The sequence below is a fragment of the Brevibacillus sp. IT-7CA2 genome, from assembly GCF_949767855.1.
Taxonomy (GTDB): Bacteria; Bacillota; Bacilli; order Brevibacillales; family Brevibacillaceae; genus Brevibacillus.
This window is the reverse complement of sequence record NZ_CATKQT010000033.1, coordinates 1-461,373: the sequence shown is the minus strand read 5'-3', so window position 1 is coordinate 461,373 and position 461,373 is coordinate 1. Positions and strand designations below refer to the sequence as shown.

The window sequence follows — 461,373 nt, the reverse complement described above, 5'->3', positions numbered from 1 at the left end:
TATCTTTATTTGGGGAATCACCGTCATCTGTCATTTGAAATATCGCAAAACGAGACCAGATTTAGCAAAAGCGAATTCGTTTAAAATGCCGCTCTATCCTTTTGCCAACTACCTGATCCTGGCATTCCTTGCCTTCATTCTGGTCGTCCTTGCACTCGCGGAAGATACACGAGTCGCCTTGTTCATCACACCTGTTTGGTTTATTTTACTCGTCGTGATTTACAAACTGCGGAAAACGAAGACAAATGAAATAGAGGTAGCAGAACACTAAGCAGCGCCTCCTGTTTTCACTTTCAACATCGGTGAAAATGGGAGGTGTTTTATTTTGATCACAAGACCCTTTTTGCACTTTAGGTAGTACATAAACGGAAGATAGGAGACGAAGCCTCTTTTTTCAAATTTTTTATAAAAGAAAACTAGCTTCCTTCCGTTTCGATGTGTACTATATGTAAAAAACCAAATCCAGCATGAGGTGATAGTAAACATGACACAGCAGCATTCGTCCTTTGCAAGACCTCCACTCGCAGATTGCATTCCTGATCTCGTTGCCTTTTCCAGAGGGGAGAAAAAAGCGACCCTCTTCATCCATAACGGCACTCTCGTCAATGTTCTCTCCGGTGAAATCTTGCCGAATATGTCCGTGGCTGTCGTTGGCACCCGTATCGCCTATGTTGGTCCTTTTGTGGAAGGGCTGACGGATGAATCCACCAAGATCATCGATGCAAAAGGAAAGTATATGGCACCAGGACTGTTGGACGGGCACTGTCATATCGAAAGCAGCATGCTGTCCGTGACGCAGTTCGCCCATGCGGTACTGCCGCTCGGAACGACAGGCGGCTTTTTCGATGCGCATGAGATCTCGAATGTTCTCGGTCTACTCGGTTTGCGCATCATGCTGGATGAGGCAAGACAAACACCGATGGCTGCTTACATGCAGGTCGCTTCCTGCGTCCCTTCAACGGATGCTTCTTTTGAAACGGCTGGGGCAGAATTCGGTCCAGCGGAGGTCGCGGAAGCTTTGAGCTGGGGACCAGATATGATCGCACTCGGAGAAGTCATGAATTTCCCTGGTGTCGTGTACGGAGACCCGAAAATGATCGGAGAGATTCAAGCGACACTGCGGGCAGGAAAAGTAGTGGATGGTCACTATACATGGCCGTCAAGTGATCCACGTCTGGCTGCTTATGCCGCTGCGGGTGTAACCGGCTGCCATGAGTGTGTGACCAGCGAAGATGTCGCACAGCGCGTACGCCTCGGCATGTATGCAAAAATGCGCCGCGGCTCTGCGTGGCACGATGTTGCAGCAACGATCAAAGCACACACCGAACAGGGCATTGACTCCCGCCGGATGATGCTCGTGTCTGATGACCGCATCTGTGATTCGTTGAAAGAAGAAGGTCATATGAACTTCATCGTCAGACACGCGATCTCGCAAGGCGTGAAGCCCGTTACTGCCTTCCAGATGGCGACCATCAATACAGCAGAACGGTTCGGAGTCGCAAGAGATGTAGGCTCGATCGCACCGGGTATCATCGCCGATATGATTTTGCTCGACGGAAATCTGGCTGATGTGGATGTCGTGATGACGATCGCACGAGGTGAAGTAGTGGCGGAAAACGGTGAGATGACGCTCGAACTTCCTCCGTTCCCTTACCCTGCGTTTGCTGTCAACTCTGTGAAAATCAAGGCTGAGCTCACTCCATCTGACTTCATCATCAAGACCCCTGTTCCGTCTGGGACGATCAAGACGCGCGTGGCAGTTGTCCGCGAGAATCACGTAGAGACGGACGAAGTGTTTGTCGATGTAGCTGTCGCAAATGGTGAGCTGCAGATTACGCCAGAAAGCACGCTGTGCAAAATGGCTGTTTTCGAACGCCATGGGAAAACTGGCGGTTCAGGCATCGGGATTGTCGGCAATGTCGGATTTGACCAGCCAGCAGCGATTGCCATGACTGTCGCCCATGACTGCCATAACGTTCTTGTCATCGGAAACGACGATGAGCGGATGGCACAAGCAGCCAATGCTGTGATCAGCATGCAAGGCGGTATCGCTGTCGTGACTGGAGACGGCGAAATTGTGGAACTTCCGCTGCGTTTAGCTGGACTGATGTCGACCGAGCCTTATGAAACAGTTGTGCAGCAATCCATGGAGATTAGCCAAGCATTGGTGAAGGCAGGCTGCACGATGAACTACGCCTTTATGACACTGTCTTTGCTTGCTCTGGTCGTCATACCGACCTTGCATATATCGGATACGGGCTTGATTCGCATTTCAGATGCGGGATTTGAGCGAGTATCACTGTTTGTGGAATAACGACGACATCCCCTCTTTTGCGAATGTGCAGAAGAGGGTTTTCTCTTTTCGCTACCCTATTCCTCGACCAACTGAACCACTTTGCATAATTGATAGAAATAGAAAACCCCACGCAATTGTTCGAGATTCATCTGATCCAGATATCGCAGTGTTTCCAAAGCGATGTTTCGCGCCTCTCTCACATCCTCTTCATTCATGTTCGCGATAGCTTCCTTTAGCTCCACAACCGATAAGGAATAGACAGCAGGTCGCAGCGTACGAAGCAGCATGATTTTGCGGATTTGCGAGCGATTGAAGAGACGGTAGCTATTGTTCTCATCGCGGGAAGTCGTAATGAGTCCAACCTTTTCCCAGTGGCGAATGGTTGAGCTGGGCAGTGAAGTCATGGCTGCTACCTCTCCAATCGTCATCCATTCACTGTTTCCAGCTTCCTCCCCCTTACCTGTTCGGCCATCTTCAAGCATCGCCACGTTTCGTTCGGCTAATTGCTTGTCCCTATGTAGATTAGCCTGTACCTCATTCACACGCCACAGAGCAGCCTGCAACTGTCTATCCTGAATCAGTCGCATGACCTGAGCCGTCACTTCCATTCCAAAGCCAGGAGACATGGCTTGAATACATGTAAAATAAGCGACGTGCTCCTCCGTATACTTCCGGTAGCCGCTCGCTAACCGCTCCACAGGCGGAACTAGCCCATGCGCTTCATAATTGCGCAAGGCGCTCGTGCTCAGCTTTAGCTTACGTGCAATATCAATGGGACGCATGGCAACCAGCCCCCTAACCGATTTTCTTTCATAAAGATTAAAGCTTAGTTGTAAAGTTACTTCAATCTAAATCTGCTTTATTCCTTTTATTTTGGGTAAACCTTTTAATTCGCACCAATGTTGTAAGATGAAAGTGACAAGTGGAAGGAGGCGCATTAACCCATGCACAGAGCTGAATTCGAACGGCAACTGACAACGCTCATTCAAAAGGGCTATCCTGAAATGGCGGGAATGACAGCAGATGAGTTCAGGAAAAATCTGAACCCGCTGCAACCACTGGCAGAAGCTCTCCCCATACAAGAAGACGACCAGCAAGAGGGCCTCGTACCCTTTGTTCTCGTGGTGAAAGGCGATTGGTTCGACGGAGAAAAAGCGATGCAAGCAATCGAGCGGCAAAAGAAAGCTGGCTTTAGTATCATGGATGCAGAAGAAATCCGGCGGTTTACACCGATTGAGGGCATCGAGATTCCTACAGGAATGGCTTACCTGATGACCGGAATTGAAACAGGAAAAGAGACGTTGAACGTCACTCCGAATGACGCGATGCCCATCCTCTTGGAGCAACAGCGTTCTCCGCTCACGCTGGAGGAAGGGATTGCCCTGATCACTCACTTCCCGAATCGGGTAAAGAAAAACAACGGCTTTTCTCTGCTCGGCTCTCGTTGTGGCGACCGACGCGTAACGGCCATGTGGATCAGCGAAAATAAACCGAAGCTAGGCTGGTGCTGGGCCGGCAATCCACATACATGGCTCGGTTCAGCTTCCTGCCAAGCTCGTTTGGACGAAAAAAAACCTTGAAGCTCATTCAAGGTTTTTCATTCAACGTAACGCCATTTATTTTCAAATGAGCGCGAAACATTTCCAGCATCGAAGGCATTGCCTCTTTTTCCGGCCATGAATCCGTCTTCCACAAGCCTGCTTGTTTAAATGCGCGCGGGCAATGGAGGAAGCACTCCTCTACCTTCACAATCACGCCCATGCCGCTTGTTTTACCCTTCCATTCTTGCGCGGCGAGCAGCTCTGCATCTTTCGTAATGCGGGCTGATCCGTTAATTCTCAACACTTCTTCCAGACCAGGAATCAGGAAAATTATCCCCACCTGCGTATTGGCGATGATATTTAGCAAAGAGTCGACTCGTCTGTTTCCCATTCGCTCCGGAAAAATAATATGGTGATCATCCAGCACTTTAACGAAGCCCGGCTCGTCGCCTCGCGGGGAAACGTCACATCTGCCTGAAGTATCTGCTGTAGACAAGAAAAACAACGGCGACATGGACACGTAATGAATCACATGCGACTCAACCTGCGCGATGCTTTTTTTCACAACCGCCTCGTGCGGTTCTCCTACCAAGCTTTTCAGTTCTTCTGCACTGGTAATGAGATTTTTTACTTCCAACGGATTCCACATAGGTCCTACTCTCCTCTCTCCATGTATATCTTTTCTTAGTCTACCGGTGTTTTGGCTGCTCGGTTACTGATGTAATCTTTGTAAGCAACAATTTTACGTTCTAGCATACCATCCACATCGATTAAAATTTTTATTTGTTGCTCAATATAGTGTTTATGATCCTCTAAAAGACTCAATCGAGCTGAGGCAGTATGTTCTCCTTCTAAAAACAGTGAAGCGTACTTCTTGATTTTCGAGATAGGCATTTGCGTTTCTTTTAACTTGATAACAAATTGCAGCCATTGAATATGCGAATCGTTATATCGCCTGTCACCACTTTCATCGCGATCCGGAATAATTATTTTTTCCTTTTCATAATAACGCAGCGTATGTGTGCTTATCCCTAATAGCTGTGCCACTTCACCAATCGTGCGCATGAGAAACCTCCGAATGGATTTTATACCCTTGACTTAGAGTTTACTCTAATCAGTATACTCAATGAAACATTCATTCTCAATTGAAGCTATTGAATAAATTCAGGAGGGATATACATGAAATATACGGTCATTACGGGAGCAAGTTCAGGAATTGGCTTTGAAACCGCTCTGGCATTTGCTGCTCGTGGAAAAAACTTAATTTTAGCAGCTCGTCGAACGGAGGAATTAGAAAAGGTAAAATCAAAAGTGGCTGAAATCAACGCAAAATTGGATGTAGTCATTCGAACAGTTGACTTAAGTGTGAATGCAAATGTTCATGATTTTTACGACAGTCTAAAGGATTATGAGATTGAGACCTGGATTAACAATGCAGGGTTCGGAAACTTTGCTTCTGTTGGGGAACAAAACTTGAATAAAATTGAGTCCATGCTTCACTTGAATATTGAAGCACTAACGATTCTATCTTCTCGTTATGCTCGTGACTATGCACATGTTAAAGGAACGCAAATCATCAATATTTCTTCAGGCGGAGGTTACAGAATCATCGCTAACGCCGTGACCTATTGCGCAACGAAGTTCTATGTTAGTGCCTTTACGGAAGGTCTGGCACAAGAATTGAGGGAAAACGGAGCAGCCATGCAAGCAAAAGTGTTGGCACCTGCTGCAACAGAGACCGAATTTGCAAAGCGTTCCCTTGATATGGATCACTTTGAATATGCTGGTGCAGTTCCTAAGTTCCATACAGCTAAACAAATGGCCGGTTTCTTGCTCGATTTATATGACAGTGAGAAGGTCGTTGGAATCGTGAATGGAGCAACATATGAGTTCGAGCTAAGAGATCCAATCTTCACGTATGTACCGAGGCCAAGCAACTAGTTGTTTTATCACTCCGAGACGTTTTTCGCATAAAAAAGAGGATGAGCAAGTCTCATCCCCTTTTTTGTGATTACACCATTACTTTGCAAATATCGTTCGTAAACTCTACCGGGTCTTGAATCGGCAAGCCTTCGATCAAAAGAGCCTGATTGTACAGGAGGGCCGTATACAAATTGACCTTTTCCTTGTCTGTGTCAAAGGCACCCTTCAACGACTGGAACACCGCATGGTTCACATTGATCTCCAGTACCTTGTCTGCCTTCACATTTGAATTGTTCGGCATCGCATTCAAGATTTTTTCCATTTCAATCGTCACTTCACCCTCTGTCGACAAGCAGACCGGGTGTGACTTCAAGCGCTTGGAAGCTTTTACGGCTTTGACTTTTCCTTCGAGCATCGATGCCATATAGTCGAACAGCTCTTTGTTGTTCTCGTTTTCGGCTTCAGCTGCTTTTTCTTCTTCGCCCGGCTCGATTCCCAAATCCCCGCTCGATACGGATTTGAATTCCTTTTCCTTGTAGTTCATCATCATTTTGATCGCGAACTCATCGACGTCATCTGTGAAGTACAGGATTTCGTAACCTTTCTCGGATACGAGCTCTGTTTGCGGCAGCTTCTCGATTCGCTCGATCGACTCGCCAGATGCGTAGTAGATGTACTTTTGATCTTCTGGCATTCTCTCAACGTACTCTTCTAGCGTCACCAGCTTTTTCTCTTTGGAAGAGTAGAACATCAACAGGTCTTGCAATGTTTCTTTATGCGTCCCGTAGTCGCTGTACATGCCGTATTTCAGCTGTCTGCCAAATGAATTGTAGAACAGCTCGTATTTCTCACGCTCTGTTTTCAGCAAGCTTTGCAGCTGGCTTTTGATTTTGCTCGTGATGTTTTTCGCAATCAGCTTCAATTGACGGTCATGCTGCAACATCTCACGGGAAATGTTGAGCGACAGGCTCTCGGAGTCAACCATCCCTTTGACAAAGCTGAAGTAGTCTGGAAGCAGGTCCGCGCATTTGTTCATGATCAGTACACCGTTGGCATACAGCTCCAGACCTTTTTCGTACTCCTTCGAGTAGTAATCAAATGGCATGCTCTCCGGGATGTACAAAATCGCCTGATAAACAACGGCTCCATCTGCACTGATGTGGATATGCTTGAGCGGCTTGTCGAAGCCATAATGCTTGCTCGCATAAAACTGCTCGTAATCCTCAGTCGTCAGCTCGCTTTTATTTTTTCGCCAAATCGGAACCATGCTGTTCACGATTTGCTCTTCCGTCACTTGTTCGTACTCGTTTTCGCTGCCCTCTTTTGGCTTATGCTGCGTAACGTCCATTTTGATCGGGTAACGAATGAAGTCAGAGTACTTTTTGATAATCGCTTTTAAACGGTACTCTTCCAAAAACTCGTCGTAGCTCTCTTCTTCTGTATTCTCCTTGATTTCGAGAATGATTTCGGTCCCGACGGAATCTTTGTGATAAGGCTCGATTGTGTAGCCATCCGCACCGCTGGACTCCCATTTGTACCCAGTATCGCTGCCCAGTGCTTTACTGATGACCGTAACCTTGTCGGCAACCATGAAAGCCGAGTAGAAACCTACGCCGAATTGACCGATGATGTTGTAGCCATCCTTCGCGTCGTTTTCTTTTTTGAACGCCAAAGAGCCGCTCTTCGCAATGACACCCAGATTATTTTCCAGTTCATCCTGCGTCATGCCGATCCCGGTATCTGTCAGCGTCAAAGTTCTGGTGTCTTTGTTAACCGCTATTTTGATGAAATAGTTCTCTTTATCAAACACCAATTGATCATCGACGAGCGATTTGTAGTAAATTTTGTCAATCGCGTCACTCGAATTGGAAATCAACTCGCGCAAAAAGATTTCCTTTTGTGTGTAAATAGAATGGATCATCATTTCCAACAGACGTGTAGATTCTGCTTGAAACTGCTTTTTTTCCATGAAATACCCACCCTTTCGGACTTCTTATGTATTCCTTTTTCAATGTTAGCACTCTCACCTCGCGAGTGCTATTCACTATTTTTATATCAGTCTTAGATTTTTCTGTCAATATGAACCAGCTGTTCAAGGATAATAAAGTATTAGACTAACGTACCTTTTTCACTCATCCAGCACTGGAATTGCGTAACGCATCAGAAAAAATGGACTTAATTATTTTGATTTTTTGCTCCCCACTCACATAACTCTTCCAAAACGGGTAATAGTGTTTTCGCTTTATCCGTGAGACTGTACTCGACTTTAGGAGGAACTTGAGGATACTCTTTCCGTTTCACCAATCCATCCGCTTCCAATTCTTTTAGTTGTGAACTTAATGTTTTATAAGTAATAGCTCCTATTTGTCTTTTCAGATCATTAAAGCGAACCGGTTGGTTTTCTGCTAGAAGATAAATAATAACCATTTTCCATTTACCACCGATAACTGACAATGTATAACCAAAAGGTGTATCTTGAATATTTTTAACTTTACCTTTATATTCAGCCATGCTCATAGTAACACTATCCTTTCCGGTAGTAGCTATCAATAAAGTGCGTACTGCTTTTTTATTTTTGGTCCGTTTATACTAGCCTTACTTTGAAGCAAAGGAGAGACAAACGTGACTAAAAAAACAATACGCCTGTTAATGCCGCAATGGCAAGGGGGAAATAACCCTAACTACTCTCTTGGAGCCGAGTTGCTTGCGTGGCTAGCTCCGGACAATGATCAACCCCTTATTCATATACCAGTTCGAGCTTATGATGGAACTCCGCTTGAAAACGAGAACGGTACTTATGGGAGAAAACAACTACTTGAACAAGTAGAGGCTGCTCATCATATCATTGATGCTCATAAGCCAGATCGGATTGTGATGTTTGGCGGTGACTGCTTGGTAGAGCAAGCTCCATTTGCGTATTTAAACAAACGATACGGTGGTGAATTAGGTTTAATTTGGATCGATGCTCACAGTGATTTGGTTAGGATTGTTGGGTATGACTACGGACATACATTACCTCTTGGGAATCTTTTGGGAGAAGGAGATGAAGAGTTCGCAAAACATGTGGAAATCCCTCTAAAGCCTGAAAATATCTTTATGGCGGGATTAGAAGCTCCTACAGAGCAAGATTCAGAAATCATTCAAAGGCTAGGTATTAAAACAGCGGGAACGAAAGAGTTGATGAAAAGTACTGAATCTGTAAAAGAGTGGATAAATGAAAGTGGCATTAAGCACCTAGCTATTCACCTTGATTTAGATGTCCTTGACCCAAAGGCATTCCGCTCTTTATTATTCGCCAACCCTGAAGCACCTTATAATCTTTCTGCTGCGGGAACAATGCAAATCCCTCAACTACTTCATCTGATTAAAGAACTATCTGAAGAAACAGATGTAGTTGGATTAGGTATAACCGAGCATATGCCGTGGGATTCTATTAACTTGAAGAAACTACTTGGAGAAATACCTATTTTAATTAAGTAAAGTTTAAGAGCTTGAGAATGAAGATGGATAGAAACAGAAACCCTCGGGTCAATTGCCCAAGGGTCTCCTTTGCTTGCTACTTATTATTTCACCGGAATATAGCCCGTTTTTTCTACTAATTCTTGTCCCTGTGGAGACAAAATCCATTCGATCAGATTCTCTGCATTCGGATTGTCCGTCCCAGCTGTCACTGCGTAAAACTCGGCCGCAAACGGATACGCTCTGTTTTTTATCGTTTCCTTATTAGGCGTTACCCCATCAATTGCGAGTAGACGAATGTTTCCGTTTCGCACCATTTCCGTGGCATAAAACAAGAACGAGTAACCGATGGCATTCGAATAATTTTTGTAGTTGGCTGTTTGCTCGATGATTCCGCCCATCCCTGTTACCACGTCTTCTTGTGGCGCGGTCATGAGCTCTTTATCTCCCATGATCTTCTGCAGCATCGTCTGACTCCCGCTATTTTCTGGCCGCTGAAAGGCACGAATAAGCTCATAGCCGCCCCCAACTTCATCCCAGGAAATGATATCTCCCGCATAGATGTCCCGAATCTGCTGGGTAGTGAGCCCTTGAACAGGATTTTCTGCATGGACAAAAAAGACAAAGGCTTCCCTTCCGATTGGTGTCAGTTTCAACTCCACACCTTTTTCTTTTGCGGCTAGGAGCTGTTCTTCAGAAGGACCTGCTGCAAAGATGACATCGACTTTGCCATCCAGCAAGTTTTCGTATGCATTTGGCGTCTTGCTTACCATGACTTCGCTGGCGTAAAGGTCGTAATCTTTCTCGGGATAAACAGCCTGCACAAAGGAAGCGTAAAGAGGATACAAGGCGGTCGCCCCATCTATTTTGGGCAGATCAGACTGTAACGACAGTGTCGCTGGTTGATCAAGTTTTTGAATTTTGGAGTCTGCACCAAACGGTTTATACTGTTCCAGATCGACCTCTGCCTCACTGACCACAGGAATGCTGTTATGGTAATAGCTGCTGATCTCATATCCTGCAACTGGCAGCGTACAAAAGAGAAAATAGACAAAGAGGGCTCGGTTCCATAAGCGACTCTTTTGCGGGGCGAACATTTGTCCGATGATGTAGATGATAAAAACGACCGTCGTGACAGCGACAAGAAGGGAATACACTCTTCCCTGTGCGTTCAGGGCAGTCATCACAACCGCTACGACTCCGATCACAGTGATGATCGCACCCAAAACGATACAGCCGAAGATTTTCCCTACCATTTCTTTGTTCATTCCTTCTCCTCCCAGTTCTCCTACCGTTATTATAAATGATTGGAAGAGATTAGGAAGGAGAAGCATACCAAACGAGCCAATTCACTCAACACCTAACCATTCCTTGTAATCTTTTGCCCATTTTTGCAAGTCATTGATGAATAGGCTGGCGTGATATCCATCACAAACCGCATGATGGACCTGCAAAGAAACAGGCAATAACGTTCTTCCTTCTTGCTCGAAATACTTTCCGCTCGTAATGATCGGCAGCAAATATCGCCCATCTCCCGAAATATTCAGATTAAACCCACTGAAGCTAACCCAGGGAATACACGAGACAGGGAAAGTATAAGGCGGTTCCAGTTCTTTCGCCACAAGACCTTTGTTGTCCCCGTACAGTTTCATATCCGCTACGTAATTTTGATAAAACACATGGAACTCGTCAGCGAATTCCGTCCACATCGTAGAAAAAGTTTGATCGTCCTGGTGAAAAAAAGTATAGCTGGGTATCATACTCTCCCAATAGCCCAACTCGCCATCTGTATGAAAGGAAGTCCGAAATTCGCGATGCGCATTGACAACGTTCGTCACCATATACAGAAAAGCCGGGTACAGCTTCATCCCCTTTTGCCGTAGAGCGGGGAGCAATTCCGTTATATCAATGTTGGCAGTTATACTGAAGGTGCAATTTACTCGGTTCAGATAATGCTCGAAATAAGACTTTCTGCTCCAATTATCTAGATCGATTCGCTGAAATTTCATTGGGTATCCCTCCTAAAATCGAAAACATAAATGATTTTAGGAGGTGATTTTGCGTGTCCTTTTCATAACACCATCCCCTTCTCCAATCCTGCCTTACCCCTCCAGCATACCATTTGCATCTCTTACTGGCATCAGTCTGTGTATAGCTGCAATGTTTAAGCAGAAATAGGGAAGGGTTCAACTCCCGCACCTGTACAAGCCAGTCAGTTCAGCGATATCCCGGACGGACATTGGGCTCGGGAATCGGTTGATTTCATGGTGAAAAAAGGTGTATTAAGCGGTTATTCCAATGGAGCCTTCAGGCCGAATGAGACGATTGACAGAGCCGAGCTCACTGTTATGGTTCATAAGCTGTTTAATAAGCTTCGCCCGAATCTCAACAAAGAATCCTCCGAGCAGAAAATACAGAAGTTTGAAGATGTCCCCAGAAACCATTGGGCCTATCAGCCATTGATGGAAATGTACGACGCAAACTCATTTGGTGTTGTAGATTGGAAAGAGAATAAAGTATTCCTCTATCCCGAAAAACAGGTAACACGTTGGGACGCTATGTACATCTTTGAAACATTTTTTGGTCAAGAAATGTATCCCAATCCCGAAGAAATCATCCTGATAACACTCATGGATATTGAGGATATTTCTGTACAATTTTTTGATGTAAATCGGTATTTAATGTCAAGCTCTCCAGTTATCATTTCTTCTGATTACATTGCTAATGATGAATATTCTATTCACTACGGTTACCTGGACACTGGCGAAATTGTATTTGCCAATGGTAACATTGACGCTACAAAAGCTTCTGCACTCGCATGGCTAGTGGCCAACGGAATCATGAGTACGTGGGAAAACCAATTGGAAATACACGATCCACTCACACGAGCGGAGGCAGTGGTGATGCTACACCGTACTTACAACGTCTTATTAGCGGACGGTTCTCTCTCAACTTATACGAGTAAATAACCCTTGTCCAAATTCTCATTTTGAAAAAGGAGCCCTCCCATTTGGAAGGCTCCTTTTTCAACCATTTCATCTTTACTCCATCTACATTTTGCTCATATCCATATACAGCACATTCCACCGATGACCATCCAAATCAGCGAAGCCTGCCCCGTACATCCCCGGACCATGTTCCCGCGGCTCACTAAAAATCGTGCCCCCAGCCTCTTTCACCTGATTCACCAATTCATCCACTTCTTCCCTGCTCTCGGCATCGATTGAAAACAACACTTCCGTTCCGCGCTTCGTATCTGCCAGCTCATTTTGCGTAAACGATTGGAAGGTAGCCTCTGGAAACAGCATGATGAGCATGTTTTTTTCGCCGATTACCAAGCCCGCCATCTCTTTGCTATTCTCATGGCGAGGATGAAAAGAGAATCCGAGTGCGGCAAAAAATGATTTGGACTTTTCGAGGTCCTTGACGGGCAAATTGATCCAAAGCTCTTTTGTCATGGGAATTTCTCCTTCGCGTTTTGTTTGGATGATACTCATTCTTCTCCTTTTAAGCATAGCAGAATCATGCTCGAACGCTTCTTCTCGATTGCTATTTTTTGTTAAACCATTCATTCATATCATTTCCGATATTGACACTCGGAATTAGAACCGATAAAGTAATGGATAAACTCGGTTTTACAAGCGCGAAAATTCTAAAAATAGTAACGAGGTGGGCACATGGCAAACGATTTGATTCAAGCAATTACCCTGTTAAAACAAAAAGAATGGGTAGATCTCACGCACACATTCGGTCCGGAATCTCCGCACTTCCACGCCTTTGACGCCGCCGAATTCCAAACACTGTTCACACATGACGACGGCTTCTTTGCCCAGCGCTTCTCTTTTCCTGGGCAGTACGGTACGCACTTGGATGCACCAATTCACTTCGTGCGCAACAAGCGTTACTTGGACGAAATCGAACTAAAAGAACTCGTATTGCCGCTCGTCGTCATCGACAAATCAAAAGAAGCCGAAGCCAACAACGACTATTCGCTTTCCGTGGAAGACATTTTGCATTTTGAAAACGAGCATGGTCAAATCGAGAGCGGCTCCTTCGTCGCCTTGCGTACAGATTGGAGCAAGCGCTGGCCAGATGTGGAGGCCTTCAACAATAAGGATGCCGATGGAAACAATCACGCTCCTGGCTGGTCTTTGGAGGCTTTAAAATTTTTGTTCGAAGAAAGACAAATAAAAGCAGTCGGTCACGAAACCTTCGATACGGATGCGACTATCGATTACCGAAAAAACGGAGCGCTTTTGGGTGAATATTTCGTGCTCGATCAAGACACCTATCAAGTAGAGCTGCTCAAAAATCTCGATAAACTCCCGGCCAAAGGTGCTGTCATTGTAAACATTACACCGAAGCCTGAAAAAGCCTCCGGGTTTCCCGTTCGTTCGTTTGCGATTTTGCCTTAAACCCAAAGCCGAGTAAACGCCAGGTATCATCACCGATCGCCTGTCTTTCACTCGGCTTTTCATCTGAAAATGCTCTACGTATCCAACGAGGATTTACGGATAACCGCCACACTGGACTCCCTTACAATCAGCCGCGGCTCGAACTGCACGCGTTCATACGCGCCTGCCCCTTGCTCTCGAATCCGTTTCAGCAAAAGCTCAGTCGCCAGCCGCGCCACCTCTTCCCCCATGATAGAAACAGAACTGATCTGCGGAGTCGTAATCGTCGTCCACACATTGTTGTCAATTCCCACGACCGCGACATCTTCTGGCACCCGGACTCCGAGCTCCTTGAACCGATTCACGATCCCGATTGCCACCATGTCATTGACCGCATAGATAGCATCCGGCATGTTTTTCAGGCTATAAAAGTAATCAGCAGCACGAAGGCCCGTCTCAAACGAGAAGTCCTCACCAAAATACACCAGCGAAGGATCGACGTGCTGAAGCGACGCCTCATAGGCAAAATACCGCTCCTCGATCTTGTCCTTCGGCGCACCTGCGTAAGCGATTCGCGTGCGGCCAATTTTGATCAGATGCTCCATGACGAGTCGACCTTCTTGACGGGCCATGCTGACCACATCTGCTTTCACATTGTCTTCGAGCTTTTTTCCATAGTTAATAACCGAAACCGGAACACTCGTTTTGTTAATCATCTGGACCAACGTCTTTGGATAGGCGAGCGGCATGATAATCAACCCGTCTACATGCAGCTTTTTGACCTCACGCACAGTCTCAAGCTCCATTCGGGCATTTCCAGCTGTATTAATTTGTACGACGCGGTAGCCATGCTGCTTGGCCGCTTGCTCAACCGACCAAGCGATATCTGGAATAATGGCATTGCGAATGTCAGGAACAGCCAGTGCGATTTGATAGGTTTGGCGCACCTTAAGACTTTGCGCAGAAGTATTCGGAATAAACCCCAGCTCGTCGATCACCTGCAAAATCATCGCTTTCGTCTTCCGGCTGATCCCCCCACTGTCATTGATGGCCCTTGATACCGTTGCGATCCCTACGCCCGCCTTCTTCGCTACGTCTTCTATTGTCACTTTATTTTTTGTATCCAACGCCTTGCTTTCCTTTCCATTTCGGAATCGTTTTCTATGTTTCCGAGCTAAAATGTGTTTTCCTACCGCTATTATAGCATACACAAAACCAATGGTAACGAGGCGTGAGCAAAACATAGCAGGCAACTCCGCACCTGTTGCACAACACGTATACCTCTTCTCAACTTAGCTAGAATAAGCATCCTCTCCTCAACCAATTGCACACCACCCCCAACTCTTGCCTAGGAAATCAAATTGACAAGATGCCAAACTTATGACATATTATTTTTCGGAAACGTTTCCTATTTTACTTACTGAATTTCATATAGAATCCAAATCGAACGAGGAGATGGCAGATATGAAAGCATTACGTTGGCACGGTTTGAAAGACCTCCGTTTGGAAACCATTTCGGAACCGATTGCGACCAAAGGTAAAGTGAAAATCAGAGTCGAGTGGTGCGGTATTTGCGGAAGCGACTTGCATGAATACGTGGCTGGCCCGATCTTCATCCCACAGGGAGCTGAACATCCACTTACAGGCGAAAAAGCCCCGATCGTAATGGGGCATGAATTTTCCGGACAAGTGGTGGAAATCGGGGAAGGCGTGAACACCATCAAGGTTGGGGATCGCGTCGTTGTCGAGCCCGTTTTCGCTTGCGGAACATGCGCTGCGTGCAGACAAGGCAAATACAATCTTTGTGAAAAAATGGGCTTCCTCGGTTTGGCCGGCGGTGGCGGGGGCTTCTCGGAATACGTGGCTTGCGATGAGCACATGGTCCACAAAATCCCAGACAGTCTCTCTTATGAGCAAGGCGCTCTTGTCGAACCATCTGCCGTAGCCCTTTACGCAGTACGTTCGAGTCAGTTGAAAGCCGGTGACAAAGCTGTCGTATTCGGCGCCGGTCCTATCGGCTTGCTTGTCATCGAAGCACTGAAAGCAGCAGGTGCGGCTGAGATTTATGCAGTGGAGCTGTCCCCTGAACGTAAAAATAAGGCAGCTGAGCTGGGCGCCATCGTCATCGATCCGAAAGAATACGACGTAGTCCAGGAAATTCACAACCGGACAAACGGCGGCGCAGATATCGCCTTTGAAGTCACAGGCGTGCCTCCTGTCCTCACGCAAGCCATCGAATCTACCAAAATCGCTGGACAAATTATGATCGTCAGCATCTTCGAAAGAGAAGCGTCAATCAAACCGAACCACATCGTCATGAAAGAGCGCAACATGACAGGCATTATCGGCTACCGCGACGTATTCCCTGCTGTCATCAGCCTGATGGAAAAGGGCTTCTTCTCGGCGGACAAGCTGGTCACACAACGCATCAAGCTCGACGACATCGTGGAGCACGGCTTTGAAGCACTGCTAAAAGAGAAAAACCAGGTGAAAATTCTCGTTAGCCCGAGAGCATAAGCGAAAACGATTCCATAAATATCGTGCTGTTTCCTTCCACAGAAGGAAATACGCCATTCCGCTACTAAAAAACGGAGAGAAAGCAGGGTTACTTCCTGCTTTCCACTCCGTTTTTTCTCGTTACCCTATTCCGTTTTTAACCTTGCTCTCTGCGAAGAGGAGGAAGTGTAATTACGCTTCCTTTTCTTGCGTATGCTTCAAAATCGCTTCAATAACGACATCCCAATCCCCATGTGGAAGCTCATGCCCTGTCCCTTCCAACGTGAGCAAGTCTGCTCCCGGAATGGTATTCGCAAGATGTAAGGCATGCGCGAAAGGGATGAGCAAGTCTTCTGTACCGTGAATCACGAGAGCTGGTACAGCGATTTCCGCTGTCCGCAACAAATACGGTTCACTGGCCGTCACAAAGGCGTGGTTGTTTCTACTCGCATAACGGTTGCTTCTGGCGATATCGATTTGCGCCAATTCACGAACGCGCTGCTCGTCAAAAGGATGTTTGGAACCACTGAGAACTTTCCAACTCGCAACCGCTGCCTCTAACGCCTCCTGCTCATCCTCCCAGTTGATCTCCCCCATATTGCTGAAAAACTCCATCAGCTTCTCATCGATTGGTGGTAGGTCAGGAGCAAAATTCGACGTTGCGTGCAATGTGATTGTTCGAACTCTTTCAGGATGTCGCAATGCAATGAATTGCGTCAGCATTCCGCCCATCGACATACCAACGATGTGCGCTTGCTGTACGCCGAATGCATCTAGGACGTGAACAGCGTCATCCGCCATATCTTCAAACGCATAACCTGGATGGCCAACCTCGTAGGTCGTGGAGCGTCCGACATCCCTATTATCAAAACGAATAACAAAGCGTCCAGCATCGGCTATTCGCTGACAAAATTCTTCCTCCCACCAAAGCATGGACATCTGGGCTCCCATAATCAGCAAAATCGCCGGATCTGTGGGCTTACCAAAGCTTTCCGCACATATTTCCACACCGTTCACTTTTACTATCTGTTCTGCCATTATAAGTTTTCCTCCTCAACGAACTGAAATAAAAAAAACACAGGCTAGGCTGCCTGTGCTTACGTCATCGAAAAAGGAAGAAGAAACGAAAACCATAAACATCAGATACCAGTATCTGATTGTACAGGATTGGTTCCATTCTCTTCGCAGATCATGCAAATAGAGGAGGTCATCACGCTTGCCTTCCTCACTCCATTTGCCCATGATTCAATTGGGTTACCGTACCGGCAATCCATTTTCCGATTCGTATGCACACAACATAGCCTTTTCACGCTATTTCATCGATTGTGTTGTGCGAATAAAGTATCGAAAAATTAATTTGCCACACATAACCCTCCGTCCCTAATAAGTTGTGCCCATCCTACCACATGCTTTTTCATCTGTCAACGATTGGCAGTTTCAATGGTTGTCAGTATCCCTGCCTCCGCAAAAGTCGTCTCAACGTCTCGGGTAAGCCGCAGCTCAACCACTTGATCACATACCAGCTTGGAAAGAATCTGGTCATGCGTGATAATAACGACCGTTTTGCCTGCTTCGGACAGCTTTTTCACCCATGCGGCTACCTTCAGCACTCCATCGCCGTCAAGTCCGCTTGTCGGTTCATCCAGCACAATCAGTTCTGCCTCGGAGCAATAAGCGGCTGCCATCGTGACCCGCTGCTTCTCTCCACCGGATAATGACGCAGGATGCCGATCACGAAGCTCGCGCAAACCGAAAGCATCCATCGCCTCATACGCCTTTTCGCGGAGCTCTTCATTCAAGACTTTTCCCAACACGATTTCGTTTCCGACACTGTCTGCGTAGAGCTGGTAGTCCGCATCCTGCATCACCAAATAGCTTACAGCTCGTCTTTTGCTGACGGACAGTGAACGACCTTGGCGGACAATCGTTCCTTTTCGCTCACGAAGAAGACCGCATAAAATTTTGCATAGTGTCGTCTTGCCCGTACCGTTTTCTCCAGTCAACGCTGTTACGCTCCCCTGCGGAAGCGAGATATTGATATTGGTGATTCCGTCGTTTTTCTTTTTATAAAAATAGCTAAGCTCTCTTGCTTCCACCATGAATTCGGACATCTCTGGCTGCTCACGTTTCTTTGCTGTCTTGGGAAGCGTCATGTCAGGATGACGCAAACCGTACATACGCACGTCATCATGAGATAGCTGGCAGAATTCGTCCTTCGTCCACGTATGTGCGATTTTGCCATTTTCCATGCAGACAAACAAATCGACAACGGGTAGAAAAGGAACTAGTCGATGCTCGCTGATGAGCAAGGTGGTACCGTTTTGCTTGAGCTTGCTTAAGATTTCAATCAGGTTTTGCGTAGAGGAAGCGTCCAGATTCGCAGTAGGCTCATCCAGCAAGAGAAGTGGCGGTGTCAAAACGGATGCAGCCGCTATAGCCACCCGTTGCTTTTGCCCGCTGGACAGCTTATGTAAAGAGCTATCGAGCAAGTGGGAAATCCCGAGCTGGCTCGCCTGCCTATCCATCCGGCTTCGAATCTCGTCTGGTGCCATGCCGATGTTTTCTGCGGAAAACGCCAGCTCATCCCGGACGGTTTCCATAAAAAATTGGCTGCGGGGGTCTTGAAATACGACGCCCATTAGCCGGGTACGTTCCTCTGGCAGCATGCTCGCAGGACTTTTGCCGCCCACGCTTACTTCACCGGTGAGACGTCCAGTATAAAAATTCGGTGCGAGACCATTGACCAACCTCATAATCGTACTCTTGCCGCAGCCGGACCGCCCACATAGCACGACACACTGTCCGGCTTTTACAGATAAGCTGATTTTTTTCACGCCAGTCTCAGTGTCATGTCCCCCATCATCCTGTCCATAATGAAACGTGACATCGTTCAGCTCAATCACGAAATCATCCCTCCCGTCCAGTAAATTGCCGAGCCTATCAGTGCATACACCCCGACGACGATGCCATCCGTGATCTTGAAGCCAACCGGGTAAATAGATGTCCGCGCATTTGTGCACTCGATACCGCGGAGCTCAGCAGACGATGCCAGCTCTGAAGACAGCTTCAGGCAACGGACGACCAACGGCATAAAAAAGCATTCGTAGGCCATGGCCGGATGCTTTAGTACGCTGTACCAATGTGGAAAAATCCCTCTGGCGCGGATACCGTCACGAATCGCTTTCATCTCCAAAATGACTACGGGGAAAAAACGGATCAAAATGCAAATCATCACCAAAATCGTTTTGGGGACTGACATCTTCTCAAACGCACTCATGATACTGCCAGGTGGCGTATAGATCAGAACCGTGCCGATCATGATGACAGGCATCATCCTCACCATCGTGTAGACAATGAGCTTCATCGTTCCTAATGCCAACGCATTCGGCATGAAAAACACAAAAGCCATGCACACGCAATAGAACACGACCAGCTGAAACGCCTTTCTGGACAGGTGATTCCATACCAAGTACACTACACTTAGTGCCACCAGTAAGTGCACCTGTATATCATCACGAACGGACATGGCCAAGATACTCGCTATTACCAGCACCAACAGATGCGTTCTGGGTCCAAGACGTCTCGTACGCGCTGTTTCTTTTTCATAAGCTTCTTCCTTCATCCGACACACACCCCTACAACCGAGATCACACACAACCTTATAAAGGGAGACAGCCTCCCTTACAAATCGTAATGATAATGATGATCACAATCTCTAGCAATACGACCGGTAGACATACGTCTTTTCGTAGTATGTTTTCGTCCGATCACGGCATGGGTGGTGACTATAGTGAAAGATATTTTGACGGAATTACATACGCCGTGTTTAATGCAATGCGGCTTTTATCCTGACGACGACCACGGTCCATACAATCGCGAAGGTGCTTGCTTTTCTGTTTTACCAGAGAAAGGGCAGGGGCGCTACTGGACTTATACGCGTGACAACCTGTTTTCAATTTCGATCCAAGATTTCGTCTTTTACGAGGATTTGTTTCTGGAATTCCAGCAGCCCAAGTACCTGAGCTTCAATTATTACGATTCCGTCTCTGGAGAAGAATTCAACCCATATAAACGATTGTCATCCGGCTGCATCCGCGTCCATATCGGCTATCACAATTTGTATCGGGCCAGCTATCGCAAAAACATTCCCATTCGCTCGACCGCTATTGAAATCATGCCGGAGTATTACGAGGATTATTTGAAAAGCAAATATCCAGTAGAGTATAAGGACCTGCGCTCGTCCTTTATTACTGTAGATGGGATGACGAATTTTGCGGAGCTTGTTTTCTTGCTCCGACAGATACGAAGTTTTCGGGGAACGGGAATTGCCGCAAAGCTGTACTACGAGGGGAAAGTCGCAGAAGCAGTATCGCTGATTGTGGAGAAGGCCAAAGCACATAAAAAAACGCATCCATCCAAAAGCATATCCCGACAGGATATGGACGGCCTGACAGCTGTGACCGCCTACATTGACGATCACTTCTCCTCCGAAATACACTTGGAGCACCTCGCCCGTATCGCCTGCATGGGACTCACCAAGCTAAAATACACCTTTAAGCAAGCGAACCAATGCACCATTACCGAATATATCCAAAACAAGCGAATGAATCACGCCGAGCAACTGCTTACAAGTACCGATTTACACATTAATCAGATTGCGTATATCGTAGGCTACCACAACTCCAGTCGCTTCTCCCAGCTGTTTCGCAAAAGCACCGGGCTGTTGCCCAACGAATACCGGAGATTCACGGTTACAACCAAATAGGATCATGGAAAAAGCTGTAGCCAAAGATGTGGCTACAGCTTCTTTTGTGTTTATCATTTTTCTTCTTTGGCAGCGAAAAGTAATTTTCGTACACGATCATCTCGCAGCCACAACCCGCCCCACATCAAAATCGCGAGGTAGACAGCAAACAGCGTATGGGAAAAGAGTGGCGCATCTACACGGATCTGGGTAGCGATGACCCCACCGAAAAATCCAGTCAACAGAAGCGCACCCAAAACTGCTGTTCGGGGAATGGCATACAACACCGTCGATACAAGGGCGAGAATTCCAATCAAGCCAATGTGATGCTCCGCATAACCAAGTACGAGGGTTCCCTCTACGACAGGAGCAGGCTGGATGAGTTTGAATACACCGTCAATAAGCATAAAAAGAATGACAAGTCCGCTCATAATCCGTGCAATCCACAGACGTGTTTTGGAAATTTGACTCCGCATGGGGGTCCCACCTTTCATTTTTTTCCTAAGCAGATCGTAGCACAATCAAAGCGGCGACATTTCTTCTGTATTGCTCTTTTGGGGAACTGTCTTTTTCTAAAAACGAAAAAAACCTTCTCAAATGAGAAGGTTCTGAATTCGTATCTAAGATTAAACGGGAAGCGTAACTCTGTAACCTGGTTGGTTCTTTGGATGGTTTTGATTCACGAACACACCACGGTCATTTTTCAACACGATTACTTCAAAGAATGGACGGAAACGATCTTCCGAAATACCAAATGCAGTCAAGAACTTGCCAAACAGCTCTTGCTCTTCACGCTCAGGTTGTCCATCTGCCAGGGAGGAATCGATCAGGTTAACCAGGATGCACATTTTTTGAGCATCTGTGAGCAATGGAGTTACTTCGTTCAGGAATTTCTCGATGGAGTTATTGCGTGTATATTTCATTGCGTTATCGAGCAACTGTCTGTTATTAGCACCTACACCAATCACGCCGTTGCTTTCTTCACCGCCCAATACAGCGAGCAATTGACCGATTTCCTCGTGGTCCATTTCTCCATCCGATTTCATCATGTAGAGCAAGGAACATGCGAATCCAAAATGAGGGGTCATTTCTTCCCCTTTGTCTGTCTTAAACATATCAAACAAGCCCACGCAAAATACCTCCTATGTATGCCAAGATAGTATAATTTTACTATCAACTGGAGAATGTTAGCAACAGTTGTCCGGGTAAGCATTTTTTCGGTAAACAATGAAAGGAAGTGCCAGCCTGCGCCGACACTTCCTTTTCTCTCTCTTATTTCAATTGCTGCACGTCATAACCTTTTGCCCTCAAGTGATCGATAACCATGCCTTTCATCGAGAAGTGGGCAGCACCGACCACGACAAAAGAAGTAGTTTCCCCTTCTTTCTCCAACACTTCTGCGAGTTTAATAGCCATGTTTTTGTCTCGCTCACCGAGCAGACGCTGATTCACTTCGCCTTCACCGAAATCGCCATGCGTCGTCATGATCTGGGTAAAGCCATCCAGATCGCCTTCTACCCATTCTGTCTGCATGTCTTTTAGTAGTTTTGTACTTTCATCCAGTCCTTTTTCAGCCATAACGCTATCTAACATGATGTTCAATTCTGTCTCCTGCTGCTCTGCTGGTACACCGGACAGCAAGTCCGCTTGCAGCTTAATGCCTTCCAACTCGTTGATCGGCTTCTCATCCAGCATTGCCTTCGTCAAGAAGTACCTGTCGATGCCGGATAGCATCGCGAACTGAACATCCGTTTCGCCGTCCACGTAACCAAGCGTTGGCACAGACAAGGAAACAGCAAACGGCTTGTAGGCGTCAAAAGAATTGGCTGGCAGTTGCAGCTTTGCAAGCAATTTTTGCACCTTTTGATACGTCTCAGCGGATACATGATCCTTCAGTGTCGTGCCATCGGTGTATACCATTTGTTGTGTCATATAATCAGTGTCACCGTTGATAATATCGGCTTCGACCCACAGTTCGTCCGACTTTTCATACGCTTCCCGGATGTCTTTTTGCATTGGGTACATATCTGCGATCCCCATGTGAATCGAGCCAAGCAAGTACATGGTGTTTTTGCCGTTGGTCACTTTCCACATGAGACCTTCGGCACCTCCGCCCACCGTATCGTATGCGAACTCGACCAGTCGGCTCGCCATCACCGTCGCTTGTTCAACCGTACTTGGCTGTTTCAGCTCGAGACCTGCGCTTGTCCCTTTGACCAAGCCTTTTTTCTTCATGTAGTCAATCGGGTTATCCCCGGTCATTTCGAATGCTGCTGGCAGCTCGTAGTTCGCCAAAAGTTTGTACATAGAAGTAGTGACTGCTTCTCTCGTAATGACCTTATCAGTCGGAAAGGACAAGGAAGCGTTCTTTTTCTTCAGTCCCAGGAGATCCAGCTTTTTCGCTGTTCCTTCCATCAAGGTAATAAACTTGTCAGCAGGAATCGATTGCTGAAAAGAACTCTCTTGATACCACCCCAATGGAAAAATCCCGTATTTCTCCCCTTCGTTCAACGTTGTTACCGACCAAGGGCTGATTGGGAGAACTTCGGGTGTCTGCCCGTGGACAGGAAGCACATACCCTAGCAAAAGCGCCAAACTGAGTGCACCTGTACCCGCCCAGCGAGTCAGCTTGCTCCAGCGTTTGTTTAGTTTCATCAAACTTTCTCCTCTCGATTCTAAGCTGTTTCTTTCACAATGGTAGATTATACCACAACAATTTGGAAGAGATAACCGAATGATAGAAAAGAATAGAAAAAACGACCTTTTTCACTATACATAAAAAGCATCGACATTGATCGTCGACGCTTTCCCTATGAATCCGCAATTTATCGATTGGGTTTGACCAAATAAAGACGCATCGTCAACGGAGCAAATATGACAATCAACAGCACACATAATCCGATCCCGACCATCACATCAAACAGATTTGCTGTTCCCCCCATCAATCCTCGAACCGTCCCTACCGCGATACTGATCGGGTTTAGATTGACGATTGTCCCCATCCATTTGGGCATGGTGGAAGAATCTACGAAGATCGTGCTGGCAAAAAGCAACGGGTACACAAAAAACATACTTGAACCCGATACCGTCTCCGGTCGCTTTGCCAAAATACCGATCATAGAAAAAATCCAACTCACACTAAAGGCGAAGAAAATGATATACAAAACAGCGAGTGTCGCACCGACTATGCCGCCTTCTGGACGAAACCCAAGTAGCATTCCTGTGCCAAAGGCGACGAGTATCGCAATCGTATAACGTAGGCCATCTGTCAGTAATGGGCCTATGACAGACGCTGGCTGCCAAAAGGGCATGGTACGAAAACGGTTATACACGCCCTTCGCTATATCCTGGCAGATGGTCGTCCCGCTATAAACCGTCATTGGAATGATCGTCAACACAAGAACACCTGGCAGAAAAAACTGGAGATACGCTGCCGTAGAACCAGCGATGGCTCCACCAAACAAATAAGTAAAAATAAGCAACATCATCACAGGTGAGAGGATAGCGTCCATACAAAATGTGAAAAGGTTGTTCTGTGTGTTTTGCCATGTGCGCCACATAAAGATACGGATCGCCGTAAAGGTACTGGGCATATGACTTGCGTTCATGAAAAGGCTTCCTTCTTTTCGCCATGAGTCAGGACCAAAAACACCTCTTCCAGACTCGGGTCACTCAGGGAAAAATGCTCGATGGAAACATCATTAGCCAGAAGCAACCCGATTGCTTGGTTTGCCAGACTCGCTTCTTTTACCGGGATTCTTATAAAATGTGGGTCATCTTGATCTGGATAAATCGGCAACCGAAGATGTTCTTCCAAAAGACGGCTTATCCGTTCCTTGATCAGATGTTCGGTCAATCGAACCGTCAACGTCTTTCCTCCCACCGAGGCTTTTAACTGCTCAGGCGTCCCTTCTGCAATCATCGTTCCTTTATCGATCACCGCGATCCGGTCTGCTAATTGATCGGCTTCTTCGAGATATTGGGTCGTTAATAGCACAGTGGTGCCTGATTTCAAAAGCGTACGGACGACTTCCCATACTTGTTGCCGACTTTGCGGGTCGAGACCCGTGGTTGGCTCATCCAGAAAAATAAGCTCCGGCTGTGTGAGGACGCTAGCGGCGATATCTAATCGTCGCCGCATCCCGCCAGAATAGTTTTCTACCGTACGATCCATGGCATCTGCAAGCCCAAAGGTATGAAGCAGCTCGCTTGCTTTTGTACGGGCCTCTCTCGCAGAGTAGCCAAACAATCTGCCAATCAGGATCGAGTTTTGCAATCCGGTTAATCCTTCATCCAGGGCAGCAAACTGCCCCGTCAGACTTATTTTCTTGCGCACAGCCTGCGCGTTTTTCACGATATCGCAGCCGGCTACCAACGCTGTTCCTCCGTCTGGCGCAAGGAGCGTGGAAAGCATATGGATGGTTGTCGTTTTTCCAGCGCCATTCGGGCCGAGCAAAGCGAACAGCTCCCCTTTTTTTACATGCAGGTCAATTCCTTTGACCACCTCATGATCCCCAAACGATTTCCTGAGCTTCGTAACTTCAATGGCGTATGACATGGCGGCCACTCCTTATCCAAAATAGCTTTTATGTTCGGATGCCCATTCGGCAAACGTTCTTGCAGGCTTTCCCGTCACTTGCTCCACCGTGGACAAGACTGTGTAGCCCACTTCAGGTGGATTTTTGCCCATGGCTACGAAAAAGTCGATATCTCCCTCTTCGTACCCCTGATCTCTCCAATTCTGTCGCGCCTGCTCCTCCGTAAGCTCTTCAAACCGAATTTCTCTCTCTAATATTTTCGAAATTATCTGAACCGATTCAATGCGCGTAATCGCCTCTGGTCCCGTAAGATAATAACTTTGCCCATGGTGTCCCGGTTCAAGCAATGCAACCACAGAAATACTCGCGATATCTGCTTCGTGTACTTTCGCGCTCAAAGCATTACCAAAAGGCTCCCGCACGACTCCCTCCAAACGAATGGATTCCTGCCAATCGACAATCGCATTGGACATGAATTCCACAGGCTTTAGGAGAGTCCATTCCATCCCACTGTTTGCCAGTGCTTCTTCCACAGGTCCTTCCGTGTCGCTCACCAATACGGATACGCGCTTCACACCAGCTCTTTCCGCCATTTCGACTACCTTCGGATCGGTTTGAAAGGTGTAGCTAGAAGCAATTAAGTGCAGAGCCGTTACACCTTGCAGCGCCGCTTCCAAGCTCTCCGGTATAGCTAGGTCCCCTGCCACAACCTCTACTCCCGCTGGTTGGTCGGCTTTTTCCGGATTACGCGAAATGGCACGCACCTTGACTCCTTTTTTCAAAAGCTGATCCACCACATGTCTCCCTACCGTACCTGTTGCACCCGTTACTAAAATCGTCATGTTGTACATCCTCTTCAAATTATTGGTAGCGTTGCTGAATCTCTTTGATTTCTTTCCATACGTCTTCCTTTAAGTCGTCAGGGGAAATAATCTCCACCTTTGCTCCATAACTTAATACGACTGAAATCGCGTAGTCTCGTTTATAAAAAACTTTGTGCAAATCGATATGCGTACCGTTATGCGTGCATTCTCCCGGGAATTGCTCCAACACACGCAGCCCAACGGACGGATCAAAACGGAGATGCGCGAGCGTCCCTTCAAAGTCTTGCGTTTCTTCTTCGTCCTGGCTTGTCTGGTCTTTTCTTGGGTAAAAAATGACTTCTGTCACCTCAAGCGCGGTAATCCTGGAAAGGCGAAAGATTCGATTCTCCTGACGCGATAAGCAATACGCCTGAAGATACCACGCTCCACGCTCCCAAAATAGACGGAGCGGCTCTACTCGTCTCTCTGAGACCGTACCTGATGCACTCCTATAAGAGAAAGTCGTGACCCGATTTTGCTGGATCGCCTCTGAAAGCGGGTGAATGGCGGCCTTTTCATCTTCTACCGTACTCAGGTTAAAAATGATCGATTCGTTATTTCCCCCATTCAGTAGAGCAGGCTGCAGGCTGCCCAGCTTCTGAACAAGTGTCGTATATTTTCCTCCGATAGCTCCTTCCGTACTTTTTAAGAGATTGTATATGACCGAAAAGTCTTTCACAGAGAAGTGCTGCTTCGTTAGGAAGAAACCTTCCATCAGCTCGAATCCACCATCTGCTCCCGTAAATGAAACGACGGGAATACCAGCTTGATTCATTAACTCAACATCACGATAAATCGTTCGAACAGAGACCTCAAATCTGGCTGCAAGATCTGTTGCTGTCACCCGTTTTTTCGTCATCAACTCTATCGTGATGGCAAGTAATCGATCCAGCTTCATCTGTTTACACTCCTCATGTTCATCACCTATTCGGTAACTGTCATCATCTTAATGCACGAATCCTGACATCATGTGTGTCAGGATTAAAAAAACTCACCCTCTTATTTTACAGGAGGGTGAGTCCTTTTTCGAAATCGTTACTTATTGGATGCTTCTTCAATTTCTTTATATGCCCAATGACCAGGTACGACATCCGGCCATCTTTGCGGGCTAGCCTGGTTCTCTGGCACACGATTCAGCACGCGATTGAGAATCGTTACAGCTTCGGCACGAGTCAACGCTTTCTCTGGCTGGAAGGTGCCGTCGGGATAACCTGTCATGTAGCCTTTTGCAACAACCGCTGCAATGATTGGAGATGACCAGTGATCTCCCCTCACATCAAAAAAGGCAGTGCCCCCTCCCGCACCTTGCAAGGCCTTGTACTTGTAGATGACCGCGGCTATTTCCGCTCGGGTAATATTGGCCGATGGGCGGAATGTCCCATCTGGGTAACCGCTCATCATACCCACTGCGCTTGCTTGATGAATCGGATTTACTGCCCAGTAGTTGTCGGCTACATCGAAGAACCTTCCTTTATTCACAGAAGACTGGCCCACCATTTCAGCGTTCAGTAAAATGGCAGCCATCTCCGCACGTGTCACCGTGCGATCCGGTTGAAACGTTCCGTCAGGATAGCCATTGATATAGCCACGTTGGCTCTTACTTTTTAGATTGGTTGCAGGGAGAACCACTTTCTTATCTGTAGGGCTACCGCCAGTGAAAAAGATGGTTGTCGGCGTGTTATAGGAACCCTTTCTACTGTCTTTATCCCGCTCCCGATCCCGGTCTCTGTCTCGATCATCATCCTCTAGATTTCTCCATGCTTTTCTCAAATCGTACAGAGCGTCATCTACTTCAGACTGCGTAGCATGTGGATCGTCAATGACATCCCACGCTTGTTCAAGCGCATCTTCCAATTTGCGCCAGCTTGATCTGGTGTAGTCGTCTTCATCCAAGTCTTTGTCCTCGATCTCTTCCACTTTGGCTCTCAATTCTCTTTTATAAACCGCGTCATCTTGTCTCTTCAAATCTTGTCTCGCTTTGATCAGTTTCTCAAGGGCTACATCTACGACAATCTGGCTCGCATGCGGATCATCCAGCACAAAGTAAGCATTCCCTAGTCGATTCTGCAGCTCTTTCCAACTGGTCCTCGTGTAATCTTTTTCTTGCAGCTTTTCCACTGCAATTTCCTCTACTTTCGTTTGCAGTTTACTCTTGTCGACTGTACCTTCCTGCTTCTTCAGCCCTTCTCTTGCTATGACTAACACGGACAAGGCACCATCGATTTCTGCTTGGGTGACGTTTGGCTTCGTCAGTACGGCTTTTGCAGCATCCAACGCATACACAAGCTTGCTCCAACTGTCGGGCGTATATTTTTCTTGGATTAAATTCTCGGCGTTAATGTCATTGACTTTTCCTTGTAAGTGACGAAGATCTACAGTGGATTCTACCGCGGCAGGTGTTTCCTCTGCACTTGCTGCTTGGCTTACAGGCACGAATATGGATGCTTGGAAGATCAAGCAAAAGAGGCTAAAGAAAACAAGACTCATTACTGCTCTTGGAAAACGTCCCAATTCCCATCCTCCGTTCTTTACGATGATCCATCTGATCATCTTTTTCCAATCGTTAACATCATATGATGGAGACCGATAAGAGGATTCATATTTTTAGAGGCCAAGAAAAACAAAAAACCAAGTAGCCAACAGAGCAGCTGCTTGACTTTTATTTTCTGGTGCTAAGCAGAAATAGGTTTTTCTGGGCGTTGCTTTGTCTTGCCGGAGAGCGAAAAATTCGTCCACATACGCAATAGTCGTTCCACTGGGCCATAACGAAACCGTTTGAGATACAGCGGGCTTAAGAAAAGCTGTCCCACATAAATCACGATCGCTAATCCGCAACCAGCCAATACCCCGATCTTTCCGAACCATCCGAGTCCATAGCCATAGAAGATCGTCGTACAAATGACGGTTTGCAAAAGGTAATTCGTTAAGGAGAGTTTCCCCACGGCCTGAAACCTTGGCAGCCAAGTTGATTCCGTGCTTCTGGAAAAGAACCAAACAAAAGCGAAAATGTAACCGATGGCAAGGATGGTTTCCCCCGTTATATCACCGACACCACTCCACCAACTTCCCGGCAGATACACATGTAGCGCTTTTAACAAAAGTCCCGCTGGCAAGAAGATCAGCATGTTTCGGAGATATGAGGTTCGTTCTTCCTCTGGCTTCTCGAACCACCTGCGCTTCGCAGCATACATCCCAAAAAGAAACATGGGTGCGCTCATAAGTGGCGCAATTAACAATAAAACAAACATCACGTATTCTGGCAAACCAAGCGGATCTTCACTGCTTCTGTGTTGCACGATCTCGTCGTATGTTCCCGTGCCATACACGGTCATGGTTTTGACCACATAAGCTTCCATACGGGCTGGATCGGTAATACTCGCAGGATCATTCGGATCTTCTGGAGCAAGCCCCATTAAGCTGATGAGGCAGAGTAAGACAATCCCCCAAATGAGCAGTGTTTTCGGTTTGCGGTTTATGAACAGCAACAGAAAAAAGCCCATCATGCCATAAAACCCTAAGATATCCCCTTCCCACAGGAAGTACGAATGAAGGAAACCAAGTCCGATCAGCATCAAAAACCTGCGGGTAAGGTAGCGTTTTTGCTTCAAACCTTTGGCAGCCAAGCTTTGCTGCATCTTGATCATGCCAAAACCAAACATGAAGGTAAAAATCGGCATAAAGCTGCCTTCCACAAATATTTTCACAAGCTTATAAGCTGTCATTTCATAATTGGGGAGGGCGTATAAATCCATTTCTTGGCTTCCCCATATCCCATACTGGAAAATCAGCATATTCGCCATCAAAATCCCTACTAAACTAAATCCCCGCAAGCCATCGATGATGCGAACGCGGTTCTGCTTTAGCTCCATGACTATCACCTCAAGCCTGATTGTAACGAGCTAAGCTTAATGGCTTCTAAAGAACACCTTATCGTTTCCTTAATTTTACATTCATCATTGCTTGCGTATCGTGGACGATCAGACGCTCGCCAGGAAGGTCTCTTCTCGCTACCATCCGAATTAGAATCCCATCTAGGCACTCCCAACCAAATCGTGTTGAATTAGTTGCAACGGTTGGTGTTCGGGGGATTACTGGTATTGCACAAATCCTCTTCCGCGTATTTCGTGATGGTAGAGAGATTTTCAACACCCTCCAAGGTATAGAATCTACTGGTTCTGAACAAAATCGATCGAAATGTAAGAGCTGGTACCCATATTTACACAGTAACCGCAGAAAACCGAACGGCAAATACCAGAGCTAATGTTGTGGGTCCTGTTACGTTTAGTGGACTAGCAGTAAAAACGAGACCGAGAACCTGAATGCGTTAAAAAGCACCTGAATAAGGTGCTCAGAGTGTTGAGAAAGTCCCCTTTCGCAAAAAAGGGGACTTTCTGTGCCAGTTTAGGGGGTACAAATATGTCTCCCCACCTTCGTAAAACGCCTTAGAAGCGAATCTAGAAGGTCAAAATTTTTTATCTTAATCCGAGAAATCCAGACTGGGGGTTTCTCGACAGCCTGAGCACCTGAATAAGGTGCTTTTTTTAGCACATACGCTGATTCTTTTTCCGAAAACTAGCAACAATTTTGTCGATCAAACGTACAACTCTTATAAGATACATAATTTAACAATGTAATCGAGGTGTTAACAAGCATGGAAGCATCAATCTCAATGGTCACCTACCGCCCTGAGCTGGCCGCAGCGGTCGCAGATATGTGGAATGCCAGCCGAGATAGCTGGGGAGGCGGAAATTCGATTACGACAGCCGAACAAATCAGACAAGAAGAAGCAGCCTCTGACGCTATTACTGTCTATCTCGCAATGGAAGGTGAAACGGTCGTTGGTTATTGCAGCCTGGCCGAATATCGGGAAGATACCGGTGCCCTCTACATCCCGTTGCTCAATGTACGTCCCGACTATCACGGAAAAAAAGTCGGCCGGATGCTGCTTTCATGTGCACTGGAGAAAACGATTGAGCTCGGCTGGCCGCGACTTGATCTGTATACGTGGGCAGGAAATACGAAGGCTGTTCCGTTGTATAAGAAGTTCGGGTTTTTCTGGGAAGACCGGGACGACGCCACCCATCTGATGAACATGATTCCTTCTGTGCTCCGTACCGAAGCGATCGCCCACTATTTTGAGGAGCTTGACTGGTATCAGGACTCTACGCGGGAGATCGTCGTTGAGCCGGATGGACGCAAGGAAAACGGCTTTGATTACTTCACATACTCCTGGGCAAAAGGAGAAAAGAGCTTGCGCGTGGAGTTTGAGCGGCGGGGTCGAGGCATGCACCTCATCGAAACGGAAGATTATCTCGTGTCTGCCGAAGTGGAAAAGCTGGAGCTGGTCTTTGGACGGGAGTATCAGATTCACTACCGGATCGTCAACAAATCAGGCAAGCCGTTACAGATTTCGTTAAACGGGCAACCGAGCGACACAATCCGCTTTGATTATCAGCACGAGCTAGCTGTGACAGGTGAAACAACGCTGTCAGCAAACTTTTTTGTCGATCCAATCACAGAAGAGCAAAGCATCTGGCGCACGCATCCGCGTGTTTGTACCCACCTATCGATCAACGACAAGGCAGCTCTGTTTGAGGTAGGAATCCTTCCCAAGTTTCCTGCTAGCCTTTCCTTGCATGTACCTGGCCTCTCCTATCCGGGACAAACAAAGTTATTTTATTTGGACGTAGAAAACAACTTTGCGGAAGAAGCCGAATTTTCATTCGAGCTGCCCTCTTGCCCATTTTTCAGCTTACAAGAGCACCGTCACATACTGAAACTGTCTGGCAAAGAGCGCATTTCGCTTCCGCTTAACGCTGCCCTGTATGAACATAGCTTTTACGAAGCCAACGTACAGGTGGAGGCAAAGCTCGCAGATGGCAGATCGGTTTCTTTTGCCAAAAACATCGGAGCTGCCTTTACAGGGCTTGGTGCGATGGTGTCGGGAGAAACGGAACAGGCTTGGCAAGTTCACCATGGCCGCCATACGCTCTACTTAACCAAAGAAGATAATGAGATGACCGTTGTCGGCGGGACAGGTGGGGAGCCAACTAACTTCCTCTATCCCAAGCTCGGCAAACCGTTTTCCAGCGAGTTCTCGAAGAAGCGTGCCGAGAAAGTTGAGTTTATCGTGGAAAAGGGAGCAATCGGCATCCGTGCAACGTATCGCTCCGGGGCATACCCGCAAATTGCACTGGTTAGCAAAACGCTCCTGTTCGGAGATGGTACCGTTGAACACGGATTGGAGATAGAAAACCACTCTGCTGACAAGCTGGCTGCTGAGCTCTGGCTTAACCAAGGATTTAGTCACAGTTTTCATCGCCCTATTGTGCCGTATCAAGGCCGTTATGTTGAAACACCATCCTCCTATGGCAGCGATATGGATTATTGGGATGCAGAGTTAGTCAGTGAAAACTGGCTGTTTACACAGGATGAAACGGCCCCATGGGGAATGTGCTGGCCTCCTGAATACCGTTTTGACATTCAAGGCTGGTATGTCACACTGGAAACCAATCTCGGCATGCTTGCCCCACATGAAAAAAAATCGTTCGGTCCCTTCCACTTCTCGCATGGGGGTTATGCTGACTGGAAAGAGTTCCGTGCCTTTGCCCGTAAAGAACCTATGCCAGCAGACCTGATCTTGACCTCTCACCTGGAGTTGAGCACTAATGGGCAAAATCCGTTTGTCACAAGCAAAGAACTAGATATACAGGTGAAAGAATACAAGCAGCAGTATTTGGACGGAGAACTGATCGCATCCCTTTTGAGCGAGTCAGCTTCCGAACAAACGCAGAGCTTTACAGAAGATGAGGAAGAGACGGAATCTGGCTTCTCCTTTAAGACGTCGGAAAAACCATATGACCTCGTGCAAGTAGAGGGACGTTTTGCCACGCATGTGTCGCATTTGCAGAGCGCGATCTTCCCAATCGGTCAGGGCAAGGTCATACAGGAGCAAACAGTGGAAGAAGGACAGCAGGTCTATATCGCCGACAATGGACGATTGCGGATCAAAGCCGCTCCAGATTTTGCTCCGACGCTCTACTCGCTCACAAGCAATGGGCAGGAGTGGCTGGACAGCGCCTTCCCTGAGCGGAAGCCGAAATCTTGGTGGAATCCGTGGACTGGTGGAATCGGCAACTATATGGAGGAATTAAGCGCGTTTTCACTGGTTAAGGAAGAGCGTACAGCTTCCTTTGTCGAGCTAATCGACAGCAAGCAAAATGCGTGGCAGGGAATCAAGGTGAGCTACCATGTGAAAAAGCAGGAGAAGTATCGCGGGTTGACTTGCCATCAGTATTACTTGCTGCTTCCAGGAGTACCTGTCCTCTGTCATACAGTAGAGATCGAACAAAATACCGGAACGTACTTTGCTGGCAAGGAATTAGCCACTGACATCTTTTTACAGACAGGAACCGAGGACGAGGCGGTATGGCTGAAAACCGTTGGTACGAATGGCGAGGAGCTCAGCTACAAGCTGGCACAGGGTGAATTGGATGTCCTTGAAGTTTCCGATTATGTCCTCGGGCGAGCTTCCAGCAAGGATCAGATGCATATCGTTACTGACCTCGATACTGAGGACCTCCAAGTATACGCAAACAAAGAAGTGGCCGTAGCTTCTGTCATACGCGAACTGAATCTGCCAAACAACAGCACTACCTTTACTCCGCCTATCTTTTTCCTGTTTGCCGAGAACACGCTTCCTTCCAATGCCTTATCTGACTTACGGGCGATACGCTTTGCCAAATAAGGGAGGGCTTCACAATGAAAATCATTGATGCGCACATGCATTTATCCCATATCGAGGAATTCAAGCGGACAGCAGCAGAAAAGTCGTTTGTCGATTACTCCGTCGCTGGTCTCTTGCAAGAATATGCCGAGAATGGCGTGGTCCTTGGGATAGGCATGGGCTTGACAGAGACTCAGCCAGACGGCTTTCCCGATGTGGAAGCTGTCACTCCCATGGGACTAGACCTGACAGACGAGTTGCCGCCACCGTTCGTCTATTGCTTGGGAATCAACCCATTTAAGCTGGATGAAACGGCAGTGGCACGCTTGGAAGCTGACCTGCAAAAGCCCAACGTGGTCGGGTTGAAAATCTATCTGGGCTACTATCCCTTCTACGCCTACGATAGCGTCTACGATCCCATCTATGCGCTCGCAGCCAAATACCAGGTACCTGTCGTCTTTCACACCGGCGATACGTACTCGGAGCGCGGGCTCTTAAAATACTCCCACCCTCTTACACTGGACGAGGTGGCTGTGAAGCATCGAGACGTTAATTTCATGATGGCCCATTTTGGCGATCCATGGGTACTCGATGGGGCAGAAGTCGTTTATAAAAACCGCAACATGTTTGCAGATCTCTCCGGCTTAATGGTCGGTGACGTAGCCAATTGCAAGCGACTCGCGGACTCCCCTCTATTCTTCTCCCATCTGCGACACGCGATCACCTATTGTGATCATTACGACAAGTTTTTGTTCGGAACAGACTGGCCGTTGGCACCAGTGAAGCCGTATATCCAGTTTGTACAAGAGCTAATCCCAGCCGAGTATCACGAGGATGTGTTTTACAAGACAGCATTGAAGGTGTTTCCCAAGATCAAGCCGTTGGTTGAGTAAACGATACAAATCCCATGTCTCTTCCTCTCGAAGAAGCATGGGATTTTTCTTGTCTGTGCCCCCTTTACAGGAGTCCCCCTCGCATTTGTTCAATAAAACTTCTTCTATTTACGACAAAAAACGACAGTTTTCGTATTATGATAATATATGCGAGTTTGCTTATACAACATCAGTAACGGACAACCATGACCGAAAGCTTTCGCTAGTAAAGATAGAGCAAGGTTTCTACTACAATGGGGGAGGACATGTTTCCTTGAAGAAAAAAATTGCCTGGGTTACAGACAGTACCGCACTCATACCTGATCACATCATGGAAGAGCATGACATCTACGTCGTTCCACTGGAGATTATCTTTGAAGATGGCACTTATGAAGACGGTATTGATTTAGCGCCTGAAGAGCTTTATCAAAAAATTGTGCAGGCCAGTTATGCTCCCAAAACGTCGCAGCCTTCCTTAGGAAAATTTGTGATGCTCTACGAACGATTAAAGGAAGAGTATGAATGCGCGATTGCTGTCCACCTCTCCTCTGATCTGAGTGGGACCTACAATACTAGTGTAACGGCAGCCAAGATGGTAGACTTCCCTGTCGAGCCGGTAGATTCCAAGCTGATGTCGTACCCGATTACCTCGATAATCTTAAACGGAATCGAGCAAGCCAAAGAAGGAAAGGGCTATCAGGAGATTGCGGCTTCCTTGCGCGAGGAATACAAAAAGTTTGAGAACTATATCCTGGTTGGCAGTCTCGACCAGTTTTACAAGGGCGGCCGAATGACCGGTTTGCAATATTTCATCGGCAATCTGCTTCAGATCAAGCCGATTTTCCAAATTAAAGATGGATTGTTTGAAGTATATGAAAAGGTTCGTACCGAAGGGAAAGCGGTCAGACGCATGCTGGAACAGCTGGAGAACGCCAAGCAGAATTACTCCGTGAAGCACGTGCAGATTTTGCATGGCAACGTCTTGGAAAAAGCGCTGGAACTGAAAGAGAAAATTCAGAGCAAGTACTCCGATGTCGAGGTGTTGGTTGGACCCATCAGTTCTACGATTGGGGCACATGCTGGGATGGGGACGCTGGCGTTGGCTTGGCGGAATGAGTAGGAGTTAAATGGGGCAGTCTCACATGCCGATTTTTTCGGCAAAGAGCTGCCCCCTTTGTCTTTCATTTTGGCACAATTTCATCATGTTCCTACCTTGATCACTACATTCCCCTTCTTCCGCCCTGTCTCCACATACCTATGTGCCTCCGATACTTGTTCCAGCCAATAACGTCTATCAATAACCGCTTTTATCTGCCCTGCCTCCATCAGCTCTTTAAGAAAATCCAAATCCTCCGTTCGCACCTTTGCAATCCCTTGCCCATCCACTGTCAGGAATAACCCGTTGGGCGCCAGTGCTTTTACGCAGTGGGACTTCGTTACTTTCCCAACCGCATCAAATACAATATCATACCGCTCTTCTTTTTTCGTAAAATCCTCTTTCGTGTAATCGATGACGTAATCGGCTCCCAACGATTTCACCAAATCTAAATTGGCAGAGCTACATACCGCTGTTACCTCAGCGCCAAAATACTTGGCAAGCTGTACCGCGGAGGTCCCTACCGATCCAGAAGCGCCGTAGATCAGCACTTTTTGCCCCTTTTGAAGCTTTCCTTTTCGAAAAAAATGCAAGGCGGTCGTTCCCCCAAAAGGAATCGCGGCGGCTTCTTCATGTGTTACATTTGTCGGTTTTAACCCCACGATTGCGTTTTCATGCAGACAGATGTACTCTGCATGCGCACCGCATCGCATCCCACTTAATGCATAGACTTGGTCGCCTGTTTTAAATCGCTTTACATGTTTTCCAATCGCTTCGACTTCCCCAGATAGCTCTACACCGAGAATAGGATTTCTCGGTTTGGTGAGACCGAGCACGATGCACATGGGAATCCAGAGCAAGAACGGACTTTTGAAGGCTCGTATTCTGCAGTCTCCAGATGTAACTGTTGTTGCATGAATTTTTATCAGGATTTCATTATCCTTGAGAATAGGCTTCTCTACTTCTCTTAGCTCCAAAACATCTGGTGATCCGTATTTCGTGCATACCACGGCTCTCATTGACATCCTCCTATCCACTTTGCCATGAGTATAGCGGGAGCACGGTATTGGTATACAGATACTTAAGTATTGTTTTGGAATTTATAACAAGCCCAACTGGCGTGCCCGTGCGACTGCTTCCGTACGCCGCTGTACCTGCAGCTTGTCAAAGATATTCCGGTTATGCCCTTTCACCGTGCTGAGTGCGAGGAACAGCTGCTGGGCAATGTCACGATTCGATAATCCTTTTTCGATGAGCTGCAAAATTTCAAGTTCTCGCTCACTAAGTGGCTCGATCAGGGAATTAGCATGGTGGGACTGATTCGAGTTGCCCCCTTCCCTTTTCGGCTCTTCCTCTTTCCATTCCGCAAGCAGCTTTTCTATATAGCTTGGCATCGTTCCATGAACTACCGCATCACACAATAACCTTTTCATCGGGATACCTTCGTCGACAAAAGTACGGATGAAGCCACCGGGCTCCGCTATTACCAAAGCGTCTTTCACCATTTGCGCAGCTTTTGCTTGATCTCTATGCGCATGCAGAACAACGGCTAGCAAAAGCATGATCTTGAGTTGTTCATCCTCTAGCTGTTTTGCCTCTGCCTGCGCGAGTAATGGTTCGAGCACCGCAAGTGCTGCGGACGTCTCTCCCTGAGTCAGAAGTACACGGGCTTGGAGAATGGGAAGGTCGTGCTTTTGTGCTAACCGGGCTGCCGCTAGCAGGTTGTCCTGCTGAAGTAATATAAGGACTTGCGCTTCCACAATAGGGGGCATCTGCATGACAAAGCAATGCTCGCGAGCCACATACTCAGCATTTGCAATCATGGCAGCCGCTCCATTAACGTCTCCTTGTGCTAGCTTCAGTCTTGCCAGAAACACCTGCGTTGCCACGATTCTGTCCGTTTGTTCCAGTTGACGTGCTAATTGAATAGACTGTTGACCATGATGCTCCGCTGTATGCAAGTCGTTCCATTCATAAAAAATCCGGGCCAAGCCCAGATGAGCTTCGCAAGCAGCTGGTAAGGGAGGGGAACCAGCCAATTTTCGTACATGCTGATAAGTCTCAGCCGCCATATGGAGCTGATTATCTGCCTCCTGTAGCTTCGCTAGTCCAAGCGTAGCCATCATGGTGATCACGACATGGCCAATCTTCTCACTGATCGATAATGCCTCATGGTAAGCCTTGCTGGCTGCGAAACGATTCCCTTGAAGGTGATAGGCATACCCCAGCGACCATGTAGTGGCTGTGCGGACAGGCAAGTTGTCAGGGTTCAAGTAATCCAACGCTCGCTTAGCCTCGACCATGATGTCGTCTGATTGGTGCTTGCTCACAGCCAATGTAGCGCGTATGGCAGCGATATGCCCAAGAGTATCTCTGGAACTGGCATCTTGCTCCAAACCTTGCAGTGCTTTTTCGGCGGCTAGCAGTTTCGGTTCAACGCCAGTCATTTGACCAGTCATCAGCAAGGCAGAGGCGTACATCACCCAGAGCGCGGGCCTTGCATCCAACTCCTCATGTAGTAACGACTCCAGCCAGTCCAGTACAGGGATTACCCCTCCACGAAAGAGCAGCGGCATCCTCTCTCCTTCCACCAGTCGCGCTGCTCGTGATGTATCATTGGCGGCCACTGCATGGTGAAAAGCTTCCATCTCCAGACCATTGTCTTCATACCAAATGCTTGCACGGGTATGTAATTCCGCGACGATTCGCTCGCCCTCTCCTGTTGTCGATGAAAAATGCTGACGGAGCCTCTGCCGCAGTAAATCAGCAAAAAGATGGTGATAGCGGTACCAACGCCGCTCGCTGTCCAGCGGGACGATAAACAGATTGGCACGCTCGAGGAATTCTAACGTTTCCTGGCCTGAACCTGAACAGATATCACTTTGGCCCAAAACGGCGTCACAAAGAGGACCGGACAATCGGTCGAGGATGGATGTATGCAGCAAGAATGCTTGAATGCTTGCAGATTGCTGGGTAAGCACTTCTTCTACCAGATAATCGAGGATAAAATGGTGACTGCCGGAAAAAGATTGAAGGAAGGTTGCGACATCTATTTGTTCTTTCATGGAAAGAGCGGCTAACTGTAAACCGGCAATCCAGCCTTCTGTGCGGGTTTCGAGCAGGGCGATGTTTTCCGATGATAGTTCTATCCCCATCACCTTCCCCATAAATTCAGCTGCTTCCGAATAAGTAAAGCGCAAATCGGATGCGCGTACTTCATTCAATTGATTCTGCACACGTAACCGAGCGATAGGCAGACGTGGTTCCTCGCGGGTCGCAATTACCAAATGCATCTGTGGGGGCATCCGTTCAAGCAGGAGAGAGATGGCATCGTCGAGTGGCCCCGTTTTCAAAACGTGGTAATCATCGAAGACAAGAATAAGAGGGTTGGGTATTGTAATTATTTCATGAAGCAGAGTCGTGATCATTAATTCGATTGGTAAGGGTTGAGGAGAATGGAGCAAAGGAACTATGCCCGATCCAATATTCGGGTCAATATTTCGCAGAGCTGTGTAGAGGTATGTGAGAAAACGCGCAGGGTCATTATCCCCTTCATCCATGGAAATCCAGGCGAAGGGTCGATCACCGCTGGCGAGCCATTCACTGACAAGCGTCGTTTTACCGGAGCCTGCTGGTGCTGAAATGACCGTCAGTTTACGGTTTAGGCCCTCGTTTAACTGCTCGATCAGTCGAGGACGGCTAACGATCTTCAACCGTGGCGGAGGCATATACAATTTGGTGGTTACAATTGGAATCGTCATAAAGAAATTATATGGATCGCCGTCTCTGAGCGTCAACTCTGTCGACTTTTTGATTTACTCTCTGCTTTTTTCAAGTTGCTCGCTACTCGGAATTGGACGACTTTCCTAATCAGATCATAAGATAAGGGCTGATCGATCGGAAATTTGACTCCTCTATTCCACCAGGAGATGGATAAAAACCGATATCCCAAACGTACATAACACAAAAAAACACGCCGAGCTGGCGTGTTTTCGTTTTGGTGGCAAGGATGCTATTTCGTTATACGTATTCCAATAGCCTCCACGAGCTCCCTCGTTGTCTTGGGAAGATTGGATTTCAGAATGGAATTGATCATGGGGCCCTTTACACCATGGGCGGTGATATCCAGACACCCCGTCATTTTCGTCCGCGCCTCCCCCAATGCTTTTGCTTGGAAGTAGCCATGCCCAGTGAAATTCCCGCTGATCCCCGTCAAAGTAAACCTCACCTCGCTCGGAGGCGTCCATTCGGTGATATCCACTTGCAGGCTGATCGTTTTCTTCAAGATGCCGATATCGCCTGTAAACGTCCAAGCGACACGTCGTTCATTGATTACCTCGTGGCTGATGTAGCCAGGTACCAGTGGAACCCAATTCTCCACTATACTCACAAACTGCCATACCGCCCCGATGGGCAGGTTCAGCTCCACATCATGTATTCCTTGAGGCATGATTTGCTCATTCCTTCCCCCAGTGTTCTTTGGTATCTTGTTATATTTATTGTTGGAACATGGGAGATATTTCAGGAATATGGCGAGTTAATCCCACCAAAAATACCACACATCCTGTTTCATTAAATAATCGGCGTAATGCCCTAATGAAGGAAACTCATCCAAGACGTACTGACAAAAGATGAAATGCTCTTGTGCCAGCTTTAGGGCCTCCTGGTAGGTCTGAGGTCTTGAACCGGCTTTAAGAATCCAAGTATCCTCTGTCACAGCGAGAATCTTGATCCCATACGCATCCTGCCAGTGCTTTACGATAACGGACTGGTAAACGGGTAATGGACATTCATTATAGCCGCCCATTGGAATCCACAACGGTGCTTCATAACCAGATGCTAGCGGCAGTTCCATGACAATCAAGGAATCATCTTCTAATCGATCCTGCACCCATTTTTCACTTATGAGAAAGGACTCCATCTCTGTTTCACTGAGTTGTTCATTGATTAGCTCATGACCTTCCCATATAAGGGAATATGCCTTATAGATTTCTTCAAAGTTCTTCCCATCCAAATTTTTCACCTCGGATGAAATGTCTGTATACAAAAGTCGAGATTTTACAATTTTCCGAAAAGCATCCTCCACAGATAAACGATGAACTTCCTCTAGTTGGTTATGTACATAATCAGAGAGTGACCCCTCTTCGTCCACCGCTTCTTCTATCATCTCTAGTATATTATAGCTAGGCAGAACCAAGATGCTGTGCTTATCTACCCTTGTAGCAGGTACCGAGAAATCTTCCGCAGAAACCACTTCTATGTCACATTCCTTTAGGTAATTCGACAACTCTTCTACCATCGTCACACCTCTTTTTTCTGTTGTTTTGTTCAAATCATAGGATTACTCATCTATTTTACTTCAATTTCCATATACAGTGGAAATGAACAAAAAGCAAAAAGAAAAATGCTTGGCTTCCCAAGCATTTATGATTTGGCCAGAAACTGTTCTGTAAAGATTTTCAGCAAATATTCGAGTGTGATCGGATCACTGTATGTAGAAGCTTCCGTGTCAATCTCAATGATGCGATTTTGTTTGACAGCGGGAACGTTTTTCCATGTCGCGGATTGCAAGAAATCATTGGTACTACCATTTCTTCTGCTGAGGACGAGATAATCACCAGCATAGTCAGGAATCGCTTCCAACGATAGCTTATAGTACCCAGGACCGAGAACGTCCTTTTTTACTTTGTCCGGCATGTTTAAGCCCATCGCTTGATAGAGGATTTCCGTACCACGCGCCCAGTTATTCCCGAAAACATAAAAATCTTTCGTGTCATACTCGAAGACAGATACCGTTGCGTTTTCACCGATTTTCGCTTTAATTTGTTCACCGGCTGTTTTTGCACGGCTCTTGAAATCATCCATCCACATCTGGGCTTCCTTTTCCTTGTTCAACAGCTTGCCAATCTCCAACTGTTGAGACAAGTAATCCAGTTTGCCCCATGTAAACACGACAGTCGGCGCAATTTTGCTAAGCTGATCAAGATTTTTCATTTCTGATCCCGCCACAATCAGGTCAGGTTTCAGGGCAAGGATTTTCTCCAAATCTGCATCCGATACGACTTCCACATCTTTTAATTTTTCTGTAAAAAGCGGATTTTGCTTCGTCCATTGATCGACTCCGACAAGTGTACCTTCCATCGATACAATATTCGGGGCATTTGTAAGTCCGATGATTCGTTTCGGTTGTGCAGGAACCTCGACAGGTCCTTTTTCCGATTGGTAAATCACTGTTCCCTCTTTCGTTTCGTTGCCTGCCGCTGGTGTCTCTGGCTGTGCAGGTTGAGCTTGTTGAGACCCACAAGCGCTAAGCAAGAGCATGAACATGAGAATGACAGGGATGACTGCTTTTTTCATGGTGAGCGATCTCCTTAACTCCTGATCCTATTTTTATGATAGTGATTATCAATCGCAATTACTCACCTACTATATTCATTTCTCTTCTACTTGTCAATATTGGAAACGTCACGAGGTTTTGCCTTCGCTATTTTGCGCAGCAAGTAGATGCTTGATCTGAATTTCGTTTGTGTAATCTTTTCCTTTCCAGAAATGAAGATCTTTTCGAATCTCTGTCGGTAAATAGTTGGCAATGGGGTCGTCAAACGTAACGAGACCTTTTTCTGCTAGGATCGATACGATGACAGCCGTAAAAGCCTTGCCCACACTAGCTGTGTGATAGAGTTGATTCGGGTTGGCTGTCCCCCCAGCTGTATTGCCAGCCGCTATTGGCCAGTGGATATCCAGCTTATCGGAATGGATTAACAAATAGACATTGTGCAGTTGTCGATCAGAAGCAACTTTGGCCTTCAGGTTGCTCTCTATTTCACTCCTTATCATTTCATTGCTCATTTGTCTCCCCACACTTCATTCACCTGCAAGGGCTTATGCGCCAGCTACTGATAAGCTATGTGCATTCTCTTGCCAATTATGAACTTAAGAAGCTTTCCAGCTTTAATGAAAGGAATAGGTCTGTGGCAAAAGGGATAACTCCATGCTTTTTAAAAATCACATTCTGAACGAAATTGCTTTATCACGCAAAAAAACTGCACCCCATTGTGAAATACATCAACAGGAGGTGCAGTTTATAATCTTATTCCCTCTACATCGTGGAGACATTTTGCCTGATTTCATTCAGAACTTCTTCCCAATGAAGCTTCATTTGCTCCCTTGTGTTACTGTGATCCAAATTCTCTTGATGAAAACTAATTGTCGTTCGGTCAGGCTTGTCTGATATCAGTCGGATTTGCAATGTGGACGGCTTTTCCCAATCCTTCATCGACCACTTCAAACGAAACTGCTGGAACGGCTTTACAACACGAAATTGACCCGATATTCCTTCGCTGGAAGTAAAGGTCTCCCCCTCGCTAAAGGTAAGGCTCGATACATGTCCAAGCCATAATTTCACCCCTTCGGACGAGGTTAAAAACGCCCATGCCTGTTCTGGGGTAATGGGCATCGTCGTGCGTACACCTACTTGGAAGCCTGTCGCTGCCGTTTGACCAACGATTTTGCTAGATTCGGTATTTGGATTCTTCATCGGGACACCTCGCCAATCATGTTTGTTAGCACGTGTTTTTTTACTCCGTACTTGGAACCAAACTTTTATTTTCGAATGTCTTTGAGAGCACAATTAAAGGTGTTGAAAATCCGTAAACATGGCATGTATCCAAAAAGGCTGCCAGTGACTCGGTCGTTTCAGTCAGCACCTTCATCAAATAATTGTACTCCCCGCTGATCCTGTAGAGATCGACAATCTCAGGTGCTCGTTCGCAAAATGCAATGAAATCCTTACACACACTCGTTTTAAACAGTACAAATGCAGTGGTGTGCTTACCGAGCTTCTGGGGAGAAAGCTCCGTCCGATAAGCAGTTATGACGCCTTGCTCCTCCAGCTTTCGCACTCTTTCCGTTACAGCTGGCTGCGACATCGCGATCATGCGGCTCAACTCGGAAATGGGAATCCGGGCATCATCATGAAGCACCGACAAAATTTTTTGATCGATTTGGTCCATCCACACAGCACCTCATTTTTCGAAAGTGGAATACCTAAAACAAATGAAAATGCAAGGTATATGACATGAATTCCCTTCAAAAACTTATGTAAATTGTACGTGATCTCCCATAAAATGTCACTCATAAACAGAAGAGGAGAATGAGCACATGACATTTACCGTAAACGAACCAAATGGCCTTCATCTAAAGGGGAGACCATGCAGCAGCTGGCATTTTCCCATAAAAATCAACGATATAGACACAGGAATGACCCGAATTTGTTCACTTTCTTCATCAAAAAAAATGTTAGGATAGAGGCATCACTTCATAAAAAATGAGGAGAGTCACAAGTGCGGGTACATCCAATTTACTTTTTACGTCTGACAGGCCTATTCGATGGCCTTTCCTTATTAGTATTGATGGGCATCGCGATGCCCTTGAAATACGTGTGGGGCTTAGACAAAGCCGTAACCATCATAGGAAGTATTCACGGCGGGATATTTTGCTTGTATGCTCTGGCGATACTCTATGCGGCCATTCGCGTGAAATGGAGCCTGCTCTGGTCTCTTGCTGCGTTACTCGCCGCTTTTGTACCGTTTGGAAACTTCTTTCTGGATCGCAGACTGAAAACGGCACAGGATGTGTATCCTCTGAAGCCGTTTAATAATGCCCTGCTCGTATACGGCATCGTTTTTTTCTCGTTCTTTGATTTGTTCTCGCAACTGCCGGTCATGAGTACATTTGCTGCTTCCGTAGGTGCCAGCTCATTTGTTATAGGCTTTGTCATCGGTCTGTATTCATTAGCCAACACCTTTGGCAATATTATCTCTGGCATCCTGACAGATAAGGTTGGTCCATCCAAACCACTGTTGATCGGATTGGTTTTATCAAGCTGTGCCTTGCTGCTGTATCACATCGTCGATCAGCCGTTTCTGTTGATTATCGTGCGAATCATTCACGGATTTGTTGCCGGTTTGATCGTTCCTGCTGCTTTTACTTTCTCTGCGAATAACACTGCACATGAGCAGCAAGGACGCAAGGTTGCTTTCACTGGTACCTTTGTGGGACTCGCAGCGATTATCGGACCTGCATTCAGCGGCATTATGGCAAGCAAAACCTCCGTGCCTTTTGTCTTTACATGTGTAGCTGTTATGGGCTTTTTCCTAGCCATCCTGTCCGTCATTTTTCTAAAATCCACTCAGGCCTGCAAGAAAGAGAAGCTTAAGAAGGACGTTCCAACCTCAGCCTTGATCTTCAATTCTGGGATAATCAAGGCTTACGGCGGTGCCTTTTTGCTCATGTTTTCACAAGGTGTGATTGCTTACCTTTTGCCCTTGCATGTCCAATCGCTTGGATACGATTCGAAATTAAGCGGTACGTTATTGAGCACGTTTGGGCTGATTGCTGTTCTGATTTTCGTGCTTCCGACCAATCGGGTTTTCGATCGTGTGGCCCCTTCCAAAACGATGGCCATCGGAATTGGTTTCATGGGCGTAAGTCAGCTGCTTATTGGTCAATCCAACACGACATTGGCACTGTACTGCATGTTAGGTCTATATGGGATAGGCTTTGCTCTCTTGTTTCCCTCTGTCAATACAATGCTCATTCAATCGACGCCGCAAGAATTGCGGGGTAAAGCACATGGTTACTTATACGCCTTCTTCTCTCTCGGTGTGGTCGTCGGCTCAGGCCTTTTAGGGTGGCTGCCCTTCTCCATCGAGGAAGGGTTTCTGTTCACAGGAAGCCTTCTCCTCGTGTTTGCCGCTTTCATTGCCATGCATAAGCAGCGAGAACGCTTGCTGAATCAACAAAATAATCGATAGCAGCCGTCGTTTGTAACAACAAAACCTCCTCAACCACTATGCTAGTGGCGAAGGAGGTTTTGTGCTACTGCTTTCAACCGCGGAATCACTACGAATCAGGCATGCAGCCAACAGACCAATGCCAAGTACGATTGCAAGCAGTACAAAAGTAAGTTCATAGCTACCAACATTCATAAAACGGATGGACAATATCGGCCCAAGACTAGTTCCCGAAAACAGGATAAACGTATAAACCGAAACCGCAATTCCCCGCGATTTGCCCCCTAGCTGTCCAATAAGCGTGATCAGGGAAGGAACAGATAACGCAATTCCGGTAACGAAAAGCACACTCGTACCGATCAAAAGAGACAAATTAGATATCATACCGAGGGAAGCCATACTGACCACTGCCAGACCTAATCCGCAGCGTAGCACGGTACGTAAGCCAAACCGTTTTGCCAGCCCGCCCGCCAGTGGAGAAATGAGCATGCCCACTACACCAATCGTTCGAACAAGCAGAATATCCTTGCTGCTAAGCCCAAAATCAGATCCCGCCAAATAACTGCCCAAGACCGTATACATATTAACGAATGACATAAGCAATACAAGAGCGATTATGTAGCTCAAGACGATATTTTTTTGTTTGAACATGGAGGGAATTCGCTTAATCGGCTCCCAAATATTCACTGTAGCAAGTGGACTCTCTTCTTTTGGCAGCCACCTCATCACCACGAGCAGCGTCACGAAATAGATAGCAGCAAGCATATAGAATACGGCGTGCCAATTGTATTGTTGACTCATTACGGTACTGATCACTTGACCAATGATTCCTGCCGCCAAAAATCCAGTGCTGATAAATCCGATTGCCGTTACCCGTTTTGCCGCAGGGAACATTTCCACAGCATAGGCGAGTGCAACAGGAGAGAACGTAGCAGCGGCAGCACCTTGCAAGCTCCTGAGTACAATGATCCATGCGAAATCATTTGCGCTACCAAGCAACAAAGAAAATAGAGCCAGGGCAATCATCCCGATCACAATAACGTTCTTGCGGCCATACTTTTCGGACAACGGTCCATAAATCAGGCACCCTATGGCAAACCCAACCGAAAATGCGCTGCCTACTGCTGCAGCCTGTGTCAACGTAATACTGAAAAGATCGGCAAATATGGTCATAAGGGGAATCGTAACGTATAAGCTGGACATGACGACGATTCCAGACCAGCATAGGATTGCTGTCATGAGTGAGTAGTTTCGCTGTGACATCGCACACCTCTTTTTCAAATATTCACACACATTATAGTTAGATTATCTAATTATATTCACAAAAAAATATGATCTTATCTTCCCACCCCCAGTTTCTCTTCCATGCTGCTATTCAACTTCATCAAGATTTTTTCCAACAGCATCCGTTCTTCCTCTTCTAATTCGCTCATAATGGAGGAGCAGGCAGACCAGAAAACTGGCAGTACTCTGGTTACTAATTCTCTGCCTTCTTGAGTTATTTTGACATGAATCTTGCGACCATCCAGCGTGCTTTGCTCCCTGATTATCCAGTGCCTTTTTTCCAGCCAGTCCAGCAAAGCTGTAACAGAAGCACGCCGAATGCCCAGCCTGTCTGCAAGCGAAGAGGGGGTGATAAGTTCTCTGTCTTTATGTAACGTAAGCAACAGCAATACGTCCCATTTACACTCCGTTATGCCGAATTTCTCCAAATTCAAATCAATTACGTCTATGGCGTTATCCCCCAGCCATAGCATCAATAACCCCAAATGAGCCAATTTGCGATCCGTATTTTGCAGAGCAGTTGTTTCAATAAGATGCAAATATGGCTGAATACCTAGTTTTGGCAATTGATCGGATGTATGCTCACACTTGTTTTTTCTGCTCATGATCCACCTTGACTATAATTAGATTATCTAACTAAAATCAATGTAACGGATTTTTTTGGATTTTGCAACCCCCCTGGCAAGCCGAAAGCCGAGATCATCAATTCGAAACGTGGGGTGACTGCGTCTGCGGCACGTCGCCCCACAGCCTCTGGCCTCTTCCGCCCAGCTGCCACCGCGAAAAATTCGGTAGGTGCCGTAGACGTTCACATCGTAAAGGTCCCAACACCACTCCCAAACATTTCCCAGCATGTCATAGAGCCCCCACGCATTCGGCAGCTTATGTCCTACTGCATGTGCTGGACCCATAGAGTTCTCTTGGTACCATGCGATCTCATCCAGCTCGCCGTACCGATAACCACCCGTCCCTGCTTTGCACGCGTACTGCCATTCCGCCTCTGTCGGCAGACGATAGCCATCCGCTTCCTCGTTCCATACGACACGCTCACCATCTTCACTTATCGAGTAGCATTCTGTGAGACCCGCTTGCTGAGATAGCAGATTGCAAAACGAAATCGCATCGTTCCACGAGACATTCACAACGGGAGCCTCTGGGTGATCATTCGGCCCAGCTGCTTTTTGTACAACCGAGAAGTATAACGCATTCGTAACAGGAACCGGTGCGAGTAAAAAAGCGTTCACCTCGGTTGTCCATGTGGTCTTGATTCGATCGTCCCGTAATTCGATTTGCCCTGCTGGGATGTTCACCATGGTGTACGCCCGTTCCATCTCTATTTCACCTGGCTTAACTTCTCGATCGCCTGCTCTTCGGTCGGCAAGAAAAAGATGTCCTTTCCGTTGTTGGATTCATAGATGAAGTCTTTTAGACTTTTACTTGTGTACACCGAAAAATCTCCTACAATTGCCACTTTCACCCGATAATTGATGAACTTTTGCAGGATCTCGCCAGCAAGGCGTGTTTTCAAATCGAAAAAGCTTTCGTTAATCAATGATTTGTTTATAATGATACGATTACTGTCTGCCTCATAGTGTACGGTTGCAATCAGATCCAGGGCTGACTGCACATCAATAATCAATACCTCGCTACCACTCACGATCGCAATGTTTCCTACGGCTGCTTCTACCTTTGTAATATTCATGTGTATCCTCCTCACTTTCTATTGATAATCTGCCTCACATAATCCTCACAAATATATCGGTTGTCTTCGCCGTTTGCTGGCGCAATGCTCGCCACTCGAAAGAAGCTCAAGCCCACAACCATCGCCATGAGTCCGTAGGCAGCGCTTTGTGAATCATCTACAGACATAAGCCCGGTTTGCTTGCCGTAATCAAAAATCTTTGTGATGCCCTGCAAATCTCTCGTATAACTTTTCGCAACCACTTCTTGGAGATTGGGGTCCAATGCGGCTTTGGAGAAGAATTGTACAAAGAGTCTTGCTTGATCTTCATGCGGGATGTACATCTCAGCGATGCCATTCAGCTGCGAAACATTGATCCGTTTTTCCTTGTCGTTCACGTATGGCGGCAAGATATGCGTAAGCGTAACATCCATCATTTCCTGGGCTGTCATGGTGTTCTCAATGTCAGATTCGATTTTCAAGCCATAATAGGCCAAGAATGCCTGAAAGGCTTCACTCGTCAAATTATCCTTATTCTTAAAATAATACGTGACGACACCTTTTGAGCAGTCTGCATACTCCGCCACCTTATCCAGCGTCATGCCATCAATCCCGTGGTTGCTAATACACGTTAGGGTCGCATTGATGACATCAGCTCGGCGCTTTGGTTCCATTCCTAATTTGGGCATGATCTTACCTCGTTTATTTATACTGTACGGTCGGAATAAAAAAAGTGTACACAAGTATTTTCCAGTTTGTCAAACGAATAGGTTCGACAACACAAAAAAACACGCTTACTCAGCGTGTTCTGTCTTGACCTTACATGGCAAGTGCTTGGCGACTGACCCGATATTGCCCCGGTGTCTGCCCCGTCCATTTCTTGAAAGCATTTTGAAAGGCGCTTGGATCTGAAAAATGCAGCAGGTACGCAATCTCCCCAATGGAATGCTCCGCTTGCTGTAAATACCCCATCGCCATTTCTTTGCGGACATTCGTGGACAATTCATGATAGGAAGTGTCCTCTGCCTTTAGTTTCGCTTGCAGGGATCTCGTACTCATATGAAAAGCAGCGGCAGTCTGCTGTAAGGTCGGAAAAGCCGCAGGCATACATCCCATCATCCATTGAAACACGCGGTCCGAAAATTCCCGCCCTCTGATCAGCCTCTCTCTAATTTCTTCCGCGATTGGTTCAAAAGCTTTACGCAGCCGAACATCTGAATACAGGATCGGGTATTGCAAAACTTCTTTGCCTATCAAGAGCCCATTTTCTTCTCCACCAAAGTGAGGCTCCATTCCGAACAAATTCAAATAAGGTGCGCTATCCGCCGTAGCGTCGTGTGTGAATTGTATCGCCTGTAACGGAATAGACCGATGACTCATACGGACGATCAAGTGGTACAAGGAGCTAACCATATCCTCCATGCAATGTCGAGAAACGCTCCCTGCGCTTTGTCTATGAAACCGCAGGAAAACATCCTTCCCCCGCTCTTCCCAATCCAGCTCGTACCCGCTGCAAAGGATCACGTGATACCGCTGATATGCCTTCAATGCATCGACGATTTTTTCCGAATGCATCATGACATAGCCAAGAATGCCCAGATCGGCAATATCAGTTAGCTGCCCTTGATGCAGTCCGAAATGATCATCCTGCGTGTAAATGGCCGCTTCCTTCATCAAACGCTCGAGCTCTGCTTCATCAATGCGTGCCTCTACATCTTTTAGCAAGCTACTGTCGAAAGAAATATGATCACAAAAACGCTCAAAATCAAGCTTCTTGTGAGTAATTGTTTTCATAATCGGATACACCATCGAAATCGCAAACCCATGCGCATTTTCCAAGTACGGAACCTCCTTTGCGTGAATCCACAACATTTATGCGCTTTCGATCATTCATCTGTTCCATTTCACACGATATGCTGAATACAGTTCAGTTTACCACGATTCGTCGGTTATGGAATCAACTCTACAGGGGGTTATGAAAATGAACATTCTCGTTATCATCGGACATCCTGATCCCGAGAGCTATTGCTCTGCGTTGGCGCACGCCTATATGGAAGGAGCTAAAGGCAAAGCAGCACAAATTCGCACCATTGATTTGAGCCAAATCTCTTTCGACCCGAATTTGAAGTACGGATATCGGAAAAGAACGGAGCTAGAGGATGACTTAAAAGAAGCGCAGGACCTCATCCGTTGGGCGGATCATTTGGTCATTGTCTATCCAACTTGGTGGGGCACGATGCCCGCTATCTTGAAGGGATTTTTCGATCGTGTCCTTTTATCAGGATTCGCCTATAAATATCGGGAGGGTTCATCACTCTGGGATAAGCTGTTAACGGGCAAAACCGCACATTTGATTGTAACGATGGATTTCCCATCTTGGTACAATCGATTGATCTACTGGCAAGCCGGACATCTCGTGATGAAACGAAACATTTTGAAGTTTTGCGGGATCAAGCCTGTGAAGGTTACGGAGATCAGTGGAGTGAATGCCTCGTCGGATGAAAAGCGCAAGAAGTGGCTGGAGAAAGTGAAACAGCTTGGGGAGAGGCTAGCCTAAGCGTACGGTGAAAAAGCCGAACCAGAGCGATAAAACAAAAACTCAAGCCCTATTTCAGCTTGAGTTTTTCCTATTCACTTACTTATCGAGATGCGTTTGCATACTTTTCAAAAACTTGATGCGGCTATATACGGGACCGCCTTCCAGCAGCGGATCAGCTAGTTTATCCAAATCTGTCACTGTCCTTCACCTGCTTTCTAGCCTTTCTCCAGCGTATCTCTTCCATTGGGATTATTTACCGAGGCAAATAAATCGTGCAAAGTGTATTTATTATGTAGCTGATTGTGAGTATGATAATAGTAAAAATAATAAGAAAGAGGCTATCATATGGATTCTACTTTTTCACCACGAAAAGCAACAAAGACGAAAACGCTAGTTATTAACGCACTCTTTATCGCTTTTACTCTCGCAGCCACCATGTTTATCAATTTAAGACTCCCGATCATGGGGAACGGTGGCCTCATTCATCTCGGAAACGTGCCTCTTTTAATCGCCGCTTTTGTGTATGGCAGAAAAACAGGAGCCATCGCAGGAGCATTCGGGATGGGCCTCTTTGACCTTATCTCCGGTTGGACGGCATGGGCACCGTTTACCTTCGTAATCGTAGGTGCAATGGGCTATGTAGCTGGCCTCATCGCCGAAAAGGTGCCTGGCAATCGAGTATTTGTGTACGCACTCGCAGTTGTGGCAGCATTGGTGATTAAGATCGTGGGCTACTACTTTGTTGAAGTTATTCTTTACGGTAACTGGATTCAGCCGTTTGGCTCCATTCCGGGGAATATTTTGCAGGTGGTTGTAGCAGCGGTTATTGTCATTCCGCTGGTGGGACGCTTGAAGAAGATTGTTGGGCAAGGTTAAAAAAGGAAGGATGGGGCAGAGCTCCATCCTTCCTTTTTTACAAAAATAAAAAGATCGGGAAACGCGTGAGAGCAGTACAATCCAGCCATTCAATGATCCAATCCACTTCACCGCGCATCTCACCAATCAATTGGGACTGGCTTTCGGTACTTCTCTTTTGCTCGTTCCAAATGCTTAGCGAAGCTGATTGGTTCATTTCTTCTCTTTTGCCGCTCAGCCATAATTTCATAAATCCTTGCCATGGCTTGTCCTCCTCTCAGGCAAAATAAAAAGGACGCCAGAACACACCCATAGTAGGTGTGAATCTGACGCCCTCCCGTTTCTCGGTATCAGGCTTGTATTAATATAATTCGCTCTCGCGGTAATTAACTTTGGCAATCTTTCCCTGACTTGATTTTACCACGGTTTCACCATGTTCTACCAGTGGGACTATCTTTGCTTTACCTTGTTTTGGGTCTACCAGAATCATAGCTGGATTTTTTCCCACAGGTACTGTGATTGTCATGCTTTCAGTGTCTATCTGTACTTCTTTTGCTCGTGCGCTCATATTCCGTTCCCCCTGTCCAGTTGCTCATGGTATAATATGGTTACAAACGCATATTCAGGCTCCCAGATGGGGGCATTTCTTTTAGGAGGTCATTCAATGCCAGAAATCTCTCCAGGGATGCCAGCATGGTTAGAAACCTTTCTTTTCTTGGGAACAATCACTTTACTTTCCTTGAGCTTTTATGCAAAGAGCAGGTAACTTTCCTCAGCCGCACTTCTTACTAGGAAGTGTGGCTTTCGCTTTTCACTTGAAATAGTATGTTAAATAGACTTTTTACTTAAAAAGGAAACAATAACCATATTTTTACGTATACCATGTAAACGAAATATTGGAGTGATAATAGAATGTTCGCAAATGACTTTGGACCATCTTTCTCTAGTGGTTTTGGTCCGCCCTGGTGGTTTTTACTGATTGCTGGAATAATTGTACTTTTTATCTTCGGAGCGATCATAAATGGTATCAGGATTTGGATGTCAAATAATGCCTCCCCAATCTTAACTCAACCTGCAAAAATAATTAGTAAACGCACAAGAACTTCAGGCGGCGGTAATGATACCAGTGTATCAACATACTATTACCTTACTTTTGAACTAAACAATGGAGAAAGACTAGAATTCCATGTAAAAGGTAGTGAGTATGGCTTACTAGTCGAAGGAGATACAGGCATATTAACTTATCAAGGCACCAGATATAAGGAATTCAGCAGACGACCTTTGTAAAATAGGGTCGTCTTTATACATTCCTATCTTCTTTCTATACCCCCCTCTTTTGTTAAATCTGGAAACCTATTACTCCCTGTGACGTAAACTTGGGTATTACTAAAAAGGGGAGTCCATTTTGATTATTAGAAAAGTGGGAAATAAAACTACTGCTCTTATTATTGGTTGTTTTTTTATTGCAGCTCTTATTCATGACCTTTCCTGGCTACAAAAAATGCTCATCTGCCAGTACGTGGGTGATAACCCGCCTTACAATAGTTGACAACTTGTCGTTTCCCACCCGGTTTTCATTACTGTGATATAATGAAAATAAAAACAATGGGGTGTATTGTTGAAGAGACGGTTTTTGATGATTATAAGTGATGTAACAAAACCACAAATGGATAGAGTCACCGAAGTAGTAAAAGATTTTAACGAATTCATTGACTTGATTCCAATTGAGTCTAAATCTGATGGAGGCTATAGCCTATACATCGATATTCAAAAAGGCGATGTTGCTCTAACAGTCTCAGATACACGAACATTCCTGAGAAATTGGTTTAAGCCTTTAAAAATAGAATGTGATTCAAATCCACGAGACTTTTATTAAAAGTCTTTTTTAAATACACATTTTGTAGAACCATATCCCCTCTTGTTCCTAATACTGATGTACAGTAAGATTTAGGAAAAACCATTAGGGAGTGGAAAAATGGTCACTTGTTACTTGAAATATGTTATTGATCCATATCAGGTAAGTGTTTTTGAAGAATATGCAAAGATGTGGATACCTCTTGTCAACAAGTTTGGCGGACATCATCATGGCTATTTCCTTCCTCATGAAGGTGCTAATAATATTGCTTATGCCTTATTTAGTTTTCCTAGCTTGGCAGAATATGAGGATTATCGAAAGAGAATACTGGTCGATGAAGATTGCCAACTTGCCTTCTCACTCGCAGAGCAAACAAAGTGCATCATCAGTTACGAGCGAAGTTTCTTGCGTCCGGTGTTTGAATAATTCTCCTTCAACCTTGTCCATCCTTAGATAGGATGGGCTTTTTTATATAATGAGCATTTTGTATCCATCCGCTATATGCCGGGCAGCGAGAAGATTGTCTGCTGCCCCACTTGATCAGCTGCCACTGGATTGATCCAGATAACTTCTGTTCTGATGCGCCCCGTTGTATAAATCATTATCGTAACCACTTAGTATCACGGGTCCCGGATATTCGTCTAATGCGTCGAGCAATTCAATATGGTCCGCGGAACTCCTGGTTAGCATTCTCTGCTTGTTCAGCAGTCCGCACCCCTTGAACGAACATCTTCTCTAGGGTTCCTTTTGCGTTACCCCAAGCCAATAAATCCTTCTATAACCCGTCATCGAGATAGCTATGTAGTAACTGTATGATGGTTGAATTTGGGTCGAAGTTGAAATAATGCTTGTGGGACCTCGTTTTTTGAGTGAGTTTTTGCTCATTATAAAAATTGGAATTTTGAAATGCAATCTTTCCAGTTCGGTACATGCAAAAAAACGGCATCTCTGCCGTTTTTCGTAGCCCCTATATTCACCAATCTAGTCCTTTGCTGTATTCAGCTCAGCTTCGATCTTAGAGTTTTTCGAAGACTCGTCCATACGCCAGTAAACGAGGAGGCTTATGGCAATACAAGCTGCTACATAGTAATAGAAGAGAGACTCGTTCCCGATGCTTTTGAACCATAGTGCGATGAATTCCGCTGTTCCTCCAAAGATCGCAACAGTCACGCCATACGGAAAGCCTACACCAAGAGCGCGAATGGCGGTAGGAAACATCTCGGCTTTCACGATCGCGTTGATGGACGTATAGCCGGTAACAATGATAAGACCAGACAGCATCAGCAAGAAAGCGACATATGGACTAGTCGTTTGTTCCAGGAGCATAAACATCGGTACGGTCCACAATGTTCCAAGAATACCGAAACCAATTAACAACGGTCGCCGTCCAATTCGGTCGGACAGCATACCGGCAAGTGGCTGCAAGACGACGAATACGAGCAATGCGGTAAAGTTAATCCAGCTGACTACTTCTTTCGGCATTCCTACCGTAATCACCATGAATTTTTGCAAATAGGTCGTGTAGGTGTTAAAGGCGATCGTTCCCCCGAGCGTAAGGCCGACAACTGCCAGCACCGCCTTCGGATGCTTCATCAGCTCCCGAAGCGTACCCGCCTTTTCCTTGTTTTTCGACTCCATTTTGGTATACTGTTCCGATTCGTCCATACTGCGGCGCAGCCACAACACGGCTACTGCCCCAAATGCTCCGATGATGAAAGGAATTCGCCAGCCCCAGGCCATCATGGCTTCTTCCGGGAGTATTTGCTGCAGAATAATTTGCACACCCAATGCCAACAATTGTCCACTGATCAGCGTAACGTACTGGAAGCTAGAATAGAACCCTCGACGACCACTCGAAGCCATCTCGGACAAGTACGTTGCAGATGTTCCGTATTCCCCGCCAAGCGAAAGACCTTGGAGCAGGCGGGCAAGAACGAGAATGATAGGAGCAAACACGCCGATGGTTTCATAGTTTGGTGTTACGGCAATCACCAGAGAACCACCTGCCATGATGGTGACAGACAGCGTCAGAGCGGCACGGCGCCCATGACGGTCAGCGTATCGGCCTAGGAGCAAGCTCCCGATCGGTCTCATTAAAAATCCGATAGCAAAAACAGCGGCAGTATTCAGCAACTGGCTGGTAGCGTCTCCTTTTGGAAAAAACTGAGACGAGAAATACACCGCAAATGCTGCATAGACATACCAGTCGTACCATTCAATCAGGTTCCCCAGTGAACCTTTAAAGATGTTGCTTGTGATTCGCCGCGTATTTTCACGATCACTCGATGGCTTCATCGCTGCCCCCTCCTTATGTTTGACCCGAATCCATTCGCAATTGGGATAGTTTAACCGCTTTCAAATGAAACAATACTTCTCTCGAGAATGAACGGGCATTGTTTGCTTTGAAAGGGTTTACATATTTACCTGAATGGATTCTCGAAGAACTGTTTTTATTCTAAGTTGTTTGTTTTGCTAGAATCTATTGAATACTTCCAGATGTGCAAAAACGGCATCCGAGCTGCCGAAAAACCCAGTTGAGTTACATTGATTTTTCGACCGGATCGAGCTACCCTTTTCCATAGGGAGGCGGCTGTTATGACAATCACTATGCTTCTGGGACTGCTTGAAAACATCTCTGTAATTGCAGTCATCGCCCTTATCATCGGCCAACTGGATTACTTTCGGAACATCATGTACGGGAAAAACAACTGGATGCGGATCGTGATCCTCTCTACTCTGTTCGGGTTCCTGTCGGTAATCGGAACGGAGAATGGGCTACGGGTCAATGACGCACTCGCCAATACGCGCATTGTCGGTGCCGTCGCTGGCGGGTTGATCGGGGGGCCTGTCGTCGGCTTTTTTGCCGGCCTTATAGGAGGTATTCATCGCTACTCGATTGGTGGATTTACCGCATTCGCCTGTGCCATCTCGACCGTAATGAACGGCTACTTGGCCGGGATCGTAAGTACGAAAATGAATATGCTGCGTCTGAAATGGCAGCATATCGTACTGATTGGCCTTACAGCCGAGCTCATTCAAAAAGTTTTGGTGCTTCTCATGGCCAAGCCTTTTTCTGCGGCACTCGAACTGGAAGTAAAAATCGCGATCCCGACCACAATTATGACCATTGCAGGACTGTTGCTTTTCACGCGCGTTTTCCAAAATCTCAAAATGATGCAAGACCAGTCCGGCGCATTGGGGGCAAACCTGGCCTTGTCGATTGCAAGCCAGACGTTGCCTCATCTGCGGGCGGGGCTAAATGAGCACTCTGCGAAAAAAACCGCTGAAATCATCCGTGAAATAGCCAGGGTGGATGCAGTTGCCATTACCGACCGCGAAAAGCTGCTCAGCGCAAAAGGCCATGAACTGGAGAATCATGTGCAGAAAGAAACGCTGTGCGCACAAGTAGCGGAGGCTGTTTTGACCCGCCCTACAGGGGTATGGATCGACAAAGATTGTGCTCTTTCGCGTCCGCCTCGCCTAAAATCGATCAGCGCCGCATCGTTGTATCATCAAAACCAGAAAATCGGGACGTTGCAATTCTACTATAAAACCTCTTCCTCCAAGACGTCCCAGACCAACGAGAAGCTAGTGGACGGCCTCGCTAAGCTGCTGTCGGTCCAAATTGAGCTGGCGGAGATCGAGCATCAAGCGAAAATGCGGAAGCAGGCTGAAGTGAGCGCCCTACAAGCACAAATCAACCCGCATTTTCTGTTCAACACCTTGGGGACGATTATGTCCTATTGTCGTACAGACCCTGATCAGGCGAGAAACTTGATCGGTCATTTAAGTGACATCTTTAGGCGCAATTTGAAAAGCAAGGGAAATCATCATAGCTTGCAGGAAGAACTGGACGGAATCAAGTCGTATTTGGAAATCGAGAAGGTCCGATTTAGCAACCGATTAAAGGTAAACATGGAGATCAACCAATCTCTGCTGGAGCGCAAATTGCCTGTCCTGACTTTGCAGCCGATCGTGGAAAATGCCATTCACCATGGACTTTCCCCAAAAGTTAGCGACTGTCTGCTCACGATTCGAGTGGAACCGTACGACCAAGAAGTGAAAATCAGCATCGAAGACAATGGAGTTGGAATCAGTGAAGAGCGTTTGGCCGAAATCTGGAACAGCCAATCGAAAGGGATCGGCCTTGTCAATGTCCATTCACGGCTTCGATCCATTTATGGCAAAAAATATGGCCTCACGATTCAAAGCAAGCCTGGTTTGGGAACAGTAGTATCCTTTGTCGCTCCGTTATCCGCATTTGAAAAGGAAGTGCATCCAGATGCTCCTGAAAACGATCATCATTGATGACGAGCCAGCCATTTGTTCCGAATTGGAATATTTGCTGAAAAAATATATTGATATCCATGTGGACGCAATCTATACCAATCCCTTGGAAGCATTGCCTCGTATTATCAATTCCGAGCCTGATTTGCTCATGCTTGATATTCAGATGCCTGGAATGAATGGGCTTGAATTTGCCAAAACATTGAATCAGATGTCCAATCCCCCATTGATCGTTTTTTCGACTGCCTATCATGAACACGCTCTGGAGGCTTTTTCCACGCTGGCTGTGGGGTATTTGACTAAACCGATCATGGAATCGAAATTGGACGATGTGATCAAAAAAGTGAGGACACTGAAGAACAGATCGGTCAGGAATGATCGCACTGCGACGGCTCCCCCGATGGAAGAGCATGTCTGCATCAGGAAGACCAACAAGATCATCCCGATTCCTGTAGGGCAGATTTACTTTGCGTTTGTGCGGGAGAAAGATTTATATGTGGCGACAAAAGAGAGTATCGACAAGTGCGATTTGTCCTTAAATGAGCTGGAGGAGATTTTGAATCGGTCTCGCTCTTTCTTTCGAAGTCATCGGAACTATATTTTGAACGTGAAGTATATTAAAGAAATCATTCCGTGGTTTAATAATACGTATTTGATTAAGATGAATGATGACAGTCAGACGGATATTCCTGTTAGCAGAGGGAAAATGAAAGCCTTTCGGGGTTTGATGAATTTGTGAGATTGGGGAAAGAAGGATTAGGAACGGAGTGAGGAGCGAGGAGAGAGTAGCTTTTCGCTCCTTTTTCTGGATAGCGCTGTATTTTCAAGTTCGAAGGATGGTTACTCAAGCTATAAGGTTTCCGAAACCTCCGTCGAAATGGGGGATTTGTTATACAAAAGATACAAAATGAAAAAACGGCATCTCTGCCGTTTCCGTAATCATTATATGGTGGACCCTATCGGGATCGAACCGACGACCTCTTGACTGCCAGTCAAGCGCTCTCCCACAGTGCTTAGTTGTACTACCCGGGATTGCCAAACTTAAGGCTTGTATCTGATCACGGTATGGCACGTGTCAATGGACATCTCTTTATTTGAACCGCTGGACCTGCCTTGAAGGCATAATGGTCAGTTCCGGAATGTTGACATGCTCAGGCTGCTCCAGTGCATAGAGTGCCGCCTCTGCAACATCATCGGGATGTAACGGCAAGACCCTCGAAGCAAACGCGCGAATTTCATCCTCGGAATACCCGGCCACCTGAGAAAATTCTGTTGCCACCGCCCCGGGCTGAATCGTAGTAACGCGAATTCCCTGAGAGATTGTCTCCAAACGCAATGCAGACGCTATGGCGTTAACGCCGTATTTGGTGGCACTGTATGGGCCTCCTCCGGCAATCACTTCCTTGCCCGCAATGGAGGAGATTATGATGACATCTCCCTTACCCTGGCCCAGCATTGGCGGGAGTCCGTACCGCAACGTCAGCATAAGACCGTGTACATTCGTCCTGTACAGCTCCTCCCATCTTTCCAGATCTACTTCTACCAAAGGACTTCGATACCCTAATCCGGCATTGGCGACTACAATGTCAAGACGCCCCCAGCGGTTAATAATGACATTGACAACATACTGTACTTCTTCAGCTTTTTGAATATCGGCAGGTACCGCCATAACCTCGTACAATCCCTCTTTATACAAGTCGTGAACCAGCTCATTTAATCGATCTCGTCGGCGTGCCACTACGGCTACATATGCGCCACGCTTTGCCAGTTTCCTGGCAATCGATGCCCCAATGCCGCTGCTGGCGCCTGTCACCAAGACTACTTTTCCGGCCAGACTCTCCTTCGTATTCCAAGATAACGCCAAATCATCCAGTTTCATTACGCACTCTCCCATTCCAACATTATTTTGTTAAAGGCAGGCGATGAACACCCTGGCTGCCTCCTGGCGCAGTTCCTATATATAAATATCCGTTATGGCTTGCAGCCGTAGTTACGCCATACAGTGTGCCTTCCGGATCGTGCCAGCTGCCGATAAGCTCCCCCTGCGGGCTGAATTCCGCAGCAAGCCCATGCTTCGCCGGTGCGCTTGCGCCGCTAAGCAGCGCCTGCGGTACTTTGGCCATGATACTGGCCAACCAAGGGTTGCTATGCATCTGATCTACAAAAGCAATGCGAGTCGTGAAGATACCGACCCAGAAATGACCTTGCTCATCGCGCGTAATGTTGTCTGGAAAGCCTGCGAGATTGTCTGCGAAAATATCAGATGTACCCTTCTTTGGACCTTTCAGCCAGTATCTGGTCAACTGATAATGATACGATTCCGCCACAAGCACAAAATCTTCGTCCGCAGACAAGGCAATCCCGTTTGCAAAATAGAGACCTTCTAACAGGACGGTCGTCTGTTTGGTCATTGGATCGTACTTCAGCAAACGTCCATGCGGCTTGTTCTCGGCAATTTCTTTGAAGGTCACGCTGCCGTAGTTCGAGGTATCGGAAAAATAAATCGAGCCATCCTGGGCAATATCAAGTTCATTAGCTAAATAGATCGGCTGGCCGCCCACTTGATCGGCCAATACTACTATGCTCCCGGATGGGTTTATAGACAGCAGTCCCCTCTTGATATCAGTAACAATCAAATTTCCATTGGCGTCGAATTTAAGCCCATTTGGCGTGCCTTTGGTGTCTGCAAACACCTGAGCCTTTTGCGGATTGCCCTTTGCATCGAAAGCAACCTTGTAAATTTTCCCGCCCGAATCTCCAGTATACAGTACGCCTTCCTTATCAAATGTAATGAACTCCGGGAATCGGGGAGCATCCGTAACAAGCTGAGCCGAGCTCAGTTTGTTGTTCTGTTTCCACGGACCTTCCTGGTCAAACGAGGGGGGCGTTGGCGCAGACCATTTGGCCGGTTCAACAGGTGAAGGCGCCAGCAAGAGAACAGTCACTCCAATCAGCGGAACCGCAAGAAGCGCCAGCCCCCATCTTAGTACTCGTTTAAGCGAGGAGCGTTTCCGACGATTCGTGTCTTCAGCAGTTTTTTTGGAGAGAGCTGATGTATGAAGGGGCATTAGTTAGTCTCCTTTATCATGTAAGTAAGATTTTTAGATTTGGACTACTATTTTGCCGAAATATTGCTTTCCTTCAGCCAAGAGCGTGAATGCTTCTCCAATTCGATCCAGTGGGAACACACGGTCGATGACGGGATGTAAAGATTGATGAGCAATCGCTCGGTTCATCCGCTCAAAGTGATCGCGGTTACCGACTTGACTGCCGCGAATTGTTGCGGCTTTCTGCAAAATGCCAGTGACATCATATTCTGGAATGGTCAAGCCCGATAAGAACCCGACCAAGCTTAAGGTTCCTCCAATGCGAAGCGCATTTATGGATTTTTCCATCGTCTCAGCTCCTCCAACATCCAGAACATGATCGACGCCGAAGCCATTTGTCAGTTGTATAGCTTTCATCGAGTTATTCCCCCTGCAAGATCAGATTGATTTCCCGAATTCTTGTAATTACCGGATCCTTCGCGCGGACGAAGCATGCTTCCCACAAGCCGAAGGCCTTGCTTTCGTGTCATGAATCGCGATAGCTGCGCTCCGAAATAATTCTGTACACCCGGAACCACATACAGTTTTCCAGCCTTCAACGCGCGAAGTGCAACCTCTACGACTCTTTCCGGACTGTCTTTCTTACCGACGGAGGCTTCTTCCGCTCCTACGACATTAAAGAAACGGGTGTCCGTCGAACCGGGACAAAGCGCGAAGAACTTTATGCCGCGGTCGCGGTTTTCCCACCATAACGCTTGAGTAAACGACAATACGAAAGCTTTCGTCGCCCCATATACGGCCATATAGGGAAGTGGTTGAAATCCGGCGGTTGAAGAAACATTAATAACTGCACCTGAGCTCCTGCGCAACATGTCCGGCAAGAACAAGTGGGTCATATCTACAACAGCAGCGACATTGAGCATGACCTCTTCATGCTGACGCTCACCTGATACTTGCTCAAACAAACCATGCGTAGCAAAGCCTGCATTGTTGACCAGCAGTTCGATCTCCACTTTCAAAAGTTGGCATTGCTGATATAACTCGCTAGGTGCGCCCTCCTTCGCAAGATCCATGGAGATAACCACGGCTTTAATGTCATACATCTTTTTGAGCTCGGATGCCAGGCTCTCGAGCTTGCTCTCCGATCTGGCCACAAGCACCAAGTGGCTGCCTTGTTTGGCCAGTTGCCTCGCGAATTGCTCACCAATACCGGAAGAAGCTCCCGTGACGAGCGCCCATTTTCCTTTGATTGTCATAGTATTATTCTCCTTTTAGATACTATGTTTTAATTCAGAAACAGCGTTACTGTATGGTCAAAAATAAATCCCAACTTCCAAGAAAGTTAAGAATCATTGCACCTTAAAGGTAACGGTGTTTCCATTGGGACTCATTGTAATCTCCCTTTTCTAGAAAGTCAATATGATCTTTGAACATCCATCGTCACATTGACAACTGCCCAACAACTATATAAAATTCCTGATAAGAGCATCGGAAACTTTGTTTCCTAACGAAAACGCGATAACCAAAGGTGATGATTATGAGAGACCGAGATATCTCCTCCAATGCGAACACACGAATGTTGAAAACCTACCAGGAAGCTCGCTTGCAAAATATTGAAAATCTCCGCAAGCTCGTTGTTGATGCTGCGGCAACACTCTTGCAAGAAGAAGGTCCGGAAGCCGTTACCGTGCGTAAAGTAGCGAAGAAAATGGATTGCTCGACAAAAATCATATATAGCTTGTTTGTCAATAAAGAGGGCTTGGCTCAGCAGTTGTATCTGGATGGTTGTAAGCTTCTCACTAACCAATTAGAGGGGGCGCCGCAAGCTGCTGATCCATCACAGCAATTGTTGAATTTGGGGGAAGCATTTTGGCAATTCGGGCAGCGTTATACCAGCTATTATAAGTTGATGTTTGGAGGAGCCTTCGCAGATTTCAAACCAGACGAGAAAAGCATGCATGGCACTGTAACAGCCATGCAACAATTATTGACCGTGATCAACAATGCGAAAGAGCGAGGACTGATTCCCGACCAATATGACACGGAATCTGTTGTACGTATGTTCTGGGCCTCACTCCACGGCGTTATTCATCTTTACATTGGTGGACACTTGGGAGATGTACAATCCGCCTATGCGGTTTACAGTCAAACGTTGTCTTTGATTGTCAGCTCGTTGTTGCCAGATCATAGAACCTAAAGAGGTCTTCAGAAAATCTTGTGCAATAATATGGTATGATTGTGTGTCTTTATGGCATCCCATAGAGGGATGAGCGAATTTTGATCTAATGGCTGACAATTCATACTCGCTGGGGACTTTTAATGGTAGATTCAGATGCCGTGCTCCTCCGTAAACGTCAAATAACCCCCAACTTTTAAAAAGATGGGGGTTATTTGACGTTTGCCAGATTCTATTATGTATTTGAAGTTACAGACGAGATGCAAGAATTAAATCCAATTACCATCAAATTATTAATGAAATAATTGAAAGCAAATATTTTTTATATGATGGTTGTTAAGTATTGTAAATCCAGACGCCGTGCGCGGCAATCTTCTAGTCTCAGCTCATATTGTGAAAAACAAAAAAACGGTATCTCTGCCGTTTTGAAGGTCAAGTATGGTGGAGACAAGGGGGATCGACCCCCTGGCCTCTTGACTGCCAGTCAAGCACTCTCCCGAAGTGGTTAGTTTCACTACCTATTTGAATATTAAGGATCATCATCATTAAGGTAAATGTGTTAGGTTAAGCCCAAATCGGCATCCTTAACACAGCTTCATTCTTATGCTCGTTATTTACCGTCCAAATTAATTGTCGCTGTTTCCAGCATAGATTTCCAATCAGCAAAATCCGTCTCCCTTGCAACATGCCGATTAAAAAGTTCGTCAGGAATGTTAGTAATATCTTCTTGCGTCTTTATTTGAAAGTTGCCTTTCTGTACAAACTCTCCAAAGCTCTTAAAGCTGGAATGCTTACTCATAAATGCTTCATTAAACAACTTCTCTAATGAAATATGAGTCGGATCTTCTTGAATCGTTCTCTGGCCTTGTAAGTCCTTCAGCAGTTCATCAAACGACATTGGCTTTTGCTTTCTCAGAATACCACCCCTAGATCTATTTTATCGATTCCTTGCTACCTTGTCGACAACGAAGCTCACGTTTCAAGCCACTTCTCAAAGTCAGCGCCTTTTTTCCTTGGCGGTAGTTGAATATCTTCGCCAAATTCTTTGAGCTTACGGAATGCAGCCTCTTGAACTTTATACACGGCATCATTCTTCATTCTATTCGTGAGTACAGCGATGGTTTGTTTGTTTTTCCACTGACCTAACTCTTCTACAGCACCTAAACGTTCTCTCCAATTGGATGCTCGGCTCGCAGATATTTTTAATTGCTCATAATTTGAAGGTAACTCATTTTTAAATTCATTTTTATCCAAATGATCCTATCCTGTTTTATTTTTATTGCCTACATTTCAGGCTTTGCCGCCTTTTTGATTACCGGAAGTGGTTCCGCCATCCTGATTCGTGCCTTTGCTTTTATAGGGTTTTGGTGCGTTTTTTGCTCTGTTGTCACTAGCTTGCCAACGGTTCCAGCCCTTTTTGTCTGTTCCCCTGCCTGTTCCACCCTTGCCCTTAGCTTTACTCAATTAATCACCCCATTATGGCTTATGATTAACTTCTCACTACTAACATACGGCACTCCACATGCGTGATATACATGAAGGAAACCATAGCGACTTCATCGACTTAGAAGAGTATAACTTAAGTATTTAAAAAAAACGACATCTCTGCCGTTTCCGTAGTAGTTAAATATGGTGGACCCTATCGGGATCGAACCGACGACCTCTACACTGCCAGTGTAGCGCTCTCCCAGCTGAGCTAAGGGCCCATATGTATGGTACTTCCAGCGTTTACCGCCTCAATGGAATCAGTATAGCATACGCCAGCCGTACACTGCAAGCGAAAAAATCTGATAAATCCCCGTCCCTGCTGAAAAAAACCAAAGAAAAAGCCAACCGATCCCAACCGGTTGGCTCCTCTCTTTTCCCTATCACTCCACTATCTCACCGTCACCACAATCGGTGTCTTCTTCCCACCATACTGCACATAAATCGTCGCTTTACCTGACCCTGTTGCCTTGATAACGCCATCTTTCACATCGGCTACCAACAGGCGAGACGTGGTCCAGAGAGCTGGCTTGGTGACATTTTGCTCAGAGCCATCCATGTACGTCGCGATGGCGCTCACTTGCTTCACTTCGCCTTTGCTCATCACGAGCTGGACGACATCTGTCTTCAAGTATTTCAACGTATCGACATCGACTGGGATCGATACGCTTTTGTCGTTGTATCTAGCTGTAATCGTTGCTTTTCCGTAGGCACGTCCTGTAATGAGGCCTTTGGTTACGTCTGCTACTTTGTAGTTGCTCGTCTTCCAGTCAGCCATGGAGGTAACATCCATGGTGCGGCCATCGGAGAAGGTAGCTGTCAAGGTTACTTGTACGTTGCTGTTCGACTTTGTAGATACAAAGCGCTTGTTTGCTTCCAGCTTGGTCACGATACCGACTTCTACCGGGATGCTGATCGATTTGCCGCCGTATTTCGCGGTGATCGTCGCACGTCCGTTTGAGAGACCTGTTACGCGGCCGTTTACCACATCCGCTACTTTCAGCGAGGACGAGGACCATTCTGCATCGTTGGTCACATTGTCCGAATTGCCAGCGGAGTCTGTTGCGCTCAGCTTGATCTCTTTTGATTCACTAACGTTCAGGATCATCATGCGTGGATCAACAGAGAGATTGGTCGCTTGGTCTACTTCTACTGCAATCGAAACCGACTTGCCTTCGAAGGTACCTGTTACGGTCGTTTTCCCTGCTCCTGTCGCCGTGATCTTTCCGTTCATTACTTCTGCTACAGCTGCAGAAGCCGTGCTCCATGTCGCTGTATCTGTTACATCCTTGGTCGTTCCATCTGCGTAAGCTGCTGTCAGCTTAACGGTTTCGGACTTGCCATTGCCAAGCACGATTTTTTTCTTGTCTACCGTCAATGTCTGCATGACGCCGACCGATACAGAAATGTTCACTGTGCGTGTTCCGTATGTTGCTGTTACAGTCGCTGCACCTGTTGACACACCAGTGATCAAGCCTTGACGCACGCTTGCTACGTTAGGTGCACTCGAAGACCAAACGACTTTTTGTGTGACATCTTCAGCAGGAGTGCTTCCATCTGGATACGAAGCTGTTACCTTTACTTGTTTCGCGCCACCGACAGGGATTGCTACTGTCTTGGTATCTGCGGACAAGTTTTGCGGTACATCTACATCGACAACCAGTGTCGCTGTTTTTCCGCCGTATTTAGCAGTTACATTTGCCGTTCCAGCCTTGTAGGCCGATACGGTCTTGCCGCTTGCAAATACGACATCTGCATTATCCGAAGACCACTCTACTTTTGAAGTGATATCTTCACTTGTTCCGTTTGCATAGGACGCGTTTACAATTACGTCTTTCGTCGATCCGCTTTTCATCGTCAGGAAAGCTGGAACGATATACAAGGAACGAGGTACTTCTACATCTACGCGTACCTGAACGGATTTGTTTCCGTATTTCGCAGTAATAACCGCTTCACCGGACTTCACCGCATGGATTTTCCCGTTGCTGTAATACGCAACGTCCTCGCGATCGGAGGACCATTCGGCCTTATCATTCACCACTGTGGAACCGCCGCCATTGGCATAAGTTGCTTTCAGCTCGATGTCTTCTTCCTTGCCCACATTCATGAAAATGTTTTGCTTGTTGAGTTCCAGCTTTTGCGTTGTATCCACATCGACCTTGATCGTCGCTGTTTTTGTTCCATACTTCGCCGTAATGGTTGCTGTACCTGCGCCATATGCCTTGATCGTGCCTTTGAGCGCATCGGCTACAGCGGTATTGTCTGAAGACCATTCAGCCTTGTCGGAGACGTCCTCCGTTACACTTCCATCCGGGAAAATGGCCTTGAGCTTGATTGTTTCTTCGCCGTTCAGCAAGAGTGAAATCTGGTTTTTGTTTGGCTCCAATCTGTGGGCGATCTCGACGTTTACAGAGATCGTCGTCGTCTGGCTGCCAAACTTCGCTGTCACGGTACCAGTTCCTGAATTCAAACCTTTGATTGCACCATTGACTACAGTCGCAATCGCAGGATTATCGATGGACCAGTCTGCTTGGGTCGTTACATCTTCTGTTGTTCCATCGCTGTATACAGCTGTCAGCTTTACATTTTCCGTGCTGCCAATTCTCACGTTCAACGTTTGATCTTCTGTTGTCAGTGCCTTTACCTTTTTGGTTACATTCACACCCACTACGACAGGCTTACCCATGTAAGTAGCTGTAATGGTAGATTTCCCTACCGATTTGGCTGTAATCTGCCCCGCATATACAGAGGCTACATCCGCATTTTGCGTGGTCCATTCTGTCTTGACGGTGACGTCTTCCGTTTTTCCGCTCACATAAATAGCGGTAGCCGTCAGCTTTGTAGAATCTCCATTTTCCAATGTTACCTCGTTCTTGGACAGAACGAGTCGGCTGATTTCATCGGCAGCCAATCCTACCCCTGCGTTTCCAGTCCCCACTAATAGCAGGACGGCCAGAAACAAGAGCATCGTTTTTTTCCAGAACATTAACTAGCCTCCCTCGCAAGTATGAAATTTGCTGATCTTCGAAACCATTCCACCATTACTATATCGGCAAAGAGCAAGGAACAATTTACTAGTTTTTCGTGTCAGGCGTGTGTCAAGCTTTGTAACTAGACCTTATTTCAAACGTCTAAATAATAGAGAGAGACTACGAGGGAGATTTCGAAAAATGAAAAATCGAACGACAAACGTACAGCGTCCTTGCTGGCGTGGGATATTCATAGTGTTGGGGATTGTCATGCTGCTCGGTCTAATATGGTCGGGCTACAACTGGTACCGCATCGAACAGACGATTGAGGGAGCCAACGCCCGACAGGCAACCGTCGGCATTGTCCTCGGTGCAGCTGTCTGGGGTGAGGGACCTAGTCCTGGGCTGCGCGAACGTCTGGAGCAGGCGGCGACCCTGTATGAAGAAGGTTATGTATCGAAGCTGTTGGTCACAGGCGGCCTCGGTGAAGGAAAAACGATCACGGAAGCTGCTGTAAGCAGAAATTACTTGGTGGCCAAAGGAATTCCCGAAGAGGACATTTTGCTAGAAAGCAAGTCTACCAGCACATACGAAAACCTGCTGTACGGCCAGCAGGTCTTGGAGGAACATCATATTCAAGACGCCCTGATCATCAGCCACGACTATCATTTGGCCCGTGCAATGATCATGGCTGATTCACTGGGAATTGTCGCCTCGCCTGTAGGGACGACGTCACACGTCCTGTTTGGACCGTATCATAAGGCGAGAGAAGTACTCGCTCTCACGCATTGGGAGCTCTCTCGCCTCTGGACTCACGTACTAGGTACGGTGGTTCTCGCGTAAAATTTCATACACATCGACAAAATGGCGGATTCGCTCCATGATGCGAGCCGCTTTTGTTTGTTCAATCCGATTCCCATTGGAGATAGACAAATGCTCTTGCAGTTCATTCAGCGCGTAGTTTGAAGTAAACAGCGTAGGCAAATGGTTGTTTGCCCGCTGATTCAATATAACCCCCAAAATCTCGTCCCGAACCCATGGCGTCAAGTTCTCCGCGCCGATATCATCGAGGATCAGTACAGGCACTTCTTTCAGTAGCTCCAGCTTCCCTGCGTACGATTGATCCGAGATAGAATCCTTCATCTCCCGGATAAAGTCAGGCACATAGACCAGCAAGGAAGCAACGTTGCGCTCCGAAAGCTCACGACCGATCGCTCCCATGATGTAGCTTTTTCCAACACCAAACGGACCGTGCAGATAAAGCCCTTTTACCCGCTCGCCTGTTCCGACTTTTTCACAGAACTGAATCGCGGCATCTACGGTAGCCAAATTCCCGGAGTCAATGACCAAGCCCTCAAAGCTCGCGTTCAAAGTCTCTTCGGAAACGTAATAACTGCGCATCAATCGGCGGCGGCGAATCTCTTCCTCGTGCGACAGTTGCTTGGAACAGGGCGTCATCGAGCTGATAATATGTTGGTGAGCCAGCTCCAATTGAGTGCTATGCCCCTTGACCAGATTCGGGCACTCGCCAAGACCCGGACAACGCTCACACCAATACTGCTCCTTGACTGCCGTATAGATGTTGGAGAGCGAGCGAAGGTAATCGTCCCTGGTCAATGCGGGATGCTCTTGTTGAAATGCTTTTAAATATGCTGACGAACGGAACATTTTATCTAACTGCTGATCCGGTGTCAGCAACTGACGCGGCGTTCGTTTGGCGAGCTCTTGCATGAACTCACTGATAGATTCCACGTTCCCTCACACTCCTTATTTCCGTTTTCGCAAGGTTTCCAGTCTTTTCTGCAAGTCTGGAAAATCCTGAATGGACTGTTTCTTCTCAGCATCCGTTGCGGTTTTCTCCTGCGACAGCTGCCACTCAACAGATGCTGGCAGCTTGTCCTGCAAGATAGCTCTACCGTTGCGTCTGACAGGAGCAGATTCCTTCTTGCCCGTTTTTGCCTTCTCGGCTGTTTGTGCCCGTTGATCAGCACGCTCGAGGATCTGCTTGACTGCCTCGTCAACTGTCGCGATCCGCTTGGCTTTCCAGCTGTCACGAATCGTCTCCATGTACGCTTTTGGCAGCTCCATTTGCATGCTGGCTAGCGTATGGAGCAGCAGCGCATTGACGACTTCCGGCTGCATCCCATCCGCAAATACAAGCGTTTCAGCACGTTCCAAAAACACCTTGCTAATTCTGCCACCAACGACCTTTTCCAACAGAGTCACCGGAGATAGCTGGCGACAAGCACGGATAAAGGCTTCACTGCCAGGCTCAGGCAAGCGACCAGGTCCCCAGCCATCCTCTGTCATGTCAGTTGCAGGCGCCGTTCGGTATAGCTTGTCTTCCGTGTAGCGTTGTACCAAACGCTTGCGCAAAACTTCTCCGTCCAAGCTCCGATCCGATTTGTACAGCGTCCAATCACGCAGCTCCTGCCCCATTCCCCAGCTGTCCAGCTGATAGAAATGGCACAGCGAGAACAACAGCTCCATGCTCTTGCCTTCCAAAACTTTGACCGAGTCGGCATTATCCGGCAAGTACAGGCGCAAGGACGATACGCTCAGCGAATGGTTGACCTGTGCCTCGTAGCCAGATTTCATCGGCGCTTGCGGGAAGCTGGTGTCCATCTCGGTTAAAAACTGGTCTCGCTCCGACCCTTTTTTCACTTCCAGCTCCGATTGTTTCAACGACTGGAACACATCATGGAAGTCTTTCGTGACGTTTTCCACAATGGAGTATTCTTGATCCAACTGACTGCCAAGCGTATCTGCATAATGCTGGCGCAGTTGCGAATAGCGAACGTTTTCGATTTTGTTTAACAACATCAACGACAGTACATAGTCTGCAAAAAACTCAGCCGGACTAAGCGGCGGTTTGATCAAGTACTCGTAATAATAGTCACGCTGCTGATTTTCCCTGCGGCGCACCTCGACTAGCCCGATTGCCTCCAGACGTTCACGCGCATCCAATAGCCGATCCAAAGAAAGCGAAGTCGTCAGCATCAAACTGCGATGGGTCCCCTCCGAGGAGGCTCCGCTCACCTCCTGCACGCCATGGACGAGCAGTTGGTAGAGAGCGTACGATTCGACACCGATGATCGGCAAATATAGCTGCGTAACAAAGCCCATTTCGGCAAAGCCAATCGGTCTTGCCATCCGCACCAGATAACGATCCTTCGGCAACAACTCGTTCCAAACTAAACGACGCATCAGATCTTTCCTTCCTGACAAAATTCGATTCTATTATTATAGCACGTCTACCCATTCATTCGCGGAAAAATCAGCTGGAAAGCCAAAGAAGCCCTGGCGGATCGGCCGCAAGAGCATGAGGGAGAAGTTGCGAGTCTGGTAGAAAAAAGCTTATCTATTCTTTTGGAAACGAGCTATTTCGCGCTTGCGCCAAAAGCTCCTCCAGCTCTTTCATAAATACATTGATATCTTTGAATTGGCGGTATACAGAGGCGAAGCGCACATATGCGACCTCATCGACATGGTATAAACGCTCCATGACCTTCTCCCCAACGTCATTGCTTGGGATCTCTGCTTGCCCGCAGCTGCGCAATTCTTTTTCAATGTCGTTCACTACATTTTCAAGCACTTCCAACGGTACGGGACGCTTTTCGCAAGCGCGCACCACCCCGCGCAATATCTTGTCTCGACTGAATTCCTCGCGTGTTCCGTCCTTTTTCACAATTAACAAAGGTGTTTCTTCTACCATTTCAAAGGTAGTAAAACGGCGCTCGCAGGCTTCGCACTCACGGCGACGACGAATGGATTTATTATGATTGAAAGGACGTGAATCCAGGACTCTAGTCCCATTATATTCGCAAAATGGACAACGCATATCAGAATCAACTCCAATACTGACAATACTTGTCTACAGTGTCCCTCATATTCCTGTCAGAAGTCAAGTCAATCCTTGTACCTATTTAAAGCATAAGTCGAATGGAGTACAATTATGGTACTGTTGGAGGGATAGTCATGCGTTTAGTATCTTTAAAGCACCTACAGCCTGGAATGAAATTGGGACGTACGGTTTTCACAGATGATGGAAAGGTGCTGCTTGGAACCGGTATGCAATTAACGGAACGACTCATCACCGGATTAGAGCGAGCTGGTGTTGATTCGGTGTATATCGATGATCCCCGTACCAGTGACATCGTTGTGGAAGAAGTGATTCGCCCACAAACCAGACAAGTAGCTGTGGAAGCCATCGAGAAGACGATCAAACAAATTACAAACTCAAACAAGCTGGCCCGGAAAATTTCCTTAAAAGAAATGGGCCTTCATTTCCAGCGTGCCTTTAGTTCTATTTTGGACGACCTGATGCAAAACAAGCAAATGGTTGGACATTTGACGACGATCTCTTCTCATTCGCCATCCTTATACCATCACTCCGTGAATGTGGCCGTGCTGGCGACTGCTGTGGGCATGTCTCTGGGCTACAATCGCACACAGCTCATAAACCTAGGCGTAGGCGCCATGCTGCACGATATCGGCAAAATAAGCCTGCCTGAAGAGCTGTTGCAAAAAACAGAGCGTTGGACGGACGAAGAGAAGGAAATCGCCAAACAGCACACGATGCTTGGCTTTAATTTGTTGCGAAAGCAGCATGACATCTCGCTTATGTCAGCACACGTCTGCTTGCAGCACCATGAACGGCTAAATGGAAGTGGCTATCCACAGGGATTATCTGGCAAGCAAATTCACGAATTCGCACAAATCGTCGGTCTCTGTGATATTTATGACTCATTGACTTCCCCACGTCCATGGCGCAAGCGGTACATGCCACAGGATGCTGTCGAGTACCTGCTAGGCTCTGGCGGTACGCTATTCGAGCATCATCTAGTAAATGCCTTTATCAAGCACATTGCTATCTTCCCGATTGGAAGCAGCGTCGTTTTGAATACCGGTGAAGTCGGGGTAGTGAGTCGGGTCGATCCAGACTATTCGCATCGTCCCACTGTACGAGTGTTAAAGGACGGCCGAGGAAACGATGTTCCTAGCCCTTATGACCTCGATCTCAAGGCGAACATCCGACTGTTTATTGTCGGCTTTGAAGATGATGATCTGTTTAACGTGAACTCATTAGATGAATCTCCTACCTCATCGTAAATACAAAGCAACCAAAAACCCCTTTGCTCGAAATCGGCAAAGGGGTTTTGTTTATGCTGCTTATTTTACACCAACGGCAGCTGCTTCTTTTGTTGCAGCTTGATTGTGCTGCTCGGATACGTGGCGTACCAGGTCTACGACACGGCAGGAGTAGCCCCACTCGTTATCGTACCAAGCAATCACTTTCACCTGATTGTCTCCCATTACCATCGTAGACAGACCGTCGATGATCGAGGAGTGATCGTTGCCATTGAAATCGCTGGATACGAGCGGCTCATCGCAGAACTCGAGGTAGCCTTTCATGCTGCCTTCGCTCGCTTCACGCAGGACACGGTTTACTTCGTCCAATGTAACTGGCTTCTTCGTATTGACCACCAAGTCTACTACAGAAACGTTTGGAGTCGGTACGCGCAAGGAAAAACCGTTTAGCTTGCCATTCAATTCTGGCAAAACGATTCCTACTGCACGAGCAGCTCCTGTCGTCGTTGGAATGATGGACTCGCTAGCTGCACGTGCACGACGCAGGTCTTTATGCGGATTGTCGAGATTCACCTGATCGTTTGTAAACGAGTGAATGGTAGTCATGAGACCTTGTTCGATACCGAATGCATCGTTGAGCACTTTTGCCACAGGTGCGAGACAGTTGGTTGTGCAGGAAGCATTGGAGATAATGTGATGATTGGCATGGTCGTAGGTGCCTTCGTTTACACCCATCACAATCGTAACGTCTTCTTCTTTCGCTGGTGCTGTAATTACAACTTTTTTCGCACCGCTTTGTAGATGCTTGCCAGCGCCTTCGCGATTGTTGAACTTGCCTGTAGCTTCTACGACGATCTCTACTCCGAGGTCACCCCAAGGCAGCTTCAGCGGATCACGGTCAGACAGTACAACTGTTGCTTTTCCATCTACGATAATCTTGTTGTCTTGGACTTCCACTTTATTTTGCAGGCGTCCGTGGATCGTGTCATATTTCAACAAATGTGCAAGCGTCTCCGCTGGATAGCTAGCGTTGATTGCAACGATTTCAATGTTGGGGTCCTGAATAGCGCGGCGGAATACCATGCGGCCAATACGTCCGAAACCATTAATACCGATTTTAATTGTCATATATAGAAACCCCTTTCGAATTGAGTTACGCTTATCTGATACTTTTATTATAATAAGTATGACACAATTATCAATGTGTTTTACTGAAAAATAAATATTTGGACGATTTACCCTACCCAAAAAAAGAGGAAAAAGCCGCTCTCTTATCAGCAAGAGAAGCGGCTTTTCATGATTTTTAACGTAATTGAAAGTCGTATATATTTTTGTAACGATCATGATAATAGAGCACTCGCTGGACATATTGACGGGTCTCCCCATATGGAATGTCCTCAATCGTCTCTCGAGTTCCGTTCCATTGCTCACTCGCGAGCCATCCGTTTACTTTGCCCGGACCCGCGTTGTAGGCTGCAATGACTTTGACGATATCGCCATCATAGCGGGACAGCAAAAAATCGAGATACCATGTCCCAATCTCGATGTTCATGACGGGGTCGTACAAGTATTCGCTGTCCTTTGGACGGAAGCCTGCCTCCTTGACGATCCACTGCGCTGTATCCGGCATGATTTGCATGAGCCCGACCGCACCTTTTTTCGAAACGCGATCTGTCGCAAACCCACTCTCGGAACGAATGACGGCTAATACCAAATGAGGGTCCACCTCATATTTCAGTGCAGCCGTCACAATCTGTTGCTCATATTTGATCGGGTACATCCATTTCCACACCAATGGCGTGTTTAGCAGCAGAAATACACTCGCCAAAACGAGTAAAATCAATGCTGCACGTTTGCCAAAACTCATGATTGACGCTCCGATCGAATCGCGGCCAATACCGCCTCCACTTGACGCTCGGTTTCTTCACGCGAACCAGAATTATCGATCAAAAAGTCTGCGCCCTGCTTCTTCTGATCAATGGGAAACTGCGCCCGCAGTCTTTTTCGTGCTTGTTCTTCTTCCAATTCGTCGCGCTCCAGCATTCTCGCCAATTGCATCTCGTAGGGCGCATAGACGACCACGATTTTTTCTACCATATGCGTAAGCTTGCTCTCATACAGCAGAGGAATGTCCATAAAGACGATCTCGGCTCCATTCGCTTCTGCTGTTTCGGCCTCTTCCCGCATGACGCGGCGTACCTCGGGATGGACGATGGCGTTCAGCTTTTGACGCTCGGACTCGTCCGAAAACACGATCTCACCTAGTTTTTTCCGATCAATCTGACCATCTTCCAATAGGATTTCTCTTCCAAAATGGCGCACGATCGCTTCATAGGCCAGTTTACCTGGTTCTACGACCTCTCTGGCGATCTGGTCAGCGTCAATGACAGGAATTCCGCGCTCTCGAAGCATACCTGTCACTGTGCTTTTCCCAGTGGCAATTCCGCCTGTTAATCCTAGTATCATGCCCATCCTCCTCCCTTGGTCGAACTGATATAACTGCTTTGTGAAAAACTTCTCGAAGTTAGTTACTGGTTCTTTTGGCAATCGGGACAAATATGCGTCCCTCTGCCGCCGACTACAAACCGAATGATTTCGGCCCCGCACTTCGTGCACGCCTCGTCTTTTCGTCCATACACCAAAAGCGATTGCTGGAACATTCCCATCTCGCCCTGTCCGTTCACATACGACTTGATGGAGCTACCACCTTGTTCTACCGCTTCTTGCAAAGTAGAGACGATGCTTTCGTGCAGTCGGATAACTTCTTTATCTGACAGCTTTCCTGCTGGTTTCTCCGGATGAATGCCTGCTTTAAAGAGTGACTCGTCCACATAAATATTCCCCAGTCCTACAATACATTCCTGGTTTAGGAGAAGCGGCTTAATTTTTGTTGACCGTCCTTTTAACAATTTCCCCAAAACTTCAGGAGTAAAACTTTTATCTAGCGGTTCTACCCCCAGTTTTGCCAAAGGTCCGACGGTTGTTTCCTTCCCCTTAGGGAACAGATCCATCGTCCCAAACTGGCGAACATCCCGATAACGCAGCTCTGTTCCGTCCGTAAAATGGAATACGACATGGGTATGCTTCTCAACGGGATCATCCGCCTGATACACGCCATAGCGCCCTTCCATACGCAGATGGGACACGAGCACATCCTCGTTTAAGAAAAACTGAATGAATTTTGCCCGCCGTTGGATATCCTGGATGGTTTGTCCCACCAAGAGAGATTTGAAAGCTTCCACGTCATCTGGCTGACGCACAATACGCGCCAAATGAACACTTACTCTCTCGATCGTTTTTCCCATAACCAAGCCACGCAGAGTCCGTACGACGGTTTCTACCTCCGGCAATTCTGGCATATGCCCTCCTCCTCTCGCTGTCTATCCATCTTTATGTTCTAGGCATGCCTACTTCGCATCGTACCAGGTACGTCCGTCACTGACGTCCACCTTGAGTGGCACGTTGAGGGACAGCGCACTCTCCATCACTTCTGGCACCAGCTTGCGCATGACCTCCAGCTCATTTTCTGGCACTTCAAATACAAGCTCATCGTGCACCTGTAAAAGCATGCGGCTAGCGAGACCTTTCTCCTCGATTGCCTCCTGCATGCGAATCATCGCCAGCTTGATCACATCGGCAGCAGTACCCTGGATCGGCGTGTTCATCGCAGTACGCTCGGCAAACGAACGCAGGTTAAAGTTGCTGCTGCGAATATCAGGCAGGTAGCGACGGCGGTTCAACAAGGTCGTCACATAGCCATCCGCCTTCGCCTGTTGGACAATCTCGTCCATCCAGCGCTTTACACCGGAGAAGACATCAAAGTAACGCTCAATAAAGTCCCCGGCTTCTTTACGGGTAATATTGAGGTTTTGCGACAGACCGTAGTCGCTGATGCCGTATACAATCCCGAAGTTGACCGCTTTGGCCTGACGGCGCATCAGCGAGGTCACTTCTTCCTCACTAACACCAAATACGTCCATGGCGGTGCGGGTATGAATATCCATTCCTTTTTGGAAGGCGTCAATCAAATTTTCGTCTTGCGAAATGTGAGCCAAAATCCGCAATTCAATCTGGGAATAGTCGGCCGCCAGCATGTACCAGCCGTCCTCCGACGGGATAAACGCCTCGCGAATCTTGCGTCCTTCTTCCATGCGGATCGGGATATTTTGCAGATTCGGATCCGTACTGGACAGGCGCCCTGTCGCCGTAGTCGCTTGGTTGTAAAGCGTATGAACCTTGCTCGTCTTCGTATGGATTTCCTTGGTCAAGCCCTCAATATACGTAGAGCGGAGCTTGCCGAGCTGACGGAAGATCAGGATCGCATCGATGATCGGATGGTACGGAGCGAGCTTTTCCAATACATCCGCACTGGTAGAAGGCCCTGTTTTGGTCTTTTTCAATACAGGTAGAGACAAGCGGTCAAACAAAATCTCACCCAATTGCTTCGGCGAGTTGATGTTGAATGCCCCACCCGCCAGCTCGTAAATCTGATCTGTCAGACCCGCGAGCTTTTGGTCCAAGTCTTCCCCCATTTGCACAAGGCGTTCACTGTTTACCTTGATGCCTTGCTTTTCCATGAGAGCCAGTACCATACTCAGTGGGGCTTCCAATTCACCGAGCAGCTTTTCCATTTCGTTTTCCGCCAGCTGCTCACGCAATACAGGCACGCTCTGCCAGATTGCTGCCGCTTTATGCGCCACATGCTCGCTCAGCACGTCCATTTCAGGAACAAGACGCTTGGCACCCTTGCCGTACACCTCTTCATCTGACAATACCCGTGTCTGTGCGTATTGGGCCGCAATGCTATCCAAGGTTGGGTTGCTCTCAGCCGCATTCAGCAGGTAAGAAGCGAGGTACACATCAAAGCTGATGCCTTTTATCGCCAAATCATGCCAAGCGAGTCCAACCGTGTCTCGCTTGCCGTCAAATACCCACTTCTCTTTCGTCGGATCAGCCAGCCACTCACAGAGTGCCTTCCATTCCTTAGCTACGTCCCACGGAACGAACATCACCGTATCTTCCACAGCCAGTCCAATTCCGAGGAATGGCGCATGATGATAGTTTTCCCCGTCCATTTCGATGTAAAGAGCCATTGGCGAAGTCAGCTTGGACTCGTACGCCGCTTTGTTTTCCTCTGCAATCATCTCAAACGAAAACGGCTTGGCGTCTGCTTGTCCGCTTCCATCTACTGGCTGTGCCACTTTGATCTTGGACAGCAGCGATTTGAACTCCATCTTTTTAAAGAACTCGCTTAGAGGTACACCCTCATAGCCTTCATAGCCAGTCTCTTGCACATCCAGCTCCACAGGCGCTTCACGCAAAATGGTTGCCAAGGCTTTACTCATGTTCGCCTTGTCTACATTCTCACGCAGGTTCTCTTGCAGCTTTTTGCCTGACACTTTATCGATGTTTTCCAGTACCTGCTCAACAGAGCCGTATTCGTGCAGCAGCTTCAAAGCTGTTTTCTCCCCAACACCAGGGACACCTGGAATGTTGTCAGACGAATCGCCCATCAAGCCTTTCAGATCAATTATTTGCAGCGGCTTAAGGCCATACTTTTCGTGAATTTCTTTCGGAGTGTAGAACTCGATTTCGCTGACACCCTTGCGCGTCAAAGCGACGGATACATGCTCAGACACGAGCTGCAGCATATCTTTGTCTCCGGTAATGACAGTCGTTTTCCAAGCTTGCTCATCAGCCTGCTTCGTCAACGTACCGATAATGTCATCCGCCTCGTAGCCTTCCAGCTCGAAGCGTTTGATTGAGAAGGCATCCAGCAGCTCCCGAATCAGCGGAAACTGTTCAGACAGCTCCGGCGGAGTTTTACTGCGTCCCCCTTTGTACTCTGCATACTCGCTATGGCGAAACACGACTTTTCCCGCGTCAAAAGCAACCATAATATGCGTTGGCTTCATTTCCTCCAACACTTTTAACAGCATAGTCGTAAAGCCCAGCACTGCGTTTGTATGCAGTCCTGCCGATGTGGACAATAAAGGGAGCGCATAAAACGCCCGGTTCGCAACACTGTTTCCGTCAATCAACACAAAATGACTCAAGGAATTCGACCCCTCTCGTTACAAAACTACTATCTTTAATCGTAACATAGGGCAAACATCAAAGCCAAGCCGTAGATATGGCGGGTAAAGAACAAGGTGATTGAACAGACTATGAAAAAAATGGACAAGGAAGGTGAACCTATGAATGGGAGGAAAATGATTCCGCTCTTGCTCACGCTATTTCTTTCCTTCGGGTCAATACCAGCAACAGCGACCCCACATGCAGAGCCTGAGCCCGCAGGCAAAAAGCTGATGGCATTTGTCATTGATGACTTCGGGAACAACATGCAAGGGACGGAGGAAATATTATCGATGCCAGTCCCTCTAACCGTTGCCGTCATGCCGTTTCTGCCAAGCACGAAGCAGGATGCCGAGCTCGCCCATCAAAAAGGACATGATGTACTCGTTCACATGCCGATGGAGCCGATGAAAGGAAAACGCTCCTGGCTCGGTCCAGGAGCCATTACGGCTGATCTGTCCGACGATGAGATTCGCAGTCGCGTGGAGAAAGCGATTGATGATGTGCCACATGCGATTGGCATGAACAATCATATGGGCTCTAAAATAACGGCTGACGGGCGAATCATGCGCATCATCATGAAGGTCGTCAAGGAGCGTGGGCTCATTTACCTGGATAGCAAAACCACGGATAAAAGCGTGGCGGCGAAAATCGCGGCTGAAATGGGCGTACCCCATGCAGTGAATCAAATTTTTCTCGATGACGTGTACTCTGTCCCACATATTACGAAGCAAATGGAGCTCATCTGCAAACGAATCCACAACCATCCCATATGTATCGCGATCGGCCATGTTGGGCCTCCTGGCAAGAAAACAGCCTCCGTTCTGCGCCAGTACATCCCGCGAATTCAGAAGGAGGCCGAATTTGTAACCATTTCAAAGCTTATCCAGCAAACTGCTCATTAATTTTCGCCACCAGCTCTCCTCCACACGAGCCTCCGTTTTCAGATTTCCCGACAGCTTTACGTACTCGCTCACGGCTTCTGTAATAGCCTGAGCGATTTTTTCTTGTGCTTTGGGATTCGTTAACATTTCGCGGTCATGTGCATTGCTGATAAAACCCATCTCTACGATGACAGACGGACAGTAGTTATGACGCAGCATGTAGTACGTCTTCCCCCTGACTGGTTGGTTGCTCGTCCCTGTCAGCTTGTTCAGCGAGTTTTGCAGCAGTTCTGCCAGCATATAGCTTTGTTCGGTATCTTGGTACAAAAGAATGGCACCCCGTCGCCGCGAATTAGACGCCCAGTTTACATGCAGGCTGAGCAACATCTGGGGACCGATCTCTTTCGCCAAATTCTTTCTCTGCGCCAAATCCCGAATATGCCTTGATCGGTTGTCCAACCACCGATTCTCATCGCTCAGTGCGATATCTTTGTTCCGATTCAAGGCCACCGTATAGCCAGCTTCTGTCAACTGTTGGTATAGTTGCTTGGCAATTTGCAGATTGATGTCTTTTTCGTACAAATCCCCATAAGAAGTTCCCGAATCTACACCCCCATGACCTACATCAATCAAAATGTGAAATGGGGTGAGCGGCAATGCCTCGCTTCGCGTCGGGATACAGATGAGGATAAGTATGAAAGCAGCGATACGGAAAATAGCCTGTAAGTTTCTCATGCCTGTAGGATAACCGGATTGAAAAGAAACCTTTCAGGCGGTGAGGTACACATAACATTGTGAATTTTTTAATCCAACTGTACAATTACAATAATGAAACATGATCTTACCCGCATAAGAAGGTGTACTGATGAATCAATCTTTGGAAAAACCGTTATTCCCCCCGTATTTGGCTCTCTTAATCGGGGTGATCGCCATTTCCTCTTCTGCGATCTTTGTAAAGCTATCGGATGCGCCTGCTCCGATTATCGCTACGTATCGCCTGATTTTTTCTGTTCTCTTAACGCTTCCTTTTTTAATCTGGAATCGTGGTGCCATCGCAGAGATTGGAAAAATGCCCCAAAAAGTGTGGCTACTCTGTATTTTATCCGGAGCCTTTTTGGCAAGCCACTTTCTGTTGTGGTTTGAATCGCTGAACTACACGTCTGTAGCCAGTTCTACTGTGCTCGTTACCTTGCAGCCATTATTTGCATTCATCGGCGGTTATTTCTTTTTTGGTGAAAAAGTTCGATTTCTGGCTCTATCCGGCGGCTTGCTGGCGATTGCGGGAAGCTTCGTGATTGGCTGGGGAGATTTTCAAGTAGGCGGCATGGCTCTGTGGGGTGATTTCCTCGCATTGATGGGAGCTGTCACCGTGACGGGCTACTGGCTGGTCGGGCAGTACGTTCGCCAGCATATGTCCTCCTTTGCCTACACACTCGTCGTCTATTCAGCCACCAGCGTGATTCTGGTCGCCTATGATCTGGCTCTCGGGTATTCGCTCGTCGGTTACCCTGGGGCGGATTGGGGCTGGTTCTTCTGTCTCGCCCTGTTCCCGACCTTGCTTGGACATTCTATTTTTAACTGGATTATTAAATGGCTCAATACGACGACGATCTCCATGGGGATATTGGGAGAACCGATCGGGACTGCGATTCTCGCTTACTTCATCTTGGGTGAAGTAGTAACGCCTCCGCAATGGATCGGCGGCTTGATCATTATCGCCGGCATTTATGTGTTCATTCGCTTTAACCAACCTGCTAAAGGAGTGTCCTCCATTGAACAAGCAACCGGAGAACCGAAAAAGCTTGCGTGAATTCGTCAAGGGACTGAGTATTTGGGCGAAGATTGGCTGGACAATTCTTCTTGGCTACATCGTAGGACGGATTTTGTACTGGTTATTTAAAATGATGTCCTAATAGACAAAAGGGGCAATTCCTAAGAAGTCTTCGATAAGACTTGTGGAATTGCCCCTTGCTATTAGGCTGTTGCCTTCTCGGCTGCTGGCACCTGTTGTGGTTTTTTCGGCTTTTTATGCAGGAAGTACAGAAGTGGAATCGAGAGGACAATAGGGATAACGGAGGCGAGGAAAGTATCCCCGATGCCTTGGACCAACGATTCTTTTGCCATCATTCCGTACAAAATCGCGCTGGCTCCCCCTGTCGCACTCGCCGCATCTACCCCTACTTGTGCATACATGCCTGAAATGCCACTGATAAACTGCATCGCCATATCCGTATTCAAGTTTTCAGAGATTGAAGCCATGTGGAAATTTTGACGCGCCTGCATGATCACTGTCAAAATCGCAATGGCAAACGAGCTCATGACCTGACGCAATACGTTGGACAGCGGAGAAGCATCCCCCACACTTGTACGCGGAACGGCGTTCATCCCTACAGTAGACAGGGTCATCATGCACAATCCGATTCCAATCCCGCGAATGGTCAAGATCATATCGATCCACGAATGCATGCTGTCAGCAGATAGATTGTGCAGTTCATACGTCGTGATGCTCATGATGGTCAAGCCGATCAGCCCAATCGGTCCGATCCCGTATTTATCCATCAGCTTTCCGCTGATCGGCATCATGATCGCCATGGCAATCGACTGCGGCATCAGCAGGATTCCTGACTCCATAGCCGTCAATCCCTGAATGTTTTGGAGGAAAATCGGCATCAGGAAGATACCGCCCATCATCCCCATCATGACGAAACCCGAAGTCAAAATGCTGATGGTGAAGGTAGGAATCTTCAAAAGTCGCAAATCGAGCAACGGACTTTCTTTACCCAGCTCCACCCAAACAAACAGGATCAAGCTCATCACGGCAACGAAAAACAGACTGACGATGAAAAAGGAGGTCCAGCCCTCTGCTTGCCCTTTACTTAAAGCAAGCAGCAGCGTCCCGAAACCGACGATGGCAAGAAATGCTCCCAAAAAGTCGAACTTTAACTCTGGTTTTTTCGGCGTTTCCTTGAGCAGGACGATACTCATGATCACCGCAAAAATACCAAAGGGTACACCGACCAGAAAAAGAAATTGCCAGCTTAAAAATTCGATGAGATATCCACCCAATGTCGGGCCCAACGCAGGGGCAGTCATGGAAGCAATCCCGAATATCCCCAATGCCATTCCGATCTTTTCCCGCGGAACGATCATGTAAATCATCGACATCCCGATTGGCATGATCATCCCCCCGCTGACACCTTGCACGACGCGAAAGGCAATCAGCGAAGAGTCACTCCACGCCAAGGCACAAAGGATGGACGAAAAAGTAAACGCGGATAAGGAGAGTACAAATATTTTTTTCGCCCCGAATTTAGCGGACAACGAGCCGCTCATGGGAATCATGACGGCGTTTGCCAGCATATATCCGGTCAATACCCACTGCATGGTCTCAGTAGTTGAACCAAAAATATTGACCATGGCAGGTAGGGCAACGTTAATCAAGCTATTGTTCAGAATCGCAACGAAGGTTCCTGAGAGGATGGCGAGAAGAGACAGCCACATGCCGCCGTTCCCGCTTTTCTCCTCTCGGTGTGCCACCGCTTCCGCCATGTGTCAACACCTCCGTTAGTTTGCGATCACCTTGCTGCCCTCGGACAGTTTGTCTGTCGGGTTCAGCACAATTTGATCATTGTCTTTGACGCCATTCGTGACAGTTGTCCATTCGCCGCTTGCGTTCTCCACCGCTACTTCCACCTGGTGTACAACGTTGTCGTTTACGGTATAGACGTAATGCTTGCTGTCCTTTTCCAGCACGGCTGACGTCGGTAATTTTGTTCCTGGCGTTGCCTGGCCTTGGAGCATGACTTCTGCTACCATCCCTGCGCGCAGCAAGCCGTCCTGATTATTTACCTTCACTTTGACTGGGAACGAACTGCTGTTGGTATCCGAAATCGGAGAGACAAACTCAACGGTACCTTTCAGCACCTTCCCACCCAGACTACCTACCTTCACATCAACAGTAGAGCCAACCTTCACTTGGTTGATTTGGTTTTCCGGTACGCTTGCTTCTACTTTGACATCTGCCATATTCACTAGCACCATGAGAGGTGTCCCCGCTGCTGCCATTTCTCCCGGGTCAACCGAGCGCTTGGCAACGATACCTGTGATTGGCGCACGAATAATGGTATTATCATAATTGCTTTTCGCCAGCTCCAGATTGGAGCCCAAACGGCTTACTTCTGCTTGCAGAGCCGCTACCGTGTCGGCAGTTGGGCCTGCTTTTGCCAGATCATATTGGGCTTGCACCTGTTCAAGACCTGTGCGCGCCTTTTCCAATTCCAGCGAAGATTTCTCCAGCTCAGCCTGGGACAATGCGCCTGCATCAAACAGGGCTTTCATCCGGTTGTAGTTGCTCTCGACCACCTTCAGGCTGGCTTCTGCCTGGGTGACAATACTTCCAAGCTGCGTCAGCTGCTCATTGCGTGCACCTGCTTTCGTATCTCTCAGCTTTGCCTGAGCGCCTGCAATGGCTGCCTGTGCCTGATTGATCTGCTGCTGATAATCGGCTGCCTCCAGCGTGACCAGAACATCGCCTTGCTTGACGACTGCGCCTTCTTTTACCTTCACGCTCGCTGCTTTTCCAGATACTTTAGAAACGACTTGGATCTCCTCAGATGCTGCCACCTTACCATTGGCGATGACACCCGTAGAGGCAGATGTCACCTTCCACGTCTTCACGACTGGGACGTTCTCGCTCGTTTGCGATGCAGAAGATGTCTCGCTACAGCCCGCCGTAATAAGCGAAACGGCCGCCACGACTGCAGCGATTGTTTTCCATTGTGCTGTCTTTTTCATGCTTGATTACATCTCCTTCACGTGCACTTTGATCTCGGCGTTCAATCCGGCCACGAGGTCCAGACCTGCTGTGTCATCTATCGCGATTTTGATCGGGATACGCTGGGTTACTTTGGTAAAGTTCCCGCTCGTATTGGTCGCTGGCATCAAGGAAAATGTAGAATTTGTCGCTTTTCCGATCTCCATCAAATGACCGCCCAATTTCTTACCTGGGTAAGCGTCAATCGTAAAATCGACTTTTTGGCCGAGTTTCAACCGTTCGATCTCAGTCTCTTCCAAATTGGCGGAGATGTACAATTTGCTTTCGTCAATCACGAGAGCTACCGATTGCCCTGTCGAAACAATCTCTCCCTCTTTTGCTTGCGTTTTAATCACAGTACCTGTAATGGGAGAACGCAACACGCTGTTTTCCAGCATCGTCGTTGCTACGTTAGTTGTATCTTGCTGTCCTACGATTTGGTCCGCTATAACGGTGTCGCCTTCTTTGACAGCGAGTCCGGTCAGTTTGCCTGTCATTTTTGGCATGACGCGATAAATGTCTCCCGCAATCCGAGCATCTTGTGTGGACACATAATGTGCACCTTGATACCAATAGTAGTAACCGATTCCTCCACCACCTGCCACGATCAGGAGCAAAATGACATACAAAACCAGTTTTCGCTTCATGGTTTCTCCTCAACTTTCTCGTTCTTCTAGTTTCGCAATCAATGTTTCCATCGACTGAATAATGATGTCTAAATCCTCATCGGAAAATCCATGGAAAATACGCTTGTAAAAGTTCTCTGAGAAAAAATCAACCTTTGCGAACAACTCAGAAATCTTCGGTGTTTTACGAATCCAGACAACACGCCGGTCATTCTCATCACGTACACGCTCTACGAGTTGTTCTCGTTCCAAACGATCTATGATGCCAGAAACGGTGCTGTACGATAAGTCTACGGCTTTGCTTATCTGACCGATCGTTTTGGGATCAGGATGTATTTCTCGAATGACCATCAGCTGCGGGACAGTCACACCATATTGGGACAGTTCTTTCGTGGCCATTGTTCCAAATGTCTTGTTCAACCGTTTTAACAAGTCCCGAATATGCAGTGATTTATTCATAGCGCACTCCTTTCTTAAGTAATATTTCGTGTACGAAATTTATCACATGAAAACTATACGATGTTTTTCTATCTGTGGCAACTATTTCTTTAGGTTAAACTTTAACTAGGCAACCTTTTAAAAGCATGCGGTGGTCGGGCTGTTGTGGTGGGGAGGAAACAGGAGAAAACGCTCCAGCTTCTAGGGCCACCCGCTGCGGGATTGACTGCCCGGCTCCATGAAAAAAAGCGAAACCCGCGTCCAAAGTCGTCCATTCAGGAGGTGTCTCAGAGGTGGACGCTAAGAGCTTGTTTCTCTTTTTTTCATTGCGCCTCGGGCGGTGTCCCTAAGATCTTCGCTTTTTTCTCCTGTTTCCTCTACGAGCTTTCCGTTTGATCCGATTTTTTAATGCCTAAAAAGATGGAAGAATGTAATCAGTTACGACAGAGAAGAATATTTCCAGACGTAGCGACTTGTGGAGTCCTACCGAGCGGAGAAGGGATTTGCGGGCAAAAGAAACGCAACGTGCCCCTGCGACGAAGCGGCTACCACTTTTGCGTTTCCCCGCAAAACCCTTCGGAGCGGCCAGTCTATGCTTCCCCGAGGGACGGAGCCTGGAGCCTAGACTGGAAATATTCTTCTCCCCACCGCAGCCTCGTACCCAAGCCATAAAAAAACCGACACCCCTCCTCATCTCTAAGGGATTGTCGGTCCATTTCCATTCAAAATAGATGGAGCATCCGGTGCTTCCTCAGGGGTCGTGCGGCGTACACTTGGCACATTTCGTGGCTCATGCTCAATTTCTGGAAAAGAGTGAACTGTCACGTACATGCTGCCATTGCTCGCGATCGCCCGGATCAAGACGGGATAGGCGTATTTGTTTTGAAACACAAAATCAGGGCCGTACCAGCTCACGGTCGCATCCCGTCCTGGAGGTACGTACGCTACGTTTCGGCTGTGAGAATAGCGCTGCATAATATGCAAACCTGCCTGGTCTACCGCATTGAACAAAGTAGACGATACTTGGCAGATTCCTCCCCCGATGCCTTCCGACAGCTCTCCTCTGACAATAATAGGCGCCTGCAAATACCCTTTTTCTTTCGTACGCTGGCCCACTACCTTATTAAAAGAAAAAATTTCTCCTGGCAATACGACGTAATTGTTAATCGCCTGCGAGGCGAGCTTGATGTTGTGTACACGATTCCGGTTGCCTGCATTGAAATAGGTCGCATATTGTCCGATCCTTTTTTTCCGAACCTGACTCATGAGAGCCTTGTCTACCTTCGGGAATACCTCTTTGTAGCTGACATTCATGCTTGCGGCTCCCGTACCGTAAAAATAATCGTAAAAACGTTCGCGAAATACCGCGTCATCTAACCTTCTTCCCTTGGTTTCCGGAACGATGGCCCCAGCGTTATTAATCGTCGCATTGATGGGCTCGATGTGCGCTTTTTTCGCCAACTCTTCCACCATTCGTGCAAGCTTGCTTTCATCAACCAAAGGAACGCCATCAAAGGGAAGAGAATAATCAGCCCGATTGAGAATAGCTACCGTCTTGTCCTCCATCTCTATCTGCAAAAAATTCGTTGGGTCGAGGGGATTGATTAACAGTAACAGAGCCAACGTCATAGCAAAACCCATCCGGCCGCTCACCTCCATTCTCCAACAACGATCATCTTCCGTTATTGTAGTATGAGCAGTCGAACGGGTTTCATTCTACGATCTAAATGCCATTAGCTCATCTTTGTTAGTCTGCTTACGAGAGCTTGCGAAACAGCCTTTAAACGCTGTTGGTCAACGGCTTCCTGGTACGTGGTGTTTAACTGGTCACGCAGATCCTTGGCTGCCACTAGATTGGCTGTGGCCTCTTTGATTTTTTGGGTATATCTTACCTTAATATCCAATAATTCTTCTTCGTATTTTTCATCGGTTCCTGGGGTAATCGCACGTTCGTACATATCAATGACCTCATCCGTATCTTTGCTAGGAAAATACTCATGCGGAGCCGTGCTGTCAAAAATCGCGAGGCTCTTCTCAGGTACAATCACCATATCGAGGCTGTGCGGGTCCAAACCACAGTGGTACACTTCCACATCAAAGCCACGTGTCTGGGCTTCTTTCACCAGCTTTTTCAGCATGGTTGACTTGCCAGAGCCTGGTCTGCCCTTGATGAAGTAGCGCTTCTCCAATTGGTCTGTCAGCTTCATGATATGATCGACTGGTCCCTGTGGAGTGGCAGCCCCCAAGTACATACGACGCACTTTTGCTTTCTTTTCTAGCTGCTCATCCCTGAAGAATAGCCCGATGACTTCTTCCGTGACACGATTGGCTTCTTCTCTGTCCAGGTTTTCAATGTAAGGGGCTTCCCACTCATCATGGATGCGTAGTGCTTCGCCAAAAGCTTGATAAGCCTCTTCACTCTTATTAAAAATCTCTTCGTACCAGACGGCGATCCGGTCTTTGTCATCCACGAGCTGATCAACGTCTACCATCGCCTGCAAATTGATCTGAATTTCAGTTACGCCAGGGGAAGCCGGTCTCCACATACGCGGATAACTTCCGTCCATGATCGCTACTTTATAGCGAGGAAAAATGACACCATCAAACTGTCCGTTCACAAAAGGGGAATGAATCCACTCCACTTCATCTGTTTTTCGTGCCATTTGATTTCCAATCGACTCGATCAGTGGCGATGTAATTCCTTCCACTGTCCCTGTCAAAATATAAACGCGCTCCAAGCCTTCCAATACGGAGTCATAAAAAGTCTTGTATCCTCGCGCAGTATTCCCTGCGGCATATATATGGCGCACTTTTTTCGTCATTGCTTTTCCCTCCTGTGCATCTTCTCGCTGCGGTTGAAACGATGTATTGTATGCACAACAGGAGAAATAGGCGTCTGTCTACAACGATAAGAAAAACCGCTGCAAGCTATTATTCATAGCTCACAGCGGCTTTTTGTCATTCAGGTATTATTTATTCAAATCCGTCATTTTACCAGTAGACATATAGATAATCCATTCGCAGATGTTCGTAACATGATCGGCAATCCGTTCCAAATATTGCGCGACCAAGAGCAAATGCGTTCCTTGCGAAATGGCCTGACTGTTTTTCGTCATCAAATCAATCAGATCATGGAAAATCGTGGAGTACAGTTTATCAACAATGTCGTCGCGTGCCGCAATCTCTTCTGCCGCTTCTTTGTTGCGTGCAATATACGCATTTAAGCAATCGCGCACCATAGCCTTGACGTGATCAGCCATCATCGGAATATCGATGAGGGGTTTCACGTACGGGTCCGCCATCAAGCGTCGGGTCGTCTTGGCAATGGAAACGGCATGATCACCCATTCGCTCCAAATCCGTCACCAGCTTCAACATTGTTCCCAAGCGTCGCAAGTCACCTCCGACTGGCTGCTGCAATGCAATGAGACGGAAGCAATCGCTCTGTATTTCTTGCTCCAACTCATTGATCACAGGATCGCTTGCGATAACCTGTTCAGCCAGTTCAGCATCTCGCTCAACCAGACTCTTAATGGATTTATGAATAGCTTCTTCCACCAATGTGCCCATCGTCATGAGCTTGCGGTGCAGTACATCCTGCTGTTCTTCAAAAGCGTGCCGTGACATTTCCCTTTTCCCCCTTCTAGTGTCTGACATGTCAAATGGTACAAGGCGATTGTATTGTAGAAGTAAAGCTACTATTTTGTTTGTGTAAATGTTTTTGCAGTAGCTTTTTTAGGTAAGGGGAAGTGTAACTGTGAAGGTTGTCCCTCTTCCTTCCTTGCTCTCCACACTGATATGTCCGTGCAAATTTTCCACGAGATGCTTCACAATTGCGAGGCCCAAACCTGTTCCACCTGAATCACGGCTACGCGCCTTGTCTACACGATAAAACCGCTCAAAGATACGCGTGAGTTCCTTTTCTGGAATGCCGATCCCGGTATCCATCACTTGAATGGTGATGTTTTCGCTGTCTGCCTGTGTCTTGACGTTGATTTTTCCACCTTCTGGCGTATAGGCGATCGCATTCGTCAACAGATTCAAGATGATCTGCTGCAAGCAATCCTTATCCGTCATGAGCCAAATATCTGGCTTCGGTGAAGGAAGCGTGATCGTCAATTCCTTGCGCTGTGCCTGGTCATGCATGATGGCAACTGCCGAACTGATTAAATCCTGCAAGTGAACCTTACTCAGATGCAACGGGATTCGCTTCTGCTCGATTTTGGACAGGTCCAAAATATCGCGGATCATCCGGTAGAGTCGCTCGCTCTCATCCGAGATGATTTGCAGGAAGTTACGACATGTTTCCTCGTCCTGCATCGCCCCTTCAAGCAAGGTCTCTGTGAAGCCCTTGATCGAGGTAATCGGCGTGCGTAGCTCATGCGATACGTTTGCCACGAATTCACTGCGCATCTTCTCCAGGCGGCGAATGTCGGTGATGTCGTGCAGCACCACGACTACACCCCTCGACTCCCCCTTGAAGTTAATATAGGGAGCAAAATTCACGTCGAGGATGCGTTCCTGCGGGTAATAGATGTGTACCTCTTGGCGGAACTTCTCGCTTCTGTCGAGGCACCTGTCGATGTATTGGCTGAGCCCAAAGCTCTTGCCTGCCTCGATATGCAGCTTCCCTACAATCTCATGTCCAGCAGTCCCCAACAGCTTTTCAACGGCGGGATTGACCAGCATGATCCGACGTTGCTCTGAAATGAAGATCACGCCACTCGTCATATTGGTCAGCACACCTGCTAGGCGCTGCTGATTCTCCGAGATTTCGTACATCTGCTGCTCCAGGCTCGATGCCATGAAGTTGATCGCTCCTGCTAGCTGACCGATCTCATCCTTTGCTTTGATTCTCACACGGCTCTCGTATTGGCGCTGTGTAATGTTGCGGGCTACCCGGGTGATCTCCTCGATCGGACGAATAATGGAAAAGGAAATGCGGGAAACAACAATCGATCCGACTACCAAAGTAACCAATAAACCGGTGAGCAAGCTGTACCACATTTTGTGGATCGTATCGGTAATATCTTTCATTGACATCGCTGAACGAACAACACCGAATATTTCGTTGTTCAGTTCAACAGGTACTGCAACGTACATCATGTCATAGCCGAGCGTCTCACTGAAACGGCGGGAAATCCCTGTTTCTCCTTTCAACGCTGCCATCATCTCCGGTCGGTCATGATGGTTTTCCATCTCTTCCGAGTGGGAGGAGTTGTCGTACATCACCTGACCATCCTTGTCGATAATGGTAATCCGTACTTCATCCGTTGGCGCTACTTGTGTGACCCGATCCGCTAACGTCGCTTTATCGGTAAAGACGTTCGGGAAACGGACCGCCTGAGAGATGAGCTTCGACTCGCGGGACAATAGCTCATTCAGTGATTGGAGGTAGGAATTCTCCAGCACTTTGGCAAAATACATCCCCATCACCAATAGTACGAGGGAGATTAAACCCAAAATAGTCAAAGTGAGTTTGATTCGAAAGCGAGTCAAGGTAAATCCTCCGTTATCCTTCCAGTTTGTATCCTAATCCGCGAACTGTTTTAATGTATTTCGGGTTCTTCGTGTCATCCTCGAGCTTTTCACGCAAATGGCTGACATGCACGTCCACAATTCGAGAATCCCCGATAAAATCGTAGTTCCAAACAGCGTTCAACAATTGATCGCGCGTCAGTACACGTCCTTGGTGGCTCGCTAAATAGTTAAGCAGCTCGAATTCCTTTGGTGTCAGCTCGACCTTGACGTCTTTACAAAACACCTCGTACTTCTCCGGATAGATGCGAATATCCCCAAATTGGAGTAACACCTCTTGAGGCGCTGTAGTCGCTTCTGGCGTGTTCTGAAACCGCCGCAGAATGGCTTTTACGCGGGCAATTACTTCTCTCGGGCTAAATGGCTTTGTCAAATAATCATCGGCACCAAGCTCAAGCCCCAAAATCTTGTCGAGCTCATCATCTTTCGCTGTAAGCATCAAGATCGGCGTATTATTGCGTTCCTGGCGCAAGGTTTTGCATACATCCATTCCATCCATCTTGGGAAGCATCAAATCAAGAATGATAAAATCAGGCTGCTCGCTCTTAACCATTTCCAAGGCCTGTTTTCCGTCAAAAGCAGTTACGACCTGAAAACCTGATTTTTCAAGATTAAATTGCAATAGCTTTACAATGGAAGCTTCGTCATCCACTACCAATACTTTGATCATCTGTCTGTTTCCCCCTAGCGTTGCAATGCTTGCGCTCGATTTTCTATCCTACGTCCCCTGAAAAATATTTCTCTCTACAATACTCAGTCTGCCAATGCTCATTGCGGAAAACAAGTAATTTTTTTGTAAAGACATGCTGATGGGCATATAGAACTTTCTTGCTTGGCAATAGTATTCCTCTTTTAGGTAAAGGTATCTACTTTAAAAATCCTTGCTGTCTTCCAGCGGTAGTGGTCGGGAGAAGCCCTGCCACATGTTCTCCAGTCGCCTGTATCCTCTCTTCGTTCGGGCGGTCTCCTTCCAAACATGTGACAGTGCTTTCGTACAGCTGTGGATGATTTCCGGCTTTTAGGACGTCTTGCAAGGTGGCTCAAAGAAGTTTTTGCGAGATTGAATGTAGTGCTAACACACTTTTATCCTTGCGCACTTTTTTTAAACAGCTACGTGGAAGAAGCGAATTTCCAGTCCAAGCGCCTCTGGAGCCCATCCCAGCGTAGGAAAAAATGGCGGGGAATTTCAGCTTCACTTATGAATGACATCCTCGAAACGTCTACGTTTGAAGCGCTCCCGCCATTTTTTCCGAAGTGGACAGTCAATCTCCCCTTGCGGGGCGTAGGCCGAAGCGTAGACTGGAAATTCGCTTCTTCCCCCCACTAGAGCCACTTTATCAAGCAAAAAAGACGCCTTCCCAAAGAAAGGCGTCTTACATGTATTGATCTTATTTCAAAACAGCCATTACGCTGCGTACAGAGTCAGCAGATTTGTCGAGCGCTGCTTTCTCTTCGGCAGTCAGATCCAATTCGATCACTTTCTCGATCCCGTTTGCGCCGAGCAGAGTCGGTACACCCAGGTAGAGATCGTTGTAGCCGTACTCTCCTTGCAGAAGAGCGATGGATGGCAGAATGCGTTTTTTGTCCTTGATGATGGCCTCAGCCATTTGTACCAAGGAAGCCGCAGGTGCGTAGTAAGCGGAACCGTTCCCTAGAAGGTTTACGATCTCGCCGCCGCCCTTGCGAGTACGCTCTACGATCGCATCCAGACGGTCTTTCGGGATTAATTTTTCCAATGGGATACCACCAGCATAAGAGTAGCGAACCAAAGGAACCATGTCATCACCGTGACCACCCAAAACGAAGCCTGTTACGTCTTCTACAGATACATTCAACTCCATAGCCACGAAGGTACGAAAACGAGCCGAATCCAGAACGCCGGATTGACCGATTACGCGCTCTTTCGGGAAGCCGGACGTTTTGAAGAAGGTGTACGTCATCGCGTCAACTGGGTTGGACAGTACGAGCACGATAGAGTTAGGTGCATATGTTTTTACTTGCTCTGCAACAGATTTCATAATACCAGCATTAGTGTTCACCAAGTCATCGCGGGACATGCCAGGCTTGCGGGCAATACCTGCTGTGATGATGACGAGATCAGCATCTTTGATGTCTTCATAGTTCGAAGTACCTGTGATGCTTGCATCAAAGCCTAATACTGGAGAGGATTCCATCATGTCGAGCGCTTTACCTTTTGTTGGGTTTTCCAGTTGCGGAATGTCAACCAATACTACGTCGCCCAGCTCTTTTTGCCCCAAAATGAATGCAGTTGTTGCACCAGTGAAGCCACTACCGATAACAGCGATTTTTTTACGGTTGAATGCCATGAACTATTCCCCTCCAAAAATGTAAGTGTAAAAATTTGTACCCAAATCTATCTTACATGTTTTGAATCAGAGCGTCAGCAAACTCGGAGCATTTCAGTTCTTGTGCGCCTTCCATCAAACGAGCGAAATCGTATGTTACTGTTTTCGCGGAGATGGTTTTTTCCATGGAGTTGATGATCAAATCAGCTGCTTCGTTCCAGCCCAGGTGACGCAGCATCATTTCTCCGGACAGGATCACGGAGGATGGGTTTACTTTGTCCAGACCAGCATATTTTGGAGCTGTACCATGAGTTGCTTCGAAGATCGCATGACCAGTCAGGTAGTTGATGTTTGCACCTGGAGCGATACCGATACCGCCTACTTGTGCAGCCAGTGCGTCAGATACATAGTCACCGTTCAGGTTGAGTGTTGCTACTACATCGTACTCAGCTGGACGAGTGAGGATTTGTTGCAGGAACGCGTCAGCAATTACATCTTTCACGATGATTTTGCCAGCTGCTTCTGCTTCTTTTTGTGCTTTGTCAGCGTCGCCGCCTTCAGCTTTGATACGATCGTATTGTGCCCAAGTGAATACTTTGTCGCCGAATTCTGCTTCAGCTACTGCATATCCCCAAGTTTTGAAAGCACCTTCCGTGAACTTCATGATGTTACCTTTGTGTACGAGGGTAACGGATTTGCGGTTGTTCTCGATCGCGTAGTTGATCGCTGCACGAACCAGACGCTCAGTACCATCTTTGGAAACAGGCTTGATACCGATACCAGAAGTTTCTGGGAAGCGGATTTTCTTCACGCCCATTTCGTTTTGCAGGAAGTCGATTACTTTTTTCACTTCTGGAGTACCTTCCGCCCACTCTACACCAGCGTAGATGTCTTCAGTGTTCTCACGGAAGATTACCATGTCAGTCAATTCAGGATGTTTCACTGGGGATGGAACACCATCGAAGTATTGAACAGGACGTACGCATGCATACAGATCCAACTCTTGACGCAGTGCTACGTTGATAGAACGGATACCGCCGCCTACTGGTGTAGTCAAAGGACCTTTGATTGCGATCAGGTATTCACGAACAGCAGTCAGCGTATCTTCTGGCAACCACTCGCTGTATTGGTTGAAGGATTTTTCACCTGCGAATACTTCGAACCAAGCGATTTTCTTCTCGCCTTTGTATGCTTTTTCTACAGCTGCATCCAGAGCGCGAACGGAAGCTTTCCAGATATCAGGGCCAGTACCGTCACCTTCGATGAAAGGAATGATCGGATTGTTTGGAACTACCAATTTACCGTTATCCACAGTAATTTTTTCGCCTACAGTTGGTTGCGTCAGGTTTTTAAACACAAAAAATCCCTCCAGTGTTATATATATTTGGTGATTATGAATATTTCCAGACGTAGGAGAACTACCACTCACTTGTGGTAGTTCTCAAGCATGCGCTCAGGAGCGATCAGCTTGGGCTGACCACCTGCCCTCCACGCTCGAAAATAGCGAGTTCTTAGCGGCGGTCAATTGGGACGTAGTGTTGGTTGACCGGACCGGTGTAATCCGCGCGAGGACGGATCAGGCGATTATTTTCATATTGTTCCATGATGTGTGCCGTCCAACCGGACATACGGCTGATGGCAAAGATCGGTGTGAACAGGTCTGTTTCGAGACCGAGTGAGATGTAAACAGATGCGGAGTAGAAGTCAACGTTTGGCTTCAAGCCTTTTTCGCCGGAAATCATTTCATCGATCTTCACAGACATCTCATACAGCTCAGGGCGACCGATTTGCGCGGTCAATGCTTTGGACATTTCTTTCAGCCATTTCGCACGTGGGTCACCGTCTTTGTATACACGGTGTCCGAAGCCCATGATTTTTTCCTTGTTATCCAGCTTGGTGCGGATGTAGGATTCTACGTTAGCCATGCCGCCGATTTCGTTGAGCATTTTCGCTACTGCTTCATTAGCGCCGCCATGCAGAGGGCCTTTGAGCGTACCGATTGCGGACACGATACCGGAATAAATGTCAGTCAGAGTCGCAACAGATACGCGAGCAGAGAATGTTGATGCATTAAACTCATGGTCAGCATGCAGGATCAGAGCAACGTCAAATGCTTTTACTGCCGTTTCTGTTGGCTCTTGGCCTGTGAGCATGTAGAGGAAGTTTTGTGCAATCGTGAAATCTGCACGTGGAGCTACTGGCTCCAGACCTTTACGCATACGCTCGTAAGCAGCGATCAAGGTAGGAGTTTGTGCCATCAGACGGATAGATTTCCGATAGTTGGCTTCAGGAGACATATCTTGCGCTTCTGTGTCGTAGAGCGCTAGCGAAGAGACAGCTGTGCGCAACGCCGCCATTGGGTGTACGCCTTTTGGATAGTGGCGAATGCTTTCCAGCACTTCTTGGGCCACTGCTGCATTTTCACCCAATTGTTTTTTCAAAGCGTCTAGCTGATCACGCTTCGGTAACGCTCCATGCCAGAGCAAATATACAACCTCTTCAAAAGTTGCATGTTCTGCCAGCTCATCGATGTTGATCCCGCCATAGCAAAGAACCCCATCGACGATCGAACAGATGGATGATTGAGCGGCAACAACGCCTTCAAGTCCACGAGTAGTTGTCATAGAACTCCCTCTCCTTTTCCACTCAAGTAGTAGTGCTTATCTAGTCTTCGCTTGTCCGCCATGACTGATAAACGACCTGATCACGTTCAAAAAAGACGACTTTTTGAACATCCTATCTATGCATTTGTAAGCAGCGGTTTCTTTCATCCACCACTCTTGACAGGGAATGTATCCACGCAAATCCTCACAAGGTCGTACATGAAAATGACGCTCGTGTAAGGGGAGAGGCGAGAGAAAAGAATCCACTAAGACGACCCAATTATAAAAGATTATTGCGATTTTGTGAATAAGGTTGGCGAAAAAATGTTTCGAAGGGTGAAACGGAGTTTTGTTTTTTCGCGATTCTTGCTCCACCCATCAGGCATGCTGCATAATAGAAACATCAGTATTTTGTTCGCACCTTCGCGGCGGAAAGGAGAAATTGTTTGAATCAGGAAAACTGGGTAGAGCGCCTCTTTCAAATCATTCGCTTGTTATGGGTTTGCCTGCTTGTCTATGTAGGGATTTGGGTATTTCAACACGCAACACCCTTACTGTACCCATTTATAATCGCTTTAGTCATTGCGCTCATCATCAACAAACCAGTTACGTTCATGACCAGAAAGTTCCGGATTCCACGCTGGCTTTCGGTCATAATCGCCCTCTTGGTTTTGATGCTGCTCGCTGGTGGAGTGGTCACACTGATCATCACGGAAACGGTCGTGGAAATCGGAGAGCTGGCCAAACGTTTGCCAGTCGTTTCACAGGAGCTAGCCCATTATTTGCAAAATACGATTTCTCAAGACTTCTTGATGGGCATTTACAATCAGATTCAGTGGTTTTACGATCAGCTCGATCCAAGCTATAAGGATAAGCTTACTAGTACGGTAGGCAGTGCGATCTCGACCATCACGAATGTCGGGCAGGACTTGATCGTCAAATTCCTGGATGGATTGAAAAACCTGCTTGTCTCACTCCCAAATATGGCGACGGTTTCTGTCATTTCCATCATGGGTGCCTTCTTTATCTCCAAAGATTTTGCTGTTTGGGAAGCGCGAGCTCGCCGTCTTTTGCCAACAGGGGTAAACAGCCGTCTCGATCAAATTTTTATTGATTTGCGCAATGCCTTGTTCGGGTTCGTCAAAGCGCAGCTGACTCTCATCTCCTTAACTGCTGCCATCGTGATTATTGGTCTGTTGTTCATGCGTGTCGAATACGCAATTACGATTGGCTTGATCACGGGCTTGGTCGATCTCTTGCCTTATCTTGGGACAGGGACCGTCTTTGTTCCTTGGATCATCTACATGTTTTTCAAAGGCAATTACACGATGGTCATCGGCTTGTCTATTTTGTACGGGGTCGTCTTGATTTTCCGTCAAATTATTGAGCCAAAAGTCGTTGCGGAAAACGTCGGTCTCGACCCTCTCCTCACGCTGGTCGCGCTGTTTGTCGGCCTCCAGCTGTTTGGATTCTTGGGCTTGATCATCGGACCTGTTTCACTCGTCATGATCAATGCTTTGGTAAAAGCCAACGTCTTCGTCGATGTATGGGGCTACATCCGCGGGAAGAAAACCTGACCCAATGTAAAAAGAACCGCTTACGAGCAGCATGTCACACAGCTCGGAGCGGTTCTTTTTTATAGGGAATATCTGTATTAGCGGCGGAAAAACAATTGAACACGACCAGACGAGATGAGATTCCACAGCCAGCGCTTCAACAGATGACGAATAATCATCCGTGTGTACGGAATGAGGAAGACCAGTCCAATCACATCCGTGACGAATCCAGGCAACAAGAGCAAAATGCCACCGATCAAAATCAAAACACCATCGATGAGCGAATCCGTAGGCATTTGCCCACGCGACAACTGGTGTTGGACCATCCGGAATACTTGCATCCCCTGCTGCCTCGCGAGCCAAGCTCCCAAGATCCCCGTGAGAATGACCAGCACGACTGTATTCCAACCACCGATCCACGATCCAATGGTAATAAGCCCCCAAAGCTCTAATCCAAACGCGACGACAAACAGAATGGCAAAAAAGCGGAACATGCCTATTCCCCTCCTTTATGCTGGAAGTCCAACCAATCATAGATGTCAGGCTCCGCTCGCGACAAGCGAATCGGCCTCAAAGCTGTGTTGGTAAATACATGCATCGTCTCTCCTGACACCAACAGCTGTTGGTCAGGCAATCTAACAATCTCGTAAGCAAAAGTGAGACGGACAGGACTCATCTCTTTTACACGCGTCCGTATTTCTACCTCATCGTCATAGCGGGCGGGTTGTTTGTAAGAGATGTTCGCATCTGTGACAGGCAGAAGTACGCCTTTTTCCTCCAGCTCACGATAAGTGATCCCTGCATGGCGAATCAATTCTGTTCTTCCTACTTCAAACCAGTTCAAGTAATTCGTATGGTAGACCACACCCATCTGATCGGTCTCGCCATAGCGGACGCGCAATCGATGGGAATGAATAATGGGAGTCATTTTGGATCGCTCCTTTCTCTATAGGATGATTGTACCATAGTCCACCTGCGTGGCTGTAGTGGTGGGGAGGAAACAGGAGAAAACGCTCCAGCTTCTAGGGCCACCCACTGTGGGATTGACTGCACGACTCCATGCAAAAAGCGAAACCGCGTCCAAAGTGGTCCATTCAGGATGTGTTTCAGAGGTGGACGCTTAAGAGCGTGTTTCGCTTTTTGCATTCCGTCTCGGGCGGCGTCCCTAAGATCTTCGCTTATTTCTCCTGTTTCCTCTACGAGCTTTGCCTGCTAGACGGGTTTTACATGCCTTAAAAGATTGAAGAATTTCATCTGATACGCTAGAGAAGAATATTTCCAGACGTAGCGACTTGTGGAGTCCTACCGAGCGGAGAAGGGATTCGCGGGCAAAAGAAACGCAACCGTGCCCATACGACGTAGCGGCTACCACTTTTGCGTTTCCCCGCGAATCCCTTCGGAGCGGGCAGTCTTAGCCCTCAGCAGGACGGAGCCTAGAGCCTAGACTGGAAATATTCTTCTCTCACTACAGCCACATAAAAAAACAGGAGCAGACTGTTCTTCCAGTCTCCCCCTGCTACTATTATTCGGATCGCTTAGCGAATCGGGCAAGCGCCGCCTTCGCAAGATTCAGCCGTGGACAGATCAGCCTCTCCGCCGGTTTCATACTGCTGTAAAATCGCAGGATCAAATGGCTTCATGGACTGCTTCAATACCTCATACTCTTCTTTGGTGCACTCTTCATATGGAGCCAATTGGTAGTTTCCTCCATCCAATTGCAAGAAGGATACACCTACGAAATTATCCCAGTTGTTGTAAACGATATCTTCTACTTCTACCCACTCTTCCTTGCGAACCGTAATGGTGTTCGAAGAGTTGTGCTCGGTATATTCTTTCTGGAAACGGAAGTACGTATCGAATTGGCGTTTTGCACTTACTTCGTTCTTCGTTTCTTCTGCGCCTGATGCCACAGGGAAATCGATCACGAGTGTGCGTGCATTTGCCATGCGCTCTTCATACGTTTCACCTGGTGATCCTACCTCTGGGTTTACTGTCCAGCCAAGAGCTTGTACTGCCTTTGCCAATGGATCCTCAGCATTGATACGAATGCGGCGGATGTAGTACGGCGAATGGGACCAGTGCAGACCACTGGAGACACCACCAGCTACCTGAGACAGCGTACCTTCCGGCTTCACGGTCGTTACCAGGAGTGGAGAGTTCACACGCAGCTCATACGCATAACGGTTCGCCTCGTCACGAGCAGCATCGCCCAGCTTGCGCAGCAGTTCGAGCTCTTGCTCTTCTGTATATCCAAGGGATGCCAACGCATCCTTCACACCAGTAAGGGAAGTTCCGAGCAAACGGTCACGCTGTTGAACGGTATCCCAATGCGGCAGCTCCAACGTAACCAGCGTCATGCGCAGACCGGCACGAGCAGATTTGCGTTGTGCTTCCAGCAAGCCATCGAGATCCAGATACTTGGATCCATCCTCGCGATCCTTCACGAATTCAACCAGATTGACTGTCGTCAGGTTGCAGACGCCATAAGAATCGAGCAGAATTTCTGCACAAGGGTTCAAGCCTTCTGCATTTGGACGACGACGATTTGCTTCTTCCAAGTTAATGAAGCCTGGTTCGCCTTCCAATTGCATCAAGGTGAACACAAGGTTCAAGAATGGCTTGGTCGGTTGTTTGGTAAAGGCGATCGAGTTGTTGGACATGCGGCGGTGATCCAGACCGGAGCGTCCATCTCCTACATTTTGGATGCTGTCAAACCATACAGGCTTGTGCTCTCCCAACAGCTCGCCCACACGACGGTGGTGGTTCAACTGATCCTCTGTCCAGAAGCCATTGATGCCGTATTTCGCCAGCATGCACTCGTAATCATCGTGATCGAACAGGAAAATTTCCGCTGTACGGCGTACGCCACCTACTACGACGTTTGCTCCGATGAGGTTTCCAATGTCGAGAATATGTATCGGACGGATTTTACCGTAACCTTTTTCATCACTCTCGATTGGTGCCAAATGCTGATCAATTTGGTTTTTCAACACTTTATCGATTCCTTCAAACATTTCGCGAAGCGGCTCATGACCACTAGCAGTACCGCCAAAACGCTTCAGTCGCTCGCCTTTCGGACGCACGCTGTTGTAAGAGATTTTCACGGTGTGAATGTGTTCATAAGTGGAATCTGTCAAAATTTGCAGGTAGAGACGGAGGGATTCTACCCAGCCTTCTTTACTGTCTCCCACATAAATTTTGGCAAAGCCGTTATCCAGTACATTCAGCTCAGAACGCTCCAGGCGTTGATGCTTTGGCAGCGGTCTGTATTCAGAAGAAAGCAGCGAAACATTCGTGCGAATCGGGCCCAGTCCAGCAGCCATTTCCTTCGTGCATTTGAAGCCTACGCCAGTTCCTACCAAGAGAAGGTAGAACAAATCGCCCAAGTCATCCCAAGACTTGATGTTCAGGAAGGAGCAGTTGAAGTTTGCCAACGGATACAAATCCGCTACGCCGTTGTCTGCACCGCCAACCCACAAGGTACGGCCAGACAAAAACTGGCGAAGGTTAAACATGTTGTCAAACAAACCTTCTGCCTCTTTTTCCATTGCGCGAGAATCGGCGTACAATCCGATTTTGTTCAAATGCTGATAAGCCAGCTTAATATTGTAATCCACCGAGCGGCGGCAAGTTTCTTTCCACGTTTCTCGTCTTCCCTTTTCTGGTACAAAGCGAGAATAAGTACGGTAGTAAACAAATTGTCCCAGAGGACTCATATGGATCGGAAAATCAGGATATTGATCTAAGAATTCATCCCGCAAAAATTGAGTTCGGGATACGGTTTCGGTCGCCAGCATATCGTTCCTCCTTCGAATCTTTCCTCTCTAGTTTAACTATCTTTATCTGAAAAACTCAATAGTTTTACCTATATATTGTGCAAAATAATTTTCGACAATACTAGATGTTGTGTTTGCTCTAAAAAAAACACTTGACACAAAATCCCGAACATTGGACGTACAGAAGGACCCTTTTATGTTCAGCCTTTTCTTGGCAACGAGCGCTACAACACCCATTCTGTCATGATTTGGAAACCCCGAACGTATGGATTTAATCCGTCCTGACACAAAGCCACCGACCGATTTTAACAGATTCCCACTCGCTTTGCACCACCTAATAATCACCGTTATCTGGTAAAACTTATCAGGTAGTTCGTCGGCTAATCCTTTTTACCCCAAGCCAAAAAAGGGTGACGCTTGGTCACCCTTCAGAGGTATGCTGTATTAAAGATGAATAGTATTACCTACAGAATCCGGGCATGTCCTGAGTAAATATGCCCACGTTCAGAATCCACCGTTACGATTTGCCCGTCCTTCAATACATCCGTAGCAAATTGCACACCTACGATGACTGGAACGCCGAGATTCAAGCCTACGATGGCTGCGTGAGAGGTAAGTCCGCCCTCTTCGCAAATCACTGCTCCAGCCTTGCCAAACGCTTCAATCATATCGGAGTCGGTACCGATGGTTACGAGGATCGCCCCTTCTTCTACCTTTGCCAGCGCTTCTTCAGCGGATCTAGCAATAACTACCTTGTTTGTGACAACTTTTCGGCCGATTCCCTGTCCTTTTGCTACCACATCGCCAATGACGTGGATTTTCATCAGGTTCGTTGTCCCAACTTCACGGACAGGTACGCCTGCTGTGATCACAACGAGATCGCCATGACGAACGAAGCCTGCATCAAGCGCCTCCTGGACAGACATCTCCAGCATTTCATCGGTTGTATTCGCCATTTCGCCCTTCACCGGGTACACGCCATTTACGAGTGAAAGACGGCGAATAATCGCTTCATGAGGCGTTACAGCCACGATTGGTGCTTTTGGACGGAACTTTGATACCATGCGAGCTGTGTGTCCGCTTTCGGTCGCAGTAATGATTGCCGCTGCGTCCAGATCCAATGCTGAATTGGATACAGCTTGGCTGATGGCATCAGTAATCGTCACTTGTTTGAGCTGTGCTTGTGCGTACAAGATCTCACGATAATTCAGCTCTTGCTCTGCACGTACAGCGATGCGCACCATGGTTTCGACAGACTCAACCGGGTATTTACCCGCAGCCGTCTCACCGGAGAGCATGATTGCGTCTGTACCATCGAAAATGGCGTTCGCAACGTCACTCGCTTCTGCACGTGTCGGGCGTGGGTTGCGTTGCATGGAATCAAGCATTTGTGTCGCCGTAATGACTGGCTTCGCGAGTTCGTTACACTTCTTGATCAGCTTCTTCTGAACAAGTGGTACTTCTTCTGCCGGAATCTCTACGCCCAAATCACCGCGCGCAACCATGATTCCATCTGTTACTACCAGAATTTCGTCTACGTTATCGACGCCTTCTTGGTTTTCGATTTTCGCGATAATATCGATACGCACGTTATGGCGCTCCAGGATTTTGCGAATCTCCAAGATATCCGATGCTTTTCGGACGAAGGAAGCCGCAATGAAATCGACTCCTTGTTCAATACCGAATTCGATATCCTGTGCATCCTTTTCTGTGATACCTGGCAAGTTGATTTTGACACCCGGAACATTGACGCCTTTTTTGCTCTTCAGTGTTCCACCGTTTTTGATCAAGCAGACGATTTCGGTGTCACTCACTTCCTGTACAGTCAACCCGATCAAACCGTCGTCGATCAAGATCGTATCGCCGATTTTTACATCACGAGGCAATTCCGGATACGTAATGGAGACGCGCTCAACAGTACCTGGTACTTCCTCAGTGGTGAGGATCAGCGTATTTTCTTCTACGAGCTCGACTGCATCTACTGCAAGCGTACCTGTGCGAATTTCAGGACCTTTTGTATCCAACAGGATTGCAACGGGTTTCCCGGTTTCTTTTGATGCCTGACGAATGTTTACAATTCGCGCCGCATGCTCCTCATGGGAACCGTGCGAGAAATTCAAACGCGCTACGTTCATTCCTGCTTCGATCAATTTTTTCAGTGTTTCAACCGATTCACTCGCCGGTCCAATGGTACACACGATTTTTGCTTTCCTTAACATAGGATGTAAGCCTCCTCAACACTCGTAAAAAATGTCAGTTTTATATAGATAGCGTCCGCGCCAATTGATAAATGGATAAATCCAATTGATGCTTTTTCGCCAATGCTTCTTGAAAATCAACGTCAACGATCTCGTTGTTCTGAATCCCAACCATTCGGTCCTGCTTGCCTTCCAGCAACAAATCGACAGCTGCTGCACCCATTCGGCTCGCCAGCATTCGGTCCATCGCAGTAGGGGAACCACCGCGCTGAATATGACCTAGTACCGTTACGCGAGTCTCCCAGCCTGTCTCTTTCGTGATCGCTTCGGCATATGAAGCTGCACTTCCTACCCCTTCCGCCACAATGATGATGGAATGCTTTTTGCCACGGCGCTGTCCAGCATGCAGACGCTCAATAATATCGTCCATCTCCTGCGACGCTTCCGGAATAATAATGGACTCGGCACCAGCTGCAAGCCCTGCCCACAATGCCAGATCGCCAGCATCTCGCCCCATCACTTCAATAATGTACGTGCGTTCATGCGAGGTGGCCGTATCGCGGATTTTATCGATCGCTTCCACAACGGTATTCAATGCCGTATCAAACCCGATCGTGAAATCGGTGCACGGAATATCATTATCAATCGTACCCGGTACACCAATGGTCGGGAAGCCTCTTTCGGTCAGCTTCTGTGCACCGCGAAACGACCCGTCTCCCCCAATCACAATCAGACCCTCAATTCCATGAGCACGTAATTGCTCCACTGCTTTTTGCTGTCCGTCCTCCGTCTTGAACGCTTCACTGCGAGCGGAGTAGAGAATGGTTCCTCCCCGTTGGATAATATCCCCAACAGAGCCTAGAGACATCTCCTTGATATCTCCCCTCATCAGCCCTTCGTATCCGTGGTAAACCCCAAACATTTGTACTTCGTGAAAATGAGCACGACGTACTGCCGCCCGGACTGCGGCATTCATTCCAGGAGAATCTCCACCGCTAGTGAGAACTGCAAGTTTTCGCATGGAATCCACCTCTCCAATCATATCGTCTTTAGCATGTCATTTAACGGAAACAGTATGTACCATACTTTGTATGAAACATGCTGTATCACTCAATTCCTCATATCTGTTATACACTGGATAGATATGTGCCATACTTTTTGAAAGCTCTGATAACTCTTTCATTCGACTTCGATTGTAGCAGATTTTCCTCGGAGAAAAAAGAAAAAAACGCCCCCTGTTTCTTACAGGGTGGCGAATTCTCCGATCTGTTTAAACTTCTCGTAACGGTCCTGTATCAATTCTTCTGGAGTTAAACGGCCCAGCTGTTCTAGTTGTTCCGCGATGACCGCCTTGACCATCCCTGCCTGCGCGATCAAATCACGATGGGCTCCTCCGAATGGTTCATCAATAATTCCGTCAATGACTCCTAATTCCAACAAATCAGGAGCCGTAATTTTCATCGTCTCCGCTGCACGCATACCCAAGCTGGAGTCTCTCCAGAGAATCGCAGCGGCACTCTCCGGTGCAATCACGGAGTAATAGGAATTCTCCAACATATAGATGCGGTTGCCTACGCTGATCGCCAAGGCTCCACCGCTTCCGCCTTCCCCGATAACAATACAAATAATCGGCACGCCAAATGTCGCCATTTCCCGCAGATTGCGGGCAATCGCTTCGCTCTGACCGCGCTCTTCTGCCGCTTTTCCGGGATAAGCACCTGATGTATTGATAAAGCAAATAATCGGGCGACCGAACTTGTCCGCCTGCTGCATAATGCGCAATGCCTTCCGGTAGCCTTCTGGGTGAGCCATCCCGAAGTTGCGCTTGATGTTGTCTTTTGTGTCTTTTCCTTTTTGGTGACCGATGATCGTAACGGGGCGCCCATCCAGCTTGGCAATTCCACCCACAATAGAATGGTCGTCTCCGAACAAACGGTCTCCATGGACCTCGATAAAATCAGTAAAAAGTAGTTGTATATAGTCCAAAGTCGTTGGCCGTTCCGGATGACGAGCCAGCTGTACGCGTTGCCATGGAGTCAAATTACCGTAAATTTGCTCAGCAAGCTCTTTTGATTTTTGTTCGAGACGCTGTATTTCGTCAGAGAAATCAATTCCCTTTTCCTCAGTAAAACGGCGCAATTCCTTAATCTTATCTTGTAATTCTACTAATGGCTTTTCAAAGGAGAGCTCGCCCGCCATGTTTCTACTCCTTCCCGAGACGTGTGCATCTCTACCAGTTTGGACAGCGTATTTCGCATATCCTTACGGTGTACCACCATATCGAGTTGCCCATTTTTTAACAAGAATTCCGCTGTTTGGAAGTCTTTTGGCAACTCCTGACGGATCGTTTGCTCAATGACTCGACGCCCAGCAAAACCGATCATAGCTCCTGGTTCTGCGATATTGTAATCTCCCAACGAAGAAAAGCTGGCTGATACGCCACCATATGTAGGATTCGTCATGACCGAGACAAACAACAAGCGTTCGCGATCCAATCGGGACAACGCTGCGCTGGTTTTCGCCATTTGCATCAGGCTCAATACGCCTTCTTGCATACGTGCTCCACCAGATGCACTGAACAGAATGAAAGGCAAACGCCGTTCGATCGCTTGCTCAATTGCGCGCGTGATTTTTTCCCCGACGACTGATCCCATACTCGCCATACGGAAACGAGAATCCATGACCCCAATCACGATGCGGCTTCCACCCAGAACACCTTCGCCTGTAATGATCGCCTCGTTCAAATTGGTGTTGGCCATATCTTTCTCCAGTTTTTCTAAATAGCCAGGAAAACCGAGTGGATTGGCTGTAATCAAATTGGCATCAAATTCTTCTGTCAGAACCCCATCATCCAGAAGCGCTTGCAGTCGCTCTGGAGCGGACATGGAGTAGTGGAACTGGCAGCCTTTGCAGACGCGCAAGTTCTTCTCCAAATCCTTTGAGTAGTGAATCGTCCCACAATGTGGGCATTTATTCATCAATCCCTCAGGGACTTCCTTTTCTTTCGTACCCGCTTCCTTGCTAATTTCGGTGGAAGCAGGGACACGTGCTAGTGTCTCTGAAGGAACTGTAGCGAATTTGCGCTTTTTCCCAAAAAGATCTTTAAGCACAGGTACACCCACCTTTCTCTTCAGTGAAGGATCGTGCCGAGTACATCCCGGACTTCGTTTAGTTCGCTCTCCGGCACGAGAATCTCGTATTGCTTGGAGACCTTGCCTTCGCGAACCTTTACCAAAAACCCTTCATCTGTCAAACGTTGCTGTATCCGTTCTGCAATTCTAGCGCTAGGAGCGATGTAGATGACCGTCCACATGCTGGCTTCCTCCTCAATCGTCCAATACAGGACTGCATCATCATATCACAGCGCCAGCGCCCCTCGCAAATTGGGGGAAAACTAAAGCTTGCTGTTCTCCAAATGCTTCTTCATTCTCTCTAATGCGACGTTCACATCGCCTTCGCGAATAGCTTCCATAATCTGTCGATGCTCTACGAGTGCTGCACTCGCTCTGCCTTCGCGCGACAGTGATTCAATACGGATACTGTTGCTGTACTCAACCAAAGGCGTCCAGATGCGATGCAGGATCGAGTTGCGGCTGGAGCGACATATGACACGATGAAACTGATAGTCTTCCTCCGCAGGTACCTCGCCTCTTGCTACTCTTTCCTCCGCAATGGCCAGGATGCGTTCCATTTCATCAAAATGCTTGTCAGTCGCCCGTCTACAGGCTAAGCGGACAGCATCCAGCTCTAGCATTCGCCGCATCTCGATCAAGTCCTTCTTGGTTTTGGTATCCCGTAGGATAAAAAAGCCAAGAATATCGATCAGCCGATTGTGTCGGTAATGCTTGAGGAAGGTGCCTTCCCCGCGACGCGTCTCAATGAGTCCGAGCAGCTCCAGAGCCCGAAGAGCCTCGCGTACAGAGGAACGACCTGCTCCCAGTTGCTCGGACAACTCTCGCTCAGACGGCAGCTTGTCTCCGGGTCGCAAGTTTTGCTCCTGAATGATTTCATGAAGTTGCAGGAGAATTTCTTCGTAAACCTTTCGATCTTGAGAAGAGTCGAGCACGATTATCCTCCTTACTCGTACCTTTAACGAGGAGCACCCTCCACGTTTGTAAGAAGCCTACGTTTTTTCGCGGAAGGTGTCGTCGGTGCCTCGATAAAGAGTATTTTACGCTTCTTGATAAGAGATAGCTGTCAATTTCGTCGTTTTTTGTTTTACTTCTTCCGGATCAACTGTGATGCGAGCAACACCCGTTTCCATCGCTGCTTTTGCTACTGCCGCAGCTACGTTTGGCGCTACACGTGGATCGAATGCGGAAGGGATCACTTTATCCGCAGTAAGCTCTTCTGGCGTGATCAGGTCTGCGATTGCATATACAGCAGCCAGCTTCATTTCTTCGTTGATCTCCGTTGCACGTACATCCAAAGCGCCACGGAAGATTCCCGGGAATGCCAGAACGTTGTTTACTTGGTTCGGGAAGTCGGAACGGCCTGTACCGATTACTGCCGCACCTGCTTCTTTTGCTTCTTGCGGCATGATTTCTGGTACTGGGTTTGCCATAGCGAAAATGATCGGATCGCGGTTCATCGAACGAACCATGTCTTGTGTAACAGCGCCAGCTACGGATACACCGACAAATACGTCAGCGCCCTTCATTGCATCAGCCAGGTCACCTTGCAGCATGCTGCGGTTCGTGATTTTCGCCATTTGTTCCTTCACTGGGTTCATACCGAATGGACGGCCTTCGTACACGATTCCTTTTGTATCAACCATGATTACTTCTTTAACGCCCATGGAAATCAAAAGCTTCATGATCGCGATACCGGCTGCACCTGCACCGTTCGCTACTACGCGGATATCTTCCAGCTTTTTGTCAACCACGCGCAGAGCATTGATCAGACCTGCCGCTGTAACGATTGCTGTACCGTGTTGATCATCGTGGAAAATCGGGATGTTTGTTTCGCGCTTCAGACGCTCTTCGATTTCGAAGCATGCAGGAGCGGCGATATCTTCCAAGTTAACGCCACCAAAAGTAGGCTCAAGCAGCTTTACTGTCTCTACGATTTTATCTACATCTGTTGTATTCAAGCAGATCGGGAATGCATCTACGCCTGCGAAGGATTTGAACAATACTGCTTTCCCTTCCATAACCGGCATTGCTGCTTCTGGTCCGATGTTTCCGAGACCCAGTACAGCAGTACCGTCGCTGACTACTGCAACCAGATTACCTTTCATCGTGTAATCGTACACTTTGGACTTGTCATCAAAAATATCTTTGCATGGTTCAGCAACCCCAGGAGAATAGGCAAGACTCAGATCGTAAGCATTGCGAACGGGTACCTTGGTCACTGCCTCCAATTTTCCTTGATGTTTTTTGTGAAGCTCCAGTGCTTCTTCTCTCAGGTTGGACATGAGATCCCACTCCATTTCACGATAATAGTTTCTATGATGGCTTGTAGGCAGTAAAAAATGCCTGGGTTATTCCAAGTGGTCTGACCACTTTTTAAGTTATGCTCTCAATATAATAAAAAACTGTTCTCCTGTAAACCTGCCGAAAAAGGCGAAAAAGGGAGGACATTCCTCATCCTCCCCAATTTATAGGCATTTCTTTCCGAATTACGCTGTCAGGCCCCACAATTTCTCGCGCTTGCTCCAAAAATGACTCATCTACGTCTACCCAATTTGCTTCTGGCAGGCGAATTGTCTGTCTTTTTCCTTCGTAGAAGAGGATAACGGGAATCGTTCCTTTTTTTTCGACAAACAAGCGTGAAAGTCTTTGCAGCGTCGAATCGTGCTCTTGCTCTGCCGATATTTTGACAAATAATACGGTCTCGGACGTCGGCTGCGGCAGCGTTTGTGCATCCCAGAAACGGGAAGCCAAGAGCTTGACCATGTCGTCCTGATGATCGACTCGGGCTTCTGCCACGACGATTTGTTCGCGCTCGAACAATGGCGAATACTTCGCATACACCTGCGGGAAGACGACCAGCTCTACTGGCGCCGTTTTGTCCTCTAACGTAATAAACGCCATCGGGTCCCCTTTTTTCGTTTGGATGCGTTTGGCTTCCGTTATCATTCCGAATACTTTCACCGTCTTATCGCGCGGCACATCCCCCAACGAAGAGATAACTGCTACTTCCGGGCGACTCGCGACATGGGCAAACTGGTCAAGTGGATGACCCGAGATGTATACCCCGATCAAATCCCGCTCCTCTTTTAATTGCTGCGTATGTGAGAGCGGCGGTACCTCGGGATATTCTGCCGGCTCACGCAATGGTGCCGCATCTTCTTCTCCCGCAAATAGATTGAGCTGGTTGGCATCTCGCTCGATTCTCTTGCTGTTTGCCTTCCCTACCGCTTCATCCAGCAATAGCAAAAGCTGACTGCGATGTCCTGGCAACGAGTCCAGCGCGCCGCATAAAGTGAGCGACTCTACTACTCTGCGATTGACTAACCGCGCATCCACGCGCGCACAAAAATCAAAGACATCGCGATACGGTCTGCCTTTTCGCTCTTTCACGATTGATTCAATGGCACCGTAGCCGACGTTTTTCACTGCGGCCAAACCAAAGCGAATCGCATCATGCTCCACTGTAAAGTAGGCAAAGCTTTTATTCACGTCAGGCCCGAGCACGGTAAGCTGCAGTCGCCGCGCTTCTTCCGTGTACTCGGCAATTCTCGTTTGACTGCCAATGGACAAGGAGAGTAGCGCTGCCATGAACGCAAGCGGATAAGTTGCTTTCAAATAAGCCATCTGGTAAGCGATGACCGCATAAGCAACCGAGTGGGCTTTGTTGAAGCCGTAATCGGCAAAACGCACGATCAAATCGTAGACTTGATTGCCCAGCTCTTCTCCGTACCCTTGCCGGACACAACCAGCCACGAACTTCTCCCGCTGCTCCGTCAATAGCTCCCGTTTCTTTTTCCCGACTGCTCGGCGCAAAATATCTGCCTCACCAAGACTGAAGCCTGCGAGTGTCGAGGAAATCTGCATGATTTGCTCCTGATAAATCATAAAACCGTGTGTCTCCTGCAAAATCGGCTCGAGAACAGGATGGGCGTACTGTACTTTGCTAGTCCCGTGTTTGGCGGCGATGTACTGTGGGATGATCTCCATCGGCCCCGGACGATACAATGCCAGAACCGCAATGATGTCGTCGAGGTTGCCCGGCTTCAAATCTCGCAGCACATTGCGCATCCCCGAAGATTCCAGTTGGAAAATGCCGGTTGTCTCCCCACGGGAGAGCATACGAAACGTTTTCTCATCGTCTGTCGGCAGCTTATCCAGATCAAGCGATATTCCCTGCTCCTGCAAATGGCGCAACGTCTCCTGAATGATTGTCAAATTGCGCAAGCCGAGGAAGTCCATCTTCAACAGACCGACTTCTTCAAGAATCTCCATCGGATACTGCGTAAGCGCCAAGCCTTCATTACCCGTCTGTAATGGAACGTAATTCGTCAGCGGTTCACGCGAAATGACGACACCCGCCGCATGTGTGGAGGCGTGGCGCGGCAAGCCTTCTACGCCCCTTGCCGTTTCGATCAATTGTGCTGCCTGTTTGTTTTCCGCGCACAGCTTTCCGATATCCGGGTTGATCTGCATCGCCCTCTCAAACGTCATACCTGGCGATTGCGGAATCATTTTGGCCACGCGATCCACGATGCCCAAAGACAAGCCTAACGCCCGACCAACGTCACGCACTGCTGCACGAGCCGCCATCGTTCCAAAGGTAATGATCTGGGCGACACGATCATGACCGTACTTGCTCGCTACATAGTGAATGACTTCGTCACGGCGCTCTACGGAAAAATCGATATCAATATCGGGCATCGTCACCCGCTCCGGGTTGAGAAAGCGTTCAAAGAGCAACTGAAAGCGAAGTGGATCGACATTCGTGATTTTCAAAACATACGCGACCAGACTACCTGCCGCAGACCCGCGTCCAGGTCCAGTCGGTATCCCGTTTTCGTGAGCGTACCGCATGAAATCCCATACAATCAGGAAGTAATCGGTGAAGCCCGTCCCTGTAATAATCGCCAGCTCGTGATCCAGGCGCGCTTGCACCTCTGGCGTAATCTCACCGTATCGCTCCAGGCAGCCTTTTTCACACAGTTCACGCAAATACTGTGTGGAAGCTTGTCCCTCTGCCAAAGGAAATTCCGGCAAAATATGCGCGCCAAAGGTAAGCTCTAGCTTGCATCTGTCTGCAACGGCTATCGTATTCGCTAACGCCTGGGGAGCAAAGGCAAAGAGCGCCGCCATTTCCTCGGCACTTTTTAAATAGTATTGATCCGTCTCGTAGCGAAAACGGTTTTCTTCGCCAATCGTCTTGCCTTCTTTGATCGCCAACAAGATATCATGCTGCTGGTGATCCTCCCTGTGGATGTAGTGAACATTGTTCGTCGCAATCAGCGGAATCCCCGTCTCCTGGCTCAGTTTCACGAAACGAGTATTCAGCCTGCGCTCCACTTCCAGGCCATGATCACCCAGTTCCAAATAAAAATGCTGATCCCCAAACATTCGCTGATACTGGAGGGCTGCTTCTTTGGCAGCGTCCGCTTCTCCAGCCAGTAACAGCTTGGCTACTTCTCCCTGCTGGCAGCCGCTCAGTGCAACGAGGCCGTCTGTATGCTTTGCTAGCACCTCTTTATTGAGACGCGGAAGGATGTAGTTGCCGTCTGTATTCGCGATTGTCGCCAGCTTCAGGAGATTCCGGTAGCCCGTTTCGTTTTCAGCGAGAACGATCAGATGACTAGGCGGCGGTGCATTTCGCACGCGATCTTGAAGATTTCCTTCTATTACGTATATTTCCATTCCGATAATCGGTTGGATGCCTGCCTCCAGACAAGCTTTATAAAACGGGATCGCCCCGTACAGATTGGCATGGTCTGTCATAGCCAGTGCATGCATGCCCAGTTCGCTGGCTCGCTTCACTAGCTCATCGATACGTGCTGCTCCATCCAGCAGACTGTACTCCGTATGAACATGCAAATGGACAAAGGAGGTCATGATATTACCCCTCTCACTTTTCACGATTGAAACTTTCTCTCTTTCATTATACCGGAAGTATAGCGCATACGGACGTTAAGAACAAACGTTCTCACTTGTATTTGACCGTTCTCCCCTGATTTTGGTAGGATGATTAATACCAGAATGGCTAGAAAGGATGAATCCAAATATGTGGCCTGCCTTTTACATGACCGGTGTTCTCGCTTCCCTGGTAGCCAGCGTCTACTATAGTATCCATGCGCGCAGACGAGGCGTCCATCCACTTGAATCGCGTATGTTGCTGGGGAAAATGAATGTGTCTTTGGGGATACTCGTTTCTTTGTTCGGCATCAATCAGTTTACTTTTGATTCTCTCGATACGATCCGCATTGTCGTTGCGCTGATCATGCTGATTGTAGGGGCTATGAATTTATTTTTGGGAACTCGCAATTATTTCCGTTATCGTACAGCTTGGCAGGCAGAATTGAAAAAAGGGGTATAAGTGTTCAAAAACCTCGATAAGAAAAAGGCATGGGAACAGCTTTACGTTCCACATGCCTTTTCATTTTTGGGAAAACGTTGACTGGAAATACTTTTCCTCTATTCCCAACTGTTTATCATACAAACTTGATAGAGCTCTCGCTATAATGAATTTGTGTGACATTCTATTGCTTCGACAACCTGAGCGGCAGTGCCGAAGGTTGTCCTTTTTTCTGTTCAATTCAGAAGGAAACGATTTCCTGCTATTGCAGGTCTTCGGCTTTTGCCCACATTTCCTCCGGGTTCAGCTCATAGATACCCTCTTCTCGATACATATAATGATTCATGATGAATTCCCGGCGAATCGTAGCATAATCCTCGTGGAATTGGCGAATGTATTCGTTGATCTCTTGTTCCTTGTATTTGCGGTCTTTTTCTAACCCACGGACCATGTATTCAAAGACGATCAGCTTTTTCTTACGCTGGGACGGAATTTGTTTCAGCTTGCCATCTGGCGTAATGAAGCTGCGAATGACCTGCATTTTTTCCGCTGCCATCTGGTGCCTCCTCTGAGCATGCGAGTTGTCTTGCGCAAAAATGTCCTCTGCTGTCGAATCCTTTGCTTTTTCCATGACGTTCACGATTGCCTGCGACTGGCGCTTTACATTGGCTTCGTGCAGGTAAAAGTAAATGGTGTTTTTATCACGACGTTCGTAAACGACACCTGCTTCTCGAAGCTTTGTCATATGGTGGGTGATGGTGGGAGGTGTTACGCCGAGCTTGCCTGCCAACGCCTGTCCGTGCAGGGGACCATTTGCCAAAATCGCGAGAATGCGTACGCGCGTCGGGTCTCCGAGTGCTTTGTAAAAGGTGACGAGTTGGTTTAATTGCAACATGGGGCACTCCTTTCTTTGTCTATTCGTTTCGATTAGATGATATTCTAATTAGATGATAAGTTGCATTGCTTTTCCTGTCAATTCGTAGGAGATAAAACAAATTCTATATCGTTGCTGTTGGTGGCAGCGGAAAAAGGAGAAAACGCTCGAGCTTCTTGGGCCCCCTGCTTGGGGTCATTCCTGCACGGAGCCTCGGCTGGTGTCCCAAAGAGCCTCGCTTATTCCTCCTTTTTCCTTGAAGCGGCTATTGTCTTTGTTGGAACTTGTACTGTCAGTGAATCAAGGATGATTTTTACTTTCTGAAAAATACTTTCAAGACTCTTTTGCAAAAGCTTCTTCTCCCCACTACAGCCACTTTTCCAAACAAAAAAGAACAGTCATAAAGAGACTGTTCCTTTAACGTTCAATAATTTGCGCAGTAATCATGGCCTGCCCCACGAGCTGATCGCCGTGGAATACGGATACTTCGACTTTTCCGAAGCGGCGGCTGATGTCCAATAGGCGCGGCTTAACTTCGATATGACTTTCCATCTGGACAGGCTTTAGGAAATAGACGGTGATATTTTCCGGTACCATGTCGCCTCGACGATGATGACGCAGCAGGTTACAAGCAGCCTCGACCATGACCGTCGTCATGATTCCGCTGGCAATCGTACCGAGATGGTTGGTCATTTGTGGGCTCACATCACCCAGATAGACCATCTCATCTGCTTGTCGCTCCTCACGGAAATGGGACATGATCAGATTCGGGAACGTTTCACTCATCTGTGGTTGCTTAGCTGTAAATTGCAGTGCTTTTAACACGTCGTTGCGGCTCAAGACCCCTACGAGCTTGCGATGGTTGTCTACGACAGGCAATAGCTCGATTCCTTCCCACACCATGGTGTGCGCAGATGACGCTACGGATACCCGCGGCGAGGTCGTAATCGGGTTCTTGGTCATGACCTTATCGATCGTCGCAGTTTCCTCGTGACCGATGATGTCTTTAGAGGTAACAATCCCGATCAGGCGCATCTGCTCGTCAACGACGGGGAATCTCGTGTCCTGGTACAGTTCCGTATACTGATGCCACTTGGCAACAGAATCTGATGTCAATAAGACAGGCGTTTCTGCAAGCGGCTTCAAAATATCCTCTACCATTACGATTTCTTTTTTGATCAGGCGATCGTAAATGGCCCGGTTAATCATCGAGGCTACCGTAAAGGAGTCGTAGCTGGAGGAGATGATTGGCAGCGCTAAGCGATCAGCCAGCTGCTTGATTTCCTCACTTGTATCGAAGCCCCCGGTAATTAATACAGCAGCCCCTTGCTGCAAAGCGATTTTGTGCGCCTGATAGCGGTTACCGACAATCAAGAGACTTCCGGCATCGATATAGCGCATCATGGCTTCGAGCTGCATGGCCCCTATTACAAATTTATTCAAGGTCTTGTGTAAGCCTTCACGTCCAGCTTGCACATGACCATCGACGATGTTCACAACCTCCGCAAAGGTCAAACGTTCAATATTTTCCTTTTGCTTCTTCTCGATTCTCACCGTACCGACACGCTCAATCGTGCTGACGTATCCTTGCGTTTCCGCTTCCTTGATCGCGCGGTATGCAGTCCCTTCACTCACATCCAGGTCTTTCGCGATCTGCCGCACGGAAATCTTTGAACCGATCGGAAGGCGATCAATATGTTGCAAGATTTGTTCATGTTTCGTTGCCATATTGCTATTCCCCCTTCCTTTTCTCCCACCCGTTCCATGTACGTGCGCTCCTTCGACCAATATACCCGAAGGCGGGGCAAAAAAAAAGGGTAGCTTTTTCGAAAGCTACCGACCAGAAAGTATATCATTAAGGGGGTTTTCATCGTGCTTTTATCATACCCAAGGAATATTACAGGATTATTACAACACAGTTACAGTTTCTTTTCAGTTTTTCTTAGCCGATGAAGTTTGCCAATAATCCTTGGACAAGCCCAATAATCCCGCCAAGGATAAATCCGAGCACGGTAATCATGCGGAATTCCTTGCCTGAGATCCCGACTACCATCTCTTCAATTCTTTCAATCGGGAAACCCTCCACTTGCCGGGTAACAATATCCCGGATGGTCAGGCGCGAAAATATTCTCTCTATGTTTTGTTGCAGCGTGTTCACCATCCACTTTGCCAAACGAGGAACGAGTTCCTTTGTCACTGTCTCAGAAAAAGGCGCTGTCAAGCGAGACAGAGGCTCGTCCACGATCCGCAGGCTTTGCTCCTCCAACTTGGCAAAAAGCTTCCGCGCCCAGTCGTCCACTTGATCTCGCCCAATCCAGGCAACCACTTCGCCCACATTTTTGTCCAAGAGCTTGTCCGCTTCCTTATGCAAAAAGTAATGCACGCGCTCCGAAAGCTCTCTGCTTTGCAAAAGCTCATCGAGATACGGGAGAATCTTGCCCAAAATCTTGTCATCCCCAAGAAACATCCCGACCAAGCCACCAAACATGCCCCCGCCTCCACCGAGCAATCCGCGAACCATGTTTTGCAAGGTTTGCTGGCCTTCCGGGGAATGTAAATATTCGCGGAAACGTTTCAAGAGCAGTTCGCTCACACTGCCAAGTGCAGCATCCAGACGCTCGCGCCCGTTTTCCGTAACCAACTCTCGCAGTTTTTTCTCTTCATATTGTGCCAGAATCTGTTCGACAAAAGTACCCCATTTTGCCTCGATAGGCGCGCGGACACCCTCACTCCACGTTCCGTCTTCCTTAAATAACTGTGGCATCACCGTGAGCAATGCTTGACGTAGACTACGCTCATCTGTCATCCAGTCGCGAGCGATGGTGTTCATCCATCCTGTCAGTGTGCTCTCCAAACCACTCTGGTTCAGCGCACGCTTGACCCCCTCTGTCGTCAGCAAATGTTCTTCGACGAGTCTGCCCATTTGTATCGCGATATCGTCCCGTCTTCTCGGAATCAATCCCGGAGTAAAAGGCACTTTCCATCTGCCTACATACCACGGTTTTACTGGTTTAAATAGCATTCGGATGGCTAAATCATTCGTCACTCCACCGATGACAGAGCCTACTGCAATATTCACTAATAGTATCCAAGCGTTCATTAATCCTAACAACCTCTCTTCTCTACATGGCACCAAACGTTTTGGATGCTCATACCATAGACTAACTTTGCCTGATGGGAAGGGGATACTCATGTCCTACGTTCCAACAATCGTTGTCGAAAACGAGATAATATCGGAAGTAGACCTTAACCTGCCCCAGGCGCACTTGCGCAAATGGAATCTTTCAACACCGTCCACCATTACGGTTCAATTTGGGAGCAAAACCGTTTCCGCACGCGTAGGCAGTTGGGAACGGGGAGGCAAAACCTCGGGTAAAACCTTCATACGACCATCTTTAGCTCAATCACTTTATCTGCCCAGGGGCGTTCCACTCTTAGTCCGTTATGATGCGAGTCAGAAAACAATCGTTTTCGGACCGTATGTAGGTGTTCTTGTTTCGACCTACAATGCAGCGTTCTCGCAAGCACCGTTTGGACACCTAAACTCTTTCTTCCAGGAGATGTCTGATATCACCCGTAAACGCGGAGGTATCCTTTGCGTATTTCGGCTTCAGGATGTCAACTGGGATGCGGGAATCGTGCGCGGTATCGTTAGAAGAGGAGGCGTCTGGAGACAAACCTTACTTCCGCTTCCACAATGCATTTACAACCGGCTCGTATCCCGCCAACGCGAACGAAGTGAACAGATGGCCAACTGGGTTCAACGCTGCAAGGACGCTTCCATTCCCTTTTTTAACGAGCGTTTTTTGAATAAGTGGCATGTACACGCCGCTCTTGAGAATCAACCGACAGCCTCCGAACATCTTCCTAGTATGGTTCGTTATTTGAAACTGGAAGACCTGCGGCAAATGCTATCTACGTATCGCACCGTATATGCAAAACCAGCTAACGGCAGCATGGGGCGCGGGATCATTCGAGTTCGCAGTTCTCCCGAGGGATACCAGCTCGCGTTCCCCGGAGGATTGCGCAAATCATTTGCTAGCATTCAGGGCTTACATCAGTATTTGCAAAAAAGGGCAAAAGGCACATCCTATTTGCTGCAACAAGGGTTACCGTTAATCGGCATCCAAGGACGACCGACAGATTTTCGTGTATTGGTACAAAAAGACCGAAAAGGCGAATGGTCCATCACTTCCATGGTAGCTCGCCTGGGATTAAACCACATTGTTTCCAATATAGCCAGAGGCGGGCAAATGATGACTCCCCTTCAGGCGCTGCGAGTTTGTGGACCACGGGCGAGCGCGATTCGACCATCCCCTCAAACGTTACGCGCAGTAGCACTTAAGCTCGCGATCCTTTTAGAAGAATCACTGCCTGGGCAGTACGCAGAATTCGGAATTGATCTGGGAGTCGATGTCCATGGACGGGTGTGGCTATTGGAGGTCAACAGCAAGCCATCCAAGACAGCCAAAACAGTTCCGTTGCCTGAGGGTGCCGAAGAGCTGCCTCGGCGTGCTCGCCCTTCTGTCATTCGCATGCTGGATTATTCCGCCTTTCTAAGTGGTTTTCCCCGGACCATTCAACCACAAAAGACGATAAAAAGAAGACCGAAGCGCAACAAAAACAGGCGAAGGTGACCTACATGACAGCATCCGAGAGAAGTCTTGGCATCATGGCCCGGTGCCAAGGCTCCCACTTTGTAGACAAAGGGTACTACAAAAAGCTTACGCTCTATGGACGCAAGCACGGCATTCGCGTCTTCGTTTTTTCACCACGTCAGGTTAACTTTTCCACCCGAATGGTAAAAGGCTTCGAATATCGCAATGGGTCCTGGCACGCTAAAGACTTCCCAATCCCCGCCTTTATCTATGATCGTTGCTTTGTGGGCCCATCTTATCGCCACTATAAACCATTTGTGGAAAAGTTGCAAAACGATCGCAACATTACGTTTTTGGGGCATGGTCTGTCTGGAAAATGGCAGGTGCACCAGATGCTCGTTAAGTCCCCTCTCCTCGCCCCGCTGCTCCCGCCTACTGAAATATTCTCATATCCTGTGCTCCATGCAACCTTGCAAAAATACGGGGCAGCCATCATCAAGCCGATGGCGGGAACTCACGGTATTGGCGTCGTGAGAATCAAAGAAATGCGCAGTGGCTATGAAGCTTCTGGACGAAACCGAGACAATAAGCCTTTCACCAGGCGAATTCGTGACACTGCCGGATTAAAAAGTTTTGTGTCTGTCTTTACTGCCGGCCGTAAGTTTCTGGTACAGCCCTATTTGGAGTTGCATACCCCGAATGGTACCCCATTCGATGTCCGTGTTCTGGTTCAAAAAAACGGGCTGGGTAAATGGGGGACGACTGGCAAAGCTGTGCGACTGGGAGACAAACGCAGTATCACCTCCAATTTGCACGGAGGAGGGAAAGCAACACCTCTGGCCTCTTTCCTGCCTCTTCACTTCACATCCGCAAAAGCGGCACGCATCGAGCAAACAATCAACCGAGTGGCAGAAGAACTTCCCCGTTTTTTGGAAGAGTCACACGGCAGACTCGTTGAGCTGGGAATCGATATTGGCATCGACACCGCAGGTAATGTTTGGATCATCGAGGTAAACAGCAGGCCAGGGCGAACCGTTTTTCGCATGATTGACGACCCGACTGCACAACTGCATTCGATTACTCAGCCTGTTCGCTACGCCCACTATCTCATGAAAGAGCGTGTAGGAGGTTAAAGCATGGAAACGTTCAGAATGCGGCTTCGCTTCCTTTCCAACCCCCGTATCAGTGGGATTATCCTGCCAGCTACTCTCTTCCAAAAGCTACAGCTACGGCAACGCCAGAAAATTAAAGTCTTACTGGGTAAAAAGGAAGTAGTCGCAACTGTCTTACAAGATAAACGCAATCCGGATACGAACGTCATGAAAGTGACGACGCTCTTGCAAACGGAGCTGGGCATTCCTCACCCTGGTTTGATCCAGCTCAAACTAGAAGGATCCGCACTCCGGATCGGTCCTTCAATCGGGATCGTTACGACTGGCATAAGACGAGATCCCAAGCAGCCAATTGGCCCTCGCACCTCGTTTTTTTACAATCTGTTACAAGCTCAAGAAGGGAAAGGCGTTTTCTACTATATATTTTCCCCAACCGATGTGGACTGGGAATCCAATACGGTCAAAGCGTGGTTTTTGCGCAGAAGCAAGTCAGGCGGCTACTTTTGGAAAAAGCATGTTACCGCCATGCCCGATGTCGTCTATGATCGTATTCCCTCTCGTTCAGCAGAAAAACATGAAGCCGTCCAGGAATTCAAGTATCGACTGGCCAGTTACCCCAATTTACCGATGTTCAATCAGGGCTTTTTCAACAAATGGGGCGTGCACCAACTGCTGTATCCGAATCCAGAAGTGAATGAGCATATCCCGGAGACTTATACCTCTCCTTCCCTTACAACGGTTCGAGACTTGCTGCGTAAATACCCTATCGTTTATTTGAAGCCCAAAAATGGAAGTCTCGGGTACGGTATTGTCAAAGTGGTTCGCCAGGCAGGCGGTGGCTTTACTGCCTCCTATCATACAGGCAGCGGCAATGTAAAAAAACAATTTTCCAAGCTGTCCAGCCTTTATCAGCATGTCTTCCGCAGTCGTCGCGTCAGTGCGTATCTGGCACAACAGGGCATTTCGCTCATGACATTCCATGGACGACCGTTTGATTTCCGTGTTCACTTGCATAAAAATCAGCAAAACGAGTGGGTCGTCTCCTGCACGGCAGCCAAGGTTGCCGGTTCTGGCAGCGTAACTACCCACGTACGCACGGGTGGAACTGTCATCCCCGGCGATGACCTGTTGCAGCACTTGTTTGGCAGACAAAAACCCCTCATGACTCAGCGCATTTCTGACGCGTCGATCCGACTCGCTACCGCAATCGAACTGGCAAAAGGGATTGATTTAGGAGAATTGGGGCTGGACATGGGGATTGATACGCAAGGCCATGTCTGGATGTTCGAAGCGAATTCCAAGCCTGGCCGTTCTATATTCAAGCACGCCCGACTCAAGGAGGCTGATCACGAATCACGCAAGTTGCTCGTCGATTATAGCTGTTACTTGGCCAATTTCTAGTCGCACGCGATCTGTACCGTTTTTCAGGAAGGAGGAACACCATGCTTCAGCAGCGCTCCGGGTGGCTGACGATCCTCCCTAGCGGTAGATGGTTCGTACAGTTACCTCGGCTAGTCCTTAAACGCTCGCCAAAGCCACTGGTCGCCAGTCTCGGTCCCTTTTCTCATACGAAACGGATATACGCTGGTTTACCCCGCGTAAAAGCAAGCCGTATTCGTACACGCATTAACTGGAAAATGGCGAACGACTCCCTGAAGCTTGGCCCATTATTTGGCATATTGACCGTTGGTGAAGGGGCAACATTTTTAGGAAATCGCGAGAACTTCAAGGATATTACTCAATCGGGAAAGCAATGGGGTGCACTCGTATATGTGTTCACTCCACAAGGAATCAATTGGGAGAAGAAAAAGGTGCGCGGCTATTTGTACAACAATCGTCTAAACTCGTGGCAAGAGGTGATTCTACCTTTCCCCCATGTGGTTTACAACCGAATTCCGACGAGAAAAGCAGAACGGCGACCTGAAGTCCGAAGAGCATTGAACCGCATTCATGAGATGCCAAATGTCACATTGTTTAATCGTGCCTTTTTTGACAAGCAACAGCTGTTTACGATGCTTGAATCCCACCTGGAGGTGCAAGATTTTCTACCGGATACGAAAAAGCTGGACACCTTGGCTCGCTTTCGAAGCTTTTGCACTGAACATCGCTTTGTCTACTTGAAACCTGTGCGCGGTAGAGCTGGTCAGGGAATTATGCGCATTGATTTCAAAAACGATAAGTGGTTCCTGCAACGGTTAAAGGAGCAAAAGGCCATTACTCGCCGCTTTTCCAATTTGAATGACGTATGGAAGCATATTAGACTCCATGTCAAACAGCAGAAGTACATCATGCAGCAAGGTATCCATCGTGCCCGTTACAACGGCAAACCTTTTGATGTGCGCGTCCTCGTACAGAAAGATGGCGAGGGCGAGTGGAGCGTAACCGGAGTTGGCATCAGAAGGTCTGGCTCGCAAAGCATCACCACTCATGTGCCACGCGGCGGCTCGATCCACTCGTTATCAACCGTTACGCAAGCCTTGTTTACTAATAATCACGAGCAAATGGAAAGACACATTCACGATACGGCACTCGCCATCGCACGATCATTAAATGCAGAATGGACGGATTTGGCTGAGATGTCGATGGACCTTGGCTTGACAGAAGAAGGAAAGCTCTGGCTCTTTGAAGCGAATGCAAAGCCGGAGAAATTCGATGAACCATCGATTCGACGACTATCGTTAGCGAATTTGATCCACTACGCACAGCATGTCTCCCACTTGCAAAGCAAGCGAGGGAATGCCGCAGGATAAGGGAGTCGAACAGCACTAGCTGATTCACAGACGACCTTGGTGCGATTTGCCCGTCAGGAAGGGGAACGGCGCATCACCCAACAACGACTGGCTGACGCGATTGACCCCCAGGCTGTTGGCTCATAATGGGTCAATCCTTCCTGATTGTAGATAAACGCTACCGCAATAGGTGAATCGGCATGCTGGCTATACGTGCGGGTAGCACTGAACAATGAGGCAAGTCACACATTTTGATCTAAAGGAACATGCCGTTTAGACTCCGGCATGTTTTTTTCGTTATCGGATGCATGACCTGATCAACCTTGGAAAAAATACTCCATGGAGGTGGTCTTAACCATGACCCATATACTTAACAATATGATGCAATCCCAACAACAACCGCAATTTTTTGGAGCAATGAGCCCTGCAGGTGCTATGTTCCAACAAGGATTCGCCGGAACAAACGTACAAGAAGTACAGCATTGGAATCACGGCGGTCATGCCCAATCCATCGGAACTCCTTCATTGGGTATGTCCTCCGGTGGGGCACAATCGATTTTCTCCCCAGGTTTTGCAAATACCAATGTCCAGGAAGTAAGACAACTCAATCAGACTGGCTATCCTCAACAACAACAACAGCAATATGGCTATGGGCAAAATCAAGCGCTCCAGTCCATGCAAAATCAATTCGCAGGCTATGCACAAGGCCGGCAAGCTGGCTACATGCAGGCACAGCCTTCTTATCAGCAATCGGTTGGACAAGGCTCCATTTTCTCTCCGGGCTTTGCCGGCACAAATGTTCAAGAGGTTCAAGCCCGCAATCAAGTTGGCTATAGCGGCTACGGAGGACAAGCTGGCTATACGAATCAAGCAGCGTATCCACCAGCGATGACTGGCAGTATTTTTGCGCCTGGCTTTGCCAATACCAATGTCCAGGAAGTTCGCCAGTTGAATAACACTGGCTATGGCATGCAAGCACAACAAGGTCAGCAGCAGCAACCTCAGCTGCAACCTCAGCTGCAGCCACAGGCATATGCCAATCAGGCGTACAGCAATCAGGCTGGCGCAGGAGCACAATCGATCTTCTCTCCCGGCTTTGCGGGCACGAACACACAAGAGGTTCACCAATTGAACACCCCAGGCCAGATGGCTCCTCACACAGGCTCCATTTTCCCTGGCACTTTCTAAATGAGAAAAGCGTGACCATCCATCGCGACGGTCACGCTTTTTGTTATGAGTGATCGTTCAGCGGTCTGCATTTTCCCAAATCGCCTGATACACGGCATGCAAATCTTGCAGACTCTCTTCATCCACTGTAAAAATGATGCTACCAAACACGTAGACATCCTTCTGCACGCAGGACCATCCATCCCCGGTTGGTTGAAACTGCGCCTCCACACACGCCTCCGTCTGATCCAGCAGTTGCCGTACCGCTACATGCTTTTCCAACGATGGTCGATATCTTTCCATCACTTGCGCAAGGCGTTCATCCTGACGCGCCAGCCGATACAGGGCAAGCTCAATCTGGAGCCAGCAGGTCACATAAAAATGGAACTCCAAAAATAACGTGTGTACGGCTGCACGGATTTTGTCGTGGTCACCAGCTTCCAATGCTGCACGTGCTTCCTGCTTTTTCTCCTGAATCAGGTCAAAGTGACTGACTGCTCCACGGTAAAACTTGCGCACCACGTTGTACAACATCTCTGGCGCTCGCTGCGGAAGATTTCGATGTCGGTTTTGCACATCTCGCATGGCTTGTTCTCCTCTTTCCGACGCTCGTTTTCTTCTATTGTACAACAATCGTGCATGGTGCACGATGCAGGCAGCCTACTCTTTCCCGTTTTTCCAGTAGTCATAAGCATGAATGGCGAGCCCCCAATAAGAGGAGTATCGATCCAGCGCTTTTGTCACCAGATCCAGCTGCCGATCCATTTCGCCCATGCCTTCCTCGTAAAAGGTGATCCCGTGCCCTTCGTGGCTCTCTTTCGTCTCCACGGCGACGACCAGCTTTTTCTGGAGGCTCTCTGCGTACTTCATCTGATTTTCAACCAAGCCGATAATGCCAGGAGCCCGATCACGAAAAGCCATCAAGGTCGTATGATCAAGCTGTTTGATCATCCAATGCGAAAACGGCAGTTCGGGCTGACCTGGAGTCGGTGTCTTGTCTAGCCATGCAGCGAGGTCGACGCTCGCTTCCAAGGAAGTCCCGCCCTTGGTCTCCTCGACAAATGCTTCGATGTTGCCCATCCACTGGCGCAAGACTGCCTCTTTATCCTCACGCCAGACAGGAAGGACATATGGCTCGATATCTAAGTGAATGCCGTGAAACTGTTCTTCTGTCGAGACAGCCTCATTGTAGTCTTTCACCCAATTCACGAGCTTCATGATCTTGCTCCGACTCTCAGATATCGCCCAAATCGGATGACCACCCATCGCATGAACCTCGATCCCCGCTTCACGAGCCTCTCTCACGAAATCGCGATAATAGGAAGTCGGCTGCTCCAAATCAAGACGAACATAGAGGAGATTCACCCCGTTTTGTTCCGCAAAGGAGAGAATTTCCTCCTTTTCCGTGCCAATCAATTCTGCACGCCATATGTAGGTGCCTTTGTAGCGTTGCTTCGTTACTGGGGGCAGTGGCGTCGCCTCCTTCCAATAGCGATAATCGTGGATCGCGACACCAGAGAAGGACGGATGCTGTGCCAAATGTGCAGGCAATTGCTCTAATTGCTGTTTCATGAGAGCTGGGCCTTCCTCTGCAAAAGAAGCGTGGTCTTCATCAAGCGGCTTCATATTTACAGCAACCAAGACACGCGTCTCTAATTCATCCGCTTCCTTCATTTCCTGATCAATCAAGTTCAGGATGCCGTTTTGACCGGAAAGTGTGTCACGATACGCCATGATACATACCGTATCAAACTGGCTGATCATCCATTTGGACAAGGACATCTCTTCTTGTCCCGGAACGGGAATATCGTCCAGCCAAAATGGAATGGCTGCACTGGCAACCAAATCCTGGTCTTTTGACACCTCGGCTGTGAACGCCTGCACATTGGCTTGCCATTCACGGATAATCCGCTTTTGATCGTCCTCCCAAAACGGCAGGAGATACGGCTCGATGTCTAACTGAATCCCGCGAATTCGCGCATTCTTCTCCGCTTCACGGTTGTAGCTTTTTACCCAGTGGACGATATTCATCATCCGCTTTTCATTGCTTTTGAGCGCCCATGCCGGATGGCCAGCTACCGCGTGAACCTCGATCCCCATCTCTGTCGCTTCGCGGATAAAATCGCGGTAGTAATCATAGGGCTTGTTCATCTCGATTCGCAAGTAGACGAGATTAATATCGTTACTTTTGCAGAAATCGAGAATCTCTTGTTTCTCTCTCCCGATCATTTCGGATTGCCAAATCCACGTTGCTTTACTCTTCTTCTCCGCGGGGGAAAAGCCGAACAGAAAGCCGACCGTCAGGCAGAGAACACTCAAATAGATGCGCGCAGCTTTCATTCGTCAAAGTTGCTCCTCTCGTTGACTTGCGTGCTTCCAGCTCTCGTAATCATGGATTGCACTTCCCGCAAACGCCGGATTGTTTGACAGCTCCTCTTGTAAAATGGCCAACTGGTTGTTCATCTCTTCAGTGCCTTCTTCATAAAAGCTCACATGAGCGCCTTCCATCGTTTCCATGATGTTGACGCCTACGATTACCGACCCTTTTTTGTGTACATTGGCATCATCGACGATCTTTTCTACTATTTCGATGATCCCATTTTGCCCAAGGGCTTGATTGCGGTAGGCCATTAACGTAATACTGTCGAGTCGCTGCACCATCCAGTTGCTCACTTTCTCATCACTGCCAGGAACGTTTACGGAGTCGATCCAAAAAGGCAAGTCGGCACCGACAGCGAGATCCGTGTCCTTCTTCGTTTCTGCTGCCAGATAGCTGACATTTTTCAGCCATTGCCGGACGATTTCTGCCTGGTCTTCCTTCCATGCTGGTAACAAATACGGCTCGATATCAACGTGAATCCCCGAGAATCGTTCATCTGACTTGGCATTGCGATTGAACGCCTTCACCCAGGAGATGAGATCATCGATGCTCTGGCGATTCGCTGTTAACGCCCAATTTGGGTCACCGCCAAGCGCCTCTACCTTAATGCCTGCTTGGTTGGCTTTTTCAATGAAGGTACGATACGTCTGAGGCGCAACTGCTGCTGGTTCAACGTGAAGGTAGATCAGGTTGATGTCGTTTTTCTCGGCAAACTCGATCATTTCATCGGTTTGGGTCTCCATTTGCTTGGCATCCCATATCCAGGTTGCTTTTGTCAGGGCGGAGCGGGTGTTTGCCAACGACAGCATAATGATCGAAGCCACTGTCACAAGGAGCAGCGCTATCCAAAGCCAGCTATATCGACGAAATACCTGCATCAGTGCTGGTCGATACCGTACTGTTGTGTCGTCGCTCCCACTCCAGCAAAAGCCCGCTCACCAAACGTACTGCCATCAACCGCTGAAAACGGTTGAATTCTCGTGTAATCCTCGATGCTCTTATTTTTGATCAGCGCATGCGGCCCGATTTGGCAGCCTTCACCAATCTGTGTTTCGCCAAAAAGGCAGGTTCCCGGATAGAGCACCGTATCACGCCCGATCATTACGTCAGAATCGATGTATGTCGAGCTCGGGTCTATCATCGTAACTCCGTTTCGCATATGGAAATCGTTGATTCGCTTGCGCATTAGCTGTTCCAAATCAGCGAGCTGCACACGATCATTGACGCCATTGCCCTCTTCGGGATCATCCGTTGCAAACGCCGCTACCAAATGACCTTGTTCTTGCAAAAGCCCCAGAACGTCCGGCAAGTAAAACTCCCCTTGCGCGTTTTCATTTGAGACCATCGGCAGCATCGAAAACAGCTTTTGATTGTCGAAGCAAAAGATTCCGGTACTGATCTCATTCACCTTTTTTTGTCCCAAGGTCGCGTCTTTTTCCTCGATAATTTTTCGGACATCGCCGTTCTCGTCGCGAATGATCCTGCCATAGCCTGTAGGCTCGTCCACAATGGCGGTCAAAACCGTGGCTGCTGCCTGTTTTAGTTGGTGATACTCGAGCAAACTTCGCAGCGTCTGTTCTTGTACGAGCGGTGTATCACCATTCATGACAATCGTTACGCCATCCTGCGCCCCGAGAATTTCGTGGCTCATCCAAACAGCATGAGCGGTACCGAGCTGTTCCGGTTGATACGCATACTGAACGCGGTTTTTCAGCTGCTCTTTGACCACTTCGGCTCCGTGACCGACAACGACGACCAAGTGGCGAAGTGACAATGCTTCCAATGTCTCTACGACATGTTCAATCATCGGCTTCCCGCAGATTGGATGCATGACCTTGTAGAGCGAAGATTTCATTCTGGTTCCTTTTCCTGCTGCGAGTACTACTGCATGTATGTTCATCCTATCGCCTCCGTCTTGGTCAGCTCCCCTTTTGCAAGCTGACCTTGTTGGATTTGCTGATCGAAATATGGTTTCAATTCATAGGTCAGTGTGTCAATCATCATGGTCAAATCAATGTCTTTCCTCTGCACGCCCAGCTGATAGGCCTGAAGCATAATCTCCAGTAATTTCTCCTGATTCAACGTCCGCTTCGAGGTGTTCATTCATCCTTCCCCCTTCTTGCTATCAATGCCTGTTCAAAAAGTCGATTTTTTGAACTTCCTTACGACTGACGTTTGTGTTTACTCAACTGTTACACTTTTGGCCAAATTTCGTGGACGATCTACGTCATTGCCGAGCGCAACAGAAGTGTAATACGAAATGAGCTGGAGGGGGATAACGCCTAGAACAGGTGTAAGCAAGGCATCTGTCTGCGGAATCAGGCAAACATCATCAACCGAGCGATGCAGCTCTACATGTCCATCTAATGTAATACCAAGAACCTTTGCTCCACGGGCTTTCACTTCTGTAATATTGCTGATCATTTTCTCGTGCAGCTCATCCTGTGTAGCCAAGGCAATGACTCTCGTTCCCTCTTCGATCAGCGCCAGCGTGCCATGCTTTAGCTCCCCTGCCGCATACGCCTCCGAGTGAATATACGAGATTTCCTTCAGCTTGAGCGAGCCTTCCATAGATACTGCCTGATCCAGTCCTCGTCCGATGAAAAACAAATGCTGCTCGTCCTTGATCGATTCAGCGAAATGACGTATCTCATCCGCATGCGCGAGAATATGCTCGACTTGATCCGGGAGTGCGGTCAGTTGGTGAAGCAGTGAGGCACGGGTGTCAGTGTCCAATGTTCCCTTCGCTTGTGCCAAATAGATGCCGAGCAAGTAAAACGCAATCAACTGCGAGGTATATGCCTTCGTCGAAGCAACCGCGATTTCCGGACCTGCATTTGTCGTAATCACGTCATCGGCATCACGGGCAATCGAGCTACCGACTACATTCGTAATAGCGAGTACTGCTGAGCCGTTTCGTTTGGCTTCACGCATGGCTGCCAATGTATCTGCTGTTTCCCCTGATTGACTGACGGCAATCGTGAGCGTATTTGGTTGAAAGAGTGGGCGACGGTAACGAAACTCCGACGCTACATCTACTTCTACCGGAATCTGTGCCAGTCGTTCGATCACATGCTTGCCGATTAAGCCTGCATGATAAGCGGTACCGCATGCGACAATGTAGATTTTCTCCACACGCTTGGCACTCGCTTCTGATAACTGAAGATTAGGAAAAATAACCTTTTGCTGTGTAGCATCGATTCGACCTGTCATTGTATTGCGCAGGGCACGCGGCTGCTCGTAAATTTCCTTTTGCATATAGTGAGCAAAGCCGTCTTTTTCCGCTTGCTCCTTGTCCCACTCAATCCGCACCAGCTCTCGCTCGATTGGCTCCGTCGTATCCAGACGCATGACGTGAACTGAATCTTTGGTCAGAATCGCCAGGTCTCCGTCTTCGAGAACGTACACATCGCGCGTATGCTCCAGGATCGCCGGGATATCAGAACCGATGAAATTCTCATTCTTCCCTACCCCGATAATTAACGGGCTCGCCATACGAACTGCAATCAGTTTGTCAGGCTCATGCTCCGTCATCACACCGAGAGCAAATGCTCCGCGAATTTTACCAGCGACCTTCTGCACTGCCGCAACCAGGTTGTTGTCGTATTCCTGCGCCAAAAGGTGCACGATGACCTCCGTGTCTGTCTCCGAAGTAAACGTCACGCCTTTTTCGATCAACTCCTGCTTGAGATCCAGATAGTTTTCGATAATGCCGTTATGCACGATCGAGAACTTGCCGGATTGATCAAAATGAGGATGAGAGTTTTCGTCAGACGGTCGTCCGTGTGTCGCCCAGCGCGTATGACCAATGCCAATGGAGCCCTGCAAGCCTGACTTTTGGGTTTGGCTCTCCAGTACGTCAATTCTGCCTTTTGCCTTGCGAATGCCGATGGTTGCTCCATCACAAATCGCAATGCCAGCTGAATCGTAGCCTCTGTATTCCAGCTTTCGCAGCCCATTGATTAGAATCGGCTGCGCTTCCCTGTTCCCGATATATCCCATAATTCCGCACATGTCTTCGGTTCCTCCCTTGTTGCGTATAATGTTCGGACTCTGTATTATGCGAGCAAACTGACGACTTCCTTCTCCTGCCTGATAGCGACTGAGGTTCCGATGCGATACACATTCGGATTCGTGATGCCCTCAAACGCATTGCGAGTATCGATAATGGCCACTCCCAAATCCGCCAGCTCCTGATAGGCAAAGCTTTGGTGATTCGTAATAAGCACCATGCAATCGTAAGTCTTGAATGCCTCGTAGTCATTGGCGATGGAGTGGATGATCTCACCTTTTTTATTCACAAAGCTCTGCGCATACGGGTCGTAATAGTCGACAGTTGCGCCGCTATTGGTGAACAGCTCGTAAATCTCCAGCCCAGGTGATTCCCGCAGGTCATCAACTTCCGGTTTGTAGGCCATGCCAAGAATTAAGATGCGTGAGCTGTTGATCGCTTTGGCGTAAATGTTGAGCACCTGTGCTGTCTTATTGCGCACATAGTCCGGCATGTTGTCGTTAATCGATTGGGCGATCTCAATAAATTGGCTGTGAAAACGAAAGCCCTTGGCCTTCCACGACAAATACATCGGATCGAGCGGTATGCAATGCCCACCGATTCCGGGTCCCGGGTAAAACGGCATGAACCCGAAAGGCTTGGTCGATGCGGCCTTGATTACTTCCCAAACATTGATGCCCATTCTGTCGCACATCATTGCCATCTCATTCATGAAGGCAATATTGACGCTACGGAAGGTGTTTTCCAATAGCTTGGACATTTCCGCCACCTTTGGCGAAGAGACCGGCACGACAGTTTTGACCAGGCTGCCGTACAAGAGCGTGCCTAACTCCATGCAACGTTCTGTCGTCCCACCGATCACCTTTGGCGTATTGTACGTACTGTATTTGCGATTGCCCGGATCGACCCTCTCTGGCGAATAGCAGAGGAAAAAGTCAATGCCAGCCCGATAGCCCAGCTTTTCAAATTCGCGCTGGATTAGTTCTTCCGTCGTTCCCGGATAAGTTGTGCTCTCCAGCGTAATAAGCATTCCTCTTTTCATGAATCTCTTGATTTGCTCGACAACGTTTGTAATGTAAGAGGTGTCCGGATCCTGATTGGGACTGAGTGGCGTCGGAACGCAAATGCTGATCGCATCCAGCTCCTCGATGACGCTATAATCGGTCGTCGGAAAAAAACGATTGGTCGCGAGGCATTCCTGCAAGGTTTCATTGGAAATATCCTGGACGTAAGACTCTCCTCTTTTCAGGCTCTCGATTTTTCCGCCATGCAGATCGATTCCGATTACGGTAAAACCACTCTTGATCGTCTCTACCGCCAGCGGCAGCCCTACATACCCAAGCCCAATGACACCCACTCTCGCTGTCTTCCGTTGAATCTTTTGTTGTAGTTCCTCGTATCTCGCCATCCTCGTTTCTCTCCCTTTCTCTTTCTAGAATTATGAAATCAGCCTTTTCACCCTGGCTTCTAGCTCCACCGGGGAGAATGGCTTGGTAATGTAGTCAGATGCTCCCATCGCAAACGATTTTTGCACATCTTCTTCCAGGCGTTTGTCTGTGAGCACCATGATCTTGCTCATAGAAGCGCTGATATGTTTGATTTTTTCCATGAGCTGGTATCCATTGAGGATAGGGAGATTCAGGTCGGTAATCACAAGATCAGGGGCGACCTCCTGATATTTTTCCATGCCATCCATCCCGTCATTGGCTACCGTAACGAGATACCCTTTGCGCTGAAAGTAGATGCTCAAAAACTCGTTGACAGTCTCATCATGGTTAACCAACAAAATACTTGCCGGCTCCTCTTTTTGAGCGGGATTCTGCTCGTAAATCTTGATCTCCCCATGAACGCCTGGCTCTCTCATCTCTTGGATCATCCGCATCAGCATTTGACCGGACGAGCGCGAGCTTTCGGGAAAACTCGCAATCAAGAGGCTGCCTGCTAGCAGTTTGTGCTCTTGCAAATAGTCTTTTACACGCAAAGCATAGAAATGGGTGCTCGAAAGCTTCTGTCCTTCAAGCAGTATTCCGAAGAGCTGCTTGTTTTTGTCATACGCGTAGTGCAAAGCAATCTCGGAGCCGTCTCCTGAACGAGTGCCCAGGTCTTGCTTGATCAGCTCCATTGACTCTTTCGTGAGGGGTTTGCAAGCCGCTAGAATAACCCCACACGCCAATTGTTTCTCTTCCATCTTGCTCAGATGCTCGTAAAAAACAGGTACGAGATTACTCATGATCTAGCCTCCAAACTTGAAATGTTTTCGCTGCTCTTCGTCTGCCAGCTCGTCCGTGTCATCGTTCCCCAGGAGTTGTTGTTGCGCAAATATTCAATATGACCGAGGAATCTCCAGATGACGCCGATTTGCCGATAGCCGAAGAACATCAGTATCGTATAGAAAAGCATTTTGACGATGTCTCGAAAACGCGGATACCGTCGAAATGCGATTTCCTCCAGCAATAAGGAGCCAATGCCAAGCAGCATGCCATACAGCACATTGAGCAAGCCGTAGATTAAGAGGACGTAGCCGTTGGTCATATCCAGCAAGGTATAACCGATGAGGGCCAATAGACCCGTGATGCGAAAGTACGGATTCAAGGTTTCAAACAAGATATTGAACGGTAGCGTGAGCATCCCGAACAGCTTGTACTTGGGGCGAAACGCCATGTATCTGCCGTACTCAATCATGTTTTTCAGATTGCCGCGTCCCCATCTGCGCCGTTGACTGCCCAAGATTTTGAGCGTATCCGGCGCTTGTGTCCAGCAGACCGCATCGGGGCAAAATGCCACTCGGTACGGCAGCTTGTTTTCCAGCATGTATTTGTGCAGCTTGATGATAATGTTCATGTCTTCACCCGGATACCCCTCGCGATAACCGCCTACCTTGATGATGTAATCCTTGCGAAAAACACCGAACGCGCCTGAGACGATAATCAATCCGTTGATCGCGCTCCAGCCGATCCGTCCCCCGAGAAACGCCTTGAGGTATTCGACGGATTGCATCATCGGCAAAAACTTGTCTGGCAAACGAATGTCCTTCACGACACCGTCTTCGATCTTGCAGCCGTTGGCAATGCGGATATCTCCGCCGATGGCAACTGTTTCATCCGGGTTTTCCATATACACCTTCGCAATGCGAATCAGCGCGTCTTTTTCCAGCAAGGAATCTGCATCAATGGAAGCGATCAACGGATAGTGGGAGAGATTGATCCCCGCATTGAGCGAGTCAGCTTTTCCTCCGTTCTCTTTGTCGATCAAATACAGATTCGGAAAAGCCGGATTGTGGTAGATTCCCCTGATCTTCGACGTATGAAGAAGCGGCTGCACCGGCATGTGCTCGGAGTAAACTAGCGAAAACTCGTTAATCAATGTCTGCAAGGTAGCATCCTTCGATCCATCGTTGACCACGAGCACCTCGTAGCGTGGATAGTTCAAGGATAAGAGCGACCTTACATTTTCAATAATCGTCAGTTCCTCGTTGTATGCTGGCACGAGAATCGAAATCGGCGGAACGTGCTCAGAGCCTGAAAGTGTCTGGAATCTCGAATAGATGGAGCTTTTTAAGATTCCCATGATGCTATTGAACGAGAACAGCATGATGATGAAGTACAAAGAGTTGATCACGATGACGTAATAGACGGCAAATACTCCGTAGTAAAGTAGAAAATCTCTCATGGCAGCCTCCTTTCGCTCTATCTTTCCAGTGCTTGAACCGTAGAAATCGTTTTGCGATACGACTTGCGGTACAGATGCAGCTTTTCGTTGTATTGCACGAGCTTCTCGGTCGCTGTCGCACCCTGTAGAACTAGCTTCTCTTTTTCCAGCTCCTCCTGGATCACTTGATGAGCCATCTCGCTCTTATGACCGTTTCTCTCTTCCTGCAAAATTTCACACAGGGCAGCAAAGCCTTCGACCTCTAGCTGCGCCAGGCTGCGTGCACTGTGATGACGAACCCACCAGTTCGCATCGCCCACCGCCTTTTTCAGCGAGGAGATGTACGAATGCAATTTCAGTGAACCAATTGCCTTCGCTGCCATTGCCCGAATTTCCCAATCTTTGTGATTCATAAAAGCAGTGACTGTCTGCTCATTCATATAGCGGGTATCCCGACACATAAGCTTGACTGCCTTAATTCGGACTTCCTTGTCAGGCGATTGAATGAGCTGGAATAGCGCAGGCTCAATGCCGGGCTGGGCATGCACAGCGTAGCCAATCAGCCCGATTTGGACCAGTTCAGCATCGGATTCTTGTAAAAACTGTGCAAAAAGCGGTGCCGTATCTACCTGCGCATCACTGATGATGTCCACGATGAGCTGGTGGACATTTTTCTTCGCTCCGACAACATGGGTCACCATTTCCCGCAAATCTTCTGTGTTGCGTGCACATTTGGCGACGGAGCGAGCAATGATAAAAACACTAATGTCATTTGTGTTTTTTTGCAGGAGGGTTAAGAGAGCAGGTACAGCGAGCTTGGAGCGCATGATCCCCAAATTGTAAGCCGCATCCACTCTCGTCCATTTCCACCAGCCATTTAGTCTTTGCATGTCCAGCTCTACGAGTCCCATATCCTCGCAGAGCCAGATCAGCTTGTCCCGATGAATGCCAGTGACCCGCTCCATCAGCTCAAACAGCTTTTTCTGAATGATTTGCTTTTCTTTTTGCGTCACAGCGCCATAAGGCACTTGCAAACGCTCCTCTTCTTCCCCGTGTGCCTGCAGGTAAACGAAGTAGTCGCGATATTTTTCCAGACAACGCATGGTCTGTTTCTCCACCGAAATGTTGCGCAGCTTCAGTGCGAACAAGACAAGCAAGCCTAGTACTGTCAATCCACATAGCGCGTACAGAAAAACAATTGCCGTCGCCAATGGTGTTTGCACGTTTGCCACTCTCCTATCCAATCAAGGCTGAGTCCCGATCTTCACCGGAGCCTCAATCTCATGGAATGCTTTTTTTAGTATGGAATAGCTCTGTTTTTTGCGTTCGTGATAGCCTACCTGCTCCCAGCCTTGCCATGTATACATCGGGAGCTTCGTCACTGCATAAGCGTTTTGCCCGACGATTTGTTTCGTCTCTGTATCCACCAGGAGCGGCAGGATGCGTATGCCTTTCGTCTTCTTCGTCGTGAAGTTTTTTCCATCATCTTCATAGCTCATGACGGACAAGGAGCTCGGGTCTGTAAATCCAAGCAGCATCCACGGTACTCTCAGCTCTACCACTTTGCCCTTCGCTTGCCACGCAGTTCGTGAGTCGTACTGCGGGTCTTGGGCATCTGTCGTTCCCCGGATCAGCTTGCCGACCTCGACTTCCTCCAACGGATAGTACTTCTTGCTGTCTGGCGGCTCCATCTCCAGGCTAACGGCCAGCTTCCACGGCTTGAATATCCCGGAATTGTCTTTTTTCTCCTCTTCCTTGACCGCAAGCATGCCGTAGCGTTTTCCGTATAAGCGTGCATGAAAGTCGTAATTGGCAGCGATTTGAATCTGGCTCTCGTCTGCTTTTCCCAACGCGATCAACGTCTCTAGCCCCTCATCCAGCGTCAGGCCTGGAAGCTGAGCAGCATGCTTGTTCCCGCCAGGAAGCGTATCAACGCCCACATAAAGCTGTTGTTTAGCCGGATCAAACTCTTCCTTCAACTGAGCAAGGAAATAGACGTACCCTTCATCATGTGTCATCCAGATTTCGTCGACACCTGGGACTTGAACATCGAGGCGTTGCTTCTCTTCCAGCACGAGCTGATCCCAATCTGTGCGATTCCCATCGATGGTCAGTACGCCTTCTTTGTTCGGGTACATACCGAGGACTCCAAACAGAGACTCATTGGTCAACACGTTGATCCACAGGGAGCGCCGATCTTCCGGTAACTCAAAGCGCATCGTGTTCCACGTTTTTTTGAACCACTCGTCCTGCCAGACGAATACGATTGCTCCTGCATAACCTTCCTGATGGATTTCTTGCAAAAGCTCGACATCGATCTCTCCCTGCTGCTTTTCTGAATGACCTCCCTGATTGCGCCCCAAATTGCCCAGATGGGCGACTCCCACCGATGCCGGGACCCCGAATTCCGTCACCATAATCGGCATGTTTTTGTGATACTGCTTCAGTTGTCGCAAATACGCTTTGTACGTATCGATTTGCCCTGCATCGTTCTTCAGCTGTTGCAGGGTAGTGTCGTAACGGAAGAAATCTGGATAATACGGGTACACGTGATAGGAAGCGAAGTAGCCTGCCTCCCACTGCGTTGGCTCTATATGGGTAGGATCGACACTGACCAAATCCTCATGATGGATCGGCTCTCCCGGATGCGATAAGGGGTCTGTTGTCACCCAATTGGTGAAGGTCATCGGATGCTGCCAACCGTATTTGCTCTCCTCCATTGCGACGGTATCCACCATTTCAGCAATCCATGTCTCAAAAGCCGTTGCATTCGGTGTCGCGTGGAAGTATTTCCCTTGATAGGGAGCAACTTTTTGATGCAGGCGGTTGGTGTTTTTCACCATCACGGGGTCCCACTCGGTCCCTGTGTGCCAGCCAATCAAGTATTTGCCCGCATTGGCACGGTATGTACCACTTGCCTTTCCCGGTTTTTCCGGCAGGGTGATGTCCCCGTAAACAGCGCCGACTGCATCCTTGATTTCCTGTCGAAACTCCTCGCGAATCTCTGGCAAATAGGCGTCTTTCTTTTCAATCAACAGCTCTTCTGGACTCCAAATGCCCTGCATCAAATAGAGAGGGTCCCCTTCTTTTCGCTGATTGTAGTCGACCAGCGCTTCATAAAAGACAGGAGAATGGATGGTATACACACGAATGACGTTCGCTCCCATCTCGTCGATCATCGCGAACCAGCGCATATAATCCTCTCTTGTGATGGGAAGCTCACCCGGATAATGACCCGGTAACGATGCCCCCAGATTGACGCCTTTCGCAAAAAAGGGCTGCCATTTCTGATTCTGATAGACTTCGAACAGCTCGCCATTCGCGCGAAATTTTAATTGAGCACCTGTAGTCGTCTCCATGCTTTCGACACGAGCTGCTGCCCAAAACCACCAGAAGGCACTTGCCCCCACCACGATCAGCATGGTCAGGCTCATCCAGCGCCATCTTCTCTTTTTTGTTGGCTCCATTCCTCGTCAACCTCCGATATGTTGCCACGTCACAGTCATTGTAAACATAGGGAGCAAATCGTTCCCATAGACAAAATTCACTATTGTATCTTTTTCAGATTTGTCATGAAATTGTAATGTTGGGACGGATTCGCCTCTATCGTCCTACGTTTTTTGTAGAGAAGTCCTGCAACCGGGACGGTCTTCTGGCCCACACTTTTTCTAAATTAGGTACATTTACTCGTTCCTTTTTTTTCCTTTTCGCTTGTGAAAATGGTAGGTTGCTACTATTTGGAAAGTGCTGGAGTTTGTCGATATAAGGGATTATTTACAAAAAGAATATAAAGTGTATCGCGACTTGATTCTCAGGAAGGTTTGTTTATAATAGACATAAAGGGTCTTCAATAGACGTTTTAGTTGTGCTGGGTCTTGCTCTGAACCCCAGACTTCTTGCAGAAACTAAGGAGAATGAGCTTTTTGATTTCAGATTACAGATATAAAAAATCTATAAAGGCGGTATACAAACATGAATCAACTTATCGATGTAGGGATTATTGGCGGCGGACCAGCTGGTATGAGTGCCGCTCTTGCACTTGGCAGGGCAAGAAAAAGTGTGGTCGTTATCGATGAAGGCCGTCCACGCAATCGCGTTACACGTGAGTCGCATGGCTTTCTTACGAGAGACGGCATCACTCCGAGCGACTTTCGTCACGTTGCAAGGGAGCAAATCAGCGCCTACCCCTCCGTTCACTTTGTGGAGGATACAGCTGTTACGATCACGGGACACGATGGAATTTTTCTCATTACAACTGCACAGGGGACGACTTTTCAGAGCAAAAAGCTGTTGTTCGCAGTGGGAATGAAGGATCTCCCTTTGCCTGTTAACGGATTAGCAGAAGTGTATGGAAAAAGTGCTTTTGTCTGCCCATATTGCGATGGATGGGAATTACGCGACCAGTCACTCGTCTTGATCGCCAACGGAGAAAAGGCATTGCACTTGGCAAAAATGCTGTCTGGTTGGACCAATCAATACACCATTTGCACCAATGGACCAGATGAATTCACGGAAGAACAAAGGTTGGAGCTGTTGCAGCAGCGCGTTCCTGTCTTTGACTCCCCGATTGAGCGCATTGACTCTGTCGATGGGATGGTGCAGCGCGTTGAGCTTACAGATGGCAATAGCATTTCGTGCACCGGGATCTTTTTTGCTCCCAAGCTCGTGGCTGGATCTGACTTGCCGGAAGCATTAGGCTGCCAGGTAACGGAAGCAGGAACGGTCATCGTCGACAGCTTTGGGAAAACGAGCCTACCGGGTGTCTATAGTGCAGGCGATGCAGCAACTACACACTACCAGGTGATCACTGCCGCTGCTCTAGGCTCTGCGGCTGGAATGAGTATCAACAACGAACTGCTTTTAGAGGAATGGAATCGTCAACGTTAGCTCCATCTCCACGTGTTCCTTCCATAAAAAAGGACAATCCCTCCGTCTGCAATAGACGGGTGGGACTGTCCCTCTTCTATATTATAGAAGCAATGCTCTTTCTTTGATTACAACGTCTTCTGTCCTGGCTTCCAGTTCGCCGGGCACAGACCGCCAGCCTGCAGGGCTTGCAAAATACGAGTCGTCTCTGCCACACTGCGGCCTACGTTCATGTCAGTTACCACTTGGTAGCGCAGAATGCCGTCTGGATCGATGATGAACAAACCACGGTGAGCTGCACCGGTCTCTTCGTCCAAGACACCATAAGCTCGTGCCGTCTCTTTTTTGAAGTCGCTCGCGAGCGGGAAGTTTACTTCACCGATACCATTTTCATCGCGCGGTGTTTTTATCCATGCCCGGTGCGTATGTACGCTATCGGTGGATACGCCCAGCACTTCGCAATCCAAATCTTCGAACTCTTCCATGTTGTCACTAAACGAAGTTACCTCTGTCGGGCAAACGAATGTGAAGTCGAACGGCCAGAAGAACAAAATCAGCCATTTTCCTTTGTAATCAGCCAGCGACACACGTTCTTCCAGTGTCTCGAGGTTTTTCGTTGTGAGCATGTTAAAGTCAGGTGCTGGTTTTCCTACTTGTAGTTGAATCGTTTGCTGCGTTGTCATAATAAATCTCTCCTTTTATATGGTGTCTGATGAAAATTACTTCGCAGCCTCTTCCAATGCTGCCAGTGCTTTTTTGATACGTGTCGGGTTGAAGCCCAAAATTTGCTTCTCGCCAATGACGGTCAAGGGAACAGACATCATTCCTAAACGGCTCAACTCTTGGCCGTACTCTTCTTTTTCATCGATGTTGCGCTCTTCGAAAGAAATGTTTTGTTCTGTCAAATACGTCTTTAATTGCTTGCAGAAGTTGCAATTTGTGCTGGAGTATACGATTGCTTGTGCCATGTTTGTTTCTCTCCTTTTCTTCTATTTGTATTGGGGGACAACTTTGGAACGCTTGTTGATGTATTTGTCTACAGCCATAGCTGCAATAGCACCGTCTGCCGCAGCGACTACTGCTTGCTTCACAGGTGTTTTGCGCACCTCACCCGCTCCAAATACACCTGGAACAGAAGACTGCATGAACTCATCTAGAATCATAAATCCTTCCTCATCGAGAGGAACTTGTCCATCCAAGAAATCGGTACCCGGCTTGCTGCCAGACAGGAAGACGAAGACCCCGTCTACGGACAGCATTTCTACTGCTCCTTCTGCCGTGCGAATGCGCAACCCTTCGACCGCTTTCTCGCCAACAATTTCCAATGGGCGCGTTCGGAAACGCATTTCCGTGTTCGGCAGCCCAGGTAGTCCTTCTACCCCTTGAAGATCAGCGCGCGGCACCAAGAAAGTGATTTTGTCCGTAAATTTGGTCAGTGCATGCGCCTCTTCCAATGCTTCCTCCGTATCACCGATGACCGCAACGTGCTTGCCTTCATAAAAAGCTCCGTCGCATGTCGCGCAAGTGCTCACGCCTCGCCCAAGCAATTGCTCTTCTCCTGGAAGCATACGGTTACGTCCTTTGGAACCAGTCGCTATGATCACGGCCTTCGCTTCGAAAGTACCATGAGCCGTGAAGATGCTTTTTTCCTCATCCTCTACATCTACCGCAGAAATCGTTGTTTGGATGAATTCTGCACCGAAGCCCTCCGCTTGTCTGCGCATTTTATCCAATAGTTCCTTCCCAGTCATCTCGCCTTCTACCCCTGGGTAGTTGGCGATTTTATGTGTCAGGGCAAGCGCCCCAGTTCCGGGTGCCTTATCGATGACGAGCGTCTTTAGATTTCCACGAGCTGTATAAATGGCAGCGGAAGCACCAGCTGGTCCTCCGCCGATGATGATGACATCATACATGAACGCTCCCCCTTTCCTTATTATCAAATTATAATTATTATCAACTAGGAACAATTATCATTGTACTTGATATAATTTGAAAGTCAATATCTTTTTATAATTATTTTAAATAAGGTCTTATTATAAAAAGGCGCACGAAAAAGTCCGCCCCTCTGCCCTGAATTATTTTACGATTCCGAATTCACCCGATTTCGTTGACGAAACAAGTAATTCAGGATAAAGTACCACTAACACTTGAACGCACAAAAGCAAAGAAGCAAGAAAGCACAAAAGTACGAAAGTAAAAATGTACCTTCTCACTGCTTCAGCCTGATTTAACAAGGAGTTGCCATTATGAACAAGCCATTATCTTTTTCGCAAAGTATTTGGGTGCTTGTCACCGTATTCGGAATCTTGTTTCCCGCCCTATTCTGGGGCAAAGTTGAGCCGCATATGCCGCTCTTCCTCGCAACCATTGGAGCTTCCACTCTTCTCTTCCTGTTCGGCGTTCCGTGGACGCAAATGGAGGAAGGCTTGATCAAAGGAATTCAAACCGCGATCGCCCCCATGCTGATTCTTTCCTTAATCGGAATTTTGATCGGGGTTTGGATGATGAGTGGAACCGTTCCGATGATTCTGCACCTCGGTATTTCAATCATCTCACCGGAGTACTTCACACTCTCCGCCCTATTTCTGACGGTAATCGTTTCTTCCGTAACAGGAAGCTCTTTTACCACAATTAGTACGGTAGGGGTCGCTATGATGGGGGTCTCGACTGCACTCGGACTTGATCCCTTGATTACAGCCGGAGCCATTATTTGTGGAGCATGCTTCGGGGATAAAATGTCGCCTCTCTCCGACACGACCAACTTTGCAGCAGCCATTGCAGGCGTTTCCTTGTCGGAGCACGTCAAGTTCATGTCACGCACTGCCGTTCCTGCCCTTGTCATTACCGCGATTTTCTTCGGATTTCAAGGACAAAGTGCCAGTGTTAATCTAGACGCCATTCAAGAGATCCAGCTTGCTTTGGAACAAAACTTCTCGCTTGGCCTTTTATCGCTGCTGCCAGCATTCGTCGTCCTGTTATGCTCAGCGCTGCGAAAACCGATTTTGCCTACATTGGTATTCGGGATTTTGAGCGGGATTGTCACAGCTGCTCTTTCGGAAGGAGTTACCTCTCCAGTCGAATGGATGACTGTCATGCAAAAAGGCTTCGTCAGCAATATCGCCAATGAAGCCGTTGCATCAATTGTGGACCGCGGTGGACTGTTGTCGATGACCTGGTCCCTCGCCTTGATTTTGATTGCCTTGTCTTTAGGTGGCATCCTGCAATACAGCGGTGTGTTTCATTCTCTCTTTTCCGGATTCATCAATCGAATCAAACGAGACTCTCAGATGGTCGGTCTTGCCGGATCTTCTTCTATTCTCGTGAATCTGCTGACAGGAGAACAATACTTGTCCATCCTGCTCCCTGGACAGATGTTTCGTGAAGCATTCGAAGCTCGCGGAATGGCGGGCAGACGACTGTCTCGTACTCTAGAAGACTGCGGGACACTCGTCAACCCACTCATTCCATGGGGGGTAAGTGGTGCATTCTTTACCGCTACCTTGCATGTATCCACACTGGAATACTTGCCTTATGTCATCTACCTGTGGATCTCGCCAATTTTGACGTTTCTATTCGCCATGCGTCGGCAGAAAGCTTAGCCGGCTGCATACACGGTCGTACAGTTTTTTCCTTTGCGCTTGGAGCGGTACAGTGCCTCATCTGCTGCCCGCTTCAAGCCATCTGCCGTGTTTGCGTCTTGAGGGAAGCGCGCGATGCCAACACTGACCGCAATCAAGATGCAGCAATCGTCCTGTGTTAAGGGGCGCAAGCGCAAATACTCTCGAATGGCATGCGCTTTTTCCTCCGCCATCTCCATAGATGATCCTGGGCAGAGCAGCATGAACTCGTCTCCCGCATAACGATACGCAGTATCCTCTGGTCCCGACACTTCTTTCATCGCTTCGGCAATTTGCTTAATCAGTGCGTCCCCTGCATGATGACCATAATGGTCGTTCACCGCTTTTAAGCTGTCTGAATCCAGCATGATCAAAGAGACAGACGCATCCTCTTCACTCAGCAGCTTTTCCAAATCACGATGGAACGCACGATAGTTCGCAATCCCTGTCAGCTCATCCTGAAACGACATCTGGTACATTCGCTCATACAAACGCGCCGTTTCGATAGCACTTGCTACCTGAAAACCAATGATTTTCAGTAGTTCCTCATGCTCTTTTTTATAGGCGAATTCGCGATATGACTGGGCAGAAATAACGCCCTTGATCTGATTCCCCAGCATGAGTGGAACGAAAATGCATGTATTCGTATCAATTTCCGGACTTCCCCAGCGGATCATTTCTGGCTCGCTTGGCTCGTTCTTCATCGTCTTGATGTGGATTGTTTCCCTTGTATCGATCACTTTGGACACCATCGCTTGCCCATAGGGAATCGTGAGCGGACCGTAATTGACCCCATTATCGATGCTGATCGGAATTTTGATCTCACTGTCGCCTTCATCATAAAAGGCAATAAAGAAAGCATCTGCACGCATCACGCGCGAGACCAGCTCAAATGCTTTCCACAAAATTTTGCTTTCCTCAAACGTTTTCGCAAAAATGTGGCTGAGGTCATGTAAAATCTTCATGTGCTCGGAGATCCACATCATTTCGGTTACCTTATTTCGCAGCTCCACAATCTGCTTCAGCAGTTCTGCATGCAAGACACTGTCCTGCTCCGACAGCATGCTGTCTACCTCACGAGATAACGCTTCGACCTCGCCAAGCTCGACTTCTTCTATGTTTCCGAGCCATTGGCTATAACGCTCCAACAACTGTCTTGCATACGCTTCTCTAACGTCGTGCTTCTCATGCATATTCAACCCTCCGGCTATTGGGTAGCTTTACGCTTTTTTTTCATGATATCGCTCAATAGCTGCACGGATGGCTTGCAAGACAGCTCCCTGACCAGGTGCTAAAAAACGTTCTTGGATCGCCTTTGTGATCTCCTGCATGCCATCTGCAACTGTCTTGCCTACAAGCAAGCTAACCAAAAACTCGCTCGTCTTGTCCATGACAAAGGTAAAGCTGGCGTCGCAAATCACTTCGGCGTCTACATCAATAATGAGTACGCAGCCAACCATGGTAGAAACCTCGTACAAGGTAGTTCCCTTGGGGATTTGGGCGAAGCCTGCTGTCAGTACCGTATTTTTGTTCATCCAGTCGTCCTCCTAGCTGCTGATTGGCAAGCATACCTCGACTGCCGTTCCATTACCTGGGGTGCTTATCAATCGCAGAGTCCCTCGATGGTTCTCAATGATTTTGCGGCTCACCATCAATCCCAGGCCCGTCCCCGTTTCCTTCGTCGTGAAAAAAGCCTCTCCCAATCTCGCAATCTGATGAGCCGGGATACCCACTCCATTATCTTCAAACCGAATGACGACTCGATCATCTTCACACCGCAGTCGAATGACAATTTCTCCATTCCCTGAGGTAGCTTCGATTCCATTTTTCAAAAAGTTAATGAAGGCTTGCTTCAACTGATTCTCATCGCAATGGATCAAGGGGACTTCCGATTCGAAAACGACCTGAATCATGACCTTTTTCAAAATCGCCTCCGTCTCCAAGAGCGTCACCACATGCGTGATCAGGTTGGACAGATCGCGGGCTTCAAACACAGCCGTATGCGGCTTCGCCAAGACCAACAGCTCTGTGACAATCATCTCGATCCGCGCCAATTCCGAGCTCATGATCGAGAAGTATTCTGGCTTTCTCATGCCATCCTTTTGCATTAATTGCACAAAGCCTTTTAGCGAGGTAAGCGGATTGCGTATCTCATGTGCGATCCCTGCAGCCAATTGCCCGACTAGCGCGAGTTTTTCCGAGTTTTGCAAAAATTCTTGCGCCCGTTTGCGTTCCGTGATATCTCGGATCAGTATGTACATGGAGGGCTTGTCCTGCATCGGCACGCATGTTCCACACACTTCTACCTCCGTCCGAGTACCATCCAAGCGGATCAGCTCAACCTCAATCGGCGCGGCCGTTTCCCCTTCTTCCAAAATGCGGAGGAGTCCCTTGATCTTCGGTACATCACGGGGATGGAAAAACGACTGAAAAGGATACCATAACAGCTCGTCCAAGCCGGAAGCCCCAACTAGTTGCATCCCTGCTTGGTTGACGTATTGAAGCTCCCCAGCATGGTAGATGAACGCACCTTCACCGGAAATATCCAATACTCTGCACTGTTTGGAGCCATAGCTGTTCCCAAACGAGGCCGGAAGCTTCTGCACCATCGAATAATACCCAATAGACGTGCCTTCCTCCCAAAAGGTTCCATATGTAATATACACGGGAATACTTGTCCCATCCTTATGACGAAAAGCGGTGTAAAAAGGTCTCGGATCGCCATTCATCGCAAACTGTGTTTGAAGGCGTACCATTTCCTGTTCTTCCGAAACAGCCAGCTTCCAAAATGAAGACCCTTCCCATTCTTCTACGGAGTAGCCATTCAACACTTGGCAGGCAGGATTGCCTTTAAAAACTCTACCAAATTGATCGAGCAGAAAAGTGGCCTGAATCATTTGATCAAAGAAGGAACGATAGAGATGACCACTTCTCCATCCACTGTCCAATAAGTTTTTCATCGTGCCCCTCCCTCCTGGGACGAGAAAACGGCTACTCCAAATTACGGAAATAGCCTACAACGTTCTCAAATCCTATTCTCACCCAATTTTACCCTATTCGCTCTGTTGTTTCCATCCCCCGGAAAATTTAAATGTGCGATTTTTCCAGTACCGCTGCGCTGACACGCAGTTGCTCTGCCATTTTTTCGTCAACAGCCAAGCCCAGTCTCGTAACTGCCGCAACCAGTGCTCCGACAACAGGTGATACTGCGGGAAGGATCGTTTGAAACGAAGCTCTCGCAACCAGTTGTTCCTGAAGGATTGTACCGGCAGTTAACAATCCTCCCGCCAAAACGACCGGTATAGGCTCCTGGACCTTTTTTAAGCAAGCATCGGCCAATTCTAACAAGTTCTCCACTGCTTGCATGATCAAAGCATTTGCCACCGGATCGCCTAGTGTTGCGGCTTGTTCCACGAGTCGACTCGTTTTTGCCAGCTCCATTCGCGGATTGCTTCCCCCGTAGATCAGGTTGATCAGCTCATCAGGACGTACTACGCCATAGTGGTCCATAAACAGTCGCGTCAGTACTGTCGATTCACCGCGCCCATCGTATTCGCGCAATACCGCGATTGCCGCTTTTTTGCCCAAATCAAACCCGCTGCCCTCGTCTCCTACCAGATACCCCCATCCGCCTACACGGTGCCGCGCCCCCTCTTTTGAAAAGGCACAGGCAATCGAGCCGGTACCGGCAAGGAGAACGACGCCTGGCTGCCCCCATGTCCCCGCGTAAAGAGCTGCGACGACATCGTTATCAATCAACAGCCGTTCTCCCCACTCATCGGCAAAGGCATCCTGAATTCTTTCCTTGATTTGCGGACGATCTGCACCGCCAAGCCCGATAAACAGACCGGCTACTTCTTCTTCTTTGGCACCTGCCTTTATCCTCACAGTATCAATGAGTTGGCGCAGAGTAGATTCCACATCCCCCCAGCTCCTGGAGAGCGGATTTGATGATTCCCCCACTACAATTGCCTGTACCTGCCCCGCCTCATTGCAGATCGCTGCCCTTGTCCTACTTCCACCTCCATCGATCCCGATAAACCACTTTTCCCCATTACTTGACTGCACCTGCCGTCAACCCCTCCATAAACTGCCTCGATGCCATCAAAAACACGACGATCATCGGTAAGGCAGACAACGTGAGCCCAGCAAACAGCAGGCTCCAATCCGTTTCATATTCTCCAAACAGCACCATCATGCCTACCGGAATCGTCTTGAGCGCTTCCTCTTGAATAAAAATCAACGGGAAGAAAAAGTCGTTCCACGTATGGATGAAATTAATAATGATCACCGTAGCCAAGGCCGGACGAATCAGCGGCAGTAGCACGCGCCAAAACACCTGAAAATGGCTGCACCCATCGATCCGCGCCGCTTCCTCCAGCTCAACCGGCAACGTCCGAAAGAAGCCCGTCAAAATAAAAACAGAGATCGGAATGCCACTCGCCGTATAAATCAGAATCAGCGACCACAGTGAATTCAAGAGCCCGAGATTCTTCATCAGCAAAAATAAGGGAACGATCCCCAGCTTGATCGGAATCATCAGGCCAACAATGAAAAAGAAGTATAGCCCCCCTGTCCATTTAAAGGAAAAGCGCGACAAGTAAAAGGCTGCCATCGCTGAAAAAACCGTAATCAACAAGACAGACATGGCACTGACGAATACACTGTTCCATAAAAAATCAGCAAAAGGCACGGCTTCCCACAGCTTTTTATACGTATCCAGGCTAAACGTCTTCGGTAGAGAGAGCGGACTCGCAAATATCTCCATATTCGTTTTCAAGGAAGAAGAAATCATCAGTACGATCGGATATAGCGCGATTAACGCAAATAAATACGCCAGCACATAAGAAACAGCTCTCCCACCCACAGTCATCTTCACACCGCATCCTCCTTTCCACTCAGGAACACGCAACTAGTGTTGGACTTCTCGTTTCCTCATCAAATAGAGTGACAGCGCCGACACAGATCCGACGATGAAAAACAACACGACAGCCAATGCCGAGCCGAGTCCAAGTGTGACATCCCCAGCTCCGCTGCTAAACGCCATACGATAAAAGTAAACAGCCAGCGTATCCGTCGAATAAAACGGCTCACCCATCGAGCCTTGCATGGCGTAGACGAGCTCGAACGCTTCAAACGCCTGAATGAATGTAAATATCGTCATAATCGTGATTGCTGGCATACACAGTGGCAAAATCATTTTCCACAGCATCCGCCAGCCTGTTGCCCCATCCAACCTCGCCGCCTCGATCAAATCCTCCGGGATCGACTGAAGTCCCGCCAAAAAGATCAGCATGGCAAAGCCTATGCCAAACCAGCAGTTAATCAAAATAATCGCGAGAAGCGCTGTATCCGGGTCACCGAGCCATGGTCTGGCCCATTCTCCCAGACCAATATTTGCCAAAATGGTATTGAGTGCCCCGTAATTCGGATTTAGTATTAACTTCCATAAAAACCCAATAACAATAACAGACAACAGCCTTGGCATGAAATAAGCGATCTTGAGAAACCCGGAACCTCGTATTTTGCGATAAATGAGAAAAGCCAGTCCGAAAGCGATCCCATTTTGCACAATCATTTCGATTACAAAGTAGAAGACGTTATGCCGAAAAGCATTCCAGAACATTTCGTTGAAGGGCTCTACCGTAAACAGCGTTATGAAATTTTGCAGTCCGACAAAAACCCCGCGCTTGATGCCATTCCAGTCGTACAAGCTATATAAGAATGCCGAAAAGATCGGGTACACGACAAACAACGTATAAATAACAAGCGCGGGCAGCGGAAACAAGTGAATCAGCCAGCGCACTTGCCCCTTTGTTCGAATGCTTTTCCAGTTTACCGTCTGTCTCTCGATGATACCCACCCCTTTTTTACGAAAATCATCGCGGCCTGTTCGGAAGCCGGGAGTGAACCCACCTCGGGTCCACTCCCCTTTTTCCGTCTGCTATTTTCTACTTTTTAAAGGGAGGAAACCAGGTAGCCGCCGACTTTTGTACTTCTTCTACGACTTGCTCAGGGGTGAGCTTGCCTAAATACATGCCTTGGAGGGCGTTTTCCAATGTTTGCTTCGTGGTCGGTTTTCCTTCCGCGAAGTTGACGACCATCAAATAAGGTGTGGCGCTTGATTGGGACAGCTCTGCCATCTTGTTTACCAACGGATCGTCTGTCGATACACCTGGCACCGCGCTGATTCGTTTGAACTGATTCGCGAATAGCTCCCCGAACTTTTTCGTCGCCATGAATTCCATGAACTTCAATGCCTCTGCTTTGTGTTTGGACTTGGCATTGACGGCATAGGAACCATCGACCCAGGTTGTCAGGACTTGTTTTCCGTCATCGGTTGGCATCGGGAAGAAATCAAGTGGCAAATCGGGGTTGAGCTTTTTGATTCCTTCCAGTTCAAAGCTGCCATTGATGAACATCGCTGCTTTTTCCGTGGCGAACAACGTCCGCATATCATTCAATTCGAGACCTACATAATTTTCCGGGAAATAAGGGATAAGTTCTTGCATACGCTGCACGGATTGGAGGAACTCGGCGCTTTTCAGGTCACTTTCTCCTTTTAGCAGCTTGTCGAGATAGTCCGTTCCGCTGTAGCTAGCTGGAGCAATCACACCATGACTGAGAGAGAGAAGCCAGCCTTCCTTTGCTCCGAAAGAGATCGGGACGATTCCTTTCTCTTTCAATGTTTTGGCTGTCGCGATCAGCTCATCCCAGCTTTTCGGTGCCTGGAGTCCGTTTTGCTCGAAGATTTTCTTGTTGTAGTAAAATTGCGTGGAGTTCAGGGATAGTGGGACACCGTAGACTTTACCATCTTTACCTGTAGCCGCTGCGAGAACGTCTTTTGGTATGGTAGATAGGCCTGGCACATTGTCGAGAGGCTCCAGATGTCCAGCTTCAGCCAGGGTAATCCCCGGAGCATAGGGACGCAGCTGCAAAATATCTGGACCACTGTCGCTTTGGAGCGCCGTGTTTAGGATGGTATTGTACTCCGTTGCTTTGAATGGTTTGAAGTCGATCTTGATATTCGGATTGTCTGCCTCAAAAGCCTTGATGATGGCTTTGTAGCCCTCTGTGTCTTCTACACGCCAGCTATGCATCGAGAGTGTTACCTGCTGTCCTCCACCCTGCCCGCCGCCAGACGGTGTTTCGGTTCCTCCACTGCTACATCCTGTCACTACCATAACCGCAGCCAACACGATTGAAGCTACATAGCGAAAACGAAATTGCTTCATGCGAAACCCTCCCCTTTTTCTTCCCTTAGGTCTGCAAAAGCTGGGCCGTAACAGCATCGTGCAAAATCGGTCGTAATTGCCGAAGCTGATGATTGCGGCCTAGATGAACGGCGTTAGTGAGAAAGATGACAGCAAACTGTTGCTCCGGGTCGATCCACATACTGGTTCCAGTAAAGCCCGTATGCCCGAAGCTCTTACGATGCAAGCCGCTTCCACAGCTCAAGGTGGTGGACGCTTGATTGAGCTCCCAGCCATACCCTCTACTCCCCCCTGCTTGTTCTGTATGATTGCGAATCGCCAGTTCGTACCATTCGCTCGCAAGTATTCGCGAATCTTGGTACAACCAGCTCATCGCGTATCGGCACAAATCGTCAGCTGTTGAAAATAGTCCAGCATGTCCGGCAATCCCTCCCATCGCAAATGCTTTCTCATCATGAACCTCGCCTGTAATGTAGGCGTTGGTGAGGCTACAATATTCAGAAGACGCAATATTCCGATAAATTTGTCGATTCGGACAGTAGACGGTATGTACCATGCCCAATGGGGTGAAGATGCGGCGAGTAACAAACTGGTCCAAGCGCTCTCCGGTTACTTGCTCGATAACGAGGCCCAACCAGATCATGCCCAAATCACTGTAAACTACCTGGGCCCCTGGCTCGTGAATCAATTCTTGCGCATACAACAACTCTGGCAAATCGATTTCGCTATCGCGCCTTCTCTCTGCCAAATCTGCCGGCATTCCTGAGGTATGCGCAAGCAGCTGCGCGAGCGTGATCCGCTTTTTATCAGCGGGACAATCGGGAAAAAATCGACCAATCTGATCATCTAGCGCTACCACTCCCTCCTGCACGAGCAAGAGGATAGCAGGCAGCGTCGCTGTCACTTTGGTGAGCGACGCCAGGTCAAACATGGTATCCGGCGTCACCCGCTGGTCTTTGGTGATACTCGTCGTTCCGACATCACACGCATACCAGATACGACGATCACGTACGATTCGCAAGGCAGCTCCCGGCAGCAAACCGTTGTCCACCCATCCTTGCAATAGCAGCTCCAGATCGTCCATGTCTTCCCTCCCTTCTCCTACGTCGATGAGCGTTTCGTTCGACTGACAGCAAGCCTTGATTTTTCCAACAGGGGTATGACTTGCTCTTGCATCCTGCTGATCATGGTAATAAACAAAATATCGATGACGTTCAATTGAGCAATGCGTGAAGCCATGGCTCCACTGCGAATGCTTTTTTCGACCGAGCTGGTGAACAGCCGGATGTTGGCTAGTTCGGCTACTGGCGAGGGGCCGAATTTGGTCAGGGTAATGATGGTCGCTCCCTGCTGCTTGGCCTCCGTCAACGATTGAATAATGTCTTCGGTCTGTCCTGAATAAGATATACCGATGACCACGTCTTTTTCCGTTAAAGTGACTGCCGACGTCAATTGTGCGTGAAAATCCGAATAAGCCTCACACCACAAGTTAATCCGCGAAAATTTTTGCCGGATATCGTCAGCAATGACTGCCGATGCACCGACGCCGTAGACATCGATCTTCCTGGCTACCGACAGCACGTCGACTGCTTTCTTTACTTCTTCGTTGGACAAGACGGAGAGCGTATCCTGGATGGATTGAATATTGTTCCAGCTGACCGCTTGCATAATCGATTCAACTGAACCCTCCATCATAATCTCCTGATAGCTGCCTATCGCCGTCTGTTTCGTCAAATCTCCCGCGACGCGCAGCTTTAGCTCCTGATATCCCTTCATATTAAGAGAGCGAGCCAAACGGATAATCGTCGCCTCAGAAACCCCACTAAATTCTGCCAGTTTTTGGACAGATAGCTTCACGACATCTTCCGGGTGAGCCAGGATATAATCAGCGACTTTTCGCTCCGAAGGCTTCAATTGATCCAAGATTGCTTGTAGGCTGACAAGCCCTCCATTTAACATATGTGACATCGCTTTCTTCCCCCAAATCTTATCTACATTTTATGTAGCATTATTTCTCTCGTCAATTGTTATCTAATAAACAATATTTCAAAATCACGAAGCTCAGCACAACACTTCTGATTTTGTTCTCTCTTTTTCTAAAAATTCCCTCCTTGACTTTCTCGCGGCGTCAAGCCTTACGCTTGCATCGCTAACAGGAATAAAAAGGAGGAATTTCCCATGAAAACGTTACTGATTAAAGACTGCATGATATTGACGATGGTTGAGGGAGAGAAGCCATTTCTCGGGGATATTTGGATCGTGGATGGTCGAATCGCCAAAATCGGACCATCCCTTGAAGAGGAAGCAGACCGTGTCATACTGGCTAAAAATAAAGTAGCGATGCCCGGTCTCATCAACGCGCACAACCATGCCAGCATGTCCTTGCTGCGTGCTTTTTCCGATGACCTCAAGCTGATGGATTGGTTGGACAAAAAGATGCTCCCGGCTGAAGCTCGGATGACAAGAGAAGATGTCTACTGGGGAACGACACTGGGGATCGCAGAAATGATCGCTTCTGGCACGACCGCTTTTGCCGATATGTACGTGCATATGGATGCTGTTGCGCAAGCGGTACTTGATTCCGGGATACGCGCTTCCTTGACTCGCGGCATGGTCTTTTTCGAGGATGACGGTGGACGACGAATGACCGAAGCCTTAGACCTCATCGACAACTGGACGGGGGCTGGCGATGGCAGAATCACGACGATGCTCGGTCCGCACGCTCCTTATACGTGCCCGCCGAAGCCTCTGCAAGGAGTCATCGAGCTTGCCCGCGAGCGCCAGATCCCGCTCCACATCCATCTGGCTGAAACGATTGAGGAAGGAAAGAAAATCCGGACCAAGTACAATCAGACTCCCACGGAGTATTTGCATGAACTGGGTATGTTCCACGATACGCACGTCTTGCTCGCGCATGCTGTTCATTTGAATGAATCCGATGTCGCACTTCTTCGCGGGATGAGAGGCGGCGTCGCACATAATCCTGTCAGCAATTTGAAGCTCGGCTGCGGCATCTCCCCTGTCAGAGAGCTGATCGAGGCTGGGGTCACTGTCGGGATGGGAACAGATGGTGCTGGCAGTGCTACGACTCTCGATATGTTTGCCGAGATCAAAGCCGCAACTTGGATGCAAAAGCTCAAGCACGGCGATCCGACGGTACTGCCTGCCGAAGCAGCCTTGCGCATGGCTACCATCGAAAGTGCAAAACTGCTTGCGATCGATCACGAAGTCGGAACTCTGGAAGCTGGGAAAAGAGCTGACCTCATCCTGATCGATCTGGATAAACCGCACCTGCAGCCTGTCCATGACATCCCTGCCCTGCTTGCATACAGCGCGACGGGAGCCGATGTGGATACAACCATTGTGAACGGAGAAATTTTGATGCATCAGCGCCAATTCCAAACCCTCCATTGGGAGGAAATAAAGAGAGAAGCGACATCACGAGCCAGCCGACTCGTCGATGGTCTGTAATTGCTATTGTGCTCACAGGTTGAGCAGGCAGAATCCAATCGCGAGACACATCGCAAACACGCTCCACATGAAAGAGGGAATGAGCAGTGAGGATGCGATTTTGTGGTGGGGACGAATGGCGCGAATGAGTACCCATGTCGAATACATCACCAGAATGGTATCCAGCGCAGCCAATACGAGCAGTTGATAACCGATAAACAACACGAAAAAAAGTTGATGAAAAAACCAATTGATTCCATATAGAAGCAAATGCTCGCGGTCTATCTGCCTCGTTCGAATCAAGATCAGTAACGACCATGCTATGAGTGCATATAAAATGAGCCAGATGATACGAAACAAGTAGATTGGCGGTGTTCCATTGGGCTTGGCAAGGGAATCATACCAGGCCCCACCGTCTGGAAATGCAAGACCACCTAGTGAATAGAGGACCACTCCCGCCAGAAATAGAAGAATATTGTGCACCAATCTCATCCAGGCAGTCACTCCTTTCCTCTTCTTTCTCTTCTATATCTATGAGTGGTCCTTCTGTTTTCATGCTAGTTTCAGAGATTTCTTTTTGGTATGGGAAAAAAAACTGGTACGTTGCCGTAGTGCCTGGGAGGAAACAGGAGAAAACGCTCAGCTTCTTGTCCCACCCGCTGGGGGATTGACTGCCCGGCTCCATGAAAAAAAGCGAAACCCGCGTCCAAAGTCGTCCATTCAGGGGGCGTCTCAGAGGTGGACGCTAAGAGCTTGTTTCTCTTTTTTTCATTGCGCCTCGGTCGGTGTACCAAAGATCTTCGCTTATTTCTCCTGTTTCCTCTACGAGCTTTCCGTGTTAAACGGATCTTAGATGCCTTAAAAGATTGAAGAATGTGCTCAGTTACGTTAGATAAGAATATTTCCAGTCGTAGCGACTTGTGGAGTCCTACCAAGCGGAGAAGGGATTTGCGGGCAACAGAAACGCAACGTGCCCTCGCGACGAAGCGGCTACCACTTTTGCGTTTCCCCGCAAATCCCTTCGGAGCGGGCAGTCCAGCCTCCCCGCGGGACGGAGCCTGGAGCCTAGACTGGAAATATTCTTCTCCCCACCGCAGCCACATACATAGCAACTCCATAAAAAAACCGCTAATCTCATCCTCCTAGATTAGCGGTTCTATGTATCTATATCGAGTTATGGCAAACGCAATGTCTCTCCTGGCTTCAATGCCTTGCCTCTGATGTCTTTCTCAGCAAGCTCGGCTACGAATGCTTCCCCATCCTGTTTGATCGGCGGGAATGTATCGTAATGAATGGGCACAACAATATCGGCTTGTACCCACTCGGCAGCCACGAGTGCATCCTCAGGTCCCATTGTGAACACATCTCCAATCGGCAGGAACGCCAAATCGATGTTATGACGCTCTCCGATCAGCTTCATGTCACCGAACAGTCCTGTATCCCCTGCGTGATAGATCGTTTTTCCACCCAGTTCGATCACAAAACCCCCTGGCATTCCCATGTACACGATTTGTTTCTCATCATCCAGCACGACACCAGAGCTGTGGAACGCCTGTGTCATTTTCACTTTTCCAAATGGCAGTTTGACAGAGCCTCCCAGATTCATCGAGATGGTCTTGACTCCCTGCCAGCTCAAATAGGTAGCAAGCTCATGGGTTGCAACGATTGTCGCATCGTTTTTCTTGGCCAACTCTACCGCATCCAGAATATGATCTTGGTGTCCATGTGTCAGAAGGATGTATTGCACAGAGATGTCTTCCAGCTTGGTTGCTGCCACTGGGCTTCCTGAAATAAATGGATCAATCATGATCGAATGCCCTTCACTTGTTACCTGCACGGAAGAATGTCCGTGAAACCGAATATCCAACATAGTGGTACCCCCTCTATTAGCAGCGTTTTTTCAGTCCCTTTTATGTTACCATGCCACAGGGTGTAAAGAATAGGAAAGGCCGTCGATCACTCGACAGCCTGAGAAACAAATCCTAATTTTCTACAATCAGTACTTAGCAATCGTCGCCGTCATGCTCTGTAACAGCAACAATTTTCGAATCACGAATAATGGTGCGGCGATTACCATTGCGCTCTTCCAAAATAATGGTGGTCGATTTTACTTGTACCAGACGGCCGAAAAAAGTGCCGTCTACTGTGGCAACCCTAACATTTCTACCTTCGAATTTTTTTACTTGGTCTTTAAATCCCATGGTTAATCCCTCCTTCTCATGCATCCTATGAACATTTGGCATAGCCCTACTGAGCAAAAGCGGAGTCAAAGAGAAAATGTACTTGTACCCGTCCGTCATTTGTCCTCATTTTGCTCTACACTCTCTTACCAACTTTGTCGTCTGGTGACAAATTGACGTCAAAACAGCCCTCCGTTTACGAACACTGTGAGATTTTGTCGCACGATTCCACAAGGAAAACCATTTTCACATACAGAAACGGTATAGCAAGAGATGAGCGGACTTTTGAAGAGGAGGGATTTCCATGGGAGAGGTTATCGAATTATTGGCACGGGAGAGAACATACAGTGGCAAAGATGTTGCGGGTCTGTTAGGTATTGGGGCGAGCACCTTGCGCAAGTGGAGCATGCTCTTAGAACAGCACGGCTACTGGTTTTTACGGGATAGTCAGAATCGTCGGGAGTACAGGCAGGTAGATATTACGTGTCTTCAGCGGTTCTATAGCTTAACCAAGGATCAACTCATTCCGCAAGATGAAGCTGCCCGAATGGTTGCTACGCAAAGCTCACCTGAACCTGCCCGAAAGGAAACGGCCGTTGCGGTTGCATTCCCCCCTGTTTCCTCACATCCGGCTTTGAACCATACCACTGCCCTTGAAGAGCTGGATGAAAAGCTGCATGCCTTGGCTTCTCATGTCCAGCAACAAGACGCCGCGTACTTAGCGCTGTTAGCGCGTGTAGAAAAGCAGGAAACCTATATTACCAATAACCTGAAGGAACGTGATCGCCGCTTGACCAAGGCAATGAATGACATTATGGATGCCAAAATCGAGTTGGCAAAGATCAAGGACGCGAGTAGAAAAACTTCCTTTTGGCAAAAGCTGATTCGTCTGTACTAGTTGCGTTGTCACTAGCTAGAAAGAAAAAAGTTATCCCCTATTACACCATGGTGGAATAAGGAATAACTGGTCTTTTTACTTATTGTCTTGAAACAACCCTTCTGGAATTTTAGCATCCCAATTTACAGGCAATTCCAACCGAAGCGCATGGGCTACTACGGCGGCAGTGTCCATGTTTCCTACCCCTGATAGCTCTGTACCAGGCGTAATGGAGCCACCTTTTGCCGCCCAGAAAATAGTCTGTTCTCCCGGTGAAGAACCCCCATGCCCTGTTCCTTTCCCACCGTGGTCAGTCGTAATGATAATCAAGCTATCCTCCATCAATCCTTCCTCTTCAATTGCCTCGAGAATATTACCTACATACTCATCTGCTTTTTGGAGCTTCTTATAAAATGCCGGTGTGAAATAGCCATGATTGTGGCCAGCCCCGTCCACTTCATCTAAATGAACGAAAATGTTACGAGTATTTTCACCCTCTTTTTTGATATAATCGACCACTTTTTTCGCAGTCTCTTCATCCGACCCGCTGTTTTGCTTGTAAGAACCTGCTGAATCTTCAATGATACCGATATTAATCGGGCTCCATGTAGCGAAGGAAGCTTGCTGGAGCTTAGGACGCTCTTGTTTCAACAGCTTCAAATAGGAAGGATACGCGTTTTTCTCCGGATAAGGAGTAGCCGCTACGATATCGTTTGTCAATTGATGCTTGTCAGGAGTGACGCCGTGCAGGATAGATCCCCAGTTTTGCGCACTGATCGTGGGCAACTCTGCTTTGGCTTCAAATGTTCCTGCACCTTCTTCGATCAGTTTCAAGATATTCGTCGCTTTTGCTTCCGGATCTTTGACTGCATTCCCTGCACCATCGATGCCGATAACCACGACACGTCTGTAAAGGAAATCGTTCTCATAAGGAGCCAGCTTTTCTTTCATCATCTCCACATCGGCTTTGTCCACTTTATTGTCATTGTTGATATCCGCGTGTTGCGCTTTTTCCCAACGCCAGTCACCAGTGCGGCTTCGCTGGTTTTTCAAGATGACGTTCAAATCTTCCTCGGTTAGGAGTCCGTCTCCCGATACGTCAATCGAATTCGTAACGGTTACTTCAGCTTTCGCCGTTTTGCCTCCATCGACAGTTTTCACTGTGATTTTTGCTTTGCCCGGCTTGCCTGCTATAACAGTTGGGCGTCCATTGACCATTCCGACCTTCGCGACCTCTTTGTTGTTGGAACTCCATCTGACATCCTGAACGGACGCTTCTTTCGGGGAGATCACAACTGTAACAGGCATCGTTGCTCCAGCTTTCAATTCGAGCTCCTTCTGATCCAATGAAACGCTCTTCACTCGAATTTTCGGAGCACTTGCGTAACTATCAGCTACTTCTTTATCTGTAACGGTGCGACTCAGAATCTGCAACTGGTCCAACTGCACGTCATAGCGGCTTCCAAAATGGTTTCCAGCGCCATCTACTCCAATCTTGGTAGTGAAGCTAGTGTCGATTGTTCCCTTGGATTGGCTGATATCGATTGTTTTTGCTACTTTACCGTCGACGTAGATCGTTGCCAGTTCATCCCGATCATGAGAAACGACGACATAGTGCCATGCATTATCCGCAATGTTTGGAATCGTTGCATCGAGACGGGAGCTGTCGGATGTGCGCCAATTCCACTTTAATGTAGAACCTTGTAGTCCGATGAACCACCCCACGTTACCACCGCTTGACCAGTTTTTATTGGAGATAATGCCAGGATCAGCATCAACGCCAGGAGATTTCACCCAGAAGGCAATGGTGAAATCTTGTGTTTCCCCAAACTTCATCTCGTCATTTTCACCTAAATCTATCCAGGTTGCATTGTCTTTTGAGGTTGACTGGAAATGAATGGATTTCCCCAATCCTACACGTCCTTCCACGAACGTTGGTGTTCCGGACACTTGCACAGGATGGTGAGATTCTGAGCTATCCTCTATGCTATTCTCAAACAGGAAACGATAGAGTTGCTTTTCAGATGAGAGTTCTTTCGCCGCCTCTGCCGCCGCATAAACTGACGAATTCAGAAATGGAGCTTGTACGATGACCCCACCGGTAACGAGAGTTGTAGCTGTTAAAAGGGCAGCAAGTCCTTTTTGGTTCAGAATTTTTTTCATGGTGTCTCTCCTCCTCGGATCTCAATTCATTTTCTTTTCATCGCCTTGATTTGCTTCATCACTTGTTTACGTAATGATCAAGCCTCCCTTTTCTGCCCCGATCCCTATCACTTAGAAAGAATTCAGGTCTGCTTGAATTCATTTTATAGCTACAGTGTTGAGGGTTTATTAAAATCAAAAGAAAAAACAATGAATTCTAAATTAAATACACAGTTTTACAACCATAAACACAACCAAACACACATTGCGTACCACAACCTGAGTCCCAGATTAGTGGGCTCTTTTGGGAGATAAACGCAAAAAAGCAGCTTGCCACATTGACAAGCTGCCTTACTTTTTGATTATGAATGGAGAATGATCGCTACCATTTTCATTCTGCCTATTCCATCACGATTTTTCTCGCCGCGTTGACGAACATTTTTACGCCGACTTCGAGCGCATCCTCGTCAATCGTAAAGCGTGGATGGTGGTGCGGATATGTGATGCCTTTTTCTTTGTTTCCGGCAGCGACGTAGAAGAAGCAGCCTGGCGCTTTTTGCTGGAAGGCGGAGAAATCCTCGCCACCCATCGTTGGACGCATATGCTCTACCCATTCTGCTCCCAGTGATTCTTCGACAACCTCTTCCATCAATTTCGTCACTTCGGCATCGTTGATAACCGGGCGATAGCCAAATTCGTATTTGAACTTGTACCCCGCGCCATGTGCTTCTGTAATGCCTTTGATCACGCGTTCCATGAGTCCTGGAACGGACTCGCGCAGATTTTTGTCAAAGCTGCGGACTGTCCCGCAAATCTCTACAGCACCCGGAATGACGTTATGTGTCGTTCCCCCCACAAATTGTGTGACAGAGAGAACCAGATTATCGAGCGGATCCGCATTGCGGGATACGACGTGCTGGAGATTGGTCACCACTTGTGCCGCAATCGCGATGCTGTCGATCGTTTCATGCGGGAGCGCCGCATGTCCGCCTTTTCCAAGAACGGTGATCCAAAATGTATCAGGAGCTGCCATCATTGGACCTGGGCAGATACCCACTGTCCCAAATTCCATCGTCGACCACAGATGCGTACCAATCACCATATCTACGCCGTCCATGACACCTGCCTGTACCATTTCCTCCGCTCCGCCTGGGTATACTTCCTCCGCGTGCTGAAAGAAGAAACGAACCTCTCCCTTGATCTGATCCTTCATCCCGGACAGCAGCTTTGCCGTTCCGAGCAGCATGGAAGTATGTCCGTCGTGTCCGCACGCATGCATGACGCCAGGATTTTTCGATACGAATTCAAACGTATTCTCTTCCGTAATCGGCAATGCGTCCATGTCAGCGCGCATGGCGAGCACTTTCCCAGGCTGGGAACCGATCAATCTGGCCATCACACTGTTTTTCGTCGGTCTGGACACTTCCAGATTGCCAAAGGTAAGTAGTGTCTCGTATACAAACTGTGCTGTTTTTTCTTCATGGAAGGATAATTCAGGGTTCTCGTGCAAATACCGTCTCCACGCAATTACCTGATCCTTGATTTCCTCGACCGCCTTATTAAGCGTTACCACTGCCGTTGCTGTCATGCCGCTCTCCTCCTGATTTACGTGGCTCCCCCACTTACTATCTCTTATGCCTATTTTGCTAAGGATAAAACGGTGCGGTACAGTACTTGCGCTCCGTTCGCACAATCCTCTTTTGTCGTGAACTCTGCCGGGTTGTGGCTAATGCCATCCTTGGATCGAGCGAAAATCATCCCAACCGGGCACAGCTCAACCAGCTGCATGCAATCATGCCCTGCCCCACTCGGCAGTCTAAATGCTTCCAAGCCTTCTGCCTCACACGCTTCGGCTACAGCATGCTGGATATCGTCCGAGCATACAGCAGGAGCGATGCGTTGCAGCAGTTCTACTTTCAACGTCACATTGCGCTCAGCACAGATCGCTTCTGCCCGTTCGTAAATGCGCTGTTCCACTTCATCGCGGATCGCTTCGTCCACGTCGCGCAAATCAAGCGAAAACTCGACTCGTCCAGGAATGACATTCACTCCGCCTGGGAAAGCTTGCAACCTTCCAACCGTCCCTACACTGGTTCCTGTCCGTCCGGCTTCTTCCTCGATGGCAAGCATCACTTGAGCGGCGGCTGCCATCGGATCACGGCGCAAATTCATCGGCGTTGCACCGGCATGACCGGCTTCTCCCTCTAGCACGAAATTCAACCAGAGCGGGCCCGCCACTCCTGTCACGATCCCGACAGATAGCCCACGGCTCTCCAGTACCTTGCCTTGCTCGATATGTAGCTCCACATACGCTTTCACACTTCCGGGAGTTCTCGCGGCGAGACTGGTGCGGTCCGGATCAAGCCCCGTTTGCCGCATTGCTTCGGCAATCGTGACCCCATGCTTGTCTGCTTGTTCCAGCTCGTCACGCTTGATCAGACCCGCGATACCGCGACTGCCGATCATCCCGTAACCAAAACGCGTTCCTTCTTCATCCGTGAACGCGATGACCTCGATCGGATGCTCTGTTTCGATCCCCTGTTCCTGCATCGTCTGTAAAACTTCTACGCCAGCCAGTACGCCAAGTGGACCGTCATAATCGCCGCCATTTGGTACGGAGTCGATATGCGAGCCAACCAAAACGACAGGAGCGGCCGAATTTTTCCCTTCTTTTCGCCCAATCAAGTTACCAACCTCATCTTCGCGAACGGTGAGACCTGCTTCCTTCATAAAGCCTGTGACGAGATCTTTTGCCGCCCGTTCCTCAGGCGTAAAAGACAACCGCGTAATGCCGCCCGCCTCTTGCTTCCCAATGTTGCCAAGCTGTCCCAATCGGTCCCACAATCTATCCGAATTGATCATGACGCGCCACTCCTCCTTCTATGCAGAGCCAATAACGGTTGATTAACGGTTATGTCCTTAATTGTATAATAGTCTGTCTATTTTGAAAAGGAGGCATACCTCGTCAATAAGCACCAAAAACCTTAACATTCTTCTCCGTTATAATTGATTTCCTCCAAAGCTTCTGCGGCAGCTTGCCTAATATTTTCAGTAGGGGAATGTAAGTACGGCTCCACTACTTTTATAAATTTTCGGTTTTTTGAACAACCAAGAATGGTTAATGCATAATCAAGGATAGCGTCGTCTAGTGTTGGCAGAACGCTCGCTAATGAATCCCATTCTACATTTCTTGCGACTCCTTGAAATGTTACCGCATTCATAAGTAGATAAAACAAGCTTTCCTTTACTTCAAAGTCCTCTTCTGCAATCGCAAGTTCTAAGGCATACTCTGTAAATGCTATAACGTCCTTTCGATTAGGGTTTCCATGCTCCAGCAAATCACCAATATCACCCAACCTGAGATGTAAATCTTCCCTTCTATTTTGGAATAATCTTTTCAGGTAAGTAGCTTCAATCATGTTAATCTCCTATCAACCTTACTCAATTCCCCTTTCAAATGCCCGATCGTCTCTACTCGATCCTCTTCCTCTTGCTCATCAAATAAAAGCTGCTCTAACAGTTCACATATATCTTCCAACCTACGCCGGATTTGATAAAATTCCAGCGCCTGTCGATTAACCACATAATTTGTATGTGTCTTCAAATAAGTAGCCATAAACTCCTCAAAAAAAGGCTGATCTACCAGAAACATCAGATCGGCTTCTACCGGAGCCAGCCTCAATCCTTCCCAGTCTATGAGAATGAGCTGTTGACCAGATTGCATCAGGTTCCAGTTGTGAATGTCCGTATGGCAAAGCTTCATTTTTACCTCACTGCCTCGCAACTCCTCTGCAATCATCTCCAAATCATTCATGCGAGTGGCCAGTATGTTGGCAAAAGGTTTGACGATTTCATTCACATCATCAGGCAGGCGGTGGATATTTTCGTTCAGCATTTCTCTAAACTGCTCGGCAAATGGGATGCGGAAGTCTTCCTGGATGGCAGCCGTACTGACCGGGATTTCTTCCCCGTATAAATGCAACTCCGCTATGATTTCTGCTAGCTGGCGAACTTGCATCGAGTTTAACACTTGGCTCCCAATGGTTTTCCCCTCAATATATGCAAACAGTTGATAGATACCCATGTCGTCTTCATGTTTATACGCTGCGTTTCTAGTCAGTAGCGGAACTGGAAGTTTGCCTTGTAGTCTAGTCTGACGTGATAGCCACTGGATAATGGGAACATACTTATCGATTAGCGCTGTCCACTTGGGCGTAGATGCTCTGCTTTTTTCATAGACCTTCAAGAAATAGGACTGCTGGTCGCTGATGACTTTATAAGCTAGCGCCGCCCATCCTCCTTGTTGAGGGAAAGCATCGCTAGCGTCTATATCATAGTGGTGTCTCAATATGGTTTTGAAATGATCCATGGGGTTCTCCTTTCTAACTCCATATACACACGCGGTAAATTACCACCAACATACAAAAAATTGCCTTCCCCCACAATAGGAGCAAGACGATTTTTAATAGTATGACGAAAGCTTCGTGTCACAAAATATTTTAGTGCTTATTGCACACCAATTGCATCATACGCATCTTTTACAGATTCTACTTGCTGGGAATTGGCGCCGAACAGAACTGTTGCGGATTGAATTGCTGCTTGTCGCATAGCGGAGAAGTTAGAGTTTGGATTGAGATAGTTTGTTAGAGCGTAATAGTAGATTTTTGCTGTGTCATTGCGACCAATACCTGTGACCGTTACACCGGAGTGCGTGCCACCCTCTGCGAGGAGATATGCCGCTTTGTTATTGATACCGCTGTTAATGTGTACACATCAGATTGGCTGTTCGTTCTGTGACAGCATGAGTTAATTCATGAGCAACGACATCCAAGGCAGCGGACAATGGGCGGAATCGGCTTCCATCTCCATCGCCGTATATCAAATGAACACTGGAAATGATTTTCGCACCATTGTTGTCAAAGCTGTTGCGGTTATGTGCGTTTTTGAAGTAATCGTAGGTTGTCTGTGCATAGGCATGTGCGTCGACAAGTGCTCCATCTGACCAATTGTTATCCGAGTCAGAACCAAGGGTTCCTGGCAAGAGGGTTCTATTTCGTGCATTGTATGTTTCAATTCCCTTGCCGCGAGTCGTATCCTTCGCCGTATAGTTTGTATTACTTACTTTTGTTACCTCGAACGACTTCGTGTCACCTAGTACACCCGTACCCGTTCCTGCAATCTCTTTCATCATGTTGTATTTGTTAATCACATCACCAGAGTGTGCATCGATGAAATACTTCCAACACCCTGGCAGCGGATCGAGGAAATTCAGCTCCACTTCGTAAGCCAAGTACGATTCATCTTCGTGGATGTATACGTAGAGGTTCCCTTTTGGCTTCACCTCGAACTTCTCCACTTTTTCGTCAATCTCATCCTCCAAATCCTTGATGGCCTCTTTGACCGCCTTATCTGCCTTCAGTTTTGGTTTTTTCGTCAGCTTATCATTGTTGGACAAGTCTGGCGCGTAGTTACCGAGAAACGCCGTTACATTTCCATCCTCGTTTACGTGAATCGTCTGCTGATAACCAAAGACCGGGATACCTTCGTACATTTCTTGTACGCGGTAGTGAGTCATATCTGTCTCTCTGTCTGTCACTTCATCAAGCACTTTAAAGTGGTCTCTCACTTCTCCGTCAATGCGGAAGGAATCTTGATGTTGCTCCAGGAATCCCCAAACTTTGTCTTCGCCATCCAGATCTTCTGCCTCGAACTCTTCTCCGATAAATTCGGGGGTATCCCATTCAGCGCTATAGACAATGCTTTCGGATGCGGCCTGCGCAGCTAGCGGCAGGAAGGTGGAAGTACCTAATGCGAAGCTGAGTGTTACTGCAAAAACAGATTTTTTCATACTTAAAACTACTTTTTGTAAATTTATTACAATTACACCCATACAAAAAACTGCCTTGCCCCACAATAGGAGCAAAGCAATTTTTCAAATAGTACGATAAATATTTCGTGTAACAAAATACTTTATTTGATTATTGCACTCCAATTGCATCATACGCATCTCTTACAGATTCTACTTGTTGGGAATTAGCACCGAAAAGAACTGTTGCGGATTGAATAGCTGCTTGTCGCATAGCGGAGAAATTAGAGTTTGGATTGAGGTAGTTTGTTAGAGCGTAGTAGTAGATTTTTGCTGTGTCATCGCGACCAATGCCTGTGACCGTTACACCGGAGTGTGTGCCACCCTCTGCGAGGAGATATGCTGCTTTGTTGTTGATTCCGCTGTTAATGTGTACGCCACCGTTGTCATTTGGACCTGTGTATCGATCGCTGTAGTGGTCAGGATCGCCAGCAATGGTTGGATCTTCAAGAGAGCGCAGTGCATCTCCAGGCGTTCCTGGCGTGTATACATCTTCACCCATGAGCCAATCATCGTTGTCAATCATTGCCCCGAAAATGTCAGAGATGGATTCATTTAACGCACCAGACTCATTTTGATAGATCAGATTGGCTGTTTTTTCTGTAACAGCATGTGTTAATTCATGTGCGACGACATCCAAGCCAGCAGACAATGGGCGGAATACGCTTCCATCTCCATCCCCGTATACCATTTGTACGCCGTTCCAGAATGCGTTGTTGTAGTTGCTACCGTAATGGACAGTAGAAATCATTTTCGCACCCTTGTTGTCAAAGCTGTTGCGGTTATGTGCGTTTTTGTAGTAATCGTAGGTTTTCTGTGCATAAGCATGCGCGTCTACAAGTGCACCATCTGTCCAATTGTTATCGGTATCAGAACCAAGAGTGCCTGGGAGGGTATATCTGTTCCGTGCATTGTACGTCTCAATTCCCTTACCGCGCGTCGTATCTTTCGCCGTATAGTTAGTATTGCTAACTTTCGTTACTTCGAACGATTTGGAATCACCTAGTACCCCTGTACCCGTCCCTGTAATATCTTTGAGCATGTTGTATTTGTTGATCACGTCACCAGAATTTGCATCGATGAAATACTTCCAACGCCCTGGCAACGGATCGAGGAAATTCAGCTCCACTTCGTAAGCCAAGTACGATTCATCTTCGTGGATGTATACGTAGAGGTTCCCTTTTGGCTTCACCTCGAACTTCTCCACTTTTTCGTCAATCTCATCTTCCAAATCCTTGATAGCCTCTTTGACAGCTTTATCTGCCTTGAGTTTTGGTTTTTTCGTCAGCTTATCATTGTTTGACAGGTCTGGCGCGTAGTTTCCGAGGAATGCCGTTACATTTCCATCCTCGTTTACGTGAATCGTCTGCTGATAACCATAGACCGGGATGCCCTCGAACATTTCTTGTACGCGGTAGTGAGTCATGTCTGTCTCTTTGTCTGTCACTTCATTAAGCACTTTAAAGTGGTCTCTCACTTCTCCGTCAATGCGGAAGGAATCTTGGTGCTGCTCCAGGAATCCCCAAACTTTGTCTTCGCCATCCAGGTCTTCTGCCTCGAACTCTTCTCCGATAAATTCGGGGGTATCCCACTCAGCGCTATAGACGATGCTTTCGGATTCTGCCTGCGCAGCAAGCGGCAGGAAGGTAGAGGTACCTAATGCGAAGCTGAGTGTTACTGCAAAAACCGATTTTTTCATACTTGTTAACTCCTCCTTGGAAAATATTGTTTTTTATGTAAGTTCATAGTTGTTTACATCTCTTATTATTTGTCATAAATGTGAATTTGAGAACAATTTTTTAACGACAAAAAAATCATTTCCCGAAAGAAATGATTAATTGGTAAATTTATTACAATTGCGATTGCCATACGATCCGATACACCTTTCGTGGTCTGCCCCGCGGGTGTGGGTTTTCTTCTCTGATCACTTGCGCTAGTCCCTTTGACTCCAGTTCAATCAGGATTCGTCTGGCGCTTCGTGGCAGAATTTGTAGATATGAAGCTAATTCTGTCGCATGAATTTCCTGAGAGCCTCGCTTTTTGAGTATGGAGTAAAGCTTGGCGAGCGTCATGACACTTAAAGAGGTAAGCTGGCTGAGCTCTTGCAGCTTTTCTGAGTCGTACCGATAGGTGATCTGTTCATCACGACCAAGCGGTCCTACGACGCTTTTGTCATCAAAGAAGACCATCCAGTTGCCTGTCCCGCGCTCTTTGGCGTGCAGCAAAGCCGCGCCACCGTGGATTTCTGCTTCATAAGCGGTCTTGCCGATCCCAATTCCGCACGTCACCAGATCAGCGCGAATGCCAAACAGCTCTTCCAAATCCGGCATGGTCGTATAGTCACTGGTCACTTCTTGCAGGTTCCCCCGCGTTGTAAAAATGACGTAGCGTCCGGGACCTGCTGTCTTCAGTGAGCCTTGCAAATGCTTCGCGTAGCGCAACAGCTTTTCCATCGTCTTGATCTCGGCATTTTGCCATTCATCCGTGGAAAAGTTGCCACCGGCAAGCTCGCGAAATGGATCGATCTCCATCATCTGCACGGCAATTTGGGTGTCTTTGAAGTGAAGCATTTCGTGCGTACGCAAAAGCATGTGAATAACCGAAATCACGCCTGCACGTGTCGGCACGACCCGATGTACAGGGACACCTCTCCGTGCCAGCTCTACATCTGCTGTCCGCAAGCAGGTGACAGCCACCTTTGTCTTGCCTGCCCTCCAAAGCTGTTCGTGGTAATCTGCCAGTTCATCGGCTGAGATCGCTCCCTCGTAATGCTTGAGCCATTTGTAACCACCAGCGATGCCCGCTTCGTCCATAAAATGCTCCAGTTCTTCTGGTGAAAATGTATCAAAGCTCACTTCATCCACCCGGATTCCCAATTGATGGGACAGGTGAAGCAAGGTTCTGTACAAGCTCGCACCGAGATGAGGCACATAAGCCATCGGCACTTGGACCTTGCCTGACTCGCTCACCATGGCATAAGGGACCTGTCCGGAGAAAAGCCACATATCCACCTCATCCACATGCGGCAAGATCAGATCGAGGATTTCTTCTTCTTTCCAATAAACAATCGGCAAGTATTCAATTTCGGGAAACTCTCGCATGACTGATTCGATGATGGCAAGTGAATCATCCGCGCCTATTACGCCTAGTCGCAGCTTCAACAAAATTCCCTCTTTCACACCAATCTCTTCCTACTCGTGGACTGCTTCTGTGATCCATAAACGACTTTTTGAACAGCCTCTACTAGGATAACATACTCCTTTTCTTTTTCTCATCGGGGGATCACTTTACCTGCTGCCTCCCCAATCCGGTGTGCCACGTACAAAACAGGTATGATCAACAAGCTGTACGGCAACGTGCTCCCTAGCAACGACCACGTCACAAGCCCAGCCTCTAGCAATCGATCATACGTGTACAAACTATACGGTAAAATTAATGCCACAGCCGTCACCACACCAGGTGTGTACGTGCGAAGGACAACGGTATGACCAACATGCATGAACACATGGAGAAACATCACGTGCAAACAAACTAGAAAAAACGGGAGGTACGTTCCAGCCGAAAGTGTCGTGACAGTCAGAATGACAGCTGCCGATAAAACCGCGAAAACACAAGAGACTGCGACGGCAAATTGCGCCGTGTTCATCGAAAGTGAAGGCTCTATTATCTTCATAAGCCGTTCTGGCACAGTCTGTCTAATGATGTCTTTTTTTGCTCGCACCCAACCTTCTACCATCACGATCTCCTCGAAATCATGAAACATGAAAACGACCAAAAACAGCCAAATCAGATGGGACAGCTCCAGCATACAAGCACCCTCTTCCTATTCGTTTGCCTGCAAAATTCCATATGCCAAAAAAGATACCGCGTCGTCTGCAAGCTGTTCCGCTGTTTTCTCGCCCGTCAGCAAATACCGTGTCGTCATACGGTCTACGACTGCGATCATTGCCTCTGCCGCCACCTCTACAGACAACTCAACACGGACGTGCCCAGCAGTCTGATTTTGTCGCAAGTTGACAGCAACAATTGACGCCAGCTTACGAAGCAGCTCTTCGCCCTCTTCTGCCTGATACAGCACGATCCGGGTCAAGTCAGGCTGTTCCTGAAAAAATCGGAACAAAGCGAGCAGATTCTCCCGTACCTGATGGAAAACATCTGCCTTCGTCAAAGCCGTTACCTTTTGACCGCTATCCGCCAAATCCCATAGCTTGGTGACGAATGTGTCCGTCAACTGCTGATACAAGCCTTCCTTGCTGTCGAAATACTGGTAAAACGACGCCTGTGTCAAGCCTGCTGTTTTCACGATGTCACTCACCCGTGTACGATGAAAGCCTTTTGCTGCGAACTCAGAAGCTGCCGCCGCAAGCAACCGACTGCGACTCAACTCCCCTTTCGACAATTTGTCATTGGTCATTTTCTCACCCCGAAAGTAACTCATCAGTTATATAACTTTTGAGTTATTTTTACAACTTTTGGATTTTCTTGTCAAGACCTACTTGCTTTTTCTTTCGACAGTGCGTAAAATGTTTGCTCAAAGGGTATCATTTGATGGCAATGAGGAAGAAGAGTAGTCATTTTTCGAGACTTCAGAGAGCTGATGGTTGGTGCGAATCAGTGTTAAGGAAATGATGAATGGGCTTCCGAGCTCCAAACCGAACCCGCTCTCATGGCGGCAGTAGGCTTTGGCGTTACGTCCGTACGTTACAATGGACACCGTATCAAGCTGTTTTACACAGAAACGGTACGGATCAAAGAGATTTTGCGTATGGATGATTCCTTGCGCAAAATAACAAGGGTGGCACCACGGTTCATTCGTCCCTGTCCAGGGCGGATGGACCTTTTTGTATTTTAAAGCGGATGTTCAAAAAATCGACTTTTTGAACTCAACTTTTTAAACTCGCATCTAACATCGAAAGGAGCAGCTTTCCCATGAAAACCATCTTTTCCGGCATTCAACCGAGCGGCATTATGACACTCGGCAACTACTTGGGCGCAATGAAGCACTTCGTTCCGCTTCAAGATCAGTTCAACTGCTTTTACTGCATCGTAGACCAGCATGCAATCACCGTTCCACAAGAGCCTGCTGTCCTGCGCGAAAACATCCGTCGTCTCGCAGCTCTCTATTTGTCCGTTGGCCTTGATCCGAACAAAATGACACTGTTCGTCCAATCGGAAGTACCGGCCCATGCCAAGCTCGGCTGGATCATGCTGTGTACCTCTTACTTGGGTGAATTGGAGCGCATGACCCAATTCAAGGACAAATCCGATGGACGCGGCGAATCCATTCCAGGCGGTTTGCTGGCTTATCCTCCATTGATGGCTGCTGATATTTTGCTGTACGGCACTGATTTCGTCCCTGTGGGCGAGGACCAGAAGCAACATCTGGAGCTGACTCGTGATTTAGCCGCTCGTTTTAACAACCGTTATGGCGACATTTTCACCATTCCAGAGGTTCGCCTGCCGGAGACTGGCGCACGCATCATGTCCCTTGCTGAAGGCACCAAGAAAATGAGCAAATCCGATCCAAACCAAGGCGCCTTCATCTCCATGCTGGATGATGCAGACACCATCACGAAAAAAATCAAGCGCGCGCAAACGGATTCCGACAGCGTTGTGCGTTATGACAAAGCAGAAAAGCCTGCTGTCTCTAACCTCATGACCATCTACTCTCTCTGCTCCGGAAAAACACTGGATGAGATCGAAGCGATGTACGAGGGTAAGGGCTACGGTGCATTCAAAACCGAGCTGGCAGAAGTTGTCGTAGAAACACTCCGTCCGATTCAAGAACGCTTCGAGCAGCTGTTCCACTCCTCTGAGCTGGATGATATCCTGACTGCCGGGGCAGACAAAGCGAATAAGGTCGCGAACGAGACGCTGCACAAAGTTGAAAAAGCGATGGGGATGGCACGTATCTAATCCATTTCCACAACAAAAAACGGGCTGGGAAGCTATCTCCCAACCCGTTTTCTTTTCGTCAATTGCTCTTAACCGTGACAGTTACCTTCGCTGTCTTGCCAGCGTAGCTGATCGTGATGGTCACTCTTGTTCTTGGTTTGGCATCATCCAAGACAAGAATACGCCCCGTCTCATCAATCTCTACCTGTTCGGGCTTGCTGGATGTGAACTCGATACCCTCCGCTTCGGTAACGTCTTCTTCCGCATCATTACCGAGAATCGCCATCACCTTGAGCTGTGCTTCCTCGCCCTCGGCTAGCTTGAGAGATTTCGGCTCGATCTCGATTCTTTTCAAGGCACTCTCACCGACAACATAAGAGGAAGCCGTCACTACTGTAAAGATCCCGACATCACCTTCTTTTACCACCTTGATCGGTTTTCCCTTAAGTCCCATAGCTGGTCTCCACATATTACTGCGGTACGCGTAGGCTTGGAGCTTTTCGCTTGCGTCTTCGGAGACTGGTAGCCCGAGTGTAAAGCCTGTTTTTCCGAGGCTTGTCAGCTTTTTACCCTTGCTCCACGCTTGCAGTTGATAAGCTTCGCCCGGGTTCGGCACGCCCTTCCAGCCATTTCCATCTGCTTCTGTCAGGGAGACGGCAAACTCTCGTGCACGCTCAGCAGCAAAGTATGCGCCCGGCACTTCTACCCATGCTTCACTGTCCAAAGTGACTCGGATTCCTACCTCTTTTTCCTTCAATTGCTCAACCAGCTTCTGCTCCAAGGTTACCGTCGGTTCTTTTGATTCTTCCTTGCGAGAACGCGTGTCACTCGCATCGTCATCGCTTTCTTCCACTTGAATGAACAGCACCGGCGCAAAGCCAATCTTGTCTTTCACGGACTCGATTGCTTTCATGAATTCCCCGAGTACGTCTAGAAGTTCATCTACTTGTTCGTCATCTGCCTTGATCTCATCCCCATCTTCAATGACGACAGTGCCAAGCTTTTTCAAAAGCTCTTCTGCCAGTGTACGAACATGCTTGGCTACCTCTTTGGAAATATCCTTTTCATCGAGCGGCTCCAGCGCTGTTTTCGCCAAGCTCGTCAAGGAGGCAAGTGCCAAGCGGGCAATCTCTTCATCCTCGATACCCTTTTCTGTAAGCGGGTCAAATGCTTTGTCCAAAAAGCTCTTCGTCACATCTTGGAGTGTCTCTTCATTAATGGTTCCTCGCTCAGCCTGCTCGGCCACTGCCTCGAGTACAGTCGTGATCGTATCGGTGACTGTCTCCCATTTCTCATTCGGCGTCCATTGCTCGGCATCCAGAAGTTTTTCCAGATGGCTGAGTACTTGATCCACCTGTCCTAAAATGGCGTTCTCCTCGCTACTTGCGGAGATGACTTGAGCTGCTTGCTTGTTCAACTCTTTCTGCGAGTCCGGTGTCGGTGTTCTGTCCGGCGGTGTAACTGGCGGTGGTGAGTCCGGCTTGGCTGGAACCTGCACGGTCAATGCTTTGGTCACTGCTGTCGATTGGTCGGATGTTCGTGTAACCTCCAGAATCAGGTCTACATTCGTCTGGCGATTTGGCGGCGTAATTTTGCCGTCCAGCGCAATGACCGCAGTATCACTAGACGACTTGATCGCGATAGTAAAGCCTGTAGGTACTTCTGGTAGCTTCAAGCGCGTCTCACCCGCTGCTGGCTGTGTGAGCTGCGTGATGCTTTCTGCCACTTCTTGTGCTGTTTTTTCCGGCGTGCCGTGATCCTTCAAGTCCAGCTGTACAAGGACAGGATTATGATCACTCACACGTCCCTCGCTCTCGGTCAAGCCAGCGTTGATGTGAACGATATCAACCTTCGTGTCGTCCTCCAGATGGTTGCTGACCAAAATTTGATCCAAGACTTGAGAGTTTCCTTGGTACACGTACGTATACTGTTCACCCTTCGGCAGTTTCTCCACCATATTGGTCAAAACGCCATCTGCTAATTCCTGCACCGGATTCGAAAAAGGGAAATCGTTGAGATCGCCCAGCACCACAACATTTGCTTTCGCTTCCGCCGCATGGATTTCTTTTACAAAGTTATTTAACACACGGGCAATTTTCATTCGTTGTACTTCACTCACCAGTTGTGGCGGCTGATCTTTTCCAAACAGCGCTTGATCTCCACCCTTGGAGTTGAAATGATTGGCGATGACAATGACAGGCTCGCCCTGGAAAATGAATTCCGCTGCCAACGGCTTACGGCTCGAAGCAAACGCCGCGTTTGTCGGATCTACCCGCCCTGGATTGTGTGACAAATGCGCTACACCATCTTGTGTCTCGATCTGCACCGCATCAGTAGCGCCTCCTGGCGTTCCTGCTGCCAGCTGTACCCGTTCAGGGTTGTAGAAGAACCCGACGCGAATGTTTCCTCCTGGCTGTCCACCATCCTGATTGTTCTGTGGTGCGATATCGGTGTATCGGTAAGTCGGGCCGTTTTTGTTTTCAATTGCTTTGATCAATGCGTCCGCAGACTGTGTAGCATCTGTTTGCCCATTGTCTGTTGGCCCATTGTCGTCCTGCATTTCCACCACACCGATAATATCCGGCCCCTTCATGTTGTCCACGATCGTCTCGGCGATGCGATTGATTTTGGCAGAATCGGTTTTTGCCGAGAAATTCTCGATGTTGTACGTAGCGATTGTCAGCTTATCGTCTTTTGGGGTAATACTCGTTACTGGCGGTTCATAATGACTTGCCTGTACCGTAAATGGTCTTGTATGGAACAGCTTGTAATTCGCAAAGCCGTAGTCAATGATGCCTACCAGTGGTCCGTCAAATTTGTCGCCGACTTTTACTTCACCGGTGATCGATTCGAGTTTGTCCGATACCGTGATGCGCTCAGGGTGAAAATCATTGGCTCCCAGCACCACTCCACCGGCTGGTGTACGTGGCTGACTCGGATGGGCTTGATCATCAATAACGACAAATTCCGTTGCACGTGGATTGGTAAACGTCTTAGTTTCGCCAACGACGATTGGATTGTCGATCTGCACCAGCATGCCTTCGAGACTTTCCCAGAAGTCGATGCCGTCTTGATCTGGATCGAATTTGCCAAGGCTATCGTTGTCGATGATCCCTTCCGGATATTTGTAGTTGTCTTTGCCCAGAATGAGTGGTTCTGGGAGTGTCTGGCCTGGCTTGACAACTGCGTACGAGGTTGCATCAATTTGGGTCTGGGTGAGGTCTGTACCCGCTCTGTTCGATGGTACGTATTCCTTGACGGTTCCGCTGACGGTTACTTCATCGCCAGGGTTGACCGCTGCTTTTGGCTCGTAAACGTAAATGCCTTCGGAAGTAAATGGGTCTGCGTCCGGTTGCGGGTCTTGCATATAAAAGCCTTGTACATTGCTGCCGCTTCTGACGATAGCCGTTACGATTCCCGGAACATTATTCACCGTTCCATCGGCCATCGCTGATCGGTGCGACGTTCCTTGGATATCACGAATCCGAACGTTTTCTTTTTGAATCACGTAGCGGAAGGTCGCTACATTACTGTCTGTGTAACCATCCTTGACAGCTATGGTTGAAAGGGTCGTATCTGCGTCAATCTGGATCGGTCCCGTATACTTGATGCTTCCTCTGCTCGGCGTTGAACCATCTATCGTATAGAAGATCGTAGCGTCAGCCATTGTGGTTGAGAACGTTACTTTTGTTCCTTTTGTCACCATAGGACCTGCTGGGCTCGCTGTGACCATAGGGACTTTATTCTCATCCTCTACGAGATCAGCGATAGTGCGCGGCACCAGCTTGTATACATTGCGATCGTAGTTCACCACGCCTGTAATAGCTGCATAGCTCTTGTTCACTGGAAGCGAAAGAGTGGCATCCGGTCGAGACACAAACGGACCGTGCTGATCCTCCAGCGTATAATTGCCGCTTGATACTGATTTGACAGTAACCACCTTCACAGTTACCAGTTTGCCTTCCAATACCTCGCCTGTAGCAGCGGCAAAGTCAGTCGACGTCACGATTTGTGGGTTAGGCACACCTGCTTGCTTTTGCACAATTTCCACGTTATTGGTGAGCGCTTCGAGTTGAGCCAGTCCATAATAATCACTCATTTTTCCGGTAGCTCGGATCTTGTCTCCCACTTCAATTTTGCCAGTCAGTCCTGGCGCACGAAGTACGAGTCCTGCTGTCTCATCTTGGAAATACACGTTGTTTTGTCCGCCCGCTTCAAACATCGCCGTCACCGTTCCGACGACAATCACGTTCGTTCCTACCGGGGTGCTTCTTGCTTCAGCAATCGTAGTCGAACCTACGGCTGACTTGGTAACGCTAACTTCCGGGCTCTCAAACGACTTTCCATATTCCCCAACTGTTTGCTGCGTTACGAGAATATGATCCAGCTGATCGATGTTTGGAATCGTAAAAGAAAATGACCCGTTTGCCTGTGCCGTTCCTGTTTCTTTGTTGCTAAGCATCAGCGGTTGTTTTTGCGGATCGTATGCGCGCAGTATCGCATTCCCTGCTGCCGCACCTACTTCTCCTCGCAGCTCGCCCACACCGTTCAATGCTTGCAGGCTGACTTTTTCCTGGATCAAAGCTGTACTGGCTACCGCTGGCCTCAGCTCAATACTCGTGCTTTCTTTCTTGCTCCCTTCCGTTGCCGTGAGATAGACTCCCTGCGCATTTGGATCGGGATTAGTAAAAGTTATCTCGATTAGTCCGGAAGCATCTGAATCTTGCTGTGCCAAAGGCGCGTCGCTACCTGTTCCTGTAGGCTGACTCGCATAAACCTTAATAGTCCGTCCTTGACCGACATAGCCGCGAATTGTTGCTTGGATAGGATCAGTATGATCAAAAATAAGTTCTGTGGCATTCAGCTTTTCGGTCACGTCTGTTGGTAGCGGCGGTTCTACTGGGCTTTGCGTGTTTTTCGGGGTAGGTGCCCCTGTGATAAAGTCGTTGCCGTTGTTATTGGTATCCCAGCCATTTCCTCCGTTCGGCACAATACCGCTGGCGTCGCTAATGCGTTGGACGCTGGTCGGGTTTGTAGTAGCTGGTGCAGGTGAACTGCCCTCGTATGTAGTTGCCGCACCAAATCCGACCATATCAACAACGCCTGATTGGGAGGAGACATCCGTCCCAGCTAAAGGCGTAGTATGATTGACCAAGGCAACTTTTCCTTGAGTCCCAGACATCCCAATCGACCCGACGCCATCTGGCGGAGGGAGTTCGGCCGTCCCACCTGCTCCCGCTGCTTGCTGGACCAAATAGAAGCCATGCGGAGGAATGCTTCCAGCCAAATCTGTCGTCTGCCAAGTCCCTCCCGTAGCAGAGGTATACTGCACAGACCAGCCTCCAACCGAAACAGCCGTGTCTGTCGGGTTATACAGTTCAATGAAGTCATTCTTGTACAGGGCACCAGAGTTCCCCCCACCCCCATACACCTCACTGATCACCACATGATCAGCCTGCGCGGCTTTTGCCTGTGGCATCCACCCGGTCGGTAAAACAGTTCCCATCATGACCGCGGCTATTAGCGCCAGCTTCGACCATCGGGAGGCACTTCCTCTTTTTTTCAACATTCTTGCATCATTCCTCCTCACATCATTCGGAAGTAACTACTATAAGATGGTAAACGTATAACCTGAACCTTATGTAAATTTGATGTAAAGTTTGTATAATCCTTCTAAACTTGTAAAAACAAAAACCGCCAAGCTCCATCGTCCTTGGCGGTTTTTCTTTGTTTTTGTCAATTAGCTTTCGTCCACTTTCATACTGCGTGCGATATAAAGAACTGGCGTCGAAGCTGCCGATACGACAAACTTGATCAGGTAGGTAGTCAACAGGATTTGCCACCATACGTCCATCGGGAATTCTCCCAAAAAGGCAATCGTACAAAAGGTAACGGAGTCGAGCAACTGACTGAAGAGCGTGCTCCCATTATTGCGAATCCAGAGCTGATTTGGGCCTGGACACTTTTTCTTCAACCACGAATAGATTTTCACGTCAACAAATTGGCTGACAAAATACGCACACAAGCTACCCAATGCCACTCTTGGCATCAAGCCAAAAATCGTCTCTAAGGAACCTTGGGCAATATCTGTTTCCTGTGGTTCAAACACCAGCACGAGCTGCATGATGATCGTTGCCGCAATTAAGGTAAAGAAGCCAAACCATACAGCTTTTTTTGCTTCTCTTTCCCCATACTTCTCGTTCAATAGATCGCTTACCAAATAAATAGAAGCATAAATCGTATTGCCGAGTGTCATGACCAGACCGAACATCTCGATTGTTTTGACCACCTGAATGTTGGCCAACACGGTTGCCATCCCGATCCACGCGTAAAGTCCCATTCTGCCGAAAAATCGGTAGCAGAGCAGGAACAGCCCGAAGTTCACCAGAGCAAAAAGCACTCCGATCCAAAAATTAAACATATGATTTCCTCCTAGTTTTGATAACGCGGGAGTTTACGAACCGCGGCCCGTTTTGAGCATTCAATCATTTTACTTGCATTCTCTTATTTTATCAACCATTCTCGATGCGTGCACAGCAATCGACATTCGGGACACCAACACAATTCCCTCATCGACTAAACTGGCTAATGCTAATGAAACGGTTTCTCTGGTCGCCCCCACCATGTTGGCAATTTCCTGATGGGAGAGAGATACGGTCAATTTCCAAAACGGTTCTTCTACTTTTCCAAATCGCTGACATAACTGAACCAACAGATGGAGTACGCGATCCCTAACCGATTCCAAGGCCAGCTTTTCCATCCTCTCCTCTTGTTCGCCCAATCGTTTGGACAACTGGAACATCATTTCTTTCAAGCTTGGTGGACATGCTTGCAGCATTTCTTCCATCCGTGTCGCATTCCAATGAGTAAGCGTCGTTTTTTGCATCGCTTCAATATAGACAGCGCGTGACCCTAGCACCATTTCCTCAATCTCGCCAAAAACTGCTCCAGGTCCCAGCAATCCCACGGTAAAGGCCTTTCCATCCTCGTTCAGCCGAGAGAGACGCAGGAGTCCCTTTTGAATGAAGAAAATGCCCATTCGCGTGTCAGCCGGCGTCTGAAACACCGTTTTCTTGGCTAGAACGATTTGCTCCCCCATTCTCTCATGCTTGATCGGCTCATTCATGATACATCCCTCGCCACTCTAAATACCTAGTTACCTATACTTTTATGCATTTCGATTCATTTGTCAATAACCCTCCCCTCTTCCTTCTAAATGAAAAAATGACCACCTAATAAAAGGCGGCCATTCTTTACTGTGATACTGCTATACCCAAAACACAGGGTACGCACGTTTCTTATGCATGTTATTGACGAACAGAGCTATCAGCACAACCACTACTGCACCTATGAGTACCGGAGACAATAAAAACTCCCACCCTTTGCCGTCCATGACAATGACGATCGGATTTGCACCCGCAGGAGGATGCGTTGTTTTTGTTACATGCATGACGGTAATCGCAAGACCGACACTAACTGCTACGACCCACAGCTGTGATCCGCCTATTTGATAGAGCAGCACGCCAACCAAGCTGGTGAAAAAATGCCCCCCGATGATATTGCGCGGCTGAGATAACGGCGAATCCCAGGCCACAAAAGCAAGCACACAGCTTGCTCCAAATGAAGCCATCAACCAGACAGCGGTGGTTAATTCCGTTAGCATGCCCAGTACCCCTATCGTCACTAATCCGCCAAGGCCCCCAATCAAAGCAACCGAGCCAGATATTTTCAAGGGCGTTCTGCTTCTTCCCTTCATTTTGGCTACAAATTTCTTTATACCACTCATCACAGCCACCTCCTACTCACATCGTAGCAAGTGACCCTTCCTTGTTCTGTGAGGTATCTTACAAAAACATAAATAATAGCTAGTTACCTAGATATTTAGTAAAATGAATGCAAACACCAAACTGTGAGGCGAATATTCATGACTCATTCACTTGTGCGGCTAAATGCGGACTTTCCAATCCCGATCCATGTGCAAATCAAAGAACAATTGAAGCTTCTCATTGGCCTTGGCCACCTTCAACCGGGCGAAATGCTTCCACCTGCTGCCCAATTAGCCGATCAGTTGCAAGTCAACCGCAACACCATCAATGCTGTATACACGCAACTACGGGATGAAGGTCTCGTCTATATGCAAAAGGGTCGCGGTACTTCTATCGCAGACAAACCTGCGATTACTACCTTTCGCATGCGTCAGCAATCGCTTTATGATCACGCCAAAACAATCATGACCGAAGCACAGCAGCTTCCATTTTCGCTGGATGAGCTTATGCTTGCTTCCATTGCTTACGGACATTTGTTTCTTTCCCAGTCCAAGAAAGAAGTCAGATGGCTCTTGGTAGAATGTCACGAGCATGATCATCCTTTTTATCGTAGGAAAATAGAAGAGATCATCGGTCAGCCCATACAGGTTGCCTATCTTGAAAACCATTCAGATGTCCTCTCTGCCTTACAAGATGCAGATCAAATTGTCACTACCGTCAACCATGCAGATGAAGTAAAAGAATTAGCTGCTCGTTATCACAAATCAGTCCTCATCATTGGAGCAAATGCCCAGACGAGCACGCTTCTGGAGATCGCTCGCCTGGAGGCAGGCCGTGCAGTTGGATTTGTTTGTCTCGGAAAAAAAGGCGGGGAATGGATGGCGGGACGTGTACAAGAGGCAGGTATCGAACAGATTCAACACATGACCGCAGGATTCGTTGATGAACGCTCCTTGCAGCAGATTATCCACGATTCTGACTTGCTCTATGCCTCTGCTGCGGTATATGATCAGCTCCTCGCGTTAGCTCCAGACAAAACACGTCTCTATCCCATGCTGTTGGAGCAAAGCAGCGAGGCACTGCTAAAAGAAGCGAGCAACCTCCTCGCACCCTAACATTTACCTGTTACCGGTTTGTAGGTTTTATGACGATAGTCTGTAACCAATGCATCCACACTATCGTACATAATGAACGTGTAGCAAAGACAAGCACAAAATACAGCACACTACACATTACATCATGATCAGTCAGCAAGACTGGGGAGGAGATTCATCACATGAAACACATGAAACACTTGAACAAACTCGTAACAGGAACAGTACTTACTTCCGTACTTTTCACTGGAGGGTATGCAATTACAGCAGATGCAAGCAACACAACGGCTACAACAAAAGGCTTGCAAGAGATTACGAAAAAAACAGCAGACGTAACGGGTGACAAGACCGCAGACACAGTCGTTCTGTACGGGAAAAAAGAGAAAAACAGCCCATACGTTAAGGACCTCACTATCAAAGTAACAGATGGCAAAACGAAGAAATCTTTTAACATCGACGTGAAGGACAACGGCTACGAGCCGAAGCTCTCCGTTCAAGATTTCACTTATGATAAAAAAGGCGAGATCATGGTTACTGCAAGCACTGGCGGAAGCGGCGGCTACACAACCAATCACATCTACAACATTAAAGATGGAAAAGCGAAAGAGCTCAGCCTGCCCGGTCTGGATAAAAACAAAGCAGGTGTAGTCGGTGCGGACTTCGTAGAACTGAAACCAATCGATCTAAACAAAAATGGTCTCTACGTACTGGAAGGCACAGAGCGTCTGACTGGTGATTACAATGCAGATGTTCGCGGCTACCTCAAATCCAAATGGAAGTGGAACCAAACCAAATGGGAATTGATGAGTGCCAACTTCGAACCAGCTGTAAAACCACTCGAAGTATATCATGATACTTTCAAAAGCCAAGACTCTGCCTTTGCTTTTAAAGGTCCAAAATCTTGGAACGGCAACATCCTTGTTGAGGAAAAAACTGGCCCAAATGCAGACGAATACTTGCCAGAAGCAAAGAGTGTAACCCGCTTCATCTTCAATGCTGACAAAGCGGAAGATCGTACACCTGTTGTGGTTATCACCGCGTTTGACCTGAATGACTGGAAAAAACTGAACAACCCGGACGAGCCGCCAGTCGGCACCGAAATTGCACGTAACCAAGCAACCAACACGGTTTATGTAGCAAGCTTGCCACAAGATACGGTATTTGATCCAGCAAGCAAAGAAGGTAAGAAATTCATCCCTCTGATGATGTCTCTGGACCAAGTAAAACAAGCGTTTACGCTGGTAAAACGATAATTCATACGCATCTCTCCACGAACAATCCCTTTGCCACTCTCATAGGCAAAGGGACTTTTTTGTTGTTAGATAGGTTTTCCGCTTACAGCTTCGCAAGTCTTTTTTGCTTCTCCTCTTTTTCAGCCGCATCCAGGTACTCGAACAACCCAAGACGATTTCCCCATGGATCGGCGAACGTCCCCCACTTGACAGGTAGTTCTTCCCGTTGGAAAATTTCAAACGGTTCAATTTGTAGCTCGTTGATCAGTCTTTCTCTTTCCGCCTCGATATCGACAACGGCAAAGCGCACGGGACCGCTACCCTCCGCTGGCGTCCCCTCTGCCAATTGCAGCCAACACCCAGGCAGGACTTCCCACTCAGCAAATCCTTCATGCGGAACAAAATCCGGCTCTCTTTGCAAAAAACTCTGGTACCAGGCTTGTCCTTTGGCGAAATCAGAAGTACGCAATTGAAACGTCATTTCATGAATCATGGAAAAGTCTCCTATTCTTCAACTTTCCACCCATTATTTCACAACCCTTCCGCCACTTTCTAGAGAACAGAACAAAAAAACCCCCGACCCAAGTCGAGGGAAAACTACTCTTTTATGCGAAGATCGGCAGCATGAGATTCAGCAAGAACAATCCCGCGATGACGTACATGAGCGCAGGCACTTCTCGACGTTTGCCCAATGCAAGCTTCATGAGCGGATACGCTACGAATCCAAACGCAATTCCATCTACAATGCTGTAAGACAACGGGATAATCGCGATGATCAAAAAGGCAGGGAAGCCTTCCGAGAAGTCCTTCAGATTAATATTCTGTACATTTTGCAGCATCAGTGCGCCAATGATGATGAGCACGGGAGCAATGGCTCCATCCGGAATCATTTTGATGACAGGAAGCAAACCGAGCGAGAGCAGGAACAAGGTACCTGTTACAAGTGCGGTCAGTCCCGTCCTTCCTCCTGCTGCGATTCCTGCCGCGGTCTCCACTGTCGAAACCGTCGGACTGGTTCCCAAAATGCCAGAGATGGCAGCCGACAACGCATTCGCTTGCAGCGCGCGGCCGAACTTCTGTTGCTGTCCAAGCATCGAGGTATGCCCATGAATCAAGCCAATATTTTCAAAGACGATGACCATCGCCAATGAGAAGGTCGCGATCCAAAATGGCAACGCCCAAATGGCAGAAAAGGAAAGACCCGCAAATACGCTTCCGTAATCCGCAAACGAAAACGATCCTCCTCCTCCTGGCTCGACAATCCCGAACAAAAAGCCAAGTCCTGTACCAACCGCAATTCCGATCAAGAAGTTGCCCGGCACATTGCGAACAAACAAAATCAACGTAACAATCAAAGTAATCAGCGTGACGATCACATGCGGGCTGGACAAGTCACCGAGTGCAACAAATGTAGACGGATTCATGACGATCAGCCCGCCTTTTTGCAAACCGATGAAGGTCAAGAACAACCCAATCCCTACGGTAATCGCTTCTTTTAGCGAAGCGGGGATCGCATTGGACAATATCGTCGCAGCCTTGGTAAAGGCAATCACAGTAAAGATCAGACCCGAAACAAAAACAGCAGCTAATGCTTCCTGCCAAGTGAGGCCCATCGATTGGCATAACGTGAACGTAAACAGGGCGTTAATCCCCATGCCGGGAACCAGAATAATCGGAGCATTTGCCCAAAAGCCCATAAGAAGTGACCCGATAAATGCTGTCAATACAGTCGCCAGAATGCCTGCTTCCATCGGTATTCCAGCATCATTTAAAATCGAAGCGTTTACGGCAACAATGTAGACAATGGTGACAAAGCCAATAAATCCGGCGATGAGTTCCCTTTGAAACGTCGTGTCGTAAGCGCGCAAGTGAAATAGCTTTTCCATCCACGTACGCACGGATTTCCCCTTCTTTCCTTTATGTCTATTCCATGAAGTGAAGATTCACAGGAAACATGCTATCATAGCTTCATCAATATGAAAAATATCCATAAAATCTAATTTTCATATCGTTTTCATATGGAACCAATCTCGTAAGGAAAGAGGGCATTGTGTGTGGATATTCGGCAGCTGCGTTACTTTATCGCCATAGCAGAGGAAGGTCAAATAACGGGGGCGGCTAAAAGACTGAACATGGCCCAGCCACCTTTAAGTCAGCAGCTGAAGCAAATGGAGGAGGAGCTCGGGGTCATGCTCATTGAGCGCTCAGGAAAACAAATGATCCTGACAGAAGCAGGCGTTACTCTCTATAAACAGGCGCTCAATATCGTTCATCAAATGGAGGAAGCTCTCTCCGAGGTCAAAGAAACAGGCGAAGGCATTCGCGGGACGTTGTCCATCGGTGTCAGTGCACTGTCGGCCTATCGCCTGCCAGAACAAATTCGTGTGTTTCAGCAAAAATATCCGCTCATAACGTATAAAATTTGGAAAGGCGATACGCAGCTCCTCAATCAGTGGCTGGAGCGCAGAACCATAGAAGTCGCTATCGTACGCCTTCCCCACTCGTTGAACAACTGCACTATGATTCCGTTGGAGGAAGAGGATTTTGTGCTTATCGTTCCTGCCACCTCCCCCTATGCCGATCGCAAGGAAATCGAAATGCGCGAGATCGCCGAGCTCCCACTCATCATGCCGAGCACGCCAGGATTGGGCATCTACGACTTGATTATCAAAGAGTTCTCCCGTCTAGGCGTGGAACCGCACGTTATCTGCGAGTGCCCGGACATCTCTCTCATCGTCAGCATGGTCGCCTCCTCGGTCGGTTCCTCCATCGTCCCTATCTCGGCATGGGAGACTCATCAGAGCGAACAAATTCGCGGGATTCGACTCTCCGGAACTTCCATTTATTCTTCCGCTGCTGTCGTTTGGCAGTCTGGACGCCATCTGTCCAAAGCAGCGAATCGGTTTATCGAGACGTTTTCATCGTAACTCCATTCAGGTGCGGTCACATCCGGAATAATCTTGGAAATCCCGCGGGATGATAAACTATTACCATTTCTTGTAGACTCCCGGGAGGATAAAGATGACTTTCCTGATATCCTTGGTCATTGTATTTGTCATTGTGCTGTTTGGCGCGATTTCTCCTGAGCTTTTCGCCTCTGCGGCTTCCCATGTACTGAAAGTGACCACGACGAATTTTGGCTGGTTTTATTTAATCGTGACTTTCGGTTTTCTGATCTTTTGCATCTTCCTTGCCTTTAGCAGATACGGACAAATCCCTTTGGGAAGCGACGATGACGAGCCGGAATATTCACTGCCTACCTGGTTTGCCATGTTGTTTTCTGCTGGGATGGGGATTGGTCTTGTCTTTTGGGGAGTGGCAGAGCCCGTCTCTCATTACTTCTCTCCGCCAGCAGGTGTGACCGGACAAACGACCGAAGCCGCACAAACTGCTCTGCGGTATGCGTTTTTTCACTGGGGGCTGCATCCTTGGGGAATCTACGCTCTCATCGCTCTCGCTCTCGCGTATTTTCAATTTCGCAAAGGAGCGAAGGGCTTGATCTCCTCTACCTTTGGCCCGCTACTCGGTGAACGCATACACGGACCGATCGGAAAAGGGATTGATATTCTGGCTGTCATCGCCACGGCATTCGGTGTCGCAACCTCACTTGGCCTCGGTACTCTGCAAATAAACGGAGGTTTGTCTCATCTCTTTGGACTGCCGTCCAACACCACCGTGCAAATCGTGATCATTTCCATTATTACGGTCCTATTTCTGCTCTCGGCTACGACAGGACTGGATCGGGGAATCAAGTATTTGAGCAATACGAATCTGGCATTGGCCTTGTTGCTCCTCCTGCTTACGCTCGTATTGGGACCAACCTCGTTTATTTTTGACGCCTTCACCAGCACGCTGGGCAGTTATTTGAACAATCTCATCTCGATGAGCTTGCGACTGACCCCGTTTACACAAGGGACATGGGTAGCCAACTGGACGCTGTTTTACTGGTCGTGGTGGATTGCCTGGGCGCCGTTCGTCGGTATGTTTATCGCACGCGTCTCCAAAGGTCGCACGATCAAGGAATTCGTCATTTGCGTGATGCTCGTACCGAGTTTGTTGAGCTTCATTTGGTTTTCGGTGTTTGGCGGGACTGCGCTTCATCTCGAGATTTTTGATCAAGCAGCTATAGGGGCAGCGGTACAACGTGACATCTCGACTGCGTTGTTCCTCGCACTGGAGCAGTTGCCCATGGGGTACATTCTCGCTGTTGTTGCGATTCTGTTGATCATCACGTTTTTTATCACATCGGCGGATTCAGCTATTTTCGTGCTCGGCATGCTGTCTTCTGATGGCAACCTGGACCCGTCGAATCGGGTAAAAATCACCTGGGGCGTCCTTCAATCCGCTATCGCGATCGTACTTTTGTTAAGCGGCGGCTTAGAAGGCCTGCAGACAGCCTCTATTGTGGCAGCGCTGCCTTTTACTGTCATCATGGTTCTGATGTGTTTTTCTCTTGTTATGGCACTGCAGGAAGAAGACCGGATTGCGAAAAAGAAACGGAAGGATCAGCAGAAGAAGCTGGAGAGGTTATTGAAGGAGTTGTAAAAAGGAGGACGCTATCCATCGCGTCCCCCTTTGTTATTCATTGGATACTATTGACTCAGATGTTACCTCAATCCCGTTTCTGCGAAACAGCGCCGCCGTCAGCCCGACACCCGACACTTTTTTCCCGGAAAAGCTGCCATCGTAAACAAAGGAGCTTCCACAGGACGGGCTGTTCTCTTTTAATATGGCGGATGTGGCTCCAACCGTTTTCGCCAGCTTCAGCGCTTGGTTTGCCCCCATCAAAAATTCCTCGGTGACGTCTCGGCCAGTGTTGTCTATGATGCGTGCTTTGCCATCCAGAACATCTTCTCCCGTCCCCCCGATGATTTCTGCTGGCGGTCGTGGTGTTGGCAAGCCTCCCAGCTGTTCAGGACAGACGGGGATAGCCTTTCCTTCCCGAAGCAATTGCTCCAGCTCTTGATCCAAGCATGACTTCTGATCGTAACGGCATTCACAGCCGATCAAACAGGCACTAATCACTTTCATGACAACCGTCCCCCACCTTTTTATCTACAGCTTGCGCAGCTTCACACTTTGTATCATATGATCCTGCCCCTTGTCCAAAATTAATTGAGCGCGAACACGTGTCGGCAAAATATTTTGGCGCAAGTTGGCTCCGTTGATCTCCGTCCAAATGCCGGTGGCTACCTCAGTCGCCTCCTCGTCAGACAGACTCGCGTAACGCTTGAAATACGAGGATGGATCGGAGAACGCGGTCTGACGCAGCAGCTTGAACCGCTCTACATACCATTTCAAGATGTGCTTCTCTTCCGCATGCACGTAGATCGTGAAGTCAAAGAAATCGGAAACAATGACCTCGGAAATACGAGCATCGTTTTCGTCACCTCTAGGCGGTTGCAGCACATTCAAGCCTTCGACAATCAAAATGTCAGGCTGTCTGACGGTCTGCCATTCATCTGGTACGATGTCATACACAAGGTGGGAATAAACTGGCGCTTTCACTTCAGGCAAACCCGATTTTACTTCGGATAAAAAATTGATAAAACGGCGCAAGTCATAACTCTCTGGGAATCCCTTGCGCTTCATGATTCCTCTGTCTTCTAGAACCTTGTTCGGATACAGGAATCCATCTGTCGTTACCAAATCGACCTTTGGATGATTCGGCCAGCGGGACAACAGCGTCTGCAAAATGCGAGCCGTTGTGCTTTTGCCTACAGCCACACTACCTGCGATACCGATAATGAATGGAACCTTGCCATCCTGGTTCCCTAAAAAAGTGTGAGTCGCCTGGTACAGCTCCTGCGTGCCTCCGACATACAAATTCAGCAGACGGGACAACGGAAGGTAAATGTCAGAGACTTCCGTCATGGACATTTTCTCGTTTAAGCCCTGCAAAAGGGAAAGCTCGTTATCAGATATGGTCAACGGCGTGGAAGCCCGCAGAGCACTCCACTGCTCGCGATTAAATGTAACATAGGGTGATGCCATGGGAATGTACATCCTTTCCATCATGAAAGTGCTTTCTTTATTTCACACAAGGTTAGTTTACACCAGCATGTCTCTCTTGGGAACAAGAGGGTTGTCCCAAATCAGACCAGCCCTGCACTTTTGCCTTCATGAGCACATAGGAAAAAAGCTGATACCCCGTGGCATCAGCTTTGCTTGTGAAAGAATTTCTCGTTATTTTCCCAAGTGAGCTTGCAGCATCCACACATGCTTTTGCAAGCTGTCCATGATCCCCAAGAACATATCGCCAGTCGCTTCGTCGTCCCCTGCTTCTGCGGCTGTAATGCCCTCTTTGAGCTCTTTGATCAGGAGTGTAAAATCGCTCACAACTGCCTCTACCATTTGATCCGCAGACTCTCCACCTGTCGCTTCCTTTATGGAAGCCTGCTCCATACAAGCCTTCAACGTCGAAACAGGCTTGCCCCCAACCGTTAACAGCCTCTCCGCCAGCTCATCCACATTTTTGGCTGCCTCGTTATATAGCTCCTCGAATTTTTCATGCAGGGTAAAAAAATTCGGGCCTTTGACAAACCAGTGATAATGATGCAGCTTCATATACAGCACAGACCAGTTGGCAACCTGTTTATTAAGTACGTCGGTCACGGGCCGACTCATTGTCATACTCATCCGGATGCTCCACCTCTCATGGTATAAATCGTTTGTAGTATGTGGTGAATCGGTCGTTTCTATTCTTTTTATGTACAGAGCGCATCTAATTTTTGATAACGTACTACTTATTCAACAAGCTCCGCGTATTTATAACGAACCAGGGAAAGATACCCTTCCAAATATTCAACTTAGCCATGTATTTTCACAAGAAAATCCTCTAATACTCTTCTAGTCGCAACGCCAGCTCTGGAAAGTAATTCATTTACACGAACGAGTATGGCAGGATTGTCACGTATCATTTGTTTCCCTTCTAGAGTCGTATAGCTTCTCAACGTATCTACACAGATCACGAAAAGTTCTTCATCACCCGTATCCAGCAACGATAGTAGAATATTCAGCTCATGCTCGTTACAAGAACTGTCCAAACAGTACGCAAGTTTTCGCTGCCATTCTAACGGTTTCATCAGCACATGACTGGACAGGTCTTCCCAATCCTTTTGACTGAACTTCACTAGCATGTCAGACGCTATTATGCAGCCATAGTCATACCAATAATCAACGGTATTTTGGCAGCCTGTTATGAAAACATCTAATTCTTTGTACATGCTGGTCACCTCAATTCAATATTCAAATTTGTCACTCCAAAATGTAAAACCTCCTATATCTGTGCCAAAGCCAATCCCTTGAACAACCAGGACCTAGAATGAAATCTGTGTCTTTTTCACGTAAAAAACCACAAATTACTCATTTCCCTTTTTTCTGTCAATCATACGATATTTCGAGATTGACAAAAGGAGGATTACTATGGCGAATAAAGCAAAAGCGAAGGTTAGCCCACGATTCAAAAGGCTCTGTACCCGATTTGGAAGAATATTAGGGGGCGAGTCAGAAATTGAAAATGGGCCGGTTTGTTTTGTCATGCGCCTTGCAAATCTGCGAGAAACAATCTTGGGAAGACGAACGCTTTCCCCTTTAGTTCGAGCTCAAATGTTTTCGTTTGAATCCCTTGATAGGTCGGGTCGTGCCCTTTGTTTGGGTGAGACTGCCGTTCACCAAAATCAGGTGAACCGCTTGATGTCGAATCTCCGCAAACGTGGGATTAAAGTGACAGCACTTCACAACCACTGGCTAAAAGAAAACCCGCGCTTAATGTATATGCATTGGGAAGCGATAGAGAATCCTATCGTATTCGCCAGGAAAACCAAAGAGTCCATCGCATTCCTGGGTTAACATGGTGGAGCCATGAAGTTTTCATTTCATCATAATCGAAAGGATGACGGATATGGGCAAAGTAAAAGCAAAGGCAAGTCCCCAGTTTAGAAGACTGTGTAACCGATTTTCAGCGATTTTAGGTGGAACAGAGCATGAAATTACGAGAGGTCCCGTTTGTTTCGTCTCCAGAAATAGAATATTCAATGCTTCCATATTAGGCAGAAAAACCACCTCCCCATTGGTCCGCTATCAATTGTTCTCATTCGAATCCTTGAACAGTTCAGGGCGTGCACTATGTTTAGGGGAAACGGCTCTCTTCCAAAACCAAGTAAACCGTTTGTTGTCAAACCTTCGCAAAAACGGGATAAAGGTAACAGCAGTCCATAATCACTGGCTCTTTGACAACCCGCGTCTTATGTATATTCATTGGGAGTCGATTGATAATCCCATTGAATTTGCCAGAAAAGTGAAGCGTTCTATTGCTTTTTTGGGGTAATCATTGGTATTGATAACAGAAAACAGCGGTAGTATGACGTGATAATATTGTCCAAAACTACCGCTCAGTTTTAAACCAAAAACGCGAGATTTCGTACAACGGCAATCCACGATTAGTATCCCCTGAATCTCCGTGCAATTGTGGATTCAGGGGATATTGCCATTTCCTTACTACTTTCACCTTTTCCTGTTATCTCGCGCGTTTTGTTTCAAGATCTGCTGCGCAATTGTATTTCCAATAAGGTAGGCTGGTGCAGACGTGTTGCCATCCACCGTGAATGGAATAATCGAATCATCCGCGACAATTAAGTCTTTTACTCCATGGACATGACCATGGCTATCCACCACTCCCCCCTTGCTAAGAGGCGCCATACGAAGCGCACCTTGTTCATGATGATTATGGTCAAAATTATTTTTGATGAACTCTTCAAGCTTGCGATTATTATTGATGATGTCTAGAGTTGGAGAAATAAGCCGATATGATCGATCGATCGCGGTTAATTGTGCCGCGATCTTCTTGATATATACCTTATAGCAGTTTTTCACTGCTTCAAAATCTGCGGGATTATTGAGATATCCTTCATCAGCCAGCACAACTTTCAACGGATCATTGCTTTGTATTTTTATGGAACCGCGGCTTTTGGGTTTTAGGAAAAGGATAGCTATCGTCAGTTTCCCTTTTGAGCCGATTCCAATCAGTTGGACTGCACGACGAGTTTTGTTTGAAGCTGGAGTGGGATCTGGCAAAAAGGCCCCACCTGTAAAAAGCGCATTTGGATCATCCTCAGGCAATGGGTTATCTTTCGGATTGGCACTAAACTCAGCAAAGTTGAGCGTATGGTTTCTAAGGCCTTTGCCAACGTGGGGATTGGAGAAAACAACAGGGATTCCTTCATCTTTAAGCATTTTGGCGGGACCGATTCCTGAAAGCATTAAAAGCTGAGAACTATTGATGCCTGCTGAGATGATTACTTTTTTCCGAGAGTAAGCTCGCACGCGTTTACCCTCTTTGAGAAATTCTACGCCTATTGCTCGCTTATTCTTAAATAATACCCGAAGAGCTGTAGATTTAAAGAAAACTTGCAGCTTTCGACCATTGACTCCTTGACCAGCAGTAGTCATGATATCTGATGATAGAAAAGCAGTGGAAGCACTTTCTCGCCGTCCATTGGGTTGCTGAAATAATTGCCAACGCGTAAAGGGTCCAAGGGGAGTTTTCGGGTCATTGTAATCGAGTATTTTCCGAAATCCTGTTGCTTTCTCGATGGCTGACACTAACTTTTTGGACATGGGTGTTGGATTTTCAGGTGCTTGCCGAATGTCGATCAATCCGTTATAACCATGAACCTCTTTATTGTTTGTCTTTCCATTGTAATTTTCCATTTTTCGGAAAGTTCGAGTTGCATTCTTTGGTGACCAAAGAGGTCCCAGCAGCTTCTCCCATTGTTGAAAAACTGCTGACGTAGGTCTTACATACTGTTGTGTGTTAATAGAAGAGCCTCCACCCAATAATCGACCCGTCGTCCATTCAAAACTTCGTTCATTTACTTTTTCCTGGGGTACTCCTTCTCCTTGCCAAAAATATTGTGGGAGATACAGCTCCTCCAGCTCTAAAGCAAACGTTGAGTTGCTAATTGGCGTATCCCTATCATTATTTTCTCCTGCTTCCAATACGAGAACGGATGTTTTTTTATCGTCCGTTAGTTTTTTTGCAATAACAGAACCTGCAGGACCGGTGCCTACAACAATGTAATCAAAAATGATTTTCCCATCTTTCTGCTTTCTTTCGCTCATTCTCTACTCCCCTACATGTACAGTTTGGATCATCCCATTAACTCGAAAGAGGCATTTGACCTAAAGAAATTGGGTTAATGTAGGGTATTATTCATCAATGATGATGGTGAATGATTTAAAAAAAGCTCATTCCGTCTACCACGACAGACGGAACAAGCCTACTTCACTTACTATCCTATTACAATTTTTTCGGTGTTGGGCTCGGCAAACTTTCAAACGCCTCCCCATTAATCCCGGCAAAATCCATCTTTTTACGCAAATCACTGACAAACTGCGTAAAATAGAGGCCACGATCCATACTGCCCGCATATTTTCTCAAGTCGTAATCGTAGGATAATGAATCGTATATGTGATGCAAATCATCAACAAGCACCTTTTTCATATCCGCCTTTTTAATAGATGGATCGATACTGCATTCGTTCACGAGCGCCTGTAATGTTTCCTTGAGCGCCTCGTTGTCATAGGACGGGTGAGCGAGTAAAAATTTCAAATCGTACAAGTCTTTAAACCTCGGCCTGACAATCGTTTGATGCAGCTTCCAAGCAACCTGGATGGACAGGGGCACAGTGTACGGAACCAAAAAGCTTTCCCCGAAGGCAGGTTGGTACTCTAGCGGAACCGGGTCTGCATCCATTTCCAAGTTAAACGAAATATCCAGATTAAGCTCATTATAGTCATCCGCTTCCCTTGTTTGACCTTTGAAATAATAGGCAATATCCGTATTGATCGTCGGAAAATCATCTGCCATAGCGTAGTCGATATATCTCCAAAATGCATTCTTTCGAAAACTTCTAAACACGACGCCGTCGTTTAGATCCATTTCGGTTACTTGAATCATCCATTGTGTAAATACTTCATGTGCATGTTCGACGTCCCTGATTTTCCCCGCATACAATAAGTCGATATCATCCGCGTCCCGAATCTCTCGGTTGTCCAAATATTGTCTGGTTAAAAGGCTGCCTTTTAATACAAAGGGCATATTCACTAGAGCAATTCTTCTCAATAGTGCTTCCAAAACAACGAGCTCTCTCGCCTCATATTCCAACTCTACTACATCATCATACGTAATCATCATAATCCTCCGTCCAAAAATTAGGAAATCCAGCCGCTGTCCAGTTCTTCGCGGCTGTCATAAATACATAGTTCATATTGTTCTTTGATTAGCTCGATCTGATTTGCTTGCAAAATGGTATGTATCATTTCTACTCGATCGTAAAACTGTTTCGGGCTCCCATATTCTCGGACGGTGATAAATCTCACTTTTCCATTCGCATTCAAAGAGTTTCTCGAAATATGTCCACCATGACCTTCACATAAATTTCGTAGGGCGGCGACATCATCGACCGCTACTTTGCCATGCCATTCGAAGTAAGGCTTCGAATTTTTTAGGATGGGCTGGTGAAAATACGTTTCTTCCTTTGGAGAAATCTCTACTTTTTTTCGGACGATGGTAAAACCGTTGTTTTGAAACGTAGCTGCAATCTTTTCCATCTCTTTATTGGCTTCATGAAAACCTGATCGTTTAATTACTCCTGTTATCATCGGTTGATTGATGTAATTTCCCTGATCCAAGACGATCATGACCGGTTTCACTTGTTGCGATTGGCAGAGATCGATAAAAGCTTCCTTTTCATCAAGTTGTAGATCGTTGAAGGTAACATGAAACTCAAATTCCATTACTTCACTCCCTGACTTTCCTTGTATTGCGCAATCAATTTATTTCCTTTTCTTCCTATTTGTATCGACATATCTTTTCTATCTCTTAACCATTTCGTTTAAAAAATAAAAAAGTAGAGGTACGCTGAGAGTCTTCTCTCAACATATCTCTACTTCGAATAAGTCCTAGTTGCTAACCATTTAGCTTGGTGGTTGCTGAAAAGTCCAGAGAGTGTACTTTTATGGACCAATGCCCCAAGATTTCATCGAGTCTTAGAGCCTAAGTGCTGACCTTTGAGCCTAAAGAGCTTTGACACGTAAGATTTGAAAGCTGAGCTCTCATCTTTGAGCTTTCATCCTCATATTCGCCAAATAATTTTAGGATGGCCTAGTTAACCCACTAGGCAAGGGACTCTCGTGTATCAGCTATTCAAATGACTAGCAAATCACACAACTGTTAATCCACAAGATTGATTTTGGTAATCGTATTGGCTCTCTTGGCAACACCGCTCTAGCAATGATACGCGGACGTTAGACGGACTATTTTTCGGATTAAGTGATGAAGTTAGCCAATTCGATTAGGTGATTGCTTTGCAGACACTGCTCGACTTCATAGAATATACAGTCAAGAAAGCCAAAAAAAATCACAAATTTAATCAAAGTACAACTACAACAATGGATGTCAGGATTGCCTAATTATATCAAGGCCTACCTGTCTATTTCGTGCTGCGAAAGTTGAGTTATAAATCACTTTTTCGTAGAATTCACCTGTAAAATCTCTTTAGCGTAGGTTTTATGACATTTGGCCTAAAAAAACTATTTTATATTAAAACCTTATCATGTTATTATTAACATATAAATACATATTTTGGATAAAAAGGAGGCAAGCATACATTTTTAAATGTATGCAAATAATTATGAAACGTACAAGTATCATTAGTTCTTTTCTAGTTATGGTATTACTTTTCTTAACCCCAGCTTATTCGCTCGCTTCTGGAATCGACAATTCTAATGTTGATACGGATCAGGTAATTACTAAAGACACCGTTAGGGAGTTCATTGATACCTTAACAGAATCAGATTACGAGCAAGATCCGTATTTAGAAAGGACTGTTAGTGAATTAGAGGAATTACTATCTAAAGACGATGAATACTCTCTCCAAGAAGTAAATGAGATACTTGATAAGTATACCAACCAATCAAAAAGCGAAATGGATTTAGATGATCTTGAAACACTTCAAAATGAATTAGCGAGAATAGATGAATCAGCACAAGAATTTTATTCGGAAAACTATGATTTCTATGAACAAAATGGTTACTTCCCTGAGGAAGATGAATCTATGTCATTCACAGTAAGAAGTACTAACTCTATGGCCCTTGCTCTTTTAAAGCAATATGGGGTTAGATGGACTGAAAGCCAGTTAGTTGCAAGATTAGCAACATTAGGAGCTATTGCTGCTATTGATGGTCCAGTGCCAGTAGGGGACTTTATTGCGTTAATTGGCGGTGCTGTTATTCTTAGTCCACACTTCGACAATTATGTTGACAATTTAAATGGGATTAAAGATTTTCTTGAAAGTGTTTCGTTGAGAGATGCCATTTCTAGAGTTACTGGCGGAGTTGAAATGACTAGTGAGATGGAACATGAAATCAGAAGAAATAGAGTTAAACATTTTACAGCTAGATTAGCTTTTAATGGTTATGGTGGAGTTCAAGTACAAAATCCCATTTCATTAAGTGCTGCGCAATTACGCGCTCGTAATGGGAAAGACACATTTAGTGTTAGAAAAAGTCGTGCAGAACGAGTAGTTGATCAAGATGGGTATTCGTTTTATGATGAAGGTGCGCATCTCGGTCTAGGACAACTTGCCAATCTCCCCCATTACCATTTGACAGAAGAGGGAAATTTAAATAATAAATTAAGTGGTCATCACTTTTTTCCATACGACCCATTTGATTAGGATGTCTACTTACTCTCCCGAGTGAATATTCTCATTTCGTAAAAACTGAACAAACCTCTCCGCTCACATAATTGTGAGGGTTGAGGTTTGTTTTTACTCTATTACTATCAATTTTTTCTGATACAATAACTTCATCCTATAAGAAAGTTTGGTGTGGGTAGTAATGAAGAATGAAAGTCAACCTTACACTGATTTTAGAGAAATGTACCGAGATATCGATTTGGCAGCAGAAGCTTACTACAACGAGTTTTTCCATGCCTACAAGACGGATGGGCGATTCCCTGAAGTATATACGCTCGAGCAAACGAAAAGAGCTTCGAGTGCCATCCAACTTCTTCAACTCTTGGAATGGGAATGGAACCCTGTTCGTTTACTGGCATTACTATCGACAGTAGGTGCTGCCCTAGGAATCGGACGCCCTATACCTGTTTATGATTTTTGTTCAATGATTGAAGGTGCGGCGATAATAGGTACCCCATATTTAGACTACTATACGAAAAAGAAAGACATTCTTATCGCTACGTTGGAGATGTTTGCAAATGAGGAACCATAGAAGTTAAAAAAGTACGTTATACCGTTAAACCCCGCACCGACTCTGATAGAGCTTGTGGCGGGGTTTGGCAATTGCAGAGTGCCTAATTTGCACTCTGGTAAATTTATAATAACAATCATGAAAGCAAACTTTTCCTCTATATCTAGATTAAAGTGCGAAAATTCATTAGGAGCCGGTAAATTGATTTTCTTTACAAGACCTTCAATAGCACTTCGAGTAACATATTTGGGATTTATATCCTCCATGACTTTTTTCTCCTTTATATATCTATATTGTCCATTTTCATAGTTGATTAAAAAAAGACTCATTCCCCCTCATCATTCATGGTGGAATAAGCCTTCCGCGATTTATTAACAGTATCAAAGCTGCAAATATAGTCGATATAGCATTCGGGCAGCTTCCCCGCGAGTGACAGCCTCGCCAGCTCTAATCTGTTTATCGGCAGGAACATCGATCAAGCGCTGCTTCACAGCCAAAGCCATCGTTGGTCTCGCCCAATCGGAAATCGTGTGTTGGTCTGTGAATTGACTCAAGTAGTCCCCCGTATTCGAAGGGTAATGATAATTTTTCTTTTCATGTAATGATCTTGCACCAATCGCAGCCATTTCTTCCCGGGATATGGTATGATCCGGCCTAAACGTGCCATCTGGATAACCTTTGACGATATCCTTCTTTTCGGATGACGCGATAAATGGAACATGCCATTGCGGTGGATTCACGTCTGAAAAGCTCTCCGTCGCCGTTTCGTCCAAAGCGTAAAAAGCTCTTACCAGCATCGCCGTGAACTCTGCACGGGTAAGCGGTGAATCGGGCTCAAAGTTGCCATCTTCTTTCCCGGTTACGATTCCTTTCGATCCCAGAAACTGTACGGCTTGCTGTAACTCAGGATCCCGATTGTCAACATCAGGGAACGTTTTGGTATTACCGTCCACGAAATAAGTACCGGAACGGTTTATTTCTGCTTCCATGCCGTTATTGTACGGATTGAACTTTCCTCCGATAGGCTGCGTTACTTTCCCATTCGTATAGAACACGCTATGATGTGTCGCGTCCGCCTGATTTGCAGGCAGAATGAGCCCGATGTTGCTAGATACGTTTGAAAGCTCCTGCCCTTGTTCATCTAAAAATTGTACGTGATATCCGCCGTTATTGTTTTCGACCAAGCGAATAACGATAACCGGGAGCGAATAGAACAGGCGATTTACGGTCGCAAGGTTAAACGTCAGTTTCGCATCCCCCGCATGGACGGTAAGATAGTCGACATCCTTACGATTCGTGAAGCTATTCTTATAAAGTTTGACTGTAAAACCTTTTTGTTCAGGCAAAGACAAAACTTCCCCATTTACGACCAACTCTCTAGCAAGGGCAATGTTGTTTTCCGATAGCGTCTGCTCCACCGCTGTCTTAGCCTTTCGCGCATTGTCAGCTACGCGGTCAATCAACTCGGGCGTGATGACGAGTTGGCCGTCAACAAGCTCTGGCTTTTCGCTGCTTGCGGCTGTAATAACTAGCTCTCCTGCTTGAGTCAGTCCCTCCGCAATAAACGGACGCTGTCTGTCAGCGACAGGTACCGACTGGACGGCAGTGTAATACGTCTCGGACAGTCTATTACTATCGACGACGTACAACAAAAAGTAAGCGGTCACGTCCGGGGAACCAGCTCTGCTTGCAGTTGCCCGCACAATGGTCTGCCCGGGTTTGTTGGCTTTTACGACCTGTGTACCATTCACATTCGATAAGGTTCCTATGCTCGGATCGTCAATGGTGTACGTCATTTTTGTCCCGGGAAGCAGATTATTTACCGCAATGAATTGTTTGTTCCCAGGTTGCAGCATCGTGACATACGGATAGAGACTCATTTCCGGCGTAGTTCGTATCACTGGCTGGGCTGTTGTTCCAAGGTGATTGCCTGTTGGTTTGTCTGCTGTTCTAGGACGTTCGGCTGCTGGTTTGTCTGCTTTCTCTGAACGATTACGAGCTACCGTTTCATCCATGAAAACAACTAGCTTCGGCAAGGCAATCGAATCTGCCCAAGCCCACAAAGTCTGATCCTTTTTTAATACATAGTAATACCTATCTTGTGGGGAATAGTCATTTTGGTATATAGAAGCGATGTCCGTAAGCTCTGGGAAAACTTTATCGTTGTTGTCCACTGACCAAAGCTGATCGTCTTCTCGGAAGGCATACGTTTTATCGATATTCCGATCTCTCATGGAGTCAAATTGCACGATCGTTCGCGCATCTTTTGCTGCATGTAAATACAAAGGATATTTTTTCGTGTCAGCAGTTGGCCAAGACAAGACATTGCCATCTTTCATATAGGCATAGCTGGTCGAAATGCCCGGCTCTATCTTGACGATATTAGCAAATCCGTTCATCTGCTCTGGACTTGTGTTTTTCGAGCGGTTATTCGGCAGATACGAATTTGCCTTCCATCTCCAAATCGTACCGTCCTTTTTCACAGCGAATACGATGCCGGCAGCCATTTTAATGGATATGACATCATCTAGCAGCTTTGTTCGGACTGGAACGAGTGAGGCCCCCTTCGTGGTACCTATTTCACTTCCCAAACTCCATACGGAACCGTCTGATTTTAGTACGAACAAGACCTTGTAGGCACTGTTATAATGCGCAACTAGTGACGTTACATTTTTCAAATCTTTGATTTGCTTCGGAGCACTAGCCGTACTCGTTTCAAGAGTGGTGCCGGGGGCGGCGTCCCAATACCACACCGTTCCGTCATTTTTTAGGGCCGCGTAGTTAACAATATAGTTACCCCGGGCCGACTTCCTTTTGACTGTCATCTCCTTCACATTCTGCAAGCCCGGAATTTGCATCTTTTTGGCTTTATAGAATGGATCTGAAGAACTAAGAGGATGTCCATAGATGTACCAAGTCCATGCGGTTCCATCTTTTTTCGACAGTAGCACATTATCGTTAAGGATGTGGTAATCCTCCCCGATACGTGTATAATGCTGTTCGTAATCGACTCTTGTGTCATTCCCATTGGCTTGAACCGTATTAGTTTGGGCCGTCAGGATTAACACAAGGCTTAACAATGCTGCCATCAATCGTTTCATTGTTGTCCTCCACTAAAAATCTCCTCGATAATCTCTTTGCTCTGTCTCCTAATTCCCATAATTTGTACCAAACTTCATATTAACAGAACAAGAAATATTTACAATAAACCAGCTATTTTTAGCAGAATGCATTGTGCCCTCCAGCTTTCAGGACAGGAAAAGCAAAAAACCAGGGCCTACTCTCCCTGGCTATCATACGTTACAGAAGTCCTTCCATTTTCCCTTTTTGTACCGCGTCATCCCGATTCCGCACCCCAAGCTTGTCATACAGAGCAGACGCATAATTACGCACGGTCCCGTCAGACAAATACAGCTTGGAAGCTATTGTTTTATAGCGCATACCTTGGGAAAGCATCTGCAAAATCTCCTGCTCCCGCTTCGTTAAACCATAAGCATTCTCGTCTTTTTCGCTTAGTTTCGGTGCAACGAGCAAATCTTCCTGTTCGTTTACTGGCTGTGCCTCCAGCATTTTATGAAACAAGTCCTGTGCAATCATCGTACCACCGCGATGGACGAGGCGAATCGTTTCCGCAAGCTCGCGTGATTCAATCGATTTCAAGAGATAGCCGTCTGCACCACTGCGCATGATTTCCTTGGCTTTTTCAGTATCCTGAAACGTAGACAGGACGAGAACACGAATACCGGGCCATTTTTCCTTTATTCGTTTTGTCGCAGTGATCCCGTCCATATTCGGCATTTCCAAGTCCATCAGCACCAGGTCTGGTTCCAGCTCCTCGCACAGCTCCACAGCCTGCGCCCCATCCTCGGCTAACCCGACTACCCGCAGGTCCCGCTGTCCCTCGAGTATGGAGCGCAAGCTTTCCCGAATAAACGAGTGATCATCTACGATAAACAAACGAATGATTTCGTCGGCGTTCTCGACCATCCTCGGCACCAAACAAGTAACGAGCGTTCCTTCTCCTCGCTCTGAGTATACGGATACTCTTCCTTGCAAATGAGCGGCTCTCTCTTTCATCGTCGTGATCCCGAAGCCATCCTCCCAATTTTCCACCCCGTGACCGTTATCCTGTACTTCCAACCTTGTCTGTTGCTGCTCAAAATGCAAGGAAACGACGATGTCCGTAGCGTGCCCGTGGCGTACGGCATTCGTCAATGACTCCTGCAAGCAGCGAAACAAAGTCATTTTCACCTGCTTACCAACAGGATACTCTTCTCCGATCGCACGAAACCGCACATTCACCTTTGCATGTGTCTGAAACTCCTCCGCAAGCTGCTTCAGCGAATGAACCAAGGGAAGCGTTTCTTGCGGTGACCCCATCTGATGCAAGTACCCTCTCACTTCCTTCATGCCGTTTCGCGCAAGCTTTAAGAGGGAGTCGAGCTTTTGCGTCCCTTCCTGCGACACCACATCCTGACGCAAGGTTTCCAGCCCCATGATGATCGAGACATAGGAATGCCCCATCGTATCATGCAGGTCCTTGGAGAGTCGGTCCCGCTCCTCCAGCAGCGTCACTCTCTCGATTTGGGTGAGGTACTGCTCCAGCACACTGTTTTGCTTGCGAATAATTTCATTTTGCCGATGATTGACGATAAGCAAATGAAAGGCAAACCCCACCACATAAGCAAGCCCTACTTGCGGGAATATCTGGAGCAATTCAATTTTCCGCGAAAAAAACATAATCAGTAGTGGGATGAAAACAATAGTAATAGGAGCCGACCAGCGATACGATTTCTCCGCACTATTGGCGGCAATCAAAAAAGCTGGCATCAAAAAAGTAAGGTACGCCTCCGGAAACATAGACGTGAGATAAATCGATAATCCGCCAAACATGAGCATTTCTGCAATCAGGTAGTAACGATAGTTCAGCAGTAAACAAATCCACGGGACGGAAAAAACCATAACTTCCCATAAAATAACAATCCATAAGGGTAGAGTAAGAGAATCTACATATTGTGCGGTCGTAACGGTGAGAAAAAAGCAAATAAGCAAACGTAAAAAAAGCATCACCCAGTCATACCAGGCCCATTGTTTTACGATATCTAACAAACCATCATCTCCTAATTGCTTTGAACATCAAGCGGGTGTACCCACCAATTAATTGTACCAGTCCGTTCCCAATCTTGGAGCACCCGATCATGAGTATGAATCCCAAACCCATAATTTGCAATGCCATCAGATCTGAATCCACCAGGAACCCGAAAAAAGTTAACTCCAAATAAGGATAGAGCAACGGTACCAACGCAAAACATACGGGTCCAATGTAGATGAGCACTCCGACCACCAGGCAGACACAGCCTATGAAAAATTTTTGCATCAGCCAATAAACCGATATCCAGTTTCTCACATCCATTAATTCCACCTTTGCCTGCATCCATTGATTTCCCTCTGCTCTTTGTCTCGTTTCCAAAGGTTCTATTGAAATATCCGTATAAATCTTAGTCTGAATACGTTCATGCTGGACAAAGATTTGGGTTGTACGCAACACATGGGTGAGCAACGGAATTCCCACTACGGTAAATGACAAGGCCAAGCCAAGCATGATACTGACCAAGTAAAAACATAAATAAAATACTCCCGAGACAAATGTAAACAGCAAAAAGATAACATTTTGAACGTTACGCATAATCGCTCTTTTCATATAAGCTAATTCTCTCCTATCTATACCTTTTCCGACAAGATGATGACGGTCTGCCCTTACCGTAATCCACTACGTGTCACATGAGCCAGTATCAAAATGTCATATGACAGGCTAAGTCATGTCATTTCATCAAAATCATTTTGTCAGTCGGAAAAGTGATGACAATAAGTAACTACCGAGTATGACACGAGCTTTGCCATACTGTGCTCAAGCGCTAACTCCAGGAGTCGATGCGCCAAAACGTGTTACCAAAACAAAAGGAGAATCGCACATGAAAAAAGTGATACAAAAAATGAGTCTCGTCGTTTTTCTTCTCTCCACAACCTTGATTTCCGCATGCACGCAGTCGCTCAGTGCTGTGGAATCCACTCAGACTGCTTCCATTGCTGCCCAAGGACCGGTGGATGCCAAAGAAATAGAAGCGTTTGCCGATCCACTGTTTGCAGAAAAAATGAAAGAATATAATGTGGCTGGTTCCAGCTTTGTTGTCGTCCGTGATGGCAAAGTCATCGTGAACAAAGGCTACGGCTTTGCTGACAAGGAAAAGAAAATCCCTGTTGATAAAGACACGGTGTTCCAAATTGCCTCAGTATCGAAAACCTTTACCGCCTTGGCAGCCATGCAGCAAGTCGATGCGGGTAAAATTGACCTGCATGGCAATATAGAGGAATATCTCGGTGGGCTAAAAATTCCTAATAACACAGGAAAACCGGTCACCATGTACGACTTGCTCACCTACGCACCCGGCTTCGCATTTCCTGACGAAACTACCTTTACCGGTCCACAATACATCGGGCAGGACATCTCTATGGATGAATTCCTTTCAAAGCACACGCCGGTCATCATCCGACCACCTGGCGAAGCCTATACGTATGATAATACAGGATTCTTACTCGCTGGCTACGCCGTGGAAAAAGCAAGTGGAATCCCCTTTGCCCAGTATATGGATGAAAAAGTGTTCAAGCCTCTCGGAATGAACTCGACCAGTGTACGTTTGAAGCCTGAGCTCATGAAGAGAATGGCTGCCAATTACGATCTTAATGGCGAGCCACGTCCGCTAGAAGGACACGCTCCAACTGATGGTCCGCAGGGAAGCATTATATCAACAGCAGAAGACATGGCAAAGTACATGATCATGCAGCTGCAAAACGGAAAATTTGACGGCAAGGAAATCGTCAGCCAGAAAAGCATGGAATTGATGCATACGCACCAGATTTTCGCGGATGACATCCCGATCACAACCGTAGGCTTTGAAAACTATTTTCCAGAGTATACAAATGGTCAGCACGTTGTTTTGAAGGGCGGAAACATGCCAGGCCATTCTTCCCTGATGGTATTGATCCCGGAACATAAAACCGGCTTTTTCATGTCCTACAACAATGATACAATGGTTAGCGCTGATATTTACAAAGAATTCATGGATCATTATTTCCCAGAAACAGAAAAAAAAGCTGAGCCTGTTTACTTGCCCTTGAGTGAAGCGGATGCGCAAAAATATTTCGGGCTGTATCAAAATACGCGTGCCTATTGGACACGCACTTCTATTACCTATGAGAATGGATCACTCGTGCTTGAGGGTAAGGAAAACGGAAAACAAAAGCTGCGAATGATTCGCCCATTGCTATTTGTAGATGAGGCAGGCGAAAAAGTCGCGTTCAAGGAAGACAAAAACGGTAACATCAAATACTTCTATCATACAACGCCAAAAGGCATTAGCCTTGTTGCCGATTCGCAAAAAATGGAAATGGAAAAGACCTACTCAGACGTCCCTAACACTAGCAGCTATAAGACCCATATCAACAACCTCAGCGCCTTTTCCATTATGGGAGCGAAATCAGGAAGTAAATTTGATCCTACAGGGACCATGACACAAGGCGAATTTGCTGACGCCCTGATCAAAGCAGAAGGCCATTACGTAATGGCCGGGAGTGAAGACGGGCTTAGACAGCAATTGGCCGCGGGCATCCCTAATTTGAACCCATCGGCACCAATCACAAGACAAGTCGCTGCTGCCATGATCCAAAATTTAAAGCAGCTTGAACCTGTTTCAACCAGCAAAGTGACGCTGCAAGACACAGCCGACGCATGGGCAAAAGATGCGATCACTGCTCTTGTTTCACAAGGCATCGTCGATCCTGACACGAAGGTAAACGCAGATGGCTCTTTCACATTCCGCGCAAAAGATTTACTGAAGCGTCAAGAAGCCAGTGCCTTGCTTGACTTAGCATTTGGTTACTATTCATTGCCGATTAAACGATAAGCATCCTTTTCCTCTTTTTGGGATAAAGTAGGGACTTGTTGTATACCCTACTCCTTTGAGGGAGGTGACTGGTCGTGGAAAATAGCGATAAACACAGGGGACAAGCTGAGCAAAAAGATTCAAGTGACTTGAATGAGAAGGAAATCGAGCTTCAGCATCAATTTCAATTGTTCCCTACCCCTGATGAAAAACGCGCTTCAAAAGTGATTACCGAGCTGAAAGATTAATAACTATTCTCCCCCACTTTAAGGCTGTCGAGAAACTCGGCAGTCTTTTTCATATGCTCTTAGAACCTGCGTATGAGCCAGTGCCAAAATGTCATATGACAGAAAGTTACTTCCGAGTATGACACGAGCTTTGCCATACTGTGCTAAAGGCTCACTCTCGGAGTCGGTGCGCCAAAACGTATTAGCAAAACCCAAAGGAGAATCCCACATGAAAAAGGCTTTTCAAAAAATGAGTCTCACTATTTTTCTTCTCTCCACGACCTTGATTGCCGCATGCACGCAGCCGCTCAGCGCTATGGAATCAAATCAGACTGCTTCCATTGCTGCCAATAACATAAAAGGACCGCTGGATGCCAAAGAAGTAGAAGCGTTTGCCGATCAACTGTTTGCAGAGAAAATGAAAAAATTTAATGTGAATGGTTCCAACTTTGTTGTCGTCCGTGATGGCAAGGTCCTCGTGAACAAAGGATACGGCTTTGCTAACAAGGAAAAGAAAATCCCTGTTGATAAAGACACGGTGTTCCAAATTGCCTCTGTAACGAAAACCTTTACCGCCACGGCCGTCTTGCAGCAAGTCGATGCGGGCAAAATAGACCTGCATCGTAATGTAGAGGAATATCTCGGCGGGCTAAAGATTTCCAATAAGACAGGAAAACCGCTAACTCTGTTCGACATGCTTACCTACACAAGCGGCTTCGATTTGCCTGACATCACTACCTTTACCGGTCCACAATACATCAAGCAGAACATCTCGATGGATAAATTCCTTTCTGAGAATAATCTGCCGACCGTTGTCCGACCACCTGGCGAGGTCTATACGTATGATAATACGGGATTCTTACTTGCTGGCTACGCCGTGGAAAAAGCAAGTGGAATGTCCTTTGACGAGTATATGGATAAAAAAGTGTTCAAGCCTCTCGGAATGACCTCGAGTAGCGTACTCTTAAAGCCTGAGCTCTTGAAGAGAATGGCTGCCCATTACGGTCCTAATGGCAAACCACAGCCGATAGAAGGATTAAACCCAACTGTTGCTCCGGACGGAAGCATTCTATCAACGGGAGAAGACATGGCCAAGTACTTGATCATGCAGCTACAAAACGGAAAATTTAACGGCAAGGAAATCGTCAGCCAGAAAAGCATGGACTTGATGCATTCTTACCAGTTTTTCGCGGAAAAAGACATCCCGCTCACGACAGTAGGAGGCTTTGAAAACCTTTATAGAGAGCAGGCAAATGGTCAGCACGTTGTTTTCAAGGGTGGAAACATGCCTGGCCACGGTTCCCTAATCGTATTGATCCCTGAACAAAAAACCGCCTTTTATATGTCTTACAATAATGATTCGGAGATGAGGTCTGATATTTTTAAAGAATTCATGGATCATTATTTCCCCGAAAAAGAAAAAGCAGAGCCTGTTTACTTGCCCTTGAGTGAAGGGGATGCACAAAAATATATCGGGCTGTACCAAAATACGCGTGGCTTTTGGATCCGCACTTCTATTGCTTACGAGAACGGCTCACTCCTGTTAGAAGATGCAACAAGTGGAAAACAAAAGCTGCGAATGATTCACCCTCTGCTGTTTGTAGATGAGGAAGGCAATAAAATCGCATTCAAGGAAGAGAAAAACGGTACCATCCAATACTTCTATTATTCCACGCTAAATAACGTCTCACATGCCGTTGCCTATTCACAAAAAATGGATGGGAAGCAGACTTATTCAGACGTCTCTGACTCCAGTAGCTATAAGACCTATATCAGCAATGTCAGCGCTCTTTCCATTATGGGAGCAAAAACAGGAAGTAAATTTGATCCTACAGGGACCATGACACAAGGCGAATTTATTGACGCTCTGTTCAAAGCACGTGGCTGGTATGGATTAGCCGGGGGTGAAGACAAGAATAGACAGCAATTGACCGCAAGCATCCCTGATTTCAACCTTTCGGCACCTATCTCAAGACAAGCCGCTGTTGTCATGATCCAAACTTTGAAACAGCTTGAACCGGTGGCAACCAGCAAAGTGAAGCTGCAAGACACAGCCGATGCATGGGCAAAAGATGCGATCACTACTCTTTCTTCGCAAGGCATCGTCGATCCTGATACGAAGATAAGCGCAGATGGCTCTTTCACATTCCGCGCAAAAGATTCATTGAAGCGTCAAGAAGCAAGTGCCTTGATTGATTTAGCGTTTGGCTACCATTCTTTGCCGATTAAGTGGTAAGCAGCTTTTTCCTCATACAGTAGGTACCCTTCTCAATTGAGGTAGACAACTCCTCGTGGAAAATAGCGATAAGCACAAGGGACAAGCTGAGCAATGAGAAGGAAATCGAGTTTCAGCATCAATATCAAATGTTAGTGATTACCGAGTTGAAAGATTAATAGCTGCGAAGAAAAGAAGAATTAGGAAATTCCCTCCCCCATTTTAAGGCTGCCGAGTTTCTCGGCAGTCTTTCTTCGTCTAGAAAAAAGAATCTGCTTATAGGAGATGGATTCTCGCCAGTACCTTTATCTCTCCTAGCTCACGTGATATTGAAAGTTGCTTCTTACATCATCCAAGATTGCCTCTTACTCTATTTGTGCTTGTGCAATTCATCCTCGTTTTCCTGTACCTACTTTGCCATTTTTCAATTCCTCCTTTAATTTTGGGCATGTTTCAAAGGCTCATTCCGTCTCATCGTTCGAGTTGGAATAAGCCTTTGAAAGTTTATCAAGCGTAATTGTCAAGTTTTTAAGTGTTGGGTTTGTTGATTGTATTGTGCGATCTTGTTGTTGGGGTTGTAAATGGGTTTACCAAAAAATGTGACAGGCCCCGAAATTCTTGACAGACCCGGTTAGAAGCTCACTTGTTTCCAGTCAGTCTCATATTTTTTTTCGTATGTTATAAAACCTTCAGCCGAAAACCTTTTTTCAAGCATCCTTCTAGCGTCGTATTTACTACAATCCTTTTCTACATAAATTTCATCATGTAAAAATAAGATAAATATAGAACTAGATGCATCGTTATTCGCCAAATATAAACCAAATAATTCGTTGTATTGAGTGCTAAAACACAAAGCTAAATACTCTATTTTGAGTTTGAAATTCTCCTTACATTCAAATAATTCCTCATAACTAGCAAATAAATTAAAATCATCCAAATCATTAAGTCTATTCATTGAGATAATTGGATTCATACCTCTTATATACAAGCCTATGACATCACCATCATCTTTCTCAAGGAAAAGTACATGGTCTAATCTCTCATCATCATCCTCATCATGTAAAAAAATAATATTTGAGATTTCTTTTTGCACAAAAAAATGATCAAACTTTTTTATAAAAGATAAAATGTAATTATTCATATACGTCCCCTCAACAGACTCATTTAGCTTAGGTATTTTTCCACTTTCACTTCATTACGAAAAAGGCTTACTCCTCCTCGTTCAAGTTGGAATAAGCCTTTGAAAGTTTATCAAGTGTTTGAATCATTTATTGTTTGGTTTGTTGGTTGTATTGTACGATCTTGTTGTTGGGATTGTAAATGGGTTTACACAAAATGATTAACAGACTCTCCAAACTACGTAATACATACAAAAATTATTAGCAGGTGAACCACTTTAGGTTTTCTATTATATCTACTTCTATTTGTGAAGTTGTTATTACAGAGAAATCATCTGAATCATTGTGTAATCCATGGGATAATATAAATTTCATATCATTCTCCATTACTATCTCAAGACCAACTTCATTTGGTAATTCTTCAAAAAGCGCATTGTAGGGATCTCGCTTTATAATATTAATTTCTTTTATATCCTGTCCTACTATTTGAATCCAATAGGGACTACTATATATATTATCCTCAGCATTAATAGGATATAAATCAGTGTCATTTTCAACAGAATCGTTTTTAATATAACCAGTATCATCTTTTTCAACCCATATAATAACCGAACTTCTTGAAGGGTCACTGGCTGCTCCTACTACTAATCCCAATTCAAAGTATAGCAGGAGTGGTCCAGCAGTTAGAGAGAACACTTCATTTTGTGCAATCTCACATTGTTCCATTGCTTCTTCGCTTTCCCACCAGCTGTATCTTACCAGCTTGTTAAGCTTTTTATTCTTCATAATCTGTAACAATTTAATCCTATCAGATGGAATTGAGGATCCATCTCGCAACTCGTTATCCATAAACACTCTCCCAAAATCAATATTTTATTTTAGATTCTTCTTAGCAGATTCTATAAGCAAATCGATCATTCTTAAGTTATTTGTTGATGGTTTAAATTTTTTACCTACCTCTACTTTTAGTGGATCAGCAACAACTACTCTTCCATTTTTTCCAATTAGGAACTGCAAATCTTCAATCTTGATCTTCTTCTCAACCATTATTTTTCCTATAGATGTCAAATCATCTATACTCCGTTGATTTAATAATGGAGATTCTCCAACTATTCGCACCTTACCATCATGTAATTTTACAATATCTTTGGAACCTTGTGCGAATCTATCAAACATATGAGCATCTTTTTCATCAACAAAAATTGATTGTCCATTTACTGTCGGTAATCCTAGCTCATCAAGCTTGTTTAACATATCCAATTCGTCTGTAATCAACTTTGTTTTCTTCCCATCTTTAAGAACTCCTACGGCTTTATCTTCACCATAAGCATACACATTCTTATTACCCCCACTACCTAATAGTTCTCCTAAATCACCGCTTGATAAATTTGGTTTACCCGTCCCCTATGTTGTAATCTTAAACTGGGGAATAAAGAAGGTGGCAATCGTTTTACCAATCACCACCAATCTATCATCCTGCTTGGCGTTCTGTTAGAGGTGTTGCCGCCCTGTATTCCGTTTTGTTCTTCATCATACTGTAGATAATGTTTACAAGTCTTCTCATCACGCATATAAGAGCTTGTTTCTTTGTCTTGCCTTCTGCTAGCTTCCTTTGGTAAAACTCGTGCATGAGGGGATTACGCTGTTTCTTGTTGCTTCCTTTGGCTACTTGGATTTGTTGAACGGCTAGGTTGTGAAAGATACTGTTCAATACTCGATTGCCTTGTCCGCTTGCTTGATCTTTGCCCTTGCCGCCCGAACTAAAGCGAACAGGAGCAATACCTGCAAAACGTGCTAACTTGTCAGCATTGCAAAAGCGTTGAATATCGCCGATTTCCGCCACCAGTTGAGAAGCGGTCACCACATCAATTCCATCCATTGTCTCTAGCTTGTAATTCAGTTGAGACATAACAAGTCGAAGTTGAATTTCTGTTTCCTTGATCAGTTCTCTGCTTCTTGTCATGTCCTGTACCATATTCGTAACCAGAAAGTCTCTGGATGCTTGATAGTTCCGCTTTGTCTCCCCGTCTTTCTTCACCAGTTCCAGTATTTCCTCAGCCTTACGGGTAGAACAGGTGTTATGACTAGCTTTACGGAGATAAGCGGCTAGATCATCTGTCCCCACCGATTCCAAGTGGTGGGAAGCAGGGTACTTCTCCCAAAAGGCAAGTGCAGTTTTTCCGTCAATGTCGCAAAAGAACTTTTTATAAGACGGAAAGTGATAGCTTAGTTGTTGGTGCAGTTGATTTTTCAATGAACTGGCATATTTGACTACTGCGTTACGTCTTGCCACCAGTTGACCGATTGTCCAGTAAATGTCCTGCGGATTTGCGTCTGGCAGTTCATCGAGCCTTGCAAGCAACACCTTGGCGATACAATACGCATCCCAACTGTCGCTCTTTTGAGAGGTAGCGTAACTTTTACGCTCATGGTAGGAAAGGGCAGAATTGACTTCCTTGACGATTTGCTTATTCTCGACAAGATGAACGGCTAATGCTCTACCGTTGACGCCCGTGTCTTCTAATCCATAGACAGGAATCATTCCTTTTTTGCCATGCTTCTTGACCAACTTCATCAAGTCATCGAAATGGCTTGTTGCTGAGTTCATCAGGAGTCATTAAACCATGTTGTAGAGCCATTAACATTGCTCTTTTCTGGGCCCGAACGGACTGTAAGTCTGTAATGACACTACAAGCGTAGTAGTTATTGAACTTGGGCGGATACTGGATGATGCTTTCAATCGGTATTTTCTCGTCAGGCTTGTACATCAGTTCCACTCTCGTACGCTCCCCTACTTCTTCCATACCCTTACATAGCCGCTCGGCTTTTTTGTCATAATTACGACAGAAAGCATGACCCTTGCTTTCTTCCTTCCTGCCGAAATAGCGAGTTCCTTCATAGATGTTCATGTTCCGCCCCGTATTGGAAGCAAGAAATACATTGCTCATAGGGTATGGAAAATCATAAGCCAACTCGCATCGATTAAAATAAACTTCCTGAGAATGTCCATACAAAGCGTCAAGCAATGTACGAAACTTAATCAGGTAATCAGGATGAGTTTCGATTTGAAGCGTGTACTTCCATGCTTTCTTCTGCCACCAAGGTTGATACCGCAAGTACAGGTAAGCATCGTTCATTCCTAAATTCCAATGGTAAACATACCCTTTGTGCCGAATAAATGGCTTGATATCAAACCAATCTCGAAATGACAGTGCGAGTCGGTTGTAGAAATCCATAGTTACCCCATGATATTGGACGGAAATTTTATCAATGGAAAGCTGTACGTTATTCATGCGTTCCCCCACAAGCAAAACTTTTTACGGATTTGCCGCTTGTATTATAGAGATGAGGGAGTGGGTGGCTAGCCTTGCCATATGACCTACTCTTTATGTAAATTGGTCGTCACCAGAGAGTTTTCTTTTGCTATAACTACCGTTACACCACTTAGATATGTTGCAGACAGAATTAATTTTTTTAATCCATGACTATCTTTACTATAGTGGTCGTGCTATCCATCCTAGAAGATGCGATTCCCCCCTTCGCCATCCCTATCGGGGCAGTGTATTCTACAGTTGCGAATGAAATTTAAAAAACCTGAGGGAAAACGAAGATAACAAAAAACAGGTCAATCATGGTAGTATCTGACCATAATCGACCTGTTCAACGTGACGCTATTAAGTTAAGTAAGGTATAAAATTCAAGCATTGTGTGCGTACAAGCGAAATGATGAAATCTCTATACGGGTATTACATGGGTTAAGTGTGCAATTGGTTGAATGATGGATTCATTCGGCACTGGGTGGGGTGTTTTTGAAAAGCCGCCACTTGTATAAATGTATTATTTAGTATATAGCGGCGAATAAAAAAACCACAACACGGCAGCTAGTTCGCATTGTGGCGGTGGATAGATTATTCGTGAAAAACAATTAAAAAATATTAATTGAAAATAATTACTCAATTCTCTTTAGTCGTATAGTGAAATTAAATATTCAGAAAGAGTATCGCTGACTTTCTTAAACTCCGTTAGATTAAGACTTTCATCGTAAAGATATACTGAAGGATTATCACCCTCATCCAAATTGAAAAACCAAAACATATATCCTTGGTGCATCATAAACACAAACTGATTATCTGTGAGTTTTTTTGAGAAACTATTTTCCTCTAAAAGTTCAACAGCCCATTCTTTTAACTCTAGTATATACTTCATAGTATAATGTGTACCAGTCAAAAACTCTGCACCATTCCCAAACTTACTCATAAAATCTAAATAATTCGAGGGCAGCGTTTTTGTCGGAGAAAAATGTTTTAGTTTTGTTAGCTCATCTTCACTACAAGGCTTCATTGGGTATGATTTTTTTTCTAATGTTAATAAGAATTCCTTTAAATCACCCTTATTTGAAATATCCATGTTAAATCTCCTCCATATTCTACTCAATTCAAGTCATCCAAGATTTGAACTCTCGTGACTTTGATATTCGGAAAATCAATTTGAAATTGATCAATAATATCATTACAACTTTTACAAATAGGGTTATGTGAAATAATTTCAATACTGCCTTCAACATCAGGATTATTTTTGAACCTTTCTCTCAGATATTCTATCATCTTTTGCTCTGTATCTTGCAACCTTCCTTTATTATCTGACCCACTATATTTATAGTGATTTTCAGGTGGTCTAGGATAGTTATCCTTATGATTTGGATTATTTGGATCATACCCACTCATTGATTCAAGATTTATTGATTCACCATCTATTTCCCCCTTAGTTAATGCGACATTTTTAGTTTTTCCTGCGTTAAACCTCTTCCTCACATCATCTATCAATTTCTTATCTTCTTCGGTCGCTTCCCTAAAAACTCTGTTGACAGAACCAGCTTTTCCCGTCCCCTCAGTATCTGGCTTATTATTTCCTTGAGGATCATTTTTCTCAGTACTATCACCTTTACCCTTTGGAGGTGTAGAGTTATTCGAATTCCCAAAATCTCCGTTCACTACCTTTGGTAAATCCTTCTTATCAGGAATGTCTTGAGGTTTTTCAGCATGTTGAGCATGCCCTGTCCTCGCCTCAGTATCTGGCTTATTACTTCCTTGAGAATTATTTTTGTTAGTACTATTAGCCTTGCTATTCATCGACGGAGAATAATTCGAATATCCAGAATCCCCGTTCACTACCTTTGGTAATACATTTTTATTTGGAATATCGAGAGATTTTTCAGCATGTCTCGTTTGGGTTTCTGGGGCACGAGAACCAGTATGGCCCTTCCCGCCATCCAGTCTATCATCAACCTCTTTATTCGACTGTTCTTTCATTTTCATTTGTAACTTTTCAACTAGTGCTTGAATCTCTGCCTGCTTATCACCCGGTGTCTTAGCGCTTGTCTTCATCTTCCCATCAAAAATCGAAGCTCCGCCATCCATCATATCATCGACAGAGTTAAGCAATAGTCCACCTATTCCTTTTCCTCCGCCACCATCCAAACCCTTTCGACCACCTGGCCCATCGAGCTTATCGGCCAGTTTCACTGTCCGCATGACTGCTGTACCTGTACCAGCACTAAGAGCACTTACCGCTACCTCTGCTACCACCATGTCTTTCTTAAACTCATTCTGGCCCTTCTCATAGCTTTGTTCTTCTGATCTGGTCCACAGACCGCCTTTAAACAAGTTATCTTGATCGTATTGGGCGTCTTTAGCGAATGGATCGATATAGTCATCGTATAGTCCTTGTCCAAACGACTTTGCATCGGATTTGATTTGTTCCCACGATTTATTGCCCGTTACCGTATCTCCCACATAATTGACTGCATTTGTAGCGCCGTCTACAGCTCCTCTAGCGAGATCATTTCGTTCGAGGAGAGAAGGCCGCTCTTCTCCAGTCACCCCTTCATAAATGGCGTCTACCAGATACGATGTTGGTAACGCGGTCGACGCAATATCTCCGGCATCTACTACCACATTCCACAAGCCTAACAAGGTATCTCCGAGAGCATCTATCTTCCCTTTCGCCTCAGATAATTGGTTGTTGACAGTTCTGCGCAACATGACGGCGGCCAAGCCATTTTCCTGAACGTCCTTTTCAAATTCACTTAATATCGTCAGAAACGCATGACGAACCTCCGCACGGAGTTCATGACCATGCCGTTGTCTTCATCGGCGCTCGGAAGGTACCGCTTGACCTTTGAGCCTAGCTCGGGCATGAGGTACAAAATCATCTGCATATAAAAACAGGTCAATCATGGTGGTATCTGACCATAATTGACCTGTTCAACATGACGCTATTAAGTTAAGTGTGCGCACAACAAAAATGAAGAAACCTTTATACGGGCATTACATGGATTAAGTGGGTGATTGAGAGAATGATGTTTATTCGACACTAGGTGGGGCTTTTTGAACAGTCGCTGCCCATCCTCTTTCGTCGGATGCTTATTCGAAATATTTTGCAGTATAGCGATGGATGAAAAAGAGGGCAAGCATTTTTAGAGTCTGGTCTGTATTGTATGGTGTTATTTTTACTTCTACAGAAAAAGCTTACACAATGAATATTGCCCCCAAATTACATATAGTCTACTACATTTAATATAGTGTCTCTTAGTGCAATATAACCTAGTTTATCATATGGCAAAACTTGATCATAAATTTCCATAAATGATTTTTTCAATTCTAACTCTTCATGTTGTGTTAAATCATCGTCTATTTTCTCAAGTAATTTAAAATAACTAGCAATCTTTAGGCACAAGTCTGAATCTATATTTTCATTTTCACCAATTTGGTAAATACCCTCTGGCAATAGATGAGTACTTGCCTTGTAAATCATAATTCCCATCATCTCATTATTCTGTACAATAACTGAAAAATCTGAGGTTATTTTTATTTCAATGGAAAAGTTATTTACGTCCCACTTATTTGAATGGGTCAGTAGTATATCATCTTCAAGATAGTACTCGGTAAAATCTGATAATTTACAATCAAAATTCCTCTTCTCACTTATTTCAATGCTCCCATACTTTTCTTCTATTGAATTTATATTGATCTTATCTCTCTTTACGATTATTGGTTCATTTAACTTTATTACTGCTCCTATAAAATTCAAATGTTCTTGATCAAATAATATTGTATCTTCATCAGACCACAACCACTTATAACTTCCATAACACTTACCAATTAACTCTTCTATTTCATAATAATTTTTCTCTTTACCAATCCATACAACTTGACTTGACATGTACCATCTTACTTCTGAATTACTTATAAACTGTCTATCATTAATCTGTATCTTCATTTTTTCATGGTAATATTTGAGTAGCAGGTGGCATATTCTTCCCACTAGGAGTTGGTACCCCAGTAATAATTATGTCATGTGTAACGGGCATTCCTAGATCTGTGGCTTCACCACCAAAAATAGCGGCACCACTTTTTCCCCTTGCTCCGTCTTGTCCATAACTTGTAATTACATTTCCTTTACCACTGCCTTTGCTTTCAACTATTACCACATTTCCTCCCTTCCTATAAATCAAGTTCTGTGAGTTATTACCTGCTACATAAATAGCATCATAATTAGATAATATTTCTAGTTCCTTCTCTTTTCCAAGCCTACCATGGTAACCACTTCCATATTTAATTTTTCCTTCTTTAGCTTTCTCGCTAATATCATTTGCTGATTTAGCAAGCTTCTCAAAGCCTTTTGGTATACCACTATTACCCGTCCCCTCATTACCATTATCATTACGACGATGATTCCCTCCACCACCGCCTCCATTACCAGGCAAATCATCATGCCGAACAAAATAAAACCTATATTCACCCGTATAAACCTCTCTGAAAACAGCAACTCCACCAAGCATGTTCCCCATCTGCTTAAGAAGCTTATCAACCTGTTTTTGTAAATCAGTAAGCGACTCTGTGAAGCTTTTAGCCTGCGTCTTTAGCTTCCCACCCTTTAGCGATGAGCTACTGTTCCGGTGGTTATCTGCGCCATCGAGAAGTAATCCCGTCCTATTCCCACCATCTCGTTTTCCATGTTGGGCATGCCCATCTGGCTCCAAGTCAATTACCTTTTTGGCTCCCTGCTTATAGGCAGACGCAGCCCCACGGCTGAGTAGCAGCTCGGCAATAACCAAATCTTGCTTGCCTCTATTTCGGCCTTTTTCGTAGCTTTCTTCAATCGACCTGGTCCAACTGCCGCCTTGTGTGTCTTCCAACATGTATTGCCCATCTTTTACAAAGGGTTCTATGACATCGCTGTAGACTCCTTTTGCACCTGACCAAGCCGTTTCTAATGCATCTGTTCCTATTTCTCTCGCCGATTTATTCCCCGTGATTACATCTCCTGCGTAATTCAAGGCACTGGTAGCACGATCCGCGACTCCCTTTGCCATGATATTTCGCTCGGTAAGTGATCCTACGTCTTCTCCACTCACCCATTCATAAATTCCTTCTGAGCCACCGAGCGTTGCTGTGGTAAACACAATATCTGCTGTATCAACTACAGCACCTTACTATGCAATTCCATTCTTTTGACGATGGCACATGGCGTGTACAACTATGCCATCTCCCACTTCTAAGCTCGGGACATTCATATAGTTAATTCCTCTGTATACACAAAAGGCTCATTCCTCCCCTCATTCGAGTTGGAATAAGCCTTTGAAAGTTTATCAAGTTTTTAAGTAGTTAGCGTTTGATTAATTGGTTGTATTGTACGATCACGTTGTTGGACTTGTAAACTGGTTTACACAAAACTTTTGACAGACCCGTTTTTTTACTGTATCCATTACGACTATTTGTTGTCCGCTTTCTTTTCATGTCATGCTTCGCATATCCAAGAGAGGACTCCATTTCTGCTTCGAGCATTTCTTGGATCGTTTCAGCAAACAAATCCTTCAAAGCCGACTGTACATCGTCCACAGACTTCATATCCTTCTCTTTGATCCACTGTTTGATCTGCTCTTTTGACATCATAAAAAATCTCCCAACCTTTCTAAGACTAATTGTAGTTACGAGGTTGAGAGTTTACACAGAATATTTTACAGACTCGTATTGTGGTTTGTTGGTTGTATTGTACGATCTTGATGTTGGGATTGTAAATGGTTACACAAAATTTTTGACAGACTCGGTTGCCTACTTCAAGCATAGTAGTATTTTTCAAGAAATCCTTTTCAAAATCAGTGTTGACACGCCAATATTAGTGTAAAACTTTGCATATAAGCATGGTGAAAGCTTTAATTTTTTTTATTAACACATAATTCAGCTAGTAAGGTTTCACCAATAATGTCGATTTGTTTATCTAAATCACCTGCTATAAACCCACGCAATGAATTATTTCTACTATCGATGTAAAAGCTAATGCCGTCTTTAAAACCTATGTGATGGGTCAGGTCACTAAACCAAGCTTTTTGAAAATCATATGTTTTTAAAAATTTATCAATTATGCCAAAAACATCCGATTCATTATGCTTCTGTATTGCTTCTTTAAGCATATTAGGTGATCCAGCAAAGATTATACACTTATCATAATTTAATCTTTCATATTTACTAAATGCACATTGAAATAAGAGTTTTTCAAAGTTATCTGCAAAATAACTTACAAACTGGCTATCCTCATCAGTCATAACAATCTGAGGATTATCAGTTTGGGTAAAATCAAATGATAGTTGACCATCAAATAATTCTTTTTGAAAAAAATGTATATATTTATCACTTAAAGTGTCTGGTGCTTCCTCATGTATCCCTTCATAAGAATTAATTATCTCAGAAATTGAAGCATATCCGGGAAGTTGAGTTTTTAGTAAACCCTTATCATCCTGCCCCATATAATTTAAATAAACCTCATATTCTTTAGGAAAATGATAGTTATATTTATTAATTTGTGTTAGATTTTTTAGCGTATCTATGTCCTCTTTTTTTGCTGGTTCTATTTCATTTTCCCATTTCTCATCAAATCTTGATATATATTTTGATAATCGTTCAAAAAGATTTGTACAATCTCCTATGGGTGGGATGTGATTACTTTTTATTGGCATTTGCATATTTCATGTACTCCTCTATATTTTTTATATCACTACACGTTAAACATGGATTCATTTGGTTTGAACCTTCTGCATATGGATACGGATTTTCTTTTTTAGATGAGCGCCAAACAGTATCCATACCCGTTATTTTACTTGGGTTATCATGTGCAGCATTTACTACTTTTGATTCTGCACATGTACCTGCAGTATTACTACCCTCTATTGTATCTAGTTTTTCTGTTGGCATCGGTTCAGCCTTTACAGTGTATTTATCTCCATATTTTTTATTTAACGCATTTTGTAATTGTCTTGCTGTTTCAATATTTTTAGGACTTGCTTCACCTGAAATCCCAACTGAAACCGTTCCATCTTCGTGCGTTATTACAGAAACGACTGGATTTGGGGCTCTTTTACCATCTCCAAGTATTTTATTAAGCTCACCTACCACATTTTGTGCTTCTGCAGTAGCCTCTGGAGTTCTAGATGGGTATGATGCCACGTTCCCCTTACCCTCAGAATCCCTCTGCTCTTGTTCTCTTCTCTCTCTTTCTTCTCTGTCTCTTCTCTCTCTTTCTTCTCTCTCCCAGTCTTCCTTCCCATCCCTACGACGATGATTACCTCCACCACCGCCTCCATTACCAGGCAAATCATCATGCCGCATCCAATAAACCATAGGTTGACCCGTAACAGCATCTCTGAGAACTACAACTCTTCCATTAAACACACCATTCATCTGCTTGAGGAACTTATCAACTTTTTCTTGTAACTCAATCATCGACTCTGCAAAACTCTTACCATGCGTCTTTAGCTTTCCATCCTTAAGCATGGCGCTCATTGCATCATCGATACTGGAATTAGGCAAAAGGACACCTTTTCCATTTCCCTCATGGTCACCTGACTTTTTCTTGCCATTCGGCCCATCCAGCTTATTGGCCATTTTCACTGTCCGCGTAACGGCTGTACCTGTACCAGCACTAAGAGCACTTACCGCTACTTCCGCAACCACCATGTCTTTCTTAAACTCATTCTGGCCTTTCGCATAGCTCTCTTCTTCCGATCTGGTCCACAGACCGCCTTTAAACAAGTTATCTTGATCGTATTGGGCGTCTTTCACGAATGGATCGATATAGTCATCGTATAGCCCTTGTCCAAACGACTTTGCATCGGATTTAATTTGTTCCCACGATTTATTGCCCGTTACCGTATCTCCCACATAATTGACTGCATTTGTAGCCCCTTCTACAGCTCCTCTAGCGAGATCATTCCGTTCGAGGAGAGAAGGTCGCTCTTCTCCAGTCACCCCTTCGTAAATCGCGTCTACCAGATACGTTGTCGGTAACACGGTCGATGCAATATCTCCGGCATCTACTACCACATTCCACAAGCCTAACAAGGTATCTCCGAGAGCATCTATCTTCCCTTTCGCCTCAGCTACTTGGTTGTTGACAGTTCTGGGCAACATGACGGCAGCCAAACCGTTTTCCTGAACGTCCTTTTCAAACGCACTTAATATCGTTGGAAACGCCTGACGAACGGTCCGCACGGAGTTCATGACCATGCCGTCATCTTCATCGGTGCTTGGAAAGTACAGCTTTACCTTTGAGCCGAGCTCGGGCACGAGGTACAAAATCATCTGCATATAAAAACAGGTCAATCATGGTGGTATCTGACCATAATCGACCTGTTCGCTGTAATACTATTACGTTAAAATTCAAGCTTCATGTCGGTACAACCAAAATGAAGAAATCCCTATACGGTTATTACGTGGGTTAGGTATCTGATTGGTTGAATGACGAGTTCATTCGGCACTGGGCGGGGGCTATGTCAACCGCCGCATTCATATAAAGAACGAAAAAGCCATGTGGGGGAATATAGGATTACTATTACCTACATAGGGTTTACACTAAATTTTTGACAGATCGAGATGATCGGCTCCTCAGAGCTAACATAGTTCCAACACATCCGTAAATAAAGCATCTCCTAAAGTTAATCTCCTATTGAAAGGTTTAATACTAGGTAGGACATCCCACTCATAAACTGTATCATAGAAATCATAAAGATGGCTAATCTCAGAATACCCTTTTAAAGTCATGATCCTATTGATTTGATTAATTCCTTGTATCATTTCTAAAGATTCCGCTGTACCAATTATTTCCAAAGCACCTTCTATCAAGTTATGCCTTAATGAATAACTAAAATCTAAAATATAAATTGGGATTAATTTTGAAACTTTTATATTTATTTGTTGAGAAAGTAGAAAACCTTCCTTACCTGATATATCCTGCAGATGTATTAAAATATCTGCTGAAGGGCTGAACATATTCCTACACTCAATTTCCTTTAGATTTCCAATCTCATTAAGTTCAATTGGTACATCTAGTTTTTCAGCACATTTCTTTTTATACCATTCGTCTAATTCTCTTTTAACCAATAACTGTTCAAGTAATTCTCCAACCTCAGGAAATTCTTCAACAAAACGCTGTCCATGTTCCATGATATTAACCATCCCATCTTCTTTTAGGTTCACCATCTTTAGTTTGCTTACCTGTCACAGGATCAAACTCTCCTAGATGTTCTGTCCTTCGTTTATTCCATTTTTCCAACTTACCATGTTGCGAATCCCACTGCCAATTAAATCCATTACTATCTGACCAAGATTTTCTTTTTAATTTTTCTTTAATCTGAGTCATTCCCATCTGTTCCATCCACTTTGTTGGTTCTACGAGTCTGTAACCATTCGTATCGTCTCCAACAATTTTTTGCTTATCAGCTATTTTGGAATTGTACTCTTCTGTTCTCTGCTGTTTACGTTTGAAATACCCCCCATAAGCATCATTACCCGTCCCCTCATTACCATTATCACTTCGACGATGATTCCCTCCACCACCGCCTCCATTACCAGACAAATCATCATGCCGAGCCCAATAAACCCTAGATTGACCCGTATGAGCGTCTCTGAGAACAACAACTTTCCCCATCTGCTTGAGAAGTTTTTCAACCTCTTCTTGTAATTCAGTAAACGTCTCTGGAAAGCTTTTAGCCTGCGTCTTTAGCTTCCCACCCTTTAGGGATGAGCTACCGTTCCGGTTGTTATCTGCACCATCGAGAAGTAACCCCGTTCCATTTCCACCGTCTCGTTTTCCACGTTGGGAATCCCCATCTGGACCTAGGTCAATTGTCTGTTTAGCTGCCTGCTTATAGGCAGACAAAGCCCCACGGCTTACCACTAGCTCGGCGATAACCAGATCTTGCTTGCCTCTATTTCGGCCTTTTTCGTAGCTTTCTTCGATCGACCTGGTCCACATGCCGCCTTGTGTGTCTTCCAACATGTATTGCCCATCTTTTACAAAGGGTTCTATGACATCGCTGTAGACTCCTTTTGCACCTGACCAAGCCGTTTCTAATGCATCTGTTCCTATTTCTCTCGCCGATTTATTCCCCGTGAGTACATCTCCTGCGTAATTCAAGGCACTGGTAGCACGATCCGCGACTCCCTTTGCCATGATATTTCGCTCGGTAAGTGATCCTACCTCTTTACCACTTACCCCTTCATAAATTTCTTCGGAGTTGCCGAGCATTAATGCGGTAAACGCAATATCTGCTGTATCAACCACAGCACCCCACAACGCGGATAAACTATCCCCCCAGAACTCTTTGTTCCCCTGCGTTTCTGCGTCAAAATTTGCCCGCATTCGCTCTTTTTTCACTGCTTCAAAACCTTTAGCCTGCACTTGTTTCTCAAATTCACTAAATAACTGGTCGTACTTCGTTCGCTTAGACGCCTCCAGCTTAATCTCCTCACTACTGGATTTGTTTTCCTCCAATAGTTCTATCGTATCCGACGCCGTTTTCACGGACAAGCTCTGCGTCCCGGACAAAGACACGGCTGCCCCTTTCAGGGTCAGGGCACCACTCGCACTTATATTCACATTCGAGGTACTTTTCAGACTGACGCCAACATCCTTGTTCATCGAGATGTAGAGCATCCCTTCCTGAGCAGTCATCGTCAGCTCTTTATCCCCGAGCGTAAACTCTTTCCCCTGCGGATTCCCAAACGTTTTCACACCGGGGTCCTGCATTTGCCGCTCCTGCTTCTCGGCAGCCGCTCCTTTGGGCGCATGGCGCACGGAGTTCATGACCATACCGTCGTCTTCATCGGCACTCGGGAAGTACAGCTTTACCTTTGAGCCGAGCTCGGGCATGAGGTACAAAATTTGGTTGCCTTCCGCTGCATACGGGAACCACTGTGCCTTGCTTGGCTCTTGCTTTTTGTCCATGTTCAGGTGGAGCTTGACCTGATTGCGACCGATTTGAATCACTTTTCCGTCGATCGCCGCACCGATGATGGCCTTGTTGTACAGCTTCGATTGCTTGACGGATTCAGGCACGGCGCATACGTAGCTCCATCTCAGGAGTCCCTGCTCCAGCTTCCCAGTGACTTTCGTAATGACAAACGTTTGCCCTTCCCGCTGCACCTCATCCCCGATTTGTAGCAGGTCGTCGTAATCGAAGGTGTACGTCGTGTACTGGTACTCGCTTACAGACGAGGAGCCGTTTGCTGCTTTTTTCATGTACGGCGCGATGGCCCGGTTGACCTCGTATGGCGATTCTTCTTCCAGCTTGATTTGCTTGCGACCCTCGGGCATGCCGATCCACAAGCGTACCTTATGCGCACTCAAATCCGGTACGAGGACGGCTCCGACATGGGAAGCGATTCGCTTTAAAAAGGTCCAGTCTGTCTCCTCGTACTGCATGATGAAATTGCCTTGCTGACGGTCGTCGAAGGCTTGATCGATGACATCTCCACCGTGATAGACGGACATGATCTCGTCTACGACATCCCGGTACAACCGATTCACCTGTTGAAACGAACGTGTTTTCACGCTCAGATCCAACGCATATGTATGCGACACGGCCTTTATTGTGACGTAGTGAATGTCTCGTACGACCTTGATCTCCACATGATCCAGCCGCCCCATGAAAATAGGCTGTTTTTGCCCGCCTTCCACCTTATACAGCTCGATGGGATCGTGAGTGCCGGCACGATTGATGATCTCGTCCTCTTTGTCTTCCGGAACAATTCCTGTAATCGTGAGCTTGGCGTGTGTGCCTGTTTGATGGACGAACTCCAGCTGATCTAGCCGGATCGGTCCATATGGCCAAACGACTTTTATATCCTGATAGGTCATGACGCCGTTCGTACGCTGCATGTTCTCTCCCCTCCTTCTCTAGCAAGCGCGGGAAGCGTCAATCCTGACCGTCTTTTTCAATCGTGATGATGCCTGACAGATTGCAGACTAGCTGCGACTTGCTCAGTAAGGCATGCTCGTTGTCGATGAGCACATCGTGCTTTCCATCTGTCCATTTCGAGGGCGTCTGTGGCACACAAAGTCCTCCTCCTGCCGCTGTGCAAAACCCAAAGCATCCGATATTCACTCCGGGGACGTGATCGGCAACATTCATGACAGGCTTGTCTAGGCTATAAACGCCATGGCACAAGGGCAAATTCAATATACCGGGGTCAGTTCCCTTGCTGCACTTGAGGGTCGCTCCCCGCACGACATATGAGTACTCGGGGCTGAACAACCCCATGGCAAGTGCTTGAAGTAACGCTAGCATCATTAGACCTATCTCCCCTTCCAAAAAAATCCTCCGCAAGCAACTTCCATATTCCGTCTTATTTTTACATTCCATCTAATAATCGGGATAAATTGGAAAATATTTTATGGGTCAAACGTCCTGTTTCCTTATTTTTCTAAGTAACCCAAAAAGGCTCCCACCAACGCTACAAGAGTTGGGGAAGCCTTTTTGAATTCAAACATATTCACACTATATGGTTACACTCTCTTCGATCACCAGTTCACCGTTTGTCGCATCGAGACTAGCCTCTACGCCCAGAGGGAGAGCGATGTTGCACGCGCCATGTCCGATCTGAATGTTCCAGATGGTCGGCTTTCCGTACGGTACGACGATATTTTGAAACACATCCCAGACAGAGAAGCCTTCGCGCTTTTTCGGCTCACAATCGGTCCATGTCCCGATGACGACGCCTGCACAATCATCAAACAAGCCACCCTGGGCAAGCTGTGTCAGCATGCGGTCAATCCGGTACGGCTCTTCGTCGATATCCTCCAGGAACAACAGCTTGCCTCTCGTATCGAGCTGGTAAGGCGTCCCCATCAAAGCGGAGACGAGGGCGAGATTCCCGCCGACTACGGGACCAGCTGCCTGACCTTCGACGAGACAGACGATTTCTTCCCCAGGCGGATTAATGATCGCTCCCAATGGCTCGGGGCGAGTCATGGCGCGTAGCAAATATTGCTTGGACCAGTCATCCAGTCCATGCGCGATGTCTGAGGTAGCCATCGGCCCGTGAAGGGTAGCCATATTCGCACGCTGTCCGAAAACGGTATGCAGCGCCGTAATGTCGCTGTAGCCGATAAACAGCTTCGGGTTTTGGGCGATGCGGTCATAGTCGAGCAAGGACAGAATTTGCGGGGAACCGTAACCGCCGCGCATGCACATGATCCCGTCCACTTCCTCTTCGACGAACATGGCATTCAGTTCAGCCGCCCGTTGCTCAGCAGTTCCCGCCAAATACCCACCGTACGATTCTCGGCACGTATCCGATATTTTCACCTTGTATCCCAAACCTTGCAGCTCTGCCATTGCTTTGTTCAGCACTTCTTCTGTAGCAGGGCTAGAGGTTGCCACTACTCCGATTGTATCTCCTGCTCGCAATGCTTTCCCTTTGTTCATCTGTCCAGTCTCCTCCTCCGGGTTCTCTCCCCATTATCGTACATCTGTGTCAAATGGTGCATAGCCATTTTCGTAGCTTGCGACTTGCAGACGGCTGGCTGATTCCGAGCGCTTCCGCTACCTTTGTCGTCGTCTTATGCTGCTCATACGCCCGGTGCACGAGCTGGCGCTCCACCTCATCCATGGCATCCTGCATCGCCATCACACGATCTACCTTGATCCCTTTGTGCTCACTGTACTCTTGGTTATGAATATAACGTGGAATTTGCGCGGGCGTAATGAGGACATCGTGAGACGTGACGACGAGCCGTTCCACCACATTTTCCAACTCTCGCACATTGCCAGGCCAATCGTATTCACTGAGGATGCGATAGCAGGTATCTGCGAGCTGTCTTTCCAAACAGTACTTTTGCGAAAAGACATTGAGAAAGTAATGAACGAGCACGGGTATCTCTTCCTGCCGTTCGCGCAGCGGTGGAATTTCCAATGGGACGACGTGAATACGATAGTACAAATCCTCGCGAAACTTGCCTTCCTTGACCATTTGCCGCAGGTTTTTATTCGTGGCCGTGATCAGCTTTACATCTACTTTTCGCGAAACAGAGCTACCTACGGGTGTAATCGTTTTTTCTTGCAACACATTCAACAGCTTCACTTGCAAGGAGAGAGACATCTCCCCGATCTCGTCCAAAAACAGCGTGCCTCCGTTTGCCTTTTCAATCAAACCTGCCTTGCCATCTTTGAACGCTCCTGTAAAAGCACCCTTTTCATAGCCAAACAGCTCTGACTCCAGCAATGTCTCAGGAATGGCTCCGCAGTTGATGTGCACGAATGGCTTGTCCACCCGCGGACTGCACTCGTGGATGTATTTTGCCAGCACACCTTTTCCGACGCCTGATTCTCCTAACAGGATCATGGATGATTCTACCTGCGACAGTTTTTTGGCCAACATGGCGACCTGCTCCATGGACTGACTGCGGTAGATCAAGCTAGTCTCTCCTTTTTGTCTGTTGTTCTCCTTGGTCATTTCACTCTGCAAGACCGTCCCAACGTACTTGACTTCATTTAATTCCTGCTGCAGTTGCTCCTGGCTAGTTATATCAATAAAAGTATGAACCACTCCGCTAAAATTCCCGTCCTGATCCCAAATCGGTGTGCCTTCCACAAAAAGCTTGCGATTTTTCCGGGTGGTTTGAATCGTGTGTATCTTTTTCTTGTCACGAATGACCCGCCTCGTGATCGTTGGCGCAAAATAACCGAGGTGATAAAACTCCTCGATTGGCTTGCCCACCATCTCCTTGGGATCGATTCCGAAAAATTCCTCATATCGTCCTGAGCCATACAAGGTTCTGCCTTCGGCGTCTGTTACGTGCACGATATCAAACAGCGAGCCTATTAACGATTCATAATCGATCATGGCGCTCTCTACCTCCCGTGCCCCCCGCATCTTGTGGAGTGACACGTACATAGCGATTCGTCGGTCTGCCTACCCCACCATAGCTGACATCCATTCTGACACTCCCGCTCTTCTCCAGATAGTCCAAATAACGTCTGGCCGTCACTCTCGCAATCCCTACGCGTTCGGCCACGTCATCTGCCGATAGTGGCTGACTCTCTTTCTCGACCTGGCGCATGATTTGCTCCATGGTGACAGCGTGCAGTCCCTTCGGAAGCACTGCCCTGCCTGGAGTGGTATCGGCTTGTTCTTTTTCCGGGCTTTTGCGGAATAACAGCTGGTCGACCTCATCCTGGGATGCGGTTCCCTCCCAATCAATCCGTCGGCGAAACTCCCGATAGTTTTCCAACGACTGCTTGATCCGTTCAAACTGAAACGGCTTGATAATATAGTCCATCGCCCCATTGCGCAGCATGGACTGGATCGTGGTCTTGTCCTTTGCAGCTGTCACGACGATGACGTCCACAGCATGTTTGGCGGCGCGCAACTCCATCAACGCTTTCACCCCGTCCTGGATCGGCATGAAAATATCAATGATCACCAAATCAGGCGTGAGCTCATTCACTAGCTTAAGTCCATCTGCCCCGTTGGCTGCAATTCCGACCACGACAAAGCCCCGGACACGCTCAATGAACTGCTTGTTGATTTCCTGTACCATCGGATCGTCTTCCATAATCAGTACGCGAATGTTATCGTTAACCTTCTCCATGACTCTCCACCTCCCCCATCGGAAACGTTATGAGAAAGCTGGCCCCTTCTCCGCGTGCCGAATGGCAAACCAGCTCGCCCCTCCCTTTATTGACCAACTGATGCACCAGATGCAGACCAAGTCCACGGTGCGCTCGTTCTTTCGTAGAAAATCCCCGTTCTAGCATGTGTCGGCGCGTCTCTTCGTCCATGCCGTTTCCGTTGTCCTCCACCAGGATGGAGCAAATCTCTTCGTCTTGCTCGATACTGATCATGATCTCCTTCTCCTCGCGTTCGATTCGCTCCAGTGAATCAAATGCATTCTCGATCAGATTTCCCAATATGAGCACGAAATTGTGATGATCCATATACGGCGGAAATTGTTCCAGATGACTCCTGCGATCAATGACAACACGGATGCCCAGCTCTCTTCCGCGACTTACTTTGCCAATCAAGAGTCCAGATAAATTCTCATCCATAATCCGTGTTGTTAAAAAGGAAGTGAGCTCCTCCTGTTGCTCATTGACCTCGAACAAATACGCGAGTGCCTTTTCATGCTGATGGAGCTGGAGCAAACCTGCGATGGTATGCAAATGATTCATGTGCTCGTGATTTTGTACCCGCAGCGCACCGACGAATTCTTTTACGCCCGTCAGCTCCTCCGCCATTCTCGCCACTTCTGTTCTGTCCTGAAAAATCGCAATCGCACCGACGATCTTCTCCTCGACCTTGATCAGAAAACGGTTCGACCAAAGCAGCGTATTGCCGACGTGAATTTCCGTGTTGGTAAAATTCTGGCGAAGCTCCAGCACTTCTGGTAATCTTGTGTCGTGCAGGACAGAACGTATGTGTTTGCCCAGCACCTCTCCTTCGATGCCAAAAATTTGCTTCGCCCTATCGTTAAAGATTGTGATTCGCTCCCGATTGTCGATGGCGATGACTCCCTCATGCATGGCATGGAAGGTTGCGGTTCGCTCTACCAGGATTCGCGCGATTTCGTCTGGCTCCAGGTCGAGCATCTGTTTTTTCATGTGACGTGCCAACTGATAGGAGCCCCACACCCCGAACAATAAGGAGAAGAAAAAGGTCAGGGCGATATTGTTTCGCTCGGTGTACAAGATCCCCCAAACATCAGGCATGACACGTCCGACCAAGACAACACCCACTTGCTGATGCTGGTCATCCATGATCGGCACGTAGGCCCGCAGAGCGGTTCCCATCTCTCCTTTGACTTTCTGAAAATAGGAGTGCTCGGCATAGGCCTCATCAACCGCTGGGTCCATAAATACCGTACCGATTCGCTCATCTAATGGGTCTGAGTAACGGACACGCTCCTTATTCAGCACGACGATATACGTCACATCGTTGACGACGCGCAGGTTGTTTGCTGTCGGTTGGATCACCCTCCACCCGTCTGGTTCCTGAATGCTTTTTTGTACATTTGGAATCGTCGCAACCGTGCGCGCTGTAGTCATCAGTCGTTGTCCCAGTTGGGTTTCCGTAATCCGAATAATCCCGCCGGCCATGATCAAGTTTCCGATGATCAAGGAAAAAAGAACGATTCCGACGGAGAGCAGCATAATCTTCCATTTGATTGTTAAGCGTTCAAACAGGTTCGTTCTTTCCTTTCCATTGGGTTTGCAACTCAAATTCATTAAATGTTAGCAGGTGTTTGAAAATGAAATCGTTGGTAACCAGTACATTCATTCTCATACTCGGACTTGTGAGCGCTGTCATTATAGGCTTCGGACCAGATTTCCTGATAGAAAACAGAGGATACGACGAAGAACAGGTAGGGCTGTCCAATCAAATTATTATCAAGTTCAGCCACGTGATCGCGGAAAATACACCGAAGGGGCTAACCATCGAACGCTTTTCCCAGCTAGTGAAGGAAAAGACAAACGGACGTGTAGAGGTACAAGTCTTTCCCAACAGTATCCTTCATACCGAGAAAACCGAGATGACTGCTTTGCAAAACGGCGAGATCCAGATGATCGCCCCTGCATTCTCCTATCTGTCGAACACGATTCCTGAGTGGGCTGTCCTTGATCTGCCTTATCTGTTTCGATCCCAGGAGGATGTCGAAACCGTATTCAATGGGGAAATCGGTCAAATACTATTCGATAAGCTTGAAGATTCCGACATGAAAGGGCTGGCCTTCTGGGCAAGCGGCTTTAAGCAAGTCACAGCCAATCGCCCGTTGATCATGCCTTCCGATTTTGTCGGCCAACGCTTGCGCATCATTCCAGGCAACGTGATCGAAGCTCAGTTTCGCACGCTCCAGGCAATCCCTGTAGGCTCTTCCTTCAATGAATTATACAGCATGCTGGCTGCCGGAAAAGTAGACGGCGAAGAAAATACGATCTCCAATGTGTACACCAAACGCCTCTATCAAGTACAAAAGAACATGACGATCAGCAATCACAGCTATCTGGGCTACACCGTCGTGATTAATAAAACGTTTTGGAACAACCTCCCCGCCGATATTCAGCAGGCCATATCGGAAGCGATGCAGGAAGCGACAGCTTACAATAATCAATTAGCTGTTTCCATGAATGACAAACAGCTGCGCTTACTCCAAGAAAATGGGGGAATACACATCCACATACAGACTGCCGAAGAACGTGCCGCCTGGATCGAAGCATTACAGCCTGTCTACGATCAATTCGCTCCGAGTATCGGAGAACCCTTGATGCAGAAAATCAGAGAGCTCCACCAACGCCGGTGAAGCTCTCAAGCAATCTCCTCTTTCTGCTCCTTGCTTATGGGCAAAATCAGCGTAAACAAAGATCCCTCTGACGTGCTTTTTGCGAGGAGGAGATCTCCGCCAAGAGCCTTCGCCATCATGCGAGAATAGGACAATCCCAAACCGAGTCCACGTACTTTGTCTTTTTTATTGCTTCCCCGAAAGAAACGCTCGAACACAAGAGGCTGTTCCTTTGCGGGTATTCCTGGCCCATCGTCTTTGACGTCGATTCGTAAATCCGTGTCCGTCTCGTAGAGAGTGAGCGCTATGCTCCCATTCTCACCGACTGCCTGTTTTGCGTTGTTCAAAAGGTTAATCAAGATTTGCTGCACACGGCCCGGATCGACATAGATCATCGTCTGCTTTTCTAAAACCTCAACGGTAAACGTGACGTGACCGAGGTCGTGGACAATCCGCCATTGTGAGGCGATCTCGCGGATCAGCTTGTTCACGTTTTGCTCTTCCTGACAAACGGTGATCGCTCCTACGGCAAATGAATTGAAGTCAAGCAAATCCTCTACCATTTTTTGCAAGCGCTTCGTTTCCTTCAAGCAGATTTCTAAAAACTCCTTCTGCTCCTCACCGGAAACCACCTCGTCGTTAATTGCCTGGATTAATCCGCTAATCGACGTAACGGGGGTTTTCAGCTCGTGTGTCACTCCAGCTAAAAGCTCTGTTCGCATACTTTCCAGCTGCCGAAGACGATCGGCCATTTCCGCAAACGTATGCACCAGCTCGTGAATTTCTTTTTCCTTGATCGTTTTATTGATCAAGACGTCGTAGTTTCCTTCTACGATCTGGCGAGCAGACATCACCACATTTTGAATCGGTTCAGACAGCTTCCGCGCATGAAAATAAATAACCGCCCAGCCAAGCACACCTAAACTGCCCAGCATGATGACCAAATATTGGATTTCTTCTTTACCTACTTTGATATCTGTTTCTGGGAAAAGCAAGATCACCATGCCAATGACTTGATTATTGTATTCCAAATTTTTCCTCACTACATACAGTGTCTCACCTGACGGATGCCTCACTTTATCCCACCTATCCGCCTGCTCCAACAATTCAGGTGCTGCCTGCTGCAAGGGAGGTGGAAGCTTGGTTGGTCGACTGTAAACGACCTCTCCCTTTACATCTTCAATGAACAAAATCAGGTTGCGATCAACACCCATAAACTTGCGCCGATTATCCAATACCTGATGAAGTTTTTCCCCCACCAAAATATTCCCAACATCATCGACGACTCGATCTGCCACTTCCTCTGCAAACAGTCGCGTGACCTCGATCTGCTTTTCAATCGCAGCGTACTTGATCCAATAAGCAGAAACAGCCCCAATGATGAGCAGCCCGATCACGAGGGTGAGCAGATAGCGTGTGGTCCAATAGCGCAGCAGCGATACGGGCTCATTATTTTTTATAAACACAGAATTGATACCCAACCCCTCTTTGCGTCTTGATCTCGCCCTCATGAACCGGCCAATTCTCCAGAGTCTTTCTGACCCGCTTGATCGCCAGGTCTACGGCACGATCACTCCCCCCGTAGTCTATTCCCCATACTTGTTCAATCAACTGCTCACGGGTAAAGGTCTGATTCGGATTTTGTGCCAGAAAAAGCAGCAAGGACAGATCGCGCGGGTGAAACGTCAGTTCGAGACCGTGCAACGTCACGTGATGGGACTGAAAGTTTATTTTCAAGCTTCCGAATAGTCGAGTCTCTTGATCTTTCACCAAAATAACAGAGCGGCGCAGCACCGCATTTACTCGCGCAACTACTTCGTCCGCGACAAAAGGCTTCGTTATGTAGTCATCTGCTCCTTGATTCAGTCCCTTGAGCTTTTGGTCTGTCTGGCCGAGCGCTGTCATGATAATGACCGGACAGGAGCTCTTTTCGCGAATATACTGGAGGATTTCCCAGCCATTGCGTTCAGGGAGCATGACATCCAATAGAACCAAATCCGGCTTTTTTTCATCAAAAAGCTGCATGGCCTCGATCCCGTCATTCGCTTGCCAGACCTCATACCCTGCCTTTTGCAAGTAAGCCTTCAGCACGCGCGATATCACTAGTTCATCTTCTACCAATAATATGCTTTTCATATCTTCCCTACCTGATTTACAGACATATAATCATTCCTATTCGCGAATTCTCGCATGGTCCCCTCTATACTCTACGTATTCCTATTCTATCAGTTTACAACCTTGTATTAAAATTTGCCTTTGATGTTTTTGGAAAATAGGAAAAAAGCCTTGCATCCCATGTAAAGGAGCAAGGCTTTTTTTGTGAGAAACGTCCCCACTTTGCGGGAAGTTAGTTGATAACGTCACCATCGAATTTGATTTCTTCATCGCTAGCATCAGCAGAGAAATCGTACAGGTTTTCGTCGTCATCGCTGCTATCAACGATTTCACCATCGATGTCTGCATCTTCGAACTCATCCCAGATATCTTCTACTACTTTTTCAACGAGATCCTCGAAATCGGAATCATCCATAGCGTCGTATTCGTCTTCAAATTCATCCTTGTCGACCGCGATTTCTACATCGATATCATCTTCGTCGCCACTCAGCGTGAACTTCCACTCGATATCTTCGTAGTCATCGTAGTCCTTGTCGAGTTGATCTTCCAGGTCGTCCAGGTCATCTTGGACATCATCGTCATCATCTCTGTTGCTCTTGCTGTTTTTCAAATCAGTAATCTGTTTGTTCAGGCTGTCAATTGTGCCTTGCAAGGTTCTGATTTGAGCATCACGTGCAGCCAACTCTGATGCGTGCTGGGAGTTCGCCTTGTCTTTTACCGTGATGGTGTACTTCGTGCCATCCCATGCTACATCCTTGCTGAACACGTCCGCCATCATACGCAGCGGGATGTACGTGGTTCCGTTTACGATAAATGGTTCGATTGTAGTTGGAACAGCTGCACCGTTATAGATAACTTTAATGTTGTTGTACTTAGCTTGCAGATTCTTCGTTCCAGTCGCTGCTTGAGAGCTCGTCGGAATAAGTGTGGTAGTCAGAATCAACGCTGAGGCAATCGCCAGATATTGCTTCTTGAACATAGAAAATCCTCCATTCTCCCCGTTGTCTATTTCTTTCGTGTCACTATGTACATCTCTTACTTTACCTATCGTTCGTGTCGAGAGTATGTCAACAATTGATTTTTTCCTTTCCAATTTGAGGGGATTTCTATGACCAAAAGGACCAAAACAACCAATATGACCGTATCATTTTCAATTTTTCACACAATTTATACAATGCGAAAGAGAGGAATAAAGCGTTTTCAAAATCTGGAGGAGGAACGAATTTCATGCGGATCAACTTTAAAAATCTGACCGTACAGGTCGTTATTGCCATCATTCTCGGTATCCTAGTTGGTCATTTTGCACCCAAATTTGGCGCAGAGCTGAAGGTGTTGGCCGATATTTTTGTCAAACTGATCAAAATGGTCATTCCACCGATTGTCTTCTTCACCGTAGTGAATGGAATCGCCAGTATGGGAGACATGAAAAAGGTCGGTAAGATCGGCGGCAAAGCGCTGCTCTATTTTGAAATCGTTACCACAATCGCATTGGCAATCGGACTACTCGTGGTCAACATGATCAAGCCTGGGGTAGGCTTTGACAAAACGGGACTGACCAGTGGGGACGTCTCCAAGTACACGGAGGCTGCTGCTCAGAGTAACAACGGTTTTATTGATTTTATTGCGGGGATCATCCCGGAAAACGTCGTCGGGGCGATGGCAAATGGCGAGCTGTTGCCTATTCTGTTCTTCGCTGTCCTGTTTGGCCTTTCACTCGCTGCCATGGGGCAAGCGTCCCAGCCTGTCATCAAGCTGTTTGACAAGCTGGCACACGGATTTTTTGGTGTCGTCAACATGATCATGAAGGTTTCTCCAGTAGCTGCATTTGGTGCAATGGCGTACACGATTGGCAAATTCGGCATTGGTTCGCTGACCAGACTGGGCCTTTTGATGACGGCTGTCTACATCACGATGTTTTTGTTCATTATTCTCATACTGGGCGGAATCGCCCGCTACTACAAATTCAACATCTTCTCGTTTATCAAATACATTCGGGAGGAAATCCTGCTCGTGCTCGGTACATCCTCCTCAGAGTCCGCTCTTCCGAGAATGATGGATCGGCTGGAGAAGTACGGCTGCTCCAAATCCGTTGTCGGTCTGGTCGTACCGACGGGCTACTCGTTTAATCTGGATGGTACCTCGATCTATTTATCTATGGCTGCCATTTTTATCGCCCAGGCATATGGCATCGAGCTCAGCTTCTGGGAGCAGGTCACCCTTTTAGGAATCCTGATGATTACGTCAAAAGGGGCTGCCGGTGTCACAGGTTCTGGTTTCATTACACTCGCCGCTACCTTGGCAGCCTTCCCTATCATACCGGTCGAAGGCATTGCCCTCTTGCTCGGTGTTGATCGATTCATGTCAGAAGCTCGTGCCATCACGAATCTGATCGGAAATGGCGTAGCTACCGTGGTCATAGCCAAGCATGAAAATGAGTTCCATCCGGGACGCGTCCAGCAAGCAGATGAAACCGCCATCGAGTCGGACAACGATTCAGAAGCAAAACCGATCATGGCCTAGTCCCTATAAAAAAGAGGTTCTCCTATTGAGAGAGAACCTCTTTTTGCTTTAGTCATTTGGCCATGTCTTACGAAGCTCCTGCTCAAATTGACGCAGGTGATTAATTCGCTTCTGTGCTGCCTGATACTCCTCCTGCCAGCCCTCTTTCTCGCGCTCCTTGATCAGCTCCGCCTTTTTCTCCAGCTCTCTTACCTCATTGCGCAATGCGATCACGATGTCCAATAGCTCATCCATATCCATGGACCGCATGTCTTGAATAAAGATCCATTCAGCTTCTGTTAATCGATACTGTTTGTTCGCCATGTTTCATCATCCTTAAAATAACCTCTATCGAAGCCCACTCATGGTGGAGAGACCGCGTTTTAGAGGAAGGTTAATATTCCTGTTCGTTTATAAGTGTGTCACTTTTTAATAAAAATGTTTCATTTCGAAGAAAAATGACGTCATTTCGTGTATAATAGTTGATGTAGGTATGAATGTCGACAATAATCCGCACAACAGGGGGGATTATTACTAAAATATCACCGGAATGGATATAATTCCAAATAATTATTGACGACTTGTTGCTCACTGGGAGAAAAGAGCAGCTATCTATGCCAATACAGTGTTTTGCGCGAAGGAGGATCTTACATGTTCTCTATTAGAGAATCCGATTTGCCAGGAATCGGCAGGAAGTACCAGGTCGAAACCAGAAGTGGCGACAAGCTGGTTATCGTCATTCACGATGACGGCCGCCGGGAAATGTATCACTTTGACCGTGATGATATGGACGAAACGATCTCCATGGTTACCCTTGACGATGATGAGGCGAGACAAATTGCTGCCATCGTAGGCGGCTTGACGTACAAACCATCTGCACTGGAAACAGTCGAGGTTGCGTTAGACAAACTCATGATTGAGTGGTACAAAATTGAGCCCAACGCTCCTGCCATTGGCAAGACGATTGGGGAACTAAACATTCGTCAAGAAACAGGCGCTACCATCATCGCTGTTATCGAAAAAGACCATAAACAAACGATTAATCCCGGCCCCGAGTATGTCCTTTGTACAGGATCTACGTTGGTCGTTGCAGGTGAACGGAAGCAGGTGAAGGCTCTCAAGACTAATCTCAGCAACGGAGGTGAGTGATATTGGAGCATATCGTTTTTGAAGTCGGTCTGGCCCTCGCACTCATAGCAATTGCGGGGTTCCTCTCTATGAAGTTAAAATTCTCCATTGTACCCTTCTACATTCTCGTCGGGATGATCGTGGGTCCACACGCTCCCGACATCGGTTTGTTTGATCTCCGCTTTATTGAAAGCGCCCCGCTCATCGAATTTATGGGCAGACTTGGCGTACTCTTCCTGTTGTTTTACCTCGGACTGGAATTTTCGGTAGGCCGTCTGATCAAGGCTGGTCGATCCATTGCCGTAGGCGGTACGATCTACATCGTGATTAACTTTACCCTCGGCCTCGTATTTGGTTGGGCCGCTGGCTTCCCTCTCAAAGAGGTATTGATTATCGCCGGTATTACCACTATTTCCTCCAGCGCCATTGTGGCAAAAGTACTGGTGGATCTCAAACGTACAGCAAATCGCGAAACAGAGATGATCTTGGGGATCATCATGTTCGAAGACATATTTTTGGCCGTCTATATTTCGATCGTGTCCGGCTTGGTATTAAGCGGTGCAACCTCTCTTGCTGGCGTACTCTCATCCGCATTGATTGCACTCGGCTACATGCTTCTCCTCATTATCGTAGGACGCAAGCTCGTACCTTTCCTGAATCGGGCATTGAACATCAAATCAAACGAAGTGTTTATGATTACGGTGTTTGCCGCTCTGTTTCTGATTGCGGGTTTTTCCGAAACGATCCATGTTGCCGAAGCCATCGGAGCATTGCTCGTAGGTCTCGTCTTGGCAGAAACACAACACATGAAGCGCATCGAGCACCTCATCCTGCCGTTTCGTGATTTCTTCGGAGCCATGTTCTTCTTCAGCTTCGGTTTGACAATTGATCCCTTGTCATTAGGTGGAGCCGTATGGTTGTCGATTGGTGCAGTTGCCCTCACCCTTTTCGGTAACGTCGTCGCCGGACTTTTGGCTGGACGAAGTGCCGGATTGTCTCCCAAGGCTTCTACCAATATTGGACTGACCATCGTATCTCGCGGTGAGTTCTCCATCATCATGGCTAATCTCGGAAAAGCGGGCGCACTCATGGAAATTTTGCAACCATTTGCGGCTCTTTACGTTTTGATTCTCGCCATTTTAGGTCCATTGTTGACCAAGGAATCCAAGCATATTTACAAGTTGCTCAATGCTGTGTTTCGTCTGGATCGAAAAACACCACTCAAAGAACCAGAAAACAAAGTAGACGCTGGATAATAGGAGAGATATCACTACCGACAGCAGATATGCCTGCTGTCGGTTTTTCTATTTGATCGCAGACAACATATTCTCCATTATTTCTTCACTCATCGGGCCGATGTATTTATTCTGGACCACGCCGCTCGAATCAATGATGTAGCTGGTCGGAATCGAAATGGCTTTGTACACATTCGCCACTTCTTTATCGGGATCGAGCAAGATCGGGAAGCTAATGCCATACGACTTCACAAAATCAGCCACCGCCTCCGGACTCGTCTCCGTATCAGTCAGATTGACACCCAGAATAACGACGCCTTTTTCCTTGTTCTCTTCATAGTAACGCTGCATGTCCGGCATTTCTGCACGGCAAGGAGGACACCATGTCGCCCACAGATTGAGAATGACTTTTTTCCCCCGTAAATCGGATAGCTTGACCGTACCGCCACCTATCTGCTGGAGTTCAAAATCCGGAGCGGTATTTCCTTTTTCAACTCCAATCTGCCCGTTGCCTGAAGCGATGGGCTCCTGCTTGTTCAAGAATTCCGCATCAATAATGCCCCATCCCAAAAGCCCCAAGAGTACGACGATCGCCCAAACATTATGATGCTTCTTCATCGGTCGTTCCCCCTAACGGCTTCACTCGTCTGGACAAAAAGAACAGCAAGAGAGCGAATGCATAGTACATGAGCTGATCGCCTGAAAGTCCTGCAAATACAGCTTCTCGATTCGGTACAAAAAAGTACACATAGACTTGGCTAATGGCAAACCACATCACGGGTGCAAGCCAAGCCGCCAGATGAATGAGTCCTTCCTTTGCCCGTTGCAGCCACCAAAGAAAGTAGGTGCATATGGCGACCTGCTGTACGTGATACCACATGCTGCTCTGTTCTAACACTACCGTGAGCAGCTGATAAACGCCCGTTGCAGCAAGAAAACCTGTCGCCATTCCCAAGGCGACGAAATGAACAGGAATCGCTTTTTTGCGTACCGTCTTGGTGAGGTAGACGACAACTGCCACGACTGCCAGCATGGCCCCGTTTTCTCCCCCGGAAAAATAAAGAATGGATGAGGGATTCTCCACCGCTTTCGAAAAATAAAACAGGACGTAGCTGAACTTCCAAACGAGAAATGCCAGCACCAATGCATTGCTCAACAGCTCAATAACGGCTGATTTCATTTCTCTGTTATTTTTAAGCTGAGCGGATATGGCCACAAAGCCGAGCGAAAGCGAAACAATGACCGCCAGCATGCTCATTTTCAACAAAAAAGGGCCCATTTGAAAAGCGTCCGACATTTTCGTTTCCTCCTTTAGGAAAATGTCTTACTCTAGGGAAGACAAGTATCCAAACAACTATCACCATATCAGGAAATGGGGAATAAAGGAATGCTCACGAATATTTTTACTTTGCAGGAGCGCTATGCCCTTGCTTTTTCTACGCGAACGGAGCATCCACAAGTGCGCGTATATCGCGATGAATCGGTCCCGGACATGTATAGCCATAATTATACAGAGATTATGTCGGTTCCCACTCAAGACTGGGTGCAAGCGTACATCGAGCAAGAGCTTCGACATGCCAAAGAGCAACAGCTTGGCCACTTGAAGCTGGAGCTGCACCCGTCGCTACCTTTTTCAGAAGAGTTAGTGTCTTTTGCGACCCAGCTTGGGTTTGAAGTAAATACGATGCTGTACATGCTTGCTCCGCTGGATGTTGCCGATAAACTGGCGCCGAATCCACACTGCTCCGTTTTACGAGGACATTCAACTGACGTCATGGAAGCAGGCATACGCTGCCTTACCGCTAGTGATTCCGTCATGATCAATCCTGATTTTGCTGTCCGTAAAGCGAACCGGAAAAGAGAGATTTATGAAAGAGGTGAGATCATTCCGTATGTGTGCTTTGTCGATCAGGAGCCAGTCGGTGCATGTGAATGGCATCTTTACAAGGAGCTCGTTCGTATGGAGGAATTTTTTATACTGGATGCCTGGCAGCGTAGAGGATTCGGCACGGAAATCATTCGGGTCATGATGGAGGACGCCAAAAAACTCGGCGCCACCCATATGTATTTAACGACCTATGCGGATGATACGCCACAGAAAATGTACAGCAAGCTCGGCTTTCAAGAGGTCGGCAGGCATTTCGAAATGCTCTGGCTAAAGAGATAGAAAAAAGCTCCCACCAAGTAGCTAAGTGAGAGCCATCCTATTTTCAGTGTTGATCTACTCTTTTGTGATGTTAAGCAGCGCTTCTGCCTCCCGATCCCTTCGGTCGGTTTCGCCACTTTTGGTCCACTGTAAAAATCGGTCGTCCAAAAGCTCTGCCAAGATTGCCCGTTTATCCGCTTCGCTCACCGCCAGCGAGAGTACTTGTCTTCTCATGCTGCCGAGAAAAAGCGTGTAGTCCTCGTATTCGGGTCCCACCCATTCTTCGAGCTGGCGGCGCATTTTCTTCGCCAGACCCGGGTTGTTCCCACCCGTAGAGATAGCAATCTGCAAGTCTCCACGTGCAACGACGGATGGAACGGTAAAAGAACAGAGGTCGGGGCGATCAACGATATTGATCCACTGATGCGGACGGCACGCTTCGTATACAGCCAGATTGACGGCGGGATCACTCGTCGCCGCGATAATGAGCACTGCCTCTTCTACATCCTGTGAGATAAAGGGGCGCAGTGCTACCATCAGCTTCTTAGCGTGTGCCCATTCAAGGATGGTTGCCGTACAAGAGGGACTCACAACGGTGACATCATCCGCACCAGCAGCAAGCAGACTGCCGATTTTCCGCTCGGCTACCTGCCCGCCACCGACCACCAAGCAACGCTTGTTTTGTAGATGAACCATCATGGCATAGTGCGTCACCAGCGTTCCCTCCCCCAGGCTTCCTATTATTACACTTGCTCCATTCCAATCGTAGCTTCAAACCAGTTGATTTTCTCACGCATTTTCACAACTTCACCGACCAGAATGATAGCTGGATTCGTGATGTGACTGTTTTGGGCCAAACGTTCCTCAATATCAGCCAGTGTACCCGTTACCACCGCTTGCTGCGGGAGTGTTCCCCAAGAGATGACGGCTACTGGCGTATGCGGTTCGCGTCCGTGCTTGATTAATTGGGTGCGGATTAACGGCAGATTGGCTACTCCCATGTAAAAGGCAACGGTGTCGATGCCATTTGCGAGAGCACGCCATTTTTCTACAGCTAACTCCGGCTTGTCTTCGCGCAAATGTCCCGTCACAACAGCAAATGACGAGCCGTGATCGCGGTGTGTCACCGGAATACCTGCGTACGCCGAGGCCGCAATCCCAGCTGTTACTCCTGGGACAATTTCGAAGGCAATTCCTCGCTCAGCTAAATGCTGCGCTTCTTCTCCCGCACGGCCAAATACACAAGGATCGCCACCTTTTAGCCGAACGACGACTTTTCCTTCCAGCGCTTTTTCCGCTAACAGCTCGTTAATTGATTCCTGTCTCATCGTGTGATGATCTGGCAGCTTGCCGCAGTAGATGCGTTCCGCCGTCTGTGGCGCGTACTCCAGCAGAGCTGGATTTGCCAGACGATCATACACAATCACCTCTGCCTTTTGCAGGCATTCCATTCCTTTTACGGTAATCAGCTTTGGATCGCCAGGGCCAGCTCCTACGAGATAGACTTTACCCGCGCCGCTCATCGGTCACTTACTCCTGCTGATGCAAATGTCGCCATCTCACGAACCATCCGTGTCGCTGCTTCCACGATTGGAAATGCCAATGTCGCTCCGCTTCCTTCACCCAGTCGCAATTTCAGGCTGAGCAATGGCTCCTTGCCTAATGCTTGCAGGACAAAATCATGCCCCGGCTCTTCAGAACGGTGACCCGCGATCAAATAATCAGCAACGAGTGGCTCCATTCGAACAGCAAGCAAAGCCGCTACCGTAGCGATAAAGCCGTCCAGCAGCACAGGAACGCGGCGAGAAGCTGCTCCCATGATCGCCCCTGCCATTGCTCCAATTTCCAATCCGCCGACTTTTGCCAAAACGTCCAACGGATTGGTTGCATCCGGGCTATGCAGCGCAAGCACGTCACGAACAACTGCCTTTTTGCGCTGCCAGCCTGCGTCATCCAGTCCTGTTCCTCGTCCGACGATTTGCTCAGGATCAGCTCCGGTTAAGGCTGACAGAATCGCACTGCTAGCTGTCGTGTTGCCAATCCCCACTTCACCAACGATCAGGACTTTGGCACCTTCCCCGATAATCGCTTCTGCCATCTCGAGGCCAACAGCAATGGAGCGCTGCGCTTCGTCTGCGGTCATCGCTGCTTCTTTCAGCATGTTGCCCGAGCCTGCTCTAATTCGCTTGTTGTAAACACCCGGCGCTTCGACCTCGACCGCTACACCGACATCTACGATTTTTTGGATGGCTCCGATTTGTCTGGCGAAGACGTTGACTCCCGCTCCGCCATGAACCATATTCAGCACCATTTGCGCTGTCACTTCCTGCGGATAGGCAGAGACACCTTCCCGTGCCACACCGTGATCGGCCGCAAAAACAAGCACGCCCGGCGGTGTCACAACAGGCATCGTCTCACCTGTCATCCCAGCCAGCTCAATAGCCAATTGCTCCAAGCGACCAAGGCTGCCAAGCGGCTTGGTCAACTGATCCACATGCTGTCTCGTTTGCTCACTTGCTTCCTGATTTCGTGGCTCAATCGCCGGATAAATGACTGACATTATACTTGCACCTCTTTTTCTTGAAAAGCCTTCATGTACTCTTCGATCGTATCCAATTTCACATGGCGACGAACGGTATCCGCCAACAGATCGTACCCCTGCTCTCTCAGAGCGACAAAGGATGGGCGATCCGTAATGGGTGTGAGACCTTTTTTCTCACGGATGGTATTTAGCAACAGCGTGCGGAAGTGGTCATTGTGGAACAGGCCATGAAAATACGTGCCGATCAACTGCCGCTCCTCCTGACAATAGCCCTCCGTACGCCCCTCCATCTGGATAAAAGGAAAATCATAGCTCGAATAAGCGGATTGCCCCATGTGAATCTCGTAGCCTTCCACCGTCAGCTTTTCTTTCGCAAATACTGCTTCTCCGCGGGACAAAACTGTCGTTTTCTTCTGCTCCATCGTCGTGATCATCGGGATGAGACCTAGCCCATCAAGCTGCTGCAACGGAGACTCGACCCCAGTTGGATCGTGAATGGATTCTCCCAGCATTTGATAGCCGCCGCACAAGCCGACGATATACGTCTTCCCTTTATGATGAAGGTCTTTTACAGCCGCGGCAAGACCTGTCTCTCGCAGAAATTGCAAATCCTCAAGTGTATTCTTGCTGCCCGGCAAGACAATCAGGTCTGGTTCACCCAGCTCTTCCAAACGTGTCACAAAACGCATCCGGCAATCCGGCTCTACAAAAAACGGGTCCACGTCTGTAAAGTTGGAAATTCGCGGGTAGCGCAAAACCGCAATGTCAATCTCTCGCGGTGTCTCACGCTGACCTTGATAACGGTGCAAAATCAGCGAATCCTCCGCATCGATCCACAAGTCGGGAATAAATGGCACGACACCTAGGACAGGCTTGCCCGTATATTCTTCGAACCAGTCCAGCCCCGGCTGCAAAAGTGTCAAATCACCGCGAAAACGATTGATGATGACACCAATCACGCGGTCCCGATCTTCGGGTTCGAGCAGCTGGAGGGTACCGACCAAGCTGGCAAACACACCCCCGCGCTCGATATCTGCCACCAAAATGACGGGCGCATTCGTGAGACGGGCGACCCGCATATTGACGAGCTCGCGGTCATTCAGATTAACCTCTGCCGGACTGCCAGCCCCTTCGATGACAACCCGCTCATACGTGCTGGCGAGTCGTTGATACGCTTCCTCAATGATCCGCAAGCCCTCGTGGTAAAATTCCGTCCGATAGGCCATGGCTTTCATGTTGCCGTATGGCTCGCCGTTGACAACAATTTGCGATTCAGAATCTCGCGTCGGTTTGATCAAAATGGGGTTCATATCGGTCGTCGCCAGAATTCCTGCTGCTTCCGCCTGAACGCCCTGTGCCCGGCCGATTTCTTTTCCATCCAGCGTCACGTAGGAGTTCAACGCCATATTTTGCGATTTGAACGGAGCTGTCTTGTAGCCATCCTGGGCAAAAATCCGGCACAGCGCTGTAGCAATCGCACTTTTTCCTGCATCCGAGCTGGTACCTTGCACCATCAACGGGAGGGTTTTAGGCACGAGCGGCCACCTCCGCGCATCGGTTCAGCCAACGCTCGACCAGGTCGGGATTGGAGCCGAAATGCAAGTGAGTATAGCCAGCGACCAGATCATCCTGGGCATAGCCCTCCGGTTTCGTACCGCGAAGCCCCTTCGTCTCATATGCTGCTGGCAGCTCTTGATCCGAAGCATACGTAGAATAGTGGAATTCATGCCCTTTTGCCTGTTCTTCGGTGCTGAGCAAGAAATTGCCTTCCTTACCGCGCACTTCCCGATAGCCAAGCGCTGCGAGCTTTTTCTGCATGGTCACCTTGCCTGGGATGAGCCCCACCATCGGATAGCTGTCGCCCTCAGTCGTCACGATTGCCTCTGTCAAAAACATGTAGCCGCCGCACTCGGCCAAGGTAGGCAAGCCTTTTGTGATCGCAGATCGGATCGATTGTTTCACCGCTTCATTTTGCGATAGCTCTGCTGCAAATTCCTCCGGGAAGCCTCCCCCGATGTACAAGCCCTCCGCGTCCTCAGGCACTCCCTCACCGGCCAGCGGAGAAAAGAACGCGAGCTTCGCGCCATATGCTTCGAGCAGCTCCAAATTTTCCGGATAGTAAAAATGAAAAGCAGGGTCCTTCGCTACAGCAATGGTGACATTGGCAGATGCTTTTCGCGGAGCAAACAGCGTAGGTTCCGCTTGCAGCGGCTCTGCCTTTGCCAGCTCCCAGATTTGCTCCAGATCGACTGTCTCCGCAATCATATCAGCCAGCTTTTCAAACAGCGGTGTCAGCTCTCCACGTTCGACAGATGGCACCAATCCGAGATGACGTTCCGGTATTTCCAGCTCGCTCTCCCGTTTCAAGTAGCCCACGACCGGAATCCCGCACTCCTGCTCGATCGCTGCCTTCACGATTTTGTGATGCCCTTCACTGCCGACCTTGTTCGCGATGACACCGACGATTCTCGCCTGTGGATTGAGCAATTGAAAGCCTTTGACAATCGCAGCCGCACTGCGCGCCATGCTCTGACAATTGACCACCAACAGAACCGGAGAGCCAGTCAGGATGCTGATTTCGGCCGTACTGCCTTTATCGCTGGTCGCTTCCTTGCCATCGTACATACCCATGACACCCTCGATAATCGAGATGTCTGCACCCTCGCTGCCGCGGACAAATATCTCCTTCACGATCTCGTGCTCCAGCATAAAGCTGTCCAGATTGCGCGAAGCTCTGCCCGTCACAGCCGTATGATACGTAGGATCGATGTAGTCAGGTCCGCACTTGAAGCCCTGTACGGTATGCCCTTTTCTTTTCAGAGCAGCCATCAGTCCGATGGTAACGGTTGTCTTACCCGCTCCGCTGCCTGTTCCGGCAATCACAATACGGCGGCTGTCCGTCATGCGCGCTCCTCCTCATGATAGGGCATCAATCCGACCGAAATGGTGGTGTTGCCCGACTTCTTCTTGGTCAAAACGAGTTCGCCCACGCCAGCATACAGCTTCGCGGCAGGCTCGCTCACTCCGTACGCTCCAGTGAATTTGAAGACGGTATCAGACGGATCGCTGATTTCTACCTGATTCAACTCTTCAGGCGAATACCAGACGAATGGCCAGCCGTATTTTTCGCAAACGGCGATCAGACCCGCTTCATCCTTTTTCAGCTCGATGGTCGCCAGTGCTTTTACACTTTTGATTGAAAATTGCAGTTCATCCAGCGTTTCCTTGATGACTGCCTCGATCTCCTCTACGGAGGTTCCACGGTTGCAGCCCATCCCGAGCACGATTACCTTCGGACGATAAAGGACGCCGTTGTCCAAAATCGTTTGTTCCTCCGGTGTGAGCAAGCGGTGAGAAACGACTAGAGCAGCTTGCGGCTGATCGGCTTTTGCCTCAGTGATTGTCGCGTATTCCTTGATGGACGGTGGCATCGGCGTGTCATGCATCCACCAGTCACGTTCACCGGATTCATTGATGACGGCTACGCGCTCCTCATTTACGACAGATGCACTGACAGGGGTCAGCTTTTCAGCGGAATCCCACTCCCAGCCAAAACGTCTACCGAATAGATCGACCGGGATCGTCTTTTGTACGTCAGATGCTGTCGTGATAATCGGACGAGCACCCATGACTGCCGCTACCTCGCGAGCCAGCTCATTGGCACCGCCCAAATGGCCGGACAGCACACTGATGACATTCTCCCCACGGTCATCGACCACGACGACACCCGGGTCTTTCTTTTTATCTTCGAGCAAAGGTGCGATCATCCGAATAACCGCACCCAGTGAAATAATGATGATTAAACCTTTATAAGCAGGCCAGAGAGCGGGAAACAGCATCCGTACACTGTTCGAAAACAGCTGGATGCCGCGCGCTTCCTCATCTCCGCGCTCGAACTTGCTCATGTAGTACAGGTCTGTCCCAGGGAATTTCTGTACCAGATCGCGCGCCATCTCTACTCCATGCTTCGTGATGGCGACGATCGCATAGTCTCCGCGCTGCTCGATAACAGGGATTTCTCCCTCGATCAGTTCGATGATCTTCATTATTCCTTCACACCTTTTCTGAACCCGTGTGTAAAGGTTTTATCGTACAGCTTGGAACGGTATTGCTCGCTCTTGTCGTGGATGTTTGGGTCCAATGCCCAGCCAGCCAAAATCATCGCGTGCTTGCGAATGCCGTTTTTGCCCATGTCTTCGTCCAAATTTTTCAGTGTGGTGCGAATGATCAATTGATCCGGCCAGCTTGCACGTTGTACGACTGCGACAGGCGTATCCTCGCTCCAGCCTGCATCGACCAGCTCACGGACTACTTTTTTCGTCAAAGTCGCGCTAAGGTACAGAGCCAACGTGCAATGATGCTCAGCGAGTGCACGCAGCTTTTCTCTTTCAGGCACTGGTGTGCGACCTTCTGCGCGGGTAAGGATGATCGTCTGTGTCAGATCAGGAATCGTCAGCTCGGCTCCTACTGCTGCCGCTGCCGCAAATACGGAGCTCACACCTGGAACGATTTCTACCTCGATGCCCTTTTCCTTCAACAGTGCGATCTGTTCCATGATCGCGCCATAAATGGAGGGATCTCCTGTATGCAGGCGTACGACTGTTTTTCCGCTACGAATCCGGTCTACCAACAGCTCTACCATTTCTTCCAATGCCATACCCGAGCTTTGCAGTACCTCTGCATCGGGATTGCTCATTGCTACCAAATCCTCGTTCACGAGAGAGTCGGTATACATAATGACGTCTGCCTTTTGCAGTAGCTTCAAGCCTTTTACCGTAATCAAATCAGGGTCGCCGGGACCCGCTCCCACTATGTACAGTTTCATTACTTTTTCACCACCATCAGTGTAAGATAGCTAAGCTCTGCCCGCTCTAGTTCACGCATATCGGTCCAAACCATTTCCTCGGAGGAAGTGACCTTTGTCGCTACCGCTGCCTTTTCAGCCAGCCCCATTTCTTTCAGCAAGCCAATGATCATTGGCAGTACTTTTGCTACCTTCAGGAACACGACGGTATCGTGGTTCTCAAGCGCTTTGCGCATGGCTTCCTTGTCTTCTGTTGCCGGGATGATACCGATCTGCTCATCACCATCCGCCAGTGGCATATTGAAGCGGGAAGCTGCTCCCAGAAACGAAGAGACACCTGGTACGGTCACGATTGGCACTTCCGGGTGCTCTTCATGCATGACGCGCATCATGTGGATAAACGTGCTGTAAAACATCGGATCGCCTTCCGTTACAAACGCGACGTCCTTGCCTTCAGACAGACGCTCCCAGACGATCTCCACCGTGTTGTTCCACTCACGCTCCAAAATTTCTTTGTCCCGCGTCATCGGGAATACGAGTCCGAGCATTTCCTTGTCTGGGGACTGCACGTACAGCTCCGCGATTTGATGTGCGTAGCTTTTGCTGCCCATTCGTTTTTTCGGGTACGCAATCACTGGCGATTGCTGCAATAGACGAAATGCCTTAACCGTAATCAATTCAGGGTCGCCGGGACCTACGCCCAGTCCGTACAATGTTCCGATCTTAGTCACTTGCTGTCTCCTCCTTGTTCTTCTGCCTGCTTGGCCCAGGCCGTAATGATGTAGATCGGATTCAATGCTTCAAAGCGCGTCAGGGACAAAATCGGCTTGCTGCGCGATAGCTGCGCCAGTGTCACCGATGTCTCGAATCCTTCCTGCGCGAATGCTTGTGTCGCTTCGTACAATGTCTCAATGGTCGCTGCGTTCACCACAATCCGGCCATTCGGGCGCAGTCGTGTGCAGCAGATGTTCAACAGCTCGCGCAATTCTCCGCCACTGCCGCCGATAAATACGGCATCCGGGTCTGGGAACTCATCCAAGCCATGTGGGGCACGTGCATTGATCACTGTCAAATCCGTGCGAAACTTCGCCATGTTCTGGCGGCAGTTTTCCAGATCGTCCGCGTTCTTCTCTACGCCGTACACTTCACCCTCACGTGCAATTCGTGCCGCTTCGATTGCGACAGAGCCTGTGCAGGTGCCGATGTCCCAGACGATGCTTTTGGCATGCAATTGCAGCTGTGCAATGCTTAAAATGCGCACTTCTTTTTTCGTAATGAGTCCCTTGTCCGGCTTGCGCTGGGAAAACTCCTCGTCTGCGATTCCGAACGGCCATACCGGGCTTGGACGGCGTTTTTTCAAAATCACGACATTCAGATCAGAGAAGATACCATCTGCCATTTCCTCAAGGGAATACCAGCCTGTCCGCTCTTCCGCACTGCCCAGATTCTCCGCCACGAACGCATCGTACTCGGTTATGTGGAACGATAGGAGATAGCGGGCGATCGCTGCTGGCGAGTTTTCCCGATCCGTCAACAGTGCAACCTTTTCTTTCCCGTCGATCCGCTGTGCCAGACCTTTGATACTGCGTCCGTGCACACTCGCCAGTGTCGCATCCTGCCATGCTTCTCCCATTTTGGCAAAAGCGAGCTGGATGGAGCTTAGGTGCGGGTAAATCTCCACGTTCAGTTTTTTTGCAAGCAAGCTGCCGATCCCGTAAAAGAGCGGGTCACCTGACGCCAGAATGACCGTCTTGCGCGTCTCTGTACGCAGCTCCTCCACCATGGCAGTCAGACCGCCCTTCAGTACACGCTTTTCCCCTCTATACTCCGGGAAAAAACTGAGGTGTCGCTCTCCTCCAACCAACAGTTCACTTTCTTCTATCCAAGTCCGATACAACGGCAGTAGACTCTGCTGTCCGTCATCCCCGATTCCAATTACTTTCATCGCCTGTGTCATTGATCGTCACCCTTCCCAACAGGGACCCTTTCATTGTGATGATGATGGTTTCGACCTCGATGCCGCCGCCCACTTCCTTAAGTGCAGCGCGACAACAGTTTTCGCACATGATCTCGAAAAAGGCGGGCGTGTCCACCATCATATCGCCTACCTGCGAAGCGGTGTTGGCGCCCAAAATTTCGTCAATACGCTCCTGCGAAGCTCCCGCATCTGCCGCCATTTGAGCGAGGAAGCCGAAGTCAACCGGTGCGCTTTTGGAGTGAACCATCATGACGCCCTGCGCTACCTTGGAAAACTTGCCCATCATCCCGACCAAGGTCACTTTGCGCATCTTCTTGTTCTTGCACTGCTTGAGGGAAAAGCCGACGAAATCGCCCATTTCCACGAATGCTTCTTCCGACAACTCTGGATAAGTAGCGACCCCGTAGGATTCACTCTTTCCTCCCGTCGACAGCACAATATGATCGCAGCCGGCTTCCTTGGCGACATTGACCGCTTGCGCCACGCTTGCCTTGTAAGCAGAAGTGGAAAACGGCACCACGATTCCACGCGTCCCCAAAATGGAGATGCCGCCGAGTATGCCGAGTCGTCCATTCAATGTTTTTTTGGCGATTTCCTCGCCCGCAGGCACGGAGATGACGATTTTGATCCCGCGTTGTGTCCCGTACTCATCCAGAACGGCCTGCGCGGTTTCCCTGATCATTTTGCGCGGGACGGGATTGATCGCTGCCTCGCCAATCGGAACGGGCAAACCTGGCTTGGTCACCCGTCCCACACCGAGTCCGCCATCCAAAATAATGCCGGGCTCATCCGACCATTCTACGGAAGAGAGGATAAGGGCACCGTGTGTCGCGTCAGGGTCGTCTCCCCCATCCTTGATCGTGCCTACTGTCGCCCTCTCCAATGAAAATTCACAGCTCTCCATCTGAAAGGTGACGTCCTCGCCGATTGGCAGGCGAATCGTCGCTTGGCTTTGCTCTTCCTGAGTAATCAGCGCGATCAAAGCAGCCTTGGTCGTAGCCGTTGCACATGATCCAGTCGTATATCCGTGGCGGAGGGGCTTTGCCTCTTTTTCGTCCGTTGCTGCTTTGGCTGCCATCTGCTTAGCCCAACCGTTCCGCCATGATCGAAATGGCATTCAATGCTGCTACGGTTACTGGGCTTCCGCCTTTACGTCCCATATTCGTTATGAATGGGATATCGAGCTTTGCCAGCTCTTCCTTGGATTCTGCCGCAGATACGAAGCCAACTGGCATCCCGATCACCAGACCTGGCTTTGCTTCACCTTCCTTCACCATACGGATCAGCTCCAGGAGTGCCGTAGGTGCGTTTCCGATGCAAAAGATACCGCCATCCGCTTCCTTGATCGCTTTGCGCATGGAAATGATCGCACGGGTCGTGTTCAGACGCTTCGCCTCTTCCATTACATCGCGGTCGGAGATGTACACCTTCACTTCTCCGCCGAATTTCTCAATGCGGTTTTTGCTGATACCGACTTGCACCATCTGTACATCTGCTACGACGATTTTGCCGCTGCGGATCGCTTCGATGCCTGATTTTACTGCATCCGGGTGGAAAACAAGGCTGCGTCCGAGGTCAAAGTCTGCGGATGCGTGGATGACGCGTTGTACTACCGGATATTGTTCTTCTGTAAAAGAATGCTCGCCCAGCTCATCTGTAATGATTTGAAAGCTCAATTCCTCAATCTCTTGTGGTTGTACAGTCATTGGTTTAAATTCCGTTTTGAAATCCATGATTAGTTTCCTCCAGTCACAATTTAAATGCGCGTTCAAAAAGTCGGATTTTCAGCACCGGACTTTGACGGTGAACGCCATATTCGATGTCGAATATGCTTCACGAACCACTTCGTGATCAAAAGACGACTTATTGAACAACCTCTTTGAGTTGTTCTAAAACACTGTTAAAGTCGGAAAACTTCTTTCCATAATCGATCTTCGGACGACCGATGACGATTGTTTCGATGCCCATTTCCAGTGCCGCTTCCACCTTTTCGTCAAAAGCGCCTACCTTGCCGCTCTCCTTGGTAATCATCAGCGTGACACCATAATGGTCGTAGAGCGCTTTGTTCAGCTCCTTGGAAAAAGGACCTTGCATCGCGACGATGTTTTTTTGCTCGACACCGAGCTCTTCGCATTTCTGCATATTGTCAAGACGCGGCAGCATGCGTGCTACCAGCGTCGTGTCCGGCAGGCCCAACAGCCGATCCGTGAACGTTTTCAGCGTCTTGCTTCCTGTCGTCAGCATGATGACGCCGCGCTTTTCAGCCGCCAGCTCAGCCGCCTGGACGTAGTCTTCTACCACAATCAGCTTCTCGCTGCCCGGTGAGGAGAGGCTTTCCCGCTCGTAGCGAATATAGGGGACTCCCGCGCCCTGTGCTCCTGCTATGGCGTTTTTGGAGGCTTCCTCTGCGAAGGGATGACTCGCGTCGACCACGCATTTCACGGCTCTCTCTTGGATCAGCTGCTGAATATCTTCGGCGGTCAGGCGTCCGACCTGGACAGGCACGCCCGCCTCCTCCATACTTTTCGCAGCATTGTCAGTGACGACCGTCGTCAACAGCTCGTAGCCCTTGTCCTTGATTTGCAAAGCCAACTCGCGCGCGTCGCTCGTTCCAGCCAGTACCAGAATCATGCTGTCTTCCTCCTACTTGGTAACGTGGTCGTGCTTGTGATCATGCTTGTGGTCGTGCTTGTGATCATGCTTGTGGTCGTGCTTGTGATCATGCTTGTGGTCGTGCTTGTGATCATGCTTGTGGTCGTGCTTGTGATCATGCTTGTGGTCGTGGTCATGATCGTGATCATGGTCATGGTCGTGATGATGATGGTGACCATGGTGGTGATGATGTCCATGCTCGTCATCGTGGTGGTGATGGTGATGGTCGATGTGCTCCATAGCTGCCAGCCTGTACTGACAGGTATCACAGTTCAGCTTCACTTCACCGTGCAACGCTTCCTCCACACGATCCTTGAGCACTTCTTTCAACAACGGATGGAAGCCAAAATACTCGGCCATTTCGAACTGGGCTTCTGGATATTGCTCGCGGAACTTCTCCAGCTGGTCGCTCATCCGTTTGATCAACACACCCGTGAACAGGAAGTACGGTAAGAGAACGATGCGCTTCGCACCCAGCTTCAGACAACGCTCAACACCCTCATCGTACAGTGGATACGTCACGCCCATGAAGGCAGTCTCTACCCACTTGGCTTTGTATCGCTCCCAGAACAGTCGGGACATTTTGTAAATATCGCTATTGGCATCTGCATCGCTGCTGCCGCGTCCGATTACGAGTACAGCCAGGTCATCGTGGTCTTCCCCAGGGGCAAAGCCTGCCTCTTCCATACGTGCGGTCAAAATATTGATGACTTCGTCGTGAATGCCGATCGGGCGTCCGTAGATGAACTGAACGTGTGGGTGCAGCTCTTTCGCCTCATCGATGGCAGCTGGAATATGAATTTTTGCATGTCCGGCAGAGAACAGGATGATTGGAATCACCGCTACACGGGTCGCTCCCTTAGCCACGCATGTATTCAATCCTTGCAGCATGTCAGGACGGGCAAACTCCAGAAAACACGTCTCGATAATCGGTACATCCAAGTCCGGTGTAAGCGTCGCTACAAACTGGCGAATCTCTTCATTGCCTTCCGGGTCCTTGCTTCCATGACCTACAAATAATACTGCGTCCATTTTATGTCCCCCTCGTTTTTATTCGGTGTTCTTGCATTAATCTCCGCATGCAGCGTTCTCGATTTCAGCTTTTGCTGGCTCGTACCATGCGTAGCCCTCCAGCTCACCTACACGTTGGAAAAACTTGTGGAACCGCTCGTTCGGAAACGCGTCTTTTTTGAATCGGTTCACGATTCGCTCCACGAGTGGAACAATCTCTTCTTTTTCGATGCCTTCTGCTACCGGAATACCAGAGTGTGCATTGCGTCCCACCGTTTTTGCTCCCAGGAATAAATCGAACTTTCCTTTGCGGAATACGATCCCGATATCCTCTTGAACCGCGCCATAGCACGCCATCCCGCAGCCGTTGAAGCCGATCTTCAGTTCCTTCGGCATTTCTTTTCCACCCAGCTTTTGGTGCAGCTCGTCGGCATAAGGAATGCTGTCTTTTTTCTCGCCGTCGCAGAAATCACACGCTTTTACCTGCAAAACGTCTCCGATCGGGCTGAGAATCAATCCAAGCTCTCGCAAGCGGCTAGTGATGCTCTCAGGGTTGGCAGTCGGTATGCGCAAAATCATTTGGTGGTGTGGGGTGTATTCGATCTCGCCTTTTTCGCCGGCCACTTCGGCAATCGTCATCATTTGCAGCGGCGTGATTTTTTTATTGGCGACCCCCGGACTTACCGCGCATTCGAAAATCATCTCTGGCGTAAAGGAAGATACCGGACGATGGACCTGCCCGGAAGCGGGCTTGGTTTCAATGCCTTTCGCCGCATTGATAGCAGTCAACGCCTCCATGGCCCATGTGAAAGGAGCTTTTGGTGCCTCTGCCTCTGTTACAGGTGGCGCTTCCAGTACTGCCGTGCTCGTTGCTGCACGATTTGCTGGTTCTGTAGCAGTTACTCTGTCCTCGGTAACGGCGATTGGTCTTTCTTCCTTCGGTGTTGCTGGTGCTACCGGAGCTGAAGCTAGGCTGCTCTCCTCGGAGGCCTCGAGCGACCAAGGCTCATTTTCTACACGCAGACGCTGATGTAGCTTCAGTGGCTGCTCATCGGCAGACAGTGTGTATTTGCGCTGGTAGCCGCGCGGCGTAATCATTTTGCCGTCGTATACAAATGTCGATGTATTTCCGATAATCACCGTGGTCAACATACCGATATCATGCTCTAGCATTTGTGCCAGGGTCGTCACGACAACCGTTTCGCGTTCGCGATAAGCACTTTTCACGATACCGACTGGCGTATCTGGTGAGCGGTACTGCAAAAGAATGCGTTGGGCTTCGACAATCTGGCGGGTACGTCGTCCGCTGCGCGGATTGTACAACGCAATAACAAAGTCAGCCATCCCTGCTGCGTCAATCCGTTTGGCAATCAGTTCCCACGGCGTCAAGTGATCGCTCAGACTGATCGTGCATGCGTCGTGCATGATAGGCGCACCGAGGATTGCCCCACAGGAATTGATCGCCGAGATGCCTGGTACAATTTCGATTGGTACGCCAGTTGCTTCTGTCCAGCCTTTTTCCACCAACACCTCGTATACGAGACCTGCCATCCCGTAAACTCCTGAGTCTCCACTGGAAATGACCGCTACCTTTTTGCCTTCCTCTTCCGCCTGACGCACGGCTTCCCGTGCACGCGTCACTTCTTCTGTCATCCCTGTGCTGACGATTTGCTGATTCGTCAAAAGTCCGCGGATTAAATCTACATAGGTGGAATAGCCGATAATGACATCGGACTCCTGCAGAGCTTCCCGCGCCCTCTTGGTGATATGCTCAAAACTTCCTGGACCAAATCCGATCACAAACAACTTGCCGCTCATAAGGCCCCTCCCCTTTTCGCTTCCTGTTTATAATAAAATCGATATCATCACGCTAACGAGCAGACTTAAGAGCGAAACGAGATACATCAAACGAATCGTCGTGACAATATCACTTGCCTGCAATGGTCGCTTCGCATCTCCCATTTTTGCTCGATTCGATGCCACACCTTGGTAATAATTCAGTCCCCCGAGCTGCACGCCTAATGCGCCAGCGACTCCGGCTTCCGGCAAACCGCTGTTTGGACTCGGATGCAAATGCGCATCTCTTCTGATCATTGCCCAGCACTGCTTCCCATCCAATCGCTGCAGCCAGCTTGCGGCAACGAGCAACAAAGCTGTCAAACGGGCGGGTATGTAGTTCAGTACATCGTCAAAGCGGGCAGATGCCCAGCCGAGATTCATATACTGCTCGTTTTTATAGCCAACCATGGAGTCGAGGGTGTTGGCGGCACGGTACGCCATTGCCAACGGCGCTCCCCCAATCGCTGCGTAAATCAGCGGGGAGACGATCGCATCGACGATGTTTTCCGCCACGGTTTCCACTGCTCCCCGACATACTTCCGGTTCATCTAGCCGCTCTGTATCGCGTCCGACTACCATGGACAAGGAGCGTCTCGCCGCTTCCATATCCCCAGCCACGAGATGACGGGCAATCTCCATCCCGGCATCGGCCAAGCCTTTTGTTGCAATCGTCGTGGAAATCAACCAGGCACCCAAGATCCAGGCAAGCACTGGATGGATGAACGTCGCTCCCCACAGGAGCAGCCAAACAACAGCGTAGCTGCCGCCAACGATCACGAGCGGGAACAGGACTCCTGCTAGCCTCAAATGCGACTCCTTTTTGACGAGAAAACGTATGACCCGTTCCAATCGTGTAATCCACCAGCCCATGATGATCACTGGATGTGGCAGGCTCCTGGGGTCTCCTACCACCCGATCAATCAAGTAGGCCGCGCATAATATCCATACTTCTGTCATGTTGTCCCTCTCTTACTCTTCAGGGGTTGTCGCATCCAACTCTGCCCTTGCGCATCCAAGCATTCCGCTACCAGAGCCTCCCCATGCTTAACGCCATCGACCTGCCAATATCGGTCAGGATTGTTTTCGAGCCACGCGGCCTGGAACCAGCGAATCACGCCGCCATGTGTGACGATGACGACTGGATCGGATGCCTCCTCCTTGTCCGCTCTCTCCAACAAGGACCGTAGCCAACGATCCACGCGCATCCCCAGCTCTTCCAAGCTCTCCCCTTGTGGAGGTCGATTTCGAAAAGGATCGTCGTACCACCTCGTAGCTCGCACAGAGTCCGACACCATCAGCTCGTCGTAGGTCATCAGCTCCCACTCACCAAAAGACAGCTCTCTCAATGCTGGCTCCGGAATTACCGTTAGCCCCAAAGCAGCTGCGAGTGGTTCGGCAGTCTGCATGCATCTGAGCAGGTCGCTCGAGTAAATCGCAGCAGGTCCCCCAATGAGCACTGGTAATTCCTTGGCCAACTCACTCGCGTGCAGATAACCGCGTTCATTCAAAGGAATATCGCTATGCCCCAAATATCGATGCTCACGATTGCTGTCTGTCTCCCCGTGGCGTATCCAAACTAGCTTCATAACCACCAGCTCCCGACTAACACCAGCAGAACGACCGCTTCACTGCTTTCGATAACAGCCCCGTAGCAGTCTCCATTTAAACCGCCTAGCTTTTTTGCAACCGAGCGTGAAAACAGTAGAGCGAACAATAGCGACAGGAAAGTGGCTGTGATGACCTGCAAGCCCCCAAGATACCAACCTGCGGCAAACACGATGATGTAGCTCACGATGATAGAGGAAACGGAAAGCCCAGCACTGATGCCTTTTCCAATCCCTTTGTCTGCCGAAAGATAGGGCCAGAGCTTGATCGACAAAAGCACATGTGTCCTCGCTGCCACTGGTGCTACGATCAAAAAGCTGCCCCATCCCGGATGTGCTAGCTCTACGACTGCACCCGCCTTGATCAGCAACAGCATAATCGCAGCAAGAACGCCCATCGCACCTACGCGGCTGTCCTTCATAATCGCCAGTATTTGCTCTCTCGGTCTGCTGCTGCCAAGACCGTCCGCGAGGTCCATCCACCCATCCATATGAAGACCACCAGTCACGTAGACCCATGCGACCAACGTCAAAATAGCCGCGATCCAAGGACTAAACAACAGCAGGCCTGCCTGATGTACACCCCATAGCAGTAAACCGATGATCAAACCAACTGCGGGATACCAGTTGACGCTTTTTCTCCACGCATCCTCTGAAGGACGAAGCCACGGAACCGGAATACGCGTAAAAAACGAGATCGCGTGTAAAAATGCATTCATCCTTTGATCCTCCACGGTATCCCTGACAAAACCGCGTAGACGGCGTCCGCTTGTCGCGCACTTCTCTGATTGACATCGCCCAGCACATCCGCGAACCATCTGCCCAAACGACTCAAGGCTACACCGCCCAATCCGACCTCGCTTGTAACAGCAATGACTCTTTGCGGGGAATTCTGAACGAGGAACAGCCATGCCTCTGCCTCCTGCAACAGGGCTTGCGTGTGTGAAGGACTTCTCCATTCCGACTCATCCACGCTCATCAACCGATTACTCACCCAGGTGGACAGACAATCGATCAACACCACATCATACTGCTCACTAAATGCTTGGTAATCGGTTAAGCGCTCTCCTACCTCCACACAGCCCCATTCCAACGGACGACGTGCCTGATGCAGCTCGATTCTCTGCTTCATTTCATCATCCCAGGCCTTGCCTGTCGCCACGTACAGGACTCGACTGCTCAACGTCATCGCAAGCTCTTCCGCGTAGCGGCTTTTTCCTGAACGGACACCGCCTGTTACCAGCACCAAGCTCATCGCTGTTCACTTCCTTCCGCATGGACCTCGCGAAGCGCTGCCAGAAGTCGTTCATTTTCCTCTCGTCCACGCACTGCGATTCTCACATCATGTGCCGTCAAACCGGGATACATCGCACAGTTGCGGATCAGAACGCCTTTTTTGCCGAGCCGTGCCTGCAATTGTTCAGCTGGCAATCCTTCTGGCGATCGCAGCAACAAAAAGTTTGCCTCCCCCGGCCATACCTGCCAGCCCAACTCACTACGGATGCAATCAGTCAAATACGCACGTTCTGCTTTTATGAGCCTGCGCGTCTGTTCCTCGTATGCCTGCTCCTGCAAGCACAGTTCTCCAGCTAAAAGGGCTAGTGCATTCACGCTCCAGCTCACTTGCTTCTGGCGCATCTTCGCAATGACATCTGGATGCGCAATCGCATAACCCAGGCGCAATCCCGGGATCGCGTACATTTTCGTCATCGAACGCATCAAAATCACACGGGGAAAGCGCTCCAGTTGCGTTGCCAATGTATACTGCCGCTCTTCCTCCACAAAATCGAGAAAAGCCTCATCCACGATGAGCCACGTATTGGTCTCTTTCGTCCATTCCGCCATTTGACGCAGCTCATCCGGTTGATACAGGATTCCGGTCGGATTGTTTGGCGACCCGACAAATACGAGATCAGACTGCGTAAAAAGAGTGTGCAGCTCTACAGGATCGGGCTTGTACCCGTTCGCCTCCTTCCCGAAGCAGCCAATGACATGGGCACCATACTGCTCGGAAAGTTGCGCGTATTCCGAAAAGCAAGGATATACCACACCAACCGTTTGCGGCGAAAGACCGAGAATGGCCAATGCCATTGCCTCTGCTGCACCATTGGCAGGCAGCAACCATTCCTCCGGCACTTGCAGCCGTTTTGCCAGTGCATGACGAAACACACGATGTCCAGGGTCTGGGTAATGCGCTACAGCAGCTAACGAAGCCAGCAGCATCTCACGAACGCTTGCTGGCATCCCCAGCGGATTAATATTGGCACTGTAATCCAGAAACTGCCCTGGCTCTCGACCAAAACGCTGCGCTGCGCTCAGCAAGTCTCCACCATGACCGTACGTTTCTATTACACCTGCGCTTGTCAAAACTCTACCCCCAGCACAGCTGGAATCCCTTCATCGTAGTAATGCTTGATTGGCTTCATCTCTGTCACCAAATCTGCGATGTCCAAAATCTCCTGCTTTGCTGCCCGTCCCGTAATCACGAGGTGGATATGATTTGGCCTGTTTTGAATCGCTTCCAAGACATCGGACAATGGCAACACATCGTCAATCGGGAAGCGGTCAATCGCCAATGCATTATTCAGCTCATCCAGAATGACGACATCGTACGCTCCGGAAGAGAGCTTTTCGCTCGCAAACGCCCAAGCTTCTTTCAATGCCTGACGATGCTCCTCCGGTGTCTTCGTCCATGTGAAGCCAACGCCCTTTTGCACAATTTCAATGCCCAATTTATCGAAAACAATCTTTTCTCCGTAAGTACGCTCCGGCGACTTGATGAATTGAACCATCAGCACCTTTTTTCCGCGCCCTGTCGCCCGCACAGCCAATCCGACTGCTGCCGTCGTTTTTCCTTTGCCGTCTCCTGTGTAAACGAGGGTCAAGCCCCTCTTCTTATCGTTTTTCTCCATCGTGACCACCTCAAAAAGTGACGTATTTAACTCCGCTGTTTCCTCCAAATACTTTCCGAAGCCAACAAAAAAAGCGCTCTGTTTCCCCCAGTACGTAAGGAAAAACAAAGCGCGGATAGCTGAAAGCAACAATCCTCACCTCTTCCTTTGACCCGAAGGAAATCAGTGTAAACATAAAAACAGGCAGGTCTCCTGGCTCGAGGATCATCGCTCTTCTTCTCCTTCCCGCTCCCGGATGGGCAGTGGATGGCATGGTGCCTTGAAGAACAGCTACTCTCTTACAGTGGCGGGACCGCGTTGGCTTTTCACCAAACTTCCCTTTTAACCTTGCTCCTGCGAATCGGTTTCGCAAAAACAAGGACCTGTTTCTCTTCCATATGTAAATGTCATTCGTTTCGTTGACAAGCACTTGCTTTAATAATAGCAAAAGCTACCGAGGATTCAAGCAAAAGCTGCCGATTCGTCGCAGGTGTCAATTGGCAGAAAATTCGAGATAATTATCATTTACTTACTTGACGTTTTTCGTTACCCTATTGGCAAAACAATCGAAAGTGGTGTGCAGTCATGCTATTTCCTCCGATTCCAAAAATACCAGACATGGTCCTCCCCAGCCCACTGCCGATCAATGAATGTGGCGAACCGATGATCCCACTCTCTTCCCTTTGTGAACAAATCACAGTCTATCCAGCCTACTACCACGAGGGCTATGCCGGAACACAGCCAGAAGCCTTTTTGCGAGAAGGGGCAGCACGCAAGCTCGCCACAGCAGTCGCGCAACTGCCTGTTGGCTACAAGCTCGTCGTGTTGGACGGCTGGCGCTCGTTCGAGGTACAGGCATCCTTGTATGAACGTTTCCGTGAAGCCTTGCTTTCACAAGGCTGGCAGGAAGGACCCGCGCTCACCGATGAATTGAGCAAATTCGTCGCTTATCCAACAACAGACCTCTCCAAGCCGTCCCCTCACCTATCCGGTGGCGCAGTCGATCTGACTATCGCAGGACCTGATGGCTGGTTGGAGATGGGGACAGCCTTCGATGATTTCAGTGTAAGGGCTGCAACTCGCCATTATGAAGAACTCGTACAGCCTACACAAAAAGACATCGAGATTCGAGACAATCGCCGACTGCTCTATCATTTGATGACCGCCGCCGGATTCGTCAACTATCCGAAAGAATGGTGGCATTTCGAGTATGGGACGCGCACCTGGGGACAAAAAACGCAGCAGGAGCCGATCTATGGCGGGGTTTTGTCGATGTAAGAAATAACGTCCATGAAAAAGACCGTCAGTGCATTCTGCCTGACGGTCTTGCTTATTCCTTTATGAAACAATCACTGCATAAAATCTGCCATGATGATCTCCGTATCAAACGGCGTAATTCCTTCCTCTAAGGAAAATACCGTATCTGCCTCCTCAGCTTGATCAGTCAGCGTCCCTCTCGCCTGTGCATGAAGCATGAACAACTCATGCAGGGTAGGCTTCACCAACGAGGTGATCGCTCTTCCCATCAGCTCCACCCCTCCGGCATTGGACTCCACATTGTTGGCAAACCGCGGATCGGAATTCAAGGCGATATCCGTCCAAATCACTTTTCTTTCCACGAGATCCAGAATGACCGGGATACAAATCCGCGTGTTTGCGGCGAGGTCAATCTTGTCCTGTACCGTCTGCGGCTCGAAAATTTCCCCTGTCTGTGGCGCCGAACGAATCATCCAGCCAGCGAAGCATTCAGGCAAATCGCAATATGGCTGACTCGTAAACGAATACAGGTTCATGACGACATATCGACCGCCATAGCGGATGACAGAATCCATGTCGATGTCGATGAATTCGCACGCGCCTTTGGGAGCCTCCACAATATCCCCGCTATGGCACGCTTGATACTTGTCGGAACGCAGATTGGTATAGGAAATATGCTCCATGTATTTCCAGTCTTCATTATAGAGCACGGCAGACAAATCGATATCGACTCTGCCTGTAGGGACATCGTTAACGATCCCTTCCCTCCACCACAGGAAAAAGCGAATCGTTCCTCCATCCGGGATCGATAGCCGGGAGCCACGTGCAATCGTGCGTAGTGCTTTGCTGGCGGATCGCATCGAAAACGGAACGAGATGCTCCTGCAGCCGCGGGTCGATATAGACGTTACCCAGCGACGGCAATTGGCCAAAACGGTTCAACAAGGATGTCCGGCAAATATCCGCTGCCTTCTGTCTGATGTCCTCTTGCAGCCCTGGCACTCGGTTTTCGATTGCCTGTACTTTCGCCACTTGCCCTTTCGGAAAAAAGGTCCGCCATTCCCCGTAGCTATCCCGTTTGTTGAAGTGATTCATGACTTGCAAAAGAACTGGAGTCGATACACCATCCGCAATTTTCTCGAAGGCAGAAAGGACTGGACTCCCCTGCTCCGTCAAACGCAATAAATGATCCAGACGACGGGCAAATTCCCCTGGACGCTGTTCAAGCAGCTTGATCGCCGTATTCACATCCGCACGGACCAGCGCCTGCTCTACTTGGCTATTGAACGTCTCGATCTTGTGATTGTTGCGCACAATATCGAATGCTTCTGCCGCTTTCGGATAGCGATCCTTATATTCAAACGGATGCAAGATTTCCCCGAGACGAATCCATCTGTTTTTGTAACGATTCATGTCTTCTACGATATTCGAGCCGGCTTCCAGCAGGCGGAGGAGCAGCCTCCTCTCCCCGCGTTTGAACTTGCGAAATTTTGCAGGCTCTGCCAAGCTCACATCCCCGTCAGACAGCGCCACAGCCAGACGTAATACATCTGTCGCGGTCTTGCAATAGTGGGCAAAAAAAGTAGTAGGAAGCTTGTCATACTTGAGCAGCAGGCTAGCAGCGATCGCCACGTTTTCCTTTTGAGGAATCTCTGCTGGCAGAGCTTCTGCGATGCCTTCATAGGTCTGAATCAAGCCCTCCAAGTCTTCCCTGTCAGTTGCAGAAAGCGAGCTATTGGAGCGCAGCAAGTTCATTCCTACCTGTAGCAGCTCTTCGTCTGTGCCCAAATGAATCAGTTTCAGTCGAGATTCTCTTAGCAAAGGCAAACGTTTTTTCACTTCGTGCACAGGAAGGTCCAACGTCAAATAATGAATGATCGCATTTACAAACAGCTCACCCTCGCTAGCCTCCATGACTTGCTTAGGAAAATTCGGATACATCGGCTTGTACTGGCGGGATGCTCCGATCTTTACCTTGAGCACAGCTACCACGTCCGAATAGAGCGCGAAAAACTCTCCTTCCGACAGCGTCCGGATTCTTTCTAGTAAATCCAGTGAAAAGGTATAGCCCAAGCTCTCAATATTGCGCAAAGCCGCAGCTAAATAAGAGGTAGGCAGTTCATGCTGCCCCTGATGTACGATGATTTTATTTTTCCGACGAAGGTAGATTTGATTTTTCATTGGCATCACGAAAAAAGTCAGGAAAGCAGTACCCCTAATGGTGAACCAAACCTTTAGCTCAGAAGGAAGGTGTACGATAGCCTGATTTTTTATTCCTTTTTGTAATTTTTAACCATCTTACTTCAATTTTTCCTGATGGTAAAGCTTCCCTCCAGGAACGAGACATAAATCCGTCCCCGGACCTAATTCGATTTCATTCCGCTGCCCGTTATTCCGTATTCTTCATCCCTGTAAAGTGAGTAGCAGAGTACCAAAACTTTACAGGAGGGAGAACTCGATTCATGAATCAATCTGTTATGAAAAGTCATACAGCACCCCCTTTCTTTCAAGGGGAGAAATGGTTAGTGTATACCGGCTTGCTCGGCTTCTTACTCGCTGCCATATGCGCAATCTGGGTCATGCTGAACGGAGGACCCGTCGCTCCTAATGGCGATGTCTCGAAAGCGTTTTCCTTTAACGCCGCACTTGGAATATTTTTATTGTCGACAGCCGCAATTATGCCGTTATCTGCCCTAGGCACGCGAAGTAGAGCTTTCTTTCGCTGGTCTTATATCTCGCTTGCTTTCTATTCTTATGGAGCGGAAACCGTACAAAACTTCCGCGGCGTGGACCCGAGGTTCGTCAAAAATGGCACACCCTTCGACGTCGCTGTCGGTTCCATTTTTACTTTTGTGGCTCTTCTCTTGGTCCTCTTTTATGTATTCATTGCCATTCAGTTTTTCCGCAGAAAAGCTTATTCACTACACCCAGAGCTGGCAGTTGGCATCCGCTATGCAATGATTGCGATTATGCTATCGTTTGCGGCAGGCCTCTGGATTTCATTCAATGCTGGTCGAGTGGTCGGGCAGCACGGGAATATCATTTGGCTCCATGGTATTGGCTTTCATGCTTTGCAAGCAGTACCTTTTGTCGCTTGGTTAGCGAAACGTAAGAAGCACGTGTCCACTGCTCGTACTGGATTCATCCATCTCACAGGTATCGCCTACTTGCTTGGTTTAGCTGCAATCGGATGGCAAACCTATCTCGGTCATGCTGTTTTGGAAATGTCCGTATTTCCGATTCTCGCCGCCTGTTGTTTCTTGGTCGCCTTCTTTCCAATCGCTTTCTTCCTTCTACAAAAAAACGATGTAAAAAAGCTCCACAACACTTCTGATATTCCGAACTAATTGATTCTCCATATCATTCGTGATACTTTGTTACCAGTACCTGACATACGGTATCAGAAACGAGGAGATCGATCTATGACAGCACGTATTGGACTTCCTGCACCTGATTTTACGATGGACACCGTGACGTTTGACAACGGATTTCCCCTGCCAAAGAGCTTGGTAGACTATCGTGGAAAATGGCTTCTTTTATTCTTTTACCCGTTTGACTTTTCGAAAGTATGCCCGACCGAAATCCTCAGCCTCAACCGCCGGATCAAGGAGTTCGCGGATTTGAATGTCGAGGTGCTTGGCATTAGCGGCGACAGCATACATACACACAAAGCATGGATGAGATCGAGTGAAGGCATCGGTCCACTCTCGTTCCCGCTCGCTTCCGATTACAGCAAAGAAGCGACCCTTGCCTACGGTGTGCTGGACGAAGCAACCAAAGCTCCGCTGCGCGGCAGCTTCATCATCGATCCCGAAGGCATCCTGCAATACGCAGTCATCTCCAACTCCAAGGTGGGCAGAAGCGTAGATGAAACGCTCCGTGTGATCGAAGCTCTGCAATCAGGCGGATTGTGCCCAATGGACTGGAAGCCTGGACAAAACACGATATCCTAATCGATAGACATAAACAAAGGCCGCATGATCGCTTGCACAGGATCACACGGCCTTTTTCATTTTTTAATAGGCATAAAAAAATCAGGAAAGCAGTACCCCTAATATCGGATTGGGTTAGAAGGAAGGTGTACTATAGCCTGATTTATTCACCATACCATTATTTATCTTTTTTGTAAATGCTCATCTGGACACGACCGGGTACGGAAACAAGTCAACCACACGCATGGTCTCCCCGCTTTCGTTGGTAAACACAACATGCTCTCTCCGAAGCTCGATCGGACTCTCCAAGCCACATGCTGCCGCCAGCGAGAACAAGCCTTCCCTCAACTGCAAAATATAGTTCATCACACGCCACTGCTTTTCTGCCGGAACCAACGCCTCCTGGTATTTGGAATCCGTCGTAGTGACCCCTGTGGGACATTTACCCGTATGGCATTGCATCGCCATGATGCAGCCAGTTGCAATCATGAAGCCGCGCGCGGAGTTGACGCAATCCGCTCCCAATGCCATGGCGATCGCTACTTTATCAGGGGTAACGAGCTTGCCGGAAGCAAAAATCCTGATGCGGTCCCGTACGCCGAATTTCCTCATCGTATCATCGAGAATGATGAGCGCGGCGAAAAGCGGCAAGCCCATGCCATCTGCCATTGCCTTGAACATTGCGCCTGAACCGCCCTCAGAGCCATCTACCGTGATGAAATCCGGGTAAATGGACAGCTCCAGCATTTTCTCAAAAAAATGCTCCAACCGCTTTGGATCGCCGACGACGATTTTCACTCCCACCGGCTTACCTCCCGCCTCCTGCAAACTACCGATGAAACGCAAGGCTTCATCCGGATTGGTGAGGAATTCGAAGCGGTTCGGTGAATTGACCGTTTGTCCCACAGGTACCAGCCTGGCTGCCGCGACTTTTTCCGTGACCTTGGAGCCCTCGAGATGACCTCCGCGTATTTTTGCGCCTTGATGAAATTTCAGTTCGAACGCTTTGATGTTCGGGATGCTTGCCTTTTTCTTGAATTCTTCGAGCGAAAACTTGCCCTTGTCATCACGGAAACCAAACATCCCCGGCCCGATTTGCGAAATAATATCTACGCCTGTTGAGAGGTGAACTTCTGCAACGCCACCCTCTCCTGTATTGATCCAAGAGCCGCCTGCCATACGTGCCCCATACCCAGTGGACATGATATAGTTTTCTCCCACTGCTCCAAAGGAGGTAGCTGAAGCACCGAACATCCCTTTTATCCGCCAGGGCTGCCTTCTGTTTTCGCCCACGATAATGACATCCTCGTCATGCAGCATCCACGGCTTAACCTCTTGTTCCTCGATAAACTTTTCTCTTCTTGTAAACAGTCCCTCATGGGTAATCTCATACTTTTTGCCAGGGACGACTTTCTCGTTATCTACCCGCAGCTCACTCGTCAGCCTCGGGAACATCGCGTTGGACAAATAGAAGCCGGGCTTCTCGTAATCGCGTTTTCCACCAAACGAAATCAGGTCGGTCCTGTATTTGGCCGCATAAACCATACCGACAAAGTCAGAACGGGAGAACGGTTTCCCTTCTGTATCCGATTCAAACCAATACTGGCGAAACTCAGGCCCGAGCTTTTCCAGCAAATAACGCATCCACCCCAAAAAAGGATGGGAACGAATAATGGAGTGCTTCGGCTGTTTAGACAGGGCGTACATATAACTAAAAAATACAATGGGTGGAAGAAGAAGGATGAAGATAATGACGCATAACAGAGTAGGTACCACTTGTGCTTACCCTCCCCAAACACAATATTCTAGTAAATCATGTCAAGGATAGGATGCAACAAGTTCTCTGTTTTTAATCGTATTTCTCATCATCCTCCCGTATTTGCCCATCTACGATCAATTCCAGCTCCGTTTCAAAATTCAACATGATCTCTACAGGCAGCTGTTCTGCAACCTCTGCCATGTCCGGAAGAAGCAGCGCATCCTCTAGCGTATCAGGCTTCGTCTCCAGTTGAACGTACCACTCGCGGATTTGCTCCATCATGCGGTAAAACGAAGCCTCAAACTGATTCGCATCGTCCTCCGCGTCGTCCTCGTGGCTCTTTTTCATCCGATCCCAATATTCCAGCGTCGTGCGCAGTGCTTTCTCTATGTTTGTATCCATTTATTGTCTCTCCTTTTCGTCTCTTCCTTCTCTCCCATTTAGTATGACCGCTTTGATTGCACAATGCCACCTCAGGTGTATGCCTCTCGCACCCTTCCATTTTTTTTAAAATCGTTGCGTTTTTTGACACGTTTTATAGCCCGGTTGAGTCATACGAAAATGAAAAGAGGCTGTTATCCTAAATGTAGCTAGCAGCCGATTATCCGGCAATAAACCAGAGAGCTCTCTAGTGGAATAGGGGAGGATGCACCCTGTTATTACGATGGAACAATCGAAAATTATCTCTCCCGCTACTTTTCGTCTCCGTCATTTGTATCGTTGCTCTACAGTTGCCTATCACAGCCAAGGCGACGCCTGCAGATTCTGACTCCTTGCAGGCGATGATTGATCAAGCACGCCCTAACGATACCGTTACCATTCCGTATGGTTTGTACAAAGGTCCTATCCGCATTACCAAGCCGATTCAATTGGTAGCCAATGATCCAGTGAAGATCATCAATCCGACCGAGGAAGAGGCAACGCTCACGATTGAAAGCGACAATGTGAGCGTGCAAGGAATCCATATCGTGGACAAGCGAATCAACAGTGACGTAGCCGCTCTTGTCATCCGTGGCGATCAAAACTTCCTGGAGAATGTCATCGTTGAAACGAAAGGGATTGGTATTCAATTACGGCAAGCAGACTACAACACGCTGCACAACGTTCAAGTCATCGGAAAAATCAAAGGTGATGGCAGCCCAACGACCAGTTCTGGACATAATCACGGAGCACAGCCTGAAGTAAAGCCAAAGCAAACAGAAAAAGCGAAACGAGGAAACGGAATTGACGTGCGTGAATCGGATCATAACCGGTTCATTAAAAATCAGGTGACGAATGTCGAAGATGGCTTTTACGTCGAAAATAGCGATCGAAACCATCTGGAACAAAATCTGGTGACGAATTCGCGGTACGGCTATCACTTCATGGGCACCTCTGATACGACGGTCATCAACAACATTGGAATGGAAAATGTGACAGGCTCCCAGCTTATGGAGTCGCGCAAATTGACGGTTACCGGGAATCAATTTTTGAAACAGCAAAAAAATCCTGGTTCACAAGGAATTCTTCTCATTACCGTACAGGATACGCTGGTTGCAAACAACACGATTGAGGGGAACCGCGTTGGACTGTATTTAGAGCAATCATCCGGCATTACGGTCAAAAACAATTTACTCAGTCTCAACTTTATCGGCATGCAGTTTTTGTCCTCTTCTGACAACGTATTAACCGATAATCAATTTGTCTCCAACGTCATCCAAGCGCAAGCCCAGGATAGTCAGAACAACAACTTAAACAAAAACTACTGGGACAATCTGCAAGGACTCGATGTGAACGGGGATTCCCGCAGTGATTTGCCGTACGAGATGAATCCTTTTTACCTGGGTTTGACCGACGCGGTTCCTGCCTACCAGCTGTTTTTCCAAGCCCCGGGATTCGTGTTTCTGGAAGGCTTGTTTACAAGTGGGGCAGGCTCAGCAATCAAGGACGCATCTCCTTTAATGCAACCCTCGGACACCGTGCTAATGGAATCTGGGAAAACGAGCGGTTGGGGTGCAGGCATTCTTGGACTTATCTTGTTAATAGGAAGTAGTTCGATCATTTATATAGGAGTGAGAAAATCATGAACAAAATGACAAAATGGTGCACATCAATCGGAGCAATTATCGGCATTAGCCTGCTTATGGTCGGCTGCGGAAGCGAAGAACCGAAACCTGTAGATATCGCAGAAGGCGTAGACAAATGCGACCTTTGCAAAATGCATGTCCCTAACGATCACAATGCTACTGAAATCGTCTTAAAAGATGGAAAAGCACTGAAGTTCGATGATCTCGGCTGCATGAATAACTGGACGAAAGAGAATGGAACCGATAACGTGGCTGTACAATTTGTCCGCGATTACTACACAGCAGAATGGACAAAAGCAGAGCAAGCAACCTACGCTTACGACAAAGACTTCAAAACACCAATGACATATGGCATCTATTCTTTCAAAGAGAAGTCTGCTGCAGACAGCTTCGTTCAGGAACAAAAGAAAGGCATTGTCATGAGTGCGGAAGAGTTGAAAAATCATAGCTGGGAAAATGGCATGAGCAAGCACATGAACAAAGACGGTCAGTCTTCCGAAGGGCAACATAATAGCGGTCACGAAAGCAAACCAGCCGACCACGGAAGCAACAGTACTACCCCAACCACACATAACTAACAGAGGGAGTGGAGTCTTTGCACATCAATCTGATTGCCAAACGAGAAGTGAAGGTAGGCTTCCGCAATCCATGGTCCTACTCGTTCATGGCTCTGTTCTCCCTGTTTAGTTTGGGACTCTTGATCATCCAATCGCAGTCCTACATGAAGGGTTATACGTATACGACAGGTACCATGCTGAATCTGATTTTGTACTTGCTGCCACTGATGACGATGCTTCTCTCCTCTTTTTCCTTGACGGCGGAAAAAGAAGAGGGAAGCTGGCAGCTCCTCTCTACCTACGCCATGACAACCTCCTCCTTCTTGTTGGGGAAATACTTGGGACAAGCACTCGTATTAGTTGCGATTGTCGCCTTCGGGTATGGGTTGTCTGGTGTAGCTGGCATTCTGTTAGGAAAAAGCTTTGCATTTTCGACTCTCTTGTTTTTGCTTGCCTTTTCCATCTGTCTCATTCTGTTATTTTTAGGTCTAGCCATGCTGATTGGCGCCATCAGTAAAAACCGTTGGCAGGCTTTGACAATGGGAGTCAGCGTCTGGTTCTTCTATATTCTGGCATGGCCTACTTTGCTCATCTCTGTGCTCAGCTTCGTCCCTTATACATGGATCAAGCCTCTGCTTCAGCTCGCAACCTTTCTCAACCCAGCGGAGTTTGTACGAATCTTTTCCGTTGCCAGATTAGGCGGTGGCTCGATCTTTGGACCTGAATACTACAAATGGGTGTACTGGGCTGATTCTCCGCTTGGTGATCTCATCTTTGTCGCACTCAGTCTGCTCTGGATCAGTGCGACCTTGTTCATAGCCATCCGGGTATGGGAAAGAAGGTAATGCGATGAATATGTTAGGACTTACCATCGATCAGGTCAACAAGGAAATCAATGGCAAAACAATCGTCCACCCATTCAGTATGAACATTGCACCCGGTCAGGTCGTCGCCTTATGCGGCGGTAACGGTGCAGGGAAAAGTACGATCCTGCGGATGCTGGTCGGTATACTCCCTCCTTCTTCGGGAACCATTCAGCTAAACGGGTTAAACTGGAACGATAATCGCGTAGAGTATCTTCAAGAAATCGGTTATATGCCGGATCACTTTACGTTTTCTGCCGGACTTACTGCGAAAGAAACGCTCGAATTTTACGCTTCCCTGCGCAATCGCACCGCAGAAGAGGCGGATCGACTGCTGAAAATGGTGGGACTGCATGAAGTGAGAAACAAACGGGTGTCTCAGTTCTCCAAAGGTATGCAGCAGCGACTCTTGTTTGCCCAAGCGATATTGGCAAAACCTGCACTCGTCGTCCTCGATGAACCGACCAACGGACTCGATCCGTATTGGATGGATGCCTTTGTCGATCTCGTGCGGGAAGTAAAGCTCGCGGGTCAATCCGTTCTCTTTACAACACACCAGTTGCAGGTGGCAGATGCGGTAGCGGATCGAGCGATTTTCTTGATGAACGGGAAAATCGTGCGTGATGGGTCGATACAGGAGTACCAGCAGCAGTATGGGGCAATTGGTTTATACGGTGCCTTCTCCGAGCTTGTTCATCAGGCAAAGGCCTGAATAAAAAAACGCGGGAGACTAGATCGTTTTGATCGGCTCCCGCGTTTTTGCTATTTATAGCGACTTTGCTTCCATATAAAAGACAGATAAAAACTTTTTCACGCTAATCCGGCACTTCGTCGTTTTTTCGCCCGCCTCCAGCTCTTGCATCCGTTGGCGAATTTCTTGAAAGTCAAACAGTCGTGGTGCAAAGTGTTCAAAGGTAGGGTTGGCATAGTCGGTCAACCCCAATGAGGAAAGATGCGTAAAGGCTTGCAGGACCATCCGGCGAATTCGTTGTTCCATGGCACGCACCTCTTTGGTAATTCCATGCTCATCCAGGCTGGCATGCACCTTCAGTAGAATTTGTGTATACAGTTCCTTGAGCTGCAATTCGTGCAGCTTGTCTCCCTGTCTCTCATCCTGTACGAGCCATTCCATGATCAATAGCAGATCGGGAGCCCCGGCTTCACTCGCGATCCCTAGCTGCAAAAGCAGTTTTCTCGCTTTTTGTGCCAGAATATCCTGATCGGACGACTGACTTTTCAAGCCGCTGGTATGCGGTTCTTTTGCTTTGACATCCAAGATTTGCAATGATTTGCGGATGGTTTGCAGAGATGCTTCCAGCGACAAGTAATCCGATACCCGCTTCAGCACAGCCATGACTTCCAGGCGGTTGATCGGTTTTTGAATAAAGGTATCAATCCCCTGCAAATAAGCCTCCCCGATCATTTCCTTGTTTTCCACCTGTGACACCATGATGAAGCGACCCGCGAAGCCTTCTGCCTGCAACTTTTTGATCGTTTGGATGCCATCGAGTCCCGGCATTAACAAGTCGATCAAAATAACATCGACCCCATACAGTTGATCAATCGATACGTGACTGCCGTCGCTGGCTTGCCCTACAATTTCGCCCAACCCGCTGTCTTGAATAATCCGTTCGAGCATGCGGCGCACTACAGCATCGTCTTCAATTAAAAAGAAACGTATCATTGCTTACACTCCCTCCTTTCCGAGCAATTGGTCGGTCGGAATTTGTAGTTCTAAGTGTGTCATTTGCTTCTGATCAGGTAAAATACGCAAGCTTCCTTGCAGGCTTTGGACAATTCCGCGGGCATGCGTCAGTCCAATTCCGGTAGATGCATTTCCCTGTTCATCGTATTTGGTCGTATACCCGGGCTGAAACACCCATTCCTGCTCTTCTAGCGGGATTCCCGGACCACTGTCAAGTACACTGAACACCAGATGACGATGAATCAGTTTCACATTCAGCTCAATCCGTCCCGACGTGGGAATCGCCTCTACCGCATTGGCTACCAGGTTGTTTAGCACGGAGAGCAGCGCATAGATTTGGCTGGTCGACAGGTTGATGTTACAGCTCCACTCTATTCGTATATCTTTTCCCAACATCTCTGCGTATTTCTGATTCGCGCGTGCAACCAACTCACACAGCTCTTTGATCGGCAGCTGTGGTGCTAGTCCCTCCTGATTAATCAGCTTGGAAATGCCCGCCAGCATCCGCTGCGAATCTTTTTTCACCTCATGTACATTCTCGGCAATCGACAAGGCCGTCGGGGATTCCGCATGACCCGAGGTGAGCAGACGCCTGTAGAGCTGGTAGCTCTCTCGCGTGATTTCCTCCAGATGCGTCATCGATTTGCGCAAGTAAAAGGCTTCTTCATACAGCTCCGTATTGATCATCCGCAGACGCTCCAACTCTTGTTGACGCACCTCACCCACTGCCCGCAACTGCCTGATCGAAAAGCTGTTGTACAAGCCGACAGCAAAAAAGCTGCGCAGGACCCCAAAAAAGAGAAGCATCAAAAAGCTTTGCCAGGTGATCGGCGGAAAATCAGTGAAATACTGCCGTACTTGGATCTCTACCACATTGGAGATAAAATCAATGGATGCACCTATCAGCCCCAACCATAGAGGAAATTCGCGATAGCTACGTGCACGGAGCAAATAAAACAGGACGGTAAAGCTGAAATAATAAAAGGCGGAGGGAAGATGCGCAGCCACACTCTCCATGTACGGACGGTACGCAAAAAAGACATCCATTCCGACGCGAAATCCGAAGATAAACGTCCCTGTAAAAAATCCCGTCAACAATACAGGTACGGACGAAAACCACAACAACCCGAAAAAGAAAGCAGCGATGCCCAAGGAAAAACGAAAAGACCCTCCTACGGGGTTTACCTTCATCTCACCAAAAAAAGCAGTTGCCAGCATGATAATAAACAGGATCAAAAGGCGTTCTCGCATAGCTGCTCCTTTCGTACGGAAAAAGATCTCCTATTCTTATTTTACTAAGAATCGGAGATCTGCAAAGATAAAACGCTTAAGCGTGCTTGTTTTCCAGTCGTTTGGAGACGACTGACAACGCGTAGTTGACGACAAAGTACATCACTGCCACCATCAGGAAGGTCGGGATGACGTAGTTGACATTGCGTCCGTTGATAATTTGCGCATGGTTCATCAGCTCTGGCAATGCGATTACGACGGCCAGCGACGTATCCTTCAAGAGCGAAATGAATTGGCTCACAATCGGAGGAACCATTCTTCTGAGAGCCTGTGGAAGAACAACATGCCACAAGGTCTGGACATAATTCAGACCAGAAGAACGTGCAGCTTCAATCTGTCCTTTTTCGACCGAATTTAAACCGCTTCGTACGATTTCTGACAACATCGCTGCTTCGAAAATAACCAATGCCAGAACAGCGGCCCAAAACTTGTCCAGCTTGATTCCCACTTCCGGGAGAGCAAAATACGTAAAGAAAATAATCAACAAGAGCGGCAAATTGCGAATCAGCTCTACGATTGTCCCGAGAACGTGTGAGACTCCGGGAATTTTTGCGTAACGCAAAACCCCTACGATAATCGCAATAGTAAAGCTGAAGACAATTGACAAGAAAGCGACCTGCAAGGTGACCCAAAAGCCTTCGAGCAGGAAGGTCAAATGACTGGGCGCATAAGCTCCGGTAAAGTCCATGATGTCCCCTCCTTCTTAGCGGCTTCCAGCCAAGCGTCGCTCCAAATAACTGACGAACGCGCTCAACGGAAGGGTCAGAATCAGATAGAAAACAGCTACAAAGATGTACACATCAAAGGTAACAAATGTATCAGCGGAAATCAGATCTCCAAAATACATCAGGTCCAGACCTGCAATCACGCCTAATACCGAGGAGTTTTTTACAAGATTGATAAACTGGTTGCCCATTGGCGGGATCACGACCTTGATCGCTTGCGGCAAAATGATATAGCGCATCGTTTGTCCGTACGTCAATCCCGAGGAACGAGCGGCTTCTGTCTGTCCTTTTGGAATCGCCAGAATGCCTGCGCGGATCGTCTCCGCGATAAATGCTGCGGTATACACTGTCAAGCCTAGCGTACCTGCAATAAAAGGCTCCAGTACGATACCAATTGCCGGCAAGCCCACAAAAAAGAGGAAAACGACGAGAATCAACGGGATATTACGCACAAACTCGATGTAAGCAGTAGCGATCCACTTGAGTGGTCCAATCGGAGAAATCCGAAAGATCGCAAAGAGCGTCCCTAACGCAAAGCTCCCGACGAGAGCAAGCAGGCTCGCCTGCAAGGTGTTCCAAAAGCCTTCGAGATACATATCCATGTGATCAAACAAGATAGAAAAATCGATCATCTCTTATGCGATCCTCCTTGTGTGCAAAATTCTGTTAGGAATATAAGGGAATGAGCGGCAGAGTAAACCGCTCATTCTTGATGGAGTCGAACCGCATTATTTTTTAGGTTTTGTTCCGATCCATTTTTCATAAATCTTGTCGTATTCACCGTTTTCTTTCATTTCTTTCAGCACATCGTTCACGGTTTTCACGAATTCAGCATCACCCTTGCTGATTGCAATACCGTATGGCTCTTCAGTGAAGGTCTCTTCTGTTACACGGTAGTTCGGATCTTGCTTCGCCATGCCGTACAAAAGAGCGTTATCAGTTGTCAGCGCGTCACCCTGACCAGCTTTGAGTGCTGTGAAGGCTTCCGCGTAGTTTTCGAATTCAAGTACTTCTACATCAGGAGCACTTGCTCTGATGTTTTTCGCAGAAGTAGAACCTTTTGCGGTCACGATCTTCATGCCTTTTTGCATGTCTTTCAGACCGTTGATTGAGGTGTCCTTTTTCACCAAGAAAGATTGACCTGCCAGGAAGTATACGTCAGAGAAGTCTACTTCTTTTTTACGGTCTTCTGTAATGGTCATCGTTGCGATGATCGCGTCAATTTCTCCGTTTTTCAGCATCGGGATACGCGTTTTGGAGGTTACTTCCTTCAGCTCGATTTTGTTTTCGTCCCCGAGTACTTTCTTCGCAATTGCCTTCGCAATATCAATATCGAAGCCTTCTACATTTCCGGTTGCCGGGTCTTTCAAGCCGAACAAGTTCAGGTCATACTTAACTCCGACTACGAATTTGTCTCTTTCTTTAATTTTTGCCAATGTGCCTGTACCTGCTGCAGCTGGTGTACCTTTTGCGCCGCCTTCTGTTGTACTACCCCCACCACAGCCTGCCAACGCAGTTGCGCTCAGCATCAGAACGAGACCCATCCCTGTTACTTTTTTCCAAAGCTTGTTTGCTTTCATCTGAATACCCCTTTTCTCTATCGTTTTATTTTTCTAGTGATTCAAAATCCGACTCAAGAACAAACGCGCACGCTCTTCACGCGGACTTGCGAAAAACTCCTCTGGTGTAGAATCTTCAAGAATCGTTCCCTGATCCATAAACACGATGCGATCTGCCACTTCGCGGGCAAAGCCCATTTCGTGCGTCACGACCACCATCGTCATACCTTCCTTCGCCAGCTTCTTCATGACGTCGAGAACTTCGCCGATCGTCTCGGGGTCAAGTGCAGAGGTAGGTTCGTCAAACAACATGATTTTTGGTCGCATGGCCAGTCCGCGTGCAATCGCTACGCGTTGCTGTTGACCGCCAGATAGTTGCGATGGGAACATTTCTGCCTTTTCCGGAATCCCTACCTTTTCCAAATAGTAGAGTGCCGTTTCTTCGGCTTCCTTCTGCGATACGCCCAGTACCTTGGTTGGTGCCAGCGTGATGTTTTGCAATACGGTCTTGTGCGGGTATAGATTGAAGTGCTGGAACACCATGCCGATGTCCCGACGCAGCTTGTTGATATCGGTGTTTTTATCGTTCACTTTCACCCCGTCTACCACCAGTTCTCCGCTTGTAACCGTTTCCAATCTGTTGATGCAGCGAACCATCGTGCTTTTACCTGATCCTGACGGGCCAATGACCACGACGACTTCTCCCTGGTTGATGTGCAGGTTGATGTTCTTGAGGACGTGAAAGCTTCCGTAATGTTTATTTACTTGATGAAAACTGATCAACCTTAAATCCCCCCTTGCTCTATGTCTTATTTTGTATACTAATGTCGAACTACTCAAAACTACTGAAAAAGACAAAGAAAAGTTTTTTTGTTTAAAATTTTCTAATAAAACACAATAAAAAAACGAAGTGAACCTACCAGACAAATGGGAGCCAATATATCATGTAAGACCTGAATGGAGGCCGGCCTATGAAAGAGGAAATTGTAAAGCCTTGGCTCATCCGGATGCGCCAAGGAGAGGAAGAAGCTTTTCAAGAAGTCTATCGAGCAACTCGCACGTACGCCTACAACCTGATCTATTTTCTGGCGCCGCACAAACAGGATGTAGACGACATGATGAGTGAAGTGTACGTGGAGTTGATTCGAAGCATCGACAGGTACGATATGGAGCAGCCCTTTATCCCATGGTTCAACGGATTGATTGTGCGGCAGGTTCGCAACTGGAATCGAAGTATTTGGCGAAGATTCCGCCTGCTGGAGCGGGTAAAGGAAAAAGGCTATGAAGCACCTGTTGCAGGGATGGAGGATAAGCTGGGGGCGATCAGTGATGAGCTGGAGGTCATTCCCGCCGTAGAGAAATTATCCTTCAAGCTCAAGGAAATCGTCGTACTGCGTTACTATCAAAACTGTTCCTTGGAGGAAATTTCCGCGATTCTCCACATCCCGCTCGGAACGGTGAAATCGAGACATCACTTGGCAATGAAAAAGTTGAGAGAGCATTTTGAGCATCGAATTAATCGTGAGGAGGCATCTTTTCATGTTCATTGAGGAAAAGTTGAGAAAAGAGTATGCACAGGTAGCAGGGAAGCTCCACATTGATCCAGTACTGGACAGCAAAATCGAACAAATAGTCAAAAATAAGTTAGCTGGCAAATGGCGTTTACACAAAGGGATGCGCTTTCGTCCAAAGCTGGTACATGTTGCAGCAGCGTTCGCCCTGCTCACTGGTTTTGGTTATGCGACACACAGCTTGTTGTACAAAATTGATGAAGGCTCTGTCCGTATGGAAGTTCAAGCGCTTAAGGATTTTACATTGACGCAAATCACGCCTGAGGAAATACGACTGGAATTGGCAAACGTAGAGAACAAATTGGCAACAGGCGAGACCGCCCTCGTCTATTTCGCAGCGCTGGAAAAAGAGAAACACCCTCTCTTTCAACAAAACCCCATGATCGGCATAGAAAAGCCAGATGTGGTGAAAGATTGGAAAGCATGGACTGCCGTCCTCAGTGAAGAAGCTTCTCTCTCATCTGCCTTGCCGCAACAGCTTCCTGACAGCTTTTCGTTCCTTGAGGGCAAACAAGGTACCCCCTACGGTGTCATGATGGGTCAAGAAGGACAGCAGTGGCTGCATGAGCTTCAAGAAGAAAGCAAGGAAACAGGAAAAAGTGTCGTATGGAAAGTCGTTCCACAAGCAACATCTCCAATTGAAGCCTATACGAGCCTGTATGAGAACGAGCAAAAAGAACGCATCTTTGTCACGGTAGAGAAATTCCCGAAAGAACAGCTAGATGTACAATTGAGAACGCCAGAAACAACGAAATACGACACAGTAACTGTCAGCGGAAAAAAAGCGCATTACACGAAAAACGACCAGTTCTTGTTTAGCGAATCCGGTCAGTATCAAGAGCTGTCCTGGTTGGATCAAGATGGAGAGCAACCGATTATGTATCGGGTAGCTTCCGATTCGCCAACAGTTTCCAAAGAAATGCTGCTCCAGGCTGCAAAAGCAAGCCAGCAATAACAATGCGAAAAGCCAGCCCTCTCTTGCTTTGTATCTGCAAAAGAGGACTGGCTGCTTTTTTGTTTTCATCACAAGGGATTATCCCCGCAGGCGGTTCACCCAGAAGCCGCCCTTCAAATGCTTCGGCTCAAAAGAGATCACGAATGCTTTTGGCGCAATCTCATGAATGAGGTTCCACAGTTTTTTCTCGTTGCTGCGCTTCGTCAACACTTGCATCATGAGACGATGTCCATCGCGCCCCTCTGCTACCCAGGAAGTAACGCCAAAGCCGTGTTCACGCAGCTTCACAGGAACCTCCAAGTCAACGGAATCCACAACGACTTGCAGCGTGACATAGCCCAGGGCCAAATACTCCTCGATCTTGCTGCCGATGAATACACCCATTCCCCAACCGATACAGTAGGCTGCGAGATTGATCGGATTGTCCAGGTTGTCCAGAACAATCTCCAACCCTTTCAAATACACGAATACCTCCACCATCGCCAATAGGGATGCCAACACCCGATATCCCTTGATCACCATCAGCAGTCGCAGCGTAAAAAACGAAACGTACAAAATGTTGATCCCGATGATGATCAAAACAAACGCCAAGCCCATTGCTCTCCTACCCCCACCCAGACCGGGTACCATGATGATTTTGCAATCGTGATAATCATATAATTGAAGGTATTTTTATAAAAGCGGTAAAATTCGGCTATCAAAGATTTTTTTTCTATAAATTCCCCCCCCCTTTCTATGATAGGGGCCAAGCAGCATCCGCATAAACCTTGTTGTTTTGTAAAACAGTAAGCATCGAGAACATTTATTTTTGTATAGAAAAGCTGGCTGAAAATCTCTTTGTTTCAGACTGTAAGTAGAGGAGAGTAAAAAATGACTCGATTTTTAATCAAGACTGCTGTTAACGGCATTATTGTTGTCACTTGTTTATGGTGGTTTGCAAATGCGTCCTGGACATCCGCTATTTTAACGGCACTCGGTTTGACCGTCATCGCATATCTGATTGGCGATCAATTGATATTACGAGCTACCAATAATGTTACGGCCACGATTGCAGATGCAGTGATCGCTGCTATTTATTTATGGGCAGTTGCCAAATGGCTTGATTGGCCACTAAGTTTTGGCGAGTTAATGATTACGGTAGCCCTTTTAGGCGTGGCAGAACTTGCGTACCATCGCTTTTTGGGAATATACGACAATAATCGTATCAAGAAAGAACCTGGAAAATAATTCACGGGATATATCCCGTCCCCCTCGTTAACCATATCTTTGGGTTACATCACAAAGTTAGGAGAACCCGAATGGATATCAAAACTCTACTGAGTACTGGGAGGACGTTAATGGGTATTTTATCAGGCAATCCTCAGAATGAACCGATGCATTATGGCGAGGTTTTTGGAGTATGGATGTATCTTGCAACGACAAAGGGATTGATTGCTGCTTATCAAACAGCGCTCAATCATACTGGGGATCATGATCTGAAAAGCTTCCTCGAAGACATTACGCGAAGCATGAAGCAAGAAGTGGAACAACTGGATGAATTGCTCAAAGTAAATGGCATTGGATTACCTCCTGCACCGCCAGAACGCCCTGTAGCTAATTTGGAGAGCATTCCTGCGGGTGCTCGTATCAGCGACCCTGAAATCGCTGCCGGTATTTCAAGAGACATTGCAGCCGGTATGGTTACTTGCAGTCAAATAATGGCTCAATCTATTCGAGAAGATATCGGAATGCTTTTTGGTCAGTACCATGTTGCAAAAGCCCAATTTGGTCTCAGATTGCTCCGCATTTTAAAAGAAAAAGGCTGGTTAATTCCGCCGCCCCTTCATGTGCAAGCGCCAGAACTTGTACATGCCTAATCTTGGTGATAAGCACTACCTGTTTGGTAGTGCTTATCGTTTTTCACCTTTTTTGGACTGGGGGATACGCGATTGAAAAAAACAATGATCGGTGCCTTTCTTTTTGGAGTAGGCATTATTGGCATGCTGGATGGCATTATCTTTCACCAAATTTTGCAGTGGCATAGTGTAGACATGTATGGAGATCGACACCATCAAATCATGAGTGATGGTTTTTTCCATTTATTCGTGACGGTCATCATATTCATTTCGGGTATTCTTCTGTGGAAAAGCAACCCTGTAGGGACTGCGTATTATTTCTGGAGTAGTTTTTTCCTCGGAGCTGGTACATTTAACTTGATGGAAGGAATCGTGAATCACCATTTCCTGCAAATTCATCACGTCAAGCCGGGCCCGTCTCAATTCTTATACGATATATATTATGATATATTCGCACTTGTGCTGATTGGCATCGGATGGCTACTGTATAGGCGAACAAAATCCAAATAAGCCATCCCATTCTGTCGGTTAACGGGTAGCGTGCTCGTACAATTTCTGCGCGAACTCCTCCATCAATTCCCGCTTGGCCAACAGCGCAAGCATCCGTTGAGGCAAGCCTTCTACTCCGTAATAAGCACCTGCCAATTGACCGTAGACAGCTCCCGTCGTATCCGCATCATCACCGAGATTTACCGCTAGGAACAGGCCTTCTTCAAAAGAACTACTGGAATAAAAAGCCCAAAGCGCCGCTTCAAGCGAATCGACGACATATCCCGATCCTTTGATCTCTTTTCTAGTTTTCTCTTTGTAGGAGCCATTCGCGACACGGGCGATATCAGGATCAAGCGGTTGCTTTTCCCATAGATCGGCTACAGGAGAGAACGAATCAGCAAGCAACTCCTCTTTAGAAATACCCTGTAGAGCCCCCAGCAGCAATGCCCCGAAAAAACGACAGCCGTCTACTGCCTTTGCCGTCGCGTGAGTGGTTCGAGAACTTTGCGCACAATATTCAATAGCGAGCGCCGGTTGATTGGCATAATAGAGCGCGACAGGCGCTAGCCTCATAATGGAGCCATTCCCTGCCGACATCGGATGATCCGATCCGCTGAACGGATTTTTCGTTTGCTCAAAGCGCCACAGCGCTTCTTTGGTGATGTTCCCGATATCGAAGCAATGATCCTTGCAGCTCATATACCCCGTTCGAAACCAGGCTACGTATCGGTTCATCTGATCAACTGGATCGAATCCATTTTTCGTAATCAAGCTCTCAGCCAGGCACAGCGCCATCGATGTATCATCCGTCCATTCTCCTGGCTTTAAATCGAAAGGCCCTTCCCCGACCATTTCTGTAAGCGGCTCGAAGGTACCCGGTTTACGAAATTCTAAAGTAGTGCCGAGTGCATCTCCAACGGCCAACCCTAGTAAACTTCCAGCATAGCGGTCACGCAGTTCCACACCTATCCACACCTTTTTCGGAATTATCAGTTCACATCAAACAAAGCATCTGGCAATCACATTTTGACCGACATATTGCTCGTTCAATTCATCCGTCGCTACCTTTTCTTCTGTGCTCGCAAGCGTGATAATCTGCGGCAAAACCAGCTTGTAACGGTCCTCCATCACGGTTTCAAGAAAGTACTGTTCCTCTTCGTCCCACAAAAGAATTCCTGCTAAAATTCTGGTCTCCACACAGATCCCCTCCATTTTTTCTCTTTTGAATATGTACGAAAGACGGGTACAATGACCCGCCTTCTAGTGCCTTACGTAATTTGTAATGTGTATACTTACTGCTCTTTTTTCAGGCGTGCATCCAGAACAAAGTTGCCGAATGGCAGTAATGAAGCGATAAATGCCCCGATCACTTTCAAAAAGGACCACTTATTGGTCATTGTAACATGTGCCAACGCCAAAATATACAGGACAAAAAACAATCCATGAAGCGAGCCGGCAATTTTTACTGCGGCTGGATAATCCCAAAAATACTTGAGCGGCATAGCAATCCCGAGAAGCACCAAATACGAGATACCTTCGATCAGGCCGATGAGACGGAAACGTCCGAGGGCAGAATTCATCATGTGCGGGTACCATCCTTGCCTTTGAAATTACCACTATTATAAACGAAAAACTATCATAATGATGAAAATAGTCCAATGTTCATAATATATACAAAATCAACGGCCCCAAGCTTCTTCTCGGATGCGTTCCATCCAGCGCATCTCTGCGTGCAAATGCTCAATGGCACCGATCAGAATCGTTCGTGCTCCCCAGCTAAGCCTCTCTCTTTTTTCCTCCTGGATCGATTCCAATAATCCAGCTAACCGTCTTACCTCCTGAATGTTAACTTCAAGCGCCTCATCCATTTTCCGTGAATCACCGTACGAAGCAAAAGTAAGAGCAGCGTAGATCGGATTGGTCAGCTGCATTGGTTTTTGCAGTTCTTCCAAGAGAAGCTGTTGAAATTGCTCTTCGCCTTTTTGCGTGATCCCATACATCGTCCTATCTGGGCGGCTCGTCTCACGAATGACTTCTTTGACCTCAATCATCCCGCTCTTTTCCAGTTGGTCGAAGGCATAGTAGAGGGAGCCTTTGGCATATTTCATGTAGCAATCCATTCCCCTGGCCTTCACCTGCTGCTGAACCTCATAGGGATGCTTCTCCCCTTCCATCAGTAATCCCAGAACAAGCAATTTTAGACTCATGACGATTCTCCTCTACCCGCGTTCCGGTTCCGGTTTCGGTGCGGAAGGCGATTTCCCCAGCGCCCGATCATTTCCCATCAGTAAAATGCACACGAGAGCAAGAACAGCAGGAATGAGCGCCCACATAAACGTATTCGCAATCGAAGAAGCGAGAATATCGATCATTTGATCCAAAACAGGAGCCGGAATGGCTTCGCGCGCTTCTGGTGTCAAAATCGCTCGTGGGTCTGTAATGGCATTCGTCATCCCTTGACCCCCGAAGGCTGAGAACATGCCGTTTTCAAACGAATTACGTTGCAAGATACCAAACACGGTGATTCCCAATGTCATCCCCAATGAACGGGAAAAAGAGTTCGTCGAACTTGCCGATCCTCTTTGACGCATATCAAAGCCATGAATCGCAGAAATTCCCAAGGTGGAGAAAGAGAAGCCCACACCAAACCCTGCAATCACCATATAAAGCGTAACGATCGAACGAGGAATATCAGGCGTCAGTGTACTCAATAGGAAAATACCTGGTATGAAAAAGACTGCGGACAGAAGCATAATATTGCGGAAGCTGGTCTTCGTCGTCAAAAATCCGCCTAGCTGGCTACCAGCAACCGAACCGAGCATCATCGGTGTCAACAACAATCCGGCATTCGTCGCTGACCCGCCATATACCCCTTGGATAAAAATCGGCAGGTACACCGTAGCGATAATGAAAGCAGCTCCATACAACAGTGCAATCGCATTTGTCGTGGCAAATAACCGCTTCTTGAACATGGAGAACGAAATAATTGGATCAGATGCCCGCTTCTCGACAAATAGAAAAATCACAAACAACAAGAAAAAGGAAGAGAACAATCCAATAATCTGTATCGAATCCCATGCGTATTGATTGCCGCCCAGCTCCAGTGCAAACATCAGACTCACTACAGCACCCACCAGCGTAATCGCTCCCCACCAGTCAATGCTCTGCTTGCGGTATTCCAGAGACTCCTTGTAATACATCGAGATCAACCAGAGGGACACAGCACCAATCGGTACATTGATGTAAAAGATCCAATGCCAGCTGACATATTCGGTAATATACGCACCCAGCAAAGGTCCAAATACGCTGGATGTACCGAATACAGCTCCGAAAAGTCCCGTCATCTTTCCACGCTTCTCCGGCGGGAATACGTCAAAAATAATCGTGAAGGCAATCGGCATCAGCGCTCCGCCGCCAATCCCTTGAATCGCCCGATAAATACTCAACTCAACGATGCTGTTTGCCGTCCCGCATAAAATGGACCCTAACAAAAATACGATGAGACCAAATATGTAAAAACGTTTTCGCCCATACATATCCGAGAGTTTACCGAAGATCGGCATCCCCGCCATCGTAGCGACCATGTACGCTGATGTCACCCAAACAAACTTATCCATGCCGCCCATCTCACCGACAATCGTCCCCATCGCCGTCGCAACAATGGTATTGTCCATGGAAGCCATCAGGAGACCAAGCAGCAGCCCCGCTACTACCCTATTCACTTTACTTTCTCTTGCAATCATTGCTTCACCCTCCTGAGTGGTCAAATCAAAGTACTATACGTTATTATATTCAAATTTGACTACTTATCGAAAAAAACTGCTCCTTTTCGCGGAGCAATTTTTCGCAATCTATTATCGCCCGAACGGTGACGGGCTGAATGGCGATGGCTGCTGGGCTTGATTGCCCTTCCACATTTTAAACGCCGCTTCTGACATCGGCTCCACTGTCGGCTTAATCTCTCCAGTGAATGGATTCTTATCATAGGGCATGTTAAATGTCCGTGTCCCGTCGCTCTTACGCAGCAAAGAACCATCCGACAGCCTCACCCAACTACTTCCTGGTCCTCCCTCGTCTACGACGTAGAGGCCGTTATCGTCCCAGGCCGGATACGTTGGCACCTTATTTACCGGAGGACGTGCCGTCTGTTTCTTGACTGATTTTGTCGCGGTTTTCGTCTTTTGTGTTTTCTTCTTCGGTGTGTTCGTTTTAGCAGCTGCTACCGCTTTTGCTTTTGGTTTGACTTCGCTTTGTTTCTGCGCTGACGCTTGTACAGGTGCTGACACTGCCACAGGCTTTTCAACCGGATAGGCCGAAACATTTGCGTTGCGCGGACCTTGATTGGCCAAATCCATAGCGGGCATTGCAGTACCTGCTTTTTGCGAGACAAATGCTGTTTTTGTATCCGTTCGTCCATCTGTTTTTACTGCGTGAATCAGTGTCGGCCACAAATAGGCATTGAAGCCTAGTAAAGCGACCATCAAGGAAATACCTACGATTTTTTTCATAATAAGGACTCCTATGACTGAATGATTATGGTAATAGAGCAATGACTTCTGGCCTATATCAAAAGTTTAGACGATTGGAAGAAAAAAGAAAACACCTTACATAAACAAACTCCTTCTCATGTTGGTCTTGAGAAGGAGTTTGTTTTGAAGGAGATTCATTTCAAGGCAGCTTCTTGCTTCTGAGAATGTTGTTTGATTAGCTCAATGGTGTGATCAAGCAAGTTTTTGCCTCCCGTGTTTCCATGTCCAGGTACAACGGTTTAGACCTGTGGATATTTTTCGATTACCTTCTGAACGGAGTCATCCCATTGTTCTACATTGGCATCTGAAAGATTTCCGAGGTCCTTAGCATCTAATGATTTGACGAAGCATCCACCGAATAATATTTTGGATTGGGGAAGCCAAACGGTAATGTTATCACTCGAATGCCCTTCCCCAGGATAATAGGCTTCCAAGATGGTGTCGCCTACCTTTATAACTGGCTTTTCATCAAGTGTCGGATTGGGCGAAGGATATCCATATTCTTTCGCTAATTTTGCCGTCAAACGTGTACTGCGTACATCTATTTTTTGATGGAGTAACGCACGGATACCTGAAATGCTGTCATCATGTGCATGTGTAATCAGCGCCAGAACAACGTCTTTCTTCCAATGCTTCTTGATCATCTGTAATAGCTCTTCCGTTTTTTGGGTGTCCCCCCATGCTGTATCAATCAGGACGACTCCTTTGGACGTAGAAACGATTAAGCCATTGTGGTCATAGGTTGTGCCATTCCATTCATTATAGGATGTATGTAACCATACTTTGTCATTTAATTTTGTTAACACAATGCTTTTCCCTGTTTTAAACATCTAAGCGATATCCATATCGCGGAATCGTCGTGATTTGCTGCCCGAAGCACCGAAGCTTTTTCCTTAATCGATAGACGAGCGCATTGACTTCCACTCGTCCGACATCTGGGACATTGCCCTCATGCAGCATTCGCTCTGGCCAAACTGTCAGCATAATTTCTTCAAAACTAACGGCCTGGTTCGCCTTTTGGTAGAGAAGCTTCAGCAAATCCATATCTTTTCCGGTCAAATGCAGTCTAGTCCCGTCGAGACGAACTTCTCTTCTCTCCAAATGAAACTCCAAACCTGGCAAAGGCGACGCGTTCTTTGGTTGCGTGAAAGGGAGCTCCACCGTATCATCCAATCTATTGACCTCTCGTAAAAAGACGAGCTCTGCTACCCCTTTTGACAAGCTTATTTGATCCCCGTGACGAAGAATGTGAGAGGAATAATGAAGGGGCGTCCCGTTTACCTCTGTGCCATGCTTGCTTTCCAGATCGATAATCTTGTAATCGTTCCCGATCCTTTGAAAGGCTGCATGCATTCTCGAAATGTACGGACTATTAAATGTAATGTCCAGTTGAAAGCTTGTCCCCTTCCGCCCAATTGTACAGCGATCCTTGGTGAGATATTTGCGCGTGGCAAATTGGTTGAGGTCCCCTTTTTTTACGAGTAAGTATGCACCGTTGTCTATCATCTGGTGATCACCTCGCTTGTTGATCTATGACGGTTTTGCAGCCGTCAGTGCGTCAACAGCAACCTTGGTAGCTTCGGCAATGAGCGCATCATCATAAGTGGCGTCCTGCTTATCTCTGCTAGACAGCACTGCAATGACAATGGGCTTTTTATTCGGCGGCCATATGATACCTATATCGTTTCGCGTTCCGTAGCTTGCGGCTCCCGTCTTATCTCCGACCTTCCAGTCTTTGGGGACGCCCGCCCGAATCAGCTTGTCTCCCGTCGTGTTGCCTTGCAGCCACTCGATAAGAATCGTCTGCTTGTCAGACGACAGTACATCCCCTATCGTATAGGCTCTTAGGCTCGTTGCAAGTGCTTTCGGTGTGCTTGTATCACGAACATCTTCTGGTTTAGCCTCATTCAATTCCGTCTCATAGCGCTCGGATGTCGTAACACTATCACCAATCTGTTTCAGAGCTGATTCAAAGCCTTTAGGTCCACCCAATTCTTTGAACAACAGATTTCCCGCCGTGTTGTCACTATAACGAACCGCGGCGTCTGCAACCTCGCGAAGAGTCATCCCGGTCGCTACGTGTTTTTCTGTGATGGGTGAATAAGTAACGAGATCGTCCTTGGTGTAGGTGATGACTTTGTCTAGCTCTTCCAACGGTTTCTGATGCAAGACTGCACCTGCGGCTAAAGCCTTGTACGTAGAGGCAAAAGCGAATCGTTCATCTTCGCGATAAGCAATTGCCAAATCTGTTTCGGTGTCGATCGCATATACGCCGAGCCTCGCATCAAACTTCTTTTCCAGCGCAGCGAACTTTAGATCCATTGCAGATGCTGGCGTTTCCGTTTTTACGACAGGTGCTTCTGGAGAAGAGCAACCAGTGAGCGTGAGAAGCGTGAGAAAAATCGTTTTCACTGTGAATCCGATCAGTTTAGAATGGTGAATTTTCATGGACGACAAACCTCTTTCTAAGAAGATAACAACTATGGATTACATTAGTAATATCGTATTACGTTTGTAATCAACTGATTTCACGATAATATTACACGCGTAATCCACCAGTGTCAATCTCCTTTTATGCAAGGAAAAGAGCTACATCCATCCTTTCTTGAAAAAAAGAAGCCCTTTCAAGAAAACTGGATAACCGTAAATGGTTTTTCCAAGTCAGCTTGAAAGGGCGTGCTTTATTTTTTAGGATGATCAGTCGATGCTTGTTTCGCATCCAATATGGAACGCAACTCCTGAATCTCCTCGTCCGATAAAGATTCCTTCTGGATGAACTGAACCAGCATCGCTTTTAGAGCTCCGCTATAAATCCGCTCCAGAAAGGACTGTGCCTCGGCCTGCTGGCATTCATTTTGCGAGTACAACGGATAAAACGAATAGACTCTTTGGTTTTGATTGACTCCAACGGCATTTTTTTGAACCAAACGATTCAAAAGAGTACGTACTGTTTTTGGGTTCCAATCCGTTTGACCTTCCAAGGAGGAAATAATTTCGTTGGCCGTCAGCGGTGACCTTTCCCATAGCACATTCATCACTCGCCATTCCGCTTCTGAAATACTTGGCATGGATGTAGACATGAAGTCTCCCCCTTTCGATAATCATGACTGAAAGAACAAAGGCTAGTAGAGACCTTTCGCTTTCAAAATAGACAAGGTGATTTCTGCTGCTGCAGGTCCATTCGCGTCATCTTCGTTTTGTATATTTGTAGCAAAGAAGTAGGTGCCTTCCTCGTTCTCTACATATCCGACAAACCAACCGTTCACATCTTTTTGATTGACGGTGCCCGTACCTGTTTTCCCGGAAAGAATCGAACCCGCCTTTTCCGATAACCGGATGGAGTCTTTCACCGTCTGGATATTATTTTCTTGAAAGCCAAACTGGTTCGTATAGAACGCTTTTAATAATTGTACCTGCTCCACCGGAGAAATCTTCAAGGAAGATTCTATCCAATATTCGCCGATTCCACCAGATGTATTGTAATTCCCGTAGTTCAATTGTTCCAGAAAAGCTTGCAACGTATCCGGAGTGATACTCTTATCCATCTCTTTAAAATACCAGGTCGTGGAGTTTCGCATCGCTGTAAATAGATCTTGGTCCCGGTTCCACTGCTCATATGGATAGTGGATTCCATCCCATTTTAACAGGGAATCTTCGCTCGAAATCACATCGGCCTCCAAACCAAACAAGGAGAGAAAAATCTTGTAGGTGGAGTTCGGTGAAACTCGTTGTGTACTTGCTGCCTCGTTGTAAATCCGATACTGGTCGGCTTTCAAATCATATAAGACAAAACTACCTTCAAAGCCACGGAAATAGTTGTCTAAATCCTCGTAAATCGTTCGATCATGTTGAAAATGATAGCGGCTGCGATCGTCGGCTAAAGCGGAACCAACAAGAACCTGACTGACAACCAAGACGCCCATCATGGAAAAAATGACTGTACTTTTCAACTGCAACAGCTTTGATTCTGCCTTGTGGGAAGCGATTTTCTCGATTCGTTTTTTAACGGCCTTCTTGGAACCGTTTAACTGATTCGCCAAAACGACATTTTCGGCTCGACTTTCTTTATCCAAAAACTTAATGATGGTATGACCATATTCCAGATAATTTCGCTTATCTAAAAAGTTCAATACAGCTACATCACAAGCAATTTCACGGTCTACTCTCATTTCCCGAAAAGCCAGCCAAACCAATGGATGGAACCAATACAAAAGCTGATACACGACGGTCACATAGTTCATGACGATATCATGGTTTTTTTGGTGCATGAGTTCATGCAAAAAGATATACTTCATTTCCCTGTTTGACAGCCATTCGTCAAAGTGACTGGGAAGGACAACATACGTCGTAAAAACGCCAAACGTCATCGGAGATTTGACCTGCTTGGATTCTGCCAACACGATGTGCCGATTTATTTTTACATCCTTTTTGCATTGTTCAAATATATCGATGATTTCTTGATTGGTGATCACAGATGCTGTCCGCTTGATCTGCTGGATTTTTAACCAGGCTGATAACGTGATCGAAGCACAAACGATCATGCCGACTACCCATATGCTGACGAAAATCGTAGGAAAGGAGTCCGATGTATAGCGACTTACGGACAACGTTAAATCCTTTACCCAATTCGCATTTTCAAACACAGGAGCTTGCGCAGCGAGCATCGAGCTGCTGGCTTCATTGCGCTGATTCATCCCTGAAGCAAATAGATTTCCAAAATCAAAAAAGTAATTCGGGATAAAAGCTGGCGTCAAAGCGACCAGCAAGAGAAACCACAAATTGTACTGCCATCTAGCCGACAACTGGGAGCGAAATACTTTTCGAATCAAGAAAATAAGTGCGATCGTGCAGGAAGAAACGATCAAGCTTATCACCACATGATTGATGAACATGCTACCTGTCTCCCCCCCCCTTCTTACATAGGACCATCTAGATAAAAATAGAATCCGCATCAATTCTCCAGAGCAACAGAACGCTCTTCAACTTGACAGGATCCTTCTCTTCGCTGAGCACAATTAGCTTCATTATGTCAAAAACGAGATCACGATACAAGCTATCGTCGATTGGAAGAAAAAAGAAAACACCTTCTCGAAAATGGTAAGAAGGTGTTTCAAACCTGATTTAGTTTGTTTTCAAAACATCGTGATCGACGTAACGCTCGCCATTCAGTTCACTGATGACATTGATTGCAACCTTGGCACCATCACCAGATGTAATGATCGTATGTACGCTTACTCCCGCGCACGTACCTGCTGCCCAAATTCCTTCGATGTTCGTCTTCCCTTGTGCATCGACATCGACAACAGTTTTGATCCGTGGCTCTGTACCTTCTTTAGTTTTTACCCCAATCGCTTCTGCCAAAGTCACGAGCGCTCCAGTTGCAAGAATCACATGCCTTGCCTCGAAGCTGCCTTTTTCCGCTGTCTCTACGAGTAAGCCTTGCTCTGTTTTGGTAATGCTGCTTACTTGGTCGGCTACCAGCTCCGCACCGAATTTCGCTGCTTGCTTTTTACCGATCTCAATGAGGTCTGGACCTGAGATTTCCATGATGCCGTAGTGATTTTCCATCCACGCGCGCTTGGTCATGCTTTTGTCATTATCAATCAGCAACGTCTTCTTACCTGCTTTTGCAGCAAACAACGCTGCACTTCCTCCTGCCGGGCCTGCTCCAATAATTACGATATCAAACAAAGAAATCTCTCCCTTCCAAAATAACTTTCGTAACATAATTATATACTATGTATGATAAATAAGACAATATCTTTTAACTAGTTTATCCAGTGATTTTTAGCTTCGAACAAAATATTCAAAAAGCAATTGATATAATCATAAGTTTATATTATCTTATTAATTGGTAAATATTTGAAATAGGAGGATTAAAATGATTGATTTTATTAAAAAAGGAAAAAGATTGTTTTTAACCTCTCTTGCCTCAATGATGCTATTCAGCACTGTTCTTACCTCTAGTTTTGCTGCAGAAACTGATGTATTAACCAAATCATCCGTGAATGAAATGCTTCAATACGAATTTTCAAGTGAGGTCATGTCAGAAGACAAAGATGATCTTGAAAAATCACTTACCGATACTTTCGACAACCTAGACCTTGTTCTAAAAGGTATGAAATTCGACAAGAATCTTCGAGAGGCATTTTTAGAAAAGACTTCACTTGAAGATGATTTGAAAAGAGATTTGGAGGAGTATTTTTCCACCAGTCAAGATGATGAAAAAGAGCTGAACAAATTAGTTAATGGCGTAAAAGAGCAAATAGCTGATAATCATTTGGTTTTACCTGAAATAACAGAAGTTCTGCTGTTGCAAAGTAACTCAAGCTTAAGAAACGAAGAAAAGGTCCAAGCTACCATATTACCAATTCTCTTAAGACTCGCTCTTAAAGAAGCAGTCAAGAAAAAAATGGGGAAGAAAATACAGAGAATGGCTTATGACGAATTTGAGGAGAGAATAGAGCCTGAACTATGGGCAGAAGTTGAAGCCTTGCACGAGCAATATGGTGGCGATATTGATTATGACGGTCCAGAGTCCAAGAATGCTAGAAATAGCATTATCCAAGGAGAAAAAGTTTTTGATATTATTGACAAGAGGACGGGAAAAGACTTATTGAGATTCCATATGAAAAGAGTAGATAGAGGTAAAAGCATAGACTTTCATTGGCATAAAAAAGATGATAATTTTAAGTGGCATCATGGTCAGACTCAAATTACCAGAAAAAATCAATTTCCAGAGCATTGGGGAGAAGATTAATGAAGTGGTAGTTTAGTTAGCCAGATTTTCTCTTCTTTGATTAAGGAGTGAATGACAATCGAACTGCGAATAGGTTTTTTGATTGGTAAAAAATTGGATTTAGAAAGAATCGACGAGATTTTATACACCCATGAAAACAAACAAGCTGCATCTTGTAAGGTAGTATTAGACTATATGGAGATGGACCCAGAGATTTTTCTAAATCGTCCCTTTTCTTCCACAGAACAGGTACCCATTAAAGATCCCGATCTCCTTGAAGCTGAGCTTTCCCAATTGTACGATTTTGTATGGGTTGAAGTATTAGGGGGAATTGAGAGGCACGGGCACCCTTCTGTCACTATCTCTGATGCAGAATATGAAGGAAAGCTAATCCATACGTTAGACAAAAAAATGGTAATCTTTTTACGAGATATCATTAGTGAACATCAGGGGATACAACTGCTTGAGAAAATCTGCCATGTCCCAAAACCATTACAATGGCTCACTCTACCAAAAAAAGACGGAAAAACTCCACCCCCGGACTATATACTTGACGAGATGGAGCAATGGGTTCGCAAGTTGATTGCATACGAGGTAGATTAATAAATAGGGAAAGGGCTATCTCACACGTCTTGTAAACTGACGTTGAGATAACCCTTTTCTTTTACGAAGGTCGCGTAATCCAGAAGCGGCGAATGACCAGTCCATCCTCGTCTGTACATTCCGACTCAAAGACGCCCCCGTTCTTCCGAATCGTTTTTTCCGATGCAACATTATCATAATCACAAATCACCAATACTTCGTTTATCCCCAGCTCACTCGTGATGTTTAGAGCTTGCGCTAAAATTTCCGTCGCATATCCTTTGCGTCTCTCGGAAGGCCGGATTCCATATCCGATGTGCCCGCTGTATTTTCGTAAACGCTCGTTGAGACGATGCCGAATATTCACCGCCCCCACTATGCGCTGCTCTTCATTTATGAGCCAATACGTCGAATGAGGAACATAGCCATCCGCAAGATTTTCCTCGCTGCTCTCACTCTCTAGAAATTCCAGATACGCAGGAAAATCATAAGGCTCCCGATCCACCACCCACGGTACGATAGGCTCTCCACTTTCTTTCCACTCTTCGTAAAAGGAAATATACTCTGCTTGAAGTTCTGCACAAGGCTTCATTAAATACAGTTGCCCAGCCATCGTCTCACTCCTTTGCATATTTGGCGTAAAATTCTTTCTATTATAGCTGCAAGAAGAGGCTGTTACCAGTTTTCACCTTCTTGAATTACTTCCATTGGTTGACGAAATGCGCTTCTTCCCTCCACTACAGCTACAAATTATAAACAAAAAAAACGCGGCACAAGCAACGAATCGCCTGTGCCACACTCTTAACTGATTAATATTTGTTAAACAACATGATCCAGAGGGAACCTGCAATGATTGTAAATACAAACACAAGTCCGAGAATCAATGTCTGTACGTTGTAGCGTGGTTTTTCTCCTTCGCGGATGTGCATGAAGAAGACCAACTGAACTACGAACTGCAAGAGCGCCATTACCAAGATCGTGATCATGGTCGCCGTTTTACTCAAAATCGGGTTCATGACCAGCACGAGTGGGATAATGGTGAGCACGATCGACAGGATAAAACCGATCACGTACTCTTTCATCGATCCGTGACTATGATGTCCGCCATGGTTTTGATGTTGTGCCACCTTACATCACCCCCATCAAGTAAACGACTGTGAAGAGGAAGATCCACACAACGTCAAGGAAGTGCCAGTACAAGCTCAGGTTGGTAATTTTGCGGCGAGTAACCGCGGTGATTCCACGACGCTTCAGCTGGAAGATCAACGCAGTCATCCAGAACAAACCAAGCGTTACGTGCAATCCGTGCGTACCAACCAGTGTGTAGAAAGCGGACCAGTAGCCGCTAGTACCCATAGTTGCACCTTCACTGATCAAGTGCATAAACTCAGTGACTTCCAACACTACGAAAGAAAGTCCCAAAAGACCAGTTACAGCCAGCCAAGCAATCAGCTGCTTGACATTGCCTTTGTTCATCGCCAGAACAGCGAGACCGCTGGTAAAGCTACTTGTCAACAAGATAAAGGTTGAAGCAATAACACCTGGCAGCTGGAACAATTCCTGTCCAGTTGGTCCACCAGCAAAGCTATTCATCATTACCGCATATGTTGCAAACAATGTACCGAACAGTACGCAGTCTGTTACAACGAAAATCCAAAAACCAAGAACCTTTAATTGTTCATGCTCTTCATGATGGTCGTGGTCGTGGCCGTGACCATGGTCATGATGCTGCGCCATCGTTACACCACCCTCCCCAGTGAAGCCTCAGTGCGACGCACTTCCTCCACCGGTACGTAATAATCCGTGTCGTATTGGAAGGAGCGTGCCCACATGCATGCGAATACTCCAATGAATCCAATGACGGCCATCCAAACCCAACCAAATGTGAAACCAAAACCCACCAAGAACCAGAAGTTCGCCATGATAAACGGAATTCCAGAGTTCTTCGGCATATGAATCGGCTCCAGTTTCGCCGGTTGTTCTTTATAGGTGCCATTTGCTTTTGCTTCTTTTGTTGCCCACCAGTCATCCATTTCTTTCACTTGTGGAACAACAGCAAAGTTGTAGAACGGTGCAGGTGACGGAATCGACCACTCCAACGTACGACCATTCCATGGATCGCCTGTCGTGTCGCGCTCACCATGCTTGATGCTGTAAGCGATTTGCCATACTTGGAAGATGAAACCGATACCCATCATGAATGCCCCAACAGTGGATACCAAGTTCATGTCTGCCCAACCGCGATCCCAACCGTACGTATAGTAACGGCGAGTCATACCCATGAAACCGAGCGCGTATTGCGGCATAAAGCACACGTAGAAACCAATATTCCAGAACCAGAAGCCCCATTTGCCCAGTTTCTCGTCGAGCTTGAAACCGAACAGTTTTGGCCACCAGTAGTAAATACCAGCCAGATAACCGAACACTACCCCACCGATCAATACTTGGTGGAAGTGGGCAACCAAGAAGTAACTGTTGTGATACTGATAGTCTGCCGGAGCTACTGCCAGCATTACCCCTGTCGCTCCACCAATTACGAAGCACGGGATAAAGGCAATCGTCCACAGCATTGGTTGTTTAAAGGATATCCGACCACGGTACATTGTAAACAGCCAGTTAAAGACCTTAACCCCGGTCGGGATCCCAACAATCATCGTTGATATTGCAAAGAAGGCGATAACACTTGCGCTCGTACCCATCGTGAAGAAGTGGTGAGCCCATGTAAAGAACGATACAACGGCAATGATCATCATCGCCCAAACCATTGATTTGTAACCGAAAATCTTTTTACGTGAGAACGTAGCCACGATTTCAGAGAAAATACCGAAAGCTGGTACTACTACGATATATACCTCAGGGTGACCCCACATCCAGATGAGGTTGAGGTACATCATCGGATTACCGCCGCCGTCCATCGTGAAGAAGTGAGCACCTGCAAAACGGTCAAGGAACAATAGTGCAAGTGTTACAGTCAAGATTGGGAAAGCGAAGATAATCATAATGCAGCTGGACAATACGGACCAGCTAAACAATGGCATTTTGGAAAGCTTCATGCCAGGTGCACGCATTTTGAGAATCGTTACGATAAAGTTAATCCCTGTCGCCAAACTACCGATACCGGAGATCTGAATCCCCCATATATAGAAGTTCTGACCTGGTCCAGGGCTGAATTCATTTTGTGACAATGGCGGGTAAGACAACCAACCAGCGTCCGGGGAGCCCCCGATTACGAACGAAATGTTGAACAGCATCGCACCGAGCATAAACAGCCAGAAGCTGAGTGCGTTCAAGAACGGATACGCTACATCTCGAGCACCGAGCTGAAGCGGTACTACCATGTTGAACAAGGCAAACATCATCGGCATCGCCATGAACAAAATCATGATCGTACCATGAGTCGTAAAGATGGCATTATAGTGATCCGAGTTAAGGAACTCTACGTTCGGGAATGCCAGTTGCAAACGCATCAGCAGGGCGTCAACCCCACCGCGGAACAGCATCAGAAGCGATGCGATCAAATACATAATACCAATACGCTTATGGTCAACTGTAGTCAACCATTCACGCCATAGCCAACCCCATTTTTTATACTTAGTCAGAACGAATACGATCGCAACCATGGATAGTACAATCGATACGTCCGCACCGTAAATCAGCGGGTCACCTGTTACAAAGAACGTGGATGCAAAATCCTTAATGTTCTCCCACACGTGGTATTCCTCCTCCCTCTCGCCTAGTGGTTCATACTGGAATGATTCATTCCAGGCATGTTGTGCGATTCAGTCTTTTGCTGCGTATTTTGCGAAGTCTCATTAGAAGACTTGTCACCTGCAGGCGCAGGAGGTTTCTCCATCACATAGTCCATATCGTGACCATGGCCATATTTGGCAACAATCTCTTCAAACATACCTTCTGGGAATGCAGAATACGTAAACTTATCTGTCACGCCAGGCTTGCGAAGTTCTTCATAATCTGCCTTCGTCATAGCTGGAGTCGTACCTTTTACTTCTTTGACCCAGTTATCGAACTCTTCTTTCGGTTTTGCCACTACATTAAACTGCATTTTGGCGAAGCCTTCACCAGAGAAGTTGGAGCTAAATCCAGCGAATGTACCTGGTTCATCTGCTTGCAGATACAGCTCGGTAGCCATTCCCGCCATCGCATAAATCTGTCCACCCAATTCTGGAACCCAGAAAGAGTTCATCGGTGCATCAGCAGATACCTGGAAGCGAATCGGTACGCCTGCTGGAATCTCCAGATGGTTAACCGTTGCGATATTTTGTTCTGGATACGTAAACATCCATTTCCAGTCCAATGCCGTAACCTGAATGGTCATAGGGGCAACTTCTTTATTTGGGTTCTCTTTTAACAAATAAATATCACGGACAGTAAAGTAACCCAGCAATGCAACGATAACGATAGGAATAATCCACCAAATTACCTCTAGGGTTGTACTGTGTGCCCACTCCGGCTTATAACTTGCTTTATTGCCCGGTGTATCCCGATAGCGGTATACAATGAAAGCGGTAAGCGCAATAACCGGAACGATAATGACAGCGACCAATATCGTGGAAATAATAATGAGATTGTACTGCGTTTCTGCTACAGGTCCTTTTGGATTCAAGACGAGGTATTCGCTACCACAGCCTGTCAGCAGAACGGTGCCCAACACTGCCAAGATCCAAAACTGGATATGCCTCAGCATTTTTCCTCCGCTCATTCTCCTAATCCCTCCTAGTCACAAACAACAAGCATGTAATACTTTGAGAGCGCAGTTCTTTTTAGGTGAACTTCGCCTCACATATGTCGATAGTGCAGTCACTCTCTATGGAGAGGTCTCGAACGAGGTTTTGGAAAACCTTCTTTTTTAACGTGCATTTACACTTTTCGAGAGTTCCTCACAATAGAGGTTTTTTAACACAAGTGAACTTCACTATTCGTCGCATATACATACTATCAGAGTCGGCGAGCTTTTGTACTCGTTTTTAACGACGTTCAATATTTCGTAGCTTTTCTGTTACAAAGTGTTCACATAGCATTCACGAGTTGATCATATTCTTGTTAGGATTCTCCTCTAATGAAGTCCGGCACCCATTTTTGGTCATCTCACCCAATCTTTAATGTCAAGGTTTCTTTTCACTTTTAATAAAAAAATCAAAAAAACGCCAGCGCATTTGGCTGACGGCAAAATTCCGTATAAATAAAAAAACCTCTCATTAATAATGAAGAAAATGAGAGGTTCTCTATAGGACTATTTTTATTTTGTCAGGCGTCAGTTCTTTTTAGTGTCATCAAGCGAAATACCGTGCTCATAATGAAGATATTCATACCAGCGATCAAAAATCCGATCGACACCATCAACGGCATGTTCTGCGATCTGAAATCGCTTGCAGTGAAAGCCATAATAACAGCACCGACAAATAATACTGTCCAAGCCATCCATCTTAATACATCCGCCGCTTTTCGATCGTTATTCATAACACAAAACCCCTATCATTATAGATTTTTTGCGTGACCGTTTTTGTTTGATGCTCTTATTGTAACATAACATTCACTTGTTGTTCATATTTTGTTCAATTTTTTATAAAAAATTTGTCAAAACTTTTTTCGTAAACCTATTGGCTGTCGCATTGTTACATTTTTACTTTGTGTCACAAATGTGAAAGCGTTATTGTTATAATGAATGGAGTAAACGGTTTCATACATTCCTAACATCTTGAACTGTCATCGAAGGTGGTTTGCCCATGGTTCATACACCCAAAAAAGCCCGCATCAGCCTCTTGACCCAAATGGTTCTGCTCATTTCCATCGTTGTTCTGATCAGCATGGGAATAGGAACTGCCTTATTTTCCTTCATATTAGATGACATATTGGATCGATATATTGGACAGCAAGCCATGACGGTCGCCAAGCTATCTGCCATGGACGAACGCATCATTGCAGCCTTCGAGACCGATCATCCTTCCGAGGTGATACAACCGATAGCCGAAACCATTCGGATGGAAACAGGCGCCAGCTATGTGGTGATTGGAAACAAGGACGGTATTCGGTACTCTCACTACGACCCAAAGCAGATTGGATTACCGATGGGAACCAGCAATGACCCCGTCTTTTTAGAAAACCGCTCGGTCATTTATCGGGGGACAGGCATTTCAGGTCCAGCCATCAAAGCGAAAACACCGATCGTCAACAAGAAAGGCGAAACAATCGGCGTCTCCTCTGTCGGCTATGTCATGAGTGATGTAGAGAAAAAGGTCGCGGAATACAAGGAAAGAGTCGTCTCCTTATCCTTGGTGCTGTTGGTTATCGGAATTATTGGCGCTATTATCATTGCCAGACGAGTCAAGCGATTGATCTTTGGTCTGGAGCCAGAAGAAATCTCCTTTTTGTTTACGGAAAAAGCAGCTATTCTTGAATCGATTCGCGATGCTACGGTAGCAGTCGATATGCAAGGGCGTGTCGTCTCGATGAATAAACGCGCACGTTCCCTTCTCCAAGAGGATTTGACCGTAGGGAAATCGATCGCTAGCCCGCAATTGCGCGACATCATTCTTTCTGTCAATCGAAATACGCAAGAAATGAACTACAAAATTTTGCTGGGGCACGAAATTTTTATAACCGACTACTCTCCTATTTTGAGCAATAATGAAATTAGAGGCGTGGTCTTCACATTTCGTCCAGAGTCTGAAATCGAGCAGCTCACCGAAGAAATTACGAAGATCAGTTCCTTTTCGGACAATATGCGTGCACAAAATCACGAATATTTAAATCGTTTGAACACTATTTACGGTCTACTCAAGCTAAAGGAGTACGACAAAGCAATCGAACTCATCACCGATGAAGTAAAAGAACGGCAGGATATTCTCGCTTTCATTATGAGTTCAGTCAAAGAACCCTTCATCGCAGCTTGTCTGCTAGGGAAAATCAATCGCTCCAAAGAACTGAAGGTATTACTCGAAATAGATCAGGACAGCTATTTGGGAAATGTACCTGACAGCTTGGATACAAAGGTATTGGTCACTATTCTCGGCAATTTGATCGACAACGCGATGGAAGCTGCCCTCGAATACAAAGGCTCTGACGCAATGGTTCACGTATCCTTTACTGATTTAGGTGGCGATATCATTTTTGACATCGAAGACAATGGACATGGGGTATCAAACGAATTGGAGCCACGCATCTTTGAAAGCGGTGTCACTACGAAATCAGGTGAAAATCGAGGACTCGGTTTGGCTATTGTGAAAAACGCCATCGAGCTATTAGAGGGGCAAATCTCACTCGGAAAAAGTGATCTTGGCGGAGCGCGTTTCACCGTCGTCGTCCCCAAGAAATGGGACAAAGCAAGTAGAGAGGAGGCAATCCATGATGTCTGAGAAACCCATTACCGTCATGATCGTGGAAGATGACGAAATTGCAGCTAGAATCTATGAACAATTCACAAGTAAACTGGAAGGATTCCAGATTATTGCCACGGCCACGACTGGAAAACAGGCATTGGAGATGCTTCACGTCGTTACGCCGGATGTTCTGCTCTTGGACATTTATTTGCCGGATATGAATGGGATTGACCTGTTGCGTGAAGTTCGGAAGCATTTTCGCGGGATCGATGTCGTCATGATCACAGCCGCAAACGATGTGGAAACCGTGAGAGAAGCGATACGTGGCGGGGCATACAGCTACATCATCAAGCCGATTATGATCGATAAATTCATGTCTACCTTGGAACAATATGCAAATACAAGAATCCAGCTGCAGCAGCATACAACCATTGATCAAACAGCCGTGGACAAGCTGTTTACAAAAGCCGCACACACTCCTGCTACCAAAACCGTTGAGACAGTCACCACACTCCCGAAAGGCATCGACAAGCTGACGTTAAAGCTGATCAGGGACAAAATGCAGGAGACCACCCAAAGCATGAATGCCGATGATTTGGCTGCACTGGCTGGCATGAGCCATTCGACCGTGCGCAGATACCTCGAATTTCTCGTCTCTATTAATGAAGTGACTGTCGAGACGTTCTATGGAACCGTCGGGCGTCCGGAACGAAAATACCGCTGGGTGCCGCAAAAAACGGCCAAATAATGCCTGATAGCAAAAAGAAGGGGAAGCTTCATTTATGAACCTGAAGCTTCCCTTTTTCTTTTCTTGCTACCGGTTGTGTTGCACCTGGACTCTTTTCCCGAAACATCGTGATGATGGCAACGGATGCGATGATCATGACAGCAGCAATCAAGGTTTGGCTTGTCAATTGCTCATCAGCGATCAGCCAGCCTAGAAATACTGCGACAATCGGGTTCACATAAGCGTATGTGGAGACCAGGGAAGGCTCTGCATTTTTCAAAAGCCAAATGTATGCTGTGTAGGCGACAATGGAACCAAATCCAACTAAATAGCCAAAAGCAATCCAGGAACGCAGGGTGATCTCCGATAGGTGCAGCTTCGTCCAATCGTCGAGAAACAGCGACGTGATCCCCAGCAAACTCCCTCCGATGATCATTTGCAAGGCCGTCGCCATTACCGGTGATGCAGGGAGCTTTGCCTTTCGCGAATACAACGATCCCACTGCCCAACTGATTGAGGCAAACAGGAGCGCAAAGATTCCGATGGTATCGATCCCTTGATTGCCTGTGCTCTCGGGATTGACAACCAGCACTGCGATCCCCGCCAAGCCAAACAGGATTCCTCCCATGACTCCAACTGTTGGCTTTTGCTTGCTACCACCGATCCAGTTAAAAGCAAGAATCCATAATGGAACGGTAGCGATCAACAAGGACGCGATTGCTGACGGTACCTTGAGCTGTGCCCATGCAACTACACCGTTACCTCCGAGAAGCAGCAACGCCCCAACAACTCCGGCCCCTCTCCATTCTGCAGCACTGGGCAACTCTGCCCCTTTCCAACGCCCGATCAGGAACAGGATCGATCCCGCTAGAAAAAATCGCGCACCCGCCATAATAAAGGGTGGTATCGATTCAATGGCGATCTTCATTCCGAGATAAGTGCCTCCCCAAAACAGGTAGACCGCGAACAACGCAATCGTAACGACAAATAATTTCGAATCTTTTTTTCCTGTCATTGTGTTTCCACCTTGGTTTTCAAATTTCTTTCCAACCATCCTCGTAGATCGTCGACAAGATGAAGGTCGTGGAGGTTTCCAGTATTTCGTCATACTGAACCATTTCATCGATCAGATTGGTGATATCCTCCGGTGCCGTCGCACGTACTTTTAGCATCATACACCACTCTCCCGCGAGCCGCTGGCATTCGATGATGGTCACGTTCGGTACCTGAACGTTCACAATCTTTGCTGTGATTTCCTTGAAGTCCTGACATCTTGCTTTGACGAAGATCAATACCTTCAGCCTTTGCTCTAATTTTCTCCAATCAATGATGCCACGGTATCCCTTGATAACGCCATTCTTTTCAAGCTTGGCAACCCGTTGGTGGACAGCCGGTCGCGAGATGTGCAGCAGCTTGCTGATTTCCTCATGAGATATCCTACCGTTTTCCTCGAGCAATTGAACAATTCTCAGGTCAACCTCATCCATCACATACCTCCTGTGGTTATAGTAGCATATTTTCCTTCATATAGACCATTCGTACTCTATATTGACCGAATTCAAACGAATAGTAAATACAGAGCAAGATATCCCAAAAAAATAATGCCCAAAACCGTCGTGAAAGCCCCCTTCTCATTACGAATCGTTACTTAGGTACCCATAAAAAAAGAACAAGCCCCCGCTTGATTATAAGCGGGGACCAGCTTAGCAGCATCGTCCTTATCATTCTGGTTTCTCAAACAACGCCATCCACTCATCAACTTGGATGGAAACGACTTGCTCTCCTTCTTTTCCTACAGCAAAGTAGGCCTGGATTTCCTCATCGGCGCTTGTGATATGCGCGGTTACTTGCTCAACCTGCTCCTCAGTCTCAGTCGTACGTCTGACCCAAATCGCATACGGGAACGTCTTTTTACGGATGCGCGAATGACTCTCCAACAGTCCCTCTTGCTCTATCCATGCTAACCATTCGGAGCGTGAGTAGCTTCGTACATGGCTGTGATCCCGAAGTTTTTCCAGCGTATTCACAAATCGATCGAGCTTTTCATCCTCTGCTGCGATATTGTCGATCAACACGAATTTTCCACCTGGCTTTAAGACACGGGCCACTTCTTTTACAAACGCCTCTGGGTTCGGAAAGTGATGAGCCGCAATTCTGCACCCGACTGCATCAAAGGATTCACTCAAAAACGGCAGTGTTTCCGCATCCGCAACCACATAAAAGACATTGCTAGTGTGAGATTTCAGATGGTTTCGCGCCGCTGCAAGCATCGGCTGTGTCAAATCAGTCGCAAAGACTTGACCGACATGTGGAGCGATTGCCTTGGTAAGATGACCGCCACCCGTTGCCACATCGAGAAACACCCAATCAGGCGAAGGATTTAACCAAGGATTCAGGAGAGCGAGATCCTCTCCCGTAGCGTGTGTCTGGCTGTTCACATACTTTTCGGCATTCGCACCGAACTGCTGTTTGACTTCCTCTTTGATCTTTTTGTCATCGCGCATGAGAATCGCCCTCCTCTATTCTTCGTTCACGATTACTTTCTTCCCTCTCATTTTCATAATCAAGGGAACGGTGATCCAGAGAACCGCAATGATGAGGAACACCAGCGATACTGGCTTTTCAATAAAGATAGAAAAATCACCATTGGACGTCGTCAGAGCGCGTCGCAAATTGTTTTCAATCATCGGACCCAAGACCAAGCCAAGAACGAGTGGTGCCATTGGGAAATCGTTTTTCGCCAAAAAGTAACCCACAAGTCCACAGAGGAGCAGCAAGACCAGATCAAAAACGGAGACACGGACTGCGTATACACCAAACACGGAAATGGCAACGATCATCGGGATCAAATATTTAGGCGGCGTCTCAATCAGCTTCGCAAACACCTTTACGAGCGGCATATTGAGGATCAAGAGCATCACGTTTCCGATGAACATACTAGCGATCAAGCCCCAAGCAATGTCCGGATGATCTTCAAACAAGAGTGGGCCTGGCTGCACGTTGTACATAATCAATGCACCCATCAATACCGCTGTCGTCCCAGTACCCGGAATCCCCAAGGTCAGAAGTGGGATCATCGCCCCGCCAGATGCTGCGTTGTTCGCCGACTCTGGAGCCGCTACCCCAGCGATTGCTCCTTTTCCGAATTTTTCAGGCGTTTTACTGATTTTCTTCTCCAGCAAATAAGCGAGGAAGGAGGCCAGTGTAGCACCGGAACCAGGAACAATTCCTTTAAAGAATCCAACAAGTGATCCACGGAGAATCGGTCCAGCACTTTCCTTCAAGTCTTCCTTGGTCGGTATGATTCGGGAGATTTTGGCGATCTCCCCCTCATTCACATCACGTTCAAGGATCGTCTTGAACACTTCCCCAAGCGCAAATACCCCTACGGCGATCGTCAAAAATTCCAAACCGGAATAAAGCTCGGGCATATCAAAAGTAAAACGCGCCACGCCGGATACATTGTCCAGCCCGATTGTCGCGATCAATAAGCCAAAAACCGTCATCATCAATGCTTTGGTCACAGACTTGCCTGCCAGCCCACTTAGTGCACATAATCCCAAGATCATCAGCGAAAACTCATCTGCCGGACTGAGCTTGAGTGCTACTTCCGAGAGTGGCTCTGCCAAAAATACCAGACCGATAAGCGAGACAAGCCCTGCAAAAAACGAACCAATCGCAGCGATGGAGAGAGCGACTCCCGCTCTTCCTTGCTTAGCCATCGGGTATCCGTCCAGTACGGTAACGACAGAAGATGACTCACCAGGTGTATTCAACAAAATCGAAGTGGTAGAGCCGCCGTACATCGCTCCGTAGTAAACCCCTGCCAACAAAATAATGGCGCTGGTCGCCGCTGCTTCTGGCGGCAGTCCACTCGTCAACGAAGCTGTCACCGGAATCAACAAGGCCACGCCACTGATTGGGCCAATCCCTGGCAATACCCCGACTACTGTCCCGATCAAGACGCCGACAAACGCAAAGATGATATTTTGCCATTGCAGGGCAGTGGCAAATCCGTTCAGCAAATAGTCAATCGCACCCATTTCATCCACCTCCTACAAGCCTAACCATGTTGGTAAACCGGGCAAAGTGCCATCGAGAACTTCCACGTACAACAAGTAGACACCGAATGAAAACGCACCGGAAATGAGCACGCTGTTGAGCCATTTCCCTTTCTGCATCGTCTGAAATCCAACTAAAAGGAAAAGGAAGGTACTGATCACGTAGCCGATTTCCTCTAAAAGCAATACGTAGAATAAGGCCGCGACAAGTATGATGAGGAAGCGTTTGTAATCGAGCTTTTGCTTCTCTTTCTCGCCCTCTTGCTTGTATTTGAACGTCTCATAAAATAATCGCAGGCTGAGCAGGATCAGCAGACTTCCAAGTCCCATCGGAAAAATGTTTGGTCCGACATTGCTACCGTAAGCGCTCGCCGAGATGTTTTGGCTGCCGACCACAAACGCTACGCCCAACACGAGAAAAATCAGACTGGCGAAGCGGTCAAATGTTTTGCTCACGTATGTTCCCTCCTGTTCGTACAAGAATCCAGAATGAAGGAGGAGAAGAATCGCTCCTTCTCCATCCCGCATCAAACCTTTTTATTTCGCCATTCCGAGCAAGCCCAGGATTTCCTTGAACATTTTTTCTTGCTCACCCAGGTAGCTCTTGAAGTCTGCACCGTTTTTATAGCCATCGTCCCAGCCGTTTGCTTCCAGCTCTGCTTTCCACTCAGGAGTCTCTGTCATCGCTTTCAATTTTTGCTCCCAGTAAGCAACAGCATCTGGCGTCATGTCTTTTGGTCCAAATACACCGCGCCAGTTGATCAGCTCCGTGTCATAACCGGATTCTTTGTACGTCGGGATGTCCTTGAACATACCTTTCAAGCGCTCAGGGGAAGAAACGCCCAAGATTCTTACTTTGCCGGATTTCAAGTATTCACCCGAACCGGATACATCTGTAGCCAGTACGTCAGCATTGCCACCCAAGAGAGATGCGATCGCTTCTCCGCCGCCATCGTAAGAAATGTATTTCACTGATTTTGGATCAATTCCCGCTTTTACAGCTGGCATCAAAAAGGTCAAGTGATCAAGTGAGCCAGGAGCCGAACCGCCTGCAACCGTTACTTTGGTTGGATCAGCTTTGATTGCATCCATTAACGATTTCAGATCCTTGTATGGAGAATCAGCTGCTACTACGATCGCGCCGTAATCTTTCGTCAATTGTGCCAACGGAGTCATATCATTGTAGGAATGCGGGCTGTTTCCTTCTTTTTTCACATTGTTGATGACGATTGGTGTAGAGGGAAGCAGGAGCTTATAGTTGTTTTTCTTGTCCTGCGTCACGAAATCAGCCAAGCCTACTGCCTGTCCGCCACCTGGCTTGTTTTCAACGGAGATCGTCTTGTCTACCAGCTTCGTTGCTGACATCACCTTTGCGAGGGAACGCGCTGTTTTATCCAAACCGCCGCCTGCCCCAGACGGAGCGATAACCGAGATTGGTTTTTCTGGGTAGGTAGAAGCTCCTCCAGAGGATGCTGTCTGCCCACCGCCGCCTCCACAGGCTGCGAGGCTAAGTGCCATTGCCGTTGTGAGGAGTACTCCGGTCCACTTTGTCCATTTGTTTGATTTTTTCATCTTTATAACCCCCTCGATTGATAGCGTTTTCAAATAAGTTAAGGAGATCATAGCATTCGATGAAAACGCTTCCTAGTTTGTTCAGATAATTTGGATAAACACCATATTTATGATTATTTTCATTTTTTTCACGCCAAAAAGACCTGCCGTTCCGATCAGGGAACGTACAGGCCTTACCATTAATTCGACTTTACTACTGCGTCAGGCGCTGGTCTCCTTTGGCTGTTTGATCCTGCTGTGGCGGTTCGTCCACGCACGAGCGCCGAAGGAAAACAACGTAAGGACAAGGACCAAACGAAACAGATGAAACGCCGTCACTAAGAGCGGATCGGCTCCTGTCGCCAAGGCAGTCAAGCTCATCTCGGCAAGTCCACCTGGCACCGTAGCCAAAATCGCCGTCACGATATCGGTAGCCGTCACGTAAGAAATACCGATAGCCAGCGCAATCACCATGATGAACAAAAACAGGGAATGCATGAGACCGAACAGAAAGAATCGGCGGTTTTTGGCGATGTCCTCTCGTTTGAAGCCAAGACCGATGCTGACCCCGATGAATATTTGTGCCCCTTGGACCAAGATGCTTGGCAAAGCAGGACTCTCTCCCACAAGCGACGTATTCATCGAAATCAAAGCGGTCACGAGCAAGGCACCTAGCAAGAACGGAGCCGGTATATAACAGCGTGACGCAATCAACGCTCCAATGACACCAGCCACAAGAATCATGACCGTCTGCCCAATCCCCAGCATTTGTTCTGTAGTAGCCGTCTGTATGGCAGCATGGGTAGGTAGAAATGTCACAAGATAAGGGGTACAAAGCACGACGCTGATCGCACGAATCGAGTGAAAAATCGTGATGACTTGCTGATTTCCCCCTGCCAGTTGCCCCACCGACACCATTTCTGATAATCCGCCGGGAATATTGCTGAAGATCGCCGTTATTCCGTCTACTCGGCAGACCTTATAAAATATCCAAGCATTTACCAAACTGATCAAGATGGTCAAAATCGTGGTGATGAGCATCAAACCGATGTGCCCCGTCATCGTATCAACGATTTCAGGTGTCATTCGCAGACCAAGGGTGATCCCGATCACTGTCAATCCAGCTTGACGAAACCAACGGGGAATCCAAAGATATTTGACCCCAAGTATATTACAGATAACTGTCGTGACTAACGCTCCGAGCAGCCAAGGAAGTGGACTGTGGATGATAGCAAACAGCCAGCCTCCCAGTGATCCGAGCAGCAATGTAAACAAAATGCGTAGCAGCATAAGCGTTCCCTCTCCTACTCTCCGACGTTGTATGAAGCTTCTAGGGTGGGGGTACACCTAGTGTAAAACAATTGTTCTCGCAGCAAAAATACAAAATGGTTATCGTTGGCGATTCCTTGAATGAATAACAAAAAAACTGCCGGCTCCCATTCAGAGAGTTCCCAGCAGTTCCTTTTTCCTTGCTTAATCGAGAAATGTTATCTCACCCTGCTCCATGAAGCGTACAAATGCCTTGACCATTTGCAAGTCCATTGAGTCGGCATGATAAAACATCCAGGTACTTCGCTTGATCGGCTCCCCTTCTGCTGTGGTTAGCTCAATCATGTGCAGATCGTCTTTGCCATTCAGCACGCCTCGTGGAAGGATGGCGTACCCCAAACCGTTTGCTACCATTTCACTGCATGTATCCGCCTTGTCGACCTCCATGCCGATCAGCGGTGGTTGGGAAAATCGTTCGGTCCACCAGTTGTCCACTAACGCCCGCAGCATCGGATCGGTCTCATAGTCGATTCGCGGCAGGGTGGGCAGGTCGTCGATATGAATGGGTTCCGTGGAAACGACATAGACCGATTCCTCGAACAGCAAGTGCTTTTGGTCGGACCAGTTGTAGCTTCCCCGGACGAAACCTACGTGCACGTCCTGATTATACACGGACTTGTAGACGTCTTTGCTCCATCCGGTCATCACCTTGTACTCGACGTTTGGATAGGCTTCCTTGAACTTTTTCAAGATGATCGGGAGCTTGTACCGTGCAAAATAGTTGGAAACCCCCAGCCGGAGCGTACCATTAACCTCGTCTCCCATGTTCAAGACATGCTCCTTGATATTGCGCAGTCTGAGGAGCATTTCATCCGCACATTTTGCCAAATACTCGCCTTGAGGAGTGAAATGAACGCCTCTACTCCCCCGTTGCACGATCTGTACGCCAAATTCTTTTTCAATCTGCCGCAGCCGTTTGGTCAGAGCAGGCTGGGACAAATACAAGCTTTCGGCTGTTTTTGTGATGTTTTGTTCCTGGTACAAGGTTTGGAGAATGTACCAATCGCGATATTCCATGGCTATAGTGTCTCCGCATGATTATTTGTCACTTCTTTATTTAACACATTTTTCTCCTTCCTTTTCAAATAGTTTCCAATCACAATTACCAGAAGTGCCAATGCTACCGGCAAAATCATATGCAACGAAGGCATTACCCCATCAAGGAAGCTGCCAACTGCTTTGTCTCCTACAATCATTTCACCTGCTGTATATCCGAGCAATGCCGCCCCCAATAATACGATGATGGGAAAACGGTTCATCAGCTTCATCAGCAACTGGCTTCCCCAAATGATGAGCGGAATGCTGATGGCAAGACCGATGATGACCAAAACTAGGTTCCCGTTCGCTGCTCCCGCTACCGCAATGACATTGTCCAGACTCATAATCAGATCAGCAAAAATAATGGTTTTAAGTGCCTCAACAAAACTCGCTCCGCCACCAATGTGACTGTCCTCATCTTCACCTTTTAACAGCTTGACCGCAATCCAGATGAGCAAAAGCCCTCCGACGACTTGGACAAACGGGATTTTCAACAGCCAGATGGCAATGAAGGTAAGGATGATCCGCAGCCCGATTGCACCAAAGCTCCCCCAAAAGGTGGCTTTTTTCTGCAGCTCTGGACTCAGGTTGCGACAGGCAAGAGCAATAACGACTGCATTGTCTCCGCTCAGGACCAGGTTGATCATAATGATTTGTAGTAAGCTAAGTAAGTAATCTGTCATGATGTCTCCCTCCAATATTGCTGATACTGACAATAATAGACCTATCTTTTCGCTAGTGCAGTATTATTTCTATTATTTGCATATATTTTTTTTGAAAGACAGGCTACTTTTTGTATCCATACACAGAATAATCCGCCCGCACTTTTCGAATCGCTAGCCAAACCGGCAATCCTCTCGCTACCCAACGCAAGGCAGACATTATATTTTGTTCATTTTCAAACTGCTCGACAATGATGACGGTCTTTTCATTGATGTACGTCTGTAGCTCCTCCCAGCCCATTGCTGAATAGCGGTCATTACCGTACGTTTTCAACGCCAAAAAGTCTTCGCGTTTTGGGTCCTTCAGCTGGAGAAGATGTTGAATGGCTCTCGCGCATTCGGGATGAATGGTATTATTCATGATGTCATGCCTCACTTTGGTACGGGATGACTTTATGTTAAACGATTACAGCACGCTTCGCACGCAAATAAAAAAGGCCATCATCACTTTGGTAGGATAACGACCTTTTGTGTTTCTGTTGATTCAGTTTTTCTTCTCTCGTCTTCGTCGTCCGTTGTCTCATGTCTGCAAAAGCAAAAATGCTTCTGTTGAGCTCTGGGTTTCTTTTGCCTTCACGGGCCAGTTTTTCACGTTGCTTGCGTGCTGCGCTTTTTGCCATAAGTTATTATTCACTCCTCTTTGACGGCTTACTACGATGAATACCGTCCTTGGTGTTATCATAGAACGCTTCCTGTGTTGTTGCAACGAAAATAGTAAAATCGCCTATAACTCTTGTCCATTCCTTTTTCTATCTCCTGAATAGGATAGATTGACAGGAGGTGTTGGTACTCGATGAAAAAGAAAAGAATCACTGCGAGACGCGTGGAAAACCAAGTGTATTCCAATCGGGTTCTGCGCTCTGAATTCGATCGCAACTGGCGTACAGTAATCTCCAGAAGTGGTTACGTTATTTATATTGCAACAGCAAATCGAGCAAAAATAACTGTTCTGCTTTCAAATGGCTCTAGGAAATTGCTCATCTTCAGACAAGGTGGAAGAGTATTGGTTGGCGGTGGGGGTACCAGTCATTATAGCAAACCGCACATTGCAAAGGACTTGTAAAATATAGGAATCGCCCTGCACAGTATTGCTTGTGGCAGGGCGATTTTCATTGAACGGATAGCTTACCTCGTCTTAATGATCACCGTCATTTTTTGCTTCACTTTTGTATCTTGAATCATTCCAATGATCTCCGCTCGTTTCCATACAACAAATTTATGCTCTTGCCCATTATGCATCTTGATTTTCATTCCGTTTGGGATCACGAACAGCGTATTCCGCTTTTCAACTGCCGCAATATCATTCAAGTTTAATTCGAGAGGTTGTGTTTGAATATTGAGACTGTGTGGTTGAAAATAGAGTCTTTCACTCGTAATCGTTAACTTCCCACCTACTCCTTCCATTCCTCTGAATAGGTTTGCCGCTATATTCTCTTGCACGATCGATTCGTTTCGCCTGAGTTCCATCGTTTCCTTTTCCCCTCCGACATACGATTCCGTTTTTTCTCGAATTGGTAGGCACTTCATATTACCTTGACACTCCCCATGCCTAAAGGCGGGGGATTCTTGGGTAGTCACTCTAACGGAGTGAATTTTACCAAGCTATCCCTGTGTGTCCCACAGTTTAGTTGACTACGCCAACAATCGAAGTCCTTCTTGCTCAATATTGATCGCTGCGTTTTGGTCACGATCATGTTGTACGCCACAGTGCGGGCATAACCAACTGCGCAAGTTGAGACTTTTCACTGCTTTGTTGCGGTATCCACAGTTTGGAGTTGAGCAGAGCTGGCTTGAAGGAAATTGTTTTCCAACAATTGAGACCTTTCTTCCATACCATTCTGCCTTATACTCCAACATCGTACGAAACATAGACCACGAAGCATCTGCAATGGATTTGGCTAACTTGTGATTTTTGACCATATTTTCCACTTGCAAGTCCTCCAAACAGATCACTTGGCTTTCGTTGATCAGCTTGGTTGACAGCTTATGTAGGAAATCGTTACGGGTGTTTGCAATTTTTTCGTGGAGTCGAGCTACTTTGGTACGCGCCTTGTTCCGGTTGTTGCTGCCTTTTTGTCTACGAGATTGAATCCGTTGCCACTTCGCCAGTTGTTTTTCATACTTGCGATAGTATTTGGGATTTGCCACCTTCTCACCAGTAGAGAGAATGGCGAAATCCTTGATCCCAAGGTCAATCCCAACTGTTTGTTCTACCTTTGGGAGGAATTGACTCTCTGTTTCACACAATACTGACACAAAGTATTTACCTGAAGGATTACATCTAATCGTAGCACATAGGATTCGCCCTCCAACTTCTCTGGATTTAGCAAACGATACCCATCCCAGCTTAGGAAGTTTGATGCGATTCCCTTTTATTTTGATGTTCATCTTGCATGTATAGGATTGCTTTGGGTTCTTCTTGCTCTTGAATTTGGGATAGCCTTTTTTCTAAAACTTTTTGTATGAGGAATCCAAATCTTTTAAAGTTGATTGCAGGGCAGTGGAGTACACTTCTTTCAACCATTCGATTTCTTTTTTTAGTTGCGTGAGCAAAGCAGAACAGTCGTTGTAATTCAGCGTTTTGTTTTCTTGTTCGTAAGCATCTTTTCGTTCGCAAGAAAGTGATTGAATACAAAGCGAGTACATCCAATTGTCTTGTTGATGAGAGTTGCTTGTTCTTTGTTTGGATACAAACGGAATTTGTAGGCTCTATGCAAGTTCAATCATTCCTTTCTTTTTGAGACTCAACGTATTTCTGAATCACATCGAGTTGCACCGTGCCAACCGTTGCAACAAAGTAGGAGTTTGTCCATAGCGAGGGAAGTCTGCTTTTGAGATGTTTAAATTCCATCCGCAACACTCTGGATGTATAGCCCTTCAAATGTTTTACGACTCGGTGGATTCCGAATTGCGGATCGCATTTGATGAGCAAATAAACATGATCAGGCATGATTTCCATTTCAACAACTTCCGCACGGAGTTCCATTGCCTTTTCAAGAAACAACTCTTTTAATCGAATGTCTACTGGCTCTTTCAAAACCTTTTTACGATACTTCGGACAAAAAACAACGTGATATTTACAGTCAAATACGACATTATGGTTACTTTCCACTGATCTATTCAAAACCATCACCTATGGTTAATTATACCACTTCGTTAGATAGAGAAGACATTTCTAACAGAGATCGACAAAAAAAAGAACTATTTTTGTTTGCTCTTAGCACCCCCTACAGGGGATGCAGAGCAAAGTGCCTTATAAACCCATTCCTCACCTGCGCCGTCCAATTGGCAAAAACTTCTCTCCTTCCACCGCTCACTCCCTTATTCAAGAAAAGCACGGGAGTATTCAACGACGCCAAAGACATGAACAAGGGCATTTTCTTGCAGCTCCATAGCCATAAATACCTCATCCGGTACGTCGAAAGGTGCTTTTATTCCCCAGTGCGAAGCTTTTTGGAAGCCAAACTTCGGGTAATATTCGGGATGCCCGAGGACAACAACAGATTGGTATCCCAGTTCTTTGGCTTTTTGGAGGGCTTCGAGAATTAATTTCTTTCCTATTCCTTTGCTTTGGTAATCGGGCAAGACAGACACCGGGGCAAGTGCAAGTGACTCTATGCTCTGATTGTCATTGCAGATGTGTATTTTTGAAAAAAGAATATGCCCTACAAGCTCTTGATTCTCATCATGGATGGCGACATGGGATAACTCCGGTATGAATGCATCCGATTTTCGAATACGACAGACTAATTCATGTTCTTTGTGATCGCTGAACTCCGCATTCGCGAATGCACGTTTTACGACCTGTTCGGTTATGGCGTAATCATCTGGCTGTTCTATTCGGATCGTGATTGTCATTATTCCATCTCCTGATTCCATTTCGCTTTTGCTACCCGTATCTTATCATATCCATTCGATGAAACACCCTGCCCTATACATATGGTCAAGGCCCCGTTTAGTGGACAGTAAGAAAAACCCGGGCTGTTAGGCCACTAGCTGGCGTCTGAATTCAACAGGCGTCAGCTTTTTTAATTTTCTCTGCGGGCGATTTTCGTTGTAGAAGTCAATGTACTTCTCGATTCGCCTTTGTGCCTCATCGATACTTCGGATATCATAAGGATAGAGCCCTTCCGTTTTAAGATGCGAGAAGAAGCTCTCCATCGAGGCATTGTCATAACAGTTGCCTCTTCTAGACATGCTGATTTGGGCGCCAACCTTTGGCAGCATGTCGTGGTAAGCGTAGGACGTGTATTGGAATCCTTGATCGCTGTGAACGATCAGTCCAGTCACGTCTTTCGTCTTTTCAAAAGCTTTCTCAAAGGTCCGTAGGACCAATTGATTGTCGTTGCGAACATCCATGTGATAGGCCACGATTTCGTTATTAAACAAATCTTTAATAGCAGACAGGTAGAGCCAAGTATCCGCAACACGATACTGTGTGACGTCCGTTACCCACTTTTGATTAGGCGCATCTGCTTTGAAATTACGCTGTAGAATATTTTGGGCAACTCGCTCCCCAACCGATGAAGCAAGGTGATAGCGATACTTGCGTCGTATTCGAGAGCGGAGCCCCATTTCTTGCATGAGACGTAGTACCTTCTTATGATTGACCCACACCCCATGATCTTGCAGGAGAAATAGTTGGATTTGTCTATACCCATATTTACCGTGGTACTTCTTATAAACAGCCTGGACTAAATCTTTCATAGACTTGTCCCGATCTATTCCTTGGCGTTTTAAGTATGCGTAGTATCCACTTCTTGAGACGCCAAACAACTTACAGAGCTCACTGATGGTGTATTCTCCTGTGGCTTTCTTGATTGCGGCATACTTATGGACTGCACCTCCCGCATCCAGATTTCCAAACACTTTTTTAGCATCTTATTCTCCCGCTTTAATTTTTCTATATATCTGTTTGTATCTATGTATTCTTCGCGACGGCCACGTTGATCTAGAAGACCAAACTCTCCGAGTTTCTTATACTTCCGCATCCAGACCTTTAGTCGGTCCTCATCATGAATATTCAACTCTTCCATGATCACCCGTTTGGAAACACCCTTTAATCTCATCTGAATTGCTTGCAACTTAAGCTCTTCACTGTAATGTTTAAACTTCTGCCCTTTCTTTGCTGGCATAAAAATACACCCCTTAAAGTTAATCGGTAAAACCACGGGGGTTTTTCCAATGTCTACTTTAAGGGGTGCACTTCACATATGAGCAGGGTGTTTTGTTCTTTTTCTCATCATCAAAAGCCTATTGATTTTAAAATACGATACGTATAGTATTGTATTTATCTTACTTACTTTTAGAAAGGGGTATCTGATGAGAAGTCTACAATTGGAGACAGGAATCGGTTCGCTGCAATGGTTTGTCTTTTTACTTGCCAATTCCTTGACACTGCCTATTGTGATTGGGCAGGCCTATCAACTTCCTGCGGATGAGATAGCAGGTCTCATGCAACGAACGTTTATGGTAGTTGGTCTGAGTTCTTTTTTGACAGCATGGCTTGGACATCGATTACCTATTCCGGATGGTCCAGCAGGGATATGGCTCGGGGTTTTTGTACTCATGGGAGAATTGGCAGTATCTCAAGGAACCGATCAATCTGTGACCTTGCAATTACTCGAGGGAGGGATGCTCGTAACGGGTACCCTATTGATCATCATTGGGGCAACAGGTTTAATGGATCGGATGCTTACATTATTCACTCCGCTTGTTACCGGAGCGTACCTGATGCTGCTTGCTTTTCAGTTAAGCGGTGTATTTTTGAAAGGCATGATTGGCGTCAGCGCGACCTCTTCCGAGATTAACCCCGTGAATGTCGTCATTGCTTTTGCTGTTTTTGCTTTGGTCCTCTCACTCTCGATCTGGGGAAAGGGCTGGCTAAAAAGCTATGCTGTTTTGATCGGAATCATCATGGGGTGGCTGGCCTTTACTCTGGTAAATGGGTCAGGAAGTGTTCCAACGGCTTCGTCCATTGTGCTATTACCTGAGATATTCGCCTGGGGGCTTCCTCGCTTGGATGGGGGCATGGCGGTTTCCGCTGTCATCGTTGCTTTTGTCCTCGTCACCAATATCATTGCAAGTATGGCAGCGATGCAGCAGGTGCTCGGAGGAAAACCGGAAAAGCAAGCTTTGAACCGCGGCGGTCTTATGGGGGGAGTAGCCAATGTGCTGTCTTCGGTATTCTCTTCCGTAGGTGTTGTGCCCTTGTCGATTGCTGCGGGTTTTGTACGGATGACAAGTCAGAGCCGACTGCTCCCCTTTTTCATTGCCTGCCTGGCCCTGACCGGTGTTGCGTTAGTACCAAGCATTTACTCTTTTCTCTCTCTACTTCCGGGACCCGTTGCTTATGCGGCTATGCTAGCTTCTTTTACCCAGATGGTGGGCATCGGTTTGAGCGCTGTACTCAAGGTACCGCTTGACGAGCGTCGATTGACGATCTTGGGGGTATCATTGTCATTTGGAATCGGTGTCATGTTTTTGCCTCAAGCGATCTTCTCTGCATTACCTACCGTCTTACAGTACGTATTGGGTAATGGTCTCATGGTGGGAATGCTGATCTCCCTATTTCTTGAACATAGCTGGCGTCCTCCCAAAAAAGAAGAAAACACGCTGGCTGCATCGTAACCAAAATATTGGTATGATAGTTCCATGAAGAAACAGGAAGGTAAGCGAGGAACGAAAATGTCTGATAACGATAGCAACAAGCGCCGACCAGTAGGGAGACCCCGCAGTGAATTATCGAAAAATGCGATCATTGAAGCTTTAATCACGCTGCTGGAGGAATCGGGATTTGCTGCTTTAACCATTGAAGCCATTGCTACCCAAGCAGGTGTCGGCAAGGCCACTATCTATCGCTGGTGGCCCAACAAGTCCGCCCTTTTATTGGATGCCTTTCTCATGACAACCGAACCCAACATACGCTTGAACGAAGAGGTATCTGTTGAAGAAAACTTTCGCAATCAATTGCAGAACCTAGCCAAAGTCTTCAACAGTGCTATCGGTCGAACGACAATCGCGATGGTAGCCGACAGTGGGGCAGATTCAGAAGAAGCAAAAGCATTTGCCTCTGCTTACCTCAAGCCTAATCGTGAATTGGCCAAAAAGCTTCTGACGCGCGGAATCGATCGAGGAGAAATCAAGCCTCAGGAAGATTTTGATGTGCTCTTGGACATGTTTTATGGACCTGTGTACTTCCGTGTCCTCATTCACAAAAAGAAACTTGATCATACATTTGTGGACATGTTAGTGGAGCAAGTTATGAAATCGATTCGAACTCCAAGTTAAATGGCAACCAAGTGAAAATGGCTTCTATTGCTGCAAAGCGCCCTGCTCGACAAATAGAGCAGGGCGCTTCGTATAGGAATTCAGCTATTAATAAGTAAACTTATTGATCAAAACTTTCAGCTCTTCCGCCAATGACGACAAAGATTGAGCGGAGGATGAGATCTCTTGCATGGAGGCGAGCTGCTCCTCAGTAGAGGCTGCTACTTCCTCGGCTGTTTCGGCATTGCTTGTCGCAATGGTGACAAGCACATTGGCTGTCGCGGTTACTTCCTGAACAGCAGCCAAGATTTGCTGTGCGATCAAGGAAACCTCTGCGATATGTGGATTGGTCAGTCTGGTACTTTCCATGATGCCTTCAAACTTGTGAATCGTCTCCTCCGAAACGTTCAAGCCTGCTGCAACATCCAGTCTGACTTTTTCCATGTTGTCGACGGATTGCTTGGTTTCCCGCTGAATCTCTGTGATCAATTCAGAAATTTGCTTGGCCGACAATTGTGATTGCTCAGCCAACAGGCGCACCTCTGTAGCCACAACCGCAAAGCCTTTACCATGCTCACCAGCCCGCGCCGCTTCAATCGCTGCATTCAATGCCAACAAATTCGTCTGCTGGGCAATTCCGCTGATGACATCCGAGATCGTACCGATTTCTTTCGAACGATCATAAAGCGATTTGGTCATGCGATCCGACTGTTCTACCGATTCATGAATCGACTTCATTTGACTCATGACCTGAGCGACAAAGTTGCCTCCTTCTTCTGCCTGAACTGTCGTTTGCTGAGCAGTATCCGACAACACATTAACACTCTCTACAATCCGTGTGACCCCTTCCGAAATGTCCTGCAATGAACGAACATTTTGGTCGATTCCGCTCGTTTGTTGTTCCGCGCTGCCAGCTACGTCCTGAACAGCAGTCGTTACATGCTCGGTTGCAATGCTCGTCTGCTGCGCACTCGCAGTCAATTGCTCCGAAGACGCTGCTACTTGCTCCGCTCTGGCCTCGACATCGGAAATGAGCGTGCGCAGGTTATCCTGCATCGTGTTAAACGCATGACCAAGCCCACCGATTTCATCGGTTGACCGCACTTTAATCGGGTCAGTCAAAATACCTTGGCTCACTCTGACCGCATGTACCTTCACTTCCTGAATGGACTGAAGAAGGGAACGCAGTACAGCTGCTACAATGAGTCCTCCCAGCAGCAAGCAGATCGTGATCGTCCAAAACGTTTGCGCGAAAATCGGCTGTGCAGCATCCTCAACCTCTGACAGGTACATCGACCCAGCAATTTTCCAGCCAGTAGCCGGATTCGTCACATAATAAATCTGTTTCGGGATGCTTTGCTCCTCGTAATTAAATTTACCTGTTTCTGCTTGGAACATGTTATCGTAATAACTTTCTTGTGCCAGCGTTCCTGCCTGATTTTCCGGGTGGACGACATACTTCTTATTGCTGTCCACTACGATGACATCTCCATCTGAACCGATGCTGACTGAGTTTGCCAGTTGTTTGATCTGTTCAATCCCAACTGTAATGCAGATAACCCCTGCGCCATCCTCCGTCGTTCTTGCTACCGCTACTAAAACCTCACCTGATACCGCTGAAATATATGGCTCCGTAACGACGACAGTCCCCTTGTTTTCCATCGCTCTTTTGTACCAGTCTCTCGTACGCGGATCAAACCCTGCCTGTACTTCTTGCTTAGGAGCGCGGAAGTACTGTCCGTCAACCGTTCCCAAACTGATACTGGACGCTTCCGCATGCATACCCATATACATATCCAAATGATGCATGATTTCTTCTTGAACTTCAGCTGATTTCACGCCAGGTGTGATATCTCTTGCCAAATAGTCAGCGTCCTTCTTTTTGCCCTCAAACGTATTGCTGACGATGGAGTTGACCAAATCGACGTTTTCGTTGGCGCTGTCCATGATCTGTTTGTCAATTTCTTGTTTCGCTTGATGGTAAGCCAGGCTTCCAACGACAAGGGAAGGGACTAACAGAATCAAGAGAAATGTGATGATGAGTTTGGTTCGATAGCTTCGAAACCAATTTCGCAAGTTAACTTTCACTTCATTTCATCTACTTTCTAAGTTGTATTTGGATAAATGTTTCGTGTTGGTGAAGTCCTAATTTTTTATATCGGTAACGAAGGAAGGTTAATTAAGTAAAAAATATATAGAACTGTCATAGATATAAAAAAAGCGGCCCCAGAGGCCATAGAAAAACCGCCCTGCTTATATATGATAGACAGGACGGTCGGTATTAACTGACTATTTAGTAGCGAAATTTATTGATCATCGCATTCAGCTCTTCTGCCAACGATGACAGAGATTGGGCAGATGCTGAAACTTCTTGCATCGATGCGAGCTGCTCTTCTGTAGAAGCGGCTACTTCCTCTGCGGTCTCAGCATTGCCTTTTGCAATCATCGCCAACTCGTTCGCTGTCACCTTTACTTCCGCAACAGTTGCCACGATTTGTTGAGCGATCGACGATACCTCCACGATACGAGGATTCGTTTGTTTCGTGCTTGTCAAAATTTCCTCAAATTTATCAATCGTACCTTTGGAAATTCGCAAGCCTTCCGAAACATCGCGTCTGACTTTCTCCATAGTCTCAACGGATTCTTGCGTATCACGTTGAATTTCTACGATAAGGTCGGAAATTTGCTTGGCCGATTCCTGCGATTGCTCTGCCAACAGCCTTACCTCTGTTGCTACAACTGCAAATCCCTTGCCATGCTCGCCAGCCCGCGCCGCTTCGATCGCTGCATTCAGTGCAAGCAGGTTGGTTTGCTGCGAAATTCCACTGATCACTTCGGAGAAGGCGACAATGTCTCTGGAGCGTTCAGAAAGGGAATGAACCATGTGATTGAGCTGTTCCACAGATGCGTGAATCGAGTTCATCTGGCCCATTACCTTCTGAACCGATTCGCCGCCGTCACCAGCGTGAATAGTTGTTTGCTCAGCGATATCCGTCAATCCATGTACACTCTCCACAATTTGCGCTACGCCGTCTGATATATTTTGGAGAGAGTGGACGTTTTGGTCAATTCCATTCGTTTGCCTCTCTACGCTTCCAGCAACTTCTTGCACGGCTGTGGCAACATGCTCAGTGGCGATGCTCGTCTGCTGCGCACTCGCGGTCAATTGCTCAGACGAAGCGGCCACTTGTTCTGCTCTTGTCTCTACATCCGAAATGAGCGTGCGCAGGTTGTCCTGCATCGTATTGAACGCGCGACCCAGCTCACCAATCTCATCATTGGAACGAACCTGGATAGGCTCCGTAAGTATACCCTCACTCACTTTGACTGCATGTACCTTGACCGCTTGAATAGATCGGATAATCGAGCGCAGAACAACCGTTACGATCAATCCTCCTACAATCAAGCAAATAGCAATTGTCACGTACGTAAAGGTGAAGATAGGCTGTACAGAGTTCTGTATCTCCGAACGATCCAGCTTTCCAGCGATTTTCCAGCCAGTCAGCTCATTCGTCGTGTAGTGCACTTCTTGTTCGTTGCCTTGCTCGTCGTAACGGAAGTCACCTGATGCACCTTCGTACAATTTTTCAAAATAGCTCTCTTCAGCTACAGTGCCAGTCTCTTTTTCTGGATGAACAACGAACTTCTTGTTGCTGTCCAAAATCATGACGTACCCGTCGCTTCCGATACTGACCATATCAGCCAGACCTTTGATCTGCTCGACGCCCATCACAATTCCGACCACACCTGATCCATCATCCGTCGTTTTAGAAATGGTAACGAGGACTTTGCCTGATGCTGCTGAGACATACGGCTCCGTAATGACAGCCTTCCCCTTATTTTCCATCGCTTTCTTGTACCATTCTCTCGTTCTCGGATCAAAACCTGCCTTTACTGTTACCTTCGGGGATTGATAATACTGTCCGTCCACTGTCCCCAAACCAATGCCATTCGTGTCTGGAAGCATTCCACTGTAAATATCCAGATGCGGCATGACGAGCGCTGCACTGTCTTTGGTTGGGTACATGCTTTTGTTAACGGTTTTGGCTAAAAACTCAATGGTGTCCAGCTTGGGTTTAATCGTACTCGTCACAATCGAATTGACCAGCCCGACATTTTCTTTAGCGCTGTTCAAGATCTGTTTTTCCATCTCCTGCTTCGCCTGATTGGAAGCCAGTGTTCCAACGACAATAGTAGGAACAAGCAGAATCAATAGAAAGGCTGCGATTAATCTCGTTTTAAAGCTTCTACTCCAATTTATTAGGCCAACTCTCACTCATTCTCAACTACTATCTAGGTTGTATTGGGGGAAATTTTTTCCATGATATAACCCCAATCTAATATCGGCTAGGAATGAATGAGTATTTAGTGAAAAATTTACGAATAAAGTATTTATCTGTAAGCCATTTCAACCGCGCTTCATTTTCCCCAAGCGAATGAACTGTTCGTCACGTACACGAAGCTTTTCTGAGACAGACGTATCCTTATACGAGTAAATACCTGCTCCGGTCTTGGTGCCGAGATTGCCTTCTGCTACTCTGTCTTCAATGATAGCGGGTGCTTTTGTCGACGCATCCAGCTCCGGTGCCAGGTTATCCATCACACGCTTCCACGTATCGAGTCCGCCAAAATCCGCCGTCTCAATAGGCCCGACAAAAGCCCAACGATAGCCAATGCCATCTTTCATCACCGTATCGATCTGGGCTGCATCTGCTACACCTTCTGCGAGCAAATGAAAGGCTTCTCTCATCAGGGCTGTTTGTAGCCGATTGGCGATAAAGCCCGGTACATCCTTTTTTAGCAACACCGGGGACTTCCCGATCACTTCCATTAGCTGCATCGTCTTGTGAACCACTTCCTGCGCGGTCTTCTCGTGCTTGACTACCTCGACCAACGGAACCAATTGAGCCGGATTGAAAAAATGTGTAATCATATAGCGTTGTGGCGTAGTTGCTTTTTCGATCAGTCGCGCAATCGAAAACGTAGACGTATTGGAAGCAATAATCGCATCTGGCCTTGCGTATTTCTCCAGCTTTTCAAACAGCTCCCACTTTAGCTCGATGACTTCTGGTACCGCTTCTGTGATGACTTCTGCATCAGATACTGCCGCTCGCAAATCCGTGGTCAGGACGATATGCTCGAGCGCTGCTACTCTAGACTGGTCTGCAATCACTCCCTCTGCAACCAGAAGGGAAAGGCTGTGCTCGATGCTAGCTCTCGCTTTCGTCAAAAACTCTTCCTGCAAATCGTAAAGAGAAACACGAAATCCAGCCAATGCGTATAGCTGCGCGATTCCATGTCCCATAACACCTGATCCGATAACAGCCGCATGCTTTTCCATAGAAAGAGCCTCCCAGGGTGAAATAGGTTTACTAACAAAGCTTTCCACGATCAAATACCTAGTTCCTGCCAAGCAAATTCCTACTACTTTTACCGAAATTCATTCCTATGGCGCTTGTTGGGGAAAGCAAATTTTTGTACCATTAAAAACGCTTGAATGAACCCAATTCTTGGAATGCACGTTTTATATCCGGAGGTACACATGAAACTACTGAATAAAGTCGTGGTCATCACAGGAGCCAGTCGAGGATTGGGTCTTGAAATGGCCAATGTTCTGGCAAAAGAAGGAGCGATTGTTTGGGCAACCTCTCGATCCGCGCCTCATCCCAACGAAATCGCACACGCTGAACCGGGAAGTGTGACGAATATACAGCTAGACGTGACAGACGAGCAAAGTGTCCTTGCCCTATTTGCGCATGTACAAAGGATATACGGGCGTCTAGATGTCCTCGTCAACAATGCAGGAGTCGGCGTGTTTAAGCCTGTTGAACAAACAAGCTTAGAAGAATGGGAGAATGTTTTCCGCACCAATGTAACCGGACTCTTTCTTTGTAGCCGCGAAGGATACAAGGTAATGAAAGCTCACGGGGGTCGAATCATCAATATCTCTAGTGTCTCAGGCTATATTCCCATTGCAGAAAACGGCGTTTATGGTGCTTCGAAATTTGCCGTCCAAGGCTTTTCCCAAATTTGCAATGAAGAATGGAAAAACGACAATGTAAGAGTCTCCACCATTTTTCCCGGCGCCGTTCATACAAACATGACGGAGGACCGGCATTTTTTTGATCCGAGTGCGATGCTCGTACCAAAAGATGTGGCAGATACCGTGTTAGATATCGCCTCCCGTCCCCTCCACGTTCGAATCGATGAAGTCAAAATCCTTCCCCCTAAAGGCATTCTCTAAATAACAGATTAATAAGGAGAGTTTACAAATGCAGCAAGTAGCAATGATCACAGGAGCAGGCAATGGGATCGGGGCCGCAGCAGCAAAGCTTTTGGCTCAGCATGGGATCCGTGTCGCTGTTCTTGATGTACAAGAAGAAAAGGCACAGTTAGTCGCCGAAGAAATTAATCAGGCAGGCGGTCAAGCCTTGTCCATTCGCTGTGATGTCGGTCAACGAGCGCAAGTTGAAGAAGCCATCCAGCTTGTGGAATCGCATTTCGGGGATGTCACCATCTTGGTCAATAATGCAGGAGTTGGCGGACCATTCCACCGGGTAGACGAAGTCTCCGATGAAGAGTGGGATTGGATCATGAATACCAATTTGAAGAGTGTATTCCTATTTTGCAGAAACCTGTTGCCCAAGATGAAAGAAAGGAACTACGGGCGGATCGTAAACATCGCTTCCATTCAGGGCTTGCTAGGCTCTGCACATTCATCCACCTACGTCGCTTCCAAACACGGCATGATCGGCTATACGAAAACAATTGCGGCGGAATGGGGAGAGCAGGGGATTACTTGTAATGCCATCTGTCCGGGGTATGTGGATACCGCGATGGGCGTACGTCCGGAGGATATTTCAGATTACATGAATCGGGTCATCGCCAAAAGCCCGGTGAAACGTGTAGCTCATCCGCTGGAAATTGCCCAGATGATTTATCATCTCGTCGGACCACATAGCGGGTACATCAACGGAGCTAGCATCACCATGGACGGCGGGATCAGCAGTCACATCGGAATTACGGATCAGTTGTCCTAGTTCGGACACGTAGAAAAGGCCGCACGCTCGATTAGCTTCCACCCGGCATGCGGCCTTTTTCCCTATAAAAAGCGGCGATGCACTTTCTTGCCGTCGTACGTAAACAACACTTGTCGATCTTCCACCATCGATTCCAGATGAACGGATTTTCCCCATAAGGTATAGACGTAAGGCAATGTTTTTTCTACGTATTTGACATCAAGCTCCAGCCCCTCGAAATGATGCTTCAAGTACAGCTCGCCGGAGCGTAAGTAATCCCCATCGTGCACGAGTACATAAGGGAATCCCCCGTTAACCCGTGTGCCCGCAAGACCATCGCGTACGTTCTCCCACTGCTTTTCCGCGACAACCCAATCGTTGCCCTGCTTGCCGAACATATACAAATCCAGATCACTGACGAGGTCCTTGGTCAGGAAGTTGCGAATGAAGCTGATGTCGGACTCCAGCTCGCGCACCTCGAATATTTTCGCGCGTCCCTCTCCGGGCTTGCGTCCAAAGCGTTCCTGCTCTTCCTTCGTCGGATTATCCCAGCGTTTTTCAATGTCCTCCAAAATTTTCAGGCCCAGATGATACGGATTAATGCTCGTCGTCGAAGGCTGAATGACGGAGGAATGCAGCTTGGCAAACTCGATCGTCTCCGATTCTGTCAGCTCCATTTCCCGCAGAATGCGCATATGCCAGTAGGTGGCCCAGCCTTCGTTCATGATCTTCGTCTCCATCTGCGGCCAGAAATACAGCATCTCATCCCGGATGATCGTCAGAACATCCCGCTGCCACTCTTCTAGGATATTGCTGTATTCCATAATGAACAGCAGCAGGTCTTTTTCCGGCTCTGGCGGGAATTTGCGTGGTGCTTTTACCGGCTCTGCTTCCTCTTTTGCTTTGCGGTCCAATCCCCAGAGATCGTCATATGGGGATTGACGTTCTTTCTTCGTCTTTTTGTTCAGCCCCTCTGGCTCTCGTTTCCACCGCAGCTTCGGACGCATCAAGCTCGGATCGATATGCTCCTGAATCGCCAAGCTCGCATCGAGCAAATTCTCGACAGCCTCCTTGCCATACTCGATCTCATACTGGCGAATCCGCTCTCCACTGGCCGCCATGCTTTCGACCATATCCCGATTGGTGTTGGAGAAGCGCATATTGTTTTTGAAGAAGTCGCAGTGAGCAAGGACGTGAGCCACAATGAGCTTGTTTTGGATCAAGGAGTTGCCGTCCAAAAGAAACGCGTAACAAGGATTGGAGTTGATGACGAGCTCGTAGATTTTGCTCAGATTCAGGTCATACTGCAGCTTCATCCTGTAGAAGGATTTTCCAAAACTCCAATGAGAAAATCGTGTGGGCATTCCATATGCGCCAAATGTATAAATGATGTCAGACGGGCATATCTCGTATCGCATCGGGTAAAAATCGAGATTGAACCCTTTAGCGATCTCGGTAATTTCGTCAATGGATCGCTCCAGTTCTTTTCGCTCGTCGTTGGTCAAATCGTTTCGCCTCCCCCTTTTGCCGTCGGTCTACTTTATGTATATGGGGGACCGCGCTAAAAGACGCCAGCATTTAGAAAAGATATTGCTTTTGATTCAAACAAAATAATCAACTATTCCCCTAATATATTGATAATTATCGGCTGGTACATTTGATATGAACGGAAACTTCATTGGAGACTATGAAATCAAAAAAGAAATAAGAGTTACAAAAAATTCAAATTATACTGGTGGTAATCTTGAAGTAGATGTAAGAGAATCTACTATAATAGACCCTTGGTTCTGAGATGAGGTGAGATAATTAAAACTTTTGGGTACTTAATTACTTTCATACTCAACTTGATAGTAGCTTACTTTATATACGATCAATCCAGCTATGTAAAACCTCTATTGCAGTCTATTTTTATAGTGGCCTTGATCGTTATCATGGATTTCATTACGAATAAAAAGAGTAACCAAGTAAAGCACAAATAAGATACATCTAAACAGCCTTAGTCCGGTAGTAGTTCGGACTAAGGCTGTTTACGTAAATTTGCTCTGTTATTCATCCAGAAAAAAAGGCATCCCCGATTGGAGACACCCTTGATTTGTTTTTCATCTTGCTACTTAACCCTTGAACCAGTCGCGTACACCAGAATAAATAAGAGCTCCCGAGAATACGACCACAGTGATCAGACCAACTCCATCCACCAACGAGTCCACCCCACTTAGGAAGGAACCTTCCAACGGTGCTTTCAGCAATGCGTAACCACCGAGGAGACCTCCAACGTTGGAAATCCATTTGTTCATATTACGTCACCTCCCGTCGCAGCAGCCTGTAAGCGTTGCCACTGCGATACTTTACTCTATGTCTGAGGTTGACAAGCGGCTTGTATGGTAGTCCAAGGCGTGTTCACCAAATTACAATTGGGCTTTAGCGGTTGTTCAAAAAATCGACTTTTGATCACGAAGTAATTCTGCATGCATATTCGACATCGAAAGTGACGTTCACCTTCAAAGTCCGGTGCTCATGTAGGATGCCTACACTCCGCTCCTCCTTCTTCAGGTTCTCGCCACTTTCTCGGTGCTGAAAAGTCGACTTTTTGAACTTGGATTTTTACGTTAAAATAGAAAACAGACAAATGCACAGGTTATGTGAAAAAAGGAGTGACGCACTCATGAAGCTGTTTTTGATGCTTGGCAGTATCAGTGGATTTCTTTCGGTTGCGTTAGGAGCATTCGGAGCACATGCACTGAAGGAAAAACTGGACGCCTATTCGCTGGGCATTTTCAATACGGGCGTGACCTATCAGACGACACATGCGCTGGCTCTCGTGCTGGTTGCCCTGTTGCTCAAATGGTACCCGGATTCTTCTGGCCTCGTCTGGGCAGGCTGGTGCTTTGCAGCCGGAACCTTGGTCTTCTCCGGCAGCCTCTACACGCTGGCAATGACCGGTATCAAGGTTCTCGGAGCGATTACCCCGATTGGCGGAGTTTTGTTCCTCGCTGGATGGGCGCTGCTTGCGATTCATGCTTGGAAAAACGTATCGTAGACAAAAGCTTGCTAAAGGTTGGGATTCTGACTCCCAACCTTTTTTCTTTACGCCATGACTTCATCGGAACTTTGCCTGCCAATAACGCCAGCTCCTGACACCCTCTATGGACGATTGCCATATGCTGTAGGGTTAGCAGTTACCCCACTCACAAGGAGAGGAAATCATGACAAAGCCCTCCTATACACGCCCCTCGTACTTTTTTGGCGGAATACCAGATGTCTACATGCAGATGGGGTACTATCCGTTTCCCACTCCTTCTGCTACGGAACAGCTGAGTCGGAGTGTTCACATTCCGTATGCGATGTCGATGGCGGATCAATGTAAATACTTTATGGGGCAATCGGAAAAAATGATCGTGAGCGATGGGGCTATCGGGATTGCTACCTTGTCGAATCCCTTACGCTCCGGTGTTCATTTATTTGTCCATCACTGGATGATCACCAATCCATCCCCGCACCCGATAGAAGCACATTTCTTGTTTGGCAAAGGCTCCTCCCTGACTGGTGCAACTCTCTCACGTCAAGTGACTTCTGGTTATGTTCAACTCCCCGCTTGTCCCGCCGCCCAAGGGCAACTTTTGCATGGCACTGGTATGGCGGATACCTTTTCTGATCACATTCATGCCGTGACGCGAATCATTCCGGCGTCCTCCACCGTTGAGGCGACCCCTGGCGGACAGTGGATTCTCGGACCAGGAATGGCACTCATCGTTCGCGTTCCAAACACAGGTGAGAAGACATCCTTTTACTTTTCAATAGACTGGTGGGAACAACCCGTATATGGGTAGCTCTCACTGGAATGCTTGACGGACAAGTATAGCCGCAACAAAAAAGGGAACCCCAAAAGGAGTTCCCTGTCAATTCACTTTGTATTTTCCCTATACCATGTTGAAAAGCCAATTTCCACGTGATAAAATGAGAATTGGTCTGTTGGTCAATTGATAATTTGTAACTATTCTATCTCCAATATAATAGTATCACATTCACTTTCGATTGTCAAACCTTCAGGCCAAAAATGGGGAACGAAAAAGGAGCGGTACCATGAGCGTGACTGATCAAGATAGGCAAAACGAACAACAACGTGTTGAACGAGTCATCTCAGAGATAAAGAACCGAATAGATGACCTCAAAGAGCATGTGAATGTCGTGAGCGAGGATATCATCGGAATTCGCAAGCATTTTTGGGACGATGTGACAGTCAACTTCGAAGATGCCATCGAAGCTGTCGAGACTTACGCCAGCATCAAGCAGCAAGCGGAAGTCCTGTCCGAGCGTGAACGCATCCATCGCCATGCCCAAAATCAGTTGCGTACGCTGCAGCGATTGTTGCACTCTCCCTATTTTGGCAGGATTGATTTTCAAGAAGAGCTGGAATCGAAGCCAGAAGCCATCTATCTCGGCATTGCTTCCTTGCTGGATAAAAACGACGAGAAGTTTCTCGTCTACGACTGGCGCGCACCGATCTCCAGTCTGTATTACGACTACGCGCCGGGGCCAGCAGATTACAATACCCCAAGCGGAAACGTAAATGGAGAGATTACGTGCAAAAGACAATACATCATTCGCGACGGCAAATTGCTGCACCTGTTCGATACGGGCGTGACGATTGGTGACGAGCTGCTTCAGGAGGTACTCGGCAAACAGGCTGACTCGCAGATGAAAAGCATCGTGGCCACGATCCAACGGGATCAAAACCGCATCATCCGCAACGAACGCAGCCGACTCGTCATCGTCTCCGGAGCTGCTGGTAGCGGAAAAACGTCAGCGGCTTTGCAACGAATCGCTTATTTGTTATACCGTTATCGCAAGACATTGACCGCGGAGCAAATCGTCTTGTTCTCGCCTAACTCCTTGTTCAACAGCTACGTCTCGACTGTTCTTCCTGAGCTCGGCGAGGAAAATATGCAGCAAACGACTTTTCAGGAATACGCGGAGCATCGTCTCGGTGACGACTTCCGTCTGGAAAACCCGCTTGAACAGATGGAGTATGCACTGACAGCAAATGATCAGTCTGGATACGAGGCGCGGCTGGAAGGAATCCGATTCAAATCAAGCACCTTATTTTTGCAGGCCATGGATGAATACGCGGATAGCTTGAAACAATCTGGTATCATTTTTCGCCCCGTTACATTTAGAAACCAGACTCTGATCAGTGCTGCGCACATCCATGAACTGTTTTATTCTCTCGATACGAATCTGCCGATCACCAATCGGATGGTACTCGTTGCGAAATCACTGCTGACAGAGCTGAAAAAACTGGAACAGCGTGAACGATCAAAACCATGGGTAGAAGAGGAAATGGAGCTGCTTGACCGAGATGCTTATGTAGCTGCCTATCAATCGCTGCGCCGCAAAAAGCAGTTTCGGGAGGATACCTTCGATGACTTCGAACGCGAGCAGGAGCTCTTAGCCAACTGGATCGTCAAAAAGCAGTTTCAGCCTCTGCGCAATTTTATTCGGGAACTACAATTTATTGATACGCGCGCTATTTACCGCCAGCTCTTCTTGTCACCTGACTTGCTCGGGACACTTGCGCCAGACACTCTCCAACACGATGTATTGGACAATTGGCCCGCAGTGTGCGAACAGACAGCAGAGCGTTTAGAACAACAGTATTTGGCATGTGAAGATATCCCTCCATATTTGTATTTGCAGGAACGATTGGAAGGCAAACAGACGAACAACCTCGTCCGCCATGTCTTTCTCGATGAAGCCCAGGACTACTCCGCCTTTCAGTTCGCTCTCATCAAGAGCTTGTTTCCCCGTGCCAAAATGACCGTGCTGGGAGACTGGAATCAGGCGATTTACGCCCATGCGTATCACCAGAATAGCTTTGATGCTGTCACATCCCTGTTTGAGCCTGATGAGACGGAGACCTTCGTCCTGACCAAAAGCTACCGCTCCACTTATCCCATCGTCTTGTTTACAAGACAACTTTTGCGAAACGGGGATATGATTGAGCCTTTTATGCGCGACGGTCGCTTGCCAACGCTAACCAAAGTGACATCACCACAAGCTCATACCGATCAAATCGAAGCACGCATACGTGAGCTCGCCGATCGTGGTCATCAGACGATCGCTGTTATCACCAAAACGCTAGAGGAAGCCCAAGTCGTTCATGACGCTTTGCAAGAGAGATTGCCGATTCGCTTGATCAAGCCCGCTACTCTTTCCTTTGAGAAGGGAATCTTGATCATTCCCTCTTACTTGGCAAAAGGGGTCGAGTTCGATGCGGTCATCCTTTATGATGCTTCGGCCACATACTATGGCGAAGAAAGTGAACGCAAGCTTTTTTACACGGCATGTACACGTGCCATGCACGAGCTGCACCTTTACTATTCGGGTGAAAAAAGTCCATTTTTAGATAACGTTTCTCCTGAGTATTACGAGCTGTTTGTTTAAAAAAAGAGATCCAGCTGACCACTTACTGGTTCAGCCGGATCTCTTTTTCACCTTTTTAGACCCACACAAATCGTGACAAGCAACAGGATCAAATTCAGCTCATAACCGCCCACAAACCCTTTCGCCCATTTCACTGTCACAATTGCTCCTGCCATGATCGCAGCTAATCCCCAGGCAGCATATCTCGCCCCGACTCCGATGATCAGCGCGAGACCGCCGATCAATTCTACGATCAAAACCAGATACGCTAGCCACCCCGGCAAGCCGAGATCTCCAAACGTCATCACAACATTAGCCATCCCTTTTTGCAGCTTGGCTATGCCATGGATGAAAAACAAGATTCCCGTCCCGATCCGTAATAAAGCAAACGCTTTTTCGTAAGCCATCTTATTTTATCTCCCTCCCCTCCACCATTACCATATGCCCACTTGCAGACAATCAGTCTTGTGCTCTCCGGCGGGACAACAGCTCAAAGCTCTGGTGCTTACAACGAGGGCAGCCGCGTTTTTTCAATTGCTCTATCGTCACTATTTTTGCCTGTGCCCCTACCTGGATCGATCTTTTGCAACGCTTGCATTGATACTCACGCTTGGAAGGAGTCTCTTCGCCTGTGTACAGCGACTCCAGAAATGGATGCTTGATCGTCGGATCCGTCATCTCTGTGGTGGTGAGCACGATCATCTGTCCCTTGTTTCCAATCATTTGCGCCGCTTCGTATTCATTGAAATGACTGAGCACCTCTCGTACGGTCAAGCCTGCCAGCACGAACTCCCGTTGCATATTCAGCGTGAAATCAGGCGATTTATGCGCAAAGGACAAGAAGATGGACAATCCTTTTTGCTTTTGCAGCCCACTGATTCCACGGGATAAAAACAAAGCCATTCCTTGCAGCGTATAAGGTGGATCGGTGAAAAAGCAATCGTACCCACCCTGCAGCTTCTTCGGCAGCGGCTGCCGCAAATCAGCCTGATGGCACGCCACGGTCAATGCTTTTTGCTTGGACACATCCGTAATGTACTGGAGAAAACGTTCATCGATATCGACTACGTCAATTTGCCCTGGACGTTGCTGATTCCCTGGAAACAAGCGCTTGAGCAAAAGCCCCAGCGAGATACTGACCAAATCATCATCCCCGACGCATAATATTTTTTTGCCCACTAAGCTCTGATGCCGTAAGCATAAGATTGCCCTGCGCAAGCTCGTCTCGACTGTGCATTTGGACTGATCGATCTGTACATCGACTTGTGGACGCCCAGCAAAAATCGTCTCCATTTCCGCTTGCAAGTCAGCCAGCTCAGTTTTCCAAGCTTCATCGTCTCTCATCAGCTTCTCGTACAGCTCTCGATCCAGCCCACCAAACCCTAGCTTTTGCTCAATGAACGCTTCCCCTTCTGCAGTGCATCTCACCCCGCTCCCCTGCTGTATGGCACCGGCCTTGATCAGCTCTTTTTTGATCGCAGTCGCCACAGGTACAGGCAAGAGTACTTTTCTCGCCAGCTCTTTCGTAGGCAAACCCGGATGAAAATAACACGCGAGCAGAAACTGTTCGATTACACGCTGACCTTCTTGTAAACGCACTTGTTTATAGGTGTCTTCGATATAATTTTTCATGTAGAAAACCTCTTTTCAAAAGGGATGGACCCATCGATGCATGCAAAAAAGCAGAGCATGAACATTCGTTCATCTCCGCCTTGAGGGCATACGTTCGCTACGCGCGCGTGGATAGTCACGCAAAAAAACCGTGCGTAAGAGCACGGTTCCCGTAGTCGAGCAAATGGGTAGATGGATGACCGTAAGTTCTTAACTAATCAAGGCCTCCCTTTTTCCATAGCAAATAAGCCGACATGAAATGTGGATTTTGCCAAAAATACTGGGAGTACCCTATCCAATTGCCTAGTTAAGAACACACACCGACATCAAAACGTCCCCTTTTTGAAAAGATACTTTCCATTATACAGCACTCGCAATTAAACGGCAAGAAGCTACATGGCAGTCTCTACAATCGCAGTTCTAGGCTGCTTCCGCTTTTCATGCAACCTCCGTCCCAGCCAATAAAAGATCAAGCTGACCAGTGCCAATACTGCCATGACCAAAAACATCACGGGGCCACCATATGCGGTGAGTACCATACCACCTGCCCATGGTCCGAGGAAGCTACCCAGCATCGTTGCGCTTTGTGCCCCATAGTAAGTCCCTCTCATATTCGCGGGACTGATCTCGTCGATTTGCGCATACTCCGCCGGTACGATCAAGATTTCCCCTAGCGTAAAGACGATCATCGCCGTTATAAACCAAGCCCAGTCTAGCGAAAAAGCAAAGCCGACTTCTCCTATGCCCATCAGCACAGCGCCACCTGCTATTCGCGCAAACAAGGAATAACGCTCAACCAGCCTCGTCACTGGAATTTGTAAAAGCAAGACGGTAAATCCGTTGACGCTCATCAAAGTTCCAAACAAGGCGACTCCCTCTGAAAAGTTTTCCCGCAAGTATTGGGAGAGCGTAACTGACATCTGACCGTACACCGTCACTAACAAGACTCCACCTGTGACAAAGGTAAGAAGGACGACATCCCTTCTGAGCACTTGCCAGATCTCAGCCAAACTAGCTCTCTCTACCTCTCCGTTCCCCCCACCATCATCAGTGACCCCACATCTCCGACATGCTACTACTAAAATGATGGCAAAGCTCACCAAGGATACCGTCGTCAAAAAAAATGCCAGATTGCTGCCGGAAATCCCCAAAAAAGCACCGAGCATAGGACCAATCGCAAAGCCAAGATTGTTCGCTAGATAGCGGTTCGAGAACACACGAAAACGCTTATGCTCGGGAGTCAAGTCTCCCATCAATGCTTTTGAAACCGTCGCAAATATCGAGGCCGACAATCCCATTAGCATACTGATCAAAAGCAAACCGATCGGATGCGCTACTGTAATGAATCCGATAATCGAGCACGCCATAGCGAGCAAGGAAAAAAACATCAGCTTTTGTCTGCCAAATAAATCCGAGAGAATCCCGCCAGCAAATCCCCCGACTGTTCCAGCCAAGGGACCTGCACCGATAATCAGTCCAATATAGGCATGAGAGAGCTTCGTCGTTTCACCAAGATAGATGGCCAGAAAAGGGATACTCATCGATTGGGTGAGCTGAACGAACACCGTCCCTGCCATCAACAGATGAACAATCGGGTGATACGCCTCCCACACTTGCCTCATTTTGCTCATACTGATTCAACCTACCCTCTCAACAAAATCATGCCATTTCCGTAAGCAAAATCACTCTGGTGTATGGAAGAAGGAACGCAGTAAGACTGGGAGACGCTCGACGAAGGCTTCTCGCAGACTGTAGTAGGAAATCGTCGTACTTCCTGTGTAGTGAGCACGAATCAGCCCCGCTCTGCGCAACGCCGTTACATGATGATGGACGGTGCTTTTTGCCAATGATACATGCTTCTGTAATTCACCGAGGGTACACGTCTTTTTTGCCAGGCAGCGCAAGATTTGCAGGCGCTTCTCATCCGCCAAGCACTGTGTGATGGGCAACAGCTCGAGGAGCGGCTGTGGTTTGGTCGTTGCCGCATCTTTGACAGGGTACATGCAAGTGGCAAGCCCCCGATAAAAGTCGAGAACAGTAGAATGGGCACAATGATATTGCGGGATCAATACAACCTCTCGCAAATCTGCCATCGGCTCAATCCAGATGCCGTTCGTAACATGATCGACCAAATCGATTGGAGGCGTTTCTTTGGCGCGGACTGTCAGCTCATCGGCACTCCGCTGCAGACTCTCCAAAATGCGTGGTTGCACCTTCGAAAAATAATGTTCATTCCAACGGGTAAGCAACGAAAGGCTGCGATCACGGATTTCCCCCAGGTTCAGCGGGATGGTCTCTACCCATGGAGCGAGACGCTCATAAATTTCACCGGGAGGGATGCTTTCCAGCCACTCAAGAAATTCTTCAACGGATTTGGTCTGGGGCGATTGCGCTACAAGCAGCACCAAACGGTGGAGTACCTCCCAGCGTTCATCTGCAAGTTCATCTGCAAAAGACGCCGGGAGCTTTTGTTTTGTCTCCTCTAACCAAGCCGTGCCAAGCAAACAATGCTTGCGCTCCTTCTCGTAGATGTAAGTGTAGAGGCTAATGATACATTCATACGCAGGAGACCATTCTACTCTGATCGAATATAACCCATTCATTCTATCACCATCGAACGTTTAGTTTTTTTCAGTGTATCATTTTTGTAGGATTTTGCATAGCGCTATTTCGTTAGAATAACTTATAAAGGTCCTTATGAATGGGGTCAACATAGTGGAGGAGAAGAAAAGCACAGTTCTCTTCGACTCTGACACGCCAGCAGGGGTGATTCACTGTCCGTCTCCGCTTCCAAAAGGGGACCGTCGAGCCAAAGCCACCCTATGGGCGGAAGTTTCTCATAGAAGAAGTGTTCGACAAGCGTGGTCCCCTTTTGAAAGTTCCGACTGGGGAGGCGCTGTCAAGGTCTACGAGCCCTGTGCTTTTTCTTCTCACCAGCTTTGTTGGTTTATCGATACCACTTAAACCATTGGCGAAGAAAAAAACTCTATCTAGGCATCCTCAAGGGGGGGCGACCGCGTTTAAGCAGAAAGTTTTACTGAAACAATGCAAGAAGCAGACGCTGAGGCTCCTTGTTCACACAAAAAAAGTAAGCCCCCAGCTTCACCAAACTGACGGGGCTTACCTATACTAGCTTTCCTTATACAAACGGCGGGTCCCACGCTTTTTTTCGCCAGCCCAACCGATGATCAACGACGTTCAAATCACGATCCAAGACAACATCTACGCCAAATGGCAGTTTGCGGTTGTACCAAAAGCGCACATCGCTCCACGTGACTTCATAACCGTCGGCAATCTCCTTCCACGTGACGTGGATTCGTTGAGCAAATCCGAGAAAAGCACGAACCCCGTCCACACCGACAGTAGCCTGGATGATCGCATCACGCTGCTGTTTCGGATACACATCCTCCAGTATCACACGTGCATACTCGATTCTCCCTGTGTAAAACAGTTCCTCCGTCTCTACGACGAATCGCCAGTGAAAAGGATGTATGCTCGGGAAAACATGGGATATGCCTCTTGTTTCCAAAGCCCTTGCTACCCGTCTGACGTTACGGTGATGCTGCCAAACCCGCACGCCAATATACAGGAGCGTCATCCCATATGCTACCGGAAATAGCACGCTGGGATCTCCTTTAAAAGCTATCCACCATATTGCCGTTGCTAAATGAATCGCGAACACCAGTGGCTCAAAAATCGCGAGCACATCCAAATGCACCCAACGCTTGCTAATAGGGCGAATACATTGAACTCCATAGGCGTTTAGCATATCGAGAAAAACATGCAGCACAACAGCCAGCAGCGTCCATCCGTACAAAATCCCGAAATGCCCCATGAGACCAAACCCCCAGGCAAGAGGAAGACTGATGATGAGGGGCCACAGAAACAAGGCAGGAATCGAATGAGTAATTCCCCGATGAAAGCGAATGTAAAAAGAAATACCGCGAAGTCTGGCCACAGTGTCGAAATCCGGGGCATGAGATCCCACTACCGTTGCGACCATCAGCGCCTGAGCAAGCGCCGGATCATGTGCCACTACTGGCGTGATATGAGCTAAGCCCGCCAGTGTGACACCCAACAAAAGATGACTGCCAGTGTCCATTACGATGCCTCCCTTTGCAAGTACTCCCTTCCCTTTTACTGTACGAAAAAATAGCGAGGATTCTATAAACCGCAGGTAAAGGTTATCCGAAGATTTCGTCTGCGATGTTAACAATCTCTCAACGAAAAAGCAGCCTGTCAGAAAAGCGACAGACTGCTTGGAGCTTATCTATTCGTGAATTTATGCTTCTTCTGTCAGGCGCAGGAATTCGTCGATGTCTGCCACAGCCAGATCAACAGCTTTTTGCCAGAACTCAACTGTCGTCATATCCTCGCCGAGATGCTTCTTCGCCAAGTCCTCTACCATCAGGCGGCCCGTATCTTGGAGCAGTGCATCGTATTTCGGTGCGAAGCTCTCGCCTTCTTCGAGTGCACGCGCATAAACACTCATGCTAAACAAGTACCCGAATGTGTACGGGAAGTTGTAGAACGGATACGACGTGATATAGAAATGCAGCTTGGATGCCCAGAAGTGCGGCTCGTAATCTGCCAAAGCTCCATTGTACGCTTGCTTTTGCGCCTCTTCCATGATTCGGTCGAGATCAGCCGCGCTCACGAGACCTTCTTTGCGCTTCTCGTAGAAGTTTTTCTCGAAAATAAAGCGAGCGTGGATGTTCATGAAAAACGCGACGATGGATTGCAGCTTATCTTCCAAGAGCACCAGTTTTTCATCGTCATTGGCTGCATTTTTCACAGCAGCGTCAGCGAGGATCATCTCTGCGAAGGTCGATGCTGTTTCTGCAACGTTCATCGCGTAGTTTTGGTTAAGTGCTGGCAAATCCCACATGACTTGCTGATGATACGCATGCCCCAGCTCATGTGCCAGTGTGGATACATTGCTTGCGCTTCCCGCATACGTCATGAACACGCGGGACTGCTTGCTGACTGGGAAGCTCGTGCAGAATCCGCCTGGGCGTTTGCCAGGACGATCCTCTGCCTCGATCCAGCCCTCATCGAATGCCTTTTGCGCAAACTCAGCCATGCTCGGATTGAAACGGTTGAAGTGCTCAACGATCAGGGCGGCTGCTTCATCGTAAGACACTTCTTTATGTACATTCCCGACTGGAGCCCCTACATCGTACCAGCTCAGTTTGTCTACACCGAGCAGCTTCGCCTTGCGCTCCAGGTAGGCAACCAAACGATCCTTGCGATTGTCGATGGCCTGCCACATCGCGTCGAGAGTTTTTTCCTGCATCCGTCCAATGTCCAGCGGCTCACGCAGGACGGAATCCCAGCCGCGATGACGGTACAGAGAGAGACGGAAACCACCCAAGTGATTCAGCGCCTGCGCACACAGCTCCGTTTCCTTGCCCCAAGCTTCTGTCCACTTTTCAAAAACATGGGCACGAACGGCACGGTCAGGACTGCTCATCAGGTTAGAAGCTTGCCCGACGGACATATGCTTCGTCTCTCCATTGACCTCAACCTCAATGCTCATACGTCCCACGACCGCATTGTACAAATCTTGCCAAGCGTGATACCCGTCTACAGCTAAATCGTTTGCCAGCACTTCTTGTTCAGGCGACAGCTTTTCCTGTGCACGGCGACGGCGCTCATTCAGCACAAAAGCAAGCGGTTGCAATTCTTCGTCTGCCAACAGATTCTCCCACGCAGCCTCATCGATAGCCAGAAGCTTTTCTTCCCAGCGCGTCAATACTGCACCAAACGCAGCCGAGATGCTCTTTACACGCCCACCCATCAGCTTGGCTGGCTCATCCTTTACATTTTGAGCAGTCAGGCAGGAAATGAATGCACCTGCTTGTCTCACACGCACGGCAATGCTTTGGACATGAGTGACAACTTCCTTGAAAGCCGCTGTTTCATGCAAACCAGTGCTAGATTGTTCCAACCGCGCTTTCAGGTTCGCAATATCCGCTTCCAAAGTTCCTAAAAACGCCCGAAAATCCTCCGATTCACTACCACCAGGAAAAATCACATCCATATCCCAGCGTTGTGGAAATGCTTTTGTCATATGTACCCCTCCTCAAAAAACTCCTTCGATAAAAATATTTCTATAATAAGGTAGCTATTCCCTCCCTATTTATTCATATCGTTAGAAAAGCGACTGCCATGTAAGCAGTCGCCAACTATTCACACCTACTGAACAGGGATGGAAAACGTCTCCCCTTGTTTTTCAACAACGATCCTGTCCCTCTCGTCCCCCGCTACTGCCAACAGACGCTCGAACGGCTCATCAACAGGCTCACGCGAGAGTACAAACGTATTCCAATGAATGGGCACCAGCCACTTGGCTTTGGTCTCCTTGAACATTTGCCATGCTTGCTCTGGCGTACAATGCGCTGCTTGATACGAGTCTGGCTTGTAGGCGCCAATCGGCATGAACACCAGATCGATAGGCCCGAATTGCTTCGCCAAATTTTCCATGGAGATATAAGCAGTATCGCCTGGATAGAGGATGCGCACGCCATTTTTCTCAATCATATAGCCGTTGTAGCCGTACTCATGATTCCATGGAAAGCGATTGCCCCAATGACGAACAGGAATCGCAGTAACCGTAATTCCTTCTTTGGTTGTAACGGCTTCTCCCGGCTGCATTTCCTCATACGAACCAAATGGCATATGCTTGAACAGCTTGCTCGTCTGGTGCGCCGTAATGACATGTGTGGAACGATTCGCTATTTTTTGCAAGGTAGGCAGATCGACATGATCCAAATGGGCATGCGATAGCAAGATGATATCTACCTCGCCAATCTCAGCAAAGTCGAGAGCAGGAGGCGTAAAGCGCTTGGGACCAAAATGGACACCTGCAAGCTTAATCCCGAGCTTCTCTCCCAAAACCGGATCCGTCAGTATTTTCGTACCAAACATATTCAACAGAATCGTCGAGTGACCGATCCATGTAAATGTAACCTCATCATGACTCCAGTCAGCAGGCACTGGCTTTTTCGTGTCCAGATGACGAAACTCCGGCTTCGGAAGCTGTCCCATATGGTACCAGTAGCGGTAAGCCACATAGCCAATCAATCCGATAAGGAGTACCCCCACTATGGAGCCTACCCATGTAAAAAAGTTGAGCATCAGACAACTCCCTTTATCTAGCTGTGATTTCCCCATTATAGCAAAAGGCATTATTGCTGTAGCAAGCCTAAAAAAGCGGCAAACTGCTTTTTACGCTTGCTTACTTCCTCATGCCGGGCTTGCTATAATTGCTAGAGAAAAACTTAGAGAATCGAGGAGAAACCCATGATCCTGCACAAGGGAGAAGTCCTGTTTCGACAAGGAGAAACAGGACCGCTCTATCATCTGAAGAACGGTCTGTTAAAAATCGTTCGGGTACATGCAGACGGAGCATTGACGCTGGTCAACATCATCGTTCCGGATGAGATCATCCCGCATCATTCGTTGATGAGCCCGAATCCCTATTACGGGACAGCAATCGCTCTCGTGACCTGTGAGGTCGAAGTGCTGTCTGCCCCTGATTGGTATCGCCATCTGGATGACAATCCTGAAAAGTGTCGTGATATCGCGCTACAGCTGCAAGGGAAGCTGCGGATGATGCAGCAGCGTATCGACCAACTGACCGAAGTCTCTCCTGCTGAAAAGCTTCGCAAGCTCCAGCTTTGGTTTCAGACATTCATTCCTGTCGCCTCGCTTTCGGAGTTGCTGACTCAGGATGAAATCGGTCAACTCATCGGGCTTCGCCGCGAGACGGTAAATCGACTGCTGCGCGCTCAAACTGCGAATCGCGAGTAAGTTTGGTATTTTTTGTAAGAGCCTCTTTATGCCAATGTAGCGGCCGGACCAAAAAACTCAAAATGAATATCGTCTGTTGGCACTCCCCATTCCACCAGAGCACCGTTGATCGTCTTCATGAATGGAATTGGACCACAGAAATAGTAGCTCGCCTCTTTTGTATCGATGACCTTTTGCAGCCACGGCAAGTCGATATATCCTTCTTTCTGAAAAGCACCGTTCACTCGATCTTGCTCGGTCGGCTGTGTATAGCACCAGTGGACAGTGAGCTGCGGATGTTTTGCGGCCAGCTCCTCTACTGCCGGCTTCATGGCATGCACATTTCCGTTTTTGGCTGCGTGAATGAAGGTGATCGGACGGTCTGTTCCCGATTTGATCAGTGTGTTCAGCATGCTGATCATTGGGGTCAATCCTACACCACCACTGAGCAGCACAACCGGACGGCTGCCCTCTTGCTGTAAGGTAAAATCTCCAGCCGGAGCAGACAGCTGCAGCCTATCTCCTTCCTTCACTTCCTCTGACAAATAAACGGATACTTTTCCTGCTGGCTTATCTTGCATAGCATCCTCGCGTTTGACAGAAATGCGGTAGTACGCATTCCCAGGCGCATCAGAGAGACTGTATTGGCGAATGTGCGTAAATTGCTCGCCCGGTAATTCTACTTTGACGCTGACATACTGCCCTGGCTCATAGCTGGAAATCGGTTGACCATCCGCCGGAACCAGATAAAAGGAAGTGATCACGTCGCTTTCCTTCACCTTGCGTTGGACGATAAACTCTCTGAAATCTACCCATCCTCCAGGCTGCCCGCTCGCCTCTTCATACATTTCGTGTTCTACACCGATGAAAGCATCCGCAATGACGCCATACGCTTCCGCCCACGCCTGTAAAATCTCGTCCGTAGCGGCATCCCCAAGCACGTCTTTGATCGCAGCAAGTAGGTTTTCCCCGACGATTGGGTAGTGTTCGGCCTTCACTCCCAAGCTGCGGTGCTTATGTCCAATCTGCTTCACAACAGGCAAAATCGTTTCCAGCTTATCAATATACAAAGCCGCAGCATACACCGCATTTGCCAGAGCTGTTTGCTGTCTTCCCTGCTTTTGATTGGCGTGGTTGAAAATATTGAGAAGCTCAGGGTGCTTAGCAAACATCATTTGATAAAAACGTTTTGTAATGGCAGTTCCATGCACCTCTAGCACAGGAACGGTTGATTTTATAATTTCAATGGTTTTTGGGCTTAACATCGTAGAACCTCCTTGAAGTGCTTCGTTCTTTCTATATTTCAAGTGTACGGGAGGTTCAGAAATACACATGTGATTCTGGTCACAGGAAATAGAAACAATTTGTGACAATTGTAAAACACCATTGTTGCAAAAGAAACGATTGCCATGATAGCATATCAGCCAAATCCATCATTAAACAAAAACACTGAAGGTGAATGAATGCTAACAGTAAACCGAGAAGACGAACGTCCAATCTGGCAGCAACTGCTGGACCAAGCGATCCATAATATTACCACCGGAAAATGGCAGCCAGGTGAATTGCTGCTCCCCTCCCGCGAACTCGCTTCTTTAATTGGCGTTTCCCGTTCAACCATACAGATTGTTTATGAGGAGTTATTCAGCCGAGGATACACTGTCACCTCTCGTCGTGGCGGGACTAGAGTTAGCGAATGGACTTATGCAACTCGTCCTTCAGAGGAGGCTGCGCCAGAAGGACCTGTCCCTCCCGAATTGCCTTTATTAAACGCTACAATCGGTCATTTGCACGGTTGGTTCGGGGACAAAGATAGTCAAAAGATTGAGATCGATTTCAGTCCCCATGAGCCATATTTGGACGAACATTTTCAAAAGAATTGGAGACGTTCTTTTTTACAGGCTTCCACAGAAACGAATCTGGACAGTTGGGCTTATGGCAATGCCTATGGATACCAACCGCTACGGGAACAGATTCAACGTTATTTGTCACTTGAACGGGGCGTTCATGTGAATATCGATCAAATCATGTTAACCTCAGGTGCACAACATAGCATCGATTTGATTGCCCAAGCCCTTTTACATGAAGGAGATAGCGTTTCTGTTGAAGATCCTGGCTTCCCTGCTGCCTGGATGGCAATGAAGTATCGGCGTATGCAAGTTTTCTCCGTTCCAGTTGACGAGTACGGGTTATGCGTAGACCAGATTCATCCGGGGTCCAAGCTTGTCTATGTTACGCCATCGCACCAGTGTGCGGTTGGAGTCATTATGTCGGAACCTCGCAGGCAACAATTGTTACATATGGCTGCCGAGCAGCAGTTTTGGATTGTTGAGGATGATTACGACAGCGAATTTCGCTATCGCGGCGACCCACTTCCAACCTTGTTCAGTCAGCGACCGCAGAACACGTTGTATATGATGAGTTTTTCCAAAATGATTGCTCCTGGTATTCGGATATCGGCAATCGTTGGTCCCAAAGAAGCCATTCGTCAGCTCGCCCAAGTCCATGAATTAACGTATCGTCATCTTCCGATTATGGAGCAATTAACGCTTACTCATTTTATTGAGCATGGTCATTTCATGCGCCATATGAGACGAGTTCGAAATGTATATCGGCGCAAACATGAAGCCATGACGAAGGCCATCATCACGACAGGTCTCGGCGAACACTTCACACTAAGCGGCGTAGAAACGGGGTTGCATATCCTTCTTGAAGCTGATAAATCGTTTGTCGAAGAAGCCGCGACGAACCTAGCACTCGACAAAGGAATCCGTGTTTATCCACTTAGCAAGTATTGCTTGAAAAGCGATCGAAAAGGATGGGTACTGGGTTTTGCTAAAGTAGATGAATCAACCATTGAAGAAGGCATTTTTCGTCTTGCGGAGATTACACGGTTTTACCAGGGTTGAACATTTTTTCTTCTTCCATTGGATTTTCTTTCGCAGTGATATGATGTGGATCTATTCGGTACACCTGAACCGGACCACCGAATACTGCTGAACGGTATTTGTCCACGTGCTGCTTGGGTAAAGGCCGATTATAGTAGCCAGGCACATACTTATTCATCATTTCTTGCAACATGTGTGTAGCTTCATCCAGATCGGCAATAGGCTGTGCCTTGCCAAAAATCATTACACTCATATACGCTGTGTCCGTCTTAGCTGGCACCGGATCAGTAATCGTTCCATATTCTTCACAAACCGTAAAACAGACCTCTGGATTAGCATCCATAACCTGATTTCTTCTCCCGCCGGTGGCTCCATGGAAATAAAGTTGCCCATTTGTCCAAACAAAATTGAGCGGAACAACATACGGCAAATGACCATCTACCATTCCAAGATGTCCGATTCTAGCTTGCTGCAAAAATGTCTCAATCTTGCTCTGATCCAATACTTCTCTAATTTTGTAACGCACTCCATCCATTGTTATCACTCCTATTATTTTGAAATATGCTGCAAGTTTATCAGCCATTGGAGTGAATATATACGTCCAAAACCACCAGATTGGAGCAATCCATAAACTATCGTCTAAAGCATGAGAAAACTAAAAAGCTGCCGGATCATCCCGGCAGCAGGCATTTTCTTATTACTCAGTATGATTGATTAAATGAGCAATTTCTTTCACTCTCTCCATTGTAATTCCTTCTCTTTGTTCAACTGCAAGTGGATGATCCGTTTGTTCTAATTCTATTAAGGGAACCGCACCAACTTCTTGTGTATGTACCAATGTCTTTAATGATAGTGTAGTTTTTGGATAGATGGAAAGTTCAGTCGATAACCAACCAAAATAAGGTTTTTCATTTTCTCTTCCTTCTACAAGCAGCAATTCATTCGATTTCAAAAAGTTTTCTTCACTAAGAGAAACCCAAACACTCCATATAAACGTCTCATTACTATCCATTATTGGTATTTCAATATGTCCCCTAATAAAGAAATGCTGTTCATCAATTACACAAAAGTCTCTTATTAATTCTGTTCTTTTCTCTTCTGATACCGTGTAAAAATAATGTGGTGCTTCCATTCCGTAACAGAAAGGAAGTTCATTTAATTCGTTGTTACAGTGAGGGCATTTCATGTTTTTGCTCCTTATCGTTTCTCGCCGATTTTTTATTTAGATTACCACATATTTCATTACATGGATAATCTGCCATGCTACAAAAAAAGATCATCCCAAATCAAGCTGGAATGATCTCAATGTTTCTAATCAGTTTTGACAATACCAACCGGATACCCGTTCCCTCACAAACTTGGCCATGTTGTCTATGTCATTAATATCGAAAAATGGCAACCCCGGCTGACGATTGTCTGACCAACCTACGATCCCTACCAGATGAGTAACGATCGATAAGAGCTCCTCATCTTCTGGCCTGCGAAGCAGGACGAGCTTGGGATAGCCTTCACGCTTGAAGCCTTCTACCAAAATGAGCTCAGCCCCGGCATCTGCTAAGCGCTGAATAAGAACGGACAACTCCTGCGGCTTTTGCTCCACGATGGCCGTTTTCGTTTTGGATGTGATCGCGACTAGCGAGGCTCCGGCTTCACGATAACGCCAGGTGTCCTTCCCTGGTTGATCCCACTCAAAATCGTGTCCGCCATCATGCTTGATGACCCCGACTCTTATCCCTGCTTTTTCGAGGATCGGAATGAGCTTGGTGAGCAGCGTCGTCTTGCCACTGTTCGAATAACCGACAATCTGCAAAACACAAGGTGGCTTGACCATTCGCTATCCCTCTCTTCTCCAGGTTGGGGCGGCATGCGTGAGAACATCAACCAGCTCTCCTGCTTTTTGCCCGCTTCCCCCGGCTGGTATGATCATAAAGCATTCGCTGTCCTTCAACGTCCCCAGATTCCCTGCCTTTTCATTAAAATCAGGGATCGCATGCAAAACCCCGTCTTTTTCGAGGAGCTTCCCTCGCAGGTAACGTGGGTATGGACAAGGCTTCGTATAATCGACACCAAGTCTCGCCTTAATCACCTGCTGCACCACATGGGCTTCTCCCGAGATGCGACGAATGGCTGCTCGCGCAAATAACTCAAACCCGAGAAAACAGGCACCCGGATTCCCTGATAGGGCAATAAGAGGCTTGCCTTCCATGATCATGGCTGTCGTCGGACTTCCCGGACGTATCGCGATCCTGTTGAACAGAAGCTCCACCTCAGGCTCATCCACTAAAGCCGCGATCACATCAAAATCCCCAACGGACACACCGCCGCTTGAAATGACCAAATCCACGCCCCGCAAGCATTCACTGATTTTCGCCTTTGCCACCGACAGATCATCCGGCAGTCTTGAAAACGAAACAGGGATGCCCCCTGCCTCAGCAATCAAGGCAGTCAGCATCACCGTATTACTGTTGCGAATTTTGCCTGGAGCAAGCGGCTGATCAATCTCCAGCAGCTCGCTTCCAGTCGAAATCAGACCGACACGCGGCTTGCAGAACACCTCAACCTGCGAATAGCCAAACGTAGCCAAACTGGCGAGCGTACCTGCGTTAATCCGCTCGCCCGCCTTGGCAATGATCGTTCCGGTGGCCATCTCTTCACCGCGACGCGATACATTTTCCCCAGGCTTCATCTCCCGCTTGATCCGTACAGTATCCGCCTCTTCGGCTGGGTTGTACGTTTGCTCAAACATGATGACCGCATCCGCACCCGCAGGCATCATCGCACCTGTCATGATCCGCGTCGCGTAGCCCTTTTTCAATTCTCTTGTAGGTACTTGCCCGGCCGCAACCGTCTCTAGCACTGTTAGCGTAATCGGATGGTCAACCGAGGCTCCCACCGTATCCGCAGCTCTCACGGCAAACCCATCCAGCGGCGAGCGGTCAAAGTGCGGCAAATCGTATGTTGCACATAGATCAGAGGCCAGTATCCGCCCGTATGCCTCCCCGATCTGCACTTGTTCCGTTCTCCCTGTCAGCAATTTTGCCAACAGCTTGCTCATCGCTTCTTCAACCGAGAGTGTTTGTCGCGAAAAACGCATGGCTTGCTCCTCCTAATCTTGACCACCCATTGCTGCAGCTTGTCAGCCGACGTTTACTTCCAAATCTTCTACTTCTCTCTCCACGTATTTCAAATCTTTGTTGGCGTGGAAAGTGTCCGCTTTTTCAACCTTCACGGCTGTATTGTATTCGGGAATACCAGCGTATGTCTCGTATACACCCTTCGGAATGAGTACGTTCCCTTCCGGCCAGTGTACTTGAATGTTTCCTCGTCTAGTGTCCTCGAATTTGGCACGTCCTTGGAACGTTCCATATTTATTGTAAACGACGATATTTTCGCCTTCTGCAATGCGCAGTTCTTTTGCATCCTCTGCATTGATCAGGATATCATAACGGTCCGCATTGTTGAACGGGTCTTTCTTGCTGTAAATCATTGAGTTGAACTGCTTACCGCGACGAGTCGTTACATAGAAGTGTCCCTCTGGCTTGTTCAAATCCGGAATCTCAGTCGGAATCAGATTCGCTCGACCGTCCGGTGTCGGGCATACGCCGCCTTCACACAACCATGCACCGCCCCATTGGAAAACATCTCCGCGGTTTTTCAGATGCTGGATACCATCGTAGTTCGGATTCGCCAGGGCAATCTCTGCGCGAATTTCAGCTGCGGTTGAGAAGTGCATCAGATGCTTTTTCTCTGGATTTACCCGTGCCGCCAGATCTACGTAAATCTCCCATTCCGAACGCGCTTCTTCAATACGTGGCCCTTCCACTTCTGCACTGAAGTAAACCATACGCTCTGTACTTGTCGAAGTTCCGCCACCCGGCTGCTCGTAACGAGTCATTGCTGGCAGTACGATCACTTCTTCCTTCGCATCCACCAACGTAGATGTATTGAAAATGATGTCCTGATGTACACGCACTTCTATGCTCTCCAAGCATTTTTGCATGAAATCCGGATCTGGCATCGTCTCCAGGAAGTTGCCGCCACTCGTATAGAACAATCTGGTCTTGCGCTCGTGTCCATCTGGTAACACTGCATTCTCCAAAGAAATACCGACGATATCTCCTTGCCATTTCGGGATCGGGAAGTTCCAGATCTTTTCAATGCGGTTCCAGGATTTTTCTTCGAAGTCGCCACCAGGCAAGCTGAATGGATCGGCACCCATTTCACCGGAGCCTTGTACGCCGGAGTGACCGCGAATCGGCATGAGGCCCGTGTGCTTACGACCGAAGAATCCACGAAGGATGGCCAGATTGGCTACCTGAGAAATATTGTCCGTACCGAATTTGTGTTGGGTCAGTCCCATACTCCATACGAATACACCATTTTTGGAGTTTGCGAGCAGCACCGCAAATTCTTTGATACGCTCGCGGCTGAGACCAGAGGATTCAATGATTTTATCCCACGATTCATTCATCACATGCTTGCGCAGCTCTTCGATGCCGTTCGCGTGCTCCTTGATGAATTCATGGTTGATCGCAGAACCTGGCTTCGCTTCTTCCATCTCGAACCAAATCTTCATGACACCGTTCATGAACGCGATGTCGCCGCCAATGTTCACTTGGTAGAAATCGTCCGCGATCTTCGTCCCGAACAAAGCACTATCCGGTACAGACGGAATCCAGTACTTCTCCATCGCTGGCTCTCTGTACGGGTTGATCAGGATGATTTTCGTTCCTGCTTTTTTCGCAGCATACATGTATTTCGTCGATACAGGCTGGTTGTTACCTGGTACTGAGCCCCAGAATACGAGCACGTCGGTACCGATCCAATCCTGATAGTTACAGCTCGACGCACCAATACCAACAGAACGCTTCAATGCTGTCTTACTCGGCGAGTGACAAATACGCGATGCGTTGTCGATGTTGTTGGTTCCGAGGAAACGAGCCATTTTCGCTGCCGTGTAGTATACCTCGTTCGTAATACCACGAGCTGTCAAGAAAAAGGCCAGTTGTTTTGGGCTGATGTCTTTGATTTTTTTCGCAATGCGGTTCAGCGCTTCATCCCAGCTAATGCGCGTGAACTTGTTTTCTCCAGGTTTTCTGGACAGCGGATACGGGATTCTTCCCAGCTTGCGCAATTCTTCGCTGGATAACTTTTGTAGCGCCCGTACATCTTCGAAGCATTTTGGATCCATCGCAGACATCGTATTGAGACGTAGCACGTTCAAGCGCGTGGTGCACAAATGCGGGCCAGTCAGCGTCTGATCGTAGAGACCGGATACGCCGAGAGCGCAGCCATCACATACACCTTGCGTTAAAATTCGATAGGCGTAGCCCAAATTATCGCGATTGTCATATGCTACCTTCATCGTATCGCGAATGTGATGCGGTTTAATTTTTCCGAGTCCCATCGGCATCAGTGAAGCCCACAACGAAGGCTTCCAAGAAGTATCCAGCTTAATTGGTCCACCATGCTTGGTCTTGCCCATTTCTTTAGTCTCCCCTCTTATAAACTCCATTAAGACGAAAAAAACCACCATGAAACAGTCCCTCATCCTAAGGAAAAGAGCGTGTTCACGGTGGTTGTCTACGGCAGGTTCGCTACCTAGTCTCAACTTCGTGTTTGCTTTCGCGAATTCCGTTACGTCTAAGCCGGTGAACAGGAACGCTGCTTCGTTTAGACTTACGGTTCGTTTTTCATTCTTTTTTCGATGTCTTGATCAAAAACAAAGATCGACATTCCAAAATCCCGTTCAATGTCAATATCGACGAATAGATCAACGAGTTTTGCTCCAAGAAACGCTTCCATGTCAACTGGCTGGTGTTTCCGATAGATCTCTTTGACCATTTCGGTTCGGGCAGCTCGTAATGTCTGCTTTCCGTCTTCCGAAGTGGCGATGAACTTTTCCACCGGAGAAAGGTTGCCTTCCATCTCGCAGATCGCCCAATTCTTGCAGAACGTGGTGCTGATCTTGCTAGGTCCCTTTCCCATATGGCGCTTTCGGAAAGCCCTGACCAAATTACTGAATTCTGCTTCGAACTTATTCATCGAGGAAAATCACCTTTACTTCAAATCATTCTCTACTTAAACTTTACCATTGATTAACTAGCCAATTCAACAGACTTTTCTCTTTGTTTGGCTTCTTCCTTCAGTTTTTTGATATCCAAACGGACTAATAGCGAGATCACCAGAGCGACAACGAACATTCCTGCGAAAACACTCATAGTTCCTGTATAACTATCTGTCGTCTTGCGAACCCATGCTGCAAAGATCGGTCCTGCCAAGCCAGCAGCAGCCCATGCCGTCAAAATGTAGCCGTGAATCGCGCCCAATTGCTTCGTTCCAAACAAGTCACCAATGTAAGCCGGGATAGATGCAAAGCCCCCACCGTAACAGGTCATAATGATAAACATCGCAACCATGAACAGGATTGGATTGGACAAATTCGGCAACAGGAAGAACAAAACCATTTGAATGGCAAAGAAAGCAGTGTACGTATTTGGTCGTCCAATGAAATCAGACAGAGACGCCCATCCGATTCGTCCACCACCATTGAACAAACCGTTTAGCCCTACCATCAGAGCTGCTGTTCCGACAGACATGCCCACCATTTCTTGCGCCATCGGCGACGCTACCGAAATAACGGCGATTCCACATGTCACATTGATAAACAGCATCAGCCACAGCCAGTAAAAACGGCGTGTCTTGATCGCTTCGTTGGCAGTCAATTGACACAAATCCTTTTTGATTTGCTTGCTGCCAGCTGTTCCCTCAGCGGAAAATCCAGCCGGTACCCAGCCTTTTGGAGGTGGAGCCAAATATTGAGCCGAAGCCAACATCACAACGAAATAAATAATGCCCAAAATATAAAAGGTGTTCGCGATTCCTACATTTGCAATCAAAGCGTTCATAATCGGACTGGCAATCATGGAAGCAAAGCCGAAGCCCATAATCGCAAGACCTGTTGCTAAACCACGGCGATCCGGAAACCATTTGACCAAGGTCGATACTGGCGTAATATAACCTACACCAAGACCGATACCGCCAAGTACCCCATAACACAAGTACAACAGGGGCAAGCTGCTCAATTGAATCGCCAAGCCAGCGCCGACAGTTCCTACTCCAAAAAAGATAGATGCTAGAATGCCAGCTTTGCGCGGGCCGTGCTTTTCTACATAATGACCGAGGAAGGCAGCAGACAGCCCCAAGAACAAGATCGCAATACTAAACGTAAATTGAACGTCTGGCAAGTCCCAGCCGAACTGCTCGGTAATTGGCTTGGTGAATACACTCCATGCGTATACCGATCCAATCGAGATGTGGATGCCTACCGCAGCCAACGCGATGAGCCAGCGGTTTTTCACTTTTTGTTCCAAATCATTCATCTCCTTCGCAATGGTCTTTCGCATGCTGTGGATCCATCAGCAGCCTTCTCGAAAAAAAGAAAAACTGCTGATTTCACCGACTCACCCAGGTCTCCACAAATGGAAACGAGGGCTACGATGAAACACAGCAGTTAATCATCAGCAGGAACGCTACATCAGCATCAACAAGCATTGTGTTCACTATGTAATTCGCTGCAAGGCTACAAAATAATCGGTGGCAGGGTCGCTGCTCCGTGTCAATCTGTCCTTACGCTATGAATACATGGAAAGACGAAAATTTTATGACACTTTTCATCTCACATAGTATACTACCATGTAAGCGTTCACTCGACAATATTTTCCTCACAAAATAGCCATAAAAACTTCATATTTTCGACAAAAAGGAGGCCCGTATGTCCGAACTAACCATCACCACCCGACTGCCCGTGTTGAAAATTTCAGCTGACCAACATGGCTGGGAAGACGACGAAATCGTTACCGAGTACCCCCTCACGATTTTCCTCAATGATGAGGAATTCGCTACAATCGTATGTACTCCGGCCGACCTGGAAGAAATGGTCATCGGTTTTCTCGCAGCCGAGGGTGTCATCAAGAGCTACTCGGAAATTAAACAGCTTACGATTAATGAGGCCCAAGGGTTTGCCTACGTTGATTTGCATAAAGAAACGATTTTGTCGCAAAGCTTTTACTCCAAACGCAGAATTACTTCCTGCTGCGGAAAAAGCAGACAATCCTTTTACTTTTTTAGCGATGCGCGCACAGCAAAGCCCGTTGAAAGCACAACAACGGTCACTCCCTCTCAATGCATGCGCCTGATGAAAGAATTGCAAGCGTCGTCTGAGATCCACCGCCAAACAGGTGGCGTCCACAATGCAGCCCTCTGTACACCGGATGAAGTTTTGCTTCAGTTCTCCGACATCGGACGTCACAATGCTCTCGACAAGATCTATGGGAAATGCTTGCGAGATAACATTTCCACCACGGACAAAATTCTTGTATTCAGTGGACGCATCTCGTCTGAGGTGCTGCTCAAGGCTGCCAAGATTGGTGCTGGCATCATTTTGTCCAAGTCCGCTCCAACTGATCTCGCCCTGCAGCTGGCAGATGAGCTGAAGCTCACCGCAGTCGGATTTATCCGCAATGACAAAATGAACGTGTATACACAAGCAAAGAGAATCCTCCTACCTTAAAGGAGGAATCAATCAAAAGCGGGACAAGCTTAGAGCCTTCCCGCTTTTCTAGGTTTTTCTCATCTAGTAATCTCAAAGCCCGAGTTAGCCTCTCGGGCTTTTGTTCTTTGTACGTGGGAATTTTTTATTTGCAGCAGCCATGTTTCTTTTTGTGATGCTTGCGGTGGTCGTCATCATCTTCGTCCTCGTCATCTTCTTCATCTTTGTCTTCGTCGTCGTCATCTTCGTCTTCATCATCTATGTCATTCTTCTTACAACAGTGATGGTCATGTTTTTCAAAGCATTTGCAATCATCGCGTTTGCAGCAACAGCAGTGGTCGTGGCAATGTTCATGCTTTTTGCAACAGCAATGCGGCTCATCGTAATGACTGTGTTTTTTGTAGCAGCAGTGAGGCTCATCGTAATGACTGAGTTTTTTGTAGCAGCAGTGAGGCTCGTAGTAATCGTCGTGTTTCTTGCAGCAGCAGCGGTGGTCGTAATATTTGTCGTGTTTTTTGCAACAGCAGTGGTGGTCGTAATATTTGTCGTGTTTTTTGGCGCAACAGTGGTGGTCGTGTTTGTCGGGTTTTTTGCAACAACAGTGGTGACCGTGGTGTTTGCCCTGTTTTTTGCACTTTCTTGTCATTGCGCTCCCTCCTTTCGTTAGCCATCACTACTATTCATACGGTTTGTCCAGAGAAACGCTTGTATGATAGCCCCCTATGAAGAGCCCCTTTTTTCCAAACAAAAAACAGGACACGTCTCAAGCATGTCCTGTCTTTCTGCGTTTTTCTTCAAGTTTAGCATGTTCGTACTCTTCAGGTGTGTTGACATTAAAAACAGCCCAAGGGTCCAACCATTCATCAGGCAAGGGCACCACACGCAGCTCATCTAAAGTCCGCATCAGTTTTCGCTGTCCATGCAACAGCGCCTGCTCCCAGTTCGTCTGTGTTCTCCGATGGTACACTGCACATAATGGATGGATTCGTCCCTCTGATTGGGCGATAATCACATCCCAATCGTTTCTCTCCATCGCAAATTCAATGAGTTTGGCTATTTGCACACGATCCATAAAAGGAAGATCACAGGAGAATACCAGCAAAGCATCCTCGGAACTTACGCGAAAGGCAGTAACCAGTCCACTGACAGGGCCGCAGGATGGTACCAGATCAGGTGTAATTGTGACGGGCTGTTCATCAATTTGTTCCTTTTGTGTCACTTGAGTGTCCGAAAAATCGTTCGCTACAATGAAACAAGACAAGCCAACCGCTTGTACTTCTTTTACTAGCTCTGTTAAAAAGGTTCCGTCCCTCCACGGTAAGTTTTGCTTTGGCGAGCCCATTCTGCTGCTTTTTCCGCCCGCTAAAATAACCGCACCGATACGCAGCTGCTGCATAAATTTCCTCCTGGGTGTTGACAATAATCTTTATTAGTTTATAATAAGTTTAAACAAATAATAATTATAAACAAGGAGAGATTCTCGATGGAAAACACACTCTATAGCGTATTAAATAAACAAGTGGCGAACTGGACAGTCCTCTATACGAAACTACACAATTTTCACTGGAATGTAAAAGGACCTCACTTCTTTACACTCCACGCGAAATTTGAAGAATTGTACAACGAAGCAGCAGCGAATCTCGACTCCCTCGCTGAGCGTGTCCTCTCCATCGGTGGAAAGCCTGTAGCGACTTTGGCTGCATGTCTGAACGCAGCGAGCATCACCGAAGCAGAAGGAAGCGAAACAGCTGAGCAAATGGTAGAAACAATCGCGAGAGACTTCTCCATTCTTGTAGATGAGCTGAAACTGGCTATGGAAACAGCAGACCAAGCCGACGATGAAGCGACAGCCGATATGCTGTTGGGAATCCGCAGTGGCCTGGAAAAACACATTTGGATGCTCAAGTCCTTCTTGTAATAAGCAAGTAAATCAATAGACACCAAAAGGCGATTGTGCATAGACACATCGCCTTTTTTGGGTCTTGCCTCCCGTGAAACTGCTTATCCACCCTGGTTGCCTAGAGTGAAAAAATCAGTTTCCGCCCGTCCTTTTCTACTTTTACTTGGGGTAGATACTTTAATGACTTCTGTACACCAATGTAGGGACTCGCAAACTCAACCTGGTGCCGTGCTTTCAAAACGGAGCAGAGATCAACCAATGACATTGGAGACATCGCTTCCCGTAACAGGTTTTCGATGTGCTTCGCAACTTCCAAATAATCGTGACGAATGTGCGCCTTTCTCACCTTCATTCGCTTCATCAGATCGTCGGAAAATTCCTCTGTTGGCATAGTTTCATCCTCTGAGCTTTCATCGTCTCCGATCCCTGCTTCGTTATCCAACTCGCGAATGCGGCTCAAAAGCTGCTTGATGTCAGCTCCCAACTGCTTGTCCTGATCGACATACTGTCGACGCAGTGCCATACGTTGCTCTAGCATGGCCTGCAATGTCATTTGTAACGCTTTCCGTTCGTTAAACATTGCGTTATGTATTCCCCTTTTCGCAAAAAGTAGAATGATGGAATTATACCCAATGATAATATAATTCTCACTAGTTGGAAACGGAAAATTGAAGTGCCTAATCATAGCCATACGTTTCCAAAATAAAAAGATAGCTTTTTACAAAGCCGTAATCTGCTTTCGTAAAAAGCTATCTGCATTTTTAAAGATATTTACAGATTGTTCAACGAGAGAGTGTAATCGGAATTTCCAAAAGAAATGAGTTTAATGTAGTATGTTTCACCAGCAACAACATCAAATTCTGCTTCACCCGTACTCTCTGCAAGGCTGGTAGTTAGGTCCGAAGTCCATACAACGTATGGAGCTACTGATTGGTTCTTATTGGTTAGGTTCGTTCTCATTTTTCCAGTTTGGTTTGCTACAAAAACAAAAACATCATCATCATTGTTATCTGCTGTCCCTGAAATAGATGAGTTAACCTCTAAAGTATCCGCCGTTGCAATAGTATCGTTAGGCTCTGTTTCCGTATTCGCAGCAAATGCGGATGAGGATAGTGCAAATACTAGTGTCAATCCGAGTAAGATTTTTTTCACGATGTTTGCCTCCTATATTATGGAATAATTAGAATATACCATTATATTCAAAAAATGTCAAAATATATTGTTTTTTGAATTTATTTGTTGTTTTTTGTCAGAATTCCACAAAAAAGACCCATCCAATAATGGACAGGTCTTTTGGGTCTTTCTATTACATCATCAAGCTGCCTTCTCTTCACTCAATCGATCCGTAATCACCGCTATCGCACCATCCCCCGTTACGTTACAAGCAGTACCGAAGCTATCCTGCGCGATGTACAAAGCAATCATCAACGAAGTCAACGTGGTAGTAAATCCAAGCATGGACTCCATCAATCCGAGTGCTGCCATGACTGCTCCGCCCGGCACACCTGGTGCGGCGATCATCGTTACGCCCAGCATCAAGATGAACGGAAACATCACGCTAAAGGATGGCGTCATGTCATTTAGCATCATGACTGCCATGGAACAGCTGACAAGCGTAATCGTGCTTCCGGAAAGATGGATCGTCGCACAGAGTGGAACGACGAAATCTGCGATCTTTTCGCTCACACCGTTTTTCTTGGTTTGATTCAGTGTCACAGGAATGGTGGCCGCAGATGATTGTGTCCCAATCGCTGTGAAGTAAGCGGGAAGCATATTTTTCATCAGCGTGAATGGGTTTTTGCGTCCCATCTGGCCCGCAATCAAGTACTGCACGAATAGATAGAATAGATGCAAGGCAATAATCATAACGAAAACTTTAACGAATACGGACAAAATCATGGTGACTTGTCCACCATAGGTCAGGTTGGAAAATACAGACAGGATATGTAATGGAAGCAACGGGATCATGACGGAAGCGATCAGCTTCTCTACGATATCTCTCAAGTCTACCATCACATTTTGCAGGGCGTTCCCTTTGATGACAGTCGCTCCAAGACCAAGGGTGAAGGCGAGCAACAATGCTGTCATCACACCTACAATCGGCGGCATGTCCACGGTAAAGAACGGCTTCACCAGTGCTTTCTCCGGGTTGGCATACTGATTCACCAGTCCACCTACCTCAAGAATATGTGGAAATATACTCGTACTGACCAAATAAGCAAGCGCTCCTGCAAGGATCGTAGACAAGTAAGCAACCCCCGTGGTTACCCCAAGCAAGCGCCCTGCCCCTTTGCCCAGCTCACCAATGCCTGGGGCGATAAATCCAATGATAATCAACGGAATCGCAAATCCGAGGAAATTTCCAAACAGGCCACTAAATGTAGCCAATCCTTTCACAACCCAAATCGGCGAAATGGAGCCGATCCCGATCCCGAGGACAATGGCGATGAGGATTTTGGGTAGTAAACCTAGCTGTTTCATGACTTGAACCCCCGTTACGTGTTGGTAAATTATGTCCACGTGGAATGGACTGTGTCTCTTTTGCGTGGACTAATGAATAACAAGGTAACACATCCGGGATGAGATTGTCATGAATCATAAAAAAGTAATAATATTTAAATTAAAGAAAAACCCCCAAGGAGCGTTGCTTACTCACTTGGGGGAACGATATTATTTGGCGCAAACCACTTGGCGAAATTCTTCTTCGATATCTGCCAGCACGCGCATGGCATCTGCAAGCTCTTTCTCATTCTTTTCTACGGTCAGTATGTGACAGCGTCCGAATTGCTTCGCCTGCTTCTCTTTGATCGCCGCCAGCTCTGGTTCATGCTTCGAGAAAAATCCAGCGAAATCCAGCGCTCGCCTCGCCCCTAGCTGGAAAGCAAAATAGGATAAGTGGCCCATTTCCGCTGGCGAAAGTCCACCTTCATCTTCCATCCGCTTCACTACACGCAAGATCGCTTCCTTTCCGTATAGGATCGAAGGGTTTGGCTCAGCTGCTGCGCTTTCCTGATAGATCCCTTGGTATAAACGAAGCGCATTTGCAACCAGCTCCTCCTCTGTCGGACTGCCTACACGCTTTGGTGCAGTCCAATAATGATAGGAAAAGAGACCATCAAAGATTTTCTCAGCCTTCCACGCCAAGACAAACTGAGATAACGGCAGGCTGACAAAAGGAAAACCTGCGGGATCATGCACGTAGATCGCTTGATCATCCATCTCGTACGCAAGAACAAAATGATCAGCACCACCCAAGTACTGAGCATTTGGGTTATACGTCAGGTAGCCCATATCAAGCGGTCCGAGCAACACGGGCCCCTTATCCAAATCACGCCGTAATTCCGCCAACGGTGGCTCGCCTTCCGCATCTCCTGATCTTTCCGTCCAACGAAAACCAAGCAGTTCTAGCGCATGACTGACACCACGGTCAGGAATCACTTGTCCGAAATAAATGACTTTTTGCTCCTCATACCAGATGGCTCCGACTCCCACGCCGGAAAGTACCTCGAGTACGGCAGGCGATACCTTTTCCCCAATTGTCTCCAAAAGCATTGATGATGAATTTGCGTAGCAGTAGTGGCCGCTTCCAATATAAGATAGCATGCTTTTCTCCCTCTTTCTCGTCAATGTATGGCTTACCTATCATTGACTTCGGGTCGCATGTTTTTCTGACAACGCTTTGCAAATTCTTCTCGTTTACGCGAAATATTTTTTGAAAAACTCCATCTTCTCATTCACGAAAACATCATCCGATTCGCTGCTACCCATGATATGAGGATCATGCATGCACAGCCCCATTAGCCACAATTGGCGAATGCCTGTCATAAGCGACACCGCAGCCTGATCGTTTTCAGATAAGAGACGAACTTCGGTATACCCTTTTAGAAAAGCATTCCACAGCGCCTCCACCAATTCGTCATCTTCTTCGATCAATATTCGGCTCAGCTTGAAAGCGGCCAGATCATACGCCCGCCAGCCATATCCGCACAGGTCGAAATCAAAGTGGGTACAGGTGTTGTCCTCGCAAAAATTCGTATTAAAATTCCCTTGAAGGTCTCCGTGGCAAATCCCCCAGTCTAGTCCCGCACGGATATGCTCGTTCAGCTTGGTTTCCAGCTCAATCGCCAGCTTTTGGAGAAATTGAAAATCCTCCTTCCGATGTTGCAGACGTGCCTCGATGATCGCTAACGGGCGATGAATCAACATCTTGGCGTCTCACACCTCGCGAGCTTGTTGTGTGGAAAAACCTTCTGCTTTGACATGCAACTCAGCAACGGCTCTGCCAAACCGTGCGCTCAGTTCCTCGCTATCGATCTCCTGCTCCTTGCCACAGGCATACGTGAACAACGCACCAAAGCGATTGCCTTCTACTGCTTGCAATCTCAAGACATGCTTTCCTGAGCCGTCCGCAATTGGCACAGAAACAGATACTCCTTGTCTATTCAAATGAAGCAACAGCTCCATCTCGAAAGTGACTGCTGCTTCCTCTGTTCGCCAATCGCTGCGATACAGCCTGAATATTCGTTTTTGATCGATTGTCTCCACGAGGTACGTATCGTTCATGCCTCGAAGCATGTAGTGTACCGATTGTATTTGTTCGGTTGGATATGCTTCCTGAAGTACTTTCTGTAATGCTTTTTCACAGATGGTTGAGTAGACGACGGGTAAATGCATAGTCATGCTGCTCCATTTTGCTAAGTATTAGTAAGTTATTATGGAAGACGTGTGAATGGGGAAAAGGACACAGCAAGTAAAAAAGGACCTTGAAGGGCTAAAAGCCGATCAAGGTCTGGTACAAGCTGCAACGATTTGCCCCCTTTGCTGAATAAGCTCTTCAAGGAATCGGGCAACATAAGTAATGGATTCGTATTCGTCACGCTCATCAGAAGGTTTGATGTCAAAAATGTTATTTCTTCACTTTTCCTTTGATCTCGCGCAATTCCTCGAGGATCAGATCGTATTTGTCGCCGTATTTGTCCAGCAAGTCTTGTAAACGCCCCTCCCGCTCGCGATTTGCTTTCATAATATAAAACAACAACCAGACAAACAAAGCAGCAAATGGCCCTTGCTGAAGTAATACGGTTGTTACTTGATCTTCCATGTTTGATCTCCCCTTTGTCACTGTACAGAACGTGCGTTCCTACATCGTCCTTATCTGTATTTTGTACAAAAGGCTTGTACATAATTCGTTGAAAACAAAATTAATATCCATACTTTTCTTTTTCATTCTCATTTAGTACAATAAATTTGTACATCCTCACAGGAAGGACTGGCACGCTCATGCTATCTCAGCGCTTACGCACAGCTCGTAAGACAAAAGGTCTGACCCAGGAAGAGTTGGCAGAGCATGTCTGCACGACCAAGGGGACGATCAGTAACTACGAGAACAACCACAGCACACCACCGAATGACATGCTACGGCAATTGGCTGATGTGCTGGACGTCACGACCGATTGGTTGTTGGGCCGCACAGATGAAGTCACGGCCTATATTCTCCCCGCAACTGAGCAGACTAATAAACGTTCGTTGGACGAGCTCTTGCAGGAAAAGATCGATGACCCGGACGACTACTATTTCCTAGACGGGTATCTGGACGCTTCGGAAGAGGAGAAAAAAGAAATTCGTCGCTACTGGTACGACTTGAAGAAACAGTGGAAAGTCCGTAAAGTACGCGAGGAACGACCTCCGTCTTTGTTTGACATCACGGAAGACATCAAAAAAAAATAAAAATAACCCCAGTGCGGGGTTTTCTTTTCAGCGCAAAACAGAACACACGTTCCTCACCATTCATTTAGGAGGTCCTTGATGCTTCACTCCCTTTTGAAAGAAATCTGCGAACCGCAAACATGGCTCGAGAGTCGCGTGTACTTGTTGCTTAAGCATCACGGCATCGACCAGCCCGAACAAATCGATCTGCATCTGCTGTGCGAGACGTACGGCATCGAGATCCATCACATTTGCGGCAGGAGTCGTGCACACGCGCATCCCTTTTCTCCGGGACGTTATGTCATTGCGGTGGACGAGCGACTCGATCCGGCTACCCAGCGGGTTAAAATCGCGCATGAGCTCGGACATTTGCTCCTTCATGAAGGCATTCAGCCCCAGAGCAGCGAATGGATGATTGACTGGCAAGAATCGCAGGCGAATCATTTTGCCGAGCATTTGCTGCTTCCCATCTACATGATGAGCCCCCTGCTTGCCGATTGCTCGCGATACAACGCTCCAGCTATGTTGGCTCAGCGCTTTCAGGTGCCGATGCCTCTTGCTCGCGCCCGTTTTGAGCGCATACTGAGCAGACTGTATGCCAAAGGCTTTCCCGTCTATGGGTAATTAAAGACGCTATTATGTAGGAGGCGATACCTGATGAAACGAGTCTTTATTGCCGGAGATGCATACACGACTCATTTTTTTGATCTCGCCTTGGACCAAGACGAGGAGCTGTCACTGTTACCCTCCTTGCAGGTAGCCAGCTATCACGTGGCCCACTTTGCTCTCATCATGCGAGATGATGGCCTTCGTGGTCTCGGTATTTTTCCCGGAGATGCTCTCTTGATCTCAGACTTTTCGATGGAGCCTGTAAAAGACAGACCTGTGTTGATCCGACAGGAGGGGCAGTTCCTTGTGCGCATCGCAGCAGACATCAATCCATTGGAATGTCTGTTTACAACCACACGTGAGCAAGACACCCCCATGCTACTCCCCTCGGAAAACATTCGCATTACAGGTGTTGTATCCGGTATTATTCCACATTCATCATCGTAACCTCATTAAGCAGCCAATCCTTGATTGCTGCCACCGTTTGCTGCCACTGCTCTTGCGGGGTAATGGCAGCGGGCTGGTCGCCCTCCTGCGATCCATAGCTTCCGAACTGGGAGTGGTTCCCCCCTTCTATGGACATGTACACGGTACGATCCGGCAAATATTGCTTACTCTCCATAAACCTTTCGATATTGATCACTCCATCGCGAGACCCGAGCAAAGACAGTACAGGTAAATTCACCTTCTTCAAGTTCCCCTGACTGTTCGGATACGCTCCCAGTAAAAACACGCCGTTGATTCGGTCCGGGTGGTTTGCTGCGAATTGAGCTGCCATAGTACCACCAAGCGAATGTCCTCCGATGACAAACGTTTTATTCGGGTACGCCTTCAATACTTGTGTGGCTCGCGTCATATCACTTACAGCCAAATTCAGCGGCATTCGTGCGAGAAAAACATGGTAGCCGGAGCCTGCCAAGGCACGGGCAATCGGTGCATAGCTCTCCGGTTTGACCAGTGCTCCCGGATATAAGATGAGTCCCGGTTCGCGTGACTCCCCGCCTTGGAAAATAATCCAGTCATTCGTATCCATGACCGTAATCCCTTCACCGCCTTGCATGGCCGTTAACGCTGCCTGATCAGGCTGATATGGCTGCAAATACCATATAGCCAGACAAATCGCTCCAAGTGTCACCAATACGAGTGCCTGTAACCACTTTTTGCGTGCTTGACTCATCCCACCCACCTCGTTTCCGTTCCCATGTATATGCTACTTATTATGTCTCAAACATAGAAAAAACCGTCAGAGACAAAATCCGGACGGTCGTTGGTACTGGCTCCATTAGCCTTTTTCCTTTTGCCGCTCGCGAAAACGGCGCACCTTCATCAAGTTTCCGCACATTTTGTCATCACACCAGCGGCGCACCCGGTTGCGGCTTTCATCATAAAACACCCAGCGGCAATCCTCGTTGTCACATATTTTGATTCGCTCCAGATGCTGCGGGGCAAGCAACTCTGCGAAAGAAGCTGCAATTTGTGCCATGACGAGGGGCCAGCCCTCTGCTTGGCTGGATTGCTTTTGCCTGTAGCTACCCTCCTCTTCTACATACAACACCTGCATATGAAAAGGGGCGAGAGCCAAAACTCTGTTCAATTCCTCAAGGTCCTCCTCTTGGATTCGGTCTCCACGGACAACGGCTTCCAGCATACGTCGCAAACGTTGGCGCAGCTGCAAAAGTGAAGCGGCACACTCCTCATTCATCGGCAGCGGAGCGGTTAGCTTGTATGTTTGCAAAAACGATGACAGCCATTCCTGGTTCTCCAAACGATTTTCCCAACGACCAGAACCTCGCCAATCCCGCCAATCACTATTTAAAAAATCGATACAAAGCCAGTCCATGTCATCATCTCTCCTGACTAAACCCCTCATTTTTCTCTCTTGTATGACCATATAGGATATGGTAATCTTTATATGTAACTACCGTAATATGATTAGTTGGTTACACCTTTGTTTCTTACTGCTATTATAGCGTTTCATCAATCTGTTTCACAGACGAGGAGGAAGCGTATGAATCGGAAGGATTTGCTTTTGCACGGATGGGAATGTACGTATGACAAGGAAGACTGGTATCCACCCTTAAAAGAAGCGCTTTCCGGAGTATCAGTAGCGGAGGCCAACTGGCGCCCTGTGGGAGAAGCAGCCAACACAATCTGGGAAAACGTCAGCCACCTTCTTTATTACAAAGAACGCCTGTTGCATCGTCTACTGGGCACTGAATTTCTTGGCTCCGCTGAGACGAACGATGATACCTTCATCCCATCCGGCGGTCCGAATGACGAAGACGCTTGGCAAGCGACCCTCTTGCGCATGGAAAGCGTCCATCGCCACATTCATGAAAAGCTTTCCTTGCTGACGGATGAGGAGTTAAACCAGACGGCTACCTATACGCCCATTTACCAAACCGTGATGAGTCTGGTCCTGCATGATGCGTTTCATACGGGACAAATCGTCCAAATTCGCAAGCTGCAAGGCTCCTGGCCTGCCAGACGCTCTTTTGAATAACAAAATTTCACATTGATTAATCATAAACAATCCTTTATAGTTGATGAATCACATAACTTCATACATGTTATCCTCATCTTTCACGGTGAGGATAGAGGTCGCGGCTTTTATATCATCCTGTACGAGATTCAGAGAAAATCAATGACTCCAGGTAAGGAAAATCCGCCGAAGCTCATATCGCGTCTCTGTGCGATTGGGTTGGGGCTGTACTCGAAAGGGGCAGAACTGTCACGTTTGCATGCCAAGCAAACGTGGTGAGCTATCTTCAGTGAAGGCTTGGTGGGGATTGGATGATACCGCCCTATGCCATTTTTTTGGCTATGGCGGTTTTTTCGTTTCCGACCTTCCTTCTCAAAAATCATGAAAGGTCGTGCAAGCAGCTTATGTCACAAAATCAATTGCAACGTGGTTTAAAAGCCCGACACCTGACGATGATCGCTATCGGCGGCTCGATTGGGACGGGATTGTTTCTCGCGAGTGGAGGCTCGATCCATTCCGCCGGACCAGGTGGAGCTTTAGTCGCCTATCTCGCCATTAGTATCATGGTTTACTTTTTAATGACCAGCTTGGGGGAAATGGCAGCCTTCATGCCTGTATCCGGTTCGTTTTCGACGTATGCCACACGGTTCGTCGATCCATCTCTCGGTTTTGCTCTCGGCTGGAACTACTGGTACAACTGGGCCATTACCATTGCCGTCGAGCTGTCAGCTTCCGCACTCATTATGAAATATTGGTTCCCGGATACCCCAGCGATAGTGTGGAGCGCTTTGTTCCTCGGATTGCTGTTTGCCTTGAATCTCCTGTCAGTGAAAGCCTATGGAGAATCTGAATATTGGTTCGCCTTGATTAAAGTAGTAACAGTAATCGTCTTTATTATTGTAGGTGTGTTGATGATTTTTGGCATTATGGGCGGCCAAGCAGTCGGCTTCCAAAACTTCACCAAAGGCGACGCGCCATTCAATGGCGGCTTCATGGCCCTGCTCGGTGTCTTTATGATTGCCGGATTCTCTTTCCAAGGGACAGAGCTGGTTGGTGTCGCAGCTGGGGAGAGCGAAGACCCTGCCCGCAACATTCCAAAGGCCATCCGTCAAATTTTTTGGCGCATCCTACTCTTCTACATCCTCGCTATTTTGATCATCGGGTTGTTGGTTCCATACGATAATCCAAATCTGATCAGTGGCGACCTTACGGATATTGCGATCAGTCCGTTTACGATTGTATTTGAAAATGCCGGATTTGCTTTTGCAGCATCCGTCATGAATGCCGTTATTCTCACGTCAGTATTGTCTGCTGGTAACTCTGGCATGTACGCCTCTACACGCATGCTGTGGAACTTGGCGAAAGAAGGAAACGCACCAAAATGGTTCGCAAAAGTAACAAGTAACGGCGTACCGATCAATGCCTTGATCTTGACTGCGCTCATCGGCGCCCTTGCTTTTCTGTCCTCTTTGTTTGGGGAAGGCGAAGTGTATGTATGGCTTTTGAATGCTTCCGGTATGTCAGGCTTCATCGCTTGGCTGGGAATTGCCATTAGTCACTACCGTTTCCGCAAAGCGTATATCGCTCAGGGCCGTGACTTAAGTGAATTACCTTATCGGGCAAAGTGGTTCCCGTTTGGACCGATTTTTGCCTTCATCATTTGCTGTATCGTTATTTTCGGGCAAAACTACTCCGCATTCATGGGTGGAATGATCGACTGGTATGGCGTCCTGGTCTCTTACATTGGCCTGCCACTCTTCTTAATCATTTGGCTCGCTTATAAAATCACGCAAAAAACCAAGCTCGTCCCTCTAGAACAAGTAGACTTCAGCATGGATGAATACACGAAATAATCGAAGAAAAAAATACGGACTTCCGTTATCTGAACGGGAGTCCTTTTTCCTGTTTGCCAGCATATTAAAAACTGACTAAAAATAGCCGATAGTATAGACAAGAAGCAATTGAGATCCGTTTCCTTCCGTTCTCACAACTCATACCAGTCATCTGATAAAAGGTAACAAGATCTCCTGCCATCACGACTGAACATGAATCCATGTGAGGAGAGTAGAACATGCAAATCCAATCGTATTCCCGCTACCTAACCCCCAAGCTTCCAACTAACCAACCTGCACCCAAGATGGTGACAGGAACTAGTCTGGGATTGCCCAAGCCCGATACTGTAGATCTTCGTTCACACAAGGCACGCGAGCTACCTGCTGATGCCATCGAACATCACAGCGTCCAATTTTTCTTTAGCACAGAAATTAATGAGCGTTTGGATAAAATTTTCGCAGATAAACCACCCGAGGCTCGCAAAGCCTTTGACCACATCCTGGAGCAAAATTTTTTCAACTCCCAATCCTCCTACACCGATGAAGAAAGAGCTGCTTTGGTAGAAGTCGGTTTAACCCAAGGTAAATATTTGGCGGACCAATACATGGGTGATGAAAAAAATGCTGCTGAATTTTTGGATACCCTGCATCTGCTCGCTGGCGTTGCCAAAACACGAAAGGTTGACCCTGCAACTGGCAGTGTCAGCTACGTAGAGCTTCCGCAAAAACCACATGGGGCGCCGAACGACTATGTTAATCCGTCCAAGCTGATGGAACGGTATGACCCAGAAGCCTACAAAAAAATGCAAGCGGCCACAACCAATCAAACAGAGAAGGTAAGCATGCTGATTCAATTCGTCAAAAAGCTGCAACATCGTCCAGACTGGATCGCACAATACCGGAACGAACAAGCTACGCTTCTCTCCGATTTAAAAAATACAAAAATCGCTAACCGCTTTGAGAATGTAAATACAAAGGACGCCACTGAATTTGTTCGTCAAATGAATACGCTTGCTGAAAATGCTTCCTTTTCTACCTTCACACCATTGCTACAAACGAATCTTGCCTCTTTTATGAAGATCCTGACCAAGAAAACGAGTTAACTGCACAAAGATGATCGTCACAGCCTCCGCCCGAACTTCCTGGGACTGGGGCTGTTTTTTCGTGTGTAGTACCAGTCTCTTTCCTTTTCCAGTTAAGGAAATTGACCGGCAGGTGGTGGACATACTAACCCGTAAAGGAGGAGATGAACATGGATGACAATCGCGAAAACGACCTGCCTGATTTCAAACAACTGGATGACAGACTGATCGCTCAACCTCCAACTAGTCCAATACTCGCAATCCGAACCAATCTGGACAAGGAACCAAATGACGTCGACAATCCGTATGTGCAGCAAGACTCTGAACCCACTGGACAAAATAAGGGGGACGCAAATGACTGATCGCAACTCAAAGGAAAAACCGGACATGGGTTATAACGGAAGCAATATGCATGGTTATTCCCTTACACCAAAGGAAGGAACATTGGACCAAACTACAAAGACGGCTGCAGCAAAAAAAGAAAACAGGGACAAAGAATAGTTCTTTCCCATCCCGAAGAACAAATCCCCTTTGGGGAAACGGGCAGACGCTCACTTTGCCTATTTCCTGAAGGGGATTCCTTTTGGATTTCTGACCAAGAACATGATGAAAAAACATTTTCTTATTGACGAAATTCTATTGGAAATATATACTTTTCATGAATTTGATAATGAGAATCGTTATCAAATTCTTGTATATATGATCAGGAGGTTGCCCCATGAAATCCAGGCTCTTCAAACACATTTACAGTACAACATTAGTCACTTCTCTCCTCACAGGTGGCGCCCATATGGCTCTGGCCGCACCACTCGTGGCCACTGCTGAACAGACGGATGTTTCCCCTTTGTCGCTAGATTTCGCAGTCGAACAGGCAATAAAGAACAGCGTTGATCTGGAGGTGCTTCGGCTTGATTTAGATATTACGAAGTACGAAACATCCATCACACTGAGAGAAAAAGCAGAAATCAAAAAAGCTGACATCATGTCGCTGGCTGATGCAAAAAAGAAATTCGAAGACGCTGCCAAAGCGGTCAAAGAAGTGGTTGTCGATGAAGTCGCCCTGAATACGCAAAAAAACACCATACAATTGCAAGTGCAAAAAGCATTCTTCGAAGTCCAATCATTAGACACCAAAATCAAAGCGCAAAAGAAAAGCTTGCAAAGACAGTACTGGTTGGACTCCCAAGAAACAGAAGCTCACAAAAATCTTGCTGCCCTTGAAACCAGCTACAAACAAGCATTGGCCAAGCTCAACGATTTATTGAATGAAAAAGCGGACAGACAATGGAAAATGACCGCTACTGATCTGACCCAGCACGAGCTGCTTTCCCTGGAGCAATTGCAAGCAAAAGCTTTTGAAAAACGTCCTGAGATGATCAAGGCACAAGCAGAAATAGACTTTGCCCAAGTAAGAATTGATTACACCGCAGAGTATTCCGCACTCAGTACACATAAAGGTACAATCGCAAAAAACGAGCACAAAAAAGCGGAACTGCAAAAACAAAAAATACAAAAGAAAATCGGTCAAGAAGTAAGTGACAACTATACGAAGGTACTGGCAGCAAGAAAGGCATTAGAGGAAAGTACAACAAAGAAAGAAACCGCATTGGAGCGCTATCAGGCAACAATCGATCAATATAGATTAGGAAAAGCATCGATGAAAGAACTGATGGAAGACGAAGCAAACCTGTTTGACTCCGAAACAAAAACAATCGAATCTGTTTATCAATACAATCTCGCTGCTACCACTATGAATCAGTCAACTGGCTATTAGTATTTCGTATCACGAAGGATCTCATTTATTCATTTAAAATAAAGAAGGCTTCATCCCACAGGGTGAAGCCTTTACTCATTTATTAGTCTCTCAAAAACTCCCGGCATCATCAGACGACCACCGTCTACACCAAAATCCTCTATGAACCACCAAGCCGATAGCACACTGTGGCAATACGCCCACGCCAACACTCTCTCTTTTTGCAAAAACAGCGCCTTCGTCAGCCCATCGACCCGCTGTTTCATTACTTCTTCTACCCCATCCTCTGGCAACTGGTTCAGCAAAAACGGAATCACCTCGTATTCCGTCTCCCCGATCAGCCCCTTTGGATCAATTGCCAGCCACGGCTCTCTCTCTGCGCGCAAAATATTTTCATGATGAAGATCACCATGCAGCAGGCACTGTTCTTTTTGTGTGGAGAGAAGCTTTTTGTACCATTGCATGGCCCGCTCCACCATTTGCTCGGGAATCGGTCCTGTCCCCCTTGGAAATGAGGGCGAATCTTTTCCAGTCCCACAGCCCAGTCTGCTATCGTCGGAAACGTAGACGCAAGCTTACCCACTCTCGAAACGGGTGTATGCATCCTTTTGATCACGTCGGCCAAGCATTGAATTCGCTCGTCTTCACTACTCAGCTTGTCTAGTGTCTCTCCTGGCATGATGCGCTCCAAAAGCATGATCCCTTTTTCCTCGTCAGCATCGAGTAGCTGCACCATTCCCCGCCCTGCAAAAGCCCGAATCGCTGCCAGCTCTCTCTGCCAATCCTGTCCAGGTACGCCCAGCTTCAGCACTGCGTTTCTCCCATCCTGAAACACAACTGGTGCGACAAAGTTATAGGAGAGTGGAAACGGCTCCAGTACCTTTAATGACCACCTTACTTCGCAATCGGCAATCAGCTCATGAAAGGAATCCAACCAGAGACGCCCCTCTTCTTTATGTACGCCCATAATTGTTTGCGAAAAATGGGTCGGCAATGAAATCATTAGGCATCTCCTCCTATAAGGGCTTGTGGCTTTAAAACTTCTTGCTCTACCCTCAATCATCCTCTTGCATCAACTTTCAAGCTGTTCCCTTACCACAGCTGCGAAGAAGAAGCGCATTTCCAGTCAAGCGCCTCTGGAGCCCATCCTAGCTTCGGAAAAAATGGCGGGGAATTTCAGCTTCACTTATGAAACACTTCATCCAAACTTCTACGTTTGAAGCGCTCCCGCCATTTTTTCCGAAGCGGCCAGTGAATCCTCCTTGCGGGGCTTAGGCCGAAGCGTAGACTGGAAATGCGCTTCTTCCCCACCACAGCCACTAGGTAAAAAAGGGAGCAGCTTGAAAGCCGCCCCCCTTTATTTCCCGGAAAATGTTATGACAGTCGTCCCATCAAGCTCTCCATACGATCCAGAGCCTTCTTCAACTGCTCCATCGATGTTGCATAAGAACAACGGATATGCCCCTGTCCACTTTCGCCGAACACATCTCCAGGTACGACAGCTACCTTTTCCTCCATCAGCAGCTTCTCCGCAAACTCTGAAGAACTGAGACCTGTAGAAGCTACAGACGGGAATGCGTAGAATGCTCCGTCCGGCTCATGGCAAGTCAATCCGATTTGACGGAATCCATCTACCACATAATTACGGCGCTGACGGTAGCTCTCGATCATTCGTTCCATATCAGAACGTCCATGACGCAGGGCTTCCAATGCAGCCATCTGAGCCATTGTCGGTGCACACAGCATGGTGTACTGGTGGATTTTCAGCATGCCTGCGAGCAAATCAGGAGACGCGCAGACATACCCCAGGCGCCAGCCGGTCATCGCGAACGCTTTGGAAAAACCGGAGATCAGGATCGTCCGATCTTTCATCCCTGGCAGAGCCGCGATACTATCGTGCATTCGCCCGTAGGTAAGCTCCGCATAAATCTCATCGGAGATCACCATGAGGTCGTGCTTTTCAATGATCGGCAGAAGTGTTTTCCACTCTTCAGCCGTCATAGTCCCCCCGGTCGGGTTATTGGGATAGCAGAAGATGATTGCTTTTGTACGCGCGGTGATGTGCGTCTCTAGCTCTTGTGGTGTCAGCTTGAACTGGTTTTCCATCGTTGTTTTCAGGAAAACCGGCACCCCGCCAGCCAAGCGAATGACTGGTTCATAGGAGACATAGCAAGGTTCCACGACCAACACTTCATCACCCGGATCGAGAATGGCACGCAGTGCGATATCAATCGCTTCGCTGGCACCGACCGTCACGAGAATTTCTGTCTCTGAATGATAGCTGACAGAAAAACGTTCTTCCAAGTATTTCTGAATTTCCACACGCAACGGCAGCATACCTGCATTGGATGTATAAGCTGTATGTCCACGCTCCAGCGAAGAAATCGAAGCTTCTCTCATGCGCCAAGGAGTGACGAAATCAGGCTCCCCTACACCTAAGGAAATGACTCCCTCCATCGAAGCTGCCAAATCGAAAAAGCGGCGAATGCCTGATGGCTTCAATGATTGAACTGTATTGGATAAACGGTTTTTAACTTTGACTTGTGTACTCACGGCGTAACCACCATCCTGTGATCTTCGTCACGATCTTCCAGCTCAATGCCATCGTGCTTGTAACGTTTCAAAATAAAATGTGTAGCTGTTGAGACAACTGAATCGAGAGTGGACAGCTTTTGCGAAACAAAAGTGGCTACCTCTTTCATCGTTTTGCCTTCCAAAATAATCGACAAGTCATAGCTTGCACCAGACATCAAGTAAACAGCCTTCACTTCTGGGAAACGGCAGATTCGCTCCGCCACTTCATCAAAGCCGACATCGCGCTTCGGCGTCACTTTCACATCAATCATGGCGTTCACGTACGGATGATCGTCCACACGCTCCCAGTTCACCAGCGCTGGATATTTGACAATGACCTTCTCGGCTTCCAATGCTGCAATCGTCTGCTCAACGACCTCGGTCGGCTCCCCGATCATTTTTCCGATTTGCTCAGCACTCATGCGACTGTCTTCTTCCAACAGGTGTAACAGCTCTCTTTGCTTCAAGCGATCCATGCCCCACCACTCCAGTTTTCTCTTTATTTTTAACATAACCTCATAATGCAAAAAGCCCCAGCAACCAGACTCATGATTTCCATGAATCTGATTGCTGAGGCGAAGGTATCGCGGTACCACTCAGCTTTTTTGCCTCTCTCACAAAAGGCAAACTCGTGCTGTCTACAAAGACATGCGCCCCATAACGTGGGCCATCCGCTGCTTTCTACTTGGCATTTTCAAAAGCAGAGCTCCAAGGTGGCTTTCAAAAAGAGTTCGCGGCTGCCCTCTCAGCTAACAGGCAACTCTCTGGACGTCAAAATCCCTTTTTTACTTTCCTTTTCACGGCTGTGTTGGTTGTTTTATTGAATGTCTCAGATTATAAATGACGTTTTCTCTCATTGTCAACCAACAACTTCTGTCTTCTGAACCTCTTTCAAACCGTTAGGCAACCAGACGCGAAACACGGTCCCTGTTCCCAAGCTGCTTTGTACGTCAATTTTTCCACGATGATTTTCTACGATGGATTGGGTGATCGACAGCCCCAATCCAGCACCTCCGCTTTTGCGTGCACGTGAGGATTCAATCCGGTAGAAACGGTCGAATACATGCGGGACATGCTCCGATGCGATCCCTGCCCCATTATCTCTGAACGTCAGTTCAATCCCATTGGCAATCTTGCTCAATGTAAGCTCGATCTCACCGTTCACAGGGTCAGTATGCTGCACGGCATTTTGAAACAGATTGAGAATAACTTGCTTCATTCCGTCACAATCGAAAGTAGCCGTAACATTCGGCTCTACGCGGAAATGAACGTTTCGGTCACCTGCCAGGACCATGAGCTGCGATTCCATACTGTGCACGACCGCGTCCAACTGCTCTTCTTGCAAAAGAAAAGCCGGTTCCCGATCCATCCGAGCCAGGTAGAGCAAATCATTGACGAGTTTATTCAGTCGTTCTGTCTCGCCGTGCATGCTTTTCAAAGCTTTCTGCAAATGTTCGGGATTTGCCGCCGCACCACGCAGCAGCACCTCCAAAAAACCATGGATGGATGTCAGCGGTGTTCGCAATTCGTGTGAGGCATCCGCCACAAAGCGCCGCATCCGTTCTCCAGCTTCTTGCTCGATTTTAAAGGAGGTTTCCAACCGCTCCAGCATTCCGTTAAAGACCGCCGATAATTGATCAATCTCCATTTGGCCTTGATCCATCGGCAGTCGTTCATCCAAATTACCCGCATTAATCCGCTCAACTGTAACCTCAATACGCGAAAGTGGGTTCAGCGTACGGCGGAGCACAGGCACATAGGTTAACAAGCCGATTAGCAAGGCGAGTGCAGATGCAGAGAAGAAAATGATCAGCTGTGGAAATAGCACTTCCCGCATCGGGCCGACAGGTGTACTCAGTTGTACGATTCCTTGCAGCTGTTCAGGTGATTTGATAGGTGCCAGCACGACCAAATAATCCTTCCCAGTGCTACCTTCCAAAATTTTGTATTTAAAAGTGCATACGCCACTAGCTAAGATCTCGCGGTATAAACTATCAGGAAAGCGTGGGGAATACCCTTCGCTCGGATTCGCAAACAGCTCCGTCACATTGGCGTCGTTGTCAATAAAGGCGTACTTGATATCAGGTGTACGCAAGGAGAGCAACGCGCTGACATACTGATCGTATTTCGGGAGCGTTTCCGTATCTTCCAAGACCTGATAAGGAACGGTAACTGCCAGATTTAATAAGCTTTCCGCTTTGCTGCGATACAAGAACTGCTCCATCAATAAGTATTGAATCATGCCGATTAGAAGCAGCAACCCGGATAAGATAAATAACGAACGTGACAACAGCTGATAACGCAAAGAGTTCGGTTCTAGGAAGGCGGACCATTGATTGTTTCGTTTCATCGTCATACAAAATCAACCCGATAGCCCGCACCGCGCAATGTGCGAATGATCCGATGCTGACGATCGTTCAGTTTGTCACGCAGGGAGCGGATATACACCTCGACAATGTTCTCCTCCCCACCGAAATCATAGCCCCACACGTTATCCAGAATCATTGGTTTACTCAGCACCAAGCCGTGATTCGTCACCAAATATTTCAGCAAAGAGTATTCCGTTGGCGATAGCTCTAGAAGCGTTTCCTCGTAGGTAATTTCCTTTCGCCTGTCATCGATCTGGAAGGGGCCGAGATGTACCTTGGAGAGCAGATGTGGATAATGATTGCGAATGCGCGCTTGAATACGGGCAAGCAGCTCCTCAAAGCTAAACGGCTTGATCATATAATCGTCGGCACCCAGCGTCAGACCTTTTACCCGATCCTCTACGTCTTCTCTGGCTGTCAGCATGATCGTTGCTACATTCTGTATCTTTTTCAGCATCCGGCATACCTCGAAGCCGTCCATGCCTGGCATCATCACATCGAGAATAACGATATGGGGCTGATGCTCCTTTACCATGGTCACCGCGGTCATCCCATCTTGTGCCGTCAATACTTGAAAACCTTCATTTTCAAGACCCATCTCCAAAAATTGAAGGATGGTCGGTTCATCATCGACAAGCAATATTTTAATGCCTTTGTTTAGGCTCATTTCTTTCACCTCACCTCTATTTTACCTGAACAGGCCAAGAGTAGCTGAATGTTTGCTGAATATGCCCTGAGTACGAGCTGAAAGCTTTTTACAGAATCACAAACCAAAAAATGTAAGTTTAACATGAAAAACGTTGATAATTCTCTTACCATTGCACTTTCAACAAACTTTCAGCCAGCTTTCAAGACCCACTCAGCTTCCTCTCTCATAATGATCCCTGCGTAGTCAAATACATACGACTCAAATCTGAACACTTCAAAAACATGGAGGTTATACAATAATGAAAAAGAATTCGGTTATCCTGACAGCATCAGTTGCCACGCTCGTGGTCGGTATCGGAGGTTACATGCTCTATGACTATTTCGTGGGAAACCATGTGGAGATTCAGCCTGCAGCTGCGGTAACCACAGCCTCATCTACCGCTTCATCAACACCTCTGACAGCAGATCAACTGAATAAAAAATGGACAATCAATGACCAGTCCAAAGTCTATTTCTCCGTAACTACGTCGAAAGAAACGGTAAACTTTGAAATGGACGGCATTACTGGTAGCTGGGATGTGAACCTCTCTGCACCAGATCAAATGAAAGCAACAGCTTCCGCTGACTTGAATAAGCTGAACTCCGGTAATGAAAAGCGCGACACCCATATCAAATCTCCAGATTACTTTGATACAGCCGTGAACCCTGCAGCTACCTTTGAAGCGAAATCTTTTGAGAACTGGCCAACCACTTGGACAGAAGGCCAAAAAGCTTCGTTCACCATCAATGGCGTCCTGACCGTAAAAGGAATTGCCAAAGACGTGAAAATTAATGCTGACGCGATTTATTCCCAAGGTAAGCTGCAGTTGGAAGGAACGTCCGTCGTAACGTTTGGTGACTTCGGAATGACTAGCCCTCATACAATCGTGGCCAAAACGGAAGAAAACATTAACATTACATTGCGACTCGCGCTGGATGCTGTTTAATCAATCACTTTTCGCAGGAATTGCTTCGAGAGACGTCTGACATTCACAGACGTCTTTTTTCACAGATTTTTACATTGTAATATTGACATTGTTAAAATGATATCATAATATAAAAACATGATAACAGATTCGAGCAAACGGAAAGGATGATCTTGTGAGTACGTCTCCCCTTCGAGCCAAACGCATCCACTATCGGACCAAAAAGTACCGCTCGCCGGATGGACTTCCTACAGATATTTGCCTCTTTACGATCCTTTCCATCCCGCGCCAAACGAAAACCAAATCACTGCCACTCAAACAATTGGCCGTTCTTCTGATCAAGCGAAAAAGCGATACATTTGGAGAGCAATGGGCATTGCCTGGCGGTTTCTCCCATGAATCGGAGACACTGGACGAATGCGCCTATCGTGAATTGAAAGAAGAGACGAATATTGACCGCGATGTACACATCGAGCAGTTGAAGACGTACTACAAGCCAGGTAGAGACCCTCGTGGTTGGATTCCGAGTGTTGCCTATGTCTCCCTCGTTCATGAAGATTTATTGAAACACACACAGGCAAACGACGATGCATCAGACGCGCAGCTGTTTCCTATTGAGGAAGCTTTTGCCCTCAACCTTGCTTTTGATCATCGTGAAATTTTGACTGACGCCTTACAGCGAGTTCGTCAGCAGATGCTGCAAACGACTATCGCCAAAGCGTTTTTGCCAGATGAGTTTACCTTGAGCGAACTGCTGCAAGTGATCGAGACCGTCGTTCCGTCCTTTTCGGCAAAAGATCGCGGCAATTTCGAGCGGCGCTTGCTTGCGACAACCAGACGGCAAGGACTCCTCGAGCCAGTTATATCGGCTGACGGACAACCTGTCTACTCGACCGAGTTTTCGAATTCACCAGCCAAGCTCTATCGCTTTACAGGCTTTACCCCAACTGCCATGATTTACTGAAAAAGCCCACATTCAGGAGGTTTTTGCCATGAAAGCTTTGATTGTGATCGACTACACGAATGATTTTGTCGCGACAGATGGTGCATTGACTTGTGGAGAGCCTGGCCAGGCTATTGAAGGACGCATTGGAGAGCTGATCCGCGACTTCCTCGCAGAAGGCGACTTTGTCGTCATGGCAGTCGACGCTCATCGCGAGCAGGACCCGTACCACCCTGAGACTGGACTCTACCCTCCGCACAACATTATCGGTACGGCTGGCCGGAATTTGTATGGCAGCATTCAGGAGATTTACGAGGAATTCGAAGATACGATTCACTGGATGGATAAGACGCGCTACAGTGCTTTCCAAGGTACCGACCTTGCGCTATTGTTGCGCACGAGAGGTATTACCGAGATTCATCTGGTAGGTGTCTGCACGGACATTTGTGTACTGCATACAGCGATTGAAGGCTTCTATAACGGCTTTTCTGTCGTCATCCACGAGGATGCTGTAGCGAGCTTTCTTCCAGAAGGCCACAAATGGGCTCTCGGTCATTTTCAGAACCAGCTTGGCATGACTGTTCGAAAAAAATAACAGGCTCATGACGATAGGAGGCAATTTTTATGCGAATCGGCATTTATGGCAGCAGCTTTGATCCCATAACGTACAGCCATTTGTTCACGGCAGCGACCGTCGCTCACCGGAGACGACTGGACAAAGTCATTTTCGTACCATGCTCTTCAAAGCGTCATGATAAAAAATTGCAGACAGAGGACGTCCATCGCTTGCACATGCTCAAACTGGCTTTAGCAAGCAGTACACACAAAACAAACAAATATGGCGAGCCTCTTTTCGAAATTTCTACAGTCGAGATGGATGCCTTGCCAGGTGAAACCTATACGTATGATACGATGATGCACATGAAAAAGAAGTACCCGAACGACGAGCTCTTTTTCATCATGGGGTCAGATTTGTTAGAGGGACTGTCGAACTGGGGCAACGCTGAAAAGCTGGTCGCAGGCTTCAACTTCATCGTGATGTCGCGTGAAGGCTATCCGACCGCTGACCTGATCGCAGAGGACGCGCTGCTGCGCAATCACGACGAGCATTTTCTCATTATGAGCAAAGGCATCAACATGGGAATCAGCTCTACCTACATCCGAGACGAAATCCGCAAGGGCGGCGATCCCAGCTTCCTGTTGCCGGATGCTTGCCTTCAGTACATTTATGAAAAAGGAATCTACAAAGAGCCTTACGTATAATCTCAATAAGAAAAACAGCCGAACCTGTGAAGTGTCGGCTGTTTTCTTTGTCGTCTCCATCAACGATTGAGAGTATTGGCAATGACAGGCTTTTGTATCTTTTTCTGATAGTTCACCAAACAAATACTGCACACAATCAATACCAGACCAGCGATGAGCGAATACGTAACCGGCTCGTCCATGAAAATGGTACCAGTGACGACTGCGATGAGCGGCACGAGAAACGTAAAGGCGGCCACCTTGCTCGCTTCACCTGCATTCACGAGCCCAAAGTAAATGACAATGGCAATCGGTACACCAAATGTAGCGCCATAGCTGAGACCGATCAGATACGGAACATTCCAGACAATGTCGGACCAGCTCTCTACACCTGTCCCCAAAAGAGTTAAGGCCGCGCCACCAATGATGCATTGCATGGTAACCATCCACAGCGAATCTACCTTGGCACTGACTTTTTTCACATAGATCACGCCCAGCGCCCACGTAAGAGCCGTCAACAAACCTAAAATGACGCCCACGATGGAAACCTGTCCAGTCAGTCCATCTGCACTAACCGCAAGTATCCCGAGGAATCCCATGATCAGCCCAATGATCTTGAGCACCGTCATGCTCTCACCCAGCCACAACCAGGCAAAGAGTCCAATCAAGATTGGCTGGAAGTACACCAACACAGAGAATAATCCACCTGGCAAATACACGAGTCCAACCGTCTGAATGCCGTAAAAGCACAATGTATTCAGAAAGGCAGATATACAATAGCGCAACCAGTTTTCACGCCAGTTGATCTTTTTCCATTTCGGTAAAATGAATAAAGCGAGCAGAAGTCCGCCAATCAGCGAACGCATTCCTGCGAATAAAATCGGTGGCGTATAGGCGAGTGACATTTTGTAGATCGACCAGCTTAATCCCCACATCAATACCAAACCTGCAATAGCAACAACAGTCTTACCCGAAAACTTTCCCACGAGGGGCCTCCCTTTCTAGCTGCACACTTGCACTTATGTTTTTGTCCGCCTCTTATAGTACCACACAAAAGAAGAAGCCGGATGTTCTCACCCGGCTTTGCTTCCTGCCATATTATTGCTGCTCTTGACGCAAAAACTGGTCGAAAGCATCTGTCGGAAGCGGCTTGCTGAACAAATAGCCTTGTCCGTGGTCGCAGCCATTTTCCTTTAGAGCCGCTACTTGATCATGCAGCTCAATTCCCTCTGCGATGACATTCATATTGAGACTTTGCGCGATCGTGACAATCGCTTTTACAATCGCTTGACTCTCCTGGTTGTGATGAATGTCGCGAATAAACGAGGCGTCAATTTTGATCGTATCGACTGGCAAGCTTTTAATATAACTAAACGAGCTATAGCCTGTCCCAAAATCATCAATCGAAATTTGGATGCCGATGTCCCGAATCTGTTGCAGGACTGCCGTCGCCTCTTCCATTTTGACAAAAATGCTCTCCGTAATCTCGAACTCCAGCCAATTAGGAGACAGTTTTGTTTCCCGAAGAATATCCTTAATCATCTCGACCAGATCTTTTTGATAGATTTGTCTCGCTGACAAATTCACAGAGACCTTCAACGTATATCCTTGATCGTGCCAGATTTTATTTTGTTTGCACGCCTGTTTCAAAATCCATTCCCCAAGCGCCAAAATCATCCCTGTCTCCTCGGCGATTGGAATAAAGCGATTCGGCGGGATAATGCCCAGCTCCGGATGCACCCATCTGACGAGCGCCTCCATGCCTGTCATCGCGCTTGTCGCGATATCGATTTTGGGCTGGTAGTAAATTTGGAACTGCTCTTGTTCAATAGCTTTCCGCATCTCATTTTCCATCAAGATACGCTCCAGCGACTTCGCCTCCATCGTCGGATCGAAAAAGTCATAACCATTCTTCCCGCGCGATTTCACTGTATATAATGCCGTATCGGCCCGTTTCAACAAATCTTCGGGGTTGTCCCCATCCTGCGGGTATAAGGCGATGCCGATGCTGCACGACACGTTGAACACATGACCGTCCAATTCAAACGGCCGCTGCAACTGATTCATGATGTGCTCTGCCAATGCAGTCGCTTCGCTTCGATCTTGCAGCTGGTTCTGCATAATCGTAAATTCGTCTCCACCCAACCTGGCCACGACATCTCCTGTCTTGAGGCATGCCTGTAGACGCTTTGATGCTTCGATCAGCAACATATCCCCTACGTCATGACCGAACGAATCGTTCACATCCTTGAAGCGATCCAAATCCAAAAACAGCACAGCCAGATTCGATTGAAAACGCTTGGCCTGCATCATTTCCTTGCTAAGCTGTTGGACATACATCCGTCGATTCGGCAGGTCTGTCAACGCATCGTGATAAGCCAAGTGGTGAATCGTCTCTTCGGACTGTTTACGGTCTGTGACGTCACGGGTAACGAGGAGCAGCTTCGTCACATTTCCTTCTTCATCCATGATCGGATTGATTTTGCTTTCTGTCCAGATAACATCGTTTCTTTGGGTATTAATCCGGCATTCTACCATGTACTCTTTACGCGTAGAGAAGGCATGCTGAATCGCATAAGCAAAAATATCTCGGTCATCCTCTACAATCCACTCGAACAGGTTCAGGATTTCTTCATCTGGAACGGTATGCTCCCATACACGCTTGTGAGACGGGGACAAATAGAGAAATTCCCCATCCAGGTTGATGATGCTGATGATATCCGACGTGTTTTCCGCGATGATGCGATACTTTTCTTCACTCCGCTTGAGCTCGTCTTCCATCTGCTTGCGAGCTGTGATATCACTGCGAATGGAAAGGTATTGATAGATTTCGCCCGCTTGGTTCTTAAATGGCACGATGGTGGTATCGACCCAATAATAGCTGCCATCTTTTGCGCGATTGCGAATTTCCCCCCGCCAGACCTGGCCAGATCGAATACAAGACCACATTTCTTTAAAAAAGCCTTTCGGATGGAAACCCGAATTAAGAATACGATGGTCATTTCCAACCAATTCGCTTCGTTCATATTTCGATATGCGGCAAAATTGCTCATTTGCCCGCAAAATAATCCCCTTATGGTCCGTAATTGCCAAGATCGTGGATTGGTCCAAAGCGTATTTGACATCTGCCAGCTCATTCACAACCATGTTCAGCTCACCATCTTTTTCGCGTAGTAGCCCTACCCAATCTTGGGGTGTCAGTGAAGATATCATTTGGTTTTTCATTTCAGTCACCTGCTTTGGATACAGTCAAAAAAAATGATCCTTACAGAAGGATCGTAACGTTCTGAATACAAGTTCGCTCCATTTTACCATGTTTTTCCGAAAGATCAACGTGAACAACTGTGGTAGAAACAAATTTTTGCAAACTTCTTGAGGTGTTCATACGAAAAAAATGAACCAGTGCACGTAGCCTGGCTCACTTTTTTCAACAATGGGTATGTTCGTGTTTCTTCCCTTACAAACGGGCAAGAATGCTGCGATTGAGGTCTGCGACAGAATTGCTGCCAGACAGCGCCATCGCAACGTCAAATTCATGAATGAGTGTATCTAACACACTCGCTACGCCTTGCTCTCCGGCAACAGCCAGTCCATACAGGAATGGGCGACCAATCAGGATGGCATTGGCACCTAAAGCAATCGCTTTAACGACATCTGCTCCTGTACGCACGCCACTGTCGAGTAAGACAGGTATTTTGCCAGCTACCACCTCGGCAATCGCTGGCATCGCATCCAGCGTAGAAATGGCGCCATCCATCTGCCTCCCTCCGTGATTGGAAACAATGATTCCATCTACACCATGCTCTAAAGCAAGTCGCGCATCATCCGGATGCAAAATTCCTTTTACCAAAATTGGTAAACGAGTATGCTCACGCAAAAAGGCGATATCGTTCCAATTCAGTGCTGGATGATAAATGTTTTTCAACACTTCCTCCACTGCATTCTCCGGCGTTACCTCAGGGAGTCGCGAGCAAAAAACAGGGTCTGTCAAGTAATTCGCCAGTCCTCTTCCTTCGCGCAGTGGCGAATACCCGTTGCGGAAATCTCTGCGCTTCCACCCTAGCATGACGGTATCTACCGTGAGAACAATGGCAGAATAGCCAGACTTTTCCGCTCGTCTGACCATGCTCGCAGAAACCTCTCGATCATTCGACCAATAGAGCTGGAACCAACGGTAGGCATCGCCCATCACTTCGGCAATCTGTTCGAGTGAGTGAGCGGAAACCGTACTGGCTACGAACGGCACTCCGGCTGCTGCTGCCGCCTTGGCAGACGCCAGCTCTCCATCGGGATGTGAAATCGTCTGCATGCCTACAGGCGCCAAGAAGATCGGTGTGCGCAACGCTTGATTGTACATCGAAATACCGAGGGTACGATTCGTCACATCACGCATCATCCGCGGAATGATTGCCCAACGGGAAAAAGCTGTCCGGTTTTCTACCAGCGTTTCTTCTGCCCCTGATCCCCCGGCAACATAATCAAATGGCCCATCTGGCAAAACCTCTCGCGCCTTTTTCTCCCAATCCTCAATGGAAATCGGCAGTGCCTGCGTGTCTTTGTTCACACGGGTAAATAAGAGTGATTCCTCATTTGTTTTCGTCATCTGGTTTGCTTCCTTTCTGCGATCGTCTTTCATCTTTTTTATCTCAATTCACATAAATTCGCAATAGTCTTAATCTCAATTCTATTGTCGAGCTTGTCCAATCTCACACGCACCTTTTTCAAGGCTACTTTTTCTTTTTGCCTTTCTTGGCTGCTCGACGGACCCGTTTCTTTGTCTTCACTGTCTTCATTCCAGCCGCTCCTGAACCCACCCATGTATTGGTTTGGCTGTTTTCATTAATGACCTTTACTACGTTGCCGCTATTGTTTCCACCCGAACCGGAAAACGCTTTGGTTACGCTTTTCGGAGAGTTGTTTGCCGTATCGCCAAAGTTGATATTCCCGACATTATTGGTAATGGTCACCTTCCCTACAAAAGTCGGCAAAACTCCTCCCTCCCCGTTGCGTAATCGCTTATTTCCATCATATTCGAACGGTTTTGCGCCCGCTTGGACGATGGTTGAGGGCATTTGTCCGATGTGGTCTTGCCCAAAAAAATCTCCCCGAGTAGACAAATCTACGCGAGGAGAAAGAACTTTTTATTGCGCGGTATAACCTCCGTCGACCAGCAGGCTTGTCCCGGTGACAAAGGAAGCATCGTCGCTGGCAAGGAACAGAACAGCCTTGGCGACTTCTTCTGGTTTACCCAAACGTCCCATCGGATGCAATCCGATCAGATGCTCATTCAAGGCTTCATTGCGCCCAGCAATCAGTGGTGTATCAATGTAGCCCGGGCAGACCGCATTTACGCGAATCCCTTCCTTCGCATACGTAAGTCCCAGTGTCTGGGTCAGGAGCTTCACGCCACCTTTGGCGGAAGAGTATGCTGTCACACCTGCTTTTCCGGCATGGCTATGGATCGAGCCGCAGTTGACAATCGCGCCGCCAGTTTCTTGCGCCAGCATTTGCTCGATGACGTATTTATCACACAAGAACACGCCGGTCAGATTGATATCAATCGTTCTTTGCCAATCATCCATACTCAACAGATGACCAGGTGCGTCTTTCGCGATACCCGCATTGGCAAACAAAATGTCTACCTTTCCGTACTTTTCTACAGTGGCGCTCACCATGTTTTTCACTTCGTCTTCTTTCGTTACGTCCGTTTTCACGAACAACGCATCGAAGCCTGCTTGATTCAGCTCTTCCGCCAATTCACTGCCACGTGGGGAGAAGTCAGCAATCACTACTTTCGCCCCTTCTTTTGCGAAGAGACGGACGGTCGTTTCACCGATTCCACTTGCTCCACCTGTTACGATCGCTACTTTATTTTCCAGTCTCATGGATAACTCCTCCTATTTTCGAAATTGGTATTCGTACCGTTTTATCTCGCTGTCGCGCCGCCATCGATGACGAATTCCGCCCCTGTGACATGGGAAGACTCGTCAGAAGCGAGGAACAGCACCATATTGGCTACATCCTCGACAGTACCGAGTCGGCCTGTTGGAGTAGCTTGTGCCAACTCTGCTTTGGAATGCTTTGTCGTTTCCGAAGCATAGGACACCATGTTTGTATCGATATAGCCAGGGTGAATCGAGTTCACGCGCACACCTTGTGCCGCATACTCCATCGCTGCATCCTTGGACATGATACGAACCGCCCCCTTGCTCGCTCCGTACAAGACGTGACCCGGTGCACCAAAAAGCCCAGCGATGGAAGAGGCATTGATGACAGAACCACCTTGTTGTTTTGCCATGAGTGGCATCACATGCTTCATTCCCAAAAAGACACCTGTTACGTTAATCGCCATGAGACGATTCCATTCCTCTACGGTAATCTCCGCCATCGGTTTAATGATATAAATACCTGCATTGTTGAACAGGATATCTACTTTCTCGTATTGTTCTATGGTGGTTGCCACTACTTGCTGCCATTGCTCTTCACGGCTTACATCGTGCGCAATCGCGATGGCTTCTCCACCCGCATCCTTGATTTCGGCTACCGTCTGAGAGGCACTTTCCAGATTGATATCAGTAACGACTACTTTCGCACCTTCCTTGGCAAAACGAATCGCTGTTGTTTTCCCGATTCCTGTTCCGCCACCCGAAATGATCGCTACTTTCCCTTCGAGTCTCGCCATTGTAAACGCCTCCATTTATGATGTCTCTTGTACCTGATCTCTTGCCTTGCTTTCATTATAGGACTCTTTTATATTTAAAAATATGTAAACATACTTACCCTTCCTTAAGTACGACTAAAGGATGTGATGTTACCAAATGCATCTGGAACAACTGGAATATATCGTAGAAATAGCGAAGGCAGGCTCCCTGACCAAAGCCGCTCAGAATAAGCATGTCACCCTCTCCGCTATCAGCCAGTCGCTCTCCAGTCTGGAAGCAGAGCTGGGCGTTACTCTTTTTACACGTTCGCGTCTTGGAGCGGTACCGACCCCAGAAGGGCGCATCATCATCAAAAAAGCATTTGAAGCGTTGGGGAAAATCCAGGAGATCTGGGAGGAAGCACAAAACTACACGAACACATTGACGGGTGAGCTGAGACTCGCCACGATTCCCGGTCCCATGAATCTTCTGGTCGATGCCGTCGCGAGCTTTAAGAAAGATTATCCTCACATCCGTACCGAAATTGCAGAAAAAGGCACGCAGGAAATATTAGAGGACATTCTTCAGGACAAGCTGGACATTGGGCTGGTCATCATCCACGAGAACCTGCTCAAAAAGAGCGAGGGCCTCGGCTTGGTGTTCGAACAGTTGCTAGAGGGAAAAATGGTCGTTGGTGTAGGCAAAAACTCGCCACTTGCCTACCAGGATTCCGTCACACCTGAAGAGCTTCGCAAGCAATCCTTCGTCCTGTACAACGACGACTACGTCAAATGGTTCGTAGAGGATTTTGCCGCTACTTATGGTCCTGTCGACATCTTATTTACGTCGAACAACACAGACGCTCTCCGCAATGCAATCCGGCAAAATCTCGCGGTAACCATCGGACTGGACTACTCTTTTGTTCATGAACCTCATTTGCAAGACTCCGATTCAATCACGCTTGATTTGGATATTCCTTATCAACAACCCATCTATTACGGCTGGGTGCGTTCGGAGGAACGGCATTATTCCCGGATTTCGATGAACTTTATCAATCGGCTCCAATACGATTTGAAAAGCAAGAAATACCCACCCACTCCTTAACAAAAAAAGACTGCCGCTTCATTTTCGCGGACAGCCTTTTTCAAATCGTTCCTACTGCACAGGGGCAAGAAAGGTCTGGATATTGTTCCCGTCGATGATAAGCGCTGATCTGGCCTTCACCACTTGCCCCTCGTATGTGAAATCTTGCTCAGAGAAGTTGGCGATCACTTGCAGATCATCCCCGAAGACAGCCTTCTGCACGAGCCTGTCTTCGGACAACACGCGATAATCAGTCATCTCGTGCTGCACCGCTTTTTTGTGGAAGGGAGACCACACCTTCAAATAGTTCGTGATCAATGGTTGGTTTTCATCCCACATCTTTTTATCCAAATGATAGAGTGGCGGTACATTGTAAAGCAACTCCTTGAGCATACGTGTGCCGACTTCACCTTTGATCTTCAGGCTGCCCCACTCCCAGTGATGGCTCGTGATTACCGCATTATTGTACACCAGCTTGTACAGTGGCAAAGAATACGCAGGATCAATGTATACATGGCGGTACTCATCCTTGATCGGAACCTGTTTTGCGTATCGTTCCGGAATCTCTCCCGCCGGGGACCAGTAGCCTCCTACATAATACGGGCTTTGCTTGTTTTTTCGCATGTCAGGATCTGCCCATTTGATGACAGGCGTCTCAATGCCATGGGCAAAGGCGATACTTCGGCTGGCGAAGTCATTTCCAGTCTCAGACCCGATGACCAATTTCTTTTCATCGCGAATATAGTCCATACGCGCGAGCTTCGCCTTCATATCCTCTGCCTCAGTCGTCGTGTGCTGTGGCGAATAGTCATCGTTGAAATCTCCTGCTGCATCTACATCAATAAACCACGAGTTAAAAGCGACATCGTTATTCATGATTTCATCCATGCGCTGTTTGACACTTGGCAGCGATAGGGTCGGATTTAGCAATCTGCCCTGCTGGAGAAAACCAGCTTTTTTCTCTCCATTTTTCTTCGAGATCGTCGCATTCTCATACAAGCTCTTATCCTTGAAAATAGCCGTGTTCCAATCTGGATTTTCTTCCTTGTGAATGGAATGGTAGGAATCGTAGCTGGCGATCAAATAGCCTGTCTCATTCGCCTCTTGGATGAATGCTGGCTTCATGTAGGCAGCCGTCCAATCCGGCAAACCTATCCATGCCTGGTCAATCCCTGCCGCTTTCATTTCTTTCAAGAGATCAGTAGAGTCGGCATTCCCCCACTGTTCCACAGGTGGAACGACATCCTGCAGCACGCTCTTCAGCAGCTTTTTGTTCAAGTCGTACATCTGTGATTCCGTCAACGAGTCGATCCCTGTTCCAAACGCTTTCTTTGCCTCTTCATCGACATGTGGAAATAGCTGCGGATTGTAAAGCTCACGGGAACGTAAAGCATAGTTCAACCCGCCTAGGATCGCATTCTTTTGATAATCCGCGACGTAATCCTGCTTCTGAATCTCACGGAATTGCTGAATGCTCTCTTTTCCATCCTCACCATTGGAGGCCAAGATTTTCTCAAGTGCCCCGATGAAGTTCTCATTTAGTTTCGTTTTCAGCACATTCCATTTCACATCGTCGACCGATAGAAAGCTCTTGTTCCACAAGTAAAAATGCGGAGCGCCGTAAAGCTTTTCGATATTCGGATTGGCTTTGGCCTTTTCCGCCAGGGTCAGCAGTTCTCCCTGCTCCTTGACATATTGCTTGTAAACACCGGCTACGCTAACCGGATCGTTGTCTGTGACATACAAGCGGAACCCGTAGGTCTTGTCCGGATTAATCGTGGGGAACTCGTGCGAAAACGTAAACGCAATCGTCGGATCAACGGCAAAATCGACGGTGTTGTTAAACAAATTGTCCACGACGTACATCAGCGCATACTTACTCTTGTTCACAGCAAAAAAGCGCATGGAAAAAGACTCGGCAAAGCTAAGACTCTCTTCTTTTAAAAATGACTGCCACTTGCTGTCATCCGCAGGAATCCATTTTCCCTCGCCCAAAGGCAACATGTAGCTTGATCCTTTTACTGTCGGCCAGGAAAAGCTCTCTGTTCCTGTGGAGGTCAGGGTGATTTGCAAATGATCCTCTTTCTTTTTGATCGAGACATCCAGCTGATCGTCCGGGTATCTCCAGGCAATCTCTTGCTCACCTTTCTGTACATTCGTTACCTTGCGCGCAGGCATCGGCTCCGAAGCACTTTCCTTCACTCCGTTTCTCTCGACGAACACTTCGAAGGTCTCCGGCTTCACATCAAAAGTAAAATCTGCATGCTGCTTCGTCTGTACCTGCTCCGTAGCATTATTACTCTCACATCCAACGACGACTTGGAGCAGGAGAACAACTACCATGATAAAAATCGCTATTCGTTTCATAAAAACCTCCTAAATCGTTTTACTATGTATATCGTATTACGATGTACATGTACAAAAAAAATTACCAAAGCCTTTGCCAAGGCCGCCTCACAACTGTGCGACCCCGGTCAATCAAAAGGCTTTTACGATTCTTGTCCCACTAAGACGATGTGGCTGACAGATCGTCATCGAAATTGCTATTGTTCCGTCGCCTGTGGATCAGCGCCGCCCCTACTCGAAACATCCCGTAGCCAATCAGTCCACCAAGTACATTTAGCAGCAGATCATCGACATCAAAGCTGCCTAACGAAAACAATAGCTGCAAGGCTTCGATGATGAGACTGGTCGAAAGCGTGAGAAAAAACATGCGATGCACGCTTTGAAAGGACATAAATATCAACGGCAGCAACAGCCCGAGCGGAACAAACAACATGACATTGCCAATCAGGTTATACATCACAGTGCCAAAGCTGTAATTGTCATAATGAAAAATGTAATCCACCAAGGTTTGAAATGGTTTCGTATTTTGGAACAGATGCGTATATTGCGGGACGCCGTATTCCAGCATCCTTTGCTTCCATTCCACGGTAAAAGCTCTGCGCCGGAAGCGATCCGGTGACAACAACAAGAGATAACTGGAGATAGCTACATACAAGAAAAACAAGGACAGGAGCCGTTTACGGATGTACTTATCAATAAGCGGCATGGACTCAGACAGTTGCTGACTGATTGCTTTCGTTGGGCCGAATCGTTGAATGGTCAGTAAAACGGCTTCCTGTTCTTCGTAGCCCTCTTCGACGAGCTCACTTTTCATGCTGTTCAAATGATCCATCAGCTCATCTTTGACATCCTGCTTTTCCCATTTCGAACACGGCAAGCGACTGACAACCTGCTCTGCATACTCTTCGAGCTTCATTCGTTTACTCACTTCCCTCATTACAAAGCAAAATGAGTCTGCTCAAGCTCTGCCAATCCTTCATCTTGTCTTGAAGAAGTCCCTGGCCGGTCTTGGTAATCCGATAATATTTGCGGCGTCCGCCTTCGCTGGCTTCCCCCCAGTAAGACTCCACTGCCTTTTGCGTCTCCAGTCGCTTTAGGGCAGGGTATAGTGTGCCTTCACCGATTTCATACAGCTCATCGCTTTTATCGCGAATCTTCTTGGCCAACTCATAGCCGTACTGATCTTTCTGTGCGATCAGCGAGAGAAGCAATAGATCGATGCTTCCTTTCAACAACTCCTTGTTCACAAAAGCATCTCCTCCCCGTGACATGCCTAGAGATTATCACACTATACCTCGTGATACAAGGTAGTTGACCAAGGAAATTTGCGGAAAGAAGTTTTGATGCTATGTAATTATTGACAATAATAAAATAGGTAATATAGACTATATTCGACAACATTTTTCATGAGTCTACATACTTTTGGATGATCATTTTTTCTACACACAACCAGATGATAGGCCCATAGAACGAAGCGAAAAGAAGATTTTCACTTTTTTGGAGCAGGTTACTTTCAATTCGTGACTTCATTCTCTCTAACAGGAGGCACTTACATGCTTGCGGACTTTCCAATGATCGTTCTGAATACGGTTCTCTTAGCCTATTTTGCAATTGGTGTGCTATTTTTGTATTCCGAATCTAAATTTTTGCGTAAAATGAAGACTCGTAGAAATAGATAAGCCGATTTTTAGATAAAGGAGTTTGCACGTACATTGAGATCTTTTGTCCGCCAATTTCTGCCACGTCAGAATCAACCCCAAGAAATTACCTACAAGGAACTGGAATCGAAATTGATCAAAGCTGCTCGCTACGATCTGTCTTCAAGCCACCTCTACATCCGTTTTCACGATGGACGAGAGGTCGTTTACTGTCGGGTCACTCCTTACGCTTACAATGCGTTTTTAAATGCTGACTCGTTCAGTAATCATTTTCATTCGTTCATCAGCCAACGGTACTTGAACTATCAGGTGATGTAGCCTGTCTATACAAAATGCCCTCAATCTGTCTTCTCGACACTGAGGGCATTTGTTGTTGATCTTCTCTATTTTAATGCACGATGCAAAAAAGATTTGGTCCGATCAAATTTAGCGTTTGTAAACAATTGCTCTGGTGTCCCCGACTCTACGAATTCCCCGTTGTCCATAAACATAATTTGGTTCGCCACCTCGCGTGCGAACCCCATCTCATGCGTCACAACCATCATCGTCATATGCTCCTGGGCAAGCTGCTTGATGACTTGCAGGACCTCACCCGTCAGTTCGGGATCGAGTGCAGACGTAGGCTCGTCAAACAACAAGATTTGCGGATTCATCATCAGTGCTCTGGCGATCGCCACACGCTGCTTTTGTCCACCTGAGAGCCTCGCCGGATACGCGTCTGCCTTATCAGACAGGCCGACCTTTTCCAAGAGATCTGCACTCATTCTGTGGATGTCCTGGGGCGCCTCACCTTTAACTACGCGTGGTGCGATCTCCAGATTTTCTTTTACTGTGAGATGAGGAAACAGATTAAAATGCTGAAAGACCATGCCCATTCTCGATGTGATCTGCTTGATTTCCTGGTTACTGGCGTAAACGCCGTCCTTCACCAAATAATCATCCTGCACACGGATGCTGCCACCATTCACCTGCTCCAGATTGACCAAGCTGCGTAGCATCGTGCTTTTGCCGGAGCCAGAAGGCCCGATTACTGCCACGACTTCGTTCTTTTTCACCGAAAACGAGACATCTCGCAAAACTTCCTGATTGCCAAACGATTTCTTTAGATTCGATACTTGAATGATTTCCATATTGTGCCAGCCCTTTATTCGAATTTGAACCTTTTCTCCAGCCACTTAAAGAACAACGTCAACAATAACGTCATCAACAAATAAATGATTCCCGCAATAAAAAACGGAACGATGGTAAAATCGCGATTCACAGCCGTTTGTGCAAAGTGAAGCAATTCTGGGACGGCAACCGCATAGAGCAGCGCTGTGTCTTTTACGAGAGTAATGGATTCATTTGCGACAGCAGGCAAAGCCACTCGAAACATTTGCGGCAAAATAATCTTGTTGGTTGTCTGCCATTTGCTAAAGCCGAGGACCTGCGCCGCCTCGTACTGTCCTTTATCGATCGACAGCAGTCCTCCACGGAAAATCTCCGCGAAATACGCTGCGTAGTTCAGCACGAAGCCGAGGCATGCAGCTACGAATCGATCCATAACCAAGTATTCTCCGATCACTGGCAAGAGGGGGAGGCCAAAGACAAAAAACAATAGCTGTAATAATAGAGGCGTTCCACGCATGACATACACATAGGTGTGCGCGAACCAAGACAGACCTTTGTTGCTGCTATTCGCCATTAAGGTAATGAGAAATCCCAATGGGATCGATGCCAGAATAGCGATGAAGAACAGCAACACTGTCATCTGCGCCCCTTCTAGCATAGGCACGGTAATGGAGATAATATAGTCTAAGCTCATCTGGTATGCTCCTAATCCTTATAATAAAGCGTGGCTTCGCCAATCATTCGGCGAAGCCATCGTATCTTCCGTTTATTTCAACACGCGATTTTCGCCAAACCATTTTTCCGATATTTTAGCTGCTGTTCCATCCTGATTCATGGTATCCAAGGCTTTTTGCAGTTCGTTCAATAACGCCTCGTTCCCTTTTTTGACGCCCACTCCATACTCCTCAGGTGCAAGTGATTCTTCCAACAGCTTAAAGATTCCAGGTTCTTTTGCCATGTAGTAATCGGCTACAATCTGGTCGATGACAACTGCTTCCACGCGGCCAATCTTCATATCGCTCAATGCCAGTACATTATCAGGATACTCTGTAATTGATTTGACCTGATTTTTCATGTCACTTGCATTGACAGCATCAGCTGCGGAAGACAGCTTTTGCAAACCAATTCCTTTACCAGCCAAGTCCGACAGCTTGGTCAAGTTGCTATTTGCCATCGTAACAACTACTTGCGCGTTTTTCAGATAAGGCTTGGTAAAGAGAACCTTCTCTTTTCTCTCATCCGTAATCGTATATCCATTCCAGATCAAGTCGATACGACCGCTATTTAGTTCAGACTCTTTTGCACTCCAATCGATAGGTTGAAACTCGACTTGTTTCCCCATCTTTTCGCCAGCTGCACGCGCATAATCAATATCAAAACCGACTAGCTCATTTTTCTCATCCCGGAATCCCATTGGTGCGAACTTATCATCAATTCCGATAATCAGCTTGTTCGCGTCAGCGCCAGTCTTTGCGCTGGAACAGCCCACTACCAACGAAACCATCGCACTCAATAACAATGACATCCATGCTATTTTCTTCATCGTGATGATCCCCCTCGTTTTTCCTACTCTATATTTTACTCTGATAAAGTGGTAATACGTTAACAAGGTATCATGATAGCACATTAGCAAGGAATAGTCGATACTTTAGTAAACAAAAGCACCTTAGAAATATACGCCAAATGAATGAGTAAAATGCCCGACTAGCAGATGCACGTCTTTTTCTTTTTTCCGACACTCCCTCGTTCCTCTATCTTTTTGATATACTCCGTAGCCAACGGAACCTTGCACGCTGTCTGTCCGACGTCCACATGTACTTTGCCAATCGCTGCTGCCACTTCCAACGCTTCCTGATGAAGTTCCGGTACATACGCTCCTACTGAAATAACGAATTGATTCATGGTGTACCGTACGCGATTTTGTTCCTGGTGAATCGTCTCCTTTACTCTCATGAGGAGCCGCTTGATTTCTTCTTTATCTAGCCGTTCATCGGGAGTAATCGACAAGTAGTTCGAATACGTATTCCACCCACATGTGGCTACCATCTCTTCTTTTGACTCGATCCATTCCCTCGCCAACTCCATAGCAAAAGGGCTCTCAGCGGCTACACTCGCAACCGTATATTCGGCGGGCGCGTACCAAGACGCTTCCTTGACCCAAGCCTGCAGCCGCTCTTTTGTCATGCTCTTCGGGTCAACCGTCAATCCAGCCAAGTACATGGCGTCGTAGTTTCCCGTATCGTACAGCGCCTGAACGAGCTGCTGATCACGCTTTACCTCCTTGACCAGCTTTTTCATATCGCCGACTCGCACACCAAACAAAGGCTCTTTCGCCCCATGCCGCAACAACGTTTTTTTCGTCTGCTCTGTCCCCATCGCTTCGAGCTTCTGCATGATTTCTTCCAACGTCATCTTTCCACCCTCCTTTTTCTTCTATTAAATAGGATAACCAGCAGCGATACCTCCAACACGAAAAAGCCCTCCTCATTCAAAGGAGAGCTTTTTCGTATTGGAGCTTGACGCCCTTTTCCTATCCTTACGCCTGATTGCGTACTTTGATATACGAAACATTTCTGACGTTGATGACAACATCATCATATTGAAGCCATCCGTTGCTTTGATTAGCGACCATTTGAATGATCTCTTCCGGTTCCGTCGATTCGATGCTAATCGTTTCACCGCCACCAGAAAAGTAAAATTGAATCACTTTTACTTCCTTCATAAAATCCCCTCCTATTCCTTCTAGTTATCGGTTGGTTGGAAAATTTTTGTTACGGGTGATTTTTATGTATACTTTTGTTGCAGCTATTCCGTTTTGAATGTCTATCATTTCAGTGAAAAGGGGTTTGTTGAAAATGCCGAATTCGGTACACACGAGAAAAGGAGCAGTTAAAGCCTCACTCATCCCTGAAAATGTATTAGCACTCCTTCATACTGGAGAATTAGAAAGCGTCAATTTGACTGAATGGCAGGCTGTTGATCATATTCATCTATTACGAAGCGTTCTGCCTCATGTTCAATTAGATGCGCATGTCGCTCGACTTGTTGATCAATTAGAAGAAACGGGATCTATGAGCGGAATGAAAGCTATCCGTCTGATTGGACTAGAACTACTTGCGATCTTACACAAATCGGGTGAACCCACAGCTACGTCTCCCGTTTTCCTATCGTTGGCTACCCACAAGTCAGACAGTGTACGTTGTTGGAGTGCCTATATCATTGGCTTGGACAACACCTTATCGCTCGAAGAAAAACTAAGGCAAATAAGAAAATTCGCGGCAGATCATCATTTTGGAGTGAGAGAGATCGCATGGATGGCGATTCGAGATTCTCTCGTGCATGATCTGAACCATTCCATTCAACTCCTGAGCAAATGGGTACTTGATACCGACGAAAATACTCGCCGCTTTGCGGTAGAAGCCACACGCCCACGAGGTGTCTGGTGTAAGCATATTGACGCATTGAAAAATGATCCTGCTCTCTGCCTACCTTTGCTCATGCCAGTGAAGTCAGATGCATCTAAATATGTTCAAGATTCTGTAGGGAATTGGTTGAACGATGCGAGTAAATCACAACCAGACTGGGTGATACAGCTTTGTGACGAGTGGCTAAGAATCTCTGATACAAAGGAAACGAAAAGAATTGTTACCAAAGCGAAAAGAACCATTCTGAAGACCCAGACCGAACAGAAATGATGAACCGAATCACATATTTATCCCAATTTTATTTGTTGAATTCATTATCCGAGGAAAGTTTGCGCTTAATCGATCAATTAACCTCCTTAACCCCTTTCCCCATAAATACGTGCATTCAAACACCAGAAACTTTTTCGGAGGGATTCTACTTCATCAAACAGGGGAAAGTACGTTTATATAAAGTAAATCGGGATGGTCGGCAGTTTACATTTGATATCCTCGGAGAAGGCAATGTGTTTGGAGAAGTGGATCTGCTCTCGTTAGGTACACGGGAGATGTATATAGAAACCATCGAAGACTGCCTCATTTGTAAAATGAGCAAAGCAAAATTTGAGAGCTACTTAATCGAACATCCGCAACTGATGATGAAGATCATGAAGATCATTAGCGATAGAATGATTTCGATCAGCCAAGCAGCCGAAAATCTTGCCCTTCTCCCTTTACAAGATCGCATTATTTCCACGTTAGTAAGGCTTGCCGACCAATTTGGCAATCCTAACAGTTCTGCGTTTCAACAAATTGAGTTACCTCTTTCCCATCAAGAGCTCGCCCATTTTGTCGGGGCATCCAGGGAAGCTGTGACGGTAGCATTACGTGCTTTAGCAAGAGAAGAACTGATTCAAACAGGCTTTAAAACCATTTCCATTCATCGGGACAACATTTTAAAGAAGATGTAATCCAGTTTACATCTTTCCCTTCAAAAGAAAGATATCGTAAAGCTATGGCTTCTACTATTCTTTCGAAAAAGAGGGGAACGACATATGGATAAACCACATTTTCAGAGCCTGCGCGAAGAGCTAGATTATACAACCATTCAAATAGCAGACTTCCTCACTCGTGAAGTAACAGATTCATTTACAAGATCAATCGAGGAGCTGAGGACCTCTGGACACGCAAAGGGCTTGCCGATTGGTTCGATTGCGCATGATTTCACATTGAACGATCACACTGGCAAGACCATTACCTTGTCGGAAGAAATCGTAAAAGGTCCCATCGTCCTCACGTTTTTTCGTGGATCATGGTGCCCCTACTGCAATTTGGAGCTGCAAGCATACCAAAAACAGATCGATACGATAACCTCTCTGGGTGCCCAATTGTTTGCCATTAGTCCACAATCTCCTGCATACTCTCTTACTATGCAAGAGAAAACCGGACTGAGCTTTCCCGTGTTATGCGATACCAATAACCATGTAGCAGAAAAATATCAACTCAGATTCAGACTGCCTGATTATTTACAGGATACCTACCGATCATTGGATATTGATCTCAAGCATTTTAATAGTGACGATTCTTGGACGCTCCCCATTCCGGCTACTTATATCCTCGACAACCAGTGCGTAATCCGGTTAGCATGTTTAGATCCAGATTACAAAAAGCGAATGGAGCCAACCGAAGTTTTAGACATTCTGCGTACCCTAACCTAACGCCTATAATGAAGAACCAGTTGATACCATAACTGGTTTTTTGTACGTCTATGCTTTATGAACAATTAGTTTCTTTTCCCTACCAAAACTTGACAAAGCTATATCTTTTGGCTTATATTTTGCATGATTATATCTAGCAAAATTCGACACCTTTTTACAAATTTTGCTAAAAAATGCAAAAGGCAAAGTCATCGAAAGGTGGCGACGCAAAACCACGGGTCTACAGTCTTTGACCATGATAGCCGGGTTGCCATCATCTTGAGACTATTTATTCGATGTTGGTAGCTTCGGTTGTTCCATTTCGATGGAACGGCCTTTTTTTGTGTTTACATTTTTGAAAGGAGGATGAAAGCACTTTCATTTTCGTAACGGATGGAAAAACATAACTTTTGAGACGTCAAACATACACAACATGGTTCAATCAGAGAAAATGATGGAGTGGACAAGTTATGTACAAACAAGTAGAAACGGTACAAGAGTTAGCAAAATTTCATGAAATCAAAGAAACAGTATGGACAAGCATGGGCTTCGAGATGGAGTACGCGAAAGAAGGCTCGGCTCAGTTCCTCTTAATTGCCGAAGATGGTGAAGCAGGTGGAACATTTGAAATGACGCCCTTTTCCAAATCAAGTGCTTATATGAAATCACTTTTTCAGGATGTTATTACAGAAGATATGAAAGTAATGGAGGTAGACAGTCTCGCTGTTTTGCCGAAATACCGCGGACAACTAGGGGCAAAGGGAATTTGCTTGATGATAGATTACGCTGAAAAGCATGGTTATACCCACGCAATTGGGGTAGCAGATCCGACTTTTTTTTCGTTCATTAACAAGAAGTATCAAGTAAAAGCGACTCAGACCAAAGATATCATCTTTTACAAAGGGGCCGATGCCATTCCGACCCTCTTTCATCTAAAAGATGTCTATGACAATAAGCACGATCCGAAATATTCCTGGTACAATTCGTCGTCATCCAACCAAGTAAAAGTCGAGGTAGGTGGGTAACATGGACAACATGGATAACATTGATTTATTGAGAAGAAGAAACAATTGGGTCGTAATCGTATTCGCAAGTATTATTACGATTGTTCAGGTCTTAAACCTCTTTCTAGGCGTATCGTACACATTCGTTTTCACGATACTGGGTATTTTGTATGGCGTGCTGGCACCTTTTACTTACATCTCCAATCGCCCGCGCTTCCGTGAAAAAGCAGCGCCCTTCATGAAGTTTTTCAACTTCGCCGTAATCGGGATCTTCATGTTCATCGTAGTTGGACTGGACCCGCATATGATCAATATCATGACCATTATGTTCTTTGTAGCAGTCATGGGGATTTATCAAGACCGACTCATCAATATTTTGACGATTGTATCGACATTGGGTATTGTCTCTTACTACTTCCTGACACAGAGAGAAACGATTTTCCATTCGACTAATAATATTGATCTGATGTACTTCCTGCTTACCTTCTGCTTCGTCTCAGTCACGAGCATGATGCATGCTGTATTCAATAACAAGCTGCAAGAGGAAAGTGAGCAACAAAAGCAAGAAGCGATTGCCTCGAAGGAATCGTTGCAACGTGTTCTGGATCAGATCAATGAATCACTTACCTCTATGCAAGACTATCAAGAGAATTTGAACCAGGTGACGGACGGTGTGAATGTTCGCGCAGTCGAAACCGTCGCTTCCCTGCAAGACATTATGGAGTCCTTTACGGTCCAGACCAGCAATACGGACGAGCTGCGTCGGGAAATGAGCTCGACGAATCTGCAAGTTGAGGATATGACTCGCTCTGTTACAGAGATGCATGAGTACGTAGAATCGACCAAAGAAGCCACTAGCGAGAGCGGCAAACGCATTGGCAACATCGGCAATGACTTTGAACGATTCATCACGGACATCCAAGGTACGAACCAGCTGATTCAAGAGCTCAATAAAGAAACCGAATCAATTGGGAAAATCATTCAAACCATTTCCGAGATTTCTGCACAAACCAATCTGTTGGCACTCAATGCCACGATTGAAGCGTCTCGCGCAGGCGAACACGGCCGAGGATTTGCTGTCGTAGCAGATGAAGTACGCAAGCTGGCTGAATCCTCCAAGCTATCCTCTGAGTCGATCTCGAGTCTGCTCATGACCATTCGCGAAAAAATGAAGCTCGTATCGGATATGATTTCCGAGTCACAGACTTCTTTTGAGAAAAATAGCGAGGGCATCCTCGAAGTACAAGAAATGTTCACCAATGTAGACAACTACATGCAAAACTTTGCGGATAAAACGAAAAACCTGCAAGAGTTCATCATCCATGTGCACAGCATGATTCAGGAAGTCGGCGCAAAAGTAGAAGTCAACGCAGATATTACCGACAAGAACAAAGAAAGCCTGGAAGAAGTGCTTGTTCTCGTTTCTGAGCAAAAAGACGAAGTCGTTAAGGTTTCTGGCGGCTTTGAGAAAATCGAACAACAGATGCGTGGTCTCCATATGTAGCATTCCTGCAACCGCCTCTCATGGGCGGTTGTTTTCTTTTCTCGTTTTGTAACCGAACAGATATATAATGTAAATATTCTGATAGTTACGCTCTTATACAATGAAAGGAGGCACATCATTGATGGATGCACGAATCGAAAAAAAAACGATTCAGACCGATCGATTGCTTGTTTCCTACCTGACAGCAGGCGTATCGGAAGGAGAACCGCTTCTCCTCATTCACGGCAATGCATCAGCCAGCTTGTTCTGGGATGATACCATTGCGGCTCTTTGTGAACAGTACCGTGTGTATGCACCTGATATGCGTGGCTATGGAGCAAGTGAAGCATTGCCTATCGATGCAACACGCGGTTTGCGAGACTGGTCGGATGACCTTCATTCGTTTATTCGAGCATTGGACTTGCCAACACCTGTCCATCTTGCCGGCTGGTCTTTGGGTGGAGGGATCGTGATGCAGTTTGCCATCGATTACCCGCAGGAAGTCCGTTCTTTGATTCTGGTCGCGCCGATGTCCCCTTACGGCTTTGGCGGAACCAAGGATATAGCGGGCACCCCGTGCTACAGCAGCTTCGCCGGATCTGGCGGAGGAGCCACCAACTCCGAGCTGGTCAAAAGGATTGCGGCCAAGGATATGAACGATGAATCTCCCTCAAGCCCGCGTAATGTCATGAATCAGCTGTATTTCAAACCTCCGTTTCGAGTTAACCCCGAGCAGGAAGAACGCTATGTGAATGCAATCCTCTCCACGAGGACTGGAGAAGGCTTTTATCCCGGTGCCCACGAATACGTAAGCGATTGGCCTGGTGTCGCACCTGGAACGACGGGAATCAATAATGCGATCTCGCCTAAATACGTCAATTTGTCCGGCATTGTCCAGATGGAACCAAAGTGTCCAATTTTATGGATTCGGGGAGCGGATGACGCCATTATCTCAGATCAATCGTTTGCTGATTTTGGTACGTTGGGCAAACTCGGCTATGTGCCGGGATGGCCGGGAGAAGAAGAATATCCCCCTCAACCGATGGTCTCCCAAATCCGCGATGTGCTGGATCAATATCAGCGAGCAGGTGGTTCCTATCAGGAGATTGTCATGGAAAATGTGGGGCATTCTCCCCATATCGAAAAAGCAGAGGAGTTTGTGCAGCTCATTCGAAAAACCGTCAGGGCATGACCCTGGCGGTTTTCTTTTCCGATCCATTGGTTCCCCCGCTAGCTGCATCCCCGTCCAATTTTGACCAGATTGGGCGAACATCCAATCAGCCTTACTCGTGAGAATGCCATTACATTACTTTTAGCCTCGATCGCTTTAGAAGAATTGGGGCTCGGTCATATCGGCAATGCGAAAGCAGAAAAGATTCAGTATGCACTCGGAACGATGCCAGGACTTACTCAGCCTGTATCGCTCAGTAATTTATTCCTACTGAATACGAGTGTTCAAAATATGCTACAGACAGTCATTCAAAAAGAGGCTATTTCGGCGTTTCTTTCTCCGCTTTCGATACCTTCAAATTAAATTCTCTTTCCTGTTCCTCGATAATCGTTCGATCCTCTGCATTATCTCTCACTACTTTTTGCGTCAAAATCGATCCAACTGCTACCAGAAGCATACATGCGATATAATACCCCTTTTCGTGCAGCTGAAGACCTGTTGCATTGTATAAACCGATGGAAAATAGCAGTACACCTGCGCCCAATGTAAAGTATGCCAAGAAAGTGAAGGCTCCTGTGTTGCGCATCCGATGCTTTTGTGGATACATAGTAACACCCCTCACATTTTGTTCATCCGACTCATGCAAACAAATACAAGTCAACCGGACGATTTCTCGCCCGGTTGCTTCTATGGATTACCTCACAGCTTCCTTCTTTCCAAAGAAAGTACGCAACGCCTTGTATACCTCGCCCTTTTCCCGAATGACACAATGCATGAATTTCGGCTCTTTGATGTGGCGATATGCTGACATGAGGGTTGAATGACGATTATACTGATTCACTTCGCCATAGCCGAACATGTTGCATCTCTCCATGAGCTCTTTTACCAGCTTTACGCAACGCTCATTGTCAGACGTGAGGTTGTCGCCATCGGAAAAATGGAACGGGTAAATGTTGTACTGCGAAGTTGGATAGCGGCTATCGATGATCTCCAACGCTTTCTTGTAGGCAGAGGAGCAGATCGTCCCCCCGCTTTCCCCTTTCGAGAAAAAGGTGTCCTCCGTTACTTCCTTTGCATCCGTATGATGGGCAATGAAGACGATCTCGACTTTTTCGTACTTGGTGCGCAGAAAACGTACCATCCAGAAGAAAAAGCTGCGGGCGATATACTTTTCAAACACGCCCATACTTCCCGACGTATCCATCATCGCAATAATGACAGCATTGGAATGAGGCTTGATGATCTCTTCCCACGTCTTGAAGCGCAGGTCATCATCGGTGATCCCCAGCTCCATATCACTGTAGCCTGCCAGCGCATTTCGGCGGATGGCCGCGATCAGCGTACGTTTTTTATCAATGTTGCCCATCAAGCCTTTTTTCCTGACATCATTGAATCGAGTCTCTTCCACGACGATTTGTTCCTCGTCTTTTTGTTGAAGGTTCGGCAGCTCCAGCTCGGCGAAAAGCATCTCCTGCAATTCTTCTACGCTGATTTCAGCCTCGTAGTAGTCTACACCTGGCTGATCACCCGCTCCTTGACCTTTTCCTGGCCCTTGCGCCGGATCGCCGTCACGGGCTACGACATCGCCTACCTTACTGTTTCCTTTACCTTGACCGCCATGTTTTCCCTTTTGGAAGTTAAAACGCAATCGGTATTCATCCAGGGAGCGAATAGGGATCTTAATAACTTCCCGACCATTCGACATGATGATGTTTTCTTCGCTGACGAGATCGGGCAGATTTTTTTTGATCGCTTCTTTCACTTTTTCCTGGTGTCGATTTTGGTCCTGGTACCCTTTGCGGTGCAGCGACCAGTCTTCCCGGGAGACAATGAACGATGATTCATCTTTCATGCCGTCTCCTCCTAGCAACTGGCGCAATCTGCGCCGAATATGACGTGCTCCTCATGTCGCCAAAGTTCTGTCATCTGTTCAACAGGCTACCCACATAGCGCAGCAGCTCATTTGCGCAAACTGGGCAATATTGATGCTCTTCGATAAGACGCTTGGTGACCTCATTAATCTTCTTGAGCTGATGCTCATCCGGTGTTTTGTTCGAGGTCGTAATCTTGACGACATCCTTCAGATCGGCAAACAGCTTCTTCTCGATAGCTTCCCGCAGACGATCATGCGTGCTATAGTCAAAACGCTTCCCTTTACGCGCATAGGCCGAGATACGGATGAGAATTTCTTCACGGAAGGCCCGCTTGGCATTTTCCGAGATGCCGATTTGTTCCTCGATAGAACGCATCAGGCGCTCATCTGGATCCATCTCCTCACCTGTAACGGGGTCACGGATTTTATTCTATGTTAAATGATATGCACTTAAAGTCCTCTCTCTTCTTCCCTTATTTTAATGCCCTTTCCATTAGTTGGAGAGGGCATTTTTCATAAACCATAAGGAAACCCGTCTCCTCAAAACAGGGACGGGTTAGCCTATTCTCTTGGAAAAATATGTTTTGCTACTCGATTCACGTTCCTGTATATTCCATGTTGTGATTAGGCCTAATTACAAATATTTAATTAAAGGGGACTTACTTTTTATGACTAAGGTACGAAAAGCTTACGCAGGACTTTGTGCTGTAGTATTAGTAGCGATGCTGATTCTTAATCCAACATCTACAAATGCTAGTACACAATATTCAGAAGATATAGTTCCTCAACTTTCAAGCAACACGTCAGGAAACATAACTGTGTCATCTTCCGGAATTTATGCTCCTGATCATGATGCATGGAAGGCTTTCAACAATCAGATTGATGACAGACCTTGGTCAACAGAGAACAAAAACACAAAAGGCTGGCTAAAAATTGACTTTGGATCCAATAATGAGAAACAAGTTGCAAAATATACGATTCAAATGAGAGTTGATATTAATGGCGATCCAAGAATTCCAGGGTTTGCTCCGAAAGCATGGACTTTTGAAGGAAGTAACGACGATAGCAATTGGGTTATTCTTGATACACATGTAGATGAAACTGATTGGGAAGCAGGTCAAAAACGGGAATACACTTTCTCCAACACAGATAAGTATCAATACTACCGAATTAGCATTTCTGAAAATAACGGCGAAATCGTATCAAATATTGCTGAGATGGAACTTATGGAAAAGGCGAATATTATCGATCCGAATCCAGAGCCAGAACCTACGGGTGATCATGCTTTATTGGTAATTAAGATGATCAGCGGTCTTGAAAAAGAATTTGAATTATCATCATCAGAAGTACAGGACTTCATCGACTGGTATAATGGCCGAGCAGACGGACGTGGCAAAGAGACATACATGTTCGACAAGGATTTTAACAAGGGGCCATTCACAGCTCGAAAAGATTATGTAGCATTCAGCAAGATTCAATCGTTTGAAGTGATGGAATATACCAAATAACACGTCGAGGCACCTCCTATCTAACAGGAAGGTGCCTCGTAATTTTTTGGGGCGCTGAACTATGCTGAAAGAATAAAATCGACAAACACAGGTGAACGAAGCATACCGCTCTTTGTCCAGTTCCGCATTTTGACGCGTGCTTTAATCATGTAAACATACTCGCGTTCCACGCCAGTGACAATTGATTTTGATATGCCATAGAATGCCTCTCAAATGAGAAGGCTTAAATCTTACTTCTCACAAGCAACTCCGTCTTTGTCACGATCTAACTTCTCTCTGTACCCAGGCTCACCTCTATAAAGAGGAGCCGCGCCTGCTGCTTTTGCCTCACTGCAGTTAGCATAATACACTTCCTGTACTGGCTGAGGAGTTGGCTGGGGTTGGGGATTAGGCTTCGGTGAAGTTTGGGTAGCCACGGTGTTTTTACTGGGCTCCGGTTCGTTCTTTTTTACAACATCCGAATGGTACCCATCCTCTTGGGCGTAGTTCTCAATTGACCAAATTCCAACTCCGGCTTTTTGGGCTTGTTCTTGAATTTTACGGTACTGTTCAACATATTTCACGTTAGGTACGTACACATACGCGACGCGTGCCAACCCCTTTTCCAGCAATTGCTCTTGAACCGATTTACCATCTACATAAATGTAGTAGAGAAGTCGTCCATATTTGTCAGGACCATTATTTACATCCTGTTCTAGCTCCACTGTCTTTTCGGTAAGGAGTTGCTTCGTGAAGTCGCTTGCTTCTTTACCGAATGGTTGTACCCCGTATTTAGGGTGCTTCGTTTCAGGAGTATCGACTAGAAGAAAACGTACAGTCTCCTCTTTGTCGTTTATTTTTATTTTGATAGTATCTCCATCCACCACTTCCAAGACCTTTGCTTGAATCCGTTGTGTATTCTGAGTAGTATTTACATCGGTAGCCGAAGCCGAAACTCCCTGCTGATCTGTGGTTACAGTTTGAGAGGAACTAACGGCCTCTGTTTTCGGTGAATTTACTGCTGCAGATGTTACATTGGCCGATTCAGTCGTATTACTTGGACTTGGTTTATTAGTGGTATCTCTGCCAGCTACCCCAATGATTAATGCTAATATGGCCCATGCTGCTCCTACACGCTTACCAACTTTCCCTAGTCGTTTCCAATCAACAAATACCATTATGTAAGGTAAAAAAATCCAGCCCAATATCTTTATAAGTTTCAAAATAAGTCCCCCTAATATCCAGACGTATTAGATTTTACCGAGCTGCTTTAAAGTTTCTGCATTTCGGATACCCTTTACAGCCATAGAATTCACCTTTTGCCCCTTTTCTCAAGACCATCTGGTTACCACACTTGTCGCAGATATGTGTTTTCGATTGGAATTGTGCGATCACCTTTTTAGGGTCTGGTTTTGCTGTAGGATTCATCAGGAGAATCATTTCAATAAGCTTCTCCCGATTTATTAACCTTACTTTGTTTGAAGTAGCTAGATTTCTTGCAGCATCTGTGTAATCACGATTACTTACTACCCACGCTTCATGTGCTTTGTAATGAGCAATCGAAGCCTGCGCCTGTTGTACCGCTTCAATCCCCACATTTTTACTGTAGCGCTTTGCTTGTACTGCAATTTTCTTTCCATCTTTTTGAATGATAAGATCTGCCCCATAGTCGCCTGCAGCTCTTGTTACTTCTACTTTATACCCTTGCGAACGAAAAAGCAGTCCAAGGTATTGTTCGAATTGGAGACCATCCATAGTATCAATTTCGCGGATTCCTGATTTCCTTAATCTTTCTTCTCTCTTTGCGCTCTGAGCAATGCAATCCAAAGAGCAGCACCCATTACAGCAGCAAAAGCAATTCCACCGATGATAAATGAATTTGTATAGTAATATGCCCCGCCAAATGCAAATAAAGAAAGCAGTCCGACCAACTGGCTTATCGGGTCATCTCCCTTTTTCCTTCTTCGTGCCAAAAGTACAGTCCCCTTTCAAAAATAGTTCTTTCAGCATATTTAATTCCCTATTTTCTAACAAACGAAACAATTATACACAAATATACAAAATAATAAAAACCCACCCTTCTTTACGAATAGGCGGGTTCTTGGCATACTGTAATCCCTCGGTATTTACTCTACACGCCCAGTTGCTTGCTGCTTGGCGTCGTACAGATAATTGTTAAGCCGTACCTGGCATTCAGCTTTTATATGCGACACGTTATAGAGGCATTCTTCTTGTCGGCCACGGATAGTTACAACTACAGCGTATAGAAAACCATCGGTTGTCTTCTGGACATGAATTTTCCCACCCATCCTCCCAAACTGGCTCCGGTATTCGTGGTGTTTTCGCTCAGCCCACATCGATACGGTATCGAGCATGGGGCGGTATGACATTTTGAGATGATCCTGATTAAGGCATTCTGCGTCAAGCGCTATCGCCTTAAAAAGCATGCCATAAAGAATTGTTTCGTGTAGTATCTCTCGCCATTTGTCAGGTTGTATCATCGTCTAATACACCCGCTCAACCTGCAATAATTTTTCGACTGGCACCCACCATATACCATCGACCCGCACAAGCTTAATCTTGTTCTCATCCCGGTCGATGTCTTTTACTACTCCCCATTCCCGACGTATACACTCTTCATGCCAGCTGACGTTGATCGCATAGTCTTTACGTACCGAGTCGTAAATGATGACGTTCATTTCAGCCAAGACGTCTGAATCAACTGGAGGTAACGGGGTTATGACTTGCTCATAGTGATGTTCATACAATAAGGTCATTTGAAGTCTCCTCCACCAGCCCAGCCTCTACCAAATCGCGGAGAATATCAGGAGCACATCCTGGGATACCACCTGTGTGGATTTTGCTTATAGCTTTGAGATGCTTTGAGGTTAAAACCGGAATCGCTTGGAGTTGGCCATCAATAACAGCATTGATTCTTTCCATTGGAATCACCCTTAACAAGAACGTTTGTTCGCATTATATACGAACAGGAGAAATCGTGTAAATAAAAAAAGCCCTAATAGGGCTTCAATATCATCGAGAAATAAGTTTACCTTGAGTACGAGCAGCATCAATTACATTTCGATTTGCCGTAAATATTTGTATATTTGGAACTGATGTATAATCGCCGTCATCAGTGATTACTTTTATAATTCCCGTCTTATTAATCGAATCCAAAATAAATAAATCATAGCCATCCAATAATTGCGATGCCATATTAGCCATCACATGGTCTGTAGATGTCTCATCAATTATTAATCCTTCAATTGACCTAGCCAAACCTTTCACTTGTTTCCAAGCAACTTCAATTTGCGAAACAACGCCTTTTCTTTCTTGAGGTAGATTATGCCTATACTCTTTGGGTTTAAGTGGGACGTTAGATTTATTATATATTTCCTTTTCATTTCGTTCTATGATATGAGCAAGCTCAGCTAATGATAAACCGCATCGATATAGTTTGGATTGATAATTAAGCGCATTACTTATGTATGTAGGGTAATGGGTTACTTGATAATGACAAGGCGGATTATCTCCTAAACTCGCCCTGCTATATGTCATCCAAAACCAAACATTAGTATCAACTAAGAACTCATCAATTGGTTTGGGTGTGTCAGTTCGTATATCTACTATCTCAGCTTGGATATTATATGATACTGGCACTAAAATTCATCCCCTTGTTCCCGAATGACTTCATCAATGACTTTTTTATGTTTCTCGTCTTTAAAATACTGTTGTGAATTAGAAATTGAAATTTTTAGTACTTCTAACCCAGTCGGGTTCAAATTTTCGAATTTCAAGTAAGTATTTAAATCTGCACTCGAAAAATCTTTTAATAATTTCCCAATTGCAACATTGAAAAACGGCGATGCATAAATACTAATACCTTCAAAGTTAAGCTCTACATAAGTTTGTTTACTTAATGCGGGCATTATTAATTCATAAACTTTTTGTCCTTGATCCATAGTGATACAATTATTTCCTGTAATCTCTTTCACAAATATCCTCATTGGGAAAACTCCTTTAAAAAAGTGGTTGATTCTCTTTTTCTGATGCAAAGCAATAGTATGCCTCATCCCTAATAATAGTGATGTTAATAATTGTGCCTCCAAAGAAAAAATTAGTTTCACTAAATTCTTCATGATCCTTAGTGATTTTAACATAACCATCATTACTGTAAATTTCTAACTTACCATTATTCGCTTTAATAAATTCTTTTAATATTCCAAGACCAATCCCACGCCCGTGTTCATTACTTGGCTTCGTCGTATTTCCCGTTTTAAATGCCCATTCAAGAGCCTTCTTCGAAGACATCTCTGGTTTATTTAAATAGTTTTTCACTTCATTTGGTATTCCTATTCCAAAATCGACTATCGAGAGACATAACTCATTTAATTTTGGATAGTACTGACCACAACTAAATGCACCAATCGGAGACAGTCCATGATCAAATACATTTCTGTAAATTTCATAAACTTTACTTGAAATCGCATCACGTAGCATAGTACTAATGTTTAGCCACCCCTGGTATAGCCATTCATTTTTAAGATATTCGATATAAGAATTGGACTCATCTCTAACATCTTCTCTGTAGGGTATCGAATTCCCTGTAGAACTCCAATCATTAACACCAAAGTGTTTCACAAACCCGTTTTTCCGCAAATTTGATGCTACGCCATATCTAAGAGTAGCCCAGTCAAAAACAACCTCAACGGAATTACATGAAGCTAGTCTCTTAAGTCCCCCTAACATTGCGACAGCATTATGCCTTAAAAATGTACAGTTTGAAAAATCTATTTTTATGTCTTCTTTGCTTTCATTTATTAAATACCATAAAGCGAAGAGATAAAAAAAATCCATCTGATTATCATTAATAGCTGGAATACGAATGGTTCTCACGCTTTAATTGCCCCCATACTTCTATTTTTATATGGATAATTCTATCATTTCACTCTCAAAATTACCAATTTCCATGGATGGCATTATGACACGCGCAGATAATTCCATATAAAAATAGCTCCGTATTCTATTCAATAGTTATTTGATTGAGACTCTGTTTGTTCTTATATATTACCAGATTTTCAAGTCACTCATTGCAAACTCTGGAAGTGTAAACTTCTGTAAGCAAGTGTAATGTTACACACTCTCACCTTCCCCTTCACACAAGAAAACCCCTCCCCGGATTGCTCCGAAGGAGGGCTTCACTCGTTTAAAATAAGCCTTCTACAGCTTTCAATATCTGTTGTTGTGCTTCCTCATTAATACCAATATAAGTGCCAGCAATAGCCAGCCCACCCGTAATAATAAGCAACACAGATTTCCTATGCTTGCTCAGAAAGTAAAGTCTTTCATTATTCTACACTCCTCTTCTCATTCCCACCGTATTTGTACTTCCATCCCATTCAACATGTAAGGCAAGCACAGCTGCCAGCTCACGAGCCGGAGCGTAAGCTGAACCCGACACAACCATTTCAGTAAGGTCTTTACCATTAACACGAACGTCCTTTGTTTGTTCGATCCATTCCACTTTGCCGCCTGCTGCATTTGCAACCGCTCGAACTGGTAGCATAGACACACCATCCTTTAGGAAACCAGTCACTGATAACAGCGAACCATTCAGGCTGATAGCAACAGGCGCTTGCTGTGGCTTGTCTGCTTTGTCCACAGGCTTCTGTAAATACTGTGAATAATCCAACCGAAATTTCCCCATTGGGAATGCAGGGCAGTTTTTCCATGCATAGCCGGGGTACTCCTGGTGACCAAGCACCTGCTTCATGGATGGAATCTGTACCTGTAGATGCTGAATCAGGCGATTTGCGGCTTCAAGTTGCGCAGTCGTCGGTTTCTGTGTCCGGAAGTCCCCAACAAGGCAAATGCCTAGCGCATGACGGTTGCTGTTGCCAACATGGTAAGAGATTGCCTCTGGATCGTTGCACCAGTAGATCACTCCGTCCTTTTGGATCACAAAATGATAGGCAATGCCCGGCCAACCATTTGTGCCAACATGGTAGCGAGCGAATGCCTCTGGCGACCCGCTTACTGTAGCTGAATGGTGAATGGCAGCCGATCGTATATCTGATAGTTTGCGTCGTCCATACCTTAATGTTTTGTGTCGTGGTAAAGAGGCGCGAACATCTGTCACACGCGCGCCGGGAATCGTCATATTCATTGTTATTTTGTCTCCTTTCGTGCAGCACGCTCAGTCTTGGCTTTGATCTCCGAACCGACCAAGTTTACGACCGACTTCGGTACAGGCCAACCTGCTCGGTGTGCATTCGCTGTGAGGCTGTTCCATGTGTGATAGAGTAGACCGAATGTAACTCCATAAAACAGAAAACCGGGTGTGCCCATCACCCGATCCAGCAAATTTGCTACGGCCGGCAGTGCAAAAAGAAACAGCGACCGTGGGATTCGGGAAAGACCATAATCAGACGAGTAGGTATGGTCCTTTTTCGCTGCAGAAATACCGGTGATCCAATCGAGTGAAATCATAAGAAAAAGCACGATTAAAATATCGAGCCGACCCGTTCCATAGAGGTACTGGAATATCGGGGTAAGAAACACTCCCGCGGTTGCTGCCATTCCGTTTGCTGGAGTCACTACATTCTCTAAACTCTGTAAAAACTTCATCAGCTCATCTTCCTCCTCACCCCCTCGGGGCAACAAAAATAGCCCCGCTAGGTACGAGGCTCACTCAAGGTCTTGTTGTAATAAAAAATCACCAACCTAGAATTCCTGGTTAGTGATTTTCGTGAATTCCTCTGGAGAGATTTCTCCATAAGGATTGGACGTAGTCTTTACAGCAAGTCGCAGCTTTTCTGCTGATACCCACTTCATGCTAAACGCCAAAGCCCAGAACGCCATCAGTTACCACCTCCTTTCAATTGGATTAGCTCAAGTTTAACTAGGGCCAGCTGCTCACCCATTGTCTGGATTAACGCATCTTTTTGGATATTGCTAATTTTGAGTGTGGAAAGCTCCTCTCCGATCGTCGTAACTGGATCTGTTTGTTGCTTTTCTCTAATCACTGAGATAGCCTGCTTATTTTGCATATTCATTAATCGAACGCACCTCCGTAGCCGTTCAATCTGACTCGCTCTGTTGCTGTTCCCTTTGCAAGAATGACCCACAGATTGATTGCCCAATTTGCGGCAGTCTTCGTTTTGTTGGTAAAGAGATAGCCCCGATTACCCTTTACCGCACCCGTACATTCTTCCCATGTCGGCACGGCATCTAAATAGTTATTGCAGACTTTCACACTTTCAATTAACGAGCCTTTTGGCAAGTATCGCTCAAGTGTCACTAATACACGTAACGGCATGCCGTCTAATGTGAAGTCTGCTTGAATATCTGGATTGCCATAATCCAACATGAATTCGATATGTGTCTCTTTTCGCGTGAATGTGTAAATTCGTTCGGATGAAATTCCCGCGCTGTCCGTGGCAACGATCTTGATTTGATGCTGTACGTCCAAATCCAATCGAATCCAAGCGTCATGGCTAATTTCAATTGTGTATTGCTGTCCGGCTGCGCCCGCAAACGACTTGATTTGTTTCCCGTTCAGATACTCGCTAAAGGTGAAGGTGTTGCCCTCTGGATCGGTGGCAGAATAGTTAACCATTGGAGGCTGCATGAAAACGCCGAGGTCCTTGTTCTCACCATCAATTACCGGAGGACGATTCCAAATAATCCTGAACTTGCGGATAACCTCTGTGCTTTTTCCTTGTTTGTTGTCCTCAGCCCACACTTTTAACGTGTGATCCGTATTCTCCGCCAAGTCCGCGCCGACTAAATCGGTTGTGCCAGAGTAGACCCGTTTGTTTTTGTAGGTCAGTGTTTTGGCAAAAGGAATGGCTGTAGCTCCGTCTGATACCTTAGAATCTACAGCCAATATGGTTCCATTATTAATTTGCAGGTAAATGGTGACAGGATCATTGGCGTCAGTATCAGATACCGAGCCCTGCACAGCCATTGTGTTGCCTTCCGATAATGTTTGATTAATTGCAGTCTCGGTAAACGGAAACTTTTGAGCGAGTTTTTCGCCTGTGTACTCAGGATCGACACCTATCTTGTTGTAAGTATCCTGACTTACTTGGTATATTCGGAATCCGTCAAAATACGCATATTCTCCTTCGTCCGCTGTAGCAACACCCCATACAGTGAGTGCATTAGCAGCAGCAAGATCTGTAGGAGAAATTTTCACATAAGATGTATTGAATTTGGTACTATCAGTTAGTTTATTACCATCCCTATAGACAGAACCGTCAGCCCTGAATGACACCTTACAAAACGCAGAATCAGCATTACCGTTTTTCACATCTACCAATGCAACGTAGTATTGATTCTTGTCCACAAGACTTAATAAATCTCGACTCCAAAACCCGCCTGTAGCCTTGCTGCCGTATCCAGAAATAGAGTATCTGATACTGTAGTTTCCATATTTCTTATTGTTGGAATCAAGAGTCAAAGAGATATATACTGAACTCTTTGTCCATTTACTTGTGTCCTCACAATTACCATCTGCCCCTAGAAGATTCTCTGGTGGTGAAGTGAGTTTAAGTGATGGTGATGTATTTAATGCCTCAAGTACAGGTCGCCATCCAGCACTCGCTTGATTAGATTTTGAAAAAACATCGAAGTACTGAGCTGAATTGTAACCTCTTATAACACGATTACCACTACCAACAATCGCCTCTTGCCCCCACGAATCAGCATAGAACCAATTCCAGAATTGATTGTGTGCGCCATTGAAGTCATTCGCATCTTGCACTTTATCGAGGTCAGAACTTGTTGGAATTGGCAAGCCACTAAGACCGGCTTCATTCACAATGTATTGATCCCATTCATTAGTTGAAGGAGAACCACCTGCATAATCGTCTGATCCTCGTCTGCTAGAACCACCTGTAAGTAGTCGTAAGATATATTGTTGACCATCAATAGTAACATTCTTTCCAAATACTAAACCTAGATCATTCAATGCATCCCACGTCATGCCCCAAAGTATGACCCTATCTGAGATTAACAATCTTTTACCATTATGGTTAACCTCTCGCCATTGTATTTTGTATGCGTCATGAAAATCTGTATCTCCTATATAGAATGTATAATTCATATGCACAGGTATATTTCCCGGTCCAGGAGCTCCTGGTGGAGTTAGGTTATCCCATGGCCTCGTGGGCCTTAACATTTTATTAGAGCCTAGATAAAGTGTTCCGAGTTTAATTAGGTCTCCTGTTGCCATTGATGCTTGCCTCCCTTCTGCAAGTGGCCGTTATTGCGACCCATTCCTTTTTCTCCCATCTAAACCTCCAACCGACTCTGAGCCTCGTTATAGTAGCCCCGAATCACTCTGATTGAGCTGATAGTGGACAGGTCATCGTTAAAATTGTTGTGTACAAATCCGTCAGGCAAGGTGGATTCGATCGTATTCACTCGGACTTTCAGGTTCGAAACATCCGCTTTCAGCACAGTCAGCTCCGCGTGGGCATCCGCAATGCCTCGCTCCCAACGGTTAATGTCCACTTCTGTTACCGGATCATCGTGTTTCCAGTCCGTTTTCGCTACATAGGACACTTACACCCCTCCTCTCGCTTCGATAACAAAGGTCAGGTTTACAAACTGCGCCCCATTCATTTCGATAGTCCCTGTTTTCTCAGCAACTACAGCTCCCGTCCGAGTCCTCAACTTCACATCCGTGATGACTGGCACGCTTGCGACATGCTGAGCAGATACTTGCAGCGCTATTCCATCCTGGATACCCGCAATCGGATGTGAAGCAATCTCCACAGCCTGTACAGGTACTGAAACTGAGCCGTTTATCAAAATGTCGCCACCCGATACCCTATCTAGCAGGTCATTACGGACGGTTTGCAGATAGCTTGGCAGGATCATTTCACGACCTCCTCATAGCGTCTAATAGGTGTCATACCTACTCGAAACTCATAGACCTTGTGATACTCCTTTATCCCGACAACTAAGACGTCTCGCAGCTCGATTTTTTCGGACACCACAGGTTCAAAAGCGACCCCATTACAATGTACTGGTCTGATCCTCTCAACCGCATGTACCGCGTTCTTTGTATTGAATCGATCCTCAATCTGGTAGACGTATCGAATGACCTTTTTGCCGTAATCCTCGACCATCTGTACTTGCTTGAATGACGATGAACTCAAGCCAATAGCCCGTAGCACGCTTGGGGTAAATCCAAGATATGACCAGTGCTTTTGCTGGATGTTCTTTCGCCGTTCCTCCACGCTCAGCAATTGCTTTCTCCCAAAATAAATCCAATCCCAGATATCCAACCCCCAGGTAGCTGACCATGGGCTAAACTGCTGTAGAATGTCCTCGCGCTGCGTATTGAAAGCATCGACCGCTTCTTCCGATCCTTCGAAATGGTACTCGGCTACGTCATTCTCGTACCATTGCGGCGGCAACATCCGCCGATAGCGTTCTGGAATCATGTTGTCACCGCCATGGTTAGGGTCGATACAGAATCAGCCGGAACCGTTAAATTCAACTCTCCACCGTTCAGTGTGTATGCTGTGAAGTCGATAACACCATCCACAAAAAAGAGCGCCCCGATCTGCTGGTACACGATCTGAGAACGCCCTTTTAGGTAGGTCTTTACTTGTGTGGTGATTTGGTCTTTGATCTTCTCGATTTCTGCGTCTGGTCGCAAGACAAGTTTTACAGCGATAGTCACCGGATAAACGTTTGCTGGCAGTACCTGCAAATCGTGTAAGGCCCTTCGTTTGTCTTCCAGCTTCGTACGTACAACCGTAGCTAAATCCAGACCCGCTGGGTTTCCTGACAGGTCTGTGATATACACGTCGATAGATAGATCATGTCGCGCCTTCTCGATGGCAACAGCTCCGCCTACCCCGTCAACATTTCGCGCCCACCGCTCGTAATCTTGGCGTCTGCCGTCTCCCTCTTCTGTCCGAGCTCGGTCAATGAGTCGTTGTCGGTAGGCGTCGTCTGTCTCCCCCTCATTGCGAGATAAGCCAAAGAATACGCCTGTGGCATCCAGAAATTCTCCGTCGGCCCAGGGGAGAAACCGCTGGAGAAAGCCGTACTCAAATAGCTGCTGCTGGTCGCTGATTTCTTCTGCAATCGGGTAACCGAGGTCATAGTAAATTTCGCCCTCATCTGTCGCTGGCGGCGTCTCCCCTCGATCTTGCGCCACCAATGCCATCCGATTCGCCATCCGCTGATAAATCTGATCTGGAGTTTCCCTGAGTATCGGCATTTCTGGTTTGTCTATCGTTGCCATGTATCCACCTCCGTCCTGGTTGTCCCTCTCGTACCCTCAATTTCAAGCGAAAAAATGACTCGGTTGTCCTCAAACCGAATGTCTACCACTTCCGCACGCTCAACCTCACTGTGAGCCTCTAGCGCCTCTTGTGCTTGCGTCTTAATCGCTGGCAATGAAATGCCTGAGCGCATCCTTCCTGTCTCGTATAGGAAGTCTACTCCGTACCTTTCCGAGTAAATCTCGTACCGGAAACGACGTGTATTCAGGATTTTCTTTGCTGTCTCTTCCAGGTACTCCGCATAGGTAGTCGTTCGCAAATAGCGACCATCTGGCCCTTGCTGAAATTGTTTTGTGGTCCAGTCGAATTTATAAGTCCATGGAATCGGGTTGTCAGCGGATTGAACCAGTTGTGTTTCATCTCCGTTCAGCTCTGGAAACATTACTCCACCACCCCAAGTAGCAGGTACTGAAGGTTAGTGCAGCGCATTAAAGCCACTTTCTTTCCGACATCCTCGGGTCTCCAATTCAACGGGTTCAGCTTCACCAATTCATCTTCTTCCAGTGGTACCGGGTCCTCGTCTAACTTTACGGACAATGGTGATAACGCCAAAAGCTCACCGAATTCTACTTGGGTGTCCTGAATGCCTTCCTGTGCATGACCCCTGAGCTTTGCAATGACCGAATGCATCACTACTACCTCCCTTCCATCTGTAAATCCATTGTGTATTGCCCGCCCTTCCATCTTGCGTTGCAGCTCGTAACAATCCAGTTCGTTATCGTCTTGCTGTCTTTCTCCATGATCTTGATAAGCCAGCCAGCTCGTATTCGGGCAGCGTTATTGTCTTCATGCCTTACGGAGATAGAGCGAGTCTTGGGTATCTTCGACAATGTGGCCAACTGTTTCGCAGCAAGGGCAGCTAGGTTCTTCTCTTCACCCGTATCGATGACTTTTTGCATGCGTCCGATTTGTTTGATTAGGCTCGCATCTTCTTTCGTTGCGCTGCCAGCTACCTTATCATCCTTGTACCGCTCGACCGTGACTACCGTATACACTTCCTCGATGCTCTCCCCTGTTGAGCTGCTTTCCAGCATGCTTGCCTTGAACATAGGGACGACACTGTTTTGACCCTCTGGCAACACAATCAACTTGTCACGCTGATGCTGTACAAAATACCGAAAACCCGTTTTCTCGTAAGCTTGCTCTGTCAGTGACGTGAATAGCGACGTATAGGACTGTGGGCTAAGCCTATCCTTGATTGTAAACCCAAATGCCGGGCAACTGAATTTGATTCCGGTTGCCTTGATGATTCTTTCTAGCTCCTTGCCCGCATCGCCATTCAGTTTCAAGCGAGAAGTCTCGTTCTTTTGCAAGTACCAACTGACCTCATATGCCGTGGCTGACAGGTCGTTTGTCTTTCCATCGCGGTCGAAGCGAACCATCGGGCCGTGAAAAAACTGCTCTGATTCCTTAAGGTCTTGCCCCGCAAAGGCCATAAGAAAACCCGCCGACTGTAACGGCGGGGCATCCTTGATTCTGATGTCACAGTTCTGTGCAATTTGACCGCGAGACGATGACCAGGACAGTTCCTGTATTTGATTGGTAAGGTCATAACGTGTAGATTCTTTCCCGTAAATAACCTTCAAAACTTTCACCCCTTATCTACGGTTGAAATCCTTTTACTTTACTATGGATACGGTCGCGCTGTAATGCCTGCAATGGTGCAATCAAAGATTCATTGTTGCTTTTCTTCTTTGGCTTCTTGCCGCTCGTATTCGGTCTGGCAGTCTGTTGCTTCGCTATCACACTGCTTGGACTCAAGACCTGCGTTTGATTACTCCAGGTCACGAACTCATCTTTCATGAAAAGAGGAAATTCTATTGACCCATGGTAATCTACGTTTTTACCCACAAACCTACCATCGCATGGGCCGATAAGAACATTCCAAGCCAAATCCAGCTCACTAATGGTCAGCAGCACCGCAGCTCCCATTAAGCGATCAATACCCGCAAGCCATTCACGCGGCCCCTGATACCCTTCTACTTCGATGTATGGTGCTTCCGTATCACCTGGAAGGAAGAAGTCGAAAGAAATGGATTTCGGACGTCTTCCTGATATCCGATTGTTCGTGAGCAAACTGATTGTCGTTGTGCTCTCGATGTCATTCCCATAACCGCGAAATTGAATTTCAGCCGGAGTGACGGGGAAGGTCAGCCGATATTTACCTTGTAATCGGATCACCCGCAACACCTCCTCTTGTCTCCAGTGCGTCCATTAGTGATTTCTCAATGATATCTTTTATCTTTTGACCAACAGACGGATCACTGAGCATTTTCAGCATGGTCGGAATGTCTTGAAGCACACCAGCAACTTGAAGAGGAACCGTCACTTGTGGGATTGTTACTGAAACCACCTTCGGCTTATTTGCAGCATTTCCAACTGCTGGTATTACGGGTATCGGTGGACCAACCGGAACTGGAGCAGTAGCTTGTTTCGGGATAACAGATAAAGCCGAAGTAAAATCTGGTGGCGTTGCAGGTGCCGCATTCCACCATTCCAACACCTTGTCATACATAGCCGCGCCCCCGAAAGCTCCTGCGATACTACCGACAATCCCACCTGCCGCAGTTCCCACACCAGGTATTGACGAACCAATTGAAGCGCCTGCTGCCGCACCTGCAGCACTACCAAGTATTTCAGAGCCGATTTGCCCTGCCATTTTAAGTGGATCATCGGCAGTCAACATCTGTCCCAAGCCTATACCTATCCCAGCGATTGGTATTTTGCGTGCTAAACTACCGCTTGAAGTCTTTAATCCTTCCCAACCAATTTTTAAGCCCTTCATGATTGTGTCGCGTGATGGTAGCATGCCGCCTATGCTTTTGAGTGTTTCAGGTACTTTTCGAACCAGATTTGTTCCAGTGGTTTTAGTGACATCCCATGCACCTTTGAGACTATCTAGCACGGCATCACCTTTCGGCAGCATTCCACCCCAATTTTTGAACTTATCTCTCCAGTTTGAAGGTTTTGTCGCTTCTTCCAGCGGATTTTTGAATGCAAAATCCTTTGCTGATTGTGGCGTTTTGTCGCCTTTGCTTCCCCAGTTGAACGGATTAAACCATCCGCCTTTGCCCTTACCTTTTCCTTTCGGCTTACCACCCTTATCGGGTCCATCTGGTAAATCCGGTAAATCAGGGCCAGAATCCTGCCCCCTAGCTAGCTTTCTCTGTACGGCTGCGGCGGTTGCTGCGTCGAGCGCAACTTTCATCTTCCAAAGCGCAATTGTCACCACTCCAACAACTGTACCTAACCCCGCCAATGTGAGCCAAGGCGGAGCTCCTTCAACCATTTCCTTTAGGCTCTGTAATGCATCCGCCGTCCATCTGATTGCTGGCTCCAAGTCCTCAGCTAATGCTAAGCCTAACCCAACCAACTCAGTCGTGAGCAATGCTTTTGCCTGAACAAACCCTTGTAATGAGTCATTGTCCTGATATGTTTTAAATTCTTGATTGAGCTTACCGGAGTAGTCATACTCCCTTGCGTCAGCCATACCAATCCTACCCGCAGACTGTAAAAGTGGCGCAAATGCCTTCGCGATGTCTTCCCCTGGACCAGCTCCCAATTCGTTAAATAGTTCCTGCCTGACCTTTTTATCTTGAATGCCGCCAAACGTCTGCATCAGTGCTGCTATTGCGAATTGATTATCTGCTGCGTTAGACGAGTGGATCGCTTCTGCAATAATTTTCGATTCTTTCTCAGCTCGTTTTTGAGCTTCATCAGAATCAATGTCCTGCGCCTCATACGCTGTTTTTAAAACATTGACCATATCCCCCTGATTGTCGAGCTTGATGGTTGCTTCTTTCAATGCATCAAAGCCTTTATCAATCGACCACAGATTATTCATTTCCTTGGTCAAAGCAGCAAGCTTTTCAGGCGTGTCCAGGAACTTCGTCACCTGCGTGCTGTATTCAACGATTGAGTCAAGTGCCTCTCCCCGAATGTCGGTCGTAGTGCTGGCTATCTCGGCGAGAGTATCACCAAAACGACCTACATCAGTGATATCCGGGTAGGCCTGCTGCATGGTAAACATGGCTTTTTGATATTCTTCTACACCACCTAAATCAGGTCGGATGGCATTAAGTTGAATAGCTTGTTTGGTGATGTCTGCACCATTTTTCGGATCGAATCTGGTTGACATCGTCATTAAATCCTTGATTTGCGTCCGATCAACGTTTGGATTCATTATTGCGAGATTCTGCGCTTCTTTTTGGAACTGATGCAATTCGTCGGCAGTAGCACCCAACAAAGCTCTTCGTGCATTAGCCTGACTTTCTGAGGTGAGCTGATCTATGAAGCCAGCTCCTCCGTATGTAGCTAACCCAGCTAAAAGACCACCTGCAAGTATTTCGTTTGCGCCCGGACCTGCCGCTGCTTCAATTTGCACCGTTGCTTTTGAGCCATCCAAAGCCTTTACTTCTTGCTTAACAGCAGCTACCTCTCGCCGAGCCTGATCGTCTACATTGATTTTTGGATTAGCTCTTGTTGAACCCAACTCCTCGAGTTGACGTTTTAGGTGCTGTGCCTCCTGTTGCATTTGAGCAAATTCCCGCTTAAAATCTCGTTCGCTCTGATCTGCTGCCCGCTTGATACTTCTTTGCATTTCCTTGACCATTTCTTGAGTCGCTTCATCAAGCTGGCGCATTTCTTTCTGAGCATTTCGAGATGATTTAATTAGCTTTTGAAGTTCTGGACTCAATTGATTTTTCGCTTGGATATACGCGGTAAGCCCTACAACTGCACCCATGGTATCACCTCCAATAAAAAAAGCACCCTGATAAGAGTGCTTTTTCACTTTTATTTAATTACTTCTGAATCGATAAACTCCCAGTTCTTGTTCCATTCTTTATTCCAAATCCTATTCATCTTGCCTTTGAATTTCACTTTGTTCCCAGCCTCTATATAAGCCTTTGTATCTTCATCCTTCAGTTTTATTACTACTATGTCAGACAGACTTACGATTTTCCCCTTAGAATCTAACCAATGCTTCGGCTTCTTCGCTTGGGGCCCACACCACAAAATTAAACCTTCTGGTACAGTATCACGGTCAAGAACAGTACCTTCCCATTCGAATTCTCGTGTATATAAGTATGTCTGATAAATTGAGGTTCTGGTTGGTTGGTCAAACTTAAGAAATTGATTCGTGAAGTCTTGATAGGATTTATAAGTATTCAATTGAGTTACAAATTTCTCAACTTGAGGACTTAAATATTTTATGGCTAGGTCAGGTATTGCTTTCTCTTCCGATAACACTCTTACATAATTGTCAGCGTTTGCCTCGTCTTTAATAGACAAAAGCACTCTCCCTTTAGTTAACATCGAGAATGTATCGCTCTCATATTTTTTTGCATTTTCTTCGTTATCAAACAAAAGCACATTTACTCCATTGGATGACATGCTAGCAGTTAACCCATTATACATATTCTTATCTTTAGTAGTGGTGTCTCTCATGTTGTACATTGGAAGACGCGATTCTTCGAACCATGTAAAAGCTTTTTTTGCAAAATCCAAATCATCTTGAGGAGTATGTTTTGCTTCATTTTCTTTTGCAGTTTGCTCAGTTGTACCCTGTATTTTCTCCGTTGGCGCACTTGCTGTTTCATCGATCGTATTGTTTGAACACGCAGTAAGTAAGAAGAACGAGAATAAGATTAATGTCCGTTTCATACCTTCACCTCGTCCACAATTCTACCTCAGGCTATAAGAAAAGTCAGATTAAACCATTCGGCAACAAACGACAAAAAGTGACTTTCCTCCCTCTCCCCAGCCCCCAACCGCTCGGGAGAAGGGAGAAAGCTATGTGCTTGCCTTCTCCTCTTCTTCTGCTTCAATTGCTTGGCAAGCCGTAATGAATAACTTTTGCATATAAGGATCAACCTCATACTCTAGGATGTCTGATGGTTTCCCTCTACCTCTGAGGTATGCCCGACAGAGGTGGCTTGATTCTCCATCGGTTCTGATGAGTTTTTTAGTTCTTCAACCACTTCTTGTTCTGATTTGACCTTCGAGTTTACCTCATTTACCTTGTCCAAAAGGTCAGAATAACCGTCTCGATTGCTTTCAAAGAGTCTTACAGGTAGATCAAATTTATCCTTTGCATTGTAAGCTAACAGGAGCTCCTTACTGTTCCATGGAAACTCATGCTCAGTAGCTTTGACAATGCGAACATCATTGTAACGGAATGTATCAAGGTTCCCGTTGCTGTCCTCTGCTAATCGGAAGCATGCCCGCGTCTCAGACATCGTAAGCTCTCGCACTTGCCATTCATCACCATCAATAACAACAGTGCCAGTGCGTCTCTGCACCGGCTCTTTTGCTTTCGCTAAAAACTTATCCAATTTGCTCACAATGATTCCTCCTAGTCGAAGTACTCTGGCAGCTTGTCCAGGTAGTCCGGTTTCTCGTTTGACATGCCTTTAATCTCATATGTTGCATTATCGTTTCCATCCGCCTTGGCTTCCCACAAAGCGATTTCTTCGGGATTCAGCACAATGTTGGAGATTCGGACACGCTCGGAGTTTCCCGCCTCTTTATCCAACGTCTCTCCGATCAGGAACGGTAGGACAGGTGTCTTACCTTTTGTTAGGTTCTCCACGCAGAAATATTTCAGATCGGCATTGGTTGCTGTGATCGTCAGTGTCACCTCTACATGCCAATCGTTTACCGTTTGAATTTTTCCTCGTTGAAGACGAACAGTATCTCCATACTCTACCTTGAGGACCATCTTGCCCTCCAGCGTGCCGTAAATCGGATCGCCGTTATCGTCATATACTTGGCAGTTTTTCAGCTTGATATCGCGTGCGATAGCCAATTATTGCACCTCCCAATCAATATCGAAGTATTCGATGGCATCAAGAGGCTTTGCAGAAAGCAAGAAACCACGACGATCACCCACGCCATTCTTTTTGTCCGTAAATGTCCAGCCTGTATCGATTGCTCCTTGCTGCTCTCGGACGGTCAGATAAGCGTTGACGGCGGAGACAAATACCGCGCCGCCTAAGTCGTTGTTCGAAAGCTTGCCTTTGTATTTCTTACCTACCTGATTGATGTCATTGACGATTTGATCCAAAGTCATGCTGACTCGAATTTTTCCATAGTCCTCGCGCTCATGCGTACCCAGAACAGCCAGTGTATTGACGGCGCTCTCGATGATGTACACATCTCCGTCGCGGGTTGCGATCAGCGTTCCAGAGCCGAGCGCACTCAAAATATCGGTGTGGCCCCAATCCTTGAGCGCTTTTTTCAACGGAACGACAACGGCCGTCAGCGATTCATGTGCAGGTGTCGCGGCGATCATACCCGCTACCCATGCGGCCCACTCCAGGCTGCCATATACTTTTCCGTTGTTGTGCTGACCAGCGATAGCACTATTCACGACAAAACGGGCATTTTGCGCCACAGAGCGCTCGATATGCTTCGCCATGTTCTCGTCATCCGCCGCCTTGCCACCGATCACCAGCGTGCTGAGCTTCTTATTTTGCGTGCGACGATCGCTCATGAATTGTTTCGCTGCCGCTTGTACAGCCGCATCGTCAAAGGGCAGATACATCGTGTCAAAATCAGCACCGGACACAGCCATGAACAGCTTAGTAGAGTCAGCTGGGGTAAGCGCTACTGTGCCACTTTTCGCTCCTGTCAGCGCTGTTTCTGGCACGATTGTAACGGCAGTCTCGCCCAGCTTTTTCACACGCACATAGTTGGATTGGCTCGTTTTCGTTGCCAGCTCATTCGCATCCGCAAACGAAAACTTCTCGGTTTGCAGCGGGCCTGTTACCTGAAGTTCTTTTTTACCTGGCTCGGACGTTGAGGCAGTGATCGTAACCTTCAACTCGTTACCTACCAAACCTGGATACAGAGCCTCGACTCTGATCGCATCCGCTTGCTCATACGCTGCTTTTGTGGCTGTGCCATTTGTCATGCGGTATGCGAGAATCGTCGCGCCACCTTCTGCTGCCAGCTCCACGGTATCGACCTTGCCAAATGTCTGGGCAAGTCGCTCCTCAAAGCTCCCCAGCTTCACCAGATCATCAGGCGCGCCCCACTCCGCTTGGTACGGCACCAGTACGACACCACTTTTCGGTACGACACGTTCTTTTGCTTTTGCGATCAGTTCGACCGTTACACCCGGTCTTTCTCTTTGGATTGTCATGATTACTTTTCACCGCCTCTATATTTGGCAAGCCGTTTTTTCACTTCGTTCTCAGGTACCTGCTCATGGTCCTGCAAATGAAAAAGAGCACCCGCTACCTCGAAGCCCTCGGCTCCTAGATAAGCCGCGCTCTCTATCCATTCACGTCTGGAACGATTCAAACCGGATGACTCATCCGGCATATCTTTTCTAGCCATTAGGACCAGTCCTCCTCGATTTCAAAGTGGTTGATTTTCTCAACAACTGGACGTGGAATCGCAGCGGCGTACTCAAACCGAAATATTATTTCTGTGCGATCCTTCCTATCCGACCGGATGCGGAATGACGTGTTATCAATGTTGATAAATAGGCCGTCAGTTTTTCCCCGGTAACTGTACTGCTCGCCCCTTAATAATTGTCGGAGTGGTTCAGTAGAAATCGGTTCATAAACCTCTTGGCCCCCGACCAACTTCATCTTTCGATGATGCAACACTATCCCAGCGTCGGAGATAATTTTGTACGACGTCAGAGTATTTCCGCGCTCAGATACCCCTTGGGTCTGAATAAAGGCCACGGGAGGTTCAAACTCGCCAGACAACCACACGTCCAAGCTGTCCAGGATGTCAAGGGAAGGGTATGCCTCGTTGATCAAATCGAAAATGCATAACAACTCTCGGTTCTCCATCACTTCACCATCCTTTCCAGCTCAGCTTGTAGTAGCTTTTCGAGTAGTGTCTTCATGCCGCCCTGAAAATTCTTTAATGCAATGTCGAAGTATTTCCGTCCAATGAAGCTCCGTGGTTTTACCATGAATCCGCCTTTTGCAGACGGGTCATAAATGAACTTTCCGACACCATTCCAGTAACCTGGTACAAAGTAACTTTTATCAATCGTGTACCCATCATTTACATGCTCTGCATATGTCAGATTAGAGCCTACCTCTAGCGTTAAGGTATCTCGTTCTCTATCAAATACCCAAACGTTACTGGAATCGCCTTTACTAAAAGAGTTTAGAAGTGTTCCAGTATCAAGAACTCCATTCGGTTCTTTCCCATCTGCTTGGTTGAGAATTTCGTCCGTTACAGCGTTCAGTAGTTCTTCCCCGAGCTGATAAACAATGCGCTGCATAATTTCGGGTGCGTTCTTATTCAAGCGTCTCATGCGCTCTTCGAACTGTTTAAAGTCCACTACTCCGCACCCCGTTTTTGCTGGATCGCTGTCACAGCTAGAAGTCGTCGCCCTTTCCTGACATCAACCACAACAAATTCCCCATGGTCAGTTGTCTCGACCCGATCATTTTTGCGTACATCCTCACCCAGTAAGAAGCCGAGGGTCGCTTTATAATCCCATTCCACCGGATCGGTGTTCGCTGGACGTTGCCATGATGATTCTACGGCTCGTATACACCCCATAACGGTACGAGAGGGTAACTCGGTAGTGGTAACTCTGTTACGCTCACCACGAACCGTTACTGTTCGTTTCAAAACGATCTGATCATTCATCCGATGGTTCATAAGATCATCGCCTTGACGTTACCACCGTCTGTTGCCTCGGCGGTAAAGGACATCCACTGCCGCAGCATGGAATCAACCAATGGACTTCCTGTGGTAACAGCAGCTCTGTCGACCGACCAAGAGTAACCTTGATCACTTTCAGACGTGATACCGCGTGCCTCTGCTCCAAGAGTTTCATCATTGTCCGTCAATACCATTGCCTCAACCAACCGGAAGTGAGCTACTTCGAGCCGGGCGTCATTGTCCACGAACGGGCGAGACGTGAACAGCTCAATCCTTACCTTGGCCTCACCAATGAGATAGGAAAGCCGCTCAGGTGTCATGTCCTGAACGGCTCGTGTGCTACTCTGCTGTTTGACCTTCTCCGACGTCAGCATCTAATGCCCCTCCTTCTGGAGCAGGCGTATTTGTGGACCCTTTTTGCTGACTTGGCTTCTCTGCCTCATGAATCTTGAAGTCGTCGCGTGCTTTCAATTTATCTAGCACTTTCTTATCCTTTACCTCAACAGGCTTGTCCTTTTGAAAACGAAAGCCGTAAGTCTGGAGTGAACTATTCTCCCCGATGTATGTGACGAGCATTAAAACTCAACTCCTTCGACGTAGGAGACAGCCGCTGGCTCCTCAAAGATCGGGTCAAAGTCGGAATGGATTGCGTAGAATCGTTTGTCAGCGTAGATTGCTTCCTTGCCCTCCGTCGTCTTGCGAATTTGCATGGCGTAGGTGTGAACCATGACAAAGTTGGGCTGATAGGTAAACAGAATTGCACCTTCTGGCATATGAGGTACTTCTTCCACATCGTAGGCATTAATTTTCTTTACTCCGCCCGTAATCTGCAACTGAACAGCTGCTGAATTATCCAATTCAGCCAGCTTCTGCAACCGTTTGGAATAGGTATTCGGGTGCATGAAATATTTGAACGTCCCGCCTGTACGTTGGCGCGTTGGAATGGCACGCTCAAGCTCAAACAAGATACCTTTTTTCTCTTCGGCTGTGATTGTCGGCCAGTCGATAAAATTCCCTTTTGTTCTAGCTAGTTTCAACCAACCGTCATTGATTTTTAGGAAATCATAATCCAGATTCGTATTTGGTGTTGCCGTGTCGCCGTTGAATCCGATGTCCTGCATGTTATCCCCGTAGTTCATCGTCATGTGGTATAAAATGACTTGCTCCATATCTTGCCCACGGACTCGCTGTGTTTGGCGAATAGAGTCCTCAGTAATTTCAAATGGCAGCACAACAGGAGAGACAGAGTAAGGAATCTGAGGAAAATCAGGTTTTTTCGTATTAGTCGCCATAACGTCCTCTACCTTTGAACGCAGATTTCGTCCAGTTACTCCAATTTTATCGATCGTTCCTTGTGCCGACGTACGAGTTTCATGACGGATTCCCTTGAGGAAGCTCGTAGAATCATAAGCCATGTTAATAAACTTTTCGACCTGTTTGTAATTTAGCGCAGAAGTGTCACGCGACGTTGTTGTTGCAGCTTTCGTAATGATCTGTCCGTTAGTTCTCATGTGAACACCCTCCTTACAATAGCCCGCTAAAGGAGCTATCATCTTCATTTTTTTGGATTGGATCTCCAGGCTGTTGCTGACTGGAACCTCTTGCATTTTTAATCAGTTGGACCTCGTTCCCCAACGTTTCCACTTGCTTTGTTATAGGCTCTAATGCCTTGGCAACTGCTTCAGTCAATGCGGCTGTTGCAGGATCGTTTTGTTGCCCCTCGTCGCCAGCTCCACCTTCTGCCTTCTTAAGCTCTGTTACTTCCGTCTGCAAATCAGTCAATTGCTTGGTAATTGGGGCCATAGCCGCCGCAACAGCTTTTTGAATATCTTCTGGTTTCACGTCTTCTTCCTCCTTGTCATCCACCTCTGCCAGAATGTCGGTTATGGTGGTGTGGGCTTCTTTTAATTTTTCGAGGCGAGCACTAGAAAGTTTCTTTCCAGCTTTCGAAATCTGTTCAGGTGGCTTACCGAGAGATTTCGCAATATCCGCTGCGCCAAGAACCTCTTGCAGGATGTCTGCGAATTCTTGGATCGCTTCTCTGGCCTTCTCTGGGTCACTCTCAAATTCGTATCGATCTGTCTGCCAGTTGTAACGCTTGATTGTTGATTCAAAGGCGTTCCAAGCATTCCAGAAGTCATTGTTCTTCTTGTTACGCTCGTACTTGTCTTTCACATCACCCTTAATAATTCGAGAAACAGCCTTGGCGATTGAATGCAAAAGCCCCTTCTCTACCGTTTCATCGTCGGTATCCGAAGAGGCTCCCTCAATTTTTTCGCGCTTACCCACTCCCCACATAGAGAAGCCAGTAATCTCGCCTTTCTCGATTTGTTCCCAGGTGTCTGCATCCGTTACTTTTACGCCAGTCACCCATGACCCTTTCTTGATCTCCTGATCACCTAGAGTCATGTCAATTGGTGCGATGTAGGTTTCCAATACATATCCTTTGTCGGCGTCAAGGTCGTGCTGCTTGTCGATATTGTATGTGCTTTGCCGTTCCATAAAGCCATGAGCAGCCTTCTTGATCTCTTCTGCCGTCATTTGATCTCCGTGGGCGTCCTCAACATCCGGCTCATAAACAACTCCATAAACCAGTTGCTCTGCCTTATCAGTCTTGGAGATACGGATATCCTTTTGGAGAGACTCTTTTCCCTCTTCTTTGATAATAGCGAACGGTTTTCCGTTTGCCCCCTTATCCACAAGGGAAATGTGCGTGATTCTTGCATCCTTTAACGCGTATCCCATTTTTCTTTTCACCTCCATTCAATCAAAATACAGCTTGCATCGTGCATCTGCATTTCACGATTTGTTTTGCGCTTGCTGACGGGTCTCCTGGATGCATAAGTTCCTCACCTCCTACTTCGAAATATTCGTCGATATCGACTGTCTGACCGTTTGCCTCTTTGTGATCCTTACGAGTGCGCTTGTTATTCGCTGCCCGCCACCGCTTTTTCCTTACTAGCCCCGACTGCTTCCAGCCTTCCAGCTTACCGCCATTGGCTGCTGCTGTAGAAATCGTCCGAGAGATCGTCACAGAGCGATTCATGTTGAACGGTCCCTCTTCGCCTATGGCAGCCTGTCTACTGACCTCTCTGACCAATACAGCTCTTTCAGCAGGGGTATCGCCTTCTTCAATCGCTTTCTTAAACGATCGGATCATACGATCGGCAGAAGTGTCATTCATTGCGGGCACCATTTTTTTCAGCTTCTCGGCATATTGAGCTGCTGCTTTGTTTTCCTGCTCCCATACTGCATCTGTATTGATTCCTATGGCTTCGGACTCACCGGCCAGATTAAACAGCGGCATGAAAGCATCATAGACAGCCTGCTCAAACTTCTCTTGGAAATAGTCTCCGGTCTGTACCAGTAATATGACTTTCCATAGCTCATCCGCATCTGTAGCAAGCTCGTCGCTAAGTTCTTGAATAGCATCATCGAGCGCCTTCCCCTGCAATTCAAGAAGATCAGCGATTGACTCCTCGCCATCCTTGTACAGCTTCTCGAGTAACGCTCGCTCGGCGTGAGAAAGGTCGAGGCTATCAAGAAATTCGTCGTCATCTGCCTTGGCAATCAGATAAAGGCACTGGTCACACATGCTGGCGTTCCCTCGTTTCGCGAAGCAAACGCTTTGCTATCGTCGCCATTTGCTCTTGCTGATCAGATGTACCGAATGATCCTTGAGAAATTGTACTGCCTAAGCTGGCAATCGGTGTATCAAGGTATTCCTCGGTATACTTCGACTCATCAATGGTGGTTCCCAATACTTCCTCCGCAATGGGAATGAGATGACGCACCAACATAATTCCTCTGTCAGCAAGGAAATCCAGTAATGCTTTCCACTCTTCTGGATCGCTGATTTTCGGGCTGTTCAGTATAGCATTCACGCGGTGTACCTCGATGGCAGGCAGCAGTCGCTTGTTGAAAATCTCATCCATAATCCACTTGCGATATGGCTGAAAGACCTGTTCTTCTGCAATCCTGCGCGCGTTGTCGCTTGTCGCTCTGTTATAGTCTTCAGATTCACCAGTGAGAATTGGCGGGAGCCGAAATGCTGACCGAGTTTCTTTGCGTTTTTCCCGATTGTATTCGATGAAAAGGGCATCTTGTTGAAGTAGGTCATTCAGCTTGTCCAGTTTTATGCTCGTCTTTTCCTTCTCATCACCGTAAATCCCTTTGTCATACCCTTGCACTTCGAGATAAAGAATACCGCCCCGTGACTTCTTTCCTCTTGCTCCTTTTAGGGATTCGATAGACTGCGGAACTAGCTCGCCGTTTATCACGGTCAGAATCATATCTAGCATCCGACCGTTATCAAAGTATTCAAAGTTGAGTTCCTCAGCTTTTCTTGAACCAACAATGCCCGGTGAATTTCCTGACCAACGTGGTTCGCCGTAAGTCCCGTTTCCTAGTTGCAGATGAATGACTTCATTCTCTTCACCGGGCGCCCCGAATTCACGGAACCACGTTATGTTTGTCCCTCTCTTCTGCGCGTATTTCCGCACCCATTTGGTTTGCGTAAACTCTTCAACCTTTCCCTGCACAAAACGCCGATACTTCATATCTACCCTTTCGAGTGGTGCTGTGCAGCGCATGTATTCAGGGGGTATACGGTAAATGGCGGGAAGCCCACCGCCCCACGCAACCTCAACATAAGCATTGCCGCAATGCTCAAGGTCTTCAACCAGTTGGCTCAGTAGTTGCTCGGTCGATTCTTCCAGATTGGCCGTCTGCATGAATCGATCAGCAATATCCCACTCTGCTTTAGCTGTCTTGTCGCTTTCACCTGATTGGTATGTAAGTGCATAGCCATAACCAACCACGTTTGTTTTGTACGCTTCGACACATTGAGGAATGATGTTGCTCTGCTTTACTACTTGAACACAGGCTACAGGGTCAATGGTCGGGCGTATGAGTTTGTGTTCATCGTAATCATGCTCGAATTGATCGATAACAAGCTGCTTGCTTTCCCCCTCCCCCTCAGCCTTTCCAATGGGATACCATCCTGTGGCTCCAGACATTAAATCCATCCTCCTTTCCCGTTCTTTTTCCTATCCTCACGTTTCTTAGCTTGAAGTAACATGAGCCAGTCACTGTACGTCGCGTATCTCTTCGCATCCTGCGTATGGTTGTCTTTATCGACTGGTTCTTCAAGCATGATGCCGTTTTGCTCTTTATACTTATAATTGCCTGTTTCTTTTGTCGTCTCGACGGCAGTACGAGCAATGTAAAGGTTGGGACGGCCAGACGACTCTTTTACCTTATAGAGACTCGACACCCGACGTATTCCTGGACCGATAGCATTTTCGGCTGGATACACAGGCAACTTGTAACGACGATACGTAGAAATATCTTCTGGCTCGGATGGGTCTGCCCAAATGACATCCATCGGGTAATTCTTTTGAAGCTCCAAATACCTCTTAACAAGGCAGTCCTCAAGCTTCCCTTGAGCATCTACCACCAGAACATTGGTTTGCTGGCGATAGCTTTCCTCGATCAAATAGTAATCTTCGTCAGTACACCCAAAGACCAATAGCACCGCTGGGTCATTCCAGCCGTGGTCCATACCTCCGATATACCGCTTGAACATCACCTCTCGTTCCTCGCCGTCTGGATAGGTAACGACAAATAAACGCCGCGCAAGATCAACGGGGCGTATATCAACACAGTGAACGCTTCGGTCGAACTCCTCATACACCTGACCATGGAAAACGTTGAATTTCGCGTAAATCTCGCGCTTCACGTAACGCTCAGGGTACGTCTCGATCATTCTCTGTATGTTCTTCTGCAATTCAGGAATCGGGTTGTCTTTTGAAGTCCAATAGAAGTTTCGCCAATCAGGATCATCCTGGTAGCGATCGTCATCCAATCCTGCATCAATAAATTGACCACGTAAAACAATTTCTTCTGCAAACCAGTTGATTCCCTCCGGTGTAGTTGTCCAGATAGACCACCCGCCTTTATCAGCTAGGGCATAGGCCAGATAGCCTGACCATGTTTCTGGCTTCATTTTCGATGCCTCATCAAGCCATACTCCGTCTAACCCGCGCCCAACAAGCTTTTTCGGATTTTCTGCCGACTTAAACCGGATCAGAATGTATCCCGTTAACCAAACGAAGTTCCCCGATGCGTTCCAAGTGTCGATCATGTCCTCTGGAATGACTTGTGAGAGCTCCTCTTGTTGAATCTCTGACATGTTGTAATCAGGCGCTACGCACCAGTATTCGAGCCGTGGCTTGGGTTTCTTCACTTTTTTCAGGTTTAACGGCGGCTTATAGGGTAACCCCTTCCCTGCTTCAATATCTGCAAGGATGTTATCGAAAAACTTTCGGGCTCCTACGTTCGTTTTACCACCGCGCCGCCCGCAGTTCATGACTACGTTTCGGGCATCGCATTCCATAACTTCTATTTGTTTTTCATGAGGTGTCCAATCCGCGAATGGATCGAGGTCAAGTTCCAGACTTGTCACGCGACCACCTCCGGACGGTGATCTGCTTTTCAGGACCGCCGCCGTTGCTCAACAACTGTGCCTTGAGCTGTATTGCCTTCAATTTTTTGTCCTGTACTCTGGTCAAGGATTCTTCCAACGCAATTATATCCTCAATCGCTCGGTACTCGGTTTCTTCAATTTCTGCTGTTACCAATTCCTCATGAGTGAGAACGACTGTTTTGCTCACGCCTGTTTTCTCTTCATGTACTTCGACCGGGGTTTTGATGGGGAGTCTCTTTTGCAAGACTCGACGTTGTTTCTCCGTTAACCCTTCCGTAAGCTTTCGAATCCGTATCATCATCCGGCGTTCCCTGATACTTAAAAAACGGATCTGCTCATTTGCTTGAGCCAATGGATCGAGGTTAATTAGTTCGAACAGTTGGCGCTCCTCATCGTCGAGGGTGTCATACCAAATAGTTTCATGTTCGCCCGTCTTGACCGCGTTAGTATTACGCTCTGGTGCGCCGCCGCCAGCACCGTGGAAACGGCAGACGTCCCAGCCGGGCTTAGCCCAGTTTTTACATTGCTCGTCGCGCTGCTTACTCCTTGCTTTGCATCTTTTCTTTTCAGGATTTCTTGCCATCTACATGACCACCACCTCACCACTTCATGGGGTTGTTTTCAAAAAGAAAAGACGCCAATTTTTGGCGCCCTACTTTTCCTCTATATTCATCATGTTGCGTATTACTTTTAAGAAATTAGCTGTGACATATAAAAATGCCCAACAACCAATTATATAAACTGGGATGTTTCCATATCTTGAGTATTCAGTAAACGACCACGCATAAAGTGTGATATCCAAGAAGATCATTAATACGAAGGCCAATATCATATGGTAAAGGTCTTTCTTATGTTTAGCAAACTGTCCCGCATGCTTGAATGTCGTTGCAATTGCTGCTAACAAAGCAGCATATCCAAGGGATACCGTAACCTTTAATTGAGCTATTCCTTTAGTGATTTCACCCCAATTTGATAAATTTCCCCCTTGTATTGCACCAATCATTGGCAATACTAGTGCAATTAACATCACAACATAAATGCCTTTTTCAAAAAATTTAATCATAAAGTTCCCTCCCAGATTTTTCATACGGGAGGAGACTACTTGAGTTTCATAAATCGTGTTTTTGCAACTCAATGTCTAGCTCTATCAGCTTTTTCAGGTCATCTACAGTTTTAATTTCGATATGACCAGATTGAAAGTCCTTAACCCACTTTGCAATGGCTGCTTTCACGACTTTCCTGTATTGATCCTTAGATTCCATGATGCCTTCCATTACTTCGATTTGATATTGCAATAGAAGGTCAATAGATTCAGGAGAAGACTGTTCTGTAGTTGTTTTCATTGTGACACCCTCGGCTTTCCTGTAAAATGGAAAACGAGATAGTGGCTTGAATCTTCCGTGGCCACGGGTTTCCACTATCTCAGCCGGGGGTGACCCGGGTGATCAGGGGGACGTTGACGCGTCTCCCTTTTTATTTTGGATATGGCTTGTGCAAAGGCATGATTTTGCGACGAATCTTCTTGTTGAGTGGCATGAGGTATTTATGTTTTCCTTGTGTAGTGTAATTTTCAGCATGGGAATCAATATTCTTTCTGATCCAATCCAATCGTTGGCTTCCCTTCCCATACCTCGAATGAATTGATTTTCCATGAGTCTTTTTTCCATGGATGATAAAGTAACGTTCACCTTCTGTTTTCCCTTCATAAATCCAGTTGGTTGCTTGATAAATTCCGCCATGATGATTTTGTTCTACATCTGCATAACTCACTATCAACTGAACATTGGGTGACTGCTCTTTCAAGAATTTGATTGCCTTTGCCAATATTTCAGAAACGAATGATTTGTGGCTGGTTAATGCAACCCTTGTGAGTTCACAACACTCTTTTTGAGTCAGGCCATAAGGTGAACCGATCCTGCTATTGGCTCCACGACTAAAAATAACAACTCCGATGAACTTGCCATCTTCCCAGGCTCCTATTTTGACTAGCTTTCCCGCAGGGAGAGATTTGCTATAGTGGAAGTTCTCACAGGCAAATTTCGCCGCTTCATAAGTTGCCCAAGCCACTTTTAACTGCGTCAATGTTCAAACTCCTCTCCGCAGTGCGGACACTTCACCAGTTTTGAATTCAGAATCCCTAAATCCCCTTGGTCTTCTTCTGTGCCTTCTTCAAAATTTGGAATTTCTATGTCGCCAAGCATTCGCTTTAAATCCACTTCATCAAAGCCAGATAATTCAACGTTGGCTCCTGTTTCCTGTAGCTCGCCAAGTAAGGCGGTCAATGCTTCCTCATCCCAATCACCGCTGATCTTGTTCAGTGCGACGTTCAAAACTTTCTCTTGGATTTCATCCAAGGACACAACAGAAACCTCTATTTCAGTAGTTCCTTGCTCCACAAGGATTTTAAAACGCTGATGCCCACCGACGAGATTACCTGTTTGCTCATTCCAGACTAGTGGCTCGACGTATCCAAACTCTTGAATGGATCGTTTCAGCTTCTCGTATTCGCTGTCGCCCGGTTGCAAATCTATTCGCGGATTATAGGGGGCTGGATTGATTTTAGAGACTGGTATTTTTCGTATGTCCAAGCTGTTCAGCTCCTTCGTGGCAATAAAGTAAGAATAAAGAATATTGCCAGCCCTTAAATTGCTGTATGCCTTGATGCTGTTGGGCTGGTGCCATGTTTTGTAGGTGTAATGAAACGACTACTATTCAAGTGGAAAAGTATATGTTTTCTTTCACCACAAAAAATCTGGTTGAGGCTTAGAGCTTCATGACTTGGCTGGCTGTTGGCTTCTGGCGACCCCCTAGTCCAAATTTGGGTCTTCTCCTGCCTCTGTGATCTCCTGGCTGAATAGGTGCATGAGCCACGCTTCTGCTGTCTTCCCGTTGAGAGAATACAATGGATTGATTGCCAATGCTGACCGTCCTTCCAAGTCAGTTCGACGCATTATGTGCAGCTCAATGAATGTCTTCACGATCTTACGTGCCGTTGGATAGGAGCAGTCTGCGATGCGGGAAAGGTCTTTGACGGTAAGTGGCGTCCCTTTTTGCCCGCGCTCATTGTCGCCTTGTAGGAGGTTAGTTCCCTCGCTGGCATAAGGTGCGATCTTCAACAAAAAGCCAGCCTCAGCGAGTGACAGCTTTCTGAGCCGTCGCTTTGCCTTTTGGCTGGCTTTGATCTTCACGAATTTTGAGCTGCGGCCTACAGGACGAAATACTTTTACAATCTCGTCCGACCGGCGCAGCACTTCCTCGGTGTAGTATATTTCTCCTGTTGTTGAGTCGACGTACTGACGCACTACATTTCACCCACCTCCATGAAAAAAAGCACCACATAGGTGCTTAATCAAATTCACTTATCTGATTTCTCATCCAAATTTTGATCAAACGAATCCAATAATTCTCTCAATAATTTATCATGGTCCCGTTCGAAGACAACGCTGAGTTGGTTATCATATTCTTCTTTCGTGATTATCCCCTTCTCTTGAAGCAACTCAGATATAGCTCTTGTCCTTAACCAATTTCCAATAGCCACGTCTATTAGACCCTTAAATATGAACAGATACGGAGATTCTGGAACGTTCTCTATATTTTCAGGATCGATTTCTTTAAAACTTACCGTAAATGTCGTGTAATCAGATTTATCAGTATAGCGATATGAAAGATTTGATCTAGTTACGTCAAGCACTAAATTTTGCTCAGGTACTTCAAATGAAAATTTATTTTGGTTTAGCAAGTTAATAAATATTTCTCTTTCCTGTTCAGTATTCTTCCTAAACACTATTTCAATCGTTTTTAATTCTTTTCCAGTCTTTTCATCAACAACCGGAACTACTTCGTATTCGTCGACCTCAATTTTCACCTTATTCAACAGTATGCAATCGACCATATTATTCTTCCTTCCCTCGTGTCGTTCTTTAACATTTCGACAATTGGGTGCTATTTCCTGTAACTTTTTTACTATTTCCCCCACTTGTTTCGGCAGGGGAGCTCCACCGCGAGCCAATCCTTATGCCTGCTGCGGTCACAGACTTCTAGAGGTGGTGCAGAACAATCAGTAAGCATTTGCCCCTGCTTACCGGAAAAAAGCCTCTACACTCTTGGGGCAGGATCGGCGTATTCGAATATGAGAGATACTGGACAAGGGGCGAGTGGCCGGAGCCGTAGGTCTCGCATGTAGTCCCCTGTCCGGTACATCCCAGCAGAGTAGTTCGCGATTTTCTAAAGCTCCGAGAGGGGTTCCCAAAACTTGAAAACCGCTGTAATGCATACAATGAAAAATAATTGCATGGTTCCCTGCTACGCTCGTCGCAACTGGTGCGTTCAGGCTCAGAATGTCCCCCTCTCGTAAGGTCACATTCGTCATCACCCATAGATTCGCTCAGGTACACCATTGATAAGGGATAGGCGGTATCTCCCAAGAGCCGATGTCGTTTGCTCTTGACTCAAGATTACCGATTCCAACATTTCAAATCGTCCTGCCTTTTATCCCTGATTTTGTCCGGTTTTTATCCAGCTTTTTGTCGGGATTTTTCGAGCTAATATTTTTCATTTAGAACACCAACAAAAAAACCACCTCAAAGGTGGTTTCAGAGTGTTGAGAAAGTCCCCTTTCGCAAAAAAGGGGACTTTCTGTGCCATTTTAGGGGGTACAAATATGTCTCCCCACCTTCGTAAAACGCCTTAGAAGCGAATCTAGAAGGTCAAAATTTTTTATCTTAATCCGAGAAATCCAGACTGGGGGTTTCTCGACAGCCTGAAACCACCTCAAAGGTGGTTTCAGGCACATCTGTATATAAGCAACTGAACCCGTTAAAGGCAAAATCATTTTATTACAGGTGGGATTCTTCCATGTAACCAATCTAAGATAAATGGGGCTTGATGAGGATTTAAATTGTCAGGTATATCATATTTATATCTGAATTGAAGTTGTGTACTTTCCTCATTGCCTTGTACTGTACCTGTAAAATTGGTCACATGAAAAATAATCTGTACACTAAAAACTTTATCTCCATTTGTATACTGGGCAAAACCATTTTTTCCTGAGTAGATACCAAACAACTTTAATTGAGTGATTACCAAATTAGTTTCCTCAAAAACTTCCCTTCTAACAGTTTCCTCAAAGGTTTCCCCAATTTCCATAAGGCCACCTGGTAGACCCCAAATATCTCTTTTTTGTTGAAGCAGAATTCTCCCAAAGTTATCCTCGATTATAGCTCCACAGCCCACTGTTAATAGTGTTTCATGACCAATGAGTTTTCTCATTGTTGTTATATAGTCATTCAAATTACTTTTCCCCCAATGTACTTTTTACAATACTTTTCTTCAAGCACTCTTATAAACGGAAATTAAACATTGCAACTTATATGAAAATACGATAGTCAACTCAGTATCGTTTCATAAAAAATAGAAAAGACGCTCAAATCATACCGAGCGCCGTAGCAATTTGAAGAATCGCCTCTTTCTTTTTTGTGTAGTATTGGTCTTTTGTCAGACCTAAGTCAAGATATACATTGATGTCCTTCACTCTGGACGTGCTAAGATACTTCTCTTCGATGATCTGTCGCTCTACCTCATCTAGTGAATACTCGAGCGCTCTTTCGATCTGCTTCGCTTTCAACTCATTCTGTGTCTCTGAAAGCTGCAGCCGAGGGAATAATTGCTCGATGCCCTTCTCCTCTTGCTCTTTCTTATTCTGAACAGCAACACGGAGGGCTTTATATGATTTCAATTCTTTCACAACAGCCTTCCTGACTTCTCTCTCATCTACTGGTTGCAGAAATGACAGTTGTTCTTGTACCTGTGCGCTCATCTTTCCAATTCCCCCTCGTGGCAGCCCATGCTATAATGTTTTTGCCGAACATATATACGGGCTCCCTGTAGGGGGCTATTTTTTTCTCTCTGAGCAATGTAAGCTTGGCATAAGAACGCTTTTGGAGGTCCAACCATGCCCGAAAATTTGTTAGAACAATTAGAACGTAAAGATAAAGTTTTAGCCCAAGTTCGAACCATGATCGAAGACGTCGATACTTACTGTGATCGAGATGTAGATTTATCTCCCGAAGTGCTGCGCGAAATGTTGCAGGGAATCAAAAATGTTATCTCGTTGGAGTTAGAGTAGAAGCACTGTGATAGGTTTGACATATGATGCTATTTTCTCGAGGTGATCATAATGGTTGCTGTATTCATCAGAACTGCATCAGATGATTTTAGAAAGACCGAAAAACAAATGGAGTCCTGCATGCCGCTTGTCCAAAATGTAGCCCATAAGTTGTACATAGAAATCGATGTTAAAACCATTGACTCTGATCGTCCTGGTCTGTCTCAGTTGATTGCGGACATAGAGGCTGGATTGGTAAACAAAGTAATCTGTCACAGTGCTGAGCGAATCTCTCGTAACCCTGTTGAATTGGGGAAGTTCATGCAGCTTGCTAACCAGAAGAATGTACCATTGGTTTTTGCTGAGTGATTCTGAATGGAATCACTTTTTCTCTTTTGTTAAAATGCGATCTCTTTCCTCTGGTTTGTAACAAAAAAAGATATTTACATTTTTTAGGAATAAATGTAAATTAAAAAAGTAGATATTACCAAATTTTAGGAAGTTGCATTTATGAAATTAAAGAAACTGATTTCAACGCTTGGACTTACGACCTGCCTACTTTCCATGTCATCTTCAGCATTCGCTATGGGTGATGCCAGAGAGCCTGATAGTTTTGACTCACCGAATTATTTTCAAGGAATTGGTGATAGTTTTGAGGGCACTTTATCAATTCCAGAATACGGAATGGATCACGACTATTTTAAATGGACAAACAACACAGGCCAAGGAAAAGCATTTTATCTTCATTTCGATACCTACCAAAATCGCAGCCTAGACTATATGATTCGTGATATGAGTTTTGCTGGTTCAGGAAATCGTATATTTAAAGATACAGGACGCGAAGCCTGGTATATATATTTGCCGGCTGGCGAATCACTCAGAGTGCATGTAGCTGCTCAAGATGCAATAAGAGTTGACCCCAATGTGAAATATATCATCGCCTTGAGTGAGCGTCCTTGGTGGAACTAGATTTGTTATAAGATTTAGAGGGCTGCTTAGAAACGTGGTACGAGCAGCTCCTCTAAATCTTTTGCTTTCCAAATGTAAAAATCTCATCTAATGCTGTCGTGATGGTTGGTTCCGGAAATCACATATCCTTATCACTCGCAATGCTTCCATCCCGTTCCCCTCCCCAATTCCATAGTCCTTGCTGACCTTTTGCTGACACCGGATCGATTTGTTTTACATCCGTCATCTCCCAGGCATAACGCCCCACATCGTACCATCCAAACGCTAACTCGTTTCCTTCCACGTAACCCCAGCCAGCTAACGCAGCTCTACATGGTTTTGTTGCTGTTACGGAATGACAGCCGATAAGGTTGGCCGTAGCAACAACTGAGCCCGTAGGCAGTGTATTAGCCGTATAACCATGTGCAGCCAGTACACTAAGGAATGGCTCCTGCTGACAAATCTCCTTGTCCACTTTCTTGGCGGCGTGGATCGCGATTGGCCCGCGATACCTAGTTGACCAGCCTCGTGTCTCAAATCGTTTTTCTCCAAGAACGATCAATGTCGCCCATGGCTGGTGAATGGTGATTGCCTTCATGCAGGTTCCTCCTGCTTCTCCGCGATAGCTTGCTCACTGTATTCAAAAATGATGTTGCATTCACTTGGCTCCAAAAATTCGTATTTATCCTGACCCTATAGGCAGTATTTCAGCAAAAACGGTTTCAACGCTTTCAGATCAATTCTGATGGTGGATGGTGCAACTGTGTCGTCGTCAATCCAATCGCCTTCCTCCACAGTCGTTGACCTGCTTATGTGTTGCACGATCGCATTTAGTGCAGCCTCACTGTTTTCCAACTGTTTCAGTGCATTGTATTCAAGCGTGACAGTTGCTCTGCTCAAGTCTGTCATCATCTTCATCCCCTTCTCACAAGTAATGTTAAGTTAAATCAACTATTCCTCTTTTCGTCCATGCTTACCTTAAACACACGCCCGTTCCTCGCTTTGATAAATAGCCCTCTGTAAGCTGTAGTTGAATAATTTGTATCCTCATACCGCGTTACTTCGTATCCATTTTCTCGCAAACTTGCTTCGATTAATTCATTAAGTAGCTCAAGATCATCATCGCGTTCATGTCCTTGTCCAATCATAAAATCACCCCTTTCAAATCCAGCCTATAGCATTAGTAATCTGGTCTCTCCAAGACAAATTTGTCTCCGTCCCACCATTGTGCGTATTTCCACACGATGTTGGTCAAATCAAACTCCGAATCACTTATAGCGTTCTTGTGAATCCATTCTTCCGAATATCCGAGAGACTTCAGAACGCCAATGGTTTTGCTGTTCAAGTCAACGTTCGCGTAATAAAGCGCTTCGCCATCAGCTTCGTAGTCCAATACTTCAAGCGTATTTATCAAGTCAATTGCTTCTTGCTTGTCCATTTCGTATCCCACCTTTACAAATCGATTGTTTTGTTCCCTACCTCTTAATGATGAGCTTGGATGTACACGACAATTGCCTTTTTCCAGTCCATCTGTTTAATCCGTTCCGCAGCTTGTTTATTGACTTCTGCTTCCTGCTCCTCTGAAAGTGGGAATTGGGTATACAGATCGTCGGCTACATTGTCAGCAACATCGTCAAAAAGTTCGCCCTCGTCCGCGTATTTGAGCCACACTCTTTCATCAATACTCACATATTCATCAATTAAAATTGTCGATGGCGAACCCAAGGTGTACATGTGATCCGAGCACTCATCTGGATACATGAAAATCAACTCTCTGTCTGGATGTTCTTTCAGTAGTTCAATCAATTCGTTTGTTTTAGTCAAATCATTCATCCTCCCTATTTATCAAATCGTGTGGTTTGTTAAGCTACTCCCCAAGACCAATCCGCAACTTGCCTATAGCGAATACTTGCCCTAATGGTTTTGGTGTTCCGTCTTTTTCGTATTCCTGGACATACCATCTTCCGTAATATGTGATGTCGCTTTTCGATATCCTGATCGGAAACCATTGCTTCTTTACCATCGATCCTCTTCCTTTCTACAATTACCGTTTTGTTACATACATCTGATCTACCCATATGTTAGGATTTAGTAAAAAGGGAAATGGGTGTATTTTATGAAAAGGAATCCTCTATGGTTTAACGTGATTTCAATAATTGGCATTGTGATTGCAACAGCTTCGCTAATAACAGAAGCTCCTATCTTAAGAATATTAACTATGTTTGTCTTAGCTATTGTCATGACTTCTTTAGGAACGTTTGAGTTGAAGAAAAACCGTAAGATGGCCTTTATTATGTTTGGTGTGGCCGCTTTTCAAGTTTTCGTGTTGGCGGATATGATTTATGTCACCGCAACAAAATAACTACTTTGTATAATTTCCTTTCCATCACCAGATGCTAAAAAAAAGGAGGTATTTCTGTTTGACACCATCAAATCAAAATCCAAATTCTAATTCTCCCCGTCCACCTGACTTTCAATTACCAAATCCAGTATTCCCACCACCCGGTGCAGTACCTCAACCTACTCCACCTCCTTGGGAACCACCTGTATTGAAGCCACCGAATGCACCACCAGATTCACCACCTGGAATAAATCCTAAACCACCAACGATTCCTCCTATAAGTGATGATCCTCCACCACCACCACCAGTCCCTTGGTGATCACTCTACGCATCTTTTATCCAGGAGTAGCTCGTGCCAGCTACTCCCTACACAAAATGTAAAATCGTTACTCTTCCACAATCACGAGCTTTCCGTCAACGATTTTGATTTCGTGATCATTTAGAAATTCTGTATCTTCCAAATCTGCTGGCGTACTTTGCATATAGTCAAAGTAGTGGTTAGTTGCACAATCTGGACCGCAGAAAAATTCTGTGATGAACTGGCTGTATTCAATCTCCATTTCCGTTGTTAGTTCTTTTCTGCAAGAACGGCATTTCAATGCTTCCATACTCTCGACCTCCTAATTTATCTCCCTGAGCATTGTGTGCCTTACTCTTTGATCAGCCGTACCTCTGGCTTAGGTACTAGCGAAACCTTCCCGGATTTCTCCCACTTAACAAGTAGCTTTGCAGGCTGCCATTGTATGACTACACCCTGGCCTAATTCCGGGTGTTCAACTTTATCACCAGCCACAAACGGATACATTTCCCCGTCTCCTTTTTTTGTCCCAGCCTCCCACGTTACGCTCCAAGAAAAAGGAGTGTTGTCGTATGGAGAGGTCGTTTTACTATGTCATTTCTTGGACCGAAGCGAATGCATTAGTTCGGACATTATCCGAACGCTTTATTCCATTTGCACTCGTTCAGTCCAAGCAGCTAAAAATTCCGCCGAATCACATTGCTATCGTTTTCCCTGATCTACCAGTACGGATTTACGCTTTAGTTCGAGAGTTATTTGGAGGGGACGGCATCCCCTACCCTCAATGAACCAATGCAGGTATCTGTACACTGTCAGAGTCGACCCAAATATCGTCCCAGCTTAGCTCGAAACCAACATTTGCTTCTGCCTTCGCTGCTGCCAACAGGATCACTTTGCCCATTGCCTCTGCCGATGCTGGCGGTACTGCATTTCCTATATACTCCCGGCTTTTGGCATCACTGCAACCTTCCAACTGGAACGGACGACCATCAGGCAAGTGTGTATCGAAGCCTTGCAACATTGCCAGCTCGTATGTCGTGAGCGGCCTATGCCATGTCCCATCCTCGGCAATGATGATCCAAACGCCTCGGTCTGTATCAACTGGGACTGGTCGTGGATCAGCAACGGCAGAGGAGCCCGAGTGTACATCGCTGCTGCCCGTGACCGTTGGGGATGTCGCTTCCCATGCGGTTACGCCCATCGTTCCCGAGCGCGGGCTGCATGTCATTCTAACGTCAGCTACGAGCTGTGCGCCGCTCTGTACATCCGTTACTCCTGTCACTGTTGCCGCTGGCTGATCCATAGATTGCATGCGGTACTTATCCGTATAACGTCCTGGTCGATCGGAGATACGTGGATCGCTGATAATTTTGCCACTGCCGGCTGAAGGACTTCCCGTCGTGACAGTGGGTGAAGTTGTTTCCCATTCGTTCACTTCATAGGCTCCATCGTGATATTGATTAACAACTCTTGGATCGTTAATGCTGGCAGCCGATTGCATAATTCGGGATGCAGAACGAATCGTTTTTGAAGCACTATCCCACTCCTGCACTCCGTAGCTGTCGGGGTGCAATTTTGTAAGTACCTTCGGGTCAGCGACTGCTATCGCTCCGCTGCCAAACCTTGTCCCTGTCACGCATGGAGCCGTTTCGTTTGGCCCGACAATCCGGTATACGCCCGGGTGTCGTCCTTCTCGATGTTTGAGCTTTGGATCGGAAATGCTTGCAGCTCCGTTTGATGGTCCCACAGCTCCGGTGATGCAATCCGCTGGTTGCTCAAACGATTGCACCCGATATAGATTCGCTTTCCCCGCACCGTTAATAGAAAGCCTCGGGTCAGATAATGCAGACACACCGTTGCTTCTACCGGGGCCTGCTGTGCTTGTTACTGTTCGCCCTGTGTTGTTCCAGTCCTCGACACCCCAAGCTCCACTACGCGGCTCATGAACGATTCTGTATTGCTCATACGGGATGTTCTGTAGGTCTCGCCAGTCACCACCCGCTCGGATCAGTGCAAGTCGTACCCACGTTTTCCACTCGAGTCGAGGCAGCCGATGTAGTGGACCTCCCGTTTCCGTGTCCCCTGGCATCGGGAGAGGCCCGATAATATCGCCTATTGTTTTCAAAGCCTTCTTCGGTGGGATGTAGACGAAATTCGGAACTTGTACTTCATGCCGCGCCAGAATCAAGAATCTGACTCGGTTCTGTCCCAAACCGCCGATCTCTCCGAGGTTATGATCAGCTCGCATGTCTACTGCGTAACCGAATTTTTTGAGCAACTTCTCAATTTTCTTGAGCAGAGCCTTGCCCCGCGTTAGAATTCGTGGAACGTTTTCCATTTGGATGAATGCTGGCACGCCGCCGCCATACTCCAAGGAAGCTCGTAGGGACAACTCGATGCCGCGTAAGGTTAGCTGGTTCAAAGCTTGATATTTTTTCGATTCTGCGGATTCTTTTGGTAGTAGAGCACTTAGACCCTTGCATGGTGGAGAGGTAAAGAGGAAGTATGGAATCTGGTAACCGAACGCTACCCACATATCCCACGGCGTGGCTTCGCGCCATTCTGGTGGTGGTTCGTGTCCGTGCCAGTCGATGTATTGTTCTCGTGTAAAAAGGTCCATTACGACAGCAGTATTTTCACCCGTAATGTTGTCGTGATTCTTGCAAGCAACCGGGTCGTAATCAATTGAGCAAAGTAACCGGAACTTATGAATCTTACCGCCATATTCAATTTTCGAACGCATATATCCAACGGATGCCCCGCCGATTCCGCCAAAGAGAACGGCTGCTGTATGTTCAACCACGTCTATTTCCTCCCGTTCCAAGGCGGTAATGCTCCGCCTACTTTCCAGTTATTAACCTGTGGAATAACGATGGACTGCTTGATATATTCGTTTTCCTGACTTGTGGCTATAAATTTTCGTCTCCAAGGATGGTTTGGCGCTGGTTTAACGGCTGTCATATGATTCCGCCTTTCTAGGGGAGAGGAGCAGCTTTACGCTGCCCCCGGTTCCTCACCGTTTTTTGCCATATGTTCAGCAACGAGTTTCTTGTATTTGGACCAAGCCGTTTGGAGTTGGGAGGAAGAGGTGCCGATGGACGATGCAATCTTAATCCACGTTTCGCCATTTTGTTTTCGTGCAAGCAATGCGGGGAAGTCATACTCCGTTTCTTCAAATGCTGGGGCTTGTCCGCTCAAGATGAATGCCACCAGTTTATCCTTGTCGATTGCAGCGACAGCATCCTCTTGTTTATTTGCCTCCTGATCGCTGTCAGTTGTGTTATCATTGGGCTCTTCCTGACCTTGTGATTCTGGATCAGGTTTGTTGTCATTTTCTGTACCCGTAGCTTGGATTTCTGGATTGCCTTCGAAACCTTCCCCGTCTTCCGATGATTCGTCACCTTCTTCTCCAGCTTGTTCATCATGCTCAGACCCTTCACCCTCTGAACCTTCGTCCTGCTGGTCATCGGTATCTTCGTGGTCATCGTCATGTTCATCCTCAGTGTCTGCGCTAATTTGTGTTACCACGCCAGACTGATCGGTTGTGACGGATAAACCGCGACGTTCTTCTCTTTCATTCTCGTCAAACTCCATAGCCATTTGTGGGTTACCAAGATTTACAGTCACTTTGTCACCGATCATATCTACCAATTTCACTAGGGAAGTTGACTCGATGTTCCCTACCAACTCCAAGCTCAAAACCATTTTTTTATCATCCGTTGCCATTTTCTTTACCATTGCCGTAAATTGTGCTTGATTGCTCATTTTCCACACTCTCCCTTGGTTTATATAGCTTTTTTCTCTTCGCGTTTTTTCTCTTTCCACTCGTCAGTGGTGATCCAACCACCGTATTTTTGAACCTTTTTAAGCAATGTCAATTTCAGATTCGGATATTTGTACATGAACATCTTTGCCTTGATTTTGAAGGCTTCCGTCTCTTCACCCTTGATATCAATGACCTCCAGCGATCCATTCAGGTGAAGGACTTCAAAGTCCGCTTTGTACGTTATCGCCTGAAGATTCTTGCCATTGCGTTGGCATTTTTCCTGAAGTACGTAAACGGGTTGCAGTCGCATATCTTGGATTTCCCTAGCCGCCAGTTTTTCTTTCAATACAACGTAATACTCTGATTCAGCTTTGGAATCGAACTTGATACCATCAACAATGGTGATCTTGTTGTTATATTTGGGCACCTTCGGCTTATCACTTTCCTGCTTTGCTGCTCTGGCTCTACGCTTCATGTTACGCCCCTTTCTTGATGGTCCGTGCTTTACCGGAGAAACGATGAATCAAAACCAGTTCTGTCATGCTATCGCGCTCAACCAGCCAGTTTGCTGGGTTTAAATTGCATGCTTCCATTTCTACTTTTTGCCGCCTGCTTGGGCGTTTGCCTTGCTTCATGTCTGCTCTCCTCCCCTTTTCACCATGTAAACGAAATCCTTGTCCGAACGATCCACTTTGAATTCCGGGTACCTGTCTGCGTAAGCTTTCCACCATTGCCGCATTGCTCCTGACCGCTCTTTATCGTTCTGAATCAGCTGTAGTCGCTGAGGAATCGGCACCTTTACCGGGATTTCACCGGACAATCCTTCGGCTAGCTCCTCCACGGTTTGTCGACTCCCTCGTCTTCATCGTCGGGCGGTACATCGGCAATGGACATTTGACGTGGAGTCAAATCAACAAACTTGTTATATTCCTTCAAAAACGCCAGCTCCACAGTGCCAGTAGGTCCGTTTCTCTGTTTTGCAATGTTGATCTCTACGATGTTTTTTTGTTCAGATTCCTTGTTGTAATAGTCATCCCGGTACAGAAAGGCAACGATATCGGCGTCCTGCTCGATCGATCCCGATTCTCGGATATCTGAAAGCATCGGACGCTTGTCCTGCCTCTGCTCAACGCCACGGCTAAGCTGCGACAGCGCGATGACTGGCACTTTCAACTCACGGGCTAAATTCTTCAACGCTTTTGAAATCTCTGAGACTTGTTCCTGACGATTTGCATTTGTCTTGGAATGAATCAATTGCAAGTAATCAATCAGGATCAACCCAAGTCCTTTTTCCTTCTGTAATTTGCGGCATTTTGTACGGATGTCATGGACGGTTACTCCGGGAGTGTCGTCGATGTATATGGGGGCATTCCCTAATAGCCCAATGGCTTTCGTAAGTTTCTCCCAGTCTTCCTCTTCCAGCCCTCCGACTTTCAGTTTCTGTGCATCGATCAAACCTTCTGCGCAAAGCATTCGTTGCACCAGTTGGCTGGCTGACATTTCAAGTGAGAATACTGCCACAGTCTCACCAGCGTGCGCTACGTTCTGTCCGACATTTAATGCAAAAGCTGTCTTCCCTACGGAGGGTCGTGCTGCTAGGATGATCAAGTCAGATTTTTGGAAGCCTCCTGTTAATTCATCCAAATCTCTATATCCAGAAGGAACACCTGTTATATCTGTCTTTCGAGTACTCAGCAGATAAATCTTGTCGTAGGTTTCAACCAGGACTTCTCGAATCGGAATGAATTCATTACCTGTCCTACTGCGCTCGTTAATTTCTGAAAACTGCTGCTCAGCTATTGCAACAAGTTCCTGAGATGATTCAGCGTCATACCCGTCTGCCACAATACGAGTTGCAGTCTTGATGATTCTTCGTAGCTCAGCCTTTTCCCGAACAATTCGAGCATAATAATCAATGTTGGCGGCGGTTGGTACCGTACCCGCAAGATCTGTCAGGTATGTAACCCCGCCTACATCATCCAGTAATTTTTTGTCTTGTAGTTCCGCTGTCACGGTTACGAGGTCAACCGGCTCGCCTTTGTTAAAGAGACCAGCCATGGCAGCAAAAATTCGCACATGCGCGGTTTTATAAAAATCATCTGGTTGTAGGATTTCGTTTGCTGTTTCGTACGCGTCTTTGGCGAGAAAGATGGCGCCAAGCACCGACTGCTCTGCCTGTACATTTTGTGGTGGTAGTCTCTCTTCGAACAAAGTCTCACCCTCGATCTCATAAATCGCGTAATCTGTAGTTCAGCTTCCCTATCTCCCCAGCAGTCATTTCTTCTGGCGTATAGAGCGCCTTCCCTATGTTTGGCCTACTCATCTCAAATAGGCGGCTCGCTGTCGCTTCTCCAAGGGCAGGTATTAACTCGTAGTAATATTCCGATGTCCATATCGTTGGTTTGTGGTGAAAATGCCTGTACTCAATCAATCCATACATCTCGTCGTAAACCGCCTTTGAAACTTCGGGATACCCTTTCCTTTCATCCGGTTTCCCTTTCAGAATGTCGTCTATCAAAAGCACCTCTGCCATCTGCAAACCTTCACGTATCCGTTGAACATCCGATGACCCGGCATCATAGCGACTGAACATCTCTTTGAAGCCATTTACGAAATTGAAATATAGAACCTGAATGCCTTTCTTCACCATTAGGTTGTTGGCAACGGCAAAGGCGACATGAGACTTTCCAGAGCCTGACGCACCGACCAATCCGAGGGAATGACCTTCCTCTTTCTTCTGTATTTCTTCAAAGTCTTTTGCGTATGTGTAAGCCTTCTGATACAACTCTTGATGACGCCCATCTCCTGACCAGTCAACGAAATTTCCGAAGGTCTTCCTCTGGAAATCTGCGGTTATGTTTGACGACTGAAGCATCTTCTGTAGACGTTTTTTGTCCCGACATTCGCACTGCTCGTACATCGGTTGTCCGTCAATCATTACAAGGTAGCCTTCTTGATCCTTACACTTCTGGCACTTATACGTTGGCTTTTGCTTGATCACGTCTACGGAGGAAGTCTGCTGCACTTGGTGGTGCTTGAGTTTGTCGAGCACCTGCTGCCACTCTTGAAGGGCGCTGTTGATTGCCTCCACCTACCACACCTCCACTTTCTGATCCATGAAGGGGAACAACCTTCTTCCGCTTCCTCTCACGCTCATGGACCATCACATCTCGCACCGTCTTTACATCTGCATCTGCCCAATTGTTTAAAGTCTTCCAGAGATAATTCTTAGGGCTATCGGTGGCCTCTTGCTTGGTGTGTTCTAAAGCAGCGAGAATGACTTCTGGAGCCATGCCATCATCGTCTTGATAACTGGACAAACGTTCTCGATCCATTGCAGACATTCCCCGAAACATGGACTGCCATAAATCGCAAATTTGAAACCATGTATCAGGCGTGTCTGTTTCTATCTCTCTATCTATCCTTCTATCTATCCTTCTATCCTTCATAGAAGAAACTCGGTTGTCAGGTAGGTTGTCAAGCAACCTGTCAAGTAACCTGTCAGGTAGGTTGTCAGTTTCATCGGCGTGGTTGTTTGACAGGTTTGCTAAGTTGTCAGGAGACTTGTCAGTTTGATCGACGTACTTGTTTGACAACTTGGGGAAGTAAATCTCGTTTAATGTGTATGTTCCACCTGATTTTCCCTTTTGAGATTTGTAGCTTATGAGGATGCTGAGTTGTAAAAGTGTGTTCCGATTGTTGTTTAATGTCTCTCTATTTTTGATCCCGGTTAGGAACATCAGCTCATCATTGGTCATATCGAAAGTCCACTGCTGATTCATCTCAAGAAAGCGCAATTCCAGCACCTGCATCATGATGAATCCAAGCGGCCCGACTTTTTGGATTCCACCAATGGGTCGTATCCGTTCCAATACTTCCGGTCTTCTCATACCGTGTATCCCTCCTTCCTTATGAAACTTTGCGATCCTGAACCAGTTCCAGAAAAGTCACTGTTACCTCCCAAGGAGGCTGGTTTCTTTTATTGATGCACCTCAGTAGCACCCAACGTTGACCATCGCGCCAGAAGGTTTTTGAGACCTTCCAGCGCATGAACCGAAGCTCGTATTCTTGACCTTTCATCTGGCGTCATCCCACCGATCTAACCTTGGGAAAATAAGTCTGCTTGATTTTCGTTTTTTGACTCTGACTCCGACAGCTGATCATCTGCATTCTGGTGCTCAGGCACATCCTCGACTGCATAAGCTTCTGCGTCTATCCATGTAACGGTAGACATATCACCTGCAATCTCATGCTTTACAGTCCCTTCTTGCTCAACCACGCGGGCATCATCTACGGAAATAGGCAGGTACTTCCAAGCTCTACGGATAACCGTTTTCTTTGCCATTTCCTCATAGTGGTCTTTCCATGGGCCAGTCGCCTGTTTTTTACTGTTGTCATACGACTTTGAGGACATCATGACCGTATCGATTTCCGCCTTGCTCATCACTTCGATGTAATGACCGCCACCAGTGAAATGAGCGATCATGTAAACCAATTTCATCTGACCTCTTTCGCCGTTTACACAAGGTTTATGAGTCAGTTTTTCTTCCAAGCCGTATTCAAATTGGAACTCATCATTTTCATAAACAATTCGAGCAGCGATTGATTGGATGTTACCGCTCCGTCTAGCCAGCTCAATCATGCCCTTGTACGAAATAATGAATGTAGCCTCGAAAGACTTTAATTTGCTTGACCAAAAAGGGACTAAGTAGCAATGTCCTAATACTCCTGGCTCAAGACCAAGCTGAGCCGACTGCATCAATGCAGACATCAGCGATGGAGCACTACATTTCATGAGCGTAGGGTTTGTTCTAATGCAGAATGTTGCGATCCGTAGGAACTTGTTTACATCCATGTTGTTTCCAGCAGCTTGAGCAAATTGGTCCTTCCTAGACTCAATCAGATCGAAAATCGTTGTCTCCTTTTTCTCAGAAGAGTTGTTACTTGCTCGTTCAGCAAGTTTTCCAGCCATATCTTGCGGGTTACCCATCATTCGACCTCCTATGATGATTTTGGTAGGTAAAGCCGTGTATGTGCCTTTTTCACAAAGCTCATTTGCTTCTCAGCAATTACTGACCGTGTAACTTTTTTCTCACCAATCCAACCAATGGCGTAATCTTTCATGGCGTACATGATTTTGTTCTGAGCTTCGGTTTTCAGGAATTCATATTCCTTGATCCTTGCGGCTGCTTCGTGATACTGCTCAAGCCACTCCATAGCCTCGTTGGGGAGGATGATTTCTTGTCCGTTAGATTCTGGGTAAAGTTGCTTGATCATATCCGCTGTTGTCTCAGCCCCGTCCATCGCTGGGGGAATATCCTCTTCAACCAGTCGCCAAAAATCAGATTCGATTTTGATTAGATGGGAAATTACCTCGTCATTCCGATCAACACGCTTGTAACGGAAATCATTTCCACCGATCAGAACAGCGATGTAGGCGAAATGTAGGCCAGTCACAGCGAGGTAATGTTGAACCTGCAAGTAATAATGGTCGGGAATCTTTTCGTCATCCCATTCGGAAGCAAAGTATTTGTCAGCAGTCTTGCACTCTAAGACTCCTTGTTTCCCGTCTTCGTAGATCAATCTATCGAGGTTAGCCAGCATGAATGGATATTCTCGATGTTGGAGCATTTCATGAATTGGTTCGATTTTTAATCCAGTTCGTTCAGCAAATTCATCTGCGACAACTGGCTCTAGCTTTCGCCCAAACCGTGCTGCTTGTGATTCCTCTTGTGAGGGCTCAACCTTACCAGTCTTTTCGAGCCAAACGGAAATTGGAGAACGATACTTGCTAAAACCAGCGACAGAGCCAGCATCTGATCCGCCTATGCCTTTCTTTCTCAACTGGAGCCATTCTTGATATGGCATGTTTTCCGTGGAGACCAGTTTCAAAGCTCCCACAGAACCACTCCCTCTTGTGTTAAATCACTTGATAAGCTACGATTAATTTGATTCCCAATCGTGCTTTAAGACCCGAAGACTCAGCGTTCCAGCGCTGGGTCTTTTACTTTTGCCCACATGTAAGCAACCTTATATTCAGGACTTCATCAAGTGCGTTTTTAAGCGCATAAGCTTCACCTATACTCATGACAAAATTCGGCGTGTCTTCATGAAACGGAAGAGCAATTTCCAAAGAGTTTTCCCTTCTACGAAGAACAATTAAATCGTTTGATAAGTACATTCCACCTTGGAATTCAACTGTCTTGATCAAAACATTCCCCCCTTTCGATTTGATCGCGAGGCGCCACCGTCCCAACCTCTACGGCAGCCGTTGTAGTTCCTTGCCTACGCCACGTCTTGACCTCGCTATGTTGGAGGTTCGAACCTCCGTGGAAGACTCCCTCACGTGCGACTCTCATATTTTGAAAGTCACGGAATCTTCCACGCAGGGCCGAAGCCCGCGTTACACCCTATACCTGCTTGTTTCTTCATAGATGAAGCTGCGACTATCTTCGTCGAGATTTCCCTGTTCGTTTAACAGCTCAATCCTCGTCGTTTCCAATTCATCTACACACTCTTCAAGTAGTCCCCGCAATCGTTCGACTTCCTTTTCGGCTTCTTCCGCCCTATGAATCCAATGGGGCAAAGCTTCAAAAGCTACTTCGGTAAAATCTGATACCGTTACCCCATTTTCAACCGCTGTGTTGGAATCAACATTTCGTTTGAAGCCATCACATATCTTCATATCAGATTGTGGATCTCGTTTTACTTCGCCCATTTGGTCAGCCTCCGTTTCTGCTCCTGTAGTGATTCGAGATTGTCTCTGTTTGGGTAATCTCGCCTAAACTCCCAAATGCCTCGGACTTCCTCTTGGATATCTTCGAGCTCCCGCATCAAGTCACGTACCTGTTCCTCCAGCGTTCCCGAATCCTGATCAAAGGCCAAAGTATCCATTTGTTTTTGTCGAGTCGGTTCCGTTCGTTCCACATGCTCCGGATAATCAAGCAGTTGCTGCATGCACCAACACCTCCTGTTCCTCTAACTCGGTGATTTTTGCAAGGCGTGCGTCAATTTCTTCCTGACGAGCATACATACGAACTTCTGCTTCCGATGCTTTTTTGCGGTAGTACAATGCTTCGTCCATATTGCTATCCATTTCTGATTTGGCTTCGTCACGTAACTCGGCCAAATTCGTTACTTCTTTCTGCAACTCCTGAATACGGATGTGTGCTGGTTTCATAGGGCTTGTCCTCCTAGAAAAGATGTGGTATTCTTCCAATACAGTTTTTTCTAAGCCGTCCGTTCGCCGCGGGCGGTTTTTTCTATTCTCAGATAAGCAGCAACTTCGCTTGCTTTCAGGAGAACGGCCATTCGCTTGCCTTTCACCATTACATACGGCGCTTTGTAAAATCGGCTCTCCCGCTTTGCCTTTATCTGTCGCAGTCGAGAAGCAAGCCATAAAGCTTTTGACGCCTTGCTGTCTGATAATCCCCTATTTTCTTCTACCGCTCTTTCCAATGCCTCTGCTGTTTGTTCAAGCTGTTCTTCATCCAAATACCCAGGCTTACCGCAGTACATTTCAAACAGTGTATTTGCTGTTGAAATTATCCGTTTGCCTTGCCATTCATCACCCTCACGGTCAAACCTGACCTTTTCCTTAACTAATGCTCCAATTACTATGAACAATTGGTCTTTATCAAAAACCATGTACTGATTACTCATGTAGCCCTACCCCTTTCATCATTTTCATGAGTCCGTTTTTCATCCACTTTGATTTGTGGATAGCCCATTGTTTAATCCATGACACCTTGTACTCCCTACATAGGATTGCTGCAAGGTTTGTACTTGCTGTAACCACATCTAACGTTTCCTGAATCAAGGTTTCAATCGCTTGCCTCTCCTGTGCTGTTAAGGATCGGGGCGGCGCGCTTATGATGCTTTCCTCTGCCTCCCGGATCACTTTCAACAGCTCATTCATTTCGTGTTCTGTGCGATCCAGAACGGTGTGACGATTCACTTCTATTCGGTCACCGTCTATGATTCCTGGGCTTGTCCCCGCCGTTGACTCTTGTGCCGCCTCCATTGAAAGGTATGGGTTATCCGTAATTAACACTGATTTCGACTTTATGTCTGGAGGTGTCACAGTTCGTCCAGTTGTGTACGCCGAAACAGCTTCTCTGCTAACATTCACTTCAAACCCGAATGACATTTGAGTCATCCCTACCTCTTGGAGTGACTGGCTTAACTGCCTACCAAAGTCGCTCATTTGTTCGCACCATCCTTACCAGCGTTATTCTGTTTTCGATGTACAATGAAACCAAGCTCACTTTCCAGACTCTCCCTCGGCAGCTATATGAGCCGAGGGCATTTTTCTTTTTCGGATCAGTTCATGAAGCCTTTCTTTGTAAGCCAGAAGTTTTGGAAGCCGACGTTCCCGTTTCTCTCGTGGCCATTTTGCTGATTGTTTGACTTTCTTGGTGTACCAACCAATGCGTTTAACCAAATGATCGAGTTCATCCAAATTGATCACCTCACTTTCATCACACAACTGCATGCAGCGTCGAGTCTTGACAGTGACCTCCACCTGACCTTGTTTCACCCTTACCCGGCGAAATGGTGGAATGTATTATGGCGCGGCTCCCTGCTTTCGCAGATCAAATGGCTCGCTCCCGCTCTTCGGCGCTCTATGCAGTTGTGTGAAGCTTGTCCATCTAAGCACCGGTCATCCGGCACTCGTCCTTTTTTCGTACATATCATGGATGAGATCGTTAATCCGGCAGCATCGTAGGTCACCGTCTTCTACTCGCTGACAAAATTCTTCGCCGACCTCTTCGGGAGTCATGAAAAACCATCTGCCAACCAGAGTGACTTTGGTCTGACCGTTGTTGTCGTAAACCACTTTAGCTGGCTGACCATCAACGTAAAATTCCGGTGCATGATTCATGCTCATTCCCCCTTGATAAAGGGTATGAACGTCGGCTTGTCTCATTGTCTGGTTTCCTCCATTCTTGTAGGATTTTCCATACCATCTGTCGAATGGTACTGCCGGAAGAACGTGAACTTTGGCGAGTGCCGTTCTTCAGAAATCAGAGATGGAAGAAATATTTAATCTCTCCACGACTGTCCGCCTGTTTCTCGGATACCTTTCCATGGATGGAGCTAATTGTAGTTTTGATGACTGGCTTTTTGTCGGTCATGCCTATCACTCCTAAGCTGGTTTTCGTTCTCTTTTGTGAACACTTTCAATAAAAAAAATGTCTTCAAATTGAGCATCCAGCGCATCGCATATCTCTTTTGCCACTTGAGGACTAGGGTTTCTGTTGCCACTCTCAAGTTGTGAAATATAAGACACCGCTCTATTGATTTCTCGTGCAAGCCCGCGCTGAGAATAGCCCTTTTTTATTCGTACCTGGGCAAATTCTTGAGTCTTAACCTTTATTTTCATTGTCACCATCCTTTCAAATGGTTCTTTATGTGAACATAATAACACCTGTTGTAACCTTTTGCAACCATTTTTGGTTCTTTTTGAAAACGTTTGTTTTCTTTAGTGAGCATGTTAGAATTATAGTGTTCACAAACGTTAACAATATGAAGGGTGATGTTACTTGGACTTCGGCAAATACCTTAAGCAATTCCGGGAAAGTAAATCCCTTTCTATTAGGGAATTATCTAAAAGAGCTAATGTATCCCACGCACACATCTCTCAAATTGAGACGGGTCAACGGGGCACCCCGAAAGCTGATACTATAAAGAAACTCGCTGACGGTTTAAACTGGGACTATGAAGAACTGATGCGTTTGGCAGGCTACGGTGTATCTGGTACTGATCAGCATTCAGAGAATAATCAGGCTGATGACACTTTACCACCAGGAGTACCGGACTACTACAAAGCTTTTTTAGAGGTAATCGACGATCCAAACGTCTCAGACGCCAGCAAAGAACTGGCTCGTTTGCTACTTAAAACCCCACTGCAACCTGAACAACTTGACTTGCTTCGCGGCATGATCGCCAACTTCAAAGCTGCAAACAAATAAAAACGCCTTCTCCTTACGCAAGGAGTTTGGCGTTTTTATTTGTTTGGGTCAGCATTTTTATGATGTAAGCTATATCTTCCGAGTGTTGATTATTCTTTAATACTCCACATAGAATCTGTACTTCAAGTATTGAAAGTGATTTCATCTGTTGCAACCCCCTGATAGCAAATATACATTTTTTCCTAAAACTGTATATTTTTATAATAATAGAGGAATCCAACATCCATCTACTTACAATAATGGATTTTTTTATTTGTCTTTTGGATTATTTATGATAAGCTTTAACGTAATAAAACATTTTGTGAGGTGGTACGTATGAAACGTTCATTACTTACGCTAACATTAGCAGCGCTTATGACACTAACACTTGCGATTGGAGCATCGGCAGATAGTGGCGGAGGATGGTCTCCTTCCCAATATGATAAGGTTATTGTTGTTAAGCAAAAGGATAGTGGTGGTGGTTGGTAGCTAATCCTCGGACATCCTCTTGGATGTCTTTTTTGCATCCTGCGCAAAACTTTTTACTTTCGATATCTTCAAGCAACCAGAACACCCTCATGCAATCATCGTACAAATTAAATAGTTTCTTTTTCCTAGCCAAGTTTAGAGCAGTTTGTAATATACTCTTCGCAGCAGTGTAGTTTGCAAAATGGATATGGGATTCCGCTATGAATAATCTAATCCGAATCGCCCTCTTCAAATTATACGGATCTGTTTTTTCAAAAAGTTCGAGAATGATGGGATGAAATTCGCTGATAATTTTCTCTATCTGTAAAAAATCCCTATTCTTTAAAAGCGCCTGAAAAACATGCTCCAAATGGTTTATTGCCTCCATAGGAAACCTATGAATTAATTCTATGAGTTCATTCAATTTACCATGGTCATCAGCTTCAAGTAAAACAACACAAGTGTTCAGTTCATCCCATACTTTAAAGGTAGCTCCTAGCTCTCCACATAGCATATGGGCATCTAACGCCTTATCAAACTCTTTCTTATTTCGATAGGCAAAACCCAAGTAGGACAAGCACTTTGCGTAAAGGTTAATGTTTCTTGTACTAGCTCGCTCCATCAACGTCCTTGCTTCTTCGCCATATTTCTTCAAGTGATCCCACTTATCTAACACGTAAAACACGGTCATGATGTTGGTGTACGCCTCGAACATGACATCTTCTGGTAATGTCCGTATATGTTCACTCAGCTTGGTAGCTGCTTCAAAGGCGTAGTCCATGTCCCAATCCCGTACGATCATGAATCTACGATAGTAACTGAGTGCAAGGTGCTCTGCAAGACGATCTCGTTCGTTATCGATCACGAGTGTATAAAAGTATTCCGCCTCTTCACATAGTCCCTTCTCATCCAAATACACCCCCGTCTCATAAAGACTCCTAAGTTGCTTCCCTTCTTCAAGTAGCATACTAACCAACTTGTCAGAGTACATACGAAAACCTTCCGTTCTCGTATAGCACAGAAAGTCTCTAACGCGTTCGGACTTGTCTTTTGGGGCATACCAGCAGTCAAGTAGGTAGTCACCAAAAAAATAGTCTGTATGCAATCCCAGGTATTCTGTGGTCGAGATAAGTTCCTTTAGTGGAAATGGTCTTGTCCCATTAATCCACCTATCAAAAACAGTTGGCTGAAACCCGAGTTCAGCCGCGATCTTTCTCCTCGCGAAACCGCCTTTTTCCAGAACAACCCTCACACTCTCGGACACTCTCCGTTCTACTTGCGCCAAAGTTTTACCTCCGCTAACAAATTTTAACATTATAGCATCAGTATACACTTTACCGATAAAAAAACTTTTGCAATTGTTCGACTTTAATCGACATATATCCGTTGTCCATACGGTTTGTTCTCTGTATTTGTCTATTCAAAGCCAATTGCGCTACCCTATATACACCCCAAACAATTGATTAGTGCCCAACAGACAATACGTTTTTTTCTAATCATGGCGTATACTGGTAACGAGGTTATTTGATGATAATACCCTTTTTATCCGGAGGTATCTTGCAATGGTGACACACTTGAAGAATCTTGATATAGCCATATACCTACGTAAATCAAGAAAAGATATAGAAACTGAGCGTGAAGCTGCATCGCGCGGTGAAGAGTATGATACTCTCACCAAACATAGAAAAGAACTCCTCGCCTTTGCCAGAAAAAACGAACATAACATCGTGGACATCTTTGAAGAAGTGGTGTCAGGGGAGTATATTGCTGAGAGACCGGAAATGCAAGCCCTGCTCCAAAAAGTAAAGGACTTGAACTATGACGGTATTTTAGTCATGGACCTGGATCGATTTGGACGCGGAGATAAGATGGATCAGGGTCGCATCGAGCGAACCTTTAAAGAAAGTCAAACCCTCATTCTGACCCCTCAAGAAACCTTGGACTTGAACGAGGAATCAGGCGAGTTTACGGTTGAAGTCAAAACTTTTTTGGCTCGCATGGAGTACAAGCAGATAAAAAAGAGGTTACAGGGTGGAAGAAGAAGGGGCGCGACATCGGGGAGAGATCAGTCCACAAAGCCACCTTACGGATATCGAAAAGACGATAGTCTACGACTTGTCGTCCAAGAAGAAGAAGCTAAAGTCGTCCGTATGATCTTTCAGTGGTGTGTAGATGATGGCCTGGGCAGAAGTGCAATAGCTCAGCGGCTAATGGATTTCGGTATCCCCTCTCCTACTGGTCTACCGCAATGGCAACATGTAACAGTCGGTAGAATCCTAAAAAACCCCAAATACAAAGGCGATCAAGTATTTGGACGTACGAAATGGTCAAAAAATGAAGACGGGACATATTCTTATACAAAGGTGCATGACATAGAGCAAATGGCTTATCTCGAAGGAGCGCATGAGCCGATAGTTGATCCTGAGCTCTGGGAAAAAGCACAGGAAGCCCTGTCTCGCCGCCGTGAAGCACCAGTCAAGAAGAATCATGATATTCTCAATCCGTTTGCTGGTATTCTGAAATGCCAAAAGTGTGGCAAGGCTATGCTTGCTAATAAACCAACCAATCGGCCAAATAAGTACCTTAGTTGTTATACCACTCGCTGCGATACAAAAATGATCGCGCTCTATAAGGTTGAGGAAGTATTTCTTCGTCAACTCGAAACAATCTTTGACCACCTGCGCGCAACAGCGAAAAAGCGTCGTTCTCAGCCTGACGATGCTGCCCTTGATTTGGCGAAAAGAAAGGTATTGCGTATCAAAGAAGACATAAAAAAAACCAACCTCCGCAAAACTAACCTACACGATTTGTTGGAAGATGGCACCTATGATAAAGACACGTTTTTGGAAAGAAGCAGATTGCTGCAAGAGCAGCTAAAGCAGTTAGATAATGAACTTGAAGCTGCTGAGAAGCAAGTCGAGCTGGAAGCAGGTCGACTGAATCAAGCTCTAAAGGTTCTCCCTATGATCAAAAAGGCACTGACGGAATATAAAAGCGCGGGTTCCATTAAAGAACAGAATGCCTTGCTAAAGGAAATCGTTCGCGAAATCAAATACAGGAGAGAATCGGACTGGACAGGGCCATATCATTTTGAAATTGAAATCCATCTATATGATTGAGGAAGGTATATCCTTCCCTCGATGTACATATCATTTAACGTAAGACTTGTTCATGTTGCAATAAGCTTCCACATTGTCCAAATAGTTATCCATGAGCGTTTTTGCCGACTCTTCGTAGCTGTAGACAAACGCCTTCTGCACTTCTTTTTTCGCCAGCTCGTCGTATTCCTTGCGCGCGATAGAGATGAAGTTCATATACCTCTCCCGCTGCTCCTTGGTAATGGATGGATGCTGGTCAAAGCCTTCTTTTAGTGCCCGAAGAATATCAAGCGCATTGATGCACTCGGTATCGCGGCGGATCAGTGCACTGGAAATACGGTTGATGACATAACGAGGATCAATACCGGACATTCCTTCATCGGCATGCTCGTTACGCAGCTCTTCCAGATCGGCTCCCTTGAAGCCTTCCACCGATTCACCGTCATACAGCCGCATTTTTTTCAGCAAGTCGGCCCCTTGTTTTTTCGATTCTTTCAGGCGGGTCATAATGGAAAAGACTGCTGCTGACCGGAGCGCATGCGGTGCAATATGCACATGCCCCAAGTCGGATTGCTTGATTAATTTCGCGTATATTTTTTCTTCGTCACTGACACGCAGATTATACGGCATCGGCATGACGATAATCCGAGATTGCAGTGCCTCATTTTTCTTATTCGCAATAAATGCCTTGTACTCCGATTCATTCGTATGCGCAACAATTAGCTCATCTGCAGAAATGAGGGCAAAACGACCTGCCTTGAAGTTTCCTTCCTGTGTCAGCGACAGGAGATGCCACAAAAATTTCTCGTCGCATTTCAGCATTTCCTGGAATTCCATCAATCCGCGATTGGCTTTGTTCAGCTCCCCATCAAAACGATACGCACGCGGGTCGGACTCAGAGCCGTACTTCGTAATCGTCGAAAAGTCGATGCTCCCCGTCAAATCGGCAATATCCTGAGACTTCGGATCGGAAGGGCTAAATGTACCGATCCCGACACGATTGGCTTCGGAAAACAAAATCCGGTGAACAGGGAAATCTTCGATGCACCCTCCGAATTCGTTCTCCAACCTCATCCGGTTATAGGGCGTCAATTCTCCTTCAATCTTGATTCCCAGCTCTTCTTCTACCTCTGGACGCAGCTCGTGCGGGATCAGATGAAGAGGTTCTTCGTGCATGGGGCAACCATCAAGTGCAAAGATCGCTCCGGCTTCCGTCCGAGAATACTCTTCCAGTCCTCTCTTGAGCATCGTTACGAGCGTAGACTTACCACCACTGACAGGTCCCATCAAGAGCAAGATGCGTTTGCGAACATCCAGACGCCGTGCAGCCGAGTGGAAATATTCCTCCACTAGGCGCTCAACAGAACGATCCAATCCGAAGATTTCTCGACTAAAAAATTGATACGAACGTGAGCCGTCCTCGTTCTCTTCAACCCCCGCGCTTTTAATCATGTTGTAGACGCGTGAGTGCGCCGTCTGGGCTATTTGCGGATTTTTACGTACCAGTTGCAAATATTCGGCGAATGTTCCTCTCCACATCAGGTTTTCTTCGCGGGCCCGGTGCTCAGCGATCCGTTTTAAAATGTCCATGTTCGACACTCCTCCCTCTTAAGCCCTCTCTCTTCCCAGCGACAATGTACTCTCATGTATATGTCCGCCTGCGGTCACGCATTCACGTGCAAGCCGTTTTCTCCGGTTGCCAACAGGCTCTTACAGCCTTTACATATGTGTATGCGAGATATCTGCACAAGTTTCAGCAATCTTCCCATAAAAAATCCGTCACATTGCTTTTTAACAGCTTGGAAGATTACGGAATTGTAAGGTTTACCGTGCGTAGCTGTAAGTTGATTCGATGGTTTGTAAGCCCATCTCCCCTGTAAAATACAATCATAAGCAACATACACGGAGGCCAAGACGGATTGGCGTAAAATAACAGGAGGAACGATCATGGATATTCAAGCAGAACGCATTCAAGTGAAAAAAGGACTTTATTTGACCGGCATTGCAAGCTTGGTGATTCTTGCGATATTCATTTACCAAGCAGTGACAGGGATGGAACTCGATACGGGTGAGATAATGAGTGTATATATTGCGCTAAGTGCTTTTTTGAAGCTCGTGCATGACTATCGAAAATTGTCACTCACTTAAGGGCGCAACAGCTTTAATTCGTTTGCAAAGTGGGCAGGCTACGCTATAATGGGAGTAGTTTGTTTACGAAAGGAGCTGTCAACCGTGGGTACATTTATCGTAGCATTGGTCTTCGGAGCTTTTCTGTTTTTCATTCTGACAGCTGGCTACAACGAGGACAAAACCTGGAACATGTAAGAAGCATTCAGGGAAAAAAGCAGGCTGCCTACTGTGGCAACCTGCTTTTTTTGTTTTCTTGTCATTTCTTATTCTCTTTCTTTTCTGCTTTCTTCGCTTCGATTTCAGCCTTGATTTCTGTTGCGCTCTTACCTGCTGTGTCAACGCCCCACTTGGACGCCTTTTCTTTCAGGTTCTCGAGCTGTTCTTGCTTCTTCGCTTCTTTTGCTGCCTTTTTCTCAACGTTTTCTGCTTTTTTTGCTACTTTTGCTTCTTTAATAGCCGCTTTTACTTCCTTCGCTGTCTTACCTGCTGTATCAACTCCCAGCTTCACAGCTTTATCATTTAGCTTGGCGAGTTGCTCTTGCTTCTTCGCTTCTTTTGCCGCTTTTTTCTCAACGTTTTCTGCTTTCTTTGCCGCTTTTGCTTCTTGAATGGCTGTTTTTACTTCCTTATTTGTTTTATCCGCAGTTTCTACGCCCCACTTGGTAGCCTTCGCGTTCAGTTTTGCTCTGTTTTCTTCCTTTTTCTCCGCTTTCGAGTGCTTAACCGTAGCATCCGCTGCTGTATCCGCCGCAGCCACAACAGAGATGCCGCTAAACAGTAAGGTAGCCATCACCAGAGACGAAACAAGTTTTTTCATGCAGATTTTTTCCTCCTTTATTATGTAAAACGTGGTCGTACACCCCTAGCCTACCTGATGATTTTGGGAAAAGTATGTGAAAAAGCAGGCTTGACCATTTTTTCAAACGGACAGCCTGCTTCTCGTCTATTTTTTCATGGTCATTCCTTAACCTGCAAACACACCGCTTTTTTCAGAAAGCGCCGTAAACAGCTCTTCTAATGATCCCCGCTGATCTACCGGATACTGAGGCTCACCGCGGTCTTCCATCCAATTGGTTACCAAAAACGTTTTCATCCCCAGCTTGGATGCGACCATGTCCTCCTGCATGTGATTCCCGACCATGACACAGTCTGTCGGTTCAACCCCGAGCTTTTGACAAATCTCCTTGTAATAACCAGGATTCGGCTTCGTGAAATGCGACTCCTCGTAGACGGTGACCAGCTCGAAATCATTCGGGGACATCCCGATCCAAGCGAGGCGATGGTGAATCGCATCACGTGGAAAAACAGGATTCGTCGCTACTGCAACCCGAAATCCTTGCTCTTTGGCGGCAGCAATGATCTGCTTTGCCCATGGTGAAGGATACGTCAGGTGAGAAAGTGTCGGAAATACATCGCGATAAAACGAATCGAACAGAGGCCATATTTCCTCTCGATCCCACTCACTGTGTTCCGTAAAATGTTCGATAAAAACTTGCTCGTTCGTCTTGTCAGGCTCTTGGTTCATGATCATTGCCTTGGTTGCATCCCAAATCAGTGCCAACAGCTTTTCGGTATCGTACTTATCTCCGACATGACGGCCTACTTCAACCAAGTAACTTTTGACAAAGGGTTCTGTCTGCATCTCTAATAACGTACCGTCCAAATCAAACAGGATGGTGTTCACAGTCATAATGGATCTCTCCCTCCCAAATGCCTTACGATAGCGATGGAAAACCTAACTGACGAAGTCCCTCAAACAAGACAATAGCTGCACAATTGGACAGGTTCACAGAACGGGTCGCACCGCTCATGGGGATACGAATAGTCTGTTCCCGATATTTTTCTGTCAGCTCTTCCGGCAAGCCCGTCGTCTCCTTGCCCAAGATAATGTAGTCGCCATCCCGGAAAGAAACGTCCGTATACAACTTTTCCCCCCAGGTCTCCACAAAGTAAAAGGTGCCCGCACCTTCTCCTTGTGCCGCAGCAAAGTGCTCGAAGCTCTCATGATGGTGAACATTTACTGCATGCCAATAATCGAGACCAGCCCGCTTCAGGTAACGATCGTCCGTTGAAAACCCGAGCGGATGAATTAAATGCAGATGCGCTCCCGTCGCTGCACATGAACGGGCGATGTTTCCCGTGTTGGCAGGGATGAGCGGCTCATGCAAAACAATATGTAACGGCATATCTGAAAATCTCCTTGTAAATTGCGAACTTGATACCTGTACACGTCCTATTATACCACCGTACCCAGCTTCTGTAACAAATGGAGTGCCTGCTGCATCTAATCAGAAAACTTTGGCTATCGAAGGAGTGACGATTAGATGGGGACACCCTTTTCATTTGGGCGACGCCTTGTCGCACATGTGAGTATCGTGAGTTTGATCCTGTTAGGCGCCAGTTGGATGTGGACTGATTTTTCTTCGTTCCCTGCACTGGAAACATGGAGCATGATTCTCGGCTATCTCTCATTTATTTTGATTGGCTGCACCTTACTGATTGGTCCACTCCAGTCCTGGCTCCCTGCTGGCTGGATGGCTGTCAGCTTGTCCATCCGTCGAGATATCGGCATATGGGCTGGGCTAACTGGACTGCTGCACGTCATTCTTGTGCTCGTCCTTTTTGAAAGTGAGCCTCGCCTGATGATCATACATGAAAACCGTTCTGAAAAGGCTGATGGATGGCTAGGTCTGTTCTTTTTCGCTTCCACTGATCCCACCATGTGGCCATCTCCAAACTGGACCCTCACAGGCGTTGCGAACTATCTTGGGCTGCTTGCTTTTTTCATTCTACTAGCCCTGTGGCTGACTTCTTCTGCACGGGCAGAAAAATGGCTGGGTGGATCCAGTTGGAAAAGGCTTCATCTCGCCAATCCATGGCTTTTTGTCATCGTCTTGTTCCATGGCTTGATTTACATACAATCCATTAAAGGAGAACCACATACCTTTTCAGACATGCTCGTTTTCGCAGCAATGATTTGGATGATTCGCAGTATCTCTTTTATACGAAGAGCTTTTTTTCGCAAGCGGTAATTATACCCCTCTTATATGAAAGAAGGCATATCGCATTTTGGGCGTATAGGCTGTAGAATCCTCATATGCCCAATAACGCATGCTGCTATCTGTCGTATGGGCATTCACTAACGGCATCTGATTCGCGTCTTTTGCGACCACGATCGTATTGTGCTGAAAACGCCCATCCCCGTTAAAGTCATAACAAATGATATCACCTGGGACCAATTCGGCCGCAGAGCTTTTCGTAACCGCCCGCATAGGTGGTCCACCCGATTTCAAAAGCAAATACAAGCTATGCGCTACCGTCCAGCTATAGCTCCAAGAGGCGCCTTTTCCCGTGCGGATCCACCAGCCCTTGCCCATCTCTTTCGACATCAGCATAGGGATTCCGCCAGCGTGTAAACATTGCGAAATAAAATTCGTGCAGTCATCCGTAAAACGAGGATACACGGGATTCGTCGTGTTCCAGTAGCGTTCCGCATACGCGACTGCATTTGCAGCGTTGTAACCTCCTGCTCCATGCACAATCAGCATAGGCTGGTCAATGGCATCCTCGACGCCTGACACAACGATGACGGGCTCCTCCTCTTCCTCGACCACCAATTTTTGATCCCCATTCGACTCCCTTGCCCCGATTATCGACCATTTTTCATTCGTTTTGAGCAACTGGAGCTGGAACACTCTTTTATTTACCTCTTTATACTTGGTATGCTTGATCCCTAGTGTTTTATTTTCTTTCCATTGAACCGTTATTTCCATGGTGGCATCGGTATCTACCCAGCACATGGGCGTTACTTGTCCCTGGACAGCCAATAATTTGACTCCCCGCTCCTCGATTTTCCGCTTCTCCCGGTTCAGTCGATCCCATTCTTTCTGTACGCCAGACTCTCTTGTGCAATAAAAAGGCAGCAGCCGCTCATACTTTCCATCCATAGATGATTGGTGAACTGCTTGAAAGTATTGTTGAACAAATTCACGCCACTCCACTTTCCCCTCCTCCTTTCCTCCTCCAACTGCGACATAGACTCATGAACCGTTCATCTCAATGAAGAATATGTCACTCGTGGAGCATTCAGAAGAAAAAGAAAAGCTGTCCGAGCAAGCAGACAGCTTATTTGGAAGAAGCGTGAGCAAAAAGTGGACCTTCTTCTAAGGACAGCAAATATTCTTTAATGGATAAGCCACCGCCGTATCCGACCAAGGCACCATTCGAGCCAATGACACGATGGCACGGTATAATGACAGGAATCGGATTGCGATTGTTCGCACCGCCAATGGCTCGAACAGCTTTCACCGCTCCAATAGCCAAGGCAATATCTTTGTAAGAACGAGTTTCTCCATAGGGGATGTTCGATAACTCATTCCATACAGACTTTTGAAAGGGAGTTCCGTACAATACGGTTGGAATATCAAACGTCTTTCGCTTGCCTGCAAAATATTCTTCTAATTGCTTTTTCGCAGACTTATTGATCGCATCGTTACGCGTTGGGGTAATTCCTAAGAACGTTTTTTTGCACCAGCGCACCAGAGGCTCCAATCCGTCTTGTTCATTGGCAAACTGAATGTAGCACAGCCCTTCTTCTGTAGAAGCCAAGAGCAATGGTCCAATCGGTGAATCCATCATGGTATAGCCTAATTCCTTTGCCATTTTACGTCCTCCCTCTCTCGTTCAAACTAAGCCTGTGCACGAATCATGCTCATGCCTTTTTCTATCTCTTCCACTACTTCTGGTGACGCCTCTTTTGCTTTAGCGGTAATGAGCGCTTCTTGTGCCTGCTCTCCTCCGATTTTTCCAAGTGCCCATGCAGCAGTTCCACGAATGACTGGACGGGGGTCTTCAAACAAAAGACTCTCCAAATGAGGAACAGCCGTCCGATCCTTGAAATGTGCAAGCGCTAGTATGGCATTACGCTGAATTGGTTTTTTGCCCCGCCAAGATGAAGAGGATTGGCCGAATTTTTCCTTGAACTCCTTATTGCTCATCTGAAGCAGCGGAATCAACAAAGGCTTGGCAACCTCCGGATCAGGCTGAAATTCAGCATGATGGTCGTTGTCGATGCGACGATTCTTAGGGCATACAGTCTGACAAGTGTCGCAACCATACAGCCGATTCCCGATTTTCCCGCGGAATTCATCTGGAATAAAGTCTTTCACTTGTGTCAAATAAGCTACACATCGCTGTGCATCAAGCTGCCCGCCCTGAATCAAGGCTCCGGTCGGACAAGCGTCTACACATATATTACAGTCGCCACAGCCTTCTTCGATCGGGTGGTCGCTTGGCAACGGAAGATTCGTTACAAGCTCCCCCAAGTAAACCCATGATCCGAACTCTGGCGTTATGATAGCACAGTTTTTTCCTACAAACCCAATCCCAGCTCGCTCGGCTACAGCACGATCAGACAATGCTCCCGTGTCTACCATTGATTCGATCCGAGCCCCTGGTTCCAGCTCCATAATGAATCGAGTCAGCTTGTCCAGCTTGTCGCGCAGAACGTGATGGTAATCAGTTCCCCATGCTGCACGGCACAAGATTCCCCGATACGCGCCAGGCTCTGACTTTGGTGGATTTTTGAGCTTGGATGGGTAGGCCAGTGCTATTGAAATCAGGGAACGTGCCCCGTCCAACAACAGTTCCGGGTTCGTTCTCTTTTCTAAATCAGGCTCTTCAAATCCAGATTCATAACCCTTTTCCCGGTGTACAATAAGCCGTTCTTTTAAGGTCGTGAATGGATCGGCACTGGCAAACCCGATCTTATCGATTCCGATTTCCTTGGCATAGTTAATGATGGACTGCTTTGTCTGCTCCCAGTACAGCAAGTCGTTCACAGCTGTTTAATCGCTCCTGTCGCCAATTCATCACAGCGGTTGTTCCATTTGTTGTCGGCGTGTCCTTTGACTTTTACGTACTCTACCTTGTGGGTGTCCATCAATTGCAGCAGTTCTTTCCATAAGTCCTGATTTTCCACCTGCTGGCCTTTACTGTTTTTCCAGCCGTTTTTCAGCCAGCCTTTATACCAGCCTTGCTTAAAGCAGTTAACCAAGTATGCACTATCGCTGTACAGTGTCACTTTACAAGGCTCCTTCAATGTAGAAAGCGCCTTGATGGCCGCCAATAGCTCCATTCTGTTATTCGTTGTATGCGGTTCGGCACCGGACATTTCCTTGATGTGTTGGCCGTACATCAGTACAGCTCCCCAACCACCTGGTCCTGGATTGCCGGAACAAGCTCCGTCAGTATAAATATCAACCTCACGCATCGTCATCGTCAGGGTTCCCTCCTCTGTTCTCTTCTATTGTATCGAAGCTTAGTCGCTTCCACAAAAATTTTTTGTTATACTACCAAAAATAGGTTTAGTAAGGAGTGTCTATAGATGAAAGTCCAGCTAGATTCTTCCGTGTCTGAGCGTCTGCCGCAATTTTCTCTCGGCATTTTACAATACAGCAATGCTTCCGTCAGTGACTCCCCAAAAATGCTGCAAGGACGCATTAATTATTATGTGGAGAGCTTGCGGCTGGAGCACGATACTGCAAACCTGACAGAAATCGAAGGCATCCGCGAGTGGAGGGCCTGCTTTAAGCAAGTTGGCATTGATCCATCCAGATACCGCCCTTCCTCCGAAGCATTACTGCGCCGACTGCTGCAGGGAAATCCTTTTTTCTGGATTAATAGCGCTGTTGATGTTAATAATTTTTTCTCGGTTTTGCACGCGCTTCCTTTTGGGATTTATGACGTCAATCACTTAGCGGGTGATATCACTTGTCGCCTCGGCCACGCCGATGATGTCTATGAAGGATTAAATGGACGCGAAGTCAACATGGAAGGGAAACTGCTACTCGCTGATGGTAACGGAGCATTTGGGAGCCCCATCGTCGATTCCAAGCGCTCATGCGTAACGGAACAAAGCAGCACGCTCCTCCAAGTCATCTTTTTCCATGAAAAAATGGAACAATCTAAAAAAGAAGAAATCGTAGGTTCAGTTGGTCGCATGTTTACGGAAATCAACGGTGGCGAGCTGACTCACTCCTCTATAGTTACTGCCTAAGAAAAAGACGGCCCGTCATGCAGCCTGGCCGTCTTTTTCTACGCTATCTTCCTTTTTTCTAAAAACAATATGTTCCAGGACCAGGCACACAATAACTCCGAGCAGTAAGCCATTGCCGAACAAAAAACTGGCTAATGCAGGAAGTTGCTGCCAAGCTACAGCAGGTACGAACATGACTCCGATCCCGATCAGAAGCGAGCTGCCCCCAACAATAATCGTACGTTCGTCCATCTTCACATTCACGTAATCCTTCAAGCCGAAGCCAAGCAGTTGCGTATAGGAAATGAACATCGCCGCGTATGCCACTGGAGTAGGTAAAGCCGCCAAAAAATGGGCAACAGTGGGAATCAGCCCAATCAGCATCATCCCCAGCATCGCTATCACAAATGGCAGGCGCGAAGCCATTTTCGTCGTTTGAATAACCGCTGCTGCCAAGGAAAGTGGAATCATACCAACCACACCGCTCAAGCCTGACAGGAAATGGGATACCCCTGTAAAAATACCACCGCGATTGTACTGCTTTTCAGTAGGCACAGTGTCTGTCGCTTTTCCCATGACTGACAAACTCGTCATGAGGTTTGTCAACAGAACGAATCCTGTCAGCATACTTGTTAATACAACGCCCCAATCCCAGCGTGGGGGTCCCCAAAAGAAAATAGAAGGCCAAGAAAATAATTGCTCAGTAGGCCGGACAGGTTCTGTCCATCCAAGAAGCGCGTATGCGATCCAGCCACCAACCATGCCAAACAAAACGGCAAAACTGGAGAATCGCTTCGTTCGCATTATGAACACAACAAGGGCTACGATCCCTATAGACACAAGTGCTACACCCGGTTGTACCTCTTTTGAATGCTGAAAACCAATACCGAGCATGCCCGTGAGAATGTTACTACACAAAGAAACTGCAAGCAAAATCATATACGTACCTGAAACCAGCGGCGTAAACCACTTCTGTAATTTGCCAATCCAGCCTAATAAACCAAAAATGAAAAAGAGTAGACCTGCTAATATCATCCCCACTTGAAAGGATTGACCAATTTCTTGTGGATGAAGGCCCATACTCGTTCCGAGTTGAGCCAAAATGATAAAGATCCCCCACCATAATCCAGCCGGTCCTTCTATCATCGGATAGCGGTGTCCAATCCATACTTGCAGTAGTGATGCGAGTCCAATGTAAAACATGGTCTGCTGCATCAGCTTTCCAATTTCATCAGCCTGCAAGCCGTACATATCTCCAATCATTAGTGGTACCGCCACACTGCTGGAAACTGTTACGATCATCCATTGCAATACGGACAGTGTCGTGATCCCTATTGGCGGCTTGTCTTGCAGTTTGTAAAACACCTCAACCACCTCGTCCTTTTGCGTACACAAGTTGTCTATTTCCCTGTCTACACTATGTGCATATTAAAGCAGAAAAAAACCCCAATCATCAAGATATCTTGACATTCAGGGTTAGCTTGTAAAAGTATGGTGCCGGTGAAGGGACTTGAACCCCCACGGTTTCCCTCACGATTTTGAGTCGCGCGCGTCTGCCATTCCGCCACACCGGCAAGTACTATGGAGGAGGCACCCGGATTTGAACCGGGGATAAGGGTTTTGCAGACCCGTGCCTTACCCCTTGGCTATGCCTCCATGATATAAGGTGAAACAATTTGAGAAATGGAGCGGACGAAGGGTCTCGAACCCTCGACCTTCGCCTTGGCAAGGCGACGCTCTACCAATTGAGCTACGTCCGCATTTTAATGGCTGGGGTACTAGGATTTGAACCTAGGAATGACGGAGTCAAAGTCCGTTGCCTTACCGCTTGGCTATACCCCAATAAGTAATCCCCAACTATGAATTTATGGGGCGATCGATGGGACTTGAACCCACGAGTGCCGGAGCCACAATCCGGTGCGTTAACCCCTTCGCCACGACCGCCATGATTACTACTATTTTATAAAAAAATGGCAGGGGCAGTAGGAATCGAACCCACACCAAAGGTTTTGGAGACCTTCGTTCTACCGTTAAACTATGCCCCTATAAAGGTGGCTCGGGACGGAATCGAACCGCCGACACGAGGATTTTCAGTCCTCTGCTCTACCGACTGAGCTACCGAGCCTTATATCTCTGCTTTACGCGCCAATTTCATTTGATTAG

466 protein-coding genes, 9 tRNA genes, 9 pseudogenes, 3 riboswitches and 2 other annotated features (1 of these 489 only partly in view) are annotated in these 461,373 nt (G+C 47.0%); of the genes and pseudogenes, 116 read left to right on the top strand and 368 right to left on the bottom strand.

All coding sequences use genetic code 11. The features are described 5' to 3' along the window. Together ACM6JA_RS18800 and ACM6JA_RS18795 are read left to right on the top strand one after the other, a co-directional pair. Positions 1-271, top strand: partial view of an amino acid permease gene (locus ACM6JA_RS18800; RefSeq protein WP_414853554.1) — the end only. Its footprint begins 1,100 nt before the window's first position; 271 of the gene's 1,371 nt are visible here — the last part of the coding sequence; the start codon falls outside the window, past its left edge; the stop codon is at positions 269-271. A gap of 213 nt (positions 272-484) precedes the next feature. After that, entirely contained in the window at positions 485-2,314 is a 1,830-nt protein-coding gene (locus ACM6JA_RS18795; protein WP_414853553.1) for an adenine deaminase, read from the top strand. A gap of 56 nt (positions 2,315-2,370) precedes the next feature. On the opposite strand, the gene ACM6JA_RS18790 is transcribed toward ACM6JA_RS18795, so the two are convergent. Continuing rightward, the gene (locus ACM6JA_RS18790; RefSeq protein WP_414853552.1) at positions 2,371-3,078 is read right to left on the bottom strand and encodes a MerR family DNA-binding transcriptional regulator; all 708 of its coding nucleotides are present in this window, start codon (positions 3,076-3,078) and stop codon (positions 2,371-2,373) included. 162 nt (positions 3,079-3,240) lie between these two features. Here ACM6JA_RS18790 and ACM6JA_RS18785 point away from each other — a divergent pair, with 162 nt between their 5' ends. After that, positions 3,241-3,876: a DUF5701 family protein gene (locus tag ACM6JA_RS18785; protein ID WP_414853551.1), complete on the top strand. Its 636-nt coding sequence runs from the start codon at positions 3,241-3,243 to the stop codon at positions 3,874-3,876. A gap of 7 nt (positions 3,877-3,883) precedes the next feature. Here ACM6JA_RS18785 and ACM6JA_RS18780 read toward each other — a convergent pair whose 3' ends face one another. Next, a complete protein-coding gene (locus ACM6JA_RS18780; protein WP_414853550.1) occupies positions 3,884-4,486 on the bottom strand; it encodes an MSMEG_1061 family FMN-dependent PPOX-type flavoprotein in 603 nt (200 codons plus the stop codon). A 35-nt stretch (positions 4,487-4,521) separates the two neighbouring features. Continuing rightward, the gene (locus ACM6JA_RS18775; RefSeq protein WP_414853549.1) at positions 4,522-4,902 is read right to left on the bottom strand and encodes a MerR family transcriptional regulator; all 381 of its coding nucleotides are present in this window, start codon (positions 4,900-4,902) and stop codon (positions 4,522-4,524) included. 114 nt (positions 4,903-5,016) lie between these two features. Here ACM6JA_RS18775 and ACM6JA_RS18770 point away from each other — a divergent pair, with 114 nt between their 5' ends. Next, the gene (locus ACM6JA_RS18770; RefSeq protein WP_414853548.1) at positions 5,017-5,778 is read left to right on the top strand and encodes an SDR family NAD(P)-dependent oxidoreductase; all 762 of its coding nucleotides are present in this window, start codon (positions 5,017-5,019) and stop codon (positions 5,776-5,778) included. Positions 5,779-5,848: 70 nt separating this feature from the next. Here the strand turns inward: ACM6JA_RS18770 and htpG are convergent, their stop codons facing one another. Both htpG and ACM6JA_RS18760 read right to left on the bottom strand, forming a co-directional pair. After that, positions 5,849-7,729: a molecular chaperone HtpG gene (htpG, locus tag ACM6JA_RS18765; protein WP_414853547.1), complete on the bottom strand. Its 1,881-nt coding sequence runs from the start codon at positions 7,727-7,729 to the stop codon at positions 5,849-5,851. A gap of 206 nt (positions 7,730-7,935) precedes the next feature. Beyond that, positions 7,936-8,277 (bottom strand): winged helix-turn-helix transcriptional regulator, encoded by a 342-nt coding sequence (locus ACM6JA_RS18760; protein WP_144617096.1) that lies wholly within the window; start codon positions 8,275-8,277, stop codon positions 7,936-7,938. 105 nt (positions 8,278-8,382) lie between these two features. Between ACM6JA_RS18760 and ACM6JA_RS18755 the strand changes: the two genes are divergently transcribed. After that, positions 8,383-9,240: an arginase family protein gene (locus tag ACM6JA_RS18755; RefSeq protein WP_414853546.1), complete on the top strand. Its 858-nt coding sequence runs from the start codon at positions 8,383-8,385 to the stop codon at positions 9,238-9,240. Positions 9,241-9,323: 83 nt separating this feature from the next. On the opposite strand, the gene ACM6JA_RS18750 is transcribed toward ACM6JA_RS18755, so the two are convergent. Together ACM6JA_RS18750 and catA are read right to left on the bottom strand one after the other, a co-directional pair. Then, positions 9,324-10,487 (bottom strand): PstS family phosphate ABC transporter substrate-binding protein, encoded by a 1,164-nt coding sequence (locus ACM6JA_RS18750; RefSeq protein ID WP_414853545.1) that lies wholly within the window; start codon positions 10,485-10,487, stop codon positions 9,324-9,326. Positions 10,488-10,568: 81 nt separating this feature from the next. Continuing rightward, entirely contained in the window at positions 10,569-11,228 is a 660-nt protein-coding gene (catA, locus tag ACM6JA_RS18745) for a type A chloramphenicol O-acetyltransferase (protein WP_414853544.1), read from the bottom strand. A 165-nt stretch (positions 11,229-11,393) separates the two neighbouring features. On the opposite strand from catA, the gene ACM6JA_RS18740 reads away from it, so the two are divergent. Beyond that, a complete protein-coding gene (locus ACM6JA_RS18740) occupies positions 11,394-12,188 on the top strand; it encodes an S-layer homology domain-containing protein (RefSeq protein ID WP_414853692.1) in 795 nt (264 codons plus the stop codon). 81 nt (positions 12,189-12,269) lie between these two features. Here ACM6JA_RS18740 and ACM6JA_RS18735 read toward each other — a convergent pair whose 3' ends face one another. Then, on the bottom strand, positions 12,270-12,677 hold the full coding sequence (locus tag ACM6JA_RS18735; protein WP_414853543.1) for a VOC family protein: 408 nt from the start codon (positions 12,675-12,677) through the stop codon (positions 12,270-12,272). A gap of 219 nt (positions 12,678-12,896) precedes the next feature. Between ACM6JA_RS18735 and ACM6JA_RS18730 the strand changes: the two genes are divergently transcribed. After that, on the top strand, positions 12,897-13,634 hold the full coding sequence (locus tag ACM6JA_RS18730) for a cyclase family protein (RefSeq protein ID WP_414853542.1): 738 nt from the start codon (positions 12,897-12,899) through the stop codon (positions 13,632-13,634). 74 nt (positions 13,635-13,708) lie between these two features. Here the strand turns inward: ACM6JA_RS18730 and ACM6JA_RS18725 are convergent, their stop codons facing one another. Then, entirely contained in the window at positions 13,709-14,740 is a 1,032-nt protein-coding gene (locus ACM6JA_RS18725) for a LacI family DNA-binding transcriptional regulator (RefSeq protein WP_414853541.1), read from the bottom strand. Between the two features lie 337 nt (positions 14,741-15,077). On the opposite strand from ACM6JA_RS18725, the gene ACM6JA_RS18720 reads away from it, so the two are divergent. Next, positions 15,078-16,130, top strand: coding sequence for a 2,3-butanediol dehydrogenase (locus ACM6JA_RS18720; RefSeq protein ID WP_414853540.1), 1,053 nt, complete (start codon positions 15,078-15,080; stop codon positions 16,128-16,130). Positions 16,131-16,301: 171 nt separating this feature from the next. Here ACM6JA_RS18720 and ACM6JA_RS18715 read toward each other — a convergent pair whose 3' ends face one another. The 3 genes from ACM6JA_RS18715 to ACM6JA_RS18705 form a co-directional block, all read right to left on the bottom strand. Then, on the bottom strand, positions 16,302-17,147 hold the full coding sequence (locus tag ACM6JA_RS18715) for an alpha/beta fold hydrolase (RefSeq protein WP_414853539.1): 846 nt from the start codon (positions 17,145-17,147) through the stop codon (positions 16,302-16,304). Positions 17,148-17,530: 383 nt separating this feature from the next. After that, positions 17,531-19,012 (bottom strand): ABC transporter ATP-binding protein, encoded by a 1,482-nt coding sequence (locus tag ACM6JA_RS18710; RefSeq protein ID WP_414853538.1) that lies wholly within the window; start codon positions 19,010-19,012, stop codon positions 17,531-17,533. Further along, entirely contained in the window at positions 19,009-19,731 is a 723-nt protein-coding gene (locus ACM6JA_RS18705; protein ID WP_414853537.1) for an energy-coupling factor transporter transmembrane component T, read from the bottom strand. The genes ACM6JA_RS18710 and ACM6JA_RS18705 overlap by 4 nt, the downstream gene beginning before the upstream one ends. A 168-nt stretch (positions 19,732-19,899) precedes the next feature. Here ACM6JA_RS18705 and ACM6JA_RS18700 point away from each other — a divergent pair, with 168 nt between their 5' ends. Next, positions 19,900-20,874: a helix-turn-helix domain-containing protein gene (locus ACM6JA_RS18700; protein ID WP_414853536.1), complete on the top strand. Its 975-nt coding sequence runs from the start codon at positions 19,900-19,902 to the stop codon at positions 20,872-20,874. Between the two features lie 53 nt (positions 20,875-20,927). On the opposite strand, the gene ACM6JA_RS18695 is transcribed toward ACM6JA_RS18700, so the two are convergent. The 9 genes from ACM6JA_RS18695 to ACM6JA_RS18655 form a co-directional block, all read right to left on the bottom strand. Then, positions 20,928-21,329 carry a DoxX family protein gene (locus tag ACM6JA_RS18695; protein ID WP_414853535.1) on the bottom strand — a complete coding sequence of 134 codons (402 nt, stop codon included), beginning with the start codon at positions 21,327-21,329 and terminating at the stop codon, positions 20,928-20,930. 150 nt (positions 21,330-21,479) lie between these two features. After that, positions 21,480-21,983, bottom strand: coding sequence for a TerB family tellurite resistance protein (locus ACM6JA_RS18690; protein WP_007723788.1), 504 nt, complete (start codon positions 21,981-21,983; stop codon positions 21,480-21,482). 142 nt (positions 21,984-22,125) lie between these two features. Beyond that, positions 22,126-23,508 carry a TraB/GumN family protein gene (locus ACM6JA_RS18685; RefSeq protein ID WP_414853534.1) on the bottom strand — a complete coding sequence of 461 codons (1,383 nt, stop codon included), beginning with the start codon at positions 23,506-23,508 and terminating at the stop codon, positions 22,126-22,128. A 170-nt stretch (positions 23,509-23,678) separates the two neighbouring features. Next, positions 23,679-24,461: an ABC transporter permease gene (locus ACM6JA_RS18680; protein WP_414853533.1), complete on the bottom strand. Its 783-nt coding sequence runs from the start codon at positions 24,459-24,461 to the stop codon at positions 23,679-23,681. After that, positions 24,458-25,411, bottom strand: a complete 954-nt coding sequence (locus tag ACM6JA_RS18675; RefSeq protein WP_414853532.1) for an ATP-binding cassette domain-containing protein — start codon at positions 25,409-25,411, stop codon at positions 24,458-24,460. Before ACM6JA_RS18675 ends, ACM6JA_RS18680 begins: the two co-directional genes overlap by 4 nt. A gap of 12 nt (positions 25,412-25,423) precedes the next feature. After that, positions 25,424-26,233 carry an SDR family NAD(P)-dependent oxidoreductase gene (locus ACM6JA_RS18670; protein WP_414853531.1) on the bottom strand — a complete coding sequence of 270 codons (810 nt, stop codon included), beginning with the start codon at positions 26,231-26,233 and terminating at the stop codon, positions 25,424-25,426. 19 nt (positions 26,234-26,252) lie between these two features. Then, entirely contained in the window at positions 26,253-27,152 is a 900-nt protein-coding gene (locus ACM6JA_RS18665; protein WP_414853530.1) for a helix-turn-helix transcriptional regulator, read from the bottom strand. Positions 27,153-27,289: 137 nt separating this feature from the next. After that, a complete protein-coding gene (locus ACM6JA_RS18660) occupies positions 27,290-28,741 on the bottom strand; it encodes an S-layer homology domain-containing protein (protein ID WP_414853529.1) in 1,452 nt (483 codons plus the stop codon). Positions 28,742-28,926: 185 nt separating this feature from the next. After that, entirely contained in the window at positions 28,927-30,123 is a 1,197-nt protein-coding gene (locus ACM6JA_RS18655) for a DUF418 domain-containing protein (RefSeq protein ID WP_414853528.1), read from the bottom strand. An 83-nt stretch (positions 30,124-30,206) separates the two neighbouring features. On the opposite strand from ACM6JA_RS18655, the pseudogene ACM6JA_RS18650 reads away from it, so the two are divergent. The 4 genes and pseudogenes from ACM6JA_RS18650 (at position 30,207) to ACM6JA_RS18635 (ending at position 35,972) form a co-directional block, all read left to right on the top strand. After that, positions 30,207-30,573 (top strand): annotated as a pseudogene (locus ACM6JA_RS18650) (exosporium protein C). Between the two features lie 332 nt (positions 30,574-30,905). After that, a complete protein-coding gene (locus tag ACM6JA_RS18645) occupies positions 30,906-34,001 on the top strand; it encodes a GNAT family N-acetyltransferase (RefSeq protein ID WP_414853527.1) in 3,096 nt (1,031 codons plus the stop codon). 14 nt (positions 34,002-34,015) lie between these two features. Continuing rightward, on the top strand, positions 34,016-34,873 hold the full coding sequence (locus ACM6JA_RS18640) for an amidohydrolase family protein (protein ID WP_414853526.1): 858 nt from the start codon (positions 34,016-34,018) through the stop codon (positions 34,871-34,873). Between the two features lie 253 nt (positions 34,874-35,126). Beyond that, on the top strand, positions 35,127-35,972 hold the full coding sequence (locus tag ACM6JA_RS18635; protein WP_414853525.1) for a DegV family protein: 846 nt from the start codon (positions 35,127-35,129) through the stop codon (positions 35,970-35,972). Between the two features lie 80 nt (positions 35,973-36,052). Here ACM6JA_RS18635 and ACM6JA_RS18630 read toward each other — a convergent pair whose 3' ends face one another. The 8 genes from ACM6JA_RS18630 to ACM6JA_RS18595 form a co-directional block, all read right to left on the bottom strand. Further along, positions 36,053-36,967, bottom strand: a complete 915-nt coding sequence (locus ACM6JA_RS18630) for an NAD(P)-dependent alcohol dehydrogenase (protein WP_414853524.1) — start codon at positions 36,965-36,967, stop codon at positions 36,053-36,055. 81 nt (positions 36,968-37,048) lie between these two features. After that, entirely contained in the window at positions 37,049-39,709 is a 2,661-nt protein-coding gene (locus ACM6JA_RS18625) for a LuxR C-terminal-related transcriptional regulator (RefSeq protein ID WP_414853523.1), read from the bottom strand. 251 nt (positions 39,710-39,960) lie between these two features. Then, the gene (locus tag ACM6JA_RS18620; RefSeq protein WP_414853522.1) at positions 39,961-40,398 is read right to left on the bottom strand and encodes a CoxG family protein; all 438 of its coding nucleotides are present in this window, start codon (positions 40,396-40,398) and stop codon (positions 39,961-39,963) included. A gap of 87 nt (positions 40,399-40,485) precedes the next feature. Continuing rightward, positions 40,486-41,280: a DUF4253 domain-containing protein gene (locus ACM6JA_RS18615; RefSeq protein ID WP_414853521.1), complete on the bottom strand. Its 795-nt coding sequence runs from the start codon at positions 41,278-41,280 to the stop codon at positions 40,486-40,488. Positions 41,281-41,372: 92 nt separating this feature from the next. Continuing rightward, positions 41,373-42,305, bottom strand: a complete 933-nt coding sequence (locus ACM6JA_RS18610; protein WP_414853520.1) for an iron-hydroxamate ABC transporter substrate-binding protein — start codon at positions 42,303-42,305, stop codon at positions 41,373-41,375. Between the two features lie 108 nt (positions 42,306-42,413). Next, entirely contained in the window at positions 42,414-42,809 is a 396-nt protein-coding gene (locus tag ACM6JA_RS18605; protein WP_414853519.1) for a serine hydrolase, read from the bottom strand. 238 nt (positions 42,810-43,047) lie between these two features. Beyond that, the gene (locus ACM6JA_RS18600; RefSeq protein ID WP_414853518.1) at positions 43,048-43,485 is read right to left on the bottom strand and encodes an SRPBCC family protein; all 438 of its coding nucleotides are present in this window, start codon (positions 43,483-43,485) and stop codon (positions 43,048-43,050) included. A 40-nt stretch (positions 43,486-43,525) separates the two neighbouring features. Continuing rightward, on the bottom strand, positions 43,526-43,960 hold the full coding sequence (locus ACM6JA_RS18595; RefSeq protein WP_414853517.1) for an Lrp/AsnC family transcriptional regulator: 435 nt from the start codon (positions 43,958-43,960) through the stop codon (positions 43,526-43,528). Between the two features lie 330 nt (positions 43,961-44,290). Here ACM6JA_RS18595 and ACM6JA_RS18590 point away from each other — a divergent pair, with 330 nt between their 5' ends. Continuing rightward, positions 44,291-45,763, top strand: coding sequence for an MFS transporter (locus ACM6JA_RS18590; RefSeq protein WP_414853516.1), 1,473 nt, complete (start codon positions 44,291-44,293; stop codon positions 45,761-45,763). A 36-nt stretch (positions 45,764-45,799) separates the two neighbouring features. Here ACM6JA_RS18590 and ACM6JA_RS18585 read toward each other — a convergent pair whose 3' ends face one another. The 6 genes from ACM6JA_RS18585 to ACM6JA_RS18560 all read right to left on the bottom strand — a co-directional run bounded on the left by ACM6JA_RS18585 (position 45,800) and on the right by ACM6JA_RS18560 (position 50,546). Continuing rightward, entirely contained in the window at positions 45,800-47,005 is a 1,206-nt protein-coding gene (locus tag ACM6JA_RS18585; protein WP_414853515.1) for an MFS transporter, read from the bottom strand. A 74-nt stretch (positions 47,006-47,079) separates the two neighbouring features. Continuing rightward, positions 47,080-47,631, bottom strand: a complete 552-nt coding sequence (locus tag ACM6JA_RS18580; RefSeq protein ID WP_414853514.1) for a MarR family winged helix-turn-helix transcriptional regulator — start codon at positions 47,629-47,631, stop codon at positions 47,080-47,082. 27 nt (positions 47,632-47,658) lie between these two features. Beyond that, the gene (locus ACM6JA_RS18575; RefSeq protein WP_414853513.1) at positions 47,659-48,357 is read right to left on the bottom strand and encodes a formylglycine-generating enzyme family protein; all 699 of its coding nucleotides are present in this window, start codon (positions 48,355-48,357) and stop codon (positions 47,659-47,661) included. Between the two features lie 2 nt (positions 48,358-48,359). Then, positions 48,360-48,728 (bottom strand): DUF4180 domain-containing protein, encoded by a 369-nt coding sequence (locus tag ACM6JA_RS18570; protein WP_007723697.1) that lies wholly within the window; start codon positions 48,726-48,728, stop codon positions 48,360-48,362. A gap of 11 nt (positions 48,729-48,739) precedes the next feature. Beyond that, positions 48,740-49,396: a TetR/AcrR family transcriptional regulator gene (locus ACM6JA_RS18565; RefSeq protein ID WP_414853512.1), complete on the bottom strand. Its 657-nt coding sequence runs from the start codon at positions 49,394-49,396 to the stop codon at positions 48,740-48,742. A gap of 130 nt (positions 49,397-49,526) precedes the next feature. After that, positions 49,527-50,546, bottom strand: coding sequence for an AraC family transcriptional regulator (locus tag ACM6JA_RS18560; protein WP_414853511.1), 1,020 nt, complete (start codon positions 50,544-50,546; stop codon positions 49,527-49,529). 142 nt (positions 50,547-50,688) lie between these two features. Between ACM6JA_RS18560 and ACM6JA_RS18555 the strand changes: the two genes are divergently transcribed. Both ACM6JA_RS18555 and ACM6JA_RS18550 read left to right on the top strand, forming a co-directional pair. Then, on the top strand, positions 50,689-51,264 hold the full coding sequence (locus ACM6JA_RS18555; protein WP_087344807.1) for an NAD(P)H-dependent oxidoreductase: 576 nt from the start codon (positions 50,689-50,691) through the stop codon (positions 51,262-51,264). 327 nt (positions 51,265-51,591) lie between these two features. Continuing rightward, complete coding sequence (locus ACM6JA_RS18550; RefSeq protein WP_414853510.1) at positions 51,592-52,122, top strand: ECF transporter S component; 531 nt, start codon at positions 51,592-51,594, stop codon at positions 52,120-52,122. Positions 52,123-52,159: 37 nt separating this feature from the next. Here ACM6JA_RS18550 and ACM6JA_RS18545 read toward each other — a convergent pair whose 3' ends face one another. Together ACM6JA_RS18545 and ACM6JA_RS18540 are read right to left on the bottom strand one after the other, a co-directional pair. After that, positions 52,160-52,351, bottom strand: a complete 192-nt coding sequence (locus tag ACM6JA_RS18545) for a hypothetical protein (RefSeq protein WP_414853509.1) — start codon at positions 52,349-52,351, stop codon at positions 52,160-52,162. A 111-nt stretch (positions 52,352-52,462) separates the two neighbouring features. Further along, complete coding sequence (locus ACM6JA_RS18540) at positions 52,463-52,669, bottom strand: XtrA/YqaO family protein (RefSeq protein ID WP_414853508.1); 207 nt, start codon at positions 52,667-52,669, stop codon at positions 52,463-52,465. A 344-nt stretch (positions 52,670-53,013) separates the two neighbouring features. Between ACM6JA_RS18540 and ACM6JA_RS18535 the strand changes: the two genes are divergently transcribed. The 3 genes from ACM6JA_RS18535 (at position 53,014) to ACM6JA_RS18525 (ending at position 54,382) form a co-directional block, all read left to right on the top strand. Continuing rightward, positions 53,014-53,388 carry a DUF2500 domain-containing protein gene (locus tag ACM6JA_RS18535; protein WP_414853507.1) on the top strand — a complete coding sequence of 125 codons (375 nt, stop codon included), beginning with the start codon at positions 53,014-53,016 and terminating at the stop codon, positions 53,386-53,388. Between the two features lie 349 nt (positions 53,389-53,737). Beyond that, on the top strand, positions 53,738-53,977 hold the full coding sequence (locus ACM6JA_RS18530) for a hypothetical protein (protein WP_414853506.1): 240 nt from the start codon (positions 53,738-53,740) through the stop codon (positions 53,975-53,977). A 114-nt stretch (positions 53,978-54,091) separates the two neighbouring features. Beyond that, a complete protein-coding gene (locus ACM6JA_RS18525) occupies positions 54,092-54,382 on the top strand; it encodes an NIPSNAP family protein (RefSeq protein ID WP_414853505.1) in 291 nt (96 codons plus the stop codon). A 555-nt stretch (positions 54,383-54,937) separates the two neighbouring features. Here the strand turns inward: ACM6JA_RS18525 and ACM6JA_RS18520 are convergent. Next, positions 54,938-56,251: an MFS transporter gene (locus ACM6JA_RS18520; protein WP_414853504.1), complete on the bottom strand. Its 1,314-nt coding sequence runs from the start codon at positions 56,249-56,251 to the stop codon at positions 54,938-54,940. Between the two features lie 300 nt (positions 56,252-56,551). Here ACM6JA_RS18520 and ACM6JA_RS18515 point away from each other — a divergent pair, with 300 nt between their 5' ends. Together ACM6JA_RS18515 and ACM6JA_RS18510 are read left to right on the top strand one after the other, a co-directional pair. Continuing rightward, entirely contained in the window at positions 56,552-58,264 is a 1,713-nt protein-coding gene (locus ACM6JA_RS18515) for a LytS/YhcK type 5TM receptor domain-containing protein (protein ID WP_414853503.1), read from the top strand. Continuing rightward, positions 58,239-58,982 (top strand): LytR/AlgR family response regulator transcription factor, encoded by a 744-nt coding sequence (locus ACM6JA_RS18510; RefSeq protein WP_414853502.1) that lies wholly within the window; start codon positions 58,239-58,241, stop codon positions 58,980-58,982. The genes ACM6JA_RS18515 and ACM6JA_RS18510 overlap by 26 nt, the downstream gene beginning before the upstream one ends. 208 nt (positions 58,983-59,190) lie before the next feature. Here ACM6JA_RS18510 and ACM6JA_RS18505 read toward each other — a convergent pair. From ACM6JA_RS18505 to ACM6JA_RS18485, 5 genes are all read right to left on the bottom strand, one after another. Beyond that, positions 59,191-59,257: transfer RNA gene (locus ACM6JA_RS18505), tRNA-Ala, on the bottom strand. Positions 59,258-59,333: 76 nt separating this feature from the next. Then, on the bottom strand, positions 59,334-60,122 hold the full coding sequence (locus ACM6JA_RS18500; RefSeq protein ID WP_414853501.1) for an SDR family oxidoreductase: 789 nt from the start codon (positions 60,120-60,122) through the stop codon (positions 59,334-59,336). A gap of 22 nt (positions 60,123-60,144) precedes the next feature. Next, positions 60,145-61,311, bottom strand: a complete 1,167-nt coding sequence (locus ACM6JA_RS18495; RefSeq protein WP_414853500.1) for an SMP-30/gluconolactonase/LRE family protein — start codon at positions 61,309-61,311, stop codon at positions 60,145-60,147. Between the two features lie 33 nt (positions 61,312-61,344). After that, the gene (locus tag ACM6JA_RS18490) at positions 61,345-61,707 is read right to left on the bottom strand and encodes a zinc-binding dehydrogenase (RefSeq protein ID WP_414853499.1); all 363 of its coding nucleotides are present in this window, start codon (positions 61,705-61,707) and stop codon (positions 61,345-61,347) included. Then, complete coding sequence (locus ACM6JA_RS18485; RefSeq protein ID WP_414853498.1) at positions 61,704-62,546, bottom strand: SDR family NAD(P)-dependent oxidoreductase; 843 nt, start codon at positions 62,544-62,546, stop codon at positions 61,704-61,706. Before ACM6JA_RS18485 ends, ACM6JA_RS18490 begins: the two co-directional genes overlap by 4 nt. 281 nt (positions 62,547-62,827) lie before the next feature. Here ACM6JA_RS18485 and ACM6JA_RS18480 point away from each other — a divergent pair, with 281 nt between their 5' ends. Beyond that, complete coding sequence (locus ACM6JA_RS18480) at positions 62,828-63,487, top strand: TetR/AcrR family transcriptional regulator (protein ID WP_414853497.1); 660 nt, start codon at positions 62,828-62,830, stop codon at positions 63,485-63,487. A gap of 589 nt (positions 63,488-64,076) precedes the next feature. On the opposite strand, the gene ACM6JA_RS18475 is transcribed toward ACM6JA_RS18480, so the two are convergent. The 5 genes and pseudogenes from ACM6JA_RS18475 to ACM6JA_RS18455 all read right to left on the bottom strand — a co-directional run bounded on the left by ACM6JA_RS18475 (position 64,077) and on the right by ACM6JA_RS18455 (position 67,937). Further along, positions 64,077-64,364 (bottom strand): hypothetical protein, encoded by a 288-nt coding sequence (locus ACM6JA_RS18475; protein WP_087344753.1) that lies wholly within the window; start codon positions 64,362-64,364, stop codon positions 64,077-64,079. A 104-nt stretch (positions 64,365-64,468) separates the two neighbouring features. Beyond that, positions 64,469-64,720: pseudogene (locus ACM6JA_RS18470) on the bottom strand (HEAT repeat domain-containing protein); the annotation flags it as partial. 36 nt (positions 64,721-64,756) lie between these two features. Next, on the bottom strand, positions 64,757-64,930 hold the full coding sequence (locus ACM6JA_RS18465) for a DUF3934 family protein (RefSeq protein ID WP_087344747.1): 174 nt from the start codon (positions 64,928-64,930) through the stop codon (positions 64,757-64,759). 166 nt (positions 64,931-65,096) lie between these two features. Continuing rightward, a tRNA-Ala gene (locus tag ACM6JA_RS18460) sits at positions 65,097-65,172 on the bottom strand. 170 nt (positions 65,173-65,342) lie between these two features. Beyond that, the gene (locus ACM6JA_RS18455) at positions 65,343-67,937 is read right to left on the bottom strand and encodes an Ig-like domain-containing protein (protein WP_414853496.1); all 2,595 of its coding nucleotides are present in this window, start codon (positions 67,935-67,937) and stop codon (positions 65,343-65,345) included. 184 nt (positions 67,938-68,121) lie between these two features. On the opposite strand from ACM6JA_RS18455, the gene ACM6JA_RS18450 reads away from it, so the two are divergent. Continuing rightward, entirely contained in the window at positions 68,122-68,763 is a 642-nt protein-coding gene (locus tag ACM6JA_RS18450; RefSeq protein WP_414853495.1) for a YdcF family protein, read from the top strand. Here ACM6JA_RS18450 and dnaI read toward each other — a convergent pair. From dnaI to nrdR, 3 genes are all read right to left on the bottom strand, one after another. Next, a complete protein-coding gene (gene dnaI / locus ACM6JA_RS18445; RefSeq protein ID WP_007717211.1) occupies positions 68,740-69,672 on the bottom strand; it encodes a primosomal protein DnaI in 933 nt (310 codons plus the stop codon). The genes ACM6JA_RS18450 and dnaI overlap by 24 nt on opposite strands. Before the next feature lie 15 nt (positions 69,673-69,687). Next, a complete protein-coding gene (locus ACM6JA_RS18440; RefSeq protein WP_414853494.1) occupies positions 69,688-71,127 on the bottom strand; it encodes a replication initiation and membrane attachment family protein in 1,440 nt (479 codons plus the stop codon). Positions 71,128-71,281: 154 nt separating this feature from the next. Beyond that, on the bottom strand, positions 71,282-71,761 hold the full coding sequence (gene nrdR / locus ACM6JA_RS18435) for a transcriptional regulator NrdR (RefSeq protein WP_414853493.1): 480 nt from the start codon (positions 71,759-71,761) through the stop codon (positions 71,282-71,284). A gap of 137 nt (positions 71,762-71,898) precedes the next feature. Between nrdR and ACM6JA_RS18430 the strand changes: the two genes are divergently transcribed. Further along, positions 71,899-73,032, top strand: a complete 1,134-nt coding sequence (locus ACM6JA_RS18430) for an HD-GYP domain-containing protein (protein ID WP_414853492.1) — start codon at positions 71,899-71,901, stop codon at positions 73,030-73,032. 60 nt (positions 73,033-73,092) lie between these two features. Here ACM6JA_RS18430 and ACM6JA_RS18425 read toward each other — a convergent pair whose 3' ends face one another. The 5 genes from ACM6JA_RS18425 to polA form a co-directional block, all read right to left on the bottom strand. Beyond that, complete coding sequence (locus ACM6JA_RS18425; RefSeq protein ID WP_106654629.1) at positions 73,093-74,139, bottom strand: glyceraldehyde-3-phosphate dehydrogenase; 1,047 nt, start codon at positions 74,137-74,139, stop codon at positions 73,093-73,095. Positions 74,140-74,314: 175 nt separating this feature from the next. After that, on the bottom strand, positions 74,315-74,878 hold the full coding sequence (locus tag ACM6JA_RS18420; RefSeq protein WP_414853491.1) for a lytic transglycosylase domain-containing protein: 564 nt from the start codon (positions 74,876-74,878) through the stop codon (positions 74,315-74,317). After that, a complete protein-coding gene (coaE, locus tag ACM6JA_RS18415) occupies positions 74,875-75,483 on the bottom strand; it encodes a dephospho-CoA kinase (RefSeq protein ID WP_039960162.1) in 609 nt (202 codons plus the stop codon). The genes ACM6JA_RS18420 and coaE overlap by 4 nt, the downstream gene beginning before the upstream one ends. A gap of 56 nt (positions 75,484-75,539) precedes the next feature. Next, on the bottom strand, positions 75,540-76,370 hold the full coding sequence (mutM, locus tag ACM6JA_RS18410) for a DNA-formamidopyrimidine glycosylase (protein WP_414853490.1): 831 nt from the start codon (positions 76,368-76,370) through the stop codon (positions 75,540-75,542). Between the two features lie 48 nt (positions 76,371-76,418). After that, a complete protein-coding gene (gene polA / locus ACM6JA_RS18405; protein WP_414853489.1) occupies positions 76,419-79,067 on the bottom strand; it encodes a DNA polymerase I in 2,649 nt (882 codons plus the stop codon). A 141-nt stretch (positions 79,068-79,208) separates the two neighbouring features. Here polA and ACM6JA_RS18400 point away from each other — a divergent pair, with 141 nt between their 5' ends. Beyond that, positions 79,209-79,991 carry a divergent polysaccharide deacetylase family protein gene (locus ACM6JA_RS18400; RefSeq protein WP_414853488.1) on the top strand — a complete coding sequence of 261 codons (783 nt, stop codon included), beginning with the start codon at positions 79,209-79,211 and terminating at the stop codon, positions 79,989-79,991. Here the strand turns inward: ACM6JA_RS18400 and ACM6JA_RS18395 are convergent. Continuing rightward, positions 79,962-80,705: an N-acetylmuramoyl-L-alanine amidase family protein gene (locus tag ACM6JA_RS18395; protein ID WP_414853487.1), complete on the bottom strand. Its 744-nt coding sequence runs from the start codon at positions 80,703-80,705 to the stop codon at positions 79,962-79,964. The two genes, ACM6JA_RS18400 and ACM6JA_RS18395, sit on opposite strands and share 30 nt — an antisense overlap. A gap of 130 nt (positions 80,706-80,835) precedes the next feature. Between ACM6JA_RS18395 and ACM6JA_RS18390 the strand changes: the two genes are divergently transcribed. Together ACM6JA_RS18390 and ACM6JA_RS18385 are read left to right on the top strand one after the other, a co-directional pair. Further along, entirely contained in the window at positions 80,836-81,780 is a 945-nt protein-coding gene (locus ACM6JA_RS18390) for a DMT family transporter (RefSeq protein ID WP_414853486.1), read from the top strand. Next, a complete protein-coding gene (locus ACM6JA_RS18385) occupies positions 81,743-81,883 on the top strand; it encodes a hypothetical protein (RefSeq protein ID WP_157696726.1) in 141 nt (46 codons plus the stop codon). The genes ACM6JA_RS18390 and ACM6JA_RS18385 overlap by 38 nt, the downstream gene beginning before the upstream one ends. A 61-nt stretch (positions 81,884-81,944) precedes the next feature. Here the strand turns inward: ACM6JA_RS18385 and ACM6JA_RS18380 are convergent, their stop codons facing one another. The 12 genes from ACM6JA_RS18380 to citZ all read right to left on the bottom strand — a co-directional run bounded on the left by ACM6JA_RS18380 (position 81,945) and on the right by citZ (position 96,314). Beyond that, on the bottom strand, positions 81,945-83,519 hold the full coding sequence (locus ACM6JA_RS18380) for a DHA2 family efflux MFS transporter permease subunit (protein ID WP_414853485.1): 1,575 nt from the start codon (positions 83,517-83,519) through the stop codon (positions 81,945-81,947). A gap of 15 nt (positions 83,520-83,534) precedes the next feature. Beyond that, complete coding sequence (locus ACM6JA_RS18375; RefSeq protein WP_414853484.1) at positions 83,535-84,764, bottom strand: efflux RND transporter periplasmic adaptor subunit; 1,230 nt, start codon at positions 84,762-84,764, stop codon at positions 83,535-83,537. A 6-nt stretch (positions 84,765-84,770) separates the two neighbouring features. Next, complete coding sequence (locus ACM6JA_RS18370) at positions 84,771-85,430, bottom strand: HlyD family secretion protein (RefSeq protein WP_007717233.1); 660 nt, start codon at positions 85,428-85,430, stop codon at positions 84,771-84,773. A gap of 9 nt (positions 85,431-85,439) precedes the next feature. Beyond that, the gene (locus ACM6JA_RS18365; RefSeq protein ID WP_012685124.1) at positions 85,440-85,868 is read right to left on the bottom strand and encodes a MarR family winged helix-turn-helix transcriptional regulator; all 429 of its coding nucleotides are present in this window, start codon (positions 85,866-85,868) and stop codon (positions 85,440-85,442) included. A gap of 675 nt (positions 85,869-86,543) precedes the next feature. Beyond that, positions 86,544-87,488: a VanW family protein gene (locus ACM6JA_RS18360; RefSeq protein ID WP_414853483.1), complete on the bottom strand. Its 945-nt coding sequence runs from the start codon at positions 87,486-87,488 to the stop codon at positions 86,544-86,546. Between the two features lie 92 nt (positions 87,489-87,580). Then, positions 87,581-88,669, bottom strand: coding sequence for a PRK06851 family protein (locus ACM6JA_RS18355; RefSeq protein ID WP_414853482.1), 1,089 nt, complete (start codon positions 88,667-88,669; stop codon positions 87,581-87,583). A gap of 147 nt (positions 88,670-88,816) precedes the next feature. Then, a complete protein-coding gene (gene phoU / locus ACM6JA_RS18350; RefSeq protein WP_414853481.1) occupies positions 88,817-89,473 on the bottom strand; it encodes a phosphate signaling complex protein PhoU in 657 nt (218 codons plus the stop codon). Between the two features lie 108 nt (positions 89,474-89,581). Then, positions 89,582-91,345 carry a two-component system histidine kinase PnpS gene (gene pnpS, locus ACM6JA_RS18345; protein WP_414853480.1) on the bottom strand — a complete coding sequence of 588 codons (1,764 nt, stop codon included), beginning with the start codon at positions 91,343-91,345 and terminating at the stop codon, positions 89,582-89,584. Between the two features lie 13 nt (positions 91,346-91,358). Further along, entirely contained in the window at positions 91,359-92,054 is a 696-nt protein-coding gene (locus tag ACM6JA_RS18340; RefSeq protein ID WP_007725334.1) for a response regulator transcription factor, read from the bottom strand. 718 nt (positions 92,055-92,772) lie between these two features. Continuing rightward, on the bottom strand, positions 92,773-93,711 hold the full coding sequence (gene mdh, locus ACM6JA_RS18335; protein WP_414853479.1) for a malate dehydrogenase: 939 nt from the start codon (positions 93,709-93,711) through the stop codon (positions 92,773-92,775). 52 nt (positions 93,712-93,763) lie between these two features. Further along, complete coding sequence (icd, locus tag ACM6JA_RS18330) at positions 93,764-95,047, bottom strand: NADP-dependent isocitrate dehydrogenase (RefSeq protein ID WP_007725336.1); 1,284 nt, start codon at positions 95,045-95,047, stop codon at positions 93,764-93,766. A 154-nt stretch (positions 95,048-95,201) separates the two neighbouring features. After that, complete coding sequence (citZ, locus tag ACM6JA_RS18325; protein WP_106841708.1) at positions 95,202-96,314, bottom strand: citrate synthase; 1,113 nt, start codon at positions 96,312-96,314, stop codon at positions 95,202-95,204. A 425-nt stretch (positions 96,315-96,739) separates the two neighbouring features. On the opposite strand from citZ, the gene ytvI reads away from it, so the two are divergent. Continuing rightward, the gene (gene ytvI, locus ACM6JA_RS18320) at positions 96,740-97,870 is read left to right on the top strand and encodes a sporulation integral membrane protein YtvI (protein WP_414853478.1); all 1,131 of its coding nucleotides are present in this window, start codon (positions 96,740-96,742) and stop codon (positions 97,868-97,870) included. 77 nt (positions 97,871-97,947) lie between these two features. On the opposite strand, the gene ACM6JA_RS18315 is transcribed toward ytvI, so the two are convergent. From ACM6JA_RS18315 to ACM6JA_RS18265, 11 genes are all read right to left on the bottom strand, one after another. Then, the gene (locus ACM6JA_RS18315; protein ID WP_007725339.1) at positions 97,948-98,343 is read right to left on the bottom strand and encodes an FxsA family protein; all 396 of its coding nucleotides are present in this window, start codon (positions 98,341-98,343) and stop codon (positions 97,948-97,950) included. A gap of 2 nt (positions 98,344-98,345) precedes the next feature. Next, complete coding sequence (locus ACM6JA_RS18310) at positions 98,346-98,777, bottom strand: acyl-CoA thioesterase (RefSeq protein ID WP_414853477.1); 432 nt, start codon at positions 98,775-98,777, stop codon at positions 98,346-98,348. 607 nt (positions 98,778-99,384) lie between these two features. Then, positions 99,385-101,646 (bottom strand): ribonucleoside-triphosphate reductase, adenosylcobalamin-dependent, encoded by a 2,262-nt coding sequence (nrdJ, locus tag ACM6JA_RS18305; protein WP_414853476.1) that lies wholly within the window; start codon positions 101,644-101,646, stop codon positions 99,385-99,387. Between the two features lie 443 nt (positions 101,647-102,089). Continuing rightward, the gene (gene pyk / locus ACM6JA_RS18300) at positions 102,090-103,844 is read right to left on the bottom strand and encodes a pyruvate kinase (protein ID WP_414853475.1); all 1,755 of its coding nucleotides are present in this window, start codon (positions 103,842-103,844) and stop codon (positions 102,090-102,092) included. Between the two features lie 40 nt (positions 103,845-103,884). Then, positions 103,885-104,844, bottom strand: coding sequence for a 6-phosphofructokinase (gene pfkA, locus ACM6JA_RS18295; RefSeq protein WP_414853474.1), 960 nt, complete (start codon positions 104,842-104,844; stop codon positions 103,885-103,887). A 221-nt stretch (positions 104,845-105,065) separates the two neighbouring features. Next, positions 105,066-106,022 carry an acetyl-CoA carboxylase carboxyl transferase subunit alpha gene (gene accA, locus ACM6JA_RS18290; RefSeq protein WP_173620005.1) on the bottom strand — a complete coding sequence of 319 codons (957 nt, stop codon included), beginning with the start codon at positions 106,020-106,022 and terminating at the stop codon, positions 105,066-105,068. Next, entirely contained in the window at positions 105,989-106,933 is a 945-nt protein-coding gene (gene accD / locus ACM6JA_RS18285) for an acetyl-CoA carboxylase, carboxyltransferase subunit beta (protein WP_414853473.1), read from the bottom strand. The genes accA and accD overlap by 34 nt, the downstream gene beginning before the upstream one ends. A gap of 20 nt (positions 106,934-106,953) precedes the next feature. Further along, complete coding sequence (locus ACM6JA_RS18280) at positions 106,954-107,136, bottom strand: hypothetical protein (protein ID WP_007725347.1); 183 nt, start codon at positions 107,134-107,136, stop codon at positions 106,954-106,956. An 81-nt stretch (positions 107,137-107,217) separates the two neighbouring features. Then, positions 107,218-107,889 carry a FadR/GntR family transcriptional regulator gene (locus ACM6JA_RS18275; protein ID WP_007725348.1) on the bottom strand — a complete coding sequence of 224 codons (672 nt, stop codon included), beginning with the start codon at positions 107,887-107,889 and terminating at the stop codon, positions 107,218-107,220. A gap of 105 nt (positions 107,890-107,994) precedes the next feature. Further along, complete coding sequence (locus tag ACM6JA_RS18270) at positions 107,995-109,239, bottom strand: NADP-dependent malic enzyme (RefSeq protein WP_007725350.1); 1,245 nt, start codon at positions 109,237-109,239, stop codon at positions 107,995-107,997. A gap of 169 nt (positions 109,240-109,408) precedes the next feature. Continuing rightward, a complete protein-coding gene (locus ACM6JA_RS18265) occupies positions 109,409-112,837 on the bottom strand; it encodes a DNA polymerase III subunit alpha (RefSeq protein WP_414853472.1) in 3,429 nt (1,142 codons plus the stop codon). A 169-nt stretch (positions 112,838-113,006) separates the two neighbouring features. Between ACM6JA_RS18265 and ACM6JA_RS18260 the strand changes: the two genes are divergently transcribed. Then, a complete protein-coding gene (locus ACM6JA_RS18260; RefSeq protein ID WP_007725942.1) occupies positions 113,007-113,318 on the top strand; it encodes a YtpI family protein in 312 nt (103 codons plus the stop codon). A 241-nt stretch (positions 113,319-113,559) separates the two neighbouring features. On the opposite strand, the gene ACM6JA_RS18255 is transcribed toward ACM6JA_RS18260, so the two are convergent. From ACM6JA_RS18255 to ACM6JA_RS18245, 3 genes are all read right to left on the bottom strand, one after another. Next, positions 113,560-114,189, bottom strand: coding sequence for a metalloregulator ArsR/SmtB family transcription factor (locus tag ACM6JA_RS18255; RefSeq protein WP_414853691.1), 630 nt, complete (start codon positions 114,187-114,189; stop codon positions 113,560-113,562). Positions 114,190-114,588: 399 nt separating this feature from the next. Then, the gene (locus tag ACM6JA_RS18250) at positions 114,589-115,899 is read right to left on the bottom strand and encodes a DRTGG domain-containing protein (RefSeq protein WP_173620010.1); all 1,311 of its coding nucleotides are present in this window, start codon (positions 115,897-115,899) and stop codon (positions 114,589-114,591) included. 214 nt (positions 115,900-116,113) lie between these two features. Continuing rightward, complete coding sequence (locus ACM6JA_RS18245) at positions 116,114-117,271, bottom strand: DUF445 domain-containing protein (RefSeq protein ID WP_414853471.1); 1,158 nt, start codon at positions 117,269-117,271, stop codon at positions 116,114-116,116. Positions 117,272-117,362: 91 nt separating this feature from the next. On the opposite strand from ACM6JA_RS18245, the gene ACM6JA_RS18240 reads away from it, so the two are divergent. The 5 genes from ACM6JA_RS18240 (at position 117,363) to ACM6JA_RS18220 (ending at position 123,798) form a co-directional block, all read left to right on the top strand. Beyond that, positions 117,363-118,808 carry a YheC/YheD family protein gene (locus tag ACM6JA_RS18240; protein WP_414853470.1) on the top strand — a complete coding sequence of 482 codons (1,446 nt, stop codon included), beginning with the start codon at positions 117,363-117,365 and terminating at the stop codon, positions 118,806-118,808. 5 nt (positions 118,809-118,813) lie between these two features. Next, positions 118,814-119,902 (top strand): YheC/YheD family protein, encoded by a 1,089-nt coding sequence (locus tag ACM6JA_RS18235; RefSeq protein WP_414853468.1) that lies wholly within the window; start codon positions 118,814-118,816, stop codon positions 119,900-119,902. Between the two features lie 3 nt (positions 119,903-119,905). Then, entirely contained in the window at positions 119,906-121,282 is a 1,377-nt protein-coding gene (locus ACM6JA_RS18230; RefSeq protein ID WP_414853467.1) for a YheC/YheD family protein, read from the top strand. Between the two features lie 41 nt (positions 121,283-121,323). Further along, a complete protein-coding gene (locus ACM6JA_RS18225) occupies positions 121,324-122,631 on the top strand; it encodes a YheC/YheD family protein (RefSeq protein ID WP_414853466.1) in 1,308 nt (435 codons plus the stop codon). Positions 122,632-122,967: 336 nt separating this feature from the next. Next, complete coding sequence (locus ACM6JA_RS18220) at positions 122,968-123,798, top strand: hypothetical protein (RefSeq protein WP_414853465.1); 831 nt, start codon at positions 122,968-122,970, stop codon at positions 123,796-123,798. Between the two features lie 57 nt (positions 123,799-123,855). Here ACM6JA_RS18220 and ACM6JA_RS18215 read toward each other — a convergent pair whose 3' ends face one another. The 11 genes from ACM6JA_RS18215 to ACM6JA_RS18165 all read right to left on the bottom strand — a co-directional run bounded on the left by ACM6JA_RS18215 (position 123,856) and on the right by ACM6JA_RS18165 (position 137,284). Continuing rightward, positions 123,856-124,362 carry a hypothetical protein gene (locus tag ACM6JA_RS18215; protein ID WP_414853464.1) on the bottom strand — a complete coding sequence of 169 codons (507 nt, stop codon included), beginning with the start codon at positions 124,360-124,362 and terminating at the stop codon, positions 123,856-123,858. Positions 124,363-124,437: 75 nt separating this feature from the next. Further along, entirely contained in the window at positions 124,438-126,117 is a 1,680-nt protein-coding gene (locus ACM6JA_RS18210) for an SGNH/GDSL hydrolase family protein (protein ID WP_414853463.1), read from the bottom strand. 3 nt (positions 126,118-126,120) lie between these two features. Next, positions 126,121-127,035 carry a hypothetical protein gene (locus ACM6JA_RS18205; protein ID WP_414853462.1) on the bottom strand — a complete coding sequence of 305 codons (915 nt, stop codon included), beginning with the start codon at positions 127,033-127,035 and terminating at the stop codon, positions 126,121-126,123. Next, a complete protein-coding gene (gene glmU, locus ACM6JA_RS18200) occupies positions 127,035-128,057 on the bottom strand; it encodes a bifunctional UDP-N-acetylglucosamine diphosphorylase/glucosamine-1-phosphate N-acetyltransferase GlmU (protein WP_390237884.1) in 1,023 nt (340 codons plus the stop codon). The genes ACM6JA_RS18205 and glmU overlap by 1 nt, the downstream gene beginning before the upstream one ends. After that, the gene (locus tag ACM6JA_RS18195; protein WP_007728018.1) at positions 128,054-128,260 is read right to left on the bottom strand and encodes a hypothetical protein; all 207 of its coding nucleotides are present in this window, start codon (positions 128,258-128,260) and stop codon (positions 128,054-128,056) included. The genes glmU and ACM6JA_RS18195 overlap by 4 nt, the downstream gene beginning before the upstream one ends. A gap of 78 nt (positions 128,261-128,338) precedes the next feature. Further along, on the bottom strand, positions 128,339-130,171 hold the full coding sequence (glmS, locus tag ACM6JA_RS18190; RefSeq protein WP_414853461.1) for a glutamine--fructose-6-phosphate transaminase (isomerizing): 1,833 nt from the start codon (positions 130,169-130,171) through the stop codon (positions 128,339-128,341). A 44-nt stretch (positions 130,172-130,215) separates the two neighbouring features. Continuing rightward, positions 130,216-131,577, bottom strand: coding sequence for a nucleotide sugar dehydrogenase (locus tag ACM6JA_RS18185; RefSeq protein ID WP_414853460.1), 1,362 nt, complete (start codon positions 131,575-131,577; stop codon positions 130,216-130,218). A 30-nt stretch (positions 131,578-131,607) separates the two neighbouring features. Further along, on the bottom strand, positions 131,608-132,399 hold the full coding sequence (locus tag ACM6JA_RS18180; RefSeq protein WP_414853459.1) for a response regulator transcription factor: 792 nt from the start codon (positions 132,397-132,399) through the stop codon (positions 131,608-131,610). Then, on the bottom strand, positions 132,396-133,838 hold the full coding sequence (locus ACM6JA_RS18175; RefSeq protein ID WP_414853458.1) for a glycosyltransferase family 2 protein: 1,443 nt from the start codon (positions 133,836-133,838) through the stop codon (positions 132,396-132,398). The genes ACM6JA_RS18180 and ACM6JA_RS18175 overlap by 4 nt, the downstream gene beginning before the upstream one ends. 17 nt (positions 133,839-133,855) lie before the next feature. Then, entirely contained in the window at positions 133,856-135,040 is a 1,185-nt protein-coding gene (locus ACM6JA_RS18170; RefSeq protein ID WP_414853457.1) for a HEAT repeat domain-containing protein, read from the bottom strand. Positions 135,041-135,061: 21 nt separating this feature from the next. Beyond that, positions 135,062-137,284 carry a hypothetical protein gene (locus ACM6JA_RS18165; RefSeq protein WP_414853456.1) on the bottom strand — a complete coding sequence of 741 codons (2,223 nt, stop codon included), beginning with the start codon at positions 137,282-137,284 and terminating at the stop codon, positions 135,062-135,064. 505 nt (positions 137,285-137,789) lie between these two features. Here ACM6JA_RS18165 and ACM6JA_RS18160 point away from each other — a divergent pair. After that, positions 137,790-138,704, top strand: a complete 915-nt coding sequence (locus ACM6JA_RS18160) for an NAD(P)/FAD-dependent oxidoreductase (RefSeq protein ID WP_414853455.1) — start codon at positions 137,790-137,792, stop codon at positions 138,702-138,704. Positions 138,705-138,811: 107 nt separating this feature from the next. Here the strand turns inward: ACM6JA_RS18160 and ACM6JA_RS18155 are convergent, their stop codons facing one another. From ACM6JA_RS18155 to ACM6JA_RS18145, 3 genes are read right to left on the bottom strand one after another with little or no spacing between them, the layout of a single operon-like run. Continuing rightward, positions 138,812-139,366, bottom strand: coding sequence for a peroxiredoxin (locus ACM6JA_RS18155; RefSeq protein WP_007725301.1), 555 nt, complete (start codon positions 139,364-139,366; stop codon positions 138,812-138,814). Positions 139,367-139,402: 36 nt separating this feature from the next. Continuing rightward, positions 139,403-139,651, bottom strand: coding sequence for a glutaredoxin family protein (locus ACM6JA_RS18150; protein ID WP_173620030.1), 249 nt, complete (start codon positions 139,649-139,651; stop codon positions 139,403-139,405). Between the two features lie 21 nt (positions 139,652-139,672). Next, positions 139,673-140,596: an NAD(P)/FAD-dependent oxidoreductase gene (locus tag ACM6JA_RS18145; protein ID WP_414853454.1), complete on the bottom strand. Its 924-nt coding sequence runs from the start codon at positions 140,594-140,596 to the stop codon at positions 139,673-139,675. A gap of 333 nt (positions 140,597-140,929) precedes the next feature. Between ACM6JA_RS18145 and nhaC the strand changes: the two genes are divergently transcribed. Beyond that, on the top strand, positions 140,930-142,282 hold the full coding sequence (nhaC, locus tag ACM6JA_RS18140; protein ID WP_414853453.1) for a Na+/H+ antiporter NhaC: 1,353 nt from the start codon (positions 140,930-140,932) through the stop codon (positions 142,280-142,282). Here nhaC and ACM6JA_RS18135 read toward each other — a convergent pair. The 9 genes from ACM6JA_RS18135 to ACM6JA_RS18095 form a co-directional block, all read right to left on the bottom strand. Beyond that, positions 142,279-143,493, bottom strand: coding sequence for a diguanylate cyclase domain-containing protein (locus ACM6JA_RS18135; RefSeq protein ID WP_414853452.1), 1,215 nt, complete (start codon positions 143,491-143,493; stop codon positions 142,279-142,281). The two genes, nhaC and ACM6JA_RS18135, sit on opposite strands and share 4 nt — an antisense overlap. Before the next feature lie 27 nt (positions 143,494-143,520). Further along, positions 143,521-143,835, bottom strand: coding sequence for a DUF3870 domain-containing protein (locus ACM6JA_RS18130; RefSeq protein WP_007725309.1), 315 nt, complete (start codon positions 143,833-143,835; stop codon positions 143,521-143,523). A gap of 12 nt (positions 143,836-143,847) precedes the next feature. Further along, positions 143,848-145,260: an ATP-binding protein gene (locus ACM6JA_RS18125; protein ID WP_414853450.1), complete on the bottom strand. Its 1,413-nt coding sequence runs from the start codon at positions 145,258-145,260 to the stop codon at positions 143,848-143,850. A 127-nt stretch (positions 145,261-145,387) separates the two neighbouring features. Further along, on the bottom strand, positions 145,388-146,368 hold the full coding sequence (locus tag ACM6JA_RS18120; RefSeq protein WP_414853449.1) for an N-acetylglucosamine kinase: 981 nt from the start codon (positions 146,366-146,368) through the stop codon (positions 145,388-145,390). After that, positions 146,355-147,179, bottom strand: coding sequence for a carbohydrate ABC transporter permease (locus ACM6JA_RS18115; RefSeq protein ID WP_414853448.1), 825 nt, complete (start codon positions 147,177-147,179; stop codon positions 146,355-146,357). Before ACM6JA_RS18115 ends, ACM6JA_RS18120 begins: the two co-directional genes overlap by 14 nt. A 33-nt stretch (positions 147,180-147,212) precedes the next feature. Beyond that, on the bottom strand, positions 147,213-148,163 hold the full coding sequence (locus ACM6JA_RS18110) for a carbohydrate ABC transporter permease (protein WP_414853447.1): 951 nt from the start codon (positions 148,161-148,163) through the stop codon (positions 147,213-147,215). 88 nt (positions 148,164-148,251) lie between these two features. Next, a complete protein-coding gene (locus ACM6JA_RS18105) occupies positions 148,252-149,535 on the bottom strand; it encodes an ABC transporter substrate-binding protein (protein ID WP_414853446.1) in 1,284 nt (427 codons plus the stop codon). Between the two features lie 25 nt (positions 149,536-149,560). After that, positions 149,561-150,598 carry a serine hydrolase domain-containing protein gene (locus ACM6JA_RS18100; RefSeq protein WP_414853445.1) on the bottom strand — a complete coding sequence of 346 codons (1,038 nt, stop codon included), beginning with the start codon at positions 150,596-150,598 and terminating at the stop codon, positions 149,561-149,563. 17 nt (positions 150,599-150,615) lie between these two features. Beyond that, on the bottom strand, positions 150,616-151,482 hold the full coding sequence (locus ACM6JA_RS18095; RefSeq protein WP_414853444.1) for a MurR/RpiR family transcriptional regulator: 867 nt from the start codon (positions 151,480-151,482) through the stop codon (positions 150,616-150,618). Between the two features lie 210 nt (positions 151,483-151,692). Between ACM6JA_RS18095 and ACM6JA_RS18090 the strand changes: the two genes are divergently transcribed. After that, on the top strand, positions 151,693-152,985 hold the full coding sequence (locus ACM6JA_RS18090; RefSeq protein WP_414853443.1) for an amidohydrolase: 1,293 nt from the start codon (positions 151,693-151,695) through the stop codon (positions 152,983-152,985). A gap of 12 nt (positions 152,986-152,997) precedes the next feature. On the opposite strand, the gene ACM6JA_RS18085 is transcribed toward ACM6JA_RS18090, so the two are convergent. The 3 genes from ACM6JA_RS18085 to ACM6JA_RS18075 all read right to left on the bottom strand — a co-directional run bounded on the left by ACM6JA_RS18085 (position 152,998) and on the right by ACM6JA_RS18075 (position 155,165). Further along, the gene (locus tag ACM6JA_RS18085) at positions 152,998-153,456 is read right to left on the bottom strand and encodes a TspO/MBR family protein (RefSeq protein ID WP_414853442.1); all 459 of its coding nucleotides are present in this window, start codon (positions 153,454-153,456) and stop codon (positions 152,998-153,000) included. Between the two features lie 682 nt (positions 153,457-154,138). Further along, positions 154,139-154,834 carry a metal-dependent hydrolase gene (locus ACM6JA_RS18080; protein WP_414853441.1) on the bottom strand — a complete coding sequence of 232 codons (696 nt, stop codon included), beginning with the start codon at positions 154,832-154,834 and terminating at the stop codon, positions 154,139-154,141. Between the two features lie 133 nt (positions 154,835-154,967). Beyond that, complete coding sequence (locus ACM6JA_RS18075; protein WP_414853440.1) at positions 154,968-155,165, bottom strand: hypothetical protein; 198 nt, start codon at positions 155,163-155,165, stop codon at positions 154,968-154,970. A 283-nt stretch (positions 155,166-155,448) separates the two neighbouring features. Between ACM6JA_RS18075 and ACM6JA_RS18070 the strand changes: the two genes are divergently transcribed. Beyond that, positions 155,449-156,042 carry a hypothetical protein gene (locus ACM6JA_RS18070; protein WP_414853439.1) on the top strand — a complete coding sequence of 198 codons (594 nt, stop codon included), beginning with the start codon at positions 155,449-155,451 and terminating at the stop codon, positions 156,040-156,042. A 75-nt stretch (positions 156,043-156,117) separates the two neighbouring features. Here the strand turns inward: ACM6JA_RS18070 and ACM6JA_RS18065 are convergent, their stop codons facing one another. The 10 genes and pseudogenes from ACM6JA_RS18065 to ACM6JA_RS18020 form a co-directional block, all read right to left on the bottom strand. Then, the gene (locus ACM6JA_RS18065; protein WP_414853438.1) at positions 156,118-158,184 is read right to left on the bottom strand and encodes an alkaline phosphatase family protein; all 2,067 of its coding nucleotides are present in this window, start codon (positions 158,182-158,184) and stop codon (positions 156,118-156,120) included. Between the two features lie 379 nt (positions 158,185-158,563). Next, the gene (locus ACM6JA_RS18060) at positions 158,564-159,751 is read right to left on the bottom strand and encodes a M20 family metallopeptidase (RefSeq protein ID WP_414853437.1); all 1,188 of its coding nucleotides are present in this window, start codon (positions 159,749-159,751) and stop codon (positions 158,564-158,566) included. A 50-nt stretch (positions 159,752-159,801) separates the two neighbouring features. Next, positions 159,802-161,025, bottom strand: a complete 1,224-nt coding sequence (locus ACM6JA_RS18055) for a Zn-dependent hydrolase (protein ID WP_414853436.1) — start codon at positions 161,023-161,025, stop codon at positions 159,802-159,804. A 122-nt stretch (positions 161,026-161,147) separates the two neighbouring features. Continuing rightward, complete coding sequence (locus ACM6JA_RS18050) at positions 161,148-161,582, bottom strand: hypothetical protein (protein ID WP_414853435.1); 435 nt, start codon at positions 161,580-161,582, stop codon at positions 161,148-161,150. Further along, positions 161,579-162,532, bottom strand: a complete 954-nt coding sequence (locus ACM6JA_RS18045) for an aminoglycoside phosphotransferase family protein (protein ID WP_414853434.1) — start codon at positions 162,530-162,532, stop codon at positions 161,579-161,581. The genes ACM6JA_RS18050 and ACM6JA_RS18045 overlap by 4 nt, the downstream gene beginning before the upstream one ends. Positions 162,533-162,669: 137 nt before the next feature. After that, positions 162,670-164,011: pseudogene (locus ACM6JA_RS18040) on the bottom strand (M4 family metallopeptidase). Positions 164,012-164,141: 130 nt separating this feature from the next. After that, positions 164,142-165,728, bottom strand: coding sequence for a M4 family metallopeptidase (locus ACM6JA_RS18035; protein WP_414853433.1), 1,587 nt, complete (start codon positions 165,726-165,728; stop codon positions 164,142-164,144). 151 nt (positions 165,729-165,879) lie between these two features. Beyond that, complete coding sequence (locus ACM6JA_RS18030; RefSeq protein ID WP_414853432.1) at positions 165,880-167,208, bottom strand: ArsR family transcriptional regulator; 1,329 nt, start codon at positions 167,206-167,208, stop codon at positions 165,880-165,882. Positions 167,209-167,300: 92 nt separating this feature from the next. After that, positions 167,301-167,837 (bottom strand): HXXEE domain-containing protein, encoded by a 537-nt coding sequence (locus ACM6JA_RS18025; RefSeq protein ID WP_414853431.1) that lies wholly within the window; start codon positions 167,835-167,837, stop codon positions 167,301-167,303. Between the two features lie 15 nt (positions 167,838-167,852). After that, a complete protein-coding gene (locus tag ACM6JA_RS18020; RefSeq protein WP_414853430.1) occupies positions 167,853-168,467 on the bottom strand; it encodes a TetR/AcrR family transcriptional regulator in 615 nt (204 codons plus the stop codon). Between the two features lie 107 nt (positions 168,468-168,574). Further along, positions 168,575-168,852: a binding site (T-box leader), on the top strand. Positions 168,853-168,958: 106 nt separating this feature from the next. On the opposite strand from ACM6JA_RS18020, the gene trpS reads away from it, so the two are divergent. Beyond that, on the top strand, positions 168,959-169,945 hold the full coding sequence (gene trpS, locus ACM6JA_RS18015) for a tryptophan--tRNA ligase (protein WP_414853429.1): 987 nt from the start codon (positions 168,959-168,961) through the stop codon (positions 169,943-169,945). A 58-nt stretch (positions 169,946-170,003) separates the two neighbouring features. On the opposite strand, the gene ACM6JA_RS18010 is transcribed toward trpS, so the two are convergent. The 4 genes from ACM6JA_RS18010 to ACM6JA_RS17995 form a co-directional block, all read right to left on the bottom strand. Next, positions 170,004-175,493: a chitobiase/beta-hexosaminidase C-terminal domain-containing protein gene (locus tag ACM6JA_RS18010; protein ID WP_414853428.1), complete on the bottom strand. Its 5,490-nt coding sequence runs from the start codon at positions 175,491-175,493 to the stop codon at positions 170,004-170,006. A 171-nt stretch (positions 175,494-175,664) separates the two neighbouring features. Further along, positions 175,665-176,345, bottom strand: a complete 681-nt coding sequence (locus ACM6JA_RS18005; RefSeq protein ID WP_414853427.1) for a queuosine precursor transporter — start codon at positions 176,343-176,345, stop codon at positions 175,665-175,667. Positions 176,346-176,414: 69 nt separating this feature from the next. After that, positions 176,415-177,050 (bottom strand): Crp/Fnr family transcriptional regulator, encoded by a 636-nt coding sequence (locus ACM6JA_RS18000; protein WP_414853426.1) that lies wholly within the window; start codon positions 177,048-177,050, stop codon positions 176,415-176,417. Between the two features lie 141 nt (positions 177,051-177,191). Beyond that, on the bottom strand, positions 177,192-177,710 hold the full coding sequence (locus tag ACM6JA_RS17995; protein WP_414853425.1) for an HPP family protein: 519 nt from the start codon (positions 177,708-177,710) through the stop codon (positions 177,192-177,194). 138 nt (positions 177,711-177,848) lie between these two features. On the opposite strand from ACM6JA_RS17995, the gene ACM6JA_RS17990 reads away from it, so the two are divergent. Together ACM6JA_RS17990 and ACM6JA_RS17985 are read left to right on the top strand one after the other, a co-directional pair. Beyond that, positions 177,849-178,805, top strand: coding sequence for a GntR family transcriptional regulator (locus tag ACM6JA_RS17990; protein WP_414853424.1), 957 nt, complete (start codon positions 177,849-177,851; stop codon positions 178,803-178,805). 161 nt (positions 178,806-178,966) lie between these two features. After that, entirely contained in the window at positions 178,967-180,037 is a 1,071-nt protein-coding gene (locus tag ACM6JA_RS17985) for a hypothetical protein (RefSeq protein WP_414853423.1), read from the top strand. A gap of 82 nt (positions 180,038-180,119) precedes the next feature. Here ACM6JA_RS17985 and ACM6JA_RS17980 read toward each other — a convergent pair whose 3' ends face one another. Both ACM6JA_RS17980 and ACM6JA_RS17975 read right to left on the bottom strand, forming a co-directional pair. After that, positions 180,120-180,509 carry a VOC family protein gene (locus tag ACM6JA_RS17980; protein ID WP_414853422.1) on the bottom strand — a complete coding sequence of 130 codons (390 nt, stop codon included), beginning with the start codon at positions 180,507-180,509 and terminating at the stop codon, positions 180,120-180,122. A 112-nt stretch (positions 180,510-180,621) separates the two neighbouring features. Then, positions 180,622-181,902 carry an NCS2 family permease gene (locus ACM6JA_RS17975; protein WP_414853690.1) on the bottom strand — a complete coding sequence of 427 codons (1,281 nt, stop codon included), beginning with the start codon at positions 181,900-181,902 and terminating at the stop codon, positions 180,622-180,624. 168 nt (positions 181,903-182,070) lie between these two features. Here ACM6JA_RS17975 and ACM6JA_RS17970 point away from each other — a divergent pair, with 168 nt between their 5' ends. Further along, the gene (locus tag ACM6JA_RS17970) at positions 182,071-182,943 is read left to right on the top strand and encodes a LysR family transcriptional regulator (protein WP_007726059.1); all 873 of its coding nucleotides are present in this window, start codon (positions 182,071-182,073) and stop codon (positions 182,941-182,943) included. Positions 182,944-183,037: 94 nt separating this feature from the next. Next, positions 183,038-184,561 carry a glycine betaine uptake BCCT transporter gene (locus tag ACM6JA_RS17965; protein WP_414853421.1) on the top strand — a complete coding sequence of 508 codons (1,524 nt, stop codon included), beginning with the start codon at positions 183,038-183,040 and terminating at the stop codon, positions 184,559-184,561. Between the two features lie 33 nt (positions 184,562-184,594). On the opposite strand, the gene ACM6JA_RS17960 is transcribed toward ACM6JA_RS17965, so the two are convergent. The 4 genes from ACM6JA_RS17960 to ACM6JA_RS17945 all read right to left on the bottom strand — a co-directional run bounded on the left by ACM6JA_RS17960 (position 184,595) and on the right by ACM6JA_RS17945 (position 187,242). Further along, positions 184,595-185,047 carry a DUF523 domain-containing protein gene (locus ACM6JA_RS17960; protein ID WP_414853420.1) on the bottom strand — a complete coding sequence of 151 codons (453 nt, stop codon included), beginning with the start codon at positions 185,045-185,047 and terminating at the stop codon, positions 184,595-184,597. A 24-nt stretch (positions 185,048-185,071) separates the two neighbouring features. Next, the gene (gene coaA / locus ACM6JA_RS17955) at positions 185,072-186,010 is read right to left on the bottom strand and encodes a type I pantothenate kinase (protein WP_007726054.1); all 939 of its coding nucleotides are present in this window, start codon (positions 186,008-186,010) and stop codon (positions 185,072-185,074) included. Positions 186,011-186,202: 192 nt separating this feature from the next. Further along, positions 186,203-186,655 carry a Dps family protein gene (locus ACM6JA_RS17950; RefSeq protein WP_007726053.1) on the bottom strand — a complete coding sequence of 151 codons (453 nt, stop codon included), beginning with the start codon at positions 186,653-186,655 and terminating at the stop codon, positions 186,203-186,205. Between the two features lie 170 nt (positions 186,656-186,825). Further along, complete coding sequence (locus tag ACM6JA_RS17945; protein ID WP_414853419.1) at positions 186,826-187,242, bottom strand: hypothetical protein; 417 nt, start codon at positions 187,240-187,242, stop codon at positions 186,826-186,828. Positions 187,243-187,441: 199 nt separating this feature from the next. Between ACM6JA_RS17945 and ACM6JA_RS17940 the strand changes: the two genes are divergently transcribed. After that, positions 187,442-187,867 carry a DUF1259 domain-containing protein gene (locus ACM6JA_RS17940; RefSeq protein WP_007726049.1) on the top strand — a complete coding sequence of 142 codons (426 nt, stop codon included), beginning with the start codon at positions 187,442-187,444 and terminating at the stop codon, positions 187,865-187,867. Between the two features lie 52 nt (positions 187,868-187,919). After that, positions 187,920-188,345, top strand: coding sequence for a DUF1259 domain-containing protein (locus ACM6JA_RS17935; protein ID WP_414853418.1), 426 nt, complete (start codon positions 187,920-187,922; stop codon positions 188,343-188,345). A gap of 176 nt (positions 188,346-188,521) precedes the next feature. Here the strand turns inward: ACM6JA_RS17935 and ACM6JA_RS17930 are convergent, their stop codons facing one another. The 3 genes from ACM6JA_RS17930 to ACM6JA_RS17920 all read right to left on the bottom strand — a co-directional run bounded on the left by ACM6JA_RS17930 (position 188,522) and on the right by ACM6JA_RS17920 (position 191,815). Beyond that, the gene (locus ACM6JA_RS17930) at positions 188,522-190,138 is read right to left on the bottom strand and encodes a GMC family oxidoreductase (RefSeq protein WP_414853417.1); all 1,617 of its coding nucleotides are present in this window, start codon (positions 190,136-190,138) and stop codon (positions 188,522-188,524) included. A 178-nt stretch (positions 190,139-190,316) separates the two neighbouring features. Further along, positions 190,317-191,210 carry a nucleotidyl transferase AbiEii/AbiGii toxin family protein gene (locus ACM6JA_RS17925; RefSeq protein WP_414853416.1) on the bottom strand — a complete coding sequence of 298 codons (894 nt, stop codon included), beginning with the start codon at positions 191,208-191,210 and terminating at the stop codon, positions 190,317-190,319. A gap of 20 nt (positions 191,211-191,230) precedes the next feature. Continuing rightward, complete coding sequence (locus tag ACM6JA_RS17920; RefSeq protein WP_414853415.1) at positions 191,231-191,815, bottom strand: hypothetical protein; 585 nt, start codon at positions 191,813-191,815, stop codon at positions 191,231-191,233. An 884-nt stretch (positions 191,816-192,699) separates the two neighbouring features. On the opposite strand from ACM6JA_RS17920, the gene ACM6JA_RS17915 reads away from it, so the two are divergent. Then, positions 192,700-193,755 (top strand): hypothetical protein, encoded by a 1,056-nt coding sequence (locus tag ACM6JA_RS17915; RefSeq protein WP_414853414.1) that lies wholly within the window; start codon positions 192,700-192,702, stop codon positions 193,753-193,755. Positions 193,756-193,957: 202 nt separating this feature from the next. Beyond that, entirely contained in the window at positions 193,958-194,308 is a 351-nt protein-coding gene (locus ACM6JA_RS17910) for a hypothetical protein (RefSeq protein ID WP_414853413.1), read from the top strand. A gap of 359 nt (positions 194,309-194,667) precedes the next feature. Here the strand turns inward: ACM6JA_RS17910 and ACM6JA_RS17905 are convergent, their stop codons facing one another. The 3 genes from ACM6JA_RS17905 to ACM6JA_RS17895 all read right to left on the bottom strand — a co-directional run bounded on the left by ACM6JA_RS17905 (position 194,668) and on the right by ACM6JA_RS17895 (position 199,988). Continuing rightward, a complete protein-coding gene (locus ACM6JA_RS17905) occupies positions 194,668-197,388 on the bottom strand; it encodes an S-layer homology domain-containing protein (protein ID WP_414853412.1) in 2,721 nt (906 codons plus the stop codon). A 199-nt stretch (positions 197,389-197,587) separates the two neighbouring features. Continuing rightward, complete coding sequence (locus ACM6JA_RS17900; RefSeq protein WP_414853411.1) at positions 197,588-199,396, bottom strand: response regulator; 1,809 nt, start codon at positions 199,394-199,396, stop codon at positions 197,588-197,590. Between the two features lie 4 nt (positions 199,397-199,400). Beyond that, entirely contained in the window at positions 199,401-199,988 is a 588-nt protein-coding gene (locus ACM6JA_RS17895; RefSeq protein ID WP_414853410.1) for a sensor domain-containing protein, read from the bottom strand. 271 nt (positions 199,989-200,259) lie between these two features. Here ACM6JA_RS17895 and ACM6JA_RS17890 point away from each other — a divergent pair, with 271 nt between their 5' ends. From ACM6JA_RS17890 to ACM6JA_RS17880, 3 genes are all read left to right on the top strand, one after another. Next, entirely contained in the window at positions 200,260-202,248 is a 1,989-nt protein-coding gene (locus ACM6JA_RS17890; protein ID WP_414853409.1) for a serine hydrolase, read from the top strand. Positions 202,249-202,322: 74 nt separating this feature from the next. Then, the gene (locus ACM6JA_RS17885; protein ID WP_179212438.1) at positions 202,323-202,475 is read left to right on the top strand and encodes a hypothetical protein; all 153 of its coding nucleotides are present in this window, start codon (positions 202,323-202,325) and stop codon (positions 202,473-202,475) included. 208 nt (positions 202,476-202,683) lie between these two features. Then, positions 202,684-204,690, top strand: a complete 2,007-nt coding sequence (locus ACM6JA_RS17880) for a serine hydrolase domain-containing protein (protein ID WP_414853408.1) — start codon at positions 202,684-202,686, stop codon at positions 204,688-204,690. Between the two features lie 610 nt (positions 204,691-205,300). On the opposite strand, the gene ACM6JA_RS17875 is transcribed toward ACM6JA_RS17880, so the two are convergent. The 19 genes and pseudogenes from ACM6JA_RS17875 to ACM6JA_RS17785 all read right to left on the bottom strand — a co-directional run bounded on the left by ACM6JA_RS17875 (position 205,301) and on the right by ACM6JA_RS17785 (position 226,272). After that, positions 205,301-205,810: a hypothetical protein gene (locus tag ACM6JA_RS17875; RefSeq protein WP_414853407.1), complete on the bottom strand. Its 510-nt coding sequence runs from the start codon at positions 205,808-205,810 to the stop codon at positions 205,301-205,303. Between the two features lie 238 nt (positions 205,811-206,048). After that, complete coding sequence (locus tag ACM6JA_RS17870; RefSeq protein WP_414853406.1) at positions 206,049-206,636, bottom strand: hypothetical protein; 588 nt, start codon at positions 206,634-206,636, stop codon at positions 206,049-206,051. Between the two features lie 24 nt (positions 206,637-206,660). Further along, the gene (locus ACM6JA_RS17865) at positions 206,661-207,122 is read right to left on the bottom strand and encodes a hypothetical protein (protein ID WP_414853405.1); all 462 of its coding nucleotides are present in this window, start codon (positions 207,120-207,122) and stop codon (positions 206,661-206,663) included. A gap of 136 nt (positions 207,123-207,258) precedes the next feature. Beyond that, positions 207,259-208,362 carry an IS110 family transposase gene (locus ACM6JA_RS17860; protein ID WP_414853404.1) on the bottom strand — a complete coding sequence of 368 codons (1,104 nt, stop codon included), beginning with the start codon at positions 208,360-208,362 and terminating at the stop codon, positions 207,259-207,261. A 4-nt stretch (positions 208,363-208,366) separates the two neighbouring features. Continuing rightward, the gene (locus ACM6JA_RS17855; protein WP_414853403.1) at positions 208,367-209,080 is read right to left on the bottom strand and encodes a replication initiation factor family protein; all 714 of its coding nucleotides are present in this window, start codon (positions 209,078-209,080) and stop codon (positions 208,367-208,369) included. Positions 209,081-209,750: 670 nt separating this feature from the next. Then, positions 209,751-210,194 carry an SMI1/KNR4 family protein gene (locus tag ACM6JA_RS17850; RefSeq protein WP_138755668.1) on the bottom strand — a complete coding sequence of 148 codons (444 nt, stop codon included), beginning with the start codon at positions 210,192-210,194 and terminating at the stop codon, positions 209,751-209,753. Positions 210,195-210,217: 23 nt separating this feature from the next. Next, positions 210,218-211,828, bottom strand: coding sequence for a deaminase domain-containing protein (locus ACM6JA_RS17845; protein ID WP_414853402.1), 1,611 nt, complete (start codon positions 211,826-211,828; stop codon positions 210,218-210,220). 511 nt (positions 211,829-212,339) lie between these two features. Then, positions 212,340-213,065 (bottom strand): hypothetical protein, encoded by a 726-nt coding sequence (locus ACM6JA_RS17840; RefSeq protein ID WP_414853401.1) that lies wholly within the window; start codon positions 213,063-213,065, stop codon positions 212,340-212,342. Between the two features lie 4 nt (positions 213,066-213,069). Beyond that, entirely contained in the window at positions 213,070-214,161 is a 1,092-nt protein-coding gene (locus ACM6JA_RS17835) for a hypothetical protein (protein WP_414853400.1), read from the bottom strand. 373 nt (positions 214,162-214,534) lie between these two features. Beyond that, positions 214,535-214,741: pseudogene (locus ACM6JA_RS17830) on the bottom strand (transposase); the annotation flags it as partial. Between the two features lie 260 nt (positions 214,742-215,001). After that, positions 215,002-215,808 (bottom strand): SMI1/KNR4 family protein, encoded by an 807-nt coding sequence (locus tag ACM6JA_RS17825; RefSeq protein WP_414853399.1) that lies wholly within the window; start codon positions 215,806-215,808, stop codon positions 215,002-215,004. After that, positions 215,786-217,408 carry a hypothetical protein gene (locus tag ACM6JA_RS17820; protein ID WP_414853398.1) on the bottom strand — a complete coding sequence of 541 codons (1,623 nt, stop codon included), beginning with the start codon at positions 217,406-217,408 and terminating at the stop codon, positions 215,786-215,788. The genes ACM6JA_RS17825 and ACM6JA_RS17820 overlap by 23 nt, the downstream gene beginning before the upstream one ends. 324 nt (positions 217,409-217,732) lie before the next feature. Continuing rightward, positions 217,733-218,284 (bottom strand): hypothetical protein, encoded by a 552-nt coding sequence (locus tag ACM6JA_RS17815; protein WP_414853397.1) that lies wholly within the window; start codon positions 218,282-218,284, stop codon positions 217,733-217,735. Between the two features lie 4 nt (positions 218,285-218,288). After that, positions 218,289-221,000, bottom strand: a complete 2,712-nt coding sequence (locus ACM6JA_RS17810; RefSeq protein ID WP_414853396.1) for a colicin E3/pyocin S6 family cytotoxin — start codon at positions 220,998-221,000, stop codon at positions 218,289-218,291. A 37-nt stretch (positions 221,001-221,037) separates the two neighbouring features. Next, on the bottom strand, positions 221,038-221,412 hold the full coding sequence (locus ACM6JA_RS17805) for a DUF4280 domain-containing protein (RefSeq protein WP_414853395.1): 375 nt from the start codon (positions 221,410-221,412) through the stop codon (positions 221,038-221,040). A gap of 207 nt (positions 221,413-221,619) precedes the next feature. Further along, entirely contained in the window at positions 221,620-222,549 is a 930-nt protein-coding gene (locus tag ACM6JA_RS17800) for a S66 peptidase family protein (protein WP_414853394.1), read from the bottom strand. 49 nt (positions 222,550-222,598) lie between these two features. Next, positions 222,599-223,966, bottom strand: a complete 1,368-nt coding sequence (locus ACM6JA_RS17795) for a sigma-54 interaction domain-containing protein (RefSeq protein WP_414853393.1) — start codon at positions 223,964-223,966, stop codon at positions 222,599-222,601. Next, a complete protein-coding gene (locus tag ACM6JA_RS17790) occupies positions 223,953-224,714 on the bottom strand; it encodes a response regulator (protein WP_414853392.1) in 762 nt (253 codons plus the stop codon). The genes ACM6JA_RS17795 and ACM6JA_RS17790 overlap by 14 nt, the downstream gene beginning before the upstream one ends. Continuing rightward, positions 224,701-226,272, bottom strand: coding sequence for an ATP-binding protein (locus tag ACM6JA_RS17785; RefSeq protein WP_414853689.1), 1,572 nt, complete (start codon positions 226,270-226,272; stop codon positions 224,701-224,703). The genes ACM6JA_RS17790 and ACM6JA_RS17785 overlap by 14 nt, the downstream gene beginning before the upstream one ends. Positions 226,273-226,370: 98 nt before the next feature. On the opposite strand from ACM6JA_RS17785, the gene ACM6JA_RS17780 reads away from it, so the two are divergent. Continuing rightward, positions 226,371-227,420, top strand: coding sequence for a DctP family TRAP transporter solute-binding subunit (locus ACM6JA_RS17780; protein ID WP_414853391.1), 1,050 nt, complete (start codon positions 226,371-226,373; stop codon positions 227,418-227,420). Positions 227,421-227,425: 5 nt separating this feature from the next. On the opposite strand, the gene ACM6JA_RS17775 is transcribed toward ACM6JA_RS17780, so the two are convergent. From ACM6JA_RS17775 to ACM6JA_RS17765, 3 genes are all read right to left on the bottom strand, one after another. After that, positions 227,426-228,880: an ATP-binding protein gene (locus ACM6JA_RS17775; RefSeq protein ID WP_414853688.1), complete on the bottom strand. Its 1,455-nt coding sequence runs from the start codon at positions 228,878-228,880 to the stop codon at positions 227,426-227,428. Further along, positions 228,849-229,535 carry a response regulator transcription factor gene (locus ACM6JA_RS17770; protein WP_414853390.1) on the bottom strand — a complete coding sequence of 229 codons (687 nt, stop codon included), beginning with the start codon at positions 229,533-229,535 and terminating at the stop codon, positions 228,849-228,851. Before ACM6JA_RS17770 ends, ACM6JA_RS17775 begins: the two co-directional genes overlap by 32 nt. 211 nt (positions 229,536-229,746) lie before the next feature. Then, complete coding sequence (locus ACM6JA_RS17765; RefSeq protein ID WP_414853389.1) at positions 229,747-230,493, bottom strand: stalk domain-containing protein; 747 nt, start codon at positions 230,491-230,493, stop codon at positions 229,747-229,749. Positions 230,494-230,741: 248 nt separating this feature from the next. On the opposite strand from ACM6JA_RS17765, the gene ACM6JA_RS17760 reads away from it, so the two are divergent. Next, complete coding sequence (locus ACM6JA_RS17760) at positions 230,742-232,034, top strand: dicarboxylate/amino acid:cation symporter (protein WP_414853388.1); 1,293 nt, start codon at positions 230,742-230,744, stop codon at positions 232,032-232,034. Between the two features lie 48 nt (positions 232,035-232,082). On the opposite strand, the gene ACM6JA_RS17755 is transcribed toward ACM6JA_RS17760, so the two are convergent. Beyond that, complete coding sequence (locus ACM6JA_RS17755; protein WP_414853387.1) at positions 232,083-232,337, bottom strand: hypothetical protein; 255 nt, start codon at positions 232,335-232,337, stop codon at positions 232,083-232,085. A gap of 327 nt (positions 232,338-232,664) precedes the next feature. Here ACM6JA_RS17755 and ACM6JA_RS17750 point away from each other — a divergent pair, with 327 nt between their 5' ends. Together ACM6JA_RS17750 and ACM6JA_RS17745 are read left to right on the top strand one after the other, a co-directional pair. After that, entirely contained in the window at positions 232,665-233,162 is a 498-nt protein-coding gene (locus ACM6JA_RS17750) for a cation:proton antiporter regulatory subunit (protein ID WP_137030373.1), read from the top strand. A 2-nt stretch (positions 233,163-233,164) separates the two neighbouring features. Next, complete coding sequence (locus ACM6JA_RS17745) at positions 233,165-234,397, top strand: cation:proton antiporter (RefSeq protein ID WP_414853386.1); 1,233 nt, start codon at positions 233,165-233,167, stop codon at positions 234,395-234,397. A gap of 48 nt (positions 234,398-234,445) precedes the next feature. Here the strand turns inward: ACM6JA_RS17745 and ACM6JA_RS17740 are convergent, their stop codons facing one another. Continuing rightward, positions 234,446-234,994 (bottom strand): peroxiredoxin family protein, encoded by a 549-nt coding sequence (locus tag ACM6JA_RS17740; RefSeq protein ID WP_414853385.1) that lies wholly within the window; start codon positions 234,992-234,994, stop codon positions 234,446-234,448. Then, positions 234,978-235,673, bottom strand: a complete 696-nt coding sequence (locus ACM6JA_RS17735; protein ID WP_414853384.1) for a hypothetical protein — start codon at positions 235,671-235,673, stop codon at positions 234,978-234,980. The genes ACM6JA_RS17740 and ACM6JA_RS17735 overlap by 17 nt, the downstream gene beginning before the upstream one ends. A 90-nt stretch (positions 235,674-235,763) precedes the next feature. Between ACM6JA_RS17735 and ACM6JA_RS17730 the strand changes: the two genes are divergently transcribed. Then, positions 235,764-236,543: a GNAT family N-acetyltransferase gene (locus ACM6JA_RS17730; protein WP_414853383.1), complete on the top strand. Its 780-nt coding sequence runs from the start codon at positions 235,764-235,766 to the stop codon at positions 236,541-236,543. Between the two features lie 54 nt (positions 236,544-236,597). Here the strand turns inward: ACM6JA_RS17730 and ACM6JA_RS17725 are convergent, their stop codons facing one another. From ACM6JA_RS17725 to ACM6JA_RS17625, 21 genes are all read right to left on the bottom strand, one after another. Further along, positions 236,598-237,236: a precorrin-2 dehydrogenase/sirohydrochlorin ferrochelatase family protein gene (locus ACM6JA_RS17725; RefSeq protein WP_414853382.1), complete on the bottom strand. Its 639-nt coding sequence runs from the start codon at positions 237,234-237,236 to the stop codon at positions 236,598-236,600. Positions 237,237-237,265: 29 nt separating this feature from the next. Next, positions 237,266-238,045 (bottom strand): uroporphyrinogen-III C-methyltransferase, encoded by a 780-nt coding sequence (gene cobA / locus ACM6JA_RS17720; protein WP_414853381.1) that lies wholly within the window; start codon positions 238,043-238,045, stop codon positions 237,266-237,268. Beyond that, positions 238,042-239,082: a nicotinate-nucleotide--dimethylbenzimidazole phosphoribosyltransferase gene (cobT, locus tag ACM6JA_RS17715; RefSeq protein ID WP_414853380.1), complete on the bottom strand. Its 1,041-nt coding sequence runs from the start codon at positions 239,080-239,082 to the stop codon at positions 238,042-238,044. The genes cobA and cobT overlap by 4 nt, the downstream gene beginning before the upstream one ends. After that, on the bottom strand, positions 239,082-240,599 hold the full coding sequence (locus ACM6JA_RS17710) for a cobyric acid synthase (RefSeq protein WP_414853379.1): 1,518 nt from the start codon (positions 240,597-240,599) through the stop codon (positions 239,082-239,084). The genes cobT and ACM6JA_RS17710 overlap by 1 nt, the downstream gene beginning before the upstream one ends. Further along, positions 240,592-241,968 (bottom strand): cobyrinate a,c-diamide synthase, encoded by a 1,377-nt coding sequence (locus tag ACM6JA_RS17705; protein WP_414853378.1) that lies wholly within the window; start codon positions 241,966-241,968, stop codon positions 240,592-240,594. The genes ACM6JA_RS17710 and ACM6JA_RS17705 overlap by 8 nt, the downstream gene beginning before the upstream one ends. Further along, positions 241,965-243,110, bottom strand: coding sequence for a cobalt-precorrin 5A hydrolase (locus tag ACM6JA_RS17700; protein ID WP_414853377.1), 1,146 nt, complete (start codon positions 243,108-243,110; stop codon positions 241,965-241,967). Before ACM6JA_RS17700 ends, ACM6JA_RS17705 begins: the two co-directional genes overlap by 4 nt. Then, a complete protein-coding gene (cobM, locus tag ACM6JA_RS17695; RefSeq protein ID WP_414853376.1) occupies positions 243,110-243,889 on the bottom strand; it encodes a precorrin-4 C(11)-methyltransferase in 780 nt (259 codons plus the stop codon). Before cobM ends, ACM6JA_RS17700 begins: the two co-directional genes overlap by 1 nt. Beyond that, positions 243,889-244,599: a precorrin-2 C(20)-methyltransferase gene (gene cobI, locus ACM6JA_RS17690; RefSeq protein WP_414853375.1), complete on the bottom strand. Its 711-nt coding sequence runs from the start codon at positions 244,597-244,599 to the stop codon at positions 243,889-243,891. Before cobI ends, cobM begins: the two co-directional genes overlap by 1 nt. Then, positions 244,596-245,825: a precorrin-6y C5,15-methyltransferase (decarboxylating) subunit CbiE gene (gene cbiE, locus ACM6JA_RS17685; RefSeq protein ID WP_414853374.1), complete on the bottom strand. Its 1,230-nt coding sequence runs from the start codon at positions 245,823-245,825 to the stop codon at positions 244,596-244,598. The genes cobI and cbiE overlap by 4 nt, the downstream gene beginning before the upstream one ends. After that, positions 245,788-246,924, bottom strand: coding sequence for a cobalt-precorrin-5B (C(1))-methyltransferase (locus ACM6JA_RS17680; RefSeq protein WP_414853373.1), 1,137 nt, complete (start codon positions 246,922-246,924; stop codon positions 245,788-245,790). The genes cbiE and ACM6JA_RS17680 overlap by 38 nt, the downstream gene beginning before the upstream one ends. 4 nt (positions 246,925-246,928) lie before the next feature. After that, positions 246,929-247,579, bottom strand: a complete 651-nt coding sequence (locus ACM6JA_RS17675; protein WP_007715906.1) for a precorrin-8X methylmutase — start codon at positions 247,577-247,579, stop codon at positions 246,929-246,931. A 130-nt stretch (positions 247,580-247,709) separates the two neighbouring features. Beyond that, on the bottom strand, positions 247,710-248,477 hold the full coding sequence (gene cobK, locus ACM6JA_RS17670) for a precorrin-6A reductase (RefSeq protein WP_414853372.1): 768 nt from the start codon (positions 248,475-248,477) through the stop codon (positions 247,710-247,712). 12 nt (positions 248,478-248,489) lie between these two features. Continuing rightward, on the bottom strand, positions 248,490-249,530 hold the full coding sequence (locus ACM6JA_RS17665) for a sirohydrochlorin chelatase (protein ID WP_414853371.1): 1,041 nt from the start codon (positions 249,528-249,530) through the stop codon (positions 248,490-248,492). A 36-nt stretch (positions 249,531-249,566) separates the two neighbouring features. Further along, complete coding sequence (gene cobJ / locus ACM6JA_RS17660) at positions 249,567-251,327, bottom strand: precorrin-3B C(17)-methyltransferase (protein ID WP_414853370.1); 1,761 nt, start codon at positions 251,325-251,327, stop codon at positions 249,567-249,569. Between the two features lie 27 nt (positions 251,328-251,354). Then, on the bottom strand, positions 251,355-252,305 hold the full coding sequence (gene cbiB / locus ACM6JA_RS17655) for an adenosylcobinamide-phosphate synthase CbiB (protein WP_414853369.1): 951 nt from the start codon (positions 252,303-252,305) through the stop codon (positions 251,355-251,357). Beyond that, positions 252,302-252,934 carry a histidine phosphatase family protein gene (locus ACM6JA_RS17650; protein WP_414853368.1) on the bottom strand — a complete coding sequence of 211 codons (633 nt, stop codon included), beginning with the start codon at positions 252,932-252,934 and terminating at the stop codon, positions 252,302-252,304. Before ACM6JA_RS17650 ends, cbiB begins: the two co-directional genes overlap by 4 nt. Next, positions 252,931-253,671: an adenosylcobinamide-GDP ribazoletransferase gene (cobS, locus tag ACM6JA_RS17645; protein ID WP_414853367.1), complete on the bottom strand. Its 741-nt coding sequence runs from the start codon at positions 253,669-253,671 to the stop codon at positions 252,931-252,933. The genes ACM6JA_RS17650 and cobS overlap by 4 nt, the downstream gene beginning before the upstream one ends. After that, positions 253,668-254,207: a bifunctional adenosylcobinamide kinase/adenosylcobinamide-phosphate guanylyltransferase gene (cobU, locus tag ACM6JA_RS17640; RefSeq protein WP_414853366.1), complete on the bottom strand. Its 540-nt coding sequence runs from the start codon at positions 254,205-254,207 to the stop codon at positions 253,668-253,670. Before cobU ends, cobS begins: the two co-directional genes overlap by 4 nt. Continuing rightward, the gene (cobD, locus tag ACM6JA_RS17635) at positions 254,204-255,319 is read right to left on the bottom strand and encodes a threonine-phosphate decarboxylase CobD (RefSeq protein WP_414853365.1); all 1,116 of its coding nucleotides are present in this window, start codon (positions 255,317-255,319) and stop codon (positions 254,204-254,206) included. Before cobD ends, cobU begins: the two co-directional genes overlap by 4 nt. Next, the gene (cobO, locus tag ACM6JA_RS17630; RefSeq protein ID WP_414853364.1) at positions 255,316-255,864 is read right to left on the bottom strand and encodes a cob(I)yrinic acid a,c-diamide adenosyltransferase; all 549 of its coding nucleotides are present in this window, start codon (positions 255,862-255,864) and stop codon (positions 255,316-255,318) included. The genes cobD and cobO overlap by 4 nt, the downstream gene beginning before the upstream one ends. Positions 255,865-255,874: 10 nt before the next feature. Continuing rightward, entirely contained in the window at positions 255,875-256,072 is a 198-nt protein-coding gene (locus ACM6JA_RS17625) for a hypothetical protein (RefSeq protein ID WP_414853363.1), read from the bottom strand. Further along, a riboswitch (cobalamin riboswitch) is annotated at positions 256,029-256,245 on the bottom strand. (Overlaps the previous gene by 44 nt.) A 183-nt stretch (positions 256,246-256,428) precedes the next feature. On the opposite strand from ACM6JA_RS17625, the gene ACM6JA_RS17620 reads away from it, so the two are divergent. Beyond that, positions 256,429-257,121, top strand: coding sequence for a M15 family metallopeptidase (locus tag ACM6JA_RS17620; RefSeq protein WP_414853362.1), 693 nt, complete (start codon positions 256,429-256,431; stop codon positions 257,119-257,121). A 71-nt stretch (positions 257,122-257,192) separates the two neighbouring features. Here the strand turns inward: ACM6JA_RS17620 and ACM6JA_RS17615 are convergent, their stop codons facing one another. Then, entirely contained in the window at positions 257,193-259,280 is a 2,088-nt protein-coding gene (locus ACM6JA_RS17615) for a TerD family protein (RefSeq protein ID WP_414853361.1), read from the bottom strand. A gap of 281 nt (positions 259,281-259,561) precedes the next feature. Between ACM6JA_RS17615 and ACM6JA_RS17610 the strand changes: the two genes are divergently transcribed. Both ACM6JA_RS17610 and ACM6JA_RS17605 read left to right on the top strand, forming a co-directional pair. Then, positions 259,562-260,446 carry a hypothetical protein gene (locus ACM6JA_RS17610; protein ID WP_414853360.1) on the top strand — a complete coding sequence of 295 codons (885 nt, stop codon included), beginning with the start codon at positions 259,562-259,564 and terminating at the stop codon, positions 260,444-260,446. A gap of 75 nt (positions 260,447-260,521) precedes the next feature. After that, positions 260,522-261,052, top strand: coding sequence for a peroxiredoxin (locus ACM6JA_RS17605; RefSeq protein WP_047070494.1), 531 nt, complete (start codon positions 260,522-260,524; stop codon positions 261,050-261,052). A gap of 180 nt (positions 261,053-261,232) precedes the next feature. Here the strand turns inward: ACM6JA_RS17605 and ACM6JA_RS17600 are convergent, their stop codons facing one another. Next, a complete protein-coding gene (locus tag ACM6JA_RS17600; RefSeq protein ID WP_414853359.1) occupies positions 261,233-262,807 on the bottom strand; it encodes an FMN-binding glutamate synthase family protein in 1,575 nt (524 codons plus the stop codon). A 73-nt stretch (positions 262,808-262,880) separates the two neighbouring features. Continuing rightward, complete coding sequence (locus ACM6JA_RS17595) at positions 262,881-263,192, bottom strand: hypothetical protein (protein WP_414853358.1); 312 nt, start codon at positions 263,190-263,192, stop codon at positions 262,881-262,883. Positions 263,193-263,563: 371 nt separating this feature from the next. On the opposite strand from ACM6JA_RS17595, the gene ACM6JA_RS17590 reads away from it, so the two are divergent. The 4 genes from ACM6JA_RS17590 to ACM6JA_RS17575 are packed head-to-tail and all read left to right on the top strand — an operon-like array spanning position 263,564 to position 266,988. Continuing rightward, on the top strand, positions 263,564-264,856 hold the full coding sequence (locus tag ACM6JA_RS17590) for a nitrous oxide reductase family maturation protein NosD (RefSeq protein WP_414853357.1): 1,293 nt from the start codon (positions 263,564-263,566) through the stop codon (positions 264,854-264,856). Beyond that, positions 264,853-265,434 (top strand): nitrous oxide reductase accessory protein NosL, encoded by a 582-nt coding sequence (locus tag ACM6JA_RS17585; RefSeq protein WP_414853356.1) that lies wholly within the window; start codon positions 264,853-264,855, stop codon positions 265,432-265,434. Before ACM6JA_RS17590 ends, ACM6JA_RS17585 begins: the two co-directional genes overlap by 4 nt. Positions 265,435-265,451: 17 nt before the next feature. Next, entirely contained in the window at positions 265,452-266,258 is an 807-nt protein-coding gene (locus ACM6JA_RS17580) for an ABC transporter permease (RefSeq protein WP_414853355.1), read from the top strand. 4 nt (positions 266,259-266,262) lie between these two features. Next, the gene (locus tag ACM6JA_RS17575; RefSeq protein ID WP_414853354.1) at positions 266,263-266,988 is read left to right on the top strand and encodes an ABC transporter ATP-binding protein; all 726 of its coding nucleotides are present in this window, start codon (positions 266,263-266,265) and stop codon (positions 266,986-266,988) included. 54 nt (positions 266,989-267,042) lie between these two features. Here ACM6JA_RS17575 and ACM6JA_RS17570 read toward each other — a convergent pair whose 3' ends face one another. The 6 genes from ACM6JA_RS17570 to ACM6JA_RS17545 all read right to left on the bottom strand — a co-directional run bounded on the left by ACM6JA_RS17570 (position 267,043) and on the right by ACM6JA_RS17545 (position 272,338). After that, a complete protein-coding gene (locus tag ACM6JA_RS17570; protein ID WP_414853353.1) occupies positions 267,043-267,960 on the bottom strand; it encodes a response regulator in 918 nt (305 codons plus the stop codon). Between the two features lie 3 nt (positions 267,961-267,963). Next, on the bottom strand, positions 267,964-269,232 hold the full coding sequence (locus tag ACM6JA_RS17565) for a sensor histidine kinase (protein ID WP_414853352.1): 1,269 nt from the start codon (positions 269,230-269,232) through the stop codon (positions 267,964-267,966). Positions 269,233-269,308: 76 nt separating this feature from the next. After that, a complete protein-coding gene (locus tag ACM6JA_RS17560; RefSeq protein WP_414853351.1) occupies positions 269,309-269,959 on the bottom strand; it encodes an amino acid ABC transporter permease in 651 nt (216 codons plus the stop codon). 15 nt (positions 269,960-269,974) lie between these two features. Next, positions 269,975-270,628 carry an amino acid ABC transporter permease gene (locus ACM6JA_RS17555; protein WP_007715946.1) on the bottom strand — a complete coding sequence of 218 codons (654 nt, stop codon included), beginning with the start codon at positions 270,626-270,628 and terminating at the stop codon, positions 269,975-269,977. A 96-nt stretch (positions 270,629-270,724) separates the two neighbouring features. Next, positions 270,725-271,576, bottom strand: coding sequence for a transporter substrate-binding domain-containing protein (locus ACM6JA_RS17550; protein ID WP_414853350.1), 852 nt, complete (start codon positions 271,574-271,576; stop codon positions 270,725-270,727). 33 nt (positions 271,577-271,609) lie between these two features. Then, complete coding sequence (locus tag ACM6JA_RS17545) at positions 271,610-272,338, bottom strand: amino acid ABC transporter ATP-binding protein (protein ID WP_414853349.1); 729 nt, start codon at positions 272,336-272,338, stop codon at positions 271,610-271,612. A gap of 188 nt (positions 272,339-272,526) precedes the next feature. Here ACM6JA_RS17545 and ACM6JA_RS17540 point away from each other — a divergent pair, with 188 nt between their 5' ends. After that, a complete protein-coding gene (locus ACM6JA_RS17540; RefSeq protein ID WP_414853348.1) occupies positions 272,527-273,105 on the top strand; it encodes a sigma-70 family RNA polymerase sigma factor in 579 nt (192 codons plus the stop codon). Beyond that, positions 273,095-274,081, top strand: a complete 987-nt coding sequence (locus ACM6JA_RS17535) for a hypothetical protein (RefSeq protein WP_414853347.1) — start codon at positions 273,095-273,097, stop codon at positions 274,079-274,081. Before ACM6JA_RS17540 ends, ACM6JA_RS17535 begins: the two co-directional genes overlap by 11 nt. Positions 274,082-274,159: 78 nt before the next feature. On the opposite strand, the gene ACM6JA_RS17530 is transcribed toward ACM6JA_RS17535, so the two are convergent. Next, positions 274,160-274,678 (bottom strand): DUF2179 domain-containing protein, encoded by a 519-nt coding sequence (locus ACM6JA_RS17530; RefSeq protein ID WP_007715966.1) that lies wholly within the window; start codon positions 274,676-274,678, stop codon positions 274,160-274,162. A 273-nt stretch (positions 274,679-274,951) separates the two neighbouring features. On the opposite strand from ACM6JA_RS17530, the gene ACM6JA_RS17525 reads away from it, so the two are divergent. The 3 genes from ACM6JA_RS17525 to ACM6JA_RS17515 all read left to right on the top strand — a co-directional run bounded on the left by ACM6JA_RS17525 (position 274,952) and on the right by ACM6JA_RS17515 (position 276,426). Further along, positions 274,952-275,308: a DUF2512 family protein gene (locus tag ACM6JA_RS17525; protein ID WP_414853346.1), complete on the top strand. Its 357-nt coding sequence runs from the start codon at positions 274,952-274,954 to the stop codon at positions 275,306-275,308. A gap of 110 nt (positions 275,309-275,418) precedes the next feature. Then, on the top strand, positions 275,419-275,937 hold the full coding sequence (locus tag ACM6JA_RS17520) for a DUF3231 family protein (RefSeq protein ID WP_414853687.1): 519 nt from the start codon (positions 275,419-275,421) through the stop codon (positions 275,935-275,937). A 72-nt stretch (positions 275,938-276,009) separates the two neighbouring features. Then, positions 276,010-276,426: a DUF2243 domain-containing protein gene (locus tag ACM6JA_RS17515; protein ID WP_414853345.1), complete on the top strand. Its 417-nt coding sequence runs from the start codon at positions 276,010-276,012 to the stop codon at positions 276,424-276,426. 18 nt (positions 276,427-276,444) lie between these two features. Here the strand turns inward: ACM6JA_RS17515 and ACM6JA_RS17510 are convergent, their stop codons facing one another. The 12 genes from ACM6JA_RS17510 to ACM6JA_RS17455 all read right to left on the bottom strand — a co-directional run bounded on the left by ACM6JA_RS17510 (position 276,445) and on the right by ACM6JA_RS17455 (position 286,628). Then, on the bottom strand, positions 276,445-277,371 hold the full coding sequence (locus ACM6JA_RS17510; protein WP_414853344.1) for an ADP-ribosylglycohydrolase family protein: 927 nt from the start codon (positions 277,369-277,371) through the stop codon (positions 276,445-276,447). 36 nt (positions 277,372-277,407) lie between these two features. Further along, positions 277,408-277,605, bottom strand: coding sequence for a hypothetical protein (locus ACM6JA_RS17505; protein WP_007715974.1), 198 nt, complete (start codon positions 277,603-277,605; stop codon positions 277,408-277,410). A 95-nt stretch (positions 277,606-277,700) separates the two neighbouring features. Beyond that, entirely contained in the window at positions 277,701-277,991 is a 291-nt protein-coding gene (locus tag ACM6JA_RS17500; RefSeq protein WP_007715976.1) for a DUF3817 domain-containing protein, read from the bottom strand. A 96-nt stretch (positions 277,992-278,087) separates the two neighbouring features. Continuing rightward, positions 278,088-278,615 carry a PadR family transcriptional regulator gene (locus tag ACM6JA_RS17495; protein ID WP_414853343.1) on the bottom strand — a complete coding sequence of 176 codons (528 nt, stop codon included), beginning with the start codon at positions 278,613-278,615 and terminating at the stop codon, positions 278,088-278,090. A gap of 12 nt (positions 278,616-278,627) precedes the next feature. After that, positions 278,628-280,151 (bottom strand): MDR family MFS transporter, encoded by a 1,524-nt coding sequence (locus tag ACM6JA_RS17490; protein ID WP_414853342.1) that lies wholly within the window; start codon positions 280,149-280,151, stop codon positions 278,628-278,630. 111 nt (positions 280,152-280,262) lie between these two features. Next, positions 280,263-280,916 carry a hypothetical protein gene (locus ACM6JA_RS17485; RefSeq protein WP_414853341.1) on the bottom strand — a complete coding sequence of 218 codons (654 nt, stop codon included), beginning with the start codon at positions 280,914-280,916 and terminating at the stop codon, positions 280,263-280,265. 260 nt (positions 280,917-281,176) lie between these two features. Next, positions 281,177-281,743: a subclass B1 metallo-beta-lactamase gene (bla, locus tag ACM6JA_RS17480; RefSeq protein WP_414853340.1), complete on the bottom strand. Its 567-nt coding sequence runs from the start codon at positions 281,741-281,743 to the stop codon at positions 281,177-281,179. Positions 281,744-281,759: 16 nt separating this feature from the next. Continuing rightward, positions 281,760-282,443 carry an FHA domain-containing protein gene (locus ACM6JA_RS17475; protein ID WP_414853339.1) on the bottom strand — a complete coding sequence of 228 codons (684 nt, stop codon included), beginning with the start codon at positions 282,441-282,443 and terminating at the stop codon, positions 281,760-281,762. A gap of 24 nt (positions 282,444-282,467) precedes the next feature. Then, a complete protein-coding gene (gene blaBBI / locus ACM6JA_RS17470) occupies positions 282,468-283,385 on the bottom strand; it encodes a BBI family class A beta-lactamase (RefSeq protein WP_414853338.1) in 918 nt (305 codons plus the stop codon). A 233-nt stretch (positions 283,386-283,618) separates the two neighbouring features. Then, positions 283,619-284,017 carry a penicillinase repressor BlaI gene (gene blaI / locus ACM6JA_RS17465; protein ID WP_414853337.1) on the bottom strand — a complete coding sequence of 133 codons (399 nt, stop codon included), beginning with the start codon at positions 284,015-284,017 and terminating at the stop codon, positions 283,619-283,621. A 42-nt stretch (positions 284,018-284,059) separates the two neighbouring features. Further along, positions 284,060-285,829, bottom strand: coding sequence for a BlaR1 family beta-lactam sensor/signal transducer (locus ACM6JA_RS17460; protein WP_414853336.1), 1,770 nt, complete (start codon positions 285,827-285,829; stop codon positions 284,060-284,062). A gap of 229 nt (positions 285,830-286,058) precedes the next feature. After that, positions 286,059-286,628, bottom strand: a complete 570-nt coding sequence (locus ACM6JA_RS17455; protein WP_414853335.1) for an FAD-dependent oxidoreductase — start codon at positions 286,626-286,628, stop codon at positions 286,059-286,061. A gap of 190 nt (positions 286,629-286,818) precedes the next feature. On the opposite strand from ACM6JA_RS17455, the gene ACM6JA_RS17450 reads away from it, so the two are divergent. Together ACM6JA_RS17450 and ACM6JA_RS17445 are read left to right on the top strand one after the other, a co-directional pair. Further along, on the top strand, positions 286,819-287,697 hold the full coding sequence (locus tag ACM6JA_RS17450) for a YpjP family protein (protein WP_414853334.1): 879 nt from the start codon (positions 286,819-286,821) through the stop codon (positions 287,695-287,697). A 51-nt stretch (positions 287,698-287,748) separates the two neighbouring features. Continuing rightward, positions 287,749-288,279, top strand: a complete 531-nt coding sequence (locus tag ACM6JA_RS17445) for a hypothetical protein (protein WP_414853333.1) — start codon at positions 287,749-287,751, stop codon at positions 288,277-288,279. A gap of 61 nt (positions 288,280-288,340) precedes the next feature. Here ACM6JA_RS17445 and ACM6JA_RS17440 read toward each other — a convergent pair whose 3' ends face one another. The 6 genes from ACM6JA_RS17440 to ACM6JA_RS17415 form a co-directional block, all read right to left on the bottom strand. Further along, a complete protein-coding gene (locus tag ACM6JA_RS17440) occupies positions 288,341-288,871 on the bottom strand; it encodes a GNAT family N-acetyltransferase (RefSeq protein WP_414853332.1) in 531 nt (176 codons plus the stop codon). Between the two features lie 196 nt (positions 288,872-289,067). After that, on the bottom strand, positions 289,068-289,385 hold the full coding sequence (gene cyoD, locus ACM6JA_RS17435) for a cytochrome o ubiquinol oxidase subunit IV (protein WP_007722316.1): 318 nt from the start codon (positions 289,383-289,385) through the stop codon (positions 289,068-289,070). A 1-nt stretch (position 289,386) separates the two neighbouring features. Beyond that, positions 289,387-289,995, bottom strand: coding sequence for a cytochrome o ubiquinol oxidase subunit III (gene cyoC / locus ACM6JA_RS17430; protein ID WP_048031550.1), 609 nt, complete (start codon positions 289,993-289,995; stop codon positions 289,387-289,389). Between the two features lie 2 nt (positions 289,996-289,997). Then, positions 289,998-291,968, bottom strand: a complete 1,971-nt coding sequence (locus ACM6JA_RS17425; RefSeq protein WP_007722307.1) for a cbb3-type cytochrome c oxidase subunit I — start codon at positions 291,966-291,968, stop codon at positions 289,998-290,000. A gap of 23 nt (positions 291,969-291,991) precedes the next feature. Continuing rightward, the gene (qoxA, locus tag ACM6JA_RS17420; protein ID WP_173621307.1) at positions 291,992-292,978 is read right to left on the bottom strand and encodes a cytochrome aa3 quinol oxidase subunit II; all 987 of its coding nucleotides are present in this window, start codon (positions 292,976-292,978) and stop codon (positions 291,992-291,994) included. A gap of 545 nt (positions 292,979-293,523) precedes the next feature. Continuing rightward, positions 293,524-293,736 (bottom strand): hypothetical protein, encoded by a 213-nt coding sequence (locus ACM6JA_RS17415; protein ID WP_039960752.1) that lies wholly within the window; start codon positions 293,734-293,736, stop codon positions 293,524-293,526. A gap of 266 nt (positions 293,737-294,002) precedes the next feature. Here ACM6JA_RS17415 and ACM6JA_RS17410 point away from each other — a divergent pair, with 266 nt between their 5' ends. Together ACM6JA_RS17410 and ACM6JA_RS17405 are read left to right on the top strand one after the other, a co-directional pair. Beyond that, positions 294,003-295,631 (top strand): ATP-binding protein, encoded by a 1,629-nt coding sequence (locus ACM6JA_RS17410; RefSeq protein ID WP_414853331.1) that lies wholly within the window; start codon positions 294,003-294,005, stop codon positions 295,629-295,631. Further along, the gene (locus ACM6JA_RS17405) at positions 295,624-296,343 is read left to right on the top strand and encodes a response regulator (protein WP_414853686.1); all 720 of its coding nucleotides are present in this window, start codon (positions 295,624-295,626) and stop codon (positions 296,341-296,343) included. Before ACM6JA_RS17410 ends, ACM6JA_RS17405 begins: the two co-directional genes overlap by 8 nt. Before the next feature lie 28 nt (positions 296,344-296,371). Here the strand turns inward: ACM6JA_RS17405 and ACM6JA_RS17400 are convergent, their stop codons facing one another. The 11 genes from ACM6JA_RS17400 to ACM6JA_RS17350 all read right to left on the bottom strand — a co-directional run bounded on the left by ACM6JA_RS17400 (position 296,372) and on the right by ACM6JA_RS17350 (position 305,643). Next, entirely contained in the window at positions 296,372-297,337 is a 966-nt protein-coding gene (locus ACM6JA_RS17400) for an EamA family transporter (protein ID WP_414853330.1), read from the bottom strand. Between the two features lie 19 nt (positions 297,338-297,356). Further along, on the bottom strand, positions 297,357-297,809 hold the full coding sequence (locus ACM6JA_RS17395) for an Lrp/AsnC family transcriptional regulator (protein ID WP_106655871.1): 453 nt from the start codon (positions 297,807-297,809) through the stop codon (positions 297,357-297,359). 234 nt (positions 297,810-298,043) lie between these two features. After that, positions 298,044-298,826 (bottom strand): class I SAM-dependent methyltransferase, encoded by a 783-nt coding sequence (locus ACM6JA_RS17390; protein WP_414853329.1) that lies wholly within the window; start codon positions 298,824-298,826, stop codon positions 298,044-298,046. 15 nt (positions 298,827-298,841) lie between these two features. Further along, entirely contained in the window at positions 298,842-300,365 is a 1,524-nt protein-coding gene (locus ACM6JA_RS17385) for a tripartite tricarboxylate transporter permease (RefSeq protein WP_007722292.1), read from the bottom strand. Positions 300,366-300,377: 12 nt separating this feature from the next. Continuing rightward, complete coding sequence (locus ACM6JA_RS17380; protein ID WP_414853328.1) at positions 300,378-300,839, bottom strand: tripartite tricarboxylate transporter TctB family protein; 462 nt, start codon at positions 300,837-300,839, stop codon at positions 300,378-300,380. An 81-nt stretch (positions 300,840-300,920) separates the two neighbouring features. Further along, complete coding sequence (locus ACM6JA_RS17375) at positions 300,921-301,955, bottom strand: Bug family tripartite tricarboxylate transporter substrate binding protein (RefSeq protein ID WP_414853327.1); 1,035 nt, start codon at positions 301,953-301,955, stop codon at positions 300,921-300,923. Between the two features lie 201 nt (positions 301,956-302,156). Further along, the gene (locus tag ACM6JA_RS17370) at positions 302,157-303,224 is read right to left on the bottom strand and encodes an AbrB family transcriptional regulator (protein WP_414853326.1); all 1,068 of its coding nucleotides are present in this window, start codon (positions 303,222-303,224) and stop codon (positions 302,157-302,159) included. A gap of 183 nt (positions 303,225-303,407) precedes the next feature. Continuing rightward, positions 303,408-304,280, bottom strand: coding sequence for a LysR family transcriptional regulator (locus tag ACM6JA_RS17365; RefSeq protein ID WP_007722287.1), 873 nt, complete (start codon positions 304,278-304,280; stop codon positions 303,408-303,410). Between the two features lie 2 nt (positions 304,281-304,282). Beyond that, on the bottom strand, positions 304,283-304,984 hold the full coding sequence (locus ACM6JA_RS17360) for a TerC family protein (protein WP_414853325.1): 702 nt from the start codon (positions 304,982-304,984) through the stop codon (positions 304,283-304,285). A gap of 103 nt (positions 304,985-305,087) precedes the next feature. After that, positions 305,088-305,384 (bottom strand): hypothetical protein, encoded by a 297-nt coding sequence (locus ACM6JA_RS17355; protein ID WP_007722285.1) that lies wholly within the window; start codon positions 305,382-305,384, stop codon positions 305,088-305,090. 37 nt (positions 305,385-305,421) lie between these two features. Then, positions 305,422-305,643: a hypothetical protein gene (locus ACM6JA_RS17350; protein ID WP_414853324.1), complete on the bottom strand. Its 222-nt coding sequence runs from the start codon at positions 305,641-305,643 to the stop codon at positions 305,422-305,424. Positions 305,644-305,816: 173 nt separating this feature from the next. On the opposite strand from ACM6JA_RS17350, the gene ACM6JA_RS17345 reads away from it, so the two are divergent. Then, positions 305,817-306,086 (top strand): hypothetical protein, encoded by a 270-nt coding sequence (locus ACM6JA_RS17345; protein WP_007722283.1) that lies wholly within the window; start codon positions 305,817-305,819, stop codon positions 306,084-306,086. 62 nt (positions 306,087-306,148) lie between these two features. Here the strand turns inward: ACM6JA_RS17345 and ACM6JA_RS17340 are convergent, their stop codons facing one another. From ACM6JA_RS17340 to ACM6JA_RS17315, 6 genes and pseudogenes are all read right to left on the bottom strand, one after another. Continuing rightward, on the bottom strand, positions 306,149-306,490 hold the full coding sequence (locus ACM6JA_RS17340) for a GRAM domain-containing protein (protein WP_173621294.1): 342 nt from the start codon (positions 306,488-306,490) through the stop codon (positions 306,149-306,151). Positions 306,491-306,655: 165 nt separating this feature from the next. After that, positions 306,656-307,746 (bottom strand): annotated as a pseudogene (gene tnpB / locus ACM6JA_RS17335) (IS200/IS605 family element RNA-guided endonuclease TnpB). Beyond that, a complete protein-coding gene (gene tnpA / locus ACM6JA_RS17330; protein ID WP_414853685.1) occupies positions 307,743-308,153 on the bottom strand; it encodes an IS200/IS605 family transposase in 411 nt (136 codons plus the stop codon). The pseudogene tnpB and the gene tnpA overlap by 4 nt, the downstream one beginning before the upstream one ends. Before the next feature lie 191 nt (positions 308,154-308,344). Continuing rightward, positions 308,345-308,881, bottom strand: coding sequence for a GNAT family N-acetyltransferase (locus ACM6JA_RS17325; protein ID WP_414853323.1), 537 nt, complete (start codon positions 308,879-308,881; stop codon positions 308,345-308,347). 126 nt (positions 308,882-309,007) lie between these two features. Next, the gene (locus tag ACM6JA_RS17320) at positions 309,008-309,817 is read right to left on the bottom strand and encodes an IS3 family transposase (RefSeq protein ID WP_414853684.1); all 810 of its coding nucleotides are present in this window, start codon (positions 309,815-309,817) and stop codon (positions 309,008-309,010) included. Next, positions 309,760-310,158 carry a helix-turn-helix domain-containing protein gene (locus tag ACM6JA_RS17315; RefSeq protein WP_414853322.1) on the bottom strand — a complete coding sequence of 133 codons (399 nt, stop codon included), beginning with the start codon at positions 310,156-310,158 and terminating at the stop codon, positions 309,760-309,762. Before ACM6JA_RS17315 ends, ACM6JA_RS17320 begins: the two co-directional genes overlap by 58 nt. Before the next feature lie 187 nt (positions 310,159-310,345). On the opposite strand from ACM6JA_RS17315, the gene ACM6JA_RS17310 reads away from it, so the two are divergent. Next, positions 310,346-311,653: a purine/pyrimidine permease gene (locus ACM6JA_RS17310; protein WP_414853321.1), complete on the top strand. Its 1,308-nt coding sequence runs from the start codon at positions 310,346-310,348 to the stop codon at positions 311,651-311,653. A 24-nt stretch (positions 311,654-311,677) separates the two neighbouring features. Further along, positions 311,678-312,313 (top strand): TetR/AcrR family transcriptional regulator, encoded by a 636-nt coding sequence (locus ACM6JA_RS17305; protein ID WP_414853320.1) that lies wholly within the window; start codon positions 311,678-311,680, stop codon positions 312,311-312,313. Between the two features lie 87 nt (positions 312,314-312,400). Here ACM6JA_RS17305 and ACM6JA_RS17300 read toward each other — a convergent pair whose 3' ends face one another. From ACM6JA_RS17300 to ACM6JA_RS17290, 3 genes are all read right to left on the bottom strand, one after another. Continuing rightward, a complete protein-coding gene (locus ACM6JA_RS17300) occupies positions 312,401-314,380 on the bottom strand; it encodes a methyl-accepting chemotaxis protein (RefSeq protein ID WP_414853319.1) in 1,980 nt (659 codons plus the stop codon). A gap of 205 nt (positions 314,381-314,585) precedes the next feature. Continuing rightward, a complete protein-coding gene (locus ACM6JA_RS17295) occupies positions 314,586-316,568 on the bottom strand; it encodes a methyl-accepting chemotaxis protein (RefSeq protein ID WP_414853318.1) in 1,983 nt (660 codons plus the stop codon). A gap of 132 nt (positions 316,569-316,700) precedes the next feature. Next, the gene (locus ACM6JA_RS17290) at positions 316,701-317,633 is read right to left on the bottom strand and encodes a 3-hydroxyacyl-CoA dehydrogenase family protein (RefSeq protein WP_414853317.1); all 933 of its coding nucleotides are present in this window, start codon (positions 317,631-317,633) and stop codon (positions 316,701-316,703) included. A gap of 201 nt (positions 317,634-317,834) precedes the next feature. Here ACM6JA_RS17290 and ACM6JA_RS17285 point away from each other — a divergent pair, with 201 nt between their 5' ends. Beyond that, positions 317,835-318,536, top strand: coding sequence for an SDR family oxidoreductase (locus ACM6JA_RS17285; RefSeq protein ID WP_414853316.1), 702 nt, complete (start codon positions 317,835-317,837; stop codon positions 318,534-318,536). 28 nt (positions 318,537-318,564) lie between these two features. Further along, positions 318,565-319,332, top strand: coding sequence for an SDR family NAD(P)-dependent oxidoreductase (locus tag ACM6JA_RS17280; protein ID WP_414853315.1), 768 nt, complete (start codon positions 318,565-318,567; stop codon positions 319,330-319,332). A gap of 62 nt (positions 319,333-319,394) precedes the next feature. Here the strand turns inward: ACM6JA_RS17280 and ACM6JA_RS17275 are convergent, their stop codons facing one another. Next, on the bottom strand, positions 319,395-320,816 hold the full coding sequence (locus ACM6JA_RS17275; RefSeq protein ID WP_414853314.1) for a SpoVR family protein: 1,422 nt from the start codon (positions 320,814-320,816) through the stop codon (positions 319,395-319,397). A gap of 606 nt (positions 320,817-321,422) precedes the next feature. Then, positions 321,423-321,605, bottom strand: coding sequence for a hypothetical protein (locus ACM6JA_RS17270; protein WP_414853313.1), 183 nt, complete (start codon positions 321,603-321,605; stop codon positions 321,423-321,425). A gap of 368 nt (positions 321,606-321,973) precedes the next feature. Here ACM6JA_RS17270 and ACM6JA_RS17265 point away from each other — a divergent pair, with 368 nt between their 5' ends. The 3 genes from ACM6JA_RS17265 to helD all read left to right on the top strand — a co-directional run bounded on the left by ACM6JA_RS17265 (position 321,974) and on the right by helD (position 325,752). After that, a complete protein-coding gene (locus ACM6JA_RS17265) occupies positions 321,974-322,348 on the top strand; it encodes a DUF423 domain-containing protein (RefSeq protein WP_414853312.1) in 375 nt (124 codons plus the stop codon). Positions 322,349-322,514: 166 nt separating this feature from the next. Next, positions 322,515-323,138: a DUF6143 family protein gene (locus tag ACM6JA_RS17260; protein ID WP_414853311.1), complete on the top strand. Its 624-nt coding sequence runs from the start codon at positions 322,515-322,517 to the stop codon at positions 323,136-323,138. Between the two features lie 253 nt (positions 323,139-323,391). Then, a complete protein-coding gene (gene helD, locus ACM6JA_RS17255) occupies positions 323,392-325,752 on the top strand; it encodes an RNA polymerase recycling motor HelD (RefSeq protein WP_414853310.1) in 2,361 nt (786 codons plus the stop codon). A gap of 47 nt (positions 325,753-325,799) precedes the next feature. Here helD and ACM6JA_RS17250 read toward each other — a convergent pair whose 3' ends face one another. The 7 genes from ACM6JA_RS17250 to ACM6JA_RS17220 all read right to left on the bottom strand — a co-directional run bounded on the left by ACM6JA_RS17250 (position 325,800) and on the right by ACM6JA_RS17220 (position 334,482). Continuing rightward, a complete protein-coding gene (locus ACM6JA_RS17250; protein ID WP_414853309.1) occupies positions 325,800-326,138 on the bottom strand; it encodes a DoxX family protein in 339 nt (112 codons plus the stop codon). Between the two features lie 52 nt (positions 326,139-326,190). Then, positions 326,191-327,363, bottom strand: a complete 1,173-nt coding sequence (locus ACM6JA_RS17245; RefSeq protein WP_414853308.1) for a bis-aminopropyl spermidine synthase family protein — start codon at positions 327,361-327,363, stop codon at positions 326,191-326,193. A 371-nt stretch (positions 327,364-327,734) separates the two neighbouring features. Continuing rightward, positions 327,735-328,973: an MDR family MFS transporter gene (locus ACM6JA_RS17240; protein WP_414853307.1), complete on the bottom strand. Its 1,239-nt coding sequence runs from the start codon at positions 328,971-328,973 to the stop codon at positions 327,735-327,737. A gap of 51 nt (positions 328,974-329,024) precedes the next feature. Further along, positions 329,025-329,945: an ArsR/SmtB family transcription factor gene (locus tag ACM6JA_RS17235; RefSeq protein ID WP_414853306.1), complete on the bottom strand. Its 921-nt coding sequence runs from the start codon at positions 329,943-329,945 to the stop codon at positions 329,025-329,027. A gap of 536 nt (positions 329,946-330,481) precedes the next feature. Then, complete coding sequence (locus ACM6JA_RS17230) at positions 330,482-331,444, bottom strand: metal-dependent hydrolase (protein ID WP_414853305.1); 963 nt, start codon at positions 331,442-331,444, stop codon at positions 330,482-330,484. Positions 331,445-331,624: 180 nt separating this feature from the next. Next, the gene (locus ACM6JA_RS17225; protein ID WP_414853304.1) at positions 331,625-333,415 is read right to left on the bottom strand and encodes a M3 family oligoendopeptidase; all 1,791 of its coding nucleotides are present in this window, start codon (positions 333,413-333,415) and stop codon (positions 331,625-331,627) included. A 125-nt stretch (positions 333,416-333,540) separates the two neighbouring features. Beyond that, a complete protein-coding gene (locus tag ACM6JA_RS17220; RefSeq protein WP_414853303.1) occupies positions 333,541-334,482 on the bottom strand; it encodes an MBL fold metallo-hydrolase in 942 nt (313 codons plus the stop codon). 165 nt (positions 334,483-334,647) lie between these two features. Between ACM6JA_RS17220 and ACM6JA_RS17215 the strand changes: the two genes are divergently transcribed. Next, positions 334,648-335,157, top strand: coding sequence for a Crp/Fnr family transcriptional regulator (locus ACM6JA_RS17215; protein WP_414853302.1), 510 nt, complete (start codon positions 334,648-334,650; stop codon positions 335,155-335,157). 26 nt (positions 335,158-335,183) lie between these two features. On the opposite strand, the gene hmpA is transcribed toward ACM6JA_RS17215, so the two are convergent. Beyond that, a complete protein-coding gene (gene hmpA / locus ACM6JA_RS17210) occupies positions 335,184-336,401 on the bottom strand; it encodes an NO-inducible flavohemoprotein (RefSeq protein WP_414853301.1) in 1,218 nt (405 codons plus the stop codon). A 198-nt stretch (positions 336,402-336,599) separates the two neighbouring features. On the opposite strand from hmpA, the gene ACM6JA_RS17205 reads away from it, so the two are divergent. After that, positions 336,600-338,042 (top strand): PLP-dependent aminotransferase family protein, encoded by a 1,443-nt coding sequence (locus tag ACM6JA_RS17205; protein WP_414853300.1) that lies wholly within the window; start codon positions 336,600-336,602, stop codon positions 338,040-338,042. On the opposite strand, the gene ACM6JA_RS17200 is transcribed toward ACM6JA_RS17205, so the two are convergent. The 7 genes from ACM6JA_RS17200 to ACM6JA_RS17170 form a co-directional block, all read right to left on the bottom strand. Continuing rightward, complete coding sequence (locus ACM6JA_RS17200) at positions 338,020-338,556, bottom strand: pyridoxamine 5'-phosphate oxidase family protein (protein ID WP_414853299.1); 537 nt, start codon at positions 338,554-338,556, stop codon at positions 338,020-338,022. The genes ACM6JA_RS17205 and ACM6JA_RS17200 overlap by 23 nt on opposite strands. A gap of 162 nt (positions 338,557-338,718) precedes the next feature. Then, complete coding sequence (locus tag ACM6JA_RS17195; protein ID WP_414853298.1) at positions 338,719-339,207, bottom strand: DUF2199 domain-containing protein; 489 nt, start codon at positions 339,205-339,207, stop codon at positions 338,719-338,721. A gap of 129 nt (positions 339,208-339,336) precedes the next feature. After that, positions 339,337-339,852, bottom strand: coding sequence for a molybdopterin-guanine dinucleotide biosynthesis protein B (gene mobB, locus ACM6JA_RS17190; RefSeq protein ID WP_007722497.1), 516 nt, complete (start codon positions 339,850-339,852; stop codon positions 339,337-339,339). Positions 339,853-339,855: 3 nt separating this feature from the next. Beyond that, positions 339,856-341,115, bottom strand: a complete 1,260-nt coding sequence (glp, locus tag ACM6JA_RS17185) for a gephyrin-like molybdotransferase Glp (RefSeq protein WP_414853297.1) — start codon at positions 341,113-341,115, stop codon at positions 339,856-339,858. Between the two features lie 42 nt (positions 341,116-341,157). Beyond that, positions 341,158-343,506, bottom strand: coding sequence for an FdhF/YdeP family oxidoreductase (locus tag ACM6JA_RS17180; RefSeq protein WP_414853296.1), 2,349 nt, complete (start codon positions 343,504-343,506; stop codon positions 341,158-341,160). 194 nt (positions 343,507-343,700) lie between these two features. Further along, on the bottom strand, positions 343,701-344,066 hold the full coding sequence (locus ACM6JA_RS17175; protein ID WP_007722503.1) for a DUF2294 domain-containing protein: 366 nt from the start codon (positions 344,064-344,066) through the stop codon (positions 343,701-343,703). A gap of 53 nt (positions 344,067-344,119) precedes the next feature. Further along, the gene (locus ACM6JA_RS17170) at positions 344,120-345,394 is read right to left on the bottom strand and encodes an OFA family MFS transporter (protein WP_414853683.1); all 1,275 of its coding nucleotides are present in this window, start codon (positions 345,392-345,394) and stop codon (positions 344,120-344,122) included. Positions 345,395-345,795: 401 nt separating this feature from the next. Here ACM6JA_RS17170 and fdhD point away from each other — a divergent pair, with 401 nt between their 5' ends. Together fdhD and ACM6JA_RS17160 are read left to right on the top strand one after the other, a co-directional pair. Next, complete coding sequence (gene fdhD, locus ACM6JA_RS17165) at positions 345,796-346,593, top strand: formate dehydrogenase accessory sulfurtransferase FdhD (protein WP_414853295.1); 798 nt, start codon at positions 345,796-345,798, stop codon at positions 346,591-346,593. A 139-nt stretch (positions 346,594-346,732) separates the two neighbouring features. Next, positions 346,733-347,239 (top strand): hypothetical protein, encoded by a 507-nt coding sequence (locus ACM6JA_RS17160; protein ID WP_414853294.1) that lies wholly within the window; start codon positions 346,733-346,735, stop codon positions 347,237-347,239. Between the two features lie 96 nt (positions 347,240-347,335). On the opposite strand, the gene ACM6JA_RS17155 is transcribed toward ACM6JA_RS17160, so the two are convergent. Then, on the bottom strand, positions 347,336-347,968 hold the full coding sequence (locus ACM6JA_RS17155) for a molybdenum cofactor guanylyltransferase (RefSeq protein ID WP_414853292.1): 633 nt from the start codon (positions 347,966-347,968) through the stop codon (positions 347,336-347,338). Between the two features lie 87 nt (positions 347,969-348,055). On the opposite strand from ACM6JA_RS17155, the gene ACM6JA_RS17150 reads away from it, so the two are divergent. Next, a complete protein-coding gene (locus tag ACM6JA_RS17150) occupies positions 348,056-348,490 on the top strand; it encodes a Dps family protein (RefSeq protein ID WP_414853291.1) in 435 nt (144 codons plus the stop codon). A gap of 100 nt (positions 348,491-348,590) precedes the next feature. On the opposite strand, the gene ACM6JA_RS17145 is transcribed toward ACM6JA_RS17150, so the two are convergent. The 7 genes and pseudogenes from ACM6JA_RS17145 to ACM6JA_RS17115 form a co-directional block, all read right to left on the bottom strand. After that, a complete protein-coding gene (locus ACM6JA_RS17145; RefSeq protein WP_414853290.1) occupies positions 348,591-349,052 on the bottom strand; it encodes a hypothetical protein in 462 nt (153 codons plus the stop codon). Positions 349,053-349,243: 191 nt separating this feature from the next. Continuing rightward, positions 349,244-349,624: a hypothetical protein gene (locus tag ACM6JA_RS17140; RefSeq protein ID WP_414853289.1), complete on the bottom strand. Its 381-nt coding sequence runs from the start codon at positions 349,622-349,624 to the stop codon at positions 349,244-349,246. Between the two features lie 162 nt (positions 349,625-349,786). Then, positions 349,787-350,953, bottom strand: coding sequence for a dicarboxylate/amino acid:cation symporter (locus ACM6JA_RS17135; RefSeq protein ID WP_414853288.1), 1,167 nt, complete (start codon positions 350,951-350,953; stop codon positions 349,787-349,789). Positions 350,954-351,142: 189 nt separating this feature from the next. Beyond that, a complete protein-coding gene (locus ACM6JA_RS17130) occupies positions 351,143-352,075 on the bottom strand; it encodes a hypothetical protein (protein ID WP_414853287.1) in 933 nt (310 codons plus the stop codon). Positions 352,076-352,168: 93 nt separating this feature from the next. Beyond that, positions 352,169-353,035, bottom strand: a pseudogene (locus ACM6JA_RS17125) (homoserine kinase). Positions 353,036-353,184: 149 nt separating this feature from the next. Then, complete coding sequence (locus tag ACM6JA_RS17120; RefSeq protein WP_414853286.1) at positions 353,185-353,355, bottom strand: hypothetical protein; 171 nt, start codon at positions 353,353-353,355, stop codon at positions 353,185-353,187. A 23-nt stretch (positions 353,356-353,378) separates the two neighbouring features. Next, entirely contained in the window at positions 353,379-353,573 is a 195-nt protein-coding gene (locus tag ACM6JA_RS17115; protein ID WP_414853285.1) for a BhlA/UviB family holin-like peptide, read from the bottom strand. A gap of 179 nt (positions 353,574-353,752) precedes the next feature. On the opposite strand from ACM6JA_RS17115, the gene ACM6JA_RS17110 reads away from it, so the two are divergent. The 3 genes from ACM6JA_RS17110 (at position 353,753) to ACM6JA_RS17100 (ending at position 355,234) form a co-directional block, all read left to right on the top strand. Further along, on the top strand, positions 353,753-354,199 hold the full coding sequence (locus ACM6JA_RS17110) for a helix-turn-helix domain-containing protein (protein ID WP_007722539.1): 447 nt from the start codon (positions 353,753-353,755) through the stop codon (positions 354,197-354,199). 78 nt (positions 354,200-354,277) lie between these two features. Next, positions 354,278-354,802, top strand: coding sequence for an ImmA/IrrE family metallo-endopeptidase (locus ACM6JA_RS17105; RefSeq protein ID WP_414853284.1), 525 nt, complete (start codon positions 354,278-354,280; stop codon positions 354,800-354,802). A gap of 33 nt (positions 354,803-354,835) precedes the next feature. Continuing rightward, the gene (locus ACM6JA_RS17100; RefSeq protein WP_414853283.1) at positions 354,836-355,234 is read left to right on the top strand and encodes a hypothetical protein; all 399 of its coding nucleotides are present in this window, start codon (positions 354,836-354,838) and stop codon (positions 355,232-355,234) included. Here the strand turns inward: ACM6JA_RS17100 and ACM6JA_RS17095 are convergent. After that, the gene (locus tag ACM6JA_RS17095) at positions 355,212-355,964 is read right to left on the bottom strand and encodes an alpha/beta fold hydrolase (RefSeq protein WP_414853282.1); all 753 of its coding nucleotides are present in this window, start codon (positions 355,962-355,964) and stop codon (positions 355,212-355,214) included. The genes ACM6JA_RS17100 and ACM6JA_RS17095 overlap by 23 nt on opposite strands. Before the next feature lie 105 nt (positions 355,965-356,069). After that, positions 356,070-356,627: a CGNR zinc finger domain-containing protein gene (locus ACM6JA_RS17090; RefSeq protein WP_414853281.1), complete on the bottom strand. Its 558-nt coding sequence runs from the start codon at positions 356,625-356,627 to the stop codon at positions 356,070-356,072. A 168-nt stretch (positions 356,628-356,795) separates the two neighbouring features. Here ACM6JA_RS17090 and ACM6JA_RS17085 point away from each other — a divergent pair, with 168 nt between their 5' ends. The 6 genes from ACM6JA_RS17085 to ACM6JA_RS17060 all read left to right on the top strand — a co-directional run bounded on the left by ACM6JA_RS17085 (position 356,796) and on the right by ACM6JA_RS17060 (position 361,957). Next, positions 356,796-357,290: a DinB family protein gene (locus tag ACM6JA_RS17085; RefSeq protein ID WP_414853279.1), complete on the top strand. Its 495-nt coding sequence runs from the start codon at positions 356,796-356,798 to the stop codon at positions 357,288-357,290. An 84-nt stretch (positions 357,291-357,374) separates the two neighbouring features. Beyond that, positions 357,375-357,560: riboswitch (Lysine riboswitch) on the top strand. A 113-nt stretch (positions 357,561-357,673) separates the two neighbouring features. After that, positions 357,674-359,122 carry an amino acid permease gene (locus ACM6JA_RS17080; RefSeq protein ID WP_414853278.1) on the top strand — a complete coding sequence of 483 codons (1,449 nt, stop codon included), beginning with the start codon at positions 357,674-357,676 and terminating at the stop codon, positions 359,120-359,122. A 218-nt stretch (positions 359,123-359,340) separates the two neighbouring features. Beyond that, positions 359,341-360,204: a hypothetical protein gene (locus tag ACM6JA_RS17075; RefSeq protein WP_414853277.1), complete on the top strand. Its 864-nt coding sequence runs from the start codon at positions 359,341-359,343 to the stop codon at positions 360,202-360,204. Between the two features lie 149 nt (positions 360,205-360,353). Then, on the top strand, positions 360,354-360,545 hold the full coding sequence (locus ACM6JA_RS17070; protein ID WP_414853276.1) for a hypothetical protein: 192 nt from the start codon (positions 360,354-360,356) through the stop codon (positions 360,543-360,545). Further along, positions 360,538-360,684: a hypothetical protein gene (locus ACM6JA_RS17065; protein ID WP_414853275.1), complete on the top strand. Its 147-nt coding sequence runs from the start codon at positions 360,538-360,540 to the stop codon at positions 360,682-360,684. Before ACM6JA_RS17070 ends, ACM6JA_RS17065 begins: the two co-directional genes overlap by 8 nt. Positions 360,685-360,901: 217 nt before the next feature. Beyond that, positions 360,902-361,957, top strand: a complete 1,056-nt coding sequence (locus ACM6JA_RS17060) for a TolC family protein (RefSeq protein WP_414853274.1) — start codon at positions 360,902-360,904, stop codon at positions 361,955-361,957. A gap of 71 nt (positions 361,958-362,028) precedes the next feature. On the opposite strand, the gene ACM6JA_RS17055 is transcribed toward ACM6JA_RS17060, so the two are convergent. From ACM6JA_RS17055 to ACM6JA_RS17030, 6 genes and pseudogenes are all read right to left on the bottom strand, one after another. Then, entirely contained in the window at positions 362,029-362,400 is a 372-nt protein-coding gene (locus tag ACM6JA_RS17055) for an aminoglycoside phosphotransferase family protein (protein WP_414853273.1), read from the bottom strand. Positions 362,401-362,528: 128 nt separating this feature from the next. Beyond that, positions 362,529-362,903, bottom strand: a pseudogene (locus tag ACM6JA_RS17050) (aminoglycoside phosphotransferase family protein); the annotation flags it as partial. A gap of 407 nt (positions 362,904-363,310) precedes the next feature. Next, positions 363,311-364,489: an aminotransferase gene (locus tag ACM6JA_RS17045; protein WP_414853272.1), complete on the bottom strand. Its 1,179-nt coding sequence runs from the start codon at positions 364,487-364,489 to the stop codon at positions 363,311-363,313. After that, complete coding sequence (locus tag ACM6JA_RS17040; RefSeq protein ID WP_007722565.1) at positions 364,486-364,986, bottom strand: Lrp/AsnC family transcriptional regulator; 501 nt, start codon at positions 364,984-364,986, stop codon at positions 364,486-364,488. Before ACM6JA_RS17040 ends, ACM6JA_RS17045 begins: the two co-directional genes overlap by 4 nt. A 92-nt stretch (positions 364,987-365,078) precedes the next feature. Continuing rightward, positions 365,079-365,320: a binding site (T-box leader), on the bottom strand. Between the two features lie 49 nt (positions 365,321-365,369). Next, positions 365,370-366,866, bottom strand: coding sequence for a sensor histidine kinase (locus tag ACM6JA_RS17035; RefSeq protein ID WP_414853271.1), 1,497 nt, complete (start codon positions 366,864-366,866; stop codon positions 365,370-365,372). Continuing rightward, positions 366,863-367,546, bottom strand: a complete 684-nt coding sequence (locus tag ACM6JA_RS17030; RefSeq protein WP_414853270.1) for a response regulator transcription factor — start codon at positions 367,544-367,546, stop codon at positions 366,863-366,865. Before ACM6JA_RS17030 ends, ACM6JA_RS17035 begins: the two co-directional genes overlap by 4 nt. Before the next feature lie 280 nt (positions 367,547-367,826). On the opposite strand from ACM6JA_RS17030, the gene ACM6JA_RS17025 reads away from it, so the two are divergent. The 4 genes from ACM6JA_RS17025 (at position 367,827) to nadD (ending at position 370,698) form a co-directional block, all read left to right on the top strand. Beyond that, positions 367,827-368,513: a YceI family protein gene (locus tag ACM6JA_RS17025; protein ID WP_414853269.1), complete on the top strand. Its 687-nt coding sequence runs from the start codon at positions 367,827-367,829 to the stop codon at positions 368,511-368,513. Between the two features lie 154 nt (positions 368,514-368,667). After that, entirely contained in the window at positions 368,668-369,456 is a 789-nt protein-coding gene (locus ACM6JA_RS17020; RefSeq protein ID WP_414853268.1) for an NUDIX hydrolase, read from the top strand. Between the two features lie 28 nt (positions 369,457-369,484). Continuing rightward, on the top strand, positions 369,485-370,030 hold the full coding sequence (locus ACM6JA_RS17015) for a cysteine hydrolase family protein (RefSeq protein WP_007729905.1): 546 nt from the start codon (positions 369,485-369,487) through the stop codon (positions 370,028-370,030). Positions 370,031-370,059: 29 nt separating this feature from the next. Further along, a complete protein-coding gene (gene nadD, locus ACM6JA_RS17010) occupies positions 370,060-370,698 on the top strand; it encodes a nicotinate-nucleotide adenylyltransferase (protein WP_414853267.1) in 639 nt (212 codons plus the stop codon). Between the two features lie 59 nt (positions 370,699-370,757). On the opposite strand, the gene ACM6JA_RS17005 is transcribed toward nadD, so the two are convergent. From ACM6JA_RS17005 to ACM6JA_RS16980, 6 genes are all read right to left on the bottom strand, one after another. Then, positions 370,758-371,663, bottom strand: coding sequence for a DMT family transporter (locus tag ACM6JA_RS17005; protein ID WP_414853266.1), 906 nt, complete (start codon positions 371,661-371,663; stop codon positions 370,758-370,760). A gap of 112 nt (positions 371,664-371,775) precedes the next feature. Then, positions 371,776-373,902, bottom strand: coding sequence for an EAL domain-containing protein (locus ACM6JA_RS17000; protein ID WP_414853265.1), 2,127 nt, complete (start codon positions 373,900-373,902; stop codon positions 371,776-371,778). A gap of 232 nt (positions 373,903-374,134) precedes the next feature. Then, complete coding sequence (locus ACM6JA_RS16995) at positions 374,135-375,280, bottom strand: alpha-hydroxy-acid oxidizing protein (protein WP_414853264.1); 1,146 nt, start codon at positions 375,278-375,280, stop codon at positions 374,135-374,137. Between the two features lie 124 nt (positions 375,281-375,404). Further along, a complete protein-coding gene (locus ACM6JA_RS16990; RefSeq protein ID WP_414853263.1) occupies positions 375,405-375,665 on the bottom strand; it encodes a spore germination protein in 261 nt (86 codons plus the stop codon). Between the two features lie 153 nt (positions 375,666-375,818). Continuing rightward, positions 375,819-376,562: an SDR family NAD(P)-dependent oxidoreductase gene (locus ACM6JA_RS16985; protein WP_414853262.1), complete on the bottom strand. Its 744-nt coding sequence runs from the start codon at positions 376,560-376,562 to the stop codon at positions 375,819-375,821. Between the two features lie 41 nt (positions 376,563-376,603). Beyond that, positions 376,604-377,359 carry an SDR family NAD(P)-dependent oxidoreductase gene (locus tag ACM6JA_RS16980; protein WP_414853682.1) on the bottom strand — a complete coding sequence of 252 codons (756 nt, stop codon included), beginning with the start codon at positions 377,357-377,359 and terminating at the stop codon, positions 376,604-376,606. 136 nt (positions 377,360-377,495) lie between these two features. Here ACM6JA_RS16980 and ACM6JA_RS16975 point away from each other — a divergent pair, with 136 nt between their 5' ends. Then, complete coding sequence (locus ACM6JA_RS16975) at positions 377,496-378,422, top strand: LysR family transcriptional regulator (RefSeq protein ID WP_414853261.1); 927 nt, start codon at positions 377,496-377,498, stop codon at positions 378,420-378,422. A gap of 51 nt (positions 378,423-378,473) precedes the next feature. Here the strand turns inward: ACM6JA_RS16975 and ACM6JA_RS16970 are convergent, their stop codons facing one another. The 3 genes from ACM6JA_RS16970 to ACM6JA_RS16960 form a co-directional block, all read right to left on the bottom strand. Next, positions 378,474-380,768 (bottom strand): glycoside hydrolase, encoded by a 2,295-nt coding sequence (locus ACM6JA_RS16970; protein ID WP_414853260.1) that lies wholly within the window; start codon positions 380,766-380,768, stop codon positions 378,474-378,476. A 139-nt stretch (positions 380,769-380,907) separates the two neighbouring features. Then, positions 380,908-381,663 (bottom strand): VanZ family protein, encoded by a 756-nt coding sequence (locus tag ACM6JA_RS16965; RefSeq protein ID WP_414853681.1) that lies wholly within the window; start codon positions 381,661-381,663, stop codon positions 380,908-380,910. Positions 381,664-381,667: 4 nt separating this feature from the next. Then, positions 381,668-381,994: a PadR family transcriptional regulator gene (locus tag ACM6JA_RS16960; protein ID WP_007726768.1), complete on the bottom strand. Its 327-nt coding sequence runs from the start codon at positions 381,992-381,994 to the stop codon at positions 381,668-381,670. A gap of 465 nt (positions 381,995-382,459) precedes the next feature. On the opposite strand from ACM6JA_RS16960, the gene ACM6JA_RS16955 reads away from it, so the two are divergent. Further along, the gene (locus tag ACM6JA_RS16955) at positions 382,460-382,723 is read left to right on the top strand and encodes a KTSC domain-containing protein (RefSeq protein WP_414853259.1); all 264 of its coding nucleotides are present in this window, start codon (positions 382,460-382,462) and stop codon (positions 382,721-382,723) included. A 65-nt stretch (positions 382,724-382,788) separates the two neighbouring features. On the opposite strand, the gene ACM6JA_RS16950 is transcribed toward ACM6JA_RS16955, so the two are convergent. From ACM6JA_RS16950 to ACM6JA_RS16930, 5 genes are all read right to left on the bottom strand, one after another. After that, a complete protein-coding gene (locus ACM6JA_RS16950; RefSeq protein WP_414853258.1) occupies positions 382,789-383,535 on the bottom strand; it encodes an amino acid ABC transporter ATP-binding protein in 747 nt (248 codons plus the stop codon). A gap of 14 nt (positions 383,536-383,549) precedes the next feature. Then, positions 383,550-384,209 (bottom strand): amino acid ABC transporter permease, encoded by a 660-nt coding sequence (locus ACM6JA_RS16945; protein ID WP_007726776.1) that lies wholly within the window; start codon positions 384,207-384,209, stop codon positions 383,550-383,552. A 72-nt stretch (positions 384,210-384,281) separates the two neighbouring features. Next, positions 384,282-385,058 (bottom strand): amino acid ABC transporter substrate-binding protein, encoded by a 777-nt coding sequence (locus tag ACM6JA_RS16940; protein WP_414853257.1) that lies wholly within the window; start codon positions 385,056-385,058, stop codon positions 384,282-384,284. A gap of 161 nt (positions 385,059-385,219) precedes the next feature. Further along, positions 385,220-385,927, bottom strand: a complete 708-nt coding sequence (locus ACM6JA_RS16935) for a DNA alkylation repair protein (RefSeq protein WP_414853255.1) — start codon at positions 385,925-385,927, stop codon at positions 385,220-385,222. Between the two features lie 124 nt (positions 385,928-386,051). After that, the gene (locus ACM6JA_RS16930; protein WP_414853254.1) at positions 386,052-386,237 is read right to left on the bottom strand and encodes a hypothetical protein; all 186 of its coding nucleotides are present in this window, start codon (positions 386,235-386,237) and stop codon (positions 386,052-386,054) included. 133 nt (positions 386,238-386,370) lie between these two features. On the opposite strand from ACM6JA_RS16930, the gene ACM6JA_RS16925 reads away from it, so the two are divergent. The 6 genes from ACM6JA_RS16925 (at position 386,371) to ACM6JA_RS16900 (ending at position 392,292) form a co-directional block, all read left to right on the top strand. Then, the gene (locus ACM6JA_RS16925; RefSeq protein WP_414853253.1) at positions 386,371-387,210 is read left to right on the top strand and encodes a DNA alkylation repair protein; all 840 of its coding nucleotides are present in this window, start codon (positions 386,371-386,373) and stop codon (positions 387,208-387,210) included. After that, positions 387,210-387,887, top strand: a complete 678-nt coding sequence (locus tag ACM6JA_RS16920; RefSeq protein WP_414853252.1) for a Crp/Fnr family transcriptional regulator — start codon at positions 387,210-387,212, stop codon at positions 387,885-387,887. The genes ACM6JA_RS16925 and ACM6JA_RS16920 overlap by 1 nt, the downstream gene beginning before the upstream one ends. Positions 387,888-387,971: 84 nt before the next feature. After that, positions 387,972-388,634, top strand: a complete 663-nt coding sequence (locus ACM6JA_RS16915; RefSeq protein WP_414853251.1) for a peroxiredoxin-like family protein — start codon at positions 387,972-387,974, stop codon at positions 388,632-388,634. A 171-nt stretch (positions 388,635-388,805) separates the two neighbouring features. Next, positions 388,806-388,889, top strand: a riboswitch (cyclic di-GMP riboswitch). Positions 388,890-389,083: 194 nt separating this feature from the next. After that, a complete protein-coding gene (locus tag ACM6JA_RS16910) occupies positions 389,084-389,638 on the top strand; it encodes a GNAT family N-acetyltransferase (RefSeq protein WP_414853250.1) in 555 nt (184 codons plus the stop codon). Further along, the gene (locus ACM6JA_RS16905; RefSeq protein WP_414853249.1) at positions 389,631-391,121 is read left to right on the top strand and encodes a methyl-accepting chemotaxis protein; all 1,491 of its coding nucleotides are present in this window, start codon (positions 389,631-389,633) and stop codon (positions 391,119-391,121) included. Before ACM6JA_RS16910 ends, ACM6JA_RS16905 begins: the two co-directional genes overlap by 8 nt. Before the next feature lie 121 nt (positions 391,122-391,242). Then, on the top strand, positions 391,243-392,292 hold the full coding sequence (locus ACM6JA_RS16900) for an alpha/beta hydrolase (protein WP_414853248.1): 1,050 nt from the start codon (positions 391,243-391,245) through the stop codon (positions 392,290-392,292). 298 nt (positions 392,293-392,590) lie between these two features. On the opposite strand, the gene ACM6JA_RS16895 is transcribed toward ACM6JA_RS16900, so the two are convergent. From ACM6JA_RS16895 to ACM6JA_RS16885, 3 genes and pseudogenes are all read right to left on the bottom strand, one after another. Continuing rightward, positions 392,591-392,878, bottom strand: coding sequence for a YiaA/YiaB family inner membrane protein (locus tag ACM6JA_RS16895; RefSeq protein WP_017251937.1), 288 nt, complete (start codon positions 392,876-392,878; stop codon positions 392,591-392,593). 87 nt (positions 392,879-392,965) lie between these two features. Next, entirely contained in the window at positions 392,966-394,123 is a 1,158-nt protein-coding gene (gene yhbH, locus ACM6JA_RS16890; RefSeq protein WP_064201653.1) for a sporulation protein YhbH, read from the bottom strand. Between the two features lie 70 nt (positions 394,124-394,193). Then, a pseudogene (locus ACM6JA_RS16885) lies at positions 394,194-394,571 on the bottom strand (protein prkA); the annotation flags it as partial. 241 nt (positions 394,572-394,812) lie between these two features. Here ACM6JA_RS16885 and ACM6JA_RS16880 point away from each other — a divergent pair. Next, positions 394,813-395,652 carry a discoidin domain-containing protein gene (locus ACM6JA_RS16880; RefSeq protein WP_414853247.1) on the top strand — a complete coding sequence of 280 codons (840 nt, stop codon included), beginning with the start codon at positions 394,813-394,815 and terminating at the stop codon, positions 395,650-395,652. A 230-nt stretch (positions 395,653-395,882) separates the two neighbouring features. Here ACM6JA_RS16880 and ACM6JA_RS16875 read toward each other — a convergent pair whose 3' ends face one another. The 47 genes from ACM6JA_RS16875 to ACM6JA_RS16645 form a co-directional block, all read right to left on the bottom strand. Further along, positions 395,883-396,854, bottom strand: a complete 972-nt coding sequence (locus tag ACM6JA_RS16875) for a thermonuclease family protein (protein WP_414853246.1) — start codon at positions 396,852-396,854, stop codon at positions 395,883-395,885. A 34-nt stretch (positions 396,855-396,888) separates the two neighbouring features. Then, on the bottom strand, positions 396,889-397,458 hold the full coding sequence (locus ACM6JA_RS16870; protein WP_414853245.1) for a restriction endonuclease: 570 nt from the start codon (positions 397,456-397,458) through the stop codon (positions 396,889-396,891). Then, positions 397,416-397,604, bottom strand: coding sequence for a hypothetical protein (locus tag ACM6JA_RS16865; protein WP_414853244.1), 189 nt, complete (start codon positions 397,602-397,604; stop codon positions 397,416-397,418). Before ACM6JA_RS16865 ends, ACM6JA_RS16870 begins: the two co-directional genes overlap by 43 nt. Positions 397,605-397,757: 153 nt before the next feature. After that, a complete protein-coding gene (locus ACM6JA_RS16860; RefSeq protein ID WP_414853243.1) occupies positions 397,758-398,021 on the bottom strand; it encodes a hypothetical protein in 264 nt (87 codons plus the stop codon). A 114-nt stretch (positions 398,022-398,135) separates the two neighbouring features. Then, positions 398,136-398,408 carry a hypothetical protein gene (locus ACM6JA_RS16855; protein ID WP_414853242.1) on the bottom strand — a complete coding sequence of 91 codons (273 nt, stop codon included), beginning with the start codon at positions 398,406-398,408 and terminating at the stop codon, positions 398,136-398,138. Beyond that, a complete protein-coding gene (locus ACM6JA_RS16850) occupies positions 398,392-398,574 on the bottom strand; it encodes a hypothetical protein (RefSeq protein WP_414853241.1) in 183 nt (60 codons plus the stop codon). The genes ACM6JA_RS16855 and ACM6JA_RS16850 overlap by 17 nt, the downstream gene beginning before the upstream one ends. 90 nt (positions 398,575-398,664) lie before the next feature. Then, entirely contained in the window at positions 398,665-399,291 is a 627-nt protein-coding gene (locus ACM6JA_RS16845) for a hypothetical protein (protein WP_414853240.1), read from the bottom strand. After that, on the bottom strand, positions 399,291-399,626 hold the full coding sequence (locus ACM6JA_RS16840) for an STAS-like domain-containing protein (protein WP_414853239.1): 336 nt from the start codon (positions 399,624-399,626) through the stop codon (positions 399,291-399,293). The genes ACM6JA_RS16845 and ACM6JA_RS16840 overlap by 1 nt, the downstream gene beginning before the upstream one ends. Positions 399,627-399,651: 25 nt before the next feature. Next, on the bottom strand, positions 399,652-400,527 hold the full coding sequence (locus ACM6JA_RS16835) for an ATP-binding protein (RefSeq protein WP_414853238.1): 876 nt from the start codon (positions 400,525-400,527) through the stop codon (positions 399,652-399,654). Positions 400,528-400,984: 457 nt separating this feature from the next. Next, positions 400,985-401,797, bottom strand: coding sequence for an N-acetylmuramoyl-L-alanine amidase (locus ACM6JA_RS16830; protein WP_414853237.1), 813 nt, complete (start codon positions 401,795-401,797; stop codon positions 400,985-400,987). A 2-nt stretch (positions 401,798-401,799) separates the two neighbouring features. Next, positions 401,800-402,258, bottom strand: coding sequence for a holin family protein (locus ACM6JA_RS16825; protein WP_414853236.1), 459 nt, complete (start codon positions 402,256-402,258; stop codon positions 401,800-401,802). A gap of 96 nt (positions 402,259-402,354) precedes the next feature. After that, positions 402,355-402,492, bottom strand: coding sequence for an XkdX family protein (locus ACM6JA_RS16820; protein ID WP_414853235.1), 138 nt, complete (start codon positions 402,490-402,492; stop codon positions 402,355-402,357). Continuing rightward, on the bottom strand, positions 402,492-402,686 hold the full coding sequence (locus ACM6JA_RS16815; RefSeq protein WP_414853234.1) for a hypothetical protein: 195 nt from the start codon (positions 402,684-402,686) through the stop codon (positions 402,492-402,494). Before ACM6JA_RS16815 ends, ACM6JA_RS16820 begins: the two co-directional genes overlap by 1 nt. Next, the gene (locus ACM6JA_RS16810) at positions 402,686-404,869 is read right to left on the bottom strand and encodes a hypothetical protein (RefSeq protein WP_414853233.1); all 2,184 of its coding nucleotides are present in this window, start codon (positions 404,867-404,869) and stop codon (positions 402,686-402,688) included. Before ACM6JA_RS16810 ends, ACM6JA_RS16815 begins: the two co-directional genes overlap by 1 nt. Before the next feature lie 59 nt (positions 404,870-404,928). After that, positions 404,929-405,201 carry a hypothetical protein gene (locus ACM6JA_RS16805; protein ID WP_414853232.1) on the bottom strand — a complete coding sequence of 91 codons (273 nt, stop codon included), beginning with the start codon at positions 405,199-405,201 and terminating at the stop codon, positions 404,929-404,931. After that, positions 405,202-405,519: a hypothetical protein gene (locus ACM6JA_RS16800; RefSeq protein ID WP_414853231.1), complete on the bottom strand. Its 318-nt coding sequence runs from the start codon at positions 405,517-405,519 to the stop codon at positions 405,202-405,204. Next, on the bottom strand, positions 405,516-406,088 hold the full coding sequence (locus tag ACM6JA_RS16795; protein WP_414853230.1) for a hypothetical protein: 573 nt from the start codon (positions 406,086-406,088) through the stop codon (positions 405,516-405,518). The genes ACM6JA_RS16800 and ACM6JA_RS16795 overlap by 4 nt, the downstream gene beginning before the upstream one ends. After that, complete coding sequence (locus tag ACM6JA_RS16790) at positions 406,085-406,900, bottom strand: baseplate J/gp47 family protein (protein ID WP_414853229.1); 816 nt, start codon at positions 406,898-406,900, stop codon at positions 406,085-406,087. Before ACM6JA_RS16790 ends, ACM6JA_RS16795 begins: the two co-directional genes overlap by 4 nt. After that, positions 406,888-407,322 carry a DUF2634 domain-containing protein gene (locus tag ACM6JA_RS16785; RefSeq protein ID WP_414853228.1) on the bottom strand — a complete coding sequence of 145 codons (435 nt, stop codon included), beginning with the start codon at positions 407,320-407,322 and terminating at the stop codon, positions 406,888-406,890. The genes ACM6JA_RS16790 and ACM6JA_RS16785 overlap by 13 nt, the downstream gene beginning before the upstream one ends. Next, the gene (locus ACM6JA_RS16780) at positions 407,322-407,570 is read right to left on the bottom strand and encodes a hypothetical protein (RefSeq protein ID WP_414853227.1); all 249 of its coding nucleotides are present in this window, start codon (positions 407,568-407,570) and stop codon (positions 407,322-407,324) included. Before ACM6JA_RS16780 ends, ACM6JA_RS16785 begins: the two co-directional genes overlap by 1 nt. 5 nt (positions 407,571-407,575) lie before the next feature. Beyond that, positions 407,576-408,526, bottom strand: coding sequence for a hypothetical protein (locus ACM6JA_RS16775; protein ID WP_414853226.1), 951 nt, complete (start codon positions 408,524-408,526; stop codon positions 407,576-407,578). Between the two features lie 16 nt (positions 408,527-408,542). Continuing rightward, positions 408,543-409,121 carry a hypothetical protein gene (locus ACM6JA_RS16770; RefSeq protein ID WP_414853225.1) on the bottom strand — a complete coding sequence of 193 codons (579 nt, stop codon included), beginning with the start codon at positions 409,119-409,121 and terminating at the stop codon, positions 408,543-408,545. Continuing rightward, the gene (locus ACM6JA_RS16765; RefSeq protein ID WP_414853224.1) at positions 409,102-411,684 is read right to left on the bottom strand and encodes a hypothetical protein; all 2,583 of its coding nucleotides are present in this window, start codon (positions 411,682-411,684) and stop codon (positions 409,102-409,104) included. Before ACM6JA_RS16765 ends, ACM6JA_RS16770 begins: the two co-directional genes overlap by 20 nt. A gap of 50 nt (positions 411,685-411,734) precedes the next feature. Next, positions 411,735-412,604: a hypothetical protein gene (locus ACM6JA_RS16760; RefSeq protein WP_414853223.1), complete on the bottom strand. Its 870-nt coding sequence runs from the start codon at positions 412,602-412,604 to the stop codon at positions 411,735-411,737. Between the two features lie 218 nt (positions 412,605-412,822). Then, positions 412,823-413,284 (bottom strand): hypothetical protein, encoded by a 462-nt coding sequence (locus ACM6JA_RS16755; RefSeq protein WP_414853222.1) that lies wholly within the window; start codon positions 413,282-413,284, stop codon positions 412,823-412,825. An 11-nt stretch (positions 413,285-413,295) separates the two neighbouring features. Beyond that, entirely contained in the window at positions 413,296-413,748 is a 453-nt protein-coding gene (locus ACM6JA_RS16750; protein ID WP_414853221.1) for a hypothetical protein, read from the bottom strand. Continuing rightward, on the bottom strand, positions 413,749-415,086 hold the full coding sequence (locus ACM6JA_RS16745) for a phage tail sheath subtilisin-like domain-containing protein (RefSeq protein WP_414853220.1): 1,338 nt from the start codon (positions 415,084-415,086) through the stop codon (positions 413,749-413,751). Between the two features lie 2 nt (positions 415,087-415,088). Then, positions 415,089-415,283, bottom strand: a complete 195-nt coding sequence (locus tag ACM6JA_RS16740; RefSeq protein WP_414853219.1) for a hypothetical protein — start codon at positions 415,281-415,283, stop codon at positions 415,089-415,091. Then, positions 415,283-415,750, bottom strand: a complete 468-nt coding sequence (locus ACM6JA_RS16735; RefSeq protein ID WP_414853218.1) for a hypothetical protein — start codon at positions 415,748-415,750, stop codon at positions 415,283-415,285. Before ACM6JA_RS16735 ends, ACM6JA_RS16740 begins: the two co-directional genes overlap by 1 nt. Beyond that, on the bottom strand, positions 415,750-416,253 hold the full coding sequence (locus ACM6JA_RS16730; RefSeq protein WP_414853217.1) for an HK97 gp10 family phage protein: 504 nt from the start codon (positions 416,251-416,253) through the stop codon (positions 415,750-415,752). The genes ACM6JA_RS16735 and ACM6JA_RS16730 overlap by 1 nt, the downstream gene beginning before the upstream one ends. Further along, positions 416,253-416,567, bottom strand: coding sequence for a hypothetical protein (locus ACM6JA_RS16725; protein WP_414853216.1), 315 nt, complete (start codon positions 416,565-416,567; stop codon positions 416,253-416,255). Before ACM6JA_RS16725 ends, ACM6JA_RS16730 begins: the two co-directional genes overlap by 1 nt. Positions 416,568-416,575: 8 nt before the next feature. Next, on the bottom strand, positions 416,576-416,956 hold the full coding sequence (locus ACM6JA_RS16720; protein WP_414853215.1) for a hypothetical protein: 381 nt from the start codon (positions 416,954-416,956) through the stop codon (positions 416,576-416,578). Then, positions 416,922-417,158, bottom strand: coding sequence for a hypothetical protein (locus ACM6JA_RS16715; RefSeq protein ID WP_414853214.1), 237 nt, complete (start codon positions 417,156-417,158; stop codon positions 416,922-416,924). Before ACM6JA_RS16715 ends, ACM6JA_RS16720 begins: the two co-directional genes overlap by 35 nt. Further along, positions 417,158-418,093: a major capsid protein gene (locus ACM6JA_RS16710; RefSeq protein WP_414853213.1), complete on the bottom strand. Its 936-nt coding sequence runs from the start codon at positions 418,091-418,093 to the stop codon at positions 417,158-417,160. The genes ACM6JA_RS16715 and ACM6JA_RS16710 overlap by 1 nt, the downstream gene beginning before the upstream one ends. Positions 418,094-418,106: 13 nt before the next feature. Beyond that, a complete protein-coding gene (locus ACM6JA_RS16705) occupies positions 418,107-419,327 on the bottom strand; it encodes an XkdF-like putative serine protease domain-containing protein (RefSeq protein ID WP_414853212.1) in 1,221 nt (406 codons plus the stop codon). Between the two features lie 22 nt (positions 419,328-419,349). Next, positions 419,350-420,177, bottom strand: a complete 828-nt coding sequence (locus ACM6JA_RS16700; protein WP_414853211.1) for a phage minor head protein — start codon at positions 420,175-420,177, stop codon at positions 419,350-419,352. Continuing rightward, a complete protein-coding gene (locus tag ACM6JA_RS16695) occupies positions 420,170-421,600 on the bottom strand; it encodes a phage portal protein (RefSeq protein WP_414853210.1) in 1,431 nt (476 codons plus the stop codon). Before ACM6JA_RS16695 ends, ACM6JA_RS16700 begins: the two co-directional genes overlap by 8 nt. Further along, positions 421,600-423,048, bottom strand: a complete 1,449-nt coding sequence (locus ACM6JA_RS16690; RefSeq protein ID WP_414853209.1) for a terminase large subunit domain-containing protein — start codon at positions 423,046-423,048, stop codon at positions 421,600-421,602. Before ACM6JA_RS16690 ends, ACM6JA_RS16695 begins: the two co-directional genes overlap by 1 nt. Further along, entirely contained in the window at positions 423,029-423,652 is a 624-nt protein-coding gene (locus ACM6JA_RS16685; protein WP_414853208.1) for a hypothetical protein, read from the bottom strand. The genes ACM6JA_RS16690 and ACM6JA_RS16685 overlap by 20 nt, the downstream gene beginning before the upstream one ends. 69 nt (positions 423,653-423,721) lie before the next feature. Further along, the gene (locus ACM6JA_RS16680) at positions 423,722-424,132 is read right to left on the bottom strand and encodes a DUF2878 family protein (protein ID WP_186380526.1); all 411 of its coding nucleotides are present in this window, start codon (positions 424,130-424,132) and stop codon (positions 423,722-423,724) included. A 46-nt stretch (positions 424,133-424,178) separates the two neighbouring features. Beyond that, positions 424,179-424,412, bottom strand: coding sequence for a hypothetical protein (locus ACM6JA_RS16675; RefSeq protein ID WP_144617463.1), 234 nt, complete (start codon positions 424,410-424,412; stop codon positions 424,179-424,181). 130 nt (positions 424,413-424,542) lie between these two features. Then, positions 424,543-425,151, bottom strand: a complete 609-nt coding sequence (locus ACM6JA_RS16670) for a protein Mom (RefSeq protein WP_414853207.1) — start codon at positions 425,149-425,151, stop codon at positions 424,543-424,545. Next, positions 425,148-425,657, bottom strand: coding sequence for a ParB N-terminal domain-containing protein (locus ACM6JA_RS16665; protein ID WP_414853206.1), 510 nt, complete (start codon positions 425,655-425,657; stop codon positions 425,148-425,150). Before ACM6JA_RS16665 ends, ACM6JA_RS16670 begins: the two co-directional genes overlap by 4 nt. A gap of 219 nt (positions 425,658-425,876) precedes the next feature. Then, positions 425,877-426,371: a hypothetical protein gene (locus ACM6JA_RS16660; protein WP_414853205.1), complete on the bottom strand. Its 495-nt coding sequence runs from the start codon at positions 426,369-426,371 to the stop codon at positions 425,877-425,879. Positions 426,372-426,424: 53 nt separating this feature from the next. Beyond that, the gene (locus tag ACM6JA_RS16655; protein ID WP_414853204.1) at positions 426,425-427,078 is read right to left on the bottom strand and encodes a hypothetical protein; all 654 of its coding nucleotides are present in this window, start codon (positions 427,076-427,078) and stop codon (positions 426,425-426,427) included. Positions 427,079-427,896: 818 nt separating this feature from the next. Continuing rightward, complete coding sequence (locus ACM6JA_RS16650) at positions 427,897-428,358, bottom strand: NUDIX hydrolase (protein ID WP_414853203.1); 462 nt, start codon at positions 428,356-428,358, stop codon at positions 427,897-427,899. Positions 428,359-428,491: 133 nt separating this feature from the next. Continuing rightward, positions 428,492-428,884 carry an ArpU family phage packaging/lysis transcriptional regulator gene (locus ACM6JA_RS16645; protein ID WP_414853202.1) on the bottom strand — a complete coding sequence of 131 codons (393 nt, stop codon included), beginning with the start codon at positions 428,882-428,884 and terminating at the stop codon, positions 428,492-428,494. A gap of 135 nt (positions 428,885-429,019) precedes the next feature. Here ACM6JA_RS16645 and ACM6JA_RS16640 point away from each other — a divergent pair, with 135 nt between their 5' ends. The 3 genes from ACM6JA_RS16640 to ACM6JA_RS16630 all read left to right on the top strand — a co-directional run bounded on the left by ACM6JA_RS16640 (position 429,020) and on the right by ACM6JA_RS16630 (position 430,141). After that, positions 429,020-429,193 carry a hypothetical protein gene (locus tag ACM6JA_RS16640; RefSeq protein WP_414853201.1) on the top strand — a complete coding sequence of 58 codons (174 nt, stop codon included), beginning with the start codon at positions 429,020-429,022 and terminating at the stop codon, positions 429,191-429,193. A 51-nt stretch (positions 429,194-429,244) separates the two neighbouring features. Then, entirely contained in the window at positions 429,245-429,541 is a 297-nt protein-coding gene (locus ACM6JA_RS16635) for a recombinase family protein (protein WP_414853200.1), read from the top strand. Between the two features lie 141 nt (positions 429,542-429,682). Then, a complete protein-coding gene (locus ACM6JA_RS16630) occupies positions 429,683-430,141 on the top strand; it encodes a hypothetical protein (protein ID WP_106833626.1) in 459 nt (152 codons plus the stop codon). A gap of 118 nt (positions 430,142-430,259) precedes the next feature. Here the strand turns inward: ACM6JA_RS16630 and ACM6JA_RS16625 are convergent, their stop codons facing one another. The 5 genes from ACM6JA_RS16625 to ACM6JA_RS16605 all read right to left on the bottom strand — a co-directional run bounded on the left by ACM6JA_RS16625 (position 430,260) and on the right by ACM6JA_RS16605 (position 432,143). Next, positions 430,260-430,718, bottom strand: a complete 459-nt coding sequence (locus ACM6JA_RS16625; protein WP_414853199.1) for an ASCH domain-containing protein — start codon at positions 430,716-430,718, stop codon at positions 430,260-430,262. Between the two features lie 95 nt (positions 430,719-430,813). Further along, a complete protein-coding gene (locus ACM6JA_RS16620; RefSeq protein WP_414853198.1) occupies positions 430,814-431,029 on the bottom strand; it encodes a hypothetical protein in 216 nt (71 codons plus the stop codon). A gap of 271 nt (positions 431,030-431,300) precedes the next feature. Then, positions 431,301-431,558, bottom strand: a complete 258-nt coding sequence (locus ACM6JA_RS16615; protein WP_414853197.1) for a hypothetical protein — start codon at positions 431,556-431,558, stop codon at positions 431,301-431,303. A gap of 44 nt (positions 431,559-431,602) precedes the next feature. After that, complete coding sequence (locus ACM6JA_RS16610) at positions 431,603-431,953, bottom strand: hypothetical protein (protein WP_414853196.1); 351 nt, start codon at positions 431,951-431,953, stop codon at positions 431,603-431,605. 34 nt (positions 431,954-431,987) lie between these two features. Then, the gene (locus ACM6JA_RS16605) at positions 431,988-432,143 is read right to left on the bottom strand and encodes a hypothetical protein (RefSeq protein ID WP_414853195.1); all 156 of its coding nucleotides are present in this window, start codon (positions 432,141-432,143) and stop codon (positions 431,988-431,990) included. Between the two features lie 120 nt (positions 432,144-432,263). Between ACM6JA_RS16605 and ACM6JA_RS16600 the strand changes: the two genes are divergently transcribed. Continuing rightward, positions 432,264-432,482, top strand: coding sequence for a hypothetical protein (locus tag ACM6JA_RS16600; protein ID WP_414853194.1), 219 nt, complete (start codon positions 432,264-432,266; stop codon positions 432,480-432,482). Between the two features lie 365 nt (positions 432,483-432,847). On the opposite strand, the gene ACM6JA_RS16595 is transcribed toward ACM6JA_RS16600, so the two are convergent. Next, positions 432,848-433,069 (bottom strand): hypothetical protein, encoded by a 222-nt coding sequence (locus ACM6JA_RS16595; RefSeq protein WP_414853193.1) that lies wholly within the window; start codon positions 433,067-433,069, stop codon positions 432,848-432,850. Positions 433,070-433,331: 262 nt separating this feature from the next. Between ACM6JA_RS16595 and ACM6JA_RS16590 the strand changes: the two genes are divergently transcribed. Next, positions 433,332-433,547, top strand: coding sequence for a hypothetical protein (locus ACM6JA_RS16590; protein WP_414853192.1), 216 nt, complete (start codon positions 433,332-433,334; stop codon positions 433,545-433,547). Here ACM6JA_RS16590 and ACM6JA_RS16585 read toward each other — a convergent pair. From ACM6JA_RS16585 to ACM6JA_RS16495, 19 genes are all read right to left on the bottom strand, one after another. Next, the gene (locus tag ACM6JA_RS16585) at positions 433,541-435,562 is read right to left on the bottom strand and encodes a DNA cytosine methyltransferase (RefSeq protein WP_414853191.1); all 2,022 of its coding nucleotides are present in this window, start codon (positions 435,560-435,562) and stop codon (positions 433,541-433,543) included. The two genes, ACM6JA_RS16590 and ACM6JA_RS16585, sit on opposite strands and share 7 nt — an antisense overlap. A 191-nt stretch (positions 435,563-435,753) precedes the next feature. Beyond that, positions 435,754-436,524, bottom strand: a complete 771-nt coding sequence (locus ACM6JA_RS16580; RefSeq protein ID WP_414853190.1) for a hypothetical protein — start codon at positions 436,522-436,524, stop codon at positions 435,754-435,756. A 20-nt stretch (positions 436,525-436,544) separates the two neighbouring features. After that, positions 436,545-437,000, bottom strand: a complete 456-nt coding sequence (locus ACM6JA_RS16575) for a DUF1064 domain-containing protein (RefSeq protein ID WP_414853189.1) — start codon at positions 436,998-437,000, stop codon at positions 436,545-436,547. 1 nt (position 437,001) lies between these two features. After that, complete coding sequence (locus tag ACM6JA_RS16570; RefSeq protein ID WP_414853188.1) at positions 437,002-437,160, bottom strand: DUF6906 family protein; 159 nt, start codon at positions 437,158-437,160, stop codon at positions 437,002-437,004. Continuing rightward, on the bottom strand, positions 437,157-437,366 hold the full coding sequence (locus ACM6JA_RS16565) for a hypothetical protein (protein WP_414853187.1): 210 nt from the start codon (positions 437,364-437,366) through the stop codon (positions 437,157-437,159). The genes ACM6JA_RS16570 and ACM6JA_RS16565 overlap by 4 nt, the downstream gene beginning before the upstream one ends. Further along, complete coding sequence (gene dnaB, locus ACM6JA_RS16560; RefSeq protein WP_414853186.1) at positions 437,354-438,736, bottom strand: replicative DNA helicase; 1,383 nt, start codon at positions 438,734-438,736, stop codon at positions 437,354-437,356. Before dnaB ends, ACM6JA_RS16565 begins: the two co-directional genes overlap by 13 nt. A gap of 16 nt (positions 438,737-438,752) precedes the next feature. Then, positions 438,753-439,463, bottom strand: a complete 711-nt coding sequence (locus tag ACM6JA_RS16555; RefSeq protein WP_414853185.1) for an ATP-binding protein — start codon at positions 439,461-439,463, stop codon at positions 438,753-438,755. A gap of 37 nt (positions 439,464-439,500) precedes the next feature. Continuing rightward, the gene (locus ACM6JA_RS16550; RefSeq protein ID WP_414853184.1) at positions 439,501-440,415 is read right to left on the bottom strand and encodes a DnaD domain-containing protein; all 915 of its coding nucleotides are present in this window, start codon (positions 440,413-440,415) and stop codon (positions 439,501-439,503) included. 209 nt (positions 440,416-440,624) lie between these two features. Further along, on the bottom strand, positions 440,625-441,515 hold the full coding sequence (recT, locus tag ACM6JA_RS16545) for a recombination protein RecT (RefSeq protein WP_414853183.1): 891 nt from the start codon (positions 441,513-441,515) through the stop codon (positions 440,625-440,627). 11 nt (positions 441,516-441,526) lie between these two features. Next, positions 441,527-442,426: a YqaJ viral recombinase family protein gene (locus ACM6JA_RS16540; protein ID WP_414853182.1), complete on the bottom strand. Its 900-nt coding sequence runs from the start codon at positions 442,424-442,426 to the stop codon at positions 441,527-441,529. Between the two features lie 103 nt (positions 442,427-442,529). Beyond that, complete coding sequence (locus ACM6JA_RS16535; protein WP_414853181.1) at positions 442,530-442,736, bottom strand: hypothetical protein; 207 nt, start codon at positions 442,734-442,736, stop codon at positions 442,530-442,532. Positions 442,737-442,928: 192 nt separating this feature from the next. Beyond that, positions 442,929-443,243 carry a hypothetical protein gene (locus ACM6JA_RS16530; protein ID WP_414853180.1) on the bottom strand — a complete coding sequence of 105 codons (315 nt, stop codon included), beginning with the start codon at positions 443,241-443,243 and terminating at the stop codon, positions 442,929-442,931. After that, the gene (locus ACM6JA_RS16525) at positions 443,231-443,482 is read right to left on the bottom strand and encodes a hypothetical protein (RefSeq protein ID WP_414853179.1); all 252 of its coding nucleotides are present in this window, start codon (positions 443,480-443,482) and stop codon (positions 443,231-443,233) included. The genes ACM6JA_RS16530 and ACM6JA_RS16525 overlap by 13 nt, the downstream gene beginning before the upstream one ends. Then, positions 443,466-443,705: a hypothetical protein gene (locus tag ACM6JA_RS16520; protein ID WP_414853178.1), complete on the bottom strand. Its 240-nt coding sequence runs from the start codon at positions 443,703-443,705 to the stop codon at positions 443,466-443,468. The genes ACM6JA_RS16525 and ACM6JA_RS16520 overlap by 17 nt, the downstream gene beginning before the upstream one ends. Before the next feature lie 50 nt (positions 443,706-443,755). Next, a complete protein-coding gene (locus tag ACM6JA_RS16515; protein ID WP_414853177.1) occupies positions 443,756-444,187 on the bottom strand; it encodes a hypothetical protein in 432 nt (143 codons plus the stop codon). Beyond that, positions 444,180-444,731 carry an XRE family transcriptional regulator gene (locus ACM6JA_RS16510; RefSeq protein ID WP_414853176.1) on the bottom strand — a complete coding sequence of 184 codons (552 nt, stop codon included), beginning with the start codon at positions 444,729-444,731 and terminating at the stop codon, positions 444,180-444,182. The genes ACM6JA_RS16515 and ACM6JA_RS16510 overlap by 8 nt, the downstream gene beginning before the upstream one ends. Positions 444,732-444,788: 57 nt before the next feature. After that, a complete protein-coding gene (locus tag ACM6JA_RS16505; protein WP_414853175.1) occupies positions 444,789-445,049 on the bottom strand; it encodes a hypothetical protein in 261 nt (86 codons plus the stop codon). Between the two features lie 138 nt (positions 445,050-445,187). Next, complete coding sequence (locus tag ACM6JA_RS16500) at positions 445,188-445,409, bottom strand: hypothetical protein (RefSeq protein WP_414853174.1); 222 nt, start codon at positions 445,407-445,409, stop codon at positions 445,188-445,190. A 264-nt stretch (positions 445,410-445,673) separates the two neighbouring features. Then, positions 445,674-445,910: a helix-turn-helix transcriptional regulator gene (locus tag ACM6JA_RS16495; protein ID WP_414853173.1), complete on the bottom strand. Its 237-nt coding sequence runs from the start codon at positions 445,908-445,910 to the stop codon at positions 445,674-445,676. Positions 445,911-446,070: 160 nt separating this feature from the next. On the opposite strand from ACM6JA_RS16495, the gene ACM6JA_RS16490 reads away from it, so the two are divergent. Then, on the top strand, positions 446,071-446,499 hold the full coding sequence (locus ACM6JA_RS16490; RefSeq protein ID WP_414853172.1) for a helix-turn-helix domain-containing protein: 429 nt from the start codon (positions 446,071-446,073) through the stop codon (positions 446,497-446,499). 436 nt (positions 446,500-446,935) lie between these two features. Here the strand turns inward: ACM6JA_RS16490 and ACM6JA_RS16485 are convergent, their stop codons facing one another. Continuing rightward, positions 446,936-448,231: a transcriptional regulator gene (locus ACM6JA_RS16485; RefSeq protein ID WP_414853171.1), complete on the bottom strand. Its 1,296-nt coding sequence runs from the start codon at positions 448,229-448,231 to the stop codon at positions 446,936-446,938. Positions 448,232-448,508: 277 nt separating this feature from the next. Between ACM6JA_RS16485 and ACM6JA_RS16480 the strand changes: the two genes are divergently transcribed. Then, on the top strand, positions 448,509-450,065 hold the full coding sequence (locus ACM6JA_RS16480) for a recombinase family protein (RefSeq protein WP_414853170.1): 1,557 nt from the start codon (positions 448,509-448,511) through the stop codon (positions 450,063-450,065). A 45-nt stretch (positions 450,066-450,110) separates the two neighbouring features. On the opposite strand, the pseudogene ACM6JA_RS16475 reads toward ACM6JA_RS16480, so the two are convergent. After that, positions 450,111-451,634: pseudogene (locus ACM6JA_RS16475) on the bottom strand (PrkA family serine protein kinase); the annotation flags it as partial. A 357-nt stretch (positions 451,635-451,991) separates the two neighbouring features. Here ACM6JA_RS16475 and ACM6JA_RS16470 point away from each other — a divergent pair. Next, the gene (locus ACM6JA_RS16470) at positions 451,992-452,192 is read left to right on the top strand and encodes a hypothetical protein (protein ID WP_414853169.1); all 201 of its coding nucleotides are present in this window, start codon (positions 451,992-451,994) and stop codon (positions 452,190-452,192) included. Between the two features lie 238 nt (positions 452,193-452,430). Here the strand turns inward: ACM6JA_RS16470 and ACM6JA_RS16465 are convergent, their stop codons facing one another. The 3 genes from ACM6JA_RS16465 to trmL all read right to left on the bottom strand — a co-directional run bounded on the left by ACM6JA_RS16465 (position 452,431) and on the right by trmL (position 454,360). After that, positions 452,431-452,991 (bottom strand): hypothetical protein, encoded by a 561-nt coding sequence (locus ACM6JA_RS16465; protein WP_414853168.1) that lies wholly within the window; start codon positions 452,989-452,991, stop codon positions 452,431-452,433. 147 nt (positions 452,992-453,138) lie between these two features. Continuing rightward, a complete protein-coding gene (locus ACM6JA_RS16460; RefSeq protein WP_414853167.1) occupies positions 453,139-453,864 on the bottom strand; it encodes an HAD family hydrolase in 726 nt (241 codons plus the stop codon). Between the two features lie 25 nt (positions 453,865-453,889). Continuing rightward, complete coding sequence (gene trmL, locus ACM6JA_RS16455; protein ID WP_048031461.1) at positions 453,890-454,360, bottom strand: tRNA (uridine(34)/cytosine(34)/5-carboxymethylaminomethyluridine(34)-2'-O)-methyltransferase TrmL; 471 nt, start codon at positions 454,358-454,360, stop codon at positions 453,890-453,892. Between the two features lie 138 nt (positions 454,361-454,498). On the opposite strand from trmL, the gene ACM6JA_RS16450 reads away from it, so the two are divergent. Further along, complete coding sequence (locus tag ACM6JA_RS16450) at positions 454,499-455,206, top strand: ferric reductase-like transmembrane domain-containing protein (RefSeq protein WP_414853166.1); 708 nt, start codon at positions 454,499-454,501, stop codon at positions 455,204-455,206. On the opposite strand, the gene ACM6JA_RS16445 is transcribed toward ACM6JA_RS16450, so the two are convergent. The 4 genes from ACM6JA_RS16445 to rnhA all read right to left on the bottom strand — a co-directional run bounded on the left by ACM6JA_RS16445 (position 455,207) and on the right by rnhA (position 458,445). Next, the gene (locus tag ACM6JA_RS16445; RefSeq protein ID WP_414853165.1) at positions 455,207-456,175 is read right to left on the bottom strand and encodes an amidase domain-containing protein; all 969 of its coding nucleotides are present in this window, start codon (positions 456,173-456,175) and stop codon (positions 455,207-455,209) included. Between the two features lie 124 nt (positions 456,176-456,299). Beyond that, entirely contained in the window at positions 456,300-456,836 is a 537-nt protein-coding gene (locus ACM6JA_RS16440) for a methylated-DNA--[protein]-cysteine S-methyltransferase (RefSeq protein WP_414853164.1), read from the bottom strand. A gap of 26 nt (positions 456,837-456,862) precedes the next feature. Next, positions 456,863-458,014 (bottom strand): tRNA epoxyqueuosine(34) reductase QueG, encoded by a 1,152-nt coding sequence (gene queG, locus ACM6JA_RS16435; RefSeq protein ID WP_414853163.1) that lies wholly within the window; start codon positions 458,012-458,014, stop codon positions 456,863-456,865. Further along, a complete protein-coding gene (gene rnhA / locus ACM6JA_RS16430) occupies positions 458,011-458,445 on the bottom strand; it encodes a ribonuclease HI (protein WP_173630755.1) in 435 nt (144 codons plus the stop codon). Before rnhA ends, queG begins: the two co-directional genes overlap by 4 nt. A 114-nt stretch (positions 458,446-458,559) precedes the next feature. On the opposite strand from rnhA, the gene ACM6JA_RS16425 reads away from it, so the two are divergent. Further along, complete coding sequence (locus ACM6JA_RS16425; protein WP_414853162.1) at positions 458,560-459,231, top strand: B3/4 domain-containing protein; 672 nt, start codon at positions 458,560-458,562, stop codon at positions 459,229-459,231. A 15-nt stretch (positions 459,232-459,246) separates the two neighbouring features. On the opposite strand, the gene ACM6JA_RS16420 is transcribed toward ACM6JA_RS16425, so the two are convergent. From ACM6JA_RS16420 to ACM6JA_RS16385, 8 genes are all read right to left on the bottom strand, one after another. Then, positions 459,247-460,575, bottom strand: a complete 1,329-nt coding sequence (locus tag ACM6JA_RS16420; protein WP_007726847.1) for a purine/pyrimidine permease — start codon at positions 460,573-460,575, stop codon at positions 459,247-459,249. Positions 460,576-460,702: 127 nt separating this feature from the next. Next, a tRNA-Leu gene (locus ACM6JA_RS16415) sits at positions 460,703-460,784 on the bottom strand. Between the two features lie 8 nt (positions 460,785-460,792). Next, positions 460,793-460,866 (bottom strand) — tRNA-Cys (locus ACM6JA_RS16410). 28 nt (positions 460,867-460,894) lie between these two features. Further along, a tRNA-Gly gene (locus ACM6JA_RS16405) sits at positions 460,895-460,970 on the bottom strand. A gap of 7 nt (positions 460,971-460,977) precedes the next feature. Further along, a tRNA-Gln gene (locus ACM6JA_RS16400) sits at positions 460,978-461,052 on the bottom strand. 26 nt (positions 461,053-461,078) lie between these two features. Continuing rightward, positions 461,079-461,154, bottom strand: a tRNA-His gene (locus ACM6JA_RS16395). Positions 461,155-461,181: 27 nt separating this feature from the next. Next, positions 461,182-461,255 (bottom strand) — tRNA-Trp (locus tag ACM6JA_RS16390). Positions 461,256-461,262: 7 nt separating this feature from the next. Then, a tRNA-Phe gene (locus ACM6JA_RS16385) sits at positions 461,263-461,335 on the bottom strand. Positions 461,336-461,373 lie beyond the last annotated feature (38 nt).

What these genes read in the sequence shown, in the direction of transcription:
- ACM6JA_RS18795 (WP_414853553.1), top strand. Translation starts at nt 485, where the DNA reads ATGACACAGCAGCATTCGTCCTTTGCAAGACCTCCACTCGCAGATTGC.
- ACM6JA_RS18790 (WP_414853552.1), bottom strand. Translation starts at nt 3,078, where the DNA reads ATGCGTCCCATTGATATTGCACGTAAGCTAAAGCTGAGCACGAGCGCC.
- ACM6JA_RS18785 (WP_414853551.1), top strand. Translation starts at nt 3,241, where the DNA reads ATGCACAGAGCTGAATTCGAACGGCAACTGACAACGCTCATTCAAAAG.
- ACM6JA_RS18780 (WP_414853550.1), bottom strand. Translation starts at nt 4,486, where the DNA reads ATGTGGAATCCGTTGGAAGTAAAAAATCTCATTACCAGTGCAGAAGAA.
- ACM6JA_RS18775 (WP_414853549.1), bottom strand. Translation starts at nt 4,902, where the DNA reads ATGCGCACGATTGGTGAAGTGGCACAGCTATTAGGGATAAGCACACAT.
- ACM6JA_RS18770 (WP_414853548.1), top strand. Translation starts at nt 5,017, where the DNA reads ATGAAATATACGGTCATTACGGGAGCAAGTTCAGGAATTGGCTTTGAA.
- htpG (WP_414853547.1), bottom strand. Translation starts at nt 7,729, where the DNA reads ATGGAAAAAAAGCAGTTTCAAGCAGAATCTACACGTCTGTTGGAAATG.
- ACM6JA_RS18760 (WP_144617096.1), bottom strand. Translation starts at nt 8,277, where the DNA reads ATGAGCATGGCTGAATATAAAGGTAAAGTTAAAAATATTCAAGATACA.
- ACM6JA_RS18750 (WP_414853545.1), bottom strand. Translation starts at nt 10,487, where the DNA reads ATGAACAAAGAAATGGTAGGGAAAATCTTCGGCTGTATCGTTTTGGGT.
- catA (WP_414853544.1), bottom strand. Translation starts at nt 11,228, where the DNA reads ATGAAATTTCAGCGAATCGATCTAGATAATTGGAGCAGAAAGTCTTAT.
- ACM6JA_RS18735 (WP_414853543.1), bottom strand. Translation starts at nt 12,677, where the DNA reads ATGACAAAAGAGCTTTGGATCAATTTGCCCGTCAAGGACCTCGAAAAG.
- ACM6JA_RS18730 (WP_414853542.1), top strand. Translation starts at nt 12,897, where the DNA reads ATGGCAAACGATTTGATTCAAGCAATTACCCTGTTAAAACAAAAAGAA.
- ACM6JA_RS18720 (WP_414853540.1), top strand. Translation starts at nt 15,078, where the DNA reads ATGAAAGCATTACGTTGGCACGGTTTGAAAGACCTCCGTTTGGAAACC.
- ACM6JA_RS18715 (WP_414853539.1), bottom strand. Translation starts at nt 17,147, where the DNA reads ATGGCAGAACAGATAGTAAAAGTGAACGGTGTGGAAATATGTGCGGAA.
- ACM6JA_RS18705 (WP_414853537.1), bottom strand. Translation starts at nt 19,731, where the DNA reads ATGAAGGAAGAAGCTTATGAAAAAGAAACAGCGCGTACGAGACGTCTT.
- ACM6JA_RS18695 (WP_414853535.1), bottom strand. Translation starts at nt 21,329, where the DNA reads ATGCGGAGTCAAATTTCCAAAACACGTCTGTGGATTGCACGGATTATG.
- ACM6JA_RS18685 (WP_414853534.1), bottom strand. Translation starts at nt 23,508, where the DNA reads ATGAAACTAAACAAACGCTGGAGCAAGCTGACTCGCTGGGCGGGTACA.
- ACM6JA_RS18680 (WP_414853533.1), bottom strand. Translation starts at nt 24,461, where the DNA reads ATGAACGCAAGTCATATGCCCAGTACCTTTACGGCGATCCGTATCTTT.
- ACM6JA_RS18675 (WP_414853532.1), bottom strand. Translation starts at nt 25,411, where the DNA reads ATGTCATACGCCATTGAAGTTACGAAGCTCAGGAAATCGTTTGGGGAT.
- ACM6JA_RS18670 (WP_414853531.1), bottom strand. Translation starts at nt 26,233, where the DNA reads ATGACGATTTTAGTAACGGGTGCAACAGGTACGGTAGGGAGACATGTG.
- ACM6JA_RS18665 (WP_414853530.1), bottom strand. Translation starts at nt 27,152, where the DNA reads ATGAAGCTGGATCGATTACTTGCCATCACGATAGAGTTGATGACGAAA.
- ACM6JA_RS18660 (WP_414853529.1), bottom strand. Translation starts at nt 28,741, where the DNA reads ATGAGTCTTGTTTTCTTTAGCCTCTTTTGCTTGATCTTCCAAGCATCC.
- ACM6JA_RS18655 (WP_414853528.1), bottom strand. Translation starts at nt 30,123, where the DNA reads ATGGAGCTAAAGCAGAACCGCGTTCGCATCATCGATGGCTTGCGGGGA.
- ACM6JA_RS18645 (WP_414853527.1), top strand. Translation starts at nt 30,906, where the DNA reads ATGGAAGCATCAATCTCAATGGTCACCTACCGCCCTGAGCTGGCCGCA.
- ACM6JA_RS18640 (WP_414853526.1), top strand. Translation starts at nt 34,016, where the DNA reads ATGAAAATCATTGATGCGCACATGCATTTATCCCATATCGAGGAATTC.
- ACM6JA_RS18630 (WP_414853524.1), bottom strand. Translation starts at nt 36,967, where the DNA reads ATGAGAGCCGTGGTATGCACGAAATACGGATCACCAGATGTTTTGGAG.
- ACM6JA_RS18625 (WP_414853523.1), bottom strand. Translation starts at nt 39,709, where the DNA reads ATGACGATTCCAATTGTAACCACCAAATTGTATATGCCTCCGCCACGG.
- ACM6JA_RS18620 (WP_414853522.1), bottom strand. Translation starts at nt 40,398, where the DNA reads ATGCCTCAAGGAATACATGATGTGGAGCTGAACCTGCCCATCGGGGCG.
- ACM6JA_RS18610 (WP_414853520.1), bottom strand. Translation starts at nt 42,305, where the DNA reads ATGAAAAAAGCAGTCATCCCTGTCATTCTCATGTTCATGCTCTTGCTT.
- ACM6JA_RS18600 (WP_414853518.1), bottom strand. Translation starts at nt 43,485, where the DNA reads ATGAAGAATCCAAATACCGAATCTAGCAAAATCGTTGGTCAAACGGCA.
- ACM6JA_RS18595 (WP_414853517.1), bottom strand. Translation starts at nt 43,960, where the DNA reads ATGGACCAAATCGATCAAAAAATTTTGTCGGTGCTTCATGATGATGCC.
- ACM6JA_RS18585 (WP_414853515.1), bottom strand. Translation starts at nt 47,005, where the DNA reads ATGTCACAGCGAAACTACTCACTCATGACAGCAATCCTATGCTGGTCT.
- ACM6JA_RS18580 (WP_414853514.1), bottom strand. Translation starts at nt 47,631, where the DNA reads ATGAGCAGAAAAAACAAGTGTGAGCATACATCCGATCAATTGCCAAAA.
- ACM6JA_RS18575 (WP_414853513.1), bottom strand. Translation starts at nt 48,357, where the DNA reads ATGGAACGGGCGTACACCATGGTGAACATCCCAGCAGGGCAAATCGAA.
- ACM6JA_RS18570 (WP_007723697.1), bottom strand. Translation starts at nt 48,728, where the DNA reads ATGAATATTACAAAGGTAGAAGCAGCCGTAGGAAACATTGCGATCGTG.
- ACM6JA_RS18565 (WP_414853512.1), bottom strand. Translation starts at nt 49,396, where the DNA reads ATGCCCAAATTAGGAATGGAACCAAAGCGCCGAGCTGATGTCATCAAT.
- ACM6JA_RS18555 (WP_087344807.1), top strand. Translation starts at nt 50,689, where the DNA reads ATGAACATTCTCGTTATCATCGGACATCCTGATCCCGAGAGCTATTGC.
- ACM6JA_RS18550 (WP_414853510.1), top strand. Translation starts at nt 51,592, where the DNA reads ATGGATTCTACTTTTTCACCACGAAAAGCAACAAAGACGAAAACGCTA.
- ACM6JA_RS18545 (WP_414853509.1), bottom strand. Translation starts at nt 52,351, where the DNA reads ATGAAATTATGGCTGAGCGGCAAAAGAGAAGAAATGAACCAATCAGCT.
- ACM6JA_RS18540 (WP_414853508.1), bottom strand. Translation starts at nt 52,669, where the DNA reads ATGAGCGCACGAGCAAAAGAAGTACAGATAGACACTGAAAGCATGACA.
- ACM6JA_RS18535 (WP_414853507.1), top strand. Translation starts at nt 53,014, where the DNA reads ATGTTCGCAAATGACTTTGGACCATCTTTCTCTAGTGGTTTTGGTCCG.
- ACM6JA_RS18530 (WP_414853506.1), top strand. Translation starts at nt 53,738, where the DNA reads ATGATTATAAGTGATGTAACAAAACCACAAATGGATAGAGTCACCGAA.
- ACM6JA_RS18520 (WP_414853504.1), bottom strand. Translation starts at nt 56,251, where the DNA reads ATGAAGCCATCGAGTGATCGTGAAAATACGCGGCGAATCACAAGCAAC.
- ACM6JA_RS18515 (WP_414853503.1), top strand. Translation starts at nt 56,552, where the DNA reads ATGACAATCACTATGCTTCTGGGACTGCTTGAAAACATCTCTGTAATT.
- ACM6JA_RS18510 (WP_414853502.1), top strand. Translation starts at nt 58,239, where the DNA reads ATGCTCCTGAAAACGATCATCATTGATGACGAGCCAGCCATTTGTTCC.
- ACM6JA_RS18500 (WP_414853501.1), bottom strand. Translation starts at nt 60,122, where the DNA reads ATGAAACTGGATGATTTGGCGTTATCTTGGAATACGAAGGAGAGTCTG.
- ACM6JA_RS18495 (WP_414853500.1), bottom strand. Translation starts at nt 61,311, where the DNA reads ATGCCCCTTCATACATCAGCTCTCTCCAAAAAAACTGCTGAAGACACG.
- ACM6JA_RS18490 (WP_414853499.1), bottom strand. Translation starts at nt 61,707, where the DNA reads ATGAAAGCTATACAACTGACAAATGGCTTCGGCGTCGATCATGTTCTG.
- ACM6JA_RS18485 (WP_414853498.1), bottom strand. Translation starts at nt 62,546, where the DNA reads ATGACAATCAAAGGAAAATGGGCGCTCGTCACGGGAGCTTCTTCCGGT.
- ACM6JA_RS18480 (WP_414853497.1), top strand. Translation starts at nt 62,828, where the DNA reads ATGAGAGACCGAGATATCTCCTCCAATGCGAACACACGAATGTTGAAA.
- ACM6JA_RS18475 (WP_087344753.1), bottom strand. Translation starts at nt 64,364, where the DNA reads ATGTCGTTTGATGAACTGCTGAAGGACTTACAAGGCCAGAGAACGATT.
- ACM6JA_RS18455 (WP_414853496.1), bottom strand. Translation starts at nt 67,937, where the DNA reads ATGTTCTGGAAAAAAACGATGCTCTTGTTTCTGGCCGTCCTGCTATTA.
- ACM6JA_RS18450 (WP_414853495.1), top strand. Translation starts at nt 68,122, where the DNA reads ATGAAAAATCGAACGACAAACGTACAGCGTCCTTGCTGGCGTGGGATA.
- ACM6JA_RS18440 (WP_414853494.1), bottom strand. Translation starts at nt 71,127, where the DNA reads ATGCGTCGTTTAGTTTGGAACGAGTTGTTGCCGAAGGATCGTTATCTG.
- nrdR (WP_414853493.1), bottom strand. Translation starts at nt 71,761, where the DNA reads ATGCGTTGTCCATTTTGCGAATATAATGGGACTAGAGTCCTGGATTCA.
- ACM6JA_RS18430 (WP_414853492.1), top strand. Translation starts at nt 71,899, where the DNA reads ATGCGTTTAGTATCTTTAAAGCACCTACAGCCTGGAATGAAATTGGGA.
- ACM6JA_RS18425 (WP_106654629.1), bottom strand. Translation starts at nt 74,139, where the DNA reads ATGACAATTAAAATCGGTATTAATGGTTTCGGACGTATTGGCCGCATG.
- ACM6JA_RS18420 (WP_414853491.1), bottom strand. Translation starts at nt 74,878, where the DNA reads ATGAGTTTTGGCAAACGTGCAGCATTGATTTTACTCGTTTTGGCGAGT.
- coaE (WP_039960162.1), bottom strand. Translation starts at nt 75,483, where the DNA reads ATGGGCATGATACTAGGATTAACAGGCGGAATTGCCACTGGGAAAAGC.
- mutM (WP_414853490.1), bottom strand. Translation starts at nt 76,370, where the DNA reads ATGCCAGAATTGCCGGAGGTAGAAACCGTCGTACGGACTCTGCGTGGC.
- ACM6JA_RS18400 (WP_414853488.1), top strand. Translation starts at nt 79,209, where the DNA reads ATGAATGGGAGGAAAATGATTCCGCTCTTGCTCACGCTATTTCTTTCC.
- ACM6JA_RS18395 (WP_414853487.1), bottom strand. Translation starts at nt 80,705, where the DNA reads ATGAGAAACTTACAGGCTATTTTCCGTATCGCTGCTTTCATACTTATC.
- ACM6JA_RS18390 (WP_414853486.1), top strand. Translation starts at nt 80,836, where the DNA reads ATGAATCAATCTTTGGAAAAACCGTTATTCCCCCCGTATTTGGCTCTC.
- ACM6JA_RS18380 (WP_414853485.1), bottom strand. Translation starts at nt 83,519, where the DNA reads ATGGCGGAAGCGGTGGCACACCGAGAGGAGAAAAGCGGGAACGGCGGC.
- ACM6JA_RS18375 (WP_414853484.1), bottom strand. Translation starts at nt 84,764, where the DNA reads ATGAAAAAGACAGCACAATGGAAAACAATCGCTGCAGTCGTGGCGGCC.
- ACM6JA_RS18370 (WP_007717233.1), bottom strand. Translation starts at nt 85,430, where the DNA reads ATGAAGCGAAAACTGGTTTTGTATGTCATTTTGCTCCTGATCGTGGCA.
- ACM6JA_RS18365 (WP_012685124.1), bottom strand. Translation starts at nt 85,868, where the DNA reads ATGAATAAATCACTGCATATTCGGGACTTGTTAAAACGGTTGAACAAG.
- ACM6JA_RS18360 (WP_414853483.1), bottom strand. Translation starts at nt 87,488, where the DNA reads ATGGGTTTTGCTATGACGTTGGCTCTGTTACTGTTAATCAATCCCCTC.
- ACM6JA_RS18355 (WP_414853482.1), bottom strand. Translation starts at nt 88,669, where the DNA reads ATGACGAAAAAAGTGCGCCATATATATGCCGCAGGGAATACTGCGCGA.
- phoU (WP_414853481.1), bottom strand. Translation starts at nt 89,473, where the DNA reads ATGTCACGGCACGCTTTTGAAGAACAGCAGGATGTACTGCACCGCAAG.
- ACM6JA_RS18340 (WP_007725334.1), bottom strand. Translation starts at nt 92,054, where the DNA reads ATGATCAAAGTATTGGTAGTGGATGACGAAGCTTCCATTGTAAAGCTA.
- mdh (WP_414853479.1), bottom strand. Translation starts at nt 93,711, where the DNA reads ATGGCATTCAACCGTAAAAAAATCGCTGTTATCGGTAGTGGCTTCACT.
- citZ (WP_106841708.1), bottom strand. Translation starts at nt 96,314, where the DNA reads ATGACAACTACTCGTGGACTTGAAGGCGTTGTTGCCGCTCAATCATCC.
- ACM6JA_RS18315 (WP_007725339.1), bottom strand. Translation starts at nt 98,343, where the DNA reads ATGTTCCGCTTTTTTGCCATTCTGTTTGTCGTCGCGTTTGGATTAGAG.
- ACM6JA_RS18310 (WP_414853477.1), bottom strand. Translation starts at nt 98,777, where the DNA reads ATGACTCCCATTATTCATTCCCATCGATTGCGCGTCCGCTATGGCGAG.
- nrdJ (WP_414853476.1), bottom strand. Translation starts at nt 101,646, where the DNA reads ATGCTGGCGACCGAAACCGTATCCCGAACTCAATTTTTGCGGGATGAA.
- pyk (WP_414853475.1), bottom strand. Translation starts at nt 103,844, where the DNA reads ATGTTAAGGAAAGCAAAAATCGTGTGTACCATTGGACCGGCGAGTGAA.
- pfkA (WP_414853474.1), bottom strand. Translation starts at nt 104,844, where the DNA reads ATGCGAAAACTTGCAGTTCTCACTAGCGGTGGAGATTCTCCTGGAATG.
- accA (WP_173620005.1), bottom strand. Translation starts at nt 106,022, where the DNA reads ATGGCGGGCGAGCTCTCCTTTGAAAAGCCATTAGTAGAATTACAAGAT.
- ACM6JA_RS18280 (WP_007725347.1), bottom strand. Translation starts at nt 107,136, where the DNA reads ATGTGGACGGTCATCTACATCGCTCCTAGCGCTAGAATTGCAGAACGG.
- ACM6JA_RS18270 (WP_007725350.1), bottom strand. Translation starts at nt 109,239, where the DNA reads ATGTCCAACCTGAGAGAAGAAGCACTGGAGCTTCACAAAAAACATCAA.
- ACM6JA_RS18265 (WP_414853472.1), bottom strand. Translation starts at nt 112,837, where the DNA reads ATGACCTCCTTTGTCCATTTGCATGTTCATACGGAGTACAGTCTGCTG.
- ACM6JA_RS18260 (WP_007725942.1), top strand. Translation starts at nt 113,007, where the DNA reads ATGTGGCCTGCCTTTTACATGACCGGTGTTCTCGCTTCCCTGGTAGCC.
- ACM6JA_RS18250 (WP_173620010.1), bottom strand. Translation starts at nt 115,899, where the DNA reads ATGGCAACGAAACATGAACAAATCTTGCAACATATTGATCGCCTTCCG.
- ACM6JA_RS18245 (WP_414853471.1), bottom strand. Translation starts at nt 117,271, where the DNA reads ATGAACGCTTGGATACTATTAGTGAATATTGCAGTAGGCTCTGTCATC.
- ACM6JA_RS18240 (WP_414853470.1), top strand. Translation starts at nt 117,363, where the DNA reads ATGTCCTACGTTCCAACAATCGTTGTCGAAAACGAGATAATATCGGAA.
- ACM6JA_RS18235 (WP_414853468.1), top strand. Translation starts at nt 118,814, where the DNA reads ATGACAGCATCCGAGAGAAGTCTTGGCATCATGGCCCGGTGCCAAGGC.
- ACM6JA_RS18230 (WP_414853467.1), top strand. Translation starts at nt 119,906, where the DNA reads ATGGAAACGTTCAGAATGCGGCTTCGCTTCCTTTCCAACCCCCGTATC.
- ACM6JA_RS18225 (WP_414853466.1), top strand. Translation starts at nt 121,324, where the DNA reads ATGCTTCAGCAGCGCTCCGGGTGGCTGACGATCCTCCCTAGCGGTAGA.
- ACM6JA_RS18220 (WP_414853465.1), top strand. Translation starts at nt 122,968, where the DNA reads ATGACCCATATACTTAACAATATGATGCAATCCCAACAACAACCGCAA.
- ACM6JA_RS18215 (WP_414853464.1), bottom strand. Translation starts at nt 124,362, where the DNA reads ATGCGAGATGTGCAAAACCGACATCGAAATCTTCCGCAGCGAGCGCCA.
- ACM6JA_RS18210 (WP_414853463.1), bottom strand. Translation starts at nt 126,117, where the DNA reads ATGAAAGCTGCGCGCATCTATTTGAGTGTTCTCTGCCTGACGGTCGGC.
- ACM6JA_RS18205 (WP_414853462.1), bottom strand. Translation starts at nt 127,035, where the DNA reads ATGCAGGTATTTCGTCGATATAGCTGGCTTTGGATAGCGCTGCTCCTT.
- glmU (WP_390237884.1), bottom strand. Translation starts at nt 128,057, where the DNA reads ATGAACATACATGCAGTAGTACTCGCAGCAGGAAAAGGAACCAGAATG.
- ACM6JA_RS18195 (WP_007728018.1), bottom strand. Translation starts at nt 128,260, where the DNA reads ATGAACACCTCGAAGCGGACGTTGAATCAGGAGAAATTACTGGAGATT.
- glmS (WP_414853461.1), bottom strand. Translation starts at nt 130,171, where the DNA reads ATGTGCGGAATTATGGGATATATCGGGAACAGGGAAGCGCAGCCGATT.
- ACM6JA_RS18185 (WP_414853460.1), bottom strand. Translation starts at nt 131,577, where the DNA reads ATGGCGAGATACGAGGAACTACAACAAAAGATTCAACGGAAGACAGCG.
- ACM6JA_RS18180 (WP_414853459.1), bottom strand. Translation starts at nt 132,399, where the DNA reads ATGAGTAATCTCGTACCTGTTTTTTACGAGCATCTGAGCAAGATGGAA.
- ACM6JA_RS18175 (WP_414853458.1), bottom strand. Translation starts at nt 133,838, where the DNA reads ATGAGAGATTTTCTACTTTACTACGGAGTATTTGCCGTCTATTACGTC.
- ACM6JA_RS18165 (WP_414853456.1), bottom strand. Translation starts at nt 137,284, where the DNA reads ATGGAGCCAACAAAAAAGAGAAGATGGCGCTGGATGAGCCTGACCATG.
- ACM6JA_RS18160 (WP_414853455.1), top strand. Translation starts at nt 137,790, where the DNA reads ATGAATCAACTTATCGATGTAGGGATTATTGGCGGCGGACCAGCTGGT.
- ACM6JA_RS18155 (WP_007725301.1), bottom strand. Translation starts at nt 139,366, where the DNA reads ATGACAACGCAGCAAACGATTCAACTACAAGTAGGAAAACCAGCACCT.
- ACM6JA_RS18150 (WP_173620030.1), bottom strand. Translation starts at nt 139,651, where the DNA reads ATGGCACAAGCAATCGTATACTCCAGCACAAATTGCAACTTCTGCAAG.
- ACM6JA_RS18145 (WP_414853454.1), bottom strand. Translation starts at nt 140,596, where the DNA reads ATGTATGATGTCATCATCATCGGCGGAGGACCAGCTGGTGCTTCCGCT.
- nhaC (WP_414853453.1), top strand. Translation starts at nt 140,930, where the DNA reads ATGAACAAGCCATTATCTTTTTCGCAAAGTATTTGGGTGCTTGTCACC.
- ACM6JA_RS18135 (WP_414853452.1), bottom strand. Translation starts at nt 143,493, where the DNA reads ATGCATGAGAAGCACGACGTTAGAGAAGCGTATGCAAGACAGTTGTTG.
- ACM6JA_RS18130 (WP_007725309.1), bottom strand. Translation starts at nt 143,835, where the DNA reads ATGAACAAAAATACGGTACTGACAGCAGGCTTCGCCCAAATCCCCAAG.
- ACM6JA_RS18125 (WP_414853450.1), bottom strand. Translation starts at nt 145,260, where the DNA reads ATGAAAAACTTATTGGACAGTGGATGGAGAAGTGGTCATCTCTATCGT.
- ACM6JA_RS18105 (WP_414853446.1), bottom strand. Translation starts at nt 149,535, where the DNA reads ATGAAGCAATTTCGTTTTCGCTATGTAGCTTCAATCGTGTTGGCTGCG.
- ACM6JA_RS18100 (WP_414853445.1), bottom strand. Translation starts at nt 150,598, where the DNA reads ATGGACGATCTGGAGCTGCTATTGCAAGGATGGGTGGACAACGGTTTG.
- ACM6JA_RS18095 (WP_414853444.1), bottom strand. Translation starts at nt 151,482, where the DNA reads ATGTCACATATGTTAAATGGAGGGCTTGTCAGCCTACAAGCAATCTTG.
- ACM6JA_RS18090 (WP_414853443.1), top strand. Translation starts at nt 151,693, where the DNA reads ATGAAAACGTTACTGATTAAAGACTGCATGATATTGACGATGGTTGAG.
- ACM6JA_RS18085 (WP_414853442.1), bottom strand. Translation starts at nt 153,456, where the DNA reads ATGAGATTGGTGCACAATATTCTTCTATTTCTGGCGGGAGTGGTCCTC.
- ACM6JA_RS18080 (WP_414853441.1), bottom strand. Translation starts at nt 154,834, where the DNA reads ATGTTGGATATTCGGTTTCACGGACATTCTTCCGTGCAGGTAACAAGT.
- ACM6JA_RS18075 (WP_414853440.1), bottom strand. Translation starts at nt 155,165, where the DNA reads ATGGGATTTAAAGACCAAGTAAAAAAATTCGAAGGTAGAAATGTTAGG.
- ACM6JA_RS18070 (WP_414853439.1), top strand. Translation starts at nt 155,449, where the DNA reads ATGGGAGAGGTTATCGAATTATTGGCACGGGAGAGAACATACAGTGGC.
- ACM6JA_RS18065 (WP_414853438.1), bottom strand. Translation starts at nt 158,184, where the DNA reads ATGAAAAAAATTCTGAACCAAAAAGGACTTGCTGCCCTTTTAACAGCT.
- ACM6JA_RS18060 (WP_414853437.1), bottom strand. Translation starts at nt 159,751, where the DNA reads ATGACAGCAACGGCAGTGGTAACGCTTAATAAGGCGGTCGAGGAAATC.
- ACM6JA_RS18055 (WP_414853436.1), bottom strand. Translation starts at nt 161,025, where the DNA reads ATGATCAATTCGGATAGATTGTGGGACCGATTGGGACAGCTTGGCAAC.
- ACM6JA_RS18050 (WP_414853435.1), bottom strand. Translation starts at nt 161,582, where the DNA reads ATGATTGAAGCTACTTACCTGAAAAGATTATTCCAAAATAGAAGGGAA.
- ACM6JA_RS18045 (WP_414853434.1), bottom strand. Translation starts at nt 162,532, where the DNA reads ATGGATCATTTCAAAACCATATTGAGACACCACTATGATATAGACGCT.
- ACM6JA_RS18035 (WP_414853433.1), bottom strand. Translation starts at nt 165,728, where the DNA reads ATGAAAAAATCGGTTTTTGCAGTAACACTCAGCTTCGCATTAGGTACC.
- ACM6JA_RS18025 (WP_414853431.1), bottom strand. Translation starts at nt 167,837, where the DNA reads ATGCTGGAGCTGTCCCATCTGATTTGGCTGTTTTTGGTCGTTTTCATG.
- ACM6JA_RS18020 (WP_414853430.1), bottom strand. Translation starts at nt 168,467, where the DNA reads ATGAGTTACTTTCGGGGTGAGAAAATGACCAATGACAAATTGTCGAAA.
- trpS (WP_414853429.1), top strand. Translation starts at nt 168,959, where the DNA reads ATGAAAACCATCTTTTCCGGCATTCAACCGAGCGGCATTATGACACTC.
- ACM6JA_RS18010 (WP_414853428.1), bottom strand. Translation starts at nt 175,493, where the DNA reads ATGTTGAAAAAAAGAGGAAGTGCCTCCCGATGGTCGAAGCTGGCGCTA.
- ACM6JA_RS18005 (WP_414853427.1), bottom strand. Translation starts at nt 176,345, where the DNA reads ATGTTTAATTTTTGGATCGGAGTGCTTTTTGCTCTGGTGAACTTCGGG.
- ACM6JA_RS18000 (WP_414853426.1), bottom strand. Translation starts at nt 177,050, where the DNA reads ATGAATGAGCCGATCAAGCATGAGAGAATGGGGGAGCAAATCGTTCTA.
- ACM6JA_RS17995 (WP_414853425.1), bottom strand. Translation starts at nt 177,710, where the DNA reads ATGAGTGGTATAAAGAAATTTGTAGCCAAAATGAAGGGAAGAAGCAGA.
- ACM6JA_RS17990 (WP_414853424.1), top strand. Translation starts at nt 177,849, where the DNA reads ATGACTCATTCACTTGTGCGGCTAAATGCGGACTTTCCAATCCCGATC.
- ACM6JA_RS17985 (WP_414853423.1), top strand. Translation starts at nt 178,967, where the DNA reads ATGAAACACATGAAACACTTGAACAAACTCGTAACAGGAACAGTACTT.
- ACM6JA_RS17980 (WP_414853422.1), bottom strand. Translation starts at nt 180,509, where the DNA reads ATGATTCATGAAATGACGTTTCAATTGCGTACTTCTGATTTCGCCAAA.
- ACM6JA_RS17975 (WP_414853690.1), bottom strand. Translation starts at nt 181,902, where the DNA reads ATGGAAAAGCTATTTCACTTGCGCGCTTACGACACGACGTTTCAAAGG.
- ACM6JA_RS17965 (WP_414853421.1), top strand. Translation starts at nt 183,038, where the DNA reads ATGACTTTCCTGATATCCTTGGTCATTGTATTTGTCATTGTGCTGTTT.
- ACM6JA_RS17960 (WP_414853420.1), bottom strand. Translation starts at nt 185,047, where the DNA reads ATGAAAGTGATTAGTGCCTGTTTGATCGGCTGTGAATGCCGTTACGAT.
- coaA (WP_007726054.1), bottom strand. Translation starts at nt 186,010, where the DNA reads ATGGCATCACCCTATGTTACATTTAATCGCGAGCAGTGGAGTGCTCTG.
- ACM6JA_RS17950 (WP_007726053.1), bottom strand. Translation starts at nt 186,655, where the DNA reads ATGAGTATGACAATGAGTCGGCCCGTGACCGACGTACTTAATAAACAG.
- ACM6JA_RS17945 (WP_414853419.1), bottom strand. Translation starts at nt 187,242, where the DNA reads ATGTACAAAGAATTAGATGTTTTCATAACAGGCTGCCAAAATACCGTT.
- ACM6JA_RS17940 (WP_007726049.1), top strand. Translation starts at nt 187,442, where the DNA reads ATGGCGAATAAAGCAAAAGCGAAGGTTAGCCCACGATTCAAAAGGCTC.
- ACM6JA_RS17935 (WP_414853418.1), top strand. Translation starts at nt 187,920, where the DNA reads ATGGGCAAAGTAAAAGCAAAGGCAAGTCCCCAGTTTAGAAGACTGTGT.
- ACM6JA_RS17930 (WP_414853417.1), bottom strand. Translation starts at nt 190,138, where the DNA reads ATGAGCGAAAGAAAGCAGAAAGATGGGAAAATCATTTTTGATTACATT.
- ACM6JA_RS17925 (WP_414853416.1), bottom strand. Translation starts at nt 191,210, where the DNA reads ATGATTACGTATGATGATGTAGTAGAGTTGGAATATGAGGCGAGAGAG.
- ACM6JA_RS17920 (WP_414853415.1), bottom strand. Translation starts at nt 191,815, where the DNA reads ATGGAATTTGAGTTTCATGTTACCTTCAACGATCTACAACTTGATGAA.
- ACM6JA_RS17915 (WP_414853414.1), top strand. Translation starts at nt 192,700, where the DNA reads ATGCAAATAATTATGAAACGTACAAGTATCATTAGTTCTTTTCTAGTT.
- ACM6JA_RS17910 (WP_414853413.1), top strand. Translation starts at nt 193,958, where the DNA reads ATGTACCGAGATATCGATTTGGCAGCAGAAGCTTACTACAACGAGTTT.
- ACM6JA_RS17905 (WP_414853412.1), bottom strand. Translation starts at nt 197,388, where the DNA reads ATGAAACGATTGATGGCAGCATTGTTAAGCCTTGTGTTAATCCTGACG.
- ACM6JA_RS17895 (WP_414853410.1), bottom strand. Translation starts at nt 199,988, where the DNA reads ATGAAAAGAGCGATTATGCGTAACGTTCAAAATGTTATCTTTTTGCTG.
- ACM6JA_RS17890 (WP_414853409.1), top strand. Translation starts at nt 200,260, where the DNA reads ATGAAAAAAGTGATACAAAAAATGAGTCTCGTCGTTTTTCTTCTCTCC.
- ACM6JA_RS17880 (WP_414853408.1), top strand. Translation starts at nt 202,684, where the DNA reads ATGAAAAAGGCTTTTCAAAAAATGAGTCTCACTATTTTTCTTCTCTCC.
- ACM6JA_RS17875 (WP_414853407.1), bottom strand. Translation starts at nt 205,810, where the DNA reads ATGAATAATTACATTTTATCTTTTATAAAAAAGTTTGATCATTTTTTT.
- ACM6JA_RS17870 (WP_414853406.1), bottom strand. Translation starts at nt 206,636, where the DNA reads ATGGATAACGAGTTGCGAGATGGATCCTCAATTCCATCTGATAGGATT.
- ACM6JA_RS17860 (WP_414853404.1), bottom strand. Translation starts at nt 208,362, where the DNA reads ATGAAGTTGGTCAAGAAGCATGGCAAAAAAGGAATGATTCCTGTCTAT.
- ACM6JA_RS17855 (WP_414853403.1), bottom strand. Translation starts at nt 209,080, where the DNA reads ATGAATAACGTACAGCTTTCCATTGATAAAATTTCCGTCCAATATCAT.
- ACM6JA_RS17850 (WP_138755668.1), bottom strand. Translation starts at nt 210,194, where the DNA reads ATGGATATTTCAAATAAGGGTGATTTAAAGGAATTCTTATTAACATTA.
- ACM6JA_RS17845 (WP_414853402.1), bottom strand. Translation starts at nt 211,828, where the DNA reads ATGTTGCGCAGAACTGTCAACAACCAATTATCTGAGGCGAAAGGGAAG.
- ACM6JA_RS17840 (WP_414853401.1), bottom strand. Translation starts at nt 213,065, where the DNA reads ATGAAGATACAGATTAATGATAGACAGTTTATAAGTAATTCAGAAGTA.
- ACM6JA_RS17835 (WP_414853400.1), bottom strand. Translation starts at nt 214,161, where the DNA reads ATGGCAAAGGGAGTCGCGGATCGTGCTACCAGTGCCTTGAATTACGCA.
- ACM6JA_RS17825 (WP_414853399.1), bottom strand. Translation starts at nt 215,808, where the DNA reads ATGCAAATGCCAATAAAAAGTAATCACATCCCACCCATAGGAGATTGT.
- ACM6JA_RS17815 (WP_414853397.1), bottom strand. Translation starts at nt 218,284, where the DNA reads ATGGAACATGGACAGCGTTTTGTTGAAGAATTTCCTGAGGTTGGAGAA.
- ACM6JA_RS17810 (WP_414853396.1), bottom strand. Translation starts at nt 221,000, where the DNA reads ATGCAGCGTACGAACGGCGTCATGACCTATCAGGATATAAAAGTCGTT.
- ACM6JA_RS17805 (WP_414853395.1), bottom strand. Translation starts at nt 221,412, where the DNA reads ATGATGCTAGCGTTACTTCAAGCACTTGCCATGGGGTTGTTCAGCCCC.
- ACM6JA_RS17800 (WP_414853394.1), bottom strand. Translation starts at nt 222,549, where the DNA reads ATGAACAAAGGGAAAGCATTGCGAGCAGGAGATACAATCGGAGTAGTG.
- ACM6JA_RS17795 (WP_414853393.1), bottom strand. Translation starts at nt 223,966, where the DNA reads ATGATCGATTATGAATCGTTAATAGGCTCGCTGTTTGATATCGTGCAC.
- ACM6JA_RS17790 (WP_414853392.1), bottom strand. Translation starts at nt 224,714, where the DNA reads ATGGAGAAGGTTAACGATAACATTCGCGTACTGATTATGGAAGACGAT.
- ACM6JA_RS17785 (WP_414853689.1), bottom strand. Translation starts at nt 226,272, where the DNA reads ATGCTGCTCTCCGTCGGAATCGTTCTTTTTTCCTTGATCATCGGAAAC.
- ACM6JA_RS17780 (WP_414853391.1), top strand. Translation starts at nt 226,371, where the DNA reads ATGAAATCGTTGGTAACCAGTACATTCATTCTCATACTCGGACTTGTG.
- ACM6JA_RS17770 (WP_414853390.1), bottom strand. Translation starts at nt 229,535, where the DNA reads ATGAAAAGCATATTATTGGTAGAAGATGAACTAGTGATATCGCGCGTG.
- ACM6JA_RS17765 (WP_414853389.1), bottom strand. Translation starts at nt 230,493, where the DNA reads ATGTTCAAGAAGCAATATCTGGCGATTGCCTCAGCGTTGATTCTGACT.
- ACM6JA_RS17760 (WP_414853388.1), top strand. Translation starts at nt 230,742, where the DNA reads ATGCGGATCAACTTTAAAAATCTGACCGTACAGGTCGTTATTGCCATC.
- ACM6JA_RS17755 (WP_414853387.1), bottom strand. Translation starts at nt 232,337, where the DNA reads ATGGCGAACAAACAGTATCGATTAACAGAAGCTGAATGGATCTTTATT.
- ACM6JA_RS17750 (WP_137030373.1), top strand. Translation starts at nt 232,665, where the DNA reads ATGTTCTCTATTAGAGAATCCGATTTGCCAGGAATCGGCAGGAAGTAC.
- ACM6JA_RS17740 (WP_414853385.1), bottom strand. Translation starts at nt 234,994, where the DNA reads ATGAAGAAGCATCATAATGTTTGGGCGATCGTCGTACTCTTGGGGCTT.
- ACM6JA_RS17735 (WP_414853384.1), bottom strand. Translation starts at nt 235,673, where the DNA reads ATGTCGGACGCTTTTCAAATGGGCCCTTTTTTGTTGAAAATGAGCATG.
- ACM6JA_RS17730 (WP_414853383.1), top strand. Translation starts at nt 235,764, where the DNA reads ATGCTCACGAATATTTTTACTTTGCAGGAGCGCTATGCCCTTGCTTTT.
- cobA (WP_414853381.1), bottom strand. Translation starts at nt 238,045, where the DNA reads ATGAGCGGCGCGGGTAAAGTCTATCTCGTAGGAGCTGGCCCTGGCGAT.
- cobT (WP_414853380.1), bottom strand. Translation starts at nt 239,082, where the DNA reads ATGTCAGTCATTTATCCGGCGATTGAGCCACGAAATCAGGAAGCAAGT.
- ACM6JA_RS17705 (WP_414853378.1), bottom strand. Translation starts at nt 241,968, where the DNA reads ATGACGGACAGCCGCCGTATTGTGATTGCCGGAACAGGCAGCGGAGCG.
- ACM6JA_RS17700 (WP_414853377.1), bottom strand. Translation starts at nt 243,110, where the DNA reads ATGAAGATCATCGAACTGATCGAGGGAGAAATCCCTGTTATCGAGCAG.
- cobM (WP_414853376.1), bottom strand. Translation starts at nt 243,889, where the DNA reads ATGAAACTGTACATAGTGGGAGCGGGTCCCGGCGACCCTGATTTGATT.
- cbiE (WP_414853374.1), bottom strand. Translation starts at nt 245,825, where the DNA reads ATGACACAGGCGATGAAAGTAATTGGAATCGGGGATGACGGACAGCAG.
- ACM6JA_RS17680 (WP_414853373.1), bottom strand. Translation starts at nt 246,924, where the DNA reads ATGGCAGCCAAAGCAGCAACGGACGAAAAAGAGGCAAAGCCCCTCCGC.
- ACM6JA_RS17675 (WP_007715906.1), bottom strand. Translation starts at nt 247,579, where the DNA reads ATGGATTTCAAAACGGAATTTAAACCAATGACTGTACAACCACAAGAG.
- cobK (WP_414853372.1), bottom strand. Translation starts at nt 248,477, where the DNA reads ATGATTCTGGTACTGGCTGGAACGAGCGACGCGCGCGAGTTGGCTTTG.
- ACM6JA_RS17665 (WP_414853371.1), bottom strand. Translation starts at nt 249,530, where the DNA reads ATGGACGCAGTATTATTTGTAGGTCATGGAAGCAAGGACCCGGAAGGC.
- cobJ (WP_414853370.1), bottom strand. Translation starts at nt 251,327, where the DNA reads ATGAGCGGCAAGTTGTTTGTGATCGGATTTGGTCCAGGAAGTTTTGAG.
- cbiB (WP_414853369.1), bottom strand. Translation starts at nt 252,305, where the DNA reads ATGACAGAAGTATGGATATTATGCGCGGCCTACTTGATTGATCGGGTG.
- ACM6JA_RS17650 (WP_414853368.1), bottom strand. Translation starts at nt 252,934, where the DNA reads ATGAAGCTAGTTTGGATACGCCACGGGGAGACAGACAGCAATCGTGAG.
- cobS (WP_414853367.1), bottom strand. Translation starts at nt 253,671, where the DNA reads ATGAATGCATTTTTACACGCGATCTCGTTTTTTACGCGTATTCCGGTT.
- cobU (WP_414853366.1), bottom strand. Translation starts at nt 254,207, where the DNA reads ATGAGCTTGGTGCTGGTAACAGGCGGTGTCCGTTCAGGAAAAAGCCGC.
- cobO (WP_414853364.1), bottom strand. Translation starts at nt 255,864, where the DNA reads ATGGAGAAAAACGATAAGAAGAGGGGCTTGACCCTCGTTTACACAGGA.
- ACM6JA_RS17625 (WP_414853363.1), bottom strand. Translation starts at nt 256,072, where the DNA reads ATGATCCTCGAGCCAGGAGACCTGCCTGTTTTTATGTTTACACTGATT.
- ACM6JA_RS17620 (WP_414853362.1), top strand. Translation starts at nt 256,429, where the DNA reads ATGCTATTTCCTCCGATTCCAAAAATACCAGACATGGTCCTCCCCAGC.
- ACM6JA_RS17615 (WP_414853361.1), bottom strand. Translation starts at nt 259,280, where the DNA reads ATGAAAAATCAAATCTACCTTCGTCGGAAAAATAAAATCATCGTACAT.
- ACM6JA_RS17610 (WP_414853360.1), top strand. Translation starts at nt 259,562, where the DNA reads ATGAATCAATCTGTTATGAAAAGTCATACAGCACCCCCTTTCTTTCAA.
- ACM6JA_RS17605 (WP_047070494.1), top strand. Translation starts at nt 260,522, where the DNA reads ATGACAGCACGTATTGGACTTCCTGCACCTGATTTTACGATGGACACC.
- ACM6JA_RS17595 (WP_414853358.1), bottom strand. Translation starts at nt 263,192, where the DNA reads ATGGATACAAACATAGAGAAAGCACTGCGCACGACGCTGGAATATTGG.
- ACM6JA_RS17585 (WP_414853356.1), top strand. Translation starts at nt 264,853, where the DNA reads ATGAACAAAATGACAAAATGGTGCACATCAATCGGAGCAATTATCGGC.
- ACM6JA_RS17575 (WP_414853354.1), top strand. Translation starts at nt 266,263, where the DNA reads ATGAATATGTTAGGACTTACCATCGATCAGGTCAACAAGGAAATCAAT.
- ACM6JA_RS17570 (WP_414853353.1), bottom strand. Translation starts at nt 267,960, where the DNA reads ATGATACGTTTCTTTTTAATTGAAGACGATGCTGTAGTGCGCCGCATG.
- ACM6JA_RS17565 (WP_414853352.1), bottom strand. Translation starts at nt 269,232, where the DNA reads ATGCGAGAACGCCTTTTGATCCTGTTTATTATCATGCTGGCAACTGCT.
- ACM6JA_RS17560 (WP_414853351.1), bottom strand. Translation starts at nt 269,959, where the DNA reads ATGGACTTTACCGGAGCTTATGCGCCCAGTCATTTGACCTTCCTGCTC.
- ACM6JA_RS17555 (WP_007715946.1), bottom strand. Translation starts at nt 270,628, where the DNA reads ATGATCGATTTTTCTATCTTGTTTGATCACATGGATATGTATCTCGAA.
- ACM6JA_RS17550 (WP_414853350.1), bottom strand. Translation starts at nt 271,576, where the DNA reads ATGAAAGCAAACAAGCTTTGGAAAAAAGTAACAGGGATGGGTCTCGTT.
- ACM6JA_RS17540 (WP_414853348.1), top strand. Translation starts at nt 272,527, where the DNA reads ATGAAAGAGGAAATTGTAAAGCCTTGGCTCATCCGGATGCGCCAAGGA.
- ACM6JA_RS17535 (WP_414853347.1), top strand. Translation starts at nt 273,095, where the DNA reads ATGTTCATTGAGGAAAAGTTGAGAAAAGAGTATGCACAGGTAGCAGGG.
- ACM6JA_RS17530 (WP_007715966.1), bottom strand. Translation starts at nt 274,678, where the DNA reads ATGGGCTTGGCGTTTGTTTTGATCATCATCGGGATCAACATTTTGTAC.
- ACM6JA_RS17525 (WP_414853346.1), top strand. Translation starts at nt 274,952, where the DNA reads ATGACTCGATTTTTAATCAAGACTGCTGTTAACGGCATTATTGTTGTC.
- ACM6JA_RS17520 (WP_414853687.1), top strand. Translation starts at nt 275,419, where the DNA reads ATGGGTATTTTATCAGGCAATCCTCAGAATGAACCGATGCATTATGGC.
- ACM6JA_RS17500 (WP_007715976.1), bottom strand. Translation starts at nt 277,991, where the DNA reads ATGATGAATTCTGCCCTCGGACGTTTCCGTCTCATCGGCCTGATCGAA.
- ACM6JA_RS17495 (WP_414853343.1), bottom strand. Translation starts at nt 278,615, where the DNA reads ATGAGTCTAAAATTGCTTGTTCTGGGATTACTGATGGAAGGGGAGAAG.
- ACM6JA_RS17490 (WP_414853342.1), bottom strand. Translation starts at nt 280,151, where the DNA reads ATGATTGCAAGAGAAAGTAAAGTGAATAGGGTAGTAGCGGGGCTGCTG.
- ACM6JA_RS17485 (WP_414853341.1), bottom strand. Translation starts at nt 280,916, where the DNA reads ATGAAAAAAATCGTAGGTATTTCCTTGATGGTCGCTTTACTAGGCTTC.
- ACM6JA_RS17475 (WP_414853339.1), bottom strand. Translation starts at nt 282,443, where the DNA reads ATGATAGACAACGGTGCATACTTACTCGTAAAAAAAGGGGACCTCAAC.
- blaBBI (WP_414853338.1), bottom strand. Translation starts at nt 283,385, where the DNA reads ATGAAAATTCACCATTCTAAACTGATCGGATTCACAGTGAAAACGATT.
- blaI (WP_414853337.1), bottom strand. Translation starts at nt 284,017, where the DNA reads ATGTCTACATCCATGCCAAGTATTTCAGAAGCGGAATGGCGAGTGATG.
- ACM6JA_RS17460 (WP_414853336.1), bottom strand. Translation starts at nt 285,829, where the DNA reads ATGTTCATCAATCATGTGGTGATAAGCTTGATCGTTTCTTCCTGCACG.
- ACM6JA_RS17450 (WP_414853334.1), top strand. Translation starts at nt 286,819, where the DNA reads ATGATTGATTTTATTAAAAAAGGAAAAAGATTGTTTTTAACCTCTCTT.
- ACM6JA_RS17445 (WP_414853333.1), top strand. Translation starts at nt 287,749, where the DNA reads ATGACAATCGAACTGCGAATAGGTTTTTTGATTGGTAAAAAATTGGAT.
- ACM6JA_RS17440 (WP_414853332.1), bottom strand. Translation starts at nt 288,871, where the DNA reads ATGGCTGGGCAACTGTATTTAATGAAGCCTTGTGCAGAACTTCAAGCA.
- cyoC (WP_048031550.1), bottom strand. Translation starts at nt 289,995, where the DNA reads ATGGCGCAGCATCATGACCATGGTCACGGCCACGACCACGACCATCAT.
- qoxA (WP_173621307.1), bottom strand. Translation starts at nt 292,978, where the DNA reads ATGAGCGGAGGAAAAATGCTGAGGCATATCCAGTTTTGGATCTTGGCA.
- ACM6JA_RS17415 (WP_039960752.1), bottom strand. Translation starts at nt 293,736, where the DNA reads ATGAATAACGATCGAAAAGCGGCGGATGTATTAAGATGGATGGCTTGG.
- ACM6JA_RS17410 (WP_414853331.1), top strand. Translation starts at nt 294,003, where the DNA reads ATGGTTCATACACCCAAAAAAGCCCGCATCAGCCTCTTGACCCAAATG.
- ACM6JA_RS17405 (WP_414853686.1), top strand. Translation starts at nt 295,624, where the DNA reads ATGTCTGAGAAACCCATTACCGTCATGATCGTGGAAGATGACGAAATT.
- ACM6JA_RS17400 (WP_414853330.1), bottom strand. Translation starts at nt 297,337, where the DNA reads ATGACAGGAAAAAAAGATTCGAAATTATTTGTCGTTACGATTGCGTTG.
- ACM6JA_RS17395 (WP_106655871.1), bottom strand. Translation starts at nt 297,809, where the DNA reads ATGGATGAGGTTGACCTGAGAATTGTTCAATTGCTCGAGGAAAACGGT.
- ACM6JA_RS17390 (WP_414853329.1), bottom strand. Translation starts at nt 298,826, where the DNA reads ATGCGCGATGACAAAAAGATCAAAGAGGAAGTCAAACAGCAGTTCGGT.
- ACM6JA_RS17385 (WP_007722292.1), bottom strand. Translation starts at nt 300,365, where the DNA reads ATGGGTGCGATTGACTATTTGCTGAACGGATTTGCCACTGCCCTGCAA.
- ACM6JA_RS17375 (WP_414853327.1), bottom strand. Translation starts at nt 301,955, where the DNA reads ATGAAAAAATCAAACAAATGGACAAAGTGGACCGGAGTACTCCTCACA.
- ACM6JA_RS17370 (WP_414853326.1), bottom strand. Translation starts at nt 303,224, where the DNA reads ATGCTGCTACGCATTTTGTTTACATTGCTGCTCGGATCACTGGGAGGC.
- ACM6JA_RS17365 (WP_007722287.1), bottom strand. Translation starts at nt 304,280, where the DNA reads ATGGAATATCGCGATTGGTACATTCTCCAAACCTTGTACCAGGAACAA.
- ACM6JA_RS17360 (WP_414853325.1), bottom strand. Translation starts at nt 304,984, where the DNA reads ATGACAGATTACTTACTTAGCTTACTACAAATCATTATGATCAACCTG.
- ACM6JA_RS17355 (WP_007722285.1), bottom strand. Translation starts at nt 305,384, where the DNA reads ATGAATAATACCATTCATCCCGAATGCGCGAGAGCCATTCAACATCTT.
- ACM6JA_RS17350 (WP_414853324.1), bottom strand. Translation starts at nt 305,643, where the DNA reads ATGGCAAAAAGCGCAGCACGCAAGCAACGTGAAAAACTGGCCCGTGAA.
- ACM6JA_RS17345 (WP_007722283.1), top strand. Translation starts at nt 305,817, where the DNA reads ATGAAAAAGAAAAGAATCACTGCGAGACGCGTGGAAAACCAAGTGTAT.
- ACM6JA_RS17340 (WP_173621294.1), bottom strand. Translation starts at nt 306,490, where the DNA reads ATGGAACTCAGGCGAAACGAATCGATCGTGCAAGAGAATATAGCGGCA.
- tnpA (WP_414853685.1), bottom strand. Translation starts at nt 308,153, where the DNA reads ATGGTTTTGAATAGATCAGTGGAAAGTAACCATAATGTCGTATTTGAC.
- ACM6JA_RS17325 (WP_414853323.1), bottom strand. Translation starts at nt 308,881, where the DNA reads ATGACAATCACGATCCGAATAGAACAGCCAGATGATTACGCCATAACC.
- ACM6JA_RS17315 (WP_414853322.1), bottom strand. Translation starts at nt 310,158, where the DNA reads ATGCCAGCAAAGAAAGGGCAGAAGTTTAAACATTACAGTGAAGAGCTT.
- ACM6JA_RS17310 (WP_414853321.1), top strand. Translation starts at nt 310,346, where the DNA reads ATGAGAAGTCTACAATTGGAGACAGGAATCGGTTCGCTGCAATGGTTT.
- ACM6JA_RS17305 (WP_414853320.1), top strand. Translation starts at nt 311,678, where the DNA reads ATGAAGAAACAGGAAGGTAAGCGAGGAACGAAAATGTCTGATAACGAT.
- ACM6JA_RS17290 (WP_414853317.1), bottom strand. Translation starts at nt 317,633, where the DNA reads ATGGAAAAGCATGCGGCTGTTATCGGATCAGGTGTTATGGGACATGGA.
- ACM6JA_RS17285 (WP_414853316.1), top strand. Translation starts at nt 317,835, where the DNA reads ATGAAACTACTGAATAAAGTCGTGGTCATCACAGGAGCCAGTCGAGGA.
- ACM6JA_RS17280 (WP_414853315.1), top strand. Translation starts at nt 318,565, where the DNA reads ATGCAGCAAGTAGCAATGATCACAGGAGCAGGCAATGGGATCGGGGCC.
- ACM6JA_RS17270 (WP_414853313.1), bottom strand. Translation starts at nt 321,605, where the DNA reads ATGAACAAATGGATTTCCAACGTTGGAGGTCTCCTCGGTGGTTACGCA.
- ACM6JA_RS17265 (WP_414853312.1), top strand. Translation starts at nt 321,974, where the DNA reads ATGAAGCTGTTTTTGATGCTTGGCAGTATCAGTGGATTTCTTTCGGTT.
- ACM6JA_RS17260 (WP_414853311.1), top strand. Translation starts at nt 322,515, where the DNA reads ATGACAAAGCCCTCCTATACACGCCCCTCGTACTTTTTTGGCGGAATA.
- helD (WP_414853310.1), top strand. Translation starts at nt 323,392, where the DNA reads ATGAGCGTGACTGATCAAGATAGGCAAAACGAACAACAACGTGTTGAA.
- ACM6JA_RS17250 (WP_414853309.1), bottom strand. Translation starts at nt 326,138, where the DNA reads ATGGCTTACGAAAAAGCGTTTGCTTTATTACGGATCGGGACGGGAATC.
- ACM6JA_RS17245 (WP_414853308.1), bottom strand. Translation starts at nt 327,363, where the DNA reads ATGAAAAATTATATCGAAGACACCTATAAACAAGTGCGTTTACAAGAA.
- ACM6JA_RS17240 (WP_414853307.1), bottom strand. Translation starts at nt 328,973, where the DNA reads ATGAGCAAAATGAGGCAAGTGTGGGAGGCGTATCACCCGATTGTTCAT.
- ACM6JA_RS17235 (WP_414853306.1), bottom strand. Translation starts at nt 329,945, where the DNA reads ATGAATGGGTTATATTCGATCAGAGTAGAATGGTCTCCTGCGTATGAA.
- ACM6JA_RS17230 (WP_414853305.1), bottom strand. Translation starts at nt 331,444, where the DNA reads ATGGACACTGGCAGTCATCTTTTGTTGGGTGTCACACTGGCGGGCTTA.
- ACM6JA_RS17225 (WP_414853304.1), bottom strand. Translation starts at nt 333,415, where the DNA reads ATGACAAAAGCATTTCCACAACGCTGGGATATGGATGTGATTTTTCCT.
- ACM6JA_RS17220 (WP_414853303.1), bottom strand. Translation starts at nt 334,482, where the DNA reads ATGCTCAACTTTTTTACATGGGTAGGCTCCATAGTGGGGGTACTCCTT.
- ACM6JA_RS17215 (WP_414853302.1), top strand. Translation starts at nt 334,648, where the DNA reads ATGATCCTGCACAAGGGAGAAGTCCTGTTTCGACAAGGAGAAACAGGA.
- hmpA (WP_414853301.1), bottom strand. Translation starts at nt 336,401, where the DNA reads ATGTTAAGCCCAAAAACCATTGAAATTATAAAATCAACCGTTCCTGTG.
- ACM6JA_RS17205 (WP_414853300.1), top strand. Translation starts at nt 336,600, where the DNA reads ATGCTAACAGTAAACCGAGAAGACGAACGTCCAATCTGGCAGCAACTG.
- ACM6JA_RS17200 (WP_414853299.1), bottom strand. Translation starts at nt 338,556, where the DNA reads ATGGATGGAGTGCGTTACAAAATTAGAGAAGTATTGGATCAGAGCAAG.
- ACM6JA_RS17195 (WP_414853298.1), bottom strand. Translation starts at nt 339,207, where the DNA reads ATGAAATGCCCTCACTGTAACAACGAATTAAATGAACTTCCTTTCTGT.
- mobB (WP_007722497.1), bottom strand. Translation starts at nt 339,852, where the DNA reads ATGGTCAAGCCACCTTGTGTTTTGCAGATTGTCGGTTATTCGAACAGT.
- glp (WP_414853297.1), bottom strand. Translation starts at nt 341,115, where the DNA reads ATGCGTTTTTCGCGACAAACACTCTCGGTTGAAGAAGCGATGAGCAAG.
- ACM6JA_RS17180 (WP_414853296.1), bottom strand. Translation starts at nt 343,506, where the DNA reads ATGGGCAAGACCAAGCATGGTGGACCAATTAAGCTGGATACTTCTTGG.
- ACM6JA_RS17175 (WP_007722503.1), bottom strand. Translation starts at nt 344,066, where the DNA reads ATGAATAAGTTCGAAGCAGAATTCAGTAATTTGGTCAGGGCTTTCCGA.
- fdhD (WP_414853295.1), top strand. Translation starts at nt 345,796, where the DNA reads ATGTCCGAACTAACCATCACCACCCGACTGCCCGTGTTGAAAATTTCA.
- ACM6JA_RS17160 (WP_414853294.1), top strand. Translation starts at nt 346,733, where the DNA reads ATGTTTCTTTTTGTGATGCTTGCGGTGGTCGTCATCATCTTCGTCCTC.
- ACM6JA_RS17155 (WP_414853292.1), bottom strand. Translation starts at nt 347,968, where the DNA reads ATGCAGCAGCTGCGTATCGGTGCGGTTATTTTAGCGGGCGGAAAAAGC.
- ACM6JA_RS17150 (WP_414853291.1), top strand. Translation starts at nt 348,056, where the DNA reads ATGGAAAACACACTCTATAGCGTATTAAATAAACAAGTGGCGAACTGG.
- ACM6JA_RS17145 (WP_414853290.1), bottom strand. Translation starts at nt 349,052, where the DNA reads ATGTTTAACGAACGGAAAGCGTTACAAATGACATTGCAGGCCATGCTA.
- ACM6JA_RS17135 (WP_414853288.1), bottom strand. Translation starts at nt 350,953, where the DNA reads ATGAAACAGCTAGGTTTACTACCCAAAATCCTCATCGCCATTGTCCTC.
- ACM6JA_RS17130 (WP_414853287.1), bottom strand. Translation starts at nt 352,075, where the DNA reads ATGCTATCTTATATTGGAAGCGGCCACTACTGCTACGCAAATTCATCA.
- ACM6JA_RS17120 (WP_414853286.1), bottom strand. Translation starts at nt 353,355, where the DNA reads ATGAGCGTGACGAATACGAATCCATTACTTATGTTGCCCGATTCCTTG.
- ACM6JA_RS17115 (WP_414853285.1), bottom strand. Translation starts at nt 353,573, where the DNA reads ATGGAAGATCAAGTAACAACCGTATTACTTCAGCAAGGGCCATTTGCT.
- ACM6JA_RS17110 (WP_007722539.1), top strand. Translation starts at nt 353,753, where the DNA reads ATGCTATCTCAGCGCTTACGCACAGCTCGTAAGACAAAAGGTCTGACC.
- ACM6JA_RS17105 (WP_414853284.1), top strand. Translation starts at nt 354,278, where the DNA reads ATGCTTCACTCCCTTTTGAAAGAAATCTGCGAACCGCAAACATGGCTC.
- ACM6JA_RS17100 (WP_414853283.1), top strand. Translation starts at nt 354,836, where the DNA reads ATGAAACGAGTCTTTATTGCCGGAGATGCATACACGACTCATTTTTTT.
- ACM6JA_RS17095 (WP_414853282.1), bottom strand. Translation starts at nt 355,964, where the DNA reads ATGAGTCAAGCACGCAAAAAGTGGTTACAGGCACTCGTATTGGTGACA.
- ACM6JA_RS17090 (WP_414853281.1), bottom strand. Translation starts at nt 356,627, where the DNA reads ATGGACTGGCTTTGTATCGATTTTTTAAATAGTGATTGGCGGGATTGG.
- ACM6JA_RS17085 (WP_414853279.1), top strand. Translation starts at nt 356,796, where the DNA reads ATGAATCGGAAGGATTTGCTTTTGCACGGATGGGAATGTACGTATGAC.
- ACM6JA_RS17080 (WP_414853278.1), top strand. Translation starts at nt 357,674, where the DNA reads ATGTCACAAAATCAATTGCAACGTGGTTTAAAAGCCCGACACCTGACG.
- ACM6JA_RS17075 (WP_414853277.1), top strand. Translation starts at nt 359,341, where the DNA reads ATGCAAATCCAATCGTATTCCCGCTACCTAACCCCCAAGCTTCCAACT.
- ACM6JA_RS17070 (WP_414853276.1), top strand. Translation starts at nt 360,354, where the DNA reads ATGGATGACAATCGCGAAAACGACCTGCCTGATTTCAAACAACTGGAT.
- ACM6JA_RS17065 (WP_414853275.1), top strand. Translation starts at nt 360,538, where the DNA reads ATGACTGATCGCAACTCAAAGGAAAAACCGGACATGGGTTATAACGGA.
- ACM6JA_RS17060 (WP_414853274.1), top strand. Translation starts at nt 360,902, where the DNA reads ATGAAATCCAGGCTCTTCAAACACATTTACAGTACAACATTAGTCACT.
- ACM6JA_RS17055 (WP_414853273.1), bottom strand. Translation starts at nt 362,400, where the DNA reads ATGCAATGGTACAAAAAGCTTCTCTCCACACAAAAAGAACAGTGCCTG.
- ACM6JA_RS17040 (WP_007722565.1), bottom strand. Translation starts at nt 364,986, where the DNA reads ATGGATCGCTTGAAGCAAAGAGAGCTGTTACACCTGTTGGAAGAAGAC.
- ACM6JA_RS17035 (WP_414853271.1), bottom strand. Translation starts at nt 366,866, where the DNA reads ATGACGATGAAACGAAACAATCAATGGTCCGCCTTCCTAGAACCGAAC.
- ACM6JA_RS17030 (WP_414853270.1), bottom strand. Translation starts at nt 367,546, where the DNA reads ATGAGCCTAAACAAAGGCATTAAAATATTGCTTGTCGATGATGAACCG.
- ACM6JA_RS17025 (WP_414853269.1), top strand. Translation starts at nt 367,827, where the DNA reads ATGAAAAAGAATTCGGTTATCCTGACAGCATCAGTTGCCACGCTCGTG.
- ACM6JA_RS17015 (WP_007729905.1), top strand. Translation starts at nt 369,485, where the DNA reads ATGAAAGCTTTGATTGTGATCGACTACACGAATGATTTTGTCGCGACA.
- nadD (WP_414853267.1), top strand. Translation starts at nt 370,060, where the DNA reads ATGCGAATCGGCATTTATGGCAGCAGCTTTGATCCCATAACGTACAGC.
- ACM6JA_RS17000 (WP_414853265.1), bottom strand. Translation starts at nt 373,902, where the DNA reads ATGAAAAACCAAATGATATCTTCACTGACACCCCAAGATTGGGTAGGG.
- ACM6JA_RS16995 (WP_414853264.1), bottom strand. Translation starts at nt 375,280, where the DNA reads ATGACGAAAACAAATGAGGAATCACTCTTATTTACCCGTGTGAACAAA.
- ACM6JA_RS16985 (WP_414853262.1), bottom strand. Translation starts at nt 376,562, where the DNA reads ATGAGACTGGAAAATAAAGTAGCGATCGTAACAGGTGGAGCAAGTGGA.
- ACM6JA_RS16980 (WP_414853682.1), bottom strand. Translation starts at nt 377,359, where the DNA reads ATGGCGAGACTCGAAGGGAAAGTAGCGATCATTTCGGGTGGCGGAACA.
- ACM6JA_RS16975 (WP_414853261.1), top strand. Translation starts at nt 377,496, where the DNA reads ATGCATCTGGAACAACTGGAATATATCGTAGAAATAGCGAAGGCAGGC.
- ACM6JA_RS16970 (WP_414853260.1), bottom strand. Translation starts at nt 380,768, where the DNA reads ATGAAACGAATAGCGATTTTTATCATGGTAGTTGTTCTCCTGCTCCAA.
- ACM6JA_RS16965 (WP_414853681.1), bottom strand. Translation starts at nt 381,663, where the DNA reads ATGAAGCTCGAAGAGTATGCAGAGCAGGTTGTCAGTCGCTTGCCGTGT.
- ACM6JA_RS16950 (WP_414853258.1), bottom strand. Translation starts at nt 383,535, where the DNA reads ATGGAAATCATTCAAGTATCGAATCTAAAGAAATCGTTTGGCAATCAG.
- ACM6JA_RS16945 (WP_007726776.1), bottom strand. Translation starts at nt 384,209, where the DNA reads ATGAGCTTAGACTATATTATCTCCATTACCGTGCCTATGCTAGAAGGG.
- ACM6JA_RS16940 (WP_414853257.1), bottom strand. Translation starts at nt 385,058, where the DNA reads ATGAAGAAAATAGCATGGATGTCATTGTTATTGAGTGCGATGGTTTCG.
- ACM6JA_RS16935 (WP_414853255.1), bottom strand. Translation starts at nt 385,927, where the DNA reads ATGACGTTGGAAGAAATCATGCAGAAGCTCGAAGCGATGGGGACAGAG.
- ACM6JA_RS16930 (WP_414853254.1), bottom strand. Translation starts at nt 386,237, where the DNA reads ATGAAGGAAGTAAAAGTGATTCAATTTTACTTTTCTGGTGGCGGTGAA.
- ACM6JA_RS16925 (WP_414853253.1), top strand. Translation starts at nt 386,371, where the DNA reads ATGCCGAATTCGGTACACACGAGAAAAGGAGCAGTTAAAGCCTCACTC.
- ACM6JA_RS16920 (WP_414853252.1), top strand. Translation starts at nt 387,210, where the DNA reads ATGAACCGAATCACATATTTATCCCAATTTTATTTGTTGAATTCATTA.
- ACM6JA_RS16915 (WP_414853251.1), top strand. Translation starts at nt 387,972, where the DNA reads ATGGATAAACCACATTTTCAGAGCCTGCGCGAAGAGCTAGATTATACA.
- ACM6JA_RS16910 (WP_414853250.1), top strand. Translation starts at nt 389,084, where the DNA reads ATGTACAAACAAGTAGAAACGGTACAAGAGTTAGCAAAATTTCATGAA.
- ACM6JA_RS16900 (WP_414853248.1), top strand. Translation starts at nt 391,243, where the DNA reads ATGGATGCACGAATCGAAAAAAAAACGATTCAGACCGATCGATTGCTT.
- ACM6JA_RS16895 (WP_017251937.1), bottom strand. Translation starts at nt 392,878, where the DNA reads ATGTATCCACAAAAGCATCGGATGCGCAACACAGGAGCCTTCACTTTC.
- yhbH (WP_064201653.1), bottom strand. Translation starts at nt 394,123, where the DNA reads ATGAAAGATGAATCATCGTTCATTGTCTCCCGGGAAGACTGGTCGCTG.
- ACM6JA_RS16880 (WP_414853247.1), top strand. Translation starts at nt 394,813, where the DNA reads ATGACTAAGGTACGAAAAGCTTACGCAGGACTTTGTGCTGTAGTATTA.
- ACM6JA_RS16860 (WP_414853243.1), bottom strand. Translation starts at nt 398,021, where the DNA reads ATGTCATACCGCCCCATGCTCGATACCGTATCGATGTGGGCTGAGCGA.
- ACM6JA_RS16855 (WP_414853242.1), bottom strand. Translation starts at nt 398,408, where the DNA reads ATGACCTTATTGTATGAACATCACTATGAGCAAGTCATAACCCCGTTA.
- ACM6JA_RS16850 (WP_414853241.1), bottom strand. Translation starts at nt 398,574, where the DNA reads ATGGAAAGAATCAATGCTGTTATTGATGGCCAACTCCAAGCGATTCCG.
- ACM6JA_RS16830 (WP_414853237.1), bottom strand. Translation starts at nt 401,797, where the DNA reads ATGAATATGACGATTCCCGGCGCGCGTGTGACAGATGTTCGCGCCTCT.
- ACM6JA_RS16825 (WP_414853236.1), bottom strand. Translation starts at nt 402,258, where the DNA reads ATGAAGTTTTTACAGAGTTTAGAGAATGTAGTGACTCCAGCAAACGGA.
- ACM6JA_RS16820 (WP_414853235.1), bottom strand. Translation starts at nt 402,492, where the DNA reads ATGGCGTTCTGGGCTTTGGCGTTTAGCATGAAGTGGGTATCAGCAGAA.
- ACM6JA_RS16815 (WP_414853234.1), bottom strand. Translation starts at nt 402,686, where the DNA reads ATGAATATGCAAAATAAGCAGGCTATCTCAGTGATTAGAGAAAAGCAA.
- ACM6JA_RS16810 (WP_414853233.1), bottom strand. Translation starts at nt 404,869, where the DNA reads ATGGCAACAGGAGACCTAATTAAACTCGGAACACTTTATCTAGGCTCT.
- ACM6JA_RS16800 (WP_414853231.1), bottom strand. Translation starts at nt 405,519, where the DNA reads ATGATCCTGCCAAGCTATCTGCAAACCGTCCGTAATGACCTGCTAGAT.
- ACM6JA_RS16795 (WP_414853230.1), bottom strand. Translation starts at nt 406,088, where the DNA reads ATGATTCCAGAACGCTATCGGCGGATGTTGCCGCCGCAATGGTACGAG.
- ACM6JA_RS16790 (WP_414853229.1), bottom strand. Translation starts at nt 406,900, where the DNA reads ATGGCAACGATAGACAAACCAGAAATGCCGATACTCAGGGAAACTCCA.
- ACM6JA_RS16785 (WP_414853228.1), bottom strand. Translation starts at nt 407,322, where the DNA reads ATGTTTCCAGAGCTGAACGGAGATGAAACACAACTGGTTCAATCCGCT.
- ACM6JA_RS16780 (WP_414853227.1), bottom strand. Translation starts at nt 407,570, where the DNA reads ATGCATTCGGTCATTGCAAAGCTCAGGGGTCATGCACAGGAAGGCATT.
- ACM6JA_RS16765 (WP_414853224.1), bottom strand. Translation starts at nt 411,684, where the DNA reads ATGGGTGCAGTTGTAGGGCTTACCGCGTATATCCAAGCGAAAAATCAA.
- ACM6JA_RS16760 (WP_414853223.1), bottom strand. Translation starts at nt 412,604, where the DNA reads ATGAAACGGACATTAATCTTATTCTCGTTCTTCTTACTTACTGCGTGT.
- ACM6JA_RS16745 (WP_414853220.1), bottom strand. Translation starts at nt 415,086, where the DNA reads ATGACAATCCAAAGAGAAAGACCGGGTGTAACGGTCGAACTGATCGCA.
- ACM6JA_RS16740 (WP_414853219.1), bottom strand. Translation starts at nt 415,283, where the DNA reads ATGGCTAGAAAAGATATGCCGGATGAGTCATCCGGTTTGAATCGTTCC.
- ACM6JA_RS16735 (WP_414853218.1), bottom strand. Translation starts at nt 415,750, where the DNA reads ATGGAGAACCGAGAGTTGTTATGCATTTTCGATTTGATCAACGAGGCA.
- ACM6JA_RS16725 (WP_414853216.1), bottom strand. Translation starts at nt 416,567, where the DNA reads ATGAATGATCAGATCGTTTTGAAACGAACAGTAACGGTTCGTGGTGAG.
- ACM6JA_RS16720 (WP_414853215.1), bottom strand. Translation starts at nt 416,956, where the DNA reads ATGCTGACGTCGGAGAAGGTCAAACAGCAGAGTAGCACACGAGCCGTT.
- ACM6JA_RS16715 (WP_414853214.1), bottom strand. Translation starts at nt 417,158, where the DNA reads ATGCTCGTCACATACATCGGGGAGAATAGTTCACTCCAGACTTACGGC.
- ACM6JA_RS16710 (WP_414853213.1), bottom strand. Translation starts at nt 418,093, where the DNA reads ATGAGAACTAACGGACAGATCATTACGAAAGCTGCAACAACAACGTCG.
- ACM6JA_RS16705 (WP_414853212.1), bottom strand. Translation starts at nt 419,327, where the DNA reads ATGGGATACGCGTTAAAGGATGCAAGAATCACGCACATTTCCCTTGTG.
- ACM6JA_RS16700 (WP_414853211.1), bottom strand. Translation starts at nt 420,177, where the DNA reads ATGTGTGACCAGTGCCTTTATCTGATTGCCAAGGCAGATGACGACGAA.
- ACM6JA_RS16695 (WP_414853210.1), bottom strand. Translation starts at nt 421,600, where the DNA reads ATGTCTGGAGCCACAGGATGGTATCCCATTGGAAAGGCTGAGGGGGAG.
- ACM6JA_RS16685 (WP_414853208.1), bottom strand. Translation starts at nt 423,652, where the DNA reads ATGGCAAGAAATCCTGAAAAGAAAAGATGCAAAGCAAGGAGTAAGCAG.
- ACM6JA_RS16680 (WP_186380526.1), bottom strand. Translation starts at nt 424,132, where the DNA reads ATGATTAAATTTTTTGAAAAAGGCATTTATGTTGTGATGTTAATTGCA.
- ACM6JA_RS16675 (WP_144617463.1), bottom strand. Translation starts at nt 424,412, where the DNA reads ATGAAAACAACTACAGAACAGTCTTCTCCTGAATCTATTGACCTTCTA.
- ACM6JA_RS16645 (WP_414853202.1), bottom strand. Translation starts at nt 428,884, where the DNA reads ATGAGCGCACAGGTACAAGAACAACTGTCATTTCTGCAACCAGTAGAT.
- ACM6JA_RS16640 (WP_414853201.1), top strand. Translation starts at nt 429,020, where the DNA reads ATGCCCGAAAATTTGTTAGAACAATTAGAACGTAAAGATAAAGTTTTA.
- ACM6JA_RS16635 (WP_414853200.1), top strand. Translation starts at nt 429,245, where the DNA reads ATGGTTGCTGTATTCATCAGAACTGCATCAGATGATTTTAGAAAGACC.
- ACM6JA_RS16630 (WP_106833626.1), top strand. Translation starts at nt 429,683, where the DNA reads ATGAAATTAAAGAAACTGATTTCAACGCTTGGACTTACGACCTGCCTA.
- ACM6JA_RS16625 (WP_414853199.1), bottom strand. Translation starts at nt 430,718, where the DNA reads ATGAAGGCAATCACCATTCACCAGCCATGGGCGACATTGATCGTTCTT.
- ACM6JA_RS16620 (WP_414853198.1), bottom strand. Translation starts at nt 431,029, where the DNA reads ATGACAGACTTGAGCAGAGCAACTGTCACGCTTGAATACAATGCACTG.
- ACM6JA_RS16615 (WP_414853197.1), bottom strand. Translation starts at nt 431,558, where the DNA reads ATGGACAAGCAAGAAGCAATTGACTTGATAAATACGCTTGAAGTATTG.
- ACM6JA_RS16610 (WP_414853196.1), bottom strand. Translation starts at nt 431,953, where the DNA reads ATGAATGATTTGACTAAAACAAACGAATTGATTGAACTACTGAAAGAA.
- ACM6JA_RS16605 (WP_414853195.1), bottom strand. Translation starts at nt 432,143, where the DNA reads ATGGTAAAGAAGCAATGGTTTCCGATCAGGATATCGAAAAGCGACATC.
- ACM6JA_RS16595 (WP_414853193.1), bottom strand. Translation starts at nt 433,069, where the DNA reads ATGGAAGCATTGAAATGCCGTTCTTGCAGAAAAGAACTAACAACGGAA.
- ACM6JA_RS16590 (WP_414853192.1), top strand. Translation starts at nt 433,332, where the DNA reads ATGGAGAGGTCGTTTTACTATGTCATTTCTTGGACCGAAGCGAATGCA.
- ACM6JA_RS16580 (WP_414853190.1), bottom strand. Translation starts at nt 436,524, where the DNA reads ATGAGCAATCAAGCACAATTTACGGCAATGGTAAAGAAAATGGCAACG.
- ACM6JA_RS16575 (WP_414853189.1), bottom strand. Translation starts at nt 437,000, where the DNA reads ATGAAGCGTAGAGCCAGAGCAGCAAAGCAGGAAAGTGATAAGCCGAAG.
- ACM6JA_RS16570 (WP_414853188.1), bottom strand. Translation starts at nt 437,160, where the DNA reads ATGAAGCAAGGCAAACGCCCAAGCAGGCGGCAAAAAGTAGAAATGGAA.
- ACM6JA_RS16555 (WP_414853185.1), bottom strand. Translation starts at nt 439,463, where the DNA reads ATGATTGACGGACAACCGATGTACGAGCAGTGCGAATGTCGGGACAAA.
- ACM6JA_RS16550 (WP_414853184.1), bottom strand. Translation starts at nt 440,415, where the DNA reads ATGAGAAGACCGGAAGTATTGGAACGGATACGACCCATTGGTGGAATC.
- recT (WP_414853183.1), bottom strand. Translation starts at nt 441,515, where the DNA reads ATGGGTAACCCGCAAGATATGGCTGGAAAACTTGCTGAACGAGCAAGT.
- ACM6JA_RS16530 (WP_414853180.1), bottom strand. Translation starts at nt 443,243, where the DNA reads ATGGGCGAAGTAAAACGAGATCCACAATCTGATATGAAGATATGTGAT.
- ACM6JA_RS16525 (WP_414853179.1), bottom strand. Translation starts at nt 443,482, where the DNA reads ATGCAGCAACTGCTTGATTATCCGGAGCATGTGGAACGAACGGAACCG.
- ACM6JA_RS16520 (WP_414853178.1), bottom strand. Translation starts at nt 443,705, where the DNA reads ATGAAACCAGCACACATCCGTATTCAGGAGTTGCAGAAAGAAGTAACG.
- ACM6JA_RS16515 (WP_414853177.1), bottom strand. Translation starts at nt 444,187, where the DNA reads ATGAGTAATCAGTACATGGTTTTTGATAAAGACCAATTGTTCATAGTA.
- ACM6JA_RS16510 (WP_414853176.1), bottom strand. Translation starts at nt 444,731, where the DNA reads ATGAGCGACTTTGGTAGGCAGTTAAGCCAGTCACTCCAAGAGGTAGGG.
- ACM6JA_RS16500 (WP_414853174.1), bottom strand. Translation starts at nt 445,409, where the DNA reads ATGAATCATGCACCGGAATTTTACGTTGATGGTCAGCCAGCTAAAGTG.
- ACM6JA_RS16495 (WP_414853173.1), bottom strand. Translation starts at nt 445,910, where the DNA reads ATGAAAATAAAGGTTAAGACTCAAGAATTTGCCCAGGTACGAATAAAA.
- ACM6JA_RS16480 (WP_414853170.1), top strand. Translation starts at nt 448,509, where the DNA reads ATGGTGACACACTTGAAGAATCTTGATATAGCCATATACCTACGTAAA.
- ACM6JA_RS16470 (WP_414853169.1), top strand. Translation starts at nt 451,992, where the DNA reads ATGGATATTCAAGCAGAACGCATTCAAGTGAAAAAAGGACTTTATTTG.
- ACM6JA_RS16465 (WP_414853168.1), bottom strand. Translation starts at nt 452,991, where the DNA reads ATGAAAAAACTTGTTTCGTCTCTGGTGATGGCTACCTTACTGTTTAGC.
- ACM6JA_RS16460 (WP_414853167.1), bottom strand. Translation starts at nt 453,864, where the DNA reads ATGACTGTGAACACCATCCTGTTTGATTTGGACGGTACGTTATTAGAG.
- trmL (WP_048031461.1), bottom strand. Translation starts at nt 454,360, where the DNA reads ATGCCGTTACATATTGTTTTGCATGAGCCGCTCATCCCTGCCAACACG.
- ACM6JA_RS16450 (WP_414853166.1), top strand. Translation starts at nt 454,499, where the DNA reads ATGGGGACACCCTTTTCATTTGGGCGACGCCTTGTCGCACATGTGAGT.
- ACM6JA_RS16440 (WP_414853164.1), bottom strand. Translation starts at nt 456,836, where the DNA reads ATGGCAAAGGAATTAGGCTATACCATGATGGATTCACCGATTGGACCA.
- rnhA (WP_173630755.1), bottom strand. Translation starts at nt 458,445, where the DNA reads ATGCGTGAGGTTGATATTTATACTGACGGAGCTTGTTCCGGCAATCCA.
- ACM6JA_RS16425 (WP_414853162.1), top strand. Translation starts at nt 458,560, where the DNA reads ATGAAAGTCCAGCTAGATTCTTCCGTGTCTGAGCGTCTGCCGCAATTT.